Consider the following 461,373-nt stretch of genomic DNA (forward strand, 5'->3'; position numbering starts at 1 on the left):
GGAGGTTCATCATGGCGAAGGCGGTCGCGGCACCGGCGCGGTCGGCGACCAGCGAGCCGTTGTTGCGGGTACGCAGCTCGCCGAACCAGGGCTCGTAGGACTCGAAGACGTGGTGCAGGATGCCGGTGCCCCGGGTCTCGGTGAGGAACTCGGTGCGGAAGCCGATCAGGCCGCGCGCCGGGACCAGCCACTCCATCCGGATCCAGCCGGTGCCGTGGTTGACCAGCTGCTCCATCCGGCCCTTGCGGGTGGCCAGCAGTTGGGTGATCGCGCCGAGGTACTCGTCCGGGGCGTCGATGGTCAGCCGCTCCACCGGCTCACAGGTCTTGCCGTCGATCTCCCGGGTCACCACCTGGGGCTTGCCGACGGTGAGCTCGTAGGACTCGCGGCGCATCTGCTCGACCAGGATGGCCAGCGCCAGCTCGCCTCGGCCCTGCACCTCCCAGGCGTCGGGGCGTTCGGTGGGCAGCACCCGCAGCGAGACGTTGCCGACGAGTTCCTTGTCCAGGCGGTCCTTGACCATCCGGGCGGTGACCTTGGCGCCCTTGACCCGACCGACAAGCGGCGAGTTGTTGGTGCCGATGGTCATCGAGATGGCCGGCTCGTCGACGGTGATCAGCGGCAGCGGCTGCGGGTTCTCCGCGTCGGCCAGGGTCTCGCCGATCATGATCTCGGGAATGCCGGCGACGGCGATGATGTCGCCCGGCCCGGCCGAGTCGGCGGGCTTGCGCTCCAGGCCCTCGGTCATCAGCAGTTCGGAGATGCGGACCCGCTGGGTGCTGCCGTCGGTGCGGCACCAGGCCACGGTCTGGCCCTTGGCGATGGTGCCCTGCCGGACCCGGCACAACGCCAACCGGCCGAGGAACGGGGAGGCGTCGAGGTTGGTGACGTGGGCCTGCAGCGGCGCCTGCTCGTCGTAGGCGGGCGGCGGGATGGTGTCCAGCAGGGTACGGAACAGCGGCTCCAGGCTGGTGCTGTCCTGCGGCACGGAGCCGTCGGCGGGCTGGGTCAGCGAGGCGATGCCGTCGCGGGCGCAGGCGTAGACGATCGGGAAGTCGATCTGCGTCTCGTCGGCGTCCAGGTCGAGGAAGAGTTCGTACGCCTCGTCGACGACCTCTTTGATCCGGGCGTCCGGACGGTCCACCTTGTTGATCACCAGGATGATCGGCATGCGGGCCTTGAGGGCCTTGCGGAGCACGAACCGGGTCTGCGGCAGCGGGCCCTCGCTGGCGTCGACCAGCAGCACCACGCCGTCGACCATGGTCAACCCGCGTTCCACCTCGCCACCGAAGTCGGCGTGACCGGGGGTGTCGATGATGTTGATGGTGACCGGGTCGGAGCCGTCGGCGGGCAGGTAGCGCACGCCGGTGTTCTTGGCCAGGATGGTGATGCCTTTTTCTCGTTCGAGGTCCATCGAGTCCATCACCCGCTCGGTCACCTCGCCCCGGGCGCCGTAGGCGCCGGCCTGCCGCAACATGGCATCGACCAGGGTGGTCTTGCCGTGGTCGACGTGAGCGATGATGGCGACGTTGCGGAGGTCGGTGCGAAGCTGCATGAGTTCCATCCTCCCGCCTGTGCCGACGAGATGCCGCGTCGGGGTCGCCGATGGGCGAGTGCGCTGCGCCACATGTCGGTGCTGTCACACTGACGGGGCAGCCTTGCTGAGGTGACCCCGGGGGGCCGGCGTGCATGAACTGCTGAGTTCGGTGCAACACCTGCCGTCCTGGTTGATCTACGTGGTGGCGGCGCTGGTGGTCGCGGCGGAGACCGCGGTGATCGTCGGGCTGGTCGCTCCCGGCGAGGCCACCCTGCTGCTTGTCGGTTTCCTCGCGTACACCGGCACTCTCCGGCTCGGTCCGGCGCTGCTGGTGATGATTCTCGCGGCCACGGTGGGGGACGCGGTGGCGTTTCGCGCCGGTCGCCGGTACGGGCCTCGGCTGCGGGCCAGCCGGTGGGGCGCCCGGGTGGGGCCGCACCGGTGGGCGCGGGCCGACGCGATGGTGGCGCGGATGGGCGGCCGGGGAGTCTGCACCGCGCGGTGGGTGGCCTTCGCCCGCACGTTGGTGCCTCGGCTCGCCGGGGCGGCGGGCATGCCGTACCGGCGGTTCGCGCCGTGGAACCTGGCCGGGGTGATCACCTGGGTCGGCGCGTCGGTGCTGGCGGGCCGGTTGGCGGGCGAGTCGTACCACACGGTGTCCCGGCTGCTGGGCCAGGCGACCGGGGCGTTCCTGGCCCTGGTGGCGGCGCTGGTGGCGGTGGTGCTGGCGGGCCGGTGGTTGGGCCGCAACCCCGACCCGGTGCGGGCGCTGCTGAAACGTGCCGCCCGGCTGCCGCCGGTGCGCTGGCTGTCGGCCCGGTACGGGCTGCTGTTCTTCCTGCTCAGCATGCGGTTCGGGCCGACCTGGGCGTTGCTGGCCAACCTGACCGCCGGGGTGGGGCTGTTGTTCCTGGTCGCGTTGGCGGTCGCCGGGACGATGCGGGCGGCGGTACGGCACAGCGGCCTGGCCCTGGTCGACGGTGTGATCGGCGGGTGGTTCGCGGCCCGCCGGACGCCCGACGCGGTGGAGGTGACGCAGCTCGCCGTCTCGGTGCTGCGCGGCTCGGTGCTGATCGTGCTGGTGGCTGTGGTCGCCGCGGTGCAGGCCTGGCGGCACCGGCCGTGGCAGGCCGACCTGCTCAGCGTGGTCGGCACGATCGGCGCGTTCGTGCCGCTGGTGGTCCTGGCGGTGGTGACCGAGCTGGCCGCCGACGGCCGGGTGGCGCACTTCTCCACGCAGAGCGCGGTGGTGACGGCCAGCCTGTGCATGCTGGCCTGGCTGCTGTCCCGCGAGGCACGGTGGCCGGTCGCGGTGGCGCTGTGGACCACCGCCGTGGCCGGCGTGGTCGGCATCGGTGGCGCCCGCCTCTACCTGGGGCTGAGTACGGCCAGCGGCACCGTCGCCGCGGTGTTGCTGGGTGCGGCGTGGACGGCCGTGTTCATGGTCGCCTGGGCCACCCGGGACCGTGCCCTGGCCGCCGGCAACGCCCCCGGACGCCGCCGGCGTGGCAGGCGAGGGGACCATCTCGCCGATCGCTAGCTGTTAGGGTGCGGCGGTTCGTCGCTGCCGAAGGGGGGATCGACATGGGACGCAACGTCGGCCGTTTCACCGTGGCGCTGGTTGCCGGCCTGCTGATGGTCACCGGGGGTGCATGCGCCAGGGTGGACACTCCGGCCGCGGAGTTGCCCGCCCCGGTCGCCCTGCCCGAGGAGGAGACGCAGCCGTCGAGCGAGCCGGCCGAGCCGAGCCCGACCCCCGAGGCGGTGGAGTCGATGGGGGCCGCGCCGAAGGTCAGCCGCAGCCCCAGCGCGAGTCCCAAGGCCTCCGCCTCGCCGAAGCCGCCGCCGAAGCCCAAGCGCACCAGCACCGCGCCGCGCGCCGTGCCGAAGCCGCCGACGGAGACGAAGGTGCCGCCAGCGCCGCCCAAGCCCGCGCCGAGCAGCTGCAAGCCCAGCTACAAGGGTGACCAGGCGAGTCGGGCGCAGGCCAGGGCCGCGCTGACCGACGCCGCGGGCCGGGTCTACTGGCCGACGTCGGCGCCGGACATCCGGGTCCCGGTGAACCTGATCAAGGCGACGGCGTGGCAGGAGAGCGGCTGGCAGTCCAACATCGTCGCCTGCGACGGCGGCATCGGCCTGATGCAGGTGATGCCGGACACCGCGACCTGGATGAACCAGCGGTTCGGCCAGAACTACGACGTGTGGGACTACCGGGACAACGCCTACCTGGGTGGCACCTATCTGGCCTGGCTGACCAAGTACATCGGCGACATGTACTTCGACGCCGACTACCGGCTCGACACCGAGCTGTGCACCAGCGAGCTGAACTCCTGCCTGCTCAACGCGGTCATCGCCGCCTACAACTACGGCCACGCCGCGGTAGCTCGGGAGGGGCAGCCGTTGGCCATCCCCAACCCGAGCTACGTACGCAACGTGCGAGCCCTGATGACGGAGTGCGTCTGCCTGGGCTACTGAGCCTGCTCGGGGGTGATCCGACCGGGCCACCAGAACCGCTCGCCGAGCAGGAACGCCAGGGCCGGGACGACGACCGTACGCACCAGCAGGGTGTCCAGCAGCACGCCGAGGCAGACGATGATGCCGATCTGGGTCAGGGTGATCAGCGGCAGCACCCCGAGGACGGCGAAGACCGCCGCGAGCAGGATGCCGGCGCTGGTGATCACCCCGCCGGTGACCCGGAGCGCGGAGAGCATGCCCTTGCGGGTGCCGGTGCTGCGGGCGTCCTCCCGGGCCCGGGTGACCAGGAAGATGTTGTAGTCGACCCCGAGCGCGACGAGGAACACGAAGGCGAGCAGCGGCACGCCGGTGTCCATCGCCGGGAAGTCGAAGACGTGCTCGAAGATCAGCCAGGCCCCGCCGAGGCTGGCGAAGTACGAGGCGACGACGGTGGCGACCAGCAGCACCGGGGCCAGCAGGCCGCGTAGCAGCAGGACCAGCACCGCGCCGACGAGCAGCAGGATGAGCGGCAGGATGAGTCGCAGGTCCTTGGCGTCGGCGGCGGCGGAGTCGTACCGGCCGGCGACGGTGCCGCCGACGACCGCTCCGGACGGTTGGTCGACTCCGGCGGTGGCGGGCGGCGCCGAGTTGTCGACGGCCCCGACGGTGTCCCGGAGCTGCTCCAGGGTGCGGTTGGCGGCGGCGGTGCCCGGTTCGGCGTCGAGCACCACGTCGACCTGGGCCACGTCGGCGCCGGCGGGACCGGGCCGGGCGGAGGCCACTCCCGGCACCTCGGCGGCAGCTGCGGTGACCGCCTGCACGGCGCCGGGGTTGGTCATCACCGCGAGCGGCTGGGTGGTGCCGGCGGGGAAGGCACCGGCGAGGGTCTGCGCCCCGGCCACCGCCTCCGGCTTCACCCGGAACTGCTCGGTCTCCGACAGCCCGGTGCGGATGCCGAGGCCACCGAGGGCGAGCCCGGCGAGCAGCAGGGTGGCGAGCACCGCGACGGGTACCGGGCGACGGATCACGGCGGCACCGAGCCGGCCCCAGATCCGGCCCTCCCGGCCGACGCTGCCGACGGTCGGCACGAACGGCCAGAACAGGCGGCGGCCGAGCAGCACCAGCGCGGCGGGCAGCACCAGCAGGGCCGAGGCCATGGCGAGCAGGATGCCGGTGGCGCAGGCCACGGCGAGCGCACGGTTCGTCTCCTGCTGGCTCAACAACAGTGTGAGTACGCCGAGCATCACGGTGCCGCCGCTGGCCAGGATCGGCTCGGCGGTACGGCGCAGGGCGGCGCGCATCGCCGCGAAGCGGTCCTCCTCGCGGCGCAGTTCCTCCCGGTAGCGGGCGATCAGCAGCAGCGCGTAGTTGGTGGCGGCACCGAAGACGAGAACGCTGGCGATGCCGGTGACGGCGCCACCGGCGAAGTTGATGCCGACCGCCGGGATGATCGTTTCGAGTGCGCGCAGGGTGATCTGTTCGGTGGCGGCCACGATGACCAGGGGAACCAGCCACAGCACCGGACTGCGGTAGGTGATCAGCAGCAGTACGGCGACGACGGCGGCGGTGAACGCGAGCAGGGTGACGTCGGCGCCCTCGAAGACCTTGGTCAGGTCGGCGGTGAAGGCGGGCGGGCCGGTCACCTGGACGGTGAGGTCCCCGGGAAATCCGGCGAGTTCGGCGCGCACCTGGGCCACCCGTTCGGCGACCGCCTCCTGCCCTCCGGTGGCGTCCAGCGGTACGGCGACCAGGGCCACCGTGTTGTCGGGGGACAGTTGCGGCGGGGCGACCTGGCCGCCGGCGGCGAGCCGACTGAGGCTGCTGGTGTCGGCGGTGATCGCCGCACGGTCCGCCTCGCTCAGTGGTGCGCCGTCGTCGCGGCTGACCACCACGACGGCCGGCTGGACGCCGCTGGCGGGCAGCTCCCGTTGCAGGCGCTCGACCTGGGTGGACTGCCACTGCTCGGACAGACCGGTGGCGGAGACCGGTGCCGGGTTGCTGGGAATGGGTAGCCCGAAGACGGCCACGCCGACGAGGACGGCCACGGCCACGGTGAGCCAGGCGGTCCGGCGGCTGCGGGCGACGCGGGTGAACAGAGACATGCTCGGCGCTCCGGTCGTTGGAATCGGCCCGGCTCCCGCCGAGGGAGCCGATAGTTTGATTGTCGAGATTCTTGCTTATCAAGAAACGACGCGCAACAGCTCTCCGTTGTCGAGTATCTTGACTGTCGAGAGATATGACACCCTGGGCTATGCTGCGCATCCGGGGACCTTGGGAGGAAGCGGCGGGACGTGGCAGGGCACGGGATGTACCGGCGGCGTGACACCCGGCGGGAGATGTTGGTCGCGGAGATCACCGCCGAGCTGCGGCGCTACTGCGTGGACGCGCAGCACGTCGGGCACGCCTTCGCCGGCCAGCACGGCCTCAACGGCACCGACCTGCAGGCGTTGATCGCGGTGATGGACGCCGAGTTGTCGGGTGAGCCGATCACTCCCGGCCGGCTCGCGGAACACCTGGACCTCTCCTCCGGCTCCGTCACCGCGCTGATCGACCGGTTGGAGCGGGCCGGGCACCTGCGGCGCGACCGGGACACCACGGACCGGCGCAAGGTGCTGCTGCACTACGCGGAGCAGGGCGCCACCGTCGCCCGGGACTTCTTCCGCCCGCTCGGTGAGCGTACCGACGGGGTGATGGACGAGTTCCAGGACGAGGAACTTGAGATCGTGTACCGGTTCATCACGGCGATGGGCCAGTCCCTGCGGGAGCACCGCGACGCGATCCGCGACGGCCGGGTCACGCCGCCGCCGCGGCACCGGGCGGGTTGAGCCCGTGCTGGATCGGGTGGCGTCCCGGCTCGCCGTGGCCGCGTTGCGGCTGCCCCGGGCGCGTACCCGAAGGATCACCGTCCGCCGCGACATCGCGCTGCGGGTCCGCGACGGGGTGATCCTGCGTACCGACCACTACGCTCCCGACCTGCCGGACGCGCCCACCATGCTGATCCGTACCCCGTACGGCCGGGGCGGGCCGATGCGGCTGCTCTGCCGGCTCGCCGCCGAGCAGGGGTTCCACGTGGTCATCCAGTCGTGTCGCGGCACCGACGGCTCCGGCGGCACCTTCGATCCGTTCGTGCACGAGCGCGAGGACGGGCTGGACACCCTCGACTGGCTGCGCCGGCAGCGGTGGTGGTGCGGCGCGTTCGGCATGTTCGGCGCGAGCTACCAGGGTTTCGTGCAGTGGGCGCTGGCCGCCGACGCGGGCGAGGAGCTGCGGGCCATGGTCGCCGTGGCCACCGCGTCGACCACCCGTGACTCCACCTACGCCGGGGAGTCGTTCGCCCTGGACACCGTGCTGACCTGGGTGGAGTTGCTGCAGGCGCAGACCGTGCCCTGGCTGGCCCGGCAGTGGGAACTCAAGCGGGGGCAACCGCGACTGGCCGCCGCCCTGTCCCACCTGCCCCTGGTCGAGGCCGACCGGGTCGCCACCGGGGTCACCGTGCCGTTCTTCCAGGAGTGGCTGCGCCACCACACCCCGCAGGCGGACTACTGGCGCAGCCGCGTCTTCGACGACCGGCTGCATCTGGTCCGGGCGCCGGTGGCGATGGTCAGCGGCTGGCACGACATCTTCCTCCCCGCCCAACTGCGCGACTACGCCGCGCTGCGCGCCCTCGGTGCCCGCCCGCGTCTGATCATCGGCCCGTGGACCCACGGCAGCCCCGGCCTGTTCGTCGCGGCACTGCGCGAGGGACTCGACTGGCTCGGCACCCACCTGACCACCGCCGGCACCGGCCGGGCCGCCGTCCCGGCCGCTGGTGCCGATCGCTCGGCGGCTGGGGAGCCGGCGGACGGGCCGGTGCGGATACATGTGGGTGGCGTCGGGGGCGGTTGGCGCGACCTGCCGGACTGGCCGCCGCCGGCCCAGGCCACCCGGTGGTATCTGCACCCACAATCGGCGCTGCGCACCGCTGCGCCGGTGCCGTCACCGCCGGACGGGTTCTGGTACGACCCGGCCGACCCGACGCCCTCGCTGGGTGGCCCGCTGCTGGTGGCCCAACGGTCCGGGCCGGTGGACAACCGGCCCGTCGAGGCGCGACCCGACGTGCTGACCTGGACCAGCGAGTCGTTGACCGGCCCGCTGGAAGTGATCGGGCCGGTGCAGGCGGACATTCACGTACGCAGCGACCTCGAACACTTCGACGTCTTCGTGCGACTGTGCGATGTCGACCGCCGGGGGCGGTCCTGGAACATCTGCGACGGGCTGGTCCGGATCGACCCGCGGCGCTTCCCCGTCGACGGCTCCGGCGCGGTGGCGGTCACCGTACCGATGTGGCCGGTCGCCCACCGCTTCGCCGCCGGGCACCGGCTACGGCTTCAGCTTTCCGGCGGTGCCCACCCCCGGTACGTCCGCAACCCCGGCACCGGTGAACCACTCGGCACGGCGATTACGCTTCGTGGCGGCTTTCGGGAGATTCTGCACGACCCGGAGCGGCCGTCCGCAGTGGTCCTGCCGGTCGTCCACTCTGGTTCTCAGCTTGTTCCAAGCTGAAACAAAGCCGCTCTGAGCTGGGCATTTACCGGTTCTACGGGCTATCGTGGTGGCACGCCCGGCGCCGTGCAGCTGACAGTCGGGCTCGCCTGTGAGGCTTCCCTACCGCGTCACGCGGTGTCACGGTCGTGCCCGGCTCCGACGAGACCGCGAAGGGGGACCCCATGACGCGGGCACCAGACAACCTGATGGCCGTCCGCCGGTTACTGCTCGACCACCTCAATCGCGACCCCAACCGGGCGCGCGACGAGGATCTCGAACCCAACGAGGTCGGCATCGTCGGCGATGCCAATCACCGCGGCGGATACCACTGTGGGTCCGACCGAGTGGTGACCAACGACTACTCGGTGGTCGAGTCGCCGCGGGACCGCAACGGACTGACCCTCGATGCCGCCGCGCTCGACGTGGGCATGTTCCAGGTCACCGTCGACGGCCGTCGGCACGACCTGGCGAGCTTCTCGACCTGGTGTGTGGCGCAGTGCGCCGCCAACGCCGCGGACACCCGCGACATCAGGGAGATCATCTACTCGCCGGACGGCAAGGTGGTCCGCCGTTGGGACCGGCTCGGCCGGCGTAACACCGGCGATCGCTCCCACCTGTGGCACACCCATTTCAGTTTCTTCCGCGACTCGATCAAGGCGAACCGCGACCAGAGGCCGCTGTTCCGCCGGTACCTGACCAGCATCGGTCTCATCACCCAGAAGCCGGAGGCGAACGACATGACACCCGAGGAGCACAACTGGCTCAAGACCGTGCACCGCAACCTGACCGTCCTGGACGGACGCAATCCGATCGGTCAGACGTACACCCGGATGTCCATGGGGGAGGACCACACCGACCCGAAGTTCCAGGTGGGGCATCCGACGCTGCGCAGCATCGGGGCGCAGTTGACCGCGCTCCAGACGGCGATGGACGCGCTGATGAAACGCGACTTCACCGACGAGCAGGCGATCGTCGCCGGGGTCCTCGCCGGCCTCAGCCCGCAGGAGATCGCCGCGGCGATCCCGCCGACCGTCGCCGAGCAGGTGGTGCGGGAGTTGGGTCGACGGCTGGCCGCCTGACCGTGGCCGGACACCTCGCAGGTTAGCGGTGGCGGCGGCCGGAACCGGCCGCCGCCACCGGCACCGGTTACAGCGAGCGGACGTTGTCCGCCTGCGGACCCTTCTGCCCCTGGGTCACATCGAACTCGACCTTCTGACCCTCGGTCAGCTCCCGATATCCGGAGCTGGCGATCGCCGAGTAATGGACGAACACGTCAGGTCCGCCGCCGTCCTGCTCGATGAAACCGAAGCCCTTTTCCGAGTTGAACCACTTCACGGTGCCGGTTGCCATGCGTTCTCTCTCCCTGTTCCAGCGGGCGACCCCCGACTGCGCGCCGGTGATCGCCCGATACTTTCCCGACATTAGCCGGTGAAAAGCCGATTTGCCGGGTGAAGTGCCTCAGGTGTCGGAGGAGCGACGCAGATGGCCGCCCCTGCGCGTCTCCGGGATCACCCGGAGGTGATCTCCGTCAACGTCGGGTGGAAACCCGATGTTCGTCGTGGCGGTGAGGCCATAGCGTACGAGGCATGGCAGACGAGCTGGCCCAGGTCGGAGAGTTACCCGTCGCCCTGCTGATGGCCGTGCTCGGGGTGGTCATGCTCTTCGACGCGGTGCCGCTGTTCGGCGTCCTGGTCCCCGGAGACGTGGCGGTGCTCGCCGCGGTGGCCGTCGGCACGCCCAGCACCGGCCTGGCCACCTTCGTCGCCGTGGTCACCGGGTGCCTCGTCGGCTGGTCGCTGACGTTCCTCGTCGGCCGGCGCTGGGGTGAGCGGCTGCGGCACAGCCACTTCGGCGCCTGGATCGGGGAGCCCCGCTGGGCGGCGGCCGAACGCATCCTGCGCCGCGACGGTGGGCGGCTGGTGCTGATCGCGCCCTTCCTGCCGGTGTTCAACGCGCTGCTGCCGCTGGCCGCGGGCGGTCTGCGCATGTCGTACCCCCGGTTTCTCGGCTTCGCGGCGCTCGGCGCGGGCGCCTGGGCCGGTCTCTACCTGGCGGTGGGCACCGCGTCACGGTCGCTGGCCGGCCTGTTGCCGAAAGGCACGAGCCCGTTGCTGGTCACCATGGTCGGAGGTCTGCTGCTGGCCGCGGTGGTACTGCTCGGCACCCGCCGTCGACTGCGTACGGTCACCAACTGACCCCCGACCACGCGCCGCTCACCAGCCGCGAGCCCGCCACTCACCGAGGTGGGGACGCTCCGCACCGAGCGTCGAGTCCCGCCCGTGACCCGGATAGAACCACGTCTCGTCCGGCAGCCGGTCGAACAGCTTGTGCTCCACGTCGTCGATGAGCGCCGCGAACCGCTGCGGATCCTGATCCGTGTTGCCCACCCCGCCCGGGAAGAGGCTGTCGCCGGTGAACAGGTGGGGGATGCCGTCGGGGTCGCGGTAGAGCAGCGCCACCGAGCCCGGCGTGTGCCCCTTGATGTGGATGACCTCCAGGGCGCAGTCGCCGACCGGCACGGTGTCGCCGTCGGCGAGGGTCTGCGCCTCGATCGGCAGCCCGGCCGCGTCGTCGGCGTGCACCAGCGCGCGGGCGCCGGTCTTGGCGACCACCTCCTCCAACCCCACCCAGTGGTCCATGTGCTGGTGGGTGGTGACCACCGCGGTCAACCCGGCGTCACCGATCAACTCCAGCAGGCGGGGCGCCTCGTTGGCCGCGTCGATCAGCACCTGCTCGCCGGTGGCGTGGCAGCGCAGCAGGTACGCGTTGTTGTCCATCGGCCCGACCGACACCTTGGTGATGCTCAGCCGGCCGAGTTCGCGTACCGCGGCAGGTCCGCCGGGGGTGACTTCTCCGTCATAGGTCATGTCTGACTAGATCCATTCAGGTGGGTGGGGCAGTTGACCGTCGGGGGTGACGGTCAGGGTGGCACCGGGGCTGCGGCCGGTCAACCAGGCCGCGATCTCGACCGCCGGCCCGGAGACGACGGGTGCCTGCGCGCGGTCCCCGATCACGAGTTCGTGACTCGTACCGTCGAAGCGCAGCACCAGCGCCGGCGCGTCGTCGCGGGCGGCCAGGTCGGTGGCCACCTCGTGCAGCAGCCGGTGACCGAAGGTCGGCGACCAGTCCCGCGGCCGGTAGTCGGCGGCCAGGTCGACGTGGTGGATCTCCACCTCCCGGAGCCGACGCCAGACGAGCAGCGAGGCCGGCAAGGGACCGCGCCGCGTCTGCACGGTGGCGGCCCAGGCCGGTGCCGGCATCGCCGCGACCGCCTCGGCGTACCGGTCGGCGCTGCGCCGCAGGTCGTCCAACTGCTCGTCGGGCGGCCGAGGTGCGCCGGCTGAGATGTCGGCGGTCCGGGACTCGGCGCTGGCGTACATCGGGATCAACTCGCCGGTGCGGGCCGAGGTGAGCGCGTTGACCAGGGCGTCGGCGTTGCGGGACAGGTGGGCCAGGACGTGACCGCGGGTCCACCCCGGCAGCAGCGACGGCTGCGCCAGGTCGGCGGCGTCGAACCGGGCCGCCGTACGGATCAGACGGGTCGTGGCGTCGTCCACGTCACCGGTCAACAGCAGGGGGTCCGTGGTCACGATTCGACCCTAGCCCGCTGCGCCGACCGCGTCGCCAGGGAATTCACTTCCCGCCCGGGAGCACGCCTCCTACCGTGGGGGTGTTCGCGGCGCCGGAGCGGAGGAGGTGGTGGTCATGCCGGTCACCGCACGCCCGTATCACCCGCAGCGACCCTGAACGAGGAGCCTTGGACATCACACTGACCGCCCTGGGTTGGGACACCGACCGGGCGGCGCACCTGAGCCGTATCCACACCGATCACCGCCCGGGCCGGGTCGCCCGGGTCGACCGTGGCGTCTGCACCGTACTCACCTCCGACGGCCCGGTGCGCGCCTCCTGCGGCGGCGCCCTGCTGGCCGCAGCCGTGGGCGACGCCACCCGGCTACCCGGCGCGGGCGACTGGGTGCTGCTCGGCACCTGGCCCGACGCGCGGGTCACGGTGGAGGCGGTGCTGCCCCGGCGTACCGCGCTGATCCGGCGCACCGCAGGCAAGGACGCCAGCGGTCAGCTGCTGGCCGCCAACCTGGACACCGCCGCCGTGGTGGAACCGGTACACCCCGAGCCGAACGCCGCCCGCATCGAGCGGCTGCTCTCCCTGGTGCACGAGTCGGGCGCCCGGCCGCTCGTCGTACTCACCAAGACCGACCTGGCCGCCGACCCGGCGGCGGTGGCACGTCAACTCGCGGCCCTCGCGCCCGGGGTGCCGGTGCTGCCGGTCAGCGCCGAGACGGGCACCGGGCTGGACCCGCTGCGCGCCGAGGTGGCCCCGGGGCGGACGCTCGGTCTGCTGGGGCCCTCCGGCGCCGGCAAGTCGAGCCTGGTCAACGCGCTGGTCGGGGCCGTGGTCATGCCGACCCAGTCGATCCGTCGGGTCGACGGCAAAGGCCGACACACCACCACCTGGCGGGCGCTGGTGCCGCTGCCGGGCGGCGGCGCGGTGCTGGACACCCCGGGGGTACGGGCGGTCGGCCTGCTCGACGGCGAGTCCGGCCTCGACCGGGCCTTCGGCGACATCGCCGACCTCGCCACCGGCTGCCGCTACGGCGACTGCGGGCACGAGGCCGAGCCGGGCTGCGCCGTGCAGGCCGCCCTCGCCTCCGGCGACCTGTCCACCCGCCGCTGGCAGAGCTGGCGTCGCCTCCACCGTGAGCTGACCCACGAAACCCGCCGCCACACCACCCGCCCCACCCGCCCCCGCCACCCCCGCTGACCCACCCCCTCCCTCGCCCCACGCCCGTCGCCCACGCCCCGCCCCCTCGCGCCGTCGATCTTGCACTTGTGGTCGCCTGAATGTCGCTTTCGCCTAGCTATGCCCCGACCGAAAGTGCAAGATCGACGGGGTAGGGGGGTGGGGCGAGGGTGGGTGGGGGTGGGGGGGAGTGTGGGGTGGGGTTGTGTGGCGGGGGGAAGTTGTCGTAGGGCGGGTCTACAGTTGCCGGGGCGCGCTCTCCGCGCTGGCACAACCGCTGGGTTGATCCCGAAGCGGACAGATCCTCCTCGTCATCCTCACCCGGGAGTACACGGACCGTGGCCGACCGTCTGATCATCCGTGGCGCACGCGAGCACAACCTGCGTGACGTCAGCCTCGACCTTCCCCGGGACGCCCTGATCGTGTTCACCGGGCTGTCCGGGTCGGGCAAGTCGAGTCTGGCGTTCGACACGATCTTCGCCGAGGGGCAGCGCCGGTACGTCGAGTCGCTGTCGTCGTACGCCCGACAGTTCCTCGGCCAGATGGACAAGCCGGACGTCGATTTCATCGAGGGTCTGAGCCCGGCGGTGTCGATCGACCAGAAATCCACCTCGCGCAACCCGCGCTCCACCGTCGGCACCATCACCGAGGTCTACGACTACCTGCGGCTGCTGTTCGCCCGGGTGGGCGAGCCGCACTGCCCGGTCTGCGGTGAGCGGATCTCCAAGCAGAGCCCGCAGCAGATCGTCGACCGGGTCCTGGCGATGGCCGAGGGCACCCGGTTCATGGTGCTCGCCCCGGTGGTACGCGGCCGCAAGGGTGAGTACGTCGACCTGTTCGCCGAACTCCAGGCCAAGGGGTACGCGCGGGCCCGGGTCGACGGCGTGGTGCACCAGCTCACCGACCCGCCGAAGCTCAAGAAGCAGGAGAAGCACACCATCGAGGTGGTGATCGACCGGCTCAGCGTGAAGCCCAGCGCCAAGCAGCGGCTCACCGACTCGGTCGAGGCGGCGCTGGGTCTCTCCGGCGGCCTGGTCCTGCTCGACTTCGTCGACGTGCCCGAGGGCGACCCGGAGCGGGAGCGCCGCTACTCCGAGCACCTGGCCTGCCCCAACGACCACCCGCTGGCGATCGAGGACCTGGAACCGCGGGTCTTCTCCTTCAACGCGCCGTACGGTGCCTGCCCGGAGTGCACCGGTCTGGGCACCAAGAAGGAGGTCGACCCGGAGCTGCTCATCCCCGACCCGGAGCGGACCCTGCGCGAGGGCGCGATCCAGCCCTGGGCCACCGGCCACAACCTGGAATACTTCCTGCGCCTGCTGGAGGCCCTCGGCGAGGCCCAGCACTTCGACATCGACACGCCGTGGCGGGCCCTGCCGTCGCGGGCGCAGAAGACGATCCTGCACGGCTCCGACGACCAGGTGCACGTGCGCTACCGCAACAAGTACGGCCGGGAGCGCTCGTACTACACCGGCTTCGAGGGCGTGGTGCAGTGGATCGAGCGCCGGCACTCCGACACCGAGAGCGAGTGGTCGCGGGAGAAGTACGAGGGCTACATGCGCGACGTGCCGTGTGCCGCCTGCGGCGGTGCCCGGCTCAAGCCCGAGGTGCTCGCCGTCACGCTGGCGGGGCGCAGCATCGCCGAGGTCTGCAACCTGTCCGTCGGTGAGTGTGCCGACCTGCTGGCCGGCATCGAGCTGACCGACCGGCAGAAGTTGATCGCCGAGCGGGTGCTCAAGGAGATCAACGCTCGGCTGCGGTTCCTGCTCGACGTGGGTCTGGACTACCTCTCCCTGGATCGCCCGGCCGGCACGCTGTCCGGTGGTGAGGCGCAGCGCATCCGGCTGGCCACTCAGATCGGTTCCGGGCTGGTCGGCGTGCTCTACGTGCTGGACGAGCCCTCCATCGGTCTGCACCAGCGTGACAACCACCGGCTGATCGAGACCCTGGTCCGGCTGCGCGGGCTGGGCAACACGCTGATCGTGGTGGAGCACGACGAGGACACCATCCGCACCGCCGACTGGATCGTCGACATCGGGCCGGGCGCGGGGGAGCACGGTGGGCAGATCGTGCACAGCGGCTCGGTGCCGGCGCTGCTGGCGAACCCGGATTCGATCACCGGGGCGTACCTGTCGGGTCGGCGGGAGATCCCGACGCCGAAGGGCCGCCGGCCGCAGACCCCGGGCCGGGAACTGGTGGTGCACGGCGCTCGCGAGCACAACCTGCGCAACCTGACGGTGAGCTTCCCGCTGGGCCAGCTGATCGCGGTCACCGGGGTCAGCGGTTCCGGCAAGTCGACACTGGTCAACGACATCCTGTACGCGGTGCTGGCCAACCAGATCAACGGCGCCCGGCTGGTGCCCGGCCGGCACACCCGGGTCTCCGGGCTGGAGCACGTGGACAAGGTCGTCGGCGTCGACCAGTCGCCGATCGGGCGTACGCCCCGATCCAACCCGGCCACCTACACCGGGGTCTGGGATCATGTCCGCAAGCTGTTCGCCGAGACCACCGAGGCCAAGGTGCGCGGGTACGGCCCCGGCCGGTTCTCGTTCAACGTCAAGGGTGGCCGCTGCGAGGCCTGCTCCGGCGACGGCACGATCAAGATCGAGATGAACTTCCTGCCGGACGTGTACGTGCCGTGCGAGGTCTGCAAGGGCGCCCGGTACAACCGGGAGACCCTGGAGGTGCACTACAAGGGCAAGACCGTCTCCGACGTGCTGGAGATGCCGATCGAGGAGGCTGCGGAGTTCTTCTCCGCGATCCCGGCCATCCACCGACACCTCAAGACCCTTGTCGACGTGGGTCTGGGCTACGTACGCCTGGGTCAGCCGGCGCCGACGCTCTCCGGCGGTGAGGCGCAGCGGGTCAAGCTCGCCTCCGAGTTGCAGAAGCGTTCCACCGGGCGGACGGTCTACGTGCTCGACGAGCCGACCACCGGCCTGCACTTCGAGGACATCCGCAAGCTGCTGATGGTGCTGGAGGGCCTGGTCGACAAGGGCAACACGGTGATCACCATCGAACACAACCTCGACGTGATCAAGAGCGCCGACTGGCTGATCGACATGGGGCCCGAGGGCGGGCACCGGGGCGGCACCGTGCTCGCCACCGGCACCCCGGAGGAGGTCGCCGAGGTCGCCGAGAGCCACACCGGGCAGTTCCTGCGTACCGTGCTCAAGCTCGACGGCACGGCCAAGGGTGCGGCGGCGGCCACCGCCCGCGCGGCCAAGGCGAACGGCAACAAGACGACCGCGACCAAGACGACCGGCACGAAGACGACCGCGACCAAGACGACCGCGACCAAGGCGCGGGCCGGACGCAAGAGCGTCCCGGCCGGCTGACCGGGCACCCGGCCACTCGGCGAGGTGCCGCCGGGTGGTCGATCGGGTGAACCGCCAGGCAGAGTGGTTCGGGTTCGAAAACCTGACGGGGATCATGCACGGTGGTAGCCGAGGAGGGTGCGGGGATGACTGACGACCAGGTGGCGGGGGCGCGGCCGGTACGGACACGGCGGGCGCTGCTGGCCGGTGCGGGTGCGGCCGGGGCGGCGGCGATGTTGGCGGCCTGCGGCGGCGGGGACGACGGCGCGGCGACCACCAGCCCGGGTCCGCAGGTGACGAACACCGGCGACGCGGGTGGGGGCGGCCGCCAGGACAGCCAGTCGCTGGCCCGGACCAGCGACATCCCGGTCGGTGGGGGTGCCGTCCTGTCCGCCCAGGGGATCGTGATCACCCAGCCGTCGCCGGGGGAGTTCCGCGGCTTCGACCCGAAGTGCCCGCACCAGGGGTGCAACGTGACGACCGTCGAGGGCGGCACGATCAACTGCGTCTGCCACAACAGCCGGTTCTCGATCGAGGACGGCTCGGTCCAGTCCGGTCCGTCCCCCGCGCCGCTGGAACGTAAGGACGTCAAGGTCTCCGGCGACCAGATCGCTCTCGCCTGACCCGCCGGCCGGTGGGCCGTCGACGAGACGACACCCTGGCCGGTGTGGGCCGTCGACGAGACGACCCACCGGATCCAGCCGCAGCGGCCGTGGCCAGGGGGCGGCCCCGGCCACGGCCGATCGCGCTCAGTGTGCGTACACGGACAGCTCCCACAGGGAGAAGCCGTAGGAGGTGCCTCGGGTGAGGCCGGTCATCCGGACGTAGCGGGCCTGCTGCGGGGTGAAGGCCACCACGTCGGTGCCGCCGTCGCCCGCTGTGGTCGACCACACCGGCCGCCAGGTGCTTCCGTCGCCCGAGACCTCCACCCGGTACGACCGGGCGTACGCCGCCTCCCAGGCCAGCACCACCCGGCCGATCTGCCGGACGCTGCCCAGGTCCACCCGGATCCACTGGTTGTCCGACCATGAACTGGCCCAGCGGGTGCCGAGGTTCCCGTCGACGGCCCGGGCGGCGCCGTTGCCGAGTTGGCTGCTGGAGGCGGTCACCGGCCGCCCGACGGCCAGGTTGGTCAGGTCGTCGCCGCGGCGCGCCGGGAACGAGACCACCTGCTGGTAGGTGGGCCGGTTCTGCCAGGCGATGGTGGCGTGCTTGATGCCGCCCAGCGGCGACTGGATGATCGCGTCGGCGCACCACTGGTCGCCGGCCGCGCAGCTGGCGTCGCCCGGGTAGGTCGTGGTGGCCGGGGTGGCCGCCGCCGTGCGCAGGGTGTCCAGCAGGATCTGCCGGCACGCGCCCAGGTTGCCGTTGCCGCAGAAGGTACGCCCGGGGCTACCGGCGACCGGGGCACCGAGGACCGCGCGCAGGTCCTTGTCGACGTAACCCCACCAGCCGTACTGGAACGCCGAGCCCTTGTGGGTCTGTGCCCCGTTGGCCGAGGACGGCAGGTTCGACACGTCACCCTGTTGCAGGCCCGACGGTGATTCGTTGACCTGGAGGGTGTTGATCAGCGACTGGTAGAGGTCGGGGCCGAGGGGGTCCCGGAACATCCCCCGGACCAGCAGGGGCCACCAGGCGTCGAAGGTACGGATCGCCTCGGCGTGCTGGTACACCTTGCTGCCCTTGGCGGTCTCCACCCGCAGCGCCCCGGCCTGCCGCCACGCCTTCAACCGGCCGATCTCGGCCGCCAGGGCCGTGTCGGTGACCGGCTGGCTCTCCAGCACCCGGATCAGCTCGTCGAGCACCTCCGCACCGCGCAGGTCGGTCAGCCCGGCCCGCTGCACCAACTCGGTGAGTGAGCCTCGGTCGAACTTGCGGCCCGCCGCGATGGCCGCCTTCACCGGCTTGTCCAGCAGGTCACCCCGGTGTACGGCGCCGAAGCTGAAGTTGCCGTCGGCCGCCCCGAAGTCCTTGGCCTGCTTGTTGTTCCAGCTGATGTAGTAGTCCTGGTCGATCGACTGCGGGTGGGCGGAGCGTGGCGCGTACCGGGCGGTGCGGGCGTCCGGGTCGAAGTCCTGCCACTCGTAGGCCCGATCGGCGCGCATCGGCAGGTTCGGGTTGCTGCCGGCGGCCCGCACCGGGTTGAGCCCGGAGTTGAAGTACGCCGACTGGGTGGAGTTGACGTAGAACCAGTTGAAGGCGTACTCGACGTTGTGGGCCGACTCCAGGAACGCTGACGCGGTGCCCATCTGGGTCGGGTCGTTGAACATCTGGAACCCGATCGCCGAGTCGGCTTCCCGCCCGTAGGTGGAGCGCAGCTGGGTGAAGGCGTGCGGGACGCCGCCGACGGTGCCGCGCCAGGCCACCAGGCCCAGCTTCGTACGCCAGGCGACCAGCTTGTACGACCCGGCCGGGGTGCTGTCGGCGACGGTCGGGTTCCACCGGTTGACGTGCGACAGTTCCTCCATCGCCAGGCACTGGCCGCGGAACAGGTAGTGGTTGCTGGCCAGGGTGGGCGTGCCGCCACCGGGCACGCACAGCGGCACCGCGTACGTGTCGGTGATGTCGTGGACGGCGGAGGTGGCGCTCCAGGCGTAGTCCTGGCCCCGGCCGAGCAGCACGTACAGGTTGAGTCCGGCGAAGGCGGCGCCCCGGGCGCTGATGCCGGGGCCCTGCAACTCCTGGACCATCAGCAGTTGCGGGGAGAAGTAGCCGGTCTGCGGCCCGAACACGGCGATCGGGTGGCCGGTGGCGGAGTGCTCGGCGGAGATCACCGCCGCGTTGGACATGCCCCGGTTGGCCGGGGTGATGGTCAGCCCGGACAGCGCGGCGGCCAGTTCGGAGGAGCTGGTGGACCCGGCGGTGGTGGCGGAGCCGGTGGGGCCGGTGACGACCGGCTCGACCCGGGCGGAACCCGCGTCGGGCAGCACCACGCTGGGGGCGTCGGGGGAGGCGTCACCGTACGGGAAGCTCTGCCCGTCGTGCAGGGTCAGCACGGTCTCCGGGTCGTTCTGGCCCCGGAAGCCGTTCCACACCCGGTCGCCCTCGACCGGGCCGTACTTGGCGCGGGCGGCGATGCGGACCAGCGCGGACTGCATCTCGTTGCCGCCACCGCCGCCGAACAGGCCGCCGACCACGCCGGCGATGGCGATCAGGTCGGTCATGGTGAACGGCTTCGGCCCACCGGCGTTGGTGATCGCGTCCAGGTGGCCGGTCAGCACGTACTCGCCGGGGCAGTTGCGGCCCGACATGCAGGTGCGGATGTACGCGTTGATGCCGGCGATGTACTCCTGCACGTCGGCGTAGAGCTGCTCGCCGCGCGCTCCGCCCTTGCGCCGCAGCGCCTCGACCTGGGCGGCCAGGTCGGCCTCGGTGTAGGGGGAGGTACGCCAGACGCTCTGTTCCAGGGCGCGGTTGCCGGGGGCGCCGCCGGCGAAGGAGGTCAGCGTGCCTCGGCCGACGTGGCGCAGCAGGTCCATGGTGAACAGTCGGTCCTCGGCGCCGGCGTAGCCCGCGCCGTACATGGTGCCGGCCCGGGTGCTCCCGGTGATGTGCGGTACGCCGGTGGCCTTGTCCCGCACGATGCGCACGTCGGAGCGCGGGGAGTAGTCGCGTTCGACCTGGTTGGGGGCGACCCCGAAGGCGGCGTCGTGGAAGAAGTTGCCGATCTGCTCCTCGCGCAGTCCGGCGTAGCCGTAGACGAGGTTTGCGTACCTGTCGAGTTGGTCGGCGGAGTGCCGGGGCAGGGTGCCGAAGGCCTGGTTGCCGAGGATCTCGACAAGGGTGGCGTTGCCGTTCTGGCCGGGCGGCAGGATCTCCGAGCATTCGCCGAGGCAGTAGTCGTTGCCGGCGAAGGCGCTGGCGACGTTCACCGCGAGGGTGCTGTTCGCGGGCGCGGCGGTGGTGGCGGTGGCGGTGGGCGGGACGGCGACCAGCAGGGCGGCGACGGCGATGGCGCCGGTCGCACCGGCGAGCAGCCGGCGGGTGGCGGTACGAGCAGACATGGCGATCCTCTGTGGACGGGGGGCCATCGGGCGGGATCATTACATGAAGAACATTCGGTTACTGGATGGTAGGCCGCAGGCGTCGATATTGGAAGACGTCAATCCGGATGGCCGGCGCTGCCCACGCACTCGGGCGGGAAGCCGTCGACCAGGGACGATTCGGGCTGTCGGGGGCGGCGGATAGGCTCGGAGCGTGGCTGATCCGTCGACCTACCGTCCCGCCCCCGGCACCATCCCGGAGTCCCCGGGGGTCTACCGGTTCCGCGACGGCACCGGCCGGGTGATCTACGTCGGCAAGGCGAAGAACCTGCGCAGCCGCCTCAACTCCTACTTCGCCGACCTGCTGGGGCTGCACGACCGCACCCGGCAGATGGTCACCACGGCCGAATCGGTCGACTGGGTCACCGTCGGCACCGAGGTCGAGGCGCTTCAGCTCGAATACACCTGGATCAAGCAGTACGACCCGAGGTTCAACGTCCGCTACCGCGACGACAAGTCGTACCCCTACCTCGCGGTCACCCTCGACGAGGAATATCCGCGGTTGCAGGTCATGCGCGGGGCCAAGCGCAAGGGGGTGCGCTACTTCGGGCCGTACTCGCACGCCTGGGCGATCCGCGAGACGCTCGACCTGCTGCTGCGGGTCTTCCCGGCGCGGACCTGCTCCGCCGGGGTGTTCAAGCGCGCCGGTCAGGTCGGCCGGCCCTGCCTGCTGGGCTACATCGGCAAGTGCTCCGCGCCCTGCGTCGGCAGCGTCACCGCGCAGGAGCACCGTGAGATCGTCGACGGGTTCTGCGACTTCATGGCCGGGCGCACCGACAGCATGGTGCGCAAGCTGGAACGCGAGATGACCCAGGCCAGCGCCGAGTTGGAGTTCGAGCGGGCGGCCCGGCTGCGCGACGACGTCGCGGCGCTGCGCCGGGCGATGGAGAAACAGACAGTCGTGCTCGGCGACGGCACCGACGCCGACGTGGTCGCCTTCGCCGACGACCCCCTGGAAGCCGCGGTGCAGGTCTTCCACGTCCGGGGCGGCCGGGTGCGGGGCCAGCGCGGCTGGGTGGTGGAGAAGACCGAAGACCTCACCACCGGCGACCTGGTGCACCACTTCTGCACCCAGGTCTACGGCGGCGAGCACGGCGAGACCGACGTGCCGCGCGAACTGCTGGTGCCGGAGTTGCCCGCCGACGCCGAGGCGCTGGCCGACTGGCTGGCCACCCACCGGGGCAGCCGGGTCAGCCTGCGGGTGCCGCAGCGCGGCGACAAGCGTGCCCTGCTGGAGACGGTGGAGCGCAACGCCAAGGACGCCCTGGCCCGGCACAAGCTCAAGCGGGCCGGTGACCTGACCACCCGCAGCAAGGCCCTCGACGAGATCAGCGAGGCGCTCGGCATGCGGACGGCACCGTTGCGCATCGAGTGCTTCGACGTCTCCCAGATCCAGGGCAGTGACGTGGTGGCCAGCATGGTCGTCTTCGAGGACGGCCTGCCCCGCAAGAGCGAGTACCGCCGCTTCATCGTCCGGGGCGCCACCGACGACCTGTCGGCGATGTCCGAGGTGCTGCGCCGCCGCTTCGCCCGCTACCTCGACGTGCGCGCCGAGACCGGCGAGATCGGCGAGGAGACCGCCGCGGATCCGGACCGCCCCGGCGTCGACCCGACCACCGGGCGGCCCCGCAAGTTCGCGTACCCACCGCAGCTGGTGGTGGTCGACGGCGGTGCCCCGCAGGTCGCCGCCGCCGCGCAGGCCCTCGCCGAGCTGGGCATCGACGACGTGGCGCTGTGCGGTCTGGCCAAGCGGCTGGAGGAGGTGTGGCTGCCCGACGACGACTTCCCGGTCATCCTGCCGCGCACCTCGGAAGGGCTCTACCTGCTGCAACGGGTACGCGACGAGGCGCACCGCTTCGCCATCACCTTCCACCGGCAGCGCCGCTCCAAGCGGATGACCACCTCCGCCCTGGACGACATCCCCGGCCTGGGCGACGTACGCCGCAAGGCACTGCTGCGGCACTTCGGCTCGCTCAAGCGCCTCTCGGCCGCCACCGTCGAGGAGATCACCGAGGTCCCCGGTGTGGGCCGGCGCACTGCCGAGGCCATCCTCGCCGCCCTCGCCCCCGCGACCTCATCTGATTGATCAGCTCGGCGGGGCACCGGGCAGGGGCGTGCCCCGGGGTGCGGTGGCGTCCAGCGCGTCCAGCATCAGGTGCAGGTAGCGGGCCGGCTGGTCGGCGACATGTCTGGGCAACCGGTCCGGATGGCAGGTGAAGACGGTGAGCAGGGCCACCAGATCGCCGGTGCCGATATCCGCGCGGATCGTCCCGGCCCGTTGCCCATCGGTGACCAGGCCGTCCAGCAGGTCCAACCACTCCTGGCGGGACCGGGCGAACGCGGGTAGCGCCTGCACCTGCGCGACGGGGAGGTCGGCCAGAGCCGCAGCCAGCGCGCCCTGCCCTGGAGAGGCGCACCAGTCGACCAGTTCGCGCAGCGCCGACCAGGAATCCGCCGCGCCGTCGATGATCCGCCGGGTGGCGGTCACCAGGTCGGCGACGTACGCCTCGGCGACGGCACCGAGTAGCGCCTCTCGGGTGGGAAATCGCCGATAGAGCGTGCCGACGCCGACCCCGGCGCGGCGTGCCACCAGTTCCATCGGTGCGTCGAGCCCGTGCTCGACGACCACCTCGCGGGCCGCCGACATGATCTTTGTCAGGTTGCGGCGTGCGTCGGCCCGTAGGGGAGCGGCGTCGTTTGTCGGCAAGGCGTCCTCTATCCGGAAGGTTGTCCTCCGGTTATCCTAGTCGCCGGATAACCGGAATACCTCATTCCGCTTGGAGGCTTGGTGATCATCGTGACCGGCGCGACCGGACGGATCGGGCGCGCACTTGTCGATCGACTGGACCGGCACGCGGTAGCCCGGCGGGCGGTGGTACGCCAGCCTCGGCACGTCGCCGAACTCGGCGGTGATGTCACGCTCGCCGACTTCGCCGACCCCCGCTCGATCCGTGCCGCCCTCGTTCCCGGCGCCCGCCTGCTGCTCAACGGCGTACCGGGGCCGGACTTCGTCCACCAGCAACGGTCGATCATCGATCTTGCCGCCGAGGCCGGCGTCGCGCAGCTGGTCAAAATATCGGTACGCGGAGCGGCGCCCGGTGCGCTACTGGCCCAGGGCCAGCACGGCGAGATCGACGATCATTTGCGCGCATCAGGACTGCCGTACCTGATCCTGCAACCGGTCGGCTTCATGCAGAACCTCCTCCCCGAGGTCAGTTTCACCGATGGCGAGGGACGGTTCTACGGGTCGTACGGGTCTGGCCCGGTTGGCTACCTCGATGCTCGGGACATCGCCGACGTCGCCGCCGCCCTGCTGACCCGGCCGGTCGAGGCGAACGCCACGCTGACCCTGACCGGCCCCGAGGCGTACACCCACCAGGAGGTGGCCGAGACGATGACCGCCGTGCTCGGCCGCCCGGTGCACTACGTCGACCTGCCGGTGGCCGCCATGGCACAGCGCCTACGCGCGGCCGGCCTGCCTTCGGCGTTCGCCGACGACCTCGCCAGGCTGATGCGCGACGTCGGCGACGGCCGGTGGGCCGACACCACCGACACCGTCCAGGCGATCACCGGCCGCCCCCCGCGCACCCTGGCCACCTTCATCGCCGACCACGCCACCTCCTGGACCTGACCCCACACGGTTCGGCGGGTCACGACAAAGGTGGTGCAGTCGGGTTACTCGGCGTTGGTGAGGACGTTGAGGATCTGCTCGCCGTACTTGGCCAGCTTGTTCTCGCCGACGCCACTGATTCCGGACAGCTCGGCCAGTGAGGTCGGCATCTCGGCGGCGATCTGCCGCAGCGTGGCGTCATGGAAGATGACGTACGCCGGGACGCCCTGCTCTTTGGCGGTGGCGGCCCGCCAGGCGCGCAGCCTCTCGAAGGTGCCGGTCGCCTCCGGGGACAGGTCGGCGACCACGGTGGCCGCGCCCCGCGGCTTGGCGGTGCGCGCCGCCTTGGCCGGGCGGGCCGCCTCACGGCGCAGCATCACGGTACGCCGCCGGCCCAGCACCTCGGCGCTGGCGTCGGTGAGCGCCAGGGTGCCGTAGTCGCCCTCGACGGCCAACAGCCCCTCGGCCAGCAGTTGCCGCACCACGCCACGCCACTCGGCCTCGCTGAGCTCACCGCCGATGCCGAACACGGTGAGCGAGTCGTGCCGATGTTGGGTGATCTTGTCGTTGCTGCGGCCCAGCAGGATGTCGATGCAGTGCCCGGCACCGAAGCGCTGGTTGCGTTCCCGATCGAGCCGGAACACCGTGGAGAGCAGCTTCTGCGCGGCCACCGTGCCGTCCCACGACTCCGGGGGCTCCAGGCAGGTGTCGCAGTTGCCGCAGTTGCCGCTGGCCGGCTCGCCGAAGTACTCCAGCAACTGCACCCGACGGCAACGGACCGTCTCGCAGAGCGCCAGCATCGCGTCGAGGTGGGCGGCGAGGTTCCGCCGGTGCGCCAGGTCACCCTCGGACGTGTCGATCATCTTGCGCTGCTGCACGACGTCCTGCAGCCCGTACGCCAGCCAGGCGGTCGACGGTAGTCCGTCGCGGCCCGCGCGGCCGGTCTCCTGGTAGTAGCCCTCGACCGACTTGGGCAGGTCGAGGTGGGCGACGAAGCGGACGTCCGGCTTGTCGATGCCCATCCCGAACGCGATCGTCGCCACCATCACCACCCCGTCGGCCCGTAGGAACCGCTGCTGGTTGGCCGCGCGCGTCGCCGCGTCCAGACCGGCGTGGTACGGCAGTGCGTCGATGCCGTTGGCGACCAGGAACTCGGCGGTCTTCTCCACCGAGGCGCGGGACAGGCAGTAGACGATCCCCGCATCCCCCGGATGCTCGTCGCGCAGCAGGGCCAGCAGTTGCTTGCGCGGCTCCCGCTTCGGCACGATCCGGTACTGGATGTTGGGCCGGTCGAAGCTGGCCACGAAGTGCCGGGCCTCGGTCAGGTTGAGCCGGGTGGCGATCTCCGACCGGGTGGCGCTGGTCGCGGTGGCGGTCAGCGCGATCCGGGGTACGCCGGGCCACCGCTCGTGCAGCATCGACAGGTTCAGGTAGTCGGGGCGGAAGTCGTGCCCCCACTGCGACACGCAGTGCGCCTCGTCGATGGCGAACAGGCTGATCCGCCCCCGGTCCAGCAGGCTCAGGGTGGCGCGGCTGGCCAGCGCCTCCGGGGCCAGGTAGAGCAGGTCGATCTCCCCGGCCACGAACTCCGCCTCGACCAGCCGGCGGGTGTCCAGATCGAGGGTGGAGTTGAGGAAACCGGCCTTCACGCCGACCGCGGTCAACGCGTCCACCTGGTCCTGCATCAACGCGATCAGCGGCGAGATCACCACCGCGACGCCGTCGCGGACCAGGGCCGGGATCTGATAACACAGCGACTTGCCGCCGCCGGTCGGCATCAGCACCAGGGCGTCCCCGCCGTCGACCACGTGGTCGATGACCTCGCGCTGGAAGCCCCGGAAGGCGTCGTACCCGAAGACCCGCCGCAGCACCTCCAGCGCCGCCGTCACCTTCGCACCGGCCGGCGCGTCGCTGTCGGTCACGTCCGCGATGCTCAGGTCACTGGTGCGCACGTCGGCGGGAGAGGCCATCCGAGGATTCTATGAGCAGCTGCTCGCCGGGCCGCTACGCCGGTTCGATGGGCAGCCAGAGCTCGCAGGTCGCGGTGCTGAAATCGTTCGCCGGATCGGGCACCGCGACGATCTCCGGGCCTCGCCGCAGCCGCCACGGATTGAAGGGAAACCATTCGGCTGCGGCCGTGGCCCAGGCATTCTGAAGGGTCTGCGGATGCGGCCCCGCCGTCCGGATGACCACCCAGGTGCCGGCCGGGACCTCGATGATGTCGAGGCCGCCCGGGATCGGCGTGCTCGGGGACACGGCGACCCCATGCAGGTAGGTCAGCTCGCTGCCCTCGCCGTAGTCGGCGTCGAGGTCGTCGCTGACCGCGAGCAGGCCGCTCGGCTCAGCGTTGCCGAGTGCCTTCAAGCGCAGGTGCTCCTCGGCCGGCAGTGCGGCGATGTGCTGCTGGATGTACGGGTTGACGCCTCGGTGGATCAACGGAACGCGAGCAGCGTGCCCCACGAGCCGGAACGCGGGATGGTCGACGATGCGAGTGTCCATGTGTTCGCTTTCTTCGACAGGTAGGCGGAACCTGAGCGGGGGGTGATCGACGGCGTACCGGTCGCGGCTGATCGTCGTTCCTCCGATCCGATCGTGCGGCAGCGCTGCTGCGACCCACCCGATAGAAGCCGCGCGGGAAGTGTCGGGTGAGCGGGATCGATGTCGCCGCATGATGGGGCCATGGATGACACAACACTGGTGTCCCGCTTTCTTCGCGACGGCTTCGTCAAGTTGGCCGGTGCCGTCGCGCCGCGGGTGGCTGCGGACTGCGCGCGGCTGCTGTGGCGAGAGACGGGCTGCGACCCGGACGACCCAGCGACGTGGAGACAGCCCGTGCACTGGGTGGAGGGCATGGCGCAGGGGCCGTTCGCCGCCGCCCCCAATTCCCCGTTCCTCCATCACGCGTACGACCTGCTGGTCGGCGCGGGACGCTGGGAGCCGCGCTACTCGCTGGGCACGTTCCCGCTGCGCTTCCCGCACGAAGAGGAGCCGAACGACGCGGGCTGGCACATCGAGGGCAGCTATCTGCCGGAGGGCGAGAGCTGGTACTTCACGAATGTGCGTTCCCGTGGCCGGGCGCTGCTGATGCTGTTCCTGTTCAGCGAGGTCGGTGAGGAGGACGCCCCGACCCGGATCCGGGTCGGCTCACACCTCGACGTGCCGAGGGTGCTGGAGAAGTACGGGGAGAACGGGGCGAGCGGGCTGGAACTTGCGCCCGACCTGGTGGCGGCATCCAGCCACCGGCCACTCGCCCTCGCCACCGGGTCCCCGGGCGACGTCTTTCTGTGCCATCCGTTCCTGGTGCACGCGGCGCAACCGCACCACGGGACACGGCCGCGCTTCATGGCCCAGCCGCCGCTGATGCCGGCCGCGCCGTACGAATTGGAGCGGGCCGACGGCGCCTACTCACCCGTGGAGATCGCGATCCGTCGGGGCCTTGGACGGGACACCCCAGATCTGGACGGGGTAGGCACCGACGACAATGCCGGGTAGGCGTGCCAGGCGTGGCACGGGTGATGCACGACGGAGGCGGGGACAAGGGTGGTTCTGCGGGTGAGTGGTCGCAACGCGCGATTCCAGCAGTGGGAGGCTCTCCTGCACAATCGGACCAAGCGGCAACGTCGCGGCGAATTCCTCGTGCAGGGCGTGCGTCCGATTGCCATGGCCGTCGAACACGGTTGGCAGATCCGAGAGCTGCTGTACAACACAAGCGTTGCGCTGTCCGGCTGGGCACGCGACCTGCTGGAAAAGGTCCGGGCCGAGAAGATCGCCGTCTCCCGTGAACTGATGCACGAGCTGGGAGGTAAGGCGGACGACGTACCGGAGTTGCTGGCCGTGGTCGCGCTGCCGGAGGACGACCTGTGCCGTATCCCGACCGGACCGACCATGCTCACGGTCGTGTTCGATCGGCCGACCAGCCCCGGCAACATCGGGACCCTCGTCCGGTCCGCAGACGCCTTCGGCGCCTCCGGCGTCATCATCACCGGCCACGCCGCCGACGTGTACGACCCGAAGGCAGTCCGGGCGAGCACCGGCTCGCTGTTCGCTCTGCCAGTGGTTCGGGTGCCCGCCCGTCAGGCCGTGCTGTCCTGGGGCGTCGACGTCCGTGCGGGCGGCATCGGCATGAACGTCGTGGGAACCGATGAGCTGGGCGCGCTGGATGTCGCCGATTACGACTTCAGGCAACCAACGCTGATCGTGATCGGCAATGAGACCACCGGTCTCAGCTCCGGCTGGCGTGAGGCCTGCGACCAGGTTGTCCGGATCCCGATGTCCGGGGCAGCCAGCTCACTGAACGCGGCGACCGCCGCGACCGTCGTGCTGTACGAGTCGGCACGGCAGCGGACTGCTGCCGCCCGACGGTAGCGCACTGGTCGCCGCGAATCGCCGCAAGGCTCTCCACTGCTGCTGACCGGCTCAGGAAGGCACGGGGACGGGTTTGGCCCAGCGGGGGGTGCCGGTGGGGTCGACGTAGCAGAGGGCGACCAGCAGATCGGCGGGGTCGGTGAGGGGGGTGGCGGCGGGGCCCATCCGGAACAGGGCCACCAGGTCACCCTCGGCCACCGCACGGGTGCTGACCGCGCCGAGGTTGTCCGGGGTACGCAGCGAGTCGCTCGACTCCGGGCGGGAGACGGCACCGGCGAGGAAGTCGTACCGTGCGGCGAGTGTCTCGTACGAGTCGGCCCAGTTGAATCCGGTGCTGCCGGCGGCGTCCCAGCCACCGCTCGGGGGCACCACCCGGGGCGGGTCGAGCCGGTTGTCCAGCAGGATCACCTGATAGGTGCCGGGCTGGCCCGGGCCCGACCACCGCAACCGCAGCAGCACGGACTGGTTGTCGGGGTCCCCGACCGGGGCGGAGCCGTTGCGCCAGCCGTACGCGCTGACCAGGTCGGCCACCTGGTCCGGCTGCGGCAGCATCGCCTCGACGGTGACGGTGACCGCGTCAGGGCCGGCGTTGTGCTCACGTTCGCGTTGCCGCGCGTGGTCGATCGTGGCCAGTACCGCGACGGTGACCGAGACGAGGGCCACCACCCAGCGCAGTCGCGCTCCGTGTCTGCCCATGGCCGGAGGATAACGCCGTCGCCCGCCGCGCGCCGTCAGTCAGCCGACAAGGCCGGGGGTTGGTCGACAATGGCGGCGGGCAGTCCGCCGACATGGCAGGTGGGTAGGTGATCGACAGCCGGGTTGACCGGCGCGATCGGGCTGGCGGGGGAGCCTCGGGGCGTCGGTGGCAACGCTCCGGCAGGCCGCACTAGAGTCGCTTTGACCATGCCCGGTCGGCCTGACCGGAGCGCCACAGCTTGGGGGTTGACGGGTGGGCGAGGCGCACACGAACGGTCATCACGTCGGCGGCACCGGGGCGGCGGAGACGGACACCACGCTTGTCGTGGTCACCGGTCTGTCCGGTGGTGGGCGCAGCACCGTCGCCCGAGCCCTGGAGAACGTCGGCTTCTACGTCGTGGACAACCTGCCGCAGGCGTTGCTGCTGGACATGGCCGAGCTGGCGGTGAAGGCCGGCGGGGCGGCCCGGCGTACCGCGATGGTGTTGGACGTGCGGTCCCGGGCCTTCTCCACGGACCTGGCCGAGGCGATCCGGGAGCTCAAGGAGCGCGGGTACGCGCCCCGGGTGGTCTTCGTCGACGCCGACGACGAGGTGTTGATCCGCCGTTTCGAGAGCGTGCGTCGTTCCCACCCGTTGCAGGGCGACGGGCGGCTCGCCGACGGCATCGCGGTCGAGCGGGGCCTGCTGGAGGAGGCCCGCGACCAGGCCGACGTGATCATCGACACCAGCCACCTCAACGTCAACCAGCTGCGTCGGCGCATCGAGGAACTGTTCGGCGGGGAGGATGCCCGCAAGCTGCGGGTAACGGTGATCTCCTTCGGCTTCAAGTACGGCCTGCCGCCGGATGCGGATTTCGTGCTCGACGCCCGGTTCCTGCCCAACCCGTACTGGGTGCCGGAACTGCGGGAGCACACCGGCCGCGAGGAGGCGGTCAGCGCGTACGTGCTGGGGCAGGAGGGTGCGGACACCTTCGTCTCGGCGTACGCCGATCTCGTGGGCGCCACCACCGCCGGCTTCGAGCGGGAGGGCAAGCGGTACCTGACCGTCGCGGTGGGTTGCACCGGCGGCAAGCACCGCAGCGTGGCCATCGCCGAGGAGTTGGCCGCCCGGTTGCGTCGTGCCGGCCTGGCCGCCAACGCGCAGCACCGCGACCTGGGGCGGGAATGACGATCCGGGTGGTGAGCTTCGGCGGCGGGCACGGCCTGTCCGCCGCGCTGCGGGCGTTACGTCGTTGCGCACCCGAACTGGATCTGGACATCACCGCGGTGGTGACCGTCGGTGACGACGGCGGTTCCAGTGGGCGGCTGCGCGCCGAGCGGGGTGGGCTGCCCCCGGGTGACCTGCGGCAGGCGTTGGTCGCGCTGGCCGGTGACCACCCGGCCACCCGACGCAGCGCCGGGCTGTTCCAGCACCGCTTCGCCGCGGTGGCCACCGACGGTGGCCGACCTGACGCGCTCGCCGGTCACGCGGTGGGCAATCTGGTGATCTCCGGCCTGATGGAGTTGCTGGGCGACCCGGTGGCCGCGCTGGAACACGCCGGGGCGATGTTGGGTGCGGTCGGCCGGGTGCTGCCGATGTCCTGCGAGCCGGTCGACATCGAGGCGCGGGTACGCGGCACGGACCCGGATCGCCCCGACGAGGTCCGCACCGTACGCGGCCAGCACCAGGTCGCGGTCAGTACCGGTCGGGTGGAGTCGCTGCGGATCACCCCGCAGGCCCCGGAGGCCTGTCCGGAGGCGGTCGCGGCGATCGGTGCGGCCGACTGGTTGATCTTCGGGCCGGGCAGCTGGTACACAAGCGTCCTGCCGCACCTGCTGGTACCGCAGCTGGCCGCGGCGATCCTGGCCAGTTCCGCTCGCCGGCTGGTCACCCTCAACCTCGCCGCCGAGCAGGAGACGCTCGGTCTGTCCGTGGCCGACCACCTCGCGGCGCTGCGGTGGTATCTGCCGGAGTTGACTGTCGACTACGTGATCGCCGATTCCAAGGCGGTCGGTGATCCCGCCCCGGTCGACCGTGCGGCAGAATCGCTCGGGGCCCGACTCGTCCTCGCCCCGGTAGCGGTCGACGACGGCACTCCCCGCCATGATCCGGCCGCGTTGGCCGCCGCGCTGGTGCCCGTACTGGGCGCCGATCGTTAGACACGTACGTAATCTCCGGCGACACGCCGGAACCGGTCCGTGAGGGGACGCACAATGGCGATGACGGCTGCGGTCAAGGACGAGCTGAGTCGGGTCGACGTGCCCAAGCCCTGCTGCCGGCGGGCGGAGATGGCCGCGCTGCTGCGGTTCGCCGGTGGGCTGCACATCGTCTCCGGGCGGGTGGTGGTGGAGGCGGAACTGGACACCGGCGCGGTGGCCCGCCGGCTGCGCCGGGAGATCGCCGAGGTCTACGGCTACCCGAGTGAAATTCATGTGTTGGCCTCCGGCGGGCTGCGCAAGGGCAGCCACTTCATCGTCCGGGTGGTCAAGGACGGCGAGGCGCTGGCCCGGCAGACCGGTCTGCTGGACGTGCGGGGTCGACCGGTGCGGGGACTGCCACCGCACGTGGTCGCCGCCAACGTCTGCTGCGCGGTCTCCGCCTGGCGGGGCGCGTTCATGGCGCACGGTTCGCTGACCGAGCCGGGCCGCTCCAGCGCCCTGGAGATCACCTGCCCGGGGCCGGAGTCGGCGTTGGCGCTGGTCGGCGCGGCCCGCCGGATCGGCATCACCGCGAAGAACCGCGAGGTGCGCGGGGTGGACCGGGTGGTGGTCAAGGACGGCGACGCGATCGCCGCGCTGCTCACCCGCATCGGCGCCCACGCCAGCGTGCTGGCCTGGGAGGAGCGTCGGGTCCGCCGGGAGGTACGCGCCACCGCCAACCGGTTGGCCAACTTCGACGACGCCAACCTGCGCCGCTCGGCGCGGGCCGCGGTGGCCGCGGCGGCCCGGGTCACCCGGGCCCTGGAGATCCTCGCCGACGACGCGCCGGAGCACCTGACCTCGGCGGGTCGGCTGCGGCTGGAGCACCGGCAGGCGTCCCTGGAGGAGCTGGGCGCGTTGGCCGACCCGCCGCTGACCAAGGACGCCATCGCCGGGCGGATCCGCCGGTTGCTGGCGCTCGCCGACAAACGGGCGCGCGACCTGGGCATCCCGGATACCGAAGCGGCCGTCACGCCCGACATGCTCGTGGTCTGATAGGACGGTGGGGTCGTCCGGCGTGGGCGGGCCGGTGTTCGCCGGCGCGCCCTGTCGGCGCGGTGTGACGTCCCGTGTGGCGTAGGTGGGCAACCACCCGACGCAGCGCGGCTCGACGCGCTCGGATAGGGTCGCTTGCGTACGGCAAGGGGGCCGGAACCGGCGCACCCGCCGTACCCACCGCCTCGGGCGGTCAGGTCCCTCGGACCGCGGCGGGGTGGCCGAGATGAATCGTCAACGGCCGGCTCCAACGGTCGGCGCACATCACTTCGCCGGCCGAGGGTCTCCACGCCGGCGGACCAGAACGCGAGGAGATGGGACCTGTGACCATCCGGGTTGGCATCAACGGCTTCGGCCGAATCGGCCGTAACTTCTTCCGGGCAGTGCTGGCGTCCGGCGCTGACGTGGAGGTCGTTGCCGTCAACGACCTCACCGACAACGCCACGCTGGCCCACCTTGTCAAGTACGACAGCATCCTGGGCCGCCTCCCGCACGAGGTGAAGGCGACCGCCGACGAGATCACCGTCGGTGGCAAGACCATCAAGGCGTACGCCGAGCGTGACCCGGCCGCCCTGCCGTGGGGTGACCTGAACGTCGACGTCGTCATCGAGTCGACCGGCTTCTTCACCGACGCCAACAAGGCCAAGGCGCACCTCGACGGCGGGGCCAAGAAGGTCATCATCTCGGCGCCGGCCAAGAACGAGGACGTCACGGTCGTGATGGGCGTCAACGAGGGCTCGTACGACCCGGCCAAGCACAACATCATCTCGAACGCCTCCTGCACCACCAACTGCCTCGCGCCGATGGCCAAGGTGCTGCACGACACGTTCGGCATCGAGCGTGGTCTGATGACCACCATCCACGCGTACACCCAGGACCAGAACCTGCAGGACGCGCCGCACTCCGACCTGCGTCGGGCCCGCGCCGCCGCGCTGAACATCGTGCCGACCTCGACCGGTGCGGCCAAGGCCATCGGCCTGGTGCTGCCGGACCTCAAGGGCAAGCTCGACGGGTACGCGCTGCGGGTGCCGATCCCCACCGGCTCGGCCACCGACCTCACCGTCACCGTCGGCCGGGAGACCACGGTGGACGAGGTCAACGCCGCGCTCAAGGCCGCCGCCGAGGGTCCGCTGCGGGGCATCCTCAGCTACAACGAGGACCCGATCGTCTCCGCCGACATCGTCACCGACCCGGCGTCGTGCATCTTCGACGCGCCGCTGACCAAGGTCATCGGCAACCAGGTCAAGGTGGTCGGCTGGTACGACAACGAGTGGGGCTACTCCAACCGCCTCGTCGACCTCGTCAAGCTGGTCGGTCAGTCGCTGTGAGCATCCGTACCCTCGACGATCTGCTCGCCGAGGGGGTGTCGGGTCGGCGCGTGCTGGTGCGCGCCGACCTGAACGTCCCGCTCGACAAGCAGACCGGTGCCATCACCGATCATAACTCCGCCTCCGCGCCGCAAGGCGGCGCTGCGGACGGAGTGAGGATCGCCGACGACGGCCGCATCCGGGCCGTCCTGCCGACCCTGGGTGCGCTCACCGAGGCCGGCGCCAAGGTGGTCGTCTGCTCGCACCTGGGCCGGCCGAAGGGCAGTCCGGACCCGCAGTTCAGCCTCAGCCCGGTCGCCGGGCGGCTGGGTGATCTGCTCGGTGCCCCGGTGCACTTCGCCACCGACACGGTCGGCGAGTCCGCTCAGGCGACCGTGGCGGCGCTGGCCGACGGCGAGGTCGCGCTGCTGGAGAACCTCCGGTTCAACAAGGGGGAGACCAGTAAGGACGACGCCGAGCGGGGTGCGTTCGCCGACCAGCTCGCCGCGTTCGGTGACGCGTACGTCGACGACGCCTTCGGCGCGGTGCACCGCAAGCACGCCAGCGTCTACGACGTGCCGGCGCGGCTGCCGCACGTCGCCGGTCGCCTGGTGCTGCGCGAGGTGGAGGTGCTCTCCACGCTCACCGGCAACCCGGAGCGGCCGTACGTCGTGGTGCTCGGTGGTTCCAAGGTCTCCGACAAGCTCGCGGTGATCGAGGCGCTGCTGCCCACGGTCGACCGGCTGCTCATCGGCGGCGGCATGTGCTTCACCTTCCTCAAGGCGCAGGGCCACGAGGTGGGCACCTCGCTGCTGGAGAAGGAGATGGTCGAGACCTGCCGCAACCTGCTGGAGCGCTCCGAGGGCAAGATCATGCTCCCGGTCGACGTGGTGGCCGCGGACGCCTTCGCCCCGGACGCCGCGCACGACGTGGTCCCGGCCGACGGCATCCCCAGCCACCGGGTCGGCCTGGACATCGGGCCGGAGACGGTGGCCGGCTTCGCCGCCGCGCTGCGCGGCTCGTCGGCCAGCGGTACGCCGAACGCGCGGACGATCTTCTGGAACGGCCCGATGGGCGTGTTCGAGATGGCGGCGTTCGCCAACGGCACCCGGGGTGTCGCCGAGGCGATCGCCGAGTCCGACGCGTTCAGCGTCGTCGGTGGCGGTGACTCGGCCGCCGCGGTGCGAGCCCTGGGCCTGGACGAGAAGTCCTTCGGACACATCTCCACCGGCGGCGGCGCCTCCCTGGAGTACCTGGAGGGCAAGACCCTCCCCGGCATCGCGGCCCTGGAGAACTGATGGCGAGCGCTCCCCGCCGGCCCCTGATGGCCGGCAACTGGAAGATGAACCTCAACCACCTCGAGGCCAACCTGCTGGTGCAGAAGCTGGCGGCCAGCCTCACCGAGAAGCAGCTCACCGAGGTGGAGACGGTGGTCCTGCCGCCGTTCACCGACCTGCGGACGGTGCAGACCGTCGTGGAGGGCGACAAGCTGCTGATCGGCTACGGGGCGCAGGACCTCTCCGCGCACGCCTCGGGCGCCTACACCGGCGAGGTCGCCGGGTCGATGCTGGCCAAGCTCGGCTGCACGTACGTGGTGGTCGGGCACTCGGAGCGGCGGGAGTACCACCGCGAGGACGACGCGCTGGTGGGCGCCAAGGTGCAGGCCGCGCTGGCCAACGGGCTCACCCCGATCCTCTGCGTGGGGGAGGGGCTCGACGTCCGGGAGCAGGGCGGGCAGGTCGCGCACTGCACCGAGCAGCTCGACGCGGCGCTCAAGGGGCTCTCCGCCGAGCAGGTGACCAAGGTTGTGGTGGCCTACGAGCCGGTCTGGGCGATCGGCACCGGCAAGACGGCCACCCCGGAGGACGCCCAGGAGGTCTGCGGCGCGCTGCGTACCCGGCTCGCCGAGACCTTCGACCAGGCCACCGCGGACCAGGTACGGGTCCTCTACGGTGGCTCGGTGAAGTCCTCGAACGTCGCGTCGATCATGGCCCAGCCGGACGTGGACGGCGCCCTGGTTGGCGGTGCCAGCCTCGACGCCGAGGAGTTCGCGAAGATCTGCCGGTTCCCGGAGCACATCACCGGCTGATCGCTCGCTATCCTTGACTCCGCCCGTCCGTCGGTCGGTGCCGCCGTGCCCGAACTGCCCGGGCGAGGATCGTAACGAGAGGACTGACCCCCGCCATGCCGATCTGGTTCGCCTACACGTTGATCGTGTTGCTGGTCATCACGAGCTTCATGCTCGTCCTGCTGATTCTGCTGCACCGGGGCAAGGGTGGTGGGTTGTCCAGCATGTTCGGCGGTGGCGTCAGCTCCAGCCTGGCCGGTTCGTCAGTGGCTGAGAAGAACCTAGACCGCTACACCGTCCTGGTGGGCATCGTCTGGTTCGCCTGCATCGTCGGGCTCGGGCTCTGGCTGCGGCTGCAGGTGGGCGTCTGATCAGGCGCCGCCAGTCGTACAATCTGCGCGCGGTCCGTCGTCCGACGGGCCGCGCGCAGTCCGTTTCACCCGCTGCACCGCGTCGCCCGCCGTCCACCCCTAGACGGCGGTCCCCTCCGACGACAGGAGCGAGCGCCGTGTCGAACGGCAATGTCATCCGGGGCGCCCGAGTCGGGTCGGCGCCGCCACGCCACCCCGAACGCCACCGGCCGGTGCCGTGCCGGTCGGTCAGCTTCTGGTGCCGCAACGGGCACCGCACCGACATCCGCATCGCCGCCGACGCGGCGACCCCGGAGCTGTGGGACTGCCCCCGCTGTGGGCTCCCGGCCGGCCCCGACGCGCAGGACCCGCCCGGCCGGGTCCGGGCCGAGCCCTACAAGACCCACCTGGCGTACGTGAAGGAGCGGCGTACCGACGCCGAGGGGGAGGCCATCCTCGCCGAGGCCCTCGCCGCCCTACGTCACCGGCGCGGCGAGCGCTGAGCCCCGCCTGCGCGTCACCGCCCCGCCAGGCCGATGTTAGGAGGGGGCCCCTTTACTACGCGAGGCGTTAATAAGGGGCCCTTCCTTTCACCGCAGGCTGCGGAAGCGGGCGGGGACGGTGGCTGCGGCGGCGCGGTCCAGCAGCCACAGGGTGCGGCTGGTGCCCTGCACCCCGGCTGCGGGGATCTGCACCGGGCCGGCACCGGCCAGGGCCATGCCCACCGCGTGCGCCTTGTCGGCGCCACCGGCGACCAGCCACACCTCCTCGGCCGTGTTGATCGTCGGCAGGGTGAGGGTGATCCGCACCGGCGGCGGCTTCGGGCTGCCTCGCACCGCGCTGACCGGGCGGCTCTCGTAGTGCACCGGGTGCTCGGGGAAGACCGAGGCGACGTGCCCGTCCTCGCCGACGCCGAGCATCAGCACGTCGAAGTGGGGGAGCAGGGCGGTGCCGGGCCGGGCGGCCCGGGCCAGCTCGGCCGCGTACTGTGCGGCGGCCTCCTCCGGGTCGAGACCGGCGTCGGAGGGCGGCATCGGGTGGATCCGCTCCGGCGCGACCGGCAACGCGTCGAGCAGCGCCGCGCGGGCCTGGGTCTCGTTGCGTTCCGGGTCACCGGCGGGCAGGAACCGTTCGTCACCCCACCAGAAGTCGACCCGGGACCAGTCCACCGCGTCCTTCGCCGGCAGGGCGCCGACGGCCCGGTAGACGGCGGCGGCGATTCGACCGCCGGTGAGCACCACCGCGGCCTGCCCGCGCTCGGCCTGCGCGTCGAGCAGCTTCACCACCAACCGCGCCGCCACCGCCTGTGCCAGCAGATCGGCATCGGCGTGTACGGCGACACTCGCCTCACTCATGGTGTCCTTCCACGACCGTCACAGCGGTCGGTGTCGTGCCGTACCCCGGGGTGGGATCGGTCAGGGTTGAGCGCTTGTCGACGTGTGCGCGGTGACACCGGCCTCGGCCCGCTCGGCGGTGGCCGGGTCCTTCCAGACGTGCACCCGCTGGCCGGGGCGACGGTCGAGGGTGGTCAGTCCGGCGAAAGCACCCAGCGCCTCCGCGTACACCTGGTCGGGGCCGAGCCGGCGCAGCTCCTCTGCCAACTCGTCGCCGAGCGGCCGACGGACCAGCGGCAGGATCCGGTCCTCCTGGCCGGTACGCCGGAAGATGGCCACGTTGTCGTCCCGGGTCAGCGTCAGCTCGTCGCTGTTGGCGCAGCGCAGCTGCACCTCACGCATCCGGGGGAACTCCTTGGTCCGCTCCCAGCGGGGCTTGATGCCCAACCGGCTGCGCAACCAGCCGCGCATCAGCGCAGCCGTCGGGTCGCTCGGCGGCGCGACCACCGCCGCGTCGGTCAGCTGCGCCTCGGTGGTGTCGAACGCACCCGCCACCACGGCCCGCCACGGGGTGATCCGGGTCCAGGCGAGATCGGTGTCGCCGGGCGCGTAGTCGCGGGCACGTTGCCGCAGCGCCTCGATCGGGTCGGCGGCCTGGGCCGAGTCGGTGATCCGCCGGTCGGCGACCACGCCGAGGAAGTCGGTGGCGATCTCCATCGGCGGCTCGCCGTGCCACCAGGTCACCACCGGCACGTCCGGCACCAGCAGCGGCATCACCACCGACTCGGCGTGCAACGCCAGCCGGCCGTACATCCGCATGACGACCGCCTCGCAGGGGCCCAGCCGCCCGCCGACGACGATCTCCGCGTCGAGCCGGCTGCGGTCGCGTTCCAGATCGGAGCGGACGACCACCAGCAGCCGGCACGGGTGCGCGGCGGCGGCGATGGTGGCTGCCGCCTCCGCGTCGCGTACCCGCTTCTCGTCGACCACCACGATCAGGGTCAGCGCCATGCCGCTGGCCACCCCACCGGCGCTGCGCCGCTCGGCGGCGAGTGCCTTGACCACCTCGTTGCCGGTGGTGTCCCACAGTCCGATCAACGGAGCCTCCAGGTTCGCTCGTGGTGCCCGGTCACGCCCGCCGCCAGGCCCGGCCTTCGCGGGCCAGCATCGTGTCGGCGGCGCGGGGACCCCACTCGCCGGCCCGGTAGGGCTCGGGCTTCGTGCCCTCCCAGGCGTGTTCCAGCGGGTCCACCACGGCCCAGCTCTGCTCGACCTCGGCGGCGTCCGGGAACAGCGTCCGGTCGCCGATCAGCACGTCCAGCACGAGTCGCTCGTACGCCTCCGGACTGGACTCGGTGAACGCCTCGCCGTACTGGAAGTCCATCGCGATGTCGCGGACCTCCATCGTGGTGCCGGGCACCTTGGACCCGAACTTGAGCACCACGCCCTCGTCCGGCTGGACCCGGATGACCAGCTGGTTGTTGCCGAGCATCTCCATGTCGGTGGAGTTGAACGGCAGGTGCGGTGCCCGCTTGAACATCACCGCGACCTCGGTCACCCGCCGGGGCAGGCGCTTGCCGGCCCGGATGTAGAACGGCACCTCGGCCCAGCGGCGGTTCTGGATGCCCAGCCGCACCGCCACGTACGTCTCCGTGGTCGAGGTCGGCGGGACGCCGTCCTCCTCCAGGTAGCCCTTGGCGCGCTGGCCGCCGACCCAGCCGGGCAGGTACTGCCCGCGTACGGTGCCCTGGCTGACGTCCTTGGGCAGGGTGATGGCCTTGAGCACCTTGAGCTTCTCGGCCCGGATCTCGTCGGCGTCGAAGCTGGTCGGCTCCTCCATGGCGACCAGGGCGAGCAGTTGCAGCAGGTGGTTCTGCAGCACGTCGCGGGCGGTGCCGACGGAGTCGTAGAAGCCGGCCCGGGAGCCGATGCCGACGTCCTCGGCCATGGTGATCTGCACCGAGTCGACGTACTGCGAGTTCCACAACGGCTCGAAGAGGCTGTTGGCGAAGCGCAGGGCGAGGATGTTCTGGACGGTCTCCTTGCCCAGGTAGTGGTCGATGCGGAACACGTCGCGTCGGGTGAACACGTCGTCCACCAGGTCGTTGAGGGCCTTCGCCGACGGCAGGTCGTGCCCGAACGGTTTCTCCACCACCACCCGACGCCAGCCGCCGCACTTGTCGTTGTCGGCCATGCCGGTGCGGGCCAACTGCTTGAGCACCACCGGGAACGCGGCCGGTGGGATGGAGAAGTAGAACGCCACGTTGCCGTGGATGCCGTGGCTGTCGCGCAGGCCGTTCAGGCACTCGGTGAGCCGGTCGAAGGCGGCGTCGTCGTCGAACGAGCCGCCGACGAACTTGATGTTGTGTTCCAGCCGCGACCAGACCTCCTCGCGCCACGGTGTGCGCGAGTGTGCCTTGGCCGCCTCCCGGGCCAGCGTCGCGAAGTCACCGTCGGCCCAGTCCCGCCGGGCGAACCCGACGACCACGAATCCGGGCGGCAACAGCCCTCGGTTGGCCAGGTCGTAGACCGCCGGGATCAGCTTCTTCTGGGCCAGGTCGCCGGTCACCCCGAAGATCACCAGAGCACAGGGCTCCGGGATCCGGGGCAGTCGCCGGTCCTGCGGGTCGCGCAGCGGGTTCACTCTGTCTCCTCTGTTCGCGACTGCGGGGCTCGCAGGATCGGCTCACTCCTCGCGCTCACGGTGCCTTCCCGATCCTGGTCGTCCACATCGTTCATCGTCATGCCCGCAGCGACCCGACCGCGTCGAGCAGTTGGGCCAGGCCCGCCGACCGGTCGGTCAGGTGCAGCCGTAACAGCGGGCGCTCGTGACCGGCCAGGGCCTGCCGGTCGCCGGCGGCCTGCGCCGCCTGCAGTTCCCCGAAGGAGTACGGCTCGCCGGGCACCGGCAGATCAACATCGACCGTACCGGTTATCTGAAGAAAGCTACCCAACCGTGGGCCACCGTTGTGGTACTGGCCGGTGGCGTGCCGGTGGCGTGGCCCCCAACCGAAGGTGACCGGCCGGGCGGTGAGCTGCGCCAGCAGCGGGCGCAGCCGGGCCGCGTCGGCGTCGGCGTGCCGGTCGAGGTAGGCCGTGACCGCCAGGTAGCCGCGGTCGTCCAGCCCGGTCAGCAGGTGCCGGAGCGCGCCGGTCAGGTCCGCCGGTGCGCCCGCCGGGGCGTACACCTCGATCGTGCCCTCGACCGACGACGGTGTCGACGCCGACGGACGGTGCGCCAGGACGGCGGCGGTGTGCTCGTCGGCCGCGGACACGTCCGGCCGGTCGAACGGATCCACCCCGAGCACGTCGGCGGCCAGGGCGGTGGCGTACTGCCAGGCCAGGAAGTGGGCGCCGAGCGGGCCGTTGACCGCGATGTCGGGGGTGACGCCGAGAGCCGGCAGGTCACCTGCGGCGAGCGCGCCGCCGTAGCTGACGGTGAGCCGGTCCGGGCCGGTCAGGTGAGGGCTGGCCGGTGACTCGACCACCACCGGCAGGAGACCGAGCCCGTCCTTGCCGGTGGACTCGGCGAGCACCTGCTCGACCCAGTCGCCCAGCCCTTCGACGCCGGTGCCGTCGTCGACCAGGACGACCGTGTCGCGTCCGGTCGTGGCGGCGGTGGCCAGCGCGGCACCGAGCGCCAGGCCCGGGTTCGCGTCGGCACTGTCCAGTGTGGCCGCGAACGCCTCGGCCTGGTCGAGCAGGTCGGCCACCGCGACCCCGGCGAGCGCGCAGGGGACCAGGGCGTACGCGGTCAGCGCCGTGAAGCCGCCGTCGACCTCGGGATCGGCGGGCACGATGATCGCGCCCAGTTCGGCGGCGACCGCCGCCAGCGGCGAGCCCGGATCGGTGACCACGACGAAGTGCCGCCCCACCTCCGACTCGGTCATCCCCGAGTCGAGGAACGCCTGCCGGTAGGCGCGCCGGAGACAGTCGACCTCCGGCGTGCTGCCGGCCAGCACCACGACGGTGCGGGCCAGCCGGTCGGCCAGCGTGGCGCGTACCCGACCGGGGTCGGTGGTGTCGAGCACGGTCAGCGCCCGACCGGTGGTCCGGGCGACGACCTGCGCCGCGAGCGAGGGGCCGCCCGGGCCGGCGAGCACCACGTGATCCAGGTCGGCCAGCTCCGCGGTCAGCTCGGCGAGCTGGGGGAGCAGCTCGCGGCCCCGCCGGTGGGCGTCCAGCCAGCCGAGCCGGCCGACCGCGTCCGGACCCCACAGCGTCGGATCCCTGGCGAGCAGCCGGCGCGGTACGTCGGCGTCGACCAACGCCTGCCGGGTGGACGCCGACGCGCTGGCGTCCACCGCCCGCGCGCCGTGCACCGCGAGACCGCCGGCGGCCTCGACCGGTGCGGCCAGCAGATCACCCACGCCGCCGCCCGTCGCGGGCGGCGGCGTGAGCGACGCCGGGGCGAACCGTCACGCAGATCCTCCGGCCTGCGCGGCGCCGCCCGGGTGACCGGTGCCCTGGGCAGCGGCGACCAACGACTTGCGTACGCCGTCGAGCAGCTCCTGCCAGCTGGCTTCGAACTTCTCCACGCCCTCACGTTCCAGCGTCTCGATCACGTCGGCCATGTCGACGCCGACCGCGGCGAGCCGCTCGAAGGCCTGCCGGGCGTCGTCGTACGCGTCGGTGACCGTGTCGGGGCGGGTCTCGCCGTGCTCAGCGTAGGCGTGGATGACCGCCTCCGGCATGGTGTTGACCGTCCCGGGGGCGATCAGCTCCTCGACGTAGATGACGTCCCGGTAGTCCGGGTTCTTCGTCGAGGTGGAGGCCCACAGCGGGCGCTGCGGGTGCGCCCCGGCATCGGCGAGGGCCTGCCAGCGGTCGCTGCCGAAGACCTCGCTGTAACGCTCGTACGCCAGCCGGGCGTTGGCCACGGCGGCCTTGCCGCGCAGCGCCTTGGCCTCGTCCGAGCCGATCTTCTCCAGCCGCTTGTCCACCTCGGTGTCGACCCGGGAGACGAAGAACGAGGCCACCGAGGCGATTGTGGACAGGTCGTGGCCGTTGGCCCTGGCCTGCTCCAGGCCGGCGAGGAAGGCCTCCATCACCTGCGAGTAGCGGTCCAGGCCGAAGATCAGCGTCACGTTGACGCTGATCCCCTCGGCCAGGGTGGCGGTGATCGCCGGCAGGCCGTCCTCGGTCGCCGGGATCTTGATGAACAGGTTGGGCCGGTCGACCAGCCACCACAGCGCCTTGGCCTCGGCCACGGTGCGCTCCGCCTCGTGGGCCAGCCGCGGGTCCACCTCGATGGAGACCCGGCCGTCGACCCCGCCGCTGGCGTCGTACGCCGGACGCATCACGTCGCAGGCCCACCGCACGTCGTACGTGGTGAGCATGCGGACCGCCTCCTCGACGTCGACGCCCCGCACGGCCAGGTCACGCAGCTGCCCGTCGTAGGTGTCGGCGTCGCTCAACGCCTTGGCGAAGATCGTCGGGTTGGTGGTCACCCCGACCACGTGCTTCTCCCGGCGCAGCTGGTCCAGCCCACCGGAGGACAGTCGTACCCGGGAAAGGTCGTCGAGCCAGACCGCCACCTTCGCGGCGGACAGCTCACCAAGCCTGTCGGTCGTCATGTGCGCCAACGCTCCCCTCAGTTGCCGGTGGTGAAACCGGTGATGTCCCCGACGCGGGTCAGCGCCGCGTGCGCGGCGGCGACAATCCGGTCGGGGGTGAAGCCGAACTGCTCGAACAGCACCGAGTGCGGGGCGCTGGCGCCGTAGTGCTCCAGGCTGACGCTCTCGCCGCAGTCGCCGACGATCCCGCGCCAGGACATCGCGATGCCCGCCTCCACGCTCACCCGGGCCTTTACCCCGCGCGGCAGCACCGACTCCCGGTACGCCTCGTCCTGCTCGAAGAACCACTCCTGGCAGGGCATCGACACCACCCGGGTGGGGGTGCCGTCGGCCTCCAGCCGCTCCCGGGCGGTCAGGCAGAGCTGCACCTCGGAGCCGGTGCCGATGATGATCACCTGCGGCTTGCCGTTGGACGCCTCGGCCAGCACGTAACCGCCCTTGGCGACGCCGTCCGCGCCGGCCAGCTGGGAGCGGTCCAGGGTCGGCAGCGGCTGGCGGCTCAACGCCAGCGCGGTCGGCCGGTCGGTGTGCTCCAGGGCCTGCCGCCACGCCCACGCCGTCTCGTTGGCGTCGGCCGGGCGGACCACGTCCAGGCCGGGGATGGCGCGCAGCGCGGTCAGGTGCTCCACCGGCTGGTGGGTCGGGCCGTCCTCGCCGAGACCGATCGAGTCGTGCGTCCAGACGTAGACCACCGGCAGCTTCATCAGCGCGGCCAGCCGCACCGAGGGCCGCATGTAGTCGCTGAACACCAGGAAGGTGCCGCCGTACGGGCGGGTGCCGCCGTGCAGGGCGATGCCGTTGAGGATCGCGCCCATGGCGTGCTCACGGATGCCGAAGTGCAGCGTGCGGCCGTACTCGTGGCCGGGGAACTCCTTGGTGGCGTACTGGCTCGGTACGAAGGAGGGCTCGCCCTTCATCGTGGTGTTGTTGCTCTCGGCCAGGTCGGCGGAGCCACCCCACAGCTCGGGCAGCACCGGGGCGAGGGCGCCCAGCACCTTGCCGGAGGCGGCCCGGGTGGCCACGCCCTTGGCGTCGGCCGGGAACTCCGGCAGCGCCTCCGTCCAGCCCTCCGGCAGGGCCCGCGCGGCCAGCCGGTCGTAGAGCGCGCGACGCTGCGGGTTGGCCTCGGACCAGGCGCCGAAGGCGGTCGTCCACTCCTGCTGCTCGGCCTCGCCGCGGCGCAGGGCGCCCCGGGTGTGGGCGAGCACCTCCTCGGTGACCTCGAACGAGCCGGCCGGGTCGAAGCCGAGGATCTCCTTGGTGGCGGCCACCTCGTCGGCGCCGAGCGCCGAGCCGTGGATCTTGCCGGTGTTCTGCTTGTTCGGTGCCGGCCAGCCGATGATGGTGCGCAGCGCGATGAACGACGGGCGGCCGGTCTCCGCCCTGGCGGCCAGCAGCGCCGCGTACAGCTCCTCGACGTTCTCGTGGTAGTCGCCCTGGTCGGCGTCGCCACGCCGCCAGTCGACCGTCTGCACGTGCCAGCCGTACGCCGCGTAGCGGGCCGACACGTCCTCGCTCATCGCGATGCGGGTGTCGTCCTCGATCGAGATCTCGTTGTCGTCGTAGATCACGCAGAGGTTGCCCAGCTGCTGGTGCCCGGCCAGGGCGCTGGCCTCGTGGCTGATGCCCTCCTCGATGTCACCGTCGGAGGCGATGCACCAGATGTGGTGGTCGAACACCGACTCGCCCGGCTCGGTCTCGGGGTCGAACAGGCCGCGCTCGCGGCGCGCCGCCATGGCCATGCCGACGGCGTTGCCCAGACCCTGCCCGAGCGGGCCGGTGGTGGTCTCCACGCCCGGGGTGTGCCCGTGCTCCGGGTGGCCCGGGGTGAGCGAGCCCCACTGCCGCAGCGACTTGAGGTCGTCCAGGCTGAGCGGGTAGCCGGCCAGGAAGAGCTGGATGTACAGCGTCAGGCTGGAGTGGCCGGCGGACAGCACGAAGCGGTCCCGACCGGGCCACGACGGGTCGGCCGGGTTGTGCCGCATGACCCGGTTGAACAACAGGTATGCCGCGGGGGCGAGACTCATCGCCGTACCGGGGTGGCCGTTGCCGGATTTCTCCACGGCGTCCATGGCCAGCACGCGGACGGTGTCCACGGCACGGCGGTCGAGGTCGGACCAGTCAAGTGCGGGGTGCTCGGGTCGTTTGGCAGCCACGGTGGTTAGTGCTCCTCGGCGAGATGGGCGGAACCCTCACTGGTGACCCTATCGAGCGTCCCGGAACGTGCGCCCGAGGATCTCAGCATGCTGGTCTGTACGGTTCGGCCCGGCCGGCCGGTTCAGCTGGGACGATCAGCCTTCGGTGTGACGGTTCGCACCGTTGCCGGGTCGCCCGGGCAGCCAAAACGACAACGCGTAGTGTGTGGGGCGGTTGTGTGTGGATCCGACGGGTCCGACCGCCTCGATCTCCCCTGCCGACGCCGGAAGGTGGCAATCCGTGAGCATGATCACCGAGCGCCCGGTCAGTAACCCTGCCGGGGAGTCGCCGGTGTGCTCGGCGGAGGACTCGCCGGCCCGGTCCCGCGACGTGCGGGCGGTGGTGGCCGCGTACGTGTCGCTGACCAAGCCGCGCATCGTCGAGCTGCTGCTGGTCACCACCGTGCCGGCGATGATGCTCGCGCACGGCGGGCTGCCGTCGCTGTGGCTGGTCGCGGTGGTGCTCGTCGGCGGCTCGCTCGCCGCCGGTGCCGCCAGCGTCCTCAACTGCTACATCGACCGCGACATCGACCAGGTGATGCGGCGGACCAAGCGTCGGCCGCTGCCCGCGCACACCGTGACGCCGCGGAACGCCCTGATCTTCGGTCTGGTGCTGGCGGTGGTCTCGGTCGTGCTGATGGCGGCCTTCACCAACCTGCTCGCCGCCGGGCTGACCCTGGCCGCGATCGTCTACTACGACCTGGTCTACACGCTGTGGTTGAAGCGGACCACCACGGCGAACACCTTCTGGGGCGGGGCCTGCGGGGCCGCGCCGGTGTTGATCGGCTGGGCGGCGGTGACCGGTTCGCTGTCGCCGGTGGCCTGGGCGCTGTTCGCGGTGGTCTTCTTCTGGCAGATGCCGCACTTCTACCCCTTGGCCATGAAGTACAAGGACGACTACGCCCGTGCCGGCATCCCGATGCTGCCGGTGGTGGCCTCCGTCCGGCGGGTGAACGCCGAGATCGTGTTCTTCGCCTGGCTGACGGTGCTCTCCTCGCTTGCCGTCTGGGCGCTGGGCCTGAGCCCGGTGTACGGCGTACCGACGCTGGTGGTGGGCGCGATCTTCATCGTGGAGGCGCACAAGCTGGCCGGACGGGCCCGGCGGGGCGAGGCGGTCAAGCCGATGCGGCTGTTCCACTGGTCCACGACCTACCTGACCATCGTCTTCGCCGCTGCCGCCCTCGACGCGCTCCTCTGAGGCGCGATTCCGCCGAGACGCCCCGGTAAGGCCCGTTTCGGCACCGCAGTATAGGAAGGATTCCTTCTTATCAAGTGGTATCAGTCGATGTGCGTGTCTGAATTGTCGCCGTAGGTAGGCCGCGACGGATTCTGCGTGTTCCCGGCCGATTGAGCCCCATCTGACCGGTGGTTATGGCCGATTTAGCCCGGATAAATACGGGCGAAAAGGTATCCCGTTTCCCTAAACCTTGGCGTTATCGGTATCACAAAAAGCTTACGGTTCTCCTACCTACGGCCCCTTGTTTGCTTAGGCTTCGCGTTATGGCAGATGGTTCCGATACGACGCTGACGGCTGAACAGACCCCCTCCGGCTCGGCCCCCAACGGGCTGGTCGCGGGGATCAGGTCGTTCGCCGCCGGACATGGCGGGGCGAAAGCGGTCATCGAGTACGTCGGCAAGCGCGGTGCCCGGATCGTCCTGGTGGGTTCGGACGGTGCCTGGGGAGACCAGTTCGCAGAGGACACGGTCGTCGCCCGGGAGGCCTGCGCGCAGGCCGGGGTCGCCGTGGAGAACGCCTGGGAGCGGGAACTGATGGACCAGATGCGCCCGAGCAACGACCTCTGGCGTTCGATGGCCCGTCGCACGATGGCCCGTTGAGATAAATTGACCGACCACCACCAGCCGGCCCGGGGGAAACCCCGGGTCGCTCTCGTCACCTGTACCGAATTCGCCGAACTCGAAGCGGACGATCGCCTCGTGATCGCACCGCTGGCCGCCCGCGACATCGCCGCCGAACCGGTCGTCTGGGACGACCCGGCCGTCGACTGGGCGGGCTACGACCTGGTCGTGCTCCGCTCGCCCTGGGACTACATGTCCCGCCGCGACGACTTCGTCGCCTGGGCGGCCGGGGTGCCCCGACTGGTCAACCCGGCCGACGTGGTGCGCTGGAACACCGACAAGCGCTACCTCGACGAACTGCGCGCCGCCGGGGTGCCGACCGTGCCGACCGGCTGGGTGCTGCCCGGTGAGTCGTGGCAGCCACCCGCCGACGGCGGCGAGTACGTCATCAAGCCGTCGATCAGCGCCGGCAGCCAGGACACCGGCCGCTACGACATGGCCGATCCGGAGCACCGGGAACTCGCCGTGGCGCACGTACGCCGGCTCGGCGACGCCGGTCGGATCGCCATGATCCAGCCGTACCTGAGCGCGGTGGACGCCGCCGGGGAGACCGCGCTGCTCTACTTCGCCGGCCCGCAGGGGCTGGCGTTCAGCCACGCCATCCGCAAGGGGCCGATGCTGTCCGGTCCCGACCTGGGTACGGAAGGGCTCTACAAGCCCGAGGAGATCAGCCCGCGTACCGCCACCGCGGACCAGCTCGCGGTGGCCGAGCGCACCCTGGCCGTGGTGCCCGGCGGGACGGACCGCCTGCTCTACGCCCGGGTGGACCTGATCCCCGGCCCGGACGGCACGCCGGTGCTTGTGGAGTTGGAGCTGACCGAGCCGTCCCTGTTCCTCGGCTACGCGCCAGGTGCCCCGGACCGCCTCGCCGAGGCCATCCACACCCACCTGACCCACGCGGCCACCTGACGCGGCCCCTGACCTCCGCCCCGCTCGCCCCTATCGCCCGACTTCGTCGGTGAGGGGCGGACGGGGCGGAGTCGGCTTGCTCGATCCCGGATCGAGCGTGATCTTGCGGCGATCCGAGCGCCGGCCGTGGTCAGGCTCGGGCGGGTCAGGCTCGGGTGGGTCAGGCGTGGGCGGTGACCGGCTCCTGGGCGGGGGTGACGATTGCGGGCGGCGTGGCCGGGTGGCCGGGGTGTGCGGGGCGGCGTTCGCGGATCGACCAGAGCACCGACAGGGTGGCCAGCCAGACCAGGCAGGAGCCGAGCATGTGGGCGCCCACCAGCAGCACCGGCAGGTTGGTGAAGTACTGCACGAAGCCGATCACGCCCTGGGCCAGCTCGACGAGCAGCAGGGTGCGGACGGCCCGTACCGCCCCGGCGGGGGCGCCGAGGGCGCGCAGCGCCAGCCACAGGCCGACGGTCAGGCCGATCAGCAGGAAGACCAGGTCGGCGTGCACCTGCGAGATGGTCTGCGGGTCCAGGCCGTTGCGGACCGCGTCGGCGTCACCGGCGTGCGGGCCGCTGCCGGTGACCAGCACCCCGACGACGATCACCGCCGCGCTGACCACCACCGTGATCCAGGTCAGGGCCCGCAGCGCCGGGGGGACCAGGGCGACCTTGGGGCCGTCGGGTTCGCGTACCTGCCGCCACAGGGCGTACGAGACGAGCAGCAGCAGCATCGAGACCACGAAGTGGATGCCCACGATCGAGGGGTGCAGCTGGGTGCGTACGGTGATGCCGCCGATCACGGCCTGCGCCACGATGCCGAGCACGACGGCCAGCGCCAGGGGCAGCGCTCCCCGCCGACGCGGGCGGTGCGCCAGGACGGCCAGCAGGGTGGCGCCGGCGATCAGCACCAGGACGAAGGTGAGCAGCCGGTTGCCGAATTCGATCACCCCGTGCATGCCCATCTCGGCCGTCGTGGTGTAGGAATCATCGGTGCACCGGGGCCAGGTGGGGCAGCCGAGGCCCGAGGCGGTCAGCCGGACCGCCCCGCCGGTGACGACGATCACCACGTTCGCCACGATGTTGGCGAACGCGAGGCGGCGGAGCAGCGTGCTGGAGACCGGGAACCGGGCAGGTCGCTTCACGGAGCGAATCCTACGCACCGTAGTTGTCCCCGATCGGGTGACTCCGCCCTTTCGGTGGCTCGGATCACCGGACCCTCGTTTGCAGGGCCTGATCGAATTACGTAACGTGGGCGTTGTGAAAAAGGCGGCAGGGTTCCCCGAGCACCCGTCGACGGCCGGTTCGGTCGTCGACCGCTCGACGCCACCCGCCTCCACCAGGCCGGGTGCGGATGCTACTCCCAGCGCCGACCTGTCGACCCGGAGCCGGGTCACCCAGCTGCTGCTGGAGCGCCGTGCCGCCACCGCCGCCCAGCTGGGCGGCGCGCTGGGGCTCAGCCCGGCGGCGATCCGCCGGCACCTCGATGCGATGCTCGCCGACGGTGACGTCATCGCCCGCGAGCAGACGGTACGCGGTCACCGGGGGCGGGGTCGTCCGGCCAAGGTGTTCCTGCTGACCGATGCCGCGCGCAGCCGCTGCGGCACCCACCACTACGACAACATGGCCACCGCCGCGCTGCGGTGGATCGCCCGCACCGGTGGCCCGCGCGCGGTGGAGGAGTTCGCCGCCGAGCAGGTGGCCGCCCTGGAGGCGCGCTGCCAGGCAGCCCTGGCCGACGCCGGGGACGAGCCGATGGCGCGGGCGGAGGCTCTCGCCGCCGCGCTGACCGCCGAGGGTTACGCTGCGAGTGCGTCCACGATCGCTTCCGGCGGCCAGCTCTGTCAGCACCACTGCCCGGTGGCGCACGTGGCCGCCGAGTTCCCTGCGCTGTGCGAGGCCGAGACCACGGTGATCTCCCGCCTGGTCGGCACGCACGTGCAACGTTTGGCCACCATCGCGCACGGTGACGGGGTGTGCACCACGCACATTCCCGGTTCGCCGCCTGCCCAGTCCGGTATGACCGTCACCACTGTGAGGACAGATAGATGACCGAGCAGATCGTCCAGCCCCTGACCCAGGAGGAGCAGCTCGCCGCCCTCGGTAACTACGAGTACGGCTGGGCCGACCCGGACGTCGCCGGCGCTGTGGCTCAGCGTGGCCTCAACGAGGCGGTGGTGCGGGACATCTCGGCCAAGAAGAACGAGCCGGCCTGGATGCTCGACCTGCGGCTGAAGGGCCTGCGGCTGTTCGAGCGCAAGCCGATGCCGGCCTGGGGCGCCGACCTCACCGGGATCGACTTCGACAACATCAAGTACTTCGTCCGGTCCACCGAGAAGCAGGCCACCAGCTGGGAGGACCTGCCCGAGGACATCAAGAACACCTACGACAAGCTGGGCATCCCGGAGGCGGAGAAGCAGCGGCTGGTCGCCGGTGTGGCGGCGCAGTACGAGTCCGAGGTGGTCTACCACAAGATCCGTGAGGACCTGGAGGAGCAGGGTGTCGTCTTCCTCGACACCGACACCGCCCTCAAGGAGCACGAGGACATCTTCAAGGAGTACTTCGGCACGGTGATCCCGGTCGGCGACAACAAGTTCGCCGCGCTGAACACGTCCGTGTGGTCCGGTGGCTCGTTCATCTACGTGCCGAAGGGCGTGCAGGTGGAGATCCCGCTGCAGGCGTACTTCCGGATCAACACCGAGAACATGGGCCAGTTCGAGCGGACGCTGATCATCGTCGACGAGGGCGCGTACGTGCACTACGTCGAGGGCTGCACCGCGCCCATCTACTCCTCGGACTCGCTGCACAGCGCGGTCGTCGAGATCATCGTCAAGAAGAACGCCCGCTGCCGCTACACCACCATCCAGAACTGGTCGAACAACGTCTACAACCTGGTCACCAAGCGCGCGGTGTGCCACGAGGGCGCGACCATGGAGTGGATCGACGGCAACATCGGCTCCAAGGTGACCATGAAGTACCCGGCGGTCTACATGACCGGCGAGCACGCCAAGGGCGAGGTGCTCTCGGTGGCCATGGCCGGCGAGGGGCAGCACCAGGACGCCGGCGCCAAGATGGTGCACGCGGCACCGCACACCAGCAGCACCATCGTGTCGAAGTCGATCGCCCGGGGTGGCGGCCGGACCTCGTACCGGGGCCTGGTGCAGGTGCTGGAGGGCTCGCACAGCAGCGCCAGCACGGTCAAGTGCGACGCCCTGCTGGTGGACACCATCTCCCGCTCGGACACCTACCCGTACGTCGACATCCGCGAGGACGACGTCTCCATGGGGCACGAGGCCACCGTCTCCAAGGTCAGCGAGGACCAGCTCTTCTACCTGATGAGCCGGGGCCTGAGCGAGGACGAGGCGATGGCGATGATCGTGCGTGGCTTCATCGAGCCGATCGCCAAGGAACTGCCGATGGAGTACGCCCTGGAGCTCAACCGCCTGATCGAGCTGCAGATGGAGGGCGCGGTCGGCTGACCCCGCCCGGCGGGGCGGCACGCGCCCGGCCCGCCACCCCAGCACCTTCACCGTCGTCGCAAGAACAGACCAAGGACGAGATGACTATCCAGGCTTCCGCGCCGCCGACCACCAAGTCGCAGGCGCTGCGCTCGTACGACGTCGCCGACTTCCCGGCCCTGACCGGCCTGGAGGAGGAGTGGCGATTCACCCCGCTCAAGCGGCTGCGCGGGCTGGTCGGCGACGATCGCATCGCCACCGGCACGGTCCGGCACGAGTACGCCGACCTGCCCGAGGGCGTGCTGGTGGAGCGGATCGGCCGCGACGACCCGCGGGTCGGTACGGTGCTCACCCCGTTCGACCGGGTCAGCGCGCTTGCCTACGGCGGCGTCGAGCAGGCGCTGCTGGTGCGGGTGGCCCAGGACGCGGTGGTCAGCGGCCCGGCCGTGCTGCGGGTGGTCGGCGAGGGCAGCGAGGGTCTGGCCTTCGGGCACACCGTCGTCGAGGTGGGCCGGTTCGCCGAGGTGATCCTGGTGCTGGAGCACGTGGGTTCGGCGACGCTGGCGGACAACGTCGAGGTGACCGTCGGGGACGGGGCGAAGCTGACCCTGGTCACCGTCGCCGACTGGGCCGACGACGCGGTGCAGGCCCAGCACCTGAAGGTGAAGCTGGGCCGCGACGCGCGGGTGCTGCACGTGCAGGTGAGCCTCGGCGGTGACCTGGTCCGGCAGTACACCACTGTCGAGTACACCGACCGGGGTGGCGAGGCCGAGCTGTACGGCGTCTACTTCGCCGACTCCGGACAGCATCTGGAGCACCGCCAGCTGGTCGACCACACCGTGCCGGACTGCCGCAGCTACGTCGGCTACCGGGGCGCGTTGCAGGGCGCCAGCGCCCACACCGTCTGGGTCGGTGACGTGCTGATCCGGGCCGAGGCGACCGGCACCGACACGTACGAGATCAACCGGAACCTGCTGCTCACCGACGGCGCGCGGGCGGACTCCGTACCGAACCTGGAGATCGAGACCGGCGAGATCGCCGGCGCCGGTCACGCCAGCGCCACCGGCCGCTTCGACGACGAGCAGCTGTTCTACCTGATGGCCCGGGGCATCCCGGAGGCCGAGGCCCGCCGGCTGGTGGTGCGCGGCTTCTTCGCCGAGCTGCTGAACAAGATCCCGGTCGAGGAGTTGCGAGAGCGGCTGGGGGAGACCATCGAGGCGCGGCTCACCAAGGCGGGCGCCTGATGATCCGGATCTGTGCGGTCGAGGACGTGCCGAAGGGCACCGCGATCAGCGCCGATGTCGAGGGCACCCAGATCGCGCTGGTGCACGGCGAGGACGACCAGTTCTACGCCGTGCGCGACGAGTGCTCGCACGCCGCCGTGGCGCTCTCCGAGGGCGAGGTGGAGGGCTGCACGCTGGAGTGCTGGCTGCACGGCTCCCGCTTCGACCTGCGTACCGGCGAGCCGACCGGCCTGCCCGCGACCGAACCCGTCCCTGTCTACCCCGTCGAAGTCCGCGACGGCGACATCTACGTCAGTCTGACGCCGAGCAATGGAGTGACCCGATAATGAGCACCCTGGAGATCCGTGACCTGCAGGTGTCGGTCAAGCTGCCCGAGGGTGAGCTCAAGCCGATCCTGGCCGGTGTCGACCTGACCGTCCGCTCGGGTGAAACGCACGCCATCATGGGCCCGAACGGCTCCGGCAAGTCGACCCTGGCGTACTCGATCGCCGGTCACCCGAAGTACGAGATCACCGGCGGTTCGGTGACCCTCGACGGCGTCGACGTGCTGGAGATGTCCGTCGACGAGCGGGCCCGCGCCGGCCTCTTCCTGGCCATGCAGTACCCGGTCGAGGTGCCCGGTGTGTCGGTGGCGAACTTCCTGCGTACCGCCAAGACCGCCATCGACGGCGAGGCGCCCAAGCTGCGGACCTGGGGTGCCGAGCTGCGCGGCGCGATGGAGCGCCTGCACATGGACCCGGCGTTCGCCCAGCGCAACGTCAACGAGGGCTTCTCCGGTGGTGAGAAGAAGCGGCACGAGATCGTGCAGCTGGAGCTGCTCAAGCCGAAGGTGGCCATCCTCGACGAGACCGACTCCGGCCTCGACGTGGACGCGCTGCGCGTGGTCAGCGAGGGCGTGAACCGGGTACGTGACACCGGTGACACCGGCCTGCTGCTGATCACCCACTACACCCGGATCCTGCGCTACATCAAGCCGGACTTCGTGCACGTCTTCGTGGCCGGCCGGATCGTCGAGCAGGGTGGCCCGGAGCTGGCCGACAAGCTTGAGGAAGAGGGCTACGAGCGGTACGTGGCCGGGGCCGGTTCGGCGCGGGCCTGATCCCAAGGAAAGGCTGGTCACGACGATGACCACCATCGCGATCCCGCCGGGGATGCCGCAGTACGACGACGTGCCGCGCTACGACGTGGCGGCGGTACGCGCCGACTTCCCGATCCTCGGTCGGGAGATCAACGGCCATCCGCTGGTCTACCTGGACAGCGCCAACACCTCGCACAAGCCGCGTCAGGTGCTCGACGTGCTGCGCGAGCACTACGAGCAGCACAACGCCAACGTGTCCCGGTCGGTGCACACGCTGGGCACCGAGGCCACCGAGGGGTACGAGACGGCCCGGGCGAAGGTGGCCGGCTTCATCAACGCGCCGAGCGTCGACGAGGTGGTGTTCACCAAGAACTCCACCGAGGCGATCAACATCGTGGCGTACGCCTTCTCCAACGCCTCGCTGCGCGCGGACGCCGACCCTCGGTTCCGGCTCGGCCCGGGTGACGAGATCGTCATCTCCGAGATGGAGCACCACTCGAACATCGTGCCGTGGCAGTTGCTGGCCGAGCGCACCGGCGCGACGCTGCGCTGGTTCCCGGTCACCGAGCAGGGCCGGCTGGACGAGTCAGGGCTGACGGACCTGGTCACCGAGCGGACGAAGATCGTCTCGCTGGTGCACATGTCAAACATCCTGGGCACGGTCAACGCCACCGCGCGGATCACCGAGCGGGTCCGCGAGGTCGGTGCGCTGCTGCTGTGGGACTGCTCGCAGTCCGTGCCGCACATGCCGATCGACGTGGTCGACCTGGACGCGGACTTCATCGTCTTCACCGGGCACAAGATGTGCGGCCCGACCGGCATCGGGGTGCTGTGGGGGCGGTCGGAACTGCTCGCCGCGATGCCGCCGGTGCTCGGCGGCGGTTCGATGATCGAGACGGTGACGCTGGCCGGCTCGACGTTCGCCGCGCCGCCGGCCCGGTTCGAGGCGGGCACCCCGCCGATCGCCGAGGCGGTCGCGTTGGGTGCGGCCGTGGACTACCTCACCGCGCTCGACATGCGGGCCATCCAGTGGCACGAGAAGCAGTTGACCGCGTACGCCCTGGATGCTCTGGGTAGCGTGCCCGGCCTGCGGATCTTCGGCCCGGAGGTGCCGGTCGGCCGGGGTGGCACGATCTCCTTCGCCCTCGGCGACGTGCATCCGCACGACGTCGGGCAGGTGCTCGACTCCCTGGGTGTGCAGGTGCGGGTGGGCCACCACTGTGCCCGGCCGGTCTGCACCCGCTTCGGGGTGCCGGCGATGACCCGGGCCTCGTTCTACCTCTACACCACCACCGAGGAGATCGACGCCCTGGTGGCGGGCCTGGAGCAGGTGCGGAAGGTGTTCGAGTGAGCGGCGACGCAGGAGTCCGCGAGTCGACAGGAGCTCAGCCTGATGCAACTTGATGCTCTTTATCAGGAGATCATCCTGGATCACTACAAGCACCCGCAGGGGCGCGGGCTGCGCGACGCCGCCGAGCCGACCGACCGGGTGGCCGAGGCGCACCACGTCAACCCCACCTGCGGTGACGAGGTGACCGTCCGGGTGGCCACCGACGGCGAGGTGCTGCACGACGTGTCGTACGACGGCATGGGCTGCTCGATCAGCCAGGCGTCGGCCAGCGTGCTGCACGAGCTGCTGACCGGCCGGGAGGCGGCAGCGGCGTTCCAGGTGCACGAGGCGTTCGTGGCGCTGATGTCCGGCCGTGGCCAGGTCACGCCGGACGAGGAGGTGCTCGGCGACGGGGTGGCGTTCGAGGGTGTCGCCCGCTATCCCGCCCGGGTCAAGTGCGCGTTGTTGCCGTGGATGGCGTTCAAGGACGCTGCGGCACGCGCCGGTGTGGGCGCGAGCCCGACGGAGGTGAAGGCATGACCGAGGAAACCAGCACGCCGGAGTCGGGCGCCGTGGCGACCGACAGCGCGGCGACGCCGGCCACCGATGCGTCGGCGACGCCCGCTGCCGACGGTACGGCAGCGCGCGGCAAGGCCGCCGTGGCCGACGTCGAGGAGGCGATGAAGGACGTCGTCGACCCGGAGTTGGGCATCAACGTGGTCGACCTCGGCCTGGTGTACGGGGTGCACGTCGACGACGAGAACGTGGCCACCCTGGACATGACGCTGACGTCGGCGGCCTGCCCGCTCACCGACGTGATCGAGGACCAGGCCCGCCAGGCGCTGACCACCGGCCCGGGTGGCGGTCTGGTCAACGACATCCGGATCAACTGGGTCTGGCTGCCGCCGTGGGGACCGGACAAGATCACCGACGAGGGTCGGGATCAGCTCCGCTCCCTCGGCTTCAACGTCTGAGGCGGATATCCAGACGCCCGGAGCGCCGGCCACGGCCGGTGCTCCGGGCGTCTTTGCGTGGGTTTGCCGAGGTCAGCCCAGGATTCGCGGGATGTTTAACCGCTGGCGTGAGGCGGCCGCCTCGTGCAAGATCATGTCCGTGTGCGAGGCGCTTCCGAATGAGTCGTCCCCGGTCACCGTGACCATCGTCGCGGGTCGACAGCGGGACTCGGCACGTTTCGTCTCGATCCCTTGTCGACCGTCGTGAGCGGCGCGTTCCTGGCCGGTGTGGTCGCCGGCTACGGTGTGGCCATTCCGGTCGGCGCGATCGCCGTACTCATCCTCGGGCTCGCTGCGCGGACCTCGTTCCGGGTCGGTGCGTCCGCCGCGCTCGGGGTGGCCACCGCCGACGGGATCTACGCCGGGGTGGCGGCGTTCGGCGGGGCCGTGGTCGCCGGCTGGCTGGCACCGTTCGCCACGCCGCTGCGGCTGGTCGCGGCGGCGGTGTTGTTGGGCCTGGCCGGCTACGGGGCGTGGCGGGCGCTGCGGCCGCGCGGTTCGGCCGACCCGGCAGCGGGCGTCGGCCGGGCTGCGAGGCGGGGCCTGGACACCCCGATCCGGGCGTTCGCCGGGATCCTCGCGCTGACCCTGCTCAATCCGGCCACCGTCGTCTACTTCACGGCGCTGGTGCTCGGTCGGGTGGAGCTCGGCGGTTCGGGGTTCGCCCTGGCGACCCTGTTCACTCTCGGAGTGTTCCTCGCCTCGGCCAGTTGGCAGTTGCTGATCGCCGCAGGCGGCACGATGGTCGGGCGGGTACTCACCGGGGTGCGGGGCAGGCTGGTGACGGCGCTGTCGTCAAGCGCCATCATCGCCGCGCTCGCCGTCGCCATGCTGCTGAATGGACACTAAGCGACTGTCGTCACGACCGTGATGACGGTCGTCATCTGCGATGGACACCACAGATGTGACGGTTGCATGTTGGTCGTGTGGCAGCCAGGTAAAGAAGGCTGCTGGAGGGACGGTCGGTCCCACGCGCCGAACGGTTGGATCATGGTCGTCCCCGCAGTCGGGCTTGATCATCCGTTCGGTAATGGCTGAGGCCCGAATCAGTGGAGCTACGGTCCATTCCTGACTGCCGAGCGGCTGTCGGTCAACGTCCTGCCAGGTGGACCTCACCCTTCCGTCCGATGCCCTGAATTCATCTCGTGTTTAGGGTGCTGGCAAATCCCTGATCATCTTGCCCTCTCCATCAGCGAAGGAGAGGGCACGTTTGGTCATTCCCCTTCACAGCTGGGAGCAACCTTGAGGATCATCCTCACCCCACAAGCGCGGGGCGGGCGCAGCAACGGCCCGCCACGTCGTGGTCGCCTGGCGGGCGTCCTGGCCGCCGCGCTGACCGCAGCGATGCTGCCGGTCCTGGCCGCCCCCACCGCTGCCGTCGCGGCTCCGTCGAGCGAGAGCCTCTGGCGCAAGGTGGACGGCAAGCCGGCTCCGACCAAGTCGGGCAAGAAGGCCGCCATCAAGGCGAAGAAGCAGAAGACCTTCACGCTCGACCGGGCCGGCATCGAGAGCCTGCTGGACAAGGCGCCGGCGGAGAACCGCCTCGCCGCCCGTCAGCAGCGGCAGTTGGTGTCGCTGCCCGCCCCGGACGGCACGTTCCAGCGCTTCGAGCTGGTCGAGTCGCCGGTGATGGAAGCGGACCTCGCCGCCGCTCACCCGGAGATCACCACGTACGCGGGCAAGGGCGTGGACGACCCGACCGCGACGGTGCGGGCGGACCTCACCCCGCTGGGCTTCCACGCCTCGGTGCGCTCGTCCGACGGCACGTGGTACATCGACCCGTACTACCACCGCGACCAGAGCCTGTACGCGAGCTACTTCGCCAAGGACCTGGAGGACACCCACGGTGAATTCCACGAGCACGAGGACGTCGAGACGGCGGCCCACGCTCTGAAGGAAGAGCTCGGGGCCCAGGCGGAGCCGACCATCGGCCCGCTGGTGTCGCTGCGGACCTACCGGCTCGCGATGGTCACCGACCCGTCGTACGCCAACTACTTCGGTGCGGAGAACGTGACCGCGGCGAAGGTGACGCTGATCAACCGGGTCAACCAGATCTACGAGGACGAGACCGCGATCCGGCTCGTCCTGGTCAACGCCACCGACGAGACGAACCTGAACACCCCGGCGCTGGCCACCGAGCCCAACGGCCCGTGTGGCGCGGCACCCTGCTACACCCCGGCCCAGCTCGCCGGGTGCAGCAGCGGTCTGCTGAACCGCAACCGGATCGTCCTCGGTCAGATCGTCGGCGCCAGCAACTACGACGTCGGACACATCGCCCTCGGCCTCGCCGGTGGCGGTATCGCCGGCCTCGGCGTGGTCGGTGGTGACGGCAAGGCGCGCGGTTGCACCGGTCTGCCGAACCCGGTCGGTGACTATTTCGCGGTCGACTATGTCGCACACGAGATCGGTCACCAGTTCGCCGGCAACCACACCTTCAACGGCAACCAGCACAACTGCTCCGGCGGCAACCGCAGCGCGGCCAACTCGTACGAGCCGGGCAGCGGTTCGTCGATCATGGCGTACGCCGGCATCTGCCGCCAGGACAACCTCCAGCCGCACACCGACCCGTACTGGTCGCACCGCACCTTCACCGAGATCACGACCTTCGTCACTGCGACGCGGCCGGCGATCAACGAGGTGCAGACCGTTTCGCTGCTCGACTTCGACGCCGACGGTGACTCCTTCACGATCAGCTACGGTGGCGCGAACTCGGCCCCGATCGTGCGTGGCGTCAACTACACCACCGCCGGCATCAAGGCCGCGATCGAGGCGATCCCGGGCTGGCCGGCGGGTGCCACGGTGAACGTCGCCGCCTTCGGCGGCAGCGGGACGCTGAACGACACCGGCTTCCAGGTGACGTTCACCGGCGCGCTGGCCCAGACCAACGTCGAGCAGCTCGCCCTGACCAACGTCTTCGGTGCCTCCGGCTTCGTCGGCGAGACCTCCAAGGGTGGCGCCATCGACAACGGCGGGCACCTGGTGCAGGAGACGGCCAACCACGCTCCCGTGGTCACCGTGCCGGACAGCGTCACGATCCCGGTGCGTACCCCGTTCGCGCTCACCGGTAGCGCCACCGACGCCGACGGCGACGTGCTGACCTACCTGTGGGAGCAGAACGACCGGGGTGGCTCCGCCGGTACCGCACTGATGAGCAACACCAAGACCAACGGTCCGTTGTTCCGGGTCTTCGGCGAGGCGGCGAACGTGACGCCGGAGGACGCCCAGCAGTACCACTCGCCGGGTCAGAACGTGGTCACCACCAACTCGACCCGGGTCTTCCCCGACATGAAGCAGATCCTGGCCGGCAACACCAACGCCAAGACGGGCGCCTGCCCGGTGGCACCGGCGCCGCCGACCAGCGGGAGTGCCTCGAACGTTCCCGCGGAGATCGTGGACTGCTACTCGGAGTTCCTGCCCACTCAGGACTGGGTCGGTTTCAACAATGACCGGACCATGAACTTCAAGCTCACTGCCCGCGACGGGCGGCTGGGTGGCGGTGGCGTGGGCAGCGCCAACGTCGCCGTGGCCCTGGCTCCGCAGGCCGGGCCGTTCCTGGTCACCTCGCAGGGCACCGACGCCGGCCTCGACGGCGGTTCGACCCAGACGGTGACCTGGGATGTCGCCGGCACCGACCAGGCGCCGGTGAACGTCAGCGAGGTGAAGATCACGCTTTCCGCCGACGGCGGGGAGACCTTCCCGTACGTGCTGGCGGAGCGCACCGCGAACAACGGCAGCGCCGACGTGCGCCTGCCGAACGTCTCGACGGACAAGGCTCGCATCAAGATCGAGGCGGTGGGGAACGTCTTCTTCGCCGTCAACGAGGCCGACTTCACCATCCTGCTCAACGGTGGGGACGCGCAGCAGCAGATCACCACCACCGTCAAGCCGGGTCCGCTGGCGCTGTCCGTCGCCGGCTCGACCGTCGCCCTGCCGGCGGTCAACCTCGGTGACATCACCACCGGTGCGCTGAACCAGGCCACCGTCGAGGACCTGCGGGGCACCAGCGCCGGCTGGAGCCTGACCGGCCAGGTCTCCGACTTCACCTCGACCAACGGTGCCAGCATCGCTGCCGGTAACCTCGGCTGGGTGCCGTCGGCGGAGGCTCAGACCGAGCGGTTCATCGGTACCCAGGGTGTCGTCACCCCGGGTGCCGTCGCCGAGCCCGGCGCCGGTCTGGGTGAGGCACGTGCCCTCTGCACCTCGGCTGCCGGGGTCAGTGGTGGCGTGTTCACCTGTGACGCTGAGCTCAACCTCGGTGTGCCGTCCTCCGCACGGGCGGGCGACTACATCGCGACCCTGACCCTGACCCTCTCCTAGGTTCGGGTAGTCGGGTCATTCCGGTGGGGCGGAGCAATCCGCCCCACCGGTGGCGGGACGGGGGCACAACCCCGTCCCGCCGTCCCGACCCGCTGAAACACACGATCTTCCGGAGCACCGGTATGCCCTCTGCAACGTTCCTGTCCCGGTTCCGACCCGCGCCCGACGCCACGGCGTCCCGGGCGCGTCGGTCCCTTGTCGCGGTCGCGACGCGCATCGGCGTACCGCTCGGCGCGGCGCTGCTCGCACTGAGCATCGCGCCGCCGGCCGCCGCCGCTCCGGCGACCCCGAGCCCGTCCGCGCCGGGCGCCACCGGGAGCAGCGCCGGGCAGCAGGTGGATCGCTTCTCGGTGCAGCCCTCCGGCCCGAAGGGGCCGACCGGACGTAACCACTTCATCTACGACGTGGCTCCCGGCAGCACCCTGTTCGACTACGTCGGGGTGACGAACCTCAGCGACCGGCCGCTGACGTTCCAGGTGTACGCCACGGACGCCTTCACCACCGTCGACGGCGCCTTCTCGCTGCTGCCCGCGAACCAGGAGCCCACGGACGTCGGCTCCTGGACCCGTGTCGAGAAGAAGAGTGTCACCGTCAAGCCGGGCAAGCGGGCGGACATCCGGTTCGAGATCAGCGTGCCCACCAACGCCACCCCGGGCGACCACATCGGCGGGGTGATCGCCGCGGTCCGGCAGACCGGTGTCACCGCCGACGGGCAGCAGGTCCAGATGGACCGGCGGGTTGCGGCCCGCGTCTACCTCCGGGTCACCGGCGATGTCGCTCCCGCTCTGACGGTCGAGTCGATGGACATCGAATACCAGACGCCGATCAATCCCTTCGGCCGTACCGACATGGTGGTCACCTACCGGTTGCGCAACAGCGGCAACGTCCGTCTGGGCGGCACCGGCAACGTGACAGTGAAGGCCCCCTTCGGTTGGAAGCTGGCGCAGAGCGAAGGGCTGGCGCTGCCGGAACTGCTCCCCGGCTCGGTCTTCACCATCACCGAGCGGGTCACCGGTGTACCGCCCGCGGTACGGCTGACCGCCGAGGTGGAGCTGACTCCCGCCATGGCCGACGGCACCGTCCTGTCGTCGGTGCGCACCGACAAGAGCATCTGGGCGATGCCGTGGCTGCTCCTCGCGGCACTGCTGGTGGTCGGCGTCACGGTGTACCTGCGGATCCGTCGTCGCCGGGCCGCAGCCGCCCAGGCGAACCCGGGGGAGAAGCCCGTGTCTAATGGCCCTGCACCCTCGGGTGAGGCCGCGGTGTCGACGCCGGCCGCACCCTCGGGTGAGGCCGCTGTGCCGGAGCAGGCGGCGCCGTCGGGTGAGGCGCAGCAGGATCCCGCCGTACCCGCGCAGCCGACCGCAGCCACCGATCAGCCCGCAGCCCGGTAGCCCGACGAGCGTCGCGGTGGCGGTGGGACGCGTGGGGTGATGCCGTACGGTCGGGGCATGACCAGTCGACCCGCTGCCGGCGGCGGCCGGTGGGTCGAGGTCGACCCGGCCCGCATCGCACGCTGGGTCGCCGGTTTCGCCGACCGGCACGGCCCGCCCACCGTCACCGGCCAGGAGTACGGCCTGCTGCTGGCCGCCCCGGACGGCGCCACCGCCGAGCTGCACCGCCCGCCGGGCGCACCCGCGACGCCCGACCTGGACGCCTTCGTCGGGCAGGCCGTGGCGTCCCGCCGGATCGGGCTGCTGCTGGCCCGTAAGGGCGCGGTGGCCGTCGGCGTCGCCGAGGGGGAGCGGCTGCCGGTGCACAAGGTGGACACCCGTTACGTGCAGGGGCGTACCGCCGCAGGTGGTTGGTCGCAGCAGCGGTTCGCCCGCCGCCGGGACAACCAGGCCAAGGCGGCCCTGGGCGAGGCGGCGGACCTTGCGGTGCGGCTGCTGCTGCCGGAGGCCGGCCGCCTGGCCGCGCTGGTCGTCGGCGGTGACCGACGGACGGTGGACGGGATCCTCGCTGACCGCAGACTGGCCCCGCTGGCCGCGTTGCGCGCCGAGCGGCTGCTCGACGTGCCCGAGCCCCGATACGCGGTGCTCCAGGACGCGGCCACCGCCGCCCGTGCAGTCCGCATCCTCGTCCGCGACCCCGCCTGACCACCCCCGCCTCAGACCGCGCCGCTGCCCGATCGTCCTCCGCCTCAGACCGCGCCGCTGAAGGTGTCGCAGGTGGCCGGGTCGCCGCTTTCGTAGCCCCGGTTGAACCAGCGCTTGCGGTCGGCCGACGAGCCGTGGGTGAACTCGTCCGGGTTCACCGGCCGGTTGGCCCGCTCGGAGATGGCGTCGTCGCCGATCGCCTCGGCGGTGTCGATGGCCTCGGCGATGTCCCGCTCGGTGATGCTGGTGAAGATCTTCTGACCGCGGTCGTCGGCGGTGCCGGTGGCGTTCTTGGCCCACGCGCCCGCGTAGCAGTCGGCCTGCAACTCCAGCCGTACGGACAGTTCGTTGGCCGCGCCCGGGTCGCGCTGCTGGGCGCGGCGGACCTGCTCGTTGGTGCCGAGCAGGTTCTGCACGTGGTGGCCGTACTCGTGGGCCAGCACGTACGGCTGGGCGAACTCGCCGCTGGCACCGAGCTGCTCGGAGAGCACCTCGTAGAACGACAGGTCGATGTAGACAAGCGAGTCGGCCGGGCAGTAGAACGGGCCGACACCGGAGTCGGCCGAGCCGCAGGCGGTGTTGACGGCCCGATCGAAGAAGACCGTACGGGTGGGGCGGTACTGCTCACCGAACGCCTCCGGCAGGGCGGTACGCCAGTACGCCTGGATCGAGTTGACGTACAGGTTGTTGCGGCAGTCCAGGTGCTCCAGCGCGTCCGGGGCCTCCTCGCAACGCTGCTCCAGCGCGGCGTTGTCGCCCTCCTCGCCGGTCATCGCGTTCAGGCCGAGGCCACCACCGACCAGGGCCACCAGCACGGCGATGACGATCCCGACGATGCCGCCCCGCCCGCCACCGATCGGGATGGGGATGCCCATCCCGCCGCCTCCGCCGCTGCCGCGTCGGTCGTCGATCTGGCTGGTGTCGATGCGGGCGTTCTCGTTCAGCTCCATGGTGACCCCGATCGGTCGGTGATCAGTTGAGGGTGGTCGCGGTGCCGGAAACGGAATCCGGTGGGCGATCCGGTACCCGACGATCTTGGTTGATAATCCCCGGTGCCCGGCAACCGGGGCCGAGTACACTTGTCGCCGTGCTGCTCTGCGAAGGCTGAACGCCCCGCGCCGACGGGTCACCACGATCCGCCGGCGCTTTCGTGTGCCCTGAGTCAGCCCTCCGGATCCCGAGAGCGAGTACCCCAAACATGATCACTGCCACCGGCCTGGAACTGCGCGCCGGCGCCCGGATCCTGCTGTCCGACACGACGCTGCGGGTGCAACCCGGCGACCGCATCGGCCTGGTCGGCCGCAACGGCGCCGGCAAGACCACCACACTCAAGGTGCTGGCCGGTGAGGGCCAGCCGTACGCCGGGCAGGTCGACCGGCGCAGCCCCGTCGGCTATCTGCCGCAGGATCCGCGTACCGGCGATCTGGAGGTCACCGGCCGCGACCGGGTGCTCTCCGCCCGCGGCCTGGACGCCCTGATGGCCGGCATGAAGGACCTGGAGGCGAAGCTCGCCGACGGCGGCGACGAGAAGCTGGTCCGCCGCTACGGCGCGCTGGAGGATCAGTTCGCCGCCCTCGGTGGGTACGCCGCCGAGGCCGAGGCGGCGCGGATCTGCGCGAACCTGGGGCTGCCCGATCGGGCTCTGGCCCAGACCATCGGCACCCTCTCCGGCGGTCAGCGCCGCCGCATCGAACTGGCCCGGATCCTGTTCCGGGACGCGGGCGACGACGGCGGCGGCATCCTGCTGCTCGACGAGCCCACCAACCACCTCGACGCCGACTCGATCACCTGGCTGCGTGGCTTCCTGGCCAACCACAAGGGCGGCCTGGTGGTCATCTCCCACGACGGTGACCTGCTGGAGTCGGTGGTCAACAAGGTCTGGTTCCTCGACGCCACCCGGTCCGTGGTCGACGTCTACAACCTGGGCTGGAAGGCGTACCTGGAGGCGCGGGAGACCGACGAGCGGCGTCGCCGCCGGGAGCGGGCCAACGCCGAGAAGAAGGCCGGCGCGCTGATGGCCCAGGCGGACAAGATGCGGGCCAAGGCCACCAAGACCGTCGCCGCGCAGAACATGGCCCGCCGGGCCGAGCGGCTGATGTCCGGCCTGGAGGAGGTACGCGTCTCCGACAAGGTGGCCAAGGTGCGTTTCCCCGCACCGGCCCCCTGCGGCAAGACCCCGCTGACCGCGACCGGCCTGTCCAAGTCGTACGGCTCGTTGGAGATCTTCACCGACGTCAACGTGGCGGTGGACCGGGGTTCCCGGGTGGCCATCCTCGGGCTCAACGGTGCCGGCAAGACGACGCTGCTGCGGATGCTCGGTGGTCTGCTGGAGCCGGACACCGGCGAGGTGCACCCCGGGCACGGGCTGCGACTGGGCTACTACGCCCAGGAACACGAAACGCTTGACGTGCAGCGGACCGTGCTGGAGAACATGCGGGCCGCGGCGATCGAACAGACCGACACCGAACTGCGCAAGATCCTCGGTGCGTTTCTCTTCTCCGGCGAGGACGTGGACAAGCCCGCCGGGGTGCTCTCCGGTGGGGAGAAAACCCGGCTGGCCCTGGCCACGCTCGTGTGTTCCGGTGCGAATGTGCTGCTGCTCGACGAGCCGACCAACAACCTGGACCCGGTCAGTCGGGAGCAGGTTCTCGACGCCATCGCCCGCTATCCCGGCGCGATCGTCCTGGTCACCCACGACCCCGGCGCGGTACTCGCCCTCAAACCCGACCGCGCCATCCTGCTGCCCGACGGCGACGAGGACGCCTGGAGCGACGACCTCCTCGAACTCGTCGAACTCGCCTGACCCACCCATTCCCACCCACCTGTTGATCAAGAAATTTGGGTCTGAAATCGCCTTCGGATCAGACGAAAAGCTCTTGATCAACGGGGCGGCCGGTGGGGTGGGGTGGGTTACCTATCGGGAAGCTGACATTGCATAGCGTGTCGGTTGGCGAATAGTTGATATCTGGCGCATGATCGTTCGAGACGGTCTAATAGGTGGGACCGTATCCGAACCGCACAGTCTGGGACGTGAGGACACAGCATGGCAGCCACGGGCACAGCCACCAGCACTGAGAAGGGTCGCCGGATCGTCGGAGCCGAGCGCCAGACGCTCGCCAAGGACCTGGTCAAGCGGTACACCGGGGGAGAGAGCATTCGTGCCCTCGCGGCCTCAACCGGCCGTTCCTACGGGTTCATCCACCGGGTACTCACCGAGTCCGGAGTGCAGCTGCGGCAGCGCGGCGGCGCGCGACGGCGTAAGAAGGCATGACGCGCCGGTTGACGGCGCCCATCGCCGTGACCCGGGCCGCCCGGTGACCACCGAGGCGACCGGGGTCCGGCTGGACTGCGACGGGCCGGTGGCCACAGTCACCCTGTGCCGGCCCGACGTGCTCAACGCGCAGACCCCGGCGATGTGGCGCGCGCTGAGCGAATTCTCCCGGGCCCTGCCCGGCGACGTACGCGTCGTGATCCTCCGTGGTGAGGGGCGCGCGTTCTCGGCCGGACTGGACCTGTCGGTCGCGGGTGCCTCCGGCCCGGATTCCTTCGCCGATCTGGCCGCCCTCCCCGAGTCGGAGTGCGCCGACCGGATCGCGGTCTACCAGTCCGCGTTCACCTGGCTGCACCGGCCGGACATCATCTCCATCGCCGCCGTGCAGGGCCACGCGATCGGTGCCGGCTTCCAACTCGCGCTCGCCTGCGACCTGCGGGTGCTGGCCACCGACGCCAAGCTGTCCATGGCCGAGGCGACGATCGGGCTGGTGCCGGACCTGGCCGGCACCAAGCGCCTGGTCGAACTGGTCGGCTACGCCCGGGCGCTGGAGATCTGCGCCACCGGCCGGCGGATGGACGCCGCCGAGGCGGACCGCATCGGGCTGGCCACAGTCGTCGTGCCCAACGCCGAGCTCGACGACACGGTACGGGATCTCGCCGCGGGTCTGCTCGCCAACAACCGCAACGCGGTCGTGGAGATCAAGGCGCTGCTCACCGGTGCTGCCGGGCGCAGCCATGCCGAGCAGCAGCGGGCCGAGCGGGAGGCGCAGACCCGGCGGCTGCGCGATCTCACGGGGCGCGGAGAATAGTAAGGACCGATCGGGAAGGTCCGGGTTACGTACGAGGTTGTCGTAGTCATCGGGAGAATCGACCCGACGGCAGTTTGACGTGCCGGCTCGAATGACGTGACGACCCCGGAGGTGGCGGTGTCCAACCACATGGCCGCTGGCGGCATGGGCGGTTGGGGCATGCTCCGGTCGATGCGCAGCCGTGACGAGATCTCCACCCACCGGCTCCAGCGCGGCGTGGCCGGGCGGATCGTGGCCTTCGCCCAGCCCTACCGGCGCGACATCGTCGTGTTCCTGCTGACGGTGGTCATCGCGGCGGTGATCGGCGTGGCCACCCCGCTGCTCGCCGGCGACGTGATCGACGCCATCACCCAGGGCGGTCCCGACGGCGGGTCGGTGGTGACCCGGCTGGCGCTGTTCATCGCCGGGCTGGCCGTCGCCGACGCGCTGCTCTCGCTGGCGCAGCGGTGGTATTCGGCGCGCATCGGCGAAGGCATCATCCTCGACCTGCGTACCCGGGTCTACGACCACGTGCAGCGGATGCCGTTGCAGTTCTTCACCCGCACCCAGACCGGTGCGCTGGTCAGCCGGCTCAACAACGACGTGCTGGGGGCCCAGCGGGCCTTCACCTCCACGCTGTCCGGCGTGGTCAGCAACGTGATCCAGCTGCTGCTCACCGCCGCGGTGATGTTCACCCTGTCCTGGCAGATCACCGCGTTGTCGCTGGTGCTGCTGCCGGTGTTCATCATCCCGGCCCGGCGGGTCGGGCGGCGGCTGGCCGAGATCACCCGAGAGTCGTACAACCTCGACGCCAAGATGAACGCGACAATGACCGAACGGTTCGGGGTCGCGGGCGCGTTGCTGGTCAAGCTCTTCGGCCGCCCGGACGCGGAGGCCGACCGGTTCGCCCGCCGCGCCGAGCGGGTCCGCGACATCGGCATCCAGTCGGCGATGTACTCGCGGACCTTCTTCGTGGCGATGATGCTGGTGGCCTCCCTGGCCCAGGCGCTCACCTACGGTCTCGGTGGTTGGCTGGCGGTCCGTGGTGACGTCAGCGCCGGCACCGTGGTCACCCTGGCGTTGCTGCTCACCCGGCTCTACGGTCCGCTCACCGCGCTGAGCAACGTCCGGGTGGACGTGATGAGCGCGCTCGTCTCCTTCGACCGGGTCTTCGAGGTGCTCGACCTGAAGCCGGCGATCACCGAGCGGCCCGGCGCGGTACCGGTGCCCAAGGGCACGGGCACGGTGGAGTTCCGCGACGTGCGGTTCCGCTACCCGAGCGCCGCGGAGATCTCGCTGGCCTCCCTCGAAGAGGTCGCCACGCTGGACCGTACGATCAACGAGCCGGTGCTCAAGGGCGTGTCGTTCAAGGTCGAGCCGGGTCAGATGGTGGCGTTGGTCGGCCCCTCCGGTGCCGGCAAGTCCACCCTGTCCATGCTGATCTCGCGCATCTACGACGTCACCGACGGGCAGGTGCTGGTCGGTGGGGTGGACGTACGGGACGCCACGCTCGCGTCGCTGCGCGACGAGATCGGCGTGGTCACCCAGGACTCCCACCTGTTCCACGAGACCATCGCGGAGAACCTGCGCTACGCCAAGCCCGACGCCACCGACGACGAGTTGTGGGCCGCGCTGGCCGGTGCGCAGGTCGCCGACCTGGTCCGGTCCCTGCCCGACGGGCTGGAGACGACCGTGGGTGAGCGCGGTTACCGCTTCTCCGGCGGCGAGAAGCAGCGCATCGCCATCGCCCGGTTGCTGCTCAAGGCGCCGTCGATCGTCATCCTCGACGAGGCCACCGCACACCTGGACTCCGAGAGCGAGGCGGCGGTGCAGCGGGCGCTGTCGGTGGCGCTGACCGGGCGTACCGCGCTGGTGATCGCGCACCGGCTCTCCACCGTGCGGGACGCGGACCAGATCCTCGTCCTCGACGGGGGCCGGATCGTCGAGCGGGGCCGTCACGAGGAACTGGTCGCCGTCGGCGGCCTCTACGCCGAGCTGTACCGCACCCAGTTCGCGGTGGCGGACTCGCCCAGCCCGTACGCCGACGCCGCGCACCCGGAACCGGTAGTCATCCCCACCCGCGAGTACGTCGCCGACGAGGCCCTGCCGCCCGCCGCCGCCAACTGACACGCGGGCTACCTGACCCGCGGGCTACCCGCCGGCGGGCTGTCTGCCGGTGGCCTCGCGGAGGGCGGCGAACGCCGCCGCGAGGGTTTCCGGCGTGTAGTGCGCGTTCAGACCGCTCGGATTGGGCAACACCCAGAGCTGGGCGGCGGCCAGCGGCTCAGGCTGCCGACCGAAGGTCGCCTTCGGTCGGGCGAACCCCACCCGGTACGCGGTCACCCCGACCACCGCCACCCAGCGCGGCCGGTAGCGGGCGACCTTGCCGGTCAACTCCCGCGCACCGGCCACCAGTTCGGCGGCGGTCAGCTCGTCGGCCCGGGCGCTGGCCCGGGCGACGATGTTGGTGATGCCCAGCCCGAGTTCGGGCAGGCTGTCCTGCTCACTGGGGTGCAGCAGACGCGGGGTGAAGCCGCTGCGGTGCAGCGCCGGCCAGAACCGGTTGCCCGGGCGGGCGAAGTGCCAACCGGTGGCCGCCGACCACAGCCCCGGGTTGATGCCCACGAACAGCACGTCCAGCCCGGTGCCGATGACATCCGGCAACGTCCTGTCGACGGCCGCGGCCAGGTCTTCGCGGCTGGGACGTGGATGCGGGCGGGGTGTCAACGCCGCACCCGACCCGGTGCCGCGTCGGGCCTTGCGGTGCTGCTCGGCGGGCGGTTCGACGGTCACAGGCCGCGCAGCGCGCCACCGTCGACCGGGAGGGTGATCCCGGTGAGGTAGCTCGCGGCAGGGGAGAGCACGAACGCGGCGACCCGCCCGAACTCTGCCGGCTCGCCGATGCGCCGCAGCGGGATGCCCGCCTCCGCCTCGGCCTGGGCCTGTTCCGGGTCGCCGCTGGCGGCGAAGAGTTCCCGGTTGCGATCGGTGAGGATGCGTCCCGGCAGCAGTCCGACCACCCGTACGCCGCGAGGGCCGTACTCGTCGGCGACGTCCTTGGCCACCCCGGCCAGCCCTGGCCGCAGGCCGTTGGAGATGCCCAGACCGGGCACCGGCGCACGGGCCGAGGTGGACAGCACCAGCGCGATCGCGCCGCCGTCGGGCAGCGCCGCGGCGACCGTCCGCACCATCCGTACGCTGCCCAGGAAGACCGTCTCGAAGGCGTGCCGCCACTGCTCGTCGTCGACCGAGGCGGCGCTGCCCGGCGTCGGCCCGCCCACCGAGACCAGGGCCCCGTCGAGCCGGCCGAAGTGCTGCTGCGCCGCCTCCACCAGCCGGCCGGGGGTGGCCGGGTCGGCAAGGTCGGCGGCGATGCCGACGGCCCGGTCCGGCCCGCCGAGGGCCGCGGTGGCGGCGGCCACCTCGTCGGCGCGTCGCGCCGAGAGCACCACCCGGGCACCGTCGGCCACCAGACACTGCGCGGTGGCGTAGCCGAGGCCACGGGAGGCGCCGGTGAGCACGTACACCCGGTCGGTCAGTCCCAGATCCATACCGCCGATCCTGCCGCAGCGCGCCCGCGCCGAGCGACCGGGGGTTGCGTCCGGGTGCGCTGCGGCAGGCGGTGTCGGCGCTGCTACCGGGCGGTGCGAAGCAGGCGTACCCGACCGGCGAGTTGCACGGCGACGGCCGCGCCGGCCCGGCCGACGGCGGGCCACCGGCGGCGGCGCGGTGCCTTGTCCCCGTCGTAGCGGTAGGCCGCCTCGCGGACGGCCAGTTCCTCGGCGCCGAGCGCCGGCAGCGCGTGGCGGGCGTGCAACGCGCGGGCCAGGTCCCAGCCGTCACGGAGCCCGCCGAGGGTGGGTCGATCCGCCGCCCACTCGGTGAAGGTCGCCGGCCAGTGCGGGGCGAGCCCTGCGGCCAACAGCGGCCAGTGGCGTGCCACCTCACCGGCCCGCTTGCGCAGCAACGCGGCCCGGGCAGCGACCAACGGGGCCGGCGCGAAGCCCGGCGGTGGCGGCCCGCCGGCCACCAGCGCCGCGACGAGTTCCGCCTGCCGTGCGGCAAGCGATCCGGACGGTGGCCGGCGGCTGTCGGGTGTGGCCGGGCGGTCGCCGGTGGGATCCGTCCCGTCGACGGGCGGGGCGCTCATGTGACCAGCGGGAAGCCGGTGGCGGCGGCCACGGCATCCAACTCGGCACGGAGCTCGGGGGCGGGTGGGTAGCGCCCGTCGCGTTCCAGCAGCACCGCCGGTGGGCGGTGCCGCGCGCACAGCTCGGTGAGCAGGTCCAGCACCGCCGGGGACACCGGATCGGTGTGTGTGTCGTGGTAGAAGCCACCCTGCTCGGCGCCGCCGGCCACGTGCAGGTACGCCACCCGTTCCAGGGGGAGGCGGTCCAGCAGGGCGAGCGGGTCGGTGCCCCGGTTGACGGCGTTGGCGTGCACGTTGGCGATGTCGAGCAGCAGCAGCGCGTCGGTGCGGGCCAGGATCTCGCTGAGGAACGCCGCCTCGTCGAGTTCGTCGTCGGGCCAGTCGAACAGCGCCGCGATCGGCTCCAACGCGATCGGCACCGGCAGTTCGGCCTGGGCCCGCGCGACGTTGGCGCAGACCGCGTCTACCGCCTCACGGGTACGCGGCAGCGGCAGCAGGTGCCCCGCCTCCAGCCCGCCGGCCCGGACGAAGGCGATGTGCTCGCTGACCAGTGGCGCGGCCAGCAGTTCGGCGACCGCCGCCAGGTGGGCCACCCGGGCCGGTTCGACCGGCTCGGCCCCGCCGAGGGAGAGCCGCACCCCGTGCGGTACGACGGTCACGCCGCGCTGTCGCAACTCGACAAGCGCGTCAGGCGGCGGACCGGTAATGGGCACCGACTCGGCGATCACCTCGACGAAGCGCAGGCCGGGCAGTTCGGCGACGAACCCGGCGATCTCGGGTCGCCAGCCGATGCCCACCCCGTGCGGGCCGGTCATCCGCCACACCCACCGCCGCCGCAGCCACCACCACCACCGTCACCGCTGCCACAGCCGCTCGCGCCGGCGGTGCTGCCTCCGCCGCAGCTGCCGCCCACCGTGCCTCCGCCGCCCGTCACCGCCTCACGCTGGATTTCGGCCTGCTGGGCGAAGGCCGGGTCCAGCGCCCAGAGCGAGGCGGTGCCGTAGAGCGCGACGGCCATGGCGGCTCCGGTGGCTCCGTAGACGGCGTACGCAGGGTTCGAGGCGGGCGCGAGGTGGCGGTTGCGTTGCCGCAGGCTGCGCAACGCGGCGTCGGCGGCCCTCGTCCGGCGGGGCACCCGGACGAACAGCACCGTGGTCAGCACCGCCAGCGCGCCGACGATGAACACGAGGTACCACACCGGACGGTCGTTGGCGATGCCGGCGACGATCCGTGCCACGCCGAGCGCCACCATCGCGGCCAGCAGCAGGGCGCCCAGCCGCAGCGCCGCCCGGCGTTCCGGGGTGACCAGCAGGTCGTGGCGGGACAGACCGTCGCGCAGTTGGTCGAGTGCTCGGGTCACCCATTCGGTACGCCGCAGTTGCCGGGCGGAGCAGCGCTGGCTGGCCGCGTAGTGCACGGCCTGGTCGAGTGGAGTGGCACCGGTCGACAGCGGGCCGTCGGCGGTGAGCTCGCCGCCAGGGCCTACGCCGAGCACGCCCTGGCTGCGCAGGCTGCTGACCGAGGACCAGACGGCCCGGTCCTCCCCGCCGGTGAGGTAGGCGACCTGCTGCGGGCCGAGTTGGTCGGCGGGCGGCGCGGAGCGGCCGGTCAGCGTACGCCGACGGAAGATCAGCACGCCGACGATGAGCACGACGGTGGCCAGCAGGTAGATGATCAGAAAGGTGCGACTGGGAACGCCCCAGGTGTCGAAATCGAAGTCTGCCGCGGGCTCGATCATGGCCAGCTCCTGTCGGGCGAGGGGACGCGCTTCATTGTGCGGCGACGATGCCAGCGATCGATGGTGGCCGAGGCGGGGTTACCTCGTCGTTACTTGCGGCGTACCGCTTCCTCGACCAGGTCGAGCACCGGACCGAGGTCACCGGCCGGTCGTCCCATCGCCAGGTGCAGCACCAACCCGTCGTAGGCGAGTTCGAGGAAGCGGGCCAGCACGTCGATCGGGATGTCCTCGCGGAGTACGCCGGCGTCGCGCTGGCGGGCCAGCCGCTCCCGGGTCGCCTCGGCGATGGCCGCGGACCGTTCCGCCCAGCGCTTGGCGAAAGCCGGGTCGGTACGCAACCGCCGGGACACCTCCAGTTGGCTTCCCAGCCAGCCGGTGGTGTCCGGGGAGACCGCCCGGGCGAGCAGGTCGCGCATCACCTGCACCAGACCGTTACGGGCGACCGTCTCCACCATGGTCGCCGCGTCGTCCTCGGCGACGGCGAGGAACAACGAGTCCTTGTCGCGGAAGTGGTGGAAGATGGCGCCTCGGGACAGCCGGGTCGCCTCCTCGAGGCGGCGTACGGTGGCGCCCTCGTAGCCGTGCCGGGCGAAACAGGCCCGCGCGGCGGCGAGAATCTCCTGTCGGCGGGCGTCGAGCTGATCCTGACTTACTCTGGGCACATCCTGATCGTCCCAGCCCACCAGGGGTTATGCAAACCGTACGTACGGCTTGGTACATCTGTCGAACAGGAAACCCGAATCATGCCCCGGTCCGTCATCAGCGCGTAACGTCCGGCCCTGTCGGGCGGGTACCCGATTACCGTAGGGTTCCCGAGTGCCGCTGCTCCTGCTGGACCTGGACAACACCCTGCTCGACCGGGCCGGGCCGTTCCGCACCTGGGCAGAGCGCTTCCTCGACGGCATCGGCGCACCCCCGGCCGACATCGACTGGCTGCTGTCCATCGACGCCGACGGCCTCACCGACCGCTGGGACGTCGCGGACGCCATCCGGGACCGCTACCGGCTGCGCATCCCCTCCATCGACCTGGTCGAGGAGTTGCACGACGGGGTCGTCGAGTTCACCCGACTCGATCCGTTGGTCGCCTGCGCGTTGCGGATCGCCGACGGCGCGGGCTGGATGCCGGTGGTGGTGAGCAACGGGGCGGTACGCCAGCAGGACGCCAAGATCCGGCGTACCGGCCTGGACCGGTACGTGGCGGACTGGGTGATCTCGGAGGAGGCCGGGGTCAGCAAGCCCAACCCGCGGATCTTCGCCCTGGCCGCCCAGCGGGTGCGGATGCCGCTGCGTGGTGCCTGGGTGATCGGGGACGGCCCCGAGGCGGACATCGGTGGCGCGACCGCCGTCGGCCTGCCCAGCATCTGGCTGCACCGGGGGCGGCGCTGGACGGACGCCCGTTTCGCCCCGACCGTCACCGTCGACACGGTGATCGCCGCGGTCGCCGCGGTCATGGACGCGTGAGACCAGCCGACGGTCGGTGACGAGAAAAGCGATTGACGCTGCCCCAGGGGCGCAGCGAGCATGGTCCGCGCATCGTGCACCCGGGCGCTCGCCCGGTCGAGGAGAGGGGGTCGGTCATGGCCGTCTTCGCAGGTCACTTCCTGCCTCCAGTCACCTCGACCAAGGGATACCAGCATCGTGCGCGATCACGATTTCTCGGCGCGGGAGCGCCACACCCGCGGCAAACGCCGCTTCGATGACGACGAACCACAGTTCCTGAAGCGCGGGCGGGCGCGCGGCCCGGTGCCGGCCGATGCCTCCGACGAACCCGACCCGGACACCGGCGCCGTCTGGTCCTCCTGGGACGACGCCGTACACGGTCCACAGCCTCATCCGGCCTGGCTGGTCACCGACCTGGCCGCGAAGGACACCGAGCTGGGGGTGCTCAAGACCGGCAAGGAGGCGGACGTCCACCTGGTCCGCCGGGCCGTCCCCGACAGTGACCGTTCCTGCGTGCTGGCGGCCAAGCGCTACCGCGATCCCCGGCACCGCCTCTTCCACCGCGACGCCGGATACCTGGAGGGACGCCGGGTCCGCCGGTCCCGGGAGATGCGTGCGATGACCGGTCGGACGGCGTTCGGCCGCCAGATGATCGCCGGGCAGTGGGCGGCGGCCGAGTTCGCCGCGTTGGCCCGGCTCTGGGAGATCGGCGAGCGGTACGGGACGGTGGCGGTGCCGTACCCGGTGCAGTTGCGGGACACCGAACTGATGCTGGAGTTCCTCGGCGATCCGGACACCGGGCAGGCCGCCCCTCGGCTGGCCGAACTGCGGCCGGCCGGAGCCGAGCTACGCGGGTTGTGGGAGCAACTGGTCGAGGCCCTGATGGTCCTGGCCCGGGCCGGGTACGCGCACGGCGACCTGTCGCCGTACAACCTGCTGGTGCACGCCGGGCGGCTGGTGCTGATCGATCTGCCACAGGTGGTGGACGTGGTGGCGAACCCGCAGGGGCGCGACTTCCTGGCCCGTGACGTCCGGGTCGTCAGCACCTGGTTCGCGGCCCGTGGCCTGCCGGCGAGCCTCGCCGAACCGGCCGCGCTCACCGGACTGCTGGCGCGCGAGGCGGGCCTGCGCTGACGGCCGGCTCCGGGTGGCGGCATCGGCAACCACCCGGAGCCGGTCCATCGCTACTGGAGGTACCGCTCGACCTCCGACACCGGTCGGGCACCTTGCGCCTCCGGGTCGCCGTGTGCCTGCCGCGCCGCACGGCGGCGGCGGAGCAGGTCCCAGCACTGGTCGAGGGACGCCTCCAGCTCACGGAGCCGGGTGCGTGCCTCGTCGTCGGTGCCCGCCTCGGTGGCCTGCGCGTCGGCGCGCAACCGGTGCTCCTCGTCGACCAGTTCGGAGATCCGGCTCAGGATGGTCTTGTCGTCCATCTCCTGAGCGTGGCACAGCGAGCCGGGCCACGCCTGGATTCTCCGGCGGTCAGCCGTGGCGCGGCGGGCCGGCCGGTGCCGATGACTTACATGCCGGACATGAAATAGATCACCCGGTCCGGACCTGAACCCACAGCCATCGATCGGTGCCTGGCCGTGGTCGCTGCCCCACGAAGGCCCTGCTGAGCTGGGCGGACGCGGTCGGGTCGCGCGCCGGGCCGGCCGGCGGCGCCCAGATCGGACCGGCCGGTGCCCGCCGGACGACGCTAAATCGGTTGTGGACAGCGGGAATGTCGACCATGAAGATTTCTCAGCACGCGACTAGTGACGGATGCCATATCGATGTCATGCTCATCGCAACCGTGGCATTTCGAAGAGTAACCCACACCCCGGGGGTCTGTGCGAGTGGGAACACACCACGTGACGACTGTCCAAACCCGACGAGCCGGATCCGTGCCGCTGCGGCACGTGTTGCCAGGCCTGTTGCGGGATCCGGCCCGCGCCCTGGTGGAGTGTGGTGAGCGGTCCGGTGGCGACATCGTGAAGCTCAACCTCGGCTCCTTCCGGCCCTTCCTCATCACCCACCCCGAACACCTCCAGCGCGTGCTGCGGGAAAAGGCCGAAAACTACGTCCGGGCCGGTGACGGGCTCCAGTGGCGGCCGCTCAAGCGGCTTTTCGGCGACGGCATCCTCAGCGACGGTGAACACTGGACGAACAGTCGACAGATCCTCCAGCCGCTGTTCACCGCCCGGCGCATCGACGGGCTGGTCGACCGCCTCGCCGTGGCGATCGAGGAGTCGATCGACGAGCTGGCCGAACCGGCACGATCCGGCCAGCCGGTGGACATGGGCAAGGTCCAGGCCCAGGTGGTCTGCTCAGCGATCATGCGGGTCTTCTTCGCGGACAAGATCTCGGTGCCGGACGCGATGCGGATCATGGAGGCGCAGGACGCCATCGCCTGGTCGGTGATGCCCCGGATCCTGGTGCCCTGGGCGCCGCTGGCCGCACCGATGCCCGGTGACCGCACGTTCCGCCGCGCCGTGCAACTCATCGACGACCTGCTGCTGCCGACCGTCCGGGCCGTGCGGGACACCGCCGACGAGGACGGCGACGACATCATCTCCACCCTGTGGCGAGGGCGCACCGAGGACGGTGGTCGGCTGACCGAACGTCAGGTGCGCAACGACACCGTGGCGATGGTGGCCACCACCACCGAGACCACGATCAGCGTGCTCACCTGGCTCTGGCCGCACCTGGAGCAGAACCCGGACATCGCCACCCGGCTCTACGAGGAACTCGACCGGGTCGTCGGCGACCAGCCGGTACGCGGACAGCACCTGCGCGAGCTGCGCTACACCCGGCAGGTGCTCGACGAACTGCTGCGGCTCTACCCGATCGGCTGGCTCTTCCCCCGGCTGGCGGTGCAGGAGGACGTCATCGGCGGGGTCCGGATCCCGGCCGGCTCCACCCTGGTGGTCAGTCCGCTGATCACTCACCGGATGACGCAGTTCTGGGACCGACCCGAGGTCTTCGACCCGGACCGGTTCCAGCCCGAGCTGGTCCGCGGTCGCCCCAAGTACGCACACTTCCCGTTCGGCGGCGGCCCGCACCAGTGCATCGGGATGCACCTGTTCTACCTGGAGGCGACCCTGATCGTCGCCACCCTGCTCAGCCGGTACCGGTTCCGGATGAGCCGCCCGAGCATCCCCGGGATCAAGGTGGCAGCCGCGCTGCGTCCGATGGACCGGGTCGAGGTCACCCTGCGGCCGGTGGCGGGTGTCGCGGCGTGACCCCGTTGACCGAGACGCCGCCGAGCATCGGCGGCGACCAGATGAGCGTGGCCGCGGAACAGGGACGCATCTGCGCCCTGGCCGCCAAGGGCCAGCGGGACCTGGCGAAGGTCGCCGCCGCCTACCCCGAACTGTTTCCCGCCAAGCCGTTCGACGCGACCCTGTTCGGCAACGTGGCCATGGCCATCGCCTTCGGCGCACCCTGGTGTGACGTCGCCCAGCTGCGGCTGACCAACCGGGCGGTGCTGTGGGGGTTCGCCGTCGACTGGCTGGTGGACCACGAGGCCCGCGCACGCGACGAGATCGACCGGCTGACCGCCCGCTGCCTCGCGGTGGCCGACGGCGCCACGCCGGAGCCCGGCGACGCCCTCGGCGGCTTCCTCGCCGAACTGCGCGACGAACTGGCCACCGTGCCGGCCTTCGCCGCCCATCGGGACCGCTGGCGGGAGGAGACCCGCAAGGTGCTCGCCGCCATGGCCCGGGAGTGGGACTGGAAGCAGAATCCCGACCAGCTGCCCAGCTTCGAGGAGTACCTCGACAACGCAGACAATCTGGCCTGCACGGTGGTCAACGTCGTGCACTGGATCCACACGGCCGATCCGGCGACCCTCACGCATCTGGACGCGATGCTCGCCGCCAGCGACCGGGTGCAGCGGATTCTGCGGCTCGTCAACGACCTCGGCACGTACGAGCGCGACCTGCGCTGGGGAGACCTGAACGCCCTGCTGCTCGTGCCGCGTACCGAGGTCGAGCAGCGCATCGCCGAACTGGTGGCGCAGGCCCGCCAGCTGCTGGACGGGCTGCGCGAGAACTGTCCGGTGCAGGCGGACTACCTGGCCCGGCAGATCGGCTTCAGCAGCGGCTTCTACCGCTCCACCGACTTCTGGGGGGTGCCGTGACGGCACCGACGCTCACCCTCGGCGCGGTCGCGGCGCCCGGGCTGACCGATGCGGTCGGTGACCTGCTGGCACAGCTGGAACAGCATCCGTACGGGCAGGTCAGCACCTCGGTGTACGAGACGGCTCGGCTGGTCGCCGACGCGCCGTGGGTGGACGGACACGCGCCGCGGCTGGCGTACCTGCTCGCCGAGCAGGGTGCCGACGGCAGTTGGGGCCCGGCCGGCGGGTACGCCCTGGTCCCGACGGCGAGTGCGGTGCAGGCGCTGCTCGCCAGCCTCGTCCGGGCTGATCCGCCCGACCCGGCCGGGCCGGGCCGGAGCGAGGTCGTCGCGGCGGCCACCCGAGGGCTGGCGGCACTGGTCCGGTGCCTGGGAGACGACGCGGCCGTGCCGGACACCCCGGCCGCCGACCTGATCGTCCCGGCCCTGGTGGCGCGCATCGAGGCGCACCTGACCGAGTTGGCCGGCGCGCCGACGCTGACCGACGCACCCGGTGCGCTGCCCGGGGTCGACAGGCGTCGGGTGGACGCGGTGGACGCGCTGCTGACCAGCGGTCGGCCGGTGCCCAGCAAGCTCTGGCACGCGTACGAGGTGCTCGGCCCGGCCGCCGCCACCCGCGACGACGTCGCCCCGGTCGACGGCGCGGTGGGTGCCTCGCCCGCCGCGACCGCCGTGTGGCTGGGCCATCGGCGCACCGACGACCCGGCGGCCCGGAGGTACCTCGACGCCGTGGTGGCCCGGCAGGGTGGCCCGGTGCCGTGCTGCACACCGATCACCGTCTTCGAACGGTCCTGGACGCTCGCCACGCTGGCCCGGGTGGGTTTGCCGGTCGACCCGGGCGCGCGACTGCTGGCCGAGCTGGCCGCCGCGCTCGGTCCGGACGGGGCGGCCACCGGGCCGGGCCTGCCCGCCGACGCCGACACCACCTCGACCGTCCTGTACGCCCTCGCCCGGCTGGGCCGCCCGGTGGACCCGGCCAGCCTGCTCCACTACGACCTGGGCAGTCACTTCTGCACCTGGCGCGGTGAGGACGGGCAGTCGGTCACCACGAACGCGCACGTGCTGGAGGCGCTGGGCTGGCACGCCCGACACGGCGCCGACCGGTACACCGCCCGGGTGGCGTCGTTGGCCGGCTGGCTGCGCGACGTGCAGGGACCGGACGGCCTGTGGACGGACCGCTGGCACGCCTCGCCGTACTACGCCACCTGCTGTGCGGTGTCGGCGCTGGCCGGACACGCGCCACCGGAGGTGGCCGACACGGCGATCGACCGTGCGGTGGAGCGTATCCTGGCCGACCAACGCGACGACGGCGGTTGGGGGCGGTGGTCCAGCACGGCGGAGGAGACCGCGTACGCGGTGCAGATCCTGCTGGGCAGCGGCCGGCCGATCCGGCCGGCGGTGACCGCGGCGGTGTGCCGAGCGGTCGGGCACCTGCGAGCCGACCGATCCGACTACCCTCCTCTGTGGCACGACAAGGATCTGTACGCGCCTATTCTCATTGTCCGGGCAGCGGTCATCGCGGCGCGAAAACTGGTCCTTGCCGTGGCACCGACGATTAACCAGGCTTTGTCGACGACGACACCTGAAGCCGGGCGGAGCAGGGCATGATCACCAGCGCTTGAGTTGGCGCGGTGACGCTGTTAGCGTGCGCCGGGGTCGATGTGCGTGACGCGCTGCTGACCGACCGATCAATTAGCTCAGGGCCAGGGACGGTGTAATGGGTTCCCGCAGTTCGAATCTGCGTACCAAGGTCGTGGCCCTATTGGCCTCGCTGGTGGCACTCTGGGGCTTCACCGCCTGGGTCACCGTCCGAGAGGGAGTCAACCTCGTCGGTGTGCAGGCACTCGACGTACGGGTGTTCGACCCCACCGAGCCGCTGTTGCTCCAACTGCAGCTGGAACGGCGCAACTCGGTGGTCTACCTGGGGCGGCCGGAGGAGTCACAGCGCGCAGAGCTGGAGAAACTGCGGCAGCGTACCGACGAGTTGGCCGGCGAGTTCGTCGAGTCCACGGACCACTGGCAGGTGAGCCTGCTCGGCAGCAAAGATCTGCACGAGCGAATCGACGCGCTGAACCGGGGACTGTCCGTGCTCTCGGAAACCCGCACCGCCGTCGATCGGCGCAATATCAGCCGCAGCGAAGCCATGACGGCGTTCACCGAGCTGATCGAAGCGATCTTCGAGGTCTACGACGAACTCGGCAATCTCGATGACGACGAGGTCGCCGAGAACACCGCTCAGCTGATCCGCCTCAACCGCGCTCGGGAACTGGTGTCCCAGGAGGACGCCATGCTCGCCGGAATCCTGGCCGCCGGTCGGATCACCCAGACCGAGCGGGCCGAGTTCACCCGCGTGGTCGGTGCCCGACAGTTCCTCGCGGAGCAGGCGGTCGTCCGGCTGCCAGAAACCGACCAGCGCCGTTACGAGCAGATGATGGCCGGCGCCAACTTCACCCGGCTGGCCAACCTGGAAAACCAGGTCATGCTCGCCACCGGCACCTCACGCCCGCCGTTCGACAGCCAGAAGTGGAACGAGGCCTCCGCCGCCGCACTCGTCGAGATCGGCGACGTCGTGCTGGCCGGTGGTGACGAGATCGTCAAGCGGGCCACTCCGGTGGCCATCGGCGTCATCGTCCGGCTGGTCCTCGCCGCCGGCCTCGGCCTGCTCGCCGTCATCGCCTCGGTGGTCGTCTCGATCACCACCGCGCGGGCCCTGGTGCAGCAGCTGCAACGGCTGCGTGACGCCGCGATCCAGCTCGCCGACGAGCGGCTGCCGAGCGTGGTCGAGCGGCTCGGTCGCGGTGACCAGGTGGACGTGGCCAAGGAAGCGCCGCCGTTGCGGTTCGGTGACGACGAGATCGGCCAGGTGGGTAAGGCCTTCAACGTCGTGCAGGAGACCGCCATCCGTACGGCGGTGGAACAGGCCGAGCTGCGTCGGGCGGTACGCGAGGTGTTCCTCAGCCTGGCCCGGCGTACCCAGGCCCTGGTGCACCGCCAGCTCACCCTGCTGGACGCGATGGAGCGGCGGGAGCACGACGCGGAGGAACTGGAGGACCTGTTCCGCGTCGACCACCTCGCCACCCGGATGCGGCGCAACGCCGAGAACCTGATCGTGCTCTCCGGCTCGACGCCGGGCCGCGCCTGGCGACGCAGCGTGCCGATGGTCGACGTGATCCGTGGTGCGGTCGGTGAGGTCGAGGACTACACCCGGGTCACCGTGTTGCCCATCGGCGGGGTGTCGCTCGCCGGCCGGGCGGTCGGTGACGTCATCCACCTGCTCGCCGAGCTGATCGAGAACGGGCTGTCCTTCTCCCCGCCGCACACCAGCGTCGAGGTACGCGGGCAGTTGGTCGCCAACGGTTTCGCCATCGAGATCGAGGACCGCGGTCTGGGCATGACCGAGGAGGACCTCGCCGCCGCCAACCACCGGATCGTGGACCAGTCCGAACTGAACCTCGCCGACGCCTCCCGGCTGGGCCTCTACGTGGTGAGCCGGTTGACCGACCGGCACGGCGTACGGGTCCGGCTCAAGGAGTCCGCGTACGGCGGCACGACCGCCGTGGTGCTGATCCCGAGCAACCTGATCATCGTTGACGGCAGCGAGCCGGAGGCCCTCGCCGGACCGGACGCCGACACGTCGACCCGGTCCGCCGAGCCGGTGCCGGGGACCGCGGTGCAGCGGTCGGCCGCGCCGGTGGCGTTGGCCGCCCCGGCACAGCCGCCCGCGCCCCGTCCCGACCGCGACGTCGACGATGAGCACCGGGGCGCGGACCGACGTGCGGCCGACAGCCCGGCGGAGGTCCACCTCAGCGCGACCGACACCAGCGAAGGTGGGCTGCCGACCAGGTCCCGGCGTCGACCCGGACACTCCGCACTGGACGGGCCGACCATTCCTATCAGCCTGCCGGTCACCGGATCACCCGGGCCCGGGCTGCCGCAGCGTCCACTCGACACCCGTGACCAGCCGGCCGATGTGCCGGCCCCGGCGGGCGGTGCGCCGGCGGCGACCGAGCCCGGTGAGGCCGGCCTGGTCGAGTCGGTCCGCACCGAGTCGGGCCTGCCGGTCCGCATCCGGCAGGCCAGCATCACGCCGGCCCTGCGGGCCGAGCCTGAGGCCGCGGAGGAGGACGAGGACGTGATCCGCGAACCCGAACAGGTTCGACGAATGATGAGTTCGTACCAGACGGGCACCCGGCGTGGCCGCACCGACGCGGCCCGGCTGCTCGGTGGTGGCGGTCGGCCCGGCGACGCGGACGAGTCTGACGGCGCCGACCAACAGGAGTCCTGACCGGGGTGCAGGTCGTGCGGCGATCCGCCCGACCGACGGTCAGGACCAGATGAGCACGGCGATGAGCCGGGGGAGAAGAGGACGACGAAGTGGCGCAGAAGACGGCTTCGAGTGCCGACCTGACGTGGTTGCTGGACGATCTGGTCGGCCGGGTCAAGCAGGCCGAGCACGCGGTCGCACTGTCCGCCGACGGTCTGCTGATGGCCTCGTCGCAAGGGCTCAGCCGCGACGACGGCGAGCACCTGGCGGCGATGGCGGCCGGCATCCAGAGCCTGGCCCGAGGCGCGGGAAAGCGGTTCGGCGGCGGGCAGGTGCAGCAGACGATCATCGAGATGCAGTCCTCGTTCCTGTTCGTCACAGCCGCCGGTCGCAACGCCTGTCTCGCGGTCCTGGCCAGTGAGGACGCGGATGTCGGACTGATCGCGTACGAGATGGCCATGCTGGTCACCCGGGTCGGCAAGTTCGTCGCGTCGCCGACACGATCAGCCGAGCAGACCAACGGGGAGAAGTAACCCAGATGACGGTGCAGGGAGAGCCCGCCGACCACCAGTGGGTCGATGACCATGCCGGTCCGGTGGTCCGCCCGTACGCGGTCACCGGCGGCCGGGCTCGCCCGGTGACCGGCACGTTCGACCTGATCTCGCTGGTGATGGCGACCCGGACGGACGTCTCGCCGGAGATCGGGTTGGGCCCGGAGCACCTGGCGATCGTCGGTCTGTGCCAGCGGATGCAGTCCGTCGCCGAGATCGCGGCCCACCTCGACCTGCCGGTCGGCACCGTGCGGGTGCTGCTCGGTGACCTGGTGGCGCGCAGCTTGGTTCAGATCCGGGAGCCACACGGCACCGTCGGCGTTCCCGACAACAGCATCTTCGAGGCGGTTATCAATGGACTACGGGCACTCTGAGCGGCCGTCGGGCGCGGTCGCGTTGCCCACGGCGATCAAGATTCTGGTCGCGGGTGGATTCGGGGTGGGTAAGACCACACTGGTCGGCGCGGTCAGCGAGACGCGTCCACTGCGGACCGAGGAGGTGCTTACCGAATCCGGGGTGGGCATCGACGACCTGTCCGGCGTCGAGGCCAAGCGCACGACGACCGTGGCGATGGACTTCGGTCGCATCACCATCAGCGACGACCTGGTGCTGTACCTGTTCGGCACCCCCGGGCAGGACCGGTTCTGGTTCGTCTGGGACGAGTTGGCGCTGGGCGCGATCGGCGCGGTGGTGCTGGCCGACACCCGCCGGCTCGCCGACTGCTTCCCCTCCATCGACTACTTCGAGGGGCGTGGCACGCCGTTCCTGGTGGCGGTGAACTGTTTCGAGGGGGCGCGGCACTACCGGCTCGACGAGGTGCAGGCCGCGTTGAACCTCGACCCCGAGGTTCCGGTGCTGCTCTGCGACGCCCGGCAGCGCGAGTCGGCCAAGGAGGTGCTCATCACGCTTGTGGAACACGCGATGAAGCTGCGCGAGGCCCGCCGCAGCGCCGACTGAGCGGTGTCGACCTGCACCTGAACGACCGAAGGGGCTCCTTCCCGCCTGCGCGGGAGGGAGCCCCTCGGACTGTCGGACGTCAGTTGGCGATCATCCGCCGCAGCACGTACTGCAGGATGCCGCCGTGGCGGTAGTAGTCCGCCTCACCCGGGGTGTCGATCCGCACCACCGCGTCGAACTCCACGCCGGTGTCGGTGGTGACCTTCACCGTACGGGGGGTCGAGCCGTCGTTGAGCGCGGTCACCCCGGTGACAGTGAACGTCTCGGTGCCGGTCAGCCCCAGCGAGTCGGCGTTCTCGCCGGCCGGGAACTGCAACGGCAGGACGCCCATGCCGATGAGGTTGGAGCGGTGGATCCGCTCGTACGACTCGGCGATGACCGCCTTCACGCCGAGCAGCATGGTGCCCTTTGCCGCCCAGTCCCGCGAGGAGCCGGAACCGTACTCCTTGCCGGCCAGGATGACCAGCGGCACGTCGGCGGCCTGGTAGGCCATCGAGGCGTCGTAGATGGAGGCCTGCTCGCCGGTCAGGTGGTTGACCGTGTAGCCGCCCTCGACCCCGGGCACCAGCTGGTTACGCAGCCGGATGTTGGCGAAGGTGCCCCGGATCATCACCTCGTGGTTGCCCCGACGCGAGCCGTACGAGTTGAACTCGTGCCGCGGCACGCCGTGCGCGGCGAGGTACTCGCCGGCCGGGGAGTCGGCCTTGATGGAGCCGGCCGGGGAGATGTGGTCGGTGGTCACCGAGTCACCAAGCTTGGCCAGCACCCGGGCACCGGCGATGTCGGTCACCGGGGTCGGCTGCTGCGCCATGCCCTCGAAGTACGGGGGCTTGCGCACGTAGGTGGAGTCACCGTCCCAGGCGAAGGTGTCGCCGGTCGGGGTGGGCAGCGACTGCCAGCGCTCGTCACCGGCGAAGACGTCGGCGTACGCGGCGCTGAACCCGGTGGCGCCGATCGCCGAGGCGATCACGTCCTGGATCTCGGCGGTGCTCGGCCAGATGTCGCGCAGGTAGACCGGGTTGCCCTCGCTGTCCTCACCGATCGGCTCGTTGGCCAGGTCGATGTCCATCGTGCCGGCCAGCGCGTACGCCACCACCAGCGGCGGGGACGCCAGGTAGTTCATCTTGACGTCCGGGTTGATCCGGCCCTCGAAGTTCCGGTTGCCGGAGAGCACCGAGACGACCGCCAGGTCGGCCTCGTTCACCGCGGCGGAGATCTCCTCCGGCAGCGGGCCGGAGTTGCCGATGCAGGTGGTGCAGCCGTAGCCGACCAGGTGGAAGCCGAGCTTCTCCAGGTACGGGGTGAGGCCGGCCCGCTCGTAGTAGTCCATGACGACCTTCGAGCCCGGCGCCAGGGTGGTCTTCACCCACGGCTTGCGGTTGAGGCCCTTGTCCACCGCGTTGCGGGCGAGCAGCGCCGCGCCGATCATGACCTGCGGGTTGGAGGTGTTGGTGCAGGAGGTGATCGCGGCGATCACCACCGCGCCGTGGTCCAGCTCGTAGGTGTTGCCGTCCTCACCGGTGACCCGGATCGGGTTGCTGGCCCGCCCGCCCGCGCCGACCGCGGCGGTCACCAGGTCACGCGGGGCGTCGGCCGGGTCGTTGACGCCGTTGGCGGGGGAGTCGCTGGCCGGGAAGGACTCGGCGCTGGCCTCGTCGGCCGGGCCGGCGGTGCCGAACGGCGTCTCCTGCTGCGGCACACCGGGCTCGCGGCCCGGGTCGCCACCGGTCTCGTCGGCGGCCACGTAGTCGGTCAGCGCGGCGCGGAACAGCGTCTTGGCGCTGCCCAGCGGCACCCGGTCCTGCGGGCGCTTCGGACCGGCGAGGGAGGGCTCGATGGTGCTCAGGTCGAGCTCCAGGCGCTCGGAGTACTCCGGCTCGGCCGCCGGGTCGTGCCAGAGGCCCTGCTCCTTGGCGTACGCCTCGACCAGCGCGACCTGAGACGCGTCGCGGCCGGTCAGCTCCAGGTAGCGGACGGTCTCGGCGTCGATCGGGAAGATCGCCACGGTGGAGCCGTACTCCGGGGACATGTTGCCGATGGTGGCCCGGTTGGCCAGCGGCACCGCGCTCACACCCGGCCCGTAGAACTCGACGAACTTGCCGACCACCCCGTGCTTGCGCAGCATCTCGGTGATGGTGAGCACCAGGTCGGTGGCGGTGGTGCCGGCCGGCATCTCACCGGAGAGCTTGAAGCCCACCACCCGGGGGATCAGCATGCTGACCGGCTGGCCCAGCATCGCGGCCTCGGCCTCGATACCGCCGACGCCCCAGCCCAGCACGCCCAGGCCGTTGACCATCGTGGTGTGCGAGTCGGTGCCGACCACGGTGTCCGGGTACGCCTGACCGTTGCGCTCCATGATCGTACGCGCCAGGTATTCGATGTTGACCTGGTGCACGATGCCGGTGCCGGGCGGGACCACCTTGAACTCGTTGAACGCGGTCTGGCCCCAGCGCAGGAACTGGTAGCGCTCCTTGTTGCGGGCGTACTCCAGCTCGACGTTGCGCTCGAAGGCGTCCTCGCGGCCGAACAGGTCGGCGATGACCGAGTGGTCGATGACCAGCTCGGCGGGGGCCAACGGGTTCACTTTGGTGGGGTCGCCGCCGAGGTCGCGGACGGCCTCACGCATGGTGGCGAGGTCGACCACGCACGGTACGCCGGTGAAGTCCTGCATCAGCACCCGCGCCGGGGTGAACTGGATCTCGACGTTCGGGTCGGCGTTCGGGTCCCACGCGCCCAGCTGGCGGATGTGCTCGGCGGTGATGTTCGCGCCGTCCTCGGTCCGCAGCAGGTTTTCCAGCAGGATCTTCAGGCTGTAGGGGAGCCGTTCGTGGCCCTCCACCTGGCTGATCTTGAAAATCTCGTAGCTCGCGTCTCCGACGCGTAGCTGGGTCTTCGCACCGAAGGTGTCGAGGCTCGCCACGTCGTACTCCTTCACACCAGCGACCGTGAGTAGTCCTGAGCAGTCTTTCGCACCGGCCGGGGCGCCGCCGTGGTTAGGGGACACTTACCGCCGATTCTCCCTGTCAACAAAACCGTACGTCCGTCTTGCTATGAGCGCAACCCGGTGTCATCGTGTGGACGGGAGGTGCTCATCATGATCCATCACGTCCAACTCGCCTGCCCGCGCGACTCCGAGGACCGGTCCCGGGCCTTCTACGTCGACCTGCTCGGCCTGACCGAATTGGCCAAACCACCGACCCTCGCCGCTCGCGGCGGTTGCTGGTTCAGCGGGTACGGCGCCGAACTGCACCTCGGCGTCGAGGACGACTTCCGCCCGGCTCGCAAAGCCCACCCCGCCCTGCTCCGACCTGACCTCGACGCCCTGGCCACCCGCCTCACCGCCGCCGGCTGCCCCGTCACCTGGAGCGACGACCTCCCCGGCCTACGCCGCTTCCACACCACCGACCCCCACGGCAACCGCCTGGAGTTCCTCACCCCCACCCACCCCACCCCCTCGCCGCGTTGATCAAGAGTTTGCGTCTCATCCCGCCCTCCGGGCGACGCAAACCTCTTCATCAACCTGGCGGCGTGTGGGTTATGCCCCGCCCTGCCTCGCCCGCCGGTGTTGTCCGCGGCGATCTTGCAGTTTTGGTCGGGGCGAAGGGTTCATTCCGGGCATTTCGGCGACCGAAAATGCAAGATCGCGAAGGGCTTGGTGGGGTGGGGTGGGGTGGGGTGGGGGACAGGAAGGGCCGGCCCCCGGGGTGGGGGTCGGCCCTTGCCGTTCGCGATGGTGGATCGTCAGCTGGTGGCGGTGTAGCCGCGGGTGGCGATCCAGTCGGCGAGGTTGTCGGTGGTGAGCCAGTACTCGGCGGTGGCGGGGTTGGCGGAGTCGGCGATCTTGACCTGCTTGCCGGCGTCGCGGTAGCCGGTGACGCTGATGTAGTGGCCGCCTTCGAAGCTGTGGGTGGTGCCGGTGGTGTCGGTGGTGGTGCCGGCGATGTTGGCGACCACGGCACGGCCGTCGTCGACGGTGCGCTTGATGTCCTCGCGCAGCTTGTCGGTCTGCTTGTCGTCGGCCTTGGTGCCGGGGATCTCCACCGAGCGGTAGACGTCCTTGCCGGTTTCCTTGTTCAGGACCGGGGTGATGTCGTTGATGGAGTCGGTGCCGTTCTCGGTGGTGCCCATGCGCTTGGCCATGTCGTGCTGGTCGATGTTCTTGCCCTGCACGGACAGTGCGTTGCGGGTGGCGGCGGGGCCGCAGTAGTAGAAGGTGTCCTGGGCTTCGTAGCGCACGTCGAGCTGTCGTTCGGTCTTGTGGTCGCGAGCAGCGGCGACGCCGGGGGTGGTCTGGGCGGCGATGGCGGGGGCGGCGATGCCACCGGCGGTGGCGGCGGCAGCGGCGATGGTCAGGGCGGTCTTGCGCAGCATGGTGGTACGCATGGTGGTGTTCCGCCTTTCGTTTCGGGGGTGCGCGCGGCAGCGATGGGGGTCGCGGGTGCCGCGCGAAAAGGGGGAGATTGTGATGGGCCGTCTCAGGCAGCATCGTGTGGGGCTGCTGCTGTTGGCCTTGTTCGGGCGTGAGGCCCGGTACGAACATCGCGGGAGAGGCTGCTGGGCTGCTCACCGGCCGGGGGCCGTTCACGATGTCCGGGAGATGTGTAACGCCGGATGGGGGGCGGTCATTCCGGCCCGGTCCCGGGGGCGTCGCCGTCGAGGGGGCGTCGCGGTTACCCCCTGTACAACGCCCGGGCTGGGGGCATGATTCCGCCGCCACGGTGACCCGGCACACGCCCACCTGGGCATGAACCGGTCAGCCGTCACGATCGTCGGACTCACGCCAGGCGCGGGGCGGTGGGGAAGTCGCGGTGGGGCGTTTTCGGACACCGGGAGCGGGAAAGCCGGGCGGGCAGGTAGCCGACACAATCGGGGGAGGGCCCGTGGTGCAGCAGGGCCGATCCGTGGCCATCCGTCAGCATCCGGCGCCGGTGGCCGGGGCGCCGTTGTGGTGCGACGCGCGGGAGTACGGACTACAGGGCGACGGGACGACGAACGACCAGCCCGCGCTGGCGGCGCTGGTGGACCGCCTCGGCGAGGGGTACGCGGCCGACGGGCGGGCCCGGGTCATCTACTGCCCGCCCGGAATCTACTCGATCCGGGACGCGGGCACCGTGTGGCGCAGTGGGGTGTCCCTGATCGGCGCGGGGTCGGGTGCGACCCGATTCCTGCTCAGCAACGAGGGCAACCGTGCCGAACCGACGCCGCTGGCGTACTGGACGACCGTCCAGCACGGCGCGGACCGCGACCGGCACATCGCCGACTGCACCTTCGCCGACTTCGAGATCGACGGCTCCGGCGTGGCCATGACCCAGTACGACTATCTGGCGAAGGGACTGGGGCTTCAGTACGTGGTGCGAGGTGTGTTCCGTAATCTGTACATCCATCACACCGGGGCCACCGGGCTGGGTTGCGACTTCCTCCAGGACTGCCTGATCGACGGGGTGGTCGCGGTGGGCTGCGGCCGGCTGGACAACGGCGAGCAGATGGGCGGCGCGGGGATCGGCGTCGGCATCGGTGGTTGGGGTGACGTGGAACGCTGCACCATCTCCAACTGCACCACCCTCGGCAACGGCACCAACGGGATCTTCCTGGAGTTGCAGAAGCCGTACTGGACGCCACCGCGTGGGTATCGCATCATCGCCTGCCACAGCCAGGCCAACCGGTTCGGCATCTCCGACTGGGGTGCGGACGGGCTGATCGTGTCGGCCTGCACCATGACCGGCAACCTGGAAGCCGGGTTCGACGTGTCCGCCAACGGCACCGCCGGCATCGCCGGACGGGGCGGCATCCTCACCAGTTGCGTCATCGACCGCAACGTCGGCGACGGGATCAGTGTGGGCAACACCCCCGGGCCGTACACCATCGAGGGCAACCGGATCAGCGGCAACGGGCGTCATGGCTATCACCAGCACGACCTCGGCAATGGGTTCGAGGGCCCGGCCATGGACATCGTCATCGACAGCAACCAGTTCTGGGACAACGGCCTGGACGGAATTCGGATCGACCGGCCGACGATCGACACGGTGGTGGTGGACAACCGGATCCGTAACAACGGGCGGCAGTGTGCCCCGGCCGCCACGGGCGCCGGAGAGTCGGTGCACTACGCACGCCGTGCCATGACGGACCGCTCCGCGCACTGGCCGATCGACGGCCACCGGGGCAAGGTGCTGCGGGTCGGCACCCGTTACGCCGTGGTGGTCGCCAACACCGATACCGACCTGTCCCTGGCCGACCTGCGTCCCGATGCCGAGAACGCGTGGAACGAGGACGTGCCGCCACCCGGCGCCGCCTACGAACTGCCCAGCCCGGTGCCGATCCGCGCCGGCATCACCATCAACAGCGAATTGCGCTCGGCGACGGTGCGCGGAAACCGGATCTGGGACAACCGGGAGAACCCGACGCAGGGCTACGGCATGTGGATCACACCGCAGGGCAGTTGCGTGTCCTGCCGGGTCGAGGACAACGACCTGGCGGGCAACGCCGAGGGAGCGCTGCGGCTGGAGAACCCTCCGGAGGGTGGTCGCTGGGAACGCAACCACGCCGAGGCGGACTGAGCCTCCGGTCGGGCGGTCGTCAGTCCTGCTCGCCGGCCGGGGAGAAGGAGTTGGCCTCCGCGTGCCGGTTGCGCAGGCGATCCCGGATCTCCTCCGGGGAGTACGCGCGTCGCCGTCGCTCGGCTCGCGCGATGACCACACCGGACGCCGCCACACCGGCCAGACCAGCGAGACCGAGAACCTTCCACCACCGCACTCGTCGCCGCATCCGCCTAGGGTAGACCCTCATGAGTATCAGCCTGGACGAGGCGGTCGAACTGACCCGTACCGGCGACGTGTGGGTGTTCCGGGGACGCAGCGTGCCCGACCGGGCCATCCAGTGGACCACCAACAGCCCGGTCAACCACGTCGGCATGGCGGTCGTGCTGGACGACATGCCGCCGCTGATGTGGCACGCGGAGCTCGGCCGGTCGCTGCCGGACATGTGGACCGGCACCCACCAACGCGGCGTGCAACTGCACGACCTGCGCGACGCGGTCTGTGTCTGGGCCAACCGGTACGGGCAGCGGGCCTGGCTGCGCCAGCTGGAGCCACCGGCCGACCCGGAGATGGAACGGGCGGTGTTGCGGACCATCGCCCGGCTGGACGGCACCCCCTTTCCGTCCACCGCCCAGTTGGCGTGGCGGTGGCTGCGCGGGCGGGTGCCCACGCCGCAGCTGCCCATGCCGCGCCTGCCCATGCGGGCTGCCCGGCAGCGTCCCGCCAACTCCGGTGAGTCGACCCTGGAGACCGCGTACTGCGCGGAGGTCGTCGCGGTCACCTACGAGGCGATGGGGTTGCTGCCCGCCGGCCGCCGACCGAACTGGTACGACCCGGGTCGTTTCTGGAGCGGCGACGACCTCGGTCTTCAGGGCGGCGCCCGGCTCGGCAGCGAGATCGAGGTACGGATGCCGGCCCGCTGAGGTTTGCTCGGCCGGCTGACCGGCAACTTCCTGCGGTGTGACTGCCTCCACCGATCTCGATGCCCTGACCGACTTCTTCGACCGGTACGGTGTGGCCCTGACCTCTGGCGACCTGCCGGCGATCGCCGGCTGTTACACGCTGCCGGGGCTGGTGGTCGCCGACACCTACAGCTTCTCGTTCACCTCGACCGCGGCGGTGGCACTGTCCTTCGTGGGGGCCGCGCCGGACTACAGCGAGCGGGAGCTGGTCGCCGCGCATGCCGACATCGAACAGATTCAGCCCATCTCGGCCCTGCTCACCCTGGTGGCGGTCCGCTGGGAGTTCCTGGACAGCCAGGGGCGGCAGGTGCCGGGCGAACGGTACCGCTACCTGCTGCGGACGACCGATGACGGGCCGGTGATCTGCACCGTCGTGCGGACCGGCTGAGGCCGCCGTCCACGGCACGACCACGCCGGTACGCCGAGCGTCTGATCCCGCCCGCACCGGTGGTTTTGTCCCCGGTTTCCACGTGGCTAGGCTGACGCATCGGTGACCGTGAGGGGGCCTGGATGGCAGTGCGTCCGGTGGGCGACGAGAGCGGCGAACCGACCAGCCGGCGGATCGTGCCCAACGTGATCGCCTCGGCCCCGTGGGTGGCGACCCTGGTCGGTGTCGCGGTGCTGGCCCTGCTGCTGGTGGTGGCGATGCTGTCGTTCCGCGAGCCGGAGCAGCCGACGGCCTGGTCTCCCGGCCCGCCGCTGGTCCTGCCGCAACAGGAGTCCACATCCACCACGACGCCGACCCGTGGCTCCGGTCCGACCGCTACGCCGACGACCGTACCGACCCGCTCGGCACCCACCCGCAGCGCCACGTCGGGCCCGTCCGTTCCGCCGTCGCCGAACGCCTCGTCGGCACGGGCGGCCGACGAGCCGTCCGCGTCGGCCGCACCGACTGCGAAACCGTCGACGTTCCTCGACCTCGGCGGGGTGGAAGCCACGTACCAGGTGATGACCAGCGACCCGGGCTCCTTCCAGGCGGAGCTGGTGATCAGCAATGACACCGCCGGGGCGGTGGGTTGGGTGGTGGATCTGCGCTTCACCAGCGAGGTCACCGGCGTCCGAGCGTCCAGCGGCCCGGGTGTGTCGGTGGGCATCAAGGGCGCGGGCTGGTACGTGCTCAGTGGTACCGGTCAGCTTGCCGCCGAGGCACAGCAGACGGTACGGCTACGGGTCAGCCGTACCGGGGGTGGTGAATACCCGGCACAATGCACGGTCAACGGCTCGGCTTGCGCGCTGTCCTGACCGTCCTGCCGGGTCGCTGAAGACGCGGTCGGGTACTTTCCGAGATCACCAATGATCGTTACCCTTGCCGGGCTGCCCGCTGAGGAGAGACATGTCCGGTATGCGTCGCGCTCCGCGTCCGATGCCGCCCCGTGGAGCTACCGCCGTGGCGTCCTCACCCTGGATCCTGGTGTCGATCGGGCTGGGCGCGATGGTGGTCCTGCTCGTCATCGCGGTGGGGGCGTACCGGGGGCCCGGTCCGGACTTCGACCCCGCCCCGCCGCTGGGCGCCGTGCCGGTGCCGGAGCGTGCGACATCGGCCGGACGGGGTCCGTCGGCGCTGCCGTCGCAGGTGGTGCCCGGGCTCACCCCGCGCCGCACCAACCCACCCCGACCAGCCGGTACGACGGTGGACTCACCCAGGCCGTCGGCCTCGGCCGTACGGTCGTCGCAGCCGCCCCGTCCGGCGATGCCGACCAGTAGCGCGCCGACCGGCAGCACGCCGACCCGCGCACCCGCCGCACCTGCCTCACCGTCCCCGTTCGAGGCGCGCTACCGGGTGACCGACTCCTTCTCCGGCGGCTTCATCGCCGAGGTGTGGATCCGCAACACCTCTCGGCGCGACCGTGAGTGGGTGGCCCGGATCGAGTACCCGGGCGGACGGGTGGTCACGGCCTGGTTGGAGGGAGTGCCACAGGGGACGTTCCGGGGTACCGGCGGCACGCTGACCTATCGCAGTGGTCCGGATCTGCCGGCGGGATCGGCCGTCGCCCTGCGCTTCCACATCGAGTTCGCCTCGCCCCGCCCGGCGAGTTGCACCGTCTCCGGACGGGCCTGCACCGGCCTCTGAGGACGCATCGGCTCCGCACCGGCTTTCAAGCTTGCGCAAACTGTCGGCAATGTTGCCGGCTGGTTTGCAAGGTATTGCAGAATGTTTCGGCAAGGGCTAGCGTGCGGGCCATTCAGCGACCAGAGGAAGGCCGTCGATGAAACCCCCGCCGAAACCGCGCAGAGCCCTGCTCGCCCCCGTCTTCCTGCTCATCCTCACCCTGCTCGGCGCGCCGGTGGTGGTGCACCAGAGCCCCGCCGTGGCCGCGAACAGCACCGGCTCGCCGAGCCCCACCGGGGCGGCGACCTGGCAGTCCGAGCCCAGTGCCAAAGCCCTGCTCGACGCCGGCAGCAGCCGGTCGCGTGCCGAGCAGTTCTACTTCGTACTGCCCGACCGGTTCGCCAACGGCGACCCGCGCAACGACCGGGGCGGCCTGACCGGCGACCGGCTGCGCACCGGGTACGACCCCACCGACAAGGGGTTCTACCAGGGCGGCGACCTCAAGGGGCTGATCGACCGGCTGGACTACGTCCAGGGGCTCGGCACCACCGCGATCTGGCTCGCACCGGTGTTCAAGAACCGGCCCGTGCAGGGCAAGGGCGACGACGTCTCGGCCGGCTACCACGGCTACTGGATCACCGATTTCACCCAGGTCGACCCGCACTTCGGCACCGCTGCCGACCTGAAGAAGCTGGTCGCCTCGGCGCACAAGCGCGGCATCAAGGTCTACCTCGACGTGATCGTCAACCACACCGCCGACGTGATCACCTACGCCGAGGACAGGTACAGCTACATCGACAAGACGACCGCGCCGTACCGCGACGCGCAGGGCCGGCCCTTCGAGGACCGCAACCACGCCGACGGCAGCCGTACCTTCCCGCAGGTGAACACGCGGTCGTTTCCGTACACCCCGAGCTTCGCGAGCCCGGCCGACGCGAAGGTCAAGGTGCCGGGCTGGCTGAACGACCCGACCATGTACCACAACCGTGGTGACTCGACGTTCGTCGGGGAGAACAGCGAGTACGGCGACTTCTTCGGCCTGGACGACCTGTGGACCGAGCGTCCCGAGGTGGTCCGAGGCATGACCAAGATCTACGCCGACTGGGTACGCGACACCGGTGTGGACGGGTTCCGCCTGGACACCGTCAAGCACGTCAACATGGACTTCTGGCCGCAGTTCAGCCAGGGCATCGAGCAGGCCGCCGCCCGCGCCGGCAAGAAGGACTTCTTCATGTTCGGCGAGGTCTACAGCGCCGACCAGGAGATCACCTCCAGCTACGTACGTGAGGGCGCCCTGCCGGCCACCCTGGACTTCGCCTTCCAGGAGGCGGCCCGCGGCTACACCGCCAACGACGGCTCCGCCAAGGCCCTGGCCGACGTGTACGCCCGCGACGACCTCTACGCCGCCCGGGACACTCACGCCGGTCGACTGCCCACCTTCCTGGGCAACCACGACATGGGTCGGATCGGCTCCTTCATCGCCACCGGCCCCACCGACCCGGCCACCCACCTGCGCCGCGACCAGTTGGCCCACGAGCTGATGTTCCTCACCCGGGGACAGCCGGTGGTCTACTCCGGTGACGAGCAGGGCTTCACCGGCGCGGGCGGCGACAAGGACGCCCGGCAGCCGATGTTCGCCTCGCGGACCGCCGACTACCTCGACGACGACCTGCTCGGCACCGACCGCACCCACGCCGAGGACCAGTTCGACCGCAGCCACCCGCTGTACCGCACCATCGCCGGGCTGGGCACGCTGCGCCAGGCACACCCGGCGCTGCGCGACGGGGTGCAGGTGACCCGGCACGCGGCCGACGGGCCGGGCGTCTTCGCCTTCTCCCGCTTCGACCCCGACAACCGCACCGAGTACGTGGTGGCGGTCAACAACGCGGCGACCGCGCAGACTGTCACCGTGGACACCTGGTCGGCCGGCGCCACCTTCGCCGGCATCTACGGCACCACCGGCCGTTCCACCGCCGCCGGCGACGGCAAGCTGACCGTGACCGTGCCGCCGCTGTCCGCGGTGGTGCACCGGGCCGGCAAGCCCGTCCCGCTGCCCACCGCCAAGCCGGGCCTCACCGTCACCGCCCCCGACGCGCCGGCCACCCGGGCCGAGATCACCGCAGCGGTCACCGGGGACCCGCTGGCCACCGTCACGATGGCCGCCCGGGTCGCCGGTGGCCGGTGGACGCTGCTCGGCACCGCCCACCGGGCGCCGTACACCGTGCACCACGACCTGACCGGGCTGGCCGCCGGCACGAAGGTCGAATACCTCGCGGCGGTCCGCGACGGCCGGGGCCGCACCGCCACCACCCGCGCGACCACCACCGTCGGCACCCCGGAGCAGACCGGCTCGTCCCGTGACTGGCTGGTGGTGCACTACCAGCGGCCGGACGGCGACTACACCGACTGGGGCCTCTACACCTGGGGCGACATCGACCCCGAGTACGCCACCGACTGGCCGAAGGGACAGCCGTTCGCCGGCACCGACGCGTACGGGCGGTTCGCCTGGGTGAAGCTCAAGCCGGGCGCGAAATCGGTCGGTTTCCTGGTGGTCGACGCCGACGGCACCAAGGACGTCGAGAACGACCGGACCGTGGACGTGACACAGACCGGCGAGGTCTGGGTCAAGCAGGGCGACCCGGCGACGTACCCGAGCCGGGAGGAGGCGGCCGGTGAGCCGGCGCCGCCGGTCGAGGACGGCACCGCGGTGATCCACTACCGGCGAACCGACGGCAACTACGACGGGTGGGGCCTGCACCTGTGGGACGGCGCCGCCAACCCCACCGACTGGGCGCGGCCGATGCCGCCGACCCGGATCGACTCGTACGGCGCCGAGTTCCGGGTGCCGCTGTCCGAGGGTGCGACCGGGCTGAGCTACATCATCCACCGGGGCGATGAGAAGGATCTGCCGCAGGACCAACGGCTCGACTTCGCCGACGCCGGACGCGAGGTGTGGTTGCTGGCCGCCACGCCGGGCCGGCTGCTGCCGAGCACGGCCACCGGCACCGGTACGGACACCGACATCGGCAAGCAGAAGGCGCACTGGATCGACAGGTCCACCGTGGCCTGGCGCACCGGCGCAGGCGACGGCAAGGCGTACGCCCTGGTGACCGCGCCGGCCGGTGGGGTGCGGGTGGTCGACGGCGAGCTGGTCGGGGCGTACACCTCGCTGCCGTTGACCGCGCAGCGCAACGGGCTCACCGAGGCCCAGCGCGCGGCCTTCCCGCACCTGTGGGACCACCGGACCTTCAGCCTGGACCGGAAGGATCTGTCGAAGGTGCCGGCCGCGTTGCGCGGGCAGTTGCTGGTCACCGAACGGGCCGCCGACGGCACCCTGCTCGGTGCGACCGGGGTGCAGATCCCGGGCGTGCTCGACGACGTGTACGCCCCGGCGACGGCCGCCCGACTGGGTGCCACCTTCACCGGTGGCGTACCGACGCTGGCGGTCTGGGCCCCGACGGCCCGGAACGTGTCGCTGGAGCTGTTCGACTCGCCCACCGCGACACCGCGCCTGGTCGAGATGCGCCGTGATGACCGCACCGGAGTCTGGTCGGCACGGGGGGCCCGGGACTGGACCGGTCGGTACTACCGGTACCGGGTGCAGGCCTGGCAGCCGGCGACGCAGCAGGTGGTCACCGCCTCGGTGACCGATCCGTACTCGGTGGCGCTGGCGGCGGACTCCACGCACAGCCAGATCGTCGACCTGGCCGACCCCAAGCTGGCCCCGGCCGGCTGGGCGAAGCTGCGCAAGCCGGCCGCGCCGCCGGCCGCCAAGGTGCAGATCTCCGAGCTGTCGGTACGCGACTTCTCCATCGCCGACAGCACCGTGCCGGCCGACCGGCGGGGCACCTACCTGGCCTTCACCGACCCGAGCACCGCCGGGATGAAGCACCTGCGGGCGATCAGCGACGCGGGCGTCAACCACCTGCACCTGCTGCCCGCGTTCGACTTCGCCACCATCCCGGAGCGGCGCGCCGACCAGCGGCAGCCCGACTGCGACCTGCCCGCCCTGCCAGCGGACTCGGAGCGCCAGCAGGAGTGCATCGCCGCGGTGCGCGACACCGACGGCTACAACTGGGGGTACGACCCGCTGCACTACACCGTCCCGGAGGGCGGCTACGCCGTCGACCCGAACGGTGCCCGACGCACCACCGAGTTCCGGCAGATGGTCGCCGGGATCAACGGGGCCGGTCTGCGGGTGGTGCTGGACGTCGTCTACAACCACACCTCGGCCGCCGGCACCGACCCCCGCTCGGTGCTCGACCAGATCGTGCCCGGCTACTACCACCGGCTGCTCGACGACGGGACGGTGGCCACCTCCACCTGCTGCGCCAACACCGCACCCGAACACGCGATGATGGGCAAGCTGGTGGTCGACTCGATGGTCACCTGGGCCACCGCGTACAAGGTCGACGGGTTCCGGTTCGACCTGATGGGTCACCACCCGAAGGCGAACATCCTGGCCGTACGTAAGGCGCTGGACAAGCTGACTGTCGCCCGCGACGGGGTGGACGGGAAGAAGATCCTGCTCTACGGCGAGGGCTGGAACTTCGGCGAGGTCGCCGACGACGCTCGATTCGTGCAGGCCACCCAGGCCAACATGGCCGGTACCGGGGTCGGCACCTTCAACGACCGGCTGCGGGACGCGGTGCGCGGTGGTGGCCCGTTCGACGACAACCCGCGCCAGCAGGGCTTCGCGTCCGGGCTGTTCAGCGACCCCAACGGCGACCCGATCAACGGCACCACCGCCGAGCAGCGGGCCCGGCTGCTGCACCAGCACGACCTGATCAAGGTCGGGTTGGTCGGCAACCTGCGCGGCTACCGGTTCACCGACTCGGCGGGCCGGACGGTCACCGGCGATCAGGTCGACTACAACGGCTCACCCGCCGGCTACACCGACGCCCCTGGCGAGGCGATCACCTACGTCGACGCGCACGACAACGAGATCCTGTACGACGCGTTGGCGTACAAGCTGCCGCAGGCCACCCCGGCCACCGACCGGGCCCGGATGCAGGTGCTCGCGTTGAGCACTGTGGTGCTGGGCCAGGGTGCCGGCTTCGTCACCACCGGCACCGAGCGGCTGCGGTCGAAGTCGCTCGATCGAAATTCGTACAATTCGGGTGATTGGTTCAACCAGATCCGTTGGGACTGCGCGCAGGGCAACGGCTTCGGTGCCGGTCTGCCGCCCGCCGAGGACAACCGGGACAAGTGGCCGTACGCGAAGCCGCTGCTGGCCGACCCGAAGCTGGTGCCGGACTGCGGTGCGATCGAGTTGACCGACGCCCGTTACGCCGAGCTGCTGCGGATCCGTAACTCCTCCCCGGTGTTCGGGCTGTCCACGGCGCAGGAGGTGCAGCGGCGGGTCAGCTTCCCGCTGTCCGGTACGGGCGAGACGCCGGGGGTGCTCACCATGACCCTCGACGCGCGGGGTCTCGGCGGGCAGTGGAAGTCGGTGACCGTGGTCTTCAACAGCACTCCGAAGGTGGCGACCCAACGGGTCAGCGGGTTGCGGGGTGCGGACGTGGCGTTGCACCCGGTGCTGCGTACCTCGGCCGACCCGGTGCTGCGTACCGCCGGCTTCGCCGCGTCGACAGGCACGTTCACCGTCCCGGCGCGCAGTGTGGCCGTCTTCGTGCAGCGGTAGGCCGTGCCACGCGAACGGGGGCTGGACCGCACGGTCAGCCCCCGTTCGTGCCCGCAGCGGTCAGACACCGAGGGCCGCCCGGGGGCGGTTCCGGTAAGCGGTGGCAAAGGCCCCGACACCACGCCGTACGTCTCCCGGGACCGGCGTGGACCGGCTCCCTTCCGTGGTCGGAAGGGAGCCGGTCTGCGGTCGGAACCGGTGCCAGTGCCGATCAACCGTGTGGATCAGCCGAAGCAGCCGTCCGGAATCACCGGGCTGCCGAGGCAGTTGGTGGGGCGGTTGTCGGTGATGACGGACTTGTCGTCCAGCACCACGCCGTCGTTTGTGGTGAAGACACCACCCGGCTTGTTGGTGGCGGTGTTGTGGGCCACCTTGGTCTTGGTCAGGTAGACCCAGCCGCCCTTGTTGAAGATGCCAGCACCGGTGGCGTACGGGCCGACGGCCCGGTTGCCGGTGACCTCGGTGTCCCGCAGCGTGGTCTTGCTGTCGTCGTTGAACAGGCCGGCGCCGAAGAACCCGGCGACGTTGTCCTTGATGACGCTGTCGTCGACCGTGGCGGTGCTCCAGTCGACCACTGCCAGGCCGCCGCCAACACCTGCGGTGCTGTTCTTCACGACCGCGCTGTGCGCCAGGGTGAGCTGGCTCTTCTTGGCCGCGAGGATGCCGCCACCGGCGATCAGCGCGGTGTTGTCGGAAACCTTCGAGTGCTTGACGGAGGTCTGACCGCCGATGTCGAGGATGCCGCCGCCGAAGCCGGTGGTCTCGTTCCCCTCGATCTCGGACTTCTCGACGTACAGCGTGCCGTTGTCGATGCCGGCGTGGTGCAGCTTGCCCTTGTACGGCTTGAACTTGACCAGACCGTTGGAGACGCCCGCGCCGCCGATGATCGCCTGGTTGTGCTTCACCAACGACTTCTCGATCTTGAGGACGCCGACGTTGAGGATTCCGCCGCCGAAGAGGAAGGCGGTGTTGTCGACGACCCGGCTCTCGTCGAGCAGGGTCTGGCCGTAGTTGGCCACGGCGCCACCGCTGGCACCGGACCGGTTGTCGACGAACTCGGTGTCGTGGACATCGGCCCGGCCGCCCGGCTGCACCAGCAGGCCCGCGCCGTCAAAGCGGCCCGGCTCCCAGTCGCCCTCGGTTTCGACCTGCCCCTCGGACTGCCACTCCTGCTCCCCGTCGACCTGGGCGGTGGCTGGCGCCGCCGCCGCGTCGATCTCGGCCGGTGGCGCGGCCGGCGCCTTCGGCGCCGCCTGCAACGCGGTGACCAGCGGCTTGCCGCCCTGTACGGCGTCCGTCGCCTCGCCCGAGCCCGAGAACTGTGACCACGTCTCCCGCGGCTCCGGCGCCGACACCTTCTTGGCCGGCGCAGTCTGGCCGCCCTTGATGGTCAGGCCCTTGAGGGTGAGTTCCCCGCCGGGGCCGACGTTGAGGATGCGGAACGGCTTGGCCGTCGAGTCCCGCTCGATCTTGGTCTTGTCGCCCTTGAGGGTGATCGGCTGGGTGATCTTCGGTAGGCCGTTGCCCCACTTGTCGTGCCGGGTGAGCTTGTAGGTGCAGTGCTCGGCCAGCTTCAGCGTGGCACCGTTCCTGTTGTTGGCGAGGGTGATCGCCTCGATCAGCTTGTCGCTGTCGCAGGGCACCTCCCGCGCCCGCTCGTCGTGCCGATCGCGGTCCCGCTTCTTGCCGTCGTGTTCCGCCTTCTTGCCGTGGTGTTCCGCTTCGCCCTGGGCGTCGTCACGGCTGACCTGCTGGGTGGTCGACCACTTCACACCGTTACTGCCGCCGACCGCCCCGGCGCCAGCGACGCCGACCGCGGCGATGCTGACCACGCCGGTCAGTCCGGCAACGCCGCTGGCCACCCAGAGCTTGCGGCGACGCTTCGGCGTCGACCGATCATCGTTGTTCGCTAGGTAGTTGGACATCGGAGCTCTCTGCCCTCTCCTCGTACCAGACAGGGTCGCTCCGCCTCAGGCGGGCGTCCCCTGCTACAAATCGGTTGTAGCTCCCAGAACCCACGGTATGAGAATCTTCCTCACCTCGCGGGCAAATGCGAAACGAACCCGCATTAGGGTCATTACCCGTCCCGCCACCGCAACCCACCCACCTCAACCCACCCCCGGCGCCGGCGGCTGATCAAGAGCTTTTGGTCGTGCTCCTCGCAGTTCGTGACGCAAACTTCTTGATCAACGCGACTGTGGGGTTGGGGAGCGGGGTTGGGGGAGGGCTCCTTCGGGGCGCCGGGTGGCGGCCCGGAGGAGCCCTCCGGCTATGTGGTCTGGCTCTCGGTGTGTCTCAGCCGAAGCAGCGGTCCGGAATGACCGGGCTGCCGAGGCAGTTGGTCGGGCGGTTGTCGATGACCGTGGACTTGCTGTCGATCTCGACGCGGTCGTTGTTGGTGAAGATGCCGCCCGGCTTCTTGGTGGAGAAGTTGAAGGCCACCTTCGACCGGATCAGGCTGACCTTGCCGCCGTCGTTGAAGATCCCGCCGGCCTGTGCGTACCTGCCGACCGCCTGGTTGGCGAGTACCTCGGTGTCCCGCAGCACGGTGAAACCGAAGTTGAAGATTCCGCCACCGTCGCCGTCGGAGACGTTCTCCTTGACGAGGCTGTGCTCGATGACGGCCTTGGTGCCCTCACCGATGCCGATGCCGCCCGCGCGACCCTGGGTGGAGTTCTTCGCGACGAGCACGTGCTTGAGGGTCAGCTGGCTGTCGACGTTGGCGAGCACACCGCCGACATCGGAGCCCGCGGTGTTGTCGGTGAACTCGCTGTGGCTGGCCGAGGTGGTCCCGCCGTTGTCGGCCAGGCCGCCACCGTCACCCGCGGTCCGGTTGTGGCTGATCTTGCTCTTGAAGATGTAGACGGTGCCGCCCTCGATCCCGTACTTGTCGGACGAGCCGTTGGCGATGCCGCCGCCGCCTTCCTCGGCGCTGTTGCGAACCACCTCGGACTCCTCGACCTGGAGAGTTCCGGCGTTGAAGATGCCGCCGCCGAAGCCGCCAGCGCTGTTGCGCTCGATCAGGCTCCGGTCGATGCGCGTGGCGCCGAAGTTGGCGATGGCACCGCCGTCGCCGGCCGCGTGGTTCTGTACGAAGGTGCTGTGCTCGACGACGGCGCGACCACCCTGGTGGACCAGGAGGCCCGCGCCCTCGGTGGGCGTGTGACCGTGCCCGCCGGTGGGCCAGGGAGCCGGCGTCGCCTCCGAACCGGGCCCGGCTCCGGGCGCGGCTGCCGCCTGAGGCGCGGCTGCCGGTGCGGCTGCCGCCTGAGGCGCGACCGCCGGTGTCCCGGGCGCGGCGTCAGCCGCCTCCGGCGTGGCCGTGGGGGCCGTCGCTTCCCCCTTCGACCCCCACCGTACGCGGGGCTTCGAGTCGTCCTTCTTCTTGTCGTCCTTGAGCTGGCCGCCCTTGATGGTCAGGCCCTTGAGGGTGAGTTCCCCGCCGGGGCCGACGTTGAGGATGCGGAACGGCTTGGCCGTCGGGTCCCGCTCGATCCGGGTTTTGTCGCCCTTGAGGGTGATCGGCTGGTTGATCCGTGGCAGGCCGTTACCCCACTCGTCGTGCCGGGTCAGCGTGTAGGTGCAGTGCTCGGCCAGCTTCAGGGTCGCGCCGTCGGTCCGGTTGGCCAGGGTGATCGCGTCGATCAGCTTGTCGGTGTCGCACGGCACCTCCTTCACCCGTTCTCGGCCTTCGAAGCGCTTACCCTTGCCGTCCCGGTCGTCCTTGCCGGCCCGGTTGCCCAGGTCGTCCTTGCCGGACTCCTCGCCACCGGTCTCCTCGGCCTTGTCCGCGTCGCTGACGTGCTGCTTTGGCGCCGACGCCGGCATGTTCGACGCCTCTTGCCGCTCGCCGGACTTCTGGTTACGGGCGGCCACGCCGCCCACGGCGGCCAGGCCGACGACACCGGTCAAGCCGGCTACCCCGGCGGCCACCCAAAGCTTCCGTCGTCCTCGTCTCGGTGAGGCCATGGGGGCCTCGCCGGAGGGAGTCGTTAGGTCGTTGGACATCAGAGCTTTCCGCCCTTTCCTGCTACCAAACGGGCTCGCACCACCCGAAGGAGGCGCGGGCAGCTACAAATCGGTTGCAGCCTCCGACGACCACCGTATGGGAAGGATCCTCGCGACAAGGGCGTATCCGAAGAAGCCCCACATTTTATGTATTCAGGGCATCTGCCGGTCAAGATGCCAGCCTGGGTAGGAAGCGGGTGACCAGGGTGAACACGGACGGGCCCCGCTCGGGGTGTGCTGGACGTACGAAACGTCGCACACCGCCGGGCGGGGCCCGTCGCGGTCGTGGTGCGGTCAGCCAGGCAGTCGCGGCCCCGCCTCACGCTGCGCGGCCAACCAGGTCTCCACCTCGTCGGACCGGCGGGGCAGGCCGGCCGACAGGTTCACCGCCCCGGAGCTGGTGACCAGGATGTCGTCCTCGATCCGGATGCCGATGCCGCGCAGTTCCTCGGGGACCAGGTCGTCCTCCGGCTGGAAGTACAACCCCGGCTCGACGGTGAGCACGTACCCCTCACCGAGGCTGCCGTCGCGGTAGGCCTCCTTGCGGGCGTTGGAGCAGTCGTGCACGTCGATGCCGAGCATGTGCCCGAACCCGTGCAGCGTCCAGCGGCGGTAGACGGTGGAGGTCTCGTCCATCGCCTCGTCCACGCTCACCGGCAGCAACCCCAGGTCGGCCAGCCCCTCGGCGAGCACCCGCATGCAGGTCAGGTGGACCTCCTTGAAGGCCACGCCCGGCTTGATGGCGTCGATGCCGGCCTGCTGCGAGGCGTACACGATGTCGTAGACCTGCCGCTGCAGAGCGGTGAACCGGCCGTTGACCGGCAGCACCCGGGTCACGTCGGCGGTGTAGAGGTTGCGGCCCTCCACACCCATGTCCATCAGCAGCAGCTCACCCGGTCGGGTGACGCCGTGGTTGTGCACCCAGTGCAGGATCGTGGCGTGCTCGCCGGCACCGACGATCGAGCCGTAGCCGACGTCGTTGCCGTCGTGCCGGGCCCGCAGCGCGAAGATCCCCTCCAGCAGCCGCTCCGAGACCCCGCGGTCGGCCGGCAGCACCCGGGCCACGTCCTCGAAGCCGCGTACGGTGGCGTCGATCGCCTCCTGCAGCTGGCCGATCTCCCACTCGTCCTTGACGAGCTTCTGCTCGGAGATGGCGATGGCCAGCTCCCGGTCCCGGGCCGGCTGGCCCTCCTCGCGTGCACCGTCGTACGCGCGCACCGCGGCGTCCACCCGCGGATCGAACCCACGCAACACCCGGGTACGCGCCGGGGCCAGGTCGGCCAGCGCCCCGTCCAGCTCGGTCAGGTCGACGGTGGGCAGGCCCAGCTCGGTCGACTTCTCGGTAAGGGTGTGCCGCCGCCCCACCCACAGCTCGCCGTGCCGGCTGCGGAAGAACTCGTCGTTCTCCCGCGAGCTGCGCGGCCGCATGTACAGGATGGCGTCGTGCCCCGAACCGTTGGGCCGCATCACCAGCACGCTGTCCGGGTCCTGGTCACCGGTCAGGTACGCGAAGTCGCTGCCCGGACGGAACCGGTACTCGGTGTCGTTGGCCCGGATCTTCTCCCCGCCGGTGGGGATCACCAGCGTCTCGCCCGGGAAGGCGGCCGACAGGGCGGCCCGGCGCTTGGCGTAGTTCGGCACCTCCGGTCGGGGTCCGACCGGCAGCGTGGTGTCCCGCCAGCCCTGCCGCATGAACGCCAGGAACGCCGGGGGAAAGTCCGGGTCGTGTGACTCGGTGCCGTCGGCCGGCTTGCCGTCGGTGCGTTCCTCGGTCATGCCCGCTCCCTTCATGTAGTTGCTGGCCCCGACCGTACCGCGAATCCGGCTCGTTCCGGCCGGGGTGATCACCCCGGGCGGCCCGCGAGACCGCACCGGAGACCGCACCGGACGGCGCGCGGCGAGGTCGGCCCGCCGAGCCCGCCCGTGCCGCAACGCCCGATTCGTACGCGTGGAAAGATGGCAAACATGTGCGGACTCCTGGCTTTTTTCAGTGCACGCGGCGACGCCGCCGCTCACCGCGACAGCATCGCCGGAGCGTTGGAATGCCTGCACCACCGCGGCCCGGACGAGACCGGTGTCGAGGTGGTCGGGGACGCCACCGGTCGGTACGCGGACGGGGTGTTCGCGCACAAGCGGTTGGCGATCATCGACGTCGCGCTCAGCCACGAGCCGCTGCCCTACGCCGACGGGCGTTACCTGCTGACCTTCAACGGCGAGATCTACAACTACATCGAGCTGCGCGAGGAGCTGATCCGCGAGCACGGGGCCCGGTTCGCCACAAACGGTGACGGCGAGGTGATCGTCGCCGGCTACCACTACTGGGGCGAGCAGGTGCTCACCCGGCTACGGGGCATGTTCGCCTTCGTCATCTGGGACCGGCAGGCCCGCCGCGCGTTCGGCGCCCGCGACTACTACGGCATCAAGCCGCTGCACTACCTGGAGACCGCCGACGGGCTCTACCTCGCCTCGGAGAAGAAGGCCCTGCTGCCCTTCGCGCACTCCGCGCACATCGGCGACGCCGGGGTCGACACGGCGAACCTCAGCCACTACCTGACCCTGCAGTACGTCCCCGAGCCGGGCACCCTGCACAAGCAGATCAGCCGGATCGGGTCGGGGGAGTATCTCACCTGGACCCCGGGCGGGCGGATCGACGTACGCCGCTGGTACCGCCCGGTGTTCCGACCCGCCCCGGTCGCCGACGAGCAGAAGCTCTACCACGAGATCCGGGAGACGCTGCGCGAGAGCGTACGCATGCACATGCGCTCCGACGTGCCGGTCGGCTCGTTCCTGTCCAGCGGGATCGACTCCACCGCGGTGGTGGCCCTGGCGCGGGAGTTCAACCCGAACATCCTCACCTTCACCGTCGGTTACGACGTGCCGGGTTACTCCGAGATCGACGTCGCCCAGGAATCGGCCCGGCACCTCGACGTGACCACCATCCCGACCAAGATCGGGCCGGAGGACATGATCGAGGCGCTGCCGAAGATCGTCTGGCACCTGGACGACCCGGTGGCCGACCCCGCGCTGGTGCCGCTCTACTTCGTCGCCAAGAAGGCCGCCGAGCACGTCACGGTGGTGCTCTCCGGCGAGGGCGCCGACGAGTTCTTCGGCGGGTACACGATCTACCGCGAACCGCTCTCGCTGAGCGGCGTCAACGGCCTGCCCGGCGGGGTGCAGAAGGGCCTGCGGGCGGTGTCCAAGGCGATCCCGCAGGGCGTCAAGGGCAAGAGCTTCCTGGAACGCGGCACCACCCCGATCGAGCAGCGCTACTACGGCAACGCGCGGATGTTCACCGAGGAGGAGAAGCAGCACCTGCTGCGTCGCTACGACCCCTCGGTGCGCTACACCGACGTCACCGCGCCGATCTACGCCGAGTGCACCGAACTCGACGACGTCACCAAGATGCAGTACGTCGACCTCTACACCTGGCTGCGCGGCGACATCCTGGTCAAGGCCGACCGGATCTCGATGGCGCACTCGCTTGAGGTGCGGGTGCCGTTCCTCGACCGCGCGGTCTTCGAGGTCGCGGCCAAGATCCCGGTGGATCTGAAGCTGCCGCCGCGCTCCGACGCCACCAAGTACGCCATGCGTCAGGCGTTGCAGGGCGTGGTGCCACCGGCCATCGTCAACCGCAAGAAGCTCGGCTTCCCGACCCCGACCCGGGTCTGGTTGCGCGGCGAGATGTACGAGTGGGCCCGGCACGTGCTGAGCACCTCGGGCGCCGGTGACCTGCTCGACCTGTCGTACGCGCTGCGGCTGCTGGAGGAGCACAAGCGGGAGGAGGCCGACCACTCCCGCAAGGTGTGGACCGTGCTGATCTTCTGCATCTGGCACGCGATCTTCGTGGCGAAGACCCTGGACCCGGGCATCCAGCGCAACCAGTCCGCCCTGCTCACCAAGCCCGTCGTCGGCTCGATGGTGCGCTGAGGCTCAACCGGCGCTGATACGTGCAAGCGGAAGGGGGCCCCGATCGGGGCCCCCTTCGTGGTGCTTGATGGTCAGCTGGCGGAGCAGGTGACCGTCGGAGTCGAGCTGCTTCCACTGGCAAGGAAGCCGAAGCTCGTGGTGCCGTTGGCCCCGAGGGAGCCGTTGTACGACACGTTGCGGGCCGTCACGGTCGATCCGGACGTGGTGTGCGTCGCGTTCCAGACCTGGCTGATCTGCTGGCCGCTGGACAACGTCCAGCTCGCAGCCCAGCCGTTCAACGGCGAGGTGCCGGTGTTCTTGATCTCCACCTCGCCCTGGAATCCACCGGACCAGCTGTTGGTCACCTTGAAGGTGGCCGAGCAGCCACCGTTACCCGCCGGCGGCGGCGTGGTGGGCGGCGGAGTGGTCGGCGGAGGAGTGGTGGGCGGCGGGGTGGTCGGCGGCGGGGTGGTGGGCGGCGGGTTCGTGCCACCGTTGCCGATGCCGGTCACCTCACCGTTGCCGCCGTCGAAGGTCACGTCGGAGCAACCGAAGAAGTTCTCCTGGCTGTCCGAGCGGACCCAGCGGGAGTAGATGATGTGCCGACCGCTCTTGTTCGCCGGCAGCGTGCCGGTGAAGTAGTAGTGGCCGTCGTTGGTGCCGACCGCGCCGCGCTGCGGCGGGTTGGTCACCGTCAGGAACGGCTGCTCCTCCAGGTCGCTCCAGGCCAGCGCGCGGTTCGGGCTCCAGCTGTTCTTGGTCACGTAGAAGTAGAACGTGCCCGGGTGGTGCGCCCAGTTGCTGTACCGGAACTCCATGGTGCGGCCGGCGGTCAGGTGGGTCAGCGGCCAGTCGTCGCGGGCCAGGTCGAAGCCGCGGAAGCCGGTGGCGCCGCCGCTGCACAGCTGACCGTCGGGGATGAAGCCGGTGGTGCGACCGCCGGCGTCCGAGCGCAGCACGCTGAACCAGTTGTACAGGGAGTTCGCACCGCTCTGCGCGACCGCGGCCGAGCAGGCCGGGTTCTGCGGACGGATCTCGCCGGTGGGGGAGAGGCCGTCACGCCAACAGAGGTAGGTGCGGGCGCCCGGCGTCATCGCCGCGCCGTGCGCGGCGGCCGGGTCGGGGCTGGCGGTCACGGCGACGACCGCGCTCGCAGCGAGGGTGACGGCCGCGAAGAACATCGCGGCCAAACGAGGACGGTGCACAGGTTCTCCTGACTCGCGGGGACACCGGTTTGGTGGCCCCGCCGGAACGCGCGGGGTGACGAGGTACGTCTGACCCGCTGCTGTGGCGGATGCGATCGATGCGGCGACCTGCGCCCAGGGCGGATGGCCCAACAGGCGGGTGCCGTCAGCATTCGGTCGACGCGTAAATGCCCTCGCGTGCGATGAACCCGGCGCCGGTGGCGCGCAGCCCCGCGTCACCCGGCACTACCTATCCCAGCATGCCGGGCGCAACGGCGCAATAGTCATTTCTCGATGTCCGATTTCCACCCACATCCAATACCGCGGCTTGCGCGCCCGAGCCGCCCGCACTGTGCCAGCCTGAGCATCACGACTGCCGACGGGAGGGACCGGCTCGATGGGATACGCGGTGGTGCTCGGCGAGGCCCTCGTCGACCTGCTCGACACGGAATGCGACGGCGTACCGGTCTACCGGCAGGCCATCGGCGGTGCCCCGCTGAACGTCGCGGTGGGCATCGCCCGGCTCGGTGGTGCGGCGCAGTTCGTCGGCTCGCTCGGCGACGACGCCCTCGCCGAGCGGATCCGCACCTTCCTCACCACCACGGGGGTCGGCCTGGCCGGCACGGTCACCGCCGCCGTACCGACCACGTTGGCCGTGGCCACCTTCACCGGCGCCGAGCCGGACTTCCGCTTCTACGGCGATCCGCCGTCGTACGCCCTGTTGAAGCCGGACGACCTCGACGTCGCGCTGATCGAGGGCGCGGACGTGCTCTCCTGCGGCTCGATCGTGCTGCTGTCGCCGGGGCCGCTGGCCGCCGCGCGGCGGGCCTGGTCGCTGGCGACCGGCCTGCGGGTGTTCGACCCCAACGTCCGGCCACGGCTGCTGTCCGACCCGGCGGCCCTGGCCGCCCTGCGCGAGGTGGTCGCCGAGTTCGCCGCCGGGGCACACCTGGTCAAGCTGAGCAGCGCCGACGCGGAGGCGCTCTATCCGGGCGAGCCGGTCGAGGGTGTGGCCGCCTACCTGCGGGAGCTGGGGGCGGGCACCGTCGTGGTCACCCTCGGTGCCGCCGGCGCGGTGCTCGCCGCCGCCGGTGCCGATCCGGTACGGGTGCCGGCGCCGAGCGTGACCGCGGTCGACGCCACCGGAGCGGGTGACTCGGTGCTGGCCGCCCTCGTCGCCGACCTGCTGGTCGCCGGTGAGCCGAGCGACCCGACGGGGTGGACCGAGCGGGTCGCCTTCGCGCTGCGCGTCGCCGGGCTGGTCTGCGAGCGTGCCGGCGGCGCCGTCGCCATGCCCACCCGAGCCGAGGTCGCCGACCGTTTCCCCACCTGACCGGGCCAGGCACGCCCCGCACCGGGCCGAGCGGGCCCGGCGTCAGGTCAGGCGGTGCCGTCCAATTCGGCGTAGCCGCGGTGGGCGGCCAGCAGCGCGGGGCGGGCCGGGAACGGTGCGTCGGCGGCGACCCGTTCCGGTGGCGTCGAACCGGTGTGCCCGGCCCGGATCAGCCAGGCCAGCTCGACCAACTGGGCGTGCTGTGCCCGGACGAACTCGGTGTCCACCGGCGCACCGTGCCCCGGCACCACCACCGTCGAGTCGGTCGTCCAGCGCAGCAGTTCGGCCACCGCCTCGGGCCACTGCAACGGGTAGGAATCCTCGAATGCGGGCGGCCCGGACTGCTCGACCAGATCACCGGCGACCAGCACGTCGGCGTCGGGTACGTGCACCACCAGGTCGGCGTCGGTGTGCCCCCGACCGGGATGGCGCAGCACCACCTGCCGGCCCCCGATGTCGAGGGTGGCCTCGGTGTGGACGGTGTGGGTGGGTGCCAGCACGGTGACCTCGGCCAGTTCGTCGGCCAGCTCGGGGTGCTCGTCGCGCAGTTCCGCGTACGCCTCGCGGCGGAGCCGTTCCGGGTCGTCGCGCAACGCCGTCGCGGCCAGTTCATGCGCCCAGATCGGGCGCGGCGGGTCGCCGGCGAGGGTGGCGTTGCCGAAGCAGTGGTCGAAGTGGTGATGGGTGTTGACCAGGGTCAACGGATCACCGGTGACCGCGCGTACGGCGGCGCGGAGCTCGACCGCCTGCCCGACGGTGGACAGGGTGTCGACCAGCAGCGCCTCCCCGTCGCCCAGCACCAGCGTGACGTTGACCGCGAGCAACGGCTCCCGCAGCACCAGCACCCGGTCGGCGACCTCGACGAAACTGCCGCTCATGACGACCGGCCCGCCCGCTCGATGAAGCGCTGCCGGTCGAGCACCACCCGCTCCACCCGTCCCTGCGCGACCGTCTGCTCGCCCTCCACGACTGTCACCTCGAAGGTCAGCCGCCGCTTGTCGACAGCCGTCAGTCGGGCCTGCGCCGTCACCGTACGACCGACCGGTGTCGCGGCCAGGTGCTCCAGTTCGACGCGGGTGCCGACGGTGGTCGTCCCGGCGGGCAGGTGACGGGCGGTCGCCGCCACCGTCGCCGCCTCAGCCAGCGCGAGCACCCGTGGGGTGCCGAGCACAGGTACGTCACCGGAGCCGACGGCCTGGGCGGTGTCGTCGTCGGTGACGGTCAACTCGACCCGGGCCGCCAGGCCCGGCGTCAGGACACGATCCGGCTGCTCCTGCATGGCCACAGCGTAGGTGCTCGCCCCGACCCGGGCGCGTAGCCGGCCACCATCACGCTCGATCAGGGCCTGAACAACCGCGACCCGCCGACGTCGGCCGGTGTCGCGTGGTCACTCCTGGCGGCGGGCGGCGTGACCGCGCGCGGACAACTCCGCCGCCAGCGCCCACGCCTCGGCGAGATCCCGGTCCACCGCCGCGGCCCCGGCCCCGCCCGCCGTGTCGGCGTGCACCGTGGCCAGGCGCAGCCGGCGCTGCAACGGCCCCTGCACCACCCGGACGCTCTGCAACCGGGCGTACGGCACGACCGTCACCTGGCGGGTGAGCAGGCCGGAGCGTACTGCGAAGACCTGCTCGGTCAGGCCGGCGCCGAGCACCCGACGGCTGAGCGGGTTGAGCCAGCGGGCCCGCTCCGGCGGCGGCGTCAGTGGCAGCGCCGACAGGTCGACCCCCGGCAGCACCTCGGCCACGATCGCCTCGGCGGTGGGCAGGTCACCGACCGGCAGCAGGCGATCCGGCCGGCTGCGTTGGTCCGGCTCGCCGGCGGTGTAGCCCGCTACCTCCAGGCGCAGCCGCAGCCAGCCCTTGAACCGCCAGAGCAGCGGCCAGGTCACCCCGATGGTCTGCACCCGGTGCAGCGGTACGGTCTGCACCCTGGTCTCCAGCAGGCCGTTGCGGATCCGCAGGCGGTCGTCGTCGCGAGCCAGTTGGAACTGCCAGTCGTCGAGGACCCGGCGCACCGGTTGCAACACGATGCCCGCCATCGCGGTCAACGTGCTCGCCACCGCGATGAACGACCAGGTGCCCTCGGACAGGAACTGCGCGGCCACGAAGACCACACCGAACGGCAGCAGGAACGCCTGCGGGGTCAGCAACTGGCTGACCAGCAGATCCTGATTGCGTACGGAGTGCAGTGGCCGGCCGGTCGACGGCTCGGCGTTCGGCGTCGCCGTCGGTGCGTACGGTGGCGCGGCACCTGTCACCCCGGCAGCCGGTGCCCCGGCAGGCGGTCGGCCCGCCAGCGACAGCAGGCGTTGCCGCAGCGCGGACGCCTCGGTGACGCTGAGGAAGGCCAGCGGCGCCTCGGTCTTGCCTCCGCCGACCACCTCCAGCCGCAGTTCGGCCAGCCCGGTCAGCTGCGCGAGCAGCGGCCGGACGACCTCGACGGCCTGGAGGCGTTCCAGCGGAATCGCGCGGGTCCGCCGCCAGAGCAGCCCCTCGTGGATCCGCAGCTCCCGGCCCACCACCTGGTAGCCGGTGTTGTACCAACTCACCACGGCCAGCACCGCAGCGCCCAGGACGATCACGGTCACCATCGCCGCGAACCAGCCGAAGCCGACCCGGGACAACGTCGACCAGGACAGCCCGGCGATGACCACCACCAGCGACCTCGCGCTGTGCAGCACCGGGCTCAACGGATGCAGCCGCTGTCGGGTCTGCGCCGTGCCCGGCTGCCCCGACCACCCGTCGGGTGGATACTGCGGCGGCACCGCACCCGGCACATACCCGAGCGGATACCCCGCCGGCGCCTGCCACCCCGGCGGTGGCCCAGCGGGTGCCTGCCACCCCGCTGGTGTCCAGCCTCCTGGCGCTCCCGCCGGTGGCCAGCCTCCTGGCGCTCCTGCCGGTGGCGGCCCGACTGGCGGCGGCCCGACGGGTGGTGGCGCGGCCGCTGGTGGCCTGAGTGGTGGCCCGGCCGGGGGGAGACCCGGCGGCGAATCGGAGGGCGGTGTGGTGCCGGGTGATGGCGTGGCGCGCTCCGAGTCCCAGCCGGTGTGGTCGCTCACAGCCCTTCCGCCCGGTCCTCGCCGAGCGCCGTGAGCCGATCGCGCAACCGGGACGCCTCCGCGGGCCGAAGACCCGGCACCCGGGCGTCGCTCGCCGCCGCGGCGGTGTGCAGCTGCACGGTGGCCAGATCGAAGGCCCGCTCCAGCGGACCCGCGCTGACATCGACGAACTGCATCCGGGAGTACGGCACGATGGAGAGCCGGCGGACCAGCAGCCCGTGCCGCACCAGCAGGTCGTTCTCCCGTTCGGCGTAGCCCCAGGCGCGCACCGCACGGACGATGGTCACCGCCCGCCAGACGGCGAACACCAGGACCACGCCGAGCGCCAGGCCGAAGGGCCAGGCACCGGTGAACCCCCAGGCGACCCCGATCATGATCGACAGTACGACCACCACGCCGGACAGGCGCAGCAACTCCACCCAGATCAGATCGGACGAGATCGACTGCCACCGGACGGTGTTCGGCCACGGCTCAAGTGGGCCGGGCTGCCCGGCAGCCGACGCTGGCACCTGGCCGCCCACCTGCTCACCGCTCACGGGGCACGCCTTTCGTTCGCGACTGCGGGGCTCGCAAGCTCACTCCTCGCGCTCACGGTGCTGGCTCTGTTCGCGACTGCGGGGCTCGCAAGCTCACTCCTCGCGCTCACGGGACGGGCCTTCCCTTGTACGCGTCCACTCTTGAAGCGTAGGCGATTCGGCCAGCGGGGCGACCTCGCGCAGGAAGCCCCGCGCGGTGAGGAAATCGCCGAGATGGCCACGGTGCGCGTTGCAGGCGAGCCAGGTCTTGCGTCGCTCGGGCTGGTGCAGGCGCGGATTGTTCCACCGAAGTGACCACTCGGCCGGGGCGTGACAGCCACGGGCCGAACAGACCAGGGTCGTGGCGGTGGAGGGATCGGGCTCGCTCATCCCGGCCAGTCTAGGTCGGCGAATGAGGAGAAGAATTGAGCGCCGGGCGGCCACGGGGGAAGCCGCCCGGCGACGGATGAATGGTACACACGCCGGGGCGCAATCTGTCCACTGGTGATCGGCGATTGGCGTGGCGACGGACGGCGTGGCGAAAATCGGTCGCTCCCGCCGTCCGTACTGAGCCGGGCATGCGAGGCTTGGTAGCGCACACGCCGCGACGACCGATTCATGCTGTGGAGGACCGGTGGCCCAGCCGACCACGCCCGACGCCCCGACACCGAACGGGACCCAGCCGCAGACGCCCGGCGCGCCGACCACCCCGGCGCAGGACGCGGGCCTGCTGGAGCGGGCCCTGTTCGAGATCAAACGGGTGATCGTCGGGCAGGACCGGATGGTGGAGCGGATGTTCGTGGCCCTGCTCGCCCGGGGGCACTGCCTGCTGGAGGGCGTGCCGGGGGTGGCCAAGACGCTCGCGGTGGAAACCCTGGCCAAGGTCGTCGGTGGCTCGTTCGCCCGGGTGCAGTTCACCCCGGACCTGGTGCCGGCCGACATCATGGGTACCCGGATCTACCGGCAGTCCAGCGAGAAGTTCGACGTCGAGCTGGGCCCGGTCTTCGTCAACTTCCTGCTCGCCGACGAGATCAACCGGGCACCGGCCAAGGTGCAGTCGGCGCTGCTGGAGGTGATGAGCGAGCGGCAGGTCTCCATCGGCGGGGAGAGCCACCGGGTGCCGAACCCGTTCCTGGTGATGGCGACGCAGAACCCGATCGAGCAGGAGGGGGTCTACCCGCTGCCGGAGGCGCAGCGGGACCGCTTCCTCATGAAGATCGTCGTGGGTTACCCGACCGACGCCGAGGAGCGGGAGATCGTCTACCGGATGGGTGTCGCGCCACCCGAGCCCACCGCCGTGTTCGACACCGACGACCTGATCGCCCTGCAGAACAAGGCCGACCAGGTGTTCGTACACAACGCGCTTGTCGACTACGCGGTGCGGCTGGTGCTGGCCACGCGTACGCCTGCGGAGCACGGCATGCCCGACGTGGCGCAACTGATCCAGTACGGTGCCAGCCCACGGGCCTCGCTCGGGCTGGTCCGGGCGACCCGGGCGCTGGCCCTGCTGCGCGGCCGGGACTACGCCCTGCCGCAGGACGTGCAGGACATCGCGCCGGACATCCTGCGGCACCGGTTGGTGCTCAGCTACGACGCGCTCGCCGACGACGTGCCGGCCGACCACGTGGTGCACCGGGTGATGTCGACCATCCCGATGCCGTCCGTGGCGCCCCGGCAGCAGGCGACCCCGACGCCACCGGCAGCGGTGGCACCGACCTCGGGGTGGCCCGGGCAGCGGCCGTGACCTCCACCACCCCTCCCGCCGGCCACCGGCAACGCGCACCCGACGCGACGGACAACCGCTCCGGCGCGGTGCTGTCCCGGCTGCAACTGCTCGTCACCCGTAAGCTCGACGGCCTGTTGCAGGGCGACTACGCCGGCCTGCTGCCCGGGCCGGGCAGCGAGGCGGGGGAGTCGCGGGAGTACCGCCCCGGCGACGACGTACGCCGGATGGACTGGCCGGTCACCGCCCGCACCACCACCCCGCACGTGCGGCGTACGGTGGCCGACCGGGAACTGGAGACCTGGCTGGCGGTGGACCTGTCGGCGAGCCTGGACTTCGGCACCGGACGATGGCTCAAGCGGGACGTGGTGATCGCCGCGGCGGCGGCCATCACCCATCTGACCGTACGCGGCGGCAACCGCATCGGCGCGGTGGTCGGCAGCGGCGACGAGGTGCCCGCGCCGCGCCGGGGTCGCCGGTCGGCACCCGCGCCGGTCGGGCCCGGGCGGCTGGTCCGGATGCCGGCCCGCTCCGGGCGCAAGGAGGCGCAGGGCATGCTGCGCGCCATCGCCGCCACCGAGAGCCGACCCGGCCGCAGCGACCTCGGCGCGCTTGTGGACATGCTCAACCGCCCACCCCGACGGCGTGGCGTCGCGGTGGTCATCTCCGATTTCCTCGCCCCGCCGACCCAGTGGGCCCGCCCGCTGCGCAAGCTGCGGGTACGCCACGACGTGCTGGCGATCGAGGTGGTCGACCCGCGCGAACTGGAACTGCCCGACGTCGGGGTGCTGCCGGTCGTCGACCCGGAGACCGGGCAACTGCACGAGGTGCAGACCGCCGACCCGAGCCTGCGGCACCGGTACGCGGCTGCGGCAGCCGCCCAACGGGCGGAGATCTCCGCCGCGATGCGGGCCGCCGGTGCCGCACACCTACGACTGCGTACGGACCGAGACTGGCTGCTGGACATGGTGCGCTTCGTCGCCGCGCAACGGCACGCGCGTACCCGGGGGACGACACGATGATCCGACTGCTCCAACCGTGGTGGCTGCTGGCCGTACTGCCGGTGCTCGCCCTGGCCGCCCTCTACGTCTGGCGTCAGCTGCGCCGCCGCGAGTACGCGATGCGGTTCACCAACGTGGACCTGCTGCGTACCGTGGCGCCGAAGGGGCTGGGCTGGCGCCGGCACGTGCCGGCGACCGCGTTCCTGCTCGCCCTGCTGGTGCTGGCCGGCGCCCTGGCCCGCCCGGCGATGGACACCCGGGAACCGCTGGAACGCGCCACCATCATGCTGGCCATCGACGTGTCACTGTCGATGCAGGCCGACGACGTGCCGCCGACCCGGCTGGAAGGGGCCCAGGAGGCGGCCAAACAGTTCGTCCGGGAACTGCCCGAGACGTACAACGTGGGCCTGGTCTCCTTCGCCAAGTCGGCGAACGTGCTGGTGCCGCCGACCAAGGACCGCCCGGCGGTGACCAACGCGATCGACGGCCTGGTGCTGGCCGAGGCGACGGCGACCGGTGAGGCGGTCTTCACCTGCCTGGAGGCGATCCGGTCGGTCCCGGCCGACGGCGCGGCCGGCATCCCGCCGGCCCGGATCGTGCTGCTCTCCGACGGCTTCCGCACGGCCGGCCGGTCGGTGGAGGAGGCCGCCGCCGCGGCGCAGGCGGCGAACGTGCCGGTCTCCACCATCGCGTTCGGCACCGACGCCGGGCACGTCGCCATCGGCGGACAACTGCAACGGGTACCGGTGGACCGGATGGCGCTCGCCGCACTGGCCGAGACGACCGAGGGCTACTTCTACGAGGCCGCCTCGGTGAGCGAGCTGAAGCAGGTGTACCAGGACATGGGCAGCTCGATCGGCTTCCGCACCGAAGCCCGCGAGATCACCCAGTGGTACGCGGGCATCGCGCTGCTGCTCGCCCTCTGCGCCGGCGCCACCAGCCTCCTCTGGTCCTCCCGCATGCTCTGACCCCACCCTCTGCCCCCGGCCCTGCCTACGCGGCGACGACTCCCACGGGTTCGGCTGACGACGAGCGTGGGTGGTCAGTGGTTGCCGCTGGCGAGGACGAAGAGGACGGCAACCCAGACGGCGGCGAGGGTGAAACCCAGCGGGGCGACGTAGCGGCTCATGACAGGCTCCGGGGTGAGCGGTTCGTCGGCCCGGGACACGGGTGGGCCGGCGAGGAGTGAATCGGGGACGCGCACACACGAAGTCGTGACCGGGGGGCTTCCGGTTGGCACCCGCAGGATCGACCACCCCGGCTTGTGGGCCGGAGGGCGGTGGCGGGATGCGCGGGGAGCGGGCCAGCTCAGGCGGAGTGACGCTCAGCGTGGCTGGCGGTCGGCCCGGCCACGACTGGGAGGATCGCTATCTGGCACAGCGATCACCTCCTGGAGTCGGCTCAGTCCGGGCGATACGGGCCGCGTGCGACCCGCAAACGGGAGTCAGCGTACACCCGCGATCGAAGCGGGCGCATCCGGCCGACCCGCGGTCGGACGCCGGGGTGAACGCCCGTCGACACCGTCCGTCGTCCGAGGCGGAAGTGATCACCGTACGTGCGGTGACGTGGGTCGGGTTAGCGATTACTGTGCGGTAGCGCCTAGTCTCCAACCCGCAGCGATCTTTGGAGGGGACGTACGTGTCTCGAACTGTCTTGGTCACCGGCGGCAACCGCGGCATCGGTCTGGCCATCGCGCAGGCCTTCGCCAAGCAGGGTGACCGGGTGGCGATCACGCATCGGGGCAGCGGAGCGCCCGACGGGATCTTCGGCGTACGTTGCGACGTCACCGACAGCGAGTCGGTCGACGCGGCGTTCGCTGCCGTGGAGGCGGAGTTCGGCCCGGTGGAGGTGCTGGTCGCCAACGCCGGCATCACCGACGACACGCTGCTGCTGCGGATGTCCGAGGAGCAGTTCACCCGGGTGCTGGACACCAACCTGACCGGAGCTTACCGCTGCGCCAAGCGGGCGTCGTCGAAGATGCTGCGGGCCAAGTGGGGTCGCATGATCTTCATTTCGTCGGTGGTCGGCCTCTCCGGCGGCCCCGGCCAGGTCAACTACGCGGCCAGCAAGGCCGGCCTGGTCGGAGTTGCCCGCTCGATCACCCGCGAGCTGGGCACCCGCAACATCACCGCCAACGTCGTCGCGCCCGGCTTCATCGAGACCGACATGACCGCCGTACTCTCCGACGAGCGTAGGGCGGAGATCCTCAAGTCCATCCCGGCGGGTCGGATGGCCAGCCCGGAGGAAGTCGCCGCGGTCGTCACCTGGCTGGCCGGCGACAGCGCCGGTTACATCTCCGGCGCGGTCATCCCGGTCGACGGCGGCATGGGCATGGGTCACTGAGCCGAGCAGGCCACCGAGAACCGAGCGGGCCACTGAACGTGAGTACGGAGGAATGAGCATAATGTCCGGACTGCTGGCCGGTAAGCGGCTGCTCGTCAGCGGCGTCATCACCGACGCCTCCATCGCCTTCTCGGTGGCGAAGCTCGCTCAGGAGAACGGCGCCCAGGTCGTGCTGACCGGGTTCGGCCGGCTTTCGCTTGTGGAGCGGATCGCCAAGCGGCTGCCCGAGACGGCGCCCGTGATCGAGCTGGATGTGACCAACCCGGAACACCTCGCCGGGCTCGCCGACAAGGTCCGTGAGCACGTCGACGGCCTCGACGGGGTGGTGCACTCGATCGGGTTCGCCCCGCAGAGCTGCCTCGGCGGTGGGTTCCTCGACGCCTCCTGGGAGGACGTGGCCACCGCGCTGCACGTCTCCACGTACTCCTACAAGTCGCTCGCCACCGCGGCGCTGCCGCTGATGTCGCCGGGCGGTGCGGTGGTCGGGTTGACCTTCGACGCCACCCAGGCCTGGCCGGTGTACGACTGGATGGGTGTGGCCAAGGCCGGCCTGGAGTCCACCTCCCGCTACCTCGCCCTGCACCTGGGCAAGCAGGGCATCCGCAGCAACCTGGTCGCCGCCGGGCCGCTGCGGACGATGGCCGCCAAGTCGATCCCCGGCTTCGAGCAGTTCGAGGACGCCTGGTCCGAGCGGGCCCCGCTGGGCTGGAACCTCACCGACCAGGAACCGGCCGCGCGGGCCTGCCTGGCGCTGCTGTCGGACTGGTTCCCCGCCACCACCGGCGAGATCGTGCACGTCGACGGGGGCTACCACGCCATCGGCGCGTAGGTGCAAGGAAGGGCCCCCTGTTAACGCCTGCGGTAGAGCAGGGGGCCCCTCTTAACGGCCGGGACCCGGGGGCGTTGCCGGGTCGCCGCCCGGCAGGGGCAAGAATGGGACCATGGCGTACGACGCGGTGGTGCTGGTGTCCTTCGGCGGCCCGGAAGGGCCCGACGACGTGCTGCCCTTCCTGCAGAACGTGACCCGGGGGCGGGGCATCCCGCCGCAGCGCCTGGCCGAGGTGGCCGAGCACTACCGGCACTTCGGCGGCGTCTCCCCGATCAATCAGCAGTGCCGGGACCTGCTCGCCGCGATCCGCGCCGACTTCGCCGCCCACGGTCTCGACCTGCCGGTGTACTGGGGCAACCGGAACTGGCACCCGATGCTCGCCGACACCTTCGCGCAGATGCGCGACGACGGCGTACGGCGGGCGTTGGCCTTCGTCACCAGCGCCTTCGGCGGGTACTCCTCGTGCCGGCAGTACCAGGAGGACATCACCGCCGCCCGAGCCGCGGTCGGTCCGGACGCGCCGGTGATCGAGAAGATCCGCCAGTTCTGGGACCATCCCGGCTTCGTCGAGCCGCACGTCGACGCGGTACGGGCAGCGCTGAGCCAGCTCGACCCGACCCGCCGGGACCACACCCGACTGGTCTTCACCGCACACTCCGTACCCGTGTCGATGGCGGACAGCGCCGGCCCGCACGGCGGCCGGTACACCGCGCAGCTCGCCGAGACGGCCCGGCTGGTGCACACGGCCGCCGCCCCCGACCTGCCCTACGACCTGGTGTGGCAGAGCCGCTCCGGGCCGCCGCACGTGCCGTGGCTGGAGCCGGACATCAACGATCACCTGACCGCCCTCGCCGCGAAGGGCGTCACCGCCGTGGTGGTCAGCCCGATCGGCTTCGTCTCCGACCACCTCGAGGTGATCTGGGACCTCGACACCGAGGCGCGGGACACGGCCACGCGGCTCGGCCTGGAGTACGTCCGCGCGCAGACCCCCGGCACCGACCCCCGCTTCGTGACCATGGTTCGGGAGTTGGTGCAGGAACGCATCGACCCGGCCGGGGTCGACAGGCGTCGCCGCCTCGGCGAGCTGCCGATGTGGGACAGCTGCCCCTCGGTCTGCTGCGTCCCGCCCCGCCGTCCGTCCTGACCGGCCCTGGCGACCACCCCCCGACATCCCTGCGGAGACGAGCATGCATGACCGTAAACCCGTCGAGAGTTGGCTCACCGACATGGACGGTGTGCTGGTGCACGAGGGCCAGCCGGTGCCGGGCGCCCCGGAGTTCATCAAGCGGATGCGTGCCTCCGGCAAGCCGTTCCTGGTGCTGACCAACAACTCCATCTACACCCCGCGTGACCTCCGGGCCCGCCTCGCCCGGATGGGTCTGGACGTGCCGGAGCAGGCGATCTGGTCCTCCGCGCTGGCCACCGCCCAGTTCCTGGCCGATCAGCGGCCGGGCGGCACCGCGTACGTGATCGGGGAGGCCGGGCTGACCACGGCGCTGCATGCGGTCGGCTACGTGCTCAGCGACTTCGCGCCCGACTACGTGGTGCTGGGGGAGACCCGCACCTACAGCTTCGAGGCGATCACCAAGGCGATCCGGCTGATCAACGACGGGGCGCGGTTCATCTGCACCAACCCCGACGCCACCGGCCCGTCGGTGGAGGGTGCCCTGCCGGCCGCCGGCTCGGTGGCCGCGATGATCTCGAAGGCGACCGGGGTGGAGCCGTACTTCGTCGGCAAGCCCAACCCGATGATGATGCGCTCGGCGTTGAACACCATCGACGCGCACTCGGAGAGCACCGCGATGATCGGCGACCGGATGGACACCGACATCCTCTGCGGCCTGGAGGCCGGGTTGGAGACCATCCTGGTGCTGACCGGCATCAGCACCCGCACGGAGGCGGAACGCTACCCGTACCGGCCGTCGCGCATTGTCAACTCGGTGGCCGACCTGATCGACGAGATCTGACGCGACGGGCGTCAGTCGCAGGCGTCAGTGCTGCGCCGGGTCGCGGCGGAGGAAGCCGGCGACGACCGGGGCCCCGGTGGCCGCCGGTACGCCGTGCCACTCGCCGGGCAGGCTGCGTTGTTCGGCGGCGGGCAGCAGCGCGGCCGTGGTGCCGTACCTGCCGCCCGTTTGCCGTCGCGTCCGGGGTGAACGCGGCGGCCGGCCGGGTCCACGGGACGGGAGCCGGCCGGCCACCACTGCGACGAGCAGTCAGCTCTGCGTGATGTCGGTGCTGAAGGCGAGGTCGCGACCGGCCTCGATGTCGCTGGTCAGGGCCTCGACGCGGTTCCTGGCCAGACCGTACGAGTCGGAGCCGAGCAGTTGGTGCAGGGGTGCCTCGCCCGTGTCGGCGACCGTGATGATGGCGGCGGCCGCCTTGACCGGGTCGCCGAGCTGGGTGCCCGGCATGGCCAGGTGCGCCTCGGTCATCTCGCGGATCGCCTCGTAACCGCTCGCCGTCGCCCGGGGCAACCCCAGCGACGACGTACGCAGGAAGTTCGTGCGGGTGTAACCCGGCTCGACCACGTTCACCTTGATGCCGAGGTCGGCCACCTCCGCCGCGAGCGAGTCCGACAGACCCTCCAGCGCGTACTTGGCCGAGCAGTACAGGCCCCAGCCGGGGAAGGCGGTCAGCCCCAGGATCGACGAGACGTTGATGATGTGGCCACGGCGGGCGGCGCGCATTCCGGGCAGGACCGCGCGCAGCACGTTCCAGGTGCCGAAGATCTGCACCTCGAACATCTGCCGCACCTCGGCGTCGGAGGCTTCCTCGACCGCGCCGAGAAAGCCGTAGCCGGCGTTGTTGACCACCACGTCGATGCCGCCGAAGCGGTCGGTGGTGGCGCGTACCGCCGCGTTGACGGCCTGCTCGTCGCCGAGGTCGACGCCGAGGGGCAGCAGCCGCTCGCCGGCGGCGGGGCCGAGGGCGGTCAGCAGACGCTCGGTCGAGCGGGTGGTGGCGGCGACGTTGTCGCCCCGACCCAGCAGTTGCCGTACCAGTTCGAGGCCCAGCCCTTGGGAGGCACCGGTGACGAACCAGGTGACCGGGCGGGTGGCGGAGGCCATGTCGTGCTCCTTGTGTGGGTCGTTGCGGGAACATCCTCAATGTTTCGGCGCAACGGCGGTCGCCACCACGGCGAGTCAGGCCCAGCCGTACCAGGGAACGGCATGCCCACCCAACACCTGCCGGTGGGCGCCCGGACGACAGATCATTGGCTGATGAGGCGACGCACGGAACTAGGTGATTTCCTGCGGAAGTGCCGGGCCGATCTGAGCCCGGCGGACGCCGGCCTACCTGACTCGCAGTCCGGCCGACGGGTTCGCGGCCTGCGCCGGGAGGAGGTGGCCGCGCTCGCCGGGGTGAGCGTCGACTACTACACCCGGCTGGAGCAGGGACGTCACAGCAGCCCTTCGGAAGCCGTCCTCGACGCCCTCGCGCGGGTCTACCGGCTCGACGCGGTCGGACGCGCCCACCTGGCCGACCTGGCCCGTCCGGCACGGCGCGGCACCGCACCACCGCCCACCCAGCGGGTACGGCCGGCGATGCAGCAGCTGATCGCCTCGATGACCGACCAGCCGGCCCTGATCCTCGGGCGTCGCACCGACGTACTCGCCTCGAACACTCTGGCCCGGGCCCTGCTCACCGACTGGACCCAGCTGCCACCTCGGCACCGCAACTACACCCGCTGGATCTTCCTCGACCCGGCCGCGCGGGACGCGTTCCTCGACTGGTCGACCGTGGCCGCCGAGGTGGTCGGAACGCTGCGCCTCTACGCCGGCCGCAACCCCGACGACGTCCGGCTGAACGAACTCGTCGGCGAGTTGACCATCAAGAGTGCCGACTTCCGTCGCTGGTGGAACGGGCATCAGGTGCACGAGCGCACGTACGGTGTGAAGCGGATGATGCACCCGGCCGTCGGCCCGATCACCCTGCGCTTCGAGGCGCTGTCGCTACCGGGCGACCCGGAGCAGACCCTGTTCCTCTACCACACCGACCCCGGCAGCCCGTCACACGACAACCTGCGCCTGCTCGGGCTCCTCACCGCCCAGCAGGGCACCGCCACCACCACCGCTGCCGTGTCGGACCCGCCGCCGGTGCCCGACGCGTCGCAGACCATCGACCCTTCCTGACTACGGACGCAGCGGGACGTTGCCGGCGGCGACGAGCCTACGGGCGTAGCGGACGTAGCGGCGACGAGCCTACGGTCGTAGCGGGGCGTTGCAGGCGGCGACGAGCGCCTGGCGGCAGGCGGTGGTCAGCGGGCGCAGGGCGGCGTCGCGCTGCTGGGCCTCGTAGTTGTTGACCGCGCCGCCGGGCGCGGCGTGCCCGGCCAGGGCGAGTACCCGGTCGAGTACGGCGGCCCGGGCGAACAGCCGACGGGCCCGCGGGTCGAAGCCGGGCGGCAGGTCGGTGGTGCCGTCCGGGCGGCGCAACGCCTCCAGGGCACCGGCCAGCTCGGGACGCCACTGGGCGACGTCGAGTCGGGTCAGCGCCGCCGTCGTGTCGGCCAGCGCAGCGGCCAGCTCCGCCTCCGCCTCGGCAGCGCCGGGCAGGGTGAGCGAAGCGGCCGGGGCGTTCGCCGGCAGCGGGTAGACCCGCCAGAGCACCGTCTCGAAGGTGTCCCCGGAGCCGGAGGTGTGCACCCGTACCTCGGGGATCAGACCCATCGCGCCGGCGACGACCGCCTCACCGGCGAGCAGGGCGGCCCCGGCGAAGTCACCCGGACCGGGCAGGCCACGAGGGTCGCCCGGTGCCGGCAGCACCAGCCGGATCTCGTCCGGCGAGAGCTTGGCCAGGGTGGGTAGGGCCTCCCGCAGCGGCACGTCCGTCCAGGTGCCGGGCGCGTCGGCGACGTGGTGCTCCTCGTCACCGGCGACTTCGTCGGCGACCTCGTCAAAGGGCACCAGCCCGGCGCGCCATGCGCGCACCCAGGCAACGAACCGGCTCGACCGGCGCGGCGCGAGGATGGCCGCACCCGCAGCGGGGGTGGACATGCCGAAAGAGTACGTGCTCACGCCCGCCCCTGTCTCGGCTGCCGCGCCCCACCCCCACCCACCCACCCACCCTTCGCCGCCCCTCCACGCCGTGGATCTTGCAGTTTTGGTCACCTTTACATCCGCTATATACCTTTCGCGGCGACAATTTCTGCAAGATCGACGATCCATGGGGCGGGGGTGGGCGGCGGGTCGAGGTGTGGGGTGGGGGTGTTGGCACTAGCGTGCGAGGGATGGGGCGGCGGTATGGCGAGGACGTGTTGGCGGGGAACTGGCGGCGTCGGACGGTGATTCCGGAGGTCGACGCCGAGACCGACCTGGTGGTCGAGGACGCCGATTCGGGCTTCTGTGGTGCGGTGGTGGGCTTCGAGTCCGGTGCGGTCGTGCTGGAGGACCGGCACGGTAAGCGGCGCAACTTCCCGCTGCGTCCGGCCGCGTTCCTGCTCGACGGTCGGCCGGTCACCCTGCGCCGGCCCGCCCCGGCGCCGGTGCCGGCCGCGCGCCGGCGTACCGCTTCGGGTTCGATCGCGGTGGACGGGGTACGTGCCCGTGTCGCCCGGGCCAGCCGGATCTGGGTGGAGGGTGTGCACGACGCCGCCCTGGTCGAACGGATCTGGGGCGACGACCTGCGCATCGAGGGCGTGGTGGTGGAGCCGTTGGAGGGCATCGACGACCTGGACGCCGCGGTACGCGAGTTCGGGCCGGCGCCGCACCGGCGGCTCGGTGTCCTGGTCGACCATCTGGTGCCCGGCTCGAAGGAGAGCCGGATCGTGGCCCGGGTGACCTCGCCGCACGTGCTCGTCACCGGGCACCCGTACGTCGACGTGTGGCAGGCGGTGAAACCGGCGGCCCTGGGCATCCGGGCGTGGCCGGTGGTGCCGCCGGGGCGGCCGTGGAAGGAAGGCGTCTGCGCGGCGCTGGGCGTCGCCGAGCCCGCCGACATGTGGCGGCACATCCTGTCCCGGGTGAACACCTACGCCGAGGTGGAGACCCCCCTGATCAACGCCATGGAACGATTGATCGACTTCGTCACCGAGCCGGCCTGATCCCGGTCACTCGCGGCGTACTCCTACGTCGACCGCCCACCGCCGTCCACGTACCGCGGCACGCCGCCCCGGGTGCGCATGTCCCGGTTCTGGCAGCGGAGCGCTACGGTGTACCGCCTGATCCCTACCATTCCCCGGGGGTGCCGGTTGAGTCGGTTCGAGCAGCCGCGACGGCGGGTGCGTCAGGCGTTCCAGGCGGGGCGTGAGTCGGTCCGCGCCGCCCGCGAGCGGCAGCGCGAACGGGCCGCGATCCGGGCGGAGGAAGCCCGGCCCGACCCGCTGCCCTGGCGACCGGAACCGCCCGTCGACGGTGGCGGCTCGACGACCAGCCGCGACGACTCCGACGTGCCGAAGGCGCTCCGGATCGCCGCCGCCTGGTCGTGGCGCCTGATCGTGATCGGGGTCGTCGGCTGGGCGCTGTTGCGCTTCATGGGTGCCATTCGCATCGTCATCGTCCCGCTGCTGGTCGCCCTGCTGCTCACCGCGTTGCTGGCGCCGGCCGTGGGTTGGCTGCTGCGCCTGCGCGTTCCCCGGTCCCTGGCCACCGCCGTGGTGCTGATCAGCGGGCTCGGCGCGGTGGTCGGCACGCTGACGCTTGTGGTCAACCAGTTCATCGTCGGTCTGCCGGATCTGAGCGTACGGGCCGCGGCCGGCATCGGGCAGATCCAGGACTGGCTGCGCGACGGCCCGCTCGGGCTCTCCGACGGTCAGCTCAACGGGTACGTCGAGGCCGGGCAGAAGTGGATCAACGAGAACAGTCAGTCGTTGACCAGCGGAGCGATCAACACCGCCGGCACGGTGGTCGAGGTGTTCACCGGCACCCTGCTGGTGCTCTTCGCCATGTTCTTCTTCCTGCGTGACGGTGACCGGATCTGGCGGTTCCTGGTCGGGATGCTCCCGGTCGCCGCCCGTTGGCGGACCGACGACGCCGGTCGGGCCTCCTGGCTGACCCTGGTGGCGTACGTCCGGGCCACGGTGCTGGTGGCCTTCATCGACGCGCTGGGCATCGGCATCGCGCTCGTGCTGTTCGACGTGCCGTTCGCCTTCCCGCTGGCCGCGTTGGTGTTCCTCGGCGCGTTCATCCCGATCGTCGGTGCCACCCTGTCCGGCGCGGTGGCGGTGCTGGTCGCCCTGGTCGACAGCGGCTGGGTCACCGCGCTGGCCATTCTCGGTGCGGTGATCGTGGTGCAGCAGGTGGAGGGCAACGTCCTCCAGCCCTGGATCATGGGCAGGGCGGTGGCCCTGCATCCGCTGCCGGTGGTACTGGCGGTGACCGCCGGTGTGGTGCTCGACGGCATCGTCGGCGCGCTGGTGGCCGTACCGTTGATCGCCGTGCTCAACACGGCCGTGCGTCGCCTGGCCCGCCGCCCACCGGAACCGGCCCCGCCGATCCCCGACGCCGTCGTGGTCCGCTCCACCGCGCCCTGAGCCACCCGACCCGACCGGCCGGCCCCGACCCGCGTGCCGTGCCGGCCCCGGTCGCCGGGTCGGGACCGGTTACGGCGCGTCGCCGGGTCGGGACCGGTTACGGCGCGTCGTCGGGTCGGGACCGGTTACGGCGCGTCGTCGGGGGAGCGGGTGAAGACGAAGGTGGCGATGTCCAGCGCCACCGGGGTGCCGTTGTCGTCGCGGAGCACGGCCAGCACCTCGCCGTTCTCCTCGCCGCGGACGGCCCGCCACCGGTCCGGACCTTGCGGGACGAAGTGGCTGACCGGATCACCTGGCATGGTCCCGAGCAGCTCGCCGGTCGCGGCGTCCCAGGTGACGTCGAGCGGAAGGCCCATCCACCACCAGCGGCCGGTGAGGGCGGCCACGTCGGCCGGGGGCGGTGCGTCGACCGGGCGCCACGGCCGGGCCGGCATCGGTTCGGCATCCAGGACCTGGGTGAGCAGCTGCCGGCCGAGCGTGCCGAGACCGCCGCTGCGGAAGGAGTACGCGTTGGTGAAGCCGACGACCCCGGTACGACTGGGCCGGTGCACCTCCAGCACGGCGAGGTAACCGGGCATCGAGCCGCCGTGTCCGGTGTACACCCGCTCGCCCTCGCGGTGCAGCGCCAGGCCCAGTCCGGGTCCGGCCCGCCAGGAGTCCGGGTCGATCATCGCCATCGGGACGCACATCTCGTCGACGGTCTCCGGGGCGAGCACGGCCGGATCGGGCTCGGCGAGGAAGGCCGCCCAGCGGGCCAGGTCCGCGACGGTGGACCAGAGCTGCCCGGCCGGTGCCATCGCGCCGGTGTCCGCACGCGGCTCCTCCCGCAGCGTGTCGTGCCACGGGTGCACCACGTAGCCGGGGGCGAACGGTGCGGTGGCCGCGTACGTGGTGCGGTTCATGCCCAGCGGGTCGAGGATCCGCTCGGACAGCAGCTGCGCCCACGGCGTCTTCGTGATCCGTTCCAGCGCCCCGCCCAGCAACCCGTACGCCAGGTTGGAGTAGTGGAACGTGCGGTGCGGCGGGTAGGCGATCTTCGCGGCGGAGAACCCGGCCAGCAGGGTGGGCAGGTCGACGCCGGCGTTGCGTTCCCACCACGGTCCGTCCGGCTCCCGCTGGAGACCGCTGATGTGCCCGAGCAACTGCCGCAGGGTGACCGGCCCTGCCGCGTCGGCCTCCGGCAGATGCCGTCGCAGCGGGTCGTCCAGGGCCAGCCGACCGGCGTCGCGTTCCTGCATGATCAGCACCGCGGTCATCGTTTTGGTGATCGAACCGATCCGGAACTGGAGATCGGCATCGGGTGCCGGGTTGCTGCCGGCGGCGGTCACGTGGGCCAGCGTGCCGTCGCGCACCACACCGAGAATCAACGACGGAACGTGACCGGCCGCCTGGGCGTCGGCCACCACGGTGTCGACCTGTCGGGTGGTTTCGGGACGCAGAGACATCTTTCTCCCTCGGATAGTGGTGACCGGGAGCTTACGATCATGTCAATTCGATGACACGTGCATTGTCATGTCACGATCGTGTTATGGATGCCGTGTTCTGGATCGTGCTGGGCGTGGTGCTGGCGGTCGCTGAGATCTTCACGGCGACCCTGTTTCTGATCATGTTCGCGGTCGGTGCGTTCGCCGCTGCCGGCGCCGCCGCGCTCGGTGCTCCGGTGGCGGTGCAGGCGGTGGTCTTCGCCGCCGTGTCGGCGCTGACCGTGCTCGCCGCGCGGCCGGTCATCCAGCGACACAAACAGTCGGCGATGGAGAGCGGCGACACCGCGTTCGGCATCGAGGCGATCGAGGGCTCCACCGCCCTGGTGTTGGAGCAGGTCGACTCCGACAAGGGCATGGTGAAGATCGACGGCGAGGTGTGGAGCGCCCGCGCCTACGACGCCACCCAGGTTTTGGTCCCCGGCGAACGGGTGCAGGTTATTCAGGTCAAGGGAGCGGTAGCCCTGGTCTGGCGGGATGTTGCGACGCCCGCTGAGCTACCCGAAGCGGAGAGGTGAACGGATGGAATTCGTATTCCCCGTCCTGTTGATAGGTATCGCGCTGATTTCGGTGATCACCCTGGCGAAGGCGCTGCGGATCGTTCCGCAGCAGCGCCAGGACGTGGTCGAGCGGCTGGGTCGCTACAAGCGCACGCTGAACCCGGGTCTGAACCTGCTCGTACCGTTCATCGACTCGGTGCGTACCAAGGTCGACATGCGGGAGCAGGTGGTCAGCTTCCCGCCCCAGCCGGTGATCACCTCGGACAACCTGGTCGTCTCGATCGACACCGTCCTCTACTTCAAGGTGGTGGACTCGGTTCGGGCCACCTACGAGATCTCCAACTTCCTCCAGGCCATCGAGCAGCTCACCGTCACCACGCTGCGTAACGTGATCGGCTCGCTGGACCTGGAGCGCGCGCTGACCAGCCGCGAGGAGATCAACCGGCACCTGTCCGGCGTACTGGACGAGACCACCGGCCGGTGGGGCATCAAGGTGACCCGGGTGGAGATCAAGGCGATCGAGCCGCCGCCGAGCATCCGCGACTCGATGGAGAAGCAGATGCGCGCCGAGCGGGACCGCCGTGCCGCGATCCTCAACGCCGAGGGGCACAAGCAGTCGCAGATCCTCACCGCCGAGGGTGAGAAGCAGGCCGCGGTGCTGCGCGCCGACGGTGACCGGCAGGCCCGGATCCTGCAGGCCGAGGGTCAGGCCAAGGCGATCCGTACCGTCTTCGACGCGATCCACACCGCCAACCCGAGCCAGAAGGTGCTCGCCTACCAGTACCTCCAGGCCCTGCCGCAGATCGCCAACGGCACCGCCAACAAGGTGTGGATCGTGCCGGCCGAGCTGACCAAGGCCCTGGAGGGCATGGGCGGCGCACTCGGCGGGCTGAGCCAGATGGTCGGCGACGCGCCGAGCCCGAAGGCCTCCGACGACGCAAGCGCCGTCGAGCGCGAGGCCGCCGAGGCCGCCCAGGCCGCCGCCGCGGCAGCCCAGGAGATCCACAACGAGGTACGGGTGGCCGAGGCGCAGGCCACCGGCGGCAAGGCCCCGCAGGGGCTGCCCGCGCCGGAGCCGGTCTCGCCGACCAGCCTGCTCAACGACCCGGCCGACCAGCGCGAGCGCGGCTGATCCACCAACCGGCGGGCGCGCCCACCCTCACGGGCGCGCCCGCCGTTTCGCCGCTGTCCGGCCGGCGTCGAACCCGCCGTTTCGCCGTAACGGCGCGGTCCGGCCGACCTTGACTCCGCCGTTTCGGCGTAACGGAGTCGATCTCCGCCAGACAGTAATGCGAGAAAGCCTCATGGGGCGCTCCGGTGTTTGCCACCATCGGTCCTAGGGCCGGTCTGGTCAGGCACCGGGGCGCTTTTTCCTGCGCCCCAGGGAATGCCCGTGGATGAGCGAGGTGAGGCATGGAACCGCTGCGCCGCTTGTGGTCCGCGCCGGAGGTGCCGGGCAGGCACGACCCCCAGGGCCCGTTGGGCACCCGGCGGACCGGCGGCGGCTTCGGCGTACTGCCCTTCATCGACGAGCCCGCCGCGCCCGGGCCCGCCACCAACGCCAGTTGGGCGTGGTCACTGCGCCGGCTGGCCCGCGCCGCGGTCTGGCTGCTGCCGGCGTACGCGATCCTCTACGGCCTGGTCGCGATGGCCAGCGACGGTGGCGTCGGCAACGACCCGTACCCGGCCGACGGTCGGGCGCTGTATCTGATCGGCTGGGTGGCCGCGGTCTGGCTCGGCCTGCTGGCCCTGCTCGGTCTGACCGGCCTGCTCGCCGCCACCCGCAGCCGCCATCCCGCCGTGGCCGGGCTGCTGGTCAGCATCGCCGGCACGGTGTTGATGCTGCCGTTCGCCGGGCTGGCCGAACAGACACCCGTCTTCGGCACCACCGCCCGGACCCTGGTGCTGGTCGGCGCGACCTGCTACAGCCTGGGCTGGCTGCTCACCGGCTGGGCGGTGGCTCGATCAGGCATGTTCAGCATCGGCGACGGCACCATGCTGATGATCGCGAGTCCGCTGCTGGGCCTCGGCGGTGCGCTGATCGGCTCCCTGCAGACCTTCGGCGCGATCTTCGTACTGATCGCCGGCATCGGCATCGCGTACCGTTCCGGCCGGCTGATGCCCCGGGAGATCCTCAACGACGCGGCCAGCGCCAGCGTGGCCACGGCCGGCCCACCCGGCCCGCTCGGCCCCGGCGGCGCCGGCCCACTCGGCGCGGCCTGACCCGACCCGTCTGCCTGTGGGGCGCGGCCGGACCACCCTTCCGGCCGCGCCGTCCCTGGCGTCCCCTGCGTCGCTCGGCGTTCCCGTCGTGCCGAGCCGGGCGGTGGTGTCCGTGTTGCCGGCCGCAACAGCGCTGACCAGCGCACAAGCGGCTGGCAAATGGCGGTGAATTGGCTGACAACCACCGCGTACGGGTGGTCGGAAGGTGGCATTCGCGGCAATCCTGGTGACCATGGCCACCCCTACGCCGCTGTCGCGGCTGTTCACCGTGCTGCTGACCGGCGTGCTCGCCGGACTCGTGCTGGCGGTCGCCGTACTGCCGGTCAACCTGGTGTTCGGCTTCGCCGCCCGGGCCGCGCTCGGTAACTACGCCGCGCTGCCGGACGCGCTGCGGACCCCGGCCACCCCGCAACGTTCCTACCTCTACGCCAACGACGGCAAGACGTTGATCACCACGTTCTACGACGTCAACCGCACCGACGTGACGCTTGCGGAGATCGCGCCGGTGATGCGGCAGGCGATCGTGGCCGCCGAGGACCGCCGCTTCTACGACCACGGTGGCGTCGACCTGCGTGGCATGTTCCGGGCCCTGGTCAGCAACGTCACCTCCGGCACCGAGCAGGGTGGCTCGACGCTGACCATGCAGTACGTGCGCAACGTGCTCAAGACCGACCCGAACCGCACCGCCGAGGAACGGGCCGCGGCCACCGAGCAGACCATCGGGCGCAAGGTCCAGGAGATCCGGTACGCCAACGCGCTGGAACAGCGCCTCGGCAAGGACGAGATCCTCAACCGCTACCTCAACATCGCGTACTTCGGTTCCGGGGCGTACGGCATCTCCGCCGCCAGCCAGCGCTACTTCTCCAAGGCCCCGGCCGACCTGACCCTCGCCGAGGCGGCCTTGCTCGCCGGCCTGGTGCAGGCGCCGGAGGCGTACAGCCCGATCGACGGTGACGCCGACGCGGCGCTGACCCGGCGGGCGTACGTGTTGGATTCGATGGTCGCGACCGGGGCGATCACCGCGGAGCAGGCGAGAAGCGCGAAGGCCGAGAAGGTGAAGCTGGACCCCAGCGAGCAGGCCAACGGCTGCGCGGCCACGGTCAGCTCCCGCGACGGGTGGGGCTTCTTCTGCGACTACCTGCGCCGCTGGTGGATGGAACAGCCCGCGTTCGGCGACACCGTCGCCGAACGTGAACAGGCGCTGCGCCGGGGCGGCTACAGCGTGGTCACCACCCTCGACCCGCAGCTCCAGAAGACCGCCCAGCAGCAGGCCACAAGCATCTACGGGTACGACAACAAGCGCGCGGTGCCGATCGCCGCGGTCGAACCGGGCACCGGTCGGGTGCTCGCGATGGCGGTCAACCGGCACTACAGCCTCGACGACAACCCGGACGGGCAGCTCAACTACCCGAACACCGTCAACCCGTTGATCTCCGGTGGCGGCAGCGTCGCCGGATACCAGGCCGGCTCGACGTTCAAGCTGTTCACCATGCTCGCCGCGCTGGAGTCCGGCCGTACCCTGTCGACCGGGTTCGACGCCCCCAGCCGGCTGCCCACCCGGTACGCCGCCGGCACCGACGACAGCAGCTGCGGCGGCCAGTGGTGCCCGGCGAACGCCAACCCGCAGTGGATGGACGGCTACCGGATGATGTGGGACGGCTTCGGCCGCTCGGTCAACACGTACTTCGTCTGGCTGGCCGAGCAGGTCGGCCAGGACAAGGTGGTCGAGATGGCCCAGCGGCTGGGCATCACCTTCCGGGCCGACGCCGACGCGCGCTTCGCCGAGAACAACGCGGCCAACTGGGGGGCCTTCACTCTCGGCGTCTCCGCCACCACCCCGCTGGACCTGGCCAACGCGTACGCCACCGTGGCCGCCGAGGGCACGTACTGCGCGCCGGTGCCGGTGGTGTCGGTGACCGCGCCGGACGGGCAGCGGCTGCCGGTCGGCGACCCCTCCTGCCGGCAGGTGCTCGACCCCGACGTGGCGCGGGCCGCCACCGACGCGGCACGCTGCCCGGTCGGCCAGCAGTCGGCGTTCGCACAGTGCAACGGCGGTACGGCCACGGCGGTCAATCGCATCCTCGAAGGCCGCCCGGTGGCCGGCAAGACCGGCAGCTCCGAGCAGGCCGCCACGGAAACCTTCGTCGGCTTCACCCCGCAGGTCGCGGTCGCCGGCATCGCCGCCAACCCGGACGACCCCACCGACCTGGTCGGCTCCGCCGTGCAGGCCCGGGTGATCGAGGCCGTCGCCCGGATCATTGCCACGGCGGTCGATGGTGAGCCCGCCCAGTCGTTCATCGCCCCCAGCCGCGCTCTGGTCGGCGATCCCCGCCGTCCGGTCGAGCGCAGCCCGCTCGACGAGCGTCGCCCGACCACCGAGCGAGGTCAGTCCGGCCTGCCCCGTTGGCTGCAGAACCGGGGCTGACGGCCGCAGCGCCGGCGTGCTCTGTTAACAAGGGGCCCTTCCTATACACGAGGCGTTAATAAGGTGCCCTTCCTTTCACGCTCGGCGGGGGCGGTAGGTGGTGACCATGGTGGGGAGGCCGCGGCGGATGATGCCGGCCCAGTCGGTGTCGCCGCGCAGCATGGCGGCGGCGGTCTTGCGGACCTGGTCGGCGGTGAAGTGCGGGGGCATCATCAGCTCGGCCGGGTCGACCAGGGCGTTGATGACGGTGGGGCGGTCCGCCTGGAGGGCTCGGTCCCAGGCGTCGTTCACCTGATCCGGGTGGTCGACCAGGTCGCCGCGGAGCCCGAGCACCTCGGCCCAGCGGTGGTACGCGATGTCGGGTAGCTGCTGGCTGTCCGGGAACATCGGGGTGCCCTCGGTGGAGCGTTGTTCCCAGCTGACGAACGCCAGATCCCGGTTGTTCAGCACCAGCACCACGAAGCGGGGATCGGCCCAGTCGCGCCAGTACTTCGCCACCGTGATCAGCTCGTTGACCCCGTTCATCTGCATCGCCCCGTCACCGATCAGGGCCACCAGCGGCCGGTCCGGATGGGCGAGCTTGGCGGCCAGGGCGTACGGCATGCCGCCGCCCATGGACAGCAGGGTGCCGGAGAGGCTGGCCAGCATCCCGGGGCGGACCTTGATGTGGCGGGCGTACCAGGCGGTGGTGGTGCCGCAGTCCACGGCGAGCATCACGTTGTCGGGCAGCCGTTCGCTGAGGCTGACGAACAGCCGCTGCGGGTTGACCGGGTCGGCGTCCTGCTCGGCGAGTTCACGTTGCGCCTGCCGCCAGGCGGCGGTGGCCCCGGCGATGGTCTGCCGCCAGCCGGTCGGTCCGGGGCCGGGGCCCAGCTCGTGCAGCAGGGCCCGCAGGGTGGGCGCGGCGTCGCCGGTCAGGTTCACCTCGGTCGGGTACCGCAGGCCCAGTTGGGTGCCGTCGTGGTCGATCTGCACGGCCCGGGCCTGGCCGGGTGGCGGATAGAACTCCGAGTACGGCATGTTGCTGCCGACGATCAGCAGCCGGTCGCACTCCCTCATCAGCTGCCAACTCGGTCGGGTGCCGAGCAGTCCGATGGCACCGGTCACCCACGGTTCCCGGTGGTCCACGACGGTGAACCCGAGCAGGGCGGTGGCCACCCCCGCGCCGAGCCGGTGGGCGATCTCGCGCACCTCGTTCTCGGCGCCGATCGCGCCCTGGCCGACAAGCATGGCCACCCGTTCGCCGCCGCGCAGCACCTCGGCGGCGTGCCGGACGTCGGCCTCCGGTGGCACGGTCGGTCCGCTGCTGGGCACGCTGCTGGTGTGGTAGAAGCCGTGCGCGTGCGGCGGATCGGGCACGGCGGCCTCGTCCTGCACGTCGAGGGGGAGGACCAGCGCGGTGACGGTACGCCGGGCCAGCGCGGTCCGGCACGCCCGGTCGACCAGGTGCCGTACCTGGGAGGGGTGGTCCAGTTGGGCCAGGAACGCCGCCGCGACGTCCTTGTAGAGGGCGAGCAGGTCCACCTCCTGGTAGTAGCCGCCGCCCTCGGCGGTGAGCGCGGTGTGCCCGACCAGCGCCACCACCGGCTGGTGGTCCAGTTTGGCGTCGTAGAGGCCGTTGAGCGCGTGGATGGCCCCCGGCCCGCTGGTGACGAGTACGGCGCCGAGCGGCCCGCCGCCGTACTTGACGTGGGCGGAGGCGGCGAAGCCGGCGGTTTCCTCGTGCCGTACCTGAATGAACTGCGCCTGCTGGTGGGTGCGTTGCAGGGCGGAAGTCATGCCGTTGATGCCGTCACCGGGATAGCCGAAGTACCGGCGTACGCCCCAGCAGGCGAGCCGCTGCACGATGTGATCCGCCACGGTGGGGTTGCGGGGCAGGGGCCACGGGTCGGCCGGCACCAGACTGTCGACGTTCGCTGCGCTCACCTGGGTCGCCTCTCGGGTAGTACGGGCGAACGCGCATTCCCGTTACTATCCGGACAAAACCCTCTGGCTGTGGCGATTCCCGACGTGCCGTCAGACCCGGCGCGGGTGGGCGGCGAAGAACGTCCAGATCAGTTCGGTGGCGTTCACCTCGACCTCGGGGGCGCTCAACCGGTCGCCCGAGGCACCCGGCCAGGAGTGACCCATGCTGCCGATCAGGTACACGTCGAGGTCGCTGCCGTCGGCGCAGCGTGCCCGGCTGAGGGTGACGTCCTCGGCCGGAGCAACCGGCGGCGGGGTCACCGGGGTGCAGCCCAGCCGCTGCCGCCAGCGGTCGATCCCGGTGCGGAACGGCAGGGCGTACCGGTCCCGTTCGCCGATGAACGTGACCACCGATACGGGCTGCTGCGGCGCGTACTCGTCGGCGTTCGTCCGTTCGCCGATGAACCCGCCACTGACCACCCCGATCGCGGCGAACGTGCCGCCGGCCTCCACCGCGGCCCGGAAGCTCAGGTCACCGCCGTTGGAGATGCCGGTCAGGTAGACCCGGTCGGGATCGACGTGCCAGGTGTCGACCAGGTGGCCGGTGAGCGCGGCGAGGAAACCCACGTCGTCGGCGTTGCCGCAGCAGACCATGGCGTTGAACCCACCGTCGACGCCGTCCGGGTAGGCGACCAGGAACCCCTCCCGCTCGGCCACCGTGTCCCAGCCGAACAGCTGGCTCATCTCCAGACCGGTGCCCGGGTACGGGTGCAGCGCGATCACCAGCGGCACCGGCCGCGCCGGGGCGTATCCGGGTGGTGCGTGCAACCGGTAGCTGCGACTCAGCCCGCCATGGTCCAGGGTCAACGCATGTTGCCCCGGCCCAGGCGACACGGCGGGAGCCGCCCCCGACGTCGTGGGCGGCGCTGCTCCGCCACCACCACACGCCGCGGCCCCCGCCAGCAGGAAAGCCGACACGCACCACCCGAGCATCCGACGCACGCCGCCCCCTCCCGGCCGTAGGTCCACCACACCGTCGCCGCTGGGCCGTCACCGCAACAACCCTTTCGGCGTACGCCGAAAAGCTGGCACCCTTGAGTAGTGATCACCTTGCGGCTCGGCGCGGCGGACCTGACCCGGATCAGGTTCGGTAGCCGCCCCCACCCGGTCGGCACCGCGATCCTGGCCAGCCAGGCGCTGCGGGATCCCGTGGTGGCCGCGCGGATGCCTGGCCTGGCGGCCCGCGCGCAGGCCGCCTCGGCGAGCACCGCCGCGCTGCGGCACCTGCTGCCGGCGCGGGGCCTGCTGCCCGACTTCCTGACCCCGCTGCACGGGATCGAGTCGGTGGCCGCCGGCATTGAGTCGATCATGGCCACTCCGCGTCGCCGGATCACGGCCGAGCTCACCGAGGCGTACGCCGAACTGCCGCCCAGCCTCTGGCGGCGGCGTTTCGTGGCGGCCGACCCGCAGATCCTGGAACTGCTGACGAGGGCGGTGGACCGCTACTTCGACGCGGTGCTCGCCCCGTCCTGGTCCCAACTGACGGCGGCGCACCGGGGCCACGTCGAGCACCGCTCCCGCACGTACGCCCGGTCCGGAGTGGACGGTCTGCTCAACGAGCTGCACCCGTCGATCCGGTGGCGCCCGCCGATCCTGGAGATCGACAGTTGGTGGAGCGCGGAGCTGACCGGCACCGGCGAGGGCATCCTGCTCATCCCCGGCCCGCTGGCCGGTCTGCGTCCCCGCGTGCTGGTCCGACCGGGCCAGCCGGTGCTGCTGGTGTACCCGGTCGATCCTCCGCCCGAATCGCCTCCGACCAGGCACGATCCGCTCGCCCAGCTCCTCGGTGGGACCCGTGCGGCGGTGCTGCGGCAGCTCGGCGAACCCGGCCGGCACACCACCACGACGGTGAGCCGGCTCGTCGGAATCAGCGTGTCGTCGGCCTCCGAGCACACCGCCGCGCTGCGGGGTGCCGGCCTGGTCGACAGCGAGCGCGTCGGCGGTGCCAAGGTGCACCGGCTCACCCCGCTCGGCATCCACCTGCTCGCCGGCGACGTCAGCTCAACGACGGGCTGACGCCCGCCCGCCGACGGGATGCCGTCCGCTCGATGAGGGGGTGACGGGCGGTGCCTCGCCCGGGTGGGTGACACTCGAACCATGTCGCTCAGCGCGCACGACCTCGACCTGTTCGAGCAGTCGAGAGCTCGACTGGAGGCGGTGGCCTATCGCCTGCTCGGCTCGGCCGGCGACGCCGAGGACATGGTCCAGGAGACGTTCCTGCGCTGGCAGGCCGCCGACCGGGCAGGGGTCGAGCAGCCCGCCGCGTGGCTGACGAAGGTGCTGACCAACCTGTGCCTCAACCAGCTCACCTCGGCCCGGGCCAGGCGGGAGAGCTACGTGGGCATGTGGCTGCCGGAGCCACTGCTGGCCGGGGACCGGATGCTCGGCCCGGTCGACACCGTCGAGCAGCGCGAATCGGTGTCGCTGGCGGTTCTCACCCTGATGGAGCGGCTCTCGCCCAACGAGCGTGCCGTGTACGTCCTGCGTACGGCGTTCGGCTATCCGCACGCGGAGATCGCCGAGATCCTCGACCTCACCGAGTCGAACTGTCAGCAACTCTACCGGCGGGCCCGGCAGCATGTCGCCGCCGGCCGGGCCCGGGTCGAGGTCGACGAGGCCACCGCCCGGACCATCGTGACGGAGTTCCTCGCCGCGGCCAGCAGCGGCGAGACCGCACGGCTTGTCGAGTTGTTGACCGATGACGTGATGAGCACCGGTGACGGTGGAGGCAGGATCCCCGCCCGGGGCACGCCGATCGTCGGTGCGGTGGCGGTGGCCAGGTTCCTGCGCGGCGTCTTCCGGGCCACGGATCTGCGCCGGCAGGTGCTCGGCGGGGCGGCGACACTGTACGCCGAGATCGTCAACGGGGTGCCCGCGGTGCTTGTCGTCGTCGCGGACCGGGTCGTCGGGGTGCTGTCGCTGGAGATGACCGCCGAGGGCGTGTCGGACATCCACGCCCAGGCCAATCCCGACAAGCTTGACCGGGTCACCCGGCTCTGGTCGGCCTCCGCGCGCTCCGCGCCCGTCGTCGACAGCTGGTGACCCAGGCCACAGCCGAATCCTGTCAGCAATCGCGGCGCTGCCCGGTTCAGGAAGCGTACGCCGCCGACCGGCCCGTTCCGTTCGACGGCACCGCACGCAGACAGGGAGTGGAAGCATGACGCATCGCATCGTCGTCCTCGGTGCCGGCTACGCCGGGGCGACCGTCGCCGGTCGCCTCGCCCGGCGACTGCACCCCGACCAGACCGAGATCACCGTCGTCGACGCGTCCGCCGACTTCGTCGAGCGGGTCCGCCTGCACGAGTACGCCGCCGGGTCGGAGCTCAAGCGTCGTCCGCTGCGCGACGTCTACGCGGGCACCGGCGTGCGGGTCCGACTGGCGCGGGTCACCGGCGTCGACGTCGAGGCCAGGACCGTCACGCTGACCGGTGCCGACAAGATCGACTATGACACGCTGGTGTACGCCCTCGGCAGCGCCTCCGCCGACCACGGTGTCCCCGGCGTCGCCGAGCACGCGTACGACGTCGGCAGCGCCCGGTCCGCGCTGCGGTTGCGCGAACGCCTGACCGACCTCGGCGCGGGCGGCACCGTCCTGGTCGTCGGTGGGGGACTCACCGGCCTCGAAGCGGCCACCGAGATCGCCGAGGCCCGACCCGACCTCGCCGTCGCGATCGCCACCCGGGGCGGTCTCGGTGACTGGCTCGACGCGCGGGCCGGCCGGTACCTGCGGGAGGTGTGCGACCGGCTCGGCATCACCGTCCACGAGCGCACCGACGTCAGCCGCGTCGAGGCGAACGGCGTCGTCACCGGCACCGGCGAGGTCATCGCGGCCGAGGTGACCGTCTGGTCCGCCGGCTTCGCCGTATCGTCGCTCGCCACCACGACGGCCTTGCAGGTCGCACCGACCGGGCAGATCGTCGTGGACGCCACGATGCGCTCGGTGTCGCACCCCGACGTGTACGCGGTCGGCGACGCCGCTCTCGCCGGGGGCCCGGGCGGCAAGCCGTTGCGAATGTCCTGCGCCACCGGAATCCCGACGGGCTGGCAGGCGGCCGACGCCATCGTCGCCCGTCTGACCGGGCGACCGGTCCGCAGGATCCCGATCCGCTACTTCAACCAGTGCATCAGCCTCGGCCGGCGCGACGGCATCATCCAGACGGTGACCGCCGACGACCGGGCCAAGGCGACACACCTGCGGGGCAGGCTGGCGGCCCGCTACAAGGAACTCGTCTGCCGGGGCGCCGCCTGGGCCGTGTTCCACCCGACGCTGCTGGTGCCCTTCCGCCGTCGCCGCATCATCAGCCCGGCGGCCACCGCGCAGCGCCACGCGCGTTCGGTGAGCTCCGATGTCGGGGGTGCCCACTAGAGTCCCGGTATGGCCGATGGTGAGCTGCCGGAGCACGCGCGGCGCCGGCAGCTGATCCGCCGGTACGTCGACCGGAAGGTGGTCTGGCGAGCCCGGATCTACGCCGCGGTGTTCGTGGTGACGCTTGGCGTCACCCTCGTCGACGCGGTGGTCGCCGGCGGCTGGACGTGGCTCCGGGCCCTGGTCGGGATCGTTGCCGGCGTCGTCGTCGGCGTCGCGGCGAGCCGGATGTCGCGACTGCGGTGGGACGGCTTCGAGCAGCGGGTGGTCGGCAGGATCGACGCGATCGGCGTCGTCGTGCTGGTCTGCTATCTCACGTTCAGCTTCCTGCGGGCCCGCATCGTCGGCCTGTGGGTGCCGGCCTCGCAGGTGGCGGCGACGAGCATGGGCCTGCTGAGCGGAGCGATGCTCGGGCAGATCCTCGGCATCCGCCGAGGGCTGCGCCTGCTGGGCCGCCGCCTGCTCGCCCAGCCCACCGAGACGACGGCGACCGGGTCGCCGGCCGATGGAGATCATGACCGTGACCACACGCGATGAGGCGGGCTGAATGGCACCTTTGCGATATTCCATAAACATCACGGTGGATGGCTGCTGCGATCACCTCGCGGTCTCACCGGACGAGGACCTGCATCGGCACCACATCGAGAACCTCGCCCGGGCCGATGCGCTCCTCTTCGGCCGGGTGTTGTACGAAATGATGGAGGAGGCGTGGCGGCCGTCCGCGTCGGCGGTGTCGAGACCCGACTGGATGGAACCCTTCGCCCGGACGATCGACGCGGCGAAGAAGTACGTCGTGTCGAGCACCCTGGAGCAGGTCGACTGGAACGCCGAACTGGTGCAGGGCGATCTGGGTAAGGCCGTCGAGCAGATCAAGCGCGAGTCGCGCACCGGCGTGTTCGTCTCCGGTGTGCAGCTTCCGCTGGCGTTGGCCGAGCTGGGCTTGATCGACGAGTACGAGTTCGTGGTGCATCCCCGGATAGCGGGTCGTGGACCGCGACTGTTCGAGGGCCTGGCGAAGCACGTCGACTTGAAGCTCGAAAGCCGCTTCGAGTTGGCCTCCGGCGCCTCGGTGATGCGGTACGTGCCAACCAGTTGACAGCGTCAGCGATCGCCGCCCACGACGACAGCGACCCGGCCAGGCATCCGTGCCCGGCCGGGCCGATGTACGAGGCGATGCGCGACCTCTACCACCTCAACCCGCACGACGGCCCGGACCCGAGGACGCTGTTCAACCGGTTCCTCGCCTGGGGGCCGCCTCGCAGGCGGGGGTCAGAAGCGAGTCGATGACCAGGCGTTCGACGTCGGCCCAGGTGGGCGTGGGGTGACCGTAGTCGGGGACCGGGCGGCGCTGAGGGCCGAAGAAGTACTGGTGGGTGACGGCACCCCGGATCGCGGCGTGTACCTCGGGATGGTCGTCGACGAAGTGGGTGAGCGCCAGGTCGAGGCAGTGTTGCCGCTTGTCGGCGCGGGCCCGGCAGAACCGTACCTGTGCGGGGTCGACGCCGCTGCGTCGGTGAAAGTCGTGGGCGGCGAGCCAGCGCAGGGTGCGGGCCTGCACCCGCGGGCCGCACTTGGAGACCAGCCAGACCCGGCCGCCGAAGCGGGGGACCAGGCGGGCGATGGTCTCCACCGCACCGGGTACCTCGGGGGTGGCCAGCATGGTCGCCTCGTCGCCGCTGAAGAAGGCGGTGTCGTCGCCGCTCGGGTGGGCGGAGCCGTCGATGATGACCCGGCCGATGTCGATGCCGAGTCGGGGAATGTCCTCGTTCACGTCACCCAGCATCGGGTCGGATGAGCGTACACAGAACTATTGTTTTGTCGGTGATCTATAGTGCTGGGTTATGACCGGGCGGGAGTTGCTGGAGGCCGACGCGCTCCGCTGTTTCGCGGTCTTCGCCGAGCACCGCAACTTCACCGCCGCCGCGGCGGCACTGCACATCAGCCAGCCCGCTCTGCACGTGAAGATCCGTAAGCTGGCGGCGGCCCTCGACGTCGACCTGTACCAGCGCGACGGGCGGCGACTGACCCTGACCGTCGCGGGTGAACGCCTCGCCGCGTACGCGCTGGACTCGCGGCGGCGGACCGACGAGTTCCTCCGGGAACTGCACCACGAGTCGACGCCCACGCTGACCATCGCGGCCGGTCGGGGCGCGCTGCGCTGGGTGGTCGGCGAGGCGATCCGGCAGGTCGGTCGGCAGGGCCGCCGGGTTCACGTGATCACCGCTGACCGCGATGCCGCACTCGCGGCCCTGCACGCAGGTCAGGCCGACCTGGCGGTCATCGCCCACGACCCGCCGACCCGCCAGGTCGAGGCGGTCCAGATCGCCGCGTACCGGCAGGTGCTCGTGCTCGGCGAGCGGCATCCGCTCGCCGAGCGTCGGCAGGTCCGGCTGCGCGACCTCGACGGCCTCGACCTGGTGGTACCCCCGGCCAATCGACCGCACCGGCGGGCACTGGACCGGGCGCTGCTCGACGCGGGCGTACGGTGGCAGGCTGCCGCCGAGGTCGACGGCTGGGACCTGCTGGTGCACCTGGCCGGGCTGGGTGTCGGGGCCACCGTGGTCAACGGCTGCGTGGGGCTGCCCGACGGTCTGCGTGCCGTGCCGATCGACGGCCTGCCGAAGATCCGCTACTGGGCCACCTGGCGGCAACCGCGAGCCCAGCTGGTCCGCGACTTCCTCAGCCAGTTCCCGCCGCCCGACAGCACCGGCCGGGCCGGGGTGTCCCCGCCCGTCGAGCCCGACCGGGCCGGTACGCCCCGATGACCGACCGGCTCACCTCGACCAGCAAGTTCCTGTCGTACGTGCTGCGGCATCGGCCGGATGCGGTCGGGGTCACCCTCGACGAGGCGGGCTGGGTGCCGGTGGACGTGCTGCTCGCCGCGTTGGCCCGGCACGGTCGACCGGTCACTCCGGCGTTGCTCGACCAGTTGGTCGGCAACACCGACAAGCAGCGGTTCGAGGTCCGCGAGGGCCGGATCCGGGCCGCCCAGGGCCACACCATCGCGGTCGACCTGCAACTGGCACCGGCGGTGCCGCCGACGGTGCTCTACCACGGCACGGTGGCCCGGTTCCTGCCCGGCATCCGCGTCGAGGGGCTGACGTCGGGTGAGCGTACCCATGTGCATCTGTCGTCCGACCTGGACACCGCCGCGCGGGTCGGTGCCCGGCGTGGCAAGCCGGTCGTGCTGCGTATCGACGCCGCCGGGATGCACGTCGCGGGCCTCGTCCTCTACCGGGCCGCCAACGGCGTCTGGCTCACCCGGCACGTGCCGCCGCGGTTCATCACCCTGCCGAGCTGACTCGGTGCTGACGGGCCGCAAGCAAGACATCCACAAGTCTTGATATGTTATCGCTCACACGATACGGTCCGAGCGGGAGCCGGGCACACGCTTGACGCGCCCTGAGCCGGTCCGGGATTCCGGCGAGTGGGCGAGACCGCGACGCCGACCGACGGGCGACGCGGATCCCGACCGGGTGCCGCCGAATCTCTTCACGGCCGCCCCGGGGTCCGCGGTGGGCACGTCCGTGCCGGACGGGTACGCGGAGCAGGGCGAGCTCATCGACCACCACCAACGGTGCAGCGGCACCTTCCGCGCGTCCGGTGCGACGCGGAGACGGAGCAACATGATGGTGAGACCCAGATCGATCTTCGGGCCCGCCGCGATCGCGGCGATGCTCGTGCTGAGCGTGGGCGGGGTGGCGTTGGCCACCGGCCCCACCGCGACGGCGTCGACCACCGACGTCGGCACCTTGGCGGCGACCGCGGGCTGCGGCCGCGCGCCGGGGCTCAACAGCGGTACGCACACGATCCAGAGCAACGGCAAGAGCCGCAGCTACATCCTGCGGATCCCGGCCAACTACAACAACAACCACCCGTACCGGCTGGTGCTCGGCTTCCACTGGCGCGGCGGCTCGGCCGTCGACGTGGACACCGGGCAGACGGTGCAGCGGGACACCTGGTCGTACTACGGGCTGCGGCAACTGGCCAACAACAGCACCATCTTCGTTGCGCCGCAGGGCCTCAACGCCGGCTGGGCCAACTCCGGCGGCGAGGACGTCACCTTCGTCGACGACCTGCTCCGGCAGGTGGAGGCGAACCTCTGCGTGGAGACCACGCAGCGCTTCGCGCTCGGCTTCAGCTGGGGCGGCGGGATGAGCTACGCGCTGGCCTGCGCCCGACCCAACGTGTTCCGCGCGGTCGCGGTGTACGCCGGTGGCCTGATCAGCGGATGCAGTGGCGGCAACGGTCGGATCGCCTACTTCGGGGCGCACGGCATCCGGGACAACGTCCTCGGCATCTCCGGTGGACGGTCGCTGCGCGACCGGTTCGTCAACAACAACGGGTGCACCCCGCAGAACCCGCCGGAGCCGTCCCAGGGCAGCCTGACCCACCGCACCACCACGTACTCCGGCTGCGCGGCGGGCTACCCGGTGGTGTGGGCCGCCTTCGACGAGGGGCACATCGCCGCACCGCAGGACGGCGCGCCCGGTGACAGCGGCTCCCGGACCTGGCTGCCGGCGGAGACCTGGCGGTTCTTCACCCAGTTCGGCAGCAGCACCCCGCCGCCGACGGACCCGACCACCCCGCCGCCGACGGACCCGACCACTCCGCCGCCCGGCCCGACGACCCCGCCGCCGGGCGGTGCCTGCCGCGTCGCGGTGACGGTCAACGCCTGGAACAACGGCCTGACCCAGGACCTCACCATCACCAACACCGGTGGCAGCGCGATCAACGGCTGGTCGCTGGTGTTCACCCTGCCCGGCGGGCAGAACATCACCGGTGGCTGGAACGCCAGCTACTCGCCCACCTCCGGGCAGGTGACCGCCCGCAACGTGTCGTACAACGGCAGCATCGCCCCGGGTGCCTCGGTCGGCATCGGCTTCCAGGCCACCCACACCGGCAACTCGGCGAGACCGTCGTCGTACACGCTCAACGGCGCCACCTGCACCATCGCCTGACCCCTGACCGACGGTCCCCGGCCCCGCCACCAGCGCGGCCGGGGACCGCACCGCGCTGGGACCGGCGTGCCGAGCAACAACGCCGAAGTTGCGGGGTGCGGGCCGGGTCGATACCGCAACATCGCCGTACCTGACGACGTCCGGGGCGCACCGGTCCGGGGCCGGGCCGGCGAGCCAGACGCGAGGCGGCAGAATTGCCGGGTGCCTGTGGAGCTGATCACCGAGCCGGACGACGAGCGGATCGCCGACTATCGCGCGCTCACCGACGTGGAGTTGCGCACCCGGTGGGAGCCCCCGCACGGGCTGTTCATCGCCGAAGGGGAGCTGGTGCTGCGCCGGGCGCTGCGGGCCGGCTACCCGGCCCGGTCGTACCTGGTCGACGCCAAACGGGTCGACCAGCTCGCCGACCTGGACACCGGCGACGCCCCGGTGTACGCCGCCACCCCCGACGTGTTGCAGGAGGCCACCGGCTTCCACGTGCACCGGGGGGTGCTCGCCTCGTTCCGCCGCAAGCCGCTGCCCAGCGCCGCCGAGGTGCTGGCCACGGCCCGTCGGACGGTCATCCTCGAAGACGTCAACAACCACACCAACCTGGGGGCGATCTTCCGGGCCGTCGCCGCGCTCGGGGTGGACGCGGTGCTGCTCTCGCCGTCCTGCGCCGACCCGCTCTACCGGCGCAGCGTACGGGTCAGCATGGGCGAGGTGTTCGCCGTGCCGTACGCGAAACTGGATCCCTGGCCGACGGCGTTGGCGCAGGTACGCGACGCCGGCTTCACCGTGCTGGCGATGACCCCGGCCCCCGACGCGGTACCCATCCAGCGGCTGACGCCCGCCCAGCGGGCCCGGGCCGCGCTGCTGCTCGGTGCCGAGGGCGCCGGGCTGACCCAGGCGGCGATGGCCGCCAGTGACGTGCGGGTGGTGATCCCGATGCGGCGCGGTGTCGACTCGCTCAACGTCGCCGCGGCCACCGCCGTGGCCTGCTGGGAACTGGGGCGCGACGACCCGCTCTGAGCTGACCTGCGGTTACCGGCAGCGGAATCACGGACGGTAACGTGTCGCGGGTGTTCCCCACCGTCCGTCAGGTCCTGGCGCTTGACCCGGTCCGTCGTGGCGCCCCGCGTCTGGTCGCCGGAGAGGCGGGACTGGACCGGCCGGTGCGGTGGGTGCACGTGGCCGAGGTACCCGACATCGCCACCCTGCTCGGTGGTGGCGAACTGGTGCTCACCACCGGCATCGGGTTGCCGGCCGACGACGCCGGGCTGCGGGCGTTCATCGCCGACCTGGCCGGTGTCGGCGTCTCCGGACTGGTGGTCGAACTCGGTCGCCGCTACCTCACCGGGGTACCGAAGGTGATGGCCGCCGCTGCCGGGCGGCACGGCCTGCCGCTGGTGGAGCTGCGCCGGGCCACCCCGTTCGTACGGATCACCGAGGCGGTGCACGCCCTGATCGTGGACGCCCAGCTCACCGAGTTGCGGGCGACCGAGGAGATCCACCAGCGGTTCACCGAACTGTCGGTGGAGGGCGCCGAACCGGACGAGGTGATCCGGCAGGCCGCCGAGCTGTCCGGCTGCCCGGTGGTGCTGGAGAACCTGTCCCGTCAGGTGCTCGCCTACGACCCGGCGCGGGACAACGCCGCACTGCTGCTCGACGGGTGGGAGCAGCACTCGCGTCGGATCCGGCCCGCCGGGCGTACGGCGTACGACCCGGACAGCGGCTGGCTGGTCACCATGGTCGGGGCCCGGGGCGAGGACTGGGGTCGGCTGCTGCTGCGCTGGCCGGGCGGCGTCGACCTCAGCCCGGGCGGCACCGACCCGAGCGGACCGGGCGACGGCGAGTCGAACGACGCGGACGACGTGGTGGGTGGCCTCGCCGTGCCGCCGACCCGGCTGACCATCCTGGTGGAGCGGGCCGCGTCGACCCTGGCGCTGGGGCGGCTGATCCGCCGCGACGCCGAAGGGTGGGAACGGCAGATCCACCGCACCCTGCTCACCGCGCTGCTGGACCGCACCCGGCCGGTCGACGAGGTGGCCCTGCGGGCGCGGGCGCTGGGGCTGACGCTGGACCGCCGACACCTGGTCGGGGTGGTGGTGCGGCATCGCGGTGAGGACCCGGCAGACAACGGCCCGGCCGCTGACCCGGGTGGTGATCCTGGCCTGGCCGGCGCCGAACCCGGGGCGACCCGCCTGCGAGACCTGGCCGAGACGGTAGGTCAGGCGCTGCGCGAGGCGAAGCTGACCGGGCTGACCAGCGCGGTCGACGACCAGGCGGTCGGGGTGCTGCTGGCGCTCGCCGACGCGGCGGGGGAGGAGCGGGCCCTGACGGCGTTCGCGGCCGCGCTGCGCCGTACCCGCCCCGACAGCCGCCCGCCCGACCCGGCGTCGCGCCGCCCCGGCGGCCTGATCATCGCCGCCGGTTCGGGGGTGGGCAGCCTGCGGGAGGCGGGACGGTCGCTGATCGAGGCCCGGCAGGTCGCCGAGGCGGCCCGGCGGGACCGGCGGGACCTGCCGATCTTCCGGCTGCCGCACGTCGGGCTCGCCGGGCTGCTGCACCTGCTGCGCGACGAGCCGCGACTGCAGACGTTCGTCGAGCGCGAGCTGGGGGCTTTGCTGGCGTACGACGCCCGGCATCCGCGCGAGCAGCTGCTCGGCACCCTGCGCGCGTACCTGGAACAGGGCCGGAACAAGTCGGCGGCGGCCTCGGCGGCGCACCTGTCCCGACCCGCCTTCTACGAACGGCTGGCCCGCATCGGTCGGATCCTCGACGTCGACCTGGACTCGGTCGACGCCTGCCTCTCCCTGCACGTCGCCCTGCTCGCCCTGGACGCCATCCGCACCCCCTGACTCTCTTGCGGTTACTGGAGAACCGATGGAGAGTTACGAGGTGGGAACCAGAGCCGAGATCAGCGAGCTGCCCCCGGAGGCCGACCTGGCCCGGGCCGACTCGCTGGCCCGCGAGATCTTCTCCGACGTGGCGAACAAGTGGGCGTTCCTGATCATCGAGTTCCTCGGGCAGCGCACCATGCGCTTCAGCGAACTGCGGGACGTCATCGGCGGCATCAGTCACAAGATGCTCACCCAGAACCTGCGCATGCTGGAACGCAACGGCCTGGTCGAGCGGCAGGTGTACCCGACCGTGCCGCCCCGCGTCGAGTACACCCTGACCGAGGCCGGTCAGGCGCTGCGCGGGGTGGTCGACGGCGTGTGCGCCTGGACCCAGCGCCACCTGGGTCACATCGAGGCGTCCCGCCGCCGGTTCGACGCCGACTGACGGTCCCGGCCGCCACGCGCGATCAGCGGTCCCGGCCCACCGCCGGGCCGGGACCGCTACCGGTCAATCGAGCACGGCGGTCGCCTCGACTTCCACCAGATGCTCCGGTACGTCCAGGGCCGCGACCCCGAACAGCGAGGCCGGTGCGGCCGGCGTGTCGCCCAGCTTGGCCGCCGCCCGGGCGATGCCGTCCAGCAGTACGGGCATCTGCTCCGGCGTCCAGTCGACGACGTGCACGGTCAACTTCACCACGTCGGCGAAGCTGGCCCCGACCCCGGCAAGTGCGGTGGCGACGTTGAGGTAGCACTGCTCGACCTGCGCGGCGAGATCCCCCTCGCCGACCGTACGGCCCTCGGCGTCCCAGGCGACCTGCCCGGCGACGTGGACGATCCTCGACCCGGTCGCCACCGACACCTGCCGGTACACGTCGATCTCCGGCAGCCCGCTGGGGTTCACAAGTGTCACGGCCATGACGAAGCGCCTCCTCTAGCTCTCCAATGGTTACTCAGGAACCGTAAGAGAGTGCCGTCGACCTGGGAAGAAGGCACTTTTCCGAAACCAGGGCACCTTTCGGTGACCGCGCGGCACCCACCGCCCCCTCGTGTGGCGCTCACGGCCTCTTCATGCGGTGAGCGAGTTCAGGGCCTTGGCGTAGGTGGGCGGCACGTAGAAGGGGCTGCCGCTCGGGGTGAAGGTGTCGGAGATGGCGGCGGTCTCCCAGGCGGTGTCCGGCAGGGCGGCGACCAGGGCGGTCACCACCGGGGTGTCCCGCCACTCGGGCTGCTGGGCGAGCAGGCTCAGCGCGACCACCGACTCCTCCACCTCGCCGACACACTCGAACGGCTTGTGCCCGTCGATGCCGAGCAGTTCCCGGTAGCCGGGGATCTGAGTGGCATCGGCGAGCAGGTCACCGCCGAATATGTGGGTGATCCGCTCGCGGGACATGAACGGCGCCAGCGCCAGGAAGACGAACCGGCACTTGGGGCAGTCGCGGCACCAGCGTTCACTCGCGTCGCGCAGCTTGAAGGCGGCGTTGCAACTGGTCACCACATCGTCGTACCGGTCGATGGTGGCGAACAGTCGGGCGATGTGCAGCTCCGACAACGGACGCAGCAGGGAGAAGTACGGCTCGGTCAACCCGGCGTGCTCGGCCAGGGCGGCCCGCAGCAGCCCCTCGGCCGCCACCCCCTTGGACCACTGGTGGTTGATCTCGTGACCGTTCCAGATCAGGTTCGGGTCGGACGCCGAGCGCTCGTTGGACATCACCACCGGACCCAGCCCGTGCAACACCGCCGTGGCGACCGCAATCAGCGAGTTGATCGCAGTGACCGGAATGTGCCCGTTACGGGCCCCGGCCGCGTTCAACTCGAACAGCACCGGATCGAGGCGTCGCCGCGCCGCCAGCGCGGTGAGCCCGGAGGCGGCGTTCACCGCCTTGATCACATGGTTCGGGTTGACCGAGAAGGGCACCGGGTCGAGACCGGCGCGGCGCAACGCCTCCAGGCTGACGATCGAGTCCTTGCCGCCACCCACCGCAGACAGCGGCCGCCGGTCGGAGTTGTCGTACTCGGCGGCGGGGCGTACCCGGCCCTGCGGGATCTGCGGCGTCAACTCCAGCACGTACGGCAACTGGTTGCGGTAGGCGTACTCGGCCAGGCCCTTGGTGTAGACGGCGGTGACGAATTCGGCGGCGGCCGGGCCGAGCGGCGCCGGCAACACGAGTTGCCCCGGCGCGGCGGCCTTGTAGTAGCTGACCCCGGCCACCACGTGCAGCAGCTCCAGGACCCGGCCGAGGGCCGCCACGGCCGCGTCCGACGGTGACTGCTCGGGCACCGGCAACGTGATCACTTCGGTGAACCGCTGCTCGCCGTCCGGGCCGGTCAGCGCGTAGTCGAACAGCGCCTCGCCGGTGGAGAGGTCGATCGAGTAGGACGGGAAGGTGAAGGAGTCCATCCGCGCCAGCTGCGTGTTGGGCACACGCCATACTAGGCCCTGGTTCGTCCGGCCGTGCCCGGCTCCGCCGGACCGCGTACGTGCCCTGTCGTCGTCGCCCCCGAGGAGAAGTTGTGCGCCTGTCTGACCTGCGCGGACGTACCGTCGCCGTCTGGGGGGCCGGCCGGGAGGGCCGGGCCGCGGTGATCGCGATCGCCGCCCACGGGCCGGCGGACCTGGTCGCCGTGGACGACAGCGCGAACTTCCTCACGCTGCCCTGGGAGGGGCCGCTGGCCGAGGCCGCCCCGCTGATCACCGGCGAGGAGGGCTTCGCGCGGCTGGCCGCCGCCGACGTGGTGGTCCGCTCGCCGGGCGTGCCGCAGACCCACCCGTGGCTGGTGGAGCTGCGTCGCCGGGGCGTCACGATCACCCAGGGCACCGCGTTGTGGATGGCCGACCACGGTGACCGCACCGTCGGGGTGACCGGCAGCAAGGGCAAGAGCACCACGTCCAGCCTGATCCACCACCTGCTGACGGCGATGGACCGGCCCAACGTCTTCGGCGGCAACATCGGCGTACCGACGCTGGACCTGCCGGAGGCGGAGCTGTACGTGCTGGAGCTGTCCAGCTACCAGTGCAGCGACCTGACCGACTCGCCCCGGGTGGCGGTGGTGACCGCGTTGTTCCCCGAGCACCTCGACGCGCACGGCGGCGAACGGGAGTACTACCGCGACAAGCTCAACCTGATCGCGTACGGGCCGCGCACGGTGGTGGTCAACGGCGCCGACCCCCGGCTGGCGTTCGAGCTGGGCGACCGGGCGGCGATCCGCGCCGGCACGGCGGACTCGGTGAACGTGGCCGGCGGGCCGGACGGCACCCCCTGGTTCCACCTGGTCGACCGGCCGCTGTTCCCCCGGGCGGTGCTGCCGCTGGTCGGCCGGCACAACGAGGGCAACCTCTGCGTCGCCCTGGCGGTGCTCGACGCGCTCGGTGTGGACATCGTCGGCCGCAAGGACGCCCTGGCCGTGGCGGTGGCCGAGTTCCAGGGGCTGGCCCATCGGCTGACCGAGATCGTCGACCCGTCCGGCCTGACCTTCGTCGACGACACCCTGGCCACCAGCCCGTACGCGGCCATCCACGCCATCGACGCGTACGAGGGACGGCCGTTGACCGTGATCGTCGGCGGCAACGACCGAGGTGTCGACTACACCCCGCTGCGGGAGCACCTGGCGGAGCGGGAGTTGACCGTGATCGGCATCCCCGACAGCGGCCCGCGCATCATCGAGGCGCTCGCCGGCCTGCCGAAGGTGCGTACCGACCTGGTGGACGACCTCGCCGCCGCCGTCCAGTTGGCCCGCCAGGTCACGCCGGTCGGCGGTGTCGTCCTACTCTCCCCGGCCGCTCCCAGCTACGGCCGCTTCCGCAACTTCGAACACCGCTCGGAGGTCTTCGCCGAAGCCGTCCGGGCCACCGCCCCGAGGTAGTCCATCTCCGCCGGCTTCCGGCTCGATCGACCTGCCCGATTCGGGCGGGTCGATGAGTGTTGTATTGGTGAACATCCCTTGAAGATGGTTGCGGATCGTATGTGAGTCAATTACGGTCGGCAGCACGGCAAGCGTGATCATCGATGTATCGATGTGTCGCACCACAGTCAACACTTCGGGGAGTGTTCATGGGAAAACGCCTGTCTGCCTTACGTCCGGCCGCCCTCGTCACGGTGCTGGCGGTCGCCGTGGCTGCCACCCCCTCGGCCGTACTGGCCGCTCCAGGACCATCCGCATCGGACAGATCCGTCATCAGCAACGTTGACGATCTCCTGGCGAAGACGCCCGGAATGACTCCATCGCTGCTCGCCGCCATGCGGGCACAGGAGGAGCTGAGCGGGGTCGTCACCACCATTCGAGACCTCGCCGCGAAGGGCGCGACGGCCTCCGGCGACGTGGCGGGGATCGTCGTCGAGCCGGAACGCAACACGCTGCGGCTCTACTGGCACGGCACGATGCCCGAGACGGTCGCGGCCGAGATCGGGCGTGCCCGCAGCGCGGGCATCACGGTCGTCGTCCGGTCGGCCGCCTACACCGAGGCGGAGCTGCGTCGCGAGGTGGAACGTCTCGTCCGGCTGCCGCTGCATTCCGGCAAGCCGTCCGCGCAACGGGTGATGGCGGCGATGCCGATGCCGGACGGCAGTGGCATCAAGGTCAACATCGGTGGTCTGCCGGCCGGCACGAGTGTGGCGTCCGCGCTGCGGTCGGTACCCGCGCTCGACAGCAAGTACCCGCTCACCGTCGACCTGAGCAGCGAACTCGTCCCGGCCAGCCGCTGGTACGACTGGGGCCCCTACTGGGGTGGTGGCTACATGGACCGCACCGCCGGTGGCAGTTGCAGCAACGCGTTCGGGGTGACCGGGCTCAACGGTGTCGCGACGTACCTGCTGAGCGCGGCCCACTGCGGCCAGGGTGAGTGGCGTACGGGCGCGGTGAACTTCGGCAACGGCCCGGAGCGGAACACCTACGGAAGCACCATCACCAGCCGCGCCCTCGCGCACGACGGGCACGCCATCCTGACCCCGGACGGCGCGGGTAACGCGGTCTACCACGGCACACCGGTCAACCCGAACAACAACGACCTCGGTGCGACGAGCGGAATCCGGGTCGGCGGCGCGAGTCGGAGCACCATCGGGGAGCTGGTCTGCACCTCCGGTTCGTACACCGGGACGGTGTGCGGCATCCGGGTCGCCGCGACCGGCATCTCGTACCAGTTCGACCCGCCGGCGCATGGCGTCGGCGTGATGACCAACATGGTCAACGCCCAGCTGCCCGGTGTCTCGGTGGCCGGTAACGGGGACAGCGGCGGCCCGGTCTACGCGATCCGCACGACGGACCAGCGGGCCATCGCCCGGGGCGTCATCTCCGCCATCGACCTGAACCAGGAGCGACCCTGCACCGGCTACGTCTACCCTGGCCGGGCGTGCTCGTCGAGCGTCCTCTACGGCGAGGTCGTGGACATCATGAACACGATCGGCGTACGGATCAACGTCGGCTGACCGGCGACCCGGGAGCCCGGCCGAGAGATCGGTCGGGCTCCTGCTGATCCCGCCCATCGGTCGGTGCGGCCTGCTCAGCCGATCACGATGTCGGACGGCGGCTGGTGGGTCGGCGGCACGATCGTCCGCTTCTGGACATCGAGTGGCATCTCCGGATAGCGCTCGGACAACGCTGTGCGCTCCGCCTCGTCACCGGTGCGGGTGTAGACCGAGACTCCCGAGCCGTCCGCCCGGGGTGCCGCCCCGGTGATCGTGATGCCCCGTTCGGCCCAGTATCCGCTGTCGGCGACCACGCGGTCCACCGTGCGACGCATGGCGGCAAGCGAGTACGCCGCGTCCCGCAGATCGACGGTGACCGACGCGGCCAGCTCCCGTACCCGGGCGTCCAGTCGAGGGTCCGGCCGCCGGTAGACGATCAGCCGGTTCGCCGCGTGGTCGAGTTGGAGCCCGGCAAAGGTGTCCTCGAACGACTGCCGCAGCTCCGCCTCCACGACCTGGGCCGCGCTCACCAACTCCGGATCCTGCGCCCCCGCGCCGGGGGCCGCCGGGTCTGCGCAGCCGGCGGTCAGGATCGAGCCGGTGACGGCCAGCGCCAGCAGCAGCACTGCTCGCCTGCCATGGCGAGGCGGGTGAGCCATCCACTCCTCCTGTTCACGTCTTCGGTGCCGTCACGGATCCGACGACGGCTGCGCCGTACCGGTTCCGCCCCGGCCGGCTCGGACACGGTGCAGCCCGCTCTGGGCCGTGGCGGGTGGTGTGCCGACGGCGGTGTGCAGGGCGCGCAGGGAGCGGATGGCCGAGCGGATCTCCTGGAGGTAGCGGCCAGGGGTGAGGGTCGGCTCGGGCAGCCGGTTCAGGTCGGGCAGCATGGGGTCGACGCCGACGGTCTCGACCTCGCAGGCGTACGGCAGGGCGAGGGTGCGTAGCGCGTCGCAGTGCTGGAACGGCACGTAGATCGGCGCGGTGACCAGCAGCACCTCGTCGGCGCGGGCCAGTTGGGCGTGCTCGGCCCAGAAGCGCTGGGTGTCGGCGGTGTGCGCGCGGCGGCGTTCCGGCTCGCTCGACGGGGCAGCCAGCACCCGCACCGGCGGCTGCCCGGCCGGCCGGTAGGTGCGTGACGACCAGGAGTGGTGCGGGTGGTCGGCGTCCAGACCGTCCTCGGTCTCCGGCTCGGACACCGCGAACGTACGACGTACCGCCGCGTCCAGCGCGTCGACCTCGGTGTCGCAGCCGGTCACCCCGACCTCGGCGAGGGTACGCCGTTCCACCTCGGACAACTGCCGGAAGCTGCCCAGCACCGCCACCTCACCGGCGACGTCCATCCCGGTACGCAGCAGATGCCCGGCGTACGCGACCCGGCGCAGACAGGCGTGCGCCAGGCCGCCCAGCACCACCAGGTGGGCGTACCGGCTGCGGGCCGGTGGCCGGGCGCGGACCAGGCCGAGCGCGTCGGCGCACCGGTACACCAACTCCACGGTGGCCGGGTCGAGGTTCGGCTCCCGGGCCTCGGGGCGTTCCCGGCCGGCGCGGAAGTCCCAGCACCGGGCGGAGAAGGCGTCCAGCCCGGCGAGCACCGCGCCGAGATCGCCGTGCGGCCATCGCCCACCGAAGTGCGCCACCAGCCCGCGTAGCGGGGCACTGCCGACCCAGCCGGCGATGCCGTCCACGCGCACATCCCCGCCGGTCTCAGCGGCCCAGGTGGCCTGCGGCAGGGGCACGGTCGGGGTGCTCGGCGGCGCCGGGGACGAGCGGTTGGGGTCGGTGGTGCCGGGCGACGGAACGGCACACTCAGACACGGATCGGATGCTACCGGCCGACGGCGGCACCCCGTCGCAGTAACGAGGTGTCGACCCGGCAGGCAACGGAAAACGCGGCCCGGGCCCAATGCGGCCACCGGAAGCGCGGCGGTATGGCGGAAGTACCACGGAAAGCGTTGACGTTGTGTCAGGCAGTGTGGGTCCATCCGCGACACGTTGACTCTTGTCCGGGCAGCGACGGTGGTGAAAGCGTGCCGGTACCGCGAACCGAAGGGTGCGACGATGACCTCCGACGACCTGCTGGCTCGACACCGGGCCGTGCTTCCGTCCTGGATGCCGCTCTACTACGCCGATCCGATCGAGGTGGTCTCCGGCGAGGGCCGCCGGGTCACCGACGCGCAGGGCCGCACCTACCTGGACTTCTTCGGCGGGGTGCTGACCAACATGATCGGGTACGACATCGCCGAGATCCGGGAGGCGGTGCAGCGGCAACTGGCCACCGGGATCGTGCACACCTCGACGCTCTACCTGATCCGTCAGCAGGTCGAACTGGCCGAGAAGATCGCCCGACTCTCCGGCATCCCGGACGCGCGGGTCTTCTTCACCAACTCCGGCACCGAGGCCAACGAGGCCGCCCTGCTGATGGCCACCAACCATCGCCGCTCCCACCAGGTCCTCGCGGTCCGCAACAGCTACCACGGCCGGTCGTACGCGACGATGGGCATCACCGGCAACCGGGGCTGGTCGGCAAGTCAGCTCAACCCGCTCCAGGTGGCCTGGCTGCACTCCGGTGAGCGGCTGCGCGGCCTGCTGTCCCGGCTGCCGGAGGCCGACCGGATCGACGCGGCCGTGGAGGATCTGCGGGAGGTGCTCGCCACCCAGACCAGCGGGGACGTGGCCTGCCTGCTCGCCGAGCCGATCCAGGGCGTCGGCGGTTTCGTGCACGGCCCCGACGGTCTCTTCGCCGCCTGGAAGAAGGTCCTCGACGAACACGGCATCCTGCTCGTCTCCGACGAGGTGCAGACCGGTTGGGGACGTACCGGGGAGCATTTCTGGGGCTACCAGGCGCACGGCGTCACCCCGGACCTGCTCACCTTCGCCAAGGGCATCGGCAACGGCTTCGCCCTGGCCGGTGTGGTCGGTCGGGCCGAGGTGATGGAGTCGGTGCCGGCGATCAGCTTCTCCACCTTCGGTGGCAACCCCATCTCCACCGCCGCCGGCAACGCCGTGCTGGACTACCTGCTCGACCACGACCTCCAGGCCAACGCGGCCCGCACCGGCGCGATCCTCGTCGACGGCCTGCGCGCCGCCGTGGGCGGCCTCGACTGCGTCGCCGAGGTACGCGGCAAGGGCCTGATGCTCGGCGTCGAGTTCGTCCGACCGGGCACCGCCGAACCGGACGCGGCACTGGCCGCCGGCGTCTTCGAGGCGTGCCGGGCCGGTGGTCTGCTCGTGGGCAAGGGTGGCCTCTACGGCAACGTGCTGCGGATGGGACCGCCGCTGACCCTGACCGAGGACGAGGCCCGCGAAGGACTGGCCATCCTGGTCGAGGCGATCCGCTCCTGCGCCGCCGAGGCGGTGGCACCGTGAGCGCGATCGGGCACTTCGTCGACGGCAAGCGGGTCAGCGGCAGTTCGGCGCGGCGTGGGGACGTCTTCGATCCGGCCACCGGTCGGCGTACCGCGCAGGTGGAGCTGGCCTCCGCCACGGACGTCGCGGTTGCGGTGGAGGCCGCCGAGCGGGCGGCCCGCAACTGGCGGGACGCCTCGCTGGCCAAGCGGACCGCGGTGCTGTTCGCCTTCCGTGAGCTGGTCCACGCCCGCCGCGACCGGCTCGCCGAGGTGATCACCGCCGAGCACGGCAAGGTGCTCGCCGACGCCGCCGGCGAGGTGCAACGCGGCCTGGAGGTCATCGAGTACGCCTGCGGCATCCCCTCGGCGTTGCGCGGCGGCTACAGCGAGAACGTCTCCACCGAGGTCGACTCGTACAGTCTGCGCCAGCCGCTCGGGGTGGTCGCGGTGATCAGCCCGTTCAACTTCCCGGTGATGGTGCCGCTGTGGTTCGTGCCGGTGGCGGTGGCCGCGGGCAACGCGGTGGTGCTCAAGCCGAGCGAGAAGGACCCGAGCGCGGCCCTGCTGCTGGCCGAGTGGTTCGCCGAGGCCGGCCTGCCCGACGGGGTGCTGAACGTGGTCAACGGCGACAAGGAGGCGGTCGACACGCTGCTGGAACACCCGGCGGTCAAGGCGGTGTCCTTCGTCGGCTCCACCCCGGTCGCCCGGTACGTGTACCAGCGCGCCACCATGGCCGGTAAGCGGGTGCAGGCGCTCGGCGGGGCGAAGAACCACATGGTGGTGCTGCCCGACGCCGACCTGGACCTGGCCGCCGACGCGGCGGTCAACGCCGGGTTCGGTTCGGCGGGGGAGCGGTGCATGGCGATCTCCGCGCTGGTGGCGGTGGAACCGGTCGCCGACGAGTTGGTGGCGCGGATCGCGCAGCGGATGGCCGGACTGCGTACCGGTGACGGTCGGCGCGGCTGCGACATGGGGCCGCTGGTCACCGCCGCGCACGCCGACCGGGTACGGTCCTATGTGGAGGCAGGGGTGGCCGCCGGTGCGGTGCCGGTCGTCGACGGCCGCGACGTGACGCCCGACGGCGACCCGGACGGCTTCTGGCTCGGCCCCACCCTGTTCGACCACGTCACCCCCGACATGTCGATCTACACCGACGAGATATTCGGGCCGGTGCTGTCGGTGCTGCGGGTCGCCTCGTACGACGAAGCGGTGGCACTTGTCAACGCCAGCCCGTACGGCAACGGCACGGCGATCTTCACCAACGACGGCGGTGCCGCCCGGCGCTACCAGCACGAGGTGGAGGTCGGCATGGTCGGCGTCAACGTGCCGATCCCGGTGCCGATGGCGTACTACTCGTTCGGCGGCTGGAAGTCCTCGCTCTTCGGTGACCTGCACGCGCACGGCCCGGACGGCGTCGCCTTCTTCACCCGGGGCAAGGTGGTCACCAGCCGCTGGCTCGATCCCCGCCACGGCGGGGTCAACCTCGGCTTCCCCACCCAGACCTGAGCAGCCGCAGGGCACCCGCCCCGACCAGGTACGCCACCAGCGCGGCCACCGGCAGGCCGAACGGGTCCGGCGCGGTCTTCGCGGCGACGCTGTTGGCCGCCATCGCGTACACCACGGCCGCGTAACCGGCGACGGCGGTCGCGCCCCGGGCCACCGCCCACCGGTGGCGCTGCGCGGTGTTCGGTCGGTGCTGGCTGGTGGACTGCTGGTCGGCGGGCTGGTGTCGGGTCGCTGTTGAGCGGCCGGTGCGGGCTTCGATCGGGCCGAAGATCGTGACCAGTACGGCCAGCACCGCGCTCAACATCAGCAGCCAGGGCAGCCGCCAGGCGAACCAGGCACCCGTGCCGGCCGCCGGGGTGGGCAGCACCCCGAGCGCGTCCAACGCACCCACCAGCAGGATCACCGCGCTGAGGTGCCAGAGGAAGACGGTGAGCACGACCGAGTTGACGCCGATCACCGCCTGCCACGGTCGGCTGCGGTGCAGCCACCATTCGGCCCGTTCCCGCAGCAGCAGGATCAGCCCGAGTTGGGCGGTGGCCACGGCGAGCAGCACCACGCTGGGCGGGGCGGCGTTGTCCAGCCGCTCACCCGGCACATTGATCATGCTCACCGGGTACGGACCGGGTCCGGTGAGCAGCACCGCGACGGCCAGCCCACCCGCGATCATCAGCAACGCCGCCCGCCTCGACATCGGCAGGCAACGGGTCCGGACCCAGGCAAAGCCACCCGTCGGTTGGCAGTTGCCCCGGCGGGCGTCGTACCAGGCGAAGCCGAGCTGGTGAATGGCCAGCCAGCCGAGCAGGTAGTTGGGTAGCGCCAGCTCGGTCGGGCCGAACGCTCGGCCCAGGTCACCCAGCGCGACCAGCAGCGCCAGGGCCACCGGCACCGCCAACCCGAAGCGGCGGTGCAGCGCGTACATCACCGGGGTCAGCGGCACCACCGCGAGGTAGGCGGCGAGGAACCACAGCGGGACGGTGGAGAACCAGACCACCGTACGCACCTGACCCGGCTCGGCACCGACCAGCCGGGCGATCAGGGCGCCGCCGGCGAGCACCAGCACCAGTGCGGTGGTCGGGCGTAGCAACCGGGCGCTGCGTCCGAGCAGCCACCCGGTGGCGTCCCCGCCCCGGGCCCGCTGCGATGCGAGGGAGGCGGCGTTGGCGTACCCGCCGACCAGGAAGAACACCGGCATGACCTGGACGACCCAGGTCAGCGGATAGGCCCAGGGCATCGCCGGCAGAGCCGAGTGCCCGTCGGGCCGCCCGTGCGGGCCGTAGTAGATGGTGGCGATCATCCAGTGACCGAAAACGACCAGCACGATCGCCAAGGCCCGGAGCAGATCGAGATAGCGCTCGCGGTCGGCCGGCGTCCGTGCGGCGAGTCGGGCCAACCGGCGCATGCACCGAGCGTATGCGAGCTGTCATGATCATCCGAGGCGATGTCGGTGCCCGGCTGGCATCACACCCTTGAGCGGGCCGCGACCACGGCCGTCACCCTCCTCTGGCCTCCCACCAACCCGGCCGTCACCCTCCTCTGGCCTTCCACCAACCCGGCCATGGCCTCTGCTGGCCCTTTGCTCTGCTTCAACCCACGCAACAGTGCCCGCCGACGCCCTTCCACCCCGAGCCCGCGGCCAGCCCCCGGCCCAGGCAGGGGTGCCTGCGCAGGGGAAGCCCGCGGAGGCGCGACTTCAAGATCACGCTCGATCCTGGATCGAGTGGTACGCCATCGTCTCCGACACCACTCGATCCCACATCGAGCGTGATCTTGACGGCCTGACACGCGTTTCCTGTGTGTAGTGACAGGGGGGACGGTCTGGGGGTGGGTGCGGTCTGGGGGTGGGTGCGGTCAGGGCGTGAGTGGGCGCGGGGTCAGGGGGTGGGTGGGACCAAACGGGTGTGGAGGGTGGTCGGGTCGGTCGCCTCGGGTAGGTCGCGGGCGGCGAGCCAGGCGGCTGCGGCGGCGCCGTCGCCGGCGGGGACGATCGGTGCGTGCGGCCAGTGTCGGCGGGCCTGGGCGTGCACCGCAGCGGCCAGCGGGTTGTCGCCGGTCAGCAGGCCACCTCCGAGCACCAGGGCCCGTACGTCGTCGGGGGGACGGATCCGTCCGAGCGTGGCGATCAGCAGGGTGGCGGCCTCGGTGATCAACGTGGTGGCGGTGGGGTCGGCGGCGGCGTCGAGGACGAGCGGGGCGAGGCGGGCCAGTTCGACCGGTGGGCGGCGGGTGACGGTCTGGATGAGGGTGTCCACGGTGACCCGGGGGTGGGGGGCCACCTCGGCCGAGCCGGTCAGTTCGGTGAGCACGCGTCGGCCCAGGTCGCCGGGGTCGGTGCCGGTGTCGAGGGCGGTGAGCAGTCGGCGTACCGCCTGTCGGCCGAGCCAGAAGCCGGAGCCGGCGTCGCCGAGCAACCAGCCGTGCCCGTCGGCGGCGCGGTCCAGCCGCAGGTCGCGTACCTGTGCGGCGACGGCGCCGGTGCCGGCGATGAGGATGGTGCCGTCGGGGTCGGCCGTGCCGGAGGCGTACGCGATCAGGGCGTCGCCGTGCACGGCGTACGGGCAGCGTAGTCCGGCGGCGGTCCAGGCGTGGTCGACGGCGGCCCGGGCGGCGGGGTCGGCGTGTAGTCGGCCGGCTCCGGCCAGCCCGATCACGCCGGCCCGGACGCGGGTCGGGTCGACGTCGGTGAGGGCCTGTCGTAGCGCGATCAGGAGTTGCTCGGCGGCGTGGGCGGCACCGTGGCTGGTGGGGTTGCCGCCGCCGGCTCGGCCGGTGCCGAGGCGGTCACCGTCGAGAGTCACCGCGAGCGCGCGGGTGGACGTACCGCCGACGTCGAGGCCGACCACGACGCTGCCGGACACCGTCCCACCTCCTTGATCGATGTGCGTTCAGGCTGGTCACGGTCGTTGGCCGGGGCGCTGTACGCAACTGTCGGGGCCGGAATGTCCCAGGTAACAGTTTGAAAACTTCGCCCACGGTCTTGACATGGAGGTGGCTTCAGTAAGAACTTTTACCACTAACAGTTAACAGTCTTTTCGGAAAGGCGTCCCATGGTTGATCACGAGGCGGACACCTCCGCGGGCACCGCGGTGGCCGATGCCGACGGGGTCGACCGGCGAGGGGTCGGCGTCGCCTCCGACGGCGTGCTGGCCCGGGTACGGGCCGGTGTCGACGAGCTGACCGGCGCGCTGCGTCGCGTCGCCGAGCATGTGCTCAGCGACCCGGAGGCGGCGGCCCGCGCCACCATCGTCGAGCTGGCCGAACGCAGCGGCACCTCACCGGCCACAGTCACCCGGTTCTGTCGGGCGATGGGCTTCGAGGGCTACGCCGACCTGCGACTGGGCATCGCCGCCGAAACCGGCCGGGCCCGCTCGGCGGGCTGGAGCGTCGACATCGGACGCGAGATCCAGCCGAGCGACCCGCTGGAGCGGGTGCTGGAGCAGATCATCGTGGCCGACACCCGAGCCATGCACGACACCGCCGCCCTGCTCGACCTCGGCGAGGTGGAACGGGCCGCGGTCGCCATCGCCGGGGCCAGCCGGGTCAACATCTTCGGTGCCAGCGGCAGCGCCCTGGTGGGCGAGGAGATGCAGTTCAGCCTGCACCGCATCGGGGTGGCCGCGTGGGCGTGGAACGACGTGCACTCCGGCCTCGCCGCCGCCGCGCTGCTGCGGCCGGGCGACGTCGCGTTGGGCATCTCGCACAGCGGCCAGACCCGGGAGGCCATCGAGATGCTCGCCGAGGGCGGCAGCCGAGGCGCGACCACCGTCGCGCTGACCGGGTTCCGCCGCTCCCCGCTGGCCGAGCTGGCCGACATCGTGCTGCTCACCGCGAGCCAGGCCACCACCTTCCGCCCGGACGCGCTGTCGGCCCGGCACCCGCAACTGGTCGTGCTGGACCTGCTCTACATCGCGGTCGCCCAGCGCACCCACGACCGCGCCCACGCGGCCTTCCGGCGTACCGCCCAGGCCGTCGACGGGCACAAGGCCGCGAGGGGAGCCACCGCATGATCAGTGCCCAGGGGTACGCCGACGCCGTCCGGCCGGTGCTCGACCACATCGTCGACGCCGGTGCCGAACCACTCGGCCGGGCCGCCGACCTGATCGCCGACAGCCTGCGGGCCGGCGGGGTGCTCCAGGCGTTCGGCGCCGGGCACTCCGAGGCGTTCGCCGCCGAGCTGGTGGCCCGGGCCGGCGGGCTGGTCCCCGCCAACCGGCTCAGCCTGCACGACCTGGTCCTGCACGGCGACGCCCCACGCGACGTGCTCACCGACCCGAAGCTGGAACGCGATCCGGCCGTCGCCCACCAGCTCTACGAGATCGCCGCACCGCAGCCACAGGACGTGTTCGTGGTGGCGTCCCAGTCCGGCATCAACGGGTCGGTTGTCGAACTTGCCCTGCTGGCCACCGGACGCGGTCACCCCTTGATCGCGGTCACCTCGGTCGAGCACACCGGTCGGGTCGCTCCGCGCCATCCGTCCGGTCGGCGGCTCGTCGAACTCGCCGACGTCGTGCTGGACAACGGCGCGCCGTACGGCGACGCACTGCTGCCGCTCGAGGGCGGCGGCGCGGTCTGTGCGGTCTCCTCGGTCACCTCGGCGCTGCTGGCGCAGCTGTTGACCGCGGAGGTCGTACGACGGTTCCACCAGGTCGGAGAGGTGCCCCCTATCTACCTCTCCGCCAACGTCCCCGGTGGGGACGCGCACAACCTCGCCCTCGAGTCGCGGTACGCCGGGCGTCTCCGGCGCACCGCCTGACCCGACACCACAAGGAGAGACGAACGATGTCCGTTAACCCCGATCTCAACCGCCGGACCCTGCTGCGCCGCGCGGCGGCCGCGGGTCTCCTGGTGACCCCCGCCGCGGGTCTGCTCAGCGCCTGCGCCGGCAGCACGCCGAGCCCGAGCACCGACAACACCGGGGAGAAGAGCAACGACAACCCCTTCGGCGTGCAGGAGAACAGCGCCGTCAAGGTGGTCATCTTCAACGGTGGCCTGGGTGACGCCTGGGCGCAGGAAGACAAGGCGATCTTCAACGCCAAGCACCCGACCGTCACGGTCAACATGAGCTCCACCCAGAAGATCAAGACCGAAGAGCAGCCGAAGATGGCGACCACGCCCAGCGACGTGGTGATGAACTCGGGCGCCGACATGATGGACGTCAGCACCCTGGTCAACGAGGGCGCCATCGAGCCGTTGGACGACCTGCTCGCCGCCCCGGCCTGGGACAGCCCGGGGACCGTGGCCGACACCCTGCTGCCGGGCACCGTCGCCGACGGCACCTTCCAGGGCAAGTTCTACGTGGTCAACCTCGCCTACACGGTCTGGGGCAACTGGTACAACGCCGCCCTGTTCAGCAAGGAGGGCTGGGTGCCGCCGAAGACCTTCGAGGAGTTCTTCGCCCTCGCCCCGAAGATCAAGGCCAAGGGCATGGCACCGTACGTGTACGACGCCGTGCACGGTTACTACCCGCGTTGGGCGCTGATGGCCACCATCTGGAAGTCGGCAGGTAAGCAGGCGGTCATCGACATCGACAACCTGAAGGAGAACGCCTGGCGGGCCGAGGGCGTGCTGCCCGCGTTGGAGCAGTGGGAGAAGGTGGTCAAGGACAAGCTGGTGCTGCCCGGCCGGCTCGACCACACCCAGTCGCAGCAGGCCTGGCTGGACGGCAAGGCTGCCTTCATCCAGGTCGGCACCTGGCTGAAGAACGAGATGGCGGCGACCATCCCGCCCGGCTTCGAGATGAAGATCTCCGACTACTGGGGTCTGGGTGCCACCGACAAGGCCCCCAACGACGTCTACGCCGGTGCCGGCGAGAACATCGTGGTGCCGAGCAAGGCCCCGAACAAGGCGGCGGCGAAGGAGTTCCTGCGGGCGGTGCTCTCCAAGGCCGGTTCGGCGAAGTTCGCCGAGCTGACCAAGTCGCTCGCCTCGACCGCGGGCTCCGGCGACAACGTGGACGACCCGACGCTGGCCAGCGCCAACGAGCTGATGAAGAACGCGCCGAAGGACCTGATCTCGACCAAGTTCTGGGACTTCTACGCCGACCTGGACAAGGAGAGCCAGAACCTCTCCCAGGAGCTGATGGCCGGTCGGGTCACCGCCGCGCAGTTCGTCGACAAGATGCAGGCCGCCGCCGACAAGGTGGCCAAGGACTCGTCGATCAAGAAGCAGACCCGCAACGCGTGACATCCCGATCTGACCGAACGAGGAAGTGAGCGGAAATGCGGCACGGTGTTGCGCGTTTCGTCACGGGTTTTCTGGCGCTGCCGGTCGGGCTGTACCTCTTCTACGTGGTGTGGCCCTTCCTGCAGGCGGCCGGATACTCGCTGACCGACTGGGGAGGCTACTCCGACCGGCAACAGTTCGTCGGGCTGGACAACTACCTCCGGCTGTTCTCCGACGAGCTGATCAGAAAGGCGTTCTGGCACAACGTCTTCTTCCTGGTCACCGTGCCGCTGTTCACCATCGCGCTGGCCCTGTTCCTCGCGTTCCTGCTCAACGTGGGCGGGCGCGAGGACAAGGCCGGCATCCGGGGCGTCTTCGGCTCCGGCCTGTACAAGGTGATCTTCTTCTTCCCGCAGGTGCTGTCCCTGGTCGTCATCGCGGTGATGTGGCAACAGATCTACCGCGCGGACGGCCAGGGGCTGATCAACGGCGTACTGATGAAGATCGGTCTGGTCGACCCGGACGACCCGATCACCTTCGTGTACGACCCGGAGCCGTTCCTCGGCGTACCGGCGGTGTTGTGGTGGCTGCTGGTGATCGCGGTCTGGAGCGGCGCCGGCTTCTACATGGTGTTGTTCTCCGCCGCCATGCAGTCCATCCCGAAGGACATCTACGAGGCGGCCATCCTCGACGGCGCGGGCCGCTTCCACACCTTCTTCCGGATCACCCTGCCGCTGCTGCGCGACACCGTCTCGGTGGCCTGGGTCTACCTGGGCTTCATCGCGCTGGACATGTTCGCGCTCGTCTACGTCATGACGCCCAGCCAGGGCGGCCCGAACCACGCCAGCGAGATCTTCGCGTCGGTGATCAACTTCAACGCCTTCCAGAAGGGCCAGTTCGGCTACGCCTGCGCGATCGCGGTGGCCCTGGCGATCTTCACGATCCTGCTGGCCGCGTTGCAGCTGCGGATCACCCGTCGTGAGCGCATCGAGTACTGAGGAGACACCGACGATGAGCACGGTGACCCACACCCCGGCCGGGTCCGACCAGGCCCCACCGCCGGACCGTACGCCGGGCCCACGCACCGCCGTCGGCGGCAGCCGCGCCGGGGCGAAGATCTTCAACGGCTTCTCGCATCTCTTCCTGGCCGTCTGGGCGATCATGGTGGTCTACCCGCTGCTGTGGGTGGTGATGTCGGCGCTCAAGACCGACTCGGAGGTCATCCGCAAGCCGCTGTCGCTGTTCCCCGAGACGTTGCAGTGGGGCAACTTCACCCGGGCCTGGACCGAGGGCCACATCGGCGACTTCTTCCTCAACACCGTGCTGGTGCTGACCGGCAGCGTCTTCCTCACCATGCTGCTCGGCTCGATGGCCGCCTACGTGCTGGCCCGCTACGACTTCCCCGGCAACCGGTTGATCTACTACATGTTCCTGTCCGGGCTGACCCTGCCGGTCTACCTGGCCGCGGTGCCGCTGTTCAAGGGCGTCTACAACATGGGCGTCACGCTGCCCTTCCTCGGCCCGAACAAGCACCTCATGCTGATCCTGGTCTACGTGGCCTGGTCGTTGGCGTTCACCGTCTTCTTCATGCACTCGTTCTTCCGTACCCTGCCGAACGCGATCGCCGAGGCGGCCCTGGTCGACGGGGCGTCGCACAGCCGGATGTTCTTCAGCGTCATGCTGCCGATGGCCAAGCCCGGCCTGATCAGCATCGGCATCTTCAACGTCCTCGGCCAGTGGAACCAGTGGTACCTGCCGACCCTGCTGATGCAGTCGGTGGCCGGCGAGCCGAAGAACCAGGTGATCTCCCAGGGCCTGATCGAGCTCTCGGTCAACCAGGGCTACAAGTCCGACTGGTCCGGCCTGTTCGCCGGGGTCACCATGGCGATGTTGCCGGTGCTCATCGTCTACATCGTCTTCCAGCGTCAGGTGCAGTCCGGCCTCACCGCCGGCGTGAGCAAGTAACGGGACCCGGTTGATCAACTCCGTTTCGGCGGAATGGCGGGTTCTGCACGGGCGGAAGACCGCCATTCCGCCGAAACGGTTCCGCACTGGCGGCCGGTGTCAGTCCCAGCTTGTCCCGGCGGGGACCCGGAGGGTGGTGTTGATGCGGTTGAAAAGGTTGGTGATGCCGACCATCAGCACCAGTGCTCCGAGCTGCCGTTCGTCGTAGTGCTTCGCGGCGTCGGCCCAGATGTCGTCGGTGACCGCGCCAGGCCGGTCGGCGAGCCGGGTTGCGGCCTCGGCGAGCGCCAACGCGGCCCGCTCGGCGTCGTCGAAGAGCGGATTGTCGTACCAGGCGGCGAGGGTGAGCAGCTTCTCGTGGCGGACACCGGCTTTGGCCGCGCTTGTGGCACCGGCGTCGACACAGGCGCTGCAGCCGTTGATCTGACTCACTCGCAGGTGCACCAACTCCAGCGTGTGACGCGGCACACCGCCGGCGTACACCTGCTTGAACAGTTGCTGAATCCCGGCGGTGAGGTCGGGTTGGCTCGCCGCGTTCTGGATACGTGCTGTCATGTCTCCTCCAGGAACAGGTGGTCGGATCGTCGATGGACGGCACTACGACGTCTGGCCGGGGTGGGAGGTAACACCGGCTCCGGCGTTACCTCGCCGGCGTGCGCCACGTCATGGTGGTGACACCGCCGTCCGCCGAGGAGAACCGTGACCGAGGAAGAACAGCTCGCCGCGCAGTTCGACAGCCACCGCTGCTACCTGCACGCGCTTGCGTACCGGATGGTCGGCTCGGCTGCGGACGCGGACGATGCCGTTCAGGAGGCGTGGTTGCGGCTGGCCCGCACCGGTGGAGATGAGATCGAGCACCTGCGTGGCTGGCTCACCACGGTGATCACCCGGATCTGTCTGGACGCACTACGCAAGCGCAGGGTCCGAGGCGAGCAGCCGCTCGAGTTCGAGCTCGGCTCGCTGCCGTGGGAGGCGGTGACGGGACCACGCATGGACCCGGAGGAAGAAGCCGTGCTGGCCGAGTCCGTCGGCCTTGCGCTGTACGTCGTGATGGACGCCCTCACTCCGGCGGAGCGGGTGTCGTTCGTGCTCCACGACGTCTTCGAGATCCCGTTCGAGTCGATCGCGGCCATCCTCGGCCGCAGCACCGCCGCCACCAAGATGCTCGCCAGCCGGGCCCGAGGACGGCTGCGGCTCGGTGTGCCGCCGGCAGGTTCCCAGAGCGCAGCCCGGGACATCGTCGAGGCGTTCTTCGCGGCGGCGGGCAGGGGTGACGTCGCCGCACTGCTGGCCGTCCTCGCCCCCGACGTCGAGATGCGGGCACGCGGTCCCGAGATCAACGTCGTCGTGCGTGGCGCCTCTGTGGTGGCGGGCCGAGCGACGATGTTCGCGCGCCCGGACGCCCGGATACATCCGGCGATCGTGGACGGCGTTCCAGGTGTCCTGGTCACCGTCGAACGGCGGCCCGTCACGGTCATGGCCTTCACGGTCACCAGCGGTGTCATCACGGCGATCCGCACCCTGACCGCCCCGAGCTGGCTGGCTCAGATCGTCCCGTCGTGGGTCACCTGACGCGAACGCGGTCAGGTCGTGGCGCTCTTCGCTGTCGGTAAGCGGATCACACCAGGTTCTTGACTCGTCAATATCTTAACGAGTAAGTTCGATGGGCATCGATATTTGTCTCACAGAAAGCAGGTGAAGGATGCTCAAACGCTTCGCTGCCGCCGCGGCCGTCGCAGGCGTGCTGGTCGCCGCCCCGCCCGCCTCGGCGGCAACCGCCGAGTCGGGGTGGGGGAGATACCTGCCCGGAAACTGCCTGCCGGGCACGTTCTGCGGCTGGCCCAACTGGGACCACCCGCCGGAGGGGCCCACCGCGACGCCCTCCCTGGTGACCACCACCGACTGGTCTGGCAGCGTCACGGTGTTCAACTTCTACAACTACACCTCCCGCAACGTCGACATCGACTGGTACCTGCCGGGGACGTCCTACGCCGGCACCGTCTGCGCCACCCCTGGCGACGCGGACCTGTACGTGCCGATGACCGTGACGAGGGTGGTCTTCCACACGCGCAACTGCCGGTGAATCCCCACTACGACAAGTAGGTGAATCGTGCTGAAGACCATGCTCAAGTCCCTCGCTGTCGCCGCGGCTGTCGCAGGCGTGCTGGCCACCGCCCCGCCCGCCTCGGCGGCAACCGCCCAGGCCTCAGACGGAATGTGGCCGTCCGGGAACTGCCCGCAGGGCGTGTTCTGCCTCTGGCCCGAATGGAACGAATGGATGACGCCGGCCCTGACGACCAACACCGACTGGTCCGGCGAGATCCCGGGATACCTGTTCTACAACAACACCTCTCGCAACGTCGACATCACCTTCCGCTGGCAGCATGACTCGCCGTGGGGCCCCTTCACCATCTGTCTCACCCCCGGCAACGGGCAGGACACGTACTGGCCCGGGATCGTGACGAACGTGAAGGTCCACACGCAGCCCTGCGTGTGGTGATCCCGTAGCACCTCCCGGACGGACCGAGACGCGCGAGCGTGTCGGTGGGTACGGGCAGGATGGGGGTGTGCTGGTCGCGGTGGTGGCGGGGGAGGGCGGTGCGGGCGTGCTGTGCCCGCTGCGCGCCGACGGGCAGTGTGCCGGCCAGCCCGAGCCCGTCACCGACCTCGCCGCCGCCGTCGCCGCACGGGAGGCCGCAGACCGGCCCCGCTGGGTCTGGGCCTGCGGCGCGACCCTCTACCCCACCCTGCTGCGCGCCGGGGTCCGGGTCGAGCGCTGCCACGACGTCGAGCTGACCGAGTCGCTGCTGCTCGGCCACGCCGGCCGCTGGGGCGAGCCGCGTTCCCTGGCGGCGGCCTGGGCCCGGCTGACCGGCGCACCGGTGCCACCCGATCCGCCGCCGCGTGCCCCCGCCCCACCCGGGGCCGGGCAGGCCGCACTCTTCGACGCCGTGCCCGGGCCGCCGGGCCCCGGCATCACCGCGTTGACCCGGGTGTACGCCGACCAGCTCGACCGCATCGCGGCCACCGGGCATCCCGGCCGGTTCCGCCTGCTGGTGGCCGCCGAGTCGGCCGGCGCGCTGATCGCCGCCGAGATGGGGGCGGCCGGGCTGCCCTGGCGGGCCGACGTGCACGACGCGATACTGGCCGAACTGCTCGGGGAGCCCTCCCCGGTGGGTGGCCCGCCGCGCCGGCTGGCGGACCTCGCCGCGCAGATCGCCGAGGCGTTCGGCGTACGACAGGTGCACGCCGATTCCCCAGCCGAGCTGCTGCGGGCGTTCGCCCGTGCCGGCATCGACCTGCCCAACACCCGGTCCTGGGTGCTGCGCGGGGTCGACCACCCGGCGGTGCCACTGGTCCTGGAATACAAGGAGCTGTACCGGATCTGGACGGCGCACGGCCGGGCCTGGCGGGACGCCTGGGTCCGTGACGGCCGCTTCCAGCCGGAGTACGTGCCCGGCGGGGTGGTGTCGGGCCGGTGGGCCACCCGCGGCGGTGGCGCGTTGCAGATCCCGAAGGTGATCCGCCGGGCGGCGATGGCCGACCCGGGCTGGCGGTTCGTGGTGGCCGACGCGGGCCAACTGGAGCCCCGGGTGCTCGCTGCGGTCTCCGGTGACGCCCGGCTGGCCGCCGCCGGCGCGACCGGTGACCTCTACCAGGCGCTGGCCCGGGACGCGTTCGGCGGTGACCGGGGTCGGGCCAAGCTGGCCCTGCTCGGCGCGATGTACGGGCAGACCGGCGGGGAGGCGGTGCCGGCGCTGGCGGTGCTGCGGCGCAACTATCCGACGGCGTTCGGTTACGTCGAGGCGGCGGCGCGTACCGGTGAGGCGGGTGGGTTGGTGCGTTCGTGGCTGGGGCGTACCTGCCCGCCGGGTTCGGCGGGGTTCGCCACCGACGAGGGGGTGGCCGATCCGGACGCGGCCGGCGACCCGCAGTCGCCCCGGGCCCGGGCGGCGCGGTCGCGGGGTCGGTTCACCCGCAACTTCGTCATCCAGGCCACCGCCGCCGAGTGGGCCTCGACGCTGCTGGCGGTGCTTCGCGGCGAACTGGCCGGCACCGAGGCCGAGCTGGTCTTCTTCCAGCACGACGAGGTGATCGTGCACTGCCCGGCCGAGCAGGCCGAGCGGGTCGCCGAGGCGGTGCAGCGGGCCGGTCGACGGGCCACCGTGCTGCTGTTCGGTGACACCCCGGTGCGGTTCCCGCTCGACCTGTCGATCGTCGAGTGCTACGGCGACGCGGCCTGAGCAAACCGACGCACCCACGCTTTGCGTGTTGTTCATGTCCGGCTGCCAACCTGACCACCGCGATCGACATGGTGAAGGAGGCGGCATGGCCAGACGCGTGTACCTGCACATCGGTGCGCCGAAGACCGGCAGCACCTATGTGCAGAACGTGCTCTGGAGCAACCGCGACCGGTTGGCGCAGACGGGCATCCTGTTGCCGGGCAGCGCGGTGGCGCAGGACCAGGCGATGGCCGACCTGCGGGCCGCACCGTGGCGGGACCCCGAGGTGTACTGGACCTGGGATCGGCTGGCCGAGAAGGCCCGGCAGTGGCCCGGCGACGTGATCATCAGCAACGAGGGGCTGGGCGCGGCCACCGGTGAGCAGGCGGCCCGGGCGGTGGCGAGTCTCGGCGCGGGCGAGATCCACGTCATCGTGGTGGGACGTGACCTGTGGCGTACCTTCCCGTCGTTCTGGCAGCAGAGCGTGCGGGCCCGCAGCGGATGGCGTTTCGAGGAGTTCCTGCGGGCGGTCGAAGAGGGCCGGTGCGAGGTCTTCTGGGAGAACCACACCGCGGTACGGATGCTGCGCCGCTGGGGTGACCTGGTGCCCGCACAACGACGACATCTGGTGACCGTGCCGGCACCGGGTGCCCCGCCCGAGGTGCTGTGGCACCGCTTCGCCGGCATCGTCGGCATCGACGACGGACGGTGCGAGCTGACCGTACCGGCCGCGAACCCGTCACTGGGCGCCGCCGAGATCGAACTGCTGCGCCGGGTCAACCGGAAGCTGGGCGACCGCTACCCGCTACGCACCCCCTACCGACGGGTGGTGCACCGCCACCTCGTCGACGCGGTGCTCAAACAGCGGGCCGGCCAGCAGCGCTTCGGCATCGGCCTGGACCGGGCCGACTGGGTGCTGGACCTGGCCGAGGCGCAGATCAAGGAACTGCGCGACTACCCCTGCCAGATCGTCGGCGACCTGGACGACCTGCGGCCGGCGAAGCTGACGCCCGCCGGCACCCCGGATGCCGTCGACGACGATCACCTGCTCGACGTCGCCATCGAGACCATCGTCGACCTGCTCGGCCACGCCCACACCCTCGACGAGCGGGCGGAGCAGCAGCCCGACGACGTCCTCTCCCGGCTCAAGAACCGGGCGGCCGGCGGCGTGAAGCGCCGGCTGCGGCGCGTCATCCGCCGCGACGGGCGGTAGCTCGCGGGCGGTGCCGGGGGTCCGGGTGGCGAACCGGATCACCGTGCCAGGCAACCTTTCCTCGGATGCGGCCGGTACTACCGGTGAGGCGTCTTGCGGGGGAAGGGCGGGCACGGGTGAACACACCGGAGGGTTTCGACGACTTCGTCGCGACCCGGTCATCGCGGTTGCTGCGTACCGCCTTTCTGCTCACTCGGGACTGGACGCTGGCCGAGGACCTGTTGCAGACCGCGCTGGCGCGGGCCTGGGAGGCGTGGCGGCGCATCGACGGCGACCCGGAGCCGTACGTGCGACGGATCCTCGTCAACACGTACGCCTCCTGGTGGCGGCGGCGGTGGCGCGGAGAGCTGCCCACGGCCGAGCTTCCCGAGGTGAGGGTGGCGGCGGATCCGCAGACCGGCTTCGACGACCGCGACCAGCTCTGGCGGGCTCTGGGGCGGCTGCCGCGCCGGCAGCGGGCCGTGTTGGTGCTGCGCTATTTCGAGGAGTTGTCCGAGCACGAGATCGCTGAGGCGCTCGGCTGCTCGGTCGGCACGGTCAAGAGCCAGGCCAGCCGGGCGCTGGCCAAGCTGCGACTGGACGAAACGCTGGCTCCGGAAGGGATGCCGCGATGAACCTGACCGATCTCAAGCGGGTGCTCGACGAACGCTCCCGGGAAACGGCCGAGCAGGCCGTGCACCGGTCCCGGCTGCATGGCGTACGCGCCAAGGTGCGCGCGCGTCGTCGGCGGCGGATCGCGGCCTGGGCCACCGCCGGGGTCGCCGTGGCGGCGGCCGTGACCTTCGTCCTCCCCGGACTGCGTCCGGACCTGACACCCACTCCTGCGGTCAGTCCCTCGTCGACCCCGACCATCGAGGGATTCCCGGAGTACGCGAACGGTGCCCGCGTGGTGGCCGCCCGCAGTGCCCCGCTGTCGGCGCGTCAGGTCGAGGTGACCGTGGTGCCGACCACGCTCGACCTGGTCATCTTCACCCGCTGCGACGGCGTCGACGAGAACATCGCGGTGGAGCGGACGGTGCGGGTCGGAAGCCGGGTCGTCGCCGACGGAACGTGCCACGACGGCAGCCTGCATCCGGCCGACTGGGCGGGTCTGGGCGTCACGGTCGGCCAACCGGCCACCGTCGTGCTGACCATCACCGGTGCCTATCAATCCGGCGACGCGGGCGAAATGGGGGTGCCGGTCCCCGAGCGCGGGGAGGTCGGGCTCGCCATCGGCGCGCGGATGCCGTTCGACGACTATCCGCTGCCGCCCCGGCCGGGCGTGCTCACCCCGCTGAACCAGGCGTCGTGGCCGGCCGGGTGCAGCGAGGCGGTGTGCCAGAACGTCATCGTCATCCGGTCGGACCCGGACGACCCGACCCGCCCGGTACGCACGGAATTGGACTGGCCGACGGTCACGTCGATCGACATGGTTTCCCAGACACCCGGTCTGCTGCGCGTACAGGTCGCCGGCGTGCAGGTCGCCGTGGGCGAGTGGTGGGACTACCAGTTGACCGGCGCCCAGATGTACGGCGACGCGGACGGCCAGTGGAAGCGTGACTTCGACCTCGACCTGCGCCGCGGTGACCGGGTACGGATCGAGGTCGTACCCGCGCAGGTCACCGGTGCCTGGCAGGTCGTCCTGACTCCGGCAGTGAGCACCGGCGGATAGGCCCGACCCGCTCCCTATTTGCTGCTGTGCTGTTTCGTACCCTGCGCCGCTTTCAGGATCAGATCCGCTATCGCCTCGGGGTGGGTGACCATCGCCAGGTGCGACGACTCGACTTCGATGGTGGTGGCATGCATCCGTTGCGCCAGGAACCGTTCGAGTTCGGGTGCGGTGGTGCGGTCGAGGGTGGAGATCGAGTAGTAGCAGGGTTTGTCCCGCCAGGCGGCGGTGGTCGTACGGGCTTTGAACAGGTCACCGGCGATCGGCCCCTGCACCGCGTAGAGGGCCCGGGCGCGGGCCTCGTCCACCCCACCGGCGAAGTCTGCGAGGAATGCCTCTTCGCTGAGCTGGGCGAAGCCGTCATGGTGGACGAGTCCCGCGTTGGCCGGTGGGGTCGGATACGTGGCGGCGAGCGCGGCGTAGTCCTCGCCGACGTCCGGTGCCCGGGCGGCCACGTAGACCAGCGCGCTGACGTTCGGGTGGTCACCGGCCTCGGTGATGACGGTGCCGGCCCAGGAGTGACCGGCCAGCACGGTCGGACCGTCCTGGCGGTCGAGCGCGCGTCGGGTGGCGGCCACGTCGTCGGCCAACGAGGTAAGCGGGTTCTGCACCGCGGTGGCGTTCAGCCCGGCCCGCTGAAGGATGGGGATCACGTCGGACCAGGACGATCCGTCGGCGTACGCGCCGTGCACCAGTACGACGTTGCGGGCCGGTTCGGGCGGCGACACGTCACTCACGTCAACCTCCAGGTATCGGGTGGGCGGCGGGCGGTAACCCTTGTCCCGCACTGTCTCCCAGCCCCGTCGACCCGCGGAGCGAATCGCCAAGATTACGAACAGCCGGCGCGACGTTGCGCTAGGAGCACTCCGCCGGAGGAGTAATTGGCGAAGGATACCCAATTTATGCGATTTGCCCCGCCACCCTCCTTTGGCACCAGTCGTTGCAATCGGTGTGCGCAGGAAGGGGACGGCCGGGGCCAGGCCGCCCCACGTGGGAGGGAGCCCGGCTCTGAACCGGATCGCAGGAATGATCATCGCCGCGGGGGGTGGTCGCCGCATCGGCGGCCCGGAAGCCCTGCTGCACCAGGACGGTAAGCCCCTGGTCGACCAGATGATCGACACGCTGACCGAGGCGGGATGCGGGCCCATCGTGGTCGTTCTCGGTGCCGCGGCCGACCAGGTGCGCGAGACCGCTGACCTGGACCGCGCCACGGTGGTGGTCAACCGCGCGTGGGGCACCGGGGTCGGTTCCTCGATCCGCGCCGGCCTGGCCGGGCTCGACGACGACCGGATCGAGGCAGTCGTGGTGGTCCCGGTCGACATGCCCGGGCTGACCGCCGCCGCGGTGCGCCGGGTGACCGCGCTGCCCTTCCCCGACGTGCTGGTCTGCGCCACCTACAACGGCCTGCGCGGCTACCCCATGCTGTTCGGTCGCCGCCACTGGGCCGGCATCGCCACCCTGGCCAGCGCCGACGTCGGTGCCCGCCCCTACCTGCTGGCCCACAAGGACCAGATCGTCGACATCGCCTGCGACTCCGTAGCCGACGGCAGCCGCGTCGACACCCCCGAACTCATGGCCCTCTACGGCCTCTCCGTCCCCGAACAACGCGTCCCCGCCTAACCCACCCTCCCCACCCCTCCCCACCCCACCCCCACCGCCCAGCCCCGTCGATCTTGCACTTTCTGTCCCCGCAAAAGGGGCCATTGCGCCTATTTCGGCGACCAAAAGTGCAAGATCGACGGGGCTGGCGCTCGCGTGCGAGCGCCTCGCGTGCGAGCGCCTCGCGTGCGGGTGGCTCGCGTGGGGGTGGTGAGGGAGGGGGTTAGGGGAGGGTGTTGGTGGTGGTGAGGGTGCGGTACCAGTGGGCGGAGTCTTTCCAGGTGCGTTGCTGGGTGTCGTAATCGACGTGGATGATGCCGAAGCGGCGGTCGTAGCCGTACGCCCACTCGAAGTTGTCCAGCAGGGACCAGACGAAGTAGCCGCGCACGTCGGCACCCGCCGTCATCGCGTCGTGGGTGGCGGCGATGTGGCGGCGTAGGTAGTCGACCCGGCGGTCGTCGTGGACGGCACCGTCGGGGGAGACCTCATCGGGGAAGGCGGCACCGTTCTCGGTGATCATCAGCGGCAGGTCGGGATACTCGCGGTGCAGCCGCAGCAGCAGTTCGGTCAACCCGGCCGGTTCGATGTTCCAGCCCATCGCGGTGTGCGGGCCGGGCTGCGGCAGGAACTCCACCTGCTCCGAGCCGACCCACGCCGAGTGCGCCGAACGGCCGTGCCCGTCGGAGTCCGACTTGGTCGACACCCCGTCCCAGGCGCGCACCAGGGTGGTCGAGTAGTAGTTGACGCCGAGCACGTCCAACGGCACCGCCGCGATCCGCTCGTCGCCGTCGCGGACGAACGACCAGTCGGTGACCCCGGCGGTGTCGGCAAGCAGGTCGGCCGGGTACGCCCCGTCCAGCATCGGGCCGAGGAACGCCCGGTTGGCAAGCGCGTCGATGCGGCGTACCGCGTCGGCGTCGGCGGCCGAATCCGAAGCCGGCCGGATCACGTGCAGATTCAACGTCACCGACAGCTGCGCGGCGGACGCCAGCTCCCGGATCACCCGCCCGGCCAGCCCGTGCGCCAGGTTCAGATGGTGTACGGCGGCAAGCGCCGCAGCCGGCTCGGTGCGCCCCGGCGCGTGCACCCCGGAGGCGTACCCGAGGTACGCCGAGCACCACGGCTCGTTGAACGTGGTCCAGGTGTGCACCCGGTCGCCGAGCGCCCCGACGATCGCGGTGGCGTAGTCCGCGAAGCGTGCCGCGGTGTCCCGCGCCGGCCAACCCCCGGCGTCCTCCAACTCCTGCGGCAGGTCCCAGTGGTACAGCGTGGCCACCGGCCGGATGCCCAGCTCCAGCAGCCGATCCACCAGCCGGGAGTAGAAGTCCACCCCGGCCTGGTTGACCGGCCCGGAGCCACCGGGCTGCACCCGTGGCCAGGCGATCGAGAACCGGTACGCCCCGACGCCGAGCGCGGCCAACTGGTCGAGGTCGTCGGCCCACCGGTGGTAGTGGTCGGCCGCCACGTCGCCGGTGTCCCCGTTGAGGGTGCGTCCCGGAGTGTGGCTGTAGGTGTCCCAGATCGACGGTCCCCGGCCACCCTCCTTCGCCGCCCCCTCGATCTGGTACGCCGCCGTGGCCGTACCCCAGACGAAACCCGGGGGGAACACCACTTCGCTCACGTTGCCACCTCCGTTACCTCGCAGCCGTATCCGGACGAGACCCCCGCCACCACCTCGGCGGTGGCCGTCCCGTCCTGGTAGCGCACCTCGAACTCGGTGCCCGGACCGCCGTCGGGCGACGGGATCCGGACCCGGGTGCGTTGCCCCTGCGCCGGGGCGTACAGCCGCAGCTGGACGCCGTCGGCCCACGGGTAGTCGGGTCGGTCGGTGACCGAGCCGAACGGGATGACCGCGCCGGGCCGGGCCAGCACCGGCACGGTGTCGAAGCCGTGCTTCTCGTTCACCCAGCCCGGACCGGTGACCTGCGCCCCGGTCATCAGGTTCGTCCAGGTGCCCGCCGGTACGTAGTAGGTGACCTGCCCGTCGGGGCTCATCACCGGGGCGACAAGCAGGTCCGGGCCGAGCATGTACTGCCGGTCCAGGTAGGCGGTGGTCGGGTCGTCCGGGAACTCCAGGATCATCGGCCGCATCACCGGTATCCCCTCGCGGTGCGCCTCGTCGGCCGCCGCCGCCAGGTACGGCATCAGGCTCAACTTGAGCCGGGTGAACCGGCGCAGCACCTCGACCGCCTCGTCGTCGTACGCCCACGGCACCCGGTACGAGCCGGAGCCGTGCAGCCGCGAGTGCGAGGAGAGCAGCCCGAAGGCGATCCACCGCTTGAACACCGCCGGATCGGGGGTGCCCTCGAACCCGCCGATGTCGTGGCTCCAGTAGCCGAAGCCGGAGGCGGCCAGGGACAGCCCACCGCGCAGCGACTCGGCCATCGCCACGAATGTGGACTCGCAGTCGCCGCCCCAGTGCACCGGGAACTGCTGCCCACCGGCGGTCGCCGAACGGGCGAACACCACCGCCTCACCCGTCCCGCGTTCGGCCTCAAGCAGCTCGAAGACGGTCTTGTTGTACAGGTAGGAGTAGTAGTTGTGCATTCGCTGCGGGTCGGCGCCGTCGTGCCAGAGCACGTCGGTCGGGATGCGCTCGCCGAAGTCGGTCTTGAAGCAGTCGACACCCATGTCGAGCAGGACCTTGAGCTTGTCGGCGTACCACCGGGCGGCGTCGGGGTTGGTGAAGTCGACGAGCGCCATCCCGGCCTGCCACTTGTCCCACTGCCAGATCGACCCGTCCGGGTTACGCACCAGGTAGCCGGCCTGCCGTCCCTCCTCGAACAGGTACGACCGCTGGGCGATGTACGGGTTGATCCAGACGCACACCTTCAGGCCACGCTCGTGCAGCCGACGCAGCATCCCCTCCGGGTCGGGGAACGTGGCCGGGTCCCAGATGAAGTCGACCCAGTGGAACTGCCGCATCCAGAAGCAGTCGAAGTGGAACACCGACAACGGCAGGTCCCGCTCGGCCATCCCGTCGATGAACTCGGTGACTGTCTTCTCGTCGTACGACGTGGTGAACGAGGTGGACAGCCACAGCCCGTACGACCAGGCGGGCACCCGGGCCGGGCGACCGGTCAGCGCGGTGTAGCGACGCAGCACCTCCTTCGGGCTGGGACCGTCGATCACGTGATAGGTCAACGACTGCCCCGGCACACTGAACTGGGTCTGCGACACCACCTCGGAACCCACCTCGAACGACACGTGCTCCGGATGGTCCACGAACACCCCGTAGCCGGCGCTGCTGAGATAGAACGGCACATTCTTGTACGCCTGCTCGCTGGCCGTACCCCCGTCGGCGTTCCAAATTTCCACCGTCTGACCGTTCTTGACGTACGCCCCGAAGCGCTCGCCCAGCCCGTAGATCGTCTCGCCGACGCCGAGCGCCAGCCGGTCGTGCACGTACTTCTGACCGTCGGCGTCGGTGACCACGCCGATGCTGCGCTCGGTGGAGGAGGTGACCAGCCGGTCGCCGCGCAGGAAGTCGACCTGCCACGGCCCGGTCAGCGCCACCCGGACGGTCAACTCACCGGTGGTCAACCGGGCGCTGAGCCCGGTCACCTCGACCTGCACCGGATGATCCGTGTCCTCGGCGAGAACGAAGCGGGGCTGCTTGGGCAGCCCACCGCTGTGGTGCCCGACGGTCACCCCGACCACCCCGGGCGCGGGGGAGAAGAAGCGTACGGTGACCACCGGACGGTTGAGGGTGTCGCCCCGCCCGGTGATCCGGCCGATGGGCGCGAAGACGGTGAACGAGCGTTCGTCGGGCTCCACCGATTCCACCGCGCCGGGTCGCAGCACCGTGACGCCGGGACGCAGTTGCCAGTACCCGTCGGTGAACTTCACTTGTCGGCTCCTGCCTGATGTGTGTCGAGCCCGTTCCTTCGTCAGGGCCGCCGTGCGGTGGCAGCGCTGCGGCGAGCTGCCCTGCTGCCCGGGCCTGGCCGCTGGCGGCCACCGGCGCCCGGGTACGCCGTGCCTGCCGTACGCGGTGGGCCGCTGGATCCGCGGACCTGGAGCGCGCAGGGCAGCAGTTGCTGGTGAATCTCGCGGTGACCGCCGTCGACGTGCCGCAACAGCGTCTCGATGGCGATGCGGCCCAGCGCCGTACCGGGCGAGTTCATCGCGGTCAGCGCCGGGGTGGCCAGCTCGGCGACCTGCGGCGAGGTCACCATCGAGATCACCGACACGTCGTCCGGCACCCGCAGTCCCCGACGGTGCAGCTCGCCGAGCAGCCCGAAGACGGCGCTCTCGTTCATCGCGAGGATCGCCGTCAGATCGGGTGCCTGCCGCAGCGCGGTGGCCAGGGCGGTACGCCCGCCGGCGGCACTGTCCTCGGCGGGGATCATCAGCGGCTCCAGGCCGTGCGCGGCCATCGCGGCGGCGAACGCGTCGCGGGTACGCAACGCCGGGCCGTAGCCCTCGGCGATGGTGCCGGCGGAGTGGTTGACGTAGACGATTCGCCGATGGCCGAGATCCACCAGGTGACCGACCGCCTCCGCCACCGTCCGATCGAAGTCGATGTCCACGTACGACAATCCGGTGGTGTCGGCGGTACGGCCGATCAGCACCAGCGGCACGTCCAGCTCACGCAGCACGTCCACCCGTGGATCGCGCAGTTGCACCTCCATCAGCAGCGCACCGTCGAACATGCGCTGGCTGGCCAGCCGCCGCAGCTCGTCGCGGTCGCCGACACCGATGGGCGCGAGCACCAGGTGGTAGCCGGCCGCGCTGGCACCGGCCGCCGCGCCGGTGACAAAGGCGGTCTCGGTGGCCCCCAAGCCCCGCTCGTCCATCGGCAGCAGCAGACCCACGATCCGACTGCGCCGACTGGCCAGCCCCCGCGCCATGGCGTTGGGCTGGTAATCCAACTCCGCCATGGCCGCCAGCACCTTGTCCCGGGTGGCCTGGGAGATCGGGCGGGCACCGGTCAGCACGTACGACACCGTGCTGACCGACACCTGGGCCAGGCGCGCCACGTCCTGCATGGTCGCCATCGCGGCACCTCCCCGTGGTGAGCCGGCCGCCGTGCGTACGCCGTCGAAGCGGTTAGTCGAAGCGTTTCGACGAACGTATGTGACGAATCCCGTCCCCGTCAATAGGCAACCACGAATGAAAGGCCGCGCTCGGCGAGGGCCTTGACCAGCGCGCGGGTGCCGTCCGGGCCTGCTCAGCCGTCGATGTTGAACTTGTCCAGCAGGGAGGGCGCGAGCAATCCGACGGAGGCCAGGACCGAGATGACGGTCAGTGCGGGGCGGACGATGGCCATCTCGGTGCGCCCGCCGGCCCGCAGAGCGATCTTGTTGGGCAGGCTGATCGGCGTCCACATCCGGCGTTTGATCGGAATCGGCCAGAGGATCGGCACCCCGGCTCTGGTGATCATGTCGCCGATGATGTGCACGAAGGAGCCCACCCCGACCGCCAGGCCGATCATCGGGTACCCCCGATCACCGGGCAGGTTGGCGGCGGTGACCACGGCCCCGCCGGCCGAGATCAGGGTGACGATGAGCCAGCCCGCCCGCTCGGCCCACTTGTCGAACAGCCCGCGCAGCGCCAGACCGATCATGAAGAACAGGATGCCGACGACCGCCCACTTGCCGAACCTCGCGCACAACGTGGTGGTGCCCCAGCCGACAAGCACGGTGAACGGAATCGTGTGGGTCAGCGTCCGGTGACCGTTGTTGCGCTTCGGATCGCGGCTGAGCTTGGTGGCGTAGTAGACGCCCAGCGAGATCTTCTCCACCACCTCGGCGATGAACAGCGAGAAGACGCCGAAGGTACGGGCCACCGTCGCGCCGCCCTTGTTACGGGTCACCTTGCCGGACAGATCAAGGTCGGGCAGCAACGCCCCACCCGCACAGACGGCGGTGCCCACGGCGAGAGCCAACGGAGACTGCTCGTAGTCGTAGAACTGCTGTAGCGCCCAGGACCCGCTCAGCCATACCGCCGCGCCGGACAGCGCGTGCGACGGTCCCATCATCTCGGTTGCCCTCCCCAGGGATCTTGAGCGCCAAAACTACGTCACTGTAGTTCGCCGCACCGCCGCAGGGGCATCACTGTTATGTCCACAAGGGACAGGATCGGAGCGTCTTCCGGAGACCGGGCCGACCACCAGGGAGTATGGCAGTCAGAGCCGGCTCGCCAGGGCACTGTGTCGGCCATGGGACGCGGCCTGCCGCCCAGGCGCTACCCGAGGAGACCGCACGGTTCTTCCGGCTGCTCGGGGGTTGCACGCGGGCCGGTCAGGCACCGGAATCGACGTGGCCCTGCTTCTCCTCGCCGGTGTCGAAGAACCTCGTCAGGTAGGCCGGCGGATCCAGTTCGCTGACCCGAACCAACGAGAAGACCTCAGCCCCATGCCCCGGCTCCTCAAACAGCCGGTATGCCTGAGCAAGTCCCACAAATTTCATGCCGGGCTGCTCCGCCGCATAACCGAGCGCCTCGCCCTCCGCCAAGGAAATCGCCTCGTCGAATCCCTCGGCGCGCCACAACGTCAGCCGCTCCTCGTACATCCGACTCGCCGAGTCGCCACCCGAGCGAAAGACGCAGCGTACGCAGAACCAGCCAACCTCGCCCTGCGTCTCCTCGTCTGGTCCTGTCACCCACACATCCTCGCGCTCTGGACAGCAGGGCCCGCAGCGAAGCCCATGTCTGCTGGACATGGCCGTACTCAGCCTGCCAACCAGCACCCCAAACTGGAATCACCCAAGTCACCCCACGCCGACGAGATAGCTCGCGACACAGCCTGACCGGAGAGACCATGAACCTGGCCATCTCCACGAGCGGTTGACCCAAGATCGAGTGCAAGCACATGCTGTCAACCTGGCGTCACGTGGGTGGCAGGCGCCGTGGTCGGTCGACTGCTTGGTTGTGCCGACGAGCGGATCGCACGTCGTTGGATCCCGACCAACGCCGGCTCTCGTTCACGTCGTCCGGTAATCGCGAACATGCAAATGCCTGGACGTCCCGTGGGCGGCAGACGAACGTCGATACCCCGCTGCATTGGACCTCTGGTATGAACATGTCGTCGATACTGGCGTCCACAGGACGGAATCGAAAGGCTTGATGTGGGAGAAATTCTCCGCGCAGACGACGGAATGCTCTACGAAGGCGACGACAAAGTCAGCGCTAAGTCCTTCGGCCGTCACGGCAGGCCAATACGATCCGAGACAGATATGGGCCGCGCTGTGGAAGGTGTCGTTCGCGAGGCGCGGCGCGGGCTTGCCATCAGTGGTGTGCGAGCAGGAAGCATCGAGTTTGGCCTAAAGCTAGATGCAGAGGCAGGGTTCGTAATCTCCAGGGGAACTGCTGACGCCAGCATTGTCTTCAAGCTCAACATCGAGGCCGACGGCCCAGCCACTCATCAGGGCATCTGATGTCTGTCGAACGTATGGCCAAGGTAATCGGCGTAGTCGGAGTCGTAATCATCTTCGCCTACTGGTATCCGGCGGACTGGTCCGGCAGTCAGTTCATCCGGGACTTCTACGCGAACACAGCTACGACCCTGCTGAGCATCTCGCTCACGGTGCTCCTCGTGGACCGCCTGTACGCCCGACGAGAAGCCGAATACCAGAAGCAGCAGTTGATCCGCGAAATGGGCTCAAGTGACAAAGGGTTCGCACTTCGTGCGGCGAAAGAGATTAGTGCGCAGGGTTGGCTGACCGATGGTAGCATACGCGACTGCGACCTATCCCAAGCAGCCCTTAGTGGAGCGTTTCTCAACGGCGCTGTCTTCAGTAGGGTGACGTTCGATGGAGCGTTCCTTGATCATGCCAGTATGAAAGGTGCGCGAATATCCGGGGGAACCTATCGTGCAACCCATTTCACCGATGCGGTGATGGACGATCTTGTTGTCGAAGATGGCGCGGACTTTATTGGTGCATACTTAGCGGGAGCCACGTTACGTCACGCACAGCTGGCTGGGGCGACGCTTGAGGAAACGGATTTTTTCCGCAGCGACCTCTCGAATGCGAACCTCACAGGTGCTCGCCTGCGACGCGCAAATCTTGCCGAAGCGGTTCTCGACGGAGCGAACCTCGAACGTGCGAACCTCGCGGACCTCCTGAACTGGGAGCAAATTTCGTCGATGAGGGGAACCCGCATCGCAGCGGTGGAGGAAGCGCCACCCGGATTCCGTGAACATGCGCTGAAACTCGGTGCGATCGGTGGGGCGGCAGACGGCACCGGAAAAATTCCACAGCCCACCCGCTCCGCCGGCGCCACGGTCCCCACAAGGCGCACAGGTCCAGCTGAAACTCAGAGCACAAACACCGACGAGGCCCCTGCTCCTACCTGAGGCTGCCTGCCCGCAGATCCTCGCCCGGCGCAGTGGCCGGGCGCAGTGTCAGTGGTGAGGCTGCGTTGTTTTCGCGGCCGGAGCTGTTGCGATCCTCGCCCGACGCAGTGGCCGGGCGCAGCTACTCATGAGCAGTTATAGCGATCCGGCGATGCGACTTGTGGTCACAGCCAGTCCGCGTTGCCCACCTAATCTACATCTCCCAGTTCGGAACCTCCCTAGGCCAGGGCGCCGTCCCCGGTCCCACGACCCGGTGTCCGCCAATGCTGAACCGACGAGGTTCCGTGCTGGAAATCAATCGGAGATAAGTGCTGGTGGTGGCCGCTGACCCAGCGGCCACCACCAGCTCAGGGATGGGGCTGCGGGTTACGGGGTGGGGGCGCGCAGGCTGGTGGTGAAGATGGTCCAGGAGGTGGGGGAGAAGGTCAGTACGGGGCCGTTGGGGTTCTTGCTGTCGCGGACGCCCACGCCGCCACCGGGCAGCGCGTCGGCGACTTCGACGCAGGCTCCCTGGTTGCCGCTGCGGCTGCTTTTGCGCCACTGGACAGTAGTGTCAGCCACGGGTGAATGCCTCCATTGTTGCGGTTATCAACGTCCTCGACGACTTCTCGTCGAGTGCTCGTGAGGTCACGTCGTCCCCACGCGAGTTTGTACGCTGCTACCTCGGTTGCCTTGTCGAGGTAGAGCGCACCGGTGAGGCTGTCGGCGTAGACCAGCGGAGGTTCCAGCGGTTCCGAGGTGCCGGGCACGGGCGGGAACGTACGTCGCGCGCTGTGGCCTAAAGACTGCATAGCGCGGCGTCCTGACCCGCCGACCGCCGTAAGCCTAGAGCTCGTTGATCCAGACGTGGTCGGGCAGGCCGAGGAGCAGGGCTCGCCGGGTCACTATCGGTAGCGTTGCCACACTGCGGAATTGTCGCCCGTCAGATAGGTACGTAGCCGATGGCCCAGCGTTTGCGCGACTTCGGGCCTGCCGGGAAGCTTGTCCATCACGCTGGTGACGAGTTGGAGTTCGCGCACCTCCCGTAGGAGTGGCCAGGACGGCGACGTTGCGAGGTCGAAGCCGTAGACCTCGGCGAACCTCTCATACGGCTCTTTGGGGTCACCGAAGCGGGTGACGCTGTGCACCAGTGGGACGAGGTCCCACTCGCGTGGCCCGATCGACAGCGAATCGAAGTCACACAAACGACCCGAAAGGACGTTGCCTACGTGAGCGTCGCCGTGCACGACACCGGTCGGCAGTTCCCACGTGGCAGCCGCGACCTGGGGCTCCAAGTCCTTACAGCGCTCGTGGAGTCGTGCCACGAGGTCGTCGAGAGTTAACCCGACTTCTCTGAGTGCCCACTGTTGTGTGAACAGGAGGTCGTCAGCGGGAAGGCTGGCTAGCCCGGTCAGCCGGCGTCGAGCCGTGGCAACTGGTGACCAACGCGGCAGGAACGACGGCACCTCGGCGATGGCGTGCAGCCTCGCCAGCGGTTCGGCCAGTTCGACGGGATCGGGGCGGCCTGCCGGATGCGGGAGGTAGTGCCAGATTGTGGCCACCCACTCATCCACCACCACCGGTTGCGCGAGGCTGGTATCCAGCTCGACCGCCGGCACCTCGTGCTCCGTGAGTAGCGCCATCGCTCGGACGACGCGCCGTGCCCGCTCCTGTGCCACCTGGCCATGCGAGAGTCGCAGCACTCTGTCGCCGATCCTGTAGACCGCGTTGATCGTGTATCGCATGAGGTGCGCCTCGCCCGAGGCGAGTCCGGCCTGCTGGCGGACGGCGTCGAGTCCCCGCTGAATCTCGTCGGCAGCCTCAGCGGTCAGGGTGGTCGCCATACCCGCCAGGTTAGGTCACGCAGCCACCCGCGCCCGGATGGCTGTCACCACCTCCGACAACTGCTTGTCGCGACGCGCTTCGATGACATCCGCGACATCGCTGAGCCGATCGAGTAGCCGACGGGACCGCACATGTCGCGCAGCATCCAGGACTGCTTGGACGTGGGGCGCAACCTTGTCTTGTTCTCCGAGATGCGCGTACCCCAACGCCATCGTCACGTGGTCAAACGCGCCACTGCGCGACGTCTCGGTTCGCCGCTCCAACGCCCGGCCTGCATGCGTCAGCGCGAGGGCGGCATGTTGCTCGCGGTATTGGGAGTAGCGAGCCAAGGCCGAGTGGACAACCCCTGACATACCCTCCAAGTCGGCTGGCTCGCAGAAGAACCGAGTCCATTGGGGTGCTTGCGCCGTGTCGGCTCTGCCGATTTCGTCGCGAGCGCGTGCAAGTGAGTCGCGCATCGCAGGCGCGTTTCCCGTTCGGGCATGTGCCCAGGCGATGTTCGCGTGCAGGATCGCCACCGAGGTCAGACAGTTCGAGTTCGTGGCAACGATCTGACCGAGCTGGAAAAGGTGCAAGGCTTCAGCGGGGTCGCCTTGGTGGATGCTGACTCGACCGAGCCGATAGTAGGCGTCCGCCATCAGTGTTGAATCACCCGCCTGGTGGGCATAGACGAGGCCTTGCGCTAGGTGGCGGCGTGCCTCCATATGTTCACCCAGATCATGGGACATCCACCCAACAAGATTGTGCAAGTCCGCCAACTCGGCATGCAGCTCCGCAGACAGTTCGGGAGTTTGGCAGCGGCTGCGGGTGAGACAGCGCGCCCACACCAGGTAGCCCAATGCTGAATCGCGACAGGAGCCACCGCCGTATGTGGCATCCAACTCTCGATGACGTTGAGTAATGTCCCGCACGGTGGCTATGGCCTCCGGGCTCACGACCTCCGGCACTGAAACGGGTTGCTCGTCGACCCTGGGGAGCCAAACCTCGACGTTCGGTGAGCCGCCAACGGCGAAGCCGGCCAGTGCAGCAATGAACTGCCTTCGCTGCTCGGGCTCACCCAACGGCAGTGGCTCGGGGCAATGCTGCTCAGTCGATTCTGTCCCGTATCCGAGGCCCATCAAACCGCGCGGAATCTGGAGGCCCTCCGCGATGCGCGCAAGGACGTCGTAAGCCATCACCTGTCGGCCGCGCGTTATTTCGTAGACCTCGGACGCCGCGAATCCAGCAAGATCGGCAATGCGGCGTTGTGTCATGCCGTGACGCCGGTTCAACAGCATGAAGATTTGGCCTACATCTCGACGCGCCAAGGCACTTCGCATCGCCGGTTCATCCCACCACGAGTGGTCGGGGTACGTCATCTGCGAAAAACGATCTACGTTCACGACAGCCCCATCGACGGAGGGAAGTGAGAGCAGCATAACGAACAGTCATCGTTCGGCCACCCCCGCTCGCCGCCGCACTAGTCAAGGCGACTAGTCGCGCTAGTCGTCAGGATCAGCCCGAACTACTCCGGACAGCCTGACCCGTCGCGCGGGTTCCCTATCACCGGCACCGGTTGCCATGGTCAATGCGCTTCCACGTTGGTGCCGACGCCCTTATTGGCAAGGGACTCGTCGCGGAGGCCACGAACAAGCCGGCGCAGTATCCGTGCCTCTTCGTCGGGCAACAGGACGCTGCGTCCAATCGGTCACGTGCGCAGCCGGTGTCGGGGAGGGGCCCGGCCGCGCATCTCTCGCAGAAGGGTGATGGCAGTGCGCATCAAGTGGTTCGTACCGGCCAACGCCGACCACCCGTTCCCCCCGTTCGGCCTCCACCCCACCCGCCGCGTCTCGGCTTCCACCCGCCCGAGTGATCAAGAGGTTTTGGTTGCCGAGGGGCACCCCCGAAGGCCAAAACCTCTTGATCAACCCCGAAACGGCGGGGGCGGCGACCAGGGCAGGCAATCCGACCAGAGCGGACGGCAGGAGGTGGAGCATGGGGCGGGCGGTGCCTGAGGTCGCGGCGGGGACGCTGCTGCGGCTCGATCCGGGTGACTGGTCGTACGGCCGCGACCTGACCCCCGGCACCCCCGTGGCCGTCACCGTCGTCTGCGTCCGTGACCTACCGAATCGGGCGGACGAGTGGGTGTGGGTGCTCGGTCACCGGCCGGAGTGCGACTACCCGCACGTCGACCGGCATCCGCCCTGCATGGAGGTGCGGGTCAAGGTCGCTGCGCTGCATGACCAGAGGCGGGCGAGGTGACCGGCACAGACGAGAGCGACCGGGATGTGGATCGCTTCGAGTCCGCGCGAAACACCGTGCTCCAGCACCGCAACGAGCGCACCTGCTTCCACTGTCAGGGCGACGGGTGCGGGCAGCACACCTGGGCGATCGAGGAACTCGGTCGCCATCCCGGCGGCCGAAAGCTCCTTCGGCAGCTCGGGTTTCCCATCGACGATTCGACCGAGGAAGGCCAGCCGCGGTGAACAGCACACCCCACGGCGACCACCATGCCCCACACCTGCGCGAGCATCCGACGCCGGTCGAGCCGGCCCGGCCGGTGCGCGCCGTCGGCAGCGCCGCGATGCCGAGCACCGTACGTCTCGCCGACGAGTTCTTCTACCTGGCGCACGACGACCAGACCGGCCGGTCGCGGCTGTTCGAGTCGGCGACAGCGTACGGCCTGGCCGCCGCGCTGCTCGCCGAGCTGTACGGCGAGGGCCGGGTCACCTTCGAGGGCCGGCGCCTGCGGGTGATCAACACTGTCCCGCCGAAGGACTGGCTGCAACACCTGGTCCTCGATCGCCTGGTGGCGGAGCCGCGTCACACCGAGACCCGTACCTGGTTGGCCTATTTCGCCACGGCCGCCTACCAGCAGGTGGCCACCCGGATGTGGCAGTTGGGGCTGCTCCGCCAGCAGCAGGTCGGTCGGCTGTGGCGACAGCGCACCGTCTACGTGCCGGCGGACATGAACACGGCCGCCTGGTCGTGGGCCCGGCTCTCCTTCCAGCTGCGCAACCACCAACGCCTGAACGCCTTCGATGTTGCTCTCGCCGGTCTGGCGATGCACACCCAGCTCGATCCGATCCTGCTCGACGGCACATCCCTCGCCGTGCGTGCGTTCCTGCGCCAGCAGGTCGAGCAGGCCCCGCCACCGCTGCGGGACCTGCTGGCCGACCTCGGTGCCGTCGTCGGCAGCGCCGTACTGAGCCACCGCACCACCTGACCGTCCTGCATTCATCCCTTCTCGTCGAGAGAGAACCCATGTCCCACTCGAAACCCGACACCGTCTCCGCCGTCCTCGCGCGCGGGCGGCTCGGTATCCCGTCGGTGGTGTTCTTCGTGATCGCCGCCGCCGCACCGCTCACCGTCGTCGCGGGCGGCGCGACCACCGGGTACGCCGTCACCGGGGTCACCGGCATCCCGGTGTCCTATCTGCTGGTGGCGGCCGTGCTCGCGTTGTTCGCGGTCGGCTACGTGGCCATGTCCCGCCGGATCGTCAACGCGGGCGCCTTCTACACCTACGTCACCCGAGGGCTCGGTCGCCCGGCCGGCGTCGGCGCTGCCATGGTCGCGCTGCTCGCCTACAACGCCATGCAGATCGGGCTCTACGGTGGGGCCGGCGCCGTCACCGCCCAGTTCCTCAACGACCGGTACGGCATCGGCCTGACCTGGTGGAGCTGCGCCCTCGCGGTGTGGGCGGTCGTCGCGGTGCTCGGCGTCGCCCGGATCGACCTCAACGGCCGGGTCCTCGCCGTCGTCCTCGTCGCCGAATGCGTCGTCGCCCTGACCTTCGACGCCATCATGGTCACCCACCCGGCCGACGGGACGGTCAGCCTCGACACCCTCGCCCCCTCGCACGTCTTCGCCGCCGGTATCGGCGCGGCCCTGGTCACCGCGATCACCGGGTTCGTCGGTTTCGAAGGCACCGTCGTGTTCAGCGAGGAGACGAAGGACCCACGGCGCACCATCGCCCGCGCCACCTACATCGCGGTCGCCGTCACCGGCCTGCTGTACGGGCTCTCCGCCTGGGCGATGTCGGTGGCCACCGGCCCGGACCGCATCGTGGCGGCGGCCCGCGCCGACGGCACCGACCTGATCTTCAACCTGGTGTCGCCGTACCTGGCCGACAGCATCGTCACCGTCGCCCGGGTCCTGTTCATCACGTCGCTGTTCGCCGCGCTGCTCAGCTTCCACCACACCGTGGCCCGGTACCTGTTCGCGCTCGGCCGGGAACGGGTGCTGCCCGCCGCGTTCGGTCGCACCAGCCGGCGTACCGGCGCCCCGAAAGTCGGTTCCCTCGTCCAGAGTGGGCTCGCCTTCGCCGTGCTGGTCGGCTATGCCGTGGCCGGGGCCGATCCGATCGTGCACCTGTTCTTCTGGGTCACCGTCACCGGTGGGCTCGGGGTGCTGATCCTGATGACGGTCACCTCCGCCGCCGTGATCGGTTTCTTCGCCCGCAGCACGCACACCGAAGGACCATGGCGCTCACTTATCGCACCGGGCCTGGCCACTGTCGCGCTGGGCGGGATCCTCACCGTGACGCTGCGGGAGTTCGCCACGCTGCTCGGCGTCGCGCCGGACTCGCCGCTGCGCTGGACGTTCCCCGCCGCGTACGCCGCCGTCGCGCTGCTCGGCATCGCATGGGCGCTGGTCCTGCGCACCACAAACCCCGACGTGTACGCCGCAGTCGGCCTGGGCGCGGACCGTGACACCGGCCCCCGGCTCGCCCCCGACACCGTCCGCCAACCCGCCTGACCAGGGAGCTGCCGTGACCGTCAGCAATCACGACCTGCTCGTCCGCCCCGCCACCGCCGCCGATGCCGGGCCGCTGATCGGCGTCCTCGCCGAGGCGTTCCACGAAGGCCCCCTCGCCGACTGGCTCATTCCCGACCCGGCCGACCGGCGGACCGTCTACTACAGGTACTTCAAGGACGCCGTCTATCACGGCCTGGAGCACGGGCAGGTCTACACCACAGGCGACCAGAAAGCCGTCGCGATCTGGTATCCGCACCTCGAACCCACCCCGGTCGACACCCACAGCCGGCTGGCCACGTTGGAACACATCGCGGGCCCGTACGCCCCGAAGTTCGTGCTGCTGGAGGAGATGTTCGACGCCTTCCACCCCGACGAGCCGCACCACTACCTCGCCTACCTCGCCGTCGACCCGACCCGGCAGAACCAGGGCATCGGTGCCGCGCTCCTCGCCGACCAGCACCGTCGTCTCGACCAGCTCGGCCTGCCGGCGTACCTGGAAGCCAGCAACATGCGCAACCGGCGGCTCTACCTCCGCCTCGGCTACCACGCCGGCCCCACCATCGTGCTTCCCACGGACGGGCCCGTCATCTGGCGGATGTGGCGCGGCGCACCCACCGGCGGCGGCCGGAGCCCGTTCCCGCGCACCCGGCCACACCGGCGCTCCCTGTGACCGCCGCCCTCGGCAACGTCCTGCTCGTCGCCCCGACTCATCGGCTGCACTCCACGGCATGCCGACCACTGACATCCGCGAGGTCACCCGAATGCGTTTCGTCACCTACAACCTGCACGACCTGACCCTGACCGCCGACAACCTCCGGGAGGCCAACCGGCAGCGGCGGGTCATCGACATCATCCGCAGCCTCGAACCGGACGTCGTCGCCGTGCAGGAACTCAAGAGCCCACCTGCCAGCGCCGCCCGCCTCGCCGCCGATTTGGCCGAGCGCACCGGTCTGACCAGCACCGTCGTCACCAACGGGAGCGCCCGCGCGATCCACGCCGTCGCCGTCGGCGACCACACCGCGCACACGGCACTGCTCTGGCGGCCCGGCCTCACGCCGCTGCCGCACACCTTCCGGACCTACAGCCCCGCCGTCCACTACGACGGCGGGTGGCGCGGCATCGGCTACGGCTCCATGGTCCGGCTCGCCTTCCAGATCGACGGCCAGCCGATCACGTTCGCCTCCTACCACGCCCCCGCCTACGGCCGGCACCGCCGCATCGACCAGGCCGAAGCGGTCCTCGCCGCCCTCACCCGCCCGCACGAACTGGCGCTGATCGGCTCCGACTTCAACTCGATCGGCGCTGCCCGCGCCAACGGCGCCGACTACGACCCCGACCCCTACACCGGCCGACCCTGGTGGCCCGACCTCGTCCACCAGTGCCACGAACCGACCCACCCCAGCCAACGGCACCGCGCCGACCGCCGACCCGCACAGGTCTGGGAAGCCGGCGGTCTCCACGACGTCGCCGCCGCCACCCGCAGCCCCTGGAAGGCCACCACCGGGCACTGGCCCACCTGCCCCTACGGCGTTCGGGGCATCGCCCGGCGCGTCGACACCATCCACGCCACCCAGCCGGTTCTCCGGGCGGTCAGGTCGCTCACGGTCGTCGACAACCCCACCACCCGCGCCGCCAGCGACCACCTACCCGTCACCGTCGACCTCGACCCCCGCAAGCTTGCCGTCAACCCGGGTGATTCACGGCAGGTCGGTCAGCGTGGCAGGTGATCAGGCACCGGACAGTGTCGGGAAAGGTCGCAGTCGGAACCGATCAGCGGACGGCGTGCCGGCGCGACGTCATCGCGCCGGGCTGATGCCGGTGATGGCCAGGTCGAGCAGGCGGGCGGCCGCGGCGGCGGGGTCGGGGTGGTGGGTGGTGGCCAGGGCGATGCCGGTGATCAGCGTGAGCAGGTCGTCGATCGTCACGCCGGTTGCGAGGGCACCGTCGGCGGAGGCGCGCCGTACCAGTGGCTCGCCTGCGGCGGTGAGCTGCGCGCAGGCGCAGTAGACGTGGGTGTCGTCGGGGCCGGCCACCCGGTCACGATTCAGGGCCTCGGCCAACCCGCTGATGGTGGTGGCGGAGGCGATGACTGCCTGGAGCCACTCCAGCAGCGCGGCACGTGGGTCGGCTCGTTCGGTCCGGTCGGCGGCGTGCGCCGCGAGGGCCTCGACGCGCTCGCGGAAGACCGCCGCCAGCAGTGCGTGACGGCTCGGGAAGTGCCGCCGCACGGTGCCGGAGCCCACGCCGGCGACGCGGGCGATCTGCTCCAGGGACGCGTCAGCGCCGTGTGCGGCAACCTCCTCCACCGCGACGGCGAGCAGGCGTGCGTAGTTGCGCCGCGCGTCGGCGCGCTGCGCAGCGGTCATGGTCTCTCACCTCGGAGGTTGCTAAGTGGCGGGGTCCGCCGTATCTTACCGAAGTGAAAACGGCGGGCCACGCCGTTTAGTGGAGGTTCTCATGTCCAACGATCCCGCACCCGTTCTGGTCGTCGGCGCCACCGGGCGACAGGGCGGCGCGACAGTCCGCGCGTTGCGCACAGCGGGCGTACCCGTCCGGGCGCTGGTCCGTGACCCGGAGACCGACCGGGCACGCGCCGTCGCCGCGCTCGGCGCGGATCTGCGGACCGGTGACCTCAACGACCGTGACTCCCTGATCGCGGCCGCGACGGGAGCCCGCGCGGTCTTCTCGGTCCAGATGCCCCAGCTGAAGGGGGAGTCCCTCGACTTCGACGGCGAGGTGACCCAGGCCGTCAACCTGATCGAGGCGGCACGTGCCGCAGGTGTGCCACAGTTCGTGCACACGTCGGTCTCCGGTGCCGGGCAGCACGTCGAGGCCCCCGGCTGGGGCGAAGGCCGGTGGGCGGGCCTGCGGCCCTACTACGACGCCAAGACCGCGATCCAGGATCGGGTACGCACGGCCGGATTCACGCACTGGACGCTGATCAAGCCGGGGTGGTTCATGGAGAACTTCCTGCCCTCGATGGCCTATCTGCTTCCCCGAGGCGTCGAGGGCGGGCTGGTGACCGTGCTGCGGCCCGAGACCCGGTTGTCCCTGGTCGCGGTCGACGACATCGGTCGGGCGGCCGCGGCGGCTGTCGCGGCACCGGCGCGCTTCCACCAGGTCGAGCTGGAGTTGGCCAGCGACTACCGGACGATGACCGAGATCGCCGACGTCATGTCGCGCGCACTCGGTGTGCCGCTGACCGCGCCGAGGATGACCGACGAGGAGGCGCTGGCGGCCGGTATGCCGGCCTTCGGCGCGGTTTCCCACCGCTTCGTGGAGGTGGCCGGGCAGCCTGCCCGGCCGGAGTTCGCCCGGGACCTCGGCATCCCGCTCACCTCCTTCGAGCAGTGGGCCGCGCAGTACCTGTCCCGCGATGCCGTCGCGCCGGCCGGCGCAGCCGGTTGACGCGATGATCGACTCCGTTTCGCCGAAACGGCGGGTTCCCACCGCGTCGAACCCCGCCGTTTCGCCGAAACGGCGGGGTCGTGCGGGCGGAGCACTATCCGGCGGTCGCCGTCAGATCACCACCAGCGCTTGCGGGGCGGGCGGACGGTCACGTCACCGAAGACGACGCGGCAGCGCACCTCGACGACCGGACCGCCGGGGGTGACCGGGCCACTCATCTTGGACTTCTTGTCGCCGAAGACCGCGGAGCCGGTGAGCCGGACCTCGGTGCCCTCCGGTACCACGATGGTGATGCTGCCGAAGATCACGTTCGCGTCGACGGTGGTCACCTGCCGGGGCAACTGGGCCTCGTGCAACTCGATCCGGCAGTCGCCGAAGACGGCCCGTGCCTCGATGTGTTCCGGCACCGGCCAGGCGCCCTTGCGTACGTCGCTGCCGAAGACCGCCAGCAGCTTCTCCGACGCCGGCGCGAGTCCCCCGCCCGACCGGGCGGGGGAGCGGCCGGGCGCTCCCGGCAGATCCGTGGTGAGCCGGGCCAGCTCACCCCGGGTCTGTGCGGCGTGGGCCGCACCGACCCGCTCGGTGTATTCGTCAAGGGTGAGCCGGCCCTCGGTGGTGGCCTTGCCGAGCAGTTCCACGACCTCCTCGCGCTCCCGGTCGGAGACGCGCAGCCGGTCCTCGTCGTTGTGCCGTTCCCACTCCACGAGGCGAGCCTACTGGTGCCCCGCACCCGCCTCACCAGCCACTGCTGGCAGCGGTGGGCACGGAGTCAGCAGGCAGCGGCGGGCACGGAGTCAGCAGGCGGCGGTGCCGACGAGCAGGTTGCCGTGCGGGATGGTGATCGGTCGGCGGGGGGCCGGCAGGTCGACGGCGGGACGGCGGGCCCGCGCCGGGGCGTGTTCGCGGCGGGCGACGGCGTAGCTGTGGGCGGTGCGGGCGGCGATGGTGGCCCAGCCGTACCGCCGGCCGACCATGCTGCGGGCCTGGCGGGCTACCCGGCGGGCGAACACCTCGTCGCCGATGAGTTGGCCGACCGCGCCGGCCAGCGCCGGTGGGTCGCTGTGCGGGAAGGTCACCCCGGTGACGCCGGGCTCGACGATCTCGGCCAGGCCGCCGGTACGGGCCACGGCCAGGGGGGCGCCGGCCGCCGCCGCCTCCAGGGCCACCATCCCGAACGGCTCGTAGAGACTCGGTACGACCGTCGCGTCGGTGGCGCCGAGGACCGCCGGCAGCTGGGTGTTGTCGAGAAAACCGGCGAAGCGTACGGTCCCGCCGAGCCCGAGCTGCCGGGTCCGCTCCTCCAACTCGCCCCGGTACGGCCCGTCACCGGCGATCAGCACCCGCAGCCCCGGGTGCCGGTCCCGCAGTTGTGGCACGGCGTCCACCAGGTGCTGCACGCCCTTCTCGTAGACCAGCCGGCCGGCGTACCCGATCAACGGGCCGTCGCCGGCGAAGCGGGCGCGGGCCGAGGCGACCGCGCGGGGGCGGGCCCGCCAGGCCCGGTCGTCGACGCCGTTGGGCACCACCGCCACCTTCTCCTCCGGCACCTCGAACAGGGTGGTGACCTGGTCACGCATGTAGCCGGAGCAGGCGATCAGGCGGGTGGAGGCGTTGCTGAGCCAGTGCTCGACGCCGTGGATGGTGCGGTTCATCTCCTCGGGCAGCCAACCCTGGTGCCGGCCGGCCTCGGTGGCGTGCATCGTGGTCACCAGCGGCAGGTGCAGGTGCTCGGCAAGCGTGATGGCGGTGTGCGCGACAAGCCAGTCGTGGGCGTGGATGACGTCGAACTCGGCGGTGTCGGTGGCGTGCAGCGCGGCCCGGGTCAGCGTGTGGTTGAACGCCATCGTCCAGGCCAGCAGCGATCCGGTGGCCAGCGGGAAGGTGACCGGATCCTCGGCGGCCCGCAGGATGCGTACGCCGTCGCGGCGTTCGGACAGCGGTGCCCCGTCGGCGTGGCGGGTGACGACGGTGACCTCGTGGCCGGCGGCGGCCAACGCCACCGACAGGGCGTGCACGTGCCGACCGAGGCCGCCGACGAGGACCGGCGGATACTCCCAGGACAACATCAGCACCCGCTGCGGGCGTACGGGGTTGATGTCGATCACGTCGGCGTTCGTTGACATACGCGCCCCCTTTGAGTTGTCTGCGCGCAGCCTCGTTCCGCCCCCCGGCGGGCGGTGTCACAGCTGGCGCGGCCGGACCACGACCCATCCTGCTGGTAACCGGATAACCAGCGGAGACATCCCGGTTGCGGGGCTGTAAAGCCGGCCGGTACTCCCGATCACATCGCCAGGAACGGACGCGACCCGACATTGCGGCCACCTCTGCGACAGGCGTAGCACCGGGCGGCCCGCACCTCCCACAACTGTCTGATGACCTGCCACGGCCTGGTTCGTAGGTTCTGTCCGGACGCAGCATCGAGGCTCGTGGTCCGCGCGTCAGCACCGGCGTGCGGCGGTCGGCGCCCGGTGCCTGGAAGGAGAAGCATGCGAACCACGAGGCGATGGTTGGGCACCACGGTGGCGGTCGCGGTGACCGCCGCTGTGCTGCCGGTGACCCCTGCGCTCGCGCAGCCCGTGCAGGCAAACCAACTGGTCATCGCGGACGGTGTCACGCAGCCGGTCTTCGGCTACGCCGACGCGATCCGCGAACGGATCTTCGTCACCTCCGATGTCGACACCGACTCCAACGGTGAGCTCGACATCGTGGCGATGGACATCATCCGCCCGAAGGCCAGCGACGCCGGCCTGCGGGTGCCGGTGGTGATGGACGCCAGCCCCTACTACTCGACGGTGTGCCGCGGCAACGAGACCGAGTGCAAGGCCGACCTGGACGGCGACGGCCTGCTCGACAAGTGGCCGCTGTTCTACGACAACTACTTCGTGCCGCGCGGCTACGCGGTCGTGCTGCTCGACATGATCGGCACCAACAACTCGACCGGCTGCCCGGTCACCGGTGGTCTCGGGGACAACATCAGCGCTCCGACCGCCATCGACTGGCTCAACGGCCGCCGCAAGGGCTTCGACGCCGACGGCAACGAGGTCGTCGCGAACTGGCACAACGGCAAGTCCGGCATGATCGGCAAGTCGTACGACGGCACCCTGGCCAACGCCGCCGCCGCCACCGGCGTCGACGGCCTGTCCACCATCGTGCCGATCTCGGCCATCTCCAGCTGGTACGACTACTCGCGTAGCAACGGTCTGGTGACCCGGGCCAACAACTACTCGGGCAGCCTGTCCAACACCGTCACCAACCCGAACCGTCGGGCGTACTGCGCCCCGGTGCGGACCCAGCTCGGCGTGGGCGGCGACGACGCCACCGGTGACTACAGCGACTTCTGGGCCGAGCGGGACTACGTGCCGCACGCCGACAAGGTGAAGGCCAGTGTCCTGCTGGTGCACGGCATCAACGACGACAACGTGCGGGCCGACCACTTCAGCAAGTGGTGGTACGCGCTGGCCGAGAACAACGTGCCGCGCAAGCTGTGGCTGACCGGCACCGGTCACATCGACCCGTTCGACTTCCGTCGCGCGGAGTGGGTGAACACCCTGCACCGTTGGTTCGACTTCTGGCTCCAGGGCATCGACAACGGCATCATGCGTGAGCCGATGGTCGACCTCGAGCGGCTGCCGGACGTCTGGGAGACCCACGCCAACTGGCCGATCCCCAAGTCCCAGCCGACCCAGATCTGGCTGCGCCCCGGCACCAACGGCAACCCCGGCGACATCTCGGTCAAGCCAGGCCCCGGCAACAAGAAGGCCACCTTCACCGACACCCCGTCGATGAGCCAGGCCAACGCGATCCGGCACCCCTCGGACCCGGCGGCGAACAAGGACAACCGGCTGGTCTTCCTGTCCGAGCCGCTGAAGGCGCCGCTGCACATCTCCGGCACCCCGATCGTGCGGATCAAGGCCTCGGTCAACGGCGAGGACACCAGCTTCGCCGGTCTGCTCGTCGACTACGGCACCCGCGAGCGGTTCAGCACCTCCGGTGACGGCGTCCGCACCGTGACCACCGAGGACTGCTGGGGCGAGTCCGCCAACTTCGGCGGCCACCACGAGGAGGCCTGCTACCGGCAGGTCGTCAAGAACGTGGCCAGCAACCCGCAGGAGCTGGTCACCAAGGGCATCTACGACGGGCTCAACCTCGACTCGCTCTACACCTCGACCCCGCTGGTGCCGGGTGAGAAGAACGCCGTCGACATCCCGCTGCAGCCCGAGGACTACGTCTTCGAGGCCGGCCACCAGATCGGTGTGGTCCTGCTCGGCTCGTACTCCGGCTACAGCAGCCGGGCCAAGCAGACCCGCGCCGAGATCACGGTGCACTTCGACAGCACCCGGATCACCCTGCCGATCGTCGGTGGCCGTCAGGCCGCCGTGGCAGCGGGTCTGAACTGATCGGTTGGTGGGGCGCCCGGGGGGCGTCCCACCAACGCCGCGCTCAGTAGCGCGAGGGCCCGTCGGTGCGCGTCACCGGCGGGCCCGCAGCAGTTCCGCCACCGACCAGGCCTGGAAGGGGCAGCCGGTGGCGGTGTGCGGGGCCGAGCCGTCGGCGGTCTCGCTGACCGAGCCGAGGCCGTACTCGCTCAGGTGCGCCTCCAGACCGACGAACAACTCGCCGACCGGCAGCCCGGCCCGGCGGGCGGCGTCGGCGTACGGGCCGATCAGCCACGGCCAGACGGTGCCCTGGTGGTAGGCGCCGTCCCGCTCGGCCGGCCCACCCCGGTGCCCGCCGAGGTAACCGGGGCACTCGGGGGACAGGCTGCGCAGGCCCAGCGGAGTGAGCAGCGCGGCACCGACCAGGCCGACCGCCCGCGGGTCCGGCGCAAGTGGCGCGTTCGGCAGCGACCAGGCCAGCAGCTGGTTCGGTCGCAGCAGATCGTCGTCGTGAAAGGCCGCACCACCCAACGGGTACGCGGGCGCAGGTGCGTCGAGCACGTCGTGCAGCCATCCCGCCGGGGCGGGGAAACGCTGGCGGAACGCCTTGACCGCCTGCTCGTGCAGCCGGTGCAGCCCGTCGGCGTCCTGCCCGGCCAACTCGGCCAGCTCGGCGACCCCGGCCACCCCGTTGATCCAGAGTGCGTTGACCTCGACCGGCTTGCCGTGACGGGGGGTGACGGGCACCCCGTACACCCGGGCGTCCATCCAGGTCAGCGCGGCCCCCGGGGCACCGGAGGTGAGCAGCCCGTCGGCCGGGTCGACGGCGATGCCGTACCGGGTGCCGGCCAGGTGGGCGTCGACGACGCCGCGCAACGCCGGCAGCAGCTCGTCACCGAGGTCGGTGTCGCCGGTGACTGTCACGTGCCGACTGACCGCGTGCAGGAACCACAGGGTTCCGTCGACGGTGTTGTACTCGACCCGACCGGTGTCGGCGGTGTTGGCGAGCATCCCCTCCGACAGCGTCGCCGCGTACGAGCGCAGCAGCTCCCGGCCGAGATCCGCGCGACCCGTGCACAGAAACAGGCCCTCGTAGGAGATCATCGTGTCCCGCGACCAGGCACCGAACCACGGGTAGCCGGCGACCACGTCCACCGCGGCGTCGTTCGTGCGTACGACGAACGCGTCGGCGGCCAACGCCAGGGTGGCCTCGACGTCGTCGGCGGGCTTGGCCGACGCCACCACCTCCCGGTTACGTCGCCGCGCCGCCGCCACCACCTCGGTTGCCGGCGGAGGGGCCGGGGCGGGATCGTGGGCCCAGGCCAGCACCGACACCGTGTCGCCCGGCTGGCGCAGCGTGTCGCGGAACTGACCCGCGTACCACAGGTCCTCCTCCGGATGCAGGCCGCGCGCCGCCTCCTCCCGGTGGTAGGCGCCGCGCCACCAGTGGCCCTGCGGCGTCCAGCCCGGCCCGGACAGCCGGTACGCCCCCTCGATCACCGCGCCACCGTCGACCGGATCCATCCGCAGCGGCGGACCGTCGGCCCGACGCTCACCGTGCGCGTCGCGCCAGGTGCAGGCGGCGGCCAACTCCAACTCGACAGGCCCGCCGCCGACCAGCCGGTGCACCACCGCCACACAGGAGCGACCCGGCAGCATGGCCAACTCCCGTTCGATCACCACGTCACCGATCCGCCACCGCCAGCGGGGCAGCCCGTCGGTCAGGTCGAACCGCTCCAGCAACTCGAACCCGCGCGGGTCGACATCGCCGGAGGCCCACTCGTGCGCGCCCAGCCGCACCCGGGCGCCCGAGGGCAGCAGCACCGCCGGATCGAGACTGGCCAGTCCCACCTTGCGGGAAGCCGGGGTTTCTCCGGGAACCACCAGAAGCCCGTGATACCGGCGGGTACGCAGCCCGGCGACGGTGCCCATGGCGTACCCGCCGAGACCGTCGGGCACCAGCCATTCCCGGCTGGCAGCGCTGGTCAGCTCCCCGCAGACCTGCGAACCGAAGCGAATCTCGATCAACTTTCCTCCACCGGCGGCGAGGTGTAACACGACACGACGACAATGGTCGCTGTGGTGAAGTACCCCAGCGGCATCGAAGATGTAAAGGTGATCACTGACGGTTCGCCCTCCGCCCCGGACGCCGAACGCCTCCGACTCGCCCAGGCCGACGCCGGCGAGCAGGACTGGCGCGCATGGGGTCCCTATCTGTCCGAGCGGGCGTGGGGCACGGTACGGGAGGACTACAGCGAGCACGGCACGGCCTGGGACTACTTCCCCCACGACCACGCGCGGTCCCGAGCCTACCGCTGGTCCGAGGACGGCATGGCGGGCGTGTGCGACGACCGGCAGACGTTCTGCTTCGCCCTCGCGCTGTGGAACGGGCGCGATCCGATCATCAAGGAACGGATGTTCGGCCTCGGCGGCGACGGCGGCAACCACGGCGAGGACGTCAAGGAGTACTGGTGGTACGAGGACTCCACACCCACCCACTCGTGGATGCGCTGGCGCTACCACTACCCGCAGGCCGCCTTCCCGTACGACGAACTCGTCGCGGTCAACGCGCTGCGCGGCCGCGACGACACCGAGTACGAGCTGGTCGACACCGGCATCTTCGACGACGACCGGTACTGGGCGGTGACCGTCGACTACGCCAAGGCCACCCCGACGGATCTGTGCATCGTGGTGACCGTGGCCAACCGGGGCGAGCAGGCCGACCGGCTGCACGTGCTGCCGCACCTGTGGTTCCGCAACACCTGGGGCTGGGGGCTGCCCGGCACCGACGACCGGGTGCCCCGCCTCGTCGGGCAGGGCAGTCGGCTGGTCGGCGACCACTGGGTCCTCGGGCAGATCGTGCTCGAAGGCGACGGTGAGCCGACGCCGCTGCTGTGCGACAACGACAGCAACGCCGAACGGCTGTGGGGGCTGCCCAGCCGCACCCCGTACCCGAAGGACGGCATCAACGACCACGTGGTCACCGGAGCCGACACGGTGAACCCGGAACTGACCGGCACCAAGGGGGCGCTGCACTACGTCCTGGACGTGCCGGCCGGCGCGCAACGGCAGATCCGGCTGAGGCTGACCCGTACCGCCCCACCGCCCGGCGACGGCGACCCGCCGCCGGCCGACCTGGGCGACGGATTCGACGCCGTGGTCTGGGCCCGCCGCGCCGAGGCGAACCGCTTCTTCGCCGGGATCATCCCGGCCAAGGCCAGCGCCGACGAGGCGTCGATCGCCCGACAGGCCATCGCCGGGCTGATGTGGGGCAAGCAGTTCTACCACTTCGACGTCAAACGCTGGTTGGAAGGCGACCCGGGCTCGACACCGCCGGCCGGACGCCGACACGGGCGCAACAGCGCCTGGTGGCACATGACCAGCTTCGACGTCATCTCCATGCCGGACCCGTGGGAATATCCCTGGTACGCCGCCTGGGACCTGGCCTTCCACTGCGTGACAATCGCCCGGGTCGACCCCGGCTTCGCCAAGGAGCAACTGCTGCTCCTGCTGCGCGAGTGGTACCTGCACCCCAACGGGCAGATCCCGGCGTACGAGTGGGCCTTCGGTGACGTCAACCCGCCGGTGCACGCCTGGGCCGCGTTGAAGGTCTTCGAGATCGACGGCAGCCGGGACCACGACTTCCTGGCCCGGATGATGCACAAGCTGCTGATGAACTTCACCTGGTGGGTCAACCGCAAGGACACCGGCGGCAACAACGTCTTCGAAGGCGGCTTCCTCGGGCTGGACAACGTCGGCCCGTTCGACCGGTCGGCGGCGCTGCCCGTGGCCGGGACGCTGGAGCAGTCCGACGGCACCGGCTGGATGGCGATGTACGCCCTCAACCTGCTCGACATCGCCATCGTGCTTGCCGAACACGACCGCACCTGGGTGGACACCGCGACGAAGTTCTTCGAACACTTCGCGTACATCGCGGCAGCAGCGTACGACCAGGGGTTGTGGGACGACGAGGACGCCTTCTTCTACGACGTACTGCGGCTGGCCGACGGCACGAAGGTCCCGCTGAAGGTGCGCTCGGTCGTCGGGCTGCTGCCACTGGCCGCGGTGACCCGGCTGCCCGCGCGTACCCTGCACCGGCTGCCCGAGCTGGGCGCGCGGCTGCGCTGGTTCCTCACCAACCGCCCCGAGTACGCCTCGGTGATCGGTGCCCGCCGCATCGGCCCGGACGGCCGCCAGCAGCGCCTGCTGTCCATGTGCGGCCCGGAACAGATCGTCCGGCTGCTCGCCCGGATGCTGGACACCGACGAATTCCTCTCCGAGTACGGCCTGCGTACGCTCTCCCGCGCCCACCTGGACAAGCCGTTCACCGTCACCCTCGGCGGGCAGGAATTCTCCGTCGGCTACGAGCCGGCCGAGTCGACAAGCGGCCTGTTCGGCGGCAACTCCAACTGGCGCGGCCCGATCTGGATGCCGACGAACTTCCTGCTGATCAGCGCGTTGCGCGACCACGCGGCGTTCTTCGGCGACGACCTCCAGGTCGAGTACCCGACCCGGTCCGGAGTGAAGCGGACCCTCGACGAGATCGCCGACGACCTGTCCGCCCGGCTGATCGCCCTGTTCACCCGCGACGGCTGGGGACGCCGGCCGATCTACGGTGCGGCGCAACTGTTCCAGACCCACCCGGACTGGCGGGACCTGATCGCCTTCCCCGAATACTTCCACGGCGACAACGGCGCCGGCCTCGGCGCCTGGCACCAGACCGGGTGGACCGCCCTGGTCGCCGACCTCATCCTCACCCTCCGCCGCTAGTCCGGGGCCGCCCCAGCCTGCGCCTGCCCGGCCCTGCGCCTGCCCGGCCCTGCGCCTGCCCGGCCCTGCGGTGGGCTGGTCTGGGTGGGTGATCGACTCCGTTACGCCGTAATGGCGGTGTCCCGGCGGGATCAACCCCGCCGTTACGGCGTAACGGAGTCGATCATTCACTTGCCATCGCGGAGAGTCGCCAATCCGTCGCGAAGAGTTGTGCGGAGAGTGTCGCAACTAGGCTCGGCGGGGTGTCCGGAGCTGAGCACGGAGACGTGAAGCGCGGTGGCGATGCGATCGTCGCCACCGCCTGGCAGTTGGCCGAGGCCGAGGGCTGGGCGGCGGTGACGGCCCGCCGACTGGCGGAACGCGCCGCTGTCGATCTCGGTGAACTCTACGAACGCTTCGCCGACCGCGACGCGGTGGTAGCTGCGGTCGCGGTGCGCGGCTTCGCCGACCTGGCCGCCGCGCTGGCCGCCGCACGTACCACCGCCGACACCCCGACCCAGGGCTGGCCAGCAGTGGTGGCGGCCTACCTGGATTTCGCGTACGCCAACCCCGAGGTGTACGACGCCATGTTCGCCCACACCCCCGACCTGACCCTCGGCGCCGAACAGACCCCCGAGACGGTCACGGCGACCTTCGGCGAACTGCGTGCAGCCTTGGCCCCCCTGGCCGCCGGCCGGGACGAGGACACCCTCTCCGAACTGGGCTGGAGCCTCCTGCACGGCATGGTGATGCTCACCCGCGGCGGCCGCCTTCGCCCCGAAGCCCAAGACCACCGCGAAACCCTCCTGACTCACCACCTCTTCCCCCCTCCCTAACCCACCCCACCCCCGCCTCACCCCACCCCCCGCGCCCCTCTACCCCACCCCCGCGCCCCTCTGCCCCCGCGATCTTGCACTTTCGGTCGTGTGTATGTCCCGTTTTCGGTTGCTTTGCGAGGACAGAAAGTGCAAGATCGCGGGGGCGGGGGCGGGGGCGCAGGGCGGGGGCGGGGGCGAGGGCGGGGGACCTCGGCCGCCAGTGGTGTCGGGTGGTTATCGGGTCGTGGGGAGTGGGGTGGGTCTTCTAGAGTCGCGGCGTGATTGTTGACGGGGTGGGGATCGAGCCGGGTCGGGTCCTTGTGTTCGATGCCGACGACACGCTGTGGGAGAACAACGTCGTCTTCGAGCGGGTCATCGACGACTTCCTGGCCTGGCTGGATCATCCAACGCTGGACCGGGTGCAACTTCGGGCCGTACTCGATGACATCGAGCGGGCCAACGCGGTTGCTCACGGGTACGGCAGCAAGGTCTTCCTGCGGAGTTTGCGGGAGTGCCTGGAGCGGCTACGGCAGCGACCGGCCACCGCGGCGGAACAGCGCGAGATCGACGAGTTGGCCGTGGCGCTGGTGAACCACCAGGTCGAGTTGATGCCGGGGGTGGCCGACGCGTTGGACGAGTTGGCCGGCCGGCACGAGTTGTTGTTGCTCACCAAGGGAGAACGCGAGGAGCAGCAGCGCAAGTTGGACGCCTGCGGACTGTTGCACCATTTCCGAGCCGCTCACATCGTGGCGGAGAAGAACGTCGAGACCTACCGCTGGCTGGTCCGGGAACATGCGATCGACCCGGCTCGGGCTTGGATGATCGGCAATTCGCCGCGGTCGGACATCCTGCCGGCCCGTGCCGCCGGGTGGCGTGCCGTGTTCATCTCCAACGCCAACACCTGGGTCTTGGAGCACGACGAACTGGACCCGGCGGACGAGGGCGTGCTGCACCTCAGCACCTTCCCCGAACTGCTGCGGCATTTCTGACCGAACGGTTCAGCGTGGTCGAGCCACACGCTCGGCCGCGCGTCCAGCCGTGCGTCTGGGGTCCGATCTTGATCAGCGCCAATGGGTGGTCGGGTGTTACAGCGACCTGCCACTTTTTGGCTGTGCTGGTAATCGTCCAGTCTGGAGAGCGCGCATTGTTGTCCGCCTTCGTAGCGCCGCCTACCCTCGCCTTCGGCGCCGCGACTCGCCGGGGTGTGTCGCGGTGCTGCGGTTCGGTGTGGGGCACCGTGGAGCTGAGTGCGGGCGGGCCGGTCACCGTGCTGGGTTGGTCGACACGCCAGGTCAGCGCCAGGCCTGGCCCGCTGCCACGTCGAACTGGGGGTCAGGGCCGGGACGTGCGGGCCCGGTCCTGACCCGGTCACCGGACCTGCGCCATCGGCGGCCCATCTGGCCGGTCAGGGCCGGAACGTGCGGGCCCGGTCCTGACCGAGATCATCATTTCAGGACTGCGAGCTGTTTGTCGGGGGCCTCGTCTAGCGTGGGCCGCACACTGAGCCGACGGGGGAGTCATGAGCACTCTTGAGAACCGCCCGCACACCGCACTACTGGTCATCGACGTGCAGAAGGGGGTTGTCGCTGGGGCGACCCGACGGGACGAGGTCGTCGCCAACATCGCCGTCCTGGTCGACCGAGCCCGCCGGGAGAGCGTGCCGGTGATCTGGGTCCAGCATTCCGACAACGGGCTGGCCCGGGGCAGCGACGACTGGCACATCGTCCCGGAGTTGGAACGGGCCGACACCGAGCCGCTCGTGGAGAAGAGCTACGCGGACTCGTTCGAGGCGACTGACCTGGAGACCGTCTTGTCGGGGCTCGGTGTCGGGCGGCTCGTGGTCACCGGCGCGCAGACCGACGTGTGCATTCGTTCGACCCTGCATGGTGCGCTCGTCCGTGGCTACGACGCGACACTGGTCAGCGATGCGCACACCACGGAAGACCTCACGGCCTGGGGTGCGCCGCCGCCGGAGCAAGTCATCGCGCACACCAACCTGTACTGGGCGCACCACTCCGCGCCGGGTCGCACCGCCGGCACGGTCGCCACCGCCGACGTCACCTTCACCGGAGCATCCTGACCCGGATAGCCCGACCCACCCGCGCCGGCCCTTCTCAGGGGGCTTCGCCTCGGACGATGGCGACCGCGACCCGGCAGAACTCGTCCATGTCGGGTTCGAAACCGGCGGCGATGTCGGGGTGCAGCCCGGACCGGGTCTCGTCCAGGAGCCGTTGGCACACCTGCTCCACCGGCTCACCGGCGTAGTCGCTGCGGACCCGGACGGCGGCTGCCTGAAGCGCCGAGGTCAACTGCTCCTCCAGTGGCCCGCGCAGCTTCTCCTGCACCGGGTCACGGGGTTCGAGCGTGACATGTGGCTCCGACATCGGCGCTCCCTTCATCGGCGGCTGCGGTACCCCACCGCGGCCGTCGGTCAAACCGCCTCTGGTACGGCCGCGACCCGAACCTGGTACGAGAATTCCTCGGCCGGTTCCTCGGCGTACGACAGCCGGCGGATCTGCTTGTCGTCGCCGTAGACGGCGACATCGACCAGGACACCGAGATGGGCCAGCCCGATGTTGGCGACCCGCTTCTTGTCCTGCAACACCGCGCACACCCCGCCCAGCAGTGTGCTCGCGTCGGAGGTGCGATGTCCGGGCGGGCAGCGCAGGGTCAGGTCCACCTCGATCGGCCCGGACAGTGGGGTCCAGCCGGTACGCTGCGCCGCCTCGCAGGCAGCCTGCAGCAGTGCGCGTACTCTCGTCGCCTGCCGGTGTCCGGCGGCGAAGATGGACAACGCCTCGGTCTTGACCGGTGGCAGGCCGCTCACCTCGAACGTCAGGGCGAGAGTGCGGGTGTCCTGCACCACGACGGCACCTCCTCATTGGAGATGATCCTGCCCAACCGGTGCAGCGGTGGCGTGCTGTTCCCGGGAGAACCAACCGATCGGGCGGATCGGGGGTCGGCCGGTGGCGTATCGACGGCGACGGCGTACGCGCTGACGGCGATGCGCGTTCAACGCTAGTGCACCCGACGGCCACCTCGGTAGCACCCCGCACCACTGCACCCCGACGCCGCACGAACGGCTACCCCACACAACCCACCAGACGAACCACCATCCACCACTCGCCGACCCGCGCCCACCCCACCCGCGCCCACCCCACCCGCGCCCACCCCACCCGCGCCCACCCCACCCGCGCCCACCCCACCCGCGCCCACCCCACCCGCGCCCACCCCACCCACGCCCACCCCACCCACGCCCACCCCACCCGCGACCCGCAGACAACTTCGGGGAAGATGTCGCCTTCTCGCGTGGCGAGGCGACATCTTCCCCGAAGTTGCTGGGCGATCTTGACCGGAGGAGGGGGCAGGGGGGGGCAGGGGGGGAGGGGAGGGGCTAGCGGCGGGCGCGTTTGATTTCGTGGAAGGCCGGCATGCGGAGCAGGGGGAGGAGGTTGTCCCAGAGGGTCAGGGCGTCGTCGGTGGCGGGGACCTCGGTCAGGATCGGTCCGTGGATGCCTCGGTCGGCGTCGGGGACCATGAGCACAGGTGAGCCGATGTCGGGGCCGGCGGAGCCGTACGCCAATGCGTGCGAGGCGTGCACGGCCTCGTCCCAGCGCTCGTCGTCGAGGGCGGCTGCCAGGTCGTCGAGCCCGGCCGCCTCGACGGCCGCGTCGACGATCTTACCGCTCGGCGGGTTGCCGGCGTCGTGGGTGCGGGCACCCAACTCGGCGTAGAACCGACCGGCGTCGGCGTGGCGGCCCTCGGCACGTAGCGCCTCGACCAGGCGCAGCGCCCGGGTGGAGGCGGCCACCGCGTCGGCGTACTCCGGTGGGATGTTTCCGCCGTTGAGGATGCTGAGGCTGAACGCCCGCCACTCGATGCTCAGGCCGCGAGCTTCGGCGACGGCGACCAGCCAGCGGGAGGTCCGCCAGGTCCACGGGCATGCAGGGTCGAAGAAGAAGGTGGCATCCACCGCCCGAGGGTAGCGCCGACCGCGCGCCCCCACCGAGGCGTGTGATCTGGGCCACCGGTGTGCCGGCCCGGCGCGTGTCACCTGGGTCAGGTTTCGCGACTTCGCAGGTCGGGCAGTGTTGTCGCCACGAAACGTGGGGCCGGAGAACCAGCAGGTCACGGGCCTTGATCGTCTCGCCGTGCGCCGGGGCACGGGTGCCTTCCCCCGGTTGTTGGCCGACCTAGGAGGGGGAGGGGGATGCCGACATGAGCGACCCAGACCAGGGCGAGCGCCGGCGCCGACCCCGGGTACGCGTGGCGGCGGCGGCCGCAGCGCTGACGTTGGTGGCACCGATGGCAGCCTGTGCCTCCGGCGACGACACCGGTGTGCCCGTGATCAACCTGTACTACCCACCGGAGCAGAACCTTCAGCAGGTGGTCGACCGGTGCAACACCGAGGCCGCCGGGCGGTACCGGATCGTCAACCGGGTGCTGCCGCGCGAGGCCGACGAGCAGCGGGTGCAGCTGGTCCGGCGGCTCGCCGCCTCCGACGACGGCATGGACGTGCTCGGCCTCGACGTGACATGGACGCAGGAGTTCGCCAGCGCGAAATGGATCCTGGAGTGGACCGGATCCGACCGCGCCGAGGTGGAGGAGGGCACCCTCGAAGGCCCGTTGGAGACCGCCCGGTACGAGGACAAGCTCTACGGGGCGCCGAAGAACACCAACGTGCAGCTGCTGTGGTACCGCAAGGACCTGGTGCCGGAGCCGCCGACCAGCTGGGACGAGATGATCTCGACGGCGCAGCAGCTCAAGGAGCAGGGCAAACCGCATCAGGTGCTCACCATGGGGGCCCAGTACGAGGGCCTGGTGGTGCTCTACAACACCCTGGTGGCCAGTGCCGGCGGCAACCTGCTCAACGAGGACGGCACCGAGGCCGTGGTCGACGAGGGTGCCGTGCGGGCCCTGGAGGTGCTGCGTACCTTCGCCACCTCGGGGGTGGCCTCGCCGTCGTTCAGCAACGCCACCGAGGACCCGGTACGGCTGGAGTTCCAGTCCGGCTCCGGCGCGTTCCAGGTGAACTGGCCGTTCGTCTACCCGGCGATGCAGGAGGCCAACCCGCAGCTCGCCGAGCAGGTCGGCTGGGCCCGGGTGCCGGGCGTCGACGGGGACACCCCGAGCCGGGTGACCATCGGCGGGGTCAACCTCGCGGTCAGCCGGTACTCCACGCATCCCGAGGAGTCCTTCGAGGCGGCCAAGTGCCTGCGCAACGCGGAGAACCAGAAGTTCTCCGCGATCAACGACGGGGTGCCGCCGACCATCGAGAGCGTCTACGACGACCCGGAGATGGACGAGGCGTACCCGATGAAGGAGACCATCCTCGAACAGCTGCGGGATCCGGCCGTCCGGCCGCTGACCCCGGCGTACCAGAGCATCTCGACCGTGAGCTCGGCGATCCTGTCGCCGCCGGCGGCGATCGACCCGCAGACCACCGCGAAGGAACTGCGTGCCGCGATCGCCGACGCCCTGGAGTCCAAGGGGGTCCTGCCATGAGCCAGCGACACCACACGGGGGTGAGAGCATGAGCGTCAACGCCACCCCGGCGGGCGCGGACGTGGCCGCCGACGGGACCGACACCCGCAGCACCGGTCGGCACGCCGCCGTGCCCGCGCAGCGCAACAACCGACGGCGCAAGCCGCCGCTGAGTGAGAACAAGCGGGCCGAGCGTCGGCTGGGTCTGCTGCTGTGCGCCCCGGCCGCGCTGGTCATGCTCGCGGTGACCGCCTACCCGATCCTCTACTCGGTGTGGTTGTCGTTGCAGCGCTACGACCTGCGCTTCCCCGCCGAACGCGAGTTCGTCGGTCTGCAGAACTACGTCACCGTGCTGACAAACGAGTTCTGGTGGACCGCGTTCGGGGTGACCATGCTGATCACGGTGGTCACCGTGGCCGTGGAACTCGTGCTCGGCATGGGCCTGGCGCTGATCATGCACCGTACGCTCGTCGGTCGCGGCATCGTCCGGACCTCGGCCCTGATCCCGTACGGCATCGTCACGGTCGTCGCCGCGTTCTCCTGGCGGTACGCGTGGACGCCCGGCACCGGCTACCTGGCCAACCTCTTCTCCGACGGCGCGCCGCTGACCGAGCGGGCCAGTTCGCTGGCGATCATCATGCTGGCGGAGATCTGGAAGACCACGCCGTTCATGGCGTTGCTGCTGATGGCGGGCCTGGCCCTGGTGCCGGAGGACCTGCTCAAGGCGGCCTCCACCGACGGTGCCACCGCCTGGCAGCGGTTCACCAAGGTGATGTTGCCGGTGATGAAGCCGGCCATCCTGGTGGCGCTGCTGTTCCGCACCCTTGACGCGTTCCGGGTCTTCGACAACATCTACGTGCTGACCTCCGGGGCCAACGAGACCTCGTCGGTGTCGATGATCGCCTACAACAACCTGATCCGGGGCCTCAACCTCGGCATCGGCTCGACCATGTCGGTGCTGATCTTCATCACCGTGGCGATCATCGCGTTCGTCTTCGTGAAGTTGTTCGGTACCGCTGCCCCCGGCAGCGACGACGGGGAGAGGCGTTGACATGGCTGACACCACCGCCCGCCGCGCCAAGCTGCAATGGGGCCTGCTGAACGCCGTCGTGGTCGTCTTCGCCCTGATCCCGGTGCTGTGGATCATGTCGTTGTCGTTCAAGACGCCGGCCACTCTCACCGACGGGAAGTTCATCCCGCGGGAGTGGACGCTTGACAACTACCGCAACATCTTCGGCACGGACCAGTTCGTCCGGGCACTGATCAACTCGATCGGCATCGCGATGATCGCGACAGTGATCGCCGTCGTGCTCGGCGCGATGGCCGCGTACGCGATCTCCCGGCTGGACTTCCCCGGCAAGCGGCTGCTGATCGGGGTGTCCCTGCTGATCGCGATGTTCCCGCAGGTGTCGCTGGTCTCGCCGCTGTTCGAGATCGAGCGGCAGCTGGGTCTCTTCGACACCTGGCCGGGCCTGATCCTGCCGTACATCACCTTCGCGTTGCCGCTGGCCATCTACACGCTGTCGGCGTTCTTCAAGCAGATCCCGTGGGACCTGGAGAAGGCGGCCAAGATGGACGGCGCGACCCAGGCGCAGGCGTTCCGGCGGGTGATCGCCCCGCTGGCCGCGCCGGGCCTGTTCACCACGGCGATCCTGGTCTTCATCTTCTGCTGGAACGACTTCCTGTTCGCCATCTCGCTGACCTCCACCGAGCGGTCCCGCACGGTGCCGGTGGCGCTGTCGTTCTTCACCGGCGCCTCGCAGTTCGAGGACCCGACCGGGGCCATCTGCGCCGCCGCCGTGGTGATCACCGTACCGATCATCCTGTTCGTCCTCTTCTTCCAGCGCCGCATCGTCTCCGGCCTGACCTCCGGCGCCGTCAAGGGATAGGTGGGTTTCTCATGGCTGACATCGTGCTCGACAAGGTGAGCAAGAAGTTCCCGGACGGCACCACGGCGGTGCGGGACGTCGACCTGGAGATCGCCGACGGCGAGTTCGTGATCCTGGTCGGCCCGTCCGGCTGCGGCAAGTCCACCACCCTGAACATGATCGCCGGGCTGGAGGACATCAGCTCCGGCGAGCTGCGCATCGGCGGCCAGCGGGTCAACGACAAGGCGCCCCGCGACCGGGACATCGCGATGGTCTTCCAGTCGTACGCGCTGTACCCGAACATGACCGTGCGGGAGAACATGGCCTTCCCGCTGCGGCTGGCCAAGCTGGATCGCGCCACCATCGACCAGAAGGTCGAGGAAGCCGCCAAGGTGCTGGAGCTGACCTCGCTGCTGGACCGCAAGCCGGCCAACCTCTCCGGCGGCCAGCGGCAGCGGGTGGCGATGGGCCGGGCCATCGTGCGTCAACCCAAGGCGTTCCTGATGGACGAGCCACTGTCCAACCTGGACGCCAAACTCCGGGTGCAGATGCGGACCGTGGTGTCCCGCCTGCAGAAGCAGCTCGGCACCACCACCGTCTACGTCACCCACGACCAGACCGAGGCGATGACCCTCGGCGACCGCGTCGTGATCATGCGAGGTGGGGCGATCCAGCAGGTCGGCCCGCCGCAGGAACTGTACGACCACCCGAACAACCTCTTCGTGGCCGGTTTCATCGGCTCACCGTCGATGAACTTCCTGCCCGCGACGGTCGAGGAGGGTCGTCTGCGTACGGCGCTGGGTGACCTGCCGATCGGCGACCGGATCCGCCGCGAGTTGGAGGGCGCCGACGCGCCCCGCGAACTGATCCTCGGCATCCGCCCCGAACACTTCGAGGACGCCGAGCTGGTCGACGAGCAGACCCGCGACCGGGGCATGGAGTTCACCGCGCCGGTGGACATCGTCGAGTCGATGGGCTCGGACAAGTACGTCTACCTGACCGTCGAGGGAGGCCGGGCCAGCGCCGCCGAGCTGGAGGAGTTGGCCGCCGATGCCGGTGCCGCCGACCTCGCCGGCTCGAACCTGGTCACCCGGCTGTCGGCCGAGTCCACGGTGACCGAGGGGGAGGACCGGCGGGTCTGGTTCAACCTGGAGAAGCTGCACCTGTTCGACCCGTCGAACGGTCGCAACCTGACCCTGCACGAGGGCCGCTCGGCAGGGGCGCTGGCCGGCTGAGACCGCTGTTGACCCGCCGCGTGGGGTGCACCTGCTGTCGTCGGAGCAGGCGCACCCCACGGCGTTGTATCGCGGTGAACCGAGCCACGCCGGGCGACGTCATGAGGGGTACGCACCGTCAAGCCTGCGCCGACATCGAGCGCCAGATGCGGAGGATTGGTATGGACCCTGTGCAACAGATAGGCACCCGCCAGAACGATCTCAACGATCTCTACAGGATCACCGCCGAACGGCTGCACTGGATCACCGATCGTGACCGGCTCCGGCGCATCACCGCTGACCCGGCCAAGGTCAGTGCCATCACGAAGGCCGTCAGCACCTGGCAGAAGCACAACATGCAGCGGGCGGGCGAGGATGAGCAGATCTACGCGGCCGGTTCGACGGAGAGCCGGGATTACGCCTATCGCCAGAAGCACTTCGAGACCGTGTACGGTCCGCTGCGAACCGCCTTGAAGATCCTCAAGGACAAGGCTGAGGAAAAGGGCAACGAGAGGTACTACAACAAGATCAGCTCTGCCCTCGACGGGCTGAAGTTGATCGACAAGGGTGAGCGGGAACTCTTCAAGCTTCGGACGTCGGTCATGGCACCCGTCCAGGCGGAGCTGTCCGAGCGGCGCAGGCCGAACCAGGGGCCGGACTTCGAGGTGAGCGAGGGGGCGGTCTACGCGGACCGGGAGCCGGTCGAGGAGCTTCAGGAGCGCCTGGACGACGAGCGACCCAGCATGCTGCGAAGCTTCGCCCAGACCGATGTCCTTTCCGCCGCAGCCGGCCTGGCCAACTGCAACGACATGGCCGACTCCACCATGGCGGCGGCGAACGCCACGCTCTACGATCCGATGTCCCAGTACGGTGACCCGATCTACCGGGTCACCTACGACCGGGATCACGACGGCGAGGACATCGCACCGGAGTACGCCTTCCCGCACACGAACGTCGTCGTCGGGCCGCCGGAGTATCCCGGGTCGGTCCAACTCGATCCCTGGGTGATGGATCCCCAGATGGTGAATCCGGCGCAATCGACCATTCCCGAACCGCATCTCTACCGCAGGTACGGCGGTGCGGCGACCGGAGTGGACTTCCGGCAGGAGGTGCGCGACGACATGCCGGAGTCGAGCGTCGACACGCCACTGACCCGGGAACAACTCCGTTCCTTGGAGGTGGAGCGCGACGCGCGTGAGGAGCACATCAGGGACCAGGTGGGCCAGGGCTTCGTACCTGTGGATCACCAGACCCAGATGACCTGGCTTGCCGATCGCGAGGACGCAGCCGACATCGTCCACATCCATACCAACAGCCAGGCTGTCTACGACTCGTACCACGGGCCGGGGCAGCCGTTGAGCCCGGCGGGGTTTCTGGCAAACCTCGGCAACGGATACCAGGTGCCGCAGGACCACGGCATGGCGACCAACGCGTACGAGGCCCCCGCTTCGCCCACCGCGTCGGAGATCGAGGACGTCCGGGCGAGGTTCCAGGCGACGCGGGTCTCGTCGATCGGCTCGACCACCGACTGGAGTTCGAGTTCCTCGTCCGAGGCGGATTCGGTCGTCAACATGTCCGGGCCGCAGTTCACCCAGTTTCAGGTGCAACAGCAGTCGTCTCCCCGGCAGCCGGACGTGGCCGCTGCCGCCCGGGCCGTCAGTGGCGCCGCCTCCGGCAGCCGCCCCCTCGCGGGTAGCTCGCGCTCGGGTGAGCAGAGTCAGCCAGGTCGGCAGCACCCGCAGCGGCAGGCCCGCCGCAGGGGACACTGACCGCCACCCGGTCACCGATGTCCGTTGACCGGCCGCTCCGGGTGCATCTGTGGTTGCCGCGGCGACAACAGATGCACCCGGTGGGTGCCGCCCGCACGTACGGGCAACCGTTACGGCACCATCCAGCTCAGCACCGGGGTCGCCTGCAAGCCGACAAGCACCGCCATCGCACAGATCAACACCACGCTCCAGCCGAACATGCGCCGGAACAGATCACCCTCGCGGCCGTTGAGCCCCACCGCGCTCGCCGCGATCGTCAGGTTCTGCAATGAGATCATCTTGCCGACCACTCCGCCTGACGCGTTGGCCGCGGCGAGCAGCACCGGGTCCAGACCGGCGCGCTGCGCGGCGGTGACCTGGAGTGCACCGAACAGCGAGTTGGACGAGGTGTCCGAGCCGGTGAGCGCCACACCCAGCCAGCCGAGTACCGGCGAGAGCAACGCGAACAGGCCACCGGCACCGGCCATCCAGGTGCCCAGAGTCGCGGTCTGCCCGCTGCCGTTCATCACGAAGGCCAGCGCCAGCAGTCCGCACACGGTGAGGATCGCCCAGCGCAGCGAGGCCAGCGTCTGCCCGTACGCGACGACTGCGGTGCGCACAGTGACCCGCAGGATCACCATCGTCACCAGTCCGGCCAGCACCAGCAGCGTGCCGGTCGAGGAGAGCCAGTTGAACCGGAACACCGGCAACGTCGACGGCGCGCCCGAGGTGGTCAGCAGGTGCAGTCCCGGCCAGTTGAAGGTCACCGTGACGGCGTTGAGCGCGTCCGCGATCGCGGGCACCTGCGACAGGCCGAAGATCGCCACGATCACCAGGTACGGGGCGTACGCCCGCCACACCTCGACCGACGTGTCCGGCGGTGGCGACGCCACATCCGTACGGCCGACGACCGCCACCGCCTGCTCTGTCGGCCTGCCCGGTGCTCCCGACCCGCCCGGTGCTCCCGACCCGATCGGGCCGCCCGGCGTGACCGTCGTGCCGGGTCCTGCCGGAGCGGCGGCGTCGATCACCGGGTCGTCGTGGCGCCGAGGCGGCCACACCCGCGCGGTCACGGTCACCACCACGGCGCTGACCAGCCCGGCGACGATGTCGGCGAGGGCCATGGCGAAGTAGTTCGAGGTGAGGAACTGGGCCAGCGCGAACGACACGCCGCAGGCGAGGGCGATGTGCCAGGTCCGGCGCAGCCCTCGGCGACCGCCGACCATGCCGACGAGCAGCAGCGGAATGAACAGTGCGATCACCGGTACCTGTCGTCCGGCCATCGCGCCCAGGTCGCCCGTCGGCAGGTCGGTGACCCGGGCCAGTGTGGTGATCGGCAGGCCGAGCGGCCCGAAAGCGGCCGGCACGGTGTTTGCCACCAGCGCCACGGTGGCCGCCTTCATCGGACGGAAGCCCAGCGCCAGCAGCATCACCGTGGTGATCGCGACCGGCGTACCCTGGCCGGCCAGCCCCTCCAGCAGCGAACCGAAACAGAACGCGATCACCAACGCCTGCACCTGCTGGTCGTCGCTGACCCGGGCGAAGGAGCGCCGGAGCACGTCGAAGTGTCCACTCGTCACCGTCATCCGGTAGATCCAGATGGCGGTGCCGAACGTCCACACCAGCGGGAACAGCGCGAACGTCGCACCCTGACTCGCGGTGAGCAGCGCCTGCCCGGTCGGCATCGAGTACGCCACGACGGAGACCAGCAGCGCGACGGCGAGTGCGCCGAGCGCCGCCAGCCACGCCCGTACCCGCAGCACACCGAGCAACAGGAACAGGGTGACGATCGGCAACCCGGCGACGAGGGCGCTCAACGCCAGCGAGTCGGCGAGCGGGTCGAGGGTCGGACGGTACACGCGCACCTCCGGGGCAGGTCGGCCGGCCGATCGCCGCACGAGAATGCTCAGTGTGCCCGGCCGGCTACACCGCCCTTTCTTCAGAATTGCGCTGTCCCGGCAACGAGAGCCCGGAATCCGCGACGTGTCCGAGGCGTACCGCCCGCCGCTCGCCGATGGTGAGTGCGACCACGGCACCGAGCAGGATCGCCGATCCGGCGACGGCAGGCACCGTCAGCCGCTCGTGCAGCAGGAGCACAGCGATCACGGCGGCGGTGACCGGTTCGACCAGCGCGACGACCGACGTGGTGGTGGCCCGCACCGTCGCCAGCCCGGCGAAGAACAGACGGTACGCCAGCGCGGTCGGCACGAGTCCGAGATAGGCGAGCAGCCCCAGGACCTGACCGGTCTCGCCCGAGGTGGGCAGGAGACCTTCGACCAGGGCCAACGGGAACAGGCAGACCATCCCGACGGCGAAGCCTCCCAGGGTGGTGATCTGCGGGCTGCCGCTGGTGCCGTCGCGGCCTACCTTCCGGCCGAGCAGGGTGACGCCGGCATAGCCGGCTGCGGACAGCAGCGCGCAGAGCAGGCCCGGCATGGGTGCCGATCCGGCACCGTCGGTACCGCCGCCGACCAGCAGCACCAGCCCGGCCAACGCCATCGCCACGAGCACGGTCCCGCTGTGGCCGAGCCGTTCGCCGACCAGCAGGTGAGAGCCGGTGGCGATGAGGATCGGCCCGGCGCCCAGGGTCACCACCGTGGCGATGGCCAGGCCCGCGTAGCCGACGGCGGCGAAGTAGGCGGTCTGGTAGACCGCCAGCCCCACTCCGGTCACCACGACCTGTCGCCAGTTGACCTCGCCCGATGCCGGGGTGCGGCCCCGGACGAGTAGGTGGACGGTGAGCAGGAGCAGGACCCCGCTGGCGAACCGCCAGAAGGAGACCGCGATCGGCCCCAGGCCACTGGTGGCGTAGAGGATGGCCGCCACGGCACCGCCGGTACCCCAGGCGATTGCCGCGACACAGATGTAGAGGATTCCTCGCCCGATCGAGGGCGTACGCGTGTTCACACAATTCTCCGATGTCATCGCCGCCCGGGCAGCACAACAGCGCCCGGGCTCAGGAAGGTGAGAGCCGGGCCGGTCAGCTGGGATTACCGGGTGGCCGGTGGCGGCGAGACAACGACGTTCATCAGGACACCGTACTCGTGACGACGGGCACGGATCAGCTCGACAGGAGTGGACGCGACACTGCGGCGGGCACGCTCTGGTGGCCGTCGGAACTGCTCACTGACTCCAGGTGATCCGGGGCGGCAGGGCGAGAAAATCGGCGTACCGATTGAGGGCCTGCTCGACCTGCTCGCGCCGAACGGGATCGAGGTCGACCAAAGGCTGCACGGCGAGGGTGACGCGGGTCTTGGCCAGGCTTCGTTTCCAGGTGCCGACCACCCGGCCCCCGACCACGACCGTCGCCTGGAAGACACCGTTGCCACCAGGGATGATGGCCTGCTTGTGCTCCGGGTCGAGCATCAGCGTGCGGTCCTTGTAACCGAGCAGGTACTCGTCGAAGCCGGGCAGGGCCAGCACGTCGTCCACCTCGCTGCGGGGCGCGTCGAGCAGCGGGGTGTGCAGCACCGCCTCGGCGCCGTCGACCACAACGGTGGTCAGATCGTCACCGGCGGCGGCGATGCCGCGCTTCGCGTCGGCGGCGGTCAGGCCGGTCCAGCCGGCAAAGTCCTGCCGGGTGGTGGGGCCGTGGCTGCGGAAGTAACGCAGCGCCAGGGCGGCCAACGCCTCGTCGCGGTCGAGCTGGTGCTGGTCGGGTGCCCACTCGTCGAGCAGTGCGAAGGTCTGTTCGGTGCCGATGTTGGGGGCGATGCAGGTGACGCCGCGCTGGGCCGCGTACCACAGCAGGTGGTAGCCGCGTTGGCCGGCGCCGTCGATGCCGGCCGCGACAAGTGCGGCGACGCACTCGGCGCGGGTGAGCCGGCCGCCGCCGGCCAGCGCCGCGCCCAGCACGTCGACCGCGCGGTCGGCCTCGGCCTCGGACAGGCCGAGGAACTCCCGCCGCTTCGCGGCACCGGCCAACGCGCGTACGCCGGTCAGCTCCAGCAGCCAACGAGCGTCCCGGGCCGGAACCAGGTGGATGGTGCCGCGCATCGGCCAGGTCCGCAGCGCCTCCCGGCGCTCCAGCGCGGCGTGCACGTCCGCGTGGGTCGAACCGGGCAGTCGTACGCCCAACGACCACATGCCGCTGGCCAGGTCCTGCGCCTGCATGGCACCGAACCACTCCACCACCTCGGCGACAGTGGTCAGCGGCGGGGCGGTGGCGTGCGGGCGCAACCGGAGACCGGCCATCCGCAGGGCGAGCGCCTCGGCGCCGGTCAGCGCCGTCGAAACGGTGGGTGCCACGAGGTGGGCCGCCTTCCCTTGCTGCTGGTCCACCGCAGCATAGGAGTGCCCACCGACATCAGCGGGCCACGACATCCAGGCCAGCGGGCACGACTCCAGGCGAGTCAGCATCCCCCTGATCGCGCTACGCCGGTACCCCCCTGATCGCGCTACGCCGGTACCCCCTGATCGCGCTACGCCAGCTTCGTCGGTGGCGGAGCGCGATCCCCCGTTCAGGTTCGCCGCCGCGGGGCGGCGATGCGAAGTCGCCGGCAGCGGTCTTCTCAGGATGGCGCTTTCCAGCCCGGTCGAGAACCATCCGAAGGGCACCTTGCGGAACTCTTGAGCAAAGGCGCGAGCTGACCGGCCGCCCGGGTGGTGTCCCGCGCCGCACCGCTCAGCCCTGGCGCGGCTGCGGCACCCGTACCGCCGCCATGCCGGCGGCCGTGGCGGATTCGATCCCGAGGTCGGCGTCCTCGAAAACCAGACAGGCCTCCGGGGGTACGCCGAGCAGTTCGGCGGCGCGCAGGAACGGTTCCGGGTCGGGCTTGGGTCGGGTGTAGTCGCCGGCGCAGACCAGCACGTCGAACCGGTCGAGGATGCCCAGCGCACCGAGGGAGGCGGTGACCGCCTCGCGGGTACTGCCGGAGACCACCGCGAACGGGATCCGTCCGTGTGCGTCGTCGATGTGGTGCAGCACCCCGGGGATGCCGGCCGCGCTGGGCAGCAGTTGCTGGTAGAGCGCCTCCCGGCGGGCGATGACCGCCTCCAGCGGCATGTTCAGCCGTTGCTGCTCGTTGAGCGCGGCGACGATGTCGGCGGTCGGCCGACCGGCCCAGGCGTAGAACAACTCCTCGGGGAACTCGCAGCCCCACTCGTCGAGGGCCTGCCGCCACGCCGTGTAGTGCTGGGGCATCGAGTCGACGATGGTGCCGTCGCAGTCGAACAGGTACGCCTTGAAGTCGCCGGCTGGCAGGGGGAGCATCACGCGGCCCAGGCTATCCGGCCGTACGACGAGCGCCCGGATCAGAGCCGCTGGTACATCACGAGCAGGTCGACGTAGCCCTCGTCGGGGTGGTGGAAGCCCTCCGGGATCCGCCCGACCACCTCGAACCCGAGCGACCGCCACAACGCCACCGCCCGGGTGTTGCTGGCCACCACGGCGTTGAACTGCATCGCCCGGTAGCCGTCGGCCCGGGCCAGGTCGAGCACGTGCCGCCCGAGCGCCCGACCGATGCCACGCCCGGCCGCCCACGGGGCGACCATGAAGCTGGCGTTGGCGACGTGGGCGCCGGGGCCCAGCTGGTTGGGGGTCAGCTTCGCCGAGCCGAGCACCGTGCCGTCGGGTTCGACCGCGACCACCGTACGACCGGGCGCGGGTACCAGCCACATCCCCCGTGCCTGTTCCTCACCGACGTCGCGGGGCCAGGTGTACGTCTGACCGGCCGCGACGATCTCCCGCAGGAAGGGCCAGATCCCCGACCAGTCGTCGGCCGTCGCAATCCTGATCTCCATGGCCGCGAGCATGCCAGCCGGCAGGCTGCCCGAGCCAACCGTTATCGCCGCGTGGGTCAGCGCTTACCGCCGCGATCGCGACCAGGTCAGGCAGTGCCGCGAATGTTCACCGACGCGAAGTTCGGGTAACTGCGAAGCCTGCTCATGATCGAGGAAGGGGGCGTGTGATGGCGGCACAGGTCAAGGTGGCAGTGATCTACTACAGCGCGACCGGCATCACGTATCAGATGGCTCAGGCGGCCAGCGAGGCCGCCGGTGACGCGGGGGCCGAGGTACGGCTGCGCAAGGTGCGGGAGTTGGCACCCGACGAGGCGATCCGGTCGAACGCAGGGTGGTCGGCGCACCACCTGGAGACACAGCACATCGAGGAGGCCCAGCTGGACGACCTGAGCTGGGCCGACGTGGTGATCCTCGGGGCGCCGACCCGGTACGGCATGGTCGCCGCCCAGCTCAAGCAGTTCATCGACACCACCGGCCCGCTGTGGGCCAAGGGTGCGCTGGTCAACAAGGTCTACTCGGCGTTCACCTCCACCGCCACCAAGCACGGCGGGCAGGAGTCGACGCTGCTGTCGTTGTTCAATGTCTTCTACCACTGGGGTGGGATCGTGGTCACCCCCGGTTACACAGATCCCAGCCAGTTCGTCGCCGGCAACCCGTACGGTGCGTCGCACGTCAGCAACAACGGCGAGACCGCACCGGATGACATCGCCCTGACCGCGACGGCACTCACCGCCCGCCGGGCGGTGCAGATCGGCGCGGCGGTCAAGAAGGGCCTGGCCGGTTGAGCGTCGACGGACCGGTGGCCCGGGCGGGGGCTCTCAAACCCGCCCGGGCCACCGGCCGTCAGCAGCGCTACCCCGGATCGGCGCCGCTATGCCTGCACGGTGGGGGAGAGTTCACCGGCCGGTGCCGGCAGCAGGTCCCGCAGCAGGTCGGCCAGCACGGCCAGACCGTCCGGGCTGAGCACCGATTCGGGGTGGAACTGCACCCCGGCGAAGCCCGGGCCGCGCAGCGCGTGCACCGCCCCGTCGGCTTCGTCGCGGGCCAGTTCGACCGGACCGTACGGGCTCCCCTGCCGGTCGGCGGCGGCGCGGGCGGTGAAGGTGGCGTAGAAGCCGAGGCGTCGGGGCGTACCGAACATCGGCACCGTGCGTTGCAGGCCCTGGTAGGGCGCGGCTCGACGGTCGACCCGCAACCCGAGCAGCCCGGCCAGCAGCTGGTGGCCGAGGCAGACCGCGAGCGTCGGTCGGCCGTCGGCCAGCAACACCCGCAGCAGGGCCCGTAACCGCTGCATCTTCGGGGTGTCGCTGTTCGGGTCACCGGGCCCGGGCCCGACCAGGACCAGGTCGTACCCGGACAGCGGGGCGTCGGCGTGCCAGGGCTGCACGGTGACCGTCAGACCCAGCGCCCCCAACTGGTGGGCGAGCATCCCGGTGAAGGTGTCCTCACCGTCGACGATCAGCGCCCGACGGCCGGTCAGGGCGGGCACGGCGAGTGCCCCCGGCGGCCGCTGGTCCAGCCAGAACCGGGACAGCGGCGCGTTGCGGGCCGCCAGCGCCGCGCGTACCTGCGGATCGTCGGCCAGCCGGCCCACCGGGCCGGTGCCGGCGGTCGGTGCCTGCGGTCCCAGGCCCAGGGCGGCCAGCACGCCGGCCGCCTTGGCGTGGGTCTCGGCGACCTCGGCCGCCGGGGTGGAGTGCCGCACCAGGGTGGCACCGACCGGCACCCGCAGGGCACCGTCCGGGGCGATCTCGGCGGTACGGATGAGAATGGGTGCGTCGAGGGTCTGCCGGCCCGTGTCGTCGTGACCGAGCAGGGCCAGCACGCCCGCGTAGTAGCGGCGGCCGGTGCGCTCGTGTCGGGCGATCACCCGACAGGCGTTCTCCATCGGGCTGCCCGTCACCGTCGGGGCGAACATCGTCTCCCGCAGCACGTCGCGGACGTCCTTCGAGCCGCGACCGGCGAGCAGGTACTCGGTGTGCGCCAGATGGGACATCTCCTTGAGGTACGGCCCGACCACCTGACCACCGTGCTCGGCCACCGTGGCCATCATCTTCAGTTCCTCGTCGAGGACCATGTACAGCTCCTCGACCTCCTTGGTGTCGGCGAGGAAACGCAGCAGCGCCGCCCGGTCCGCCGCCACGCCGGTGTGCCGGAAGGTGCCGCTGATCGGGTTCATCATGACCAGCCCGTCGTCGACGCTGACGTGCCGTTCGGGGCTGGCGCCGACCAGCGTGCGGGCACCGGTGTGCACCACGAACGTCCAGTACGCGCCGCGTTCTCGCAGCAGCAGGGAACGCAACGCGGCCAGCGCGGCGGTCAGCGGCGCACCCTGCACCTGCGCGTGCAGGGTGCGGTGGATGACGAAGTTGGCCCCCTCGCCGCGGCCGATCTCGTCGGCGAGCACCCGGGCGACGGTGTCGGCGTACTCGTCGTCGCTGATGTCGAAGGCCGCGCCGGTGGTGCGTACCGGACCGTCGGGCAGCGCGTCGAGGACCTCGGCCAGCGGCAACCGTGCCCGACTGTCGATGCGCAGGCATTCCAGCGGTACGCCGTCGTCGACGCAGGCGAAGCCCCGCTCCGCGACCTGCCGGAACGGCACCAGGGCCAGTGTGGTGGGGCCGGCCGGTCCGGCGGGCAACGGGATGTCGGCGAGTCGGTCGACGGTGCCGACCGGGCCGGTGAACAGGTCGAGATGCTCGGCACCGTCGCGGCGGATCAGGGCGAACGGGCCCGGGTCGGTGCCGTCGGCGAGCGCGGCGAGCAGGTCGGTCAGCGGTGTCATCGGGTCTCCTCGGGCCGGATGCCGCCGTCGGGGGCGGCCCACGGGCCGGAAGAGTTGACCGGCGGCCGCCTCGTCGGGCGGCCGCGTGGGGAAAGCTACGCGCGGGGGTGGGCCGCCGGGTCGGCGGGCCACCAGCAGGACAGTCGCGCGAGCATGCGCTCACCCTACGCGCGGGGCGGGCGCTGCGGAAGCCGTTCGGCGTACCCGGGCACGCGGCAGGGTTGTGCTCGCCGAGCCACCGGGTACGTTGACCGGCGATGAACATTCTCGCGCTGGACCTGGGCACCTCCTCGGTGCGTGGGCTCGTGCTGGGTGACGACATCCAGCCGGTGCCGGGAGCGTTGGCCCGGCGTCGGATCGACCTGACCGTCGACGACGAGGGCACCGGCACCCTCGATGCCCGTGGCTACCTGACCTGCCTGCTCGACTGCCTGGACGAGTTGAACGAGCAGGGCTGGCTGCGCGAGGTGGAGATGGTGGCGATAAGCGCGCAGTGGCACTCCGTCCTGCCGCTCGGCGTCGACGGTCAGCCGCTCGGCCCGGTGCTCACCTGGCTGGACACCCGGCCCGAGCCCGCCCCGACGCAGACCGGCCCGGCCGATCCGGACGCCTACCACCAACGCACCGGCACCTGGTGGCACCGCTGCTACTGGTCGGTGCGGCTGCCCTGGCTGCGGGCCCGGTGCGGCAGCCCGGTGGCCCGGTTCGTCGGCCTGGTCGAGTACGCCCTCAGCCAGCTGCTCGACGACGCGCCGATGTCGATGTCCCAGGCGTCCGGCACCGGCCTGCTGGACATCAGCACCCTCGACTGGGACCCGGAGGCCTGCGCGTTGGCCGGTGTCGGCGGCGACGAACTGCCGCAACTGGCACCGTCTCACTGGCGGGGACGGCTGCGTCCGACGTACGCCCGCCGGTGGCCGGCGTTGGCGCGGGCGTCCTGGTCGCCGCCGATCGGTGACGGTGCCGCCTCCAACGTCGGCTCCGGCTGCATCGACCACACCCGGGCGGCGGTGACCGTGGGCACCTCGTCGGCGGTGCGGCTGCTGCAACGGATGCCCGCGCACGCGCCGCTGGCCCCGCTGCCCCCGCGGCTCTGGCGCTACCGTGTCGACCACGAGCACGTGGTCACCGGGGCGGCGTACTCCTCCGGGGGGAACGTGTTCGCGTGGGCCGATCGGGAGTTGCGGCTCCCCGAGGGCCCGGCGCTGGAGGCGGCGCTGTGGGGGCTGTCGCCCGGTGACCGGCGCCCGGTGAACGTGGCCCTCGGCGGTGACCGGCCACCGGGCAGCCGTCGCGCCGGCTCGGGTGAGCTGGGCGGGTTGAGCTTCAGCACCACCGCGGTGCAGATGCTGGCCGGACTGATGTACGGCGTGTGCGAGCAGGTCGTCGACGACCTGGCCGCGCTGGAGTCCACCGTCGGCGCGCCGGTGGAGGTGGTCCTCGGCGGCGGGGCGATGGCCGCCTCGCCGTGGTGGCGGGCGGCATTCGTCGAGGTGCTGGCACCCCGGCAGGTACGTTTCGGGCGGCATCCGGAGATCGGCGCGACAGGTGCCGCGCTGGTCGCCTGTGACCGCATCGCCGACGCCGTCGAACTGGCCGATATCGGCCAGACGGATGATCAAAGCTCGCCGGGCACGGCATAGGGTGACGCCCGGCGGTGCCCTCCTGAACCAACGTAAGGGCAGGGCGTTGACACTGGTCCGGGACCTGGTTGGATAACGGGCGCTCCCCGGGCCGCGGCGGACGCGTGGGAGGAGGAGCTCGTGGCAGCAGGACCGGACCAGGCCTCGACGGTGTCGAACCATCGTCGGCGACGGTTCGATGTCCGGGTGGTGCCCCACCGCCGCCGTTCGGCGCTGCGGCTGCGGGACTGGCGGATGCGCACCAAGCTCGCCACGGTGCTGGTGATCCCGTCGGTCGCCTTCCTGGTCCTGGCGGGGGTGCAGACCCAGAGCCTGGTCAGCCGGGCCAACACGTTGAGTGACTTCGCTGCGCAGGTGGGCATCGGGCCGGAGATCGCCGACCTGGTGCACTGGTTGCAGCAGGAACGCGACCGCACCGCCGGTGAGTTGTCCGCGTTGCGGGCCGCCTCCTCCGAGGAGGAGAGCGCGCAGGTGGTGGAGGTGCTGAGGCCGTACCGCGACGGCGTCGACCAGGCAGCGCAGGCGTTGCACCGGGCCGCCGAGCCGGTGGGCAAGGGCGACTCATCCTGGGCGGAGACCTACTCGGTGGCCCACCAGGCGTACCAGCAGATCCTCTACATGCGCAACGTGATGACCACCGTGGTGTTGAGTGACGACACCATCCTCGGCAACTATCACCGGGCGGTCGACGCGCTGCTGACCCTGCTCGCCCAGCCGTCGCCGGGCGCCGAACGGCCGGAGTTGTCCGACGCGGTGCTGCGCTACGTGCAGTTCGCCCGGGCCAAGGATCTCTCCTCGCGAGTACGCGCGGAGCTCTACGCGGCGGCCCGCAACGGTGGGTACCAGGACAACGACCGGGCACAGCTCAACGATCTACGATCGCGGCAGCTGACGGCGTTGGGCGCGTTCCGTGTCGCGGCGAGCAACGCGCAGGTGGCCCGCTACGACCAGATGAGTCAGCTGGATCCCTTCGTCCAGGCCGGCCGGCTGGAGGAACGGGCGCTGACCCAGAACCCGACCGCGCTGACGTTGCTGGCCGACGACGACTGGTGGACGTTCAGTGAGGTCCGCCATGACCTGCTGCGGGATTTCGAAGCGGGGATCCTCGCGGACTCGGCGACCCAGGCGGACCGGGCCAGCGCCGCCCAGCTGCGGGAGACGCTGCTGATGGTCGGCGTGATCATCACGGTGCTGCTGGTGGCCGTGCTGATCTCGGTGCTGATCGGCCGGTCGATGGCCCGGTCGATCCGCCTGCTGCGCTCGCAGGCGTTGCGGATCGCGCAGATCGAGCTGCCCGACGCGTTGGCCCGCTTGCGGTCGGTCTCCGGCGGTGTGCCGCAGATCGAGGTCTCGCCGGCGGTGGTGCGCTCGCTCGACGAGATCGGTGAGCTGGCCGAGGCGTTCGTCGCGGTGCACCGCAGCGCGGTCGGGGTGGCCGTCGAGCAGGCGAACATGCGACGCAACGTCAACGCGATGTTCGTCAACCTCGCCCGGCGCAGCCAGGTGCTGGTGGAGCGGCAGCTGGAGCTGCTCGACGACCTGGAACGCGAGGAGAGCGACCCGGACCAGTTGGAGAACCTGTTCAAGCTGGACCATCTCGCCGCCCGTATGCGACGTAACGACGAGAGCCTGCTGGTGCTGGCCGGTACCGAGTCGACCCGCCGCTGGAACCGGCCGGTCGGGTTGAACGCGGTGCTGCTGGCGGCGAGTGCCGAGATCGAGCAGTACCAGCGGGTGCGGCACGAGGCGGTGGCCGACCTGCATCTCGTGGGGCATGCCGTCGGCGAGGTGGTGCACCTGCTCGCCGAGCTGCTGGAGAATGCCACCGCGTTCTCCCGTCCCGACACGATCGTGCAGGTGATGGCCCGCGCGGAGGGCGCCGGCGCGACGGTCGAGATCGCCGACCAGGGTCTGGGCATGAGCCCGACCGCGCTGGCCGAGGCCAACGCCGTACTGGCCGAGCCGCCGGCGGCGGACGTGGCGACGGTCGAGCGGATGGGTCTGTTCGTGGTCAGCCACCTGGCGGCCCGGCACGGCATCGAGGTGCGGTTGCACGGCGGGACCGGCGGGCTGGTGGCCCGGATCCGGCTGCCCGGTGCGTTACTGGCGGCCCCACCGCCGCCGGGTCTGGACCCGGTGCCGTCGCCGCGCGCGCTGCCGGTGCCCCGCTCACAGGCACCGGTGACCGCCGCGCAGCCGGTGGAGTTGCCGGTGGCCGGGCGGCGACCGACCACCGTGCCCCGACAGGCTCACCCCGTGCCGGTACGCGCGGAGGACGTGCTCGCCCCGGCGGCCGCGCCGGCGTCGACCGGCAGCGGCTGGTGGTCCCGGGAGGGGCCGTCGTCGCCGGCGACCGCCGGCAGTCCGGCACCGCCGTCGGTGCCGGTGACCGGGGGCACCAACGACCGGGGACTGCCGATGCGGGTGCCGATGGCCCAGTTGCGCAGCGTCACCCAGCCGGCCCAGCCCGGGCAGCAGCAGGTGGCGCGGCACGACCCGGACCCGGAGGCGGTCGGCGGCATGTTGTCGAAGCTGTACAGCGGTGTGCGACGTGCCGAGGCCGAGGAGACCACCGAGATACCCGTGCCACCGCCCGGGACATGGAGTGAAGGAGGACCCAAGTGACAACGTTGTCTCAGGAGGCCCGGGACCTCAGCTGGCTGGTCAGCGGGTTCGCGGAACGGGTGCCCGGTGTGGCGCACGCCGTGGTGGTGTCCTCCGACGGACTGCTGGTCGCCATCTCCGATCACCTGCCGCGCGACCACGCGGACAAGCTCGCCGCGGTCACCTCGGGCCTGATGAGCATCACCGCCGGTGCGGCCCAGATGTTCGACGGTGACGTGGTCAAGCAGACCGTGGTCGAGATGGGCCGTGGCTACTTCCTGGTGATGCAGATCCGCGACGGCTCGATCCTGGCCACCCTGGCTGCAGCGGATGCCGACATCGGTGTGGTGGGCTACGAGATGGCCCGGCTGGCGAAGCAGGCGGGGGAGATGCTGACCCCGGCCCTGCGCGCCGAGCTGCAGCAGGCCCTGCCCCGCTGACCCGGGCCCCTCGCCCAGCGGCCGGGGCCCTTCGTGACATCGCGCTCAGCGCAGGCCGAGGGCACCGGGCGTGGCGGGTCGGGAAGCGAGCCACCAGGCTGCGGTGGCAGCGACGGCGACCGCGCCGCTGAACACGAACGGCGCGCCCAGGCCGGCGCGGGCGGCAAGTGCGCCGCCGGCCAGCGCGCCGAGTGCCGTGGCGCTGTAGGTGACCAGGCGGGCAGCGGCGATGACCCGACCCAGCAACCCGCCGGGCACCAGCCGCTGCCGTACCGACAGGGCGGCGACGTTGAGCACGGCGAACGCCGCGCTGGTGGCGACCACCACGACCACGGCCACGGTCCGGTCGGCGACGACCGCCAGCAGCACCGGTACGCCCGCGGTGACCGCCATCGACCAGGTGAGCACGGTGCGGTGGCGGAACCGGGCGATCAGCCGGTCGGCGGTGAACGAGCCGAGCAGACCGCCGACCGCCCCGGTGGCCAGCAGCAGTCCGAAGCCGAACGCGCCGAGGTCGAGGGCGTCGCGGGCATAGAGCACGAAGATCGCGAACCAGGCGGTGTCGGCGGCGGCCACGGCGGCGGTGACGAGCACCAGGGTTCGTAGCATCGGCTGGCGCACCAGCCAGCGCAGGCCGGCCAGGACACCGTCGCCGTCGGCGACCGGCGCGTCGTCGTCGCTGCCGCGCCGGTGGGCCAGGGTCAGCGGCAGGGACAACACCAGCATCACCGCCAGGGCGAGCGTGGCGCCGTTGACGGCGAACGGGATGGCGGCACCGACGACGAACAGCAGCGCCCCCACCGGGGGGCCGACGAACTCGTTGCCGACGATCTCACCGGCGACGAGCCGCCCGTTCGCCTTCTCCAACTGGGCGTCCGGGACGAGCCGGGGTACGGCGGTCTGGGCAGCCGTGTCGCGGATGGTCTCGCCGACGCCGAGCAGGAACGCGGCGGCCACCACGAGGGCGATGGTCGCCCAGCCCAGGGCGATCGCGGCGGCGAGCGTGCCGAGCACGACGACCCGGCCGGTGTCGGCGACGGTGAGCAGGCTGCGGGCCCCACGGCGGTCGGCGAGGGCACCGGCGAGCAGACCGGACACCAGCCAGGGCAGGAACTGGGCGGCGGCCACGGCGGCGACCGCCAGCGGATTGTCGGTGAGCGTCGCGGCCAGCAGCGGGAAGGCCGCCACCCGGATGCCGTCACCGAGGTTGGCCAGCGCGGCCGCGCTCCAGAACGTCCAGAACGGCCGGCCCAGCGATCGTCGATTCCGATCCATCCCGCGAGCCTAGGCGCAGCCCGCGTCCGGCGGGACACCACCCGGGCCGTCGATGGGTCAGCCCGGCAGGCCCCGGTCGCGCGGCGGGATCCGATCGTCGTAGCTCCCGGATCGCCCGGAGTAGCGGCGACCGTCGAGGTACGGCAGGCCGTTTGGCGTGCAGCCGTGCAGGCCGAGGGTCTGCTGCTGCATCACCGGCGCCGGTCGGCCACGGCCCGGGCACAGTTCGTGGCCCATGCCGAGACGGTGACCGACCTCGTGATTGACCACGTACTGGCGGTAGTGGTCGACGTCGGTGCCGAAGCCGGGTGCGCCCTTGACCCAGCGGGCGACGTTGACGACCACCCGGTCACCGTTGCGGCAGGAGGTGTAGCCGTCGGGGACGTCCTGGCACAGCCGGTCCCGGGTGACCGGGGTGGCCAGATAGATGGTGAAGTCAGGACGACGGTCCGGGCCGACCCGGCGCAGCCGCCACTGCCCACCGGCGCTCCAGCCCTGCGGGTCGGAGAGGATCCGGCTGACCTCGGCGGCGAACTCGGTGAGCGCGATGCCCTCGATGCCCCGCTCGATCGCCACCTGGTAACGCAGCAGCCGACCCGGCCCGGTCCTCGGTGCCGCCTCGCCACCGGCGACGTCCCAGCGGTTGGCGCCCCGCGCCGGGTAGCTGACCGGCGCAGGGGGCGTGGACGCGAGCGGTGCGGCGGCCACTCTCGGTCGGCCGGCCGGCGACGCGGTCACGACCGGCGCGAACGGCGCGGCGGGCGCGGGCATCGCCGGGGCACAACCGGCCAGCACGACGGCGACCAGCGGGGACGCCCACGACCGGCCGCGACCGGCGGGCATCCGAGGGGCGTACGACATCATGGTTCTCCCTCCACTGCCTGCCCGGGTCGGGGCGGCGGGGAGGAAGACGACCGGCATCGGTGGAAAGTTCATCCGCCGACGGCTCAACCTTTTCGGGGCCTCGCTCGTCAGGACCGGTCGTGGGGCAGGCAAGAGGTGACGATGGCCAGGGGTGACGCCGAGTTTGTGGAGTTCGTCCAGGCGGCCTCCGGCCGGTTGGCTCATGCCGCGTACCTGATGACCGGCGACCACCATCAGGCCGAGGACGCCGCACAGACCGCGCTGGTGCGTACCTATGCGTCGTGGTCGCGGGTACGTCGCGACGACCCCTACGCCTACACCCGACGCGTGATGATCAATTACATAGTGGACAACTGGCGGCGTCCGATCCGGGAGTACCCGGTCGACGAGGTTCCGCACCAGCGACGCGGTGACGTCGCCGACGAGGTCACCGCCCGGCGCTGGCTGCAGCTCGCCCTCGGCGCACTCACCGCCCGTCAACGGGCGATCGTCGTGCTGCGCTACCTGTTCGACCTGCCCGAACAGCAGGTCGCCCGCGAGCTTGACGTTTCCCTGGGCACGGTGAAGAGCACCACCTCCCGGGCCCTGGAGAAGCTGCGGCAGACCCTTGTCGAACTGCCGACCGCGCCGGGAGGCGACCGATGAACGAGACAGATCGCCTCCGCGCGGCCATCCGGGCCACCGAACCGGACGACCGGGGTCGGTTCGACGTGGACACGATCATGCGGCAGGGGCGTCGGCTGCGCCGCAGGCGACGGGTGGTCCGGGGCGGGACGGCCCTGCTCTCGGTCGTCGTGGTGGCCGTCGGTGCGGCGACCGTGCTCCGCCAACCCGATCCGTTCGAGCGCGGGCCGCAGCCCGCAACCACCTCGTCGACGGCCGCCGAGGTCACCGAGCCGACCGTCGGCGCGGCGACGCCGCCACCGGCACCGCCGCCGATCGGTACGGTCCTGAGCACCGGCATCCGGTACGGCGGCGACGAGCGGGTCTTCTACTTCGTCGAGGTCGACGTCCCCCGGGCTTCCGAGGTGACGATCGGTCTGGTCGCCGGCCGGCGTTCCGCCACCGGCGCGCTGATCGTGGATTACCTCATCAACGACGTCGAGGGCAGCGACCGCCGACCCGGCTTCCACGAGATCGGGTACGAGCCGTCGGCGCAGCTGCTCCCCGACGATCCGGTGCCCACGTTCGGGTATTTCGTCGGACCGGCCACCCGGATCATGGGATCGATCGGCGGGCAGCGGCTGAAGGCGGAGTTGGCCAGGTGGAGCGAGGACGACGACGTGGTGGTCTTCTGGTTCCATCCGCAGGTGCTGCGCCCGGGGCAACGGCTCGACGGCATCCTCGCCTGGGACGCGCAGGGCCGGCGGCTCTGATCCGTACGCCGGCCCGGCGCGTCACCGGGTCTCACACCGCGTTGTCGGCGATGACCTGGCGGTACCAGTGGGCGCTGCGCTTGAGCACCCGCCGCTGGGTGGGGTAGTCGATGTAGATGAGTCCCCAGCGCTGGTCGTAGCCCTCGGCCCACTCGAAGTTGTCGAGCAGCGACCAGACATGGAAGCTCTCCAGGGGCACGCCGTCGGTGACGGCGCGGTGGGCGGCGGCCAGGTGGTCGCGCAGGAAGGTGACCCGGCCGGTGTCCTCGACGGTGCCGTCGGCGGCGAGGACGTCGGGGGTGGGCAGCCCGTTCTCGGTGACGGTCAGCGGGATCGGGCCGTAGTCGCGGGTGACCCGGGTCAGGATGTCGTACATCCCGTCCGGGTAGATCTGCTGCCAGCTCGCCTCGGAGGTGGGCCAGCGGCGCACCGTGCCGCCGTTGGCGGTGACGTAGATCGGGGTGTAGTACTGCACCGCGAGCACGTCGACCGGGGAGGAAATGATCTCCAGGTCGCCGTCGCGGATGCCCCGGACCATCCGGCTGGTCGGCCCGAGGTCGGCCAGGACGTCCTCCGGATAGCTGCCCTTGAGGGCGGAGTCGAGGTAGAGGCGGTTCTCGTACCCGTCGTACAGCCGGGTGGCCTCGGCGGCGGCGGGCGAGTCGTCGGCGGGGTAGCAGGGGTGCAGGTTGAAGGCCGGCCCGATGCGGCCGGTGCCACCCTCGGCGCGCAGCGCCTGCACCGCGAGGCCGTGGGCGAGTTGCAGATGGTGGGCGACGAGGTAGGCGGCGTCCGGGTCCTGCCGGCCGGGGGCGTGGTGGCCGAACAGGTAGCCGTTCTGCACGACGGTCTTGGGCTCGTTGATGGTGAGCCAGACGGGCACCCGGTCGCCGAGCGCCTCGAACACGGTCGCCGCGTAGTCGGCGAAGCGGTACGCCACGTCGCGGGACTCCCAGCCGCCGGCGTCCTGCAGGGTCTGCGGCAGGTCCCAGTGGAACAGGGTGGCCATCGGGGAGATGCCGCGCTCGTGCAGCCCGTCGACGAGGCGACGGTAGAAGTCGATGCCCCGCTGGTTGGCGGCGCCGGTGCCGTCGGGCTGGATGCGCGGCCAGGAGATGGAGAACCGGTAGCTGCGCAGCCCCAGGTCGCGCATCAGATCGAGGTCTTCGGCGTAGCGGTGGTAGTGGTCGGCGGCGACGTCACCGGTGTCGCCGTTACGGATGCGTCCCGGCGTGTGGCTGAAGGTGTCCCAGACCGACTCGCCCCGGCCGTCCTCCTTGGCGGCGCCTTCGATCTGGTACGCCGAGGTGGCTGCGCCCCAGCCGAAGTTCACCGGGAACTGCAACCGGGTGGCGGAGCTGGCGGCCGGCTCGGTGGGTGCGGCGTCCTCGCCGGGCTGGCAACCGGCAAGGGCGGTGGCGCCGGCTGCGGTGGTGACCGCGCCCAGTGCGGCGCCGGCCGGCGTCACGGCGGTGGCCGACAGCGCCGCGCGGCGCAGCAGGTGGCGCCTGGTGAGCATCGACATGGGTTCTCCTCGTGGGTGGGGTGGCCGCCGCGCCCCTCGGGAGCGCTCCCAATACAGCGTAAAGGGTGGGCGGCCGCCGCTGGCGCATGATCGTCACAGATCACGGACGACCGCGGTGGCGGCGGAGACAAAGGTGGGGGTTCTGGCGGTCAGCCGGTCGGGCGTCGGGTGTGGCGGGACCGGGGTGCGCCGAGTTCCGCGGGCGGACCGGCGGCGTGCTCCCGGAGGTGGTCGGCGGGGCAGCGCACGGTCGGCGGGCGGGGCATACTGCCGTGCGGGGCGCGCGGGTGATGCGCGTCTGACCCGTCGGCCTCTTTTCCCATCGTGAACGGGGGTTTAGTGTGGGGACGGGGGAGGGCAACCCCCGTCCCCACCGTGTTGCGGTACACGCACGTGCGGATTGGCGTCCCAGTCGTGCGTGTCGCGCGGGAGCCGGGCCACGCGAGTGGCTTGAGGATCCACCTCCCCTCACTGTGGTGGGGTGACGGCTGACGGCGGTGTCCGGGCTGGCCCGCCGTCGGCCTGCGGTCTTAGTACCCGTTGCTGTGGGCACAGCGCCGGGTAATCCAATGCTTGGAGCTCCGTCGATGGAAGCGCTCCCATCGACGTTGTTTGCGACTGTAACGCCCGTCACGGCTTTGTGAAAGCCCCAAAATAAGATCGAAACAACCGAGTGCTTCCGGAAGTGTGATCTCTGGTGCTGGGAGCGCTTCCATGGCACACTGTCGATCGACCACGTGGAGCCAGGTATGCGTGAGCGTGGGGCCGCCGAGGGCTTCCGGTGTATCCGGTACGGCGCCCTGATCGCAGTGGGTGTCTGACGACGACCTGCTGCGTTCCGGCCGGTCGGCCGGCCCACCACCATCCACCGGCGTCTCGCGTCCTGTCGTCTGCGAGGCGTCCCGCCGGGGCGGCACCGCACCCGGCCTGGTTCGAGGAGACACCGCGCAGATGAGAAATCTGGCAAGACGTCGCCGCCTGGCGTGGCTCGGCGCCGCGGCACTGGCGATCGGCGGGGTGACCGTACCCGCCGGCGCCGCGCAGGCCGCACCGGCCTGCGACGTGGTCTATGAGACCAATGACTGGAGCAACGGCTTCACCGCCAACATCACCCTCAAGAACCTCGGCGACCCGGTCAACGGCTGGACGTTGCGGTTCGCCTTCCCCGGCAACCAGCGGGTCACCAACGGCTGGTCGGCCCGGTGGAGCCAGAGCGGCAACCAGGTCACCGCCGTCAACGAGGCGTGGAACGGCAGCATGGCCACCGGCGCCAGCACCACCATCGGCTTCAACGGCTCGTACACCGGCAGCAACCCGAAGCCGACCTCGTTCTCCGTCAACGGAGTCACCTGCGGTGGCGTCGCCCAGCAGCCTCCGACGGTGAGCCTGTCGGTCCCCGCCGGCCCGTTCACCGCTCCGGCGACCGTGCCGCTGACCGCCACCGCGAGCGACCCGGACGGCACCATCGCCCGCGTCGAGTTCTACCGCAACGGACTGCTGGTCAACACCGACACCACCGCGCCGTACGCGTACACCCTGGAGAGCCTGCCGGCCGGTGACTACACGGTGCAGGCCCGGGCGTACGACAACAGTGGACTGTCGGCGATCGCCGAGCGGTCGTTCAGCGTCACCGCGTCCACCGCGCCGGCGGTGGTGGCCACCCCGACCGCGCTGACCGTGCCCGAAGGCGGCAGCTCGACGTTCAACGTCAAGCTCAGCCGCGCGCCGTCGGCGAACGTCTCGGTGAGCCTGACCCGCACCGGTGACACCGACATCACCGTCCCGTCGACGCCGCTGACGCTGACCACGAGCAACTGGAACAGTGGCGTCGATGTGACCGTCCAGGCCGCCGAGGACGCCGACACTGTCGGTGGCACCGCGACGATCACCGCCTCGGCCGCCGGTCACACGCCGGCGACGGTCACCGTCACCGAGATCGACAACGACGTGCCGGGCGGCGACGGCGAGTACGTGCAGCGCTTCCTCACCCAGTACAACAAGATCAAGAACTCGGGCTACTTCAGCCCGGAGGGCGTGCCGTACCACTCGATCGAGACGCTGATCGTCGAGGCGCCCGACCACGGCCACCAGACCACCTCCGAGGCGTTCAGCTTCTGGCTGTGGCTGGAGGCGTACTACGGTCGGGTCACCCAGAACTGGGCGCCGTTCAACAACGCCTGGACGGTGATGGAGACCTACATCATCCCGTCCACGGCCGACCAGCCGACCGCCGGTTCCGCCGGTGACGCCACCTACGCCGCCGAGAACGACCTGCCCAGCCAGTACCCGTCGCAGCTGAACGCGAACGTGCCGGTCGGCAAGGACCCGCTGCGCGCGGAACTCCAGCAGACCTACGGCACCGGCAGCATCTACGGCATGCACTGGCTGCTGGACGTGGACAACGTCTACGGCTTCGGCCGCTGCGGCAACGGCACCACCCGTCCCGCGTACATCAACACCTTCCAGCGGGGCACCCAGGAGTCGGTGTGGGAGACCGTGCCGCACCCCTCCTGCGACACCTTCGCCCACGGCGGCCCGAGCGGCTACCTTGACCTGTTCATCAAGGAGTCCGGCACCCCGGCCAAGCAGTGGAAGTACACGAACGCCCCGGACGCCGACGCCCGCGCCGTGCAGGCCGCGTACTGGGCGCTGACCTGGGCCAAGGAGCAGAACAAGCAGGCCGACGTGGCGGCGACCGTGACCAAGGCCGCCAAGATGGGTGACTACCTGCGGTACGCGCTGTTCGACAAGTACTTCAAGCGCATCGGCAACTGCGTCGGGGCCACCCAGTGCCCGGCCGGTAACAACCGCGAGTCCGCCCACTACCTGCTCTCCTGGTACTACGCCTGGGGCGGCGCGTACGAGACCAGCCAGAACTGGTCGTGGCGGATCGGTTCCAGCCACAGCCACTTCGGCTACCAGAACCCGTTCGCGGCCTGGGCGCTGACCAACGTCAACGAGCTCAAGCCGCGCTCGTCGACCGCGGCGGCGGACTGGAACAACAGCCTCACCCGGCAGCTGGAGCTCTACACCTGGCTCCAGTCGGCCGAGGGTGGCATCGCCGGTGGCGCGACCAACAGCTGGGGCGGGCACTACGGCACGCCGCCGGCCGGCACCGCCACCTTCTACGGCATGTTCTACGACGAGGACCCGGTCTACAACGACCCGCCGTCGAACCAGTGGTTCGGCATGCAGGCCTGGTCGATGCAGCGCATCGCCGAGCTGTACCTGGTCAGCGGTGACGCCCGCGCCAAGGCCCTGCTGGACAAGTGGGTGCCGTGGGCCATCGCCAACACCACGCTGGGTGAGGACTGGTCCATCCCGGCGGACCTGAAGTGGACGGGCCAGCCCAACAACTGGAACCCGACCAACCCGCAGCCGAACACCAACCTGCACGTCGAGGTGATCGCCAAGGGTCAGGACGTCGGCATCGCCGCCTCCTACGCCCGTACGCTCATCGCCTACGCGGCGAAGTCGGGCAACGTGGCGGCGAAGAACACCGCCAAGGGCCTGCTGGACGCGCTGCACGGGGAAAGCGACGCGCAGGGTGTGTCGACGGTGGAGAAGCGTGGCGACTACCGGCGCTTCGACGACGTCTACGACGCCTCCACCGGGCAGGGCCTGTACATCCCGCAGGGCTGGACCGGTCGCATGCCCAACGGTGACGTGATCGCCCCGGGCAAGAGCTTCGTCGACATCCGGTCGTTCTACAAGAACGACCCGGCGTGGCCGAAGGTCCAGGCGTACCTCGACGGTGGACCGGAGCCGGAGTTCCGCTACCACCGGTTCTGGGCCCAGGCGGACGTCGCGATGGCGTACGCCGACTACGGGAAGCTGTTCCCGAACGGCTGACGAACAACGTCCTCCGGGTGGGCGGTGACCCACCCGGAGGCTCCGGCCGGGCCTCGGGGGTAGAGGCAGGACCGGCCGGCGGCCTGACGCCCACGGTCAGGCCGGGGTGGGTCGGCCCTCTGGCCGACGCAGCGGAGTAGTCGACCCACCCCACCGCCCCCCGATTCGACAGTGACACCGCGCAGATCGTGAAAAAAAGTGACCGCCTCGGGATAACAACACCGCCGGGGACGGAGTAACGTACATCACCGGAGAGGCCGCTCCCCCCGTGGCGGCCTCTCCCTTTTGCTGTTGCGGCCACAATCCTCCTCGCCGTCGGCCCGACGCCTCGCAACATCTCCGTCCGGCCGCCGTGCCGCCCACCGTTGCCCCTGCTCAGCTGCGCCTGACGCCGGTGCCGACGCGGTCGGCGGGCCACTGGTGGACCTGCGGGCAGCGGCGGCTAAGTTGTCCGGGTGCGCGTGACGCCGAGGGGTGGGACTGCGGTCTGGTTGGTCTTGTTGGCCCTTGTCCAGACGGCGGCCTTCATCGTCGTCTGGCGATTCGCCCTCTACACCGACGTCGGCCAATGGATCGACACGGCGGCGTTGACCGGCAACCGGATCGGCCGTGACCACATTGAGGATCCGGTGGACCGGATCCTCAACGCGATGTCCGTGGTGTCGCTGCTGGCGGCCACCGTGACGATCGGGTTCATCGCGTTGATCCGGGGCCGGGTGGCCCTGGCGGTGGCGGCCACCCTGCTGATCGCCGGGGCCAACGTCACCACCCAGTTGCTGAAGTACGGCCTGGTCCGGCCCGACTACGGCATCGACCCGGAACGGGCGTACGTGGGCAACAGCCTGCCCAGCGGGCACACCACCGTCGCTGCCTCGGTGGCGGTGGCGCTGGTGCTCGTCCTGCCGCCCAAGGGTCGAGCCTTCGCCGCCGTGGTCGGTGCCGCCTACGCGGCTCTCGCCGGGGTGGCGACCCTCTCGGCGGGCTGGCACCGCCCCAGCGACGCGGTGGCCGCGTTCCTCGTCGTCGGCGTGTGGGCCGCGCTGGCCGGCCTGCTGCTGCTGATCACCCAACGGGAACAGGCGAAGGTATCCTCGGCCGACGCGCACCGGGGCGTCGCTCTGCTCCTCGGCATCGGTGGACTCCTGGCGATCGCGGGCTGCGCGCTGGCACTGTCCTGGCTGGCGGGGCAACGCGCCACCGCGGCGGCCGAGTTGCCCCGCCACCCCCTGTTCGTCGGGTACGCCGGCAGCGCCGCCGGCATCGCCGGAACGATGGGGGTGGTCATGGCGCTGGCCCTCTCCGCCGTGCACCGCATCGTTCCTCGCCACAAGGGCTGACCACCCGCGCCGACTGCGAACCTGGTCGCGGTGGGGCTGACCGCCTCCACGCAGACCGCGTACCCGGTTACGACGGACTGGCAATGCCTTCTGGCGCGCCCTGGGTGGTTACCGGGCGTCGGTGGAACTCCAGGTGATCGGCCCGCCCGTCTTCACCACCGACCGGGTGAGGTACCCGTGTTCCGCGCCGGCTTCCACCTGCACGACAGCCTGACAGCGCGGGTCCTGCCGGACGCCGGCCTTCACCCGCTCCCGGCTACGGGCACCGACCACGTCGACCCGTCTCATCCGTGCCCCCACACCACGGCGTCCGGCCCTTGCCTGCAAGATCATGCTCGATCCTGGATCGAGTGGGTTGAGTATGAGAACGAGACCACTCGATCCGGGATCGAGCGCGATCATGAATCGTGGGTCCAGTGGAAGGTGGAGAGGTGCGATGGACGGGCGATCGGCGATGTTCGTGACAGGGCCGCCCGAGAGGGGGCCGTCCCGGCCGGGGTTGTCCGAGACGGAGTTGCCCGAGCCGGGGCTGTCCGACGCAGGGCTGTCCGAGGTTGGGTTGCCCGAGCTAGGGCCGTCCGACGCAGGGTTGCCCGATGTGGGGCTGTCCGAGGTGGGGGAGCGCTTGGGGGACGCCGATCTGGTTCGGGCGGCTTTCCGCGAGGAGTGCCTGCGGCTTGGGGAGGTGCTGGCGACCCTCGATCCGAAGGACCTGGCCCGGCCGACCGGCTGCGTGCCGTGGACGGTGGCTGAACTGCTGGCACATGTCCGCACCGGTGCCGGCCGGCTGATCGACATGCTGGCTGCACCGGCGCCGAACGGCGCCCTGGTCGACGCCGCCGGCTACTTCGGTGCCGCCAAGTTCACCACCGAGGTCGATGCCGCCCGCATCGAGTCGGCCCGCGCCGAGTCGGCTCGCATCGAATCGGCTCGCATCGAGGCGGCTCGCATCGAATCGGCTCGCATCGAGGCGGCTCGGGTGGGAGACGGGCGGGTTGAGGGTGGTGGGGAGAGGTTCGGCTCGGAGGGCACGCGCCGAGGGGGCGGATTGGGCGAGGACTTCGACCGGGCCTGGCGCGCTGCCCTCGCGGCCGTCGAGGCGAACCCACCGGATCGGGTGGTACGCACCCGGCACGGCGATGCGATGACGGTGACGGAGTTCCTGCGTACCCGGGTGGTGGAGGTCGGGGTGCACGGCCTGGACCTGGCGGCGGCGCTGGACCGGCCGCCGTGGCTGACCACGGCCGCCAGCCGGGTCATCGCCGATCTGCTCACCGCGGGCCGCTTCCTGCCGGCGGAGCTGGGCTGGGACCGGCTGACCCTGATCGCCAAGGTGACCGGGCGCATGCCGTGCAGTCCTGCCGAGCAGGCCGCCCTCGCCCGGGTCGGCCTGCCGCTGCTCGCCTTCGGCCGCTGATCCCCGTCGAGCGGGCCGGCCCCGTCGAGCGGACCGGCCCCGTCGAGTGGGGCTCGTTACCGTGCCGACTCAGGCTCGCTGCCCACCGGGGCCGCGAAGTCTCCGCCCGCGCCGACGGCTGGGTCGCGATTCGTTGAGGCCGCACCTCGGGGTACGGGTACGTGGGGGAGGGCGGCACGCAGCCGGGCCAGCACCACCGGGTCGATGCGGCCGGGGGCCAGCCGTTCCTCCAGGTTCTCCAGGCCGGCCCACTCGACCAGCGCGTCCTGCGGATCGGCCGGGTCCGCCGGGTGGCCGAGGGCGGTGAGCAGGCCGGCCACCTCGGCGGCCACCGCGCCGGTCAGGTCGAGCAGGGTGGCCGGGTCGGGGCGGCTGAACATGAGGGTGTGCACGGCCAGCAGCCGGTCGAGTTCGGTGATCGGGTCGGGGTGGTCGTCGACCCGAAGATCGATCATGAGGTCGCCGGTGCCGCCGTACCCTCCGCCGCGACGGACCACGACGAGCCCGGCGCTCTGCTGGCCACGTCGATCGCCGCCGGCCTGCTGGCCGGCGCGCAGCGCGGCGAGCAACCGCTGCGCGAACGGCAGGTCGGTACGGGCCAGCCAGGTGTCGCGCAGCGCGTCGATCACCTCGGGGCCGGTGAGGATGTTGCCCTGCGCGGCCCAGCCGTCGCCCGCCTGGCCGCCCGCCCAGTCCCGGCAGTGCTCCCCGGTGTACGTGGCACCGGGACCAGTGGCGGCGACCACACCGACCTGGCGGTGGTCACGTTCCGGGTCGGCGGCGACCAGACCAGCGACCACACCCGCCGCCGTCACCCCGGTACGCAGCAGGGCGAGTCCCTGCGGCCGGTAGGCCAGGTTCACGTGCGCCTGGCTGGCGATCGCGCCGACCTGCGCCTCGGCCGCCGGCACCAGCGCGCCGGCGGCCAGGAAGCGGCTGGCCACGGCGACACCGTGCAGGTGGCCGTCGGCGGAGCGGGCGACGAGTGAGAAGGTCACGTCGGCAAGGTTAGCGCTGGTCACGGCCGGGTCGCCGATTCGGCGAGCGGCTTCCCGGCCGACCGGGAAGCCGACAGGATCTTGCCTGGGAGACCGCGCGGCGGGCACCATCGATCGATGACGACGCGATGGGCGATGACGGTGCCGTTGGACGGGGTCGCGCTGGCCGACCATGCCGCCGTGTACGAGGCTCTTGCCGATGCCGGGTTCACCGACCTGTGGTCCTCCGAGGTCAACGGCGTCGACGCCTTCACCCCACTGACGCTGGCCGCCGTCTGGCAGCCGGGGCTGCGGCTGGGCACCGCGGTCACGCCGGTGTTCACCCGTGGGCCCGGCCTACTGGCGATGAGCGCCGCCGCGCTCGCCGACGTCGCGCCGGGCCGGTTCGCCCTGGGCATCGGCGCGTCGTCGCCGGTGGTGGTGTCCGACTGGAACGCCGTCGAGTTCACCGAGCCGTTCCGGCGTACCCGTGACGTGCTGCGGTTCCTGCGGGCGGCGTTGCGGGGGGAGACCGTCGACGGGGCGCTCGACACCTTCGCGGTGCGGCGGTTCAGCCTGCAACGTCCGCCGGCCGTACCGCCGCCGTTGCTGCTGGGCGCGTTGCGCCCGGGCATGCTGCGGCTGGCCGCCGCCGAAGCCGACGGGGTCATTCTGAACTGGCTCGCCGCCACCGACGTGCCCCGTGCCGTGGCCGAACTCGGCGAACGCCGTCCGCAGTTCGAGGTGGTCGCCCGGATCTTCGTCTGCCCCACCGAGGACGCCGGGTACGCCCGCACCCTGGGCCGCCGCATGATCACCAGCTATCTGACGGTGCCCGCGTACGCGGAATTCCACAGGTGGCTCGGCCGCCAGGAGGCGCTGTCGGCGATGTGGGAGGCCTGGGCGGCCGGTGACCGGCGGGCCGCGCTCGCCGCTGTGCCGGACGAGGTGGTGGACGCGCTGATCGTGCACGGCTCACCCGAGCAGTGCCGGGCCAAGGTCCGCCGGTACGCCGAGGCCGGGGTGGACGTCCCCGTACTGGCGCTGCTGCCCACCCCCGAACTGGCCGCTGGGGACACGGCCGCCCTGACCACGATGATCGCTCGGCTCGGCCTCGGCTGATCGGATCGTCCCGTGTCGCGCTGAGCCCGGACGGGCCGCAGCGAGGGGTGACCGGCCAGCCGGTCAGCGCCCCGCCGGGCGACGCCGGTCTCAGCGTCACCGGCGGGCGGCGTCGTCTCAGCGTCGCCAGCGCAGCGGCCCTGGATGCACCGACCAGAGCAGCCGCCGCCACCGGGACCGGGCGGCGCGCAGCGCGCCCGTGTAGCGGGTGGCCGCGTCGGCGGCGGCGTCGGCCTGCGCGTCGGTCACCTGACCGGGGGCGAACCCGACCTGGTTGACCAGCCGGGCCAGATCGTCCACCGCCCGGTACGCGGCCACCGACTGATGCCCGGCCGGTCCCGCCCCAGCGACCGGCGACCCGGCGACCTCCGACGGGGCGGCTGGCGACGCGGCGGACAGGGCACGGCGAGCCGCGTCGGCGACCTCGGTGGCGGACAGGTCGGTGGGGACCGGCCGTCCGGCCAGCCGCAGCGCGTCGGTCAGTTCCCGCCAGGCACCGGCGACCCGCAGGTCGGCCGGGCCCCGGTGCAGCCGGTTGCGGGTCAGCGCGCGGCGCAGGCCGGCCAGGGTGGCCAGCGCCGCCACAACCAGCAGCAGGAAACCGGCGGTGGCGCCGGCGGCCAGCATCGGCGTGGACAGCCCGGCCTGATCGTCACCGCCCTCGGCAGCTGCCGGGGGCGCGGAGGACGCGGACGGCTCCACGGTCGGCTCCGGCTGCTCCGACGGCGGTGGCTTCTCCGGCTGCGGCCGGAAGTCCTCCTCCACCGGCCGTGGTTCGTCGTCCGGGCGGGGCAGCGGGTCGAACGGCACCCAGCCCACCCCGTCGAAGAGCACCTCCGGCCAGGCGTACGCGTCACCGGCCCGCACCGGTCCGTCGCCCGGCGCGGCGAACCCGACCACCACCCGCGTCGGCAACCCGGCCAACCGGCCCAGCACCGCGAACGAGGCCGCGAACTGTTCGGAGGTGCCCCGCTGCCCGCCACCGTTACGCGGCCCGAACAGGAAGAACGCCAGATTCGGGTACGCGTGGCCACTTGGTGCGTCGGCGACCAGCCGGTAGTGCTCGGCCAGCCACTGCTCGATCGCCGCCGCCCGGGCGTACGGGGCGCCGTTCTCCTCGGCCAGCTGGGCGGCGAGCCGGCGCAACTGGTCGGGTGCGCCGTCCGGCACGTGCAGTACCCGGGCCACCTCGTCCCCGACCGGGGTGTTCGCGGTGGCCAGCAGGTTCGCGTCCGGACGTTCCCGAGCGGAGATCACCGTGTAGCGTAGCCCCGGACTGAGCCCGTCGGGCCGGATCAGGGTGCCGGTGCCCGGGTCGTAGGCCACCCGCGCGCCGGTGACCTCGCGTGGCGTGGCCACCGCCGGCAACAACCGGCCACTCAGCTCGTCGACGGTGATCTCCTGCCGGACCGTCTCCACGGTGGCGTACGTCGCCGGCTGGACGGTCGGCAGGATCCGGCCGGCGTTGCGGTAGGTGGCACCGACCCGCCAGGTCACCCCGTCGTAGTCGCTGAGCACGGCCAGCCGGATCCGGTTGCCACCGCCGGCTTCGGTGCGCACCTGGAACAGTTGCTGGTCGGGGCGCAGCGCCCAGCCGGAGATCCGGATCAGCGGGTTCTCGTCCAGCGTCTCGACCTGCGGCGGCTCGACGTAGCGGCGCGGGTCCACCGGTCGTACCTCCACCAGTGCGGCCACCGCCGGGCCGAGCAGCGTCGCCGCCGCGACCACCACCGCCGTACCGGCGGCCGAGGCCACCGCCAGCCGGGCCCGTACCCGCGAGCGCACCGCCGGGGCCAGCGTGTCGAGCGGGTCGTCGCCGCGCCGGGCCGAGGCGGCCAGGCCCAGCCCGGCCAGCACCACCAGCGCCACGGTCGGGCCGATCGCCGGTTCGGCGTTGGGCCCGACGACGTACACCGCGCCGATGTGGAGCAGCACCGGTGGGAGGTAACCCAGCAGCACCCGCCCGGCGCGCAGGGCCACCTCCGCGCCGGCCAGCCCGGCCAGCCAGGCACCCACCAGCGGCACCAGAACCGTGTCCGGGGTCGGTTCCACCGGGATCATCGCGGTCAGCAGCCGGGGAATGCCGTTACCGGCGGCGTCGGCGGCCACCTGGGCGAACCCGCCCGGCAGACCGGCCCGATCGGCGGTCAGCCGCAGGCACCACGCCGTCCAACCGGCCATCACCAGCACCGACACCGGCGCGACCAGCCACGACGGCAGCCGCCGCGCCGCGACGCTGACCAGCACCGACCCGAGGGCCGCGCCGGCCACCAGCGCGGTCAGCAGCGATCCCGCGTACACCCGGTCCAGCGTCACCCCGGCCAGGACGACCATGCCGACCAGCGCCGCCGGCACCGGCACCGCCCGCAGCAGCCTCACCACCGGCGCACCCCGTCCCACTCGGCGGCGAACCCGGCCCCGTCGGCCGCGTCCACCACGAGCAGGCCGCCGGTACCCGGCGGTGTCGGTTCCGCCGCGCCGAAAACTCCGACCACCACCGAGGGGTACGCCCCGCGCAGCGCACCGACGTGCCCCAGGTCGTCGCGCCCACCGGGCCCGGTGAGTACGACCAGGGTGTCGCCGAGGCGGTCGCGGCGCAGCCGTGCCGCCGCAGCCTCCAGCGTCCCCTCGTACGACAGCGACACCGCCGCCAACCGGTCCAACGGCACGGTCGGTCCACCGTCGCCGGGCCCGTCCGCTGCGGTGCTCGCCCCGGCGAGGTCGTCCGGCGCGGCGACGAAGAGCAGCGTCACGGGCAGGTCCTCGCGTACCGCCGCGGTGACCACCGAGGCCGCCGCCTCACATGCCGACTCGAACGACTCGGCCACCAGGCGTACCCGCTGCGGATGCGCCGCCAGCCGGTTGTCCAGCAGCACCACGATCCGGGGCAGGCTGGTGTCCACGTTCTCCCGCACCATCAGCTCACCGATCCGGGCACTGGTACGCCAGTGCACCCGCCGCAACTCGTCACCGACGACGTACTCCCGCAAAGAGTCGAAGGTGATCGAACCGTGCGGTACGGAGTCGACCCGGCCGTCGAGACTGCGGCCCGCGCCGGTGGGCACCGCGCGCAACGGATGGATCTTCGGGTGCACCCACACCGGCACGCTGTCGCCGTAGCTGCGCGCCACCACGACCAGGCCGAGGGGATCGCGGCGGGTCACCCGCAGCGGACCCACCGGCACCACGCCCCGGCGGGCGGTCGGCACCTCGTAGCGGACGGTGGTGTCGGCCCCCGGGCGCAGCCGCAGCACCGGCACCGGCACCACCTGGTCGCCGCACCGGTCGGCGGCGAGCAGACTCGCCGACCGCAACCGACCCATGTTGCGTACGGTCAACGTCATCGCCGCCGGCTCACCCCGCGCCACCCGGTCCGGATCCGCCTGCCGGCGTACCTGCAACCTGGGCCGCCACGCCGCGCTCAACACCGCGACCGCGACCGCGACGCCGGCCGCCGCACCGAGCACCGTCAATTCCGGGTACCCGAACCGGAAGCCGGTGCCGAGCAGCAGCACCCCGGCGACGAGCAGACCGATACCCCGGGCGGTGATCCCCACGCCGCTCCTCGCGATCAGGGCTGCGCCGGCGCCGGCTGCCCCGACGGCAACGGCACCGGCACCGACGCGACGGCCTGGCGCAACACGTCACCGGCGGTCACGCCACGCACCTGCGCGTCCGGAGTGAGCAGCAGCCGGTGGGCGAAGACCGGCTCGGCGAGCGTCTTGAGATCCTCCGGCATGATCCAACCCCGGCCGTCGATGAGCGCGTACGCGCACGCCGCCCGGGTCAACGCGATCACCCCGCGCGGGCTCACCCCGACCCGCACCTGCGGATGGGTACGGGTCGCCGCGGCCAGCCGCACCGCGTACGTGTACAGCGGCTCGGCGATGTGCACCCGGCGGGCCATCCGGACCATCTCCCCGATCGTGGTGGTGTCGGTGATCGCGGCCAGCGCCTCGGGGGAGCGGACCGTCGCCCCGCGCAGCACCTCCACCTCCACCGACTCGTCGGGGTAGCCGACGGAGAGCTTGACCAGGAACCGGTCCAGCTGCGCCTCCGGCAGCCGGTAGGTGCCGTCCATCTCCACCGGGTTCTGCGTCGCCACCACCAGGAACGGCTGCGGCACCGGATGGCGTACGCCGTCCACGGTGACCGTGCGCTCCTCCATCACCTCCAGCAGCGCCGACTGCGTCTTCGGCGACGCCCGGTTGATCTCGTCGGCGATGACGATGTTGGCGAACACCGGACCCGGATGGAACTCGAAGCCCCGGGTGGCCTGGTTGAAGATGGTCACCCCGGACACGTCCGACGGCAGCAGGTCCGGCGTGAACTGGATGCGCCGCCACTGCCCCTTCACGGTCGCCGCGATCGCCCGCGCGAGGGTCGTCTTACCCACCCCGGGCACGTCTTCGAGCAGCACATGCCCCTGGGCGAACAGCGCCGTCAACGCCAGCCGGACCACCTGCGGCTTACCGAGCACCACCGCGTTGACGTTCTCCGCCAGCCGGGCGGCCAGGGCGGCGAAGCCCTGCACCTCCTGGTGGTTGAGGGGTTCCTGGCTGTTCACGGTGGTGCTCCTTGCCTGGGGTGGATCAGCAGGTGGGCAGAACGTTGATGTTGTCGCCGTCCTCCAGGTTCAACCAGACCCACGGGATGTAGTTGCGCCCGCTGTACTCGACCCGCACCCACCAGGTGCTGCGCTTGTCGTTGTTGTAGACGTACGCGTACACCTCCTCGCCGCGGACCTTGCACAGCGCCTTCAGCCGGGTGCCGGGTCTGGCCCAGCCGACCTGCCGGTCGTTGTCCTGCCGGGGCACCGAGAAGATCTCGTTGCCGTTGCGGCCGTCGCGGTCCCGGTCGCAGTAGGTGCGCTGCTCCGGCTCGTCGCCGTTGACACAGGTGGCGATGCCGTAGAGCGCATCGGTCTCCTGGGCCCGGGTCGCCGTACCCGAACCGGCGGCGTTGGTGGCCGTCACCGTGAACGTGTAACCGGTGCCCGGCGTCAACCCACCCATGGTGATGCTGGAGCACGGGCCGCTGGTGGCCGGCTGACCCGACCGGGCCAGCGTGCACGTCGCCTGCCCACCGCCGGCATCCACGGTGAACGCCACAGTCGCCGACGTCGCGGTCGCCGACGAACCGGTCACCGTCACCCGGGGCGGCGCCACCGTCCGCGCCGTCGTCGTCGCCTCCGGACCCGCACCGGCCTCGTTGACCGCCCGGACCCGCACCGTCACGTTCTGCCCGTCACCCAGGCCACCCACCGCCGTGCGGGTGTCGGTCACCTCGCTGCGCCGTTCGCCCACCTCCACCACGTACCCGGTGACCGGGCGGCCGTTGGCCTCGGCCGGGGCCCACTGCACCGACACCGTGCCCGGCCGATCCGCCACCGTGCCCGCGGTCAACTCCGCGGGCGCACCGGGCACCGTGAACGGCACCACCGTGTCGCTGACCGGCGACGACTCCGACGCCGCACCCTTGTCGTTGACCGCCACCACCGTGAACGCGTACTGCGTGCCGTACTCCAACTCACCGGCGGCGATCACGAACTCGGTGCCCTCCGACTCGCCGGCCGGGGCGTTCGTCCCCGCCGACGTGGCCGTCACCGCGTACCGGGCGATCTTGTTGCCCTGCCCGTTCGCCTCCGGCCAGGTCACCACCACCGTGCCGTCCGGCCGGGCCTGCGCCGAGACGCTGGCCGGCGCGTCCGGCACCTCCGCCGTCGGGGTCACCGGGTTGCTCTTACGGGCCGGTCCCGCGCCCTTGGCGTTCACCGCGTGCACGGAGAAGGTGTACGTCTCCCCGTTGGTCAACTCCTCGACCTGCACCGACCGCTGGTTCGCCCCCACCTCCAGGCGCTGCCCGGCACCCTCCACCACGTAGCGGACGATCTCCGCGCCGTTGGCCGCCGCCGGCCGCCAACTGACCCGCGCCTGCGCGTCACCTGCCGACGCGGTCACACTGCGCGGCGCGCCCGGCTTGCTCACCTGCGGCTTGCGCGGCGGGGGAGGCGGCGGCGGTGGCGGCTCCTCCGGCGGATCACCACCGAGCACGTCGTTGGCGTACTTGTCGACCTCACGTACCTCGTGCCGATCGTTGACGACCCGGGCGGTCGCCGCGTTCGGTGCGTTGATGAACAGGTGGTTCTCCCGCACCTCCAACTCCAGCGGCCCGCCCCAGCGGCCCCGGATGGTGTCCACCAACTGGCCCGCCGCGTCGAACGCGTACACCACACCCGCCGCGTCGTCGGCACAGTAGATCCGACCCGCCCAGGCCACCGCAGCACCCAGCCGGTCACCCTCACCCGGCACCGTGAACGACCGCACCTCGCCGTCGGCGACCGCGTGCACCTGCCGCTGCCCGGCCACCGTCACCGGCACCACCGGCCCGCTGGTACGCGCCGGCACCGTGCCCGGCCCGGTCAACTGCTCACCCAGCACCGTACGACGGGTCTCGCCCCGCACCACCGTCACCAGCGCCCCGGCCGTACGGTCCAGCACCGCCACACCGTCATCAAGCGTGGACACCATCAACTCGTGGCTGGGCTCGGCCACGTCATGGGTCTCGACCTGCTGCGGCGACACCGGCGCATCCGGTGCCCCCGACGCCGGCAGCCGGGCGGCGGTGATCGCCGACACCGTGCCCTCGGCCGGCACCGCGATCCACAACCGACCCTCGCCGTCGAACGTGCCACCGGTGATCCCCGGCGGGTACCGCACCGGCTCACCCACCGGCGTCAGCGACCGGGGATCCAACTGCCGCACCACACCCTGCACCGCGTCCACCACGAACGCGGCATCCTCGTGCAGCGCCACACTGACACCCAACCCGGGCGTGGTCGGCGTGGTCGCGGTGATCTGAAGCGTGGCCAGGTCAAGCGCGCTGATCTGGCCACTGTGCAGGTCGCGCAGCACCAACATCCGATCCGTCTGCACCACCTGCATCGGATGCCGCCGCGCCGCGGGCACCTCCACCCGGGTGTCCACCCGGGCGGTCACTCCGTTGACCCGGGCCAGTTCGCTGCGCGCCGCGCTCCACAGCCAGGAACTCGCGTCGTAACTGGCCACCGCGTTGTCCGCCGAGCCGAGACCGAGCACGGTCAGACCCATCGCCGCCAGCAGCGCCAGCACCGTCGCCACGGTGACCAGACCACCCCGCAGCCGGGACCGGGACCGGGTCGTGCGGGTCGGAACGACCTCGTCCATGCTCGCCACAGTTGGCGCCTCCCGTGTCGTCCTGGCAGGTGGCGCCCCCGTACGGCAACCCCTCCCCTGAGCCGGGAGCCATCATATGGTCACGCTACGGACGCCGGGAACCCGCATTGTCCGCCTGTGGACACCCTGCGTGGCGTGTCGTCGGCGTGTCCTCGGACCACTGTCGAGCTGCGACGGCGTACCGGTCAGTTCGTCGGCTCGCCGTCCTCCCGGCTGGTACACACCTGGCTGGAGGTGGCGAACTGGTCGGTGCCGTAGACGGCGAGCACGGTGAAGCAGTAGTCCACCTGGGAGTTCAGCCCGTTGACCGTGTACCTGGTCTCCCCGGGCCCCACGGTGGCCATCACGCCCAGCGCCTGACCGGCTCGCCCACCGGCCACCATGAACGGCACCAGCCCGTCCGCCGGATCGACCCAGGTCAGGGTGATCGTGCTCCGGTCGTCGCGCAACGCGAGATCCGCAGGCGGCGCACCGCCCTGCGGCCTCGCCGACGAGTCGGGCACCGTCGGCGACGCGGCGGACCGCCGGTCGAGGAGCAACAGCCCGACCCCGAGCATCGCCGCGAGAGCGACCACCACCGCGACCACGGCCACCACCACCACGACCCGACTCCGGCCGGGTGCCGGCGTCATCATGGGATTTTGGTGCGGCGGCGTGACCCCCGATCGCGCCGGCATCCCCGCCGGCGGCTGGCCGGGCGGTTGCTGCCCCCACCCGACTGGCGGGTACGCCGGCCCACCGGGCGGTGAGTATGCCTGCGGTGCCGCCGGTTGCGTCGGCAGCGGGTAGGCGTGCGGTGTCGCCGGTGGTGCGGGCGGTGGGAAAGCCTGCGGTGTCGCTGGTGGTGCGGGCGATGGATGAGCCTGCGGCGTCGTCGGTTGCGGAGGCGGTGAGTAGGTCGGCGGAGAGGGCGGGATCTGCTGGGCTGACCGCTGCGGATGCTCGGCACCGAAACCACCGTGTTGCTGCGGCCCGCCCGCGCTGCCGTAACCACCCGAACTGGCGGGTGGGTCGCCAGCCGGCAGGTGGTGCGGCGGCCCACCGGTCGGACGGTACGCCGGTGTCTCTGCGGCAGGGCCGGGCAGGGTGCCGGCGGCTGCGCGCGGGAACGGCACCCTGCCCGGCGGCCCACTTGTCGGTCCGGGCTGGGGCAGCGGCGCGGTCAACTCGTGCGCCGCGGGGCTCACCGGCGCGGCCTGCCTCGCGTCGCCGAACCCCGGCACCTGGTGCGCCTGCGGCCGGGACAGATCATCACCCGGTACGGAGGATGGCGCACTGGTCGGTGCTCCGCCGAGTGGGGGCGCGCTGTGCCGGGGTTCGTTGGCCTGGGGTGCGCTCTGCGGTGGCCCGCTGACGGGGAGCGTGCCGGGGGGTGCGCTGACCGGGGCTGTGCCGTGTGGTGGTCCGCTGATCGGGGCTGCGCTGTGCGGGGGTCCGCTGACCGGGAGGGTGCCGTGTGGTGGTCCGCTGACGGGCGGCGCTGTGTCGTCGGGCGGCGTCGTAGCCTGCGCCCGGGAGCCGAGGCGAGTCGCCTCCTCCGCCAACAGCGGCCCGATCTGCTGGACCGGAATCGTCGGATTTGCCCATTGCGGCTGGGATGGCGCGGCCAGCTGGCCGTCCTCCGGCTCCGCCGGCTCGGTGGCCGGCGCAGGTGCCGTCAGGCCCAGCACCTCCGTCGCGTCGACCATCTCCGGCGAGGTCTCCGTTGGCGACGATGCTCCCGTTGCCGTCGCTCTGGGCGACGTCGCCTCGGGCGGCAGCGCCAGACCTGGCTCACCCGGGCGGGTGGCCTGGTCGTGGAGGGCGGCCCTGGGCGCAGGTACCACCGGAGCAGGCGGCACCGATGCCGCCGGGCCGGGAATCGGCGGTGCCGTCGGTACGGGGCCAGGAGCCGACGGCGCGGACAGCGCTGGGCCAGGGGTCGGCGGTACCGGTGGGGCGATCGGGACGGGAGGCGGCAGGTCGGGCGCAGAGGGGACGGCCGGGGTGGCCGGCGCAGCGGGGGCCACCGGGCGTAGTGGCGCGGTGGCGATTGACGCGTCGTGCGGCTGCCAGGCGGTCGACAGAACGGCCAGCGACACCGTCGGCTCGGCAAGTGCTCCATGCGGCGACTGATCGACCGGAGTCGGTTGACCGGCCGGGGGAGCCGCCGGCTGGAGGGCGGGTGCGGCGTCGCCGAGATACTCGCGTGCTGCGCGTACCGCGGGATGATCCACACCGAGCACGGCGGGGCCGGCGGTCGCGACGCGCATGTAGTTCCGGCGGGCCTCGTGGCGGTTGCCCAGCTCGTCCGCGACGGATCCCAGCTCGTACGACAAGGCCAGCATGAGCGGGTCCGACAGCGGCCACCGGCGCTCCCCGGCGGCGAACGCCTCCTCCAGCACCCGGCGGGCGGCACTCGGCTCGTCCGCCTCCCGGTGCAGCCGAGCCAGCAGGTGCGCGGTGCTCAGGACATCCGGATGATCCTTGCCGAACGGCGGCCGAGCAGACTCGAACGCGTCACTCAGCAGCTCACGGGCGGCGGCAAGGTTGCCCGCCCCACGCAGTGCGAGGGCACGCTGCTGGGCGACGGCCAGGGGAGAGGCATGGGGCACGTGGCCCATGCTGCCGGGTGCCGCCGCTGCACCGCTACCCGACCCGCGGGCCCGGTACGCACGCGTCCCGGACCCCGGCCCGTCCGGCCTGGGCGGGCGGCGGATGCCGATGTGCATGATCCATCTGCGGCGTGTACAGTAACTCCCCGTGCGGCCCGCTGGGCGGCCTTCGGATGGTGGACCACCGAGGCCGGCAGGGTAGGCTGGACAGAGCAGGTCCGGGTGGCGGAATGGCAGACGCGCTAGCTTGAGGTGCTAGTGCCCGTATAGGGCGTGGGGGTTCAAGTCCCCCCTCGGACACGAACCAAATCCCAACGGTGCGCGGCAAGGTCAACACTTGCCCGCACCGTTTGTGTGAGGTGGCTGGCCTTGTCTGGGGTCTTGGCCGCGGTTGCTGCCTGCTGGTGTTGTTCGGCACGGAGTCGTTCGGCTTGGGTTTCGGCGACCCGGCGGGCCAGTAGTCAACTCCAGCGTGGGTGTGGCACGCGGCCACCGCGCGATCTTCGGCTGTCCTTGTCAACCATTGGTGATCACGCGGTGGCCGTCCTACGTCCGCAGCGCGCCTGACGCCGGGGCCGGAAGACGTTGGAGTGCTACGGAGTGCACTTCTGGCCGGCTGGAAGGTGGTACTTGCTGTCGGCGCCGAAAACCCGCTTCGTCACACAGTCGCTACCGAAGGCGGAGCGGTACGGAGGATTGGTCTGGACGAACTTGCTGCAGTTCTGGTTCCCGATGGTGCAGGTGCGCTCGAAGCGGTTGTAGACGGTCGCAGCGCTGGCCGGCACCGCGGCAGTGGTCAGGCCGATTGCGGTGACAAGCAGCCCAGCCAGCAGTGCGGTGATCCGCTGGGGTCCGGTTACAGATGGACGAAGCATCATGGCCTCCCTTCTTGAGCAGCGTTCGAGTCTGAACGTGGTCGGCGTGACTGTCGTGGCGGACTAGGAAAGCTCCATGCCGTACGAGTGGCGGGTGTCGCCCCAGTGGCACGCGGAGATGGACTTGTTCCCGCTGCTCGGCGTCTGCCAGTTGCCGTACCGCATGTACCAGTTGTGGGGCCAGATTCCTCCCCGGCACTGCGTCCAGGAGCGGTAGGCTCCGTTACCCTTCGTGCAGATGACGAAGGAGCCGCGCGGCCCGTCCAACCCTGTCAGGCAGGAACTGGCGACCGGGGCGGCCTGCGCGGGTGATACACCCGTTAGTGTCGCCGCGATCCCCGCCGCCGCCAGAGCGGCGACGACGCCGAGTCGCCGTACAGGCGACATCACCGCAGTTGCGGTCCTGATCGGTTCGAATGCGCTTCCCACTTGTCCTCCATCAACCTCGAGGCTCGTCTGGCCTTTGAGACATTGAAGCGGCTGAGGTCGGGGGCCCGGCGTGATCCTGGAAAACGTTGGAAGAACCGCGAGAGCAGCCCGCGTCTGCGACTACTCTCCGTAATGGTGATCGCTGTCCCGATTGGACGCGGCCGGCGACGCCGAGCCTGTCTTCTTGCTCAAGGATCGTCCTACTCGTAGTCCCATACCAATCCGACTATGCGTTCTGGGGCCAGCGCGTCCTGATCGAACGTGTTGCTGTACCTGCCGTCCTCGCCCTGCGGTAGGACATTGCCTTCCGGAAAGGAGTACCCGTCGGGAAAATGGCCTATCGGGAACGGCGCCGCAAACCATCGCACGCGGTGTGGGTGTGCCTTGGGTGAGAACCCAACGGAGAGGCGGACGACACGTGTCGTGACGAACTGGCGTTTGCCGTAGATGCCTCGTGGCTCACGGTTTCGATTCTCGACGGTGGTGATCGCGAACTCGAAGGAGTGCGCCTCGTCGACGGTGAGTGCGTCGGCGAATTCGAGATGGAAGACGTACGAGCCTTCTCCCACTTGGATCACTCGGGGAACTCGAACGGTGCCTCGCGGATCCACGACGACACGACGCAGGCCTGAGTCGGGCGGACACTCAAATGCGTACAGGAAGCGGCGCAGCCCGGGTGCGGTGGCGCGGATGGTTCGTCGAAAAAGCACTCGGGACGTGTTCCTGAGCTCGTCCACGTCGATATGCTCATCGAGCTCGATGATCTCGAATGGTCCGGCAAGGTTGTAGTCCTCGGGGCTCACCTCGTGGGTGCCTTCGATGTTCGCGATCTCGACCTCGTCGCCATGCGCGACTTCGATCACCGGCTGCCCCGGGCCACGCCGGAGGTCTCGCCGTACGGCCAGGTCGTCTCGCAGTTCCTGAAGCTCTTTTCGCTCCGTCGGAGTGGCCTGAAGAACGGAGAGGAGGTCGTCGAGCGTATCCACGGGCGGCAGCGTGGTGCCGTTCAGGTAGTTGTAGAGGGTCGCCTGGGAGACCTTGATCATCGCCGCTATCGAGCCAACAGCCACCGATCCTTCGCGCCGCCTCAGGCGTTGCAGGAGCAGGCTGAGTTCTCTGGCCAAGCTGGCGCGGGTGTAGGAGTTTGATCTTCCTCCATCGGTAGCCCGCCTTGCCACGCAGCCTCCTCGGATTCTTGATCACTTGCGCGCCGTTCTGGCTCACCTTATCTCCGTAACGAATCAATTGCGGTCGGTCTATCGGAAAGGTGTCGCAGGCCCGTCAAGGCGACCAGGATCGCTTAGGTTCACCGATTCGGGTGACCGGCACTGGAAACCGGCGGATGGTGAGACTGGGGCGATTCGTCTCCAAATGAACGCGTTGGTTATCGCGGACAATCGAACGAAATGAGATGCCGTCGATAATCGCGGGGGCAGACCGGCCGTTTGACGCATGGCTGCGCAGCGGACAGCGGGGGACCGGGCTGAGGAGACCACCAGTCAGGTAGCTGACATGCCGACCCTGTATCGGGTGGCGACCTCCGTCGTCTTGGTGGTGGCGCGGTTCGCGCGCCTTCGTCGTACGGGAGGTTCTCATGTCACATCAACGTTCTCGCAGCCGGTGGTGGCGGCTCGGCTTCGGTCTGGCCCTTGCCGGCACGACCGGAGCCGCAACCCTCGCGGCGTCCGGCGCGCCGGTCTCCGCCGCCGCGAGCGACGAACTGCCGACCTACCAGGTCCGCGCCACGGGCATCAGTGAAGCCGAGGCCGCCGAGCTGGGTGAGGCGTTCGGCATCAAGCGCCTGTCCCGCTCCGAGGATGGCAGCGTGCGGTTCGCGGACGAGAAGGGCTTCCTCGACATCCCGTCGATCTCGGTCGGCGACACGGGTAAGGACGAGGACGGCAACCCGACGGTCGGCAGCGTCCTGGACAAGGCGGCGTTGGCTCGGCTGCGTCCGATCGACGCCGAGAAGGCGCTGGGCCTGACCCGCGAGGCGCTGGCCCGTGTCGGTCTCTACCCGGATCAGGCCCGGCCCACCGTCGGCCACACCAGCCTGGAGATGGTCGACGCCAAGGGCAAGCCGACGGCGTCGGCGGCGCTGGACACCACCGTGTCGTTCTCGTTCAGCCTGGACGGGCTGCCGTACGAGGGACCGGGCGCGAAGATCCGGGTCGGCTTCGGCCCGGACGGCGAGGTCACCCAGTTGTCGTACAGCACGCGGCTGCTGGAGAAGGGCGAGCCGGTGCGGGTCCTTGACCCCGAGGCCGGTCGGGAGCGGTGCGCCAAGGCCATGCAGGGCGCCGTACGGATCCGGCAGGCCGACTACGCGTACGCGGCACCTGCCCTGGACGCGAAGCTGGATCGCATCGAGCCGAGCTTCCGTTGCTCGGGGGTCAACGCCGACGGTTCGGCGGCGCAGATCATCTTCGTTCCGGCAGCCGTGGACGCCGAGTTGCCCGAGATCGATCCGGTGCCGGTGCCGCCGCGGCGACCGGCGACGGCGTTCGCGGCACCGGGCGTGCAGTCTCTGGGTGTCGTCGACGTGGGCAGCGAGGGCACCGGCCCGTGCTCCGGTCTGCCGTGGACCGGCACCAACCTCGCCTCGTTCAACGGCCAGTTCAGCTCGCGCGGCATTCCGGTCGAGTTCAGCTGGCTGAACGGCAACGCCTGGGAGCGGGACTTCAAGGACCCGAAGTTCGGTGGCACCGACAGCAACTGGACCGACCACGTCGACATGACCTACTGGCAGGGTCACGGAGCGCCCACCGGGTTCAGCTTCTCCGGTTGCAGCAGCAAGGACGACACGTTCCTGGCGAACACCGAGGCCCGCTGGGGTAACGGGGATGTCGAGTGGATGAGCCTGTTCACCTGCCTGGTGCTCGCCAACGACTCCGGCGGGCAGCGGTGGTGGCAGCGCTGGGGTGGCGCCTTCGACGGCCTGCACCAGCTCAACAGCTTCCACACCGTGTCGTACCACAGCGCCAGCCACGGCGGAACGTTCGCCAACTACATGCTGCGTTCGCCGTTCCTCTGGTGGAACAACCCGATGCCGGTGCGGAAGGCGTGGGCGCAGGCTTCCATCGACGACCAGCCCCCGTCGGTGGTGTGGGCGACAATGGGCCCGGTCGGGCCGGGCGGTCTGGTCAACTTCGACGACTACTTCTGGGGCAAGGGCAACGTCGGCCCGGACGTGCCCGCCTCGTCGTTGACCGGCTGGTGGTACATCTCCGGCACCTCCTGAGTCGCTGACCCGCCGGGGGCCCCGGGCGATGCCCGGCCCCCGGCGCGGTCGTTTCAGGCAGCGCCGTAGGCGGTCAGGCCGCACCAGGTGACGAAATCGGCGGGGGAGGCCGGCGGCTCGGCGGCCCGCACGGCCCACAACGCGCCGGCCAGCGACTCGCCGCGGACGACCCGGTCGTGCAGCCGTGGCATCAACGCCAGCGACGCGCCGTCCGGCAGCGGTACGCCGGACGCGATCACTCCGGCGGTACCGCCGGCCATCAACGCGCTGACGAAACCCAGCACCTCGCCACCCTCGTAGTCGCGTTCGACTCCGGAGTCGCAGGCGGCCAGCACCACCCGGTGCGGGGCGACGGCGCGGCTGTGCAACTCGTAGACGGTGAGCGGGCCGTCGCTGAGTTCGAGTGCCGAGAACAGCGGGCTGTCCGAACGCAGGTGGCCGTGGCAGGCCAGGTGCGCGAGGTCGGCCTGCCGGAGGGCAGCGACGACGGCCTCGACGGTGCTCTGCGGTGGCAGCAGCGTCGTCGCCCGGGGGTGACGGGCTTCGAGGGCCTGCACCTCGGCTACCGCACCGTCCAGGTTGGGGCCGGCCACCAGCGCGACCCGCTGTCCCGCCGGCCGGGACTCGGCCGCTCGTCGGCTCCGCGCCCACATGGTGGCCGACGGCGCGCCGCACACCGGACCCGGGTGCAGCGGGGACCAGGGCACCCGCAGCAGCTTCGCGGGCGGCACCACGACCAGCGGTGCCCCCGGTGGCACCCCGAGTGGCGCGATGAGCAACTCGGCGAGGGTGTCCAGGCAGGTCCGGGCGGCCGAGCGGGCCTGGTCGGTGTAGCGGCCGCCGCGCAGCAGCCGCCGCAGCGCGAAGTGCAGCGCGACGGTCTCCTGTTCCACCCTGGACAGCGCGCCGAGCTGGATCCGGCGGGTCCGGTGCGGACCGACGAGGACCGCGACGATCGTGTCGTCCACCGTCGCGAACTCGGCGAGCCACTCGCCGTCGAGCAGATCACGGAGTTGGCCTGCGGTCACGATCTCGGCCGACCGCGTCGTCTTCCCGTCGCGGCCCCACGATCGTCGCCGGATCTGCGCCTCCAACGCGGCCTGACGGGCCAGCAGGGTGCGCGGTAGTGGGCCACGTTCGCGCCGCGCCGCCCGCAGTTCCTGCTCGACCGTACGCAGCGCGATCACGAGGTCGTCGAGGTCGTCGTGAGCCGCGGGTTGCACGGTCAGCAGGGCAGCGGCCCGGGTGCGTTCCAGCCAGTGCAGCACCCGACTCGGGGGAGCGGTACGCAGCAGGTGACGCAGACCGAGGTCGCCGAGTTCCACGCCGTGCCCGGCGGCCAGCACCCGCAGTTCCACCGAGGGCAGCGCCGCGCGGTGGCGGGCGAGGTCGGCCAAACCGGCCCCGCAGTGCCGCACCACGGCACCCGCGTCGGGCGCTGCCCGGCGGGTCGCTGCTTTCTGGCGGTACGCCGATGTCGTGCGGGGTCGAGCGGTGGCGTCGGCCAGCAGGGCCAGCGCCAACCGTCCGCGTAGCCGCACCAGCAGCGGTTGCCCGTCCGCCAGGGCACCGGCCGCTGCCAGGTGGCGTCTGCCTCGCCGCTGGTCGTCCGTGGCCACCGCCGCCCGTCCGGCCACCAGATGCGCCTCCACCGCGTTGGCCCGTAGACCGAGTCGATGCAGGGTGGCCGCCGCGTGACCGAGTCGGCGTACCGCGATGGTGGTGAAACCGTCGGCGACGGCGTCCGCCTCCACGGCGGTGACGACGGCCCACGCCGCCCAGGCGGTGCGGCGTTGCCGCCGGAAGTCACGCACGGCGCTTGTCGCGTCGGCGCGGGCCGCGTCGATGTCGCCCAGCGCCAGCGCCAGCCGGGCACAACGCAGCCGCGCCTCCGCGGCCATCAGCCGGGCACCGTGCCGTTCGAGGTCGGTGGCGGCCAGCCGGGCTACCGTCGCGGCCTCGTCCAGCAGACGCAGTTCGGCAAGCGCGTCGGTGTAGTCCAGATAGTGTTCGCCGAGCGGCAGCCCGGCCGCGGTGTAGAGCCGGCCGGCCTCGGCGAACCGGCGCAGACTCTCGGTGAACCTGCCGGCATGGAAGCTGGACCAGGCCCGACTGTTCTCGATGACCGCCGACAGCATCGGTCCCAGCTCGCTCGCCAGCGAGGCGGCCCGGTCCAGGTAGGCCAGCGCCGCCTGCGGACGACCGAGCTGGGTCTGCGCGTACGACAGGTTGTTGGCCGCCTTCACCCAGATCACCGGCGGGCAGGCGGGCTCGGCGAGCACCACCCGGTACTGACGCGCGGCCGAGCGCACCCGACCGGCGTTGTGGTCCAGGATGGCGAGCTGCATGAGCAGTTCGGGACGCTGCTGCGGGGACACCAGGCCCGCCGCCCGCCGCAGATCCCGGGTTGCCGCGGGATACCGGCCGAGTTCCTGCAGCGCCACCGAGCGGGTGAGGAGCACCTCCCCGAGGCGACGGTGCAGGCCACGGCGGGTGGCCAGCCGGGCCGCGGAATCCAGCAGACGCTTGGCCGTCTCGTTGTCCAGTACCGCGTGGCGGGTCCAGGCCAGCGCCCGCAGACCCACGATCAGCGCCTCGTCGTTTCCCGCCCGGCGGGCGAGGTCGACGATTTCCCTCGCCGTCGCGGTGTATCTCGCGGGGTCGAGGACGACTCTGGAGTACGCGGCATCGGCCTCTGCCACGAGATCCGCGCAAAGCTCAGCGGTCATCGTGGGACCGCTCGTCGCCGTACGTCAATGTCCGCAGTCTATCCGTACCCAGCGTCGGGTTATTGCTGGTGGTACCGCGAGCCGTGACCGAATCTGATTGCCGTCACCGCACCGGGAACCACCACGATCCTCAATAGGAGCGTCACTGTGACCATCAAGCCCAGGCATCCTTCGGCATCGGCCCCGGACGAGTTCCCGGAGCACCGCTCCGGGAAGCAGCTGAAGATCGACGCCGCCCACGTCCGCCGGCAACTACAGGTGATGCTCGTCGACGCGAGACGCGGGCGCACCAGCGAGATCATCGACCAGATGCGGGAGCGGCAGGAGCGGGCGCCGCGGCAGTTCGCCCTGCCGTTCGACAGGTATCCGGTGACCGACCTGGCCGGACGACGGACCTACGTCCTCGTCGCGCGGGGTCAGCTGGTGGTCGACTTCGAAGCGAGCCGACCGGAATCCGACCCGCAACGAGTGCTGCGCCGGTTGGGCTACCGGCCGTGGCAGCGCGGCTGGTCGCCGGAGCGGCCCACCAGGGTGTTCGAAGGTCGCAAGACCCCACAGGAGTTGGCCGGTGACGTCGGCCAGTTGACGAAGCTGGGCATCACCGCCGCGCCGCACCTGGTCGTACCGCTCGGACACATCATCAAGGGCGACGACTATCCGTTCGCCACCGCCGCCCTCGGCGACTTCCCGCAGACCGCGGCTGCCGGCAGACCGGGCGCCCCGGCGGTACGGGTGGCGGTCATCGACACCGGCATCACCCCGGAGGACCGGACCGACAGCTGGCTGGACAGCATCGTCCGGCGGTCGGACAACACCGAACTGCTCGACGTACTGCCGGTCGTCAACGGCCGCGCGGGGGACGGCCGGCTCGACTGGTCGGCCGGGCACGGCAGCTTCGCCGCCGGCATCGTGCAGCGGGTGGCGCCCCGCTGTGAGGTGCGGGCGTACCGGTTCACCCGCAGCGACGGGCTGGGCACCGACAAGGACGCCGCCGAGGCGATGTTGCGCGCCGTGCACGAGGCCGCCGCCGACGGCGTACGGCTGATCATCAACGCCTCGATCGGTACGCCCGCGGTCGACGGTGTGCCGCCGCTGGCCCTGCAGAGCGCGGTGCGGACGATCGTGGACCGGTTCCCGGAGGTCCTGATCGTGGCGAGCGCCGGGAACAACGGCAGCAAGGATCCGATGTATCCGGCGGCCTTCGACGGTGTGGTCGCGGTCGGTGCGCTGACCGCGGACCTGCAACCGGCCCCGTTCTCCAGCCACGGCGACTGGGTCGACTGCTCCTGCGTCGGCGTCGGCGTGGTCGCCACGTTCGTGACCGGCACACTGCCGCCGGTGCCGGACCCGGCGGTGGCCGACTACACGTTCCCGGCGAACTCCTGGGCGGTCTGGAGCGGCACGTCGTTCTCCGCCCCACAGATCAGCGGTCTGGTCGCCAGGGCCTGCCTGAACGATCCCAAGCTGACTCCCCGGGACGCGTGGGACGCGTTGCTGGCAGGGCAGCACACCCTCCCCGACTACGGGCGGGTACTGCGGGTGCTGCCGGGCACGCCGCTCTGAGGACCACGGCTGCCGGCCGGCGTCACGCCGGCCGGCACCGTCAGTCCAGTCTCACCCAGGCCGTGGCGATCGCGCTGCGTCCGGGGCGATGCCAGGTCAGCCGCATCAGCCCGACAGCGACCGCCGCCACGACGAACCGACCCTGGTCGTCGGCGTCCACCGGGGCGGCGTCACCTCCGGGCTGCCGTACCTCGATCCGGGCCGCCCCGGGCGGATGCAGCTGGCCGAGCAGCCGCCGGTACCGGCCGGAACCGCTGACCTCCACCTCGACCGCCTGCGGGGTGTCGTCCGTGCCCTCGACCTCGAAGGTGAGCAGCCGGGGGAGGGTGCCCTGCTCGCCGGCGCGTACCGCGGACCCGACCGGGTCCAACGCCGAGTCGGCCACCAGCGCCGCCAACTCGGTGTCGACCTGGCGCAGACCGAAGCTCTGCTTGGCCAGCTCCACCGCCGTGGCCGGCGGTGGGTCCGCCGTCCGGATCAGCTCGCCGAGGGGGGCCAGCAGCCGATCGTCCGCCCCCGGCGCCGGCGTCTGCGGCCCCGTGTGCTCGTCGTCCACGATTCCTCCCTCAGTGCTCGGGTTGCCGTTTCCTCCTACGAGTCGCGAAGCGCGTCACTGATACCCTCCGCGTCGAGGAGGCGGCGTAGTCGTGCCAGGCACCGCCCCCGGATCGGGCCGAGACTACCCACCGGCATCTCCAGCGCCGAGGCCACCAACTCGTAGGAGACCCGGTCACCGTCCGGATCGATCAGCAGCAGTCGCAGGATCCGTTGACAGCGGGCGTCGAGCCGGCCGAACTCACGCCACAGCCGGGCGTTGCGGTCCGCGATCAGCACCGGCTGGTCGGCTGACGAGGACGGTCCGCGCAGGCGATCCAGCAGCCGGTCGTCGTCCGTGGGCCGGACCCGCTTGGTGGGCCGCAGCAGACCCAGGCACTCCCGGCGGCAGGTGGTGCCGAGCCAACCGGGCAGGCGAGCCGGATCCTGGATCGTGTCGAGATTCTCCAGCAGTCGCAGCCAGGTGAGTTGGAACGCGTCCGCCGCGTCGGCCGAACTCAGCCCGAACTGCCGGCAGATGGACCAGATCAGCGGGCTGAACCGGTCCACGAGGTCGTTCCAGGCCACCTGATCGCCGGCGGCGGCGAGCTGCAGCTGGTGCGCGATGTCCTGCTGTCCAGCGGCCACCGGTCGGGGCGAATCCGCTTCGGTGTGCCGCTGTCTCATGCGAAGCCTTCCGACGTGCCGGCCGCGCAGCTGTCAGTGGGCGGGCGGGACTCCGGCCGCACACACGTCGAGGTGAGAGCTGAGCAGACCAGCGGATCCTATCGGATGCAATGGATGCGACGAGGACAGGCTGCGGACGGGCCGGGGGCACGCCGGGTGGCGTGCCGCCGCGGCCGCACCGCACCGTCAGACCCGGACGTCGAGAGCGCAGAGCTGGGCCGCGCGTACCAGGTGCAGGATCCGGAACCGGGACTGGCCGCCGGTGTACCAGGGGCGGACCAGACCGCGCAGCACCAGAGCGCGGACCGCACGGCCGCTGTCGGGCAGGCTGCGGCCGGTCAGCGCCATCACCTCGGCCAGGTCGAAGGTCTCACCCTGGCCGCAGAGCGCGTCGAGCAGGTCGCGTTCGGCGGTGGGCAGGGTGGTCAGCCGGCGTTCCAGGGCGTCGCGCAGGCTGGTGCCGCCGTCGGGGCCGGCGAGGTGGTGCAGCAGTCCGGACGGACCGTCGTGCAGGCAGTGGTGCAGGGTCGCGATGTCGTAGACGACGAGCCAGGAGGCGGCGGCGTGGATGGCCTGCGGTATCCCGTCGAGGCGACGGCAGATCTCCGCGATCAGGGCGGTCTCCCGGGCATCCGGGTCGACGTCGGGACGGTACCGGCGGGCCCGCTCCATGAAGATCCGGACGGCGGGCGCGTGCGCGTCGAAGGGTTCGCCTTCGTCGGCGACGGCCAGCGGGTTGAGCAGGAAGTGTCGCTCACCGGGCACCCCCAGCGGGAACGCGGCGGTGACCAGGATGCGCAGGCCGGGGCAGTCGCGCAGCAGCTGCACCAGTCGGCCGGGGTGGGCGACCTCCCGTACCCCGTCGAGCACCAGCAGCGGCGGCCGGTCGGCGACGATCTCGACGAGGGCGGCGATGGCGTCCGTGCCGTCCGCGGGGTGCGTACTGTCGCCGAGCAGTTGGTCGGCGGCGGCGCGTACCAGGGTGGAGAGCCGGTCACCGCTGGTCGGGCCGGTCACCGGACACCAGAGCACCGGGGTACGGTCCGCCGCGTGCATCCGGGTCGCCACCTCGATGGCCAGCCGGGTCCGGCCGACCCCGTCTATCCCGACGACGGTCACCAGCCGTTCGGCGCCGGTGGCGAGTTCGTCGACGATGACGGCGGTCTCCGGTTCCCGCCCGAGCTGCACGTCGATGGCGAAGGGGGGCGCCGGCGGGTCGGCCTCGTAGCCGGCCTTCACCGCCCAGCTGGTCCGACCCTCCCCGGCGGCCGACTCCAGGTCGGCGCGGGCCCGTGCCCCGAGCCGCAGGCCGTCGGCGATCAGCCGGACGGTGTCCTGGCGCGGTCGGCGGGCCCGGCCCTGTTCGAGGTCGCGGATCGCCCGGACGCTGACGGTGGACAGGTCCGCCAGTTCGCGCTGGGTCAGCCCGATACGCATGCGATGTTGGCGTACCAGTAATCCGAACAGTGGCACGGTGTCGCCGGTCGGCAGGTCGATGCTCATCTGGTGTCCCACTCCCTATCACGATGTCGTGGCGCGGGGGTAGCGCGCCTGGAAGCGCCGCCCGGCACCGCTCACGACACCGGGACAACCGCCGTCACACACCATGGTCGGGATCTCACTATCGGCCGGCCATCATGCCGCCAATCGGCAGCATTCTCGCAGCTCAGGGTGGATTTCCCAGGGGTTTGTCGAGGGTGGGCGCGCCGCTGGTGCGCCGCGCCGTGATAACCGTGATAGCGGCGAGGTCAGCCGGCGGACGGGTCCGCGGCGGTCAGCTCCTGCGCCAGCCGTTCCGCCTCACGCAACTCGGCCCGCATGCCCCGGGCCCGGAAGGTCTCCGTGGCCTGTTCCAGCAGCCCGCCGGCCTCGGCGAACTCGCCGATGTGGAACAGCAGCCGGGCCAGGTCGAGGCGTACCAGCGCCGCACCGCCGAGGTCGATGATCTTCTCCCGTACGGTCAGTGCCTGCGTGTACGCCTCGCGGGCCTGCTCGTGGCGGCCACTGGCCTCGTACACCTCACCGAGGTTGCGCAGCAGGTGCCCCTCGCCGATGATGTCGCGGCTGCGGCGGACCATCTCCAGCACCCTGGTCAGCACCTGTTCCGCCTGCGCGTGTTCACCCCGGCGCAGCAGCACCTGCCCCGCACGGCGCAACGCGTGCGCCTCCCCGTGCGAGTACCCGACGGAACGGAAGGCGGCCAGCGCCTCGTCGAGCTGCTCCTGCGCCATGGCGGTGTGACCGCGGCGCATCCACACGTACGCGCTCTGGGTCAGCACCGTCGCCCGGCCGATCACGTCCCCGACCCGATCGAAGTCACGGGCCGCCTGCTCGTAGAGCACGAGCGCGCGGTCGTCCTCACCGATCTGCCGGTCCAGCAGGGCGAGATCCCGGCGGCACAGGGCGAGGCCGTGCAGATCCTCCAGGTCGTCGAAGATCTCCAGCGCCGCGGTCAGCGACTGCCGCGCCTCGTCCGGCTGCTGCCGGCTCAGGTGCATCGTGCCCAGCGACGCGAGGACGGCGGCGATGCCGCGTCGGTTGCCCGCGTCCCGGGTGGCCTCCAGTGCCCGCTGGTGCGTCCGTTCCCACTGGTCGAAGTAGCCGCGCGCCTCGAACAGGGTGACAAGCGTGGTGGCCAGGTTCCAGGAGAGCTCGTGCAGACCCGCGTGGGCGGCCTGCTCGACGGCCAGGCAGAGGTTGGGCTGCTCGCTGTCGAGCCATTCGAGCGGATCGGTCAGCAGGTTCTCCACGTAACCGGCCGGCGGATGCCACCGCATGCCGTCGCCCTGCAGCAGCGTGTAGGCGCCGCCGTAGATGCGGGCGTGCGCCTGCTCGGCGATCGACAGCCAGCCGCCGATCATCCGTTCGGTCGCCGCGCGCTGCACGGCTTCGCCATCGTGCAGGGTGAGCTGTTCGCGGGCGAACAGCCGGATCACCTCGTGGAACCGGTAGCGGAACTCCCCGGTGCGCTCGATCGCCACCGCGTCCAGCATCTGCACGTCGACCAGGGGCTCCAGCAGGTCGGACGGGAACGGCCGGTCGTCGTCGAGCAGGGCACCCGCGATCCAACCCGGCACCGTCGGCCCCTGCGCCAGGCTGAACAGCCGCAGCAGCCGCCGGTCGGGGCGGCGTAGACCGTCGTGGGTCAGCGACAGGCTGGCCCGCATCGTCATCTCGCCGTGCGCGAGCTCATCGAGCCGGTGCCGCTCGTTGGCCAGCCGGTGCACCATCGACGCGAGGTTCCAGTGCGGCCGGGCGGCCAGCCGCGCGGCCACGATCCGCAACGCCAGCGGAAGCCCGCCGACCGTACGGACCAACGCGATGGCCGCCTCCTTCTCCTGGCTCACCCGCTCGACGCTGATCACCCGGCCCAACAGTTGCAGGGCCTGCTCCTGGTCGAGCACGTCCAGCTCGACCCGCTGGGCGCCGGGCAGCGCGGTCAACCTCGACCGGCTGGTGACCAGGACCGCACAGCTGCTGCTGCCCGGCAGCAGCGGCATGATCTGGGCCTCGTTCGCGGCGTCGTCCAGGACCACAAGCATCCGGCGGGAGGCCAGCAGCGTCCGGTACATCTCGGCGCGTTCGTCGGTGCTGTCCGGTATCACCGGGCCGGGAATGCCGAGGGCCCGCAGGAACCGGCCGAGGGCGTCCTTCGCGCTGACCGTGTCGACGCCGACCCCCCGCAGGTCGCAGTAGAGCTGACCGTCGGGGAACCGCTGGGCGCCGAGCCGGTGCGCGACATGGGTGGCCAGTGCGCTCTTGCCGATGCCGGGTTTGCCGGCGATGACCACGAGCCCGAGTGCCCGCTGCCCGTCGCCGCCGACCAGCGCGGCCTCGATCGTACGCAGGATCGGCTCGTTGACGACGAAGTCCGCGGTGTCGGCGGGCAGCTGGTGCGGCTGCTCCTCGCCGTACGGGGACAGCGGCGCGGTGGGAACCTCGGGGACGCGCGGTGCCGCGGTCACCGGGGCCGGCGTCGCCGGCAGGTGCAGGGCGGGATCCCTGGTGAGAATGGCGGTCTCCAGTTGCCGCAGCTCCTCACCCGGCTCCAGCCCCAACTCGTCGTTGAGCAGCTGCCGGCCGGCCCGGTAGATGTCGAGCGCCTCCGCCTGCCGGCCGGAGCGGTGCAGCGCCAGCATCAGCTGTCCGCGCAGCCGCTCGCGCAGCGGATGCTCGTGCAGCAACTGGCTGATCTCACCGACCAGCTCGTGGCCGCGCCCGAGGTTCAGTTCCAGACCGAGGTACGTCTCGATGGCCGCCAGCCGCTCCTCGTCCAGCCGCAGCCCCCGGGTGCGCAGGGCGTCACTGGGTACGCCGCTGAGGCAGGGTCCCCGCCACAGTGCCACGGCGGCGCGCAGCCGCTCGGCCGCCTCGGCGAGCCTGCCTTCCTTGACCAGCACCCGCGAGGCCATCACCTGCCGGTTGAACACCTGCAGGTCCACGCTGTCGTCGTCGGTGCGCAGGAGGTAGCCGGGGGCGCGGGAGATCACCGAGGCGCTGACGCCCGCCTCGGTGAAGCTCTTGCGCAGGCGTGACACGCAGATCTGGATCTGGGTGCGGGCGGTGTCCGGTGCCTCGTCCGGCCAGACGAGGTCGAGCAACCGGTCGGTGTCGACGAGTCGGCCCGCTTCCATGAGCAGGCAGGCGAGGATGACTTCCTGACGCCCCGGTGGGATCCGAACCGTCTTGGTCGGCCCGTCGACCTGTAGCGGACCGAGAACGCGGAAGACGATTCCAGCCTCAGCGACCGGGCTGGCGAGGATCAGGTTGCGCATGGTACTCCCGGGCCGACACTGTTTCTGTCGAAACAGTGCACTCCATTGAGGATGCATTTGTCCAGCAGTCGAAACGAATGCGCGATGCTTCTATTGCTATCTATGGATATTGCCCGTTTCTGTTGTATTTCTGCAGCTCTGCAGGCTGTCGCCCCGCGGGAACGGCGTGAAAATGCAACTCCCGCACGGCGTGCCGCCGCCGTTACCGTAGGCGGAACCACCCGGACCACCCGCCGGCACGGATAGCCACGACGGCGAAGAAAGCGCCGTGATAGGCGGGAGTTGTCCGTCTCGTGGAGATTGTGTTCGCCGGCCGCACACACGGGTGGGGGCCAGCTAGCCAGACAAGAGGAGACCGCCGGATGACCTGCCATGGGGGTTCGCTGAAGTACAGTGCCGCCACTGCGGTCGGGGTCGACCACGTGCGCCTGTCGTACCACTATCTCAACATCGGCGACATTGACGGATACGGCTCACTGCTCGACGAGAACGTGCAGGTCCAGCGACCGGACATGGCGCACGGCTGCGGGCGTAACGAGGTGCTGCGTACCCATGCCCTGGTAGCCGGGCCGCCGAGCCACCACCAGATCTACAAGGTGATCGCCGACGGTGACGGTGTCGCCGTCACCGGCCGGTACACCGATCTGCCGGGTCGGACCACGCTGGACTTCGTCGACGTGTTCACCCTGACCGACGAGGGGATGCTGCTGGGCTACCGGCGCTTCTACTACGTCGCGCCGCACTGACGGAACAGCGGCCGGGATCCGGGGCGTCAGCCCACGGATCCCGGCCGCTTCACCATCCGGGGCACCAGGTCACGGTGCACCCGCGTCGGGTCATGCGGTGCGACTCGCGGCGACCAGGACCTGGTCGGCAGGGTCGCGATCGGATCCCTCGAAGGCCACCGGCACCGGCTGGGCCTCGGGCGTCGGCTGCGAATCCGGAGTCGGCTGCGCCTCGGCGGTGGCCGGCTCGGGCTCGGGGGACGGTGCCGCCGTGTCGGTGCCGCCCAGGCTCTCCGGTCCGGGCGGCGGCTGACGCAGTGCCCGCAGCGCCGCCACCGGCGCGGCCAGGGCGACGAAACCGCACACGAACCAGGTGGCGGTCACCCCGATCACGGCGGAGAGTGCGCCGAAGACCACGATCGACACCGGAACGGTGCCGATGCCGGCCAGCGTCAGCATCGACATCGCCGTGCCCATCCGGGCACGCGGAGAGGCCTGCTGGTAGACGGTGACGATCGCCGGGCCGTTCAGGCCGGCCATCAGACCGACCAGCGCGCCGACCGCGGCGAGGGTGAACACCGAGTTCATCGCCGCCATCGCCAGGATGCCCAGACCGATGCCGACGCCCGTGACGACCAGGCGCACCATCAGCGGGATGCGGTGGGCGAGCAGGGCACCGGTCACCCCGGCGGCGATCGCGCCGCAGCTGAACGCGACCACGACCACGGCCACCGAACCGACACCCCAGCCCCGGCCGTCGACGATCAGCGGCAGGGCCACCTCGATCGGCCAGCCGAAGGCCATGTCGAGCAGGAACGCGCAGATGAACAGCCAGCGCAGGCGGCCGTACGTGCGCAGCAGGCGGATGCCGTCGCCGGAGCGTCGGAGCATGTTCTCGCCCGGCGTCCGGTCACCACCGGCCATACCACGGGTGACCACCCACATCGCGGCGAACGAGACACCGCAGGTCGCCGCCACCACCGCCATCGCCTCCCACAGCTCACCGGTGGCGATCAGCCAGGCGCCGATCGGGGTCCCGATGATCGGCGCGAGCCGGGTGACCAGGGACGACAGTGAGTTCGCCCGGGCCAACTGCTCGCCCTGGGCCAGCCGGGGCATCAGGGTGCCGGCGGCCGGGCTGCCGATGCCCAGCAGCACCCCCTCGATGGCGGCGACGACCACCAGCGGCCAGAACCACGGCGTGGTGAAGACGACCACCGCGCCGGCGGCGAGTAGCACGGCGCGGGCGGAGGTGGTGCGCAGCAGGACGAACCGGGCCCCCAACGAGTCGGCGATGGGGCCGGAGAAGACCAGCGTCAGGGCGCGGGGGACGGTGCCGGCCAGCATCAGGGTGGTGATCGCGCCGACGCCGCCGAGTTGGACCGCGGTCCAGGCCAGGGCGACGAGCAGGACATAGTCGGCGGTCAGCGACAGGCCCTGGCTGGCGGTCAGGGTGATGACCTTCCGCCACTGCACCGCCGCCTGGACTCCGTCGGGTGCGGTCTTCGGCAACTCGGTTGATGTCATCGGAGTTCCTCGCTCTGGTAGGGAGTCGCTGGTCGGGGCCCGGGCGGTGGCGTGGTGTCCCGGCTTTGCCGGTCCGGCGGGTAGGGCGGCGGGAGCAGCACGCTTCCGCAGCCGCCGTGCAGCGCGTTCTCGACGGCCCGCCGTGCGGCGAGGCGTTCGGCGGCGGCGTCCACCGGACCGGGAGCGCTGACCCTCAGGCTGCCGCCCAGATCCGAGCGCCCCAGGCGGGCCAGTGCCTCCGCGGCACCCCGCAGCGCCGCTTCGTGCCGAGCGGGCGTACAGGTCAGGACGGGTATCGCCGAGGGGGTGAAGCGGACCCGCGGCGCAGCGCTCGGCGGGTACGGTCCACCGGCGGGCCGTCGGGTGCCGCACCGGTCGTCGTGCTCACCGCAACGGCTCCGGCCCGGCCTGGTGGAGTTGGTCGGCCGGCATCGCCGGCCGGTGGGTTCCGGATGGTGTCTCATGCGGCCCTCCTCGAAAGGTCGGGCGGGGACGAGTCCTCGTCGCCCGGTGGTCGGGTGATCTCGGGTCGGTCCGGCGGTTGGCCGGTCGGTCCATCGGTGCGGGTGCCGTACGGGTAGCCCCGCCAGTCCCACTCGAACATCCGTAGCCGCCGGGGCCGGTCACCGACGGTGGCCAGGGTGGCGACGAAGCCGGGCGGGGCGGGCAGGTCCCGCAGCGACCAGCGCTGCCCGACGAAGGCGCCGGAGCCCTCGACGATCCCGGGTACCAGGACGCCGAGGCGCAGCCCGTCCAGCAGTCGCCCGCCGCTGGCCTTCACGCACGCCTCCTTGCGCGACAGCAACCGGTGATAGGCGGCGTTGCGCGTCGCGTCGTCGGGCTGAGCGGCGACCTCGGCGGCCTCCTCGGGCGGCATGAACCGGGCCGCGAGGGCACCGGCCCGCACGTCGTCGCGGATCTGCTCCACGTCCACCCCGACCGGCTCGTGCAGGCGAACGGCGAGCAGGGCGTGCCCGCCGGACCGGCTCAGGCTCCACTGCCACCGACGCCACTCGCCGTCGAAGTACGGCTTGCCGTTGGGGCCGCGCGCCCAGTGCAGTGCGTAGCCCGCGACGTCGAGGTAGCTGCCCAGCACCGACCGCACCGCTCCGTGCGCCGCCACGAAGCGGTGCGCCGCCTGCTCGTCGCGCAGCCGGTGCGCGCGCCGCATCTCGTCGGCGTCGAGCAGCGCGATGAACGGGTCGACGATCTCGCGTTCCACGTCCAGGACGATGTGCCACACGTCGGTGCCCGGCGGCGTCCCGACGTCGACCCAGACGGGCTTACCCGGCGCGGACATCGGTCAGCCGTCCCTGGAGATAGCCCTCGGCGAGGGTGAGTCGCTGAATGTTGCCGGTGCCCTCCATGAACTCGAAGGCCCGCGCGTCGCGCAGGAGCTTGTCCAGCATCGGGTGCTCCCAACGGGCCCCCGGTCCGAGCAGCCGCACCGCCGTGGTGGTGATCTCCTCGGCCAGCCGGGTGGCACGCAGCTTCGCCGCGGCCGCGAGTGTGCCGTCGCGTGGATCCGCGTCCACGGCGCGGGCGGCGGCCAGCACCAGGGCGCGGGTGCCGGCGAGGCGTTGCTCCCAGCCGGTGAGCAGGTGGCGCTCGTCGGTCCGGTACCGGCGGCGCTGCGTCACGACCAGGTCGTACGCGGCTTGGGCGACGCCGAGCGCGAGACAGGACACCACCGGGCGGTACCGGTTGAAGGTGCGGGTGGCCGCCCACATGCCCTGCCGGGTGGCGGAGCGCTGCCGGCCGAGAACGTCGGCCTCGGTGAGCGGTACGTCGACCATCCGCAACTCGCTGAGCTGCAAGCCGCGTAGACCCAGCGTGGACAGCGGTGCGGCGGTGAACCCGGGCAGGTCGGTGTCGACGAGTACCGCCACCACACCCAGTGGACCGGCGTTGCGGCGGGCGAAGACGACGCCGAGGCGGGACCGCACACCGTTGCCGACGTACCGCTTCGTGCCGTGCAGCCGGAAGTCGTCGCCGTGGCGGCGCAGCGTGGTGTGCATGCTGCCCGGGTCGGAGCCGTGCGCCGGCTCGGTCATCGCGAAGAACGTCCAGGTGGGTTCGGTGGCGACCGTCTCCCAGTACCGTTGCTGCTGGTCGTCGTCGGCGAGGTCGGCGATGACCGACGCGGACATCGACGGGCCGGGCAGGGCCAGCACCGCGGCGGCGTCGGCCCGGGCCAACTCCTCCAGGACGACGACCCGTTCGACGCAGGTGTCCAGCAGGACGGGCCGACCGTCGACCCGCAGCGGGTCCGGGTTGTACTCGGCGGGCAGGCCGGCGAAGCGACGCCACGGCAGTCCGCAGCCAGGTGCCGAGACCGCGAGATCCGGGTTCCGGTCGAGATCCAGTGCGGTGGGGCGCAGCAGGTCCGCGTGGGCGCGGGCCTGCGCACGCAGGTCGGTGAGAAAGTCGGTGCTCATGGCGCCTCCTCGTGCGGGGGCGGGTAGGTGTCGGCGAGCAGTTCCGACACGCGCAGGTGGCTGCCGGGCCCGTCGGTCAGGAAACCGGCGGCACCGAACAGGTGCAGGCAGCTACGACCGGTCTCGTCGAGCGCGCGGTGTACCTGGTGCAGATCGGCCCGGGTGTCCAGCAGTGCCTGCGCTTCGGCGATGCCGGTGGCCGCGTCGGCGAGGATCCCCCTGACCATCGGCAGGTTCAGCGTGACGACCCCGGCGACGGTCCGGCCGCGCAGGTGCGCGGCGGCCAGGTCGAGCAGCCGGGTGGTCAGGCCGAGGCGGATCCAGGCGATCCCGGCCGTCCAGGCCGCCCCGGTGTCCGGGTCGGGGCCGCCGTCCGGCACCCGCCAGGCGATCAGCTCCCCGTCGCTGGTGACGACCCGGTCCAGTACCGTCTGCCCGTACGGCTGCGGCCGTGGACCGTCCGGTGTGGCGCACCGGTCGCTGGCGGCGTAGACGGCGGCCGGTAGGAACGTGTGGCCGCCCGGTCCGACCGGCACCACCCCGGGGCTGGTGTCCGCGTGGAGCGCGCCCAGTGCCGTGACCGCCCCTGCGGTGTACGCGAGTGTGCGGTACCGCCGCAGGTCGGCGGCGGTGGCCGGCGTGCTGACGGTGATGGTCATCGGACCAGTTCCCTCACCTTCTGGGGACGGTGCCGCAGGGCGGGCGGCGCGACGACGCCGGCCGGTTGCCACGGCGTCTCGGGGCGTTGTGCCGGCAGGGTGACGGTGACGGCGCACCGGTACGGCAGCACCGGATCACAATCGGCGACCAGGACGTGGCCGCCGTCCGGCGGGCTGTCGAGCAGGTCGGCGAGGGCCAGCCACACCCCGGCGCAGGGGTGCCCCGGTTCGGCCCACCGGACAGGTACCCCGGCCGGCAGGTCGGCCAGGCCGGTGCCGGCGACGAGCAGGTCGACGTCGGTCTCCATCGCCGCAGCCGCCCCGGTACGGGTGACCATCACCGTCGGTACGCCGAGCCCGATGGTGCCCTCTGCTCCGAGTAGCAGTGCCACCACGACGTCCTGCACCGGCCGGACCGCCGCGTCGTCGGGCGGCAACGTCGACTGCTCCATGATCAGGATCAGGGCTCGGGTGGCCGCGCCGGAGCGCAGGTACCGGTGGGCGATCCGCAACGCGGTGAACGGGCCCGCCACCCCCTGCTCCGACACCCCGAGCATGATCGGGTCGCCGGTCAGGACGTGTGACAGGACCGGCCCCGGGAAGCTCTGGTGCCGGCAGTCAGGACTGGCGTCCACCGTGATCGCCAGGTCGACGCCGACGAGTTCCGGGCCGAGTTCCGCGACGACGGTACGGACCATGTCGTGGTAGCTGACCATCGGACCGTCGGTCAGCCAGGACACGTCGGTGAAGTCGCCGTACAGCGCCGACATGCGTTCCAGCAGGTTGCTCCGGTCGTCCGGATCGCACGGGATCTGCGGCGGGGTGAACGTGCGGGTGACGATGCGTTCCAGCGTCGGGCCGGCTCGTCCGTCGGGTTGTCGCAGGGCCGACATGGTCAGCGGCTCTCGGCGAGGAAGGCGGCCAGCGATCCCACCGACTCCAGGTGGGCCTGTTCCAGGCTCTCCGGGTCGACCTGGGTGTCCAGGGCGTCCTCCAGGGTCATCAGCAGGGCGAGGACGCTGGTGGAGTCCAGGTTCAGGTCGTCGAAGAGTCGGGTCTCGACGGTGACGTCGGTGAGTTCCTGGCGCAGCACCTCCTCGAGCGCGGTGACGATGACGCTGACGATCTGCTCGTTGCCGGTCTCGACGGTGGTGGCGTTCATTGCGGGCCTGCCTTTCGGGCGTGAGGTTGGGGAGATGACGCGGTAGGAAAGAGGGCGGTGCAGGTGGTGCGGAGTCGAGCCGGGGTCAGCGGAAGTCGTGCAGGATCTGCGCGGCGAGCATGCTCTCCACGTCGTCGCGGGTGCGGACCAGCCGGGGCTCGCCCTCGTGGATCAGCACCTCGGCCGGATAGCCGTGGCTGAGGAAGTGCACAGGCGAGGCGGTCGGGCCGTACGCGCCGGAACGCTCCACCCCGATCACGTCGCCGGGGCGGACGTCGGCGGGAAGCTCGACGGCCTTGCCGATCGTGTCGTTGGGGGTGCAGAGCGGCCCGGTGACGTTCCACTTCACCGGCTCGGCGGTGCTGTCCCGGTTGAGCAGCCGCATCGGGAAGTTGCGTTTGACGAACGAGCCGATGCCGACCGCGGCCATGTGGTGGTTCGTGCCGCCGTCGGCGACCGCGAAGCGCTCGCCCATCGACTCCTTCACGTACCGCACCTGCACGGCGTAGGTGCCGCTGTGCCCGACGAGATAGCGGCCGAGTTCCATCACCAGGACGGTCCGCGGGTGGCGGGCGTGGAACGCGGCGAAGACGGGGTTGAGCTGGTCGGTCAGTGCGGCGACGTCGAGGTCCTGCTCGCCGGCGAAGTACGCCACGCCGAGCCCGCCACCGACGTCGACGACCTCCAGGTCCACCGCGAGGTGTTGGCTGAGCCGTTCGGCCAGGTCGAGGATCCGCGCGGTGTTCTCGACGATCATCGCCTCGGAGAGGAACCGGGTGCCCAGGTACGCCTGGAAGCCGCACAGCCGCACCGACGGGTGCCGGCCGGCGAGGTCCGACTCCGCCAGCAGGGCGGCCTCGTCGATGCCGAACTGGCGGGGCTTGCCGCCCATGGTCAAACCGCTGCCCTTGACCGCGAAGCTCGGGTTGACCCGCAGCACCACCCGGGCGGTGGTGCCCAGCTCCGCGGCCAGCTCGTCGATCAGGGCGAGTTCGCCGAGCGACTCGCAGATGAGGGTGACCTCACCCTTCAGGCACGCGGTGAGCTCGGTGCGGCTCTTGCCGGGGCCGAGGAACATGATGTCCTCGGCGGGGACACCGGCGCGCTCCGCGGTGACCAGTTCGGTCAGGGAGGAGACCTCGGCGCTGGCGCCCAGCGAGTGCAGCAGCGCGCAGACGCTGATGTTGGGGTTGGCCTTCAGCGAGTAGAACATCCGCACCGCCGGATGCAACCGCTCGCGCAGTTGCTGGTACCGGTCGGTGATCGTCGCGCCGTCGTAGACGTACAGGGGTGTGCCGAACCGTTCCACAAGTTCGGTGACGGGGACACCGCCCAGCGCGGTCGACTCAGACATGGACGGTCTCCTTCTGGACAGCCGCGACAACGGCGTTGTCGAGGTCGGTCAGCTCCTGTTGGGTACGGGCCAGCAGCAGCCCGTACAGGCGTCCCACGTACGGGCGGGTGTCGCCGGGTTCGGGGGTCGCGGCGTTGACCGTGGCGAAGTTGTTCACCACCAGGCCGGTGCCCCGGTCCCGGTCGAACAGCAGGTCACCGAGGCGGTCGCGGAAACGCGCGAAGGTGACCGGCCCGGTCAGCCGTAGGTCGTACTGGCGGGCCAGAGCGACGCTGTCCGGGCCCATGAAGCGCTCCTGCAGCCCGGTCTGGTACGTCGACATGTTGTTCCGGGCGTTGATCTCCAGCACCGGCAGCAGTCCGCCGTCGGTGGTGGTGATGGCGTCCACCCCCACCACGCCGTGGAAGCCGTCGGCGGCCAGCCGCGCGCCGAGCCGTTCACCGGCGATGACGAGTTGCGCGGCGTGCTCGGTGGAGAGTCGGGCAGGGAAGCGGTGCCCCTTGTGGACTCCGTTCTCGGTCAACGCCTCCTTGACGAAGTCGAACCTGACCGAGCCGTCCCGGGCGACGGTGAAGTGGTAGTTGAGGTCGAGCGCCTTGTCCGCCCACTCCTCGATGACCAGGGCGACGCGCTGGTCGCCGGTGCGGTCCGCCCGTCGGGTGACCATCCGGACGAGCTGGTCCATCCGACGGGTGTCATCGACGACCATGATGCCCTTGCCGGAGACCCCGTACGCGTCCTTGACCCCGACCCGGCGGCCGGCGGCGACGGCGCGCGCCGCCTCACCGGCCGCGGCGACGAACTCGTCCACGGTCTCGCACTCCCAGCCCACGGCCTGGGGCAGGCCGAGGTCGGTCGCCACACGGCGGCTGTAGATCTTGCTGTTGACCGCCTTGACCACCGACACCGCCGGCAGTGCCGGGGCAAGCCCGGTCAGCTCGCACAACTGCTGCTCCAACGCCGACATGCCGTGCGGCAGCAGGTACGCCCCCTGCCCGGCCAACGACCGCAGCGCGGCCAACAACCGGGGCGAGCGCAACGCGTCCTCGCTGACCGTGGCCGCCGGGTCGTACGCATCGGTGAGCAGGATCCCGGGAAGCTCGATGCCCAGCCCCTCCAGGTAGTCCAGGTAGTCGGGGTCGGGGGCGGACTTCAACACGACGTGATCGCCAGGGCCGGCCAGGAGGACGGCGAACTCGTCCATCCGATTGACGATCGCCGTGGACGCCCGACCGCCGAAGACCGGCAGCCCCACCTCGTCGCGGGCCCACTCGTCCTCGACCTCGAAGTTGCCCAGCAGGACGAACGGAGTGCCGGTGGCTCCGGTGCAGGCACTCTTGACACCCTCGAGGAACGTCGGATCCGGAGGTGACATCGGCTGTTTCCCTTTCTGCCGGCGGGTCGACGGCTCAGTGCCGCAGTACGGCGGCGGTGAACGTCGCGCCGAGCCCGACGGCGGCCATCAGGTACAGATCGCCCGGGCGCAGCCGGTCAGCCGCGCGGGCATGGACGTAGTTGACGAATGGATCGGCACCGAAGCAGTGCCCGGTGACCGCGATGTTGTCCAGGTAGACCCGTTCCAGCGGCACGTCCAGCAGGCGGCAGGTCCACGACCAGGACAACATGTTGACGTTGTGGGGCAGCAGCAGTGCCAGGTCGTCGATGTCGACCCCGGCGTTGCGGCACGCCTGGCGGATCACCTCGGCCAGCACCTCGTTGTGGTCCTTGACGAAGTCCGGGTGCAGGGGCTGCGGTGGGACCGACTCGGCGAACTGGCCCAGGGTGCGGGTGGCGACGCCGAGCAGCCGGTCCCGTTCACCGTTCGCGGTGACCAGGCAGGCGGCGGTGGCCTCGCCCATCACGGTGCTCTCCGGGATGGTCTCCAGGATCGGGGCGAAGGCCTTCTCGCCGGTGAGCACCAGGGCCAGGGCGTCCGGATCGCCGTCTGCGGCGAGTAGCTGTCCGGCGAGATCCACGGCGAGCAGACCCGCGGCGCAGGCGTGCTGGGTCAGGGTGAACGCGACCGCGTTCGGTAGGCCCAGCGTGACGCAGACATCCTCCAGCAGGGTCTCCCCGGCCCGGACCGCCGGCACGATGGTCCGGCCCAGCACCACGTAGCGGACCCGGTGTTCGTTGCCGCGCAGCTCCGTCAGCGAATCGACCGCCGCGACCAGCAGCGGTCGCAGGTCCTGCCCGGGGTCGCGGAGCACCTTCTTCAGCCCGAACAGGCGCCGGTAGGTCCACAAGCGTTTCGGGTCGGCGTCGACGCAGATGTCACCGATGTCCACGCTGCGTGCCGGCAGGTGGCATCCGACGTCCAACAGCGCGGTCATGCCGCACTGCCGATCGGTGCGGTACGCGCCGGCCACGCGGCCGTCGGGGCGGCTGTCGGCCACCACAGGTCCTCTGCCGTCAGGGCGTCGGCGCGATACTTGCCGACCGCGCTGACCAGCAGCCGGGCCTCCAGCGCCAGGGCCTCGACCAGGCGGATGAGCCCGTTCTCGGGGTCCTCGTCGACGGCGAGCAGCGCGGCGCGACCCAGCCCGACGGCGGTGGCGCCCAGCGCCAGCGCGCGGACCGCCCGGCCGCCCTCCCAGATCCGGCCGGTGGCCAGCAGACAGCCCTGGGGGTGGCCGATACGGCGCAGGCACTCGCCCAGCGGCAGTCCGACCTGGTCGAGGAACGCCCGAGGCGCCCACCCCGTGCCGCCCTGCGCGCCGTCGACTGTCACCGCGTCACTACCGGCCTGCCAGGCGGTCGTCGCGGCCTGCGCGACGTCACGTCCGGGGTGGAACTTCACCCACACCCGGGCCCGCGGGAAGTTGTTGCGCATGAACCGGACCTGCTGGCGCAGGATCTCCTCGGTGAAGGTGCCGGGGGTGGCGCAGCGCAGCCACCGATCTGGACCGAGGACGTCCCGGACGGCGAACTGACCGGCCAGCCGGGCGGCTTCCTCGGCGTCCACCGCGGTCATCCCACCCAGTCCCGGCTTCGCACCCTGACCGGTCTTGAGTTCGAAGCCCAACCGGCCCGAGTCGCGCAGCTCGCGCACCGACGTGTCGCTGTAGACGAGGTTCCACACCTCGGAGTCGGCGTCCTCGGTGCTCTGCTGCACGACCACCCCACCGACGCCGGGCGGGCACTCCTGCGCGTAGGCGCGCAGCCGGGCCAGGATCGGCGACTGCGCGGCCTCGGCCCGCCGGTACCCGCCGACCGGCACCATGTTCTCGCCGATCACCATCGGGATGCCGAGCCGGCCGGCCTGCCGGCTGGCCGCGATCCCCGCGTCACCGGAGGCGACCCGGGTCGAGCCGAACGCCGAGACGTACACCGGCAGCGGTGACCGGAAGCCGCCGATGACGGTGTCCAGGTCCACGTCGTCGTGCAGCGGCTCCCGGCCCAGATCGATCAGCTTCTCCAACCGCCGGGGCATGAACACCGGCGGCACCAGGCGGGCCTGGTCCAGGTCGTCGGAGACGGAGGCGGGGCCGGGCGATTCCTCGTCGCCGGCGCCGTGCAACTGTCGGCCGTACGTGTCGACGGGCGGGAACACCGCGGCCACGCCCTCGCGGGCCCGCTGCCGGATCAGCCCCTCGGGCAGCCCCGGCGCGTAGACCCCGCCCCGCTGCGTTGCACCCTCAGCGCTCACGGCGAGACCACGCCGGGAAGCTTCGGGTACGCGCTGACCTGCCAGAGCGCGTCCAGGCCGGTCAGGAACCGGACCAGGCGCTGCAAGCCCATGCCGAAGCCGGCGCTGGATGGCAGGCCCTCCCGCATCAGCCGCAGGTACCAGTCGTACTTGGCCGGGTTCTCGCCGCTCTCCCGCATCCGGGTCACCAGGGTGGCGTAGTCCGCCTCCCGCTCGCTGCCGCTGACCAGCTCCCCGAAACCGCCGTGGGCGATCAGGTCGAAGTTGCGCAGCACGCCCGGGTCCTGGGGGTTCTCCCGGTCGTAGAAGCCCCGCGATCCCTTGGGGTAGTCGGTGATGAAGAAGGGCCGGTCGGCCTCCCGGGACAGGATCTCCTCACCCGCCCAGTTGATCTCGGCGTCCGGGCTCTGCGGGTGACCCTGGTCGCGCAGCCGCTGGACCGCCTCGGTGTGGGTGCAGCTGTCGAACTTGCCGGTCAACAGTTCGGCGAAGTCGAGCGGGTCACGGCCCAACTGCCGCAGCACGTCCGGCACGGTGTCGAACACGTGCGCGACGACGTGGGTGAGCAGCCCGGCGGCGGTGTCCATCGCGTCCTCGCGGGTACCACCGGCGATCTCCACGTCGATCTGGTGGAACTCCACCAGGTGCCGGCCGGTGTCCACGGTCTCCGGCGGTTCGACCCGGATGTTCGGGGCGATGTAGAACAGCTTCGGGAAACCGCGCAGCGACGCCTGCTTGTAGAGGATCGCGCTCGTCATGATCTTGTACGTGTGGCCGTAGAAGTCGACGTCGAGGGCCTTGGCGCCCCGGGCGCCCGGGTCGGTGACCGGCCCGATCAGCGGGGGCAGCAGCTCGGTGAAGCCCTGACCACGCAGAAACTCCCGCGCGGCGTACAACGCCTCCTGCTGGACCGCCATGGCGGCCCTGGTCTTCTCGGCGATCAGGTGCTCGCCGAGGAGACCGGGATAGGCGGCGGCTTTTCTCACCGCCACCGTTTGCTCTGCCTGGTACATCTCGCCTCCCGGGGTCTTTGCTCGTACCTGGTTACGACGGCCGGCAGCGCCGACAGCAGACGTGTCGAAGTGTGCGAATCACGCACCGGAGATTTGCGCCGGCTCGCGGTCGACCCATTCGGTCGCGCTATTTCCCACACGTCGAATATAGGAGTGCCCGGTGGCGGCAGACGGTAGTTGGACGGGCAGAAAGGTGGGCAGTCGAAGCGGCAGTGACCGGCGTGTGGACACGACTGAGCGGCCCCTGCTCACGAGGTGAGCAGGGGCCGCTGGAGGTGATCTGACCTGGCGTTTCCTTACGCGTACTGGGCCACCAGGCTCCGCGGTCGGATGTCGGTCCAGGAGCTCTCCACGTACGCCAGGCACTCCGCCCGGCCGGCCGGCCCGAAGGCCGTCTGCCAGCCGCCGGGTACGGCGGCGAAGACCGGCCAGAGGCTGTGCTGGGCCTCGGCGTTCACCAGCACCAGGAACGTGCCGTTCTCGTCGTCGAACGGATTCGCCATGTCATTTCCCTTCTAGAAGGTTTCCGGAGTTCTCTTATGCCAATTCGGCAAGTCTTGCGGCGAGCTTCTCGCCGATTTCCGCGAGTGGTTCCCGTTCGGTCATCCGAAGATGAGTGGTGGCCACGTCGTGCCACTCGATGACGCCGCTGAAGTGCTCTTCCCACAGTTTCGGTGCCGGGCCGTCGGCCACGCCGGCCCGGCCGGCGGAGAAGAACAGCAGGTCACCGGCGACCACCCCGGGCCGGTACGCGGCCATGATGTCGGCGTGATTGACTGCGGCCCGGACCAGGGCGTGGACCTCGCCGGGGGTGAAACCGGCGAGCACCGGGTCGCGACGGCGCAGGACCTCGACCACCGCCGCCGGGTCGTACCGGTCGAGGAGCCCGTCCGGCAGCTCACCGGTCTCTCCGTCGTCGTCGCCGAGCAGCATCAGCATGGTCTCGCGCTCGGTGCGCGGCCGGGCCGCCTCCTCGACGGACACCGGGTAGGCGTCCATCATGGCCAGCAGTTCGACCTCTTCGCCGGTCTGTTGCAGCGCAGTGGCCATCGCGTGTGCGACGACCCCGCCGAAGGACCAGCCGAGCAGCCGGTACGGGCCGTGCGGTTGCACCCGACGGATCTCCGCCAGGTACTCCTCGGCCAACTCGGGTACTCCTGCGGCCCGGTAGCCGGGCAGGCTCAGCGCCCGGGTCTGCAGGCCGTAGATCGGCTGCTCCGGGCCGAGGTGCCGGGCGAGTCCGGCGTACGACCAGCTCATGCCGGCGCCGGGGTGGACACAGAACAGCGGGCGGTGTCCACCGGACGGTTGCAGCGGCACCAGGACCTCGGAGGCTTCCCCGCGCCGCGTGCCGTCGAGCAGCCCGGCGACGGTCGGCCGGTCGAACAGGTCGCGGACCCGGATGTCGAGGCCCAATGTGTCGCGGATCCGGCTGACCAGCTTGGTGGCGAGCAGTGAGTGTCCGCCGAGTTCGAAGAAGTTGTCGTCGACGCTGACCGCTGCGACGTCGAGGGTTTCGGCGAACAGGCCGCACATCAGGTGTTCGTCGGGGGTCCGGGGGGCTCGTCCGCTGCGTTGTCCCTGCTGGGGGGCGGGCAGGGCACGCCGGTCGAGTTTGCCGTTGGCGGTGACGGGGAGTTGGTCGAGTACCACCACCGCGTTCGGCACCATGAAGTCGGGCAACGTGCGGGCGGTGAGCTGACGTACGGTCGCCTCCCAGTCGCGTGGGGCGGCCGCCTGGGTGGGGACGACGTAGGCGACGAGTCGCTTGTCGCCTGGCCGGTCCTCGCGGACGATGACGGCGACCTGCCCGATGCCGGGGTCCTCGCCGATGGTGGCTTCGATCTCGGCCGGTTCGATGCGGAAGCCCCGGATCTTGACCTGACCGTCGGCTCGACCGATGAAGCGGAGTCGTCCCTGGCTGGTCCAGGCGACGAGATCGCCGGTGCGGTACATGCGAGCGCCGTTGGGGTCGTACGGGTCGGCGACAAAGCGCTCGGCGGTCAGCCCCGGCCGTCCGAGGTAGCCGCGGGCGACCTGGTCGCCGGCGAGATAGAGCTCGCCGGTGGCGCCGGGGGGTACGGGGTTGAGGTGTTCGTCCAGGACGTAGGTGCGGTTGTTGTCGAGGGGACGGCCCAGGTGGATGCCGGGGAATTCACTGCGGTTGGTGTCGAAGCGCTGGTGGTGTGAGGCGAAGGTGACTTCGGTGGGGCCGTAGCTGTGGACGACGACGGTGTTGGGGCAGTGGTCGAGGACTCGCTGCATGGCGGCTGGTGAGGCGGTGTCGCCGCCGGTCCAGACCTCTTCGAGTCGGGCCAGGGTGTCGAGTCCTTCGTCGGCCATGATGTGGAACAGGCCCATGGTGAAGTAGGCGGCGGTGATCTGGTGCCGGGTGATGGTGTCGGCTAGTTCTGCCAGGTCGGCGCCTTCTCCGGAGGCGATGACGAGTTCGCCGCCGAGGAGTAGTGGTACCCACATCTCGTAGGTGGAGGAGTCGAAGCCGTAATTCGAGTGGACGAGCATCCGGCGGTGGTGGGCGGCGTTCCAGCACCGGTCGGCGGCGAGTTCGCGGACGTTGTGGTGGGTGACTCCGACCCCCTTGGGCCGGCCGGTGGAGCCGGAGGTGAACATGACGTACATCAGGGAGCGGTCGTCCAGGGGCAGGTTCGGGTCGTCGTCGCGGCCACCGGTCGGGCCGTCGAAGGGCACGATCACGGTGCCGTGCTCCCGCTCCGCGTCCAGGGCCGGGTTGGTCTCGGCGTGCCGGTCGACCAGCAGCACCGGAGCCGCCGAGTCCGTCATGATCGTGCGTACCCGGGCCGGTGGGAGGGTGGTCCCGACCGGCACGTACGCCGCACCGCACTTGAGGACCGCCAGGCTGGCCGCGATCAGGTCCGCACCCCGGTGCATCAGGACACCGACGGTGGACTGGGGTGTGACGCCGGCCGCGATCAGACGGTGGGCCAGCAGGTTGGCGCGTCGGTTCAGCTCGGCGTAGCTGATCCGCTGCTCGCCGAAGGTGACGGCGATGTGGTCGGGGGTGCGCCGGGCCTGCTCCTGGAAGGCTTCGTGGACGCAGCCTCGGGTGGCGGGGACGGTGGTGTCGTTGTAGGCGATGAGGAGTTGGTGGCGTTCCTCAGCGCTGAGGAGGTCCAGTTCACCGACGCGCTGTTGCGGGTCGGCGACGGCCGAGTGCAGCAGTCGGGTGAGTCGTCCGGCGAGGAGTGCGGCGGTGTGCTCGTCGAACAGGTCGGTGGCGTATTCGAGGGCGCCGTCGAGTCCGGCGGGTGCGCCGGTGGCGTCGGCCAGCTCACCGACGGACAGGGTCAGGTCGAACTTGACGGTACCGATGGCCAACGGGATGTCGCTGCCGGCGAAGGGTGAACCCGTGGTGTCGGTCGGAGCGGTGTTGTTGACCATCAGCATGATCTGGAACAGGGGGTGGTGTGCGGTGGTGCGGGTGGGGTTGAGTTCTTCGACGAGGCGTTCGAAGGGGAGGTCCTGGTTGTCGTAGGCGGCGAGGTCGGTGTCGCGGACGCGGGTGAGTAGTTCGGTGAAGGTGGGGTTGTCGGTGAGGTTGGTGCGTAGGACGAGGGTGTTGACGAAGAATCCGACGAGGTTGTCGAGGGCTTCGTCGGTGCGTCCGGCGACGACGGTGCCGATGGGGATGTCGGTGCCGGAGCCCATTCGGGACAGCAGGGCGGCGAACGCGGCCTGCAACACCATGAACACCGACGTACCGGTGGTGCGGGCCACCCGCAGCAGCGCCGCATGGCCGGCCGCGTCCAGGGTGAACCGGACGGCGTCGCCACGGTGGCTGGCGCGGGCCGGCCTCGGCCGGTCGGCCGGGAGGTCCAGTACCTGCGGCGCGTCGGCGAGGGTGGTGCGCCAGTAGTCGAGTTGCCCGGCGAGCAGGCTGTCGGGGGCGTTCCCGTCGCCGAGGAGATCGCGTTGCCAGCGGGTGTAGTCGGTGTAGCTGACCGGCAGCGGAGTCCAGTCGGGTGCGTGGCCGGCGGTGCGGGCCTGGTAGGCGATGGTGAGGTCGCGCAGCAGGGGCGCCATGGAGGCGCCGTCGCCGGCGATGTGGTGGAGGACGACGACCAGCACCTGGGGAGCGCCGGCGGGTCGGAAGAGCCAGGTCTTCAGCATCGGATCGGTGCTGAGGTCGAAGACGTGTCCGACAGCGGCCTCGACGGCCGCGGGTAGCTGGTCGGGGGTGAGGTCCCGAACGGTCAGTCCTGGTCCGGGGTCATCGAGGATGACCTGGTGGGGTTCGCCGTCGATGGTGCGGAAGACCGTACGCAAGGCGTCCTGGCGGTGCAGGACGTCGGTCAGGGCGGCGGCCAGGACGTCCGCGTCAAGGTCGTGGTCCAGTTGGAGTGCGACGGGGATGTTGTAGACAGCGCTGGGGCCGTTGAGTTCGTTGATGAACCAGAGCCGGTGCTGGGCGTACGACAGCGGCACCGGACCGGTCGACTCGGTTGCCACCAGCGCGGGCCGTACGGGCGTGCCGGCCAACTCCCGGATGCGGTGCAGCAGTCCGGCCGGGGTCGGAGCTCCGAACACGTCCCGCACCCCGATCTCGGTGCGGAAGACCACCCGGATCCGGTTCACCAGTTTGGTGGCGAGCAGTGAGTGTCCGCCGAGGTCGAAGAAGCCGTCGTCGACGCCGACTGCGGGGACTACCAGTGCCTCGGCGAACAGGTCGCACATGAGGTGCTCGTTGGGAGTACGGGGGGCACGTCCGGTGCTCCGGCCGTATTGCGGTGCGGGCAGGGCGCGACGGTCGAGTTTGCCGTTGGCGGCCAACGGCAGCCGCTCCAGCACCACGAAGGCGGCCGGCACCAGATGGGCGGGGAGTGTCTCGGCGGCGGCGCGGCGCAGCTCGCCCTCGTCCAGCTCCGACCCCTCCGCAGCGGGCGTCAGGTACGCCACGAGCCGTTTGTCGCCGGGCCGGTCCTCACGGACGATCACGGCCACCCCGCCGACGCCAGGCTGTCGGGCGAGCACCGCCGCGATCTCACCGGGCTCGATGCGGAATCCCCGGATCTTGACCTGGTCGTCGGCCCGTCCGACGATCGCCACCGCGCCATCGCGGGTCCAGCGGGCCAGGTCGCCGGTGCGGTACATCCGGGCGCCGGCCGGATCGAACGGGTTGGCGACGAAGCGCTCGGCGGTCAGCGCGGTCTGGCGCAGGTACCCGTCGGCCAGCCCGGTACCGGCGACATAGATCTCGCCGGTGACGCCGACCGGGACCGGCCGCAGCTCATCGTCGAGGATGTAGCAGGCGCGGTTGACAAGTGGCGCACCGACCAGGACCGGCGCATGGTCAGGCGGTGCCTGGACCTGGTGGCAGTTGGTGAAGATCATGCTCTCCACCGGCCCGTAAGCGTGGATCAGGCGCTGTCGGGGCAGCAGGCGGCGGGCCCGGGCCAGGTGCTCCACCGAGGGCGCCTCACCACCGGTCATCACCTGCCCGACGGCGGCGAGCGTGTCGGGGTACTCGTCGAGCATGACGTTGAACAGCCCGGCCGACAGCCACATGGTGGTGATCCCGTGGCGGGCGACCAGTTCGGCGATCCGGGCCGGCTCCGGCCGCTGGCCGGGGTGCAGCACGCAGCTGGCGCCGTGCAGCAGCGGGCCCCAGAAGTCGAGCGCGAACGCGTCCCAGGAGACCGGCGCGCTCTGCAACCACACCTGATCCGGTCCGAAGTCGACGAAGTCCTGGCCGGTGAGGGTTCCGACGATGGCCCGGTGGGACGCGAGCGCCCCCTTGGGCGTTCCGGTGGAGCCGGAGGTGAACATGATGCAGGCCGGGTCTGCGGGGTCGCCGGCAGGTAGCGCGGGCTCATCCGCAGGTGGCACACCGGGGACGGCGCCCGCCTCGTCGACCAGCACGGTGACTGCGGGACGCGCGGTGCCGAGCCGACCGGCCAGGTCGTTCGCGGTGACCAGCGCGGCCGGTGCGGCGTCGTCGGCCAGGGCGGTCAGCCGGGCGTCCGGAAATTCCGGATCGAGCAGGGCGTACGCGGCACCGGCGCGCAGCGTGGCGAGGACGGCGACGGCCATCGGCAGGCCACGCTCCAGCAGCACACCCACGATGTCCCCGCGCCGTACGCCGACCGTCACGAGATGCCGGGCGAGCCGGTCGGCGGCGATGTCGAGTTCGGCGTACGTCATCCGGGTGTCGCCGTCGATAAGCGCGATCCGGTCCGGGCCGGCGGCGACCTGGTGGGCGAACACCTCGGTGACCCGCAGGTCCGGTGCGGAAACCCCGGTGTCGTTGAAGGCGCTCAGCAGGGTGTGACGCTGGTCGGCGGTGAGCAGGTCGTGCCGCCCGACGGGGGCGTCGGGTTCGGTGGCGAATGCGCCGAGCAGCCGGATGAAGGTGGCGCAGAGGTCGTGGACCGTCTCGGTGTCGAAGAGGTCGGAGGCGTACTCGAGGATGCCGTCCATCCCGTCGGGGCCGCCGGTGGGGTCCTGCCGTTCGGCGACGGAGAGGGTCAGGTCGAACTTGACGGTGCCCACCTCGAACCCGACCTCGGTGCCGGCGAACGGGGATCCGTCGGAATCGGCCCCGACGGCGTTCCGGACCATCAGCATCACCTGGAACAGCGGGTGATGCGCGGTGGTGCGGGCCGGGTTGAGCTCCTCGACGAGACGCTCGAAGGGAATGTCCTGGTGCTCGTATGCGGCCAGGTCGGTCTCCCGAACCCGGGCCAGCAGTTCGGTGAAGGTGGGGGCACCGGAGACATCGGTCCGCAGCACGAGGGTGTTGACGAAGAACCCGACCAGGTCGTCGAGGGCCTCGTCGTCCCGACCCGCCACCACAGTGCCGATGGGGATGTCGGTGCCGGAGCCCATCCGGGACAGCAGCACCGCGAAGGCGGCCTGCATCACCATGAACATCGACGTGCCGGCGGCACGGGCCACCTGACGCAGCGCGGCATGGGTAGCCGGGTCCACAGTGAACGGGACGCCGTCGCCCTGGTGACTGGCCCGCGCCGGGCGGGGCCGGTCGGCGGGCAGCTCCAGCACCTGCGGTGCGCCGGCCAGGGTGTGCCGCCAGAAGTCGAGCTGCCGGGCCAGGAGGCTGTCCGGGTCGTCGGCCGCGCCGAGCAGATTCCGCTGCCAGAGGGTGTAGTCGACGTACCGTGCCGGCAGGGGCGCCCACTGCGGTTGCTGTCCCACGGTCCGCGCTGCGTACGCCGTCGACAGGTCCCGCAGCAGCGGTGCCATCGACATGCCGTCACCGGCGATGTGGTGCAGGACCACCACCAACACCTGGGGCGCACCGGCCGGGCGCAGCAGCCAGACCCGTACGGGGATCTGCGTGGCCAGGTCGAAGACGTGGCCGGCCGCCGCATCCACCGCCGCCGGCACCTCGTCGGGGGTCAGGTCCCGCACGGTCACCTCGGGGCGTACCCCGTCGAGAACGACCTGATGGGGCTCGCCGTCGGTGACCTGGTAGACGGTGCGCAGCACCTCCTGCCGTTCGACGACGTCGGCGAGGGCCGCCGCCAGGACGTCCGGGTCGATTGCCTGGTCCAGTCGGATGGCGACGGGGATGTTGTAGATCGCACTCGGGCCGTCGAGTTCCCCGAGGAACCAGAGACGGCGCTGCGCGTAGGACAACGGCACCGGGCCATCCGGTGCGGACGCCACCAGCGCAGGCCGCACGGGCGTACCGGCCAGCTCACGGATCCGGTCGAGAAGCCCCAGCGGGGTCGGCGTTCCGAAGACGTCCCGGACACCGATCTCCGCTGCGAAGACCGCCCGGATCCGGTTCACCAGTTTGGTGGCCAGCAGGGAGTGTCCGCCGAGAGTGAAGAAGCCGTCGTCGATGCCGACCGTGGAAACTCCGAGGACCTCGGCGAAGAGGTCGCACATGAGCTCCTCGTTCGGGGTGCGGGCGGCACGGCCGACGCGCTGCTGCTGCTGGGGGGCGGGCAGGGCGCGGCGGTCGAGTTTGCCGTTGACGGTGACCGGTAGCTGATCGAGGACCACCACCGCCGAGGGGACCATGTAGTCGGGCAGGGTCCGTGCGGTTCGTTGCCGTACGGCCGCCTCCCAGCCGGCGTCGGTCCGGGCGGCTACCCCGTGAGCGGGCGCGATGTACGCGACGAGCCGCTTGTCGCCGGGCCGGTCCTCGCGGACGATCACGGCGACCTGACCGATGGCCGGGTCCGCGGCGATGGTGGCCTCGATCTCGGCGAGTTCGATGCGGAAGCCGCGGAGTTTGACCTGTCCGTCCGCGCGGCCGACGAAGCGCAGCTCGCCCCGGCCGTTCCAGGCGACGAGGTCACCCGTGCGGTACATCCGGCCGCCGGCCGGGTCGAACGGGTCGGCGACGAAGCGTTCGGCGGTCAGTCCCGGCCGGCCGAGGTAGCCGCGGGCGACCTGCTCGCCGGCCAGGTACAGCTCGCCGGTGCCGCCCAGGGGCACCGGGCGCAGCCGCTCGTCGAGCACGTACGTGCGGTTGTTGTCCAGCGGCCGGCCCAGGTGGACCCCGCCGAACTCGCCCCGGTCGGTGTCGAACCGCTGCTGGTGGGAGGCGAAGGTGACCTCGGTCGGGCCGTAGCTGTGCACCAGCACCGTGTCCGGGCAGTGTTCCAGCACCCGCGCGACGGCGGCGGGGGAGGCCACGTCACCTCCGGTCCAGACCTCCTTCAACCGGGCCAGGGTGTCCAGCCCCTCGTCGGCCATGATGTGGAACAGGCCCATGGTGAAGTAGGCGGCGGTGACGTCGTACCGGGTGATGGTGCGCGCGATCTCCGCCAGGTCGGCGCCTTCCCCGGCCGCGATGACGAGTTCGCCGCCGAGCAACAGCGGCACCCACATCTCGTAGATGGAGGAGTCGAAGCCGTAGTTGGAGTGCACAAGCATCCGCCGATGGTGTGCCGCGTTCCAGCAGCGGTCGTTGACGAGTTCGCGAACGTTGTGGTGGGTGACACCCACGCCCTTGGGTCGACCGGTGGAGCCGGAGGTGAACATGACGTACATCAGGGACTGGTCGTCCAACGGCAGGTTCAGGTCGTCATCGCGACTGCCCGTCTGATCATCAGTGGGGCTGTCGAAAGGGACGATGACGGTGCCGTGTGTGTGCTCTTCGGCCAAGGCGGGGTTGGTGCTGGCGTGGCTGTCGACCAGGAGTACGGGGGCGTTCGCGTCGGTCATGATGGTGCGTACGCGGGCTGGTGGCAGGGTGGTGCCGACCGGTACGTAGGCGGCTCCGCACTTGAGTACGGCGAGGCTGGCGATGACGAGGTCGGCGCCACGGTGCATGAGGACGCCGACGGTGGACTGTGGTGCGACGCCGGCCGCGACGAGTCGGTGGGCCAGCCTGTTGGCGCGTCGGTTCACGTCGGCGTAGGTGAGTTGTTGTTCGCCGAAGGTGACGGCGGTGTGGTCGGGGGTGCGCCGGGCCTGTTCCTGGAAGGCGTCGTGGACGCATCCCCGGGTGGGCGGGACGGTGGTGTCGTTGTAGGCGACGAGGAGCTGATCACGCTCCTCGTCGCTGAGCAGGTCGAACTCGCTGACGCGTCGGCGCGGGTCGGCCACGGCGGCGGTCAGTAGCCGGGCGAACCGGTCGGCCAGCATCGCGGCGGTGTGCTCGTCGAACAGGTCGGTGGCGTACTCGAGGGAGCCGTTCAGTCCGGCGGGGGCGCCGCTGGTGTCCACCTGTTCGCGGATGGAGAGGGTCAGGTCGAACTTGACGGTGCCGATGTCGAAGGGGATCTCCGTACCGGCGAAGGGCGATCCGTCGGGATCGGGCTGGGCGGTGTTGCCGACCATCAGCATGATCTGGAACAGGGGGTGGTGTGCGGTGGTGCGGGTGGGGTTGAGTTCTTCGACGAGGCGTTCGAAGGGGAGGTCCTGGTTGTCGTAGGCGGCGAGGTCGGTGTCGCGGACGCGGGTGAGTAGTTCGGTGAAGGTGGGGTTGTCGGTGAGGTTGGTGCGTAGGACGAGGGTGTTGACGAAGAAGCCGACGAGGTTGTCGAGGGCTTCGTCGGTGCGTCCGGCGACGACGGTGCCGATGGGGATGTCGGTGCCGGAGCCCATTCGGGACAGTAGGGCGGCGAACGCGGCCTGCAACACCATGAAGATGGTCGTGCCACTGCCATTGACGAGTCGCAGCACCGCCCGGTGCAGGTCCGCGTCGAGCCGGAACGGCACCGCACCCCCGCGGTGGCTCGCCCGGGCCGGGCGGGGCCGGTCGGCGGGCAGGTCGATGACCTGAGGGGCCCCGGTCAACGTCTCCCGCCAGAAGGTCAACTGCCGATTCAGCAGGCTGTCGGGGTCGTCGGCGTCGCCGAGGAGGTCGCGTTGCCAGAGGGTGTAGTCGGTGTAGGTGACCGGCAGTGGGGTCCAGTCGGGCGTGCGGCCTACCAGGCGGGCCTGGTAGGCGGTGGTGATGTCACGCAGCAGGGGAGCCATGGAGGAGCCGTCCCCGGCGATGTGGTGCAGGACCACGACCAACACCTGGGCGGCGTCGGCGGGGCGCAGCAGCCAGGTCTTCAGCATCGGGTCGGCACTCAGGTCGAAGACATGTCCGACGGCGGCTTCGACGGCTGCGGGTACCTCATCGGCGGTGAGGTCGAGGACGGTCAGCCCTGAAGCGGGGTTGTCGAGGACGACCTGGTAGGGCTCGCCGTCGACGGTGCGGAAAACGGTACGCAGCGCCTCCTGGCGGTGGATGACGTCGGCCAGGGCGGCGGCCAGAACCTCCGCGTCGAGGTCGTTGTCGAGTTGGATCGCGACGGGGATGTTGTAGATGGCGCTGGGGCCGTTGAGCTCGTTGATGAACCACAGCCGGTGCTGCGCGTACGACAACGGCAACCGCTCCGTCGGCGCCGCGGCCACCAGCGCGAGCCGCTCCCGAGCGGTCAGCTCGCCGAGCCGGTGACCCAGCGCGGCAGGGGAGGGGGCGAGGAAGATGTCGCGGATGCCGACCTCGACGTCGAGTACCGACCGGATCCGGTTGACCAGCCGGATCGCGAGCATGGAGTGTCCACCGAGGGCGAAGAAATCGTCGCCCGGGGCCACCGTGGTCAGGCTCAGCACCTCGGCGAACAGGTCACACAGGACCGGGGTACGGGGAGAGCCGTCGTGCCCGCCGACGAATGCGGGGACCCCGACCGGGCGGGTACGGGCGGCGCGGCGCCGCTCGTCCAGGCCCGCCTGCTCGGCGTCGGTGAGCACGTCGAGGGTGCTGACCGGGGTGCTCGGGTCGGTGGTGGCGGCCCGCAGCAGCCGCAGGTACGTCTCCAGCATCAGGGCCGCGGTGTCGGCGTCGAACAGGTCCACGTCGTACTGGAGCCAGATTTCGACCTCGGCGTCGTCGGCGGTGGCGATGCAGGAGAAGCTGAGGTCGAACTTGGCGGTGTCGAGGCCGGCCGGGGCGATCCGGCCGTCGAGGTCGAGGATCCGCAGCTGGTCCGGGGTGGACGTGTTGACGGTCAGCATCACCTGGAAGAACGGATGGTGCGCCAGCGACCGGACCGGGTTGAGTCGCTCCACCAGCAGGTCGAACGGGACCTCGGCGTGCGCGTACGCGGCGAGATCGTTGTCGCGTACCCGGACGACCAGGTCGGCGAAGCTGGGGTCGTCGGAGAGGTCGGTGCGCAGCACGGCGGTGTTGACGAAGAAGCCGATGAGGTCGTGCAGCGCCTCGTCGCCGCGTCCGGCGACGGGGGTACCGACCGGCACGTCAGGGCCGACGCCGAGCCGGGTGAGGGTGGCCGCGAGCGCGGCGTGGAAGAGCATGAACGCGCTGGCCTGGTGGGTGTTGCCGAGGTTGCGCAGGCGCTGGTGGGTGTCGGCGTCGAGGACCGCGCACAGCGAGGCGCCCCGGTGGCCGAACTCGACCGGGCGGGGCCGGTCCAGTGGCAGATCGAGCACGGCCGGCAGGTCGGCGAGGGTTTCGCGCCACCAGGACAGGTGCCGCGCCATCAGGCTCTCCGGCTGGTCGGCGTCGCCGAGCAGTTCCCGCTGCCAGAGGGCGTAGTCGGCGTACTGGACGGGCAGCGGCTCGAAGTCCGGTTCCGTTCCGGCCAGGCGGGCCCGGTAGGCGATCTCCAGGTCGCGCAGCATCGGGGCCAGTGACCAGCCGTCGGTGGCGATGTGGTGCACCAGCACCACCAGCACCGAGCGCTGCGGCGTGTCGACGAGCAGCAGGGACCGCAGTGGCGGCTGCGTCGCGATGTCGAAGGTGCCGTCGACGAACTCGGCCAACCGGGTGTCGACGTCGTCGCCATGGCAGTCCTGCACGACCAGCAGCCGGGGGTCGGGGTCGTCGAGGATCCGCTGGACGGGTGTGCCGTCGACCGAGGGGTACACGGTGCGCAGCACCTCGTGCCGGGTCACCAGGTCGGTCAGCGCAGCGGCCAGTGCCTGCTGGTCCGGCACCCCGTCCAGTTCGATCACCAGCGGCATGTTGTAGGTCGCGGTCGGGCCCTCCATGGCGTGGAGGAACCACAGCCGGTGTTGGGAGTAGGACAGCGGGATGAGTTCCTCGCCGGGCTCGGGCAGGTACTCGGCCGACCCCGAGCCGGCGTACGGCTCGGCGGCGGTGGGGCCACCCGGCCCGGACGCCGGAGTGGCCCGCAGCGTGCCCCGGTCGATCTTGCCGGTGCTGCTGCGGGGCAGGGCACCCACGAGCCGGACCACGCCGGGCACCGCAGCGGCGGGCAGCCGCTGCGCGAGATAGCCGCGGACCTCGTCCGCGCTGACCGTGCCGGCCACGTACGCCACCAGGCGCTTCATGCCGTTGCCGAGGTCCTGGGCGACGACGGCGCATTCGCGCACCCCGTCGAGGCCGAGCAGGACCGACTCGACGGCCGCCGGATCGATCCGGTGCCCGTTGATCTTGACTTCGTCGTCGAGGCGGCCCAGGTAGTCCAGTTGACCGTCGTCCCGGACCCGGACCCGGTCACCCGTGCGGTAGGCGGGCTGCCCGCCGAGGGTGGTGAACCGGTCAGCGGTCAGTTCCGGGCGACCCAGATAACCGTCAGCGAGCGCGCCGCCGAGCAGCCACAGCTCACCGTCCACGACGGCGGCCCGCACCCCGGGCAGGGGCAGCCCGATCGGAACCTCGTCGGCGTCGTCGTGCCCGGACAGGTCGGCCACCGTCGCGACCACGGTCGCCTCGGTCGGCCCGTACGTGTTGAGCAGCCGTACCCGGTCGCCGACGGCCTGCCGCCAGCGGGCCACCCGCTCGGGTAGCGCCGCCTCACCACCGATGATCACGGTCCGCAGGGTCGGGGGCAGTTCGGCGACCCCGGTGGCGAGCGCGTACGCCAGCTCGTGCCAGTACGCCGTCGGCAGGTCCAGCACGGTGATCCCGTGGCGGACACAACCGGCCAGCAGCGCCGGTACGTCGAGCATGTCGTCGTCGCGCAGCACGAGTGTGCCGCCGGCGGTGAGGGTCAGGAAGATCTCCTCGACGCTGGCGTCGAAGTGCAGGGGGGCGAACTGGAGCATCCGGTCGTCGGCGGTGACACCGTACCGGCAGGTCGCTCCGGCGACGAAGTGTGCCAAGGCGGCCTGTCCGACGAGGACGCCGTTGGGCGTTCCGGTGGAACCGGAGGTGTAGATGACGTAGGCCGTACCGGCTGGCACGCCTGCCCCGCTGAGCACCACCTCGCCCTGCGCGATCACCTGGGCCAGGGCCGGCGGCGTCCCCGCGCAGGCGTCGGCGAGGATCGCCTCGTTGCGGGCGGCCGGCGCGGCCGGGTCCAGCGGCAGGTACGCGGCCCCGGTACGCAGCACGGCCAGGACCGAGACGATCGCCTCCACACTGCGGGCCCGGCAGACGGTCACCAGCCGGCCAGGTCCGGCACCCTCGGCGTGCAACAGTTCGGCGCGCAGCGCGACAGCCGCGTCCAACTCCGCGTAGCTGAGGCGGGTCGCCCCGGCGACCAGGGCCGGGCGGTCCGGGTCGACGGCGACCCGCTGCGCGAACGCCTGCGACACGCCGACGACCGGCCCGGTGAGCGGCCCGCCGTTGAGGACCGTGCTCGCCCGACGGTCGTCGCGGCCCGGCCCGGCCTGGACAACCGGTTCCGCGTAGTCGATCGATGGCATTGCACTTCCTCCTGCGGTTTGCGGACGGGGTGGGCCCCGGACGGTCGCGTGTCTAACTCCAAAGTGGACAGAACTGGTGCCGCGTCCGGCCGTCGACTGCCGGCGGAGAGGGCCCGCCGGAAGGAAAAAGCCCCGGCGGTGCGCTGACATCAGGCTAGTCAGCACACCACCGGGGCAGCGGCAGTCGGCGCGGCAGGATGCTCCCGCCGCCGGGGCAGGTCTACCGCACGCCGGCTCGACGGCGCAGGGTCGGCCGGGCCGGCGTCACGGTGGCCGTCAGCCGTTCCACGAGCGCCGCCACGGTCGGCGCCTGGAACACGTCCCGGATCGTCACCTCGACCGACAACGTCGACCGAATCCGGTTGACCAGTCGCACCGCCAGCAGCGAGTGCCCGCCGATGCGGAAGAAGTTGTCGTCGAGACCGACCGGACGCCCACCGAGCAACTCCGAGAAGATGTCCCGCAGCACCTCCTCGCGCGGATCCCGGGCGGTCTTCCCGGCACCGGTGTCCTCCGGGTCGGGCAGCCCACGGTGATCGAGCCGACCGTCTCCGGTGAGCGGAACCGTCGTCAACACCACGACCCGCGCGGGCACCAGGTGCTCCGGCAGAAGCTGCGCGACATGCCGCCGCACCTGCGCGACATCGACCGACGACGTCGTCGGCACGACGTGCGCCACCAACTGCTCGCCACCATCGGCGTCTGCCCGGACGGACACCACCGCCCAGCGCACCGACGGATGGCTGATCAACGCCGTACTCACCCGCTGCGGGTCGACCGGCACCCCGTTGCAGGTCGGCGCGGCGACCGGCCCGTGCACCCGCAGGCCACCCTCGGCGGACCAACTCGCCGAGGTGCCGGTGGCGAACATCCGGCCACCACCCGCATCGGCGACGAAGCGGGCGGCGGTGGCACCGGGCCGGTCCGGGTAGCCGTCGGCGAGTCCGGGACCGCACAGGAACAGCTCGCCCCGGACCCCGGCGGGCACCGGCCGCAGCCGATCGTCGAGGACGTGACAGCGCAGCCCGTCCTGCGCCACCGGCACATCCGGACCGACCGGCGGTGTGTCGACCACCCGGCCCAGCGCCCACCATCCGCCCTCGACGCCGCCGTACCCGTGCACCAGGCGCAGCGTGGGATGACGATCACGGGCCAGGGCCAGGTGGGCCGCCGCCGTACGACCGGTGACGAGGATCTGCCGTAGCCGGGTCAGCACCTGTGGGTGTTCCTCGACGAGCAGCGCGAACAGCTCCGCGGTGACCGTGAGGCTGGTGACGCCCTGCTCGGCGACCAGCCGCGCCAGCCGGGCGGCGGACGGCGGGGCCGGTGCCGGCAGCACGCATGTCGCTCCGGTGCTCAACGCGGACCACAGCGGCATCATGAACTCGCCACCGGCCGGTGCGGCCCATCCCAGCCAGACCTGAGCGGCGTCGGTGTCGAGTCCGGCGCGCCGTGCCGCGCCGACCAGTGCCCGATGCGGATATCGCACCGCACGCGGCCCGTCCGCGTCATCGACCACCAGTACGACGGCCCCGTCGCCGGGGTCGCGTGGCCCGGGCGGTGGGGCGGCCGGCCGCTCACGCCAACCATCCACGTCGGTCAGCACCGTACGGCCGACCCGCAGCCCGGCCAGCCGGGTCGCCTGGTCCGACGTGGTCACCACCGCGGCGAGCACGACCGTACGGATGTGGGCGGCCAGCCTGTCATCGCGTGCCGCCGGGTCGAGCGGCAGGTACGTCGCCCCGGCCCGCAGCGCGGCGAGCACGGCCACTGCCAACGTCGGACCCGCCTCCAGGAGCACACCGACGGTGTCCCCCCGACGTACGCCGCGCGCGGCCAGGTGCGCGGCGAGCCGGTCGGCGTCGGCGTCCAGTTCGGCGTACCGGATCCGGTCGGACCCGGACACCACCGCGACGGCCTGCGGGTTGTCGGCGGCGTGCCTCGCGACCAGGTCGGCGAGCCCGACCGACTCGGCCCGGCAGCCGTGTTCGGCCGCGGGGCCGTAGCGTCGGCGCTCGGCGGGGGTGAGGACGTCGAGGTCGTCGATCCGGGTGCCGGGGTCCGCCGTCACCGCACGTAGCAGCTGGACGAAACGGTCGGCCAGCAGCTGCGCCGTGGCCGGGTCGAACAGGTCGGCGGCGTACTCCAGCGCACCCTTGAGGCCCTTGGGCGTACCCCCGTCGAACTCCTCCCGTACTCCCAGGGTGAGGTCGAACTTCGCGGTGCCGGTGTCGAACGGGACCTCGGTGCCGGCCAGCGCGCTCGGCCCGGCCGCGCCGTTCTGCACGCTGCCGGTGTTCTGCAGGACCAGGGTGACCTGGACCAGCGGGTGGTGTGCGGTGGACCGGTTCGGGTTGAGTTCCTCGACGAGGCGTTCGAAGGGGAGGTCCTGGTTGTCGTAGGCGGCGAGGTCGGTGTCGCGGACCCGGGCGAGCAGCTCGGTGAAGGTGGGGTCGCCGGAGACGTCAGTACGCAGGACGAGGGTGTTGACGAAGAAGCCGACGAGGTTGTCGAGGGCTTCGTCGGTGCGTCCGGCGACGACGGTGCCGATGGGGATGTCGGTGCCGGAGCCGATTCGGGACAGCAGGGCGGCGAACGCGGCCTGCAACACCATGAACACCGTCGTACCGCTGTCGCGCGCCGTACGCAGCACCGCACGGTGCAGATCCGCGTCCATTCCGAACGGCACCACGTCACCGCGGTGGCTGGCCTGGGCCGGGCGGGGCCGGTCTGCGGGCAGGTCGAGGACCTGCGGTGCCCCGGCGAGCGTGGTGCGCCAGAAGCCGAGCTGCCGGGCCAGCACGCTGTCCGGATTTCCGGCACCGCCGAGCAGATCACGCTGCCAGAGCGTGTAGTCGGCGTACTGCACGGGCAGCGGCTCCCAGCCCGGCGCCGTACCGGCCAGCCGTGCCTCGTAGGCCACGGCGAGATCCCGCAGCAGCGGGCCGGTCGACCAGCCGTCACCGGCGATGTGGTGCACCAGGACCACAAGCAGTTGACCGCCGTCGGACAGGCGCAGCAGCCACACCCGGAACGGGATCTGGGTGCCGAGGTCGAAGACGTGTCCGGTCACCGCGTCGATCACCCCGGGCAGGTCGGCGACCGGCACGTCCAGCACGGTCACCTCGGGCTGGGCCCGATCCAGTACGACCTGGCACGGCTCACCGTCGATGACCGCGTACACGGTCCGCAGCACCTCGTGCCGGTCCGCCACGTCCCGGACCGCCTCGGTCAGCGCCGACGGTTGCACCGGCCGGTGCAGGCGCAGCACCACCGGGATGTTGTACATCCGGCTGGCCCCACCCATCTCGTCGAGGAACCACAGCCGGCGTTGCGCGTACGACAGCGGCAGCAGGTCCGGCCGGACCGCAGGAGCCAGGGGCGGGCGCGCCCCGGCCCCGGCCAGGGTCCCGATCCGGCGGTCCAGGCCGGCGACCGTGGGGTCCACGAAGAAGTCCCGCAGCCCGACCTCCACGCCCAGCACCGCCCGGACCCGGTTGACCAGTTTGATGGCGAGCAGGGAGTGCCCGCCCCGGCGGAAGAAGCTGTCGTTGCGGCCGATGCGGTCCACGCCCAGCGCGTCGGCGAACAGGCCGCAGAGGATCTCCTCCCGCAGGCTCGCCGGCCCGTCGTCCGGCAGGTCCGGTCGGCGTACCCCTGCGGGGGCGGCCCGGGCGATCCGCTCGGCGAACCCGGCACCCTCGGTGTCGGTGACGACCTGAAGGGCCCCGACCGTGCTGGTCGGGGCGAGGGCCACGGCCCGAAGTAGCCGCAGGTAGACCGCGAGCATCGACTCCACAGTGGCCCGATCGAACAGGTCCACCGGGTACTGGAACTCCACCTGCACACCTGTCGGTGTGCCGTCGGAGTCGCGCAGCTCGGTGCAGTAGACGGTCAGGTCGAACTTGGCCACCTCGAGGTCGACCGGGAGGGTCCGGGCGGGCAGGTCACCGAGGCGCAGGTCGGTCGGGGTGTGCGCACCGACGGTCAGCATCACCTGGAAGAACGGGTGCTGTCCCGGTGCCCGGACCGGGTTGAGCTGCTCCACCACCAGGTCGAACGGCACCTCCTCGTGCGCGTACACCGCCAGGTCCGCGTCGCGGACCCGGGCCAGCAGGTCGACGAAGGTCGGGTCGCCGGCGACGTCGGTGCGCAGCACCACCGAGTTGGCGAAGAAGCCGACGAGATCGTGCAGGGCCTCGTCGGAGCGACCGGCGACCGGAGCGCCGATCGGTACGTCGGTGCCCGCCCCGATCCGGGTCAGGGCGGCGGCCAGGGCGGCCTGCATGGTCATGAAGGTGCTGGCCCGCTGGGACCGGGCGAGGTCGACCAGGCGGCGGTGGGTGTCGGCGTCGAGGTGGCCGGTGACGGTGCCGCCGCGCCCGGAGGCGCCCGTCGCGCGGGGTCGGTCGAACGGCAGCGGCAGCGCCGACGGGGAACCGGCCAGGTTCTCCCGCCACCAGGCCAGTGACCTGGACAGTTCGCTGTCCGGGTCGTCCACCTGCCCGAGCAGTTCCCGCTGCCAGAGGGTGTAGTCGGCGTACTGCACCGGCAGCGGTTCCCAGTCCGGCGCGGCACCGGCCAGCCGGGCCCGGTACGCGGTGGACAGGTCCCGCAGCAGCGGGGCGATCGACGCCCCGTCGGTGGCGATGTGGTGCAGCAGCAGCACCAGCACCGACTCGTCGGGGCGGGCGACGAACAGCCGGACCCGCAGCGGGCCCTGCTCGGCCAGGTCGAAGGTGCCGACGCAGAAGCGCCGCACCTCGGCGTCGACCTCCTGCGGTGCGCACCGCTGGACCGGGACCGCGACGGTGGCCGTGGGCAGGACCCGCTGCACCGGCTCGCCGTCGGCCATCGCGAAGGCGGTACGCAGCACCTCGTGCCGGTCGACCACGTCGGTGAGCGCCGCCGCCAGCACCTCGGGGTCGGGCACCCCGGACAGGGCCAGCACCACCGGCGCGTTGTATGTCGACGACGGGCCTTCCAGCCGGTTCAGGAACCACAACCGGCGTTGCGCGTACGACATCGGGATCACGGGAACTCCTCCTGCTCGGCCACGACCCGACTACCGCCGCGCAGCCGTGGAATTCACGAAAGTCAATGTCCGGTTAGGGGTCGGCGTGCGAGCCGTCCGAGCAGCGCCGGTACGGCTCGCACGCCGGTGGTACGTGCCGGTCAGGCCGAGGCCGACGGCTCCAGCCGGGCTTCGATGGCCCGCGCCAGGTCCCGCAGTCGCGGGTTCTCGTAGACGGCGCGGATGGGCAGACTCAGGCCGAGTTCCGCGCGGACCCGGGAGACCAGCTTGATCGCCAGCAGCGAGTGGCCACCGAGCTTGAAGAAGTTGTCCTCGGCGCTGATCGACGGCTGCCGCAGCACCTGGGACCAGACCCGGGCGATGAGCTCCTCGACCGGGCCGGTCGGGGACACGCCGGTCGGCACCTGCGGTGCGGGGGTGAGGGTGGGGGCGGGCAGGGCCGCCCGGTCGAGCTTGCCGCTGTTGGTCCGCGGGAAGCGGTCGACGGCGACGAACGCGCCCGGCACCATGTAGCCGGGCAGGCTGCGCGCCGTCCACTCGCGCAGGGCGGCGGCGTCCACCGGCGCGGACGGCCGGTAGTAGGCGACGAGCAGTTGCCCGTCCTCCTCGTGCACCAGCACGGCCGTCTCGGCCACCGCCGGGTGGGCGCCGACCACCGACTCGATCTCACCCAGTTCCATTCGGTGGCCGCGTACCTTCACCTGGCTGTCGACCCGGCCGAGGAACTCCAGCCGGCCGTCGGGCAGCTGTCGGCAGCGGTCCCCGGTGCGGTACATCCGGGTGCCGTCATCGGAGTCGAGGTCGGCGACGAACCGCTCGGCGGTCAGGCCGGGGCGGCGGCGGTAGCCGCGGCCGACCCGCGACCCGGCCAGGTAGAGCTCCCCGACCTCGCCGGGGGTGACCGGGGCCAGGGCGTCGTCGAGCACCCGCAGCCGCAGGCCGGGCAGGACGGTGCCGATGTGCGGGGCCCGGTCCGAGGTGATCCGGCCGACGGTGGCGTCGACTGTGCACTCGGTGGGCCCGTACGCGTTGACCGCGCGCAGGATCCCGGCGTCGACCAGTTCACCGAGCCGACCCCACAGGGTCGGGCTGATCGGTTCGCCACCGACGATCAGGGTCAGCGGCCGGCCCTCGGCACCGCGCGGAGAGGCGGCCAGGTGCTCCAGCAGCAACTCCAGATGCGACGGAGTGATGTCCAGGTCGGTGAGGGGATGCTGCTCGACGAGTGCGCCGAGCAGCGCCGGGTCGGTGCGGGTCTGCTCGTCGAGCAGCACCACCGTGTCGCCCCGGCACAGCCGGATCCACTGCTGCACGGAGGCGTCGAACGACGGCGAGGCGTTCCAGCCGACCGTGCCGGGGCCGGGGCGTACGACCCCGGTGGACTCCAGTTCGGTCAGCAGCGACGCGAGCGCGCCCCGGCTGATCTCGACGCCCTTGGGTCGGCCGGTGGAGCCGGAGGTGTAGATGACGTACGCGAGGGTGGCCGGGCCGACCGGCACGGGCGCGTACCCGCCGGTCGGCGCGTCGTCCGCGGTGGTCAGCGCCGCCAGGGACACCTGCGGGGTCGACGCGGTGAGGGGCTCGGTGTCCCCGTCGACGACCAGCAGGTCGGCGCGGGCGTCGTCGACGAGATAGCGGCGCCGGTCGACGGGCAGCTGCGGGTCGACCGGCAGGTACGCCGCACCTGCGGTCATGGTGCCGAGCAGGGCCGCCACCAGGTCGACTCCGCGGGGCAGACCGAGGGCGACGACGCTCTCCGGACCGACGCCGCGGGCGGCGAGTCGGCCGGCGACGACGCCGACGCGCTCCCGCAGCTGGCCGAAGGTGAGGCTGGTGTCGCCGCAGACGACGGCCACCCGGTCGGCCGGCACGTCGGCCAGCCGGTCGAGCAGGTCCGCTGCCGCCGCGACGGTGGGCTCGGCCACCGGGGCGTTGATCAGTGCGCTGGTCATCGTCGGCTCACTTCCCGTCCGACACGGTGGTGGACGGGGGAGTCTGCGGCGCGCAGTCGGCCAGGGCGACCGGGTCGCCCATCGCCACCAGGATCTTGCGGGCGCCGGAGAACGCCTCCCGCCCGTGCGCGTTGAGGATGTTGTCGACCATCAGCAGGTCGCCGACCTGCCAGGTCTCGCGGACGGTCACCTGCTCGTACACCGCCGCGATGCTCTCGACCTCCTCCCGGGTCAACGCCGAGCCGTCGCCGACGTACGTGTCGAACGGCAGCCCGTCGTCGCCGTAGGTGTCCAGCAACACGTCGCGCACGTCCGCGTCGAGGGTCCACCGGTTCCAGAAGGCGTAGTGGTTGAACCAGGACTGCTCGCCGGTGACCGGGTGGGTGACGATCGCCGAGCGACGCTGCCGGGTGCGCAGCTCCTCCTCGTCGAGCCACTCGTAGCCGATCACGTTCTCGTCGCAGTAGGACTGCACGTCGGCCGGGTCGTCGCTGGCGAAACTGGTCTGCCAGGGCAGACCGGCCAGCTCCGAGTAGTTGCGCACCAGCAGCCAGCCGTGCGCGGCGAAGCGCTCCCGCAGGTCGGCGGGCATCAGGCGCAGCGCCTCGCGCATGTCGCCGACGGTCGTCGCGCCGCCCTCCTCGGGCGCGACCACACACCCGAACAGCAGGGTGCCGGGGAAGTCGAGGGTGTAGCTGTTCTCGTTGTGCAGCCGGATCGGCTGGGCGGCGGGCAGGTCGGTGGAGGAGAAGACGCCCTGACCGAAGTCGGTACGCGGGGTGGCCTTCTCCCGGTAGCCGGTCTGCTGCGGCATCAGCACGTCGCGGACCCGGGCGAAGTCGGTGGTGTCCCCGACGGGCAGGCCACGGATCATCAGGCTGCCGCAGTGCAGCAGTTCGGCGCGGATCGCCGCGCGTTGCGCGGTGAGCCACCCGACGGCGTCGTCGAGGTCGTCGAACGACGGGGTGACGAGGATGGTCGGCTTGCCCGGTTCGTGCCGTACGTCGAGGTGGGCTACGGGCGCTTGGGCGGTGAGGGACATCGAGATCCTCCTGAACGAGGTGGAGTGGGTCAGGCGAATTCCGGCCGCACGGCGCAGCCGTCGAGGACACCGGTGACCAGGGTGAGAAAGTCTTCGAGCTGGTCGTTGAAGTAGAAGTGGCCGCCGGGCAACACGTGCGTGGTGACCGGTCCGTCGGTGATCTCGGCCCAGCGGCCGAGGGCGTCGGCCGGCACCACCGGGTCGGTGCTGCCGCCGAAGACGACCACCGGGCAGGCAAGCGGTGCCGCCGGTGGGCTGTGGTAGGCGTCGTCGATGGCGAAGTCGGCCCGGATCGAGGGCAGCACCAGCTCCCGCAGCTCCGGCTCGTCGAGGATGCCGTTCTCCGTACCGCCCCGTTCCTTGATCGCGGCGACCAGGGCGTCGTCGTCGAGGTTCTCCGGATGCACCGGGCTCGGGTTGACCAGGAACGGTGCCCGGCAGGCGGAGACGACCAGGGCGCGGGGCGGGCGGCCGGCCTCGGTCAGGGCCCGGGCCACCTCGTACGCGACGAGGGAACCCATGCTGTGTCCGAGCACGACCAGGTCGTCGGTGTCGGCGGGCAGGCTGGCCAGGACCGGGTCGACCAGGTCGGCCATCGTCTCGGGCAGCGGCTCACTGAACCGGGCACCCCGACCGGGGTACTGCCCGACGAGCAGGCGTACCCCCTCGGGCAGCAGGTCCCGCCAGGGTGCGTACGCGTGTGCGTTGCCACCGGAGTGCGGCAGCACCAGCAGCGACGTGTGGTGCGGGGCGTCCCCGGTGCCGCCGGGCAGCACCCAGACGACGTCGTCGGGGGCGGGCGACGGATGCCGGTCCGGCATCGCGCCGGCCGGGTCGAAGTGGGCATGGTCCACGATGCGCTCCATTCCTGGACGGCTTCACGGTCGGTGGTGCAGGGAATGCGGGTGCGGTCAGGTGCTCTGCGGGCTGCTCGGCAACGCCCTGCCCGCTTCGGTGCGCCGGCGCAGCGTGGGTCGGCTGCGGGCCGGTGCCGCCGAGGGCAGTTGCGCGGCCAGGGCGGCGATGGTGGGGGCCTGGAAGATGTCGCGGATGGTGAGTTGGGTGCCGAGGATCGCGCAGACGCGGGCGGCGAGTTTCGCGGCGAGCAGGCTGTGCCCGCCGAGGTCGAAGAAGTCGTCGTCGATGCTGACGGTCGGTACGCCGAGGATCTCCGCGTACACCCCGCAGAGGATCTCCTCGCGGGCGTCGCGGGCCGCCCGACCGGTCCCGGCGGTGAACTCCGGCTCCGGCAGGGCCCGCCGGTCGAGCTTGCCGTTGGCCGTCAACGGCATCCGGTCCAGCGGGATCACCGCGGCGGGCACCATGTGCTCGGGCAGCCGCTCCCGCAGCCACGGTCGCAGACCGGCCGGGTCGGTGTCGCCGACCACGTAGGCGATCAGGCGCATCGTCCCGGTCGGATCGGGTACGGCGATGACGGCGGCCTGCGCCACCTGGTCGTGGCCGCGCAGCACCGACTCGATCTCACCGGGCTCGACCCGGAAGCCGCGCACCTTCACCTGGCCGTCGAGGCGGCCGGCGAACTCCAGTTGCCCGTCGACAGTCCATCTGGCCAGGTCGCCGGTGCGGTAGAGCCGGTCACCCGGCGCACCGAAGGGGTCGGGGACGAACCGCTGCGCGGTGGTGCCGGGCTGGTTGAGGTAGCCGTGCGCGAGGCCGATCCCGGCCAGGTACACCTCGCCGACCACACCGACCGGTGCCGGCCGCAGCCCGTCGTCCAGCACGTACGCCCGCTTGTTCGCCACCGCCCGACCCACCGGCAGGCCGCTCGTGTCGGTGAAGTCGTCGGGCACCGGATACACGGTGCTGAAGCCCATCGACTCGGCCGGCCCGTACGCGTTACCGACCCGCAGGTCCGGACACCGCTCAAGGATCCGGGCCACGTGCGTCACCGACGACGTCTCGCCGCCGGTGAAGGCGTACCGGACCCCGTCGAAGGCCTGCGGGTACTCGTCGACGAGCAGGTTGAACAGGCCCGAGGAGAGCTGGAGCATGGTGACGCGGTGCTCGCGCACGAGGGTGGCGATCAGGGCCGGTTCGGGGCGCTGCCCCGGTTGCAGCACACACGTTCCGCCGAACAGCAGCGCGCCCCAGAACTCCAGCGAGAACGCGTCCCAGGACACCGGTGAGCACTGCAGGAACACCTGGTCCGGACCGAAGTCGGCGTAGCTCTGGCCGGCGAGGGTGCCGACCAGGGCGCGATGCGAGGTCAGGATGCCCTTCGGCACCCCTGTGGAGCCGGAGGTGAACATCACGCACGCCACGTCGTCCGGGCCGACGGGGACACCGGGGTCGGTGGCCGGCTGCGCGGCGATCAGCGCGGTGTCGGTGTCCACCCGCACCACAGGCGCGTCGGTGGTGATCCGCTCGGCCAGCGCGGCGCTGCTGACCAGCGCGGCGGCCCCGGTCTCGGTGACGATGCGGTGCAGCCGCTCGTCGGGGAACTCCGGGTCCAGCACCGCGTACGCCGCACCGGTCTTCACCACCGCGACGACCGCGACCGCGAAGTCCGTGCCGCGTTCCAGCAGGACGCCGACGAGGTCGCCGCGACGCACCCCGGCCGCGCTCAGGTGCCGGGCCAACCGGTTCGCCGCGGCATCCAGCTCGCCGTAGGTCAGGGCCATCGTCTCGTGGCGCAGCGCCACCGCGTGCGGGTCGGCCGCCACCTGGGCGGCGAACCGGTGCGCCAGCGACTCGTCGGCCACGTCGACGGCGGTGGTGTTCCAGTCGTGCAGGACCGCCGACCGTTCCACCGGGTCGAGGGCGTCGACCTCGTCGACCGGGCGCGACGGATCGGCCAACACCTGCCGCAGGGTGCGCTCCAGGGCGGCGACCAGCCGTTGCACGGTGGCCTCGTCGAAGATGGCCGTGCGGTAGACCAGGCCACCACCGATGCCGTCGGCGCCCTCGTCGCGCAGCAGGAACTCCAGGTCGAACTTTGCCGCGCCGGTGACGACGACACTGCCGCGTTCGCAGCGCAGACCGGGCAGGTGCAGCTCGGCGTCGGTGGCGTCGTCGAAGCCCAGGCAGATCTGGAACAGCGGGTGCCGGGCCAGCGAGCGTACCGGGTTGAGATCCTCCAGCAGCAGGTCGAACGGAAGTTCCTGGTGGGCGAAGGCGTCCAGGTCGGCACCGCGTACCCGCACCAGCAGGTCGGCGAAGGAGGGGTTGCCGGAGGTGTCGGTGCGCAACACGATCGTGTTGACGAAGAAGCCGACAAGTGGGGCCAGGTCCTCGTCGGAGCGGCCGGCGATCGGGGTGCCGATGGCGATGTCGGTGCCGGCACCGAACCGGCGCAGGGTCAGGGCCAGCGCGGCCTGCAGCACCATGAAGGCGGTGCAGCGCTGTTCCCGCGCCACCTCGCGGACCCGGCGCGCCACCTCGGGGTCGATCCGTACCGCCACGGCGTCGCCGCGGTGGTCGGCCACCGCCGGTCGGGGCCGGTCCAGCGGCAGCCCGGTCTCCTCGGGCAGTCCGGCGAGCGCCTGCCGCCAGTAGCGCAGATCGGCGTGGTGCGTGCTGTCCTGGTCGTCGCGGTCGCCGAGCACGGCCCGTTGCCAGAGCGCGTAGTCGGCGTACTGCACCGGCAGCGGCATCCAGTCGGGAGCCCGGCCGGCCCGCCGGGCGGCGTACGCGGTGGCCAGGTCACCCAGGAGTGGGCGCAGCGACTGTCCGTCGGTGGCGATGTGGTGCAGCAGGATCAGCAGCTCGTACTCCTCGTCGCCGAGCGCGAAGAGGGTGACCCGCAGCGGCGCTTCGGCGGCCAGGTCGAAGACGTGCCCGGCGGCGGCGACGAGCTGCCGGTCGAGGTCCTCGGCGGTCGCCTCGCGCCGCGTCACGGTGACCGGCGCCGGTGCCAGGAGCTGTTGGTACGGCCGGCCGTCGACCGCGGCGATGACCGTCCGCAGCACCTGGTGCCGGTCGACCAGGTCGCCGAGCGCCGCGGTGAGGGCGTCGACGTCGAGGGCCCCGCGCAGGCGGAAGGTCATCGGCACGTTGTAGGTGGTGCCCGGTCCCTCGATCGAGTCGATGAGCCAGAGGCGGCGCTGCGCGTACGACAGCGGCAGCTGATCGCCGTGCGTCGCGGCGACGAGAGGGGGTCGGGTCCGGGCCGTGCCGGTGGCAAACAGGCCGGCGGTCAGGGCGGCGACGGTGGGGGACTGGAAGATGTCGCGGATGCTCAACTCGACGCCGAGCACGGCGCGTGCCCGCGCGGCGAGCCGGGCGGCGAGCAGCGAGTGCCCGCCCAGGTCGAAGAAGCTGTCGTCCACCCCGACCTCGGTGATCCCGAGGACCTCCGCGTAGAGGCCGCACAGGATCTCCTCCCGGGCGTCGCGGGGGGCCCGACGGGTCGTCGCGGTGGCACCGAACTCCGGCTCCGGCAGGGCCCGCCGGTCGACCTTGCCGTTGGCGGTCAACGGAATCCGGTCCAGCAGCACCACGACGCTTGGCACCATGTGCTCCGGCAGCCGCTGACGCAGCCACCCGGTCAGGGCGGTCCCGCCGGTGCCGGTGCTCCTCGGCACCACGTACGCGATCAGGCGCAGGGTGCCGTTGCCGTCCGGCGATGCCAGCACCACGGCCTGCGCGACGTCGGCGTGGCCCAGCAGGGTCGCCTCGATCTCGCCGGGTTCCACCCGGAAGCCGCGCACCTTCACCTGGCCGTCGATCCGGCCGACGAACTCCAACTGGCCGTCGGCCGACCAGCGGGCCAGGTCGCCCGTGCGGTACAGGCGTTCCCCGTCGCCACCGAAGGGGTCCGCCACGAACCGCTGCGCGGTCACTGCGGCCTGGTTCAGGTAGCCGTCGGCCAGCCCCACCCCGGCCAGGTAGATCTCGCCCGCAACACCGACCGGTACCGGTCGCAGGTGACGGTCCAGCACGTACGCTCGCTTGTTCGCCACCGCCCGACCCACCGGGACACCCACGCCGGTGATATCCGCCGGCACGTCGAACGTGGTGGTGAAGCCCATCGACTCCGCCGGCCCGTAGGCGTTGGCCACCCGCAGGTGCGGGTGGCGGGCCGCCACCCGGGCGACGTGCGGACCGGAGGAGGGCTCACCTCCGGTGAACGCCACCCGGACCCCGGCGAAGACCTCGGGATACTCGTCGACCAGGACGTTGAACAGCCCGGAGGACAACTGGAGCATGGACACCCCGTGCTGGGGCACCAGCGCGGCGATCACGGTGGGATCGGGACGCTGCCCGGGATGCAGGACGCAGACGCCGCCGAACAGCAGCGCCCCCCAGAATTCCAACGAGAACGCGTCCCACGACACCGGTGAGCACTGCAGGAACACCTCGCCGGGCCCGAACGACGCGTACCGCTGACCCTGCACCGTCCCCACCAGGGCCCGGTGCGGGGCCAACACCCCCTTCGGTGCCCCGGTCGACCCGGACGTGAACATCACGCACGCCACGTCACCCGGGTCGATCCGCGGCTGAGGGTCGCCGGTGGCGTGACCGGCGATGGCCGCAGCATCGGTGTCCACCCGCACCACCGGGCAGGCCGCGTCGATGCGCGACGTCGACGCCTCGCGGGTCACCAGCGCCGAGGCGGCCGTCTCCCGCAGGACGAAGCTCAGCCGCTCGTCGGGAAAGTCCGGGTCCAGGATCGAGTAGGCGGCACCGGTGCGGGTCACCGCGACCACGGCGACCGCGAAGTCGATGCCCCGCTCCAGCAGCACCCCGACCACGTCGCCCCGGCCGACCCCGATCGAGAGCAGGTGGTTCGCCAGTTGCCCGGACCGCTGCGCCAACTCCCCGTACGACAGGACGACCCCGCCGCAGACCAGGGCCGGCGCCTGCGGACTCGCTGCCGCCTGCGCGGTGAACAGCTCCGCCAACGACCGGTCAGCCACCGGCACGGCGGTGGCGTTCCACTCCCGCAGCACCAGCTCGCGATCCGCCGCGTCCAGTGCCTCGATCTCGACGACCGTGACGCCGGGGCGACCGGTCATGTTCGCCAGGATCCGGTGGAAGGTGCGCTGGTACGCGTCGAGGTCCAGCGTCTGGGTGTACGCGGTGTCGGTGCTGACGTCGATGCGCAGACCGCCCTCGGGATGGTGGGTGACGGTCAACCCCACGTCCTCGATGGTGCCGCCGGTGGACAGCAGGTGGTACCGGGCGGGCAGACCCGCGAAGTCGTCATGGTCGTCCCCGGCCACAAAGTTGATCACCGGTCCGAACTGGCGTCCCTGATCGGCGGGCCAACCCAGGTCGCGTCGCAGGTCATCGCCGTCGTACCGCTGGTGCCACTGGGCACGCAGGGCCAGCGCAGCGACCCGGGCCGCCAGTTCCTCAGCGGTCTGCGCCGGGTCGACGCGGCAGTAGAGCGGGAGGATGGTCGCCATCATCCCGGGTGTGGCGGCCGATCGGGGGTCCAGCCGTCCCGGTAGCGGCAGCCCGAGCAGGACGTCGTCGTCGCCGGTCCACATCCGCCGGTGCAGCACTGCGGCGGTGATCAGCGCCTGCTGCCAGGTGGTGCCGGCCCGCTGCGCGAACTCTCGGAGCCGGTCGAATCCCGGCCCGTCCAACCGGGTCACCTGCCGGGTGACCCGGTTGGCGGGTTTACCTGCCGGTGCGGGCGGGGCGTACGCCACGTCGGCCATCAGCTTGCGCCAGTAGGCGGCGTCCCGCTGCTGTGCCCGGGATCCGACGTACCGGTCCTGGTCGTCGAGCATCGCGGTGAACGAGCCGAGCGGTGCTCCAGCCCCGCCACGATCGGTCACCAGAGCGGTGTACAGCTCGGCGGCCCGCCGCCGGAGGATCGTCGCGCTGTAGCCGTCCTGGACCAGGTGGTGTGCCCGCAGGTACCAGAGGTGGTGCTCCGGGCCCAGCCGGTAGATCTCGTGCTGGAACAGGCGGTCGTGCTCCAGGTCGAGAGGCCGGTTCAGGTCGTCGTGCATGTGCCGCAGCGCCACGGCCCGGGGGTCGGCTTCGGCGCTGAGGTCCACCAGGCGGGGGGCGAAGTCCGGTGCCGGCCCGAGCTGCTGTGTCGGCGTGCCGTCCACCTCGGTGAAGCGCAGCCGCAACGTCTCGTCCTCACCGACCAGCACGCACACCGCGGCGATCAGCGCGTCCGGGTCGAGTGGCCCCTGGATCTCCAGGTAGCCGCCCATGTTGTGGACCGGATTACCCGGATCGATCCGTTGGGCGTACCAGACGCCCAGCTGCGCCGCGTTCAGCGGTCGCGAGCCGGCGGACGGATCGGACATGGTGAAACCCCCATCTGGACACGGAATGCGGAAACGGAACGGACGACGACCGGCGACCGTCCACCGCGACCGCCCCGATACGTGCGGAGGCGGGCGGGGTCACCGATGCCATTGCGGCCTGCGGTGGACGGTGTCGAGAGACCCGGTCACCGCGTCTTGTGCTCCACGAGATCGAGGATGTCCTGGACGCTCTGCACGGTGGCGAGTTCGTTGTCGCTGAATTCGACGTCGAACACTTTCTCGATCTTGACGAGGATGTCGACGAAGGTCAGCGAGTCGATGCCGAGATCCTGACTGATCCGCAGGTTCGGGCCGATGGCAACCTCGACGTCCGGCACCTGCTCCAGGACGATCTCGCTGACCTTCTCCAGGGTGTTGGGCATGTCTCTTCCTTTCTTCGGGGCCACTTTCGTGAAGTGCCTGTTCACGTGAAGGTGGTACGGCCGCCGTTGGCACGACGGCCCCGCGCGGCTGTGCTCAGCGGACCGTCTGCGTCGGGGCCAGGGTCAACTCCGGCCAGGTGAGGCCGGCCGCAGCCCAGGTGGCCCCGCCGCCGAACGCCGCGAGCAGCACCTTGTCGCCGGCCGTCAACGCGCCGGACTCCACGGCGTCGACCATGGCCAGCGGGATGGAGGCGGCGGAGGTGTTCGCGACCCGGTCCACGTTGATCACCGCTCGCTCAGGTGCGATCCCGATCTCCTCTGCGGTGGCGGTCAGGATGCGCCGGTTGGCCTGGTGGGCGATCAGCCAGTCGACGTCGTCGGGGGTCCAGCCCAACCGCTCCAGCACCGAACGGGAGACGGTGCTCATCCGGTTGATCGCGTGCTTGTAGACGGCCCGGCCGGACATGGTGAAGTAGCTGCTGTCGATGTCGACGGGCACCCCGGCGGCGCGTTGCCGCGAGCCACCGCCCGGCGTCTTCATGATGTCCAGCAGGTCACCGTCGCTGCCGAGCTGCTGGACGGAGACACTGCCCGTCTCGCCGAGGTGGCCGGCCCGCACGACCACGGCGCCACCACCGTCACCGAAGATCGGCCCGGTGATCTCGTCGTCGTGGTTGAGGATCGACGAGATCGCGTCGGCGCCGATGACCAGACCCGTGCGGTACGCCCCGGTGGCGAGCATCCCGGTGCTTACCGACAGCGCGTAGACGAACCCGGAGCAGGCGGCGTTGAGGTCGAAGGCGGCGATCCCCTTGAACCCCAGCCGGGAGGCGACCGACGGTGCGGTCGACGGAAACAGGTGGTCCGGCGTGCAGGTCGCCAGGATCAGAAAGTCGATGTCCGGGTTGCCGCAGGAGTCGAGGGCCCGTCGGGCCGCCTCCACGGCGAGGTCTGAGGTGGCGCCCTCCGGATTCAGGACGAACCGTTGCTCGATTCCCGTGCGGTCCCGGATCCAGTCCGTGGTGACACCGAGTCTTGCGGCTATCTCCTCGTTCTTGACCACCTGATCCGGCACGTACGCACCGAGCCCGGCGATGACGGCCGTCCTGGTGGTGCTCTCGTACTCGACATGCGACGACAAGGCCACCCCTCCTCTACTGTCGTCCGGTGAGCCGGCCGGCTCCCGGCGGCCACGCCCTGCTGGGTCGTGTTGCCAGTGAACCCGCGGTCGGTGCCGTCGAGCGGCAGTTGTCCCGGCACCCTCGCAGCAGCTACGTCACCGTCCCCGCCCGACCGCAGTGTCCGCGTCGTCGGTGCCCCCCGATGGCCGACCGCCGTGCCGGCGGTCGGTGAAAGGGGTGATAGCGCCGGGATAGTTCCGGGGATAAGGCCAGGATTCCGACCGTTGTTAGCTTCTTTTCAACGCCACAGGGAAACACCGAAAAAGGAGCCGACAATGGGCCGCACCGTCAAGATCTTCGCTCTCGCCGCCACGACCGCAGCCCTCGTCCTCTTCGGTGCCTCGGTGGCACAGGCCGACACCACGGCCCCGGCCACCGCCACGGTGGTTCCCTCGTCCCCGTCCCCGTCGCCCACCGCCACCACCGCCGGCAACAACCCCTGGGACTGATCCCGGTATCAGCGCCCCTCACCGATCCGTCTACCCCCACACAATCGAGGAGTACAGAAATGACGAGCTCGCTGAGCCTCCGCCCCATTACCGGCTGGTCCGGAAACAAGGACTACTTCACTTTCCGGGAATACGACAAGTTCGACCCGGAAGCGGTAATCGACGTTCTCGACGGTAAAGTCGCCGGTGTCATGTTCCGCGGCATGGTCGCCCCGGAGGTCGCCGCCAACATCTCCCAGCGCTTCTGGGACAGCCCGCACCGCAAGGTCCGCGGCGTCGAGGCGCCCGGCTACTACATCGGCGCGTACACCTGGAACAAGCCCACCGGGCAGTACCTGGACGAGGCCGAGGAAGCCAACCCGATCCTGCGCGACCTGCTGGACGTGCCGAACGACCCGATGAAGGAGTTCTACGCCGGGCTCGGCAGCTCCCTGGCCAAGCGCGGCGCCGTCGTCCGGCCCGCCGAGCACGAGGGCCGCAGCGCGGCGATCGCCCTGTTCCGCTCGTGGCACGGTCGGGGCGCCTTCGCCCTGGAGCCGCACGACGACGACTCGCAGTGCTCCGACCCGCAGATGGCGGACTTCGAGCGCAACCGGGTGTTCGGCAACCCGATCGCCGCACTGAACATCTGCCTGGAGAACGAGGGCGGCGGCGGCCGGCTCGTGTACTGGAACATCCAGCCGGACCTGGAGAGCAAGCGTCGGCTCGGCGTGGAGTACACCGGCTCGCCGTACCCGCACGAGTGCCTGGTCGACGTCGAATCCAAGTGGATCGACGTGCACGCCGGTGACGTGTACGTCTTCAACGGCGCGCACGTGCACGCGGTCGAGCCGAACACCACCGAGCGGCAGACCCGCACCACGCTCGCCGCGATGATGGCGTACGCGGACCCGCAGAACGTCGTCACCTGGAGCTGAGCCGACCCCTGCTCCGTCCGTACGAAATGGCCGTCCGTGAGGTGAGGAAGATGTCAGCTGTCCACGACCCCAGAACCGGTGACGTGGTCGGTCACCTCACCCTCCTCACCTCCGACGGCGTACCCGAGATCGCGAACCGAGCGTCAGTGGCGTTGCCCGGGTGGTCCGCCGTTGCGGTGACCACCCGGTGCACCATCCTCAGGGAACTGGCCCGGCTGATCGCGCAGCGCCCCGCCGACCTGGGGGCGCGGTTCGCCCTGGAGACCGGCAAGACCGTCGCCCAGGCCGAAGCCGAACTGGACCGCGCCGCGGAGACCTTCGCCTGGACCGCCGAGGCGGCCGTCCGGGCGACGGCCGGGCGGACGATCGCAGCCGGCGACGGGCTGCACCGGCAGGTCCTCGTCGACCCGGTCGGCCCCGTCCTCGCCATCGTGGCGAGCAACTTCCCCGCCGTCGTGCTCGCCCGCAAACTGGGGCCGGCGCTCGCGATGGGATGCACCGTCGTGGTCAAGGCGCCGGAGACGACCCCGTCGGTGGTACGGGAGATCGCCGACCTGGCCACCAAGGCCGGGCTGCCGACCGACGTGTTGCAGGTGGTGCACACCGACCCGGTCGGCTCGGCGGCGCTGGTGGCCCGAGCCGAGTTCCGACTGATCACCTTCACCGGCTCGCACCGCACCGGACAACTGGTCGCCGCCGGTGCGGTCGGTCACCTGGCCGAGTGCGTCCTGGAGTTGGGTGGCCACGCCCCCGCCATCCTGCTCGACGACGCCGACCTGGCCACCGCCGTACCGGCCCTGGTCGCGTCGAAGTTCAGCTCGGCCGGGCAGAGCTGCGCGGCGCCGAGCCGATTCCTCGTCCACGAGCGGATCCACGCGGAGTTCGTCGACCGGTTCAGCGCGGCGGTACCCGGCCTGGACCACGAACCCGGCGGCACCATGGGACCCCTGCACACCGAGGCCCGGCGGGACGAGGTGCACGCGCTGGTCCTCGACGCCGTGGACCGGGGCGCCACCGTGATCACCGGTGGCCGGCGTCCCTGCGGACCGGGCTGGTACTACCCGGCCACCGTCCTGACCGACGTGCCGGCGCAGGCGCGGGTGCTGCACGAGGAACCCTTCGGCCCGATCGCACCGGTCCTGCGCTTCACCGACGAGGACCAGGCGGTGGCGACGGCCAACGCGACACCGTTCGGCCTGGGCGCATTCGTCTTCGGCGGCCAGGCGCGGGCGACCGCCCTGGCAGAACGACTTGACGCGGGCCGGGTGTCGATCAACTGCGCCACCGGCGCCGACCCGATGTCACCGCTGTCCGGTCGCGGACTGAGCGGGTACGGCTACGAAGGCGGACTGGAAGGCCTGGCAGCGTTCGGTCGACTCAAGGTGCTCCAGCGTCCGGTGTGACCCGTCGCCTGCCCGTCGGCTATCCGGCGCGGCGGGCGAGCACCTCGCGGGCGGCCTTGCGGGCGTCCAGCAACGCCATCAGCACCGGCGGGTCGAGCAGGGTCATCGGGCGCAGCCCCAACTCGGCGTGGACCGCGCGGCCGCGTACCCGCAGCGGGCCGTAGACCCCCACCGCCAACCCGTCGGCGCCGGTGTACGCGTGACTCGCCGCCTCGTCGAGGTCGGTGGTGCCGACGAAATGGGCGAGAAGATACCAGTCACCGTCGGGTACGTCGGTGAGCGCGAACCGGCCGGGACGGTCGAGGACTGTGCAGCGCACCGGCCAGCCGGCGGGCATCCGGTCGGCGAAGAGACCGACGAAGATCAGACCGGGCGGCGATCCCGGAGAGCGGATCTCGCCGTGCACCTGCCCGCGCCCGCCGCGTGCCGCGGTGGTGCCGATGACCGGCGTGAAGCCCTGCTGGCGGCGGAAGGTGGTGGGGGACAGGCCGACGTGCTGTGTGAAGCGGGTGCTGAAGGTGCCGACGCTGTTGTAACCGACCTGCAGGCTGATGTCGGAGACGTAGAGCGAGGTGTCCAGCAGCAGTCGCTTGGCGTGCTGCAGGCGCAGGGCGGACAGGAAACGACCCGGCGAGACGCCCGTGGCGCGGTGAAACATCCGCGCAAAATGGAACTTGCTGAACATCGCGGCCCGGGCCATGTCGTCAATGGTGACGGGGTCGGCGAGATTGTCGTACATGACGGCGATGGCCCGCTCGACGCCCTTTTCCGCGGGGCTCTCCGTGACGTATCGGTAAAGTGACCGGCTCGGGATGTTCACTGCGCGTGAGCTCCTCACTGTAGCGATCACTTAATGATGTGTTTATAGATCATTAGGCCGCCCGATGCTACCGGTCGTCCCTACCCGGGTCAATGTCCACACCGGCGTCGCGCTCGGCGTGGTGGGCCGGTTGGTGTCCTGCTCGGTGCGGGCCGTGGCGGTTGCCGCCGCCCATCTTGCCAGGGTCGAACGCGCGGAGAGCACGAATCAAGGAGACTTCGGGCGTCCTCACCGGCAGGATGCTGATAGCACAGCATCGATTGTCAGGAATGTCGTTGCGTGCCGGGCCGAGTCTTCCCTGACGCGCGATTTACGGCGGGCGTCCGTGCGCCGTTCGGAAAGGGAATTTCTTGCCGTCGCAAATATCGGTCCGGTGTGCCGGCTTTTCGTCAGAGATCGTGCCCGTGCCGGTCGGTGTGCCGTTCCCGATCACCCACATACCGACCCTCCCTGACCGACGAGGAGCGACGATGACCATCGAAACGGGTACCGCTGCACCCGACTTCACCCTGCCCGACCAGCGCAACCAGCCGGTCCGTCTGTCCGACTTCGCCGGTCGACGCGACGTCCTGCTGGTCTTCTTTCCGCTGGCCTTCACCGCCGTCTGCGAGGGCGAACTGTGCGCGGTCCGGGACAACCTGACCGACTTCCTCAACGACCAGGTCCAGGTGTTGACCGTGAGCGTCAGCCCGGCGCCGGTGCACGCCGCCTGGGCAGCGCAGGAACGCTTCGAGTTCCCGATCCTCTCCGACTTCTGGCCGCACGGCGCGGTCTCCACCGCGTACGGCGTCTTCAACGAGCAGATGGGGATCGCCAACCGCGGCACGTTCGTCATCGACCGCGAGGGGATCGTGCGTTTCGCCGAGATGAACGGTCCTCGTGACGCCCGCGACCAGGCGGGCTGGCGTCGGGCGTTGGCCGCGGTGAACGACGCCCGGCTGACCGCGCAATCGAAGAGATGAGACCCGGCCGATGACACCGGACGATGAGTAAGCAGCCTCCCGACCTGCTAAGGAGACTCCCATGCCGACAAGTACCGAGTCCACCCTGGACGCCTACTACGGCTCATTCACGAGCGAGCGGGAAAAGGCGGCACTGAGCGTGCCGCTGCGTCTCGTCGCCGCCTGGGCGAAGAACGACGCGGACGGTGTCGCCGCGGTCTTCACCCCCGACGGTTCCATGATTCTCCCCGGCGACGTGTACAAGAAGGGCCGCGACGAGATCCGGGCCTTCATGGCCGCCGCCTACGCCGGCCCGTTCAAGGGCACCGGGGTCACCGGTCGCCCGGTCGACGTCCGGCTGATCAACGACGACGTCGCCCTGCTGCGTACGCACGGCGGAATCCTCGCCCCCGGCGAGACCGACATCGCCCCGGAGCTTGCGGTGCGCTCCACCTGGGTCGTCGTGAAGCGCGACGACCAGTGGTACCTGGCCAGCTACCAGAACAGCCCGCGTGGCGAGGGCGCCACCCTGCGCTGGTGACAGAAGGACTGGAGGAGGACCACCGGATGTCCAACAAGGCCGCATCTCTGGTCGACCAGGCCAAGAAGTGGGCGACCAACTACGGCGACTTCCCCAACGGCGCGGAGGGTGCGGCCTTGACCGCGTCGTTGCGGGTACGGGCGGCGTGGGACGACAACGACGCGGACGCCGTCGCCGACATGTTCGCCGAGAACGGGAGCCTGCTCCTCGGCGACGAACAGCTCAACGGCCGCGAGCGGATCCGGGCGTACCTGACCGACTGGTTCGCCGGCGCCTACAAGGGCGTACGCATGGTGGACCGGCCGATCGACGTCCGACTGCTCACCGACGAGGTGGCGCTGGCAGTCACCGAGGGTGGCCTGGTTCTGCCCGGTGAGAACGAGCCGGTCCCGCATCACAAGAGCCGGTCGACGTGGGTGTTCGTCCGCTCGGACGGTGACTGGACGATCATGTCCCTGCAGAGCAGCCCGATCGGCAGCTGATGAACCGACAGGCGGAGAAGAGGACGACAGAATGACCACTGTGGCCACGACGACGTGGGGATCCGCTGCGGCACTGCTCGCTGCGACCGGCACTCGTGAGGACACCGACTACTACCGCGGTTTCACCGCCGAGGACGAGAAGGCGGTGCTCACCGTACCGATGCGCATCCAGGCGGCCTGGGCCGCCAACGACGCCGACGCCTTCGCCGACGTCTTCGCCTCCAACGGCAGTCTGCTGATGGGTGACCGCCAGCTGACCAGCCGGGAGGAGATCCGTTCCTACATGGCCGAGGCGTTCGCCGGCGGCTTCCGGGGCGCCCGCGTCAAGGGGTGGCCGATCGAGGTCCGGTTCCTCACCGCGGACGTCGCTCTGGTGATCACCGAGGGTGGGATCATCCCGCCCGGCCAGGACCAGGTCGCCCCGCAGGACCTCATCCGCGCCACCTGGGTCGTCGTGCGGCGCTCGGACGGCACTCTGGAGCTGATGTCGCACCAGAGCAGCCCGGTACGGAACTAGCTCGACACGGCGGTGACGCCGTCGGGGAGACCCGGCGGCGTCACCGCTTCGTGTGCCCTGACCGTGCCGCGGGGGAGCGGCCGGCTGACCGGTGTCGACCAGGAGTGGGAGCGGCCGACCGTCCGGTGTCGACCCGGATGGGGGCGGCCGACTGGCCGGTGTCGACCGGGAGTGGGAACCGGCGGGTGCCCGGTGTCGAGCGGGGTGGGGTCAGGCGGTGGCGACCAGTCGGCGCAGCGCGGCCTTGTCCGGCTTGCCGACCGGGGTGTGCGGCAGCTCGTCGAGGACGGCCAGCCGCTCCGGCACCTTGAAGGCGGCCACCCCGCGCGCCGCGAACGCCTCGGCGACGTCGGCCAGACCCAGCTCGTGGCCCGGCAGGAGCCGGACGAACAGGAAGGCCCGCTCGCCGACCTCCGGGTCCGCGACCGGCACCACGGCCGCCTCGGCCACCGCCGGCAGCTCCTGGACGAGGGTCTCCACCTCGGCCGCCGAGATCTTCTCACCGCCCCGGTTGATCAGGTCCTTCACCCGGCCGCAGACCACGACCTCACCACCCGGCGTACGGCGCACCAGGTCCCCGGTGCGGTACCAGCCGTCGGGCGTGAACGACTCGGCGTTCTGTGCGGGGACCCCGTAGTAGCCCCGCGGCGTGTACGGACCCCGGGTCCACAGCTCGCCGATCTGCCCGGAGGGCACGGCGACCCCGTCGGCGTCGACGATGAGCAACTCGTCGTACTCGCTGATCGGGGTGCCCTGCGTCCGGTGGGCCACCTCGTCGGGGGCGTCCGGCCGGGTGTAACAGATCAGCCCCTCGGCCATGCCGTACACCTGCTGGAGTCGGCAGCCCAGCGCGGGGCCGATCCGCGCCGCGACCTCGGGCGCCAGCGGGGAGCCGCCGACCTGCACGTGACGCAGGCTCGACAGGTCGTACCCGCAGTCCGCGGCGGCCTCCATCCAGCGCAGGGCGACCGCCGGCACCGCCGAGGTGACCGTGACCCGTTCCCGCTCGATCGCGGCGAAGACCGCCTCCGGGCGTGGCGAGGGCAGCAGCACCACCCGACCACCGACGCTCAGGGTGCCGAGGATGCCCGGGTTGGCCAGCGGGAAGTTGTGTCCGGCCGGAAGCACGGTCAGGTAGACCGTGTCGGGGCCGAACTCGCAGGCGGCGACGACCTGCCGAATGTTGTACTCGTAGTCGTCGTGGGTCCGGCTGATCACCTTCGGCACGCCCGTCGTCCCACCGGACAACAGGAACAGCGCCACCTCGGCCGAGTCGGGGGCGGCCCGGTCCAGCCGGTCCCGGCGGGCCGCGACGTCACCGGGGGGCGTGGCGGGTCCACACAGGTCGATCCGCCCCGGTACGGTGTCCCCGCCGGCCACCAGCACGTGCGCCGGATGCGGCCAGGCGGCCACCACCCGGTGGGCCAGGGCCTCGTGGTCGTAGTCGCGCCACCGCGCGGGCACGATCAACGCCCGGGCCTCGACGTGCGCCCCGATGGCGGTCAACTCGTACTCGCGGTGCGGCGGCAACATCATCACCGGCGCCACGCCGAGTCGGAAACAGGCGAGCGTGGTGAGCACGAACTCGGCACAGTTGGGCAGTTGGACGAGCACCGCGTCACCCCGACCGAGTCCGAGACCGGCCAGGCGCTCGGCGAGCTGGTCGGTGCGGACCGCGAGTTCGTGATAGCTCAGTCGGCGGTCGCCGTCGACCACCGCGATCCGGTCACCGTGCCGCTCGGCCCACTCCCACAGGTAGGACCCGAGCGGCCGGCCGCGCCAGCAGCCCGCCGCCCGGTACACCTGCGCCACCTCCGTCGGCCACGGCACCACCCCGGACGGGTTCACTGCGCCTCCTCCGCCACCGCGCCGACCAGATCGGCCAACAGTTCGGTCACCGCGTCCACGCTCGGCCGCTCCCAGAAGATGGTGGCCGGCAACGACATGGCGAGCCGGCGTTCCAGGTTCCGTCGGATCCGGACGGTCATCACCGAGTCCAGGCCGAGTTCGGTCAGCGGCTGCCGGTCGTCGATCTCCGCTGCGGACAGGCCGGTGGTCGCGACCACCTCGCCGCGTACCGTGTCGGCCAGGAACTCCCGCAGCGTCCCGCCGGCCAGCTCGCGCCAGGCCTCGCTCTCCGTCGGCGGCGCGGCGGCGGCCGGCGCGGTCAGCTCGCTGAGCAGGGCCGGCCGCTGCGTCCCGGGGGCCGGTGGCAGCGTTCGCAGCACCACGGCGTGCTCCCGGTCCTGCCGGGCGGCCAGCTCCCAGGCGCCGAGGGCCTCGGCGGCGCTGATGTCGCCGGTGCCACGCGCGGCCAGCTCCAGGTCGATCACCTCGCTGGAGGTGGACATGCCGAGCCCTCGCCACGACGTCCAGGCCAGGCTGAGCGTGCCGACGTCACCGGCCGCGCGACGGTGGGCCGCGAGCGCGTCGAGGAAGGCGTTGCCGGCGGCGTAACTCGCCTGACCGGGCAGCCCGAGCAGTCCGCCGCAGGAGGAGAAGAGCACGAACAGGTCCAGTTCGCCGGGCGGGAACCGGTGGTGCAGCGCCAGCGCCCCGTCGACCTTGGGACGCAGCACCGCGCGCAACGAGGGCTCGTCGAGCTCCAGCAGGGTGCGGTTGTCCAGCACCCCGGCGGCGTGCACGACGCCCCGGATCGGCGGCAGCCCGAGCGGTGCCGAAGACGACAGTTCCGCGAGCGCCGCCGGATCGGCGACGTCCACCTGGGCGGTCACCACGGTGACCCCGAGCCGTTCCAGCGCGTCGATGGCGTCGACCACGGCCCGGTCCCGCGCATCGGTGAGCGTGTGCCAGGTGTCCCGGGGCGGCGGGGTGTGGCGTCCGGCCAGCACGAGCCGACGTGCGCCACGGTCGGCCAGCCAACGGGCCACCGTCAGGCCGAGGGCACCGAGCCCACCGGTGATCAGGTATGTCGCCTCGGGGCGGCAGACCAGCGGGGGACGGGTCGATGGTTCGGTGAGCGGGCGGAGCCGGGGCACCGTCACCCGGCCGTCCCTGACCGCGACGAGCGGGTCGGCGGGCCGGCCGCCGAGCAGGCCGACGAACGTGCCGAGGTCGGCCGGATCGGTGCCGACGTCGACAAGCGCACCCCACAAGGTGGGATGCTCGCCGGCCACGATGCGGCCCAGCCCCCACAGGGCGGCGTGGCCGAGCGCCGACGGGTCCACACTCTCCCGGACCCCCTCGGTCACGCACCAGAGTCGGGTGCCGTCCGACCGGGCCTCGGCGAGACGCTGCGCGGTCTGCGCGAGCAGCCAGGCCGCCTGGGCGGCCGGCTCGCCGCCGACACTGGGCCCCGGTACGACGATCACCGTGCCGGCAACCGTGGACGGCAGCTCCGCCGGCCCGCTGACCACGCTGCGGTGCACCCCGGCCACCCGCAGTGCCGCGGCCACCCGGTCCCGCAGGGCGCTCGGCGGGCCGACCAGCAGCACCCGCGCCGGTGGCCGGTGCCCGCCCTGGTGTGTTTCCGCAGGTGTCCAGGCGACCTCGTGCAGCAGGTTGCGGGGATCGGTGACCGCGTCGCTGTCCTGGTCGAGGGTGCCGTACCGCAACCGGTGCAGCCGGCCGAGGACCACCCCGCCGAGTTCGGCGATCTCGACGGTCAACGTGTCGTCGTCGGCACGATGGACCACGACCCGGACCCGCTGCGGGGCGAGCGGGCCGAGGCTGACCCGGCCGATGTGCGCCGGCATGCGCAGGATCGGCGGCCCGTCGAAGGCCACCGAGGCGATCGACAGCGCGGCGTCGAGGACCGGTGCCCAGCCTCCCGCCGGATCTCCGGCGTCCACGAGGGCGGTAAGCGTCCGGCCGTCCCGGCGCAGCTGCTCGACCCGCCAGTGGAAACCCATCGCGGCGACACCGAGTTCGGCGAGGCGGTCCACCACGTACGTCGTGGGCAGCCGCCCGCCGGTCGGTACGGACAGCACCGGCTCGGGGTCGACGACGGCCGGCGCTGCCGTCACCACCGCCGTCGTGTGGGTGGTCCAGGCGGACTCGTCGCCGTCGGCGATCCGCGAGGACAGTCGGACGATCCCGTCCTGATGCACCACCTGCAGGTACCGGGCGGCCGTCACGCTGACCGGCACCCGCAGGGCCACGTCGGTCAACTCGGGGCGCGCCCCCACCAGCGTCTCGGCGGCGGTCAGAAAGGTGTGCAGCAGCACCGCGGCCGGCAGGATCTCCACCCCCCGGACCGGGTGGTCGCCCGGGTACGGCCGGGAGTCCCGGTCGAGGTAGGTCATCCAGGCGTGCGCCGGTGTCGCCCCTCGCACGGTGATCCGGCCGCCGAGCACCGTGTGGCCCTCGGGGTCGTGCTGCTCGGTCAGGAAGGACCGCACCGACGGCTCGTCGTACCAGAACGAGCGATGCTGCCAGGCGATCGGCGGCAGGGCGGTCGTCGACCCGGTCGGCCACGGTCCCGCCCAGTCCAGCGGTGCGCCGTGCCGCCACAGCCGGCCCACCGCGCCGAGCAGGCTCTCCCGTTCCGGGCGGTGCCGGCGCAGCGTGTGCGCCACCAGGGTGTCCTCGACGCCGAGCAGGTCGAGCGTCTCGGCGATCGAGTGCGTCACGACCGGGTGCGCGGACACCTCCAGGAACAGTCGGTACCCGTCGGCCGCGGCGGCCTCGACGGCCTGCGCCAGACGCACCTGCTCGCGCAGATTGGCCGCCCAGTACGCGCCGTCGCGCGGTGCGGCGGTGCGGCTGTCGGTCGACGCCGTGGAGTAGACCGCGACGGTCGGAACCTCGGCCGGCGGCAGGTCGGCGCAGGCGGCGGCGAGGTCGGCGGTCAGCTCGTCCATCTGCGGGCTGTGGAAGGCCACGTCGGAGTCGACCATCCGGACGTCGAGGCCCTCGTCGGCCCACCGGCGACTGACCGCGCGGACCGCTGCCGCCGAACCGGAGATCACCGTCGCGACCGGCGAGGCGGCGATCGCCACGCAGACGTCGCCGTCGTCGGTGAGCCGCTGTTCGGCCTCCTCGGGTGGCAGGTCCACCATCGCCATCGCGCCCTGCCCGGCCACCCGACGCAGCAGCACCGAGCGTCGGCAGACGAGCCGGGCCCCCTGTTCCCGGGTGAGCAGGCCGGCGGTGACCGCCGCGGCGATCTCACCCACCGAGTGTCCGAGCACCGCGGCCGGGTGCGCGCCGTGTGCGCGCAGCACCGCGGCGAGCGCCACCTGGACCGCGAAGATCAGCGGCTGGATCACGTCGACCGGGTGAGCGGTCTGCGCCCGCAACGCCGCGCCGGGCGAGACATCCAGCTCCGCCTGGAAGATCGGTTCGAGTTCGTCGAGCACCTCCGCGAACACCGGTTCGGCGTGCAGCAGCTCGCGACCCATCCCGATCCACTGTGAGCCGTGACCGGAGAAGACCCAGACCACGCCCCGACCGGCCGGTGCGGAGGCGCGGCCGATCTCGCCGACGCCGCTCGGGGCGGCCAGCGCGCGCAGCCGCTCGACCAGTTCGGTGCGGTCCGCGGCGACCACGGTGGCCCGGTACGGCAGCTCGTCACGGCGGCGGGCCAGGGTGTACCCGACGTCGGCGAGGGCGGGCGGGTGCGGGCGGTCGAGCCGGTCGGCCAGGCGGGCGGCGTACTGGCCGACGGCGGCGGCGGACGCGCCGGAGAGGGGGTACAGCGCCGGCTGCGGTGTCGCCGGGTCGGGCACGTCGGTGGCCGATTGCTCGTCGGCGGCTGGCTGCTCGTCGGCGGCCTCCAGGATGACGTGGGCGATGGTGCCGCCGTACCCGTAGCCGCAGACGCCCGCGCGCCGGGGACCCTCGGTCTGCACCCAGGGGGTGAGTTCGGTGACCACCTTCAGGCCGGCGGTGTCCCACGGGATGGCCGGGTTCGGGGTGCGCACGTGCAGGCTCGGCGGGATGACGCCGTGTCGCAGCGTGAGCACCGCCTTGATCAGTCCGGCCACTCCGGCGCCGGCCTCCAGGTGCCCGATGTTCGTCTTGGCCGAGCCGATCAACAGGGGTCGGTCGGCGGGGCGTCCGGCCCCGAGCACCGCCGACATCGCCTGCGCTTCCAGCGGGTCGCCGGCCCGGGTCCCGGTGCCGTGCGCCTCCACGTAGCCGACGGTCGACGGGTCCACCCCCGCGTTCTGGTACGCCCGGCGGAGCAGGTGGGCCTGGGCCTGCGCGCTCGGGGCCATGATCCCGTCGGTGCGGCCGTCCTGGTGCACCGCGCTGCCCCGGAGCACGGCCAGCACCCGGTCACCGTCGCGCCGGGCGTCGGCCAACCGCTTGAGTACGACGACCCCGCCGCCCTCGCCCCGGCCGTACCCGTCGGCGGCGGCGTCGAACGCCTTGCTGCGACCGTCGGGGGCGGTGGCGCCGGCGGCGTCGAGCACCAGAGACAGACCCGGTGCGGCGATCACCAGGACCCCGCCGGCGAGCGCCACCGGGCACTCCCCGTTGCGCAGCGCCTGCGCGGCCAGGTGCACGGCGACAAGCGACGACGAGCAGGCGGTGTCCAGCACCATGCTCGGGCCCCGCAGATCCAGCAGATAGGAGACCCGGTTGGCCACGCCGCAGTAGCCACCGCCGACGCCGGTCCACGCCTCGATCCGGGGCAGGTCCTCCAGCATCCGCCGGCCGTAGTCGTCGGCGCCGACGCCGACGTAGACGCCGGTGTCGGTGCCGGCCAGCTGTCCCGGCGGAATCCCCGCGTGTTCCAACGCCTCCCATGCCAGCTCCAGCACCATCCGCTGCTGCGGGTCCATCAGCGCGGCCTCCCGTGGGGTGACGCCGAAGAAGTCCGCGTCGAAGCCCGCGATGTCGTCCAGGAACGCGCCCCGGCTGGTCGCTGACCGCACGGCCGTGGCGTGCTCCCGGCCCTGCTGGGCGTACCAGTCCCAGCGGCCCGCGGGCAGGTCGCCGACGGCGTCGCGCCCGTCGCAGAGCATCTCCCAGAAGGCGTCCGGGGAGTCGATCCCGCCGGCGAAGCGGCAGGCCATTCCGACGATGGCGATCGGTTCCAGCGACACCGGGTCACCGCCTACTTGCGGCCGACGACGAGAGCGTGACTGAAGCCGAGGTCGCGGTGCTCCTCGACCTGGCGGAAGCCCGCGTCGCGGACGGCCTGTGCCATGTCCCGTGCCGAGTACGTCATCCCCTCCCCGGAGGCGAGCGTCAGGAAGTACGGCGACACCAGCCCGGCGCTCATCGGCCCGGTGCCGTCGTCGCGGGAGACGAAGCTGTAGACCAGGCAGACTCCGCCCTCCGGCAGCGCCTCCCAGCACCGCCGTAGCAGCTCGGTGTTGCGCTCCAGCGACCAGATTTCGAAGATGTGCAGGTAGCAGATCGCGTCGGCGTCGGTCGGCAGCGGGTCGGTGAGCAGGTCCGCCGGTTGGAAGGCCACCCGCGACGCGACGTCGGGATCGTCCACCCGTTCGGCGGCCAGGGTGGTGACCGTCGGCTGGTCGAAGACGGTGACCCGCAGGTCCGGATACCGCTTGGCGATCGCGACGGCATTCGTGCCGTCGCCGCCGCCGAGGTCGACGACGTGGCGCAGGCCGGAGAAGTCGTAGAGCCCGAGCAACTGCTCCAGCGCCTTGGCCGAGGCGTCACCCATGTTCGCGTAGAACACCTGCTGGAGTTCGGGGTACGCGGTCAGCCGCTGGTACAGCGTGTCGCCGGGTGAGTCGAAGTGACGCAACCCCACGTTGCGGTTCTCCCGTACGGCGTCGGCGAGATCACCCATGGCGGGATTGATGACCCGGGCCTGGATGTCGACAAGCGGGCCGAGGAACCGGTGCGAGTCGCGCAGCAGCTTGCGGCGGACCATCGGCGTGTTGACGTGCCGGCCCTCGTGCACCTCGACCAGCCCGAGGCTGCTCAACCCGAGCAGCAGCACGCGGGCGGCCTGCGGCTGGACGTCGAGCGCGGTGGCCACCTCGTCGACGGTCAGCCCGATCGCCGTTTTCTCCAGCCGCTCGAACAGCTCCAGTTCCAAGGCGGTCCGGAGCAGCTCGAAGGCCGTCGTGCCGTGCACGAGCAGCCGCACGTAGTCGGCCTGGGAAAGCGTGATCGTGTCGCTGGTTGGCATGGCGCTCATCGTGGTGGCGGGGCCGCGACGGGCGCACCTTCAAGAATGCGCGGCTGGCCGACCAGGCTTTCCGCAATATCGAAGGTGCCCACGGTGGAGGGCCAGCCGAGACTGACATGCGATTCATGTCTGCACTGCGACCAGAAGGAGCCCCGATGCGCGTCGCGTTCGTGGTCTGGCCCGCCCCGGCCCACCTCTATCCCGTCGTACCGCTGGCGTGGGCCCTGCGGTCGGCCGGGCACGAGGTGTACGTGGCCTCCCACCCCTCGATCGGCGACGCCGTCACCGGCCAGGGCCTCCCGTTCGCGCCGCTGTGTGCCCCGGACGCGATGCCGCATCCGCTGGGACCGGGCGGGGTCTGGGGGCGGGAGCGGGCGGACGTCGGCCAGATCACCGCGGCCCTGGACCTGCCGGTCCAGGACATCGGCACCTGGATGACCTTCAGCCAGTTCCTGCTTCCCACCATGTGGGACTTCATGCCGTACAAGGCGTCACCGGAGACGCCGATGCCGGCCATGGACGGCCTTGTCGAGTTCTTCCGCGGGTGGCGTCCCGACCTGGTGATCTGGGACCCGTGCATGCCGGGTGCGGCGGTGGCGGCCCGCGCGGTCGGTGCCCGGCAGGCCCGGTACACCGGCCCGGACCACGTCGGCTGGAGCATGGACACCTTCATCCGGCTCGCCGGCGACCTGGGCGCGTCGCGGGTGGACAACCCGCTGGTCGAGACGGTACGGCCGATGGCCGAGCGCTACGGCGTCGACGTCGACCGGGAGCTGCTGCTCGGCGAATGGACCATCAACCCGATGCCCTCGTCGATCAACATGCCGGTCGACACCCGGGTGCTGCCGGTGCAGTGGATCCCGCACGTCACCCAGGAGGCCATTCCGCCGTGGCTGTACCCGGTGCCGGAGCGGCCCCGGATCGCGGTCTCGCTCGGGGTGTCCACCCGCGCGTACATGGCCGCGGACTGGAGCCACGTCGGGTTGCTGCTCGACGCGCTCGGCGAACTCGACGTCGAGGTGGTCGCCACGCTCAACGACGTCCAGCTCGCCCAGGTGACCCGGGTGCCGGAGAACGTACGGCTGATCGACTACTTCCCGCTGGACCAGCTGATGCCCACCTGCTCGCTGCTGATCCACCACGGTGGTCTGGCCAGCATGGTCACCGCGGCGTACTCGCGGGTGCCGCAGCTGGTGGTCGACTTCCTCGACCTGCAGATCGGCGTGACCACCTCGGCGGACGGTGTGGTCACCGGCTCGCGGTACCCGCTGGCCCCGGTCACCGGCGGCTTCGTCACCGCGCACGGCGCCGGCGAGGTGCTCGACCTCAGCAAGCCCGGCGTGGACGTGATCCGTGACCAGGTGGCCCGGGTCGCCACCGAACCGGCGTTCCGCGAGGGCGCCGCCCGACTGCACGAGGAGCTGATGCTCTCGCCGACACCCGGCGGCATCGTACCGATGCTGGAGCAGTTCGCCGCCCGGCGGCGGTGACGCGATGTCGGAGGTGACGGTCGGGGTTCTCGGCCTCGGATACGTGGGCCAGTGCGTCGCGGCCACCCTTGCCGACCGCGGGATGCGCGTACGCGCCGTGGACATCGACGAGCAGGTGGTGGCGGAACTCAACGAGGGATACAGCCGCTTCGCCGAGACCGCGCTGCTCGACCGGGTGGCCCGGTCGGTGCAGTCCGGTCGCCTGACGGCGAGCGTACGGGCCGAGGACCTGACCGACACCGACGTGGTGCTCATCGCGGTGGGCACCCCGGTACGCCCCGACGGGACACTCGACGACACGCAGCTGCGCGGCGCCTGCACCACCCTCGGGCAGCACCTGCGGCCCGGGCAGCTGGTGCTGCTCAAGAGCACCGTGCCACCGGGCACGACCCGCCGCCTGGTGCGTCCGCTGCTGGAAGCCGGTGGCCTGACGGCAGGCACGGACTTCGACCTGGCGATGACCCCGGAACGCCTGGCGGAGGGGAACGCGCTGGCCGACCTGGAGAGCATCCCGATGATCGTCGGTGGGCTGACTCCCCGGGCCACCCGCGCCGCCGCGACCTTCTGGCACGACGCTCTCGGTGTGCAGGTCATCGAGCAGGACTCGCCGGAGGCGGCCGAGATCGCCAAGCTGGCCGACAACTGGTGGATCGACCTCAACATCGCCCTCGCCAACGAGCTGGCCCGGTTCTGCGCGCTGTACGAGGTGGACGTGCTCGACGTCATCTCGGCGGCCAACACCCTGGCCAAGGGCGGTGGGACGGTCAACATCCTGCTGCCCAGCATCGGGGTGGGTGGCTCCTGCCTGACCAAGGATCCGTGGATGGTGCACCGGTCGGCCGCGGATCACGGGCTGGAACTGCGTACCCCGGCGGTGGGTCGGCAGGTCAACGCGGAGATGCCCGGTTGGACGGCACGGTTGCTCATCGACGAGCTGGCCGCCGCCGGCCGGCAGGTGGCCGGCGCCCGGATCGCCGTGCTGGGGCTGGCGTTCAAGAACGACACCGGTGACCTGCGGTCCACCCCGGTCCAGCCGCTGGTCGCGGAGCTGCAACGGGCCGGCGCCGAGGTGAGTCTCTACGATCCGCTGATCGACGAGGCCCGGATCAAGGAGACGTTCGGCGTCCGTCCGGCGAGCAGCCTCACCGAGGCGGTGCAGGACGCGGTCTGCGTGGCCGTCCTGGCCTACCACCGTCCGTTCCGGGACATCGACTTCGCGGCCCTGCCGGTCGCCCCGTCCTGCCTGGTCCTCGACGGTCGGGCCTACTTCCCTAAGGAGACCGTCGTGCGGCTGCGTGAACTCGGCTACCGATACCGCGGTGTGGGGCGATGAGCGGCGCCCGCGCGGTCGTCACCGGCGGCTGCGGGTTCCTCGGCAGTCACCTGGTGGAACGGCTGGTCGCCCAGGGTGACGAGGTGACCGTCTTCGACGCGGCGCCCCCGCCGCCGGAGCAACGGATCGCGCGTCAGCACAGCCGGCACGCCACCGGCGACGTCCGCGACCCCGAGGCGCTGGCCGCCGCGATCCGACCGGACGTCGACGTGGTCTACCACCTGGCCGCTGTCGTCGGCGTCGACCAGTACCTGTCCCGCCCGCTCGACGTCATCGACATCAACTTCACCGGCACCCGGCGTGTGCTGGAGCGGGCCGCCGAGGTCGGCGCGCGGGTGGTCGTCGCCAGCACCAGCGAGGTCTTCGGCCGCAATCCGGCGGTCCCCTGGGCCGAGGACGCCGAGCGGGTGCTGGGCCCGACGACCGCCGACCGTTGGACGTACTCGACGAGCAAGGCCCTGGCCGAGCACCTCACCTTCGCCTTCGTCCGCCAGCACGGCCTGGCCGCGACCGTGGTGCGGTACTTCAACGCGTACGGCCCCCGCCAGCGGCCGGCGTACGTGGTCAGCCGGACCGTGCACCGGGTGCTGAACGGACGTTCCCCGGTGCTCTACGACGGCGGTCGGCAGACCCGCTGCTTCACCTATGTCGACGACGCGGTGACCGGCACCCTCGCCGCCGCGGCGAGCGCCGACGCGGTGGGGGAGGCGTTCAACATCGGCAGCATGACGGAGACGACCATGGCCGAGGTGGTCGCGGTCATCCTCCGCCTCACCGCGAGCACCGTGCCGGTGACCGAGGTCGACACGGCGCAGCGGCTCGGCGCGGCGTACGAGGACCTGTCCCGGCGCATCCCGGACAACGCCAAGGCGCGCAAGGTGCTCAACTGGTCGTGCGACACGCCGCTGGAGGACGGCCTGCGTCAGCTGGTGGCCTGGGCCCGGGCGAACCCGGACTGGCTGGCCCTGCCCGACCAGGGCGCCTGATCGGACCGACGAAAAGGGGCCGGGCATCGTCGCCCGGCCCCTTCGTCGTGCGTCCTACTTGACGCCGCTGACCAGGTAGATCCGCGGCAGGATCGAGATGTTCGTGGGCGAGGCGTGCTCCGGCCACCGGCCGTAGTTGGCCGACGGGTTGCCCGGCTCGACCACCTCGACGCCGTTCCAGCCGGCCGACCCGAGGAAGGCGGGCAGGTCGTCCACCCCGAACTGCCAGGGGCTGTTGGCCTCTTCGAGCCGCTTGAGGAACTGCCGGGTGTACGGGAACTTGAAGATGCCGGTGCCGACCAGGTCGGCGGCGACACGGCTGCCCGGGGCGGACAGCTCGGCCGCGTCGCGCAGCACCTGCCGGGCACCCTCCTCGGGCAGGTAGAACAGCACCCCCTCGGCGAACCAGGTGGTCGGGCGGGAGGGGTCGTGACCGGCGGCGGCGAGCGCGCTGACCCAGTCGTCGCTGAGGTTCACCGGGATCGTCCGGCAGTCGACCCGCCGCTTCGCGCCCGACCCGGCGAGCCGGCTCTCCTTGTACGCCAGCACGGCCGGCTGGTCGATCTCGTAGAGGGTGACGCCCTCCGGCCAGTCCATCCGGTACGACCGGGTGTCCAGTCCGGCGCCCAGCCCCACGGCCTGCGAGCCGGGCGGCAGGTTGGCCAGCAGGTCGTCGAACCAGCGGGTGCGGATGGCCAGGTACGGGTTGCCGTCGTCGTTGGCGTGCGGGGTGTGGAAGTGGGTCAGCAGGGACCGCCCCTTGTCGCCGGCGAGCAGCTCCGCGTACGGGTCGTCGTACAGGCGGTCCGGGCGGCGGCTCTCCCGGGCCCGGTAGGCCGCCATCCACAGTGCGGTGTCGCCGACTCCGCCGAGGTCGTACGCCTGCTCAGACATGGTGCTCGTCATCGTGTGCTCTCCTGTCGGGTGATTGGGGATGGGGTCGGCGGCTGACGGGTCGCCGCCAGCACCTCCTGACGGTCGACCTTGCCCATGCCGGTGCGCGGCATCCGCTCCAGCACGTGCAGGTGGTGCGGCACCTCGTAGGGCATCAGCGCACCGGCCCGGCAGTACGCCAACACCTCGTCGACGCCGGTGTCGGGGTTGAGGACGACGGCCGCCTGGATCTCCTGCTCGCCGTCGTCGCGTTCCATGCCGAAGACGAAGACGTCGCGGACCGCCCGGTGCTGGCCGAGCAACCGCTCGACCCGCTGCGGGCTGACCTTGCGACCGCCCACGTTGATGAAGGCGCCCTTGCGGCCGAGCACGGTGAGGAAACCGTCCGGGTCCAGCCGCACCATGTCACCGGTGTCGTAGTAGCCGTCCGGGGTCAGGTGTGGTGTGTCGCTGCCCGCGTAGCCCTCGAACAGGGCCGGCCCGCGGACCAGCAGCCGACCGGTCGTACCAGGCTCGGCGTGCGCCGGCTCCTGGTCCGTCGGGTCGGTGATCGCCTCGACGCGCAGGCTCACGCCGGGTGCCGCTCGGCCCACGCTGCCCGCCGGCCAGTCCTGCACCGCGTACGGCACGCAGGCGACCAGACCGGCCTCGGTGATGCCGTAGATCTGCCGCACCGGCACCCGCAGCGCGGCCCGGGCCTCGGCGTCGGCGGCGGCGTTCATCGGCCCTCCGGCGGAGAGCGCGATGCGCAGCCGGGGCGGCGCGGGCCGGGTCCGCAGCACCGGTGACAGCAGCCGGTACACCATGGGCATGCCGAGCAGCACCGAGGCGCCCTCGTCGAGACCGGCCAGCACCGACCGGATGCTGAACCGCGACAACGTCATGAGCGTCGCCCCGGCCAGCAACGCGCAGAGCGTCCCGGCCAGCCCGTACGAGTGCGGTAGCGGCACCGTCACCAGGACGATGTCGTCCGCGGTGACCTCGAACAGATCCCGGTACGCCACCGCGCCGGCCAGCACACCGGGCAGTGTCTGCCGGGCTGCCCGCGGCTCACCCGTCGAGCCGGAGGTCAGCTGGTAGATCCGGCTGGACCGGCTCGCGTGGGGACCGGCCGGGCCGGTGTCGGCCCGGTATTCGGTGTAGTGCCACCGGTACGCGAACTGGTCCCCGGCGGCGGTGAGGGCCGCCGGTGGGCCGATCAGCGTGTCCGCGCCGAGCAGGTGGACCGCGGAGCGTGGGTCGGCCAGGTGGGAGGTCTGCTCCTCCAACAGCACGATGTCCACGCCGGCCTCCAGGAGCCCGAGGAGGGTGGCGATCCCTGCCGCGGTGCCGTCGAGCACCAGCACCACAGGGGTCTCGGGCGCCTGCCACCCGGCACGTCGGGCCGCCGCCATGGCGTCCGCGGACAGCTGCGCCCAGGTCGTGTCGACCCAGGACCCGCGGGTGGTGGCGGTCCGCACGGCCACCGCGTCCGGTGCGTCGGCGCGGATGCGGCACAGGTCGCTGAGCATCGTGGGTCAGCTCGCGGAGGCGTACGCCGCTGCGGCGAGAGCCCGCGGCGTGGCCACCTCGAACACCTCCTCCAGCAGGCGCGCCTGAGTCTCCGGCGTGCCCAGCCGGTCGGCCCAGCCGTCCAGGCGGGCCAGACGCTGGAGCATCTCCACCGCGCGCAGCGAGTCGCCGCCGCTCTTGAAGAAGTCCTCGTCGGCGCCGAGTGGCTCGCGGACCAGTACCTCGCCCATCACGCGGCCGATCCGGGCGCTCAGTTCTGCCGGGTCGTTGTTCATGACTCGTCCCTTCGATGCGTGGTTGCCTTGGGGGTGCCACCAATCTGCCCTCCGCCGTGCGGCGAGGGAATCTTCAGACGTGCGCATCCCCACGTAACGCGGCGCGCAGGCCGGCGACCGCGAGGGTTTCGGCGCGGCGGCCCACCGGCACCAGGTCGCCGAGGCCGAACAGGCCGTGGAAGAGGCCTTCGACGAGGTGCGTCTCGACGGGCACACCGTGTTCGGCGAGCCGGACCGCGTACGCCTCACCCTCGTCGCGCAGCGGGTCGTGCTCGGCGAGCAGGACCAGGGCGGGCGGCAGGCCACCGAGGTCGGGGGCGCGCAGCGGCGACGCGTACGGGTGCTCCCCGTCGCTTGGGTGCCGCAGGTACCGGGCCACGTACCAGCGCATGTGCTCGGCGGTGAGCAGGGAGTGGGTGTCGTCCCGGGTGCGGGGTGCCAGGCAGTCGGTCACCGGGTAGACGAGCAGCTGGTACGCGATCCGGGGAAAGCCGAGGTCGCGGGCGCGCAGACAGGTCGCGGCGGCCAGGGCGCCGCCCGCGCTGTCACCGGCCACCGCGAGCCGGTCGGGGTCGCCACCCCACTGCGCCACCCGCCGCTGCACCCAGCAGGTGGCCGTGTAGGCGTCGTCCGGCGCGGCCGGGAACGGATGCTCCGGTGCCAGGCGGTAGTCCACCGACACCACAAGCATTTTCGCCCGGTCGGCCAACTGCCGGCACACCCCGTCGTGCGTGTCGAGACCGCAGAGCACCCAGCCGCCACCGTGCAGGTAGACCACCACCGGCAGCGGCCCCGTCGGCCCGGCCGGGCGATAGATCCGGGCCGGGACGCCGTCCGCGGTCAGGTTCGTCACCTGGGCCATCTGGGGCCCACGGGGATAGCGGGCGCGGTCCTGGATCCGGCGTGCCTGATCCGGATCGGTCACCGTGGCGCCCAGGTCGGGATGGGTGGCGCGCATCCGGCGGAGGAACGCGGCCGTGTACGGATCGAGTGTCACCGAACACCTCCGCCGTCCACCGTGGCAGAACCGCAGCCGTGCGGACACTGCGCGGGCTGCGCATTCTCGGAGAACAAGAGCAACGCCGGGGCAGGCACAGTCGTCGGTAACGATCCCGGTGGCACCGCGCCGGGACCGGGTCTCCGACCGGAGGACACGATGCCAGCCGTACCAACCCGTTTCGTCCGCGCCGAGGACTTCGCCGCCGTCGCCCAGGCCGTGCTCCCCACCGACGTGTGGGACTACGTGGCCGGTGGGGCGGGGGACGAGCGCACCGTACGGGCCAACGAAGAGGCATTCCACCGGCTGACGCTGGTGCCCCGGATGCTGATCGACGTCGGCACCCGGACGCTTCACACCACGGCGCTCGGCGTGCCGCTCGCCGGTCCGATCGGTGTCGCGCCGACGTCGTACCACACCATGGCGCACCCCGACGGGGAGCTGGCCGTGGCCCGCGCCGCCGGAGCGGCCGGGCTGTTGAACATCGTGAGCGTCTTCTCCAGCACCACGCTGGAGGACGTGGCCAAGGCGGCCACCGGCCCGCTCTGGTTCCAGCTCTACTGCCTGCGCGACCGCGGCCTCACCCGCAGTCTGATCGAGCGCGCCGAGGCGGCCGGCTACCGGGCGATCGTGCTCGGCGTCGACCTTCCGGTGATCGGCTACCGCGACCGGGACATCCGCAACGCGTTCCGCCTCCCGCCGGGCGTACGACCGGTCAACCTGCCCGTCGGCACGGAGCAGGACCCGACCCTCGCCGACCTCAACGCCGTCCTGGTCGACCCGCGGCTGACCTGGCAGGACGTCGAGTGGATCCGCAGTGTCACCGATCTGCCGCTGGTGGTCAAGGGGATCGTCGCGCCCTCGGACGCCGAGCGTGCGGTGCAGCTCGGGGCGAGCGGAGTGCTGGTCTCCAACCACGGCGGGCGTCAGGTGGACGGCTCGGTCGCCACCATGACCGCGCTGCCCGACGTCCTGGACGTGGTGGGCGGATCGGCCGAGGTCTACCTCGACGGCGGGGTCCGGCGCGGCACCGACGTGCTCAAGGCGGTCGCGACAGGCGCCCGGGTGGTCTTCGCGGGCCGCCCGGTGCTGTGGGGTCTGGCCGTCGACGGCGAATCGGGCGTACGCGCCGTGCTCGACCTTTACCTGCGCGAACTCGATCTGGTCATGGCCACCTGCGGATGCCCGGACGTGGCGAGCATCGGCCCTCATCTACTGCGCAACCCCTGACGTCAACGGAGGTCTGGTGAACCCGTTCCTGGGCAACCCTGCTGAACCCCTTTACCACCGGATGTGGACGGAGCTGAACCGCCGGCAACCGGCCGAGACCGCGACCGAGAGCCCGCTGCTGGCCCTGGGTCGCAGCTCCGATGTGGACCCGCTGCTGCCGGAGCAGGTCGACGACGCCCGTCGGGTCCTGCTGGATCGGGCGGCACTGATCGATGACGGTCGCACCGAGCTGCGCGACGACGTCCTGGCCGGCCAGCGCCGCGTCGTCGAACGGTTCCTGCGCGGCCGGCGGGCCCGCTTCGGCGAGGAGCAGAGCCGGCCGCTGCCCGACATCGACGCCCTGATCCGCGAGGGCCGGGACATCTTCATCGTCATCAAGTTCATGGACGAGGCACCGCACCTGGCCGCCACCATCGACTCGCTGCTGCACCAGGAGGGCATCGACCTGCACCGGCTGGTGGTGGTGATGGTCGACAACAACTCGTCGGACGGCTCGGACGCCATCGTGGCGAAGGCGATCGAGACCAACCCCGGTCCGGCCCGGCTGGTCAGTCTGCCCCAGCAGATGCCCGGTGCCGGCAACGCGGCCCGGTTGGGAGTGGACACCTGCATCGCCACCGTCTACGAGATGTGCCGGCGGGACCAGCGCTGGGAACGGTTGCAGACCGCCACGATCGCGGTGTCCGACGGGGACACCGTCTACCACCCGGACACCCTGCGGTCGATCGCGGCGATCTTCGACGACAGCCCGACCGTCGACGGCGTCATGCCGTTCCTGACCTACAAGTTCACCGCCGCGCTGCGGCTGTTCCGGCACTACCGGCCGGCGTTCGCCGAGCCGCTCCGGCTGCGCGCCGCCGGCCTGGACCCGTGCGCGGTGCCGGTCGACCTGGCCACCGTACGCGCCCACGCGGAACTGCCCCGGGGCAAGCGGCGGCGCACCGGCGACGCGATGACGGTGACGACGGCGGACGGGACGACGATCACCGTGCCGCTGGCCGGCGTCGACGAGCACGGTCGACGCTTCGGGGCGCTTGTCGACCCGTCCGGCCGGCGGGCCTACCTGTTCGAGGATCGGACGCTGGTGCTGGACCGGGCCCCGGTGAGCGGGTTCGACGCGGCGCTGGTCTTCCTGGAGAACGGCGGGGTGGACCGGGACGAGAAGTGGCGGTGGCACACCCTGATCGGGCACGACCTGTTCCTGTTCTGGGCGTTCGCCGGGATGGGTCTGCCGGAGACCATGGTCTTCCCGGACAGCAGCGACGCGCTCAAGACGTTCCGGGTCTGGAGCTTCGCCATCGGCGGTCAGCACCAGTTGCGCCGCCCGGGCCTGCGGATCGCGACCGGCAGCGACTACCAGTCCGGCCGGGTGCTGCAGGCGGTCGGTTGCTGCCTGCGACTGGGCCCCGCCGAGGTCTTCGCGGAGACGGAGACCGACCGGCTGATCAAGATGGTGCGCAACTTCTTCCACCGGCAGACGGTCTTCTACGGCGAGACCCGCAGCGCCGCGTTGGAACGAGCCACCGGCCTCTACCTGCACATGACCCGGATCCAGGGTGAGATCGAGGAGGAGATGCGGGCCTACCCGGACGTCATGTTCGAGCAGACCGCGTTCCCGGAGCGGGTGCTGTTCCCGCTGCGCTGGATGTTCCAGAACGCGATCCGGTTCTACGCCCACGGCCCGCAGCAGCGCGACATCGTGCGCGAGCGGGTGCTCCGGCGGATCTTCACCCCGGAGACGGTCGAGAGCATCGAGCGTGAGGTGCTCACCGAGGCGACCCTCACCGAGTTGGCCACGGCGGCGTTCAGCGACAAGCAGGTGGTGGCCGAGCAGGCCGCCGAGCGGATCATCGCGGCCCACTACCCGGAGATCATGGCGTTCTACGTGGCGACCCTGCGCGACTTCTGCGAGGCCGAGCAGGTCCGACCGGAGCACTACGAGTGGCTGCTCGACGGGCTGACCGAGTCGCGTAACGCGGTGGTGGAGCAGCCCCAGCCGGTGGACCCGGCCGACGTGTGGAGCGGCGCGGAGTTCGACATCGACGTGGCCCGCGGCCAGGTCGTCCGGATGCACCAGGCAGGTGGGACCGTGCCGGCCGAGGAGGGATCGCTGGCATGAGAGCGGACGTGACGGTGTGCGGCCTGGGTTACGTCGGGCTCGCGCTGGCCCAGCAGATGAGTACCAGCGGCATGGTGGTCATCGGTTACGACGTGGATCCGGTGGTGACGGCCGAGCTTGCCGCCGGCCGCTCGCACATCGACGACGTGCTGGACGACGACCTGACCGCGATGAGCATCGCGGGATTCACGGTCAGCAGCGACCCGGCCGCGCTCGGCGCGTCGGACGCGGTGGTGATCTGTGTCCCGACGCCGCTGGACGCCGAGGGCGCCCCCGACCTCGGGGCGGTACGGTCGGCGGCCGCCGCGGTGGGCGCCCGACTGCGTCCCGGCATGCTTGTGGTACTGGAGTCGACCTCCTTCCCGGGCACCACCGACGAGGTGGTGCGGCCGATCCTGGAGCAGACCTCCGGCCTCACCGCGGGAGTCGACTTCCACCTGGCGTTCTCCCCGGAGCGGATCGACCCCGGCAACCGGGTCCGCACCATGGCCAAGACCCCGAAGGTGGTGGGTGGCTACACGCCCGGCTGCCGGACCCGGGCGATCGAGCTGTACGGCAGGTTCGTGGAGAAGGTGGTCCGGGCCCGGGGCACCCGCGAGGCCGAGATGGCCAAGCTGCTGGAGAACACGTACCGGCACGTCAACATCGCGCTGGTGAACGAGATGGCGATCTTCTGCCACCGGTTCGGCATCGACATCTGGGACGTGGTCGACTGCGCCGCCACCAAGCCGTTCGGCTTCGAGCCGTTCCGGCCGGGGCCGGGCGTGGGCGGCCACTGCATCCCGGTGGACCCGCACTACCTCGCGTTCAAGGCGCGCTCGGTGGGGCTGGAGAGCACGCTTATCGACGCGGCCGAACGGATCAACGCCGGCATGCCCGCGTACGTCGTCCAACGCTGCGCGGACCTGCTGCGCACGCACGGCGGCGAGTTGGCCGGGGCGCACGTGCTGCTGCTCGGGGTGACGTACAAACCGAACATCCGCGACGTGCGGATGTCGCCGGCGTACGACGTGGTGCGTGACCTGCGGGCGCGCGGCGCGCGGGTGAGTTACCACGATCCGTTCACCCCGCGCTTCACCGTCGACGGCGAGCCGGTGCCGGCGACCGCCGACCTGACGGCGGCGCTGCGTGCGGCGGATCTGAGCCTGCTGCTCCAGGACCACACCGCCCACCAGCCCGAGGTGCTGACGGCCCACGCCCGGCTGCTGTTCGACGCGCGCGGCGTGCTGGCCCACGCCGGGGACCCGCACGTCGAGGTGCTGTAGTGGCTGCCCCGGCCCCTTCTTCCAGGTTGCTCAGTGTCGTGGCTGTCCTTTACCCCGCCACCCGCCTCTGATTACGTGGTTTCGCTCCGGCATGCCCGCAAAGAGAGGACCGGCATGGCCACCTACGTCTTGCTCCACGGTGCGGGCTCAGACTCCTGGTTCTGGCACCGGGTGATCCCGCTGCTGCGCGCCCGCGGGCACGACGTGGTGGCCCCGGACCTGCCCTGCGACGACGACTCGGCCGGGCTCGACCGCTACGTGGACGTGGTCGTGGAGGCGATCGGCGAGCGTCGGGACCTGGTCGTGGTGGCACAGTCGCTGGCCGGCTTCGTCGGGCCGTTGGTGTGCGCCCGGCTGCCGGTCGACCTGCTGGTGCTGCTGAACGCGATGGTGCCGCGACCCGGCGAGTCCGCGGGACAGTGGTGGGCAGCCACCGGCGCCGACGCCGCCCGGCGCGCCCAGGACGTGCACGACGGCCGCGACCCCGACGCGCCGTTCGACCCGATGACCACCTTCCTGCACGACCTGCCACCGGATGTGCTGGAGGAGGCGCTGCGGCACCCACCGCGTGAGCAGTCCGACCGGTTGTTCGCCGATCCCTGGCCGCTGTCCGCCTGGCCGGACGTGCCCACCCGGTACCTGCTCTGCCGCGAGGACCGGTTCTTCCCCGCCGAGTTCCAGCGCCGTCTCGTCCGCGATCGCCTGGGGATCGTCCCCGACGAGATGGACGGCGGGCATCTCGCCGCCCTGAGTCGGCCGGACGAGGTCGTCGAGCGACTCGAAGCGGCCCGGGCCCCGCGCCCCACCGTCTCCCATCCGTAGGAGGACAGCGTGTCCGTCACCACCCGCAACCAGACCGAGCCACCCGGTGCGAGGGCCGAGGTCGGGGCCGGCATCGAGGCGGTCGATCTGGTCAAGAGCTACGCCCCGCCGGCCGCCCGGGGTCGCGGCCGTAACGCCCCGCCGCCGGTGCCCGCCCTGCGCGGGGTCAGCTTCGCCGCCCCGCAGGGCACCATCCTGGGCCTGCTGGGTCCCAACGGCGCCGGCAAGACCACCGCGGTCAAGATCCTGACCACCCTCTCCACCCCGGACTCCGGCACCGCCCTGGTGGCCGGCATCGACGTCGCCAAGAACCCGACAGCGGTACGCCGGGTCATCGGCTACGTCCCCCAGAAGCCCAGCTTCGACCCGAACCTGACCGGCCGGGAGAACCTCATCCTCCAGGCGCGCATCTACGGCGCGAACCGCGCCGACGCGGGGCGGGACGCCGACGCGATCCTCGCCCGGTTCGGCCTGTCGGAGGCGGCCGGACGGATCACCCGCAAGTGGTCCGGGGGCATGCAGCGCAAGCTCGACGTGGCGATGGCGTTGATCCACTCGCCCAAGGTGCTCTTCCTCGACGAGCCGACCACCGGCCTCGACCCGGAGGCACGCAGCGAACTGTGGACGGCGATCGCCGACCTGACCCGCGCCGGTGACCTGACCGTCCTGCTCACCACCCACTATCTCGAAGAGGCCGACCGGCTCGCCGACCACCTGGTGATCGTGGATCGGGGCACGGTGGTGGCCAGCGGCTCGCCCGAGCAACTCAAGGACGGGCTGGCCGGCGACACCATCCACGCCGGAGTCGCCTCGCCCGACCTGGTCGAGTCGGCGCGGGCGGCGCTGCTGGGCGTCGACGGCATCGACGAGGTCACCGTGGACGGCACCGACCTGTACGCCCGTGCGGCCAGCGCCAGCCGGGTGCTGGCCGGCGTGGTCGCCGCGTTCGAGGCGGCCGGCGTACCGCTGGCGACCGTGACCGCCGCCCGGCCGTCGCTGGAACAGGTGTATCTGCACCACGCGGGCCGTTCGTACCGGTCCGCGCAGGAGGACCGGCGCGAGGAGGAGTCAGCCTGATGATCACGACGTTGCGCCACTCCAACTACCTGACCGGCCGCTCGATGCGGATCCTCGCTCGGCAGCCGGCATACCTGTTCTTCACGCTCATGCAGCCGATGGTGTGGCTGCTGCTGTTCAGTCAGCTCTTCAGCAGCGTCAGTGACATGCCAGGGTTCGGCGGCGGCTCCTACATCACCTTCCTGACGCCGGGCGTGATCGTGATGACCGCGATCATGTCGGCGAACTGGGCCGGGACGATGTTCATCGACGACATGAAGACCGGCGTGATGGACCGCAGCCTGACCTCGCCGGTGAGCCGGTCCGGCATGATCAACGGGGCGCTGTCGTACTGGGCGGTGGTCACCGTCGTGCAGGCGCTCATCGTGTTCGCGGTGAGCCTGCTGATCGGCGCCCGATTCGACGGCGGCGTGGTCGGCGTGCTGCTGGCCATCGTCTCGGCCACCCTGTTGGCGCTGATCTTCGCGGCGTTCTCCTGCGCGATGGCGCTTGTGGTGCGCTCGCAGGAGACCCTGATCGGCATGTCCATGTTCCTGGTGCTGCCGTTGACCTTCCTCTCCACCGTACTGATGGCGCCGGCCCTGCTGCCGGGGTGGATGCAGACGGTGGCGAAGTTCAACCCGGTGGACTGGGCGGTGACGGCCGCCCGGCAGGCGCTCGGCGCGGACCCGCAGTGGGGTGTCGTCTTCGGCCGCCTCGGTCTGCTGCTGCTCCTGCTCGTCGTGATGGCTCGGCTAGCTACCGGTGCGTTCCGCGCCTACCAGCGCGCGGTCTGATCCGCGCTCGTGCCGGATATCCCGGTCGCCGTGTCGGGCGCGACCGGGATATCCGGCTGCCTCCGGCACGGCGACACTCGGGCGTCTTCCAGGGTGCTCTATGCGTCCCGGCCTCGTGACGCACGCCGCGCGGCTGCCCGAAACTCGGAGCATGACGCTCACCTATCTGGGCAACAGCCCCTACTGCGCAGCGAACTCGCTGTCGATTCTCTTCGGCGACGAGGGTCCCGGTCCGGCGGTGCTGGAGATCGCCGGCGGCTCGCCGTTCGGCCTCGCCATCCACGGCGACGACATCATCTACTTCTCCTCGCCGGCCTGGCGGCCCGAGTTCGGCATCAACAACGCGATGGAGCTGGCCGGCTGGGAGTGCGACCGGATCCACGGTTCGCCGACCGACGCGGTGGCGGTGCTCCGCCAGGCCACCTGGGACAAGCCGGTGCTGGCCGGCCCGGTGGAGATGGGCCTGCTGCCCTATGTGCCGGGCCTGGGCCAGGCCGTCGGCGCCGACCACAACATCGTGGTCATCGGTGTCGAGGGCGACACGGTGCGGGCGCACGACGTGATCGGGTGGCCGTTCGTCACCGTCGGGGTGGACGCGCTGTTGAAAACCTGGGAAGGCAACACCTTCGCGTACGAGGCGGACGCGTACGCGGTGCGGTTCAACTTCCGGCGGGTCCGCGAGGTCGACCGGGAGACGGTGCTGCGGGCGGCCATGCACACCGCGGTCGACCTGCTCTCCGCGCCGGGCATCCCGGAGGCGGCCGAGCGGGCGGCGCAACTGGTCGAGGGGGACCTGAAGTCGATGCAGTACAAGTACCTCGTCGAGTTCCAGGTGCAGGCGGGCGCGCGGCGGCTGGCCGACGCCGCGATGCTCTACCGTCGACTGGGCAGCCACGGCCCGGCCGAGATCCTGGAACGCCAGGCGCTGCTGGTGGGTTCGCTGCAACTCGACCTGATGACCCAGGAGTACGGCCGTGCGGCGGCGACCTTCCGCGCGCTCGGGCCCACCTACGCCGAGCTGCGGCAGGCCTTCGTCGAGGCGATCGATGACCAGCCCGGCCCGGCCACCTGAGTAACACCAGCAAATCGGTCGGGGTCGAGGATCCCGGCGTTTCCGTAGCGTGCCAAGGCGGCACTGATCAAGGAGTCAACATGTCGAACGGCGAGAAGATCATCGAAGCGAACGGGGTCGACCTGTGTGTGCAGACCTTCGGCAAGCCCGATGATCCGGCCATCCTGCTCATCCATGGTGCCTCGGCATCCATGCTCTGGTGGGAGGCGGAGCTCTGCGAGCGGCTCGCCGCCGCCGGTCGGTACGTGATCCGGTTCGACAACCGCGACACGGGGCACTCGACGAACTACCCGCCCGGCCGCCCGGAGTACTCGCTGCCCGACATGGCCACCGACGCCATCGGCATCCTGGACGCGCTCGGCGTCGACCGTGCCCACCTGGTGGGCCGGTCGATGGCCGGAGCGATCGCCCTGGTCGCCGCAGACCGGTACGCCGACCGGGTCGCCTCCCTGACCCTCGTCTCGACCACCACCGGCGACCACGACCTGCCGCCGATGTCGTCCGACTTCATCGAGTACACCAGCTCCGGCGGCCCGAACCCGGAGGACCACGAGGCGGTTGTCGAGTTCATCGTCGGTCTCCAGCAGCGCTACTCCGGCCCGTCGGTCTACTTCGACGAGAACGCCGCCCGCGCCCTCGCCGAGGCCGACGTCGACCGCACCGACAACGTGGCGGCGTGCCTGGTGAACCACTTCGTCATCGACACCGGCAGCCGCATCGACTTCGGCAGCGTCGCCAAGCCGACCCTGGTCGTGCACGGCGAGCTGGACCCGATCTTCCCCGTCGAGCACGGCCAGGCCCTGCAGAAGGCGATCCCCGGGGCGAACCTGCTGGTGCTGGAGAAGGCCGGCCACGAGGTGCCGCCGCAGACCTGGGACGTGTTCGTCGCGGCGCTCGTGGAGCACACCGCCGGCTGACCGGCGTCACCAGCAGCGCGGGCCCCGGGAGTCCTCCCGGGGCCCGTCGCCGTCACCCCGTGCGTAGCAGCGCAATCCGGAAGTGGATCCGGCCGGTCCGACGGCGGGATGCTGAGGCCCGATCCGGCACGCACGGAAGGAGCATCACGTGACACGCCCACTTGGACGGAACTTTCTGCTCTTCAGCGGGCTGCTCCTGCTGGCCGGGAGCATGCTGCAGATGAACGGCGGCCGGCGGCATCCGGCCATCACCGAGGAGATGGGCACGTTCGGCAGCGACGAGTTCATGCTGTCGTTCGCGAAGCTGATGGTGAACGAGAAGGACTGGCAGCTCTACCACGAGCAGATGCTCGCCGGGCCCCTGCTGTGGGCCATCGGGTGCTGGGCGGTCATCCTGCTGGCCCGACAGGTCGGCGACAGCCGCTGGACCCCGATGGGTTTCATCGCGCTGGCAATGGGCGCGGTGCTGTGGGTGCTGACCTACATGTACGACGGCTGGGTGTCACCCGAGACCGCCAAGGCACTGCTCGCCGCCCAGGGCGACGAGACACTGGCGGCGGCGATCACCCAGACCTACGCGTCGGGGCAGTGGTTCACCATCCGGGTCGGCATCTACTCCTGGCTGCTCGTCGCCTTCGGCACGGCCCTGCTCTCGATCGGCGTGATCAACCTCGCCCGAAGCTACTCGCGCGGCATCGGCAAACCGCTGGCCTGGTTCCTCGGCGGGTTCGGCCTCTTCCTCGGCCTCTGGTCGCTGGTCGGCTGGCTCAGCGGAAACTACTACCCCGGACCGATGGTGAGTCTCTGGTGGCTGCCGGCCAACATCGCCACGCAGTTCTGGTTCACCGGCCTGTCCATCCTGGTCCTGCTGCACGCCTTCGGTCTGCACCAGCGCGGTGACGCGACCCCGGTGTCGCCGGCACCGACCGAACAACCGGTCGCGGAGCGCGCGTGACGTCGATCCTCGCCGTCGCCAGCTATCTGCCACCGCGCAGCGTCGCGGTGGCAGATCACCTGGCGGAGCTCGGGATCGAGGTCGACGCAGGGCTGTACCAGCAGTACTACGGCTTCGGTCGGATCCGCCGGGACCCACCGGGCAACCTCGCGGAGCAACTGGTGGCGGCGGGGCGGCGGCTGGACCGCCTCGCCACCGACGCGCCGCGGGTGCGGTACCTGGTCCACGCACCGACCATCGCGCACACCGCCCCCTATCCGCACACCCCGCTGTGGCAGGCACGCGCGGAACTGGGCCTGCACCAGGCGCTGCCCTTCACGCTGAGCCAGCACGCGTGTGCCTCGGCGCTGCTCGCGATCGACACCTGCGGTCGCCTGCTCGCCGCCGACGGCGACCCGGACGCCCTCGCGCTGCTGCTCACCGGGGAGAAGACCTTCACCGGCGTGGCCCAGTTCATCGCGGACTCCGCGGTGCTGGGCGAGGGGGTGGCGGCCGTCCTGATCGGTCCGGGCGGCGACCGCGACCGCGTGCTGTCGTACGCCACCCGCACGCTCGGGGAATTCCACGAGGCGCCCGAGCTGAGCCCTCGGCTCCAGGAGGAGTTCCAGGGGCGCTACACCGAGGTGCTGGCCGAGGTCATCCTCGCCGCCACCCGGCAGGCCGGGCTGACCACCGCCGACATCACCCTCGTCCTGCCGCACAACGTCAACCGGATCTCCTGGTGGCGGGTGCTGACCCGGGCGGGACTGCCGAAGAGCCGGCTCTTCCTGGACAACCAGGCCGAGCTGGGCCACTGCTTCGGCGCCGACCCCTTCCTCGGCTACCAGGCGGCGCTCGCCTCCGGCCGGCTGCACCCGGGTGACCACTACGTACTGACCGCCGCCGGGTTGGGGGCCACGCTGGCGGCGACGGTCGTCCGGCACTGACCAAGGAAGGCCCCGGATGATCAGGACAGCACCGTGTACGTGACCGGGCCGCCGACGGCGGGACCCGGCGGCCCGGACGGGCGTTTCCCGCTGCCGCTGGCCGGGGTCGTCACCCGCTCGTACCCCCAGGGGCGGCCGTTTCGCGCGCCGGGCGTACGGATCCTCACCGACCTGGGCGTCGCCCACGGGCTCACCGTCGACGTCGCCGACTACCAACGACGCACCCGGAGCACCTATACCGAGATGGTGGCCGACCTGGCCGGCGAGCTCGCCTCCGCCGACCGGCCGATCGGGCTCGTGGTGCTGGCCCACGGCACGCCGGACGCCGAGACCCAGTGGCCGTCCTGCTGGCTCGCGGCGGCCTTGCCGGGGGAGCCGCTGAGCTTCGCGGTGGCCGACCACGGGATCGTCACCCCGTTCCTGGCCCTGCGGGTGGCCGCGGCGTACGTCGGGTCGCACGACCTGTCCCGGGCGGCGGTGGTGGTCCTGGAGCAGACGGCGCTGTTACGCGATCCGGCTGCCGGCGAGGCGCCGGAACCGACCGAGAACCGCGCCACCGCGTTGATCTTCGACCGGGCCGGGGACCTGGGCGAGCTGCGGGTGCAGCTGCGCACCGGGGTCTGCACCGAATCCGCCACCGGGCTGGTCCGGGCGCGACTGGCCAACGGTGACCCCGGCGAGGCGCTGGTGGTCGGCGGCGCGTTGGCGCGGGGCGTACCGGTTTCGGCCGCCGGGGCGGGCAGGGCCGTGGCCGCCCCGGCCGGGCTGCCGTGCACCGGACCGTGGACCGCCTTCGCCGCCGGGGTGGCCGGCTGGCGCCGCGCCGCCGTCGACCGGGTCCGCCTGGTCGATCACGAGCCTCGGCTCGACACGGTGGGCGAGTGTGTCGTTGACCTGGCCCGGCCGCAACAGGTTCGGCACGCATAGACAAGCGCATGTTCGAAGAGGACCGGGATATCCGGCCGTTGCCACCATGTCGGTCAGCCCACTCATGTGAGGAGAAGGGTGTGACGATCACTCCCAACAAGCTCGCCCAGCCCACCATTGCGGGCGGGGCCACCGCGGCCGAACTGGCCGACCTGGACCGCCGCCACCTGATCCGCTCCATGCCCAACGGTGCCGTCACCGAGCGCGTCGTCATCGTCCGCGGCGAAGGCTGCACGGTGTGGGACGCCGACGACAACGAGCTGCTCGACGCCGCGGGCGGCGGGGTCTGGCACTCACCGATCGGCCACGGCCGACGGGACATGGCCGAGATCGCCGCCGCGCAGATGTCCCGGATCGAGTTCTTCACCAGCCTGTACGAGTTCAGCAACGATCAGGCGATCCGGCTCGCCGCCCGGCTGGCCCAGCTGGCGCCCGAGGGCATCGAACGGGTCGCCTTCAGCAGCGGCGGCTCGGAGGCGGTGGAGACCGCCATCAAGGCGGCCCGGCTGTACCACCACCGGCGGGGCGAGCCCGACCGCACCTGGATCCTGGCCCGGCACTACGCCTTCCACGGCGCCACCTACGGCAGCGGTACGGCGACCGGTTTCCCGCCCATGCAGTTCGGGGTCGGGCCGAACCTGCCGCACGTGGAGAAGCTGTCGCCGCCCTACCTCTACCGGGCCGACCAGCTCTACCCGGATCAGGACCCGACCGACTTCCTGATCGCCGAGCTGGAGGAGACCATCGCCCGGATCGGCGCCGGCAACATCGCCGCGATGCTCGGCGAGCCGGTGATGGCGGGTGCGGGTGTGCTGGCGCCGCCGGCCGACTACTGGCCACGGGTGCGTGAGGTGCTGAGCCGGCACGGCATCCTGCTCATCGCCGACGAGGTGGTCACCGCCCCCGGCCGGCTGGGTGAGTGGTTCATGTCGGACAAGCTCGGCATGCAGCCCGACATGATCACCATGGCCAAGGGGATCGCCGGCGGTTACGCGCCGCTCGGGGCCACCCTGATGCGCGACGAGATCGCCGACGCGCTGCTGCGCGACGGCGGCTTCTTCCACGGCTACACGTTCCAGGGCCACCCGGTGGCGTGCGCGCTGGGCCTGGCCACGCTGGACATCATCGAGCGGGAGGACCTGCTGGGCAACGCCCGTCGCATCGCCGGCTGGCTGCGTTCCGGGCTGGCACCGGCGGTGGACCTGCCGGTCGTCGGTGACCTGCGGGTGGAGGGCACGCTGGCGGCGCTGGAGCTGATCAGCGAGCCGGTGCACCGTACGCCGATGGGCTGGGACCAGGTCATCGCGGTCGCCTTCGAGGTCCGTCGGGCGCACGGTGTGATCGTCCGGCCGTACGGCTCCAACCTCGTCCTGGCCCCGCCCCTGGTGCTCACGGAGGCGGAGGCCCGCCGGGCGACCGCCGCCACGGTGGAGGTCCTGCGTCGGCTGCACCCCGACGGCACGCTCGCCCCGTGCTGACGCGAGCCCACCCACCGAATCGACCGATGGAGGACGCCGTGACCCTGGCCACCGCACCCACGCATGCGGAACTGGTCCGCCGGACCGCTGAACTCGTTCCCCTGCTGCGTCAGCACGCGCCGTGGGCCGAGGAGCATCGCCGGCTGCACGAGGAGACAATCGAGGCGATGGCCGCCGCCGGCCTGTACCGGATGCGGGTGCCGGCCCGCTACGGCGGCTTCGAGTCGAGCGCCGAGACCCTGGTGGAGGTGGCGGCGGAGCTGGCGCGCGGCGACGGCGCGGCGTCCTGGACCGCCTCGGTCTGGTGGATCCCCACCTGGATGGTGGGTCTGTTCCCCGACGAGGTGCAGGACGAGGTGTTCGCCACCCCGGACGTGCGGATCTGCGGGACGTTGAGCCCGAGCGGGATGGCCGCACCCACCGACGGGGGCCTCACGCTCAACGGCCGATGGCAGTTCATCAGTGGCGCCTGGCACAGCCACTGGCAGGAGATCATCGCGATGTCGCCGACACCGGACGGCGGCATGCAGCCGCTGATGATGCTGGTGCCGATGTCCGACCTGCAGATCGTCGACGACTGGCACACCTCGGGCATGCGCGGCTCGGGCAGCGTGAGCACCGTGGCCCAGGACGTCTTCGTGCCCCAGCACCGGGTGATGCCGCTGGGCGCGATCCTGCAGGGCCAGTACGCCTCGAAGGCCAACGCGGACTCGCCGATGTTCCGGGCGCCGCTGCTCGGCGTCGCCAACGCCTCCTCGGTCGGCACCGTGATCGGTCTGGCCCGGGGCGCGATCGAGCTGTTCCTCGAACGGCTTCCCGGACGGAAGATCACCTACACCGGGTACGAGAGCCAGGCCGAGGCGCCGATCACCCACCTGCAGATCGCCGAAGCGGTGATGAAGAAGGACGAGGCCGAGTTCCACGGCCACCGCATCGCCACGTTCGTCAACGAGCGGGGGCGCACCGGCGAACCGTGGACGGTGCTGGACCGGGCCCGCTCCCGGGCCGACGTCGGCTCGGTGTGCCGCCTGGGCCGAGAGGTGGTCGACCTGCTCAACCAGGCCAGCGGCGGCTCCTCGATCTACCTCGACGTGCCGATCCAGCGGATGGCTCGGGACATGCACGCCGTCACCATGCACGCGCTGCACTATCCGCCCACCAACATGGAGCTGTACGGCCGAGTCCTGTGCGGACTGTCGCCGAACACGCTCTACATCTAGAGCTGGAGGACACCATGTACGACTATGTGGTGGTCGGTGCGGGCTCGGCCGGCTGCGTCATCGCGAACCGGCTGACCGAGGATCCCGACGTCACGGTCTGCCTCATCGAGGCGGGCGGCGACGATTCGGCCCCCAACATCAAGGTGCCGGCCGCGTTCAGCAAACTCTTCCGCACCGAGTACGACTGGGACTACTCCACCCACGACGAGCCGGCCCTGGCCGGTCGCCGGGTGTACCTGCCGCGCGGACGCGGGCTCGGTGGTTCCAGCTCGATCAACGCGATGGTGTACGTGCGGGGCGACCGCACCGACTACGACGGCTGGGGCCAGCCGGGGTGGTCCTACGACGAGTTGCTGCCGTACTTCCTGCGCTCCGAGGACAACGAGCGCGGCGCGTCGCCGTACCACGGTGTCGGCGGCCCGTTGCGGATCTCCGACGGCCGGTCCCGCAACGTCAGCTGTGGTGCGTTCATCGAAGCCGCCACCGAGGCGGGCTACGCCGCCAACGACGACTTCAACGGCCCGCAGCGGGAGGGCTTCGGCTTCTTCCAGGTCACCCAGCGCGACGGGCGCCGGTGGAGCACCGCCGACGCCTTCCTGCGGCCCGCGCTGGACCGGCCCAACCTGGTGGTCGAGACGAATCTCCAGGTGCACCGGGTGCTGATCTCCGGCGGGCGGGCCACCGGGGTGACCGGGCGACGGCACGGCGCCGAGGTGACCATCGAGGCCGGGCGCGAGGTGATCCTGGCCGCCGGGGCGTACAACTCGCCACATCTGCTGATGCACTCCGGGATCGGGCCGGCCGACCTGCTGCGGGCGTTGGGCATCGAGGTCGTCCTCGACCAGCCGGAGGTCGGGCAGAACCTCCAGGACCACGTGCTGATCCCGCTGAACTACGTGCACTCCCAGCCGGTGAGCCTGCTGGTGTCGGGTGCGCCGGAGAACGTGCAGCTGTTCATGGAACAGGGGCAGGGGCCGCTGTGCTCCAACGGCCCGGAGGCGGGCGGCTTCGTGCGTACCCGTGCCGACCTGCCCGGACCGGATGTGGAGTTCTTCGCCGCGCCGATCATGTTCGTGGACAGCGGCCTCGCGCCGCCCACCGCGCACGCGTTGTCCTGCGGCCCGGTGCTGCTCACCCCGGCGAGTCGGGGAGCGGTGACGGTGGCCTCGGACGACCCGACCGCGAAGCCCCGCATCCAGCACAACTACCTCACCGATCCGGCGGACGTCGAAACCGCGGTCGCGGCGGTCCGGATCGGCATGGAGATCGCCCGGCAGCCGGCGATGCGGCCGTACGCCGAATCGCTGGACCGGGCGCCGGCCTCGGAGTCGGACCGCGACCTGGCCGACTACGCCCGCCGGTACGCACACTCGATCTTCCACGCCGCGGGCAGCTGTGCCCTGGGCCGGGTCGTCGACCCGCAACTGCGCGTGCTCGGCATCGACGGGCTGCGGGTGGCGGACGCCTCGGTGCTGCCGACGGTCACTCGGGGCAACCCGCACGCGTCGGTGATCATGGTGGGGGAGAAGGCGGCCGACCTGATCCGGGGCGGCGCCACGGTGCCGGTACCGGCGACGGCGGCGGCCGCCGGCTGACCCCGGTCGCCCCACACGTGAGCGGTCACCCCCGAGGGATGACCGCTCACGTCGTGGTGGGTACGCCGCTCAGTCGACGCGGACCCGCGGCACGTACCGGATCCACCGGCCGCCACGGTCGCGGAACGCCTTCTCCTTCGCCATGATCTCCTCGGCGTGGTTCCAGGCGAACAGCAGCGCGTAGTCCGGCCGGGCCGCCTCGAACTCCGCCGGTGGCAGCACCGGAATGTGTGACCCGGGAACCAGCAGGCCCTGCTTGGCCGGGGTCGAGTCACAGGTGAACGGCAGCAGGTCGGGACCGATGCCGCAGTACGTCGTCACGGTCGCGGTCTTGCCCGGCGCGCCGTAGCCCACCACCGTGCGACCCTCGGCGCGCAGCCCGCGCAGCAGGTCCACCAGATCCTCGCGGATCTGCGCGACCGCGCGGGCGAACCGGGCGAGGGTGTCCCGCTCGATCAACCCGCTGCTCTGCTCCCGGGCCAGCATGTCCGCCACGGCGGGCCGGATCGGACGCCGACCGGGCCGCGCCAGGGTGTAGCGGATCTCGCCGCCGTGCAGCGGGACGTCTTCGACGTCGACGAGCTCGAACCCGAAGGTACGCGCCATCGCCCGCACCGAGTGCGCGGTGAAGTAGTAGACGTGCTCGTCGTAGACCTGGTCGAAGGCCATGCCGTGCACGATGGTGCCCAGGTACGGCTCCACCATGACGAAGACGCCGTCCGGCGCCAGCAGGGTGTCCACGCCGCGGAACAGCGCGTCCTGGTAGGCGATGTGGCAGATGGTGTTGGCGCCGTAGATGACGTCGGCCCCGCGTCCGGTGCGAATCTCGGCCGCGGTGACGTCGTCGAAGAAGCTGTTGCGGACGGTGACCCCCTTGGCCTCGGCCAGGGCCGCCACGGAGGCCGCCGGTTCGACACCCAGATGGCGTACGCCGGCCTGGGCGATGTGCTCCAGCAGCACCCCGTCGTTGCAGCCGATCTCCACGATGAACGGGTCCGGCCCGGTCAGTTCGGTCTCCAGCAGGCGTCGGGCCTCGCCGGCGAAGAACTTGCGGTGCAGCGCGGAACCGGAGGCCAGGTAGCGGTACGCGGGGTGGTAGCGCACCTCCTGCGGCACGTCTTCCATGAGCTGCACCATCGTGCACGTGTCGCAGGCGCCGATCGCCAGGCGGAACAGGTATTCCTGCGGCGCCTCCTCGGGACTCAGGAACCGGTTGGCCGACGGCTGCCGGCCCAGGTCGAGGAGTTCTCCCACGGCGCCGCCGCAGATCCGGCATGAAGTCATGCGGGCAGCGTAGGGAGCCCTCCGGCGAGGGGCTTCTTCGACGTTGCGGAACGGCTCGGCTGCGCAAAACCGAAGATGTGACGCCGTGGCCCTCGCGTGAGGATGTCGCTACCACCGACGAGGGGACCTTATGATCAACATCTTTCAGCCGTCGCTGGGCGAGGCCGAACTCGCGGCGGTCGCCGAGGTCTTCGCGACCAACTGGATCGGCAAGGGTGCTCGCGTCGACGGGTTCGAGACGGCCTTCGCCCAGCACATCGGGGTGCCGCGCCCGTTGGTGACCTCCTTCAACTCCTGCACCGCGGCCACTTTCACCGCCGTCGAGCTGGCCGGGATCGGCCCGGGTGACGAGGTGATCATTCCGACGGTGTGCTTCGTCGGCGTGGCCAACGCGGTGGCGGCGGCCGGTGCCCGACCGGTCTTCTGCGACGTGGCCACGCGCACCCTCAACCCGTCGGTCGCCGACCTGGACGCCGTACGCACCGAGCGCACCCGGGCGGTGATCGTGCTGCACTACGGCGGCCACCCCGGCGACATCGTGGCGATCGCGGACTGGTGCCGGGACAACGGGATCCTGCTCATCGAGGACGCGGCGATCGCCATCGCCTCCCGGGTGGACGGACGAGCCTGCGGCACCTTCGGTGACATGGCGGCGTGGAGCTTCGACCACGGCAAGATCGTGGTGACGGTGGACGGTGGAATGCTCTACGTGCGCGACCCCGAGCTGGCCGAGCGCGCCCCCACGCTCGCCTACCTCGGCCTCGAACAGTCCAGCGGCTACGACTCGGCGCTGCGGCAGCGTACCCGGTGGTGGGACTTCGAGGTCTCCTCGTTCTCCGGCCGGTCGGTGACAAACGACGTGCTCGCCGCCATCGGCGCCGTGCAGCTGCGCCGCCTGCCCGAGTTCATCGCCCGGCGACGGGAGATCGCGGCGCACTACGACGAGGCGTTGGCCAACGTCGGGGGAGTGGCCTGCCCACCGCCGCTGCCCGCCGGACACGAGACGTCGTACTACATGTACTGGATCCAGTTCGACGGCGACATCCGCGACGAGATCGCCCGGGACCTCTACGAGGAGGGCATCTACACCTCCTTCCGGTACCCGCCGCTGCACCGGGTCAAGGCGTACGGTTCGGACGCCCGGCTGCCGTGCGCCGAGGAGGCGGCCGAGCGGACCCTGCTGCTGCCGATCCACCAGGCGCTCACCGACGCCGAGGTCGAGCGGGTCGCCGAGACGGTGCGCCGACGCGTCCAGGTCCGGTCGGCCCGCTGATGCGCGTACGCGAACGCACCGGCCTGCTCGACGTTCCCGGCGCCCAGCTGTACCACGAGGTGCGCGGCGAGGGTCCCGGCCTGGTGATCGTGCCCACCGGCAACGGTGACGCCACCCCCATGCGCCCGCTGGCGACCAGCCTCGCCGATCAGGGCTTCACTGTCGTCACCTACGACCGGCGCGGCTTCTCCCGCAGCCCCATCGACCTGCCGTTCGAGGTCGATCGGCGGCCCGACGACGACGCCGACGACATCGGCCGGCTGATCGAGCACCTGGATCTGGCCGGGGCGCACGTCTTCGGCGGCAGCTCCGGCGCCATCGTGGCACTGGGCACCCTTCAGCGGGTGCCGGAGCAGGTCGGCACCGTCGTCGCGCACGAGCCACCGCTGGCCACCGCCCTGCCCGACGCCGAGGAATGGCTCGCCTTCTACACCGACCTGTACGACAGGTACCGCCGCGAGGGCGCCGCCGCAGCCCAACGACACTTCCGCGCCACCATGGGCATGACCGCCTCGACCCGGCCGCCGCCCGAGGTGGAACTGCCCGGACCACAGCTCGCCGAGCTGCTCGACCGGCTGCGCCGAAACCAGGACTTCTGGTTCGAGTACGAGATCCGCACCTATCCGTCGGTCGTCTGCGACCTGCGGGTGCTGCGGGCGAACGCGAGCCGGTTGGTGCTGGCCGGCGGCACCGACTCGCGGTCGACCTGGCCGTACCGTCCGGGCCTGGCGTTGGCGGAGCAGCTCGACGCGTCGATCACCCATTTCCCGGGTGGCCACGTCGGCTACGTGACCCACCCGTTCGCCTTCGCCGACCGGCTCGCGGAGGTCCTGGCGGGAGCACGCTGAGAGATGAGGCAGGTATCGGTCCTTCCTAGGCTTGCCGTGGGCGTGTCCGGCAGGCAAGGAGGACCGTTATGGCCACGGCGTCCCCGGGTTCGACACCGCGCGAGGAGCTCCTCCGGCCGGTGGAGGCGGCGACGTGACGGCCCGCCCCGGCCGGCTGCGTGCTGCGCTGCTCACCGTGTTCGTCGCCGCGGCGCTCGCCGCGACCCCCGGTGTCGGGCTGGCCGCCGGTGACCTGACCGCCACCGATCCGCCCGACGGCGCCGCGCTGGACGCGCCGCCGTCGGCGGTGACGCTTACCTTCTCCCGCCGACCGGACGTGGACGAGTCACACGTGTCGGTGCGCAACGACGCAGGTCAGGACCGCACCGCCGGCGCCCTTGCCGGAGACGACGGGAACAGTCTGCGGATGCCGGTGGCGCTGAAGCCGGGCGGCGACTACACCATCGCCTTCCACGTGGTCTTCGCCGACGGCAGCGACCTGACCGGCATCAAGCGGTTCAGCGTCGGCACCGGGGCGCCGCCCGCACCGTTGAGCGCCGAGGTGGCCCAGCGGACCCGCGAGTCGGTGCAGCAGCGGCACTCCGGCCACGGCCCCGACTGGATCAGGTCGAGCATGCTGATGCTGAACGGGCTGGTCCTCGTCGGCGTGGTGGTGCTGCTCGTCGTGCGCCGCCCCAGGAAGACGACGACGGGGGCCCGCTGGGTGTTGCGTGAGCCCGAGGACGAGTCCGACACTCGCGGTTAGGGCCGGTGTCGACGTCCTCGGCCCAGTGCCGGGCAGGCCCAGCGCGCAGAGCGAGATCAGGGCCCGAACGCTTGTGCGTTCGGGCCCTGACCGTTGGTGCCTCAGCTCAGCGGTGCCATCAGCGCCGCGGCGCTCTCGGCACTGAGCATCGTGCTCTGCGGCGACGTGCGCAGCCGGGCGATGTTGCCCTTGCCCGCGACCAACGCGTAGTTGCCGTTGGCGGCGATCATCGTGGCCGGCTTCTCCGCCGAGAGCTCGAGATCAGTGATCCCCTTCATATTCCCCTCCTCTCTGTCCTGTCAGCGAGCGTCCGGTAGTGGTATTCACTCCGTACCGCTCGCAGGAAATCCCGCTGATCGACGAAGCCGAGGGGCCGCCAGTGGCTCTCCAGCGACTGCGGCATCGGCCGGCCGATCATGTCGAAGTACCACCGCAGCTGCTGCAGGGTGGTGTCGCCGTCCGCGGTGGGTCCGGACCCGTCCAGGCCGTGCTCGGTCAGGGTCCTGCGCTTGGCGGCGATGTGTTGGCACAGCGGGGCGTACTCGCCGTCGATGCGCAGCACGTCGAGCACGGCGAGCGGCATCATCTCGCTCAGCTGCTCCATGGTCTCCTCGACCTGCTGCTCGATACCGACGAGCGTGCCGAAGTGGTTGACGTCGATGCCGTTGGTGTCCAGCCACGCCTGGGTCTCCGCGGTGCCGGTCAACCCGTGCAGCCGGCGGAACCGGGCCGCCGCCGCCGGCAGATCGGCGGGCGGCTCCGGGTGCGCCGCGTCGACGGTGGCCCGCAGCGCGGCCCGTTCCCAGACCGTGCGATAGCGGACCGGGTCCAGGCGCAGCTCGTCCAGGATCTCCAGGGCCGTGACCGAGGCCGGGTCCCCGTCGTCCGTGTTCGCCGCCGTACCCGCCACCCCACCCAGCTCGCCCGCGGTCTGGCGGGCCTGCTCGAAGAAGGCGGTGTGCTCGAATGTGAAGTTCGCCGGGGGGACGTCGGCGCCGCGTTCCTGCGCCATCAGCCGAAGCATGGCCTCGGCGTCGCGCGCCTTGCGGTCGACGCGATTACCGGGCAGCCATGCCCGCAGGGCGGCCAACTCGTCGGCGGGCAGACCGGCCGCCTCGCCGGCGGCCAGCAACTGCGGATAGCTGCGACCCAGGTAGTACGTCTGTTTGGCCAGCTGCACCAGATCCGTGGCGGTCCGCTCGGCGACGATCCCGGCGTTGGCCGCCGCCGCCAGGGTGGCCCGTACGTTCACCATGGCCTCGTTGACCGGCCGGTACCCGTCGTCGGCGTCGGCGTGCGCGACGGCGACCTCGTCGTCGTCGTTGAGGCTGCCCTCGTGGTACGCCGTGAAGATCTCACCGACGCCCCGCATCCCGAAGGCGGCCAGCTCCGCGGCGCGGAGGGCACCCATGCTGGCGCTGCCGTAGACCGGGATGCCGCGGCTGATGGCCCAGAGGATCTCCTTGTGCCAGACCGCCGGCACGTCGTGGAACCGGCCGTCGATGATGCCGATGGCGCTGGGCCGGCGCGCGACCGACCGCAGGACGTCGCCCTGGCTGACCGGCGGGAGGAAGGTCGCCTCCGGTAGCAGCTCCTGGGCACGCTCGCGCGGCAGCGTGGGGCCCAGGAAGACGTGGATCGTCATGCGCCGGCCTCCCGCAGTCGGCGGGCCCGCGGGCCCGGGTGGTAGGTGTCCGGCGTCGGGGCGTGCTCGGCGCCGGGCAGCATCACCCGGACGACGGAGATGCCGAGCTGCTCACCGCCGAGCGGCACCTGGATGGCTTCGGTGATGCCGGCCTGCCGCAACGCCGCCAGCTCGTGCTCGACGTCCTCCTGGAAGGAGGCGTTGTCCCGGGTCGGCACGTCGGTGAAGTGGCGCGGGGCGTTCCCGGCGGCACACGTACGCCAGGCCGCCTCGCGGTTGTCCAGGTCGTTCGCCCGTGCGTAGAGGGAGCGGTAGAAGTCGTCGCGGGAGCCGGCGATCACCGTCAGCCGGCTCTGCACCGCCTCGGTCAGCGCCCGCAGCAGTGCGATCTCGCGCCGGGGGTGACAGCCCTGCCCCTGCGCCACGGCGACCCGGCTGATCGACACCCGGGGATCCTCGGCGATGTCGACGGTGAAGCAGGGCAGGCCGATGTCGGTGGTCATGTCCCAGCAGGCGGCGGCGACCCCGGCGGCGGCGAGCGTGTCGAGCACGTACCGGCAGGCCGGATCGTCCACAGTGTCCGGATCGACGCGCAACTCGTCCTGCCGCTGTTTGGGAGTGGCCAACCAGAGCGCCTCGGCGTCGCGTTCGATCACCTCGCAGATGGCGTGGCTCGTCGCTTCGAGCAGGTGGTTGCCGGAGGCGAGACCGTTCGACGTCACCGCGAACGGCGACTGACCGGCCTGGGAGGCGCCCGTGTAGTCGTTGTGCACCAGGTCGAAGGGGAGCCAGACGGGCTCTCCGCTCATCAGGTCGGTGCCCTCGATCCAGAGCAGTCGACGGTCCCGGCGCAGCGGCTCCCCGGCGGCGGTGATCAGGAACGAGGTGTCCACGAGCCGGCGGTGCCGGGCCAGTTCGTCCCACGAGCCCAGCAGCAGGGGAGCCTCGATCCGTTCGGCGTGGTACGCCTCGATCGACTCCATCACCGCCGACACCCGGGCGGCGTCCACGCTGAGACCCTTGCCCTGGGCGACGGTGAGGCCGCGGGAGTTCGGGCGGACGGCCATGAAGACCGGAACGCCGATGTGGTCCAGACCGGTGACGTCGGCGACCCGGGTGATGCCCATCTCGGGGAGCCGGGGGAGGACCCGTTGCCACGTCTCGGCCGGCGCGATCGCCCGGTCCGTACCGTCGCGGTACGTCTTGTCCGTACCGGCTTCCACTGCCGTGCTCAGCACAACCACCCCCGAAGACGTCGACGCGTCCGGTCCGAGGCCGGGCCCGCGGTACATCGATGACCATCCTGTTGGGCCAGGTCGGAGGGCCGCACCTTCGAGGTTGCTGTGCTACCGGCCACGGCCGGGCGCACTCTTGACCCGCCACTGTGGCTGACGCACGCTGCCTGCGTGAGATTTCGGGCGGGTCTGTTGCGCGAGCACGACTTCCGCCAACTCTTCGTTGCCGACGCCGTCAGTCAGCTCGGCATCCAGGTGAGCCTGATGGCGTTGCCGCTGGTGGCGGTGCTCGCGCTGCAGGCCGACCAGTTCGAGGTCGGCCTGCTGGCGGCGTGCGAGACGGCGGCTTTCCTGTTCATCGGGTTGCCCGCCGGTGCCTGGGTCGACAGGTGGCGTCGCCGGGGGGTGCTGATCGCCGGTGACCTGGTCCGCGCGCTGGTGCTGATCACCGTGCCGCTGGCCTGGTGGGGTGGCTGGCTCACCATGCCGCAGCTGTACGCGGTCGCGCTGCTGATCGGTGTCGGCACGGTGTTCTTCGACGTGGCCTACCAGAGCTACCTGCCGCACCTGGTCCGCCCCGATCAGGTGATCGAGGGGAACTCCCGGCTGGAGGCCGTCCGCAGCGTCAACTGGGTGGCCGGGCCCGCCGCGGGTGGTCTGCTGGTGCAGTGGCTCACCGCGCCGTACGCGCTGGTGGTCAACTGCGTCACCTACCTGGTCTCGGCGTTGTTCGTCGTGCGGATCCGCCGCCGGGAGCCACTGCCGGTGCCGTCTCCCGGCGCCAGCCTGCGGCGTGAGATCGTCGAGGGTCTGCGGTTCGTGATCGGCCATCGGCTGTTGCGGGCGACCGCCAGTTGCACGAGTCTCGCCAACTTCTTCGGCGCCATGACCACGGTGATGCAGGTGATCCTGCTGGCCCGGGTCCTCGAACTCGCGCCCGGCGCCATCGGGGTCTTCCTCTCCGTCGTCAGCGCCGGCGCGGTGCTCGGTGCCGTCGCGGTACGACCGATCGTCGCGCGTCTCGGTCAAGGGCCGACGATCTGGATGGCGATGGCGTTCAGTGCCCCGTTCGGGCTGCTGCTGCCCCTGGCCGAGCGGGGATGGCTGCTCTGGCTCGCGGCGGCGGGCTCAGCGGTCAGCTGGTTCGGTTCGGTGGTCTACAACATCACCCAGCTCAGCTTCCGGCAGCTGCTGACCCCACCGCGCCTGCTCGGCCGGATGAACGCGACGATGCGCTTCCTGGTCTGGGGCAGCATGCCGGTGGGCAGCATCGTCGCCGGTGTGCTCGGTCAGCACCTGGGCGTACGCCCGGTGCTGTGGATCGCCGCCATCGGTCAGATGCTGGTCTTCCTGCCCACCTTCCTGTCCCCACTACGGCACATGCGGGTGTTGCCGACGGCGGCGTCCGACTCCCCGGCAAAGGAGCTGAGCACGGCATGATCCAGCGCACCTGGGGTGACCGGCGGCATCCGGCGATCCTGCTGTTCGCCGCGGACCTGCCTGTCGGCCTGTCCGGTGACGACGTGTGCCGCCGGCTCGCCGCAGCCACCCGGTTCGTGATCCGGCTCGACGACGAGACCGACGGCACGGCCGACGACGACCACAGGTGGACCACCGCCGCGCTGGCGGCGCTGGACCGCTGGGAGGTGCGTCGCGCGCATCTGGTGGGCGGCGCCTCCGCCGCGCGGATGGCTCGTCACCACGCCGACCGGGTCGAGTCGGTGTCCGTGCCGGCCGGCACCCACCCGGGGCAGCTGCCGGTGCCGACGATCCCGCTCGACGGACCGGACCCGGTGCTGGCCCTGATCCGGCTGACCAGCGGTGGCTGGGATCCGCAGGGCGACCGGTTGGCGGCGCGGGCGATCGCCGCCGGGGACACCACCGGCTGGTTCGAGGAGCTGTACGCCGGTGGGGTTCGCGGCGAGGTGGACATGCCGTGGGACCGGACCTTCCCACATCCGTTGCTGGCCGAGTGGGCCGAGCGGGAGGGCGTACGCGGTGCCGGCCGCCGGGCGGTGGTGACCGGGTGCGGCCTCGGCGCCGACGCGGAGTTCCTCACCGGCCTGGGGTTCCGGGCGCTGGGCTTCGACGTGGCCGAGAGCGCGATCAAGGTCGCTCGGGACCGTCATCGCGGTTCGGGAACCGAGTACGCGGTGGGTGACCTGCTCGACCCGCCGGCGGACTGGATCCACGCCTTCGACCTGGTCGTCGACGTCATCACCGTGCAGGCGCTACCCGAGCCGCCCCGGCACACGGCGATCGTCAACGTCGGTCGACTGGTGGCGCCGGGCGGGACGCTGCTGGTCATCGCGTACCGGTCGGACGGGTCCACCTATGTGGTGCCGCCCTGGCCACTGACCCGCGCGGAGATCGACGCGTACGGCACCGACGGGCTGGTGCCGGTGCGGATCGAGGAGTTGACCATCGACGGTGGCGACCTCACGGCCCGGTGGCGGGCAGAGTTCCACCGTCCGCACTGATCGGCTGTCCGTTGAGGCGTTCCTGTACGAGGTGTTCCCGGGCCATTCGACGCAGTGCGGCGGAGGCGACACCGAGCAGCACGGACCGCACCGCCGCGGCGGCGCGGTCGTCGCGCTCGAACTGCTCCGGCACCTGGGCGAGCTCGTGCGCGGCGAGCCGCTCGGCCACTTCCGCGTACGGGGTCAGGAAGTCGGTGCCGCACGCGCAGCCCAGCAGCCGCAGGGCCGCCAGCACCTGCGCGAGCCGGATGGCGGCCGGGGTGTCGGCGGGAAGCTGCCAACCGAGTTGATGAACGAATTCGTCGACCTCGGCCTGCGCGTCTTTCAGGTGCGCCGATTCCGGGGTCTCCGATTCGAGGCCGAACACCGCACGATCGGTGACGGCATAGAGGCCGGACAGGGACATATCGTCGTCCGCGATGGCGGAGAGCACGTCCCGAACCGACGAAAGATCGAGGTGGGCGATCGTGGTGAGGGAACGGATCAACAGCAGTTGTCGCAGGTGCTCCTCGCCGTAAACGGCCTGGTTGCGGCCGGTGGGGGTGCCGGCTGGAAGGAGCTTTTCCCGCAGATAGAACTTAATGGTCGCAACGGGTGCGCCCGATCTCCTGCTGAGATCCGAGATTCGCATGCATCCCCCAGGCGATCGGCAACTTGCCCTCCGCAGTATTCCACAGAGGAGCCTGGGTCAAATCTCCCAAATCCTGTCGGATGGGAATTGTGGGTGCCGCGCCCTCGGGCGGATGAAAAAGCTCGGACCGGTCCGGCTGGCCGCGCCGTTCAGGCGGCGGGCCGGTGGTTCTGGGCCGAGGCGAAGTGTCGCTGGGGGCGCAGCTCGGTCGGCGCGGTCTCCGTCCGCCCGATCTCCTCCCGCCCGGTCTTCTCCCGTCCGGTTTCGTCCCGCCCGGTCATGGACAGGGCCAGCTTGCGGGCGTCGAGCAGGGCCAGCAGCACGGGTGGGTCAAGCGCTCCCGCCGGTTGCAGGGTCAGCTCCGCCTCGGTGTCGGTGTCCGGGCGTACGGTCAGCGGACCGTAGGACGCCACCGACACCTGCTGCTCGGGTTGGGAGGCGTCCCACACCGACTGCTGCGGATCGCCCGTCACCGACTGCGCCAGCAGGTACCAGCTGCCGCTCGGCACCTCCTCGAAGGTGAAGTGGCCCGGCTCGGGCAGCACGGCGCAGCGCACCGGCCGGCCCTCCGGGATGCGGTCGGCGAACATGCCGACGAAGATCAGGCCGGGTTCGACGTCGGGCCCGGGAAGAATCTTGCCTCGGACGCGGGCCGCCGACGGTTGGCCGAGTCTGCCGGAGCGGTCGATCGGGATGTGCGTCGCGAACCCGGCGAGCCGCCGGTAGGTGGTCGGTGGCATGCCCACGCTGCGGGTGAAGCGTGAACTGAAGGTGCCCACGCTGTTGTAGCCGACCCGCAGGCTGATGTCCGCGACATTGAGTGACGTCGACTTGAGCAGGTGCTTGGCCCGCTGAAGCCGCAGCGCCGACAGGAACCGAGCGGGCGAGACCCCGGTGGCCCGCTGGAAGATCCGCGTGAAATGGAACTTGCTGAACATGGCCGCGCGGGCCAGGTCGTCCACGGTGAGCTGCTCACCGAGGTTGTCGTGCATCATTCCGATGGCGCGCTTCACCGCAAGCTCAACTGACTCTTCCATTTGCTCCACCTCGGTCCCGATGGCGAGCGGGATCAGGCACGATCCCATACCTGGTGTCACTGCAATTACTGGCGATTTCTGCGTGGGCGACAATTCGGGAGCGCTTTTTCAAATGGTCGGCGCTTCCAATTGTGGCGGTTTGCCGTTTCCGCCCGGCGCTGTGCCTGGCGTCGAGATTAGCGGAGCCGGTCATCTGGTCGCAATGACTGCGCAACCGCCTGCTCGCTGTGCGCAATCGGGAAGTAATGGCCTTCTGTGGGCGACGTTTTTGCAGCTCAAGCGCGTGAGCGGATAGTGGCACGCACTACTTCGGATAGCGCTGATAGCTATTCGGGCAGCTGCCTGGACCACTGTTTCGATGCGGTGCGAACAGCCCGAAAGTGCACCATTCGACCGTCCGTTGCCGGTGGCGAAGTGCGAACAGTGTCGCGACCAGCGGCGATGTCCATTCGTACGAGAGTGGCTTGTCCTGTCGGCGGTCTCCACCGCGAGGTTGCGCAGCTGCGGCGCTTCTTCCGGCTCAACAACGGTTGGTCTGAATTGACCATAAGATAGGAGTTGTACCCCTCGACTACTCTCGCCGTCGTGGATACTGCGGAGATCGATGCACCGGTCGTCGGCGTCACCGTCTATCCGGACCGGGCGCGGGTCACCCGTCGCGGTGTCGCCAGGTTGACCGCCGGCCGACACCGGGTACGCATCGCGCCGCTGCCGCTCGGGCTGCGCCGGGACTCGGTCCGGGTCGGCGGTCGGGGTCCGGCCACTGTGCTCGGTGTGGACGTGACCACCTGGCGGCAGGCCCGCAGCACCGACACGCAGGTGGTCGGGTTGGAGCAGCGGCGCCGCGAGATCGCCGACGAACTGGCCGAGGTGGACGACGCGGACGGGATCGAGGAGCAGCGCGGACAGTTCCTCGCCCGGTTGGCCGAGCGGGCCGGTGGCACGTACGCCCGTGCCCTGGCCGCCGGTGACGCGGCCCCCAGCGACGTGGCCACCTTCACCGACGCGGTGGCCGCGCAGCTCGCCGACTCCCGGGCCCGCCGCCGCGGGCTGGCCCGTCGGCGCACCGAGCTGGCGGAGGAGTTGGCCGCGGTCGACCGGGATCTCGATGCGGCGCAGGGCAAACGGGCACCGGATCGGTTGGCCGTCGAGGTGATCCTGGCGGCGGAGGTCGACGACACCGACGTCGAACTGGAGCTGACCTACCTCGTGGACGGGGCCCGGTGGCAGCCCTCCTACGATCTGCGGCTGGTCGACGACACCATGACCGTGACCTGGTTCGGGGCGGTCAGCCAGAGCACGGGGGAGGACTGGCCGGAGTGTGAACTCCAGCTCTCCACCGCCCGGCCGGCGGCGACGACAGGCGTACCCGAACTGTCGCCGTGGTATCTCGACCGGGTGCGACAGGTGTCGCCGGTCGCGATGTCGGCGGGCATGCCGATGATGATGCCGCCGCCGCCCGGGCCGGCACCGGCCGGCGGCGCTCCGGTCCGCGCCGCAGCGCGGCAGAAGCTGCAGGAGAGCGTCGCCGAGGTGGAGCAGGGGATCAGCGCGGCCACCTACCGGCCGGCCCGGCCGGTGGCGGTGCCGGCCGACGGCAGTGCGCACCGGGCCACCATCGCCGTGCTGGAGCTGCCGGCCCGACTGGACCACGTCACCGTGCCGGTGCGGGCCGCCGACGCCCATCTGCGCGCCACCGTCCGCAACACCTCCGAGCACACGCTGCTGCCCGGGCCGGCCGCGGTGTTCCACGACGCCGACTTCGTCGCGTCCACCAGGCTGCCGACGTGGGCACCGGGTGAGGAGACCGAGTTGGCGCTCGGCGTGGACGACCGGCTGCGGGTGGAGCGGAAGCTGCACCGGCGCACCGAGACCAGGGCCACCCTCGGCTCGACCCGGCGACGGGAGGTGGAATACCTGATCACCGTCGCCAACCACACGCCGCGCCCGGCGACCGTCGAGGTGCGCGACCAGCTCCCGGTCTCGCGCGACGAGGCAGTGGTGGTACGGGAGACGACAGTCGTGCCGCCGCCGGTCGAGCGTACCGAGATGGGCGAGCTGACCTGGCGGCTGTCGCTGGCACCCGGCGACAGCGGCGAGATCGCGCTCGGTTTCCGGGTCGAGTTGGCCAAGGGGGTCGAGCTGACCGGCTGGCGCGAGTAGCTGTCAGCGCGACTCCCCACGAGCCTCGCTGACCGCGGCGGCGAGGGCCTGCACTCCGTCGGCGATGGCGCGTTCGGTGAGGGTGGCGTAGCCGAAGATCAGCCCGCCGGGCCCGGTGGGATCCAGCCGGTACCGGGAGATGCCCTGCACGACCAGTCCGTGCCGGGCGGCGGCGGCCACGACCGTGGCCTCGTCGAGGTCGGGCGGGAGCCAGGTGACGACATGTTGACCCGCCGCGACGCCGACCGCTTCCAGTTCGGGCAGTCGGGTACGCAGTGCGGCCACGAGCGCGTCGCGGCGGCGGCGGTAGATCGGGCGCATGCGCCGCAGGTGCCGGTCGAACTCGCCACGGGTGAGGAAGTCGGCGAAGGTCAGTTGGTCGATGACGCCGGAGCCCCGGTCGGCCAGCACCTTGGCCGCTGTGAGGTCGTCGACCAGATGTGCGGGTGCCAGCAGCCAGCCGAGTCGCAGCCCGGGGGCCAGGGTCTTGCTCGCCGTGCCGCAGTACACCACGGTGTCCGGTGCCAGCCCTTGCATGGCGCCGAGCGGTGACCGGTCGTAGCGGTACTCCGCGTCGTAGTCGTCCTCGATGACCACGGCGCGGCGGCGCTGCGCCCAGCCGATCACCCTGGTCCGCGCGGCGGCTGACAGGACCCCGCCGGTGGGCCACTGGTGCGAGGGGGTCAGCACGACGGCGTCCGCGTCGAGGTGTTCCAGTTCCTCGACGCGGATGCCGTCCGGCCCGACCGGGACGCCGACCACCTCCAGGCCGGCGGTGATCGCGACGGGACGGGCGTCACCGTCGGAGGACGGGTCCTCGACCACCAGCCGGCGCGCTCCGCGCGCGGCGAGCACCTGGATCAGCAGCGCGACGCCCTGTCCGTAGCCACTGCAGATCACCACGTTCTCCGGGCGGGCCGCGGTGCCGCGAACCCGGTTGAGGTAGTCGGCCAGGGCCGCGTGCAGTTCGGGCACCCCGCGCCCATCGGGGTAGGCGAAACGTTCGCTCGGTGTGGTGGTGAGGACCGTGCGTACCGACCGCAGCCAGGCGGCCCGGGGAAACGACGACACATCGGTACGGCCGTACCCGAAGTCGATCCGGGCTGCCGGCGGAACCCCGGGACGGTGATCCTCCGGCGTCGCAGCCGGATCGACCGCGACCCGGGTGTAGCCGCCCGACCGACTGGTGAGGTAGCCCTCGGCGGCGAGTTGCTGGTAGGCCTCGACCACGACACCGCGGGACACGCCCAGATCGGCGGCGACGGTGCGGGTGGGCGGCAGAGACATCCCGAGACGCAACCGGCCGGCTCGGATGCTGCGCCGGATGGAGGAGGCGATCTGCCGGTGCAGCGGTTCGGTCGCTGAACGGTCGACATCGATGAGCAGGTCCGCCGCCGTACTCGAATTGGTCCTGGACAGGCCCATGCAATTGGACCTTAACGGGTGTACCGATTCCTGTCAGGGTCGCAGACATGACGACAGCGAAGAGTCCCCGCCTCGACGGTTGCCTGCTCACTGCGGGCGACCCGGGCTACGACGCGGCCCGTACCGTCTGGAATGCCATGATCGACCGCCGGCCGCGGATGATCGTGCGGGCCGCGAGCGTCAGCGACGTGGTGATCGCGGTGCGGCTGGCCCGCGAACTCGATCTGGAGATCGGGGTGCGCTGCGGCGGGCACAACGTGGCCGGTTTCGCCGTCCCCGCGAACGGCCTGATGGTCGACCTGACCCTGCTGAACCGCGTCCGGGTCGATCCGGTCCGGCGACGTGCCCGGGTGCAGGGCGGCGCGCTGCTCGGCGCACTCGACCAGGCGACACAGCCGTACGGACTCGCCACGACCGCCGGCAACGTCTCGCACACCGGCGTCGGTGGCCTGACCCTCGGCGGCGGCATGGGCTGGCTCGCCCGCCAACACGGGCTGGCCTGCGACAACGTCGTCTCCTACACGATCGTCACCGCCGACGGGCAGGTGGTGACCGCGAGCCGGACCGAGCACCCCGACCTCTACTGGGGACTGCGCGGCGGTGGGGGCAACTTCGGCATCGTCACCGAGTTCGAATTCCGACTGCACCACACCGGTACGCAGACCCTGGTCGCCGAGTTCGACTTCCGCGCCGAGGACGCCGTTGCGGTGCTCGAAGGCTGGCGAGACCTCAACGCCGTCGCGCCGCGGCAGGCGACCTTCACCGCCGAGGTCAGCAGCACGACCAGCGGCCCGGTCGCCACCATCGGCTTCGTCTGGGTCGGCGATCCCGCCGCCGGGCATCGGCTGCTGCCGGCGATGCGCGCGCTCGGGCGCCCGATCGCCGAGCGGGTCACCATGCCGTCCTACCTCGCACTCCAGCAGCGCGATGACACCGTCGCCGGACCCGCCTACCGTCGCTATTCCCGCGCACACTACCTGCAGCAGTTCCCGTCCACGGCGATCGAGGCGTTCCTGCTGCGCGGCGCTTCGGACCTGCACGCCGGCACCCTGTTGCCCGGAGTCGGACTCCAGGCGCACGGTGGTGCCATCGCCGACGTCGCCGACACCGATGCCGCGTTCAGCCACCGCAGCACCCTGTTCGAGTTCGGCGCCGACGCACGCTGGACCGACCCGTCGGAAGACGACAACCGGATGGTGGCGGCCCGCGCGGCCGCAGCCACCCTCGACCCGTACGCCGGCGGCGTCTACGTCAACTCACTCGCCGCCGACGAGGGGCGACGCGGGGTACGCCGCGCCTACCCGGCCGCCAAACTCGCCAGGCTCACCACGGTCAAGACCCGCTGGGATCCGCAGAACGTCTTCCACCTCAACCACAACATCCGGCCCGGTCAGGCATGAGCCCGGCATCGAGCAGGCCGATCAGGAAGCGGCAGCGGGACTTCTCAGATGTCACCGAAGCCGTACGAGCCGACCACCGTGGCCTGCTCGAACTGGGGTGGGGCGGCGCAGCGCGAGCGGATGCCCTCCTGGAAGCGCTGGAACGCGGCCGTGTCGGTGAGCGCGGTCGAGCCTTCCTCGGCCACCAGCACGTGCATGAACTCGGTGCCGTCACCCAGCCGGAACGTCGCGTAGTGCAGCCCGGCCGGCCGGGTCTGCGCCAGTTCGGCGAAGACGTCCTCGACCAGCTTGGCGTTCTCGTCGGCGACCTCTGGCCGGGTGGTGTAGCGAATGACCGTGGTCTGGCGCATCGTCGTCCCTTCAGCGGCTGAAAGGCAAACGATCGCCCACCGTCGCCGGATGCGCATCTTCGGTCTTGCTCCTCCATACCGGCTGCGCCCGCCGGGCGTCGTGGCCGTCGACGGCGTCCCTGGCGCGGACGATCCGCTGGGCCGGAACCTGTCGAGACGGCCGGCGGCGTCGGTCCGGGTCCGGCACGATGGGCTGGTCAGCGAGGTGGCGTGCCGCAGCGGGCGACGTGCCGGTGGTCGCCACGCACCGGAGGTGGCGGACGGCCTCGCCCGGGATGTGGGGGAGTGGACACCATGCAGGGCAGCCAGAAGGTCCGGCACCGGCAGGCCGATGTCGACGGCGTGACGGTGTTCTACCGCGAGGCCGGGCGTCCCGGCCGGCCGACCGTCCTGCTGCTGCACGGATTTCCCAGCTCATCGCACACGTTCCGCCAGGTCATGCCCATCATCGGCGACGCCGCACATGTCATCGCGCCGGATCTGCCCGGCTTCGGCATGTCGTCGTCGCCGACCGTCGGCGACTACGACTACACCTTCGACAATCTGTCGCGTACGGTCGAGCGCCTGCTCGACCAGTTGGGCGTCGAGCGCTTCTTCGTCTACCTGCACGACTTCGGCGCGCCGGTCGGCTACCACCTGGCCACCCGCGCCCCGGCCCGCATCCGCGGCCTCATCGTGCAGAGCGGCAACGCGCACGACGACGGCCTGGGGGAGCAGTGGGACAGCGCCCGGGCGTACTGGGCCGAGCCGACCGACGAGCGGCGCGCCGCACTGCCGGACTGGTTGAACTTCGCGGGCACCCGCGACCAGTATCTCGCCGGGCTGCCCGAACACGTGCGAATCCTGCACGCACCCGAGTCGTGGCACCTCGACTGGGAGCGGATGAGCCGACCCGGCAACATCGACGCGCAGTTCGCGCTCTTCACCGACTACGCCAACCACGTCGCCCGCTTCGCCGAGATCGCCGAATACCACCGCGCGCACCAGCCGCCGGCGCTGGTGCTGTGGGGACGGCACGACCCGTACTTCGACGTCGTGGAGGTTCTCGCCTACCACCGCGCCCTCGGTCGCATGGACGCACACCTCTACGACGGCGGGCACCTGCTGCTGGAGACCCACGCGATCGAGTGCGCCGACCTGATGCGCACGTTCGTGCTCGACAACAGCTGAGCCCGATCCGTCGCCGGGCGCGCCGACCTGCACGGGGTGGCGACCGACTGGCGTCGTTGGGGCAAAGCCCTGCGTGTGGTCAACGGCGGACCGTATGGTGCGAAACGTGCGCCCAGCCGCCCACGCTGCGCGAAGGCCGCGGTGCCGGCGGCTGTGCTCCCGCGACGAAAAGGGCGTGAGGATGAGGGCTGTCGTCTATCGCGACGTGCGCAGTGTCGACGTGTGCGAGGTACCCGACCCCGAGGTGCAGGTGGAGACCGACGCGGTCGTACGGGTCACCTCCACCGCCTTGTGCGGCACCGATCTGCACATGTACGACGGCCGTACCGGCGCACAGCCCGGCCTTGTGCTCGGCCACGAGCCGCTGGGCGTGGTCGAACGGGTGGGGTCGGCGGTGCAGACCGTGCGCCCGGGGACCCGGGTGGTGATTCCCACCCACCTGTTCTGCGGTGTCTGCGCCATGTGCGCCCGTGGCCTGTCCGCGTTGTGTCTGCGCGCCCGGCCCGACGGACTCGGCGCCGCGTACGGCTATGTGGGCATGGGCCCGTATCCGGGTGCGCAGGCCGAACTGCTGCGGGTGCCGTGGGCCGACGCGAACTGCCTGCCCCTGCCGGGCGAGCCGGGGGACGCGTACGAGGACGACTTCGTGCTGCTCGCCGACGCCTTCGTCACCGGTTGGCACGCCGCCGCCACCCTCGCCGACGTACGCGCCGGGGACACCGTCGCCGTGTTCGGCGCCGGCACGATCGGACTGCTCGCCGCGTACGCCGCCGGCCTGCTCGGCGCCCGCACCGTGTACAGCGTCGACCACGTCGACGCCCGGCTGGGCAAGGCCGAGGAGTTGGGCGCGGTGCCGATGGACTTCCGGCAGGGAGATCCGGTCGAGCAGATCCGGGCCGACCGGGCCCGGCGGAGCCTGCCGTTGGGGGAGGAGAAGCTGCCCGGCGTGGACAAGGTCATCGACGCGGTCGGCTTCCAGGCCCACGACCGGGCCCACCCCGACCGGGAACGCGCCGACCAGGTGCTCGCCGACGCGGCCCGGCTGGTCAATCCGGGCGGCGCGGTCGCCGTCGCCGGTGTCTACCCGGAGTTCGACAGCACTCCCCAAGCGGGCGGCAGCGCCGACGGGCACCTCGACGCACCGTGGGGCACCTTCTTCGCCAAGGCCGTCGCGCTGCGGTTCGGGCGTACCCACGATCGCCGCTACACCCGGCTGCTGCGGGACCTGGTGACCGCCGGTCGGGCCCGACCCGGCCGGATCGTCACCCACCATGGCAGCCTGGCCGACGCCCCCGGCTGCTACCAGCGCTTCGACCGGCGGCAGGACGTGATCAAGGCGGTCCTGCACCCGTGACCAGACAGCCGCCCCTGCGGGACCCGCAGGGGCGGCTGATCGGCGTACGGCTACCGGCCGGCGCACAACGCGGCGTCGAAGGCGTCGAGCACCCGGAAGACACCGTCCGGCACCGGACTGGAGTCGGCGGTCACCACGAGGGTCACCGCGCGACCGTCCGCGGTGATCGCGGTCCGGCTGGAGTACCCGTCGATGTCACCCCCGTGCCCCCAGGCCCGACCGCCACAGCTCAGGTCGAACCCGACGGTGCCCAACCCGTAGTGCCACACCAGGTCGGGCAGGGCCTCGCCGCCCGGATAGAACGGGTTGCTGGTCCGCATCTGCGCCAGCGTCGCCGGCTTGATCAGCTTGCCGTCCTGCAACGCCACCAGGAACCGGTTGAGGTCGCTCGGCGTGGAGATCATCTGCCCGGCGGCCCCGCCGATGGAGGGATCGAGCCGGGTGATCTCGGTCCACTTGCCGGTCTCGGGGTGGGGGAGGTAACCGTTCGCGTGCGGCTTGCGGATGCCCTGGTCGCCGACGCCCGGCCAGTAGGTCTTCCGCAACCCGACCCGGTCGATGATCCGGTTGGTGATCACCTCGCTGATCGGCCGTCCGGTCACCTTCTGCACGAGCAGGCCGGCCAGGATGAAGTTGGTGTTGCTGTAGTCCATCGTGGTGCCCGGCACCGGGCTCGTCGGCTCCTTCGCAAAGGCCGAGTCGAGCAGGTCGCGCGCCTCGAAGTATCTGTCGCGCCACTCGAAGACGTGCGGCAGATCGTAGTCCGGCAGGCCACTGGTCTGCTCCAGTACGTGCCGGACGGTGATGGTGCGCCCGTCGAAGCCATTGCCGCGCACCAGACCCGGCAGGTACGTCTCGACCGGCTCGTCCAGGCTGATTGCGCCGTCGTCGACGAGTTGCAGGACGGCGACGGCGGTGAACATCTTGGTGTTGCTCGCCATGCGGATGTAGCCGTCGGTGGGCACCTTCGCCCGGGTACGCAGGTCGGCGACGCCGGCCGTGTAGTGGGTGACGCGACCGTTGCGGTCCCGTACCGACGCGAGCGCCCCGGGCGCGACCCCGGCCCGCACCAACTCGTTCAGGCCGGCCTGGACGGTGTCCTTTGCCGGCTTGGCGGCCGCCGGGTCAGCGAGCCGTACGCCGACCGCGGCGAACCCGACAATCGCGACGGCGGTCAGCGCCGCCGTCACCCGTCGACCGGTGCGGATCCCCGTGGATTTCCCGATGGTGTGCACAGAACCTCCCCTTGACTCTGCGGAGCGCATGCGACCTGCAGCGATCCGTGAAAATGTCGAACCGTCCCGACCCGCGTTCACTCCTTCACCCCGATGCCGTCGACCGGTGGGGTGCGCAGGAGCGCGCCGATGGGCAGGACGGTGGTGGCCAGCGCGAGCAGCGCCGTGCCGCCGATGATCGATATCCAGCCGGCGGTCGGGACGTAGGGCACCGGCTCGCCGGTAAGCGTCCGGACCACCGAGACCAACGTGATCGCGGCGATCGCGCCGCCGACCAGCAGCGACGTGCCGAGCAGACCGACCTGTTCGGCGTGCACCATCCGCTTGACCTGACGCCGGGTCACCCCGACCAGGCGCAGCAGGGCCAGTTCGCGACCCCTGGCCAGCGCCGCCATGACCATCGTGTTGGCCGCCGCCAACGCCGCGTAGCCGACCATGACGCCGATGAGCAGCTTGTTCAACCAGGCGCTGATCGCCAGATCCTTCGCCAACTCGCCGTTGATCGCCGCCGTGTCGATCAGGCTGCTGCCCGGGTGACGGTCGACCAGGTCCGTGAGGGCGGTGCCACCGCCCTCGGTGCGGATCAGGACCTGGTCGTCGAGGTTCGTCGCGGTGTGACCGTCGACCGTCTCCCGGTTCAGGGTCACGTCACCGAAACCGAGCCCCCGTTCGTAGAGGGCGACGACCCGCAACGTCACGGGCGTGCCGTCGCCCAGCCACATCGCCACCTGGTCGCCGAGCTCCGCCCCCTGCGAGGACGCCTGCAGGGTCGACAACGCCACGGTCGCGCCCCGCAGGTCGGCGAGCCGTCCCTCGGTGACTGTGAGATCGAGGGTCCGGTCGGCACCGTCGGGGTCGACGGCCTGCGCGCTGACCTCCTGCGGCTCACCCATCACGCGGGTGATCACCGAGGTACGTCGGATCCCGGTCGCGGCGACGACCCCGGGCACCGCGCGGGCGTCCGCCACGGCGCTCTGCGGCAACCCGACCGGTGACAGCAGCGCGTGCTGGGCCAGCATCCCGTCGCGGGTCTGTGCGACAGTCTGTCGTTCCAGGTTGTCCTGAAGGAACCAGACCGAGCCGCCGAAGCCCACCGCCAGCACCAGCGCGGTCAACACCGTCACCATGCCCTGCGCGTTCGCCCGCAGGTTCGCCGCGGCCAGGTATCCGCTGTCGCCCCAGACGGCCCGCAGCACCGGGCCGAGTGCCCGCGCGGCGTACCGGTTGATCCACGGGGCGAGCAGGGCGGCGGCGAGCACGAAGACGTACAGCATGCCGAGCGCCGCGCCGAGGGCGGCCGGGCCCCGAGCGACCGTGGTGACCATGGTGAGCGAGACGCCGGCGCCGAGCGTGACCAGCCCGATCACCAGCCGGGTCCGGCTGTTGCGCGACGGCTCCACGGCCACCTCGCCGAGCGCCTCGGTGGGCCGGATGCGTACCGTGCGACCGGCGGCGATCAATGCCGCCGTCACCGCCACCAGCAGCGTCACGGCGGTCACCGCCACGGCGGACAGCACGCCGCCGCTGATCGGGAAACCGTCCGGGACGAACCCCCGCGCGATCATCTGCCGGTGCACCCGGTCGGTCACGAACAGCCCGGCCGGGATGCCCACCACGACCGCGACGATGCTCACCTGCACGACTTCGGCGAGGAGCATCCCCCGGACCTGGCCCGGCGTCGCCGCGACGGCCCGCAACAGGGCGAGGTCGCGGCGGCGGTGGCGGACCGCCAGCCCGACGGTGCCGGCGACGACGAACACGACAAGCGCCACGACGTAACCGCCGAAGGCCGCGCCGACCTGGACCAGCAGGTCACGCGCCGCGAGGGCCTCGGACTGCGTCAACGTCCCGCGGTCGGCGCCGGTGTACACCTTCGCCCCGGCCTCGGACGACAGCCGACGCACCTCGGCCACCACGGCGGAGGTGTCCGCGTCGGATGCCAGCACGATCCCGATCGCGTCGGCCCGCCCCGGGTGCGGGTTCAGCGCGGCGGCGTGGCGGTCGGTGAAGAAGAGGGCCGCCGGCCAGTCACCGTCGACGGCGCGTTCCACCACACCACTGACGGTGTACGTGCGGACCGCGCCACCGACGAGGACCGGAATCCGGTCGCCGGGGCGTATCTCGTCCTCGGCCGCCTTGGCGAGCCGCAGGTCGACGGCGACCTCGCCGTCGGCGCTGGGCTGGCGGCCGTCGACGATCCGGTACGGCGTGAGCGCGGCACTGCTCCAACCATGGGCGAGGGTGTGCGACGTCGCCGCGATCGGGACCACCGCCCGGATCGACCGGTCGACGGCGACGATCGTGATTCCGGGTACCCGCCGGAGCTGTTCGGCCAGGTCGACCGGAACGGTCCCCCCTTCGGGCAGCCGCACCCGCGTCGTGATGGTCGTACCGTCGAACTCCTTACCGGTGATCGTGATGTCGTGGTTCGCGACGACGATGTCGGCGGCGGCGTACCGCTGGGGCGCGGGCGTGTAGCGCAGCCCGGACTCGACAAGCAGACCCACCGACATCAGGATCATGACGCCGCAGGCGAGCGCGACGAGGGTGGCGATCGCGGTTCCGATCCGATGCCGCAGCATCCGCAGAGCCAGTCCCAGCATGATTCAGCTCCCCTGCGCGACGAGCTGACGACGCCCGAGCAGCGCCAACTGCTCGGCGATCCGCTCCGCACCCGGCTGCGGCAGGTCCTGCACGATCCGGCCGTCCGCGAGGACCATCACCCGGTCGGCGTACGAGGCGGCCACCGGGTCGTGGGTCACCATGATCACCGTCTGTCGCGTCTCGTCGACAACCGACCGCAGCAGGGCCAGCACCTCGGCGGCGGTCTGCGTGTCCAGCGCGCCGGTCGGCTCGTCGCAGAAGATCACCTCGGGGCGCATGGCCAGGGCACGGGCGATCGCCACCCGCTGCTGCTGCCCGCCGGACAACTCGGCCGGCCGGTGGTGCAGCCGATCGGTGAGCCCGACCCGGTCGATCACCTGCCCGAGCCAGCCCGGGTCGGGACGCGCGCCGGACAGCCGCAACGGCAGGTGGATGTTCTCCTCGACGGTCAACGCCCCGATCAGGTTGAACGCCTGGAAGACGAACCCGATCCGGCTGCGACGCAGCTTGGTCAGCTTGGTCTCCGACAGCCGCGACAATTCCTGGTCACCGATCCACACCTGACCGGAGGTGGGCCGGTCCAGGCCGGCCGCGGTCTGCAGCAGGGTGCTCTTGCCGGAACCCGACGGTCCCATCACCGCGGTGAAGGTGCCGCGGTGAAATTCCACGTCCACCCCGGCGAGCGCGGTGACCGCCTGTGGGCCGGTGCCGTAGACGCGGGTGAGTTGTCCGACGCGGACCGCTGTCTCGGCGGATCCTCCAACGATGGCGGGCATGAATATCGGCCTCTCCGTGTTCTCGGCAAAATCGAGTGCACGGAAAAGCTATGGCGATACCGCTTTACGGACGATCTAGCGTACGGGCCGATCGAGGTACAGCAGGCTGTACTTAATTGCGGCCCTGGGTGTCCTTGAGATAGCGCAGCACCGCGGCCACCCGACGGTCGGCACGGTCGTCCGGAGCGAGGCCGAGCTTGGCGAAGATGCTGCGGATGTGCTTGTGCACGGCCCCTTCGGTGACGAACAACCGCTCCGCGATCGCGGTGTTGCCGAGCCCTTCGGCCATCAGCGCGAGCACGTCGCGTTCCCGTGCACTGAGCAGACTCAGCGTGCTGTCCGGGCGGCTGCGGGCGAACAGTTGGCTGACCACCTCGGGGTCGATCGCGGTGCCGCCCGCGGCGACGCGGTGCAGCGCGCTGAGGAACTCCTCGACCCGGCCGACCCGTTCCTTGAGCAGGTAGCCGAGCCGTACCGCGCCCTCGGCCAGCAGGTCGGTGGCGAAGGCCTGCTCGACGTACGCCGAGAGGACCAGCACCGCGAGGCCGGGGTGGCGGCGGCGGGCCTCGACGGCGGCCACGATGCCCTCGTCGGTGTGCGTGGGCGGCATCCGGACGTCGACGATCGCCACGTCCGGCCGGAAGGTGTCCACTGCGGACAGGAATGTGGTCGGCGAGTCGGTGGTGGCGACCACGTCGAGCGATTCGGCCCGCAGCAGCAGCGCCAGCCCCTCACGCAGCAGGGCGTCGTCCTCGGCGATCACGATCCGCACGTCAACTCCACGAGCATCGTCGTCGGCCCACCGGGTGGGCTGGTGAGGGTGAACCGGCCGTCATGGGCCTCGACCCGCCGTCGGATGCCGCCGATTCCCGAGCCGCGGCCCTCGTCGGCACCGCCGTGGCCGTCGTCGGTGACCGACAGGTACAACCGGTCGGCGTCGCGCCGGACGGTGACCGCGGCCGTACGGGCACCGCTGTGCCGGGCGACGTTTGTCAGCGCCTCCGCCACCACGAAGTACGCCGTCGCCTCCACCGACGCGGCGCACCGGCCCGGTACGTCGACCTCCACCGTGCACGGCACACCGCAGCCGGCGGCCAGACCGTGCAGCGCACCGGCGAGCCCACGGTCGTCGAGCACCGGCGGCAGGATGCCCCGTACCACGGTCCGTAGTTCCGCGAGCGCCGACTCGGCCGCGTCCTGCGCCCGCTCCAGCACCTGCGCGGCCTGCGCCGGATCACGCGCCAGCGCCCGTCGGGCGGCACCGAGCAACACGGTGACCGCGACCAGCCGGTTCTGCGCCCCGTCGTGCAGGGAACGCTCGATGCGGCGCAACTCGACCGCGTGCGCGTCCAAGGCCGCCGCACGGGTGGCGGTCAGTTCGGCGATCCGCAGCGAGGCGTCGACGTCGCGCGGCGGTGCCAGCAACCGTCGGCCCGGCAGCGCCTGCAGGCGGGCCATCCGGGGGCCGAGGGCGATGGCCACGGCGAGCCAGCCGACGCCGATCATCGCGACCACCAGCGCGTCGGGCAGCCCGTCGATGCGCCACATGACGACGCCCGGGCCACCCACGTCCGGCGGCAGCAACCAGAAGTAGAGCGGGAACAGCAGGTACTGCACGGCGGACAGCGGCAGCGACAACCCGAGCACGCCCAGCACGAACCCGCCTGTGCCGTGTATCGCCACGAAGGCGCACTCGCGCCGCACCCACGGGTCGCGCAGGGCGTCGCCCAGGCCGGCGGGGACCGGTGGCGGTGCGGGCAGCGGGAACCCCCACCGGGACAGCCGACCCCGTTCCCGCTCGGCGACCGACCGCACCGCCTTCAACGCGGACGGGACGACCGCGAGACCGATGCCGACCACGCTCGCGATCGTCACCACGAACAGCAGCAGGAACGCCGCCAGCGCCAGGATCGCCGTACCGAGGCCGCCGACGAGGTGTTCGAGAGCGTCGACGGTTATCCGTACGCGCTCGCGCAGGTACCGCCGTACCGCGTGGTCGCGATCCGGCTCGGTCCCGGCGCGGGTTCCCCCGGAATCCCCACCCGCGTCTGTTCTCGGCATGCCCACCTCCCCGGCAGAGACGATAGGCGACCGCCCTCGACGCCGGCCCGCGGCGGCGGAAAAGGTACAGCCTGCTGTACCTGGATCGGGTCGCTGACTGGATCGTCGGTGGCCGGCCGGATCCCTAGCGTTGTCGTCATGGTCAACCACGACACGCAGGGAGCAGCAATGATCGACCAGCACCGTCACGCCTCCGCCGAGACCGCCGCCACGCCGGACAACGACCGTAACCTGCTCCGCCCGGTGTTGTGGCTGCTGCTGATCCTCAGCGCCGCCGCCAACATCACCATGTCCGTGATCGGCGCGTACCTGATCGGTTCCGGGTTCGGGCTGATCACCGTGGCCTGCACGGTGGCGCTCGTCGTGCACCACTACCGCCACCGCCGCGCCTAGCCGCGAGCCGGCGACGGCGTCGGGGGCAGGCGTCCGGGGCCTTCGGAGCTGGGCAGCCTGGAAGATGCCGTGTCCGGCGCGCCGCCGCGACGATGAAACGACCAGCCCGCCGGCCCTGGAGGAGTCCGATGTCCATCCACGACGTACGAGTCGACGTCATGGAGCCGGTCGAGTTCGCCCGGCTGGTCAAGCGCACCCCGATCGAGGAGCTACGCCAGGTTCTCCACGGTGCACGGCGTACCGAGATTCTCGACCACCTGATCGGTGGGATGCCTGCCGCGTTCCGTCCGGAGGTCGCCGGTCGTACCCGGGCGGTGGTGCACTGGCGCATCGGCGACCGGCCCGACGGCGGAGTCGACAGGTACGAGATGGTCATCGCCGACGGGGTCTGCACCCTGTCGCCGCGCGCCGACGGCACGCCGCAGTTGACCCTGGACCTCGCCGCCGCGGACTTCGTCCGCCTGGTCACCGGCAACGCCCGCGCCGTCATGTTGGTGATGAAGGGCAAGTTGCAGACCCGCGGCGACCTCGCGTTGACCGCCCGGTTCCCGAAGCTGTTCGCCGCCCCCCGGCCCTGAGCGGGCGAGGTCCGACCGCGCCCGGACCTCGCCCTCACCGGGTACCGACGGTCAGCGGTACGGCATCATCGGGAACCAGCCCACGCCGAACATCGCGGGGACTCGCAGATCCCAGTAGACGACGGTGAAGACACCCAGCATGAGCATCAGCCCGCCGGTCACCACGGCGCTGCGCGACGGATCGGACGCCCACTGCAGGAAGCGACCGCGGGTGACGAGCACGATGATGGCGAACAGCACCGCCACGATCAGGATGTTGCCCAGCGACTGTAGGACGAACGCCAGGGCCCCGTTGAGCGGGTTCCCGGTGTCCACGGCCCAGTGGAACAGCTTGTTGAACAGCGGGTACGGCCGGCCGATGAGGAAGCCGCCGATGAGGGCGCCGATGGTGACCACCCGGGCCACCGGGCGACGGGCGAACACGTCGGGAAGGATGCCGAGGGCAGCCAGGCCGAGATAGGCCAACGCCAGCCCGATGAGGCCGAACACCACTGACGACTGGATGAGCCGGACCGGCATCTCGCCGACGACCTCTGTCGACAACTGCGGCAGCCGGTCGCCGAGCATCACCCCGACCGCCCCGTACACCGCGGAGACGGCCACCATGCCGACGGTCATCCAGCCGACCGGGCGCAGCAGCGCGGCGACGGTGTGCCGGGCCATGCCGGTGCGTTCCGTACTGGCCTGGGTCAGCGGGCCGACCGACGCCATCATGGCGATGTTGCAGGCGGTGAAGGTGCCCGCCAACCCGGAGACGAAGGCGAAGAGAAGCCCGGCAGCCGTGCCGGCGATGGGTGTGGTCTTGGCGTCGTGGCCGAGCGCCGCGTTGGCCACGGTGTCGCCGATGACCGAGTCGACGAGTTCGAACGACCACACGACAGCCAGCAGAATGCCCCCGAGGACGGCGATGATGGTTGCCCGTACCGGTGGCCGGGTCTTCGTCGCATTTATCGGTAGTGCCTCGCGGCTGTCAAGGTGGGCCATGTCGACCGTCCTTCCGTCGTGCTCTTTTCGGGGGTGTGCGGCCCGGTCGCTGCCGTGCTCGCGCAGATAGCATCGAAGGTTCGTTCGTGGATGACGTCTCGTATCGTGCGGACTTCGGCATTGATCAGCGGCAACGTCCGCCGTTCGGCGGCACTGTGCCGGTTTTCGGGAGAACTGTCGTCCTCGCAGGATCGTCCGAGTGGCCGATTCGCCGTCGCACCGGCACGCAGCAGGGTTGCGGTATGACCGCCGTCTGTTGAGTGGCCGCGCCGTAGAGGAGTGCCGATGGACGCATTGCGAAGGACCTCACTGGTCGCCGGTGGGCTCTACGTGCTCACCTTCGTCTCGATTCCGACCGTCGCGCTCTACGGGCCGGTGCGCGACTCGGATTTCGTCCTCGGCGCCACGTCCGAGACCTCGGTCCTCGTCGGCAGCGTCCTCGAGGTGATCGTTGCCCTCGCCTGCATCGGCACCGCCGTCGTGCTGTATCCGGTGGTGAAGCGGCAGGGTCAGACCCGGGCGCTGGGCTTCGTCAGCGTCCGGATTCTCGAAGCCGCCTGCATCTTCATCGGCGTCGCGAGTCTGCTGACGATCGTGGCGCTGCGGCGGCAGGGAGTCGGCGCGGAGGCCGTGGTCACCGGCCAGATGCTTGTCGCCTTCTACGACTCGGTCTTCCTGGTCAGCCAGAGTCTCATCCCGGCCGCGAACGCGTTGTTGCTGGGCACGCTGTTGTACCAGGCGCGCCTCGTGCCGCGGGTTCTGCCGGTGCTCGGGCTCGTCGGTGCACCCCTGCTCGTCGTCTCGGACCTGTGCGTGCTGTTCGGTCTCTGGGACCGGCTGTCCCCGGTGACGGCGATCGGGGCCCTGCCCATCGCCGTCTGGGAGTTCTCGCTGGGGGTCTACCTGATCGTCCGGGGCTTTCGACCGTCGGAGATCACGGCGGGATCGGCCGCCGCCGGCACGTCTGTCCGGGACGTCGAGCCCGTGACATAACTCGTACAACGGCGTACGGTTTATCTCGAACATGAATGTTCGAGATGGAGGTGCGCGGCATGACCGTCGACAAGCTCCTGCGACGTTGGCCCGCAGCCCTCGGTGTGCTGGTCGCGGTCGGTACCGTGCTGGGCGTCGAGCATGGCGGCCAGATCGCCTCCGTCGTGGCGGCGTCCGGGTTCGTCTACCTCGCCGCGGTGGCGATCGGGCGGCCCGGCGCGGCATGGGCCGCCTTCGGTGTCACCTTCGTGCTCGTCGGGCTGAGCCTTCGTGCCGGTTTCGATGCCGTGCTCTGGATCTGCGTCGCGGCTGCCGTCCTCGCCGTCCTCGGTGCCCTGCGGGCCGGCGTACGGCCGGTGTGGTCGTTGCCGCTGCAGTCGGCGGCGATGCTCGTGCTCGGAGCGGCGGCGCTGCTCGCGGTACGGGCCGATCACCTCGCCGCCGGCGTCATCGTCAGTGTCGCCCTGTTCGCGCACGCCGCCTGGGACGTGTGGCACCACCGTACCGAGCGGGTCGTCACGCGTTCCTTCGCGGAGTTCTGTGGCGTCCTGGACGTGCTGGTCGGGGTGGGCCTGCTCGTGGTCACCCTGACGAGGTGACGGCGAGCGCCGCCAGTACGGTGTCGGTTACCAGCCGGGTGGCGTCGTCGGCCGGCACGTCGCCCCGATGCACTGCGGCGGAGGCCCCGTGCAACACCGCCTGGACGGTGGTGAGCTGCCACGACAGCGGCATGTCCCGGCGGAACACGCCCTCGTCCCGGCCGCGTTCGACAAGGGCGCGCATCCGGCGAGCCGGCTCCTCGTGCACGCGCCGCATCTCCTCCGGCGTCAGCGCATCGCTCGCCGCGACCACGATCGCCCCGAACCGGTACGTCAGCTGCCAGGTCGCCGCCAGCAGGCGGGCCATCGCCTCCCGGGCGTCACCGTCGAGATCGACCGCGTCGAGGGCCTGGTCGGTGCTGGCGATCACCCGGCGGCTGACCGCCTCGACCAGCGCCGCACGGGACGGGAAGTGGCCGTAGAGCGTCACCCGGCCCACGCCCGCCGCCCGCGCGATCTCGTTGACGCTCACCGCCGGGTCGGTGGCGAGCAGGGCGGTGGCGGCCTCCAGGATCGACTCGACGTTGCGGCGCGCGTCCGCGCGTCGGGCCGTCCCGTCGATCGTCATCCCGCCTCACCCTGTTTCTCGAACAACGGTGTACGCCTTGAGTCTAGGGCGAGCCGATCGGACAGGTGACGCTCTGCACTGCCACCCCGGCGGAGGCGACCGTCACGGCGGCGGGCCCGGCCAGGAGCAACGCGATCGCGGTGGCGGCGACGAGGCGGTGGCGGATCCGGGGCCGGGCCGGCGGGGCCAACATCCGGCGTACCCGTTCGACCGCACCTGTCGCCGCGCCGAGCGCGTGCCGGGGGGTGCGGTCGGCGAGCCGCACGATGGCGGTGGCGACCGCCTGCCGCCCGTGGTGCTCACTCGCGCGGTCGTCGGCGAGATGCTCCACCAGTCGCCGGATCTCCCGTTCGGCGATCTCGGCCATCGGCAGTCCGGGCAGCGCGCGGTGGAACGCGGCGGCGAGGGCGACGAGGAGGTGGTGCCGGCCGCGCAGGTGCGCGCGCTCGTGCCGCAGTACGGCCGCGAACTCGTCGGCGGTGAGGGCGTCGAACGCGGCGCTGGTGACGATGACCTTCCCCGGACGGCCGGGCAGGCAGTAGACCGCCGCATCCGTGTGGTCGACGATCGTCCAACCATCGGCGTCCTGCCGACTCAGCGGCAGCAGCGCGGCCAGGTGCCGACGACGCCAGCGGCGGGCGGATAGGAACGTGCGGACGAAGCTGACCAGCAGGCGGGCGACCAGGATCGCGGTGGCCAGCAGCGCGGTCACGGCGAGGGCCCCGTGCAACGCACCCATTCCCGCCAACGCCCGGACGCACGCCGTGACGATGCCGTCCAGGCCGGCGGCCAGCGCAGCCGGCGGTACGGCGACGAACAGCCCGGCGGCGAGGACGGCGACGGTGACGGACAACTCCGCACCGAGCCACAGCCCGACCGTGAGTCGCGGCAGGGAGGTCGTCCACCGCCCGGTCAGGGCAGAAGGTGCGAGCAGCGCCACCGCGGTCGCCCAGGCCAGCAGTACCAGGCTGGTCACGAGCTCGGCCTCCCCCGCTGATCCAGCAGCTCACGCAGCGCAGCCGCCTCCTCGGGCCGCATGGCGTCCACGAACCGGGCCAGCGCGGCGTGCTGGTCGGCGGCCGACGAGAGCGCCTCGGCCATGAGCTGTCCGACGTGCTCCTCCCGGCTGGCCCTCGGTCGGTAGCGGTAGGCCCGGCCGGCGAGATCGCGGTCCGCCCAGCCCTTGCGGTGCAGGTTGTCCAGCACCGTCATCACCGTGGTGTAGGCGAGCCGGCGGTCCGCCATCGCGTCGACCATCTGCCGCACGGTGAGCGGCTCGGTCGCTGCCCACAACGCGTCCATCACCGCGGCTTCCAGCGGACCCAGTGGACGGTCGTTGCCCGGGTCCTTCCGTCGATCTCGGCTCACCGGTCGACCGTACCGTCGGCGGCGAGCAGCTTCGACCCGGCCGGCGTCGGGCAGGCACGCTCGCCGGCGAGGCGACGCCGCAGCGCCCAGCCGAGCAGGACGATCGAGGCCACGGCGAGTACCGGCTGCGCCGGAGCGAACCAGCTCATCGCCCCGCTGTAGCCCAACGCGAGCAGGACGATCTTGTTGCAGACGGGACAGCCGACGGCGAACAGGGACAGGGTCGCCCCGGTCACGCCGGTCCGCGTACCGGTGCGCCCCGCCGCCGGCCCGGCGGGCCCGACGTAGGTCGCCAGCAGCAGCCCGGACAACACCGCGGTCACCACCAGCACCGGCCACGCCCACCAGGTGACGGCCACCTCGCGACCGAAGAAGGGGGTGTCGATCAGGGCGGTGGGTACGGCGATCACCACCGTGGTCACCACGGCGCCGAGGACCGCCACCCACCATCGCCGCGCCGACCAGGCCGCCCGGCCGGGCCGCACGTTGACCCCGGCCAGGCCGGCCGCGGACGGCAACGCGGCGACCGGCCCGGCGCTGGTGCGCTCCATGTCGGTCGCCGGGTCGCTGCTGGTGCCCTGCCGGCTGGTCGCCGATTCGGCGGCGCTGCGACGGCGGCGGTGTATCAGGACCGCTGCCGCGGCCAGCCCCACGACCAGGAGGACCCACTCGTCCGGTACGTCGCCGAGGGTGCCGGTGATCCACTCCTGCGCGGTGCTCTCGATGTCGGTCAGGCCGAAGCCGCCGGTCAGGCCGGCCGTGCCGTCGAAGGCCAGGAAGAACCCGCCCAGCGCGACGAAGAGCAGGCCGGAGAGGGTCGACGTGGTGTGCAGACGCAGCCGACCCACCGCGAACGACCGGCCCCGCAACCAGCGCCGTTCGGCGATGCGCCACCGGTCCCAGACGAGGGCGAGCAGCAGCAGGGGCACCGTCATGCCCAGCGCGTAGACGGCCAGCAGGGCGCCCCCGATCGCCGGCCGCGCCGAGGTGGCGGCCACCGTGAGGATTCCGCCCAGGATCGGACCGGAACAGAAGCCGGCCAGCCCGTACACCGCGCCCAGCGCGAAGATCGACAGCGGGGAGTTCCCGGTGATCCGGCCCAGCAGCCGTTGCGCCGGCCCGAAGGCGAACCCCTTGCCGGCCAACTGCACGACTCCGAGCGCGATGATCGACCATCCGGCGACCAGGATCAGCGTGTCGCGGTGTTGGAAGAAGACGTTGGCCACCACCGTGGACCCCACGCCGAGCGGCACCAGGACGGCGGCCAGGCCGAGGTAGAAGACGCCGGTGCGGGCCAGCATCCGACGCGGGTGCTGGAAGGCGTACGCGAAGAAGGCCGGCAGCAGCATGGCGCTGCATGGGCTGAGCAGGGCGAGCACCCCGCCCAGCAGGGCGGCCAGGTAACCGATCTGGCTCACGGCGCGTCCAGCTGCTCGTCGATGGCCTGCTTGAAGGACTCGTACGGCTGGGCGCCGATGATGGGCGTGTCCCCGACGATGAAGGCCGGGGTGCCGGTGAGGCCCATCGAGGCGGCCTCCCGCTGGTCCCGGTCGATCGCCTCCCGGGTGACGGCCGAGGCCCGGTCGGCGTCGAAACGGGCCAGGTCCAGGCCGAGTCGCGAAGCGATGTCGCGCAGGGCGGCGTCGTTGAGCGCTCCGCTGTTGACCCGGCGCTGCTTGGCGTACAGCGCGTCGTGGAACTCCCAGAACCTGCCCTGGGCGGCGGCGGCCCGTGCGGCGCTGGCGGCGGCCCGGGACTCGTCGCCGAGGTAGGGCAGGTCACGCCACTCGATGCGGACGAGCCCCCGGTCGACGTACTCCCGGATCAGCCGGGGTGCGGTCTCCCGCGCGTGCTTGCCGCAGAACGGGCACTGGAAGTCGGCGTACTCGATGACCACGACGGGGGCGTCGGGTTCGCCGAGCGCGACCGGATCGCCGGGTGCGCGCCTCGCCAGCTCGGCGAAGGGGTTCTCCTGCTGACTGCCGGCCGTTCCCGCAGCGGGGGCGGTGGACTGGTCGGTCGGTCTGGCGATGATCGCGAGGACCGCGACGACCGCGATGACCACGACCGGCCCCAACCAGCCGGCTGCCTTGCGGATCGGTGGCGGGGCCTTCCCGGCATCCCCACGGGACCGCTTCATCGGCGCCTCCTCCAGTCCGATCCACAGCTACTAGCTGCTTTAGTACTAGCGAGCATAGTACTAAAGCGGCTAGTAGTTGTCAGGCCTGGTGGTCGCTGCCGGAGATGTCCGCAGATGGGACTGAAAAGCGGCTCCTGTCGCCGGTGTCATGGCCCGTTGGCGCGTGCCGGAGGCAGAGACGGGTAGTCACCTGATGCGAAAAGTCTCCATGCCCACGACATCCCCCCTGGCGTACGTGGCACATGGGAAGGGAGAACGGCAATGGCAGTAGACGTGTACGTCATCGCGACATCCTCACTCGGCGACCGCAGCTACCTGGCCTCGGACGGGCAGCAGGCGGTCGTGGTCGACCCGCAGCGCGACATCGACCGGCTGCTGTACCTGGCCGGCGAGAAGGGGGTGCGGATCACCCACGTGGTGGAGACGCACATCCACAACGACTATGTCTCCGGCGGCCTGGAACTGGCCCGGACGACCGGCGCGCAGTACCTGGTCGCTGCGGCCGACGAGGTCGACTTCGCGCGGACTCCGGTCGCCGACGGCGAGGTGGTGTCGGTATCGGACCAGCTGCGGCTGCGGGTGGTCGCCACCCCGGGCCACACCTTCCACCACCTGTCGTACGTCCTCGACGAGGCCACCGGCGGCGACTGGCGGCCGGTGGGCGTCTTCACCGGCGGATCGCTGCTGTTCGGTACGACCGGACGCACCGACCTGCTCGGCAAGCAGTACGCCCACGACCTGGCCCACCAGCAGTACGCCTCGGCGAAGCGGCTGGCCGACCTGCTGCCCGACGGGGTGCAGGTGTGGCCGACGCACGGCTTCGGCAGCTTCTGTTCGGCCAGTCAGGCCGACGCCCCCGACTCGACGATCGGCCGGGAGAAGCAGGTGAACCCGGTGCTGCGCCTGGCGGCGGACGAGTTCGTCGACCAGACCCTCGCCGGCCTCGACGACTATCCGGCGTACTACGCCCACATGGGCGTGGCGAACCTCGCCGGACCGGCTCCGGTGGATCTCACTCCGGTGACCAGGGCGGACGCCGCCGAGTTGGGTAGGCGCATCGCCGCCGGTCAGTGGGTCGTGGACCTGCGCAACCGCAAGGCGTACGCCGCCTCCCACCTGGCCGGCACGGTAAGCCTCGGGCTAGACGGCCCGATGTCGACCTGGCTGGGTTGGCTGATCGACTGGGGCAAGCCGGTGACCCTGCTCGCCGAGACCCCGGAGCAGATCGCGCACGCCCAGCGGGAGTTGGTACGCATCGGCATCGACCGGCCGGCGGCACAGGCCACCGGCGAGGCCGAGCGGTGGGCGGCGGATCCCGGGCAGCTGCGGGAACTGCCGATGGCCGACTTCCCGGCGCTCGCCGCCGCCCGCGCCGGGCGACTCCCGGCCGGTCTACCCGCCCCGGACGTGCTCCTCGACGTGCGGATGACAAACGAGTGGCGCGGCGGCCACGTGGACGGCGCTGTGCACGTCCCGTTACCGGATCTGCCCGAGCGGCTCGCCGAGGTGCCCGCCGGTACGGTCTGGGTGCACTGCGGATCCGGCTACCGGGCCACCGCCGCCGCATCGCTGCTGGTCAACGCCGGCTGTAAGGTCGTGGTCATCAACGACAAGTTCGACCGGGCCGAGGCGGCGGGCCTCGCCATGACCGCGCCGACGACGCCGACCGGCGGTCGGTGACCGAAAGAGGCACGCCGGGATCAGATGTCTCGTTCCGGCTGCCCGCCTGCCTGCCGCGTGGTCAATCAACCAGCGGCGTCCCAACCTGAGTCCGGCCTCGTGGCGCGGAACACGCTCGAACGGGCCGGTGCCGTGGCATCGGCCCGTTCGAGGCCCTGGTTGGTTACCGGTGCCCTCAGCTACCGCTGCAGACGGCGGCGGTTCCGCTACCGTTTCCGGTGCCCTGGAAACCGAAGCTGGTGGTCTGACCGGCGCCCACCTGTCCGTTGTAGTGCTCGTTCCTCACGGTGATGATGCCGCTGCTGCCGGTGGACACGCCGTTCCAGACGTTGCTGACCGACACGCCGCTCGGCAGGTTCAGGGTGACTGTCCAGCCGTTGAGGGAGGTGCTTCCCGCGGTGACGTTGACGTTGGCGACGAAGCCGCCGTTCCACTGGTCCTGCACGGTGAAGACCGCCGTGCAGCCGCTTCCTCCGGGCGGCGGGCTGGCGGGTGGTGGCGTGGTCGGCGGTGGGGTGGTGGGCGGGGGAGTGGTGGGCGGCGGGTCGCCGTCGAGCGTCAGGTTCTTCTGCTGGACGGTCCACTGCGTACGGCACAGGCCACAGTTGGGGCCGACGAAGTTGGCCCCGGCTGAGGTGTCGCCCTTGAGCCGCCACTTGAAGTAGAGCGTCGCCACCCGAGCGAACTCTCCGCCGTTGGGCTGGTCGTAGGTGGCGCCGTGCCCGACGTTGAGGTTGCCCATGAAGGCGGGCAGCCCGGCCGGCAGCTTGCCCCAGTCGTCCATCGCGTTGGGGTAGGCGATGTCGCTGGGCCCGCCGATGAAGTAGGCGATCGGCTTGGTCAGCCGCCTGAGCTGGTAGTCATCGGCGTCGTTCAACAGGCCGCTGTTGAAGATGCCGGTCGTGGTGACGCGGGGGTCGTTGGAGACGGCGTACGCCTCCACTCCGCCGCAGGAGAAGCCGGCAACAGCGATCTTGGTGGTGTCGAGCTTGTTGTAGTACTTGCTGCCCTGCCGGGAGTTCTCCGCCACCGCCCAGTCGATGGTCTGGGTCAGCATCTGCGCGTTTGTGGAGCCGCCGCCGTTAGGCGCCCCGTTGGCCACGGCGAGGAAGCCGTGCGAGGCGATCTCACGCAGGAAGTTGTGCTGCGAGAGGCCGTTGCCCGAGCAGGCGCCGTTGCCCCAGGCGAGGATGGGCAGCCGCTCGGCCGGGAGGTTCTGCGGCCGGTAGATGGTGTGGTTGGCCAGGCTGGGGGAGGTCTCGTAGTCGGCCGGGTACGGGCCGGAGCCGCCGACCGCGGCGCTGGCCGGACTCACGCTGATCGCCATGATCACAGAGGTGACCGGGACGACGAGGGCGACGAGCCCCGCGTAGACCTTCGATCTCCTTTTCATGCACCCTCCAGGGATGTCAATGGTGGCACTCCCTGCGGTGGCGGTGGCCGCTGTCCAGCCGTGCCCTGACCAAGGTCGGCACCGGCCGCGAGTCGATGTGGCTGCCCTGACCGCCCGGCTGCGGTCCCCACAGGCGACTAAAAGGGGGAGCGGTGTGTGCAGTAACTATTACCAGCGCAACGAAAAGTGTCAATGTGGCGAGCGATTCGGGTCAGCCTGCGACGGCGGGCCGGTCGGTGTCGCCCGGACCGGCTCCGGTCGCGCGGGGTCGCTCGACGCGCGGAAGTGCGTGACCCACGAAACGGCGTCCGGCCAGTACGGCGTGACCACCTCGACGAGGCGGGCCTGGGCGAGCGCACCGAGCGCGGTGTGAATGTCCAGGAAGGTGTCCCGGGCCTGCTGACGCGGCCACGGCTGCGGGAGGAGATGCTGCGGCAGATCGGGGTCGGAGTCCGCGAACTTGCACCAGGAGTCCATGGCGGACGTGCGGGCCACCAGCGCTGCGACCGGGTCCACCTTCCCGTTGCGGGCGGCTTCCCGCAGCTCGGCGTACCGCTCGACGAACCGGGAGTAGTCGGCAGCCAGAGCGGCCAGGTCGTACGCGCTCGCCGGTCCGTGCGGCCCGGACTCCTCGTCGAACCGGACGTGCATGACCGACCACCGGGCATCCTCGACGTGCTGCAACAACTCGTCCAACGCCTGGCGCACGGGCGCAGCGTCGGAGCCCGGCCGGATCCACACGCTGTCGTACAGGCCCACGAAGCGCAGCGCGCTCAACGACCTGCGTACGGCGTGACGCAACGCCTGACCGGAACTCGGAATCGAGAACGACACAAGCACCCAGTCGCCGGCCCACTGCGGGGGACGGGCACCGAAGTTCAGGAAGTGCTGCATTCGCGAGCGATGCTTGGCGATCGCCTGCGGCGTCAGGTGGTAGACCGGCGGCCTCGCGTCCCCACGCCTGGCGATCAAACCGCGCTTGACCAGGCGCGACAGCGCGGCCCGGGCGCTGGATTCGCTGATCCCGAACTCCCGCAGCAGGGCGATGACCGCGGTCGACGGCAGATCGGCGTCCGACGAGTCGAGATACTCGCCGAGCAGGGTCGCCAGCAGGTGTTGCGGGCTGGACCCGGCCTGAGCCCGGGGTAATCGGACGGTATCGACGGATTCTTCGGCGTACACCTCATCAGGGTGCCGCACCGGGTCGCCCACCGTGCCGTCAGGCGGTCGCTCGACCGCCCTCGGTGCTGTCCGAAGAGGAGTGAAGCCCGCCACTCAAGCTTCAAACTTGAACTTGGCGGCCTATGATTCAAGCTTGAAGCTATCGAAGTGGGTGAAGCGGACTCCCGCTGAGTGCCGACGGAAAGTGTGGTGACAGGGATGGACAAGCAGCTGCCCCCCAAGGACGACCCGATCTGGACCGCCGCGAGAGGCTTCGTGGCGCGTGACGACGAAGGCGTCCTCAAATTGGTCAACGGCGGGCAGGAGGCGGCCCGCGTGAAGGTCACCGGCGACCAGACCGACGGCCAGCTCAGTCTCCTGGCGTTCGATATCGCACCCGGGTTCGGGAACCGGGCACACGCCCACGGGGCCGAGAGCGAGGCCTTCTACGTGGCATCGGGTGAATTCCGTTTTCTCAACGGCAACCGCACCTTCGAAGCCGGTCCGGGCGACTTCATCTATGTCCCGAAGAACACCCGCCACGGCTTCAAGAACCTGAGCAGCGAGATCGGCAAGCTTCTGGTCTTCTACAGCCCGGCGGGAGCGGAGCAGTTCTTCCTCAAGTACGGTGACGACCCCGACCCGGCCGGGAACCCGCCGCCGGCGTGGACCCCGGAGAAGTTCGCCGAAATCGCGGGCGCCCTCGACGCCCACCACATGATCATGTTGCCGGACGAGGACTGGGGCTAGGCCCCGGGTCGACGTCCGGTCAACCGCCCCGGCGAGGCGCCGGATTCGTGGGGGTGAACCCGGGTGGTGTCCAGGCTGGTCAGCGCCCGCCTCGGCGGGCGCTGGGCCGGGCCCGGGCGGAGAAGGCAGCCACGCCGCCGCGCGCCGGTGCGGATCGCGTCGACGCTGCCGCCGCCGTGGCCGGCTTGCCGCCGCGTCGGCCCCGGCCGCCGTTGGCGGGCGGCGCGTCGTGCCGAACATCGGCCGCCGGCGTCACCGGCCGGGGGACGAGGGTCCGTTCTCCCGGGGCGAGTTCCCGCAGCAGCGCGTCACCTGGGCGCAGTCGGGTCGTGGTGGCGGTGATGCCGGCCTTGCGGGTCAGTTCCCGCACCTCGGGCACCTGCCCGTCGGTCATCAGCGTGACCACGGTCCCGGCCGCGCCGGCCCGGGCGGTACGCCCCGAGCGGTGCAGGTACGCCTTGTGCTCCACCGGCGGGTCGGCGTGCACGACGAGCGCCACGTCGTCGACGTGGATGCCCCGGGCGGCGATGTCGGTGGCGACCAGGGTGTGCACCTGGCCGTCGGCGAACGCCTGCAGGTTCCTGGTGCGCGCACCCTGGGCCAGGTTGCCGTGCAGCTCGACGGCGGTCACCCCGGCGGCGACCAGCCGGCGGGCGAGCGTCTTCGCGCCCCGCTTGGTGCGCGTGAACACCACGGTGCGGCCCGGCGCGGCGGTCAGTTCGACAAGCACCTCGAACCGGTCCGAGGGCTCGACGTGCAGCACGTGGTGCGCCATCGCGGTGACCGGCGACAACCCCGAGTCGACGCTGTGCACGGCCGGATCGGTGAGGAACCGGCGTACCAGGACGTCGACGCCGGCGTCCAGGGTCGCGGAGAACAGCAGGCGTTGCCCGCCGCGCGGGGTCTGCTCCAGCAGCCGTCGTACGGTGGGCAGGAAACCGAGGTCGGCCATGTGGTCGGCCTCGTCCAGGACGGTGATCTCGACGGCGTCGAGGTGGGCGGCGCCGGTCCCGACGTGGTCGGCCAGCCGGCCCGGGCAGGCCACCAGCACGTCGACACCGGCGCGGAGCCCGGCGATCTGCGGTCGCGCGGCGACGCCACCGAAGATGGTCATCGTGCGCAGCGACAGGGCCTGCGCCAAGGGCGCCATCACGCTGTCGATCTGGGTCGCCAGTTCACGCGTGGGAACGAGGATCAGCGCGCGGGGGCGTCCCGCCCGCCGTGGCGTCCTGGAGGCGGCCAGGCGAGTCAGCACCGCCAGTACGAAGGCGTAGGTCTTGCCCGAACCGGTGCGTCCCCGGCCGAGCACGTCCCGTCCGGCGAGCGCGTCGGGCAGCGTCGCGGCCTGGATGGGGAACGGCCGGTCCACGCCGCTCGCGGCCAGCACGCGGTTGAGCGCGTCGGGCACGCCGAGTTCGGCGAAGGTGGGCGCAGGGGATGAGGTGATCTGGTGTGGGCGGCGTGCCGCCATGAAGGCTCCGAACGTCGAAGGGACGTCCCGCCCGGCGCTGACCATCCGGCCGCGGCGCGTGGCGTGGGACATCGAACCCGGCCGCCATTGCTGGGCGGGCCGTGCTGTCAGTCTACTCGACGTCGCCGCCGGGCCTCGCTGCCCGCGTACATGCGGTCAGCATGGCCCGTGTCGACGGCCGATCAGGGGCTTACCACCTGCCACCGGCTCTGTTCGTCCATCCATGCCCGGGCCAGGATCTCCGCCGACTGTCGGCCGGGGCACTGGTGGATCTTCGACCGGCCGGCTTCGCCGCCGGCTCGGGCCTCCACCTCCCACGACTCACCGTCGGTACGGATGTACACGTCGCGACGCCCCCGCACGGTGCGGTTGCCGTTCCACCAGTGGCGTTCGGTTTTCACCCCTCGACCGTATAGCACAACTTCCGAGGATGGAATGTTGGCGATCTTGGTAGGCGGGGGTGCACGCACAGCGACCGCGCAGGCAGGCGCGGTCGGAGCGGACGGGTAGTGATCAAAGGATCATACCCGGCATACCGGCCCGCCAGCGTGGTCCGGGCCCGGCAGTGGCGATTTCGACAATTAGCGTGAGTTGCAATTGTCGGCTGCGGTTCGTCAATCACGTCGAAGCTGTGACGATGCTGAGTCAAATCGCGATTTGCAAAGTGATTGTGGCGATCGAATGTTGTGCCGGTGTGGGTGGCGCGGTGTTTGTTGGCGCGTCCGAAACCCGTCACTTCTCGTTCATTGCGATCTATGCACGTCGATAAATATGATTTCCGTGTTCCCGATCGGGAGCCCAAAGGACGAGGGAGGTCCTCTTTGAAATCCACCCTGCGCTGGACCGCGATCGCGGGAATGTCGATCGCGTTGGTCCTGGGGGGCGCACCGGCCGTCAGTGCAAGTCCCACCACCACCGAGAGCAACGGCAACACCAGCACCGTCGCCCGGACCCTCGACGGTCGGGCGATCACCAACGACAGGATCGCCAAGGAGGTCGCGGAGTTCTGGACGCCGGAGCGGATGGCCTCGGCCGTCGACCTGACCTTCGCCCGGCCCGGCGGCGTGGTCGAGTCACCGGCTCTCACGCCGAAGCCCACCGGGCCGGCGGGCGCGGTGGCGCCCATGGCGCCGAGGATCGCCGGCACTGACGACGTCCGGACCATGGTCAACGAGTCGCTGGCGGTCGGGAAGGTCTACTTCACCGTGCCCGGCGGTGGCACCGCCTCCTGCTCGGCCAGCACCGTCGCGAGCGGCAAGCGGCGGCTGGTGATGACCGCGGGGCACTGTGTGCACGGGGGTGCCGGCGGCCAGTGGTACAGCAACTGGCAGTTCGTCCCGCGCTACCGCAACGGCGCCCGTCCGTTCGGCACCTTCGTGGCGTCCAGCCTCAACACCCGTACCGCGTGGATCAACAACAGCAGCTACGCCGAGGACATGGGCATCGCCGTCATGAACAACGGCGGCTCCTACGGGCTCAAGGTCGTCGACACCGTCGGCGGTCACGGCCTGCGCTGGAACTACGGCTACAGCGTCTCGGTGACCGCGCTGGGTTACCCGTCCAACCTCGGCGGCGGCGAGAGCCAGTACTACTGCCAGGGCACCACCTGGAACGCCGGCGGTCAGCAGATCCGGATGTGGTGCAACATGACCTACGGTTCCAGCGGCGGACCCTGGCTCCAGGAATACAACGACAGCACCGGGTACGGATTCATCAACAGCGTCGTGAGCCACGGTGACAACCCGGGCAACGGCCAATTCGACGGACCCTACTTCGACGACGACATCAAGAGCCTCTACGACTTCGCCGAAAGCATCTCTCCGGCATAGGGGCACCTGAAATCATCGGCCCCGGCCAATTGGCCGGGGCCGATGATTGTCGATTGCCACGCAGTGCCGTCATCGAATGGCGGTCACAGCCCCGCCGCGGCGTCGTACCGGCGGCGCAGGTCGACCATTTCCGAAGGGCTCAGCGCCTCCTTCTGCGCCGGCTCCGCGTACTTCGGCGGGAACATCTGCCGCAGCCGGTCGATGAAGATGACGTCCTCGGTCGCCTCCACCACCTGGATACCCGGCGGATCGGTCGAGAAGTCCATGATCACTGGACCGGCCAGTTTGACCGCCCAGTCCCAGGTGCGCTTCTGCTCGGCGACCCCGCAGAGGTGGAAACCGTAGACCGTCTGCACGTCGGCGAGCTTGCTCGCCTCGGACGGCTCGTACCCGTAGACATGTACCCCGCAGATCACCGCCGGCTTCGTCTGCTCGCCGTTGGCCACCTGCTGGAGGTCGTGCCCCGCGTGGTTGTGCTGCTCCGGGTCGGCCTGTTCGAGGATGGTCCGCATCCGGGTCAGGATCTGCCCCTGCAGATCCGCCGGCTCCGCCTGCGAGCCGGCCGTCCTGACCACGACGGCCGCGCCGGCCGACACCGCCACCAGGATCGCCGCCACCCACACGTAACGGTGTCGATACCACCCCGCGAAACTTGCTCGGGAAACCATGACTGCTTCTCACCTCGTCGCCGGTACTGCTGAGTTGGCAGGACGTACCCAGGGAAAGGTGCCCGGTCGGGCAATGGCCCGGCGCTACGGCGCGAGCGTCCGCCAAGTGGCGCGCTGCCGGTAACGCGATGCTCCCGCGTGGCCGTTCCCAGCGCGGTTGCCCCCACGCTGCGGCGATGTGAGCCATTCCAGCACGCTTTCACCCGCTCCGGCAACAGTTCGGGCACAGGCCGGTTTGCGCGACGGTGCGCGGTGGCATTGACACGCGCCGTCATGCATTCCATGGTCAATGGATTCATCTCTCAGTCGAAGGGGCCCGCAGGATGGTCAGCAACGAGCACAGGTACGTCATCGTCGGCGCCGGCCCCGCCGGTGTTCAGCTGAGCTACTACCTTCAGCAGCACGGCGCCGATTACCTGACGCTCGAAAGTGGTGACTCACCCGGCGGGTTCTTCCGCCGGTTCCCCCGGCACCGTCGGCTCATCTCGCTGAACAAGGTGCACACCGACAGCACCGATCCCGAGATCCGGCTGCGGTGGGACTGGAACTCGCTGCTCAACGACTCCCCGGACCTGCTCTTCCCGAACTTCAGCAAGGAATATCTGCCGGCCGCCGACGACCTGGTGCGTTACCTCGCCGAGTTCCAGCGGCACTACCAGCTCAACATCTCCTTCGGCACGACTGTCGAGCAGATCACCCGCACCGCCGACGGCTTCACCCTGCGCACCGACCAGGGCGAGGTGCGGGCGCGCTGCCTCATCGTCGCCACCGGTTGGGGCAAACCGTTCGTGCCGGCCATCAAGGGCATCGAGCACGCGATCGGCTACGAGGACATGGTCGTCGACCCCGAGGAGTACGAGGGCCAGCGGGTCCTCGTCATCGGCAAGGGCAACTCCGCCTTCGAGACCGCCTCGGCGATCCTCGGTCGGGCGTCGATGGTGCACCTGGCCAGCCGGCACCCGCTGAAGTTGGCCTGGAACACCAAACACCCCGGCGACGTACGCGGCCAGTACGGCGCGATCCTCGACAGCTACCAGTTCAAGACGCTGCACTCGGTGCTCGACTGCACCATCGACGAGATCCGGCCCGTCGACGGGCGCTTCCAGGTGTCGATCACCTACACCCACGCCGACGGTGAGACCGCCGTGCTCGACTACCACAAGGTGGTGCGGTGCACCGGCTTCCAGATGGACACCTCGCTGTTCGACGAGACCTGCCGTCCCGACATGGTGCGCGACGACCGGATGCCCGACCTGCGCCCGGACTGGCAGTCCACGAACGTCGACGGCCTCTACTTCGCCGGCACCATCGCCCAGGCCCGCGACGTCAAGCACGCCTCGTCGCCGTTCATCGACGGATTCCGGTACAACCTGCGCACCTTCACCCGAATGCTGCGGGAACGCTACGAGGACGTGCCGTTGTCGTACGCGACGACCCCGGCCGACCCCGCCTCGCTGACCAAGCTGATGCTCGACCGGGTCAACTGGAGCTCGGCACTGTGGACCCAGTTCGAGTACCTCTGCGACGCGTTCGTCCGCGACGACACCACCGGCGACTTCCGCCACTACGAGGACCTGCCCGAGGACTACGCCGTGGAACGCTTCGCCGACGCCACCCAGTGGTACACGTTGGCGCTGCGCTGGGGCCGCGACGAGTACGGCGACGTCTTCGCCATCGAGCGCCACCCGACCCCCGACCGCGCCCGGGAGAGCGCCTTCATCCACCCGGTGATCCGGCGCTACCGGGGCACCGAACTGCTCGCCGAGCAGCACCTGCTGGAGGACCTGCTGGCGGAGTGGCGTCGACCGGACCGGCACGTCGAGCCGCTTGTCGAGTTCCTCAGCAAGGACTTCACCAACGGATCATGACCTCGTCGAGCGGTTTGCGGGCCAGGTCCGGGACGCGGGCGTCCGGCGCGGGATAGCCGACCGGCATCACCACGTACGGGCGCTCCTCCCGGGGCCGCTCGCACACCTCGTTGAGGAACCGCATCGGGCTGGGCGTGTGGGTCAGCGTGACCAGGCCGGCGTGGTGCAGGGCGGTGATCAGCACGCCGACCGCGATGCCCACGGACTCCTTGACGTAGTACGGCTTCGGGCTGTGCGGCCCCTGATGCACCTCGAACACCACGATCACGGCCGGTGCGGTCTCCAGGAACGGCTTCTGCCAGTCGGTGCCGAGCCCGGAGATCGCACCCAGCCACTCCGTTGAGGCGCGGTGGTCGTAGAAGGCACGTTCCTCGGCCTCCGCCGCCTCGCGCAGCCGGCGCTTGCGGGCCGGGTCGGTCAGCACGACGAACCGCCACGGCTGCACGTTGGCGCCGCTGGGTGCGGTCGACGCCGCCCGGATCGCGGCCTCGATCACCTTCTCGGGCACCGGGTCGGGAGCGAAGTCCCGTACGGATCGGCGTTGCGCCATCCGTTCCGCGAACTCCTCCGCCTCGCGGACCATGTCCGCCGGATGTCGACGCCGGTGCTGGATCGGAACCCTGGGTAACAGATGCGCGTGGGTCACCTGTGGCCTCCCCTGAAACAGGTGGACCGGCCGCCACCGGGGGCGATGCCCGCCGTGCGACGTTCGGTTCCTCCAGCATCGCGGAGGCGGGTGCCGTTCGTCGTTACGTAAGTGTGCCTTCTTGTTCGGCCAGCACTCCGGGCGCGGTCTGCGCGATGATCTCGTCGACCACATCGGTCAGGCGTCCGCGGGCAGCTGCGGCGGCCCGCTGGCGGGTCGCCCCGTCGCCGTCGGTGCCGAGCCGGGCCAGCCAGTCCTCCACCCGCTGCCGGTCGCCCGCCTCGTCCAGGGCCGGCCGGACCAGGCGTACCAGCCGATCGGCGAGCGCGGCGGCGGGCAGCAGCCGGCCGGTGGCCACGTCGACGCCGTGGCCACCCATCCCGTCGCGGGCCGCCCGCCAGTACGCCAGCCGCAACAGCTCCGGTACCGGCCGGGGCCCTTCGTCACCGCTGTCCACGGCCTGCCCGGCGACCATCACCAGCGCCCGCACCAGGGCGGCCAGCGCCACCGATTCGGCGGCGGTGACCGGCACGTCGGTCACCCGCACCTCCAGCGTCGGGTGGTTCGCCGACAGCCGCAGATCCCAGAAGATCGTCCCGTGGTCAACAAGCGCCCCCGCCTCGATCAGCATGGCGATGTGGTCGTCGTACTGCTGCGCGGAGGTCAGGAACGGCGGGGGACCGGCCACCGGCCACCGACCCCAGGTCACGCTGCGCCAGCTCGCGTAGCCGGTGTCCCGCTCGCACCAGTACGGCGAGTTGGCGGTGAGGGCGAGCAGCACCGGCAGGTGCGGGCGCAGATGGTTGCCGATGAGTACGGCCCGGTCCCGGTCGGGCTCCTCCACGTGCACGTGCACGGCACAGATCGCGAGTTCGTCGTGCAGCCCGCGGAAGGTGGCGTTGCCGCGATCCTGGCGCGGCCCCTCGGTGATGGGCGGTGGCACGGCGTTGCCGAGCACCGGCGAGGCACTGGCGATCACCCGCAGCCCGGCCGAGCTAGCCGCGCTCTGGACCGCCCGCCGGCCCTCGGCCAGCTGCGCCCCCAGCTCGTCCAGGCTCCGGCACGGGTCGGTGCGGGCCTCCACGTGCAGTTTGGTGATCTCGCCGCCCACCCGCGCGCCGAGAGCCGGGCGGGCGCGGTCGATGACGGTGGCGGCCTCCGGGACCACCTCGCCACGGTCGGGGTCGACGACGAAGAATTCCTCCTCGACGCCGATCCGGGGGACGGTCGATCCTGGACGCTGTTCCGTAGCCATGCCGCCGACGACCTCCCGCTGTCGGCCCGTTGCCGACGGTAGGCAGGTTACGGGATTCAGGCGACGAGTTGCGTGCCGAAACCCTCCATCGAGGACACTGTTTCCACGAGTCCGACCAGCAGCGCCGTACGCTCCGGCATCCGGTCCAGGCAGACGTACTCGTCGGCGGAGTGTGCACCGCCTCCGACCGCGCCCAGACCGTCGAGCGTCGGTACGCCGAGCGCGGCGGTGAAGTTGCCGTCGGAGGCCCCGGCGGCGTACGCCCCGACAAGGTCCGGCATGCCGAGCGCCAGCGCGGTCGACCGCGCCATCTCCAGCAGCGGTTGGGCCAGCTCGGCGGGCATGGGGTAGCGGTTGATCCCGCCGCACACGGTCAGCGTCGCCTCGGACAGGTGCGGCTGCAACCGGCGGATCGCGTGGTCGACCCGCTCCAACTCGGCCTTGCTCCAGGCCCGCACGTCCACCGCCAGGCTGGCGCTCTCCGGCACGGTGTTCGTGGTCGTCCCGGCGGAGAGCAGGGTGGGAGTGACGGAGGTGCCCGCGCTGTCCGCCGTGCCGAGCGCGCCCAACGCGAGCACCTGATGGGCGACCTCGACCGTGGCGTTGATCCCCCGCTGGGGTTCCACGCCGGCGTGGGCGGCACGGCCCTGGATGGTGAGGCGGTACACCGAACCGCCCTTGCGGGCCACCTTCACATGCCCTTCCGGGGTGGCGGCCTCGCAGACCAGTACCGCGCCGGAGCGCCGCGCCTCCCGTTCGATCAACGGCCGGGAGGTGACCGATCCGCTCTCCTCGTCACAGGTGAGCAGCACCCCGACCGTCGAGGTGTCCTCGATCAGGCGCAGGGCGGCGAACATCTGCACGATGCCGGCCTTCATGTCGCACACACCGGGGCCGGTCGCCACGTTCCCGCGTACGGTGAAGGGTCTGGTTTCGGTCGTGCCGATCGGGAAGACGGTGTCGAAGTGGCCGAGGAGCAGCACCCGCTGGTCGACCGCCGGCCACAGCAGGTGCGGTAGACCGTCGAGGACGACCCGTTGGGCCGGCCGCCCGAGCACTTCTGTTCCCCAGCGGGCGAGCAGGTCGGCACAGGACTCGAGATGGGGCAGCGAGCCCGGTGCCGACTCGTACGCGACGAGGGTGCCCAGCTGGTCGACCATGTCTGCCTGCAGCTTGTCGGCGGCATGGCGCAGACGACGTGCGTGGTCCATCGATCCCTCCGAACTCACGGGTGACGGGCCTGGCCAGGCGTGTCCATCGACCATCGCAGAGGGGGAGGGGTGTAGCCACCCTTGTCCGTGCTGTGTGCTCAGTCAGTGCGAACCGTTGCCCCGTAACCGAACTCGACGACCTGACGCGCGGACGCGGCGTAGGCGTCCCGACCGGCGGGCGCGAAGGTGCCGAGCCCGTCGACGTACCGGTTGAACATGCAGAACGCGGCAGCGATCAGCACGGTGTCGTGGATCTCCGTGTCGGTGGCGCCCTGCGCGCGGGCGTCGGCGACCAGTTCGCTTGTCACGTTGCGGCCGCTGACCTGCACGGCACCGGCGATGCGCAGCAGCGCCCGCAGCTTTGCCGAGATCGGGGCGCTGTCCAGGTCCGCGCGTACCTGGTCGACGAGGTCGTAACCCTCGTCGAGCTGCGCGGCGGCGAACGCCGAGTGCGAGGCGCAGCAGAACTCGCAGTCGTTGCGTCCGGACACGTACGCCGCAATCAGTTCCCGCTCACCGGCCGGGAGGGTGTTCGGGGCCCGCAGCAGCACCTCGGCCAGTTCGTTGAGCGGCTTCGCCGTCTCGGGGCGGTAGCGCATCGGGCCGGTGATGCCGGGAAATTCCTTCTCATCGATTCCGAGATCGATGTGCGCCATGCTCGTCCTGCCTCTCAGCAGTGCGTCGTGGCCCGGGTGGGCGGCGCTCACCGAGGGGCGCTGCCCCTGTCGAGGATCGCTGCCCGTGCGGGGCGGCGTGAGCGACGCCGCGCAGCCACGATCACATCCGATACCCGGCCGCGCTTCTTCATTCGTGCGCTGTCCGGGCCGGCACGAGGCCACCACCGGACCGGCGGTACCGGCCGGGAGCGACGGCGTGATGGCGCTTGAAGGCGTTGCCGAAGGCGAACTCCGAGGTGTAGCCGACCTTGGTGGCGATGACGTTCAACGCCGCATCGGATTCCTGGAGCAGCCTGGCGGCAGTGGTCATCCGCCACCAGGTCAGGTAGGTCAGTGGCGGTTGACCGAGCAGCGCGGTGAAGCGGCGGGCGAACGGTGTCCGGGACAGCCCGGCCTCGGCGGCCAGTGCGGCGACGGTCCACGGACGGGCCGGATCGCGGTGCATGGCGTTCAGCGCGGCGGCGATCGGCCCGTCGTTGAGCGCCGCGGCCCAGCCGGTGTCGGCCGCGCGTACCGGCTGCCCGTCGAGCCAGGCGCGCAGGATGTGCAGCAGCAGCGTGTCCAGTAACGCGGGGACGATGGCGTCCGTGCCGAGGCGCGGGTGCGACAGTTCGTCGCCGAGCAGCTGCACGGTGGCGTGCAGCTGCGGGTGTCGCCCGAGGTGCGCGGGCAGGTGGATCAACTCGGGTAGATCGGGCAGCAGGGGATGGGTGCGCGCGGTGTCGAACTGGTAGCCGCCGCAGAGGATGATCGTGGCTGGCCTGTCGGTGTCGCTGTCGTGGCGGTGCAGTGTCGGCTGGGCGTCCGGGTCGCAGGCGGGCCCGGTCGCCGGCGTCGCCGGGCTGTCGACGAGCACGTGTCCGCGTCCGTGCGGCCGGAACACCACGTCCCCGGTCGACAACGCAACGGGCTCGCTTCCCGCCTGCACGAGCCAGCACCGCCCTTGCAGGATCACCTGGAATCCGGCGGACCCGGGCATCGACGCGAACTGCTGCGCCCAGGGGGCGTGCCAGGCCACCCGCGCGGAACGAGGCTGTCCCGTTCGCATCACCGCGATCACGTCGCTGAGCACGTCCACCCGCCGAGGGTAGCGCCGGGCAGGACGATCGCGTATGAACGAGAGCCTGCGAAGCATGGTTCGTCCCTGGGGCTCGCCCATAGGTTCGAGCAGTGAGAGCCATGAGAATGCACGAGTACGGTGACGCGTCCGTGATCCGCGCCGACGACGTACCCCGTCCCGTCGCCGGTCCAGGCGAGGTCGTGATCAAGGTCGCCGCGACCTCGTTCAACCCGTCCGACGTGGGGTTGCGCCGAGGGCTGCTGCGCGCGGTCTTCACCGCCGACCTGCCGTACACGCTCGGTGGTGAGGTGGCCGGCACGGTCGTCGAGGTCGGCGCGGCCGTGCCCACCCTCGACGTCGGCGACCCGGTCATCGGTCGCATCGACGGCGGCGGTGCCGCCGCCGAGTACGTCACCGCTGCGGCGGAAAACCTCGTCGCGGCGCCCACCACCATCCCGCTCGCCCACGCCGCCGCCGTTCCCATCGCCGGTGTCACCGCCTGGCAGGCCGTGTTCGACCATGCGAAGGTCATCGCCGGCCAACGGATCCTGGTCAACGGCGCGGGCGGTGGCATCGGCGGGTTCACCATCCAACTCGCCAAGCACGCCGGAGCGTACGTGCTGGCCACGGCGAGCCCACGCAGTGCGGACGCCGTTCGCCGGCTCGGTGCCGACGAGATCATCGACTACCTGGCCACGCCGCTCGTCGACGCGCTCGACGAACCCGTCGACACCGTCGTCAACCTGGTTGCCGGCAGCGCCCGGCAGGCCGGCATGCTGCTGCCGCTGGTGCGGCCCGGTGGCCTCGTCGTGTCCGCCACGGTCCCGGTGCGGCCACCGGCCGGATCCTCCGTGACCGCCGTGCACTTTGTCGCCCGCAACGACACCGACCAGCTTGCCGCGCTGGTCGCGCTCATCGATGCCGGCAAGGTCCAGGTCGACATCGCTGCCGTCCGTCCGCTCGCCGAACTGGCCGAGGTGCACCGCGAGGCCGAGTCAGGTCAGACCCGCGGAAAGATCATTCTCGTGCCGTGAGACTCACCCGCAGGCAGCAGGCAGCAGGCAGCTGAGCGGCGACCCGGAGCGACACGATCAGGGGATCCGTTCGGTTGCCGACGCAGAGCCCTGAGCGGATCGTCCTAGTCTCGACATGTTCATTCCTCGCGTCCGCTTCTCCCCGCCAGGGGCCGGGCGCTGATGGACACCGAGCGGCCTGCTCGGGTCGCGACGGGCGGAGGCTGAGGATGGGCGACAACAGGGCAACCGGGAACATCCACCGACGCCAGTTCGTCAGGCTCTCGGGAGCGGTCGGCGCCACGGGCCTGTGGGGTCTCGCGGGAGGTGGTGCGGCGCTGGCCGACGGGGGACCGGCTCCCGGGCCGCCGGCACCGGACCCCGGCGGCCCGGGTGGCTCGGCCTGCCCCACGCCGTCGCAGTTGTGCGGCTACCCGAGCGACACCGGCGGCCGGTACGACCTGTGGGACCGCGTGCAGGTCTGCGAGGGGACGAAACCCGGCCCGCCGTTCCCGCAGTGCCTGGCCACGACACCCACCTACGTGATCCTCAACGGTGGGTCCGGGTCCAACCACGACTTCCTGCTCGTGCCCAGTTGCCGCATCAGCGGCATCGAGTGCCCGTTCATTGCCACCTCCAGCGCGCCGAACTACTGGCTCGACGCCTGGAACAACGCGCAACCGGGGCAGCCGGGTCATGTGGTCTATCCGCACATCGGACTGGGCGTCAACTCGGCCGATCCGACGATCCGGCAGCAGGACCAGTTGCACATCCACCTGGCCGGCATCCACTCGGGCATCCAGACGCAGCTCAACAACCACGACAGCGCGATCACCAACGACCCGGCGCGGTGGCGTACGCAGATCGTGCCGGTGTGGGGACTGACGAGCACCGGCGCTCCGGCCCCCCGGTCGTACCGGGTGCTGCACGTGGCGAACCTGAACACGAACCTCTTCACGCTGCTGCGCGACAGTGTGGTGCGCCCGACCGGGGCGAGCATGGCGGCGCAGATCCTGGCCGTCACCCCGCGGCTGGTCGGCAACGGTGGGTTCTACGTCCTGAACAGCGAACCCGGCCTACCCGTCCCGCCGGGCCAACCCGGCGGCACCGGCACGGTCGACTTCCTGCTCGCCTACGCGTGATTGCCCGGCTGCCTGGCCCGTGAGCGGGCGGGAACGACCCCCGTCGACCGTCCCCGACCCGCCCTCAGCGGCGCAGGAACGCCTCGATCCGGTCGAGGGCGCCGACCCAGACCTCGTGGGCGAAGAAGTCGCGCATCTCCGCGGCCGGGAATCCGGTCTGGACCACCGTGACGAGGGTGCCGTCCCCGTCGGGTGCGAAGGTGACCTCGACGTGGGTGGTCATCGTGGCGCCGTCCGGGCTGCTGCCCACCGCCTCGGTGACCAGCCGGTGTGGCCGGTCGATCTCCAGGAAGGTCTGCGTCTCGCGGAACAGTTGGTCGCGGCTGGGCCCCCAGACCGCCGTCTGGGTGCCACCGACGCGCAGGTCGGTCTCGATCTCCACGATGCCGGGCTGCTCGTCGAGAATGCTGAACCAGATCTTCTGCTGCTCCGGGTCGGTGTACGCGTCGAAGACCTCCTCGGGAGAGGCCGGCAGGTGCCGGCTCAGGCGCAGGTGCAGGTCGGGCGTCTCGGTCACTGTTGCGTCCCCTTCCGCAGGGTGAAGTAGGCGTCGAGACCGTCGAGGCGACGTTCCCAGAGCCGTTGGTAGAAGGTGATCCACGCCATCGCGTCGTCCAGTCGCTCGGTGCCCAACCGGCATTGCCGCGCCCGGCCGACCTTTTCCGTGACCACCAGGCCGGCCTCCTCCAGCACCCGGACGTGCTTCTTCATCCCGGTGAGGGAGATGGCGAACGGCTCGGCCAGATCGCTGATCGTGGCCGGCGCGGCCCCCAGCCGGGCGAGCACCTGCCGGCGGGTCGGGTCGGCCAGCGCCGAGAAGATCCGGTCGAGGCGCGCATCTTGCTGAACCATGTGGTTCACCATAGCGACAGTGAACCACATGGTTCAACGTTCGTGGGATTCCGCGATGGTCGGTGACGCGAGAAGTGACAATCGCCCGGCCCCGATCAGCGTCGGGGCCGGGCGATGGCGTCAGCGGTGTCGATCAGCGTTGGACCCGGGCACCCGCGCCGCGCATCAGCGCCTCGACCTCCTTGCGGTTGGCCATCGAGGTGTCGCCGGGGGTGGTCATGGCCAGGGCACCGTGCGCCGCGCCGTACTCCACCGCGGTGGCCAGGTCGTGCTGCTCCAGCAGGCCGTAGATCAGCCCGGAGGCGAAGCTGTCCCCGCCACCCACCCGGTCCATGATCTCCAGGCCGGGACGGTGGGTGGCCTCGACGAACCGGCCGCCGCCCCAGGCGATCGCACCCCAGTCGTTGACCGTCGCGCTGCGGACCGTACGCAGCGTGGTGGCCACCACCCGGAAGTTGTCGAACTCCTTGGTGACCTCCTCGATCATCCGCTGGAAGTTGGTCACCTCCAGTTCCGACAGGCTGGCGTCGGTGTCGGGCACCTCGAAGCCGAGGGAGGCGGTGAAGTCCTCCTCGTTGCCGATCATGACGTCGACGTACCGGGCGAGTCGCCGGTTGACCTCCTGTGCGCGGGCCTGCCCGCCGACCGCCTTCCAGAGGCTGGGCCGGTAGTTCAGGTCGTACGAGATGATCGTGCCGTGTCGGCGGGCGGCGACCATGGCCGCCTCGATGGTCTCCGGCGTGGTCTCCGACAGCGCGGCGTAGATGCCGCCGGTGTGCAGCCAGCGCACCCCCAGGTCGCCGAAGAGGTGGTCCCAGTCGACGTCGTCGGCGCGCAGCTGGCTGGCGGCGGTGTGGCCCCGGTCCGAGGTGCCGACCGCGCCGCGTACGCCGAAGCCGCGCTCGGTGAAGTTGAGGCCGTTGCGCACGCTGCGGCCGAGGCCGTCGTACGGCATCCAGCGGATGAACGACGGGTCGACACCGCCCTGCAGGATCAGGTCCTCCAGCAGTCGCCCCACCTCGTTGTCGGCGAACGCGGTGACGATGGCGGTGCGCAGCCCGAAGCAGCGGCGCAGCCCTCGGGCGACGTTGTACTCACCGCCGCCCTCCCAGGCCCGGAAGGCGCGGGCGGTGCGCACCCGTCCCTCACCCGGGTCCAGGCGCAGCATCACCTCGCCGAGCGAGACGAGGTCGTAGCGGCACCGGTCGGCGGGGCGCAGGTCGAGAACGGACATGGCGGATCAGGCCTCCCGGGCGGCGGTCACGGCGGCGGCGGTCAGTGCGGTCACGTCGTCCCAGCGGCCCTCGGCGAGCAGGTTGGGCGCGACCATCCAGGTCCCGCCGACGGCGAGGACCGGCGGCAGGCTGAGGTAGTCGCGCAGGTTGCCGGTGTTCACCCCGCCGGTCGGGATGAAGCGTACGGACCGGAAGGGCGCGGCCAGGGCCTTGATCATCGTGGTGCCGCCGAGCTGCTCGGCGGGAAAGAACTTGACGGTGTCCAGCCCGGCGTCGAGGGCCATCTGGATCTCGGTCGGGGTGGCGGCACCCGGGAAGACGGGCACGCCGACCTGCTGGCAGTGGGCGACCACCCGGGCGCTGAAGCCGGGGCAGACGATGAACCGCGCGCCGGCCGCGACGGCGTCGTCCACCTGGCCGGGGGTGAGCACGGTGCCCGCGCCGACGAGCAGCTGTGGGTCCTCGGCCATGGCCCGGATGGCGTCGGCGGCGGCGTCGGTGCGGAAGGTCACCTCCACACTGCGCAGGCCACCGGCGGCCAGGGCGGCACCGAGCGGGGCGGCGGCACGGGCGTCGTCGAGCACGACGACCGGCAGGATCCGGCCCGCGGCGATGGTCTCCGAGACGTCGGCGGGCTGTTCAGAAGGATGAACGGCAGTCACATATGTGACCCTACTGCTGATCCCGGCAATGTCAATCCCGCTACAGTGAGCGCCATGACAACCGCCGAGGGCTTCCAACCGGTCAAGTCGGCCGGGCGCACGCTGGAGGTACTGGAGACCCTGGCCGCCTCCGGCGGCCGACGCTCCCTCGGCGACCTGGCCCGCGACCTGGGCATCCCGAAGAGCAGCCTGCACGGCATCCTGCGCACGATGATGCAGCGAGGCTGGGTGGAGGCCGACGACACCGGTACCCGCTTCGGGCTGGGCGTACGCGCCCTCCAGGTCGGTGCCGCGTACCTGGACACCGACGACGCGGTCGGGCTGCTCGCCGGGGTGCTCGACGAGTTGTCCCGGCAGTTCGGCGAGACCGTGCACCTCGGCCGACTCGACGGCGCGCACGTGGTCTACACCGCCAAGCGGGAGTCGTCGCACCCGCTGCGGCTCTACAGCGCCATCGGACGACGCCTGCCGGCCCACGCCACCGCCCTGGGCAAGGTGCTGCTCGCCGAACGCGCCACCGAGGAGGTCGAGACGATCCTCGGACCGTCCCCGGCGGCGCTGACCCGGCACACCATCACCGACCTGGCGGCGCTGCACGCTGACCTGGCGGCCAGCCGGGAACGCGGGTACGCCGTCGACCACGAGGAGAACACCGAGGGCATCGTCTGCTTCGCGGTGGCGGTGCCGCTGCACACCCCCGCGGTGGACGCGATCAGCCTCTCCATCCCGGCGGCCCGCCTGAACGAGCAGGTGCAGCAGCGGGTGGTGACCGCGCTGCACCGCGCGGTAGACCAGGTCCGCGCCGCCCGCGGCCTGCTCACCGCCAGCTGAGCCGAGGGCGGATCAGCATCGACCACCGACCGCCCGCGCCGAGCAGGACGTAGGCGGCGGTGCCGGCGACGAACAGCACGCCGACGACCAGCCACGAGACGGTGGCGGACGAGGGCTGCACCGGCCAGGCCCAGATCGCGGTGACCCGGTCGGTGCCGCGCGGGGCGGCGGCGTAGCTGGCGCAGCCGTAGCAGAAGGCGGGCAACCAGGCCAGGCGGACACCGAGCAGCGCCGCCGCGCCCACCACCAGACCGGTGTGTCCGAGCGTGTTGCGCACCAGGGCGTACGCGCCGAAGGTGTGCGGGTCGGCCAGCCCGGCCAGGCTGAGCACTGCCGCGCAGAGGAGGGCGGCGAGCAGGACGTGACAGGCCCGCCACACCCGCCAGGGCAGCGGCGTGCCGCGTTCCAGGTCCTCGTCGGCACCGGCCAGGCTCGGGCCGAGCAGCACGGCGGCCAGCAGGGGAGCGAGGGCCACCACCGGGATCCGGGCGACGGCCCCGCCGAAGTAGGGGCGACTGACCAGCCAACCCCCCGCAGCCCAGGCCAGCACCGCGACAACCGCCAGGCCGACCAGGAACGCGGGCACGCCGCGTGCGATCAGATGCAGCACGAACCGACGACCGCCCGACGCGGCTGCCCGAGGCAAAGAGGTGCCGCCGCCGCTCACCATCGCCGCCCGAGCCGCGCCGCCGCCGTTCACCCGGGCTGCCCGAGCCGGACCAGCGCCGCCACATCGCAGCCGGCCGCCGCGCGCAGGTAGTCGGCGAACCAGGCCCGCTGCGCCGGCATCGGCAGCGCGTAGAGCCAGTCGATCGGGTGCTCGGGGCTCGGCGGTAGCTGGAGCATCCAGGCGCTGGCCAGCCCGCTGGTGAGATGGGCCTGTTGGTGGATCTCGCGGGAACCCATACCGGGAGGGCAGTTCGGCCTCGTCACCGCCCACAGGTTGGTCTTCAGCCAGTCGGGCCGGGCCAGGCCGCCCCGGGCGGTGGACTGCTGGTCGAGGTAGAGCCAGATGGTCCCGTCGCCCGGCGCCTGCGGCTGGTCGACCGGTCGGGCGGCATCGTCGACCGCCCGGTCGGGCGCGCCGGGAATGCCCGCGACCCGGGCCAGGACCGGCTGCACGATCGGCGCCACGTCGTCGAGCAGGAAGGCGTGGATCCGGGCCACGCACACCGGCGCGCCGGTGTCCGTGCAGACCAGCGCGACCGCGTCCGGATCGGCGGGCAGACGGTACGGGCCGGGGCCGGTGACGATCGGCACCGCGACACCGACCGCGAGCGCCCCGGCCAGCGCGGCGGCATACCAGCGGCGGGCGGCGAGCGCGAGCAGCGCGACGGTCAACGCCAGCAGCCACCCCGCCTGCCACGCCACCACCCGGGCGGGCACGACCTGGTACGCGGCCGGACCGACGTGCACGGGGGAGAGCCATACCGTGGCCTTCGTGTCGGCGTACGTCAGGATCGCCAGCACCAGGTACGCGGCCAACCCGGCGACCGGTGCGGCCAGGCGCAACCGCACCAGCCGGCCGACGGCCATGCCACCGGCGGTGGCCGCGCCCAACGCGAGCACCCCGACGAGCAACGTCCACCACCAGCCACCCCCGGCGTACGTCGCGGCCGGGGCGACCAGCACCGCCGCCCCGGCGAAGGCCACCAGCACGCCGGTGGTGCCAGCCAGCGTCACCGCCAGCCACGCCACCAGGACCGGCTGCCAGCCGGGACGCGGGGTGGAGCTGACCATCTCGTCGATGCCGCGCCGCCGCTCCCGACCGGCCTGCCACGCGCCCGCCGCGATCATCAACGCGCACAGGATCAGCATCGACACCCGCAGGTAGTTGGCCAGGCCGGCCCACCGGCCACCCCAGTGCTCCGGATGCACGGCCAGCATCCACACGCCCGCACCGCACATGACCGCGGCGGCCGACGGTGCCGTGCCCCGACGCAACTCGGTGCGCAGGACGCGCCTCACCGGGCAGCCGCCCGCGCGCCCCGCAACACGGCGGCGTAACCGCGTTCGATCGGGGAGTCACCGCTGTCGCCGGCACCGCCGGCCGCGATCAGCTCCTCGGGCAGCCCGCTGAACACCAGGCGTCCCGCGTCGATCAGGCTGACCCGGGTGCAGGCCGCCACGACGTCCTCGACCAGGTGCGTGCTGACCAGCACGACGGCGTCCAGTCCCAGCTCCCGCAGCAGCGCCCGGAACTCCACCCGCTGCTCCGGGTCCAGTCCGGCGGTCGGCTCGTCCAGCAGCAGCAACCGAGGATCGTTGACGATCGCCTGGGCGATGCCCGCCCGGCGGAGCATCCCACCGGAGAGGTGTTTCATCCGGTCGTCGGCCCGGTCCAGCAGCCCCACCCGCTCGATCGCCCGGTCCACCGCCAGCGGGATCTGCGCCGGTGGCATCTCCTTCAGCCAGGCGAAGTACTCCACGAACTCCCGAACGGTGAACCGTGGATAGAACCCGAACGACTGCGGCAGGTAACCCAGTTGCCGACGGGCCGACCGCAGCCCGGCCGCGTCGGACAGCGGCTGCCCGAGCAGCCGCACCTGCCCCCGGTCGGGTCGCCGCACGGTGGCCAGCACCCGCATCAACGTCGTCTTGCCGGCCCCGTTCGGGCCGAGCAGGCCGTGCACCCCCGGACCCAGGTCGAGATCCAACTCGTCCAGCGCGGTCCGTCGGCCGTAGCTGACCCGCAACCCTCGAACGCTCACCGTCACGCTCACGCGGTTCGTCTCCCTACTCGATCCCGGCGGGTCCACACCACGAGCACGGCCGCTGCCGTGACCGCCAGCCACACCGGACCGGCCTGCACCAGCACCGCCCACTCGCCGATCGGGGCCAGTACGATCACCGCCCACGCGCCGGCCACCACCGCCGCCGCCTGACCGGGCTCGATCAGCGAGCCGAGCGCCAGCGTCAGGGCGGTGAGCGCGAGACCGGCCAGCGGCCACACCATCGGCGTACCGACGCCGGTCATCGCGCCGACGAGGAGCGTGACCGGCGCGGTGACCGCGAGCACCGCGAGCGTGCGCCACAAGATGATCTGCAGCCCGCCCTGTGGTGCCGACGCCACCATCTCGTGCAACGGATCCGACCACGACCCGTACGACAGGGCGGTGCCGACCGCCGGCAACATCGGCGCGGCCAACAACAGCAGCCACGGCGGCAGCATCGCCGGGCTGACCGCCAGCCCCAGCGCGGCCAGCCCGGTCAACGCCACCGCCACCAGCCACGCACCCCGGGCGGCCGGGCCGGCACCCACCAGGACCCGGATCCGACGCCAGCGGGTCGCCGGGCGTACCCGGCCCGGTGGTGGCAGCGGGGCGGCCACCGCCACCGCCGCCGCCTCGACCAGCCGCCGGGTCGGATCGTCGAGGGTAAGGTGGGCCCGGCAGGCGGCGCACCGGTCGAGGTGCGTCTCCACCGACCAGGCGTCGACGTCGTCCAGAGCATCGTCGACGTACGCCGCCAGCGTTCGAGCGTCCAGGTGAAAAGCCGTCACGACAGCGCCTCCCGCAACTCCCGGCGGGCCCGCATCGCCCGGGTCTTGACCGTTCCCTCCGGTACGCCCAGCAGCGTCGCCGTCTCCCGTACGGTCAACCCGTCGAGCACGGTGGCCTGCAACACCGCCCGCAGTTCCGGCGACAGCCGGTGCAGCGCCCGTTCCAGGGCCGCGTCGTAGGACCCGGCCAACGCCTCGTCCTCGGCCGACGGCGACCAGACCGGCACCGCCTCCGGCGCCACCGACCCGACCGTGGACGGACGGGCCGCGATGCGCCTGTGGGCGTCGATCAGCCGGCGTGACGCCACCGCCCAGAGCCAGCCGGTCACCGCGCCGTCCTCCCGGTAGCCGGCCGCCGCCCGCCACACGGTCAGGAACGTCTCCTGGAGCAACTCCTGGGCCAACTCCGGGTCGCGGCACCGGCGGCGCAGCCGCAGCGCCAACCACGGTGCGTGTCGCGCGTAGAGCACGTCGAACGCGGGGCGGTCGCCCGTACCGACGCGGCGCAGTAACGCTGCGTCGTCTGAATCCATCACGCAAGGTTAGGACGCAGCCGCCGCCGAAACGGTTCTCTGCGGGCGTGACCCGCCGCCCGCCGTCTCCGATGCGTCTGGCCTGGTGATTGTCCTCACGATCACCACTGGTCGAGGCAGGGAAACCCCCTCTGACCTCCCTATGCTTGGCGTCGATGATCGTCCGGCCGTCCGGTGCCGGTCTGGGCCTTGAGTCAAGGCGGGGGAGGAAGTGGCGAGCGATGACCGGCTCCACGCGCATCTGGAACGGCATGTCCATCCCCGCACCCGGCAGTTACGAGCTTGACGCCGGGCACAAGCGGATCGGTTTCGTCGCCAAGCACATGATGGTCAGCCCGGTGCGTGGCGAGTTCCGCCAGGCGACCGCCCGCATCACCGTCGCCGAGGACCCGCTGGAGTCGACGATCGTGGCGACCATCCAGTCCGCCAGCATCGACACCGCGAACGTCGACCGGGACACCCACCTGCGCAGCGCCGACTTCCTCGACGTGGAGCAGTTCCCGACCCTGGAGTACCGCAGCACCGGCATCACCGCCCTGGACAAGACCGATCCGATCTTCTTCTGGGCCAAGCTGAAGAACCACCGGCTCGGTCGCCGGGCGGTGGTGGAGGAGCCCGCGCCGCCGACGCGGCCGGTGACCGCCCGGTTCGTGCTCTCCGGTGAGTTGACAGTCAAGGGCATCACCCGTCCGGTGGACTGCCAGGTCGAGTTCGGCGGTGCCCGACGCGACCCGTACGGGCAGGACATCTTCGGGTTCAGCGCCACGGCGGAACTCAACCGCGAGGACTACGGCCTGGTCTGGAACGTGGCCCTGGACAGCGGCGGCGTACTGGTCGGTCGCACCGTGCGCATCGAGATCGCCGGCGAGGCCATCCGCCAGGGATAGGCCGCTCTTCATCCGGATTTAACGATCGTTTCGTTCGCCGGCGTATTCATTGATCACGATCTTTGCGAGAATCCGACTGTCGCCGGTCACGCCCGTCAGCGGGCCACCCCCACCCGCCGTGGCAGGCGACAGTCAGGAGTCGCCACATGGCTCACGTCCGAAAGGCCGCCGTCACCCTGGTGGTCGCCCTCGCCCTGTCCCTGGTGCTGGTCCCCCGGCCGGCCCACGCCACCCCGCCCAACATCCCCTCGTACGCCACGGCGTTGAGCCGGCTCAACTCCCTCACCGTGGCCGCCGAATCCCACCAGTCCAGCTACAACCGGGACCTGTTCCCGCACTGGAGCACGGTCACCGGCACCTGCAACACCCGCGAGCAGGTCCTCAAGCGTGACGGCACCAACGTCACAGTCGACGCGAGCTGCTATCCGACCTCCGGTTCCTGGTACAGCCCGTACGACGGCCTGACCCGGACCAGCCCGACGCAGATCGACATCGACCACGTGGTCCCGCTCGCCGAGGCCTGGCGCTCCGGCGCCTGGTCGTGGACCACCTCCCGACGGCAGACCTACGCCAACGACCTCGGTGGCCCTGAGCTGTGGGCGGTCACCAGCACGGTGAACCAGTCCAAGGGCGACAAGGACCCGGCCGCCTGGAAGCCGCCGCGCGCCGCGTTCCACTGCACCTACGCCCGCGCCTGGATCCAGGTGAAGTGGTACTACGCGCTCTCCGTCGACAGCGCGGAGAAGTCGGCCCTGGCCTCGATGCTGAGCACCTGCTGACCCGCTGAGCTACCCGGACCTGGCGGTGCTTGCCGGCACCGCCAGGTCCGTCGTCAGGTCAGCGCCGCCAGGCCGCCCAGAGTTCGGCGTACCGGCCACCGGCGGCGACCAGGTCGTCGGGGCGACCGAGTTCGACGATCCGACCGCCGGACATCACCGCCACCCGGTCACAGGCGTGCGCCTGGGTGAGCCGGTGCGCCACCACGATGGCGGTACGACCCCGGATCAGCGCCTGGCTGGCCAGTTCGAGCTGCTGGGCACCGGCGCTGCCGGCCTCCGCGCTCGCCTCGTCCAGCACCACGATCGGCGGGTCGAGCAGGACGATCCGGGCCAGCGCCAACTGCTGGGCCTGACCAGGGGTGAGCGGATGCTCGCCGTCACCGACGGGGGTGGCCAGCCCATCCGGCAGCGCGGCGACCCAGCCGTGCGCGCCGACCAGCCGCAACGCGGCGTGCAACTGCTCGTCGGTGGCGTGCGGGGCGGCCAGCCGCAGGTCGTCGGCGAGCGTGCCGGCGAAGACGTGCACCTCCTGGGTCACAACACCGACGGTGCGACGCAACTCGTCCGGGCCCAGGTCGTCGATCAACCGGCCACCCAGCCACACCGCGCCCTCGGTGGCCGGGAACACCCCGCCGAGAATGGCCGCGAAGGTGGTCTTGCCGGCACCGCTCTCACCCACGATCGCCAGCGACTCACCGTCGGCGATCTCGATCGACACGTCGTGCACGACCGTCGGGCCGGCGGCGTACCGGTGCGACACCGACTTGGCGGTGACCCCGGCGGGCCCTCGGGTCGGCGTCTCGGCGGTCCGCTGCGCCGGCACGTCGACCTCGGTGACACCGACCAGCCGGGCCAGCGCCGCGCCGGCCGACTGGATGTCGTTGAACGAGATCAGCAGCATGCCGAGCGGGCCGAAGAGGCGGTGGAACAACAGCGCGGCGGCGGTCACGTCACCGACACTGCTGTCCCCGGCGCGCACCAGCAGGAACCCGGTCAGCAGGACGGCGGTCAGGCCGATCGCCTCGGCGTAGTTCATCATGTTCGCGAACCAGAGGAACCCGCGTACCGCCCGCAGTCGGGCGTCGGCCGCCTCCTGGGAGGCCTGCTCGACCCGCTGGCTCTGCCGCTGTTCCATGCCGTACGCGTGCACCGTCCGGACCCCGCCGAAGGTGGTCAGCAGGCGTTGGGTGCGTACCGCGGCGGCCTGCCGTTCGGCGGCGTAGAGACGCTTGGCCGCCGGCACGAACCGGCGCAGGCTCAGCGCGTACACCGGGAAGACGACCAGGAACGCGACGGCGATGCGCCAGTCCAGGGCGGTGAAGCCGACGAACGTGACCACGACGGTGACAAGTGCGGTGAAGACGCCGGCCGCCAACTGGATCGAGTCGGTGACCTGCTCCACGTCGTCGGTGACCCGGGAGGCGACATCCCCCGAGCCCGCGCTCTCCAGCCGGGCCGAGTCCATCCGCAGCGCGTGGTCGAGGACCTCCTCCCGCAGGTCGGCGCAGGCCCGCATGCCCCACTCGGTGACCAGCCAGCGGGCGGCACCGGTCAGCACCGCGCCGACGAAACCCACGCCGAGGATCCAGGCCGAGGTCAGCAGCAGCGACCGGGTGGTACCGCCGGCCACCACCAGGTCGACGAGCCGACCGAGCAGCAACGGTACGACGACCGCGGCGGCGCTGGCCGCCAGCGAGGCCGCGATCGAGGCCCAGCCGAACATCGGGTGGCGGCGCAGCGCCCGCCAGAAGGTGGCCAGGGCGGCCCGGCCGGTGGCGACGGGCAGCATCGTCGACGTCAGGCCGCTCATCGCAGCACCACCTCGGCGTACGCGGACCGGGCGAGCAGGTCCCGGTGCCGTCCGACGGCCGCCACCCGACCGGCGTGCACGAAGACGACCCGGTCGCAGCGGTCGAGCAGCGGGGCGCTTGTGGTGACCAGGACGGTGGCCCGCTCACCGTCGGCACGGTAGGCGCGTACCCCGTCGGCGATGGTGTGTTCGGTGACCGCGTCGACCGCCGTGGTCGGATCGCGCAGCACGGTGACCGGCCGGTCGGCGAGCAGCGCCCGGGCCAGGGCGATGCGCTGCCGCTGACCGCCGGAGAGGTCCAGCCCACGGTCGAGCAACTCCCGGTCCAGCCCGGCGTCGCCGTCGGTGAGCACGTCCACGCTGGCGGCGGCCATGCCCCGGCGCAGCGCGTCGTCGTCGTGCTCGTCGCCGGTCTGCAGCACCTCGCGCAACGTGCTGCCGAACAGGTCCACCGCGTGCGGTTCGACCAGGACGACCCGGCGCAGCGTGGCGACGTCGAGGTCGGCCACCGGCGTACCGGCCAGCGTCACCTCGCCCCGCTCGGGTGGCCGCGCCCCGGCCAGCAGGTCGGTGATGGCGTCGGCGGTACGGGTCTGCTCGGTGACCACACCGAGCAGCTCCCCGGGACGCACGGTGAGGCTGACGCCGTCCAGTCCGGGGGCGTGCACCTCGTCGAGGACGAGCGGGCCGGGCCGCGCCACCGTGTCACCGGACCCGGCCTGTTCGGGTGCGGCGAGCACCTCGGCCACCCGGGCCGCGCTGGCCCGGGCGGTCGCCAGCCGGAAGACGCAGTCGGCCAGGTTGAGCACCGGGTCGCTGATGAAGGTCGCCAGTCCGACGATGGTGATGAGCTCACCGACGGTGATCCGCCCCTGGAGGGCGAACCAGCCGGCGAGCGCGGCGACCACCGTGACCAGCAGGCCGGTGGTGAACGTCGACACACCGACGAATGTCGCGCCGGCCCGCACCGCGCCGACGTTGGCCCGCAGCGAGGTACGGCTGGCCGCGCGGTAGCGGCGGGCCGCCTCGTCGACGCCACCGAAGCCGCGCAGCGGCCGAAGCCCGCGCAGCAGGTCGGAAGCGGTCGCCGCGGCCCGGCCGATGGCCTGCTGCTGTGCGGAGGTGTGCCGTTCCACCACCGGCCCGAGCGCGTGGAGCCCGAGCACCAGCAGCGGCACACCCACCACCAGCCCGAGCCCGAGCGACCAGTCGATGCGCAGCAGCACCACCGTCGCCACCGTCAGGCCGAGGAACGCGGAGATCATCCGGCTGCCCAGCTCCAGCAGTTCGGCGGCGGCCTGGGTGTCGGAGGTGGCGATCGACAGCAGCTCGCCGTTCTGCCGGCTGGTCCGGATGCCCCGCCCGGTGAGCACCCGCCGGACCACCTGCATGCGCAGGTCGTGCGACTCCCGCACCACCGCCTTGGACAGGAACCAGAACCCGAACCGCCAGCCCATGGTGAGCGCCAGGAACAGCGCGAAGATCCCCACCACCGACCAGACCATCGCCGTTGTCGACCCCGTCCCCACGGCCTGGTCGATGACCAGACCGATGGCCACCGGGACGAGCGCCTCACAGACCTGGTGCAGCGACCAGAAACCGGCGCACAACGCCGTGTCGCGGCGCTGCCGCCGGAACATCCCACCGATCAGCCGGCCGGTCGGCACCGCCGCAGGGGTCTTCGTCATCCTGGCCTCACTTCTGAAGTTAGGCCAGGCTAACTTGTCGCCCGTCCGGCTGAGCGGCCGGATCGTGCTGACGTGGCCACAGCCGGGGTTGTTCGGACGCTACTGCGCCGTGGTGGCGCAGGGTCCGTCGTGCTGATCGCGGCGTTGGCAGCGGCCGGGTCCGTCGCCCCGGGCGTCACACCACACTCGGGTACGCAGGAACTGCTTGTCCTCTTCACTGAGGGTGGTCTCACCGAAGTCGACGACAGTGACGTGGCCGAGCGAGTCACGTAACGCGACCGCCAGGTCGACAGCCTCGTCCAGGCTGGTCAGCGTGGTCGGGAGGTGGATGATCCAGCGTGGTGCGCCCATCACCGCCCGCCCTGCGGGTGATCTGCCGGGCGGCGGCAGCCGTTGTGCCGGGACTGCCACTGCCGCAACGCCTGCCGGATCCGTTCGGCCTCGGTGTTCGCGGTGACCTTGCATGCCCACACCACGGAAGTTCGAACCGCACTACCGGCGGATCATTGCCGACATCCGAGCACGCGTCGCGTCGGGAGAGTGGCCAGGGGCTTGGCGTCTTCGTGGCGGAGCAGGAAACCTGAGCGCCACACGTTCAGCCGAGGGCTGCCTGAGCGTGGCCACCCATAGCAACGCCCCGACAGGCCAGCGCCCGTCCGGTCACTGACCGGACGGGCGGCGTCGGAGAAGGCTCGGGTCAGCAGAGCCCGTTGCAGCCGCCGCCGTTCGGCGGTGGCCCGTCCAACCACGGCTGCGGCAGGCCGGGCACGTGCTCCGGCTGGGCCCCGGTGATGCGCGGCTCGGAGAAGACCGAGTTGTACGCGTTGGCGGTGTCGTCGACGTAGATGATGCCGGTCAGCTTGTTCTCCGGGATGGTGCCGTCGGCGTACGTCGGCGTCCAGTTGCGTACCGGCGTGATGTTCGTGCCGACGATCCGGGTGAACCCGTCGCTGCCGGTGAGGATCGACACGACATCGCTCGTGTAGTCCGGGTTGACGTAGCCGTGGTCGTTCTCCGTGCCGTCACCGCCGTCGTCGCCGTGGTCACCCCCATCGTCGTGGCCACCGCCGGAGTCGTTGTCGTCGGAGTCGTAGTACATGTTGATGCCGTCGTCGCAGCTGCCGCTCGCGTCGCAGGTGGTGATGGTCTGGCTGCCGGTGCTGTGCGTCGAGTCGGTGAAGATGACCGACTCCATATGGATGGTGCCGAGCTCCTTGCCGTCCTCGTCGTAGACGTGGTAGATCGTCTCCAGCCAGCTGTCCAGCTTCCCGTCCTTCGAGTGGGACTTCGACGTGGTCTCGCTGACCAGACGTCCGTGCACGTCCCAGACCCAGGTGTGCTCCTCGATGTAGACGCCACCGTCTTCGCCACGCTCCTCGTACTGGTGCAGGACGGTGTCGCCGCGTGAGCCGTCGGCGTTGAAGTACTCCTGCACCGAACCACCCGGCACCAGGTCCACGACGCTGCGCGATCCGTCGGCGTAGTGCAGCTGGTAGTCGAAGTCGTCGAACCAGCCGCCCTTCTCGGTCTTCACGATGCCGCCGTGCGCGACGGGACTCTGCCCCGTCACACCGGGCTGGTACTCGACGAAGTGCGAGTCGAACGGTGTCAGCAGGCTGCCGCGCAGCGGGTCACCGACGGACTGCGAGATCCTGCCGCGGCCGATCGCGACCCCGTCGCGCTGCACCGACAGCTTCAACTCGTCGAACCGCTTGAGGTCGATGCCCAGCCGGGTGTAGGCGTCCTTGCGGACCGGCAGCGCGAAGACACCGAGGGTCGGCAGGTTGGTGGTCGTCTCCTTGAGCTTCAGGATCTCCTCGGGGAACGCGATGAAGCTGCCGCGACCGTACGAGAAGGACGGCAGCTTGTTGACCGAGGCCACCTCGACGACCACCTGGAGGCTCGGCGTGCTGTGCGGGTCGTGCGGATCGGTGCCGGCGGCCACCTCGTCGGCGTCGCTGACACCGTCGGCGTCGCTGTCGACGACCCGCCAGGACAGGTAGCAGCCGGTCGGGTCGCAGAGCCGGGCGTACGACAGGCGGGGCCGCTCCGACGGCTTGTCGGCGGCGGCGGGGGTGCTGATGGCGACAAGTGCCATGGACATGGCGAACAGGGGAGTGACGATCATCGCCACTCGCATTCGGTTACGGACTGTCATGAGCCGTACGGTCACACCCGCCCGACGCGGCGCAGACCGTTGAGTCGGTAACCAGTCGAACCACCGTCGGCCCGGGCGAAACCCTAGCTAGGGTGTGCCTGCTACACCCGCCCGACGAAGGACGGACGTGGACATCGATCAGCAATCCCACGGTCTCCAGGAACAGGAGCACCAGGAGGAGGCCGACCGGCTGCTGGCCGCGGCCGACCGTGCTGGTGACCCGGTGGCCGCCGCCCGTCTGGTCGCGGAGGCGTTCCTCGCGGTGTCCCGTACCGCCGACCCGGCCGGCCTGCCCCCGATGGTGCGGCGACTGGCGGTCCTGCGCGCCCAGGCCGCGACCCCGCAGGCCGGCCCGCGAGCCCAGCCGGCGACGCCGCAGGCCGGGGCGCGTAGCCGCGAGGTGGTCGCCCGGCAGCGCGAGATCGAGTTCCTCCACCACGCCATCGCCGCCGCGGTCGGCGCCCGCCTCGGCCGCCGACTCGCCCGGCGCGGGCCCGCCACCCCGCCTGGCCCGGCCCACCCCGACGAGGCACTGCGCCTGTTCACCGCCGCCGGGCTGCACCACGACCCGCTGTACGTCGAGTGCGCCATGATCGCGACGTTGAGCGCCCAGCGTCCCGACCGGATCAGACCGCTCTTCGCACAGGTGGTCGAGCCGTGGCTGATCGACGACCGGATCGACCCGGCTCGCCGGACGCGGTTGACCACCATGCTCGGCATGGGCGAGGCGTGGTCCGGTGACCTGTTGCGCGGCCGGGCCACGCTGCGCCGGGCGCACGGGTACGCCGTCGCTGCCGGCCGCCTCGACCTGGAGGCCGAGATCACCTCCTGGCTGGCCAAGTGCGAGGCGCTCTGCGGCGACCTGGTGCTGGCCCGGCGTCGGCTCGCCGAGGCGCGGGTGCTGGCCGCCCGGTCCGGCTCCGCCTGGGTGGGGTCGCACATCGCCGAGTGCGCCGCCGCGCTGCACCTGGCCAGCGGCGACGTCGACGCCTGGGTGGGAGTGGTGGGCCGGCTCGTCGGCTCGGCCGTCGGGGCCAACTCGGGTCTGGTCTTCGAGCACCGCTGCGAGTTGGCCACGTACCACGCGCTGCGTGGTGATGCCGCCGCCGCGCAGGCGGTTGTCGCCGCCATCGAGGATCCGCCACTGGACTGGCCCGGCGCGCCGGCGCTGCCGGCATGGCGGGCGTGGATCGTCGACCCTCGGAACCCGGCGACGATGGCCTGGCTCGAACGCTCCCTCGTCGGGCTCAACCGGCCCGTGGAACGGCTGTCGCGCGCCCGGCTGGCCTGGTTGCTCGGTGGGTGGCATGCCCACTGTGGACGACGTGCCGACGCGATCCGGTTGCTGGAACTGGCCAGCAGCGAGTACGCGGCGACCGGTGCGGCCGGCCTGCTCGCCCGCGTCGCCGTCGACCTCGCCTCGGTGGCCGAACGGGCCGTTGCCACCGGCGCGCCACCGGGCGGCCGGTCCGGCCAGGTACCGGCGTCGGCCACCGGATCGTCGGCACCGGCCGAGGCCGCGCTGACCGCCACCGAGCGCCGGGTCGCCGCCGCCGTCGCCGAGGGACTCAGCAACCAGGAGGTCGCCGCGCGGCTGTCGGTGTCGATCAAGACGGTCGAGTTCCACCTGCGCAACGCCTACCGCAAACTCGGCGTACGCAAACGCACCGAACTCGTCCGGCACCTGCTGCGCTGACCGGATCGTTCCGCAGCGGTGCGCGATCGTGGCTGGTGCGCCCCGACCGGGGACGGTCAGGATGAACGCATGACCGCAGCACTCGTCGTGATCGACGTACAGGAGTCCTTCCGCCAGCGCGCCAACTGGACGGCCTGCTCGCAACCGGACATCGTCGGTCAGGTCAACCGGCTGGTCGAGGCTGCCCGCAGCCGGGGTGACCTGGTCGTCTGGGTGTTGCACTCCGAGCCGGACAGCGGTGACGTGTTCGACCCGGCGCGCGGCTTCGTCCGACTGATCGACGGGTTGCAGCCCGCCGAGGGCGAGCCGGTCCTGACCAAGTACGTGCACAACGCCTTCACCACGACCCGACTCCAGCAGTTGCTCACCGTCCACGGCGTCCGGGAGGTCACCGTCTGCGGCATCCGTACCGAGCAGTGCTGCGAGACCACCGCCCGGCTCGCCGCCGACCTCGGCTACGAGGTCACCTTCGTCGTCGACGCGACCGCCACCATGCCCATCGAGCACCCGGACGCCCCCGCGGGCCGGACGATCGCCGAGATCCTCGCCGATCCGCGTACCCTCAACACCGACGAGATCATCGAGCGCACCGCGTACGCGCTGTCGGGCCGGTTCGCCACCATCCGTACCGTCGACGAGGTGACCACCCCGGTCGGCGCCGACCGCTGAGGTGTTCGTGGGCCGGGTCGTCTTCCTGCTGCTTCCGCAGCTGCACCTGCTGGATCTGGCCGGTCCGGCGCAGGTCTTCTCCGCGGCGGCGGACTCCGGGCTCGACTACCGGCAGTCCTTCGTCGCGGAGAGCAGTGAGGTGGTGACCGCACAGGGGCTGCCGGTGCGCGCCGATGTCGACTGGCCCGATCTGGACCCGTCCGACCTGGTCGTCGTCTCCGGCTGGCGGTCACCCGCCTCCCGTGCCGAGCCGGCGCAGCCCGCCACGCTGCGCCGGCTCGTCGCGCACCACGCGGCGGGCGGCACGGTGGTCAGCGTCTGCGGTGGCGCCTACCTGCTGGGTCGCGCCGGGCTGCTGGCCGGTCGCCGGTGCACCACCCACCACGAACTCCAGGACGAGTTGGCCCGCCGGTATCCGGCGGCCACCGTGCTCAACGACCGGCTGTACGTCGTCGACGACCGGGTGGCCACCTCGGCCGGCATCGCCAGCGGCATCGACCTCGCGCTGCACCTGATGGCCGTCCGGCACGGGCCGGCGTTGGCCGCCCGGATCGCCCGGGAGATGGTCGTGTACGCCCGGCGCAACGGACACGAGCGGCAGGACAGCGCGATGCTGCGCTACCGCTCGCACCTCAGCGACGTGGTGCACCGCGTCCAGGACGTGATCGACGAACGGTTCACCGAAGCATTGCCGCTGGTGGAGTTGGCCGGTGTGGCCCGGGTGAGCGAGCGCACCCTGACCCGGCTGTTCGACGCGTCCACCGGCCTGACCCCGCTGCGGTACCAGCAGTTGCTGCGGGTCGAGCGGGCCGAGCACCTCATCGGTCACGGCGTCGCCGTGGAGGCCGCGGCCCGGGCGGTCGGGTTCACCGACGCCCGGATGCTCCGGCGGTTGCGGGCCCGCGCCCGCTCGACCCACTCCGTCGGTTGACCTATCGCGACATGAAGAACACGACAAGCGCGATCACCGCCAGCGCGGCCAGCACCGCGGCAGCGATCTTGGCCTTGCTGTACGGCCGCTCGCCGATGACCTCACCGGTACGGGCGTTCACCAGCACCTGGTACGACCGCCCGGCGTGCAGGTACGCGGCGATCCACACCGGCAGCAGGAGCAGCTTGTAGGTCACGTCCGAGTAGCTGGTGTCCACCGCGTCGACCTGCTGCTCGTCGCCGCCGATGTCCGAGCGGCAGTCCCGCTCGATCACCGGCGCCATCCGGGCCTTCGCCTCCACCAGGCCGGCCTCCGGCTCGGTGTCGTAGCGCAACGCGTGGTACCCGGCCAGGTAGTCCTGCTCGTACGGGACCGCCTCGTTGAGCGGCCACGGGGCCAACTCGTCGAGCTTGTTCGTCGGCAGGTGCGTGGTGGCGGGCACCAGCACGTCGTCGAAGTCCCGGCGTACCGTGCCGCTGGCCGAGTGCCACCGGGTGTGCCGGACCTGCCGGGTGCGGGTCTCCGTCTTGCCGTCCACCGTCACCGTGTACGTCTCGGTGACGTAGTAGTGCTCGCCGCGCTTGCCGCGGTAGTCGGAGACGGTCCGCGCGTCGAACGTCCAGTGCGGCAGGTAGGTGCCCTTGAGCGTCTCCGCCTCGCTGACCTTCTTCAGGCTGCTCGGGGCGAACCAGCGGCTGCGGCACCAGGTGCTCAGCGCGGTGCGCACCCCGTTGCGGTCCACCGCGAACGGCAGCACCGCCTCCGGGGCGATCAGCTCGTCGGCCGCCTGCTGCGGCACCAGCGGGGTGGCGCAGAACTGGCACCGCTCGGCCAGTGCCGCGCTCTCGGTCGAGGCACCACAGCCCGGACACCGGTAGACGTACGCGCCCACGGCGGCAGCCGGCTTGCGGGCCAGGGTGGCCAGCCCGTCGAAGGAGTGCTCGCGCACCTCCCGGGTGGCGGCGGCGATCTGCTGCTGGTGCCCGCAGTAGGGGCACTGCAGGGCGGTCGTGCCGGGCGCGTGCTCCACCCGGGCGCCGCAACCCCCGCAGCCGTACGACGGGGGCGAGACAGCGGTTTCACTCATCGGTGTACCCTCCCGATCCCGATGATCACAGCGGCGGCAGCGGCGGCGGGACGCTGGCCAGCACGGACGCCAGTTCGGGCACCTGTCCGGCCGGCTGCCACTGCGCCATGCCGGCCCGCCAGACCAGCGTGTCCGGGCCGAACCCGCCGGCACCGGCCCGCGCAGCCAGCGCACCGATGTCGAACGGGCCCTGGCGCTCGCCACCGACACCGACGAACCACTGCGCCTGGCCCGGCAGCGGCGGCGGCTCGGCGCCGCCCGGCGCGGCGGCCGTCGGTGCGGCGTACGGTGCGGCGGCCGGCGGCGCACTGCTCTCGCCGGACATGGCCCGGGCCATCTGCTGACCCAACGCCATGCCCATGCCCATGCCGACGCCGGCGCCCGCCTCGCCACCCGGGTTGTTCGCCGCCGCCTCCAGCGCGGTGGCCGCCTGGTAGCGGGTGAACCGGTCCAGGTCGCCGACCGCACCCATCTCGGTGCGCTTGTCCAGCGCCCGCTCCACCTCCGGCGGCACGGAGACGTTCTCGATGACGAACTTCGGGATCGCGATGCCGACCTCGGCGAGTTCCTCGGTCAGCGCGCCGGCCAGCTGCCGGCCGATCGCGTCCTGGTGGGCGGCCAGGTCCAGCAGCGGCACCCCGGCCCGGGCCAGTGCGCCGCCGAGCCGGCCCACGATGAGCTGGCGCAGGTACTCCTGCACCTCCTCGGTGCGGAACTGCGGGTCGGTGCCGACCAGCTCCTTGAGCAGCCGCTGGGCGTCCACCACCCGGGCCGCGTACGCGCCGAAGGCCCGCACCCGGACCACCCCGAACTCGGGGTCGCGCAGGATCACCGGGTTCTGGGTGCCCCACTTCATCTCGGTGAACTGGCGGGTGTTGACGAAGTACACCTCGGCCTTGAACGGCGAGTTGAAGCCGTACTTCCAGCCCTTGAGGGTGGACAGGATCGGCATGTTGCGGGTTTCGAGGGTGTGGGTGCCCGGCAGGTAGACGTCGGCGACCTGGCCCTCGTTGACGAACACCGCCGTCTGGGACTCCCGGACGACGAGTTTGGCACCCATCTTGATCTCGTTCTGGAAACGGGGGAACCGCCAGACGATCGTGTCCCGGCTGTCGTCCAGCCATTCGATGATGTCTACGAACTCGCCCCGAAGGCGGTCCATGAGCCCCATCGTGCCCCTCCACTTACCGAGATCAACTGTGTGGCGGCGACGATAGCAACCCTGCGCCAGCTGCGGTTCCACCTGCCGTCTCGGGACGGGGGCCCGCTCGATGGAACCGGGGGCCGCTGATCGGGGGCGAAGATCATCAGGTACCCTCGCCGCGCCACGGTCAGGCGAACCGTTCCGGGTCGCCCGCGCCGACCCGGACGATCTCCGGCTCGCCCTCGGAGAAGTCGACCACCGTGGTCGGCTCGGTGCCGCAGTCACCCGCGTCGACCACCGCGTCGACGGCGTGGTCGAGGCGTTCCTTGATCTCCCAACCCTGGGTCAGCGGCTCGTCGTCGTCGGGCAGCAGCAGCGTGCTCGACAGCAGGGGCTCGCCCAGCTCGTCGAGGAGTGCCCGGGTGACGGGGTGGTCGGGGATGCGTACGCCGACGGTGCGCTTACGGGGGTGCAGCAGTCGGCGCGGCACCTCCTTGGTGGCCGGGAGAATGAAGGTGTACTGGCCCGGGGTGGCCGCCTTCACCGCGCGGAAGACCGCGTTGTCCAGCTGCACGAACTGGCCGAGCTGGGCGAAGTCCCGGCAGACCAGGGTGAAGTGGTGGCCGCTGTCCAGGTGACGGATCTCCCGGATGCGGTCCATGCCGTCCTTGTTGCCGAGTTGGCTGCCGAGGGCGAAGCAGGAGTCCGTCGGGTAGGCGATCAGCCCGTCGCGGCGCAGGAGGTCGACGACCTGCCCGATGATGCGCGGCTGCGGATTGTCCGGGTGCACGTCGAAATACCTGGCCATGACCGGAAGCTTAGAGCGCACCCGGGCTGTCGCCTTGCCGACAGTGCCACCCGGCGGTAAGGGGTCGACGCCCATCGTTGTCTGTATGAGCGCGCGTGGCTACCCGGACGTGCTCCGGTACCCCGTCATGCCCACCCCGGTACGCATCACTGTGCTCGTCTTCGGGCTGCTGTCGCTGCTGTTCGCCCTGGCCACGGTCCATCGCCTGCTCACCGAGGGCGGCTCGCTGGGCGCGGCGGTCTTCTTCGCCGCGATGACGGCCGCCTGCCTGCTGGTGACCACCGCCCTGGCCACCCGCCGGACCTGGGCGCCCTTTCCGGCGTACGCCCTGGCGGGTCTGCTGGCCGCGGCCTCGCTGGGCCTGTTCGGCGCCATCACCTGCGTCGGGGTCGCCCTGCTGGCCTGGGTGCTCTGGGCGCTGAACACCCGGGCCTCCCGCGACTGGTTCGGCCGCCGACACCGACTGCGCTGACGTCCGCCGCAGTACGTGTTAAGAGGGGGCCCCTGTACTACGCCAGGCGTTAACAAGGGGCCCTTCCTTACCTTGCGGGCTACTCGGCGGCGGTCGTCGGCTCCTCGTCCGCGCTGTCGGCCTCGGCAGCCTTCTCGGCGACCGGCTCCGCAGCGGGGGCGGCCTTCGGGTTGGTCCAGGAGAACTCGATCTCGACCGAGTACTCGTCCTTGCCCTCCTGCTCGATCTCCAGCTCGCAGTTCACCTGGTCGGCCACGGCGAGGGTGCCGGCGGCGCCGTAGAAGATCTGCCCGGTCTCCAGCTGGTTGGCCACCTGCCGCAGCCAGGCCGCCAGATCCGCCCGCGACACGGTGCGCTCGTCCTCGTAGATATCCATGCCGACATGCTGGCATTGCCCGTTGCGACCGTGTCGGCAGGGTGCCGGGACATGCCGAGCGCCTCAGCGGTGCTGCCGGCGGGCGGCGATCGCCTGGCGGGTGGGGCGGCGGACCACGGCGATCCGGTCGCCTCGGGCGCGGATCGAGGTGCGGCCGCCCCGTCGACGGCGGACGGTCAGGTCGACCGTGTACCCGCCGACGCGTACCCCCTCCAGCACCAGGTCGGGTAGCCAGGCGGGCAGGTGCGGGTCGACGAAGACGGTCCGCAACGGCGCGGCGGGACGCAGCGCCAGCAGGGCCTGGATCAACGCGATGACCGAACTGGCCGACCACGCCTGCGGCGAGCAGGCGCTCGGATAGACGCCGGGGTGGGGATGGGCGTCGTCGCGGGGCAGCCCACTGAGCACCTCCGGCAGGCGGTGCTCGGCGAACAGGGCGGACGCCGCGAACATGCCCTCGGCGAGCCGGTGCAGGTGCTCCCAGCAGCCGTACCGGGCCAGCCCGAGACCGATGGTGCCCGCCTCGACCGGCCAGACGCTGCCCCGGTGATAGCTGAACGGGTTGTACGCCGGATGCGCCGCGGACAGCGTCCGCACCCCCCACCCGCTGAACATGTCCGGCGCGAGCAGTCGGTCCGCGACCAGGGGCGCGATCCGCGGCGGCACGATCCCGGTGGCCAGTAGGTGCCCGTCGTTGGAGTTGACCGACCGTACCGGCCGTTTGTCCGGTCCCAGCGCCATCGCGTAACAGCCCCGATCGGGCAGCCAGAAGACGCGGTGGAAGCGGCGGCGCAGGGCGGCCGCCCGGCGGGCCAGGCGGGCGGCGACGACGGGATGACCGGCCACCGCGTACGTCCCGGCCGCGTGCCGCAGCGCGGCATACCAGTACGCCTGCACCTCGCTGGTGGCGATCGGGTTCGGCACCACCTGGCCGTGCTCGTCGACGATGGCGGTGTCCGAGTCCTTCCACCCCTGGTTCTTCAGGCCGCCCCGGGACCGCCGGTGGTACTCCAGGAAACCGTCACCGTCGCGGTCGCCGTACCGGTCGATCCAGTCCAGGGCGCGGTCGGCGGTCGGCAGCAGCTCCCGTACCGTGTCGAGATCCCCGGTCCAGGCGTAGTACTGGCCGAGGAAGATCAGGAAGTCCGGCGCGGTCGACCAGTCGCCGTGGTAGTGGGTGAACGGATTGACGTTGAGTTCGGACAGCGGTCCCTGGCGCGCCTCGTGCAGCGGCTTGCCGGGCTCCTCGTCGCGCCAGTCGTCGACGCGTCGACCGAAGTGCCGGGCGTTGAGCCGGAGGCTGTCCGCGAGCATCGTCGGCCCGGCGAGCATGGCCTGCCAGGACGCCGTCATCGTGTCCCGGCCGAAGATCTCCTGGTAGATGGGGAGTCCGGCGATCGGCGCGGTGGGGCCGTCCGGTTCGCCGAGCGGCAGCCCGGCCAGGTCCTCGCGGGCGCACCGCCACGCCGCGGTGACGTCGAAGTTGGTGCTGGTCAGCCGGGCCAGTTCGGCGGTGAGTCGGCGGCGTGCCGAGCCGGCGGTGTCGCCCGGCTCGGCGAAGCTCGGCGCGGGCGCGCCGAGTCGCTGACCATCGAAGATCGGCTCGACGGCCAGGTCGATCAGGTCGACTCCGCCCGGCGACAGCATCACGTCGATGTCGAACCCGCCGTCGACGTACCGGATCGGGCCCGACGCCTGGACCCGGATCGCCACCGCCCGGTCCAACCCGTCACACCGGTAGGTCAGCAGCAACTCCTGCCCGGCGGGATCCCACCGGGCCTCGACCGCGCCGGACTGGATGCGGCGACCGCTCTCGGCCTCGCTGGTGTCGGCGAAGTCGGCGTCGAGACGAATCCGCAGCCGCAGGTCCAGGCGCCGCTCGGCGTAGCTGAACAGGGTCAGCCGGGTACGCAGGCCCGCCGCCACGAACCGCTCGACGGCCAGGTACGCCGCCCGTGACGGCAGCACCTCACCGTCACCGAGTTCGGCGTAGGACAACTGGGCGTGCCCCTGCACGGTGGCCGTGCTGAACGGCACCGGTTCCCGACCGTCGACGGTGATCCGTTCGGTGCTGAGCACCCGGGTGTTGCGGGCGAAGAAGCCCTGCGCGCCGACACCGGTGATGCGCCCGCGCACGTCCGTGACCAGGGTGCTCCAGCCGCTGGCCACGTAGAGCAGGTCCGGGCGTACGCGCAGGTTCCGCACGCGGCTCATCCCGACCCCCTGACCTGCTGTGCGGCGCCCGCGAGCGACGGTGGGGCGCTTGTTACCCCGCTGCGCTCCCGATACACCCGCCGGTGCCGGCCTCGACCCCGCTGGCGCGAGCGGGGGATGCTGTCGACAGACGACGCCGATCCGGGCGAGCGCGCGGCAGCACAGGGGAGTGGTCGTGGCAGGGGTGTCCCATCCGATCTTCGCCCGGCTCTACGAGCGGTTCAGCGCCCAGCTGGACCGGGCCGGGATCGCCGAGTACCGCCGGGCCCTGACGGTCGGCCTGTCCGGCCGGGTGATCGAGGTGGGTGCCGGCAACGGGCGCATGTTCCCGCACTATCCGCCCGAGGTGACCGAGGTTGTCGCCGTCGAGCCGGAACCCCGGCTGCGAGCTGCGGCGGTCACGGCGGCGCGCAGCGCCCCGATCCCGGTCACCGTCGTCGACGGCCTAGCCGAGGCCCTGCCCGGCGCGGACGGCGAGTTCGACGCCGGGGTCCTGGCCCTGGTCCTCTGTACGGTGCCCGACCAGGCCGCCGCCCTCGGCGAACTGCGCCGGGTGCTGCGTCCCGGCGCGCAGCTGCGCTTCCTCGAACATGTCGCCGCGCCACCGGGCACCGGGCTGCGTCGCCTCCAGCGGCTGGTGGACGCGACCGTCTGGCCGCTGCTGCTGGGCGGATGCCACACCGGCCGCGACACCGCCACGGCGATCACCGCCGCCGGCTTCGTCGTCGAGGACCTGCGCCGGTTCCGGTTCCCCGAGACCGGCCCGGTGGGACCCGCCGCCCCGCACATTCGGGGACGGGCCCGAAACCCCGGACCGCGATGAGTCGCCGTCCGCCACGGCCACCCGGACAGCCGTTCGCCTGATTGCGCCCCGTGACTAGGCTGCTCATGCTCGGGCCAGTGCTTCCGGGGGGTAGGGGATGGGCACAGGAATCCTGATGAGCATCGCCGGCGGCGTGTTCTGCCTGCTGGCGGTGCTCGTGCTCGGTTGGGTGCTGGTCGCGTACAACCGGTTGGTCCGTCAGCGCAACCAGGTGCAGGCCTCCTGGGCTCAGATCGACGTTCAGCTCAAACGCCGCTACGACCTGATCCCCAACCTGGTGGAGACCGTCCGGGGCTACGCGGCGCACGAGAACGCGGCCCTGACCGGGGTGATCGCCGCCCGCAGCGGCGCGATCGCCGTGGCCGGTGCCCCTGCGGTGGTCCACCGGGCGGAGGCGGAGAACACCCTCACTCAGGCCCTCGGGCGACTGTTCGCCGTCGCCGAGGCGTACCCGGAGCTGAAGGCCAACCAGAACTTCGCGTCCCTACAGGGCGAACTGGCCCGCACCGAAGACAAGATCGCCTACGCCCGGCAGTTCTACAACAGCGCGGTGCTGACCTTCAACACGACAGTCCAGTCCATTCCCACCAACCTGGTCGCGAACCTCGGCGGGTTCCGGCCGACGGAATTCTTCCAGGCCGACGGCGCGGAACGCGCCGCCGCCCAGGTCCGGTACTGACGGCGACCGCGCACGAGGGGGGCCGGGTTGTTCGTCGATCTCGCGGTGAGCGCGGTGGCGCTGGCCGGATGGTTCGCGGTGTACGGTGCCATCCGGTTCGCCACCCGACCGGCCAACCCGACACCGGCACCGGCCACCATGGAACTCGGCGACGAACCACCGGCCCTGGTCAACATGCTGGCCAACCGGTGGACGGTCACCGAGGACGCGGCCGAGGCGACCCTGCTCGACCTCGCGGCCCGCGGCTTCGTCGAGCTGCGCCAGCCGGGCGACGACCCGATGCAGACCACCCTGCACCTGCCCGCCTCGCCGCCGGACGAGTCCGGGCTGCGTCCGTACGAGCGCCGGGTGCTCGACCGGGTGCGGGGTCTGGCCGCCGGTGGGGCGCTGCCGCTGACCGCCCTGACCTTCCGCGACCAGGGCCAGGCCAGGGCGTGGAACAGGCGGTTCCGCGCGGAGGTGGTCGACCACGCGCGGGAGGCCGGGTTGTCCCGGCGACGCTTCGGCCCGAGGGTGACCGCGCTGCTGTCCGCCGCCGCCCTGGTCGCGGCGGTGTTCGTCTGGCTCGCCGTCACCCACTACGGACTGTCGCACCCGGCGGGGGACACCCGGGGACTGGCCGCCGGGTTCTTCACCTTCGCCGTGCTGTCCACCCTCGCCGCAGCGACGCCGGGCGAGCGGGACACCCCCCGGGGCGCCGAGGTGGCGGCGCGGTGGCTGGGGGTGCGGGACTGGCTGCGGGGGCACGAGCAGTTCGCCGAACTGCCCCCGGCCTCGGTGGCGATCTGGGACCGGTACCTCGGCTACGGCGCGGCCCTCGGCACCACCCACCTGACCAGCGCGCTCCTTGACCTGGGCATGGGCGATCGGAAGCTGGTCTGGTCGTCGTACGGGGGCACCTGGCATCGGGTCCGGGTCCGCTACCCCCACCGGTCCCACCACGGTCGCACCCTGCCGGGACTGCTGCTCCGAGCGGTGATCATCGGCGGGCCGGCGGTCTTTATGCTGAAACTCTTCGGCCCGGTGGCCGATCCCACCCCGACCAGCGACTATCCGGGCGCCCGGGCCTTCTCCATGGTCATTTTCAGCCTGGTCGTGGTGGCGGGGCTGATGCTGACCCGGGCCGTCTACACGGTGGTACGCGCGGTGGTGGACCCGTTCACCGAACGCACCATCACCGGCGAGGTGCTCTGGGTGCAGGTGTGGAAGTCGACCGCCCACGGGAAGAACATGCCGTCCCGGCCCTGGCTGTACCACCTGGCGGTGGACGACGGCAGCGGCGATCGGACCACCGCCTGGGGGCTGCCGAGTCAGTGGGCCGGGGACTGCCACGACGGGGACACCGTGACCATCCGGGTGCGCCCCTGGTCCCGACGGGTGGTCGCGTTCGCGGTGGTGGGCCACGGTCGGTCCCGGAACCTGACCGAACCGGTCACTCACCCCAGCGAGATGTCGGCCGGTCCCGAATCGCCCGCGTACCTGATCACCCCGGAGGAGATCGGCCAGGCGCTGGGCCTGGCGGTGCACGCCCCCGAGGCGGTCGACCTGCCCGGCCCGTTCACCGGGGTGCAGTTCCGGGCGGCCGGCGACGGCCAGCCGGTGCTGACCATCCAGGCGGTCTCCGGTACGGCGGCACAGTGGATCTGGCGGCTCAACAGCCGAGGTCAGGAAGTGCCCGGGGTGGGCGACGGGGCGTACCTGCTCGGCGAGCGGGCCGTCCTGCGTCTCGGTGACCGTACGCTGCTGGTGACCCTGCTCGGTGCCGCCCGGACCAGGACGGCCAGCCTGCCGTGGCTGCTGACCCAGGCCGCCACCCGGGCCTCGGCGGACCGACCCGAGACCACCGGCTGAGCGGGGTCATTCGCCGGTCGCCGGTCCACAGAGGATCGTCCCGCGCGGGGTCCGCCAGTAGAGCACCTCCCGGCCGGAGCGGCGCTTGGTCACCAGACCGGAGTCGAGCAGCACCCGCAGGTGGTCGCCGACCGAACCCAGGGACAGTCCGGTGACCGAGGCCAACTGCGAGGTGCTCAGCGGGGTGGCCAGCCGGACGAGGATGGCCGCCCGGTTCGCCCCGATCAGCCGGTCCAGTCCGTCCGGCACCGGTGGGGCGGTGTCGGCGAGGATGCCGCTGGCGGGATAGACCATGCCGAAGCGGGTCGGCTGGTCCCACAGCACCCAGCCACGCGCGCAGTGGGCCGGCACGAACACCAGCTGTTCGGCCCGGTCCAGCGGCAGCGGCGCCGCCGGGTAGTCGTTGACCCGGAGCCAGCCGTCGCCCAACCACCGCATCTCGGGGTCGAAACCGGCGACGGCGCCCGCCCAGCCCTCGGCGCTCAGCCGCGCGGTGCGGGCCACGATGTCGGCCAGCAGTCGCCGCCTGCGGTCCGGCCACTCCGGTTGCACCGTGTGCGTCCAGACCCAGTCCAGCAGGAACACCACCTGCTCGGTCAGCCCGTCGGCGCACAGCGTGTCGGGCAACGGGCCCGGCCGGCACACCCGTAGGTCGTCGCGCACCTGCGCGTCGCCGCGCCCGGCGACGACCGCCAACTCCTCGGCGAAGCTGGGCGCGGCCGTCGCGGGCGCGAGGGTGAGGAAATCCGCCGTCCACCGTGGTTGGAAGGCCGCCGCCAGCAACGCCCGCAGCGTCGGACGCCGCGCCAACATCTGCTGGTACGCCCCGAGGTGCGGACGTCGCCAGGCGTGCTGCCAGGGGCGACGTGGGCTGTGCAGGGCCCGTAGCGCGGCGACGGTGTCGGTCATCGGCGACACGGCGAACCGGCTGCGCGCCAGCAGGTCCACCGGCACCCGCCAGATCGACATGTTTCGCCTCCAGCCGTAACTCTACGCCGTACGTCTGCGCGGCCACGAGGATCGATCCGGTGAGGACGTACTCGGAACTGTTCACCGTTGCCGAATTCCGCAATCTCTTCCTGGCCAACTGCGCCGGTATCGCCGCCCACACCACCTCGGCGCTGGCGCTGGGCTCGCTGACCTACGCCACGACCGGCTCCGCCCTGCTCACCGCGTTGAGCATGTTCGGTGCGCCGCTGGCGGGTGTGCTCGGCAGCCTGACCCTGCTCTCGGCGGCGGACAGCCTGCCGCCACGTCGGGCGTTGAGCCTCGCCGCACTTGTCGCACTCGTGGGCGCTGCGCTCCAGGTGGTTCCCGGTCTGCCGTTGTGGGCACGGTTCGCGGTCATCCTGATCGTCGCGTACGTCGGGTCGATCACCGGCGGTGCCCGGTGGGCGCTGATCAACGACATCCTGCCGGCCGGCGGGTACGTGCTGGGCCGCTCGGCGATGAACGTGAGCGTCGGCGTCATGCAGATCGCCGGGTTCGGGGCCGGCGGGCTGCTGTTGGTGTGGCTGAATCCGTACCAGGTCTTCGGGGTGGCCGTGGTGCTGCGGGCGGTGGCGCTCGCGGTGACCCGGTTCGGGCTGCGGGAGCGGGCAGCCCGCTCGGCGGCGACCGCGTCGACCCGCCGCACCCTGCGGGTCAACCGGCAGTTGTGGCGGGAGCCGGGATGCCGGTCGCTCTACCTCAACCTGTGGCTGCCCAGCGGTCTGGTGGTCGGCTGCGAGGCGTTGTTCCTGCCGTACGCGGGGGAGCGGGCCGGGTTCCTCTTCGCCGCCGGTGCGCTCGGCATGCTCACCGGTGACGTGCTGGTCGGGCGGTTCCTCTCGCCGGCCGCGCGGGACCGCTGGGTGCTGCCGCTGCGACTGCTGCTTCCGGTGCCGTACCTGGTGTTCCTGGTCGGCCCGGGGCTGCCGCTGGCGATGCTTCTCGCCCTGGTCGCCTCGGTGGGGTTCGCGGCCTCGTTGCCGTTGCAGGAGCGGCTGATCGCCCGCGCGCCCGCCGAGGCGCGTGGCCAGGTGCTCGGCCTGCACCACAACGGCATGATGACCGGGCAGGCGGTCTGCGCGGCCCTGGCCGGGCTGCTGGCCGACCTGATGGCGACGCACTGGGCGGTGGCGCTGCTGGCCGGGCTCTCCCTGACCACGACGGCGCTGCTCACCCCGGGTCTGGCCGGCACCCGGCCGGCACCGGTCACGGCGTCGCCCGGGAACAACCGGCCGGCGGTCGCGGGGCGTCGAGGTCCGTGAGTGTCTTGACTTTTGCCATCTATGCAAAAAGATAGATGCGTCTTGGCCAAAGCTGCGCCGTCGTGAGGATGAACTGATGCGTCGTTGCCCTCGGACCACGGTGCGGGTCACTTCGGGCCTGCTCGCCCTGCTGCTCGCCACGGCGGTCACCCTGCTCGCCGACACGACCCCGGCGGCGGCGCACGGCAACCTGGCGATGTCCACCCCGAAGGCCGACGCAACGGTGAGCGAGCCACTGACCACGGTGCAGCTCTACTTCACCGAGCAGGTGGTGCCGAACGCCTACTTCGCGGTCACCGCGCCGGGCGGTACCCGGGTCGACAACGGCTGGTCGCACGGGCAGCCCCGGCAACTCGACCGGCCGGTGCGCGAGTACTTCCTGGTCGACGGCACCTTCCAGCCGCGTGAGTACACGACCGGTTTCCCGGCGGTGGTGAACCTGGCACACCTGCCGGCCAAGGGTCGGTACACGGTCAGCTACCTGTCGGTGGCCTCCGACGGCGAGGCAGTACGCGGGACGATGAGCTTCCGCTACACCGGGGCGGTGACCCCGGCCCCGGCCGGCTGGCGTCCGCCCACCGACCAGCCGGACCCGTCCCTGGTCGCCGCGGCCGACCAGCACGGACACGACAGCGAGCCGTCACCCGCCTCCGCCGCCCCGCCGGCGGAGGCCCCGCCGGCCGCCGCACCGGCACCGACCTCGGACGGCGGCCCCGGCGCCGGGACCTGGACCGCCGTGACGATCGCGGTCGCCGCTGTCCTGCTCGGGCTGCTCGTCTGGCGTCGCCCGGTGATCGTCGGTCGGCTGCTCGGGCGAGCGGAGCGCACCCCGCAACGCGCTCGCGGCTCCCGCAAGGGACCGAAGAGCGTGCCGTCCCGCTCGGCCGCACCAGCCGGCCGGACCCGGTCGGGTTCGGCGACCAGGGCCCGATCCGGCGCGACCGACCGACAGCGTACGACCGCCGTGGCGACGGCCCGCTCCCGCGGCGAGGCCGTCACCGCCGGCCCTGCCGCGACTGCATCCTCGACCGCGCTGTCGACACCACCGTCGACGGCGCAGGGTGACGAGCCGCCGCCGGTCGATCGGTCGAGCAACACCCGGCTGGCGCTGCTCGTCGGCGGGTTGGTGGTCGCGCTGCTGGCCGGATTCGGGCTCGGTCGCCTCGGTGGCGGCGAGCAGCCGGCGGTGACCGACGCGCGACCGGGCGGCCTCAGCGTGCCGGCGGCCGGCTCTGCCGCCGACGGGCACCAGCATCCGCCGGGCACCGGAGCACACGCACACACCGGCGACGGCGGCGACCAGGTCGCCGGGGCGTGGGTCAGTGCCGCCGGATACACCCTGCAGCCGGTGCAGCGGTCCCAGCCGCCCGGCGTACGGGTGGACTACCAGTTCCGCATCGTCGACGGCAACCGGCAGCCGGCGACCGACTTCGCGGTCGTGCACGACAAGCCGCTGCACCTGATCGTGGTCGGTCGTGACCTCAGCGGCTACCAGCATCTGCACCCGAGCATGAGCCCGGACGGCGTCTGGACCGTACCGCTGGAGTTGCCCCGGGCCGGTGACTACCGCCTCTACGCCGACTTCTCCGTCACCACCGCCGACGGCCGGCAGCTGCCGCTGGTGCTCGGCGTCGACCACCACGTGCCCGGCGTCTACACCCCGGCGCAGCTGCCCGCACCGGAGCCGAAGGCCACCGCCGGGCCATACACGGTGTCGATGGAGGGCACGCCGACCATCGGACTGAGCGCCCCGATCGTGCTGCGGGTCGCCGGGGCCTCCGGGCCGGCGCAGTTGGAGCCCTACCTCGGCGCGTACGGGCACCTGGTCGTGGTGCGCGAGGGTGACCTGGGCTATGTGCACGTTCACCCCGAACCGGAGCTGGCCGACGGGGCGGTCACCTTCTGGCTGACCGTGCCGAGCGCCGGACGGTACCGTGCCTTCTTCGACTTCCAGGTCGGCGGGAAGGTGTACACCGCCGACTACACGCTTGACCTGAGCTGACCGCCTCGACGTCCACTGTGTCGGCCCTCGCGCGCCACCGCGCCGACCACACGGCTCTGCGCCCGTCTCATGGGAGGCGGGCCGTGGGAGCGCTCACATCGGACCTTCCGGGAGATGTTGCTTGAAGATTTCAAGCAAGTATCGAGCAGGGTCTTGACGATCGTTGTTAGCGCTAACACGATTAGGGTCCCCGTCACGCTCGCGTCTGGAGCTCGCTATGCAAGTGTCCGTCGCCGCTGCCTCCGACCCCCGCCCCGCGTCCGGGCCACCTCGCCCCACCACCTCGTTACGCACCGTCGCACGTGCCGCGACCCGCCTCGTGACCGCGCTGCGGCCGCGCCGCCGTGGCCTCGCGTTGGCCGCCGTCGGTGCGCTTGTCGGTGCCGGCGCGGCCGTCCCCGGCACCGCACACGCTGCCGAACCCTGGTCGCCCCGTCCGTCGTACACCTCGACGGACCGGGGTGACGGCACCTACACCGTGCCGCTGCTGCGCTCCGACGTGCCGGACATCAGCGTGGAGCGGGTGCCGGCCGCCGAGAACGACGAGGGCCGGGACATCTACTACATGATCAGCACCACCATGCACCTGAGCCCGGGTGCGCCGATCATGAAGTCCTACGACCTGGTCAACTGGGAGATCGTCAACTACGTCTTCGACCGGGCGAACATCGGCGACTCGTTCTCGCTGCGCAACGGCCAGAACTCGTACGGGCAGGGCCAGTGGGCCTCGTCGCTGCGCTACCACGACGGCATGTTCTACGTCGCCTTCAACACAAACAACCTGGGCGGCGCGTACATCTACCGCACCGACGACATCGAGAACGGCGCGTGGCAGCGTACGGCGCTCGGTCGGGGGCTGCACGACCCGTCGCTCTTCTTCGACCACGACGGCACGCCGTACATCTTCTACGGCAACGGCAACATCAGCGCCGTACGCCTCAACGCCGGGCTGACCGCCATCGTGGCCGAGTACCCGAACGTGTTCACCGCCAACGACTACGCCGGCCAGCCGTTCATCGGCGGCCTCTTCGAGGGCGCACAGTTCTACTACATCGACGGCCACTACTACGCGGTCATCATCACCTGGCCCTCCGGTCAGGGCCGCCAGGTGGTCATGCTCCGCTCACCGGAACTGCTCGGCCGGCACACCGCCCCCGGCGGGGTGAACACCTGGCAGGCGCGCGGCGTGCTCAACTCCAACGGCTTCGCCCAGGGCAGCCTGGTGCCGATCGCCCGCCCCGGCGGCGCCACCGACTGGTACGGCATGTTCTTCCGGGACACCTTCCCGATCGGGCGTATCCCGGCGCTGATCCCCGCCACCTGGTCCGACGGCTGGCCGACGTTCGGCACCGCAGGTGTGGTGCCGGTCGAGGGCGCGTTCGACAAGCCGATCCGGCTCAGCCCTGCGGAGGAACTGTTCGAGCGGCAGAAGAGCATCGTCGTCTCCGACGACTTCGCCAACGACGCGCCGCACAAGGCGTACATGGACGAGCAGTGGACGATCCCGACGCCGCCGGCCGTCGACGAGTCGCTGATCGGCGTCGAACTGCTGGACAACGCCGGCTTCGAGTCCGACGAGGTGTCGCCGTGGGCCGCGCAGTTCGGTGCGACGCTGACGCGGGACACCGCCGACCCGGCGACCGGCTCGGCGGCGCTGAAGGTCAGCAACCGTACGCTCAACGGCTCCGGCCCCCACCAGTACCTCGCCGGCAAGCTGCAGCACGGCGTCACCTACACCGTCTCCGCAAAGATCAAGTACACCTCGGGTCCGAGCAGCATCCGGTTCAACCTGGTCGCCGACTGGGGCACGGGCGTGCAGGTGATGACCTTCGGCACCGTCCCGGCGGGACAGTGGACCACCGTCACCGGCCAGTACACCCTGCCGGCCTCGGCGAACCTGAGCAACGTCAAGTTCGCCGTGGAGACGCCGTGGGCCAACCCGCAGCCGGCCACGTCCAGCGTGGAATATCTGCTCGACGACGTGTCGATCGTCGGGCAGCGCTCCACCACCGAACACCCGACCGAGGCCGAGATCCGGCCCAACGGGTCGCGGCTGGACATGGCCTGGGAGTGGAACCACGCACCGGACAACCGGTACTGGTCGCTCACCGACCGCGAGGGCTGGCTGCGGCTGACCACCGGCAAGGTGGTGACCGGCAACTACGTCTACACCAAGCTGTCCAACCGGGCCGAGCTGGCCTGGTTCGAGGAGGCCCGCAACACGCTGTCGCAGCGTACGTTCGGCCCCCGGCAGTCCGCCGAGACCAGGATGGACATCTCCCGGATGCGCGACGGTGACGTCGCCGGGCTGGCCGCCTACAACCGGGGCTTCTCGTACGTGGCGGTCAAGCGGGCCGGCGGGGTGAACACCCTCGGCGTGGTCAACCGGGGCCAACCCTTCGCCGTCGACCTCGACCAGTCGACGCTGGAGAACTTCGTGCCCGGCACGACCGTCGCGCTGGGCGATGCCACCGAGGTGCACGTCAAGGCCGACCTGGACTTCGCCGCGCCGACCGGGCAGCTGTGGACCACCTTCCACTACAGCCTGGACGGGTTGACCTGGACGCAGTTGGGCAACCGGGTCGGTCCGCAGGTGCTCGACGGCAGCCTCGCCCACTTCATGGGTCACCGGGTGGGCCTGTTCAACTACGCGACCCAGCAGACCGGCGGCCAGGTCGACTTCGACCACTTCCTGCTCAGTGACACCCTCACCGCGCAGAACCGGCCGTTGGACACCACCGCGCTCGACGCGGCCATCGCGTACGCCGGCACGCTCGACGAGGCGCAGTACCCGGCCGACGCCTGGGCCGCGATGCGGGCCGCGCTCGCCGCCGCGACCTCGGCACGGGCCGGCGAGTTCGGCACCCAGAACCAGATCGACGCGCCGGAACGGGCCCTGAGCTATCAGCTCGCCCGGCTCGGCGTGCTGCGCGCCGCCACCCCCGAGCTGCCGGTCACCGTCAGCGCGCAGACCCGGTGCGTCGCCGGCAAGGTCTATCTGGCGGTGCAGGCCCGCAACGACCACGACGGGCCGGCCGACGTGGTCGTGGAGACCACGTACGGCGAGCGCAGCTTCCCGGCCGTCGCGCCGGGCGCCAATGCGTACCAGCAGTTCACCACCAGGGCGACCGCCATCCCGGCCGGTACCGCGACCTTCCGGGTCACCGGCACGGTCGACGGCCGGGACGTGACCACCGTCCGCACCGCGGATCACGCCGCCACCACCTGCGGCGGCTGACCCCAAGCTGCCCCGGGGCCGGACCCACGCCGGCCCCGGGGCCCCGTCCCACGCTGAAGGAGGACATTTCGTGACATCACATCTGCGAAGGGCGACCCGTCGCCGGGTCACCGCGATCGCGGCTGCCGGTCTGCTGCTGGCCGGCTTCGTGTCGGCGGCGCCGGTCCAGGCCGCCGACACGAACCTCATCGTCAACGGCGGCTTCGAGGAGGGTTTGACCGGCTGGTTCGTCAACAACGGCAACTCCACCGACGCCGCCACGCTCACCCCCACCAGCGACGCCTACTCCGGTGCGACCGCGGTGCACGTCACCAACCGGGCGACCACCGGCTCCGGACCGATGCAGGACCTCTCCGGCAAGGTCCAGGCCGGCCAGACGTACGCGCTCAGCGCCCGGATCAAGTACGACAACCCACAGTCACCGGGGACGAAGCAGTTCTTCGCCACCATGCACTACGGCGGCGGCACCTACACCAACCTGGTCAGCGTGACCGCGACCCGGGGTCAGTGGGCGCACTTCAACGGCCAGTTCACCATCCCGGCCAGCCAGGGCGTGTCGACCGCCCGGCTGTTCTTCGAGACGCCGTGGACCAGCAACCCGGCAAGTGACCCCAACCTGCACCTGATGGACTTCACGCTCGACGACGTCTCGGTGGTCGGCGCCCCGCCGCCCCCGCCGGCGTCGAAGACCATCGAGGTGGTCGGCAAGCTGCCCGGCGAGCACAACCCGTTGATCGGGCACAAGTTCGGTGCCGACGGGTACGGCTTCGTCCACGACGGCCGGGTGTACATGTACATGACAAACGACACTCAGGGCTACGCCCCGAACCCGACCACCGGGGTCTCGCCGGGCATCAACTACGGCGACATCAACCAGATCACCGTGATCTCCACGACGGACATGGTCAACTGGACCGACCACGGTGAGGTCCAGGTCGCCGGGCCGAACGGCGTCGCGCCGTTCACCAGCAACTCCTGGGCGCCCGGCATGGCCAAGAAGGTCGTCAACGGCCAGGAGAAGTTCTTCCTCTACTACGCCAACAACGGCAGTTCGAGCAACGTGATCACGGGTGCGTCGCCGATCGGCCCGTGGACCAGCGAGCGCACCAGCACCCTGATCGACGGCCGTACCCCGGGCGCCGAGGCGGTCGCCTGGAAGTTCGACCCGGCGCCGTTCGTCGACGAGGACGGCGAGCCGTACCTCTACTTCGGTGGCGGTCCCGCGTCGACGAGCATGCCGGCGGCCGAGCGGTTCAACAACCCGAAGAACCTGCGCGCGATCAAGCTGGGCGACGACATGGTGTCGACCGAGGGCACCGCGGCCGTGGTGGACGCCCCGGTGGCCTTCGAGGCCGCGCAGGTGTTCAAGCGCGACGGCAAGTACTACCTGTCGTACTCGTCGCACTTCGGTGGCAGCGACTTCGGTGGCAACCAGACGCCGCTGCCCGGCTACCCCGGTGGCGGCCAGATCGGCTACATGATCTCCGACGACCCGATGTCGTGGCCCAAGGAGACCTACGCCGGTGTGCTGTTCCCGAACCAGTCGCAGTTCTTCGGCTCCGGCACCGGCGGCAACAACCACCAGTCGGTCTTCGAGTACGAGGGCAAGTACTACTTCACGTACCACGCGCCGACGCTGAACAAGCGGATCAACGGCAACACCACCCAGGGCTACCGCAGCCCGCACATCCAGGAACTGGCCTTCAACGCCGACGGCACCATCCAGCAGGTGGTCGGCACGTACGCGGGCGTCGAGCAGGTCCGTGACTTCGACCCGTACCGGGTGTTCGAGGCGGAGACCTTCGGCTGGAGCAAGGGCATCGCCACCGCCAAGGTCGACGGTGGCTCCGCCGAGTTTGGTGGCTCCGCGCCGAACCTGATCGTCCGCGACATCGACAACGGCGACTGGACGGCGCTGTCGTCGGTGAACTTCGGCGCCGGTGCCGGTACCGTGACCGCCAAGGTGCGCCCGCTGGCGGCCGGCGGCCAGATCCAGGTCCGGCTCGACGAGGTCGGCGGGCCGGTGGTCGCCACCATCGCGGTCGACGGGACGATCGGCGAGTGGACGGAGCTCTCCGCCCAGCTCGACGGTGTCTCCGGCGTGCACGACGTCTACTTCACCTACAGCGGCCCCGCCGGCGCCGACCTCTTCGAGCTCGACACCTGGCAGTTCACCGCCGCTGCCGCCGAGCTGCCGGTGACCGCCACCGCGCAGACCCGGTGCATCGGCGGCACCGTGTATCTGGCGGTGCAGGCCCGCAACGACCACGACGGGCCGGTCGCCATCGAGCTGGAGACCGCGTACGGTAAGCGCTCGCTGTCCGCCGTGGCGGCGGGGGCGAACGCGTTCCAGCAGTTCAACACCCGCACGGCGACGCTCGCGGCCGGAACGGCGACGGTCCGGGTCACCGGCTCGATCGACGGTCGGACCGTGACCACGACCCACACCGTGAACCACCCGGGCGCCACCTGCGGCGCCTGACACTACGGGCAGAAACGGAGCATTCAATGGACACAGGCAAACGCAAGCGGCTGCTGGCGGCCGGTGCCGCTGTCGGTCTGCTGGCCGGCGCGGTGGCGGTGGGTTCGCCCGCCTTCGCTGAGCCGGGTGACGAGGCCGGGGTGGAGGTGACCGTCGAGATCGAGGAGATCCGGGAGCCGGGTGTCCTGGCGATGACGGTGGCCGCCGATTCGGTGTTGTTGTCGGAGGACGGGTCGACGCTGCTGGTCCGCCAGTTCACCGGCAACCTGCCGACGGTGACGGTCACCGACACCCGTACGGCCGACGAGGTGCCGGCCGGTGCCGCGTGGGCCGTGCTGGGTAGCGCGACCGATTTCGTCGGCGACGCCGACCAGGCGTCGATCGGTGCCGGTCACCTGGGTTGGAAGCCGAAGCTGATCGATGGTGGGGACACCGGTCTGGTCAGTGAGGGTGAAGAGGTCGTCACGGTGTTGGACGAGCCGACGCAGCCGGGTAACAACGTGGGTCTGGTGGACCAGGAGTTGCTGGTGTCGACCTTCGATTCGGGTGCGGTGACTCCTGGCGAGTACACGGTTGACGCGGATCTGTTCCTGCGGACTCCGGCGGATGTCGAGGCTGGTGCGTACACCTCGACGCTGACCCTGTCCCTGTTCGAGTGAGTCGGTGGGGGCCGCCGCCCGGCGGCCCCCATCCCGGCCGGATCCGGTCGCGGATCGGCGAAACCAACAGGGGCCCGATTACGTCAGATCGGGCATGACAACCTCACGCTACGGGCGACTGGCCGTTCTGCCCCTGCTGTTGCTGGCGTCGGCGGCCTGCGGCCAGCAGGCCGGCGCCGACGGCGCCGGGGACTCCGGCGCTCCCGAGAAGTCCTACTCCGCCGACACCGTGGTGTTCCGGATGGACCACGTCGGCGGGTTCACCACACCCGCCATGCTGGCGACCCGGCTACCCGCCGTCAGCGTCTACGGCGACGGGCGGGTGATCACCCAAGGGCCGGTCACCCTGGCCTATCCCGGCCCGGCCCTGCCCAACCTCCAGGTCGGCACCATCAGCACCGCCGAACTGGAGAACCTGATCAAGGCGGCCCGGGAGGCCGGCGTGGGCGGCGTGAGCGACCTGGGCAGCCCACCGGTCAGCGACGTGCCCTCCACCCGGTTCACCGTCTTCGACGGCACCCGGACCGAGCAGCTGGAGGTGTACGCGCTCGAGGTGGGCGCGGACCCCGGCGCGGGTGCCGGCCAGGGTGTGACCGCCGATCAGCAGGCCGCCCGGGACAAGCTGCGCGCCTTCGCCGAATCCCTGACTGCGGAAACCGGCCCGCTGGGCAAGGCGACCACGGACACCCAGGCGTACGCGCCGACCGCTGTGGCCGCCGTCGCCGAGGACTACGTGACCAACTCCGAGGTCGGCGACCAGCCCGAGGTGGCCTGGCCGGGTCCGGCGCTGCCCGGTGCCCAGCTGAGCAAGGACCTGGGCCTGAGCTGCGTCACCGCCACCGGCGACCAGGCCAAGCAGGTGCTGGCCGCTGCCGCCACCGCCAACGCGGCCACCCCCTGGAGCTCCGAGGGCAGGCAGTGGACCGTCCACCTGCGGCCGCTGCTGCCCGACGAGACCGACTGCGGCGACCTCGCCAGCAAGCGCTGACGACCGATCGGGCGGTCGGGCGCTGACCCGACCGCCCGAGCAGACCTCGACTAGGCTGCACCGCGATGAACCCGCCCTCGCGCATCCTGGTCTACGGAGTTCACGGATCCGGCAAGTCCACCCTGGCCCACCTGCTCGCCCAGCGTCTCGGCCTGCCCTGGTACCCGGTCGACGACCTGCTCTGGGAACCGCGCTGGGTGGAGGTGCCGGTCGCCGTGCAACGCAGCCGGATCGAGGCGATCTGCCGCCGCGAGCGGTGGATCCTCGACGGCGCCTACCACGGCTGGCGGGACGTACCGCTGGCCCGCGCCGACCTGGTCATCGGCCTGGACTATCCGCGCGGGCTCTCCTTCCGGTGGCTGCTGCGGCGCACCATGAACCGGCTCTCCACCGGCGAGATCATCTGCAACGGCAACCGCGAGTCGCTGAGCAGCGTGCTGTCCTGGGACTCCGTGCTGCGCTGGCACCTCACCGAGTACGGCAAGGAACGCCGACGGATGCGGGCCTGGCATCAGGACTCCTCCGGGCCTCCCGTGCTGCTGTTCGACACCCCGCAGGCCCTGGAACGTTGGCTGGCCGGCCTGCCCCGCTGAGCCGCGCGCCGCTCACAGCCCCTGTTCCCGAGCCATGCTGATCGCCTGTGCCCGGTCGGCGACCTGGAGCTTGGCGAAGATGTTGGAGACGTGGTTGCGGACGGTCTTGGTGCTCAGCCCGAACCGCGCCGCGATCTGCGGATTGGTCAGATGCTGCGCGATAAGCGTGAGGATCTCCCGCTCCCGGGCGGTGAGTTCGGGAAAGGCGGGCTCGTTGCGGGCCAGTCCGGCGAAGTAGCCCATCAGCCGGGTGGCGATGGCCGGACCGAAGATCGCCTCACCGTCGGCCACCACCCGTACCGAGCGGATGATCTCCTGTCGACGGGCGCCCTTGAGCACGTAGCCGCGTGCCCCGGCCCGCAGCGCGGCGAAGACCGAATCGTCGTCGTCGGCCATGGACAGGATCAACACCCGCACATGCGGACTCATCCGGACCAGCCGCTCGGTCGCCGCGATGCCGCCCATGCCGGGCATGGTCAGGTCGAGCAGCACCACGTCGGGCTGGAGACGACCCGACACGGCCAGCGCCTCCTCGCCACTGGCCGCCTCACCGCACACCTCGATGTCGGCACTGGTGGCCAGCAACGCCCGCAGTCCCGCCCGGAACGGTGCGTGATCGTCAACCAGCAGTACCCGGATCTGATCCATCGGTCCCCTTCGTGCCGGTGAGCAGGGTGGCGGTCACCTCGGTACCGCCACCCGGTGTCGAGGTGACGACGCAGGAACCACCGAGTTCCTCGGCCCGTTCCCGCATCGAGTGCATGCCGACGCCGTCGGGTCGGCCCGGCCGGCGGCCGCATCCGTCGTCGCGTACCCGAAGGTGCAACATCCCGTGCTCGACCCACAGGCGCAGTTCGACCGTGTCGGCCCGGGCGTGCCGGCGGGCGTTGTTCAGCGCCTCCACCGCGATCAGGTAGGCGGCGACCTCGGCGGCGGCCGACAGCGGAGGCAACGTCGCCGGCACGTCGACGAGCACCCGCGGCCCGTCGGCCGGCCCGGTCGCGACGTGTGACCGCAGCGCCGCCGCCAGATCCATGGTGTCCAGTGCGGGTGGCCGCAGGCCGTTGACCAGCCGTCGCACGTCGGCCACGGCGGTACGGGCGTCGACCACGATCTCCTCCAGCAGCCGCTGCGTCGCCGCACCCGGCCCGAGTTCCTGAGCCGCCTCGGCGCGCATGGTCAGCCCGGCCAGGGTAGGCCCGAGACCGTCGTGCAGATCCCGCCGCAACCGCCGACGTTCCTCCTCGCGGGCCAGCACCAACTGTTCGCGGGAACGTTGCAGGTCGGCGGCGAGGGACTGGGCCCGGTCGAGGGTGCGGACCGCCTGCACGGCGACGCCGATGTGTCGGGCCAGGTCACGCAGCAGCCGCAGCTCCCGAGCACCGAGCGCGCTCTCCCCGGCCCGAGGGCCGAGCAGTAGGTGACCGACCGGCTCACCGGCGGCCAGCGGCAGCCGCACCGGCTCGGCCGGTGGCACCCCCAACCGGTACGACCAGCCGTCCACAGTGGCGATCTCCACGTAGGACAGTTGTAGCGCTTCGCGTACGGTTGCGGTGCTGGTGGCGAGGACGGCGGCGGCGTCCTGGGTCTGTTCCAGCCGCTGACCGAGCCGGGCCAGGACCGCGTACGGGTCGTCGCGTTCGCCGTACACCAGCAGGTTGACCCGCCGTTGCAGCCAGTGCCGCAGCGGTGCGACGAGCAGCGCGGCCGCCGCCGCCCCGACGAACGAGACCGGCAGGCTGGCCGAGGCGTCGAAACCGGCCCCGAGCAGGCCGACGACCAGCACGTACGTGCCTCCGACGGCCGTCGACAGGGCGACGAACACGGCGGTACGGCTGATCAGCAGATCGATGTCGAACAGCCGGTGCTGCCGGATGGCGATGCCGATCGCGATCGGGATCAGCGCGCCACTGATCCCGCCGGCCAGATCCCAGAACACGCTGCCGTACGGGAACAGCCCGGGACGCCCGTCGGTCGACCCGGCCACCAGTCGGGCGGCCACCACCGTGACCGCCAGCGCCACCGCGTACCCGAGCCACTTGACCTGCTGGCGGCGCACCCCGCGGGCGCGGCGGGCCTGCCAGGCGAGCGCCGCGCCCGCCGCCAGGAAGATCAGTGCGCTGGTCAGCGTGGCCGCGCCGGCGGTCAGGTCGGCGATCGGTTGCCAGCCCGCGACACCCAGCGGATTGACCGCGCCGACCGGTGCCACCTGTTCGTTGGCCCCGGGCCGCAGCGCGCCGGTGACCATCGCCGCCGCGCCGGTGACCAGTACCGCCCAGATCGCCGGCCGCCACTTCGGCGACGGCGGCCGACCGTCGGGGAAGAACACCGGGATCAGCGCCATCGCCGCGTTGCCGGGCACCCAGAGCCAGTTCTGCGGCCAGGCCAGCGCGGCGGCCAGCGGCAGCGAGCCGGGTGCCACGACGAGCCCGTGCGCCGCGTACTGGCCGCACGCCTCCTGCAAGGCGAAGCAGAACCCGCTGGTCAGGGCCAGCCAGCCGATCGGGTGCTCCGGGCGACGCGCAGCGACCGTCGCGCCGACGACCGCGTTCGTCACCACCAGGAACAGATGAGTGACGTCGTTGACCGTGGCGCGGTTGAGCACCGCCAGTCCGACGGCGGCGGCGGACAGCAGCAGCGTGGCGACGCACACCGGCCAGGCCGCCCGGCGCGCCCAGCCGAGGCGTACGTCGTGGCCCGGGTGCGTCGGCACGTCGGCCCGCTCGCTGGCCGTGCGGTGGCTGGTCATCGCGCCGCCGACACTAGCCGTCCCGTCCGGCCCGGTGGATCGGACGACCGGCCCGGCATCTCGAACGTCATGCCGAGCCGGCCGGCGTGATCCGGGCGGTTGCACGCTCAGCTCCGTCGGGGCGCCGTACGTTGACCGAACGCCAGCGCGAGCCCGGCCACGATCGTCCAGATTCCGGCGGGCACCAGCGCGATGTACTGCACCGGCGTCAGCTGGGTGGCGGCGATCAACACGGCGGTCACCGCGCTGAAGACCGCGAACCATCGGCCCACCGAGCCGTGCCGCAACCCGCCGACCGCGACCGCGCCGGCGGTCAGCCCGATGCCACCCCAGAGCCAGGTCATGGTGGCGACGATTGTCAACTGCGGGGCGATCACGTCGGGGTCGTACTGCTCGGCCGCGCCGAGGGCGAAGAACAACTCCGTCGAGATGCCGCCGCCGACGACCAGGCCGACCAGCACCAGCCCGACACCCGTCGCGGCCAGCGTCGGCACCAGGCTGTCGGCCGGCTCCTGTGCTGCCAGGTACCGCCGGAGCCCGGCGGCGAAGACCGCCAGGCAGACGATGGCGACCACGGTCACCACCTGGTGCGCCCAGACGTAGCCGGTGCGCTCGCTCAGTGCGGCGACGTAACCGGCGTTGTCGGCCTGGAACTCCTCGGCGGGTGCGGTGAGCGTGGCGGTGGCGAAGATGCCGACCAGACCGACCAGGCCGCCGACCGTGCCGAAGATCGCCCAGGCCCGTCTCGGGCGTACGGCCTGCGGTGGCACCTCGGTCGGGTCGGCTGTTGTCGTGGCGGGATGCATGGGTGGTTACCTCCTCGGTCTGCGGACACTCCGGCACCGACCCTGCCGACCACCCGTCCCGGACCACATGGGTCACCCGGTCCTGACCGCCCGGGATCTCACCCGGGACACCCGACGATCCGGCGCGCGGAGTGACCAAGTCGACGCCCGGTTCCGCCCGGAACCGGCCGTCGAGCGCCGTCCTGGCCGAGATTTCTTCTTGACTCATTCCAGAAAAGCGGCAAGACTGCACGGCATGCCGACCTCCGGGGATCTCGAACAGCTGCTGCGTGACGCGGCGCTGCGCGTGACCCGTCCCCGGGTGGCGGTGCTCAACGCGGTGTACGCGCAACCGCACGCCGACACCGAATCGATCATCACCGCGGTGCGTCGGGATCTGCCCAACGTGTCCCACCAGGCCGTCTACGACGTCCTCCGCGCGCTGACCGCGGCGGCCCTGGTACGGCGCATCGAGCCCTCCGGCTCGGTGGCCCGCTACGAGGCGCGGGTCGGTGACAACCATCACCACGCCGTCTGCCGCTCGTGTGGCCTGATCGCCGACGTGGACTGCGCCGTCGGAGCGGCACCCTGCCTCACCGCCTCCGACGACCACCGCTTCGCGATCGACGAGGCCGAGGTCATCTACTGGGGCCTGTGCCCCGACTGTTCGACCGCCCAGAGTTCCTGAACCACCCGTTTCCGCAATCCTGGAAGGATCCCCGTGGCTGAGAAGCACGACGCAGTCGTTGGAGACATGCAATCGGAGGAGAGCGAGGGTCGCTGCCCGGTCACGTCCGCGCGCGCCCCGCACCCCACCCAGGGCGGGGGAAACCGCGAATGGTGGCCCAACCGGCTCAACCTGAAGATCCTCGCGAAGAACCCCCCGGTGGCCAACCCCCTCGGTGCGGACTTCGACTACGCCGAGGCGTTCAAGAGCCTGGACCTGCCCGCCGTCAAGCGCGACATCGCCGAGGTGCTGACCACCTCGCAGGACTGGTGGCCGGCCGACTACGGCCACTACGGCCCGTTCATCATCCGGATGGCGTGGCACAGCGCGGGCACCTACCGCATCAGTGACGGCCGTGGTGGCGCCGGCGCCGGTCAGCAGCGCTTCGCCCCGCTGAACAGCTGGCCGGACAACGCCAACCTGGACAAGGCCCGCCGCCTGCTCTGGCCGGTCAAGAAGAAGTACGGCAAGAACCTCTCCTGGGCCGACCTGATGATCCTCGCCGGCAACGTGGCGCTGGAGTCGATGGGCTTCGAGACCTTCGGCTTCGCCGGTGGCCGCGCCGACGTCTGGGAGCCCGACGAGGACGTCTACTGGGGCCCCGAGTCCACCTGGCTCGGCGACGAGCGCTACACCGGTGACCGGGAGCTGGAGAACCCGCTCGCCGCGGTCCAGATGGGCCTCATCTACGTCAACCCGGAGGGCCCGCACGGAAGTGGTGACCCGCTCGCCGCGGCCCGCGACATCCGGGAGACGTTCCGCCGGATGGCGATGAACGACGAGGAGACCGTCGCGCTGATCGCCGGTGGGCACACCTTCGGCAAGACCCACGGCGCCGCCGACCCGAACAAGTACGTCGGCCCCGAGCCCGAGGGTGCGTCGCTGGAGGAGCAGGGCCTGGGCTGGCGCAACACCTTCGGCACCGGCAACGCCGGCGACACCATCACCAGCGGCCTCGAAGGCGCCTGGACGAACACCCCGATCGCCTGGGACAACAGCTTCTTCGAGATCCTCTTCGGCTACGAGTGGGAGCAGACCCGCAGCCCCGCCGGCGCCATCCAGTGGAAGCCGAAGGACGGCGCCGGCGCCGGTACCGTGCCCGACGCTCACGACCCGACGCGCAGCCACGCCCCGACCATGCTCACCACCGACCTCTCGCTGCGGGTGGACCCGGTCTACGAGCAGATCTCGCGGCGCTTCCTGGCCAACCCGCAGGAGTTCGCGGACGCCTTCGCCCGGGCCTGGTTCAAGCTGACCCACCGCGACATGGGCCCGATCCAGCGCTACCTGGGCCCGGAGGTCCCCAGCGAGACGCTGATCTGGCAGGACCCGCTGCCGCCGGTGACCCACGAACTGGTCGACGCCGAGGACATCGCCGCCCTCAAGCAGCAGATCCTCGACTCCGGGCTCTCCGTGGCCCAGCTGGTCTCCACCGCCTGGGCGTCGGCGTCGACGTTCCGGGGCAGCGACAAGCGGGGTGGCGCCAACGGTGCCCGGATCCGCCTGGAGCCGCAGAACGGCTGGGAGGTCAACAACCCCGACGAGCTGGCCCAGGTGCTGCGCACCCTGGAGGGCATCCAGGCCTCGTTCAACGCCGCCCAGACCGGTGGCAAGCAGATCTCGCTGGCCGACCTGATCGTGCTCGCCGGCTCGGCCGCCGTCGAGCAGGCCGCCCGCAACGCCGGGGTCGACGTCGAGGTGCCGTTCACCGCCGGGCGTACGGACGCCTCGCAGGAGCAGACCGACGTGGAGTCCTTCGCCGCGATGGAGCCCACCGCCGACGGGTTCCGCAACTACCTCGGCAAGGGCAACCGGCTGCCGGCCGAGTTCCTGCTGATCGACAAGGCCAACCTGCTGACCCTCAGCGCGCCCGAGATGACGGTGCTGGTCGGTGGCCTGCGGGTGCTCGGTGCCAACCACCAGCAGTCGCAGCTGGGTGTGTTCACCGCGACCCCCGGCGTCCTGACCAACGACTTCTTCGTCAACCTGCTCGACCTGGGTACGGCGTGGAAGTCGACCTCCGAGGACGCGAACACCTTCGAGGGCCGGGACCTCGCCACCGGTGAGGTCCGCTGGACCGGCACCCGCGCCGACCTGGTCTTCGGCTCGAACTCCGAGCTGCGTGCGCTGGCCGAGGTGTACGCCAGCGACGACGCCCGGGAGAAGTTCGTGCACGACTTCGTCGCCGCCTGGGTCAAGGTGATGGAGCTGGACCGCTTCGACCTCGCCTGATCCACCCTCGACGCCCAGGTCGGCCCGTCCCCGGGCCGCCCTGGGCGTCGCCCTATCCGGACCGAGACCTACTTCGGTGCGCCGAGAACGATCGGCGTGCCCAGTTCGGGTAGCGGCTCCAACCAGGCCAGGTGACCGTCGGCGACGGCGATCCTCCGGCTCCCGGCGGCGTCGGTGGCGGTCAGCCCGATGCCGACCCGACCGGAGGGCGCGATGCGATGATCGTCCTCCAGCGCGAGATGCAGCATCGGCCCGTCCGCGGCGAAGGCGGCCACCGCCGCGTCGAAGGCCGGACGCCGGTCGACGGGCACATGGACCCGGGTCGCGGTGTGCACCACCAGGCGTGGCAGCCCGGCGGGAAGGGACGCCGCGACCTCGGCACCGATGTCCGCGACGTCACCGCGCAGCACCCGCGGCGGATCGTCGGCCACCACCCGCATCGCCTCGGCCAACAACGCCGCCTGATGCGCGTTCTCCGGCCACACCAGCGCGCGTAGCCAGGCCCGGTCCTCGGGGTCGGTGAGATCGGGCGGATCGAGGTCGACCCCCACGACATCGGCGACGACCGGCAGTCGGTCGAGATCGGGCAGCAGCCGGCCGTCCGGCACGTCGACCCGGATGTGCACCCGACTTCCGCGAGGCGACCATCGGCCACCGGACGCATAGTCGCCCACAGTGCTGTCGCCCACGCTGAAGGCGTACCGGTCGGCGCGCAGGTTCAGACCCGCACTGCATCCCACCTCGACGACGCAGACCGGCGCCGCCGTGGCACGGCGCAGCAGCGCCAACCCGAGCCGGGTCACCAGGGATCGCTGCACGTGGTTGGTCTGCACCAGCCGGGTGGCCAGGATCGCGGCGATCCGGTCGGCATGCGTGAGACAGAACCGGGTGAAGGCCCGCCCGGTGTCCGCGTCGACCGGCCGGGCCGGCGCACCGACGACCGACGGATAGTACGCGGCGAGCGGATCGGTCACGCCGCCCAGCAGCAACTGGTGCACGGCACCGAAGAGCGCGAACGTCGGCTGCTGACCCGGCCGGGTACGCTCCGCCAACTCGACCAACGCCGGCTCGTCCGCCACCACGGCGAGCAGATGCCGGTACAGCGGCGAACTGTCGAACCCCCGCGCCGCCCGAAACACCTCCGCCGTCCCCCCACCCCCCATTCCCCGACTCTATCCGTCCACCACCGCGGATCTTGGTACGAAACCGCCCTCAGAGGGGCGCTTTCGTACCAAGATCTATCTGCGCCGTCGGGGTGTCGGTGGCTAGAGGTTGCGCTTGTTGAGCAGGCGGTTGGGGGTGCCGGAGAGGCTGCCGCCGACCACGCCGGTGGTGGCGTTGTTGACGATCCAGTTGTGCACGGTGGCCTGGCTGGCGTCGCCGTACGTCGCCTTGTAGAGGGCGGCGACACCGGCGGCGTGCGGGGTGGCCATCGAGGTGCCGTTCAGGCTGGAGGTGGTGGAGGTGGGGTACGTCGAGACGATCGCCGAGCCGGGGGCGTAGATGTCGACGCACGAGCCGGTGGAGGAGTAGCTGGCGCGGGCGTCGGTGTTGGTGGTGGCGGCGACCACCAGCGTGGCGGTGAGGTTGCGGGGCAGCCGGTCGCACGAGTTGCCGCCGGTGTTGCCGGCCGAGGCGGCGAGGAAGACGCCGCTGTTCATCATGTTTGTCAGCGCGGTGGCCAGGGTGGCGCTGTAGGTGTAGTTCCAGGAGGCGTTGGCCACGGCCGGCTTGTTGGCGTTGCGGGTCACCCAGTCGACCGCGCCGACGGCGGCGGACAGGGTGCCGCCACCGCCACAGTTCAGCCACTTCACGCCGTACAGTCGGACGTTCTTGGCCACGCCGTGGTTGGTGCCGCCGATGGTGCCGGCCACGTGCGTGCCGTGGCCGTTGCAGTCGGTGTTGTTGTTGTCGATCGCGTTGTACGCGAACGTGGCCCGCCCGCCGAAGTCCGGGTGGTTGGCCTGGATGCCACTGTCGATGACGTAGGCGTGCACCCCGCTGCCCGTGGAGTTGTAGGTGTAGCTGCGCGACAGCGGCAGGTTGGTCTGGTCGATGCGGTCCAGTCCCCAGGAGGGCGGGTTGCTCTGGGTGGCGTCCACCACGTCGTACTGGATGACGTCGCGTTCGATGCTGAGCACGTTGGCGTTGTGCGACAGTTCGGCGACCTGCGCGGCGGTGAGCCGGGCCGCGAAGCCGTTGACCGCCCGGCTGAAGTAGGCGGTGGGGGTGGTGCGCAGCGCCCGGCCCGGTGCGGTCGCGTCGGTGCCCGGCTTCATGGTGACGACGTACGCCCCGGGGATGACCGCGACGTCGCCGGCCGCCTGCGGGGTGGTGATCGGCACGGCGGTGGCCCGGTAGGGGCCGCCTGCGGCCATCGCTGGCTGCGGCAGGCTGAGCAGGGCGGCGACGACGGTGGTCGCGGTGATGCCGGCGGCGGCCGCGACGCGGCGCAGGCGCAGTGGACGTGCTTGTGACACGAAGCCTCCTCGGGGCGGACCATCCGATGTGGAAGGTCGCTGACGCTGAGAGGAGGTTATATAGACGTACGCCGACATATAAGCCGACGGATGTTACGGATTGATGTCACCTCGCCGCAGGCAGGTGTCACAGCACCTTGCTCGGCACGCCCGGCTCGTCGGCGAGTCCGGATGCCTGCCGGCTGAGAACGTCGACCTGCTCGTGCAGCCGGCGTACGGCGCTCTCGTCGTCCGCCCGCACCGCCGTGACCTCATCGAGCAGTCGGGTGTAGTCACTGGCCAGCCGCAGGTACGCCGGCTGTGCCTTCGTCCCCAGACGGCCCCCGAACCGCTGGTCCAGGTCGACGATCTGCTGGGCGAGGGCGGCCGTGGCCGCAGTGAGGGCCGCGCGCCCGTCGGCGTACCCGGCGCGGCGGGCCTGCCGGGCATGGGCGAGCCGGCCGGCCCGGCGTCCGATCAGCCAGAGCCCCGCCGCGCCGGCGACGACACCACCGGCCGCCGCGCCCGCCAGCAGGTAGCGGGGCAGCGACGGACTGATCGTGCGCGCCCCGTCGGGTACGGTGCCGGCCCGCACCAGCAGGTCGTAGTTGAGCGTGACCACCTTCAACGCCTCCAGCGGCTGATCGACGAAGGCGTCGATGCCCCGGCTGATCGTCGTCTCCATCACGACCGCCCGACCGAAGTCCCGGTTGTCCCGCTGGGGAAAGCGGGAACAACCGTAGGTGTCCCACTCCTGCCCGGCCCGGCTGACGACCAGCACGAGGGTGCCCGACGCGGCCCGCTCGGTCTGCTTGCAGGCGGCCCGCAGATCGTCGCCGGGCGCCATCAACAGGACGACCAGCCGACGGTTGCCGATGATCCGTTCGGCGGCGGGCCGATCCAGGTCGACGCCCGGCGCGACGTAGACCGACGACGCGCGGACCGCACGGGCGATCGGACCGTCGAGGACCCCACCGGACCACAACGCCCACCCGGCCAGCACCAGGGTGACCAGCACGGCGCCGCCGAACGTACTACCGAACAGGCCACCGAGCAGGCGGCGGAGCGTGGCGGTCACGACAACCTTCCCTGGAGATAGCTGGCCGGTCGGTAACTGGCGATGCCCACCATCCGGGCGGTCTCGTCCAACTCGACCGTCGCCTCGTCGAGCAACTCCCACACGTGCCGGGCGGGCAGCCCGTCGTCCAGCGCCGCGCGGGCGGCCTGGAGCTTGCCGATGCCTCGGGTGAGAGCGGGATTGCTGCGTGCGTCGGTCAGCAGCGACACCTCGACGGCGAGCGCGGTGAGCCCGGCCAGCCGGGCCGCCCCGGCACCGTGCCGGGCCCGACCCGAAGCACCAAGCGCACCCGAGCGGCGCAGCGAGCGGGCCGACAACACCAGGAACCCGGCCACACAGCCGGTGAAGATCCAGGGCAGCGCCGGCAACGCCACCCGCAGCGGGTCCAGTGGCCGGTACGGCAGCGGCCGGTCGAACAGGCCCGAGTACCGCACGTCGGTGACCTTGCCCAGGTACGCGCCGAGCACGTTGCGTTGCGGGTAGTCGTACCGGCTGAGTCGGCTGCCGAGCTGGGCGTAGAAGCTCACCGCGGCCAGGTCGGCGAACTCGGCCGCCGCCGGACCGTGGTACTCGATCCACCCGCCGTACAGCACCACGATCGGCTGGTCCGGGGCGAGTCGGGTCAACGCCGGACCGTACGCCGGCAGCGGCTCGCCGTACGGCTGCGCGGGCAGGGCCACGTACCACGCCCCGTCCGGGAAGGCGGTCCGCGCGACCTGTTCGGGCACCCCGTCGAGGGTGGCACCCCGGCCGACGTGGTACCCGCCGGTGCGCAGGTCGGCCAGGACGGTTGCCACCTCCCGTTCGGACGGTTCGCGCCACCGCAGGTCGTCGCGCTCCGCCGGGGCCGGCGCCTTGCGCAGTCTGGCGATGAGCGCGGTCAACTGGTTTGTCACGTCGTGGGTGGCGAACTGGGCCCGCCATCCGGCCAGCGTGTCCGGGGTGGCCACCAGTCCACCGCCGCTGACCTGCGTGCCGATCACCCGTACGGTGGCGTTCTTGACCTCCCGTACCCGATCGTTCTCGGCCTCGTCGAGACCGGGCGGCGCGACCAGGATCCGGATGTCGGCGTCGCCGATCGCCTCGCGTACCCGCTGCTCGTCCCAGTGGGCGACGGCACCGGGAAGCCGCACCACCGAGTCGGTGGCCACCAGGGTGGTCATCTCCTGCGTCGACGGCACGGTGGCGTCGCTCAACTCACCGGCCGCGCCCTCTTCGAGGCGCACCGACGACGGCGACTGGCCGTAGCTGACCTCGATGCTCTGCCGCTGGGCCAGCACGAACACCACCAGGACGAGCACCGCGACGACGAGCAGCACCCACCGCAGCAGGTGCAGTTGTCGGGACCACCGCAGCTTCACGACTGCGACCGCCACAACCGGTCGGCCTGCCGGGCGTGCTCGGTGGCGGCCTGCGCCGCCGCCGTACCGCCGCGTTCGGCGGCGAGCAGTTCGGCGCGGGCCAGCAGCCGGTCGGCCTCGGGCAGCCGTACGGCCGCCGCGTCCCGGCTGACCGTGGCGCTGTCGATCGCCGCCCGCGCCCTCGACCAGGCGACCCGGGTTGTTCGGGTGCGGGTACGCAGGCGGGGCAGCAGGGTGGTGACGATCCCGGCGGCCAGCAGCAGCACGCCACCGACCAACCAGATCAGCAGGGATGGTGACATGTGCTCCCACCGTCCGAGGGGTTCCGGTACGGGTACCTGTCTAGCCCAACCGCGCCAGCCCGGCCACGCCAGCCCCCCGCCCGACGGAGCGGAACCCGGGGTGGCCCGACGTCGAGGCGTCGTAGAGTGCCCCCATGCCGGACATCGTCGAGTTGCTGGCCTCGCCTGCGCACCGGTTCGTGGGCCGACCCGCCGACGGTCCGGCACCCGCCCCGGCGGGGGAGTTGGTCGAGCAGGTCGCACTGCGGGCCGAACTGGGCATCGTGGGGGACCGGTACTTCGGCAAGCCCGCGCACCGCGAGGCGAGCGTGACCGTGATCGCGGCCGAGTCGCTGCCGCCGGGCACCGGCCTGGCCCAGGTCCGCCGCAACATCCTGACCAGCGGCATCGCCGTGGACGAACTGGTCGGCACGGTGCTGGTGCTGGACACGGGGCAGGGACCGGTGCGGCTGCGGGTGAACCGCCCCGCCCACCCGTGTGCCTGGATGGACGTCACCGTCGGCCCCGGCGCCTGGCGGGGACTGCGCGGCAAGGGCGGAGTCCGCTGTACGCCGTTGACCGACGGCGTGCTGCGGGTGGGCCCGGTCGACGTGGCGATCGAGGTGGACGACGGCTGGGATTGAGCGCGCGTCCGACTCCAAGGACGCGTCGGAGGGCGGCAGAAGTGATATCGGGCGAAACGTTCGTCCCCCCATTCTCACCCGCCACACCGTGTCGCTGCTGGTGGTGGCCGGCGGCAGGGGACGCCGTTGTCCGCTGCCGCCGGCCACGGACCGGCCGCCGCCCCTTCCCAAGACCGGCGGCCGATCGGGCAGCCGCCGTCACGGCGATCACCCGGGTAAGGATCAGCTGGCGGGGGTGGGCCGGGCGCGGGGGCGGGGGATCGGCGGGGCGGATCTGCTGGCGGTCAGGTCCGTGACGAAGGCGTCGATCTGGCCCCGGGTCACGCCGGGCATGCAGATGAGGTGGCTCAGATCCCCGTCGGTGGCCAGCAGCCACTTCTCCCGGACCGGTGCCGGTGGGGTGGGGAAGACGACGGTGAAGGCGTGGGGGTGTCGCCAGGCGGGCCAGCCGGCGGCGGTGAGCCGGTCGACGGCGTACGCGGCGAGGCGCCGGGCCTCGGCGGCGCGCCACCGGTGCCCCTCCCGGCCGTGGGTGGCGATGGCGTGCCACAGCAGCGCGGCGGCCAGCCCGCACCGGGACCCGCTGATGGTGGTGTCGGGCGTGCCGGTGTAGGCGATGTGACCACCGTGGGTGCTTCCACCCCCACCGTTCTCGCGGGCGCTCCCCGCGGCGCCGTCGTTCTCGCGGGCGCGGGCGCGGATGAGGACGACGCCGCACGGCATCGGCACGCCGAAGAACTTGTGCCCGGAGACGGCGATGCTGTCGATGCCGCTGGTGGGGTCGAGGCGCAGCCGGCCGTCGAGGGCGAGCGGGATGCCGGATAGGGCGGCGTCGACGTGCAGATATCCACCGGGGGCGTGCGTGGCCAGGACCCTGCCGATCTCGGCGATGTCGTCCACGGCCTCGGTCATCGTGGTGCCGGCGGTGGCGACCACGATCGCCGGCCGGGTGCGGCGCCGCCGGATCTGGGCGGCGAGGTGGGCGTAGTCCATCTCGCCGTCGGGGCGGGCGTGGACGGCGACCCCCGGTGCGCCGATGATGCCGACGATCTTGCCGATGGAGTAGTGCGCGGCCGTCGAGTGGTAGACGACCGCGCGGGGATGCCGGCGGTGGGCGGCGTGCAGGGCGGCGAGATTGCCCTCGGTGCCGCCACTGGTCACGTAGCCCCACCGGTCGTCCGCCGGCATGGCCAGGGTGTCGGCGACCCAGGCGACGACCGCCCGCTCCAACGCCTTGGTGTGCGCCACCCCGCCGGGGTCGGTCGCCGGGTCGCCGATGTTGTTCCACAACCGCCGGCCGAGGCGGGCCAGCACCGCGCTGTGGTCGAGGTCCACCGCACCGGGAAACCCGATGCTGGTGTGCGCCCCACGGTCGGCCTGGTCCACCAGGCGTTGCAGCACCGCCGGCACGTCGATCCGTACGCCATTCAGGTCCGCCACGACGGCGAGGTCGGCGGTGTGGCGGTGGGTCACGCCGGCCGCCGGCCGAGCAGGTGCACCGCGAGGGTACGGTGCAGCACCGTGAGCCGCCGCCACACCTCGCGGGTGCCGTCGTCGCCCTGGTCGGTCAGATTGGCGTGCGGGTTGTAGTAGCTGATCCGGTCGGGGTCGAGGGTCCGGTTGCAGCGGACCCCGTCGACGCCCAGCGGCGCGTGCGGGTCGCGGTGCAGGTGCAGCGCGGTACCGTCGGTCAGCAGTGCGTAGCACTGGCCGGGCAGGTCGAAGACCGACAGGCGTCGGCCGTTGGCCGGTACGTCCCGCAGTGTCCGCGCGACCTGGTGCCACCGGCCCCGGTCGGTGTCGAGCGTGGTGACACCCGCACCGACGTAGACCGCGTTGCCGGGCAGGCTCAGGTCGCCGCCGTTGACCAGGGACCCTTCCGGCCCGAGCGGATGCCAGCCGCGCCCGGTGGCCGCCGCGCGGGCGATGTTGTCGGCCGTCACCTCGGACAGGTCGGCCAGCAGCCGGACCAGGTCGTCGGAGTCCGGCGACGCCAGCCACAGCCGGTAGGCGGTGTGCAGTGTGTAGCCGTGCGGCTCGGCCGGGGCGTTCGCCACGAAGAACAGCATCACCCCGTGCGGGCCGAGCGCGTCGCGCTGCCCGAACCGCTGATCGGCCTCGATCATGTGCCCCAGGTTCAGCCGCCGGGCCCGGAACACGACCTGCGTCCGCAGGTCGGCCCAGCGGCGGGCGGCGGGCGACACGGTGTCGTCGTGCTGCCGGTGCGAGGGCGGCGGAGCCGCGTACGTCATCATCGTCGCCCTCCTAGATGGACACGTTGACGGTGTCGGGAACGGCATGCGTCTTCGGCGTGCCTCGGCCGATGCCGGCGTACACCTCCGGTCGGTACTCCCGCAGGTGCCCCGCCCAGGCCCCACCCAGCGCGGCGGTGGCACAGATGATCAGAGGCAGCAGGAACGGGTACGGCGACCCGGGTGCGGCACCGAGCAGGGACCCGACGTTGAGCACCATCGCGGCCAGCACCACCGCCCCGCCGAGCGCGCCCAGTGCGGGCGCGAGCCGCCACTCCCACACGCCGGGGCGGGGGCCCCGCAACCGCTCGGGTGCCGTCATCGCGGCCACCGCGGCGGCCAGCAGCAGGAACAACAATCCCATCGCGCCGAGCGTCGACAGCCAGGTGAACAGCACTGCCATCGGGTCGGCGCCGCTGACCGCGAAGGCGCCGACCACGACCGCCGCGACGCCGGTCTGCGCCAGCGACCCGCCGCGCGGCGCGCTGACCCGGGTCGCGCTGCTGGCCCGCGCCAGGCCGGCCGGTAGGACTCCCTCCCGGGCCATCGCGAACACGTACCGGGCGATCACGGAATGGAACGCCAGCATGGAGGTGACGATCGCGAAGACCAGCATCACCTCGGCGAGCGCGGCCCACCCGCCGCCGACCCGCGCCAGGATCGAGAACGGCAGCCCCGAGGCCGGGTCGGCGGCGGCCCCGGCGACGGTGTCGGGGCCGACGGCGACGCCCATCGCCCAGGCGGCGAGGGCGTAGACCAGACCGAGTACGGCCACCCCGGCGACGGTGGCCCGGCCGATGGATCGCCGGTCGACGGCCTCCTCGACCAGCGACCCGGGCGCGTCGACGCCCATGAAGGCGGCCACGCAGAGCGCCACCGCGCCACCGACACCACTGACGGCCAGTCCCGAGGCGTCGAAGCCCTGCCAGGACAACTCACCACCGGCCGGCTGACCGACCGCAGCCACCACGAACACGGCGACGATCAGCAGGGACAGCGCCAGCACGGCGACCAGCACCCGGGTGGACAGCATGATCGCCCGTACGCCCAGGGCTCCGACGGCGGCCAGGGCCAGGCCCGCCCACACCCACCAGGCCCCACCCAGCTCGGCGGCGAGCGTCGCACCGAACAGCCCGTACAGGCTGGTCTGGATGGCGTTGTACGCCACCAGGGCGACCAGGCCGGCGGCCACGCCCCAGCCGCGTCCCAGCCCGTGCGCGAGGATCCCGTAGTACGCCGCCGGATGCCCGACCTGCCGCGCCATCGCCGTGTAACCGACCGCCAGCACCGCGACCGTGGCCGCGACCAGGACGAAGGTGAGCGGCAGCGCCGTCACCCGGGTGGTCGCGTACGTCGCGACGATGCCGCCGGCCAGGACCACCATCGGCGCCGACGCCGCCGCCCCGAACACCCACAACCCGAACGGCGTGAGGGTCCGCCGCGCCAGCGCCACCTGCACATGCGTCGAACTCACCGCCGGCCACCCCGCTCCGGAGAGTTCGGGCACGACGAGTCGCGGCAGCCGTCCACCGGGTGCCGGTCCACGGCGACGGCGTTGGTGGCCACCAGGTACACCGCCGTCGGGCGGACCGGACCGCTCCGCCAGTAGCTGCGGTCGCGGTCGAGCCGCCGCTCGGCGGTCTCCGCGTCCGGGGTGAAGCCGAACAGGTCGTGGTGGCCGTCGGGCCACTCACGACGGACGGCGTACCCCCAGGCGTAGGCGGCGTCCGTCGCGGCCGGCACGTCCGTGACGGCCGGCGCGGCGCGCAGCAGCGCCTGCCACCACCGCCCGAGGCGGGGCCAGGGTGGCGCGGCCGTGGTGGCGGGCGCGGTCAGGGTCGGCATGAGCTGTCCTCCTGGAACTGGGTGCGTCGAGGTGGGATCCGGTGGACCCGGATTCGCTGCGGCATTCCGTCACCGTCGCGCCCGCCGGGCGGGTGGTGCGGCGGTGTCCGCCACATCCGCCACAGCACCGGACCGCCGGGTTCCAGCAGGACCGGCGTCCGCGGTGCGTAGCCGAGCCGCGCGAGCAGGCCGTCCCGAGGCCGGTCGGTGACGGCTTCCGCGTACGACGGCAGCCGGTGCGGGTCCAGTACCCGGTGGTAGGCGGCGAGCAACGCACCGACGGCGCGGTCGCCTCCGGCGGTGTGCGCGAGGTGGTGATGCGGCGTGGGCGGGTGTACCGCGTCGGTCCACGAGTGCAACAGTGCGAACCGGGCCGCATGCGGGCCGAGCGCCCGGTACAGGCCGAACAGGATCGTCGCGTACGGCGGCGGTGGCCGCAGCCGGGGGTGCCAGGCCGCCATGGCCGTACCGTCCTCGGTGGTGTCGATCCGGCCGTGGGCCATCGCGTGCGCCAGGACCAGCCGGGCGTAGGTGTGCAGCACGGTGCGACGCTGGGTCGGATCGGGTACCAGCCACGCCCCCAACCGTCCCGCCTGCAACGTGCTGGCGAGCAGCGTGGCCAGCGCGGGAAGATCCGGGCCGGTCGCCCGGCGAGCCGCCGTGTCGGTTGTCCGCATGTCAGCCCCGCGCCGATCGTCCGCTGCCGCCCCGGCCGGCGTCGCGCTGCGGCGCGGGCTCCGGCGCTGGTTCCGGCTCGGGTTGACGGGGCGGCCGTTGCCCCGCCAACCACCGCGCCGAGTCGAGGGGCCGGCGGAAGGTCACCGCCAGATGCAGGTCCGCCGCAGCGACCCCGGCGGCGGGCAGCCGCACCCGCGCCGCCTCCATCAACGCCGGTGGACCGCAGACGTAGAACGCCTGCCCCGGCCGGTGGTGGTAGCGGGCCACCGTGAGCAGATCGCCCCGAACGGCCGGCTCCACGTCACCATCGGCGGAGAACGCCGGCACGATGGTGAGCCAGTCCCGGTGGGCATCCTGGAGCTTGTCCAGTGCCGCCGCGTCGTAGCAGTCGACCAGCGTCCGCGCCCCCACGACCAGCGTCACCCGCCGGCCGCCCGGTGACGCCGCGACCTCCTCGACCATGGCCCGCAACGGCGCCAGACCCGTACCGCCGGCCGCCAGCAGCAGATCCGCGCCGCCCGCCGCCGCCACCGACAGCCCGACCTCGGCCGGCGGCCCGAGCCACAGCAGCTCGCCCGGTGCCACCTTCCCGACCAGCAGCGGCGACACCACACCCTGCGGCACCGCGCGAACGTGGAACTCCAGCGTCCCGTCCGGTCGGGGAGCGTTCGCCGGCGAGTACCACCGCCACACTCCCGGCAGGCGCGGCGTACCCACCGGCAACGCCTGCCCCGGCCGGAACCGCACCCGCCGCATCGGCCGTACCGTCACCACCGCGACCCCGTCGGCCGCCGCCACACACGTCTCGACCTCGCCGACGGTGACCTGCGGGCCGTCGCCGATCGCTCCCGCCGCCCGCTCCACCAGCCGCAACGCACGGCGGCAGCCCAGCTCCCACCGAGCGGTCGACTGCGGCTCCCAGGCCGTACCCGCGAACCGGCACACCGTGTCCACCAACGCCGCCGCGATGGCGGTGTCGTGATACGCCTGGAGCCCGAACCGCCGGTACATCCGCCCCAACGCCGCCAGGGCAGCACGACGGCCGGCGAGGTCATCCCGCCCCGCGACCAGCTGGCCGAGCGTCGTGAAGAACATCGCCGCGTACCGGTGCGGCAGAAACCGCACACTCCGATCCTCCATGAACGACCAGAAATGATCGCTGGCCCGCTCATGCACCCCACGAACAGCCACCCACGACAATCCGGAATCAGCCATCATGCCGACCGACTCGTGGACGCCATGCGATGAGTGCAGCCGTGGTCGACCTCGCCGCCGGCCGCCACGCAACTGGCACGATCAAGTTCATCTGTCCCCGCCTCGCCTATTTGCTCGTCACCCCACTTTCGGCTCGGTGTTGGCGAGAAGCCACCCAGCGGAATGGTGATCCTCTTAATAGGGAACTTCCCCGTCCAGTTGGGAAGCTGAGCGTGGCAAATCCGAGGACATCCGACCGGTGGCCGAGCTGTGAATGGTCGGCAAGCTAGGCGCCTCCTCATACAGCCATGCCTAGGCAATTCGGGACTATCCCGGTCCAGATCTTGGACAGTTTCCGTTAGTGCCTGACGCTAACTGTCCAAGGTCTACCGTCCGCATCTCATTCCGTAGGAGCGGCGTCGCGCACGGTGAGATTGGGTTGTCGTGCCAGGGGGTGGATCTCCACCGGCAACCGGAACCTTGCGCAACACCAGCAGTGCCCACAGCGAGCCTCATGAAGTTTCAGCACTAACGGATTACCCGACAGCCTTCAGAGCCAAGGCCAAAGACGCGTCGTGGACCACTGCCCAGCATTTCCCTACGACGTGGGGAATGTTGTGAAACCGCAGGAACGTATGGTGATGGGCATGACCGACGTGACATATGACCGGGTGAACGCCGCCGACGCTGCTGGTTTGATGGACACGTTGTGCGAGGTCTACGCCGACGCCTACGGCGAGGTGCCCGGCGAAGACGCCAACGTCAAGACCGATGCGTTTCGTGACCGCGCCACCGCCGCGCTGAGTGCCCGCAACTACGAGCTGGTGACGGCCCGGACCGGTGACGAACTGGTCGGCTTCGTCTTCGGCTACAGCCTCCGGCAGGATCGGAACTGGTTCGCCGGACTCGACCCGGCGCCCGAGCCGGGTTTCACCGACGAGCGCGGCGGCGAGCGGACCGTGGTCCTAGCCGAGATCGAGGTGCGCAAGGCATGGCAGGGCAAGGGCGTCGGGCGAGGGCTGCACAACGAGTTCCTGAGCGGCCGTCGAGAGGAACGCGCGACGCTGACAGCCAACCCGGTGGCGACCGCCACCCACGCGCTGTATCAGAGGTGGGGCTGGCAGCGGGTCGGCACTATTCCTGGACGGCCGGGGGCCTACTACCGCGAGTACGCGATGTTCGTGCGTCAGCTTCGCTAGTCGGCGGGCTGCGACCGATAGGCGCGGATCGCCTGGTCAAGCTCCCGCACGCCGCGGGTGCGCCGCCACGGTTCTAGTCCGCGGCGTAGCTCGCGCACCCGCTGTTCGATGCGGCGGGAGGAGTTCACCTGGGTCAGTTCCACCACCTCGGTGATGGTCTGGCAGGCCAGCCCGATGTTCTGCTGGCGGGCGAACGCCTCGGCGCGAAACAGCAGCCGGAAAGACCGCTCGTGCAGGTTTCCCTGGTCTCTCAGGTGCAGTGCTTTGTCGGTCGCCGCGAGTACCTTCTCTGCCGGGTGGAACTTCAACGCATTCTGGGCGCTGGTGCTCCAGTAGAACGACTCGTCGTAGAAGTACCACCACGACTGATGCGGACCCTGGTCGCTCATCGCCGCTTGTAGAGCGGCGTACTCGCGGTCGAGGAAATCCTGTGACCGCGCGGCCTGTCCGTCGGCCGTCAGCGCGCGCACTGCGACGTCGGCGGCGTAGGCGCGGGCGTAGGGGCTGCCGCTCTGGTCCGCCCAGGAGGCGGCGGCGACCGCGTGGTCGATGCCCACCCGAGGCTTGCCCTGCCACGTCGCCAGGTGGCTCATCGTGCACAGAACGTAGGTCACCAACTCGACCGCACGCGCCTCGTGAGCTGCGGCCCGCGCATCGTCGTAGAGGCGCTGTGCGGCGCCATAGTCGCCCATGTTGAAACACAGCCACCCGGCCAACTGCGTCAGCTCGGCGTAAACAGCCACCGCCCGGTCACGCGGGAGGCCAGGCGGAGCCACCCTCGCCTGCTGCTCGGCGATCCGCCGGTAGGTCAACGCACTCGGCAACGTCGAAGCCGCGCCAAGCACATCGCCCTGCTTACGCAGGTGGGGCATCATCGCCTCACAGTGCGCCACCGTCGCCGGGTCGAACCTGCTGACCTCCGGAACCGACGCGGCATTGGCGCGGTCGGCCATGCCCGGTAGTTCGACCAGCGGCGCCGCTGCGGCGACCGCCAACGCAGCGGTCAGCTTGCCCAGCATGTCTCGCCGGGCACTGGAGTGCGGTATCCGTTGCATCCACATGACAATGACCTGCGCCAGCTTCCCGAAGTCGATCTCCTCGGGCCGGTCAAACAGGCCGGTGACATCCGCTGTTTGCGGCGCTCCCGCCTCGGTGCCGGTATGCCGGCCGAGCAGATCGTGAAGCAGGGTCTCTGCCTCACCAGGCATGATGATTCCACTCGGGGCGCCACTGGTCGACCCCGACGAGACCGCCACGGCTGTGCCGGCGGCGGAGTCAAGATGACGGAAGCTGGGCAGGTCGGTCAGCAGGTCAGCGACACTGCACTCATAGATCTGAGCCAGCCGCACCAGATTGTCCTGCGACGGCGAGTGGCCGCTCTTGCCCGGCCAGATCTCCCAGTACGAGAAATTCTTGAAAGTCTTGGGCTCGTGCGGCCAACGCCGATTCCACTCCTCGGCCGCCTGCGCCTGGCTCCACCCCCGCACCGCCCGCAACGCCACCCGTGGATTCAGCCGAAACCTCGTCTGGAAAACCTCGGCCGCCTCAACCCACGTCTTTCCCGCCGACCGCAACTCGGCAGCCAGGCACGCTTGCTGCCGGCGCAGACTCTCCGACCGTCCCTCGGACACGCCACCATCCCCGATCCAGCCGCACCTATTGACGCCTCCCGTTCAGACGTTACGCATCCGGCTTTCGGTAGGGAACTTCCCCACGACACGGGGAACTGTGGCAGCAAGGCCAGCTTGATGCGCCTGGGCGCGGTAGGAAGTGTTGTGCCGTCCCTCGTGTGGGATCGGCCCTCCATGGCGGGAAGCAGCTCAGAGGCGCTCGCTTGTGGTCGGTCGCTGTGGGATCATCCCCGCCTTCACAGGGAGCTGACGATGTCCGGCGCCGCCCCGACCCAGCGTGCTCGGATCACCTCCGCGTGCGCGGGGAGCAGACGGTCTTGCCCGCCACGTACGTCGGCTGTACGGGATCACCCCCGCGCGCGCGGGGAGCAGGTCGTTCACGGTTCCGTCATGGGTGCCGGGCGGGGATCACCCCCGCGTGCGCGGGGAGCAGCCGTGCGCTGAGTACGAAAGTGGGCGCCGAATGGGGATCACCCCCGCGTGCGCGGGGAGCAGCGCGAACGCCTCCCGCGCAGTGTCGTACAGCCGGGGATCATCCCCGCGTGCGCGGGGAGCAGAACGGCTACTTCCGCTCCGGCATCATCCTCGGGGGATCACTCCCGCGTGCGCGGGGAGCAGCCGTCGCCGGAGATGTCACCCATCCGCCTTCTCGGATCACCCCCGCGTGCGCGGGGAGCAGCTGCGGCACGAGGTGCACGGCGGCCGGGCCAAGGGATCACCCCCGCGTGCGCGGGGAGCAGGCTCCCACTCGTCGTCGTCGAGCGGCCTGATCGGGATCACCCCCGCGTGCGCGGGGAGCAGGCTTCCTGGCCTGCTGTTCTAAAGATCAAGTCCGCTGTTTTTGTTCACTTTGCTTTGCAAGATCATTCTCCCGGGATGGTGTTCGGAGGTGTGGCGCGTACTCCGTTCCAGGGCTGAGGGCAGCGTACAGGCTCTGTGGCCGGGCAAGCATCCGCCGATCCGGTCGTCGGCGCGACAACGCCGGTAACGATCACGTTCATGTCAGCTCTCCGTCGAACAATCCGATGGCGCCACACTCATCGCCTCAGCCCCTCGACTCCGTGCCTGCCGATCCAACTCGTTGAGCCTCGCGGCGAGGCATAACCGGAGCCGGGCTTCAACGTTTTCGTTGATTCGTCTCCAACTACAGATGTCACTGCGGTGACACCCGCACGTCCCCCGGTGCCACCACCCGAAAAAGAGCGATAATGAGAGCCATGGCAGATGGTCTTGACGCCTCGGATGACCGGCCCGTCTGGGCTGCTCGGTTACGCGCCGAACGCGCCGCACGCGGGTGGTCGCAGGCGGACGCCATTCGGGCGCTCCGTGCCCACTCACCCGAACAACTGCCCTCGGACAACACCCTGCTCCGCAACTGGAAGCGCTGGGAGACTGGTCGAACGGAACCGGACCCGTTCTACAGGGCGCTCATAGCCAAGACCTTCGGAACCGTCACCGCTGCCTTCTTCCCGCCGTCGGCTACCGGCGAAGCCGATCGCGCACTGCTTGAGGGTTCCGGCATGGGAACCCTGGAGATCGTGGCGAGGGTGCAGGCGTCCGACGTCTCTCCTTCGACCCTGGACGCCCTGAGGGTCACCGCCGATCGCCTCTGCTGCGAGTACCCGTACATGCCCCCGGATCAGTTGCACGCAGAGGGTCAGTCATGGCTGCGGCGAATCACGTCCCTGATGGACCGCCGCCTCACGCTGTCCCAGCACCGGGACGTCCTGTCGCTCGCCGGATGGGTTGCCCTCCTGGTCGGCTGCCTTGAGTACGACATGGGCGATCGGAGGGCGGCAGAGGGTACCCGTCGAGCCGCCGGGTCACTCGGTATGGAGGCCGGCAACGCCGCCATATCCGCCTGGGCCTATGAGATGCGCGCGTGGTATGCCCTGACACAGGGTGACTATCGAGGTGCCATTGCTGCCGCCGAGGCCGGGAAGGAGATTGCTACCACAGACGGCGCGGCAGTGCAGCTCGCCGCGCAGCGGGCGAAGGCGTGGGCTCGACTGGGTGATCGCCGACAGGTTGAAACCGCCCTCGACCACGGCCGCCAATTGCTGGAGGCGCTACCGTATCCGGCCGACATCGATCATCACTTCATGGTGGACCCCGCGAAGTTCGATTTCTACGCCATGGATTGCTACCGCATCCTGGGTGAGAACCGTCTGGCGGAGATGTACGCCAACGAGGTCATCAGCTCGTCTACGGATCCGAACGGGATCGCCCGTAAGCCGATGCGGATCGCTGTGGCGCGGGTGACACTCGGCGTCACCGCCGCTCGGGAGGGAGACGTCGAGGCGGCGGTGTCGCATGGCCGGCAAGCCCTCGAAGGCGACCGCAAGTCCTTGCCGTCCCTCCTGATGTGCTCGCAGGAACTGGCCAGTACGTTGTCCAAGGACTATCCGAAACATGAGCAGGTCACCTCGTACCTGGAGGAGCTTCGCACCCTGACCTTGGCTCACGCGTAAACACGTCGAACGCACCCGGCCCCAGCTGCCGGGCAGGCCACCACAAACGCCCTCGGCGCATATATCAACGGCAGGAAATGAATGTGGATCTTTGGACGGTCGCCACGGCAGCCGACGAGTCGCGCCGCCAAGCGGAGGTCGCTATCCTGCCCATCGGCAGCTTCGAGCAGCACGGCTCACACCTACCGCTCGCCACGGACACCATCGTCGCCAGCGCAATCGCCGCCGCGTTGGCGGAGCACTACAACCTGTTCTTGCTGCCACCGGTGACGATCTCCTGCTCCCATGAGCACGCCGCATGGCGGGGAACCGTCAGCATCAGCTCGACAACCCTTACCGCCATCATCAGGGACCTCCAAGCTTCGCTGCGACGCCAAGGCGTCGACCGGCTGGTGCTGGTCAACGGTCACGGCGGCAACTACGTGCTTTCCAACGTCGTTCAGGAAGCCAACATCGACCGACCGCGACTGGCGCTGTTTCCCGGACGCCGGGACTGGGAGCAGGCCCGCCACGACGCTGGGTTGGGAAGCACCAACCACGACGACATGCATGCCGGCGAGATCGAAACGTCGATCCTGCTGCATGTCGCACCAGACACTGTTGGCACCGAGTTCGACAAGGCCGACCATCTCACGGAACGACCGCATCTGCTGATGGTCGGTCTGGCGGCCTACACCGAAACCGGAGTGATCGGGCAACCGTCGCTCGCCGCCGAGGCTAAGGGGAGTGCCGTGCTCGCCAGTCTCGTCCGCAGCTTCGAGGACACCCTCACCCTGCTCACCCGCTAGTAGCTGACGCTACATCGCAACCTGCTCGACTGTCCCTACCGGATGGAGAGCTGCCGGGCCGCACAGTCCGATGCCTGTGGTTCCAGGGCACCATTTGGACCGTTGCTGA

General features: G+C 71.1%; 383 protein-coding genes, 1 tRNA gene, 1 pseudogene and 1 CRISPR repeat array (1 of these 386 running past the window's edge). Of the genes and pseudogenes, 201 read left to right on the top strand and 184 right to left on the bottom strand.

Annotated features, from left to right (window positions below; all coding sequences use genetic code 11):
* Positions 1-1,555, bottom strand: partial view of a translational GTPase TypA gene (gene typA / locus EG812_RS01295; RefSeq protein ID WP_013734980.1) — the 5' portion only. It extends 314 nt beyond the left edge of the window; only the first 1,555 of its 1,869 coding nucleotides appear in the window; its start codon is at positions 1,553-1,555; the stop codon falls past the left edge of the window.
* Positions 1,556-1,685: 130 nt separating this feature from the next.
* Here typA and EG812_RS01300 point away from each other — a divergent pair, with 130 nt between their 5' ends.
* On the top strand, positions 1,686-3,077 hold the full coding sequence (locus EG812_RS01300) for a DedA family protein (RefSeq protein WP_126710507.1): 1,392 nt from the start codon (positions 1,686-1,688) through the stop codon (positions 3,075-3,077).
* Positions 3,078-3,121: 44 nt separating this feature from the next.
* Positions 3,122-4,012 (top strand): lytic transglycosylase domain-containing protein, encoded by an 891-nt coding sequence (locus tag EG812_RS01305; protein WP_126710508.1) that lies wholly within the window; start codon positions 3,122-3,124, stop codon positions 4,010-4,012.
* Here EG812_RS01305 and EG812_RS01310 read toward each other — a convergent pair.
* Entirely contained in the window at positions 4,006-6,093 is a 2,088-nt protein-coding gene (locus tag EG812_RS01310) for an MMPL family transporter (RefSeq protein WP_013734977.1), read from the bottom strand. The two genes, EG812_RS01305 and EG812_RS01310, sit on opposite strands and share 7 nt — an antisense overlap.
* 204 nt (positions 6,094-6,297) lie before the next feature.
* Here EG812_RS01310 and EG812_RS01315 point away from each other — a divergent pair, with 204 nt between their 5' ends.
* From EG812_RS01315 to EG812_RS01325, 3 genes are all read left to right on the top strand, one after another.
* Positions 6,298-6,816 (top strand): MarR family winged helix-turn-helix transcriptional regulator, encoded by a 519-nt coding sequence (locus EG812_RS01315; protein ID WP_013734976.1) that lies wholly within the window; start codon positions 6,298-6,300, stop codon positions 6,814-6,816.
* A gap of 4 nt (positions 6,817-6,820) precedes the next feature.
* The gene (locus EG812_RS01320) at positions 6,821-8,533 is read left to right on the top strand and encodes a CocE/NonD family hydrolase (RefSeq protein ID WP_013734975.1); all 1,713 of its coding nucleotides are present in this window, start codon (positions 6,821-6,823) and stop codon (positions 8,531-8,533) included.
* Positions 8,534-8,697: 164 nt separating this feature from the next.
* The gene (locus EG812_RS01325) at positions 8,698-9,594 is read left to right on the top strand and encodes a hypothetical protein (RefSeq protein WP_013734974.1); all 897 of its coding nucleotides are present in this window, start codon (positions 8,698-8,700) and stop codon (positions 9,592-9,594) included.
* 67 nt (positions 9,595-9,661) lie between these two features.
* Here the strand turns inward: EG812_RS01325 and EG812_RS01330 are convergent, their stop codons facing one another.
* Positions 9,662-9,865 (bottom strand): cold-shock protein, encoded by a 204-nt coding sequence (locus tag EG812_RS01330; RefSeq protein ID WP_013734973.1) that lies wholly within the window; start codon positions 9,863-9,865, stop codon positions 9,662-9,664.
* A gap of 236 nt (positions 9,866-10,101) precedes the next feature.
* Here EG812_RS01330 and EG812_RS01335 point away from each other — a divergent pair, with 236 nt between their 5' ends.
* Positions 10,102-10,710, top strand: a complete 609-nt coding sequence (locus EG812_RS01335; protein WP_013734972.1) for a DedA family protein — start codon at positions 10,102-10,104, stop codon at positions 10,708-10,710.
* Between the two features lie 18 nt (positions 10,711-10,728).
* Here EG812_RS01335 and EG812_RS01340 read toward each other — a convergent pair whose 3' ends face one another.
* The gene (locus tag EG812_RS01340) at positions 10,729-11,382 is read right to left on the bottom strand and encodes an MBL fold metallo-hydrolase (protein ID WP_013734971.1); all 654 of its coding nucleotides are present in this window, start codon (positions 11,380-11,382) and stop codon (positions 10,729-10,731) included.
* Between the two features lie 6 nt (positions 11,383-11,388).
* Entirely contained in the window at positions 11,389-12,105 is a 717-nt protein-coding gene (locus EG812_RS01345; RefSeq protein ID WP_126710509.1) for a maleylpyruvate isomerase family mycothiol-dependent enzyme, read from the bottom strand.
* 167 nt (positions 12,106-12,272) lie between these two features.
* On the opposite strand from EG812_RS01345, the gene rsgA reads away from it, so the two are divergent.
* The 3 genes from rsgA to EG812_RS01360 all read left to right on the top strand — a co-directional run bounded on the left by rsgA (position 12,273) and on the right by EG812_RS01360 (position 17,214).
* Complete coding sequence (rsgA, locus tag EG812_RS01350; protein ID WP_126710510.1) at positions 12,273-13,295, top strand: ribosome small subunit-dependent GTPase A; 1,023 nt, start codon at positions 12,273-12,275, stop codon at positions 13,293-13,295.
* Positions 13,296-13,612: 317 nt separating this feature from the next.
* Entirely contained in the window at positions 13,613-16,612 is a 3,000-nt protein-coding gene (gene uvrA / locus EG812_RS01355; protein WP_126710511.1) for an excinuclease ABC subunit UvrA, read from the top strand.
* 125 nt (positions 16,613-16,737) lie between these two features.
* The gene (locus EG812_RS01360) at positions 16,738-17,214 is read left to right on the top strand and encodes a Rieske (2Fe-2S) protein (RefSeq protein ID WP_013734967.1); all 477 of its coding nucleotides are present in this window, start codon (positions 16,738-16,740) and stop codon (positions 17,212-17,214) included.
* A 126-nt stretch (positions 17,215-17,340) separates the two neighbouring features.
* On the opposite strand, the gene EG812_RS01365 is transcribed toward EG812_RS01360, so the two are convergent.
* Positions 17,341-20,595 carry a penicillin acylase family protein gene (locus EG812_RS01365; RefSeq protein ID WP_126710512.1) on the bottom strand — a complete coding sequence of 1,085 codons (3,255 nt, stop codon included), beginning with the start codon at positions 20,593-20,595 and terminating at the stop codon, positions 17,341-17,343.
* A gap of 193 nt (positions 20,596-20,788) precedes the next feature.
* Between EG812_RS01365 and uvrC the strand changes: the two genes are divergently transcribed.
* The gene (gene uvrC / locus EG812_RS01370; RefSeq protein ID WP_013734965.1) at positions 20,789-22,720 is read left to right on the top strand and encodes an excinuclease ABC subunit UvrC; all 1,932 of its coding nucleotides are present in this window, start codon (positions 20,789-20,791) and stop codon (positions 22,718-22,720) included.
* Here uvrC and EG812_RS01375 read toward each other — a convergent pair whose 3' ends face one another.
* Complete coding sequence (locus EG812_RS01375; RefSeq protein WP_013734964.1) at positions 22,721-23,341, bottom strand: TetR/AcrR family transcriptional regulator; 621 nt, start codon at positions 23,339-23,341, stop codon at positions 22,721-22,723.
* Positions 23,342-23,422: 81 nt separating this feature from the next.
* On the opposite strand from EG812_RS01375, the gene EG812_RS01380 reads away from it, so the two are divergent.
* On the top strand, positions 23,423-24,265 hold the full coding sequence (locus tag EG812_RS01380; RefSeq protein WP_126710513.1) for an NmrA family NAD(P)-binding protein: 843 nt from the start codon (positions 23,423-23,425) through the stop codon (positions 24,263-24,265).
* Between the two features lie 44 nt (positions 24,266-24,309).
* Here EG812_RS01380 and recQ read toward each other — a convergent pair whose 3' ends face one another.
* The gene (recQ, locus tag EG812_RS01385) at positions 24,310-26,214 is read right to left on the bottom strand and encodes a DNA helicase RecQ (RefSeq protein WP_233579333.1); all 1,905 of its coding nucleotides are present in this window, start codon (positions 26,212-26,214) and stop codon (positions 24,310-24,312) included.
* 34 nt (positions 26,215-26,248) lie between these two features.
* Positions 26,249-26,743: a GyrI-like domain-containing protein gene (locus EG812_RS01390; protein WP_233579334.1), complete on the bottom strand. Its 495-nt coding sequence runs from the start codon at positions 26,741-26,743 to the stop codon at positions 26,249-26,251.
* Between the two features lie 180 nt (positions 26,744-26,923).
* Between EG812_RS01390 and EG812_RS01395 the strand changes: the two genes are divergently transcribed.
* A complete protein-coding gene (locus EG812_RS01395; RefSeq protein ID WP_126710515.1) occupies positions 26,924-27,736 on the top strand; it encodes a phytanoyl-CoA dioxygenase family protein in 813 nt (270 codons plus the stop codon).
* Positions 27,737-27,790: 54 nt separating this feature from the next.
* Positions 27,791-28,609: a TrmH family RNA methyltransferase gene (locus EG812_RS01400; protein WP_232510903.1), complete on the top strand. Its 819-nt coding sequence runs from the start codon at positions 27,791-27,793 to the stop codon at positions 28,607-28,609.
* Between the two features lie 51 nt (positions 28,610-28,660).
* Here EG812_RS01400 and EG812_RS01405 read toward each other — a convergent pair whose 3' ends face one another.
* On the bottom strand, positions 28,661-29,305 hold the full coding sequence (locus EG812_RS01405) for a hypothetical protein (RefSeq protein ID WP_126710516.1): 645 nt from the start codon (positions 29,303-29,305) through the stop codon (positions 28,661-28,663).
* A 253-nt stretch (positions 29,306-29,558) separates the two neighbouring features.
* On the opposite strand from EG812_RS01405, the gene rapZ reads away from it, so the two are divergent.
* The 8 genes from rapZ to EG812_RS01445 all read left to right on the top strand — a co-directional run bounded on the left by rapZ (position 29,559) and on the right by EG812_RS01445 (position 36,707).
* Positions 29,559-30,473 carry an RNase adapter RapZ gene (rapZ, locus tag EG812_RS01410; protein WP_013734956.1) on the top strand — a complete coding sequence of 305 codons (915 nt, stop codon included), beginning with the start codon at positions 29,559-29,561 and terminating at the stop codon, positions 30,471-30,473.
* The gene (locus EG812_RS01415; RefSeq protein ID WP_013734955.1) at positions 30,470-31,444 is read left to right on the top strand and encodes a gluconeogenesis factor YvcK family protein; all 975 of its coding nucleotides are present in this window, start codon (positions 30,470-30,472) and stop codon (positions 31,442-31,444) included. The genes rapZ and EG812_RS01415 overlap by 4 nt, the downstream gene beginning before the upstream one ends.
* A gap of 54 nt (positions 31,445-31,498) precedes the next feature.
* Positions 31,499-32,479 carry a DNA-binding protein WhiA gene (gene whiA / locus EG812_RS01420; RefSeq protein WP_013734954.1) on the top strand — a complete coding sequence of 327 codons (981 nt, stop codon included), beginning with the start codon at positions 31,499-31,501 and terminating at the stop codon, positions 32,477-32,479.
* A gap of 323 nt (positions 32,480-32,802) precedes the next feature.
* Complete coding sequence (gene gap / locus EG812_RS01425; protein WP_013734953.1) at positions 32,803-33,807, top strand: type I glyceraldehyde-3-phosphate dehydrogenase; 1,005 nt, start codon at positions 32,803-32,805, stop codon at positions 33,805-33,807.
* The gene (locus tag EG812_RS01430) at positions 33,804-35,084 is read left to right on the top strand and encodes a phosphoglycerate kinase (RefSeq protein ID WP_126710517.1); all 1,281 of its coding nucleotides are present in this window, start codon (positions 33,804-33,806) and stop codon (positions 35,082-35,084) included. Before gap ends, EG812_RS01430 begins: the two co-directional genes overlap by 4 nt.
* Positions 35,084-35,875: a triose-phosphate isomerase gene (gene tpiA, locus EG812_RS01435; protein ID WP_013734951.1), complete on the top strand. Its 792-nt coding sequence runs from the start codon at positions 35,084-35,086 to the stop codon at positions 35,873-35,875. Before EG812_RS01430 ends, tpiA begins: the two co-directional genes overlap by 1 nt.
* Positions 35,876-35,970: 95 nt before the next feature.
* A complete protein-coding gene (gene secG / locus EG812_RS01440) occupies positions 35,971-36,225 on the top strand; it encodes a preprotein translocase subunit SecG (RefSeq protein WP_013734950.1) in 255 nt (84 codons plus the stop codon).
* 137 nt (positions 36,226-36,362) lie between these two features.
* Positions 36,363-36,707 carry an RNA polymerase-binding protein RbpA gene (locus tag EG812_RS01445; protein ID WP_013734949.1) on the top strand — a complete coding sequence of 115 codons (345 nt, stop codon included), beginning with the start codon at positions 36,363-36,365 and terminating at the stop codon, positions 36,705-36,707.
* Between the two features lie 87 nt (positions 36,708-36,794).
* On the opposite strand, the gene pgl is transcribed toward EG812_RS01445, so the two are convergent.
* From pgl to tkt, 6 genes are all read right to left on the bottom strand, one after another.
* Entirely contained in the window at positions 36,795-37,559 is a 765-nt protein-coding gene (pgl, locus tag EG812_RS01450; RefSeq protein ID WP_013734948.1) for a 6-phosphogluconolactonase, read from the bottom strand.
* A gap of 60 nt (positions 37,560-37,619) precedes the next feature.
* Positions 37,620-38,636, bottom strand: coding sequence for a glucose-6-phosphate dehydrogenase assembly protein OpcA (locus tag EG812_RS01455; protein ID WP_013734947.1), 1,017 nt, complete (start codon positions 38,634-38,636; stop codon positions 37,620-37,622).
* Between the two features lie 31 nt (positions 38,637-38,667).
* Positions 38,668-40,182 (bottom strand): glucose-6-phosphate dehydrogenase, encoded by a 1,515-nt coding sequence (gene zwf / locus EG812_RS01460; protein WP_013734946.1) that lies wholly within the window; start codon positions 40,180-40,182, stop codon positions 38,668-38,670.
* Positions 40,183-40,279: 97 nt separating this feature from the next.
* Entirely contained in the window at positions 40,280-41,908 is a 1,629-nt protein-coding gene (locus EG812_RS01465; protein ID WP_126710518.1) for a glucose-6-phosphate isomerase, read from the bottom strand.
* 48 nt (positions 41,909-41,956) lie between these two features.
* Positions 41,957-43,114, bottom strand: a complete 1,158-nt coding sequence (gene tal / locus EG812_RS01470) for a transaldolase (protein WP_013734944.1) — start codon at positions 43,112-43,114, stop codon at positions 41,957-41,959.
* 17 nt (positions 43,115-43,131) lie between these two features.
* Positions 43,132-45,270, bottom strand: coding sequence for a transketolase (gene tkt / locus EG812_RS01475; protein ID WP_013734943.1), 2,139 nt, complete (start codon positions 45,268-45,270; stop codon positions 43,132-43,134).
* A gap of 280 nt (positions 45,271-45,550) precedes the next feature.
* Between tkt and EG812_RS01480 the strand changes: the two genes are divergently transcribed.
* The 3 genes from EG812_RS01480 to EG812_RS01490 all read left to right on the top strand — a co-directional run bounded on the left by EG812_RS01480 (position 45,551) and on the right by EG812_RS01490 (position 48,075).
* Positions 45,551-46,507, top strand: coding sequence for a heme o synthase (locus EG812_RS01480; RefSeq protein ID WP_013734942.1), 957 nt, complete (start codon positions 45,551-45,553; stop codon positions 46,505-46,507).
* A 302-nt stretch (positions 46,508-46,809) separates the two neighbouring features.
* Positions 46,810-47,145 carry a hypothetical protein gene (locus EG812_RS01485; protein ID WP_013734941.1) on the top strand — a complete coding sequence of 112 codons (336 nt, stop codon included), beginning with the start codon at positions 46,810-46,812 and terminating at the stop codon, positions 47,143-47,145.
* 6 nt (positions 47,146-47,151) lie between these two features.
* Positions 47,152-48,075 (top strand): ATP-grasp domain-containing protein, encoded by a 924-nt coding sequence (locus EG812_RS01490; protein ID WP_126710519.1) that lies wholly within the window; start codon positions 47,152-47,154, stop codon positions 48,073-48,075.
* 160 nt (positions 48,076-48,235) lie between these two features.
* Here EG812_RS01490 and EG812_RS01495 read toward each other — a convergent pair whose 3' ends face one another.
* Complete coding sequence (locus tag EG812_RS01495) at positions 48,236-49,219, bottom strand: COX15/CtaA family protein (RefSeq protein WP_233579335.1); 984 nt, start codon at positions 49,217-49,219, stop codon at positions 48,236-48,238.
* A gap of 211 nt (positions 49,220-49,430) precedes the next feature.
* Between EG812_RS01495 and EG812_RS01500 the strand changes: the two genes are divergently transcribed.
* The 12 genes from EG812_RS01500 to EG812_RS01555 all read left to right on the top strand — a co-directional run bounded on the left by EG812_RS01500 (position 49,431) and on the right by EG812_RS01555 (position 62,595).
* Entirely contained in the window at positions 49,431-50,108 is a 678-nt protein-coding gene (locus EG812_RS01500; RefSeq protein ID WP_232510902.1) for a helix-turn-helix transcriptional regulator, read from the top strand.
* Positions 50,105-51,535 (top strand): Fe-S cluster assembly protein SufB, encoded by a 1,431-nt coding sequence (gene sufB, locus EG812_RS01505; RefSeq protein ID WP_013734937.1) that lies wholly within the window; start codon positions 50,105-50,107, stop codon positions 51,533-51,535. Before EG812_RS01500 ends, sufB begins: the two co-directional genes overlap by 4 nt.
* Positions 51,536-51,615: 80 nt before the next feature.
* The gene (sufD, locus tag EG812_RS01510) at positions 51,616-52,758 is read left to right on the top strand and encodes a Fe-S cluster assembly protein SufD (RefSeq protein ID WP_013734936.1); all 1,143 of its coding nucleotides are present in this window, start codon (positions 51,616-51,618) and stop codon (positions 52,756-52,758) included.
* Positions 52,758-53,084 carry a non-heme iron oxygenase ferredoxin subunit gene (locus EG812_RS01515; RefSeq protein ID WP_126710521.1) on the top strand — a complete coding sequence of 109 codons (327 nt, stop codon included), beginning with the start codon at positions 52,758-52,760 and terminating at the stop codon, positions 53,082-53,084. Before sufD ends, EG812_RS01515 begins: the two co-directional genes overlap by 1 nt.
* On the top strand, positions 53,084-53,857 hold the full coding sequence (gene sufC, locus EG812_RS01520; RefSeq protein WP_013734934.1) for a Fe-S cluster assembly ATPase SufC: 774 nt from the start codon (positions 53,084-53,086) through the stop codon (positions 53,855-53,857). The genes EG812_RS01515 and sufC overlap by 1 nt, the downstream gene beginning before the upstream one ends.
* 25 nt (positions 53,858-53,882) lie before the next feature.
* A complete protein-coding gene (locus EG812_RS01525) occupies positions 53,883-55,187 on the top strand; it encodes a cysteine desulfurase (RefSeq protein ID WP_013734933.1) in 1,305 nt (434 codons plus the stop codon).
* A 42-nt stretch (positions 55,188-55,229) separates the two neighbouring features.
* Positions 55,230-55,706 carry a Fe-S cluster assembly sulfur transfer protein SufU gene (gene sufU, locus EG812_RS01530; RefSeq protein ID WP_126710522.1) on the top strand — a complete coding sequence of 159 codons (477 nt, stop codon included), beginning with the start codon at positions 55,230-55,232 and terminating at the stop codon, positions 55,704-55,706.
* Entirely contained in the window at positions 55,703-56,140 is a 438-nt protein-coding gene (locus EG812_RS01535; protein WP_013734931.1) for a metal-sulfur cluster assembly factor, read from the top strand. The genes sufU and EG812_RS01535 overlap by 4 nt, the downstream gene beginning before the upstream one ends.
* A gap of 231 nt (positions 56,141-56,371) precedes the next feature.
* The gene (locus EG812_RS01540) at positions 56,372-57,028 is read left to right on the top strand and encodes a LysE/ArgO family amino acid transporter (protein ID WP_126710523.1); all 657 of its coding nucleotides are present in this window, start codon (positions 56,372-56,374) and stop codon (positions 57,026-57,028) included.
* A gap of 393 nt (positions 57,029-57,421) precedes the next feature.
* Positions 57,422-60,496, top strand: coding sequence for a M12 family metallo-peptidase (locus EG812_RS01545; protein WP_232510837.1), 3,075 nt, complete (start codon positions 57,422-57,424; stop codon positions 60,494-60,496).
* A 122-nt stretch (positions 60,497-60,618) separates the two neighbouring features.
* Positions 60,619-61,890, top strand: a complete 1,272-nt coding sequence (locus tag EG812_RS01550) for a WxL protein peptidoglycan domain-containing protein (RefSeq protein ID WP_126710524.1) — start codon at positions 60,619-60,621, stop codon at positions 61,888-61,890.
* Positions 61,891-61,947: 57 nt separating this feature from the next.
* Positions 61,948-62,595 carry an acVLRF1 family peptidyl-tRNA hydrolase gene (locus EG812_RS01555; RefSeq protein ID WP_050814775.1) on the top strand — a complete coding sequence of 216 codons (648 nt, stop codon included), beginning with the start codon at positions 61,948-61,950 and terminating at the stop codon, positions 62,593-62,595.
* Positions 62,596-62,639: 44 nt separating this feature from the next.
* Here EG812_RS01555 and ypfJ read toward each other — a convergent pair whose 3' ends face one another.
* On the bottom strand, positions 62,640-63,545 hold the full coding sequence (gene ypfJ, locus EG812_RS01560) for a KPN_02809 family neutral zinc metallopeptidase (protein ID WP_013734926.1): 906 nt from the start codon (positions 63,543-63,545) through the stop codon (positions 62,640-62,642).
* Between the two features lie 248 nt (positions 63,546-63,793).
* On the opposite strand from ypfJ, the gene EG812_RS01565 reads away from it, so the two are divergent.
* From EG812_RS01565 to EG812_RS01580, 4 genes are all read left to right on the top strand, one after another.
* Complete coding sequence (locus tag EG812_RS01565; RefSeq protein ID WP_013734925.1) at positions 63,794-65,398, top strand: ABC-F family ATP-binding cassette domain-containing protein; 1,605 nt, start codon at positions 63,794-63,796, stop codon at positions 65,396-65,398.
* Positions 65,399-65,638: 240 nt separating this feature from the next.
* A complete protein-coding gene (locus EG812_RS01570; RefSeq protein ID WP_007072022.1) occupies positions 65,639-65,866 on the top strand; it encodes a helix-turn-helix domain-containing protein in 228 nt (75 codons plus the stop codon).
* Between the two features lie 43 nt (positions 65,867-65,909).
* Positions 65,910-66,677 (top strand): enoyl-CoA hydratase/isomerase family protein, encoded by a 768-nt coding sequence (locus EG812_RS01575; RefSeq protein WP_013734924.1) that lies wholly within the window; start codon positions 65,910-65,912, stop codon positions 66,675-66,677.
* A 129-nt stretch (positions 66,678-66,806) separates the two neighbouring features.
* Positions 66,807-68,783 carry an ABC transporter ATP-binding protein gene (locus EG812_RS01580; RefSeq protein WP_043725241.1) on the top strand — a complete coding sequence of 659 codons (1,977 nt, stop codon included), beginning with the start codon at positions 66,807-66,809 and terminating at the stop codon, positions 68,781-68,783.
* Between the two features lie 24 nt (positions 68,784-68,807).
* Here EG812_RS01580 and mug read toward each other — a convergent pair whose 3' ends face one another.
* The 6 genes from mug to EG812_RS01610 form a co-directional block, all read right to left on the bottom strand.
* On the bottom strand, positions 68,808-69,449 hold the full coding sequence (gene mug, locus EG812_RS01585) for a G/U mismatch-specific DNA glycosylase (RefSeq protein ID WP_013734922.1): 642 nt from the start codon (positions 69,447-69,449) through the stop codon (positions 68,808-68,810).
* On the bottom strand, positions 69,446-70,207 hold the full coding sequence (locus EG812_RS01590; protein ID WP_126710525.1) for an SDR family oxidoreductase: 762 nt from the start codon (positions 70,205-70,207) through the stop codon (positions 69,446-69,448). The genes mug and EG812_RS01590 overlap by 4 nt, the downstream gene beginning before the upstream one ends.
* Before the next feature lie 83 nt (positions 70,208-70,290).
* A complete protein-coding gene (locus tag EG812_RS01595; RefSeq protein ID WP_233579336.1) occupies positions 70,291-70,806 on the bottom strand; it encodes an SCO6045 C-terminal-like domain-containing protein in 516 nt (171 codons plus the stop codon).
* Entirely contained in the window at positions 70,803-71,621 is an 819-nt protein-coding gene (locus tag EG812_RS01600; RefSeq protein WP_126710526.1) for an MbnB/TglH/ChrH family RiPP precursor modification enzyme, read from the bottom strand. The genes EG812_RS01595 and EG812_RS01600 overlap by 4 nt, the downstream gene beginning before the upstream one ends.
* Positions 71,618-72,544, bottom strand: coding sequence for a TIGR04222 domain-containing membrane protein (locus EG812_RS01605; RefSeq protein ID WP_126710527.1), 927 nt, complete (start codon positions 72,542-72,544; stop codon positions 71,618-71,620). Before EG812_RS01605 ends, EG812_RS01600 begins: the two co-directional genes overlap by 4 nt.
* An 89-nt stretch (positions 72,545-72,633) precedes the next feature.
* Complete coding sequence (locus EG812_RS01610) at positions 72,634-73,206, bottom strand: TetR/AcrR family transcriptional regulator (protein WP_013734917.1); 573 nt, start codon at positions 73,204-73,206, stop codon at positions 72,634-72,636.
* 154 nt (positions 73,207-73,360) lie between these two features.
* Here EG812_RS01610 and EG812_RS01615 point away from each other — a divergent pair, with 154 nt between their 5' ends.
* Positions 73,361-74,005: an HAD family hydrolase gene (locus EG812_RS01615; RefSeq protein WP_013734916.1), complete on the top strand. Its 645-nt coding sequence runs from the start codon at positions 73,361-73,363 to the stop codon at positions 74,003-74,005.
* 177 nt (positions 74,006-74,182) lie between these two features.
* Positions 74,183-75,118, top strand: coding sequence for an RIO1 family regulatory kinase/ATPase domain-containing protein (locus EG812_RS01620; RefSeq protein ID WP_126710528.1), 936 nt, complete (start codon positions 74,183-74,185; stop codon positions 75,116-75,118).
* Between the two features lie 50 nt (positions 75,119-75,168).
* Here the strand turns inward: EG812_RS01620 and EG812_RS01625 are convergent, their stop codons facing one another.
* Positions 75,169-75,417 carry a DUF2630 family protein gene (locus EG812_RS01625; RefSeq protein ID WP_013734914.1) on the bottom strand — a complete coding sequence of 83 codons (249 nt, stop codon included), beginning with the start codon at positions 75,415-75,417 and terminating at the stop codon, positions 75,169-75,171.
* Between the two features lie 453 nt (positions 75,418-75,870).
* On the opposite strand from EG812_RS01625, the gene EG812_RS01630 reads away from it, so the two are divergent.
* The 7 genes from EG812_RS01630 (at position 75,871) to EG812_RS01660 (ending at position 83,878) form a co-directional block, all read left to right on the top strand.
* Positions 75,871-77,208: a cytochrome P450 gene (locus tag EG812_RS01630; protein WP_013734913.1), complete on the top strand. Its 1,338-nt coding sequence runs from the start codon at positions 75,871-75,873 to the stop codon at positions 77,206-77,208.
* Positions 77,209-77,213: 5 nt separating this feature from the next.
* Entirely contained in the window at positions 77,214-78,107 is an 894-nt protein-coding gene (locus tag EG812_RS01635) for a terpene synthase family protein (RefSeq protein ID WP_043725228.1), read from the top strand.
* The gene (locus tag EG812_RS01640; RefSeq protein WP_158632475.1) at positions 78,104-79,714 is read left to right on the top strand and encodes a prenyltransferase/squalene oxidase repeat-containing protein; all 1,611 of its coding nucleotides are present in this window, start codon (positions 78,104-78,106) and stop codon (positions 79,712-79,714) included. The genes EG812_RS01635 and EG812_RS01640 overlap by 4 nt, the downstream gene beginning before the upstream one ends.
* 109 nt (positions 79,715-79,823) lie before the next feature.
* Entirely contained in the window at positions 79,824-82,391 is a 2,568-nt protein-coding gene (locus tag EG812_RS01645) for a sensor histidine kinase (protein ID WP_126710530.1), read from the top strand.
* Between the two features lie 89 nt (positions 82,392-82,480).
* Positions 82,481-82,903, top strand: coding sequence for a roadblock/LC7 domain-containing protein (locus EG812_RS01650; RefSeq protein WP_013734909.1), 423 nt, complete (start codon positions 82,481-82,483; stop codon positions 82,901-82,903).
* Positions 82,904-82,908: 5 nt separating this feature from the next.
* Positions 82,909-83,295: a DUF742 domain-containing protein gene (locus tag EG812_RS01655; protein ID WP_013734908.1), complete on the top strand. Its 387-nt coding sequence runs from the start codon at positions 82,909-82,911 to the stop codon at positions 83,293-83,295.
* Positions 83,276-83,878 (top strand): GTP-binding protein, encoded by a 603-nt coding sequence (locus tag EG812_RS01660; RefSeq protein WP_013734907.1) that lies wholly within the window; start codon positions 83,276-83,278, stop codon positions 83,876-83,878. Before EG812_RS01655 ends, EG812_RS01660 begins: the two co-directional genes overlap by 20 nt.
* Before the next feature lie 79 nt (positions 83,879-83,957).
* Here the strand turns inward: EG812_RS01660 and EG812_RS01665 are convergent, their stop codons facing one another.
* Positions 83,958-86,813, bottom strand: coding sequence for an aconitate hydratase (locus tag EG812_RS01665; RefSeq protein WP_126710531.1), 2,856 nt, complete (start codon positions 86,811-86,813; stop codon positions 83,958-83,960).
* A gap of 159 nt (positions 86,814-86,972) precedes the next feature.
* On the opposite strand from EG812_RS01665, the gene EG812_RS01670 reads away from it, so the two are divergent.
* The gene (locus tag EG812_RS01670; protein ID WP_126710532.1) at positions 86,973-87,344 is read left to right on the top strand and encodes a VOC family protein; all 372 of its coding nucleotides are present in this window, start codon (positions 86,973-86,975) and stop codon (positions 87,342-87,344) included.
* A gap of 275 nt (positions 87,345-87,619) precedes the next feature.
* Here EG812_RS01670 and EG812_RS01675 read toward each other — a convergent pair whose 3' ends face one another.
* Entirely contained in the window at positions 87,620-88,261 is a 642-nt protein-coding gene (locus EG812_RS01675) for a C39 family peptidase (RefSeq protein WP_126710533.1), read from the bottom strand.
* Between the two features lie 497 nt (positions 88,262-88,758).
* Between EG812_RS01675 and EG812_RS01680 the strand changes: the two genes are divergently transcribed.
* Positions 88,759-90,432 carry a right-handed parallel beta-helix repeat-containing protein gene (locus EG812_RS01680; RefSeq protein WP_013734903.1) on the top strand — a complete coding sequence of 558 codons (1,674 nt, stop codon included), beginning with the start codon at positions 88,759-88,761 and terminating at the stop codon, positions 90,430-90,432.
* 19 nt (positions 90,433-90,451) lie between these two features.
* Here the strand turns inward: EG812_RS01680 and EG812_RS01685 are convergent, their stop codons facing one another.
* Entirely contained in the window at positions 90,452-90,640 is a 189-nt protein-coding gene (locus EG812_RS01685) for a hypothetical protein (RefSeq protein WP_193386265.1), read from the bottom strand.
* Positions 90,641-90,659: 19 nt separating this feature from the next.
* Between EG812_RS01685 and EG812_RS01690 the strand changes: the two genes are divergently transcribed.
* The 5 genes from EG812_RS01690 to pulA all read left to right on the top strand — a co-directional run bounded on the left by EG812_RS01690 (position 90,660) and on the right by pulA (position 99,067).
* Positions 90,660-91,334 (top strand): hypothetical protein, encoded by a 675-nt coding sequence (locus EG812_RS01690; RefSeq protein ID WP_013734901.1) that lies wholly within the window; start codon positions 90,660-90,662, stop codon positions 91,332-91,334.
* Between the two features lie 37 nt (positions 91,335-91,371).
* Complete coding sequence (locus EG812_RS01695; protein WP_013734900.1) at positions 91,372-91,761, top strand: DUF6841 family protein; 390 nt, start codon at positions 91,372-91,374, stop codon at positions 91,759-91,761.
* A 122-nt stretch (positions 91,762-91,883) separates the two neighbouring features.
* Entirely contained in the window at positions 91,884-92,615 is a 732-nt protein-coding gene (locus tag EG812_RS01700; protein WP_126710534.1) for a hypothetical protein, read from the top strand.
* A gap of 145 nt (positions 92,616-92,760) precedes the next feature.
* Positions 92,761-93,444: a cellulose binding domain-containing protein gene (locus EG812_RS01705; protein WP_013734898.1), complete on the top strand. Its 684-nt coding sequence runs from the start codon at positions 92,761-92,763 to the stop codon at positions 93,442-93,444.
* 136 nt (positions 93,445-93,580) lie between these two features.
* Complete coding sequence (gene pulA / locus EG812_RS01710) at positions 93,581-99,067, top strand: pullulanase-type alpha-1,6-glucosidase (RefSeq protein WP_126710535.1); 5,487 nt, start codon at positions 93,581-93,583, stop codon at positions 99,065-99,067.
* Between the two features lie 224 nt (positions 99,068-99,291).
* Here pulA and EG812_RS01715 read toward each other — a convergent pair whose 3' ends face one another.
* The 3 genes from EG812_RS01715 to EG812_RS01725 form a co-directional block, all read right to left on the bottom strand.
* Complete coding sequence (locus EG812_RS01715) at positions 99,292-100,992, bottom strand: right-handed parallel beta-helix repeat-containing protein (RefSeq protein WP_126710536.1); 1,701 nt, start codon at positions 100,990-100,992, stop codon at positions 99,292-99,294.
* A 370-nt stretch (positions 100,993-101,362) separates the two neighbouring features.
* Entirely contained in the window at positions 101,363-103,000 is a 1,638-nt protein-coding gene (locus EG812_RS01720) for a right-handed parallel beta-helix repeat-containing protein (RefSeq protein WP_502697170.1), read from the bottom strand.
* A gap of 369 nt (positions 103,001-103,369) precedes the next feature.
* Entirely contained in the window at positions 103,370-104,851 is a 1,482-nt protein-coding gene (locus EG812_RS01725; RefSeq protein ID WP_013734894.1) for an aminopeptidase P family protein, read from the bottom strand.
* Positions 104,852-105,040: 189 nt separating this feature from the next.
* Here EG812_RS01725 and asnB point away from each other — a divergent pair, with 189 nt between their 5' ends.
* Complete coding sequence (gene asnB, locus EG812_RS01730; RefSeq protein ID WP_102657604.1) at positions 105,041-107,002, top strand: asparagine synthase (glutamine-hydrolyzing); 1,962 nt, start codon at positions 105,041-105,043, stop codon at positions 107,000-107,002.
* A 71-nt stretch (positions 107,003-107,073) separates the two neighbouring features.
* On the opposite strand, the gene EG812_RS01735 is transcribed toward asnB, so the two are convergent.
* A complete protein-coding gene (locus EG812_RS01735; protein WP_081476174.1) occupies positions 107,074-108,162 on the bottom strand; it encodes a lytic polysaccharide monooxygenase auxiliary activity family 9 protein in 1,089 nt (362 codons plus the stop codon).
* 400 nt (positions 108,163-108,562) lie between these two features.
* On the opposite strand from EG812_RS01735, the gene EG812_RS01740 reads away from it, so the two are divergent.
* Entirely contained in the window at positions 108,563-109,498 is a 936-nt protein-coding gene (locus EG812_RS01740) for a PfkB family carbohydrate kinase (RefSeq protein WP_126710538.1), read from the top strand.
* A 47-nt stretch (positions 109,499-109,545) separates the two neighbouring features.
* On the opposite strand, the gene EG812_RS01745 is transcribed toward EG812_RS01740, so the two are convergent.
* The 3 genes from EG812_RS01745 to EG812_RS01755 form a co-directional block, all read right to left on the bottom strand.
* The gene (locus EG812_RS01745; protein ID WP_126710539.1) at positions 109,546-110,376 is read right to left on the bottom strand and encodes an MBL fold metallo-hydrolase; all 831 of its coding nucleotides are present in this window, start codon (positions 110,374-110,376) and stop codon (positions 109,546-109,548) included.
* Positions 110,373-110,777, bottom strand: coding sequence for a thioesterase family protein (locus EG812_RS01750; protein WP_126710540.1), 405 nt, complete (start codon positions 110,775-110,777; stop codon positions 110,373-110,375). Before EG812_RS01750 ends, EG812_RS01745 begins: the two co-directional genes overlap by 4 nt.
* Positions 110,778-110,885: 108 nt before the next feature.
* Complete coding sequence (locus EG812_RS01755) at positions 110,886-112,274, bottom strand: PH domain-containing protein (protein WP_502697171.1); 1,389 nt, start codon at positions 112,272-112,274, stop codon at positions 110,886-110,888.
* A 53-nt stretch (positions 112,275-112,327) separates the two neighbouring features.
* On the opposite strand from EG812_RS01755, the gene EG812_RS29870 reads away from it, so the two are divergent.
* On the top strand, positions 112,328-112,456 hold the full coding sequence (locus EG812_RS29870) for a hypothetical protein (RefSeq protein ID WP_013734887.1): 129 nt from the start codon (positions 112,328-112,330) through the stop codon (positions 112,454-112,456).
* A gap of 99 nt (positions 112,457-112,555) precedes the next feature.
* On the opposite strand, the gene EG812_RS01760 is transcribed toward EG812_RS29870, so the two are convergent.
* A complete protein-coding gene (locus tag EG812_RS01760) occupies positions 112,556-113,095 on the bottom strand; it encodes a PH domain-containing protein (protein ID WP_013734886.1) in 540 nt (179 codons plus the stop codon).
* Positions 113,096-113,188: 93 nt separating this feature from the next.
* Positions 113,189-113,464, bottom strand: coding sequence for a hypothetical protein (locus EG812_RS01765; RefSeq protein WP_126710541.1), 276 nt, complete (start codon positions 113,462-113,464; stop codon positions 113,189-113,191).
* A gap of 244 nt (positions 113,465-113,708) precedes the next feature.
* Between EG812_RS01765 and EG812_RS01775 the strand changes: the two genes are divergently transcribed.
* The 3 genes from EG812_RS01775 to EG812_RS01785 are packed head-to-tail and all read left to right on the top strand — an operon-like array spanning position 113,709 to position 116,766.
* Positions 113,709-114,818: an AAA family ATPase gene (locus EG812_RS01775; protein ID WP_013734884.1), complete on the top strand. Its 1,110-nt coding sequence runs from the start codon at positions 113,709-113,711 to the stop codon at positions 114,816-114,818.
* Positions 114,797-115,819, top strand: a complete 1,023-nt coding sequence (locus tag EG812_RS01780; protein WP_013734883.1) for a DUF58 domain-containing protein — start codon at positions 114,797-114,799, stop codon at positions 115,817-115,819. Before EG812_RS01775 ends, EG812_RS01780 begins: the two co-directional genes overlap by 22 nt.
* A complete protein-coding gene (locus EG812_RS01785) occupies positions 115,816-116,766 on the top strand; it encodes a VWA domain-containing protein (protein WP_013734882.1) in 951 nt (316 codons plus the stop codon). The genes EG812_RS01780 and EG812_RS01785 overlap by 4 nt, the downstream gene beginning before the upstream one ends.
* 74 nt (positions 116,767-116,840) lie before the next feature.
* Here EG812_RS01785 and EG812_RS29210 read toward each other — a convergent pair whose 3' ends face one another.
* Entirely contained in the window at positions 116,841-117,002 is a 162-nt protein-coding gene (locus EG812_RS29210) for a hypothetical protein (protein WP_199743787.1), read from the bottom strand.
* A 434-nt stretch (positions 117,003-117,436) separates the two neighbouring features.
* On the opposite strand from EG812_RS29210, the gene fabG reads away from it, so the two are divergent.
* From fabG to EG812_RS01805, 4 genes are all read left to right on the top strand, one after another.
* Entirely contained in the window at positions 117,437-118,141 is a 705-nt protein-coding gene (fabG, locus tag EG812_RS01790; protein WP_013734880.1) for a 3-oxoacyl-ACP reductase FabG, read from the top strand.
* 61 nt (positions 118,142-118,202) lie between these two features.
* On the top strand, positions 118,203-118,970 hold the full coding sequence (gene fabI, locus EG812_RS01795) for an enoyl-ACP reductase FabI (protein ID WP_126710543.1): 768 nt from the start codon (positions 118,203-118,205) through the stop codon (positions 118,968-118,970).
* A gap of 112 nt (positions 118,971-119,082) precedes the next feature.
* Positions 119,083-120,114, top strand: a complete 1,032-nt coding sequence (locus EG812_RS01800) for a ferrochelatase (RefSeq protein WP_126710544.1) — start codon at positions 119,083-119,085, stop codon at positions 120,112-120,114.
* 43 nt (positions 120,115-120,157) lie between these two features.
* Entirely contained in the window at positions 120,158-120,937 is a 780-nt protein-coding gene (locus EG812_RS01805) for an HAD-IIA family hydrolase (protein ID WP_013734877.1), read from the top strand.
* Positions 120,938-120,961: 24 nt separating this feature from the next.
* On the opposite strand, the gene EG812_RS01810 is transcribed toward EG812_RS01805, so the two are convergent.
* Both EG812_RS01810 and EG812_RS01815 read right to left on the bottom strand, forming a co-directional pair.
* Complete coding sequence (locus tag EG812_RS01810; RefSeq protein WP_126710545.1) at positions 120,962-121,171, bottom strand: hypothetical protein; 210 nt, start codon at positions 121,169-121,171, stop codon at positions 120,962-120,964.
* Positions 121,172-121,186: 15 nt separating this feature from the next.
* Complete coding sequence (locus EG812_RS01815; protein ID WP_126710546.1) at positions 121,187-122,041, bottom strand: SDR family NAD(P)-dependent oxidoreductase; 855 nt, start codon at positions 122,039-122,041, stop codon at positions 121,187-121,189.
* A gap of 153 nt (positions 122,042-122,194) precedes the next feature.
* Here EG812_RS01815 and EG812_RS01820 point away from each other — a divergent pair, with 153 nt between their 5' ends.
* Positions 122,195-123,106, top strand: coding sequence for a helix-turn-helix transcriptional regulator (locus tag EG812_RS01820; RefSeq protein WP_126710547.1), 912 nt, complete (start codon positions 122,195-122,197; stop codon positions 123,104-123,106).
* 69 nt (positions 123,107-123,175) lie between these two features.
* Here EG812_RS01820 and EG812_RS01825 read toward each other — a convergent pair whose 3' ends face one another.
* Positions 123,176-123,970: an Rv1486c family protein gene (locus EG812_RS01825; RefSeq protein WP_013734873.1), complete on the bottom strand. Its 795-nt coding sequence runs from the start codon at positions 123,968-123,970 to the stop codon at positions 123,176-123,178.
* A 233-nt stretch (positions 123,971-124,203) separates the two neighbouring features.
* On the opposite strand from EG812_RS01825, the gene EG812_RS01830 reads away from it, so the two are divergent.
* Entirely contained in the window at positions 124,204-125,016 is an 813-nt protein-coding gene (locus tag EG812_RS01830; protein ID WP_043721424.1) for a DUF3097 domain-containing protein, read from the top strand.
* Positions 125,017-125,163: 147 nt separating this feature from the next.
* The gene (locus EG812_RS01835; protein WP_043721423.1) at positions 125,164-126,444 is read left to right on the top strand and encodes an AI-2E family transporter; all 1,281 of its coding nucleotides are present in this window, start codon (positions 125,164-125,166) and stop codon (positions 126,442-126,444) included.
* 125 nt (positions 126,445-126,569) lie between these two features.
* On the opposite strand, the gene EG812_RS01840 is transcribed toward EG812_RS01835, so the two are convergent.
* Complete coding sequence (locus EG812_RS01840; protein ID WP_126710548.1) at positions 126,570-127,889, bottom strand: serine hydrolase domain-containing protein; 1,320 nt, start codon at positions 127,887-127,889, stop codon at positions 126,570-126,572.
* Between the two features lie 83 nt (positions 127,890-127,972).
* On the opposite strand from EG812_RS01840, the gene EG812_RS01845 reads away from it, so the two are divergent.
* The 4 genes from EG812_RS01845 (at position 127,973) to EG812_RS01860 (ending at position 133,073) form a co-directional block, all read left to right on the top strand.
* Positions 127,973-128,443 (top strand): NfeD family protein, encoded by a 471-nt coding sequence (locus EG812_RS01845; RefSeq protein WP_013734869.1) that lies wholly within the window; start codon positions 127,973-127,975, stop codon positions 128,441-128,443.
* A gap of 4 nt (positions 128,444-128,447) precedes the next feature.
* Positions 128,448-129,557: an SPFH domain-containing protein gene (locus EG812_RS01850; protein WP_013734868.1), complete on the top strand. Its 1,110-nt coding sequence runs from the start codon at positions 128,448-128,450 to the stop codon at positions 129,555-129,557.
* A gap of 281 nt (positions 129,558-129,838) precedes the next feature.
* The gene (locus EG812_RS01855) at positions 129,839-130,648 is read left to right on the top strand and encodes a hypothetical protein (protein WP_013734867.1); all 810 of its coding nucleotides are present in this window, start codon (positions 129,839-129,841) and stop codon (positions 130,646-130,648) included.
* A gap of 232 nt (positions 130,649-130,880) precedes the next feature.
* Positions 130,881-133,073, top strand: coding sequence for a transglycosylase domain-containing protein (locus EG812_RS01860; RefSeq protein WP_126711068.1), 2,193 nt, complete (start codon positions 130,881-130,883; stop codon positions 133,071-133,073).
* A gap of 75 nt (positions 133,074-133,148) precedes the next feature.
* Here the strand turns inward: EG812_RS01860 and EG812_RS01865 are convergent, their stop codons facing one another.
* Positions 133,149-134,999: a thiamine pyrophosphate-requiring protein gene (locus EG812_RS01865; protein WP_233579337.1), complete on the bottom strand. Its 1,851-nt coding sequence runs from the start codon at positions 134,997-134,999 to the stop codon at positions 133,149-133,151.
* A 90-nt stretch (positions 135,000-135,089) separates the two neighbouring features.
* Entirely contained in the window at positions 135,090-135,845 is a 756-nt protein-coding gene (locus EG812_RS01870) for a CE1 family esterase (RefSeq protein WP_126710549.1), read from the bottom strand.
* Between the two features lie 234 nt (positions 135,846-136,079).
* Here EG812_RS01870 and EG812_RS01875 point away from each other — a divergent pair, with 234 nt between their 5' ends.
* The 5 genes from EG812_RS01875 to EG812_RS01895 all read left to right on the top strand — a co-directional run bounded on the left by EG812_RS01875 (position 136,080) and on the right by EG812_RS01895 (position 140,500).
* Positions 136,080-137,054, top strand: a complete 975-nt coding sequence (locus EG812_RS01875) for an ArsR/SmtB family transcription factor (protein ID WP_126710550.1) — start codon at positions 136,080-136,082, stop codon at positions 137,052-137,054.
* Positions 137,055-137,135: 81 nt separating this feature from the next.
* Positions 137,136-138,080 carry an RNA polymerase sigma-70 factor gene (locus EG812_RS01880; RefSeq protein ID WP_126710551.1) on the top strand — a complete coding sequence of 315 codons (945 nt, stop codon included), beginning with the start codon at positions 137,136-137,138 and terminating at the stop codon, positions 138,078-138,080.
* Positions 138,081-138,195: 115 nt separating this feature from the next.
* The gene (locus EG812_RS01885; RefSeq protein ID WP_126710552.1) at positions 138,196-139,404 is read left to right on the top strand and encodes an NAD(P)/FAD-dependent oxidoreductase; all 1,209 of its coding nucleotides are present in this window, start codon (positions 138,196-138,198) and stop codon (positions 139,402-139,404) included.
* A gap of 9 nt (positions 139,405-139,413) precedes the next feature.
* Positions 139,414-139,941, top strand: coding sequence for a hypothetical protein (locus tag EG812_RS01890; RefSeq protein WP_126710553.1), 528 nt, complete (start codon positions 139,414-139,416; stop codon positions 139,939-139,941).
* Between the two features lie 43 nt (positions 139,942-139,984).
* Positions 139,985-140,500: a dihydrofolate reductase family protein gene (locus EG812_RS01895; protein WP_013734859.1), complete on the top strand. Its 516-nt coding sequence runs from the start codon at positions 139,985-139,987 to the stop codon at positions 140,498-140,500.
* Positions 140,501-140,632: 132 nt separating this feature from the next.
* Here the strand turns inward: EG812_RS01895 and EG812_RS01905 are convergent, their stop codons facing one another.
* Positions 140,633-141,175 (bottom strand): hypothetical protein, encoded by a 543-nt coding sequence (locus EG812_RS01905; RefSeq protein WP_013734858.1) that lies wholly within the window; start codon positions 141,173-141,175, stop codon positions 140,633-140,635.
* Between the two features lie 70 nt (positions 141,176-141,245).
* On the opposite strand from EG812_RS01905, the gene EG812_RS01910 reads away from it, so the two are divergent.
* From EG812_RS01910 to EG812_RS01935, 6 genes are all read left to right on the top strand, one after another.
* On the top strand, positions 141,246-142,169 hold the full coding sequence (locus EG812_RS01910; protein WP_126710555.1) for a LysR family transcriptional regulator: 924 nt from the start codon (positions 141,246-141,248) through the stop codon (positions 142,167-142,169).
* The gene (locus EG812_RS01915; RefSeq protein WP_013734856.1) at positions 142,166-142,705 is read left to right on the top strand and encodes an RNA 2'-phosphotransferase; all 540 of its coding nucleotides are present in this window, start codon (positions 142,166-142,168) and stop codon (positions 142,703-142,705) included. The genes EG812_RS01910 and EG812_RS01915 overlap by 4 nt, the downstream gene beginning before the upstream one ends.
* 328 nt (positions 142,706-143,033) lie before the next feature.
* Complete coding sequence (locus tag EG812_RS01920; RefSeq protein WP_043725194.1) at positions 143,034-144,365, top strand: CE1 family esterase; 1,332 nt, start codon at positions 143,034-143,036, stop codon at positions 144,363-144,365.
* A 201-nt stretch (positions 144,366-144,566) separates the two neighbouring features.
* On the top strand, positions 144,567-145,376 hold the full coding sequence (locus EG812_RS01925; RefSeq protein ID WP_043721406.1) for a TrmH family RNA methyltransferase: 810 nt from the start codon (positions 144,567-144,569) through the stop codon (positions 145,374-145,376).
* Positions 145,377-145,426: 50 nt separating this feature from the next.
* Positions 145,427-147,205: a PucR family transcriptional regulator gene (locus tag EG812_RS01930; RefSeq protein ID WP_126710556.1), complete on the top strand. Its 1,779-nt coding sequence runs from the start codon at positions 145,427-145,429 to the stop codon at positions 147,203-147,205.
* Positions 147,206-147,245: 40 nt separating this feature from the next.
* Positions 147,246-147,632, top strand: a complete 387-nt coding sequence (locus EG812_RS01935; protein ID WP_043725190.1) for a winged helix-turn-helix transcriptional regulator — start codon at positions 147,246-147,248, stop codon at positions 147,630-147,632.
* A 63-nt stretch (positions 147,633-147,695) separates the two neighbouring features.
* On the opposite strand, the gene EG812_RS01940 is transcribed toward EG812_RS01935, so the two are convergent.
* Positions 147,696-148,103: a RidA family protein gene (locus tag EG812_RS01940; protein ID WP_013734850.1), complete on the bottom strand. Its 408-nt coding sequence runs from the start codon at positions 148,101-148,103 to the stop codon at positions 147,696-147,698.
* Between the two features lie 150 nt (positions 148,104-148,253).
* Positions 148,254-149,609 carry a MurL-like N-terminal domain-containing gene (locus EG812_RS01945; protein ID WP_126710557.1) on the bottom strand — a complete coding sequence of 452 codons (1,356 nt, stop codon included), beginning with the start codon at positions 149,607-149,609 and terminating at the stop codon, positions 148,254-148,256.
* An 89-nt stretch (positions 149,610-149,698) separates the two neighbouring features.
* Between EG812_RS01945 and murD the strand changes: the two genes are divergently transcribed.
* Positions 149,699-151,048 carry a UDP-N-acetylmuramoyl-L-alanine--D-glutamate ligase gene (gene murD, locus EG812_RS01950; RefSeq protein ID WP_126710558.1) on the top strand — a complete coding sequence of 450 codons (1,350 nt, stop codon included), beginning with the start codon at positions 149,699-149,701 and terminating at the stop codon, positions 151,046-151,048.
* Between the two features lie 350 nt (positions 151,049-151,398).
* Positions 151,399-152,607 carry a chymotrypsin family serine protease gene (locus EG812_RS01955; RefSeq protein WP_126710559.1) on the top strand — a complete coding sequence of 403 codons (1,209 nt, stop codon included), beginning with the start codon at positions 151,399-151,401 and terminating at the stop codon, positions 152,605-152,607.
* 74 nt (positions 152,608-152,681) lie between these two features.
* Here EG812_RS01955 and EG812_RS01960 read toward each other — a convergent pair whose 3' ends face one another.
* On the bottom strand, positions 152,682-153,245 hold the full coding sequence (locus EG812_RS01960) for a hypothetical protein (protein WP_126710560.1): 564 nt from the start codon (positions 153,243-153,245) through the stop codon (positions 152,682-152,684).
* 30 nt (positions 153,246-153,275) lie between these two features.
* Positions 153,276-154,403 (bottom strand): hypothetical protein, encoded by a 1,128-nt coding sequence (locus EG812_RS01965; RefSeq protein ID WP_232510835.1) that lies wholly within the window; start codon positions 154,401-154,403, stop codon positions 153,276-153,278.
* A gap of 243 nt (positions 154,404-154,646) precedes the next feature.
* Between EG812_RS01965 and EG812_RS01970 the strand changes: the two genes are divergently transcribed.
* Both EG812_RS01970 and EG812_RS01975 read left to right on the top strand, forming a co-directional pair.
* The gene (locus tag EG812_RS01970; protein WP_126710561.1) at positions 154,647-155,954 is read left to right on the top strand and encodes an aspartate aminotransferase family protein; all 1,308 of its coding nucleotides are present in this window, start codon (positions 154,647-154,649) and stop codon (positions 155,952-155,954) included.
* Complete coding sequence (locus tag EG812_RS01975; protein ID WP_126710562.1) at positions 155,951-157,441, top strand: CoA-acylating methylmalonate-semialdehyde dehydrogenase; 1,491 nt, start codon at positions 155,951-155,953, stop codon at positions 157,439-157,441. The genes EG812_RS01970 and EG812_RS01975 overlap by 4 nt, the downstream gene beginning before the upstream one ends.
* Here the strand turns inward: EG812_RS01975 and EG812_RS01980 are convergent.
* Entirely contained in the window at positions 157,413-158,840 is a 1,428-nt protein-coding gene (locus tag EG812_RS01980; RefSeq protein WP_126710563.1) for an acyltransferase family protein, read from the bottom strand. The genes EG812_RS01975 and EG812_RS01980 overlap by 29 nt on opposite strands.
* A 472-nt stretch (positions 158,841-159,312) precedes the next feature.
* Positions 159,313-160,296 (bottom strand): N-acetylglucosamine kinase, encoded by a 984-nt coding sequence (locus EG812_RS01985; protein WP_126710564.1) that lies wholly within the window; start codon positions 160,294-160,296, stop codon positions 159,313-159,315.
* A 189-nt stretch (positions 160,297-160,485) separates the two neighbouring features.
* On the opposite strand from EG812_RS01985, the gene EG812_RS01990 reads away from it, so the two are divergent.
* The 5 genes from EG812_RS01990 to EG812_RS02010 are packed head-to-tail and all read left to right on the top strand — an operon-like array spanning position 160,486 to position 165,565.
* Entirely contained in the window at positions 160,486-161,445 is a 960-nt protein-coding gene (locus tag EG812_RS01990) for a MurR/RpiR family transcriptional regulator (protein ID WP_013734840.1), read from the top strand.
* The gene (locus EG812_RS01995; RefSeq protein WP_102657641.1) at positions 161,442-162,191 is read left to right on the top strand and encodes a sugar isomerase domain-containing protein; all 750 of its coding nucleotides are present in this window, start codon (positions 161,442-161,444) and stop codon (positions 162,189-162,191) included. The genes EG812_RS01990 and EG812_RS01995 overlap by 4 nt, the downstream gene beginning before the upstream one ends.
* Positions 162,192-162,217: 26 nt before the next feature.
* Positions 162,218-163,621: an N-acetylglucosamine/diacetylchitobiose ABC transporter substrate-binding protein gene (gene ngcE / locus EG812_RS02000; RefSeq protein WP_013734838.1), complete on the top strand. Its 1,404-nt coding sequence runs from the start codon at positions 162,218-162,220 to the stop codon at positions 163,619-163,621.
* Between the two features lie 35 nt (positions 163,622-163,656).
* Positions 163,657-164,598 (top strand): carbohydrate ABC transporter permease, encoded by a 942-nt coding sequence (locus EG812_RS02005; protein ID WP_013734837.1) that lies wholly within the window; start codon positions 163,657-163,659, stop codon positions 164,596-164,598.
* A 13-nt stretch (positions 164,599-164,611) separates the two neighbouring features.
* Entirely contained in the window at positions 164,612-165,565 is a 954-nt protein-coding gene (locus tag EG812_RS02010) for a carbohydrate ABC transporter permease (RefSeq protein ID WP_013734836.1), read from the top strand.
* A 99-nt stretch (positions 165,566-165,664) separates the two neighbouring features.
* On the opposite strand, the gene EG812_RS02015 is transcribed toward EG812_RS02010, so the two are convergent.
* Positions 165,665-166,120 carry a carboxymuconolactone decarboxylase family protein gene (locus EG812_RS02015; protein ID WP_013734835.1) on the bottom strand — a complete coding sequence of 152 codons (456 nt, stop codon included), beginning with the start codon at positions 166,118-166,120 and terminating at the stop codon, positions 165,665-165,667.
* Between the two features lie 144 nt (positions 166,121-166,264).
* Here EG812_RS02015 and EG812_RS02020 point away from each other — a divergent pair, with 144 nt between their 5' ends.
* From EG812_RS02020 to EG812_RS02050, 7 genes are all read left to right on the top strand, one after another.
* Positions 166,265-167,137 carry a sigma-70 family RNA polymerase sigma factor gene (locus EG812_RS02020; RefSeq protein ID WP_126710565.1) on the top strand — a complete coding sequence of 291 codons (873 nt, stop codon included), beginning with the start codon at positions 166,265-166,267 and terminating at the stop codon, positions 167,135-167,137.
* A 130-nt stretch (positions 167,138-167,267) separates the two neighbouring features.
* Entirely contained in the window at positions 167,268-167,648 is a 381-nt protein-coding gene (locus tag EG812_RS02025; RefSeq protein ID WP_013734833.1) for a hypothetical protein, read from the top strand.
* A 27-nt stretch (positions 167,649-167,675) separates the two neighbouring features.
* Positions 167,676-168,065, top strand: coding sequence for a hypothetical protein (locus EG812_RS02030; RefSeq protein ID WP_233579338.1), 390 nt, complete (start codon positions 167,676-167,678; stop codon positions 168,063-168,065).
* A 67-nt stretch (positions 168,066-168,132) separates the two neighbouring features.
* The gene (locus tag EG812_RS02035; RefSeq protein WP_199743789.1) at positions 168,133-169,809 is read left to right on the top strand and encodes a bifunctional 3'-5' exonuclease/DNA polymerase; all 1,677 of its coding nucleotides are present in this window, start codon (positions 168,133-168,135) and stop codon (positions 169,807-169,809) included.
* An 85-nt stretch (positions 169,810-169,894) separates the two neighbouring features.
* Positions 169,895-171,001 (top strand): hypothetical protein, encoded by a 1,107-nt coding sequence (locus tag EG812_RS02040; RefSeq protein ID WP_126710566.1) that lies wholly within the window; start codon positions 169,895-169,897, stop codon positions 170,999-171,001.
* Positions 171,002-171,117: 116 nt separating this feature from the next.
* Entirely contained in the window at positions 171,118-171,615 is a 498-nt protein-coding gene (locus tag EG812_RS02045; protein ID WP_013734829.1) for a SigE family RNA polymerase sigma factor, read from the top strand.
* Complete coding sequence (locus EG812_RS02050; RefSeq protein WP_126710568.1) at positions 171,612-172,652, top strand: hypothetical protein; 1,041 nt, start codon at positions 171,612-171,614, stop codon at positions 172,650-172,652. Before EG812_RS02045 ends, EG812_RS02050 begins: the two co-directional genes overlap by 4 nt.
* Positions 172,653-172,666: 14 nt before the next feature.
* On the opposite strand, the gene EG812_RS02055 is transcribed toward EG812_RS02050, so the two are convergent.
* The gene (locus tag EG812_RS02055; protein WP_126710569.1) at positions 172,667-173,386 is read right to left on the bottom strand and encodes an alpha/beta fold hydrolase; all 720 of its coding nucleotides are present in this window, start codon (positions 173,384-173,386) and stop codon (positions 172,667-172,669) included.
* A 289-nt stretch (positions 173,387-173,675) separates the two neighbouring features.
* Here EG812_RS02055 and EG812_RS02060 point away from each other — a divergent pair, with 289 nt between their 5' ends.
* Positions 173,676-174,269, top strand: a complete 594-nt coding sequence (locus EG812_RS02060) for a nucleotidyltransferase family protein (RefSeq protein WP_013734826.1) — start codon at positions 173,676-173,678, stop codon at positions 174,267-174,269.
* 202 nt (positions 174,270-174,471) lie between these two features.
* Here EG812_RS02060 and EG812_RS02065 read toward each other — a convergent pair whose 3' ends face one another.
* The 5 genes from EG812_RS02065 to EG812_RS02085 all read right to left on the bottom strand — a co-directional run bounded on the left by EG812_RS02065 (position 174,472) and on the right by EG812_RS02085 (position 180,853).
* Positions 174,472-175,869 (bottom strand): GH1 family beta-glucosidase, encoded by a 1,398-nt coding sequence (locus tag EG812_RS02065; protein ID WP_126710570.1) that lies wholly within the window; start codon positions 175,867-175,869, stop codon positions 174,472-174,474.
* Positions 175,866-178,097 carry an alpha-xylosidase gene (gene yicI, locus EG812_RS02070; RefSeq protein ID WP_126710571.1) on the bottom strand — a complete coding sequence of 744 codons (2,232 nt, stop codon included), beginning with the start codon at positions 178,095-178,097 and terminating at the stop codon, positions 175,866-175,868. The genes EG812_RS02065 and yicI overlap by 4 nt, the downstream gene beginning before the upstream one ends.
* A 41-nt stretch (positions 178,098-178,138) precedes the next feature.
* On the bottom strand, positions 178,139-179,248 hold the full coding sequence (locus EG812_RS02075; protein ID WP_013734823.1) for a LacI family DNA-binding transcriptional regulator: 1,110 nt from the start codon (positions 179,246-179,248) through the stop codon (positions 178,139-178,141).
* Positions 179,249-179,421: 173 nt separating this feature from the next.
* Complete coding sequence (locus tag EG812_RS02080) at positions 179,422-180,231, bottom strand: metal-dependent hydrolase (protein ID WP_102657651.1); 810 nt, start codon at positions 180,229-180,231, stop codon at positions 179,422-179,424.
* Between the two features lie 262 nt (positions 180,232-180,493).
* A complete protein-coding gene (locus EG812_RS02085) occupies positions 180,494-180,853 on the bottom strand; it encodes a hypothetical protein (protein ID WP_102657673.1) in 360 nt (119 codons plus the stop codon).
* A gap of 465 nt (positions 180,854-181,318) precedes the next feature.
* Here EG812_RS02085 and EG812_RS02090 point away from each other — a divergent pair, with 465 nt between their 5' ends.
* Complete coding sequence (locus EG812_RS02090; protein ID WP_126710572.1) at positions 181,319-181,627, top strand: CU044_2847 family protein; 309 nt, start codon at positions 181,319-181,321, stop codon at positions 181,625-181,627.
* A complete protein-coding gene (locus tag EG812_RS02095) occupies positions 181,627-182,547 on the top strand; it encodes a pentapeptide repeat-containing protein (RefSeq protein ID WP_102657652.1) in 921 nt (306 codons plus the stop codon). The genes EG812_RS02090 and EG812_RS02095 overlap by 1 nt, the downstream gene beginning before the upstream one ends.
* 366 nt (positions 182,548-182,913) lie before the next feature.
* Here the strand turns inward: EG812_RS02095 and EG812_RS02100 are convergent, their stop codons facing one another.
* The 3 genes from EG812_RS02100 to EG812_RS02115 all read right to left on the bottom strand — a co-directional run bounded on the left by EG812_RS02100 (position 182,914) and on the right by EG812_RS02115 (position 185,753).
* Positions 182,914-183,108 (bottom strand): DUF397 domain-containing protein, encoded by a 195-nt coding sequence (locus EG812_RS02100; protein ID WP_102657653.1) that lies wholly within the window; start codon positions 183,106-183,108, stop codon positions 182,914-182,916.
* Between the two features lie 323 nt (positions 183,109-183,431).
* The gene (locus tag EG812_RS02110; protein WP_102657654.1) at positions 183,432-184,370 is read right to left on the bottom strand and encodes an aminoglycoside phosphotransferase family protein; all 939 of its coding nucleotides are present in this window, start codon (positions 184,368-184,370) and stop codon (positions 183,432-183,434) included.
* Positions 184,371-184,385: 15 nt separating this feature from the next.
* Positions 184,386-185,753 (bottom strand): helix-turn-helix transcriptional regulator, encoded by a 1,368-nt coding sequence (locus EG812_RS02115; RefSeq protein WP_158632476.1) that lies wholly within the window; start codon positions 185,751-185,753, stop codon positions 184,386-184,388.
* 592 nt (positions 185,754-186,345) lie between these two features.
* Here EG812_RS02115 and EG812_RS02120 point away from each other — a divergent pair.
* The 6 genes from EG812_RS02120 to EG812_RS02145 are packed head-to-tail and all read left to right on the top strand — an operon-like array spanning position 186,346 to position 190,835.
* Positions 186,346-186,612, top strand: a complete 267-nt coding sequence (locus EG812_RS02120; protein WP_102660688.1) for a hypothetical protein — start codon at positions 186,346-186,348, stop codon at positions 186,610-186,612.
* Positions 186,609-186,836 (top strand): hypothetical protein, encoded by a 228-nt coding sequence (locus EG812_RS02125; RefSeq protein WP_102660689.1) that lies wholly within the window; start codon positions 186,609-186,611, stop codon positions 186,834-186,836. Before EG812_RS02120 ends, EG812_RS02125 begins: the two co-directional genes overlap by 4 nt.
* Positions 186,833-187,576 (top strand): GOLPH3/VPS74 family protein, encoded by a 744-nt coding sequence (locus EG812_RS02130; RefSeq protein WP_126710574.1) that lies wholly within the window; start codon positions 186,833-186,835, stop codon positions 187,574-187,576. Before EG812_RS02125 ends, EG812_RS02130 begins: the two co-directional genes overlap by 4 nt.
* Positions 187,577-187,614: 38 nt before the next feature.
* On the top strand, positions 187,615-189,108 hold the full coding sequence (locus tag EG812_RS02135) for an APC family permease (protein WP_126710575.1): 1,494 nt from the start codon (positions 187,615-187,617) through the stop codon (positions 189,106-189,108).
* Between the two features lie 13 nt (positions 189,109-189,121).
* The gene (locus EG812_RS02140; protein WP_126710576.1) at positions 189,122-189,778 is read left to right on the top strand and encodes a GNAT family N-acetyltransferase; all 657 of its coding nucleotides are present in this window, start codon (positions 189,122-189,124) and stop codon (positions 189,776-189,778) included.
* A gap of 58 nt (positions 189,779-189,836) precedes the next feature.
* A complete protein-coding gene (locus tag EG812_RS02145) occupies positions 189,837-190,835 on the top strand; it encodes an endonuclease/exonuclease/phosphatase family protein (RefSeq protein WP_126710577.1) in 999 nt (332 codons plus the stop codon).
* A 69-nt stretch (positions 190,836-190,904) separates the two neighbouring features.
* On the opposite strand, the gene EG812_RS02150 is transcribed toward EG812_RS02145, so the two are convergent.
* Positions 190,905-191,474, bottom strand: coding sequence for a TetR/AcrR family transcriptional regulator (locus tag EG812_RS02150; protein WP_126710578.1), 570 nt, complete (start codon positions 191,472-191,474; stop codon positions 190,905-190,907).
* Positions 191,475-191,565: 91 nt separating this feature from the next.
* Here EG812_RS02150 and EG812_RS02155 point away from each other — a divergent pair, with 91 nt between their 5' ends.
* Positions 191,566-192,516, top strand: coding sequence for an NmrA family NAD(P)-binding protein (locus EG812_RS02155; RefSeq protein ID WP_126710579.1), 951 nt, complete (start codon positions 191,566-191,568; stop codon positions 192,514-192,516).
* Between the two features lie 116 nt (positions 192,517-192,632).
* On the opposite strand, the gene EG812_RS02160 is transcribed toward EG812_RS02155, so the two are convergent.
* Both EG812_RS02160 and EG812_RS02165 read right to left on the bottom strand, forming a co-directional pair.
* Positions 192,633-193,220, bottom strand: a complete 588-nt coding sequence (locus EG812_RS02160) for a DUF1707 SHOCT-like domain-containing protein (protein WP_126710580.1) — start codon at positions 193,218-193,220, stop codon at positions 192,633-192,635.
* A gap of 90 nt (positions 193,221-193,310) precedes the next feature.
* Positions 193,311-194,639 (bottom strand): glycosyltransferase family 4 protein, encoded by a 1,329-nt coding sequence (locus EG812_RS02165; protein ID WP_199743790.1) that lies wholly within the window; start codon positions 194,637-194,639, stop codon positions 193,311-193,313.
* Positions 194,640-195,002: 363 nt separating this feature from the next.
* Here EG812_RS02165 and EG812_RS02170 point away from each other — a divergent pair, with 363 nt between their 5' ends.
* Positions 195,003-196,913 (top strand): Xaa-Pro dipeptidyl-peptidase, encoded by a 1,911-nt coding sequence (locus EG812_RS02170; RefSeq protein WP_126710582.1) that lies wholly within the window; start codon positions 195,003-195,005, stop codon positions 196,911-196,913.
* 72 nt (positions 196,914-196,985) lie between these two features.
* On the opposite strand, the gene EG812_RS02175 is transcribed toward EG812_RS02170, so the two are convergent.
* The gene (locus EG812_RS02175; RefSeq protein WP_126710583.1) at positions 196,986-198,920 is read right to left on the bottom strand and encodes an amylo-alpha-1,6-glucosidase; all 1,935 of its coding nucleotides are present in this window, start codon (positions 198,918-198,920) and stop codon (positions 196,986-196,988) included.
* 42 nt (positions 198,921-198,962) lie between these two features.
* Here EG812_RS02175 and EG812_RS02180 point away from each other — a divergent pair, with 42 nt between their 5' ends.
* The 4 genes from EG812_RS02180 (at position 198,963) to EG812_RS02195 (ending at position 204,539) form a co-directional block, all read left to right on the top strand.
* Complete coding sequence (locus EG812_RS02180; protein ID WP_102660700.1) at positions 198,963-201,662, top strand: MGH1-like glycoside hydrolase domain-containing protein; 2,700 nt, start codon at positions 198,963-198,965, stop codon at positions 201,660-201,662.
* 242 nt (positions 201,663-201,904) lie between these two features.
* Positions 201,905-202,477 (top strand): TetR/AcrR family transcriptional regulator, encoded by a 573-nt coding sequence (locus EG812_RS02185; protein ID WP_233579339.1) that lies wholly within the window; start codon positions 201,905-201,907, stop codon positions 202,475-202,477.
* A gap of 275 nt (positions 202,478-202,752) precedes the next feature.
* Positions 202,753-203,448, top strand: a complete 696-nt coding sequence (locus EG812_RS02190) for an HAD family hydrolase (RefSeq protein ID WP_126711074.1) — start codon at positions 202,753-202,755, stop codon at positions 203,446-203,448.
* 530 nt (positions 203,449-203,978) lie between these two features.
* The gene (locus EG812_RS02195) at positions 203,979-204,539 is read left to right on the top strand and encodes a cysteine hydrolase family protein (RefSeq protein WP_013734791.1); all 561 of its coding nucleotides are present in this window, start codon (positions 203,979-203,981) and stop codon (positions 204,537-204,539) included.
* A 34-nt stretch (positions 204,540-204,573) separates the two neighbouring features.
* Here the strand turns inward: EG812_RS02195 and EG812_RS02200 are convergent, their stop codons facing one another.
* From EG812_RS02200 to EG812_RS02215, 3 genes are all read right to left on the bottom strand, one after another.
* Positions 204,574-204,843, bottom strand: coding sequence for a hypothetical protein (locus EG812_RS02200; protein WP_013734790.1), 270 nt, complete (start codon positions 204,841-204,843; stop codon positions 204,574-204,576).
* Between the two features lie 47 nt (positions 204,844-204,890).
* On the bottom strand, positions 204,891-205,322 hold the full coding sequence (locus tag EG812_RS02205) for a RusA family crossover junction endodeoxyribonuclease (RefSeq protein WP_043725147.1): 432 nt from the start codon (positions 205,320-205,322) through the stop codon (positions 204,891-204,893).
* 531 nt (positions 205,323-205,853) lie between these two features.
* On the bottom strand, positions 205,854-206,432 hold the full coding sequence (locus EG812_RS02215; RefSeq protein ID WP_126710585.1) for a DsbA family protein: 579 nt from the start codon (positions 206,430-206,432) through the stop codon (positions 205,854-205,856).
* Positions 206,433-206,677: 245 nt separating this feature from the next.
* On the opposite strand from EG812_RS02215, the gene EG812_RS02220 reads away from it, so the two are divergent.
* The 5 genes from EG812_RS02220 to EG812_RS02240 all read left to right on the top strand — a co-directional run bounded on the left by EG812_RS02220 (position 206,678) and on the right by EG812_RS02240 (position 212,794).
* Positions 206,678-207,964: an ABC transporter substrate-binding protein gene (locus EG812_RS02220; RefSeq protein WP_126710586.1), complete on the top strand. Its 1,287-nt coding sequence runs from the start codon at positions 206,678-206,680 to the stop codon at positions 207,962-207,964.
* 28 nt (positions 207,965-207,992) lie between these two features.
* Complete coding sequence (locus tag EG812_RS02225; protein ID WP_126710587.1) at positions 207,993-208,994, top strand: carbohydrate ABC transporter permease; 1,002 nt, start codon at positions 207,993-207,995, stop codon at positions 208,992-208,994.
* Position 208,995: 1 nt separating this feature from the next.
* On the top strand, positions 208,996-209,832 hold the full coding sequence (locus EG812_RS02230) for a carbohydrate ABC transporter permease (RefSeq protein ID WP_013734785.1): 837 nt from the start codon (positions 208,996-208,998) through the stop codon (positions 209,830-209,832).
* Between the two features lie 11 nt (positions 209,833-209,843).
* Positions 209,844-211,046, top strand: coding sequence for an ABC transporter ATP-binding protein (locus EG812_RS02235; RefSeq protein ID WP_013734784.1), 1,203 nt, complete (start codon positions 209,844-209,846; stop codon positions 211,044-211,046).
* Between the two features lie 161 nt (positions 211,047-211,207).
* Positions 211,208-212,794, top strand: a complete 1,587-nt coding sequence (locus EG812_RS02240; protein ID WP_126710588.1) for a hypothetical protein — start codon at positions 211,208-211,210, stop codon at positions 212,792-212,794.
* Positions 212,795-212,904: 110 nt separating this feature from the next.
* Here EG812_RS02240 and EG812_RS02245 read toward each other — a convergent pair whose 3' ends face one another.
* The 5 genes from EG812_RS02245 to EG812_RS02265 all read right to left on the bottom strand — a co-directional run bounded on the left by EG812_RS02245 (position 212,905) and on the right by EG812_RS02265 (position 218,515).
* Positions 212,905-214,632 carry an L-lactate permease gene (locus EG812_RS02245; RefSeq protein WP_126710589.1) on the bottom strand — a complete coding sequence of 576 codons (1,728 nt, stop codon included), beginning with the start codon at positions 214,630-214,632 and terminating at the stop codon, positions 212,905-212,907.
* A 64-nt stretch (positions 214,633-214,696) separates the two neighbouring features.
* Positions 214,697-215,680 (bottom strand): DMT family transporter, encoded by a 984-nt coding sequence (locus EG812_RS02250; protein ID WP_233579340.1) that lies wholly within the window; start codon positions 215,678-215,680, stop codon positions 214,697-214,699.
* Positions 215,681-215,896: 216 nt separating this feature from the next.
* Positions 215,897-216,967, bottom strand: a complete 1,071-nt coding sequence (locus EG812_RS02255; protein ID WP_199743818.1) for a winged helix DNA-binding domain-containing protein — start codon at positions 216,965-216,967, stop codon at positions 215,897-215,899.
* Positions 216,968-217,397: 430 nt separating this feature from the next.
* Positions 217,398-217,985, bottom strand: a complete 588-nt coding sequence (locus EG812_RS02260) for an HAD family hydrolase (RefSeq protein WP_232510900.1) — start codon at positions 217,983-217,985, stop codon at positions 217,398-217,400.
* Between the two features lie 41 nt (positions 217,986-218,026).
* On the bottom strand, positions 218,027-218,515 hold the full coding sequence (locus EG812_RS02265; protein ID WP_199743791.1) for a GNAT family N-acetyltransferase: 489 nt from the start codon (positions 218,513-218,515) through the stop codon (positions 218,027-218,029).
* A gap of 167 nt (positions 218,516-218,682) precedes the next feature.
* On the opposite strand from EG812_RS02265, the gene wrbA reads away from it, so the two are divergent.
* Positions 218,683-219,300 (top strand): NAD(P)H:quinone oxidoreductase, encoded by a 618-nt coding sequence (gene wrbA, locus EG812_RS02270; protein WP_013734777.1) that lies wholly within the window; start codon positions 218,683-218,685, stop codon positions 219,298-219,300.
* 86 nt (positions 219,301-219,386) lie between these two features.
* Here the strand turns inward: wrbA and EG812_RS02275 are convergent, their stop codons facing one another.
* The gene (locus tag EG812_RS02275) at positions 219,387-221,300 is read right to left on the bottom strand and encodes an anthranilate synthase family protein (RefSeq protein ID WP_126710592.1); all 1,914 of its coding nucleotides are present in this window, start codon (positions 221,298-221,300) and stop codon (positions 219,387-219,389) included.
* 257 nt (positions 221,301-221,557) lie between these two features.
* Between EG812_RS02275 and EG812_RS02280 the strand changes: the two genes are divergently transcribed.
* The 3 genes from EG812_RS02280 (at position 221,558) to EG812_RS02290 (ending at position 225,987) form a co-directional block, all read left to right on the top strand.
* Positions 221,558-222,943, top strand: coding sequence for an FGGY family carbohydrate kinase (locus EG812_RS02280; protein WP_126710593.1), 1,386 nt, complete (start codon positions 221,558-221,560; stop codon positions 222,941-222,943).
* 120 nt (positions 222,944-223,063) lie between these two features.
* Positions 223,064-225,568, top strand: a complete 2,505-nt coding sequence (locus EG812_RS02285) for a sensor histidine kinase (RefSeq protein WP_126710594.1) — start codon at positions 223,064-223,066, stop codon at positions 225,566-225,568.
* Positions 225,565-225,987 carry a roadblock/LC7 domain-containing protein gene (locus tag EG812_RS02290; RefSeq protein WP_013734773.1) on the top strand — a complete coding sequence of 141 codons (423 nt, stop codon included), beginning with the start codon at positions 225,565-225,567 and terminating at the stop codon, positions 225,985-225,987. The genes EG812_RS02285 and EG812_RS02290 overlap by 4 nt, the downstream gene beginning before the upstream one ends.
* A gap of 45 nt (positions 225,988-226,032) precedes the next feature.
* Here EG812_RS02290 and EG812_RS02295 read toward each other — a convergent pair whose 3' ends face one another.
* Both EG812_RS02295 and EG812_RS02300 read right to left on the bottom strand, forming a co-directional pair.
* On the bottom strand, positions 226,033-227,262 hold the full coding sequence (locus EG812_RS02295) for an MFS transporter (RefSeq protein ID WP_126710595.1): 1,230 nt from the start codon (positions 227,260-227,262) through the stop codon (positions 226,033-226,035).
* Between the two features lie 57 nt (positions 227,263-227,319).
* Entirely contained in the window at positions 227,320-228,123 is an 804-nt protein-coding gene (locus EG812_RS02300; RefSeq protein WP_126710596.1) for a DUF3152 domain-containing protein, read from the bottom strand.
* Positions 228,124-228,267: 144 nt separating this feature from the next.
* Between EG812_RS02300 and EG812_RS02305 the strand changes: the two genes are divergently transcribed.
* Positions 228,268-228,771: a SigE family RNA polymerase sigma factor gene (locus EG812_RS02305; RefSeq protein ID WP_013734770.1), complete on the top strand. Its 504-nt coding sequence runs from the start codon at positions 228,268-228,270 to the stop codon at positions 228,769-228,771.
* Positions 228,768-229,502 (top strand): hypothetical protein, encoded by a 735-nt coding sequence (locus EG812_RS02310; protein ID WP_126710597.1) that lies wholly within the window; start codon positions 228,768-228,770, stop codon positions 229,500-229,502. The genes EG812_RS02305 and EG812_RS02310 overlap by 4 nt, the downstream gene beginning before the upstream one ends.
* A gap of 31 nt (positions 229,503-229,533) precedes the next feature.
* On the opposite strand, the gene EG812_RS02315 is transcribed toward EG812_RS02310, so the two are convergent.
* Positions 229,534-231,027 carry a GH1 family beta-glucosidase gene (locus EG812_RS02315; RefSeq protein WP_126710598.1) on the bottom strand — a complete coding sequence of 498 codons (1,494 nt, stop codon included), beginning with the start codon at positions 231,025-231,027 and terminating at the stop codon, positions 229,534-229,536.
* Positions 231,028-231,978: 951 nt separating this feature from the next.
* Here EG812_RS02315 and EG812_RS02320 point away from each other — a divergent pair.
* Positions 231,979-234,879, top strand: coding sequence for a glycoside hydrolase family 48 protein (locus tag EG812_RS02320; RefSeq protein WP_013734767.1), 2,901 nt, complete (start codon positions 231,979-231,981; stop codon positions 234,877-234,879).
* Positions 234,880-235,334: 455 nt separating this feature from the next.
* Positions 235,335-236,216: a phosphatase PAP2 family protein gene (locus EG812_RS02325; protein WP_043721383.1), complete on the top strand. Its 882-nt coding sequence runs from the start codon at positions 235,335-235,337 to the stop codon at positions 236,214-236,216.
* 108 nt (positions 236,217-236,324) lie between these two features.
* Here the strand turns inward: EG812_RS02325 and EG812_RS02330 are convergent, their stop codons facing one another.
* A complete protein-coding gene (locus EG812_RS02330) occupies positions 236,325-236,504 on the bottom strand; it encodes a hypothetical protein (protein WP_126710599.1) in 180 nt (59 codons plus the stop codon).
* A 325-nt stretch (positions 236,505-236,829) separates the two neighbouring features.
* Between EG812_RS02330 and EG812_RS02335 the strand changes: the two genes are divergently transcribed.
* Positions 236,830-237,633: a maleylpyruvate isomerase N-terminal domain-containing protein gene (locus EG812_RS02335; protein ID WP_233579341.1), complete on the top strand. Its 804-nt coding sequence runs from the start codon at positions 236,830-236,832 to the stop codon at positions 237,631-237,633.
* Between the two features lie 56 nt (positions 237,634-237,689).
* Here EG812_RS02335 and EG812_RS02340 read toward each other — a convergent pair whose 3' ends face one another.
* Positions 237,690-238,631, bottom strand: coding sequence for a DUF1028 domain-containing protein (locus EG812_RS02340; protein WP_126710600.1), 942 nt, complete (start codon positions 238,629-238,631; stop codon positions 237,690-237,692).
* A gap of 135 nt (positions 238,632-238,766) precedes the next feature.
* Here EG812_RS02340 and EG812_RS02345 point away from each other — a divergent pair, with 135 nt between their 5' ends.
* A complete protein-coding gene (locus tag EG812_RS02345; RefSeq protein ID WP_126711077.1) occupies positions 238,767-239,732 on the top strand; it encodes an LLM class F420-dependent oxidoreductase in 966 nt (321 codons plus the stop codon).
* Positions 239,733-239,849: 117 nt separating this feature from the next.
* On the opposite strand, the gene EG812_RS02350 is transcribed toward EG812_RS02345, so the two are convergent.
* The 5 genes from EG812_RS02350 to EG812_RS29435 all read right to left on the bottom strand — a co-directional run bounded on the left by EG812_RS02350 (position 239,850) and on the right by EG812_RS29435 (position 249,540).
* Positions 239,850-242,132 (bottom strand): transglutaminase domain-containing protein, encoded by a 2,283-nt coding sequence (locus EG812_RS02350; protein WP_126710601.1) that lies wholly within the window; start codon positions 242,130-242,132, stop codon positions 239,850-239,852.
* Positions 242,108-243,289 (bottom strand): DUF58 domain-containing protein, encoded by a 1,182-nt coding sequence (locus EG812_RS02355; RefSeq protein WP_126710602.1) that lies wholly within the window; start codon positions 243,287-243,289, stop codon positions 242,108-242,110. Before EG812_RS02355 ends, EG812_RS02350 begins: the two co-directional genes overlap by 25 nt.
* Positions 243,290-243,303: 14 nt before the next feature.
* A complete protein-coding gene (locus EG812_RS02360) occupies positions 243,304-244,299 on the bottom strand; it encodes an AAA family ATPase (RefSeq protein WP_013734760.1) in 996 nt (331 codons plus the stop codon).
* Between the two features lie 25 nt (positions 244,300-244,324).
* On the bottom strand, positions 244,325-246,937 hold the full coding sequence (locus tag EG812_RS02365) for a fibronectin type III domain-containing protein (protein WP_126710603.1): 2,613 nt from the start codon (positions 246,935-246,937) through the stop codon (positions 244,325-244,327).
* 194 nt (positions 246,938-247,131) lie between these two features.
* A complete protein-coding gene (locus tag EG812_RS29435) occupies positions 247,132-249,540 on the bottom strand; it encodes a tetratricopeptide repeat protein (protein ID WP_233579342.1) in 2,409 nt (802 codons plus the stop codon).
* Positions 249,541-249,756: 216 nt separating this feature from the next.
* Between EG812_RS29435 and EG812_RS02380 the strand changes: the two genes are divergently transcribed.
* Positions 249,757-249,840: transfer RNA gene (locus EG812_RS02380), tRNA-Leu, on the top strand.
* A 293-nt stretch (positions 249,841-250,133) separates the two neighbouring features.
* Here EG812_RS02380 and EG812_RS02385 read toward each other — a convergent pair.
* Positions 250,134-250,415 (bottom strand): hypothetical protein, encoded by a 282-nt coding sequence (locus EG812_RS02385; protein WP_126710604.1) that lies wholly within the window; start codon positions 250,413-250,415, stop codon positions 250,134-250,136.
* Between the two features lie 76 nt (positions 250,416-250,491).
* On the opposite strand from EG812_RS02385, the gene EG812_RS29040 reads away from it, so the two are divergent.
* A complete protein-coding gene (locus EG812_RS29040) occupies positions 250,492-250,632 on the top strand; it encodes a hypothetical protein (protein ID WP_158632477.1) in 141 nt (46 codons plus the stop codon).
* A gap of 412 nt (positions 250,633-251,044) precedes the next feature.
* On the opposite strand, the gene EG812_RS02390 is transcribed toward EG812_RS29040, so the two are convergent.
* The gene (locus EG812_RS02390; RefSeq protein ID WP_158632478.1) at positions 251,045-251,968 is read right to left on the bottom strand and encodes a helix-turn-helix domain-containing protein; all 924 of its coding nucleotides are present in this window, start codon (positions 251,966-251,968) and stop codon (positions 251,045-251,047) included.
* A 470-nt stretch (positions 251,969-252,438) separates the two neighbouring features.
* Here EG812_RS02390 and EG812_RS02395 point away from each other — a divergent pair, with 470 nt between their 5' ends.
* On the top strand, positions 252,439-254,085 hold the full coding sequence (locus EG812_RS02395; RefSeq protein ID WP_126710606.1) for a DUF6345 domain-containing protein: 1,647 nt from the start codon (positions 252,439-252,441) through the stop codon (positions 254,083-254,085).
* Between the two features lie 53 nt (positions 254,086-254,138).
* On the opposite strand, the gene EG812_RS02400 is transcribed toward EG812_RS02395, so the two are convergent.
* Entirely contained in the window at positions 254,139-256,814 is a 2,676-nt protein-coding gene (locus EG812_RS02400; protein ID WP_126710607.1) for a CHAT domain-containing protein, read from the bottom strand.
* Positions 256,815-256,961: 147 nt separating this feature from the next.
* Here EG812_RS02400 and EG812_RS02405 point away from each other — a divergent pair, with 147 nt between their 5' ends.
* On the top strand, positions 256,962-258,377 hold the full coding sequence (locus EG812_RS02405; RefSeq protein ID WP_126710608.1) for a S8 family peptidase: 1,416 nt from the start codon (positions 256,962-256,964) through the stop codon (positions 258,375-258,377).
* Between the two features lie 40 nt (positions 258,378-258,417).
* On the opposite strand, the gene EG812_RS02410 is transcribed toward EG812_RS02405, so the two are convergent.
* The 4 genes from EG812_RS02410 to EG812_RS02425 form a co-directional block, all read right to left on the bottom strand.
* On the bottom strand, positions 258,418-258,933 hold the full coding sequence (locus EG812_RS02410; RefSeq protein ID WP_126710609.1) for a hypothetical protein: 516 nt from the start codon (positions 258,931-258,933) through the stop codon (positions 258,418-258,420).
* A 35-nt stretch (positions 258,934-258,968) separates the two neighbouring features.
* On the bottom strand, positions 258,969-259,598 hold the full coding sequence (locus tag EG812_RS02415) for an RNA polymerase sigma factor (RefSeq protein WP_013734750.1): 630 nt from the start codon (positions 259,596-259,598) through the stop codon (positions 258,969-258,971).
* A gap of 186 nt (positions 259,599-259,784) precedes the next feature.
* Positions 259,785-261,101, bottom strand: a complete 1,317-nt coding sequence (locus tag EG812_RS02420; RefSeq protein WP_126710610.1) for an ATP-binding protein — start codon at positions 261,099-261,101, stop codon at positions 259,785-259,787.
* Positions 261,102-261,346: 245 nt separating this feature from the next.
* On the bottom strand, positions 261,347-264,373 hold the full coding sequence (locus EG812_RS02425; protein ID WP_126710611.1) for an AfsR/SARP family transcriptional regulator: 3,027 nt from the start codon (positions 264,371-264,373) through the stop codon (positions 261,347-261,349).
* 362 nt (positions 264,374-264,735) lie between these two features.
* On the opposite strand from EG812_RS02425, the gene EG812_RS02430 reads away from it, so the two are divergent.
* Positions 264,736-265,119 carry a nuclear transport factor 2 family protein gene (locus tag EG812_RS02430; protein WP_126710612.1) on the top strand — a complete coding sequence of 128 codons (384 nt, stop codon included), beginning with the start codon at positions 264,736-264,738 and terminating at the stop codon, positions 265,117-265,119.
* A gap of 90 nt (positions 265,120-265,209) precedes the next feature.
* Here EG812_RS02430 and EG812_RS02435 read toward each other — a convergent pair whose 3' ends face one another.
* The 21 genes from EG812_RS02435 to EG812_RS02535 form a co-directional block, all read right to left on the bottom strand.
* Positions 265,210-266,625 (bottom strand): MFS transporter, encoded by a 1,416-nt coding sequence (locus tag EG812_RS02435; RefSeq protein WP_013734746.1) that lies wholly within the window; start codon positions 266,623-266,625, stop codon positions 265,210-265,212.
* Entirely contained in the window at positions 266,622-267,089 is a 468-nt protein-coding gene (locus tag EG812_RS02440; protein ID WP_013734745.1) for a hypothetical protein, read from the bottom strand. The genes EG812_RS02435 and EG812_RS02440 overlap by 4 nt, the downstream gene beginning before the upstream one ends.
* The gene (locus EG812_RS02445; RefSeq protein ID WP_126710613.1) at positions 267,086-267,925 is read right to left on the bottom strand and encodes a 4'-phosphopantetheinyl transferase family protein; all 840 of its coding nucleotides are present in this window, start codon (positions 267,923-267,925) and stop codon (positions 267,086-267,088) included. The genes EG812_RS02440 and EG812_RS02445 overlap by 4 nt, the downstream gene beginning before the upstream one ends.
* Positions 267,909-269,063, bottom strand: coding sequence for an acyl-CoA dehydrogenase family protein (locus EG812_RS02450; protein ID WP_126710614.1), 1,155 nt, complete (start codon positions 269,061-269,063; stop codon positions 267,909-267,911). Before EG812_RS02450 ends, EG812_RS02445 begins: the two co-directional genes overlap by 17 nt.
* Positions 269,060-269,722, bottom strand: coding sequence for an acyl-CoA dehydrogenase family protein (locus EG812_RS02455; protein WP_013734742.1), 663 nt, complete (start codon positions 269,720-269,722; stop codon positions 269,060-269,062). Before EG812_RS02455 ends, EG812_RS02450 begins: the two co-directional genes overlap by 4 nt.
* Positions 269,719-270,615, bottom strand: coding sequence for a hypothetical protein (locus EG812_RS02460; protein WP_126710615.1), 897 nt, complete (start codon positions 270,613-270,615; stop codon positions 269,719-269,721). Before EG812_RS02460 ends, EG812_RS02455 begins: the two co-directional genes overlap by 4 nt.
* Before the next feature lie 2 nt (positions 270,616-270,617).
* Positions 270,618-270,884, bottom strand: coding sequence for an acyl carrier protein (locus EG812_RS02465; RefSeq protein ID WP_013734740.1), 267 nt, complete (start codon positions 270,882-270,884; stop codon positions 270,618-270,620).
* Between the two features lie 85 nt (positions 270,885-270,969).
* Positions 270,970-272,238: an alanine racemase gene (locus EG812_RS02470; protein ID WP_013734739.1), complete on the bottom strand. Its 1,269-nt coding sequence runs from the start codon at positions 272,236-272,238 to the stop codon at positions 270,970-270,972.
* Positions 272,231-273,613, bottom strand: coding sequence for a preATP grasp domain-containing protein (locus tag EG812_RS02475; protein WP_013734738.1), 1,383 nt, complete (start codon positions 273,611-273,613; stop codon positions 272,231-272,233). The genes EG812_RS02470 and EG812_RS02475 overlap by 8 nt, the downstream gene beginning before the upstream one ends.
* Positions 273,614-273,647: 34 nt before the next feature.
* A complete protein-coding gene (locus EG812_RS02480) occupies positions 273,648-274,571 on the bottom strand; it encodes a 3-oxoacyl-[acyl-carrier-protein] synthase III C-terminal domain-containing protein (protein WP_126711079.1) in 924 nt (307 codons plus the stop codon).
* Positions 274,568-275,887 (bottom strand): glutamate synthase-related protein, encoded by a 1,320-nt coding sequence (locus EG812_RS02485; RefSeq protein ID WP_013734736.1) that lies wholly within the window; start codon positions 275,885-275,887, stop codon positions 274,568-274,570. The genes EG812_RS02480 and EG812_RS02485 overlap by 4 nt, the downstream gene beginning before the upstream one ends.
* Positions 275,884-276,879, bottom strand: coding sequence for an asparagine synthetase A (locus EG812_RS02490; RefSeq protein WP_050814770.1), 996 nt, complete (start codon positions 276,877-276,879; stop codon positions 275,884-275,886). Before EG812_RS02490 ends, EG812_RS02485 begins: the two co-directional genes overlap by 4 nt.
* A gap of 317 nt (positions 276,880-277,196) precedes the next feature.
* Positions 277,197-277,403: an MbtH family protein gene (locus tag EG812_RS02495; protein ID WP_013734734.1), complete on the bottom strand. Its 207-nt coding sequence runs from the start codon at positions 277,401-277,403 to the stop codon at positions 277,197-277,199.
* Between the two features lie 34 nt (positions 277,404-277,437).
* Positions 277,438-290,985 carry a non-ribosomal peptide synthetase gene (locus tag EG812_RS02500; protein ID WP_158632479.1) on the bottom strand — a complete coding sequence of 4,516 codons (13,548 nt, stop codon included), beginning with the start codon at positions 290,983-290,985 and terminating at the stop codon, positions 277,438-277,440.
* 220 nt (positions 290,986-291,205) lie between these two features.
* Positions 291,206-296,011, bottom strand: a complete 4,806-nt coding sequence (locus EG812_RS02505; protein ID WP_233579405.1) for a condensation domain-containing protein — start codon at positions 296,009-296,011, stop codon at positions 291,206-291,208.
* Between the two features lie 149 nt (positions 296,012-296,160).
* Positions 296,161-297,972 (bottom strand): non-ribosomal peptide synthetase, encoded by a 1,812-nt coding sequence (locus tag EG812_RS02510; protein ID WP_126710618.1) that lies wholly within the window; start codon positions 297,970-297,972, stop codon positions 296,161-296,163.
* Positions 297,973-297,979: 7 nt separating this feature from the next.
* Positions 297,980-299,014, bottom strand: a complete 1,035-nt coding sequence (locus EG812_RS02515; RefSeq protein WP_013734730.1) for a TauD/TfdA family dioxygenase — start codon at positions 299,012-299,014, stop codon at positions 297,980-297,982.
* 29 nt (positions 299,015-299,043) lie between these two features.
* Positions 299,044-299,868 carry a thioesterase II family protein gene (locus EG812_RS02520; RefSeq protein ID WP_233579343.1) on the bottom strand — a complete coding sequence of 275 codons (825 nt, stop codon included), beginning with the start codon at positions 299,866-299,868 and terminating at the stop codon, positions 299,044-299,046.
* A 57-nt stretch (positions 299,869-299,925) separates the two neighbouring features.
* Positions 299,926-306,249, bottom strand: coding sequence for a non-ribosomal peptide synthetase (locus EG812_RS02525; RefSeq protein WP_126710620.1), 6,324 nt, complete (start codon positions 306,247-306,249; stop codon positions 299,926-299,928).
* A gap of 146 nt (positions 306,250-306,395) precedes the next feature.
* Positions 306,396-306,632, bottom strand: a complete 237-nt coding sequence (locus EG812_RS02530; protein WP_013734727.1) for an acyl carrier protein — start codon at positions 306,630-306,632, stop codon at positions 306,396-306,398.
* A gap of 94 nt (positions 306,633-306,726) precedes the next feature.
* Positions 306,727-307,779 (bottom strand): beta-ketoacyl-ACP synthase III, encoded by a 1,053-nt coding sequence (locus EG812_RS02535; RefSeq protein ID WP_013734726.1) that lies wholly within the window; start codon positions 307,777-307,779, stop codon positions 306,727-306,729.
* Positions 307,780-308,088: 309 nt separating this feature from the next.
* Between EG812_RS02535 and EG812_RS29045 the strand changes: the two genes are divergently transcribed.
* From EG812_RS29045 to EG812_RS02545, 3 genes are read left to right on the top strand one after another with little or no spacing between them, the layout of a single operon-like run.
* Positions 308,089-308,262 (top strand): hypothetical protein, encoded by a 174-nt coding sequence (locus EG812_RS29045; RefSeq protein WP_013734725.1) that lies wholly within the window; start codon positions 308,089-308,091, stop codon positions 308,260-308,262.
* Positions 308,263-308,321: 59 nt separating this feature from the next.
* Positions 308,322-309,179, top strand: coding sequence for a 2OG-Fe(II)-dependent halogenase WelO5 family protein (locus EG812_RS02540; RefSeq protein ID WP_013734724.1), 858 nt, complete (start codon positions 308,322-308,324; stop codon positions 309,177-309,179).
* 50 nt (positions 309,180-309,229) lie between these two features.
* Positions 309,230-310,582: an aldehyde dehydrogenase family protein gene (locus EG812_RS02545; RefSeq protein WP_013734723.1), complete on the top strand. Its 1,353-nt coding sequence runs from the start codon at positions 309,230-309,232 to the stop codon at positions 310,580-310,582.
* A gap of 19 nt (positions 310,583-310,601) precedes the next feature.
* Here the strand turns inward: EG812_RS02545 and EG812_RS02550 are convergent, their stop codons facing one another.
* Positions 310,602-311,321 carry a helix-turn-helix transcriptional regulator gene (locus EG812_RS02550; protein WP_431882533.1) on the bottom strand — a complete coding sequence of 240 codons (720 nt, stop codon included), beginning with the start codon at positions 311,319-311,321 and terminating at the stop codon, positions 310,602-310,604.
* A gap of 551 nt (positions 311,322-311,872) precedes the next feature.
* Here EG812_RS02550 and EG812_RS02555 point away from each other — a divergent pair.
* The 4 genes from EG812_RS02555 to EG812_RS02570 all read left to right on the top strand — a co-directional run bounded on the left by EG812_RS02555 (position 311,873) and on the right by EG812_RS02570 (position 313,883).
* Positions 311,873-312,364 (top strand): peroxiredoxin, encoded by a 492-nt coding sequence (locus EG812_RS02555; protein WP_126710623.1) that lies wholly within the window; start codon positions 311,873-311,875, stop codon positions 312,362-312,364.
* A gap of 61 nt (positions 312,365-312,425) precedes the next feature.
* Positions 312,426-312,884, top strand: coding sequence for an SgcJ/EcaC family oxidoreductase (locus tag EG812_RS02560; RefSeq protein ID WP_126710624.1), 459 nt, complete (start codon positions 312,426-312,428; stop codon positions 312,882-312,884).
* Entirely contained in the window at positions 312,881-313,366 is a 486-nt protein-coding gene (locus tag EG812_RS02565) for an SgcJ/EcaC family oxidoreductase (protein WP_233579344.1), read from the top strand. The genes EG812_RS02560 and EG812_RS02565 overlap by 4 nt, the downstream gene beginning before the upstream one ends.
* 31 nt (positions 313,367-313,397) lie before the next feature.
* Positions 313,398-313,883, top strand: a complete 486-nt coding sequence (locus EG812_RS02570) for an SgcJ/EcaC family oxidoreductase (RefSeq protein WP_013734718.1) — start codon at positions 313,398-313,400, stop codon at positions 313,881-313,883.
* A 210-nt stretch (positions 313,884-314,093) separates the two neighbouring features.
* Here the strand turns inward: EG812_RS02570 and EG812_RS02575 are convergent, their stop codons facing one another.
* Genes EG812_RS02575 through EG812_RS02585 form a run of 3 tightly spaced genes read right to left on the bottom strand, consistent with a single transcriptional unit; the run spans position 314,094 to position 321,960 of the window.
* Positions 314,094-315,731 carry a (2,3-dihydroxybenzoyl)adenylate synthase gene (locus EG812_RS02575; RefSeq protein ID WP_126710625.1) on the bottom strand — a complete coding sequence of 546 codons (1,638 nt, stop codon included), beginning with the start codon at positions 315,729-315,731 and terminating at the stop codon, positions 314,094-314,096.
* Positions 315,728-320,899, bottom strand: a complete 5,172-nt coding sequence (locus EG812_RS29875) for a type I polyketide synthase (RefSeq protein ID WP_126710626.1) — start codon at positions 320,897-320,899, stop codon at positions 315,728-315,730. The genes EG812_RS02575 and EG812_RS29875 overlap by 4 nt, the downstream gene beginning before the upstream one ends.
* A gap of 11 nt (positions 320,900-320,910) precedes the next feature.
* Complete coding sequence (locus EG812_RS02585) at positions 320,911-321,960, bottom strand: methyltransferase (RefSeq protein ID WP_013734715.1); 1,050 nt, start codon at positions 321,958-321,960, stop codon at positions 320,911-320,913.
* Positions 321,961-322,115: 155 nt separating this feature from the next.
* Here EG812_RS02585 and EG812_RS02590 point away from each other — a divergent pair, with 155 nt between their 5' ends.
* Genes EG812_RS02590 through EG812_RS02600 form a run of 3 tightly spaced genes read left to right on the top strand, consistent with a single transcriptional unit; the run spans position 322,116 to position 325,769 of the window.
* Positions 322,116-323,450 (top strand): nucleotide disphospho-sugar-binding domain-containing protein, encoded by a 1,335-nt coding sequence (locus EG812_RS02590; RefSeq protein WP_126710627.1) that lies wholly within the window; start codon positions 322,116-322,118, stop codon positions 323,448-323,450.
* Between the two features lie 4 nt (positions 323,451-323,454).
* Positions 323,455-324,783, top strand: a complete 1,329-nt coding sequence (locus tag EG812_RS02595) for a nucleotide sugar dehydrogenase (protein WP_013734713.1) — start codon at positions 323,455-323,457, stop codon at positions 324,781-324,783.
* Positions 324,780-325,769, top strand: coding sequence for an NAD-dependent epimerase/dehydratase family protein (locus EG812_RS02600; protein ID WP_126710628.1), 990 nt, complete (start codon positions 324,780-324,782; stop codon positions 325,767-325,769). Before EG812_RS02595 ends, EG812_RS02600 begins: the two co-directional genes overlap by 4 nt.
* A gap of 54 nt (positions 325,770-325,823) precedes the next feature.
* Here EG812_RS02600 and EG812_RS29455 read toward each other — a convergent pair whose 3' ends face one another.
* The 4 genes from EG812_RS29455 to EG812_RS02615 form a co-directional block, all read right to left on the bottom strand.
* Entirely contained in the window at positions 325,824-326,675 is an 852-nt protein-coding gene (locus EG812_RS29455; RefSeq protein ID WP_233579345.1) for an SAM-dependent methyltransferase, read from the bottom strand.
* Positions 326,672-328,174 (bottom strand): class I adenylate-forming enzyme family protein, encoded by a 1,503-nt coding sequence (locus tag EG812_RS29460; RefSeq protein ID WP_013734710.1) that lies wholly within the window; start codon positions 328,172-328,174, stop codon positions 326,672-326,674. Before EG812_RS29460 ends, EG812_RS29455 begins: the two co-directional genes overlap by 4 nt.
* Positions 328,175-328,180: 6 nt before the next feature.
* Positions 328,181-328,450 (bottom strand): phosphopantetheine-binding protein, encoded by a 270-nt coding sequence (locus tag EG812_RS02610; RefSeq protein WP_013734709.1) that lies wholly within the window; start codon positions 328,448-328,450, stop codon positions 328,181-328,183.
* Between the two features lie 73 nt (positions 328,451-328,523).
* Positions 328,524-329,447 (bottom strand): alpha/beta hydrolase, encoded by a 924-nt coding sequence (locus tag EG812_RS02615; RefSeq protein WP_126710629.1) that lies wholly within the window; start codon positions 329,445-329,447, stop codon positions 328,524-328,526.
* Positions 329,448-329,606: 159 nt separating this feature from the next.
* Here EG812_RS02615 and EG812_RS02620 point away from each other — a divergent pair, with 159 nt between their 5' ends.
* The 14 genes from EG812_RS02620 (at position 329,607) to EG812_RS02685 (ending at position 345,826) form a co-directional block, all read left to right on the top strand.
* Positions 329,607-330,677, top strand: a complete 1,071-nt coding sequence (locus EG812_RS02620; RefSeq protein ID WP_013734707.1) for an alpha-hydroxy acid oxidase — start codon at positions 329,607-329,609, stop codon at positions 330,675-330,677.
* 16 nt (positions 330,678-330,693) lie between these two features.
* Positions 330,694-332,796 (top strand): glycosyltransferase family 2 protein, encoded by a 2,103-nt coding sequence (locus tag EG812_RS02625; protein ID WP_013734706.1) that lies wholly within the window; start codon positions 330,694-330,696, stop codon positions 332,794-332,796.
* The gene (locus EG812_RS02630) at positions 332,793-334,061 is read left to right on the top strand and encodes a nucleotide sugar dehydrogenase (RefSeq protein WP_199743792.1); all 1,269 of its coding nucleotides are present in this window, start codon (positions 332,793-332,795) and stop codon (positions 334,059-334,061) included. The genes EG812_RS02625 and EG812_RS02630 overlap by 4 nt, the downstream gene beginning before the upstream one ends.
* Before the next feature lie 114 nt (positions 334,062-334,175).
* Complete coding sequence (locus tag EG812_RS02635; RefSeq protein ID WP_126710630.1) at positions 334,176-334,883, top strand: alpha/beta fold hydrolase; 708 nt, start codon at positions 334,176-334,178, stop codon at positions 334,881-334,883.
* Positions 334,884-334,892: 9 nt separating this feature from the next.
* Complete coding sequence (locus EG812_RS02640) at positions 334,893-335,960, top strand: ABC transporter ATP-binding protein (protein ID WP_126710631.1); 1,068 nt, start codon at positions 334,893-334,895, stop codon at positions 335,958-335,960.
* Positions 335,960-336,736 (top strand): ABC transporter permease, encoded by a 777-nt coding sequence (locus EG812_RS02645; RefSeq protein ID WP_126710632.1) that lies wholly within the window; start codon positions 335,960-335,962, stop codon positions 336,734-336,736. The genes EG812_RS02640 and EG812_RS02645 overlap by 1 nt, the downstream gene beginning before the upstream one ends.
* 151 nt (positions 336,737-336,887) lie before the next feature.
* Positions 336,888-337,808 carry a YobF C-terminal domain-containing protein gene (locus EG812_RS02650; protein WP_043721367.1) on the top strand — a complete coding sequence of 307 codons (921 nt, stop codon included), beginning with the start codon at positions 336,888-336,890 and terminating at the stop codon, positions 337,806-337,808.
* An 80-nt stretch (positions 337,809-337,888) separates the two neighbouring features.
* A complete protein-coding gene (locus tag EG812_RS02655; RefSeq protein ID WP_013734700.1) occupies positions 337,889-338,725 on the top strand; it encodes an alpha/beta fold hydrolase in 837 nt (278 codons plus the stop codon).
* A 148-nt stretch (positions 338,726-338,873) separates the two neighbouring features.
* A complete protein-coding gene (locus tag EG812_RS02660) occupies positions 338,874-339,680 on the top strand; it encodes a hypothetical protein (RefSeq protein WP_013734699.1) in 807 nt (268 codons plus the stop codon).
* Positions 339,677-340,606, top strand: coding sequence for a 3-oxoacyl-[acyl-carrier-protein] synthase III C-terminal domain-containing protein (locus EG812_RS02665; protein WP_126710633.1), 930 nt, complete (start codon positions 339,677-339,679; stop codon positions 340,604-340,606). The genes EG812_RS02660 and EG812_RS02665 overlap by 4 nt, the downstream gene beginning before the upstream one ends.
* Before the next feature lie 33 nt (positions 340,607-340,639).
* Positions 340,640-341,533, top strand: coding sequence for a hypothetical protein (locus EG812_RS02670; RefSeq protein ID WP_126710634.1), 894 nt, complete (start codon positions 340,640-340,642; stop codon positions 341,531-341,533).
* Between the two features lie 179 nt (positions 341,534-341,712).
* Positions 341,713-343,011: an aminotransferase family protein gene (locus EG812_RS02675; RefSeq protein ID WP_327039829.1), complete on the top strand. Its 1,299-nt coding sequence runs from the start codon at positions 341,713-341,715 to the stop codon at positions 343,009-343,011.
* A 26-nt stretch (positions 343,012-343,037) separates the two neighbouring features.
* On the top strand, positions 343,038-344,231 hold the full coding sequence (locus EG812_RS02680; protein ID WP_013734695.1) for an acyl-CoA dehydrogenase family protein: 1,194 nt from the start codon (positions 343,038-343,040) through the stop codon (positions 344,229-344,231).
* A 14-nt stretch (positions 344,232-344,245) separates the two neighbouring features.
* Positions 344,246-345,826: a GMC family oxidoreductase gene (locus EG812_RS02685; protein ID WP_013734694.1), complete on the top strand. Its 1,581-nt coding sequence runs from the start codon at positions 344,246-344,248 to the stop codon at positions 345,824-345,826.
* Between the two features lie 69 nt (positions 345,827-345,895).
* Here the strand turns inward: EG812_RS02685 and EG812_RS02690 are convergent, their stop codons facing one another.
* The gene (locus EG812_RS02690) at positions 345,896-347,110 is read right to left on the bottom strand and encodes a class I SAM-dependent methyltransferase (RefSeq protein ID WP_126710635.1); all 1,215 of its coding nucleotides are present in this window, start codon (positions 347,108-347,110) and stop codon (positions 345,896-345,898) included.
* Between the two features lie 130 nt (positions 347,111-347,240).
* On the opposite strand from EG812_RS02690, the gene EG812_RS02695 reads away from it, so the two are divergent.
* From EG812_RS02695 to EG812_RS02705, 3 genes are all read left to right on the top strand, one after another.
* A complete protein-coding gene (locus tag EG812_RS02695) occupies positions 347,241-348,383 on the top strand; it encodes a DegT/DnrJ/EryC1/StrS family aminotransferase (RefSeq protein WP_013734692.1) in 1,143 nt (380 codons plus the stop codon).
* Positions 348,383-349,231 (top strand): alpha/beta fold hydrolase, encoded by an 849-nt coding sequence (locus EG812_RS02700; protein ID WP_126710636.1) that lies wholly within the window; start codon positions 348,383-348,385, stop codon positions 349,229-349,231. Before EG812_RS02695 ends, EG812_RS02700 begins: the two co-directional genes overlap by 1 nt.
* Before the next feature lie 133 nt (positions 349,232-349,364).
* Entirely contained in the window at positions 349,365-349,976 is a 612-nt protein-coding gene (locus EG812_RS02705; protein WP_013734690.1) for a copper resistance CopC family protein, read from the top strand.
* A 101-nt stretch (positions 349,977-350,077) separates the two neighbouring features.
* Here the strand turns inward: EG812_RS02705 and EG812_RS29050 are convergent, their stop codons facing one another.
* From EG812_RS29050 to EG812_RS02715, 3 genes are read right to left on the bottom strand one after another with little or no spacing between them, the layout of a single operon-like run.
* On the bottom strand, positions 350,078-350,254 hold the full coding sequence (locus EG812_RS29050) for a hypothetical protein (RefSeq protein ID WP_013734689.1): 177 nt from the start codon (positions 350,252-350,254) through the stop codon (positions 350,078-350,080).
* On the bottom strand, positions 350,251-351,621 hold the full coding sequence (locus EG812_RS02710; protein WP_126710638.1) for a TfuA-like protein: 1,371 nt from the start codon (positions 351,619-351,621) through the stop codon (positions 350,251-350,253). The genes EG812_RS29050 and EG812_RS02710 overlap by 4 nt, the downstream gene beginning before the upstream one ends.
* Complete coding sequence (locus EG812_RS02715; protein ID WP_199743793.1) at positions 351,618-352,859, bottom strand: YcaO-like family protein; 1,242 nt, start codon at positions 352,857-352,859, stop codon at positions 351,618-351,620. Before EG812_RS02715 ends, EG812_RS02710 begins: the two co-directional genes overlap by 4 nt.
* Positions 352,860-353,027: 168 nt before the next feature.
* On the opposite strand from EG812_RS02715, the gene EG812_RS02720 reads away from it, so the two are divergent.
* Positions 353,028-354,296 (top strand): MFS transporter, encoded by a 1,269-nt coding sequence (locus EG812_RS02720; protein WP_233579346.1) that lies wholly within the window; start codon positions 353,028-353,030, stop codon positions 354,294-354,296.
* Entirely contained in the window at positions 354,293-355,336 is a 1,044-nt protein-coding gene (locus EG812_RS02725) for a class I SAM-dependent methyltransferase (RefSeq protein ID WP_233579347.1), read from the top strand. Before EG812_RS02720 ends, EG812_RS02725 begins: the two co-directional genes overlap by 4 nt.
* Here EG812_RS02725 and EG812_RS02730 read toward each other — a convergent pair.
* Both EG812_RS02730 and EG812_RS02735 read right to left on the bottom strand, forming a co-directional pair.
* Positions 355,296-355,967 carry a MerR family transcriptional regulator gene (locus EG812_RS02730; RefSeq protein ID WP_126710640.1) on the bottom strand — a complete coding sequence of 224 codons (672 nt, stop codon included), beginning with the start codon at positions 355,965-355,967 and terminating at the stop codon, positions 355,296-355,298. The genes EG812_RS02725 and EG812_RS02730 overlap by 41 nt on opposite strands.
* A gap of 149 nt (positions 355,968-356,116) precedes the next feature.
* Entirely contained in the window at positions 356,117-357,004 is an 888-nt protein-coding gene (locus EG812_RS02735; protein WP_126710641.1) for a helix-turn-helix domain-containing protein, read from the bottom strand.
* Between the two features lie 585 nt (positions 357,005-357,589).
* On the opposite strand from EG812_RS02735, the gene EG812_RS02740 reads away from it, so the two are divergent.
* Positions 357,590-359,167, top strand: a complete 1,578-nt coding sequence (locus EG812_RS02740; protein ID WP_126710642.1) for a DUF4139 domain-containing protein — start codon at positions 357,590-357,592, stop codon at positions 359,165-359,167.
* 3 nt (positions 359,168-359,170) lie between these two features.
* Here EG812_RS02740 and pdxR read toward each other — a convergent pair whose 3' ends face one another.
* Positions 359,171-360,592 (bottom strand): MocR-like pyridoxine biosynthesis transcription factor PdxR, encoded by a 1,422-nt coding sequence (gene pdxR, locus EG812_RS02745; RefSeq protein WP_126710643.1) that lies wholly within the window; start codon positions 360,590-360,592, stop codon positions 359,171-359,173.
* Between the two features lie 47 nt (positions 360,593-360,639).
* On the opposite strand from pdxR, the gene EG812_RS02750 reads away from it, so the two are divergent.
* Positions 360,640-361,992 (top strand): FAD-binding oxidoreductase, encoded by a 1,353-nt coding sequence (locus tag EG812_RS02750; RefSeq protein WP_013734680.1) that lies wholly within the window; start codon positions 360,640-360,642, stop codon positions 361,990-361,992.
* Between the two features lie 44 nt (positions 361,993-362,036).
* On the opposite strand, the gene EG812_RS02755 is transcribed toward EG812_RS02750, so the two are convergent.
* Positions 362,037-362,342, bottom strand: a complete 306-nt coding sequence (locus tag EG812_RS02755) for a hypothetical protein (protein WP_013734679.1) — start codon at positions 362,340-362,342, stop codon at positions 362,037-362,039.
* Positions 362,343-362,636: 294 nt separating this feature from the next.
* Between EG812_RS02755 and EG812_RS02760 the strand changes: the two genes are divergently transcribed.
* Positions 362,637-363,512, top strand: coding sequence for an alpha/beta fold hydrolase (locus EG812_RS02760; RefSeq protein WP_126711084.1), 876 nt, complete (start codon positions 362,637-362,639; stop codon positions 363,510-363,512).
* Between the two features lie 181 nt (positions 363,513-363,693).
* Positions 363,694-364,866: an alcohol dehydrogenase catalytic domain-containing protein gene (locus tag EG812_RS02765; RefSeq protein ID WP_126710644.1), complete on the top strand. Its 1,173-nt coding sequence runs from the start codon at positions 363,694-363,696 to the stop codon at positions 364,864-364,866.
* Positions 364,867-364,916: 50 nt separating this feature from the next.
* Here the strand turns inward: EG812_RS02765 and EG812_RS02770 are convergent, their stop codons facing one another.
* The 5 genes from EG812_RS02770 to EG812_RS02790 all read right to left on the bottom strand — a co-directional run bounded on the left by EG812_RS02770 (position 364,917) and on the right by EG812_RS02790 (position 371,542).
* Entirely contained in the window at positions 364,917-366,101 is a 1,185-nt protein-coding gene (locus tag EG812_RS02770) for a serine hydrolase domain-containing protein (protein ID WP_233579348.1), read from the bottom strand.
* 77 nt (positions 366,102-366,178) lie between these two features.
* Positions 366,179-368,704, bottom strand: coding sequence for an FtsX-like permease family protein (locus tag EG812_RS02775; protein ID WP_126710646.1), 2,526 nt, complete (start codon positions 368,702-368,704; stop codon positions 366,179-366,181).
* Positions 368,705-368,707: 3 nt separating this feature from the next.
* Positions 368,708-369,481 (bottom strand): ABC transporter ATP-binding protein, encoded by a 774-nt coding sequence (locus EG812_RS02780; protein ID WP_126710647.1) that lies wholly within the window; start codon positions 369,479-369,481, stop codon positions 368,708-368,710.
* A 112-nt stretch (positions 369,482-369,593) separates the two neighbouring features.
* Positions 369,594-370,253, bottom strand: coding sequence for a response regulator (locus tag EG812_RS02785; protein WP_013734673.1), 660 nt, complete (start codon positions 370,251-370,253; stop codon positions 369,594-369,596).
* A complete protein-coding gene (locus tag EG812_RS02790) occupies positions 370,241-371,542 on the bottom strand; it encodes a sensor histidine kinase (RefSeq protein ID WP_233579349.1) in 1,302 nt (433 codons plus the stop codon). The genes EG812_RS02785 and EG812_RS02790 overlap by 13 nt, the downstream gene beginning before the upstream one ends.
* A 138-nt stretch (positions 371,543-371,680) precedes the next feature.
* Here EG812_RS02790 and EG812_RS02795 point away from each other — a divergent pair, with 138 nt between their 5' ends.
* Entirely contained in the window at positions 371,681-371,935 is a 255-nt protein-coding gene (locus tag EG812_RS02795; RefSeq protein WP_233579350.1) for a hypothetical protein, read from the top strand.
* Between the two features lie 128 nt (positions 371,936-372,063).
* The gene (locus tag EG812_RS02800) at positions 372,064-372,513 is read left to right on the top strand and encodes an SCP2 sterol-binding domain-containing protein (RefSeq protein ID WP_013734670.1); all 450 of its coding nucleotides are present in this window, start codon (positions 372,064-372,066) and stop codon (positions 372,511-372,513) included.
* Between the two features lie 51 nt (positions 372,514-372,564).
* On the opposite strand, the gene EG812_RS02805 is transcribed toward EG812_RS02800, so the two are convergent.
* Positions 372,565-373,497, bottom strand: a complete 933-nt coding sequence (locus EG812_RS02805; protein WP_013734669.1) for a hypothetical protein — start codon at positions 373,495-373,497, stop codon at positions 372,565-372,567.
* A gap of 285 nt (positions 373,498-373,782) precedes the next feature.
* Between EG812_RS02805 and EG812_RS02810 the strand changes: the two genes are divergently transcribed.
* Both EG812_RS02810 and EG812_RS02815 read left to right on the top strand, forming a co-directional pair.
* Complete coding sequence (locus tag EG812_RS02810) at positions 373,783-374,490, top strand: DUF4386 domain-containing protein (protein WP_013734668.1); 708 nt, start codon at positions 373,783-373,785, stop codon at positions 374,488-374,490.
* A gap of 59 nt (positions 374,491-374,549) precedes the next feature.
* Entirely contained in the window at positions 374,550-375,089 is a 540-nt protein-coding gene (locus EG812_RS02815) for a hypothetical protein (RefSeq protein WP_233579351.1), read from the top strand.
* Here EG812_RS02815 and EG812_RS02820 read toward each other — a convergent pair.
* The 5 genes from EG812_RS02820 to EG812_RS02840 are packed head-to-tail and all read right to left on the bottom strand — an operon-like array spanning position 375,073 to position 379,165.
* Positions 375,073-375,657 (bottom strand): TetR/AcrR family transcriptional regulator, encoded by a 585-nt coding sequence (locus tag EG812_RS02820; RefSeq protein ID WP_013734666.1) that lies wholly within the window; start codon positions 375,655-375,657, stop codon positions 375,073-375,075. The genes EG812_RS02815 and EG812_RS02820 overlap by 17 nt on opposite strands.
* 43 nt (positions 375,658-375,700) lie before the next feature.
* Complete coding sequence (locus EG812_RS02825) at positions 375,701-376,633, bottom strand: M56 family metallopeptidase (RefSeq protein WP_126710649.1); 933 nt, start codon at positions 376,631-376,633, stop codon at positions 375,701-375,703.
* Positions 376,630-377,025 carry a BlaI/MecI/CopY family transcriptional regulator gene (locus EG812_RS29465; RefSeq protein ID WP_013734664.1) on the bottom strand — a complete coding sequence of 132 codons (396 nt, stop codon included), beginning with the start codon at positions 377,023-377,025 and terminating at the stop codon, positions 376,630-376,632. The genes EG812_RS02825 and EG812_RS29465 overlap by 4 nt, the downstream gene beginning before the upstream one ends.
* The gene (locus tag EG812_RS29470; RefSeq protein ID WP_233579352.1) at positions 377,022-378,443 is read right to left on the bottom strand and encodes a cytochrome c biogenesis CcdA family protein; all 1,422 of its coding nucleotides are present in this window, start codon (positions 378,441-378,443) and stop codon (positions 377,022-377,024) included. Before EG812_RS29470 ends, EG812_RS29465 begins: the two co-directional genes overlap by 4 nt.
* The gene (locus EG812_RS02840) at positions 378,440-379,165 is read right to left on the bottom strand and encodes a DsbA family protein (RefSeq protein ID WP_126710651.1); all 726 of its coding nucleotides are present in this window, start codon (positions 379,163-379,165) and stop codon (positions 378,440-378,442) included. Before EG812_RS02840 ends, EG812_RS29470 begins: the two co-directional genes overlap by 4 nt.
* A gap of 261 nt (positions 379,166-379,426) precedes the next feature.
* Between EG812_RS02840 and EG812_RS02845 the strand changes: the two genes are divergently transcribed.
* Entirely contained in the window at positions 379,427-380,845 is a 1,419-nt protein-coding gene (locus EG812_RS02845; RefSeq protein ID WP_126710652.1) for an MBL fold metallo-hydrolase, read from the top strand.
* 175 nt (positions 380,846-381,020) lie between these two features.
* Here EG812_RS02845 and EG812_RS02850 read toward each other — a convergent pair whose 3' ends face one another.
* Together EG812_RS02850 and EG812_RS02855 are read right to left on the bottom strand one after the other, a co-directional pair.
* A complete protein-coding gene (locus EG812_RS02850; RefSeq protein ID WP_126710653.1) occupies positions 381,021-382,238 on the bottom strand; it encodes a cellulose binding domain-containing protein in 1,218 nt (405 codons plus the stop codon).
* Positions 382,239-382,427: 189 nt separating this feature from the next.
* Positions 382,428-383,420, bottom strand: a complete 993-nt coding sequence (locus tag EG812_RS02855) for a PaaX family transcriptional regulator (RefSeq protein WP_126710654.1) — start codon at positions 383,418-383,420, stop codon at positions 382,428-382,430.
* A 198-nt stretch (positions 383,421-383,618) separates the two neighbouring features.
* Between EG812_RS02855 and EG812_RS02860 the strand changes: the two genes are divergently transcribed.
* Positions 383,619-384,149: a cupin domain-containing protein gene (locus EG812_RS02860; RefSeq protein WP_013734658.1), complete on the top strand. Its 531-nt coding sequence runs from the start codon at positions 383,619-383,621 to the stop codon at positions 384,147-384,149.
* Between the two features lie 79 nt (positions 384,150-384,228).
* On the opposite strand, the gene EG812_RS02865 is transcribed toward EG812_RS02860, so the two are convergent.
* Complete coding sequence (locus EG812_RS02865) at positions 384,229-385,620, bottom strand: DEAD/DEAH box helicase (RefSeq protein ID WP_126710655.1); 1,392 nt, start codon at positions 385,618-385,620, stop codon at positions 384,229-384,231.
* A gap of 182 nt (positions 385,621-385,802) precedes the next feature.
* A complete protein-coding gene (locus EG812_RS02870; protein ID WP_013734656.1) occupies positions 385,803-386,021 on the bottom strand; it encodes a hypothetical protein in 219 nt (72 codons plus the stop codon).
* A gap of 456 nt (positions 386,022-386,477) precedes the next feature.
* On the opposite strand from EG812_RS02870, the gene EG812_RS02875 reads away from it, so the two are divergent.
* A complete protein-coding gene (locus EG812_RS02875) occupies positions 386,478-387,449 on the top strand; it encodes a trypsin-like serine peptidase (RefSeq protein ID WP_043725050.1) in 972 nt (323 codons plus the stop codon).
* A gap of 83 nt (positions 387,450-387,532) precedes the next feature.
* On the opposite strand, the gene EG812_RS02880 is transcribed toward EG812_RS02875, so the two are convergent.
* The gene (locus tag EG812_RS02880) at positions 387,533-388,117 is read right to left on the bottom strand and encodes a hypothetical protein (RefSeq protein ID WP_126710656.1); all 585 of its coding nucleotides are present in this window, start codon (positions 388,115-388,117) and stop codon (positions 387,533-387,535) included.
* A gap of 323 nt (positions 388,118-388,440) precedes the next feature.
* On the opposite strand from EG812_RS02880, the gene EG812_RS02885 reads away from it, so the two are divergent.
* Positions 388,441-389,985 carry an NAD(P)-binding domain-containing protein gene (locus tag EG812_RS02885; protein WP_126710657.1) on the top strand — a complete coding sequence of 515 codons (1,545 nt, stop codon included), beginning with the start codon at positions 388,441-388,443 and terminating at the stop codon, positions 389,983-389,985.
* Here EG812_RS02885 and EG812_RS02890 read toward each other — a convergent pair.
* The 5 genes from EG812_RS02890 to EG812_RS02910 form a co-directional block, all read right to left on the bottom strand.
* Entirely contained in the window at positions 389,969-390,568 is a 600-nt protein-coding gene (locus EG812_RS02890) for a nitroreductase family protein (protein WP_013734652.1), read from the bottom strand. The two genes, EG812_RS02885 and EG812_RS02890, sit on opposite strands and share 17 nt — an antisense overlap.
* A 166-nt stretch (positions 390,569-390,734) precedes the next feature.
* Positions 390,735-391,886, bottom strand: a complete 1,152-nt coding sequence (locus EG812_RS02895) for a carboxylate-amine ligase (RefSeq protein WP_126710658.1) — start codon at positions 391,884-391,886, stop codon at positions 390,735-390,737.
* Between the two features lie 56 nt (positions 391,887-391,942).
* Complete coding sequence (locus tag EG812_RS02900; protein ID WP_126710659.1) at positions 391,943-393,097, bottom strand: M20 family metallopeptidase; 1,155 nt, start codon at positions 393,095-393,097, stop codon at positions 391,943-391,945.
* Positions 393,098-393,195: 98 nt separating this feature from the next.
* Positions 393,196-393,753 (bottom strand): carboxymuconolactone decarboxylase family protein, encoded by a 558-nt coding sequence (locus EG812_RS02905; protein ID WP_013734649.1) that lies wholly within the window; start codon positions 393,751-393,753, stop codon positions 393,196-393,198.
* A 148-nt stretch (positions 393,754-393,901) separates the two neighbouring features.
* Entirely contained in the window at positions 393,902-394,852 is a 951-nt protein-coding gene (locus EG812_RS02910; protein WP_199743794.1) for an AraC family transcriptional regulator, read from the bottom strand.
* 101 nt (positions 394,853-394,953) lie between these two features.
* Here EG812_RS02910 and EG812_RS02915 point away from each other — a divergent pair, with 101 nt between their 5' ends.
* Complete coding sequence (locus EG812_RS02915; protein ID WP_232510828.1) at positions 394,954-395,868, top strand: NADP-dependent oxidoreductase; 915 nt, start codon at positions 394,954-394,956, stop codon at positions 395,866-395,868.
* Between the two features lie 209 nt (positions 395,869-396,077).
* A complete protein-coding gene (locus tag EG812_RS02920; RefSeq protein ID WP_013734646.1) occupies positions 396,078-396,989 on the top strand; it encodes a CDP-diacylglycerol diphosphatase in 912 nt (303 codons plus the stop codon).
* 64 nt (positions 396,990-397,053) lie between these two features.
* Here EG812_RS02920 and EG812_RS02925 read toward each other — a convergent pair whose 3' ends face one another.
* From EG812_RS02925 to EG812_RS02940, 4 genes are all read right to left on the bottom strand, one after another.
* Positions 397,054-397,506, bottom strand: coding sequence for an SRPBCC family protein (locus EG812_RS02925; protein ID WP_233196536.1), 453 nt, complete (start codon positions 397,504-397,506; stop codon positions 397,054-397,056).
* Complete coding sequence (locus EG812_RS02930; RefSeq protein ID WP_013734644.1) at positions 397,503-397,841, bottom strand: ArsR/SmtB family transcription factor; 339 nt, start codon at positions 397,839-397,841, stop codon at positions 397,503-397,505. The genes EG812_RS02925 and EG812_RS02930 overlap by 4 nt, the downstream gene beginning before the upstream one ends.
* Before the next feature lie 133 nt (positions 397,842-397,974).
* Positions 397,975-399,075 (bottom strand): sugar kinase, encoded by a 1,101-nt coding sequence (locus tag EG812_RS02935; protein WP_126710660.1) that lies wholly within the window; start codon positions 399,073-399,075, stop codon positions 397,975-397,977.
* A gap of 6 nt (positions 399,076-399,081) precedes the next feature.
* Positions 399,082-399,738, bottom strand: a complete 657-nt coding sequence (locus EG812_RS02940) for a bifunctional 4-hydroxy-2-oxoglutarate aldolase/2-dehydro-3-deoxy-phosphogluconate aldolase (protein WP_126710661.1) — start codon at positions 399,736-399,738, stop codon at positions 399,082-399,084.
* A 54-nt stretch (positions 399,739-399,792) separates the two neighbouring features.
* Between EG812_RS02940 and EG812_RS02945 the strand changes: the two genes are divergently transcribed.
* The gene (locus EG812_RS02945) at positions 399,793-400,569 is read left to right on the top strand and encodes an IclR family transcriptional regulator (RefSeq protein ID WP_043721344.1); all 777 of its coding nucleotides are present in this window, start codon (positions 399,793-399,795) and stop codon (positions 400,567-400,569) included.
* Here EG812_RS02945 and EG812_RS02950 read toward each other — a convergent pair.
* Genes EG812_RS02950 through EG812_RS02970 form a run of 5 tightly spaced genes read right to left on the bottom strand, consistent with a single transcriptional unit; the run spans position 400,556 to position 404,607 of the window.
* Positions 400,556-401,239, bottom strand: coding sequence for a hypothetical protein (locus tag EG812_RS02950; RefSeq protein ID WP_502697177.1), 684 nt, complete (start codon positions 401,237-401,239; stop codon positions 400,556-400,558). The genes EG812_RS02945 and EG812_RS02950 overlap by 14 nt on opposite strands.
* A gap of 26 nt (positions 401,240-401,265) precedes the next feature.
* Positions 401,266-402,537: an ABC transporter permease gene (locus tag EG812_RS02955; protein ID WP_126710663.1), complete on the bottom strand. Its 1,272-nt coding sequence runs from the start codon at positions 402,535-402,537 to the stop codon at positions 401,266-401,268.
* A complete protein-coding gene (locus tag EG812_RS02960) occupies positions 402,534-403,292 on the bottom strand; it encodes an ABC transporter ATP-binding protein (RefSeq protein WP_199743795.1) in 759 nt (252 codons plus the stop codon). The genes EG812_RS02955 and EG812_RS02960 overlap by 4 nt, the downstream gene beginning before the upstream one ends.
* Positions 403,289-404,071 carry a zf-HC2 domain-containing protein gene (locus EG812_RS29880; protein ID WP_126710664.1) on the bottom strand — a complete coding sequence of 261 codons (783 nt, stop codon included), beginning with the start codon at positions 404,069-404,071 and terminating at the stop codon, positions 403,289-403,291. The genes EG812_RS02960 and EG812_RS29880 overlap by 4 nt, the downstream gene beginning before the upstream one ends.
* On the bottom strand, positions 404,068-404,607 hold the full coding sequence (locus tag EG812_RS02970; RefSeq protein WP_126710665.1) for an RNA polymerase sigma factor: 540 nt from the start codon (positions 404,605-404,607) through the stop codon (positions 404,068-404,070). Before EG812_RS02970 ends, EG812_RS29880 begins: the two co-directional genes overlap by 4 nt.
* A 218-nt stretch (positions 404,608-404,825) precedes the next feature.
* Here EG812_RS02970 and EG812_RS02975 point away from each other — a divergent pair, with 218 nt between their 5' ends.
* Both EG812_RS02975 and EG812_RS02980 read left to right on the top strand, forming a co-directional pair.
* A complete protein-coding gene (locus EG812_RS02975) occupies positions 404,826-405,491 on the top strand; it encodes a YceI family protein (RefSeq protein WP_126710666.1) in 666 nt (221 codons plus the stop codon).
* A gap of 146 nt (positions 405,492-405,637) precedes the next feature.
* Positions 405,638-406,270, top strand: a complete 633-nt coding sequence (locus tag EG812_RS02980) for an HNH endonuclease family protein (protein ID WP_126710667.1) — start codon at positions 405,638-405,640, stop codon at positions 406,268-406,270.
* 58 nt (positions 406,271-406,328) lie between these two features.
* On the opposite strand, the gene EG812_RS02985 is transcribed toward EG812_RS02980, so the two are convergent.
* From EG812_RS02985 to EG812_RS03010, 5 genes and pseudogenes are all read right to left on the bottom strand, one after another.
* Positions 406,329-408,080: an ABC transporter ATP-binding protein gene (locus tag EG812_RS02985; protein ID WP_126710668.1), complete on the bottom strand. Its 1,752-nt coding sequence runs from the start codon at positions 408,078-408,080 to the stop codon at positions 406,329-406,331.
* A complete protein-coding gene (locus EG812_RS02990; protein WP_126710669.1) occupies positions 408,077-409,768 on the bottom strand; it encodes an ABC transporter ATP-binding protein in 1,692 nt (563 codons plus the stop codon). Before EG812_RS02990 ends, EG812_RS02985 begins: the two co-directional genes overlap by 4 nt.
* 99 nt (positions 409,769-409,867) lie before the next feature.
* Positions 409,868-410,119, bottom strand: coding sequence for a hypothetical protein (locus EG812_RS02995; protein ID WP_013734636.1), 252 nt, complete (start codon positions 410,117-410,119; stop codon positions 409,868-409,870).
* Positions 410,119-410,223, bottom strand: a pseudogene (locus EG812_RS29885) (DivIVA domain-containing protein); the annotation flags it as partial. The pseudogene EG812_RS29885 and the gene EG812_RS02995, both read right to left, overlap by 1 nt.
* Before the next feature lie 242 nt (positions 410,224-410,465).
* On the bottom strand, positions 410,466-411,926 hold the full coding sequence (locus EG812_RS03010; protein ID WP_126710670.1) for a thrombospondin type 3 repeat-containing protein: 1,461 nt from the start codon (positions 411,924-411,926) through the stop codon (positions 410,466-410,468).
* A 127-nt stretch (positions 411,927-412,053) separates the two neighbouring features.
* Between EG812_RS03010 and EG812_RS03015 the strand changes: the two genes are divergently transcribed.
* The 3 genes from EG812_RS03015 to EG812_RS03025 all read left to right on the top strand — a co-directional run bounded on the left by EG812_RS03015 (position 412,054) and on the right by EG812_RS03025 (position 415,222).
* Positions 412,054-413,622: a helix-turn-helix transcriptional regulator gene (locus tag EG812_RS03015; protein WP_126710671.1), complete on the top strand. Its 1,569-nt coding sequence runs from the start codon at positions 412,054-412,056 to the stop codon at positions 413,620-413,622.
* A 69-nt stretch (positions 413,623-413,691) separates the two neighbouring features.
* Positions 413,692-414,291 carry a cysteine hydrolase family protein gene (locus EG812_RS03020; protein WP_199743796.1) on the top strand — a complete coding sequence of 200 codons (600 nt, stop codon included), beginning with the start codon at positions 413,692-413,694 and terminating at the stop codon, positions 414,289-414,291.
* 7 nt (positions 414,292-414,298) lie between these two features.
* Positions 414,299-415,222, top strand: coding sequence for a GlxA family transcriptional regulator (locus EG812_RS03025; protein WP_126710672.1), 924 nt, complete (start codon positions 414,299-414,301; stop codon positions 415,220-415,222).
* 1 nt (position 415,223) lies between these two features.
* Here EG812_RS03025 and EG812_RS03030 read toward each other — a convergent pair whose 3' ends face one another.
* From EG812_RS03030 to EG812_RS03040, 3 genes are all read right to left on the bottom strand, one after another.
* Positions 415,224-416,309 carry a TFIIB-type zinc ribbon-containing protein gene (locus EG812_RS03030; protein WP_126710673.1) on the bottom strand — a complete coding sequence of 362 codons (1,086 nt, stop codon included), beginning with the start codon at positions 416,307-416,309 and terminating at the stop codon, positions 415,224-415,226.
* 25 nt (positions 416,310-416,334) lie between these two features.
* Positions 416,335-417,471, bottom strand: coding sequence for an SPFH domain-containing protein (locus EG812_RS03035; RefSeq protein WP_233579353.1), 1,137 nt, complete (start codon positions 417,469-417,471; stop codon positions 416,335-416,337).
* Positions 417,472-417,640: 169 nt separating this feature from the next.
* Positions 417,641-418,261, bottom strand: a complete 621-nt coding sequence (locus EG812_RS03040; RefSeq protein ID WP_126710675.1) for an L-threonylcarbamoyladenylate synthase — start codon at positions 418,259-418,261, stop codon at positions 417,641-417,643.
* A gap of 85 nt (positions 418,262-418,346) precedes the next feature.
* On the opposite strand from EG812_RS03040, the gene EG812_RS03045 reads away from it, so the two are divergent.
* Positions 418,347-418,733 carry a hypothetical protein gene (locus EG812_RS03045; RefSeq protein WP_013734626.1) on the top strand — a complete coding sequence of 129 codons (387 nt, stop codon included), beginning with the start codon at positions 418,347-418,349 and terminating at the stop codon, positions 418,731-418,733.
* 79 nt (positions 418,734-418,812) lie between these two features.
* On the opposite strand, the gene EG812_RS03050 is transcribed toward EG812_RS03045, so the two are convergent.
* Together EG812_RS03050 and EG812_RS03055 are read right to left on the bottom strand one after the other, a co-directional pair.
* Positions 418,813-419,109: an amphi-Trp domain-containing protein gene (locus EG812_RS03050; protein WP_013734625.1), complete on the bottom strand. Its 297-nt coding sequence runs from the start codon at positions 419,107-419,109 to the stop codon at positions 418,813-418,815.
* Between the two features lie 63 nt (positions 419,110-419,172).
* Positions 419,173-421,323, bottom strand: a complete 2,151-nt coding sequence (locus tag EG812_RS03055) for an amylo-alpha-1,6-glucosidase (protein ID WP_081476160.1) — start codon at positions 421,321-421,323, stop codon at positions 419,173-419,175.
* A 175-nt stretch (positions 421,324-421,498) separates the two neighbouring features.
* Between EG812_RS03055 and EG812_RS03060 the strand changes: the two genes are divergently transcribed.
* The 3 genes from EG812_RS03060 (at position 421,499) to EG812_RS03070 (ending at position 424,676) form a co-directional block, all read left to right on the top strand.
* Positions 421,499-422,146 (top strand): class I SAM-dependent methyltransferase, encoded by a 648-nt coding sequence (locus EG812_RS03060; RefSeq protein ID WP_233579354.1) that lies wholly within the window; start codon positions 421,499-421,501, stop codon positions 422,144-422,146.
* Between the two features lie 115 nt (positions 422,147-422,261).
* Positions 422,262-422,825, top strand: a complete 564-nt coding sequence (locus EG812_RS03065; RefSeq protein ID WP_126710677.1) for a LemA family protein — start codon at positions 422,262-422,264, stop codon at positions 422,823-422,825.
* A 27-nt stretch (positions 422,826-422,852) separates the two neighbouring features.
* Positions 422,853-424,676, top strand: coding sequence for a DUF2207 family protein (locus tag EG812_RS03070; RefSeq protein WP_126710678.1), 1,824 nt, complete (start codon positions 422,853-422,855; stop codon positions 424,674-424,676).
* A 6-nt stretch (positions 424,677-424,682) separates the two neighbouring features.
* Here EG812_RS03070 and EG812_RS03075 read toward each other — a convergent pair whose 3' ends face one another.
* Positions 424,683-425,645 carry an ArsR/SmtB family transcription factor gene (locus tag EG812_RS03075; RefSeq protein WP_126710679.1) on the bottom strand — a complete coding sequence of 321 codons (963 nt, stop codon included), beginning with the start codon at positions 425,643-425,645 and terminating at the stop codon, positions 424,683-424,685.
* A 59-nt stretch (positions 425,646-425,704) separates the two neighbouring features.
* On the opposite strand from EG812_RS03075, the gene EG812_RS03080 reads away from it, so the two are divergent.
* The 7 genes from EG812_RS03080 to EG812_RS03110 all read left to right on the top strand — a co-directional run bounded on the left by EG812_RS03080 (position 425,705) and on the right by EG812_RS03110 (position 436,890).
* The gene (locus EG812_RS03080; protein WP_126710680.1) at positions 425,705-426,928 is read left to right on the top strand and encodes an MFS transporter; all 1,224 of its coding nucleotides are present in this window, start codon (positions 425,705-425,707) and stop codon (positions 426,926-426,928) included.
* A gap of 76 nt (positions 426,929-427,004) precedes the next feature.
* Positions 427,005-428,930, top strand: a complete 1,926-nt coding sequence (locus tag EG812_RS03085) for a copper resistance CopC family protein (RefSeq protein WP_126710681.1) — start codon at positions 427,005-427,007, stop codon at positions 428,928-428,930.
* 217 nt (positions 428,931-429,147) lie between these two features.
* Complete coding sequence (locus EG812_RS03090; protein ID WP_233579355.1) at positions 429,148-432,168, top strand: beta-xylosidase family glycoside hydrolase; 3,021 nt, start codon at positions 429,148-429,150, stop codon at positions 432,166-432,168.
* Between the two features lie 70 nt (positions 432,169-432,238).
* Entirely contained in the window at positions 432,239-434,650 is a 2,412-nt protein-coding gene (locus EG812_RS03095) for a family 43 glycosylhydrolase (protein ID WP_126710682.1), read from the top strand.
* Positions 434,651-434,676: 26 nt separating this feature from the next.
* Positions 434,677-435,309, top strand: a complete 633-nt coding sequence (locus tag EG812_RS03100) for a hypothetical protein (protein ID WP_126710683.1) — start codon at positions 434,677-434,679, stop codon at positions 435,307-435,309.
* A gap of 94 nt (positions 435,310-435,403) precedes the next feature.
* Complete coding sequence (locus tag EG812_RS03105) at positions 435,404-436,297, top strand: hypothetical protein (protein WP_013734614.1); 894 nt, start codon at positions 435,404-435,406, stop codon at positions 436,295-436,297.
* A gap of 65 nt (positions 436,298-436,362) precedes the next feature.
* A complete protein-coding gene (locus EG812_RS03110) occupies positions 436,363-436,890 on the top strand; it encodes a P-loop NTPase family protein (protein ID WP_013734613.1) in 528 nt (175 codons plus the stop codon).
* Between the two features lie 12 nt (positions 436,891-436,902).
* Here the strand turns inward: EG812_RS03110 and EG812_RS03115 are convergent, their stop codons facing one another.
* The 3 genes from EG812_RS03115 to EG812_RS03125 all read right to left on the bottom strand — a co-directional run bounded on the left by EG812_RS03115 (position 436,903) and on the right by EG812_RS03125 (position 440,445).
* Positions 436,903-437,538 (bottom strand): response regulator, encoded by a 636-nt coding sequence (locus EG812_RS03115; RefSeq protein WP_102655796.1) that lies wholly within the window; start codon positions 437,536-437,538, stop codon positions 436,903-436,905.
* Positions 437,510-439,639 carry a sensor histidine kinase gene (locus EG812_RS03120; protein ID WP_013734611.1) on the bottom strand — a complete coding sequence of 710 codons (2,130 nt, stop codon included), beginning with the start codon at positions 439,637-439,639 and terminating at the stop codon, positions 437,510-437,512. The genes EG812_RS03115 and EG812_RS03120 overlap by 29 nt, the downstream gene beginning before the upstream one ends.
* 107 nt (positions 439,640-439,746) lie before the next feature.
* Positions 439,747-440,445 (bottom strand): hypothetical protein, encoded by a 699-nt coding sequence (locus EG812_RS03125; RefSeq protein WP_013734610.1) that lies wholly within the window; start codon positions 440,443-440,445, stop codon positions 439,747-439,749.
* Positions 440,446-440,680: 235 nt separating this feature from the next.
* Between EG812_RS03125 and EG812_RS03130 the strand changes: the two genes are divergently transcribed.
* On the top strand, positions 440,681-441,112 hold the full coding sequence (locus tag EG812_RS03130; RefSeq protein WP_013734609.1) for a Fur family transcriptional regulator: 432 nt from the start codon (positions 440,681-440,683) through the stop codon (positions 441,110-441,112).
* A gap of 66 nt (positions 441,113-441,178) precedes the next feature.
* Positions 441,179-443,383 carry a catalase/peroxidase HPI gene (gene katG / locus EG812_RS03135; protein ID WP_199743819.1) on the top strand — a complete coding sequence of 735 codons (2,205 nt, stop codon included), beginning with the start codon at positions 441,179-441,181 and terminating at the stop codon, positions 443,381-443,383.
* A gap of 68 nt (positions 443,384-443,451) precedes the next feature.
* Here katG and EG812_RS03140 read toward each other — a convergent pair whose 3' ends face one another.
* The 5 genes from EG812_RS03140 to EG812_RS03160 form a co-directional block, all read right to left on the bottom strand.
* Positions 443,452-444,546, bottom strand: a complete 1,095-nt coding sequence (locus tag EG812_RS03140; RefSeq protein ID WP_126710685.1) for a DUF2332 domain-containing protein — start codon at positions 444,544-444,546, stop codon at positions 443,452-443,454.
* 102 nt (positions 444,547-444,648) lie between these two features.
* Complete coding sequence (locus EG812_RS03145) at positions 444,649-445,863, bottom strand: S8 family peptidase (protein ID WP_126710686.1); 1,215 nt, start codon at positions 445,861-445,863, stop codon at positions 444,649-444,651.
* A gap of 127 nt (positions 445,864-445,990) precedes the next feature.
* The gene (locus EG812_RS03150; RefSeq protein ID WP_126710687.1) at positions 445,991-446,920 is read right to left on the bottom strand and encodes a hypothetical protein; all 930 of its coding nucleotides are present in this window, start codon (positions 446,918-446,920) and stop codon (positions 445,991-445,993) included.
* Positions 446,917-448,281 carry a hypothetical protein gene (locus EG812_RS03155; protein WP_232510825.1) on the bottom strand — a complete coding sequence of 455 codons (1,365 nt, stop codon included), beginning with the start codon at positions 448,279-448,281 and terminating at the stop codon, positions 446,917-446,919. The genes EG812_RS03150 and EG812_RS03155 overlap by 4 nt, the downstream gene beginning before the upstream one ends.
* Positions 448,278-448,583 (bottom strand): DUF6403 family protein, encoded by a 306-nt coding sequence (locus EG812_RS03160; protein ID WP_126710688.1) that lies wholly within the window; start codon positions 448,581-448,583, stop codon positions 448,278-448,280. Before EG812_RS03160 ends, EG812_RS03155 begins: the two co-directional genes overlap by 4 nt.
* Positions 448,584-448,717: 134 nt before the next feature.
* Between EG812_RS03160 and EG812_RS03165 the strand changes: the two genes are divergently transcribed.
* Complete coding sequence (locus EG812_RS03165) at positions 448,718-449,206, top strand: molybdenum cofactor biosysynthesis protein (RefSeq protein ID WP_126710689.1); 489 nt, start codon at positions 448,718-448,720, stop codon at positions 449,204-449,206.
* A gap of 222 nt (positions 449,207-449,428) precedes the next feature.
* Here EG812_RS03165 and EG812_RS03170 read toward each other — a convergent pair whose 3' ends face one another.
* Genes EG812_RS03170 through EG812_RS03195 form a run of 6 tightly spaced genes read right to left on the bottom strand, consistent with a single transcriptional unit; the run spans position 449,429 to position 455,106 of the window.
* The gene (locus EG812_RS03170; protein ID WP_199743797.1) at positions 449,429-450,679 is read right to left on the bottom strand and encodes a histidine decarboxylase; all 1,251 of its coding nucleotides are present in this window, start codon (positions 450,677-450,679) and stop codon (positions 449,429-449,431) included.
* Positions 450,676-451,461 carry a hypothetical protein gene (locus tag EG812_RS03175; RefSeq protein ID WP_233579356.1) on the bottom strand — a complete coding sequence of 262 codons (786 nt, stop codon included), beginning with the start codon at positions 451,459-451,461 and terminating at the stop codon, positions 450,676-450,678. Before EG812_RS03175 ends, EG812_RS03170 begins: the two co-directional genes overlap by 4 nt.
* A 10-nt stretch (positions 451,462-451,471) precedes the next feature.
* Entirely contained in the window at positions 451,472-452,917 is a 1,446-nt protein-coding gene (locus tag EG812_RS03180) for an APC family permease (RefSeq protein WP_126711091.1), read from the bottom strand.
* Between the two features lie 11 nt (positions 452,918-452,928).
* Positions 452,929-453,303, bottom strand: a complete 375-nt coding sequence (locus EG812_RS03185) for a hypothetical protein (RefSeq protein ID WP_126710690.1) — start codon at positions 453,301-453,303, stop codon at positions 452,929-452,931.
* Entirely contained in the window at positions 453,291-453,980 is a 690-nt protein-coding gene (locus tag EG812_RS03190; protein WP_126710691.1) for an N-acetyltransferase, read from the bottom strand. Before EG812_RS03190 ends, EG812_RS03185 begins: the two co-directional genes overlap by 13 nt.
* Position 453,981: 1 nt before the next feature.
* Complete coding sequence (locus EG812_RS03195) at positions 453,982-455,106, bottom strand: FAD-binding oxidoreductase (RefSeq protein ID WP_233579357.1); 1,125 nt, start codon at positions 455,104-455,106, stop codon at positions 453,982-453,984.
* A 710-nt stretch (positions 455,107-455,816) separates the two neighbouring features.
* Between EG812_RS03195 and EG812_RS03200 the strand changes: the two genes are divergently transcribed.
* Positions 455,817-456,374 (top strand): GNAT family N-acetyltransferase, encoded by a 558-nt coding sequence (locus EG812_RS03200; protein WP_233579358.1) that lies wholly within the window; start codon positions 455,817-455,819, stop codon positions 456,372-456,374.
* Here the strand turns inward: EG812_RS03200 and EG812_RS03205 are convergent.
* Complete coding sequence (locus EG812_RS03205; RefSeq protein ID WP_126710693.1) at positions 456,371-458,005, bottom strand: NsdA family TPR-like regulatory protein; 1,635 nt, start codon at positions 458,003-458,005, stop codon at positions 456,371-456,373. The two genes, EG812_RS03200 and EG812_RS03205, sit on opposite strands and share 4 nt — an antisense overlap.
* Positions 458,006-458,288: 283 nt before the next feature.
* A CRISPR array of direct repeats spans positions 458,289-458,806; the repeat unit is 28 nt; unit sequence GGATCACCCCCGCGTGCGCGGGGAGCAG.
* A 416-nt stretch (positions 458,807-459,222) separates the two neighbouring features.
* Here EG812_RS03205 and EG812_RS03210 point away from each other — a divergent pair.
* Entirely contained in the window at positions 459,223-460,476 is a 1,254-nt protein-coding gene (locus EG812_RS03210; protein WP_233579359.1) for an NsdA family TPR-like regulatory protein, read from the top strand.
* Between the two features lie 83 nt (positions 460,477-460,559).
* Entirely contained in the window at positions 460,560-461,264 is a 705-nt protein-coding gene (locus EG812_RS03215) for a creatininase family protein (protein WP_126710694.1), read from the top strand.
* Positions 461,265-461,373 lie beyond the last annotated feature (109 nt).

The organism is Verrucosispora sp. FIM060022, assembly GCF_003977705.1.
Classification (GTDB): domain Bacteria; phylum Actinomycetota; class Actinomycetes; order Mycobacteriales; family Micromonosporaceae; genus Micromonospora; species Micromonospora gifhornensis.

Bases quoted from the DNA above. Each gene is read 5' to 3' on its own strand.
- EG812_RS01390 (WP_233579334.1), bottom strand. From the start codon at position 26,743: ATGGACACTCGCATCGTCGACCATCCCGCGTTCCGGCTCGTGGGGCAC.
- EG812_RS01955 (WP_126710559.1), top strand. From the start codon at position 151,399: ATGACTCCATCGCTGCTCGCCGCCATGCGGGCACAGGAGGAGCTGAGC.
- EG812_RS02845 (WP_126710652.1), top strand. From the start codon at position 379,427: ATGGCAGTAGACGTGTACGTCATCGCGACATCCTCACTCGGCGACCGC.
- EG812_RS01920 (WP_043725194.1), top strand. From the start codon at position 143,034: ATGGTGAGACCCAGATCGATCTTCGGGCCCGCCGCGATCGCGGCGATG.
- EG812_RS02120 (WP_102660688.1), top strand. From the start codon at position 186,346: ATGGGGCGGGCGGTGCCTGAGGTCGCGGCGGGGACGCTGCTGCGGCTC.
- EG812_RS01310 (WP_013734977.1), bottom strand. From the start codon at position 6,093: ATGTCTCTGTTCACCCGCGTCGCCCGCAGCCGCCGGACCGCCTGGCTC.
- EG812_RS03115 (WP_102655796.1), bottom strand. From the start codon at position 437,538: ATGGATCAGATCCGGGTACTGCTGGTTGACGATCACGCACCGTTCCGG.
- EG812_RS02480 (WP_126711079.1), bottom strand. From the start codon at position 274,571: ATGACCGCGCTGTTGGACGTCGGATGCCACCTGCCGGCACGCAGCGTG.
- EG812_RS01625 (WP_013734914.1), bottom strand. From the start codon at position 75,417: ATGGACGACAAGACCATCCTGAGCCGGATCTCCGAACTGGTCGACGAG.
- EG812_RS02505 (WP_233579405.1), bottom strand. From the start codon at position 296,011: ATGTCGTACGCGCAACGCCGGTTGTGGTTCCTGAACCGGCTGGAAGGC.
- EG812_RS02755 (WP_013734679.1), bottom strand. From the start codon at position 362,342: ATGCGCCAGACCACGGTCATTCGCTACACCACCCGGCCAGAGGTCGCC.
- EG812_RS02750 (WP_013734680.1), top strand. From the start codon at position 360,640: ATGACGACAGCGAAGAGTCCCCGCCTCGACGGTTGCCTGCTCACTGCG.
- EG812_RS01600 (WP_126710526.1), bottom strand. From the start codon at position 71,621: ATGACCGGCCCGCACGGGGTGGGCATCGGCTGGCGACCCGAGATCGCC.
- EG812_RS02985 (WP_126710668.1), bottom strand. From the start codon at position 408,080: ATGAGCGGCCTGACGTCGACGATGCTGCCCGTCGCCACCGGCCGGGCC.
- EG812_RS01825 (WP_013734873.1), bottom strand. From the start codon at position 123,970: ATGTCCACCCCCGCTGCGGGTGCGGCCATCCTCGCGCCGCGCCGGTCG.
- EG812_RS01860 (WP_126711068.1), top strand. From the start codon at position 130,881: ATGGCCACCCCTACGCCGCTGTCGCGGCTGTTCACCGTGCTGCTGACC.
- EG812_RS02060 (WP_013734826.1), top strand. From the start codon at position 173,676: ATGATCATCGCCGCGGGGGGTGGTCGCCGCATCGGCGGCCCGGAAGCC.
- EG812_RS02810 (WP_013734668.1), top strand. From the start codon at position 373,783: ATGGACGCATTGCGAAGGACCTCACTGGTCGCCGGTGGGCTCTACGTG.
- EG812_RS01880 (WP_126710551.1), top strand. From the start codon at position 137,136: ATGTCGCTCAGCGCGCACGACCTCGACCTGTTCGAGCAGTCGAGAGCT.
- EG812_RS02010 (WP_013734836.1), top strand. From the start codon at position 164,612: ATGAGCACGGTGACCCACACCCCGGCCGGGTCCGACCAGGCCCCACCG.
- EG812_RS02890 (WP_013734652.1), bottom strand. From the start codon at position 390,568: ATGGTCCGCGAGGCGGAGGAGTTCGCGGAACGGATGGCGCAACGCCGA.
- EG812_RS02635 (WP_126710630.1), top strand. From the start codon at position 334,176: ATGGCCACCTACGTCTTGCTCCACGGTGCGGGCTCAGACTCCTGGTTC.
- EG812_RS01645 (WP_126710530.1), top strand. From the start codon at position 79,824: ATGGGTTCCCGCAGTTCGAATCTGCGTACCAAGGTCGTGGCCCTATTG.
- EG812_RS02775 (WP_126710646.1), bottom strand. From the start codon at position 368,704: ATGCTGGGACTGGCTCTGCGGATGCTGCGGCATCGGATCGGAACCGCG.
- EG812_RS02550 (WP_431882533.1), bottom strand. From the start codon at position 311,321: ATGTACGACAATCTCGCCGACCCCGTCACCATTGACGACATGGCCCGG.
- EG812_RS01750 (WP_126710540.1), bottom strand. From the start codon at position 110,777: ATGCAGGAGCAGCCGGATCGTGTCCTGACGCCGGGCCTGGCGGCCCGG.
- EG812_RS02980 (WP_126710667.1), top strand. From the start codon at position 405,638: ATGGCTCACGTCCGAAAGGCCGCCGTCACCCTGGTGGTCGCCCTCGCC.
- EG812_RS01990 (WP_013734840.1), top strand. From the start codon at position 160,486: ATGGTTGATCACGAGGCGGACACCTCCGCGGGCACCGCGGTGGCCGAT.
- tal (WP_013734944.1), bottom strand. From the start codon at position 43,114: ATGACGACCGACAGGCTTGGTGAGCTGTCCGCCGCGAAGGTGGCGGTC.
- EG812_RS01525 (WP_013734933.1), top strand. From the start codon at position 53,883: ATGACCACCATCGCGATCCCGCCGGGGATGCCGCAGTACGACGACGTG.
- EG812_RS03035 (WP_233579353.1), bottom strand. From the start codon at position 417,471: ATGGACCGCCTTCGGGGCGAGTTCGTAGACATCATCGAATGGCTGGAC.
- EG812_RS02315 (WP_126710598.1), bottom strand. From the start codon at position 231,027: ATGTCGATGCTCACCAGGCGCCACCTGCTGCGCCGCGCGGCGCTGTCG.
- EG812_RS03110 (WP_013734613.1), top strand. From the start codon at position 436,363: ATGAACCCGCCCTCGCGCATCCTGGTCTACGGAGTTCACGGATCCGGC.
- EG812_RS02445 (WP_126710613.1), bottom strand. From the start codon at position 267,925: ATGTCCGCGCCGGGTAAGCCCGTCTGGGTCGACGTCGGGACGCCGCCG.
- EG812_RS02610 (WP_013734709.1), bottom strand. From the start codon at position 328,450: ATGAACAACGACCCGGCAGAACTGAGCGCCCGGATCGGCCGCGTGATG.
- EG812_RS02865 (WP_126710655.1), bottom strand. From the start codon at position 385,620: ATGGCGGCACGCCGCCCACACCAGATCACCTCATCCCCTGCGCCCACC.
- EG812_RS02150 (WP_126710578.1), bottom strand. From the start codon at position 191,474: ATGACCGCTGCGCAGCGCGCCGACGCGCGGCGCAACTACGCACGCCTG.
- EG812_RS02655 (WP_013734700.1), top strand. From the start codon at position 337,889: ATGTCGAACGGCGAGAAGATCATCGAAGCGAACGGGGTCGACCTGTGT.
- EG812_RS02200 (WP_013734790.1), bottom strand. From the start codon at position 204,843: ATGTCGGAGCCACATGTCACGCTCGAACCCCGTGACCCGGTGCAGGAG.
- EG812_RS02895 (WP_126710658.1), bottom strand. From the start codon at position 391,886: ATGGCTACGGAACAGCGTCCAGGATCGACCGTCCCCCGGATCGGCGTC.
- EG812_RS01765 (WP_126710541.1), bottom strand. From the start codon at position 113,464: ATGAGCGAGCCCGATCCCTCCACCGCCACGACCCTGGTCTGTTCGGCC.
- EG812_RS02945 (WP_043721344.1), top strand. From the start codon at position 399,793: ATGACAACCGCCGAGGGCTTCCAACCGGTCAAGTCGGCCGGGCGCACG.
- EG812_RS03065 (WP_126710677.1), top strand. From the start codon at position 422,262: ATGAGCATCGCCGGCGGCGTGTTCTGCCTGCTGGCGGTGCTCGTGCTC.
- EG812_RS01685 (WP_193386265.1), bottom strand. From the start codon at position 90,640: ATGCGGCGACGAGTGCGGTGGTGGAAGGTTCTCGGTCTCGCTGGTCTG.
- EG812_RS02080 (WP_102657651.1), bottom strand. From the start codon at position 180,231: ATGATGGGACCGTCGCACGCGCTGTCCGGCGCGGCGGTATGGCTGAGC.
- EG812_RS02395 (WP_126710606.1), top strand. From the start codon at position 252,439: ATGTCACATCAACGTTCTCGCAGCCGGTGGTGGCGGCTCGGCTTCGGT.
- EG812_RS02585 (WP_013734715.1), bottom strand. From the start codon at position 321,960: ATGCCAACCAGCGACACGATCACGCTTTCCCAGGCCGACTACGTGCGG.
- EG812_RS02800 (WP_013734670.1), top strand. From the start codon at position 372,064: ATGTCCATCCACGACGTACGAGTCGACGTCATGGAGCCGGTCGAGTTC.
- EG812_RS02840 (WP_126710651.1), bottom strand. From the start codon at position 379,165: ATGAAGCGGTCCCGTGGGGATGCCGGGAAGGCCCCGCCACCGATCCGC.
- EG812_RS01415 (WP_013734955.1), top strand. From the start codon at position 30,470: ATGACGATCCGGGTGGTGAGCTTCGGCGGCGGGCACGGCCTGTCCGCC.
- EG812_RS01565 (WP_013734925.1), top strand. From the start codon at position 63,794: ATGATCACTGCCACCGGCCTGGAACTGCGCGCCGGCGCCCGGATCCTG.
- EG812_RS01850 (WP_013734868.1), top strand. From the start codon at position 128,448: ATGGAATTCGTATTCCCCGTCCTGTTGATAGGTATCGCGCTGATTTCG.
- EG812_RS02930 (WP_013734644.1), bottom strand. From the start codon at position 397,841: ATGGTTCAGCAAGATGCGCGCCTCGACCGGATCTTCTCGGCGCTGGCC.
- EG812_RS02310 (WP_126710597.1), top strand. From the start codon at position 228,768: ATGAACGAGACAGATCGCCTCCGCGCGGCCATCCGGGCCACCGAACCG.
- EG812_RS03210 (WP_233579359.1), top strand. From the start codon at position 459,223: ATGGCAGATGGTCTTGACGCCTCGGATGACCGGCCCGTCTGGGCTGCT.
- EG812_RS29040 (WP_158632477.1), top strand. From the start codon at position 250,492: ATGCCGTACGAGTGGCGGGTGTCGCCCCAGTGGCACGCGGAGATGGAC.
- EG812_RS02415 (WP_013734750.1), bottom strand. From the start codon at position 259,598: ATGAGACAGCGGCACACCGAAGCGGATTCGCCCCGACCGGTGGCCGCT.
- recQ (WP_233579333.1), bottom strand. From the start codon at position 26,214: ATGGCCTCTCCCGCCGACGTGCGCACCAGTGACCTGAGCATCGCGGAC.
- EG812_RS01915 (WP_013734856.1), top strand. From the start codon at position 142,166: ATGACCGACCGGCTCACCTCGACCAGCAAGTTCCTGTCGTACGTGCTG.
- EG812_RS01715 (WP_126710536.1), bottom strand. From the start codon at position 100,992: ATGTCCAACTACCTAGCGAACAACGATGATCGGTCGACGCCGAAGCGT.
- EG812_RS02950 (WP_502697177.1), bottom strand. From the start codon at position 401,239: ATGGTGAGCGGCGGCGGCACCTCTTTGCCTCGGGCAGCCGCGTCGGGC.
- pdxR (WP_126710643.1), bottom strand. From the start codon at position 360,592: ATGGGCCTGTCCAGGACCAATTCGAGTACGGCGGCGGACCTGCTCATC.
- EG812_RS02300 (WP_126710596.1), bottom strand. From the start codon at position 228,123: ATGTCGTACGCCCCTCGGATGCCCGCCGGTCGCGGCCGGTCGTGGGCG.
- EG812_RS02225 (WP_126710587.1), top strand. From the start codon at position 207,993: ATGAGCGTCAACGCCACCCCGGCGGGCGCGGACGTGGCCGCCGACGGG.
- EG812_RS01740 (WP_126710538.1), top strand. From the start codon at position 108,563: ATGGGATACGCGGTGGTGCTCGGCGAGGCCCTCGTCGACCTGCTCGAC.
- EG812_RS02240 (WP_126710588.1), top strand. From the start codon at position 211,208: ATGGACCCTGTGCAACAGATAGGCACCCGCCAGAACGATCTCAACGAT.
- EG812_RS01700 (WP_126710534.1), top strand. From the start codon at position 91,884: ATGGCAGTGCGTCCGGTGGGCGACGAGAGCGGCGAACCGACCAGCCGG.
- EG812_RS03200 (WP_233579358.1), top strand. From the start codon at position 455,817: ATGGGCATGACCGACGTGACATATGACCGGGTGAACGCCGCCGACGCT.
- EG812_RS01675 (WP_126710533.1), bottom strand. From the start codon at position 88,261: ATGCGTACCACCATGCTGCGCAAGACCGCCCTGACCATCGCCGCTGCC.
- EG812_RS02500 (WP_158632479.1), bottom strand. From the start codon at position 290,985: ATGCCATCGATCGACTACGCGGAACCGGTTGTCCAGGCCGGGCCGGGC.
- EG812_RS02545 (WP_013734723.1), top strand. From the start codon at position 309,230: ATGTCAGCTGTCCACGACCCCAGAACCGGTGACGTGGTCGGTCACCTC.
- EG812_RS02905 (WP_013734649.1), bottom strand. From the start codon at position 393,753: ATGGCGCACATCGATCTCGGAATCGATGAGAAGGAATTTCCCGGCATC.
- EG812_RS02760 (WP_126711084.1), top strand. From the start codon at position 362,637: ATGCAGGGCAGCCAGAAGGTCCGGCACCGGCAGGCCGATGTCGACGGC.
- EG812_RS29050 (WP_013734689.1), bottom strand. From the start codon at position 350,254: ATGAAGGGGATCACTGATCTCGAGCTCTCGGCGGAGAAGCCGGCCACG.
- EG812_RS03090 (WP_233579355.1), top strand. From the start codon at position 429,148: ATGCAAGTGTCCGTCGCCGCTGCCTCCGACCCCCGCCCCGCGTCCGGG.
- EG812_RS02075 (WP_013734823.1), bottom strand. From the start codon at position 179,248: ATGGCGACCATGCAGGACGTGGCGCGCCTGGCCCAGGTGTCGGTCAGC.
- EG812_RS03185 (WP_126710690.1), bottom strand. From the start codon at position 453,303: ATGCCGACCCTGACCGCGCCCGCCACCACGGCCGCGCCACCCTGGCCC.
- katG (WP_199743819.1), top strand. From the start codon at position 441,179: ATGCAATCGGAGGAGAGCGAGGGTCGCTGCCCGGTCACGTCCGCGCGC.
- EG812_RS02170 (WP_126710582.1), top strand. From the start codon at position 195,003: ATGCGAACCACGAGGCGATGGTTGGGCACCACGGTGGCGGTCGCGGTG.
- EG812_RS03050 (WP_013734625.1), bottom strand. From the start codon at position 419,109: ATGGATATCTACGAGGACGAGCGCACCGTGTCGCGGGCGGATCTGGCG.
- EG812_RS01660 (WP_013734907.1), top strand. From the start codon at position 83,276: ATGGACTACGGGCACTCTGAGCGGCCGTCGGGCGCGGTCGCGTTGCCC.
- EG812_RS02860 (WP_013734658.1), top strand. From the start codon at position 383,619: ATGGACAAGCAGCTGCCCCCCAAGGACGACCCGATCTGGACCGCCGCG.
- EG812_RS03120 (WP_013734611.1), bottom strand. From the start codon at position 439,639: ATGACCAGCCACCGCACGGCCAGCGAGCGGGCCGACGTGCCGACGCAC.
- EG812_RS01800 (WP_126710544.1), top strand. From the start codon at position 119,083: ATGGCGTACGACGCGGTGGTGCTGGTGTCCTTCGGCGGCCCGGAAGGG.
- EG812_RS02095 (WP_102657652.1), top strand. From the start codon at position 181,627: ATGTCTGTCGAACGTATGGCCAAGGTAATCGGCGTAGTCGGAGTCGTA.
- EG812_RS02495 (WP_013734734.1), bottom strand. From the start codon at position 277,403: ATGGCGAATCCGTTCGACGACGAGAACGGCACGTTCCTGGTGCTGGTG.
- EG812_RS02450 (WP_126710614.1), bottom strand. From the start codon at position 269,063: ATGAGCACCGACTTTCTCACCGACCTGCGTGCGCAGGCCCGCGCCCAC.
- secG (WP_013734950.1), top strand. From the start codon at position 35,971: ATGCCGATCTGGTTCGCCTACACGTTGATCGTGTTGCTGGTCATCACG.
- EG812_RS01580 (WP_043725241.1), top strand. From the start codon at position 66,807: ATGGCCGCTGGCGGCATGGGCGGTTGGGGCATGCTCCGGTCGATGCGC.
- EG812_RS01360 (WP_013734967.1), top strand. From the start codon at position 16,738: ATGACTGACGACCAGGTGGCGGGGGCGCGGCCGGTACGGACACGGCGG.
- EG812_RS02915 (WP_232510828.1), top strand. From the start codon at position 394,954: ATGAGAATGCACGAGTACGGTGACGCGTCCGTGATCCGCGCCGACGAC.
- EG812_RS02555 (WP_126710623.1), top strand. From the start codon at position 311,873: ATGACCATCGAAACGGGTACCGCTGCACCCGACTTCACCCTGCCCGAC.
- EG812_RS02765 (WP_126710644.1), top strand. From the start codon at position 363,694: ATGAGGGCTGTCGTCTATCGCGACGTGCGCAGTGTCGACGTGTGCGAG.
- EG812_RS02675 (WP_327039829.1), top strand. From the start codon at position 341,713: ATGCCCAACGGTGCCGTCACCGAGCGCGTCGTCATCGTCCGCGGCGAA.
- EG812_RS03160 (WP_126710688.1), bottom strand. From the start codon at position 448,583: ATGTCACCATCCCTGCTGATCTGGTTGGTCGGTGGCGTGCTGCTGCTG.
- EG812_RS02145 (WP_126710577.1), top strand. From the start codon at position 189,837: ATGCCGACCACTGACATCCGCGAGGTCACCCGAATGCGTTTCGTCACC.
- EG812_RS02305 (WP_013734770.1), top strand. From the start codon at position 228,268: ATGGCCAGGGGTGACGCCGAGTTTGTGGAGTTCGTCCAGGCGGCCTCC.
- EG812_RS02025 (WP_013734833.1), top strand. From the start codon at position 167,268: ATGCTCAAACGCTTCGCTGCCGCCGCGGCCGTCGCAGGCGTGCTGGTC.
- EG812_RS01855 (WP_013734867.1), top strand. From the start codon at position 129,839: ATGGAACCGCTGCGCCGCTTGTGGTCCGCGCCGGAGGTGCCGGGCAGG.
- EG812_RS03175 (WP_233579356.1), bottom strand. From the start codon at position 451,461: ATGATGACGTACGCGGCTCCGCCGCCCTCGCACCGGCAGCACGACGAC.
- EG812_RS01815 (WP_126710546.1), bottom strand. From the start codon at position 122,041: ATGGCCTCCGCCACCCGCCCGGTCACCTGGTTCGTCACCGGTGCCTCC.
- EG812_RS01960 (WP_126710560.1), bottom strand. From the start codon at position 153,245: ATGGCTCACCCGCCTCGCCATGGCAGGCGAGCAGTGCTGCTGCTGGCG.
- EG812_RS02470 (WP_013734739.1), bottom strand. From the start codon at position 272,238: ATGTCTGAGTCGACCGCGCTGGGCGGTGTCCCCGTCACCGAACTTGTG.
- EG812_RS01745 (WP_126710539.1), bottom strand. From the start codon at position 110,376: ATGAGCGGCAGTTTCGTCGAGGTCGCCGACCGGGTGCTGGTGCTGCGG.
- EG812_RS02110 (WP_102657654.1), bottom strand. From the start codon at position 184,370: ATGGCGACCACCCTGACCGCTGAGGCTGCCGACGAGATTCAGCGGGGA.
- EG812_RS03030 (WP_126710673.1), bottom strand. From the start codon at position 416,309: ATGAGTGAAACCGCTGTCTCGCCCCCGTCGTACGGCTGCGGGGGTTGC.
- EG812_RS02280 (WP_126710593.1), top strand. From the start codon at position 221,558: ATGAACATTCTCGCGCTGGACCTGGGCACCTCCTCGGTGCGTGGGCTC.
- EG812_RS01550 (WP_126710524.1), top strand. From the start codon at position 60,619: ATGCCCTCTGCAACGTTCCTGTCCCGGTTCCGACCCGCGCCCGACGCC.
- EG812_RS03085 (WP_126710681.1), top strand. From the start codon at position 427,005: ATGCGTCGTTGCCCTCGGACCACGGTGCGGGTCACTTCGGGCCTGCTC.
- EG812_RS01830 (WP_043721424.1), top strand. From the start codon at position 124,204: ATGGGGCGGCGGTATGGCGAGGACGTGTTGGCGGGGAACTGGCGGCGT.
- EG812_RS02265 (WP_199743791.1), bottom strand. From the start codon at position 218,515: ATGGAGATCAGGATTGCGACGGCCGACGACTGGTCGGGGATCTGGCCC.
- EG812_RS01330 (WP_013734973.1), bottom strand. From the start codon at position 9,865: ATGGCAACCGGCACCGTGAAGTGGTTCAACTCGGAAAAGGGCTTCGGT.
- EG812_RS02875 (WP_043725050.1), top strand. From the start codon at position 386,478: ATGTCGATCGCGTTGGTCCTGGGGGGCGCACCGGCCGTCAGTGCAAGT.
- EG812_RS03105 (WP_013734614.1), top strand. From the start codon at position 435,404: ATGACAACCTCACGCTACGGGCGACTGGCCGTTCTGCCCCTGCTGTTG.
- EG812_RS02235 (WP_013734784.1), top strand. From the start codon at position 209,844: ATGGCTGACATCGTGCTCGACAAGGTGAGCAAGAAGTTCCCGGACGGC.
- EG812_RS02400 (WP_126710607.1), bottom strand. From the start codon at position 256,814: ATGACCGCTGAGCTTTGCGCGGATCTCGTGGCAGAGGCCGATGCCGCG.
- EG812_RS02460 (WP_126710615.1), bottom strand. From the start codon at position 270,615: ATGTCGGCCCTGCGACAACCCGACGGACGAGCCGGCCCGACGCTGGAA.
- EG812_RS02620 (WP_013734707.1), top strand. From the start codon at position 329,607: ATGCCAGCCGTACCAACCCGTTTCGTCCGCGCCGAGGACTTCGCCGCC.
- EG812_RS02050 (WP_126710568.1), top strand. From the start codon at position 171,612: ATGAACCTGACCGATCTCAAGCGGGTGCTCGACGAACGCTCCCGGGAA.
- EG812_RS29460 (WP_013734710.1), bottom strand. From the start codon at position 328,174: ATGCTCAGCGACCTGTGCCGCATCCGCGCCGACGCACCGGACGCGGTG.
- EG812_RS02230 (WP_013734785.1), top strand. From the start codon at position 208,996: ATGGCTGACACCACCGCCCGCCGCGCCAAGCTGCAATGGGGCCTGCTG.
- EG812_RS01515 (WP_126710521.1), top strand. From the start codon at position 52,758: ATGATCCGGATCTGTGCGGTCGAGGACGTGCCGAAGGGCACCGCGATC.
- EG812_RS03010 (WP_126710670.1), bottom strand. From the start codon at position 411,926: ATGACAGTCCGTAACCGAATGCGAGTGGCGATGATCGTCACTCCCCTG.
- EG812_RS01995 (WP_102657641.1), top strand. From the start codon at position 161,442: ATGATCAGTGCCCAGGGGTACGCCGACGCCGTCCGGCCGGTGCTCGAC.
- EG812_RS02680 (WP_013734695.1), top strand. From the start codon at position 343,038: ATGGAGGACGCCGTGACCCTGGCCACCGCACCCACGCATGCGGAACTG.
- EG812_RS03165 (WP_126710689.1), top strand. From the start codon at position 448,718: ATGCCGGACATCGTCGAGTTGCTGGCCTCGCCTGCGCACCGGTTCGTG.
- EG812_RS02135 (WP_126710575.1), top strand. From the start codon at position 187,615: ATGTCCCACTCGAAACCCGACACCGTCTCCGCCGTCCTCGCGCGCGGG.
- EG812_RS02995 (WP_013734636.1), bottom strand. From the start codon at position 410,119: ATGGGCGCACCACGCTGGATCATCCACCTCCCGACCACGCTGACCAGC.
- whiA (WP_013734954.1), top strand. From the start codon at position 31,499: ATGGCGATGACGGCTGCGGTCAAGGACGAGCTGAGTCGGGTCGACGTG.
- EG812_RS03100 (WP_126710683.1), top strand. From the start codon at position 434,677: ATGGACACAGGCAAACGCAAGCGGCTGCTGGCGGCCGGTGCCGCTGTC.
- EG812_RS01840 (WP_126710548.1), bottom strand. From the start codon at position 127,889: ATGTCTCTGCGTCCCGAAACCACCCGACAGGTCGACACCGTGGTGGCC.
- EG812_RS01970 (WP_126710561.1), top strand. From the start codon at position 154,647: ATGACCTCCGACGACCTGCTGGCTCGACACCGGGCCGTGCTTCCGTCC.
- EG812_RS02805 (WP_013734669.1), bottom strand. From the start codon at position 373,497: ATGGCCCACCTTGACAGCCGCGAGGCACTACCGATAAATGCGACGAAG.
- EG812_RS02690 (WP_126710635.1), bottom strand. From the start codon at position 347,110: ATGACTTCATGCCGGATCTGCGGCGGCGCCGTGGGAGAACTCCTCGAC.
- EG812_RS02195 (WP_013734791.1), top strand. From the start codon at position 203,979: ATGAGCACTCTTGAGAACCGCCCGCACACCGCACTACTGGTCATCGAC.
- EG812_RS02935 (WP_126710660.1), bottom strand. From the start codon at position 399,075: ATGTCCGTTCTCGACCTGCGCCCCGCCGACCGGTGCCGCTACGACCTC.
- EG812_RS02330 (WP_126710599.1), bottom strand. From the start codon at position 236,504: ATGAGACGGGTCGACGTGGTCGGTGCCCGTAGCCGGGAGCGGGTGAAG.
- EG812_RS02780 (WP_126710647.1), bottom strand. From the start codon at position 369,481: ATGCCCGCCATCGTTGGAGGATCCGCCGAGACAGCGGTCCGCGTCGGA.
- EG812_RS03020 (WP_199743796.1), top strand. From the start codon at position 413,692: ATGACCGCAGCACTCGTCGTGATCGACGTACAGGAGTCCTTCCGCCAG.
- EG812_RS01805 (WP_013734877.1), top strand. From the start codon at position 120,158: ATGCATGACCGTAAACCCGTCGAGAGTTGGCTCACCGACATGGACGGT.
- EG812_RS02455 (WP_013734742.1), bottom strand. From the start codon at position 269,722: ATGACCATCACCGTCAGCACGCCGGCCACCGCCGCCGACCTGCGGCGG.
- EG812_RS02880 (WP_126710656.1), bottom strand. From the start codon at position 388,117: ATGGTTTCCCGAGCAAGTTTCGCGGGGTGGTATCGACACCGTTACGTG.
- pgl (WP_013734948.1), bottom strand. From the start codon at position 37,559: ATGAGTGAGGCGAGTGTCGCCGTACACGCCGATGCCGATCTGCTGGCA.
- sufC (WP_013734934.1), top strand. From the start codon at position 53,084: ATGAGCACCCTGGAGATCCGTGACCTGCAGGTGTCGGTCAAGCTGCCC.
- ngcE (WP_013734838.1), top strand. From the start codon at position 162,218: ATGTCCGTTAACCCCGATCTCAACCGCCGGACCCTGCTGCGCCGCGCG.
- EG812_RS02645 (WP_126710632.1), top strand. From the start codon at position 335,960: ATGATCACGACGTTGCGCCACTCCAACTACCTGACCGGCCGCTCGATG.
- EG812_RS02510 (WP_126710618.1), bottom strand. From the start codon at position 297,972: ATGACCAGCGCACTGATCAACGCCCCGGTGGCCGAGCCCACCGTCGCG.
- EG812_RS02465 (WP_013734740.1), bottom strand. From the start codon at position 270,884: ATGAACGCCACCACCGTCGAGACCGGCAACGAGCAGATCGTCAGCGTC.
- wrbA (WP_013734777.1), top strand. From the start codon at position 218,683: ATGGCGGCACAGGTCAAGGTGGCAGTGATCTACTACAGCGCGACCGGC.
- EG812_RS03045 (WP_013734626.1), top strand. From the start codon at position 418,347: ATGAGCGCGCGTGGCTACCCGGACGTGCTCCGGTACCCCGTCATGCCC.
- EG812_RS01820 (WP_126710547.1), top strand. From the start codon at position 122,195: ATGAGGCGACGCACGGAACTAGGTGATTTCCTGCGGAAGTGCCGGGCC.
- pulA (WP_126710535.1), top strand. From the start codon at position 93,581: ATGAAACCCCCGCCGAAACCGCGCAGAGCCCTGCTCGCCCCCGTCTTC.
- EG812_RS03130 (WP_013734609.1), top strand. From the start codon at position 440,681: ATGCCGACCTCCGGGGATCTCGAACAGCTGCTGCGTGACGCGGCGCTG.
- EG812_RS01910 (WP_126710555.1), top strand. From the start codon at position 141,246: ATGACCGGGCGGGAGTTGCTGGAGGCCGACGCGCTCCGCTGTTTCGCG.
- EG812_RS02430 (WP_126710612.1), top strand. From the start codon at position 264,736: ATGACCTGCCATGGGGGTTCGCTGAAGTACAGTGCCGCCACTGCGGTC.
- EG812_RS02700 (WP_126710636.1), top strand. From the start codon at position 348,383: ATGCGCGTACGCGAACGCACCGGCCTGCTCGACGTTCCCGGCGCCCAG.
- EG812_RS01605 (WP_126710527.1), bottom strand. From the start codon at position 72,544: ATGATCGAGCCCGCGGCAGACTTCGATTTCGACACCTGGGGCGTTCCC.
- EG812_RS03040 (WP_126710675.1), bottom strand. From the start codon at position 418,261: ATGGCCAGGTATTTCGACGTGCACCCGGACAATCCGCAGCCGCGCATC.
- EG812_RS01405 (WP_126710516.1), bottom strand. From the start codon at position 29,305: ATGGGCAGACACGGAGCGCGACTGCGCTGGGTGGTGGCCCTCGTCTCG.
- EG812_RS01315 (WP_013734976.1), top strand. From the start codon at position 6,298: ATGTACCGGCGGCGTGACACCCGGCGGGAGATGTTGGTCGCGGAGATC.
- EG812_RS02900 (WP_126710659.1), bottom strand. From the start codon at position 393,097: ATGGACCACGCACGTCGTCTGCGCCATGCCGCCGACAAGCTGCAGGCA.
- EG812_RS02990 (WP_126710669.1), bottom strand. From the start codon at position 409,768: ATGACGAAGACCCCTGCGGCGGTGCCGACCGGCCGGCTGATCGGTGGG.
- EG812_RS02815 (WP_233579351.1), top strand. From the start codon at position 374,550: ATGACCGTCGACAAGCTCCTGCGACGTTGGCCCGCAGCCCTCGGTGTG.
- EG812_RS03075 (WP_126710679.1), bottom strand. From the start codon at position 425,645: ATGTCGATCTGGCGGGTGCCGGTGGACCTGCTGGCGCGCAGCCGGTTC.
- EG812_RS02420 (WP_126710610.1), bottom strand. From the start codon at position 261,101: ATGAGCATCGACCTGCCGACCGGCGACACCGTGCCACTGTTCGGATTA.
- EG812_RS01735 (WP_081476174.1), bottom strand. From the start codon at position 108,162: ATGTTCTTCGCGGCCGTCACCCTCGCTGCGAGCGCGGTCGTCGCCGTG.
- EG812_RS02040 (WP_126710566.1), top strand. From the start codon at position 169,895: ATGGCCAGACGCGTGTACCTGCACATCGGTGCGCCGAAGACCGGCAGC.
- EG812_RS03125 (WP_013734610.1), bottom strand. From the start codon at position 440,445: ATGCATCCCGCCACGACAACAGCCGACCCGACCGAGGTGCCACCGCAG.
- EG812_RS02165 (WP_199743790.1), bottom strand. From the start codon at position 194,639: ATGTCAACGAACGCCGACGTGATCGACATCAACCCCGTACGCCCGCAG.
- EG812_RS03190 (WP_126710691.1), bottom strand. From the start codon at position 453,980: ATGCGGACAACCGACACGGCGGCTCGCCGGGCGACCGGCCCGGATCTT.
- EG812_RS01940 (WP_013734850.1), bottom strand. From the start codon at position 148,103: ATGGCCGTGACACTTGTGAACCCCAGCGGGCTGCCGGAGATCGACGTG.
- EG812_RS01690 (WP_013734901.1), top strand. From the start codon at position 90,660: ATGAGTATCAGCCTGGACGAGGCGGTCGAACTGACCCGTACCGGCGAC.
- EG812_RS01890 (WP_126710553.1), top strand. From the start codon at position 139,414: ATGGCCGATGGTGAGCTGCCGGAGCACGCGCGGCGCCGGCAGCTGATC.
- EG812_RS02320 (WP_013734767.1), top strand. From the start codon at position 231,979: ATGAGAAATCTGGCAAGACGTCGCCGCCTGGCGTGGCTCGGCGCCGCG.
- EG812_RS01325 (WP_013734974.1), top strand. From the start codon at position 8,698: ATGACGCGGGCACCAGACAACCTGATGGCCGTCCGCCGGTTACTGCTC.
- EG812_RS01335 (WP_013734972.1), top strand. From the start codon at position 10,102: ATGGCAGACGAGCTGGCCCAGGTCGGAGAGTTACCCGTCGCCCTGCTG.
- EG812_RS02685 (WP_013734694.1), top strand. From the start codon at position 344,246: ATGTACGACTATGTGGTGGTCGGTGCGGGCTCGGCCGGCTGCGTCATC.
- EG812_RS02525 (WP_126710620.1), bottom strand. From the start codon at position 306,249: ATGTCCGATCCGTCCGCCGGCTCGCGACCGCTGAACGCGGCGCAGCTG.
- EG812_RS02220 (WP_126710586.1), top strand. From the start codon at position 206,678: ATGAGCGACCCAGACCAGGGCGAGCGCCGGCGCCGACCCCGGGTACGC.
- EG812_RS01845 (WP_013734869.1), top strand. From the start codon at position 127,973: ATGGATGCCGTGTTCTGGATCGTGCTGGGCGTGGTGCTGGCGGTCGCT.
- EG812_RS29455 (WP_233579345.1), bottom strand. From the start codon at position 326,675: ATGACGAGCACCATGTCTGAGCAGGCGTACGACCTCGGCGGAGTCGGC.
- EG812_RS02650 (WP_043721367.1), top strand. From the start codon at position 336,888: ATGACGCTCACCTATCTGGGCAACAGCCCCTACTGCGCAGCGAACTCG.
- EG812_RS02530 (WP_013734727.1), bottom strand. From the start codon at position 306,632: ATGCCCAACACCCTGGAGAAGGTCAGCGAGATCGTCCTGGAGCAGGTG.
- EG812_RS02795 (WP_233579350.1), top strand. From the start codon at position 371,681: ATGGTCAACCACGACACGCAGGGAGCAGCAATGATCGACCAGCACCGT.
- EG812_RS02345 (WP_126711077.1), top strand. From the start codon at position 238,767: ATGACGGTGCCGTTGGACGGGGTCGCGCTGGCCGACCATGCCGCCGTG.
- EG812_RS01570 (WP_007072022.1), top strand. From the start codon at position 65,639: ATGGCAGCCACGGGCACAGCCACCAGCACTGAGAAGGGTCGCCGGATC.
- EG812_RS02790 (WP_233579349.1), bottom strand. From the start codon at position 371,542: ATGCCGAGAACAGACGCGGGTGGGGATTCCGGGGGAACCCGCGCCGGG.
- EG812_RS02435 (WP_013734746.1), bottom strand. From the start codon at position 266,625: ATGACATCAACCGAGTTGCCGAAGACCGCACCCGACGGAGTCCAGGCG.
- EG812_RS02005 (WP_013734837.1), top strand. From the start codon at position 163,657: ATGCGGCACGGTGTTGCGCGTTTCGTCACGGGTTTTCTGGCGCTGCCG.
- EG812_RS02515 (WP_013734730.1), bottom strand. From the start codon at position 299,014: ATGTCCCTCACCGCCCAAGCGCCCGTAGCCCACCTCGACGTACGGCAC.
- asnB (WP_102657604.1), top strand. From the start codon at position 105,041: ATGTGCGGACTCCTGGCTTTTTTCAGTGCACGCGGCGACGCCGCCGCT.
- EG812_RS02975 (WP_126710666.1), top strand. From the start codon at position 404,826: ATGACCGGCTCCACGCGCATCTGGAACGGCATGTCCATCCCCGCACCC.
- EG812_RS02295 (WP_126710595.1), bottom strand. From the start codon at position 227,262: ATGGATCGGAATCGACGATCGCTGGGCCGGCCGTTCTGGACGTTCTGG.
- EG812_RS02885 (WP_126710657.1), top strand. From the start codon at position 388,441: ATGGTCAGCAACGAGCACAGGTACGTCATCGTCGGCGCCGGCCCCGCC.
- EG812_RS02425 (WP_126710611.1), bottom strand. From the start codon at position 264,373: ATGCGCAACCTGATCCTCGCCAGCCCGGTCGCTGAGGCTGGAATCGTC.
- sufB (WP_013734937.1), top strand. From the start codon at position 50,105: ATGACCGAGCAGATCGTCCAGCCCCTGACCCAGGAGGAGCAGCTCGCC.
- EG812_RS02365 (WP_126710603.1), bottom strand. From the start codon at position 246,937: ATGGACGAGGTCGTTCCGACCCGCACGACCCGGTCCCGGTCCCGGCTG.
- tpiA (WP_013734951.1), top strand. From the start codon at position 35,084: ATGGCGAGCGCTCCCCGCCGGCCCCTGATGGCCGGCAACTGGAAGATG.
- EG812_RS01785 (WP_013734882.1), top strand. From the start codon at position 115,816: ATGATCCGACTGCTCCAACCGTGGTGGCTGCTGGCCGTACTGCCGGTG.
- EG812_RS01725 (WP_013734894.1), bottom strand. From the start codon at position 104,851: ATGACCGAGGAACGCACCGACGGCAAGCCGGCCGACGGCACCGAGTCA.
- EG812_RS03055 (WP_081476160.1), bottom strand. From the start codon at position 421,323: ATGAGCCGCGTGCGGAACCTGCGCGTACGCCCGGACCTGCTCTACGTG.
- EG812_RS02590 (WP_126710627.1), top strand. From the start codon at position 322,116: ATGCGCGTCGCGTTCGTGGTCTGGCCCGCCCCGGCCCACCTCTATCCC.
- EG812_RS02255 (WP_199743818.1), bottom strand. From the start codon at position 216,967: ATGGCCGGTCTCCGGTTGCGCCCGCACGCCACCGCCCCGCCGCTGACC.
- EG812_RS02820 (WP_013734666.1), bottom strand. From the start codon at position 375,657: ATGACGATCGACGGGACGGCCCGACGCGCGGACGCGCGCCGCAACGTC.
- EG812_RS01885 (WP_126710552.1), top strand. From the start codon at position 138,196: ATGACGCATCGCATCGTCGTCCTCGGTGCCGGCTACGCCGGGGCGACC.
- EG812_RS02630 (WP_199743792.1), top strand. From the start codon at position 332,793: ATGAGAGCGGACGTGACGGTGTGCGGCCTGGGTTACGTCGGGCTCGCG.
- EG812_RS02275 (WP_126710592.1), bottom strand. From the start codon at position 221,300: ATGACACCGCTGACCGACCTGCTCGCCGCGCTCGCCGACGGCACCGAC.
- EG812_RS02710 (WP_126710638.1), bottom strand. From the start codon at position 351,621: ATGACGATCCACGTCTTCCTGGGCCCCACGCTGCCGCGCGAGCGTGCC.
- EG812_RS01535 (WP_013734931.1), top strand. From the start codon at position 55,703: ATGACCGAGGAAACCAGCACGCCGGAGTCGGGCGCCGTGGCGACCGAC.
- EG812_RS01670 (WP_126710532.1), top strand. From the start codon at position 86,973: ATGATCCATCACGTCCAACTCGCCTGCCCGCGCGACTCCGAGGACCGG.
- EG812_RS02595 (WP_013734713.1), top strand. From the start codon at position 323,455: ATGTCGGAGGTGACGGTCGGGGTTCTCGGCCTCGGATACGTGGGCCAG.
- EG812_RS02695 (WP_013734692.1), top strand. From the start codon at position 347,241: ATGATCAACATCTTTCAGCCGTCGCTGGGCGAGGCCGAACTCGCGGCG.
- ypfJ (WP_013734926.1), bottom strand. From the start codon at position 63,545: ATGGAGCTGAACGAGAACGCCCGCATCGACACCAGCCAGATCGACGAC.
- EG812_RS02735 (WP_126710641.1), bottom strand. From the start codon at position 357,004: ATGGAAGAGTCAGTTGAGCTTGCGGTGAAGCGCGCCATCGGAATGATG.
- EG812_RS02600 (WP_126710628.1), top strand. From the start codon at position 324,780: ATGAGCGGCGCCCGCGCGGTCGTCACCGGCGGCTGCGGGTTCCTCGGC.
- EG812_RS01590 (WP_126710525.1), bottom strand. From the start codon at position 70,207: ATGGATCTGGGACTGACCGACCGGGTGTACGTGCTCACCGGCGCCTCC.
- EG812_RS02015 (WP_013734835.1), bottom strand. From the start codon at position 166,120: ATGACAGCACGTATCCAGAACGCGGCGAGCCAACCCGACCTCACCGCC.
- EG812_RS01980 (WP_126710563.1), bottom strand. From the start codon at position 158,840: ATGCGCCGGTTGGCCCGACTCGCCGCACGGACGCCGGCCGACCGCGAG.
- EG812_RS02850 (WP_126710653.1), bottom strand. From the start codon at position 382,238: ATGAAAAGGAGATCGAAGGTCTACGCGGGGCTCGTCGCCCTCGTCGTC.
- EG812_RS02730 (WP_126710640.1), bottom strand. From the start codon at position 355,967: ATGCGAATCTCGGATCTCAGCAGGAGATCGGGCGCACCCGTTGCGACC.
- fabI (WP_126710543.1), top strand. From the start codon at position 118,203: ATGTCCGGACTGCTGGCCGGTAAGCGGCTGCTCGTCAGCGGCGTCATC.
- EG812_RS02560 (WP_126710624.1), top strand. From the start codon at position 312,426: ATGCCGACAAGTACCGAGTCCACCCTGGACGCCTACTACGGCTCATTC.
- sufD (WP_013734936.1), top strand. From the start codon at position 51,616: ATGACTATCCAGGCTTCCGCGCCGCCGACCACCAAGTCGCAGGCGCTG.
- EG812_RS02475 (WP_013734738.1), bottom strand. From the start codon at position 273,613: ATGTCACCTCCGGATCCGACGTTCCTCGAGGGTGTCAAGAGTGCCTGC.
- EG812_RS02155 (WP_126710579.1), top strand. From the start codon at position 191,566: ATGTCCAACGATCCCGCACCCGTTCTGGTCGTCGGCGCCACCGGGCGA.
- EG812_RS01655 (WP_013734908.1), top strand. From the start codon at position 82,909: ATGACGGTGCAGGGAGAGCCCGCCGACCACCAGTGGGTCGATGACCAT.
- EG812_RS02440 (WP_013734745.1), bottom strand. From the start codon at position 267,089: ATGAGACACCATCCGGAACCCACCGGCCGGCGATGCCGGCCGACCAAC.
- EG812_RS02570 (WP_013734718.1), top strand. From the start codon at position 313,398: ATGACCACTGTGGCCACGACGACGTGGGGATCCGCTGCGGCACTGCTC.
- EG812_RS02385 (WP_126710604.1), bottom strand. From the start codon at position 250,415: ATGCTTCGTCCATCTGTAACCGGACCCCAGCGGATCACCGCACTGCTG.
- EG812_RS03140 (WP_126710685.1), bottom strand. From the start codon at position 444,546: ATGGGGGGTGGGGGGACGGCGGAGGTGTTTCGGGCGGCGCGGGGGTTC.
- EG812_RS02920 (WP_013734646.1), top strand. From the start codon at position 396,078: ATGGGCGACAACAGGGCAACCGGGAACATCCACCGACGCCAGTTCGTC.
- EG812_RS01555 (WP_050814775.1), top strand. From the start codon at position 61,948: ATGACCAGTCGACCCGCTGCCGGCGGCGGCCGGTGGGTCGAGGTCGAC.
- EG812_RS02725 (WP_233579347.1), top strand. From the start codon at position 354,293: ATGATCCAGCGCACCTGGGGTGACCGGCGGCATCCGGCGATCCTGCTG.
- EG812_RS01485 (WP_013734941.1), top strand. From the start codon at position 46,810: ATGGCAGATGGTTCCGATACGACGCTGACGGCTGAACAGACCCCCTCC.
- EG812_RS01395 (WP_126710515.1), top strand. From the start codon at position 26,924: ATGGATGACACAACACTGGTGTCCCGCTTTCTTCGCGACGGCTTCGTC.
- EG812_RS01365 (WP_126710512.1), bottom strand. From the start codon at position 20,595: ATGTCTGCTCGTACCGCCACCCGCCGGCTGCTCGCCGGTGCGACCGGC.
- EG812_RS29045 (WP_013734725.1), top strand. From the start codon at position 308,089: ATGGGCCGCACCGTCAAGATCTTCGCTCTCGCCGCCACGACCGCAGCC.
- EG812_RS01340 (WP_013734971.1), bottom strand. From the start codon at position 11,382: ATGACCTATGACGGAGAAGTCACCCCCGGCGGACCTGCCGCGGTACGC.
- EG812_RS02260 (WP_232510900.1), bottom strand. From the start codon at position 217,985: ATGCTCCCCCTGCCAGCCGGCGACTTCAAGGCGTACCTGTTCGACTGC.
- sufU (WP_126710522.1), top strand. From the start codon at position 55,230: ATGCAACTTGATGCTCTTTATCAGGAGATCATCCTGGATCACTACAAG.
- EG812_RS02180 (WP_102660700.1), top strand. From the start codon at position 198,963: ATGGTCGCTGTGGTGAAGTACCCCAGCGGCATCGAAGATGTAAAGGTG.
- EG812_RS01595 (WP_233579336.1), bottom strand. From the start codon at position 70,806: ATGAGCGCCCCGCCCGTCGACGGGACGGATCCCACCGGCGACCGCCCG.
- EG812_RS02540 (WP_013734724.1), top strand. From the start codon at position 308,322: ATGACGAGCTCGCTGAGCCTCCGCCCCATTACCGGCTGGTCCGGAAAC.
- EG812_RS01305 (WP_126710508.1), top strand. From the start codon at position 3,122: ATGGGACGCAACGTCGGCCGTTTCACCGTGGCGCTGGTTGCCGGCCTG.